Here is a 335,049-nt window from a genome sequence, read left to right on the forward strand (position 1 = left end):
CCCTGTGGCGCAGGCAGGCGCGCGCGGCCGGACACGCGCCGCAGCAGGTCCTGGAGGCACCCCATGTCTCGGCCGGTGTCTGCCAGATCGCGGACCGGCGTACCGACGCGGTGGAGGCGTTGGTGAAGGCGATGCCCGGCTGGCTCAGGCAGGGGCTGGGCGCCCATGTCACGGTCGACGGCCGCGTACGGCAGATGCGCGATCCGGTGGCCTACACCGAACTGCTCTGCGGACTGCACCCGGTGGGCACCCCGCGGCTGTGCGCCGACCGCCTCGCGGCGACCAGCGAGCGGACCGGTATCTCCCGCTTCGCCCTGCTCGTCGAGGGCTCGGGAGACCTGGCGGCCACCGAGGAGAACGTACGGCGGCTGGGGGGCGAGGTGCTGCCGCACCTCACCTGAAGAGGTGCCGGCGCATCTGACCTGAAGTGGAGCAGGAACCCTTGCCCACAGGGACCCCTCGTCCGGCGGGGGCTTGCCGCCCCGGTACTGATGCACCTCCCGCGTACGGCGGAGCGGCAAGCAGGTGCGTCGCGTCAGCAGTCCCGGAACTCCGGAGACTGGTTCAGCAGCTGACTGCGCACCGAGGTGAAACGGGTCAGCGTCTCGTCGACAGAGGAGTCCAACGGGAACACCGCCACCCGGTGGCAGTTCTGGAAGGCCAGCCGCACACCGAAGTGCCGCTGAAGCGCGCCGCGTATCGCGTCACTCGCAAGCGCACGCAGCAGCTGACCGCGTGCCTGCTCGTCCGGCGGGGGCGTCTGGTTGTCGGCGAAGTTGCCGCCGTCCACCTTCAGCTGGGCCACCAGGGAGCTGATCATCTCCCATGCGTAGGGCAGGGAGGTCCGGACGCAGTCGACGAATTCGGCTTCGTCGACCTCGCCTCGCTCGGCCTTCTCGAGCAGGGCCGGTGAGACGTCGAGCGACATGGGTTCTCCTCTCGCACCCCTGATTCCGCAGGGGTTGCCGGACAGATAAAGGGAGTTCGCGCTGCCGAACACGCTCAGTACATGCCTCGCGACCTCCCGTTTACTACCGTAGGCAACGGGCCGTGACGGCACCAGGAGAATGCGAACAAAGGGCACTCCCAACAGGCCCACAATCGGCCACAAGTGAACAGGCTTTCTCCACAGCCTTACGGGCCGAATCGCGTGGACATGCGCCCGTCGAGTAGCGTTGCCGACCATGCGTCTCGTCATTGCCCGGTGTTCCGTCGACTACGCGGGCCGGCTCACCGCCCACCTGCCCTCGGCCCCCCGTCTGATCCTGGTGAAGGCCGACGGCAGCGTCTCCATCCACGCAGATGACCGCGCCTACAAGCCGCTGAACTGGATGTCGCCGCCCTGCACCTTGAAGGAGGGAGCCGGCGACGAGGAGGGCGTCTGGACCGTCGTCAACAAGGCGGGCGAGAAGCTCATCATCACGATGGAGGAGGTCCTGCACGACTCCTCGCACGAACTGGGCGTGGATCCCGGCCTGATCAAGGACGGCGTGGAAGCACACCTTCAGGAACTGCTCGCCGACCGCATCGAAACGCTCGGCGACGGCTACACCCTGATCCGCCGCGAGTACATGACGGCCATCGGCCCGGTCGACATCCTGTGCCGGGACGCCGAGGGGCAGACCGTCGCAGTGGAGATCAAGCGGCGCGGCGAGATCGACGGCGTGGAACAGCTCACCCGTTACCTCGACCTGCTGAACCGCGACCCCCATCTCGCCCCGGTCCGCGGCATCTTCGCCGCGCAGGAGATCAAGCCGCAGGCCCGCGTGCTCGCCACGGACCGCGGCATCGGCTGCGCGGTCCTCGACTACGACGCGCTGCGCGGCATCGAGGACGACAAGCTGCGGCTGTTCTGACAGCGCGTCCTCTTCTACGACTTCTACGACGACGAGGGCCGGGTCCGTGTGTGACGGACCCGGCCCTCTTGTCGTGCGATGCGCCTAGATGACCGAACCGCTCGGCGAGCTCACGGTGCTGCTCTCGGGAGCACTGGCCGAGCTGCTCTCCACCGGGGTGGTGGAGGCGGGGCCACTGGCCGAGTTGGAGGTGGTCGGGGTGGTGCCGGTCGGAGTGGAAGTGGGCGTCCCCGTCGGCGTACCCGTCGAGCCGGTCGGCGTCGACGAGGGCGTACTGGAGGTGCTGGGCCTGCCGGTGGGCGATCCCGATGAGCTCGTCGAGTTGGACGGCCGGGGTGAGGTCGGCCTCGTGGAGCTCGGCGAGCTGCCGCCGTGTGTCCCGCTCGGATCGTCGGACGGCTTCGTCGTGCCCGTCGGCGTCGGATCGTCCGCCGTCCCGTACGTCCCGTCGGGCCCGGGATTGGTCGGCCGGGACGTCGCCGTACCCGTGTCGCCCTTGTTGTCGTTCTGCGGGACGTCCGCGCCGAGGTTGCCGTCGTCGATGCCGACGCTGGCCGACGGGTTGACGCCGACCTCGTTCGACGGCGAGTTCGGGTCGTTGTCGGAGGTGGCGCCCAGGGTCACCACCGTGCCGAGGACGGCGACGAGCAGCGCGCCCGCACCCGCGGCGACGAGGTTGCGCTTGGCGAGGCCCTTGAGACCGCCCCGCGCCTTGCGGGAGGGCCCGGTGGCGGGGGTGCGGTGGACGACGACCGTCTGGGACTCGCCGGGCGGCTGGAGCCGCGGGAAGGCCGCGGGCACTCCCCCGGGCGGTGAGGCCGACTCGTCGTGGCGGGCGTCGGGCACCTCCTCGCCGGCCGTCGCGCCGAGGCCGGTCGCGGGTGTGGTGCCGTCCCGGTCGGAGACCAGGGCGAGGGCCCTGCGGCCCGCCACGGTGCCGCGCTTGTCGGCGAGGGCGCCGCGCAGGCCGATGGAGGCCTCCAGTTCGGCGCGGGCCCGGTCGAGCTCTCCGCCGCACAGCGCGAGGATGCCGAGTTCGTGGTGGAAGTAGGCCCGCTCGGACACCTCGCCGGCCAGCCGTGAGGCCTCGGAGCCGGCCCACAACGAACGCTCCCAGGCGCCCCAGTGGCCTCCGGCGGCGAACGCGGGTGCCGCCGTGCGGGCCAGCCGCACGGCGATCGTCTCCTCCTCGCCGTCGAGGGGCGCGACGGTCACCGGGACCAGGACGTCGAGGGCGGCGAGCAGCGCGTCGGCCTCGGCGCAGACCCGCTCGGGGGTGACCGAGGGGTGACCTGCCCACCAGTCGTAGTGCTGGGCGGCGGTGCGGGCGCGGTCCTCGATGTCGTCGGCGTATCCGGCGGCTTCCAGCTGGGCGAGAACTCCGGCGGCGAGCCGGTAGCGGGAGCCCACCGGGGAGACCAGTCCTGCGTCCGCGAGCTCGCCGAGCGCGGCGTCCGCGTGGGTGTCCCCGACCAGGGCGGGCAGGTGCGCCTGGTGGGGCACCTCGCCGCCGAGGGCGACGGCGAACCGCAGGGTGGCGCGCGCGGACTCGCTCAGCCGGGAGGCGAGCAGCGGTGCGGGCGCGGCGGCGTCCCCCAGCGCGGGCAGGGGTATCTCGTCGGCGTCGTCGGTGGGCGGCGGGGCGTCGGCCACGGCCATCTCCGCGAACACGCCGAACTCGTCGACGGCGCCGGCCCCGGCCCGCTGCCGGTCGCGCTGCCGGAGCAGGGCACCGGCCTGGACGAAGCGCAGCGGCAGGCCCTCGGACTCGAACCAGAGGTCGCCGGCCCAGTTGGACTCCTCCTCCGTCAGCACCCGGCCGACGGCACGCTCCAGGAGTTCCACGCCGTCGGCGCGTTCGAGGCCGCTGAGGACGACCTCCTCGACGGCGGAGTCGGCCGAGGGCGCGGGCACCTCGGGCGTGGCACCGATCACGAAGGCGCACTCGGGTGTGGCGTCGAGGAGTTCGTCGAGGGCGGCCCCGCCGAACTCGATGTCGTCGAGGACGACGACCGCGCCGATCTCGCGGACGCAGGAGAGCAGCTCGTCCCGGTCGGGGCGGTGCAGGGGCGAGTCGAAGACGGCGTAGTAGAGGTCGTACAGCAGCTCCGCGGCCGTGCGGCGGAAGCCGGTGAGACGGACCACGCCGTCGGGGGCGAGGTCCGAGCAGTCCTCGGCGACGACGTCGAGGAGGCTGGTGCGGCCGGATCCCGCGGGGCCGGTCAGCCGGACGGAACGGCCGCGGGCGAGCATCCGCACGAGTTGCTCGCGCTCGTCCTGGCGGGCCAGGAGCGCCAGGGTGGTGCGGGTGGGTCCCGGGGGGACGGGCGGGCGGGCCGCGCGGTCCACCTCGGCGCGTTCGGCGGCGCCGTACTTGGCGGGGCGGCCGGGGCGCTCGCCGGGCGGGCAGGCCTCTATCTCGCTGCCGTCGACGGGGTTGACGGTGAGCAGGTAGTCACCGGCGACGAGCTGGACGGTGCGGGCGAGCGCGGGTGAGTGCTGGCCGAAGTCGGATGTGAGGGAGTCCCTGGGAGGCCGTTGACGCGGCGAACCGCCGTCACCGTCATGGCCGTACTCCTCGGGTCCCCGGTTGTTCGGGTCCATAGGTTCAAGCCCCCCAAAAGCGTCTCGTGTGCCGTCAGTGGCCCCTCCCGGCCGGCAGCACACAGCGCTGTCGCTTCTGGTCCGGGCCCGCTGGAAGGGTTGCAGGCAGCGGGCGACCGAACCCTAAACCTTCGCACAGTATCTATGACAGCCCGGGGTACCGCGCCGTCCGAGACGTCACAGTCTCGTGAGGATTGGGCGGGGGATGCGTTTCGCCGCGGTGACCGGGTCAGACCCGGGGCAGCGACTCGACGCCGATGCCGCCCTCGATCGCCAGGATCCGGTGCAGCCGGGTGGCGACCAGGAGGCGCTGCATCTGCGGCGGTACGTCGCGCAGCACCAGGCGGCGGCCGCAGCGGCCGGCCCTGCGGTGCGCACCCATGATCACCCCGAGCCCGGTGGCGTCCCAGGAATCCAGCTCGGACAGGTCGAGCACCAGGTCGCCGGCTCCGTCGTCGACGGCCGAGTGCAGGACCGTACGGGCGTCCGCCGCGCTGCGGACGTCGAGGCGGCCCCCGACGACCAGCTCGGCGTGGTCGCCCCTGATGTACATATGCGCTCCCCGAGAGTGCGTGTAGTACTCCACGAATGTGATGTCCAGTGATGACACCTCTGACTGCGTTGAGCGGCCAGAGGTTGCCGTCCGTAAGCGAACCGATACCGAATTCACCCTGAGGTGTGAAACCAGAGGGGTTTGTGCGGTTTCAGTGGTTGTTCCCCGACTGCCTCGATGACTACGGCAGCCACCTCGGCGGCGGGCGCTTCCTCAATAGCTGCCGGCGCTTCCTCAGTAGCTGTAGAAGCCCTGCCCGCTCTTGCGTCCGATGTCACCGGCGTCCACCATCCGGCGCATCAGCTCCGGCGGGGCGAACTTCTCGTCCTGGGACTCGGTGTAGATGTTGCCGGTGGCGTGCAGCAGGATGTCGACGCCGGTGAGGTCCGCCGTGGCGAGCGGGCCCATGGCGTGACCGAAGCCCAGCTTGCAGGCCAGGTCGATGTCCTCGGCGGTCGCGACGCCCGACTCGTAGAGCTTGGTCGCCTCGACGACGAGGGCGGAGATGAGACGGGTGGTCACGAACCCCGCCACGTCCCGGTTGACCACGATGCAGGTCTTGCCGACGGACTCGGCGAACTCCCGCGCCGTGGCGAGGGTTTCGTCGCTCGTCTTGTAGCCGCGGACCAGCTCGACGAGCTGCATCATCGGCACCGGCGAGAAGAAGTGCACGCCGACGACCCGCTCGGGGTGCTCCGTCGCCGCCGCGATCTTGGTGATCGGGATCGCGGAGGTGTTGGAGGCGAGCACGGCGTCCGGGCGCACGATCTTGTCGAGCGCGCGGAAGATCTCGTGCTTGACTTCCAACTTCTCGAACACGGCCTCGACGACGATGTCGGCGTCGGCGGCCGCGTCCAGGTCGGTGGTCGCGGTGATCCGGGCGAGGGCGGCGTCGGCGTCGTGCGCCTCCAGTTTGCCCTTGCTCACGAACTTGTCGTACGAAGCCTTGATGCCGTCGGTGCCGCGCTTCAGCGCCTCGTCGGTGACGTCCCGCAGGACCACGTCCCAGCCCGCCTGGGCAGAGACCTGGGCGATGCCGGAACCCATCAAGCCGGCGCCGATGACGGCAAGCTTCCGTGCCACTGTTGCGACTCCCCTTTGAAACGCCTTACGCCCTGTTTACGTTGTCTATGCGGCGGACACTAGCGCTCGTGAGGGGCTGTGTGACCGGTTAGTAATGCGCGTCACGTCTCATCTGACGGACATCACACCGGTAGCTGTCACGAGTGGTCTCGTACGGCGTAGTTGAGCACCTTATCGCTCAACGACTCCTGCCCGTCGCAGAGAAGCACGAGTGTCTCTCGTGACACTTCGTCCGGTTCGCGCCCGGACGCAGTAAGCGGTCGCACACACCTCCCGTGACGGTCGGCACACGCGGGTTCCGGACGGCCGGGACGAAACTACGCTGAGGTCATGGTCAATCTGACGCGCATCTACACGAGGACCGGCGACCAGGGCACCACCGCCCTCGGCGACATGAGCCGGGTCGCCAAGACCGATCTGCGGATCTCCGCGTACGCCGACGCCAACGAGGCGAACGCGGTGATCGGCACGGCGATCGCCCTGGGCGGCCTGGAGGCGGAGATCGTCGAGGTCCTCACCCGCGTCCAGAACGACCTGTTCGACGTCGGCGCCGACCTGTCCACGCCGGTGGTCGAGAACCCCGAGTTCCCGCCCCTGCGTGTCGAGCAGTTCTACGTCGACAAGCTGGAGGCGGACTGCGACCGCTTCAACGAGCGCCTCGATAAGCTCCGCTCCTTCATCCTGCCGGGCGGCACCCCCGGCGCGGCCCTCCTCCACCAGGCCTGCACGGTCGTACGGCGTGCCGAGCGCTCCACATGGGCAGCCCTGGAGGCCCACGGCGACCACATGAACCCACTGACGGCGACCTACCTCAACCGGCTGTCCGACCTGCTGTTCATTCTGGCCCGCACGGCCAACAAGGAGGTCGGGGACGTGCTCTGGGTGCCGGGCGGGGAGCGCTGAGCAGATCGGCAGCGCCCCGAAGGGGCGCGGGGAACCGCGCGACCAGCCACGACGGCGCTGGCGACGAACGACGACACAACCAGCGGAGCGCCGACGCTGCGAGGATCCAGCGGCCCGCGACCTTCCACTCGTGGACGGCGCGGGCCCTGCCGTTCTTCGGTGGCCGCACCGGCGGCGGCCCGCCCGCGAACCGGTGGGCGACCCGCGCGTCCGCCCACCTGATCGTCGAGTGGCCGAGACCCACGGTGAAACCGATGCAGACGGCGGCCAGACCGTACCTCCAGTCCGGCTCGGCCAGTCCGGCTCGGCGCCGTTCCTCGAGCAGCACCCAGAACGCCACCTCGCAGGCGATGATCGGTCCGACGACCACGACACGCTCCCTTCGCTCCCCCTTCAAGGCTCGCGGCGGCCCCGGCCTCTTTCTTCGTCGGTGGTGACGAGACCGCCGTACATCGAAAGATGCAGTCCAGGACCGTCCCCGAGAGTCAGGCACGGGCCGCGGACACCGTGTTGGCTGGGGTCATGGCCCTCCCCAGCCCGCACCGCTTCGACGTGTACATCGCGGTCGGCGGGCTGCTCGGCGGCCTGCTGCTGGTCGGCCTCGGTCTGGCGACCCGCCCCGCCACCGATCCGGTCACCCTGTTCGACGGCCCTGGCCGGTCCTCGTGCCGCTCACCGTGCTGGCCGGCTGCGAGCTGCTGCGCCGCGAGGCCCCGCGCACGGCCCTGCTGATCGGCACGGCCGCGATCTGCGCCGACGTCGTGACCCAGGGCAGCCTCTGATCCGCGGCGCCGGAAGGAGAATCCCAATGATCCGCGTCCTCGTCGCCGAGGACCAGTCCGCCGTCCGCGCCGGACTGGTGCTCAGCCTGCGCGGCGCCCCGGACATCGACGTGGTCGGCGAGGCGGCGGACGGCGAGCAGGCGGTGGCTCTGGCCCGGGAGCTGCACCCCGACCTGGTGCTGATGGATATTCAGATGCCGCGCCTGGACGGGGTGTCGGCGACCCGGCAGGTGGTCGCGGAGGGGCTCGCCGATGTCCTCGTGCTGACCACCTTCGACCTCGTTGGGAGGGCCTGATCGCGCCCGCCCTCACCCGGCGTCTGATCGCCGAGTTCGCTGCCGGGTCCGCACGGGCGCCGAGCGCCGATCCACCGTCCTGGACACCCTGACCCGCCGGGAGCGCGAGGTGCTCTCCTGTCTCGGCGAGGGTCTGCCCAACGCGGACATCGCGACCCGCCTCGACATGGCGGAGGCGACGGTGAAGACGCACGTCAGTCGTCTGCTGGGGAAGCTGGAGCTGCGCAGCCGGGTGCAAGCGGCGGTACTGGCAAAGGAGTTGGGAGTCTGAAAGCGCTTGAGGGCGCCGTATACAAGAGTGGTCCAGACCTATTGACCTGTGGTCCAGACCTTTCTATTCTCACGGCACCGTGGGCGTGAAGGCTCAGTCACGCCCTCCCGTGAATTCAGACAGGGAGGCGCACGATGCGCTTCAGACACAGAGCCGCGGCCGGGTTCGCGACGCTGTTGCTCCCCTTCGCCGGCCTGGTCGGTCTTGCGAGCCCCGCCCAGGCCGCGACCTCCGCCACCGCGACCTACGCCAAGACCCAGGACTGGGGCAGCGGCTTCGAAGGCAAGTGGACGGTGAAGAACACCGGTACCACCAGCCTCAGTTCCTGGACCGTCGAGTGGGACTTCCCCTCCGGCACCTCCGTCACCTCCGCCTGGGACGCCGACGTCACCTCCGCCGGCACCCACTGGACCGCCAGGAACAAGTCCTGGAACGGCACCCTTGCCCCCGGCGCCTCCGTCTCCTTCGGCTTCAACGGCGCCGGCAGCGGCTCCCCCGCCAACTGCAAGCTCAACGGCGGCAGTTGCGACGGCGGCTCCACTCCGGGGGACGCGGCCCCGTCCGCGCCCGGCACCCCCACCGCCTCCGACATCACCAACACCTCGGTGAAGCTGGCCTGGAGCGCCGCCACCGACGACAAGGGCATCAAGAACTACGACGTGCTGCGCGACGGCGCCAAGGTGGCCACCGTGACGACGACGTCGTACACGGACAGCGGCCTCACCGCCGGCACCGACTACTCGTACACCGTGCAGGCCCGCGACACCGCCGATCAGACCGGCCCGGTCAGCGGCGCCCGAGCGGTGCACACCACCGGCGGCACCACCGACCCGCCGCCCACCGGTGACAAGGTCAAGCTGGGCTACTTCACCGAGTGGGGCGTCTACGGCCGCAACTACCACGTGAAGAACCTGGTGACCTCGGGCTCCGCGTCGAAGATCACCCACATCAACTACGCGTTCGGCAACGTCAAGAACGGTCAGTGCACCGTCGACGACACCTACGCCGCCTACGACAAGGCGTACACCGCCGACCAGTCCGTCTCCGGCACCGCCGACACCTGGGACCAGCCGCTGCGCGGCAACTTCAACCAGCTGCGCGAGCTCAAGGCCAAGTACCCGAACATCAAGGTGCTCTACTCCTTCGGCGGCTGGACCTACTCCGGCGGCTTCGCGCAGGCCGCGGCCAACGCGGCCGCGTTCGCCAAGTCCTGCAAGGCGGTCGTGGAGGACCCGCGGTGGGCGGACGTCTTCGACGGCATCGACATCGACTGGGAGTACCCGAACGCCTGCGGTCTGACCTGTGACACCTCGGGCGCCGCGGCCTTCAAGAACCTGATGTCCGCACTGCGCACCGAGTTCGGCTCGAACTACCTGATCACCGCGGCGATCACGGCGGACGGCTCCAACGGCGGCAAGATCGACGCGGCCGACTACGGCGGCGCCTCCCAGTACGTCGACTGGTACAACGTGATGACGTACGACTACTTCGGCGCCTTCAACGCGCAGGGCCCGACCGCCCCGCACTCGCCGCTCACCTCGTACGCCGGAATCCCGCAGGCGGGCTTCAACTCCGCCGACGCGATCGCCAAGCTGAAGTCGAAGGGCGTCACCTCGAAGAAGCTGCTGCTCGGCATCGGTTTCTACGGCCGTGGCTGGACCGGCGTCACCCAGTCCGCCCCCGGCGGCACCGCGACCGGCGCGGCACCCGGCACCTACGAGGCGGGCATCGAGGACTACAAGGTCCTCAAGAACTCCTGCCCCGCCACCGGCACCGTAGCGGGCACGGCATACGCCTACTGCGGCAGCAACTGGTGGTCCTACGACACCCCCGCGACGATCGCCGGCAAGATGACCTGGGCCAAGAACCAGGGCCTGGGCGGCGCGTTCTTCTGGGAGTTCAGCGGCGACACGAGCAACGGTGAGCTGGTGACCGCCATCAACAACGGCCTGAGCTGACACCTGACACCAGATCGAGGGCGCGCGGCCTGTGCCGCGCGCCCTCGGCGTACTCCCCCTAGGGCCGTTCGGCCCCCGTCGAAGGACCATCAGCGGCCGAAAGGCGGCGGCCGAGCGGGAACAATCGGTATCTCGACCGCAAGCGGAATGACTCATTCGGGGGGATGAATGAAGCGCACGCGCAGGAACAGGCAGAATGCCGGCACCCCGTCGGCGAGGCCCGGCAGGGGGCACGTGGGGATGTTCACGGGGACGACGGTCGCGGCTCTGCTGACCGTGCTGCCCGTGACCGTCACCGTCACGCTCGACTCAGGCCACGTTGACACGCTGACCGGGGGGAGCTGCCTCCAGCCAGGCCAGGAAGCCGGTCAACGCGTCCTCGCTCATGGCTAGTTCGAGACGCGTACCGCGGTGGACGCAGGTCAGGATGACGGCGTCGGAGAGCAGCGCCAGCTCCTCCTCACCTTCGGGCAGCCGGCGGCCCGCCACCTCGATCGCGGCGCGTTCCAGGACGCGGCGCGGACGGTAGGCGTAGGAGAAGACGCGGTACCACTCGACGCGGTCGCCGTTGTAGCGGGCCACGCCGTAGCTCCAGCCCTTGCCGCTGGTGTCGGTCTTCTCCGGGACGTCCCAGCGCAGCGAACAGTCGAAGGTGCCGCCGGAGCGCTGGATGAGCCTGCGGCGCAGGCCGAAGACGAACAGCCCCAGCACCACCAGGGCCACGACGATTCCGCACACAGTCAGAGCGAGGACCATCGACACCGACCTCCTCGTCTCCTAGGTACCTTCGAAATAGGTAACGGAACGGAAAAAACATCCAGATCTGCCTCAGCCGCGGCCGGCTCCGGATCGCTCCGGTGCCGGCCGCGGCTGAGTGACGTCATACGGCTCCGCGCTGGTTCAGCGCGCGGTCGCCGCGCGCAGTCGTACGTCCGCGCGACGCTCGGCGGCGGCGTCGCCCTCCGCCTTCGCGCGCTCCAGCTCCCGCTCCGCGCGCTGGACGTCGATCTCGTCCGACAGCTCGGCGATCTCGGCCAGCAGCGACAGCTTGTTGTCGGCGAACGAGATGAATCCGCCGTGCACCGCTGCGACGACCGTCCCGCCGTCACTGGTGCGGATGGTCACCGGGCCCGACTCCAGCACACCGAGCAGCGGCTGGTGACCGGGCATGACGCCGATGTCGCCGGACGTGGTGCGCGCGACGACCAGGGTGGCCTCGCCGGACCAGACCTCTCGGTCGGCCGCGACCAGCGCGACGTGCAGCTCAGCAGCCAAGGTGGCTCCTCGGGTCACCACCCGGCGGTTGTGCCGGGTGTTGGTTACAAGTCTAGTAGGCAGAAAAGAGGGGGCGGGACGTGCCCCGCCCCCTCAGGCGTGAACCACAGGGTTCACATCGAACTCAGTGAGTTCAGGAGACGCCCAGCTCCTTGGCGTTGGCCTTGAGGTCCTCCAGGCCACCGCACATGAAGAACGCCTGCTCCGGGAAGTGGTCGAACTCGCCGTCGCAGATCGCGTTGAACGCGGCGATCGACTCGTCCAGCGGCACGTCCGAACCGTCGACGCCGGTGAACTGCTTGGCGACGTGGGTGTTCTGGGACAGGAAGCGCTCGACGCGGCGGGCACGCTGGACGACCAGCTTGTCCTCCTCGCTGAGCTCGTCGATGCCGAGGATCGCGATGATGTCCTGGAGGTCCTTGTACTTCTGAAGGATCCCCTTGACGCGCATCGCGGTCTCGTAGTGGTCCGCGGCGATGTACCGCGGGTCCAGGATCCGGGACGTGGAGTCCAGCGGGTCCACGGCCGGGTAGATGCCCTTCTCGGAGATCGGACGGGACAGAACCGTCGTCGCGTCGAGGTGGGCGAAGGTGGTGGCCGGGGCCGGGTCGGTCAGGTCGTCCGCGGGGACGTAGATCGCCTGCATCGAGGTGATCGAGTGACCACGGGTCGAGGTGATGCGCTCCTGGAGGAGACCCATCTCGTCGGCCAGGTTCGGCTGGTAGCCCACCGCGGAGGGCATACGGCCGAGCAGGGTCGACACCTCGGAACCGGCCTGGGTGAAGCGGAAGATGTTGTCGATGAAGAACAGCACGTCCTGCTTCTGCACATCGCGGAAGTACTCCGCCATGGTCAGACCGGCCAGGGCCACGCGCAGACGGGTGCCCGGGGGCTCGTCCATCTGACCGAAGACGAGCGCGGTCTTGTCGATGACGCCGGAGTCCGACATCTCCTCGATGAGGTCGTTGCCCTCACGGGTGCGCTCACCGACACCGGCGAACACGGAGACACCGTCGTGGTTGTTGGCGACGCGGTAGATCATCTCCTGGATGAGCACCGTCTTGCCGACGCCTGCACCACCGAACAGACCGATCTTTCCACCCTTGACGTACGGGGTGAGAAGGTCGATGACCTTGACGCCGGTCTCGAACATCTCGGTCTTCGACTCGAGCTCGTCGAAGTTCGGGGCCTTGCGGTGGATGCCCCAGCGCTCGCCCGTGTACTGCTCGTCGACGTTCAGCACCTCACCGAGGGTGTTGAACACCTTGCCCTTGGTGAAGTCGCCGACCGGCACCGTGATGGAGGCGCCGGTGTCGGTCACCGGGGCCTGGCGGACCAGACCGTCGGTGGGCTGCATCGAGATGGTGCGGACCAGGCCGTCACCCAGGTGCTGGGCGACCTCCAGGGTCAGCGTCTTCTTCGCGCCGTCCTGGGCCGGGTCGGCCACCTCGACGTGCAGAGCGTTGTAGATCTCCGGCATCGCGTCGACGGGGAACTCCACGTCGACGACCGGGCCGATGACCCGGGCGACGCGGCCCGTGGCCGTCGCGGTCTCAACAGTGGTGGTCATTAGCGGTCACTCCCCGCGGTCGCGTCGGCCAGGGCTGCGGAGCCACCGACGATCTCGCTGATTTCCTGGGTGATTTCGGCCTGGCGGGCCGCGTTGGCAAGTCGGGAGAGCGTGGTGATGAGCTCTCCCGCGTTGTCGGTCGCCGACTTCATCGCGCGCCGTGTGGCGGCGTGCTTGGAAGCGGCCGACTGGAGGAGCGCGTTGTAGATACGGCTCTCCACGTAGCGCGGCAGCAGGGCGTCGAGGACGTCCTCCGCCGAGGGCTCGAAGTCGTACAGCGGGAGGATCTCGCCCTTGGGGGCGGCCTCCTTGGCGACCTCTTCGAGGCTGAGCGGCAGCAGACGGTCGTCGAGCGCCGTCTGCGTCATCATCGAGACGAACTCGGTGAAGACGATGTGGAGTTCGTCCACGCCGCCCTCGGCCGTGTCCTTCTCGATGGCCTCGATCAGCGGAGCCGCGACCTTCTTGGCGTCCGCGTACGTGGGCTCGTCGGTGAAGCCGCTCCACGACTCCGCGATCTTGCGCTCACGGAAGTTGAAGTGCGCGACACCGCGGCGGCCGACGATGTAGATGTCGACCTCCTGGCCCTCGCGCTCCAGCCGCTCGGTGAGCCGCTCCGCCTGCTTGATGGCGTTGGAGTTGAAGGCGCCCGCGAGACCGCGGTCGCTCGTCAGGAGCAGCACCGCGGACCGCGTGACCGTCTCGGCCTTCGTGGTCAGCGGGTGCCTGGTGTTCGAGCCGGTACCGACCGCCGTGACCGCGCGGGTGAGCTCGGTCGCGTAGGGCGCGGAGGCCGCCACCTTGCGCTGCGCCTTGATGACGCGCGAGGCGGCGATCATCTCCATCGCCTTGGTGATCTTCTTGGTCGCGGTGACGGATCGGATGCGACGCTTGTAGACCCGGAGCTGGGCTCCCATGAGTCAGGTCCCTTCCTTACGTCACTTGGCGGCGGCCGGGGCGTCCTCGCCGAGAAGCTTGCCGTCCGAGGTCTCGAACTGCTTCTTGAAGTCGGCGATCGCGTCGGCAACAGCGGTGAGGGTGTCGTCCGACATCTTGCCGCCCTCCTTGATGGAGGTCATGAGGCCCTGCTCCTTGCGGTGCAGGTACTCGAGCAGCTCCTTCTCGAAGCGGCGGATGTCGTTGACCGGGACGTCGTCCATCTTGCCGGTGGTGCCGGCCCAGACGGAGACGACCTGGTCCTCGGTCGCCATCGGCTGGTACTGGGCCTGCTTCAGCAGCTCGACCATGCGCTGGCCGCGCTCCAGCTGCGCCTTCGACGCGGCGTCCAGGTCGGAACCGAAGGCGGCGAACGCCTCCAGCTCACGGAACTGGGCGAGGTCCACGCGCAGACGACCCGAGACCTGCTTCATCGCCTTGTGCTGCGCGGAACCACCGACTCGGGAGACGGAGATACCGACGTTCAGCGCGGGGCGCTGACCGGCGTTGAAGAGGTCCGACTCCAGGAAGCACTGGCCGTCGGTGATGGAGATGACGTTGGTCGGGATGAACGCCGAGACGTCGTTGGCCTTGGTCTCGACGATCGGCAGACCGGTCATCGAGCCCTTGCCCATGTCGTCGGAGAGCTTCGCGCAGCGCTCCAGCAGACGGGAGTGCAGGTAGAAGACGTCACCCGGGTAGGCCTCGCGGCCCGGCGGGCGGCGCAGCAGCAGGGACACGGCACGGTAGGCGTCGGCCTGCTTGGAGAGGTCGTCGAAGATGATGAGGACGTGCTTGCCCTCGTACATCCACTGCTGACCGATGGCCGAACCGGTGTACGGCGCCAGGTACTTGAAGCCGGCCGGGTCGGACGCCGGGGCGGCGACGATGGTCGTGTACTCCAGCGCGCCGGCCTCTTCGAGGGCACCGCGCACGGAGGCGATGGTGGAGCCCTTCTGACCGATGGCGACGTAGATGCAGCGGACCTGCTTGTTCACGTCGCCCGAGCGCCAGTTGTCGCGCTGGTTGATGATCGTGTCGACGGCCAGGGCGGTCTTGCCGGTCTGGCGGTCACCGATGATCAGCTGACGCTGGCCACGGCCGATCGGGGTCATCGCGTCGACGGCCTTGTAGCCGGTCTCCATCGGCTCGTGCACCGACTTGCGCTGCATGACCGTGGGGGCCTGAAGTTCCAGCGCGCGGCGGCCGGACGTCTCGATCTCGCCGAGGCCGTCGATCGGGTTGCCGAGCGGGTCGACGACACGGCCGAGGTAGCCCTCGCCGACGGCCACGGAGAGGACCTCACCGGTACGGGAGACCGGCTGACCCTCCTCGATGCCGCTGAACTCACCGAGGATGACGCAACCGATCTCGCGCTCTTCCAGGTTGAGCGCGAGGCCGAGGGTGCCGTCCTCGAACTTCAGCAGTTCGTTGGCCATGGCCGAGGGAAGGCCCTCGACCTTCGCGATGCCGTCGCCGGCAAGGGTGACCGTACCGACCTCCTCGCGCGAGGCCGCGTCCGGCTTGTACGACTGGACGAAGTTCTCCAGCGCGTCCCGGATCTCCTCCGGCCGGATCGTGAGCTCCGCCATCTGGGTTCCCTGCTCTCCTTGTTGGGCCCGAAGTTTCACTTTGGGGGTCTGGGGGCGACCCCCAGGATTCTTCATGTACGGCCCAACCAGGGCCGTCGTCCGTACGTACTGCTTTGAAGTTGCTGCTAGCCCGCCACGCGGCGGCCGGCGTCCTCGATGCGGTCCGCGATGGAGCCGTTGATGACCTCGTCACCGACCTGCACCCGGATCCCGCCGAGGACCTCGGGGTCCACGTCGAGGTTGAGGTGCATCTGGCGGCCGTAGAGCTTGGCCAGGGCACCGCCCAGGCGCTGCTTCTGCCGGTCGCTCAGCGGAACCGCCGAGGTGACGATGGCCACCATGCGGTCCCGGCGCTCGGCGGCGAGCTTGGACAGGGACTCCAGTCCCGACTCCAGGCTACGTCCCCGGGGCGCGGCCACAAGGCGCGTCACCAGACGCTCGGTCGTCGCATCGGCACGGCCGCCGAGCAGGCTGCCGAGCAGCTCGCGCTTGGCCGAGGCCGTCGCGGAGCGGTTGGTCAGTGCGGCGCGCAGCTCGGTGTTCGAGGTGACGATCCGGCCGAACCGGAACAGCTCGTCCTCGACGTTGTCGAGCGTGCCCCGCCGCTGCGCGGCGGTGAGGTCGGCGATGTCCGCCAGCTCCTCCAGCGCGTCCACCAGGTCGCGCGACTGCGACCAGCGGGAGCGCACCATGCCGGCGACGAGGTCCGCGGCGGCGCCGCCGACCTGCCTACCGATCAGACGCTGGGCCAGTTCGGCCTTGGCCTCGCCGGCCTGCGCCGGGTCGGTCAGGACCCGACGCAGCGACACCTCGCGGTCGAGCAGCGCGGTGACGGCGGCCAGCTCGTCGGCGAGCGAGCCGGCGTCCACGGACGTGTTGTCCGTCAGCGCGTCGAGACGCTCGCGTGCGGCTGCCAGGGCCTCGCGGCTCGCTCCGTTCATCGCGCCGCCTCGGCCTTCTCCTCGAGGTCGTCGAGGAAGCGGTCGATCACGCGGCTCTGCCGGGCGTGGTCCTCGAGGGACTCGCCGACCAGCTTGCCGGCCAGGTCGGTGGCGAGCTTGCCCACGTCCTGGCGCAGCGCGGAGGACGCGGCCTTGCGGTCCGCCTCGATCTGCGCGTGACCGGCGGCGACGATCTCCTCGCGCTGCCGCTGGCCTTCCGCGCGCATCTCGGCGATGAGCGTGGCGCCCTGCTCCTGAGCCTCCTGGCGCAGGCGCGCGGCCTCGTGGCGGGCCTCGGCGAGCTGTGCCTTGTACTGCTCAAGGACGCTCTGGGCCTCGGTCTGCGCGGCCTCGGCCTTCTCGATACCGCCCTCGATGGCCTCGCGACGCTCTTCCAGAACCTTGTTGATGGTCGGGAGGAGCTTCTTGGCGAGGAAGCCGAAGACGATGACGAAGGCGATCAGGCCGATGACGAGCTCCGGCCACGGCGGAATGAGGGGATTCTCCTTCTCCGCCTCGGCCGCCAGCTGAACCAGTGCGTGGTTCACATCAGTGCCTTTCGTCGAATGGGGCTGTCGTCGTGGTTCGTCTTAGTAGACGAACGGCATGACGAGGCCGATGAGGGCCAGCGCCTCACAGAACGCGAAGCCGAGGATCTGGTTACCGCGGATGAGGCCGGCCGCCTCGGGCTGGCGGGCGAGGGCCTGGGTGCCGTTGCCGAAGATGATGCCGACGCCGACGCCCGGGCCGATCGCGGCGAGGCCGTAACCGATGGAGCCGAGGTTGCCGTCGACCGCAGCGAGGGTCTGGAGAGCGGACATGCCGGTTCTTCCTTCTCTTTCAGTGACCGGTGGGGGTTGGCCACCGGATGTCTCTGGGGGTGTGGCGGGGGCGGTGCTCAGTGGTGCTCGGCGAGCGCGCCCTGGATGTAGGTGCAGGTCAGGAGGACGAAGACGTACGCCTGCACTGCCTGGATGAAGAGCTCGAAGGCCGTCATCACGATGACCATCACGAACGAGACGCCGGAGTAGGCGATGCCGATGCCGTTCAGCATGTACCAGCTGGCGATCGTGAAGAGCAGCAGCAGGGTGTGACCGGCGAACATGTTCGCGAAGAGTCGCACCGCGTGCGTGAACGGGCGGACCAGCAGGTTCGAGAAGAACTCGATGACCATGGCCAGCGGGAGCACCGCGCCGAGCGACTTGTCGTAGCCCGTCACGTTCTTGAAGAACCCGACGAACCCGTGCCGCTTGAAGGTCAGCGAGACCCAGGTGATGTAGACGATCGCGGCGAGGACGGCCGGGTAGGCGATGATCGAGGTCACCGGGAAGGAGGCGACCGGGATGATCGACCACAGGTTCAGCATCCAGATGAAGAAGAACAGCGAGACGGCGAGCGGTACGTACTTCTCGCCCTCCTTCTTGCCGATCGTCTCGTAGACGACACCGCGGCGGACGAAGTCGTAACCGGCCTCGGCGATCATCTGGAGCTTGCCGGGGACCATCTTCGGGCGGGCGAACGCGGCCCAGAAGAAGCCCACGACGATGACCGAGCCGAGCAGGGCCAGCAGCATCGGCTTGTTGAAGTAGAAGCCGTTGCCGTCGGCGTCGCCCCACAGGGGCTCGAACATGAACGAGTGCAGGCCCGGAGCCGGGAAGCCGCACCCGTCGAACAGGTGACAGCTCGTGTCGAAAGCGAGCGTCTGCGTCGGGTCAGCACTCACCGCGGGCTCCTTCATCGTGGCGCATAGGTACGGCAACCTCGTTGTGTCGGCGCGGCGGTAGGCCGCAGTTCGGCACGGGACTGGTGTAACGGATGTGGGGGCGGCCGGGGGGCATCGAGCCTCGCGTTCGAGCAGGCGTCAGCTCGGATGCCCGCGCCCGCGATGCCGCAGTTGGCACCGGACGATAGCAGGGTCTCTCAGTCGCATTTATCCCGGCCCTACCTCTCACGACGAGTGCCCGGATTTTTCGGGCTTGGTGCCCGAATCGGGTTCGACGTAGAGGATCTTGGACTTCATGTGGGCGCGAGTCTGTGCGGCGATCCAGGTAAGAGTGCCGACGACGAGCGTGAGAGCGAAAGCCTTCGGGTGGAACAGCGTGGTGTTCTTGAACGCGGCCAGGAAGACGAACAGCAGCAGGATCTGAGCCGCGTAGAGCATCAGGCCCATCGCCTGGAAGAGGTGCGGAAGCGATTTGGCAGTGCGCTGAAGGACGTAGAGGCCGATTCCCATGAAGAGGATGACGACCAGCGTCGCCACACCCGCCCCGATCGCACCCTTGCCACCGGCGACCACACCACTGACGACGGCGGCGACAGCGCCGACGGCAGCCGTGGGCACGGCGGCCTGAGCCAGGATCCGGACGTCGTTGGACGGCATGGCGGCAACTCCGCTTTCAAAGGGGGGCAGGGTGTCGTCATGGACGAGCGTAGTCCCGGGCTGAGAGTGACCCTCACGCCAAGGGACCGTCGCACTACGGTCCTTCGGCTCCGTCCCGGGTTCTCGTGAACCGTATCACAAACTATTTGATGCGGTCTTTACCTAGAAGGTGTGCCAGCTGTCACACATGAGAGTGAAAGCGCACGTCCGTGCAGAAACACGGTCGAGTTGTCTGGTATAAGGGCGGTTTGTCACCCTGGAGGACTCCCACGCGTTGGCAATGCTTTAGTCAGATTCTTACCTTGGGCGTCAGCGCGACGACTCGGCCTTACGCCTCTCCGGCACCCGGGAGCGGGCCCCCAGAGCGGTCGCGCCATTGACACCCGCCACCCCGACGGCCACCGGGGTGCGCTGCTCCACCTCCACGGGCTCCGCGACCACGGGACGCCTGCGCCGGCGGTAGCGCGGCGGCACGAAGGCCTGGGCCCACATCGGGGCGCGCGGCGTGAACCGCGGCAGCAGGAGCAGCACCAGGCCGATCGCGCTGAGGAACACCACACCGAGCACGATCCACATGGACGCGGAGTTCACGGAGTAGGCGAGCGAGCCGAACGCGATCAGCGCCGACCAGAAGTACATGATCCACACCGCCCGGCTGTGCGAGTGGCCGATCTCCAGGAGCCGGTGGTGCAGATGGCCGCGGTCGGCGGCGAACGGCGACTGACCGCGCCAGGTGCGGCGCACGATCGCCGAGATCAGGTCGGCGGCCGGCACCGCGATGATCGTCAGGGGCAGCAGCAGCGGGATGTAGACCGGGACCGTCTGGTGCACGGCCGCCTTCTCGGACCCCGCGAACAGCTTCAGGGCGTCCGGGTCGATCTGCCCGGTGATGGAGATCGCGCCGGCGGCCAGCACCAGGCCGATCAGCATCGAGCCGGAGTCACCCATGAAGATCCGCGCCGGGTGCATGTTGTGCGGCAGGAAGCCCAGGCACATGCCCATCAGGATCGCCGAGAACAGCGTCGCCGGGGCGGCCGCCTCGATGCCGTACGAGTACCAGATGCGGTAGGCGTACAGGAAGAACGCGCCGGCGGCGATGCAGACCATGCCGGAGGCGAGGCCGTCTAGGCCGTCGACGAAGTTCACCGCGTTGATGGTGATGACGACCAGAGCGACCGTCAGCAGGGTGCCCTGCCACTGGGTCAGCGCGACCGAGCCGACACCCGGGACGGGCAGCCACAGGATCGTCAGACCCTGCATGACCATCACACCGGCGGCGATCATCTGGCCGCCGAGCTTGATCAGGGCGTCGATCTCGAACTTGTCGTCCAGCACACCGATCAGCCAGATCAGCGCGGCCCCGCTGAGCAGCGCCCGGGGCTCGTTCGACTTGGCGAACACCTCGTTGAGGTTGGTGAGGTGGTCCGCGACCAGCAGGCCCGCGCACAGTCCGAAGAACATGGCGATACCGCCGAGTCTCGGAGTCGGTTCCCGGTGCACGTCACGGGCCCTGATCTCCGGCATCGCTCCGGCCACGATCGCGAACTTCCGTACCGGCCCTGTCAGCAGATACGTCACCGCGGCCGTGATGCAGAGCGTCAGCAGGTATTCACGCACGGGCTTCCCCACAGGTCTCGCTGGCCATCTCAGCACCACACCCTAGCGACGGACGCATATGGTTGTGGACTTCCGGGTAGCGACGATGGTTGCACGTGTGGCTGTGCACGCAGGTGCGAATACCCCCGCTCAGCCGGGATACGGCGGAAATCCGTCGACCAGGTCCCGGACTTCTTCACGTGCGCGGGCGCTCTCGGCCGTCCCCCGCACCACCCCCGCGAGCAGGGCGGCGATCCTCGTCATCTCCTTCTCGGCCATGCCCTGAGTGGTGACGGCGGCGGTGCCCAGTCGCAGTCCGCGGCTGTCGGCGTGAGGTAGCGCACAGCAGTCGAGCACCATGCCCGCGGCCGCGAGCCGTCCCCGGGCGGTGCGTCCGTCGACGCCGAGGGGCGCCGGATCGGCCGTCACCAGGTGGGTGTCGGTGCCGCCCGTGGTGACGACGCATCCCTCCTCCGCGAGCGCGGCAGCCAACACCCGTGCGTTGGCGACTACTTGACGGGTGTACGCGGCGAACTCCAGGGTCGCCGCCTCGCCGAACGCGACCGCCTTCGCGGCGATGGTGTGCATCTGCGCGCCGCCCTGCGTGAACGGGAAGACGGCCCGGTCGACCCGCTCGGCCAGCTCGCTCCCGCACAGGATCATCCCGCCGCGGGGGCCGCGCAGCACCTTGTGGGTGGTGGCGCAGACGATGTCGGCGTACGGCACCGGACTGGGCGCCGCTCCCCCGGCGACGAGTCCGATGGGGTGGGCGGCGTCGGCGATGAGATAGGCACCCACCTCGTCGGCGACCTCGCGGAAGAAGGCGTAGTCGATGTGGCGGGGGTAGGCGATGGAGCCGCAGACGATCGCCTTGGGCCGGTGGGTGCGCGCGAGGGTGCGCACCTGGTCGTGGTCGATGATCCCGGTCTCGGCATCGACGCCGTAGGGGACGAAGTCGAACCAGCGGCCCGAGAAGTTGGCGGGCGAGCCGTGGGTGAGGTGGCCGCCGTAGGGCAGGCCGAGGGCGAGGACGGTGTCGCCGGGGCGCAGCAGGGCCGCGTAGGCGGCGAGGACGGCCGAGGAGCCGGAGTGGGCCTGCACGTTGGCGTGCTCGGCGCCGAACAGGGACTTCGCCCGCTCCACCGCGAGCCGCTCGGCGACATCGACGATCTCGCAGCCGCCGTGGTGACGGGCGCCGGGGTAGCCCTCGGCGTACTTGTTCGCGAGGGGCGAGCCGAGTGCGGCCAGCACCGCGGGCGAGCAGAAGTTCTCGGCCGCGATCAGCTGGAGCGTCGATGCCTGCCGGTCGAGCTCCCCGAGCAGGATCTCGGCCAGCTCGGGGTCCTGCCGCGCGAGGACGTCGGCGGTGTGGGGCGCATGCGTGACCGACATGGTGGACTCCGGGGCGTCGACGATGACGTACACCCAATGTAGGCCGGAGGCAGGTGAGAAGCTCGGTCGTTGGTACACCCGGGTGCGCACATCGCCCTGAAGGGGCGCGGGGCTGTGTCCCGGTGCGGCTCCGCCGCGTCGGCGCGACCAGCCACGACCTGCCCGCAGTCGCACGACGGCAGGTCGTGGCAGTTCAGACGGCGCTCAAGCCCTCGCCGGCACCCCCGTCAGCGCTGTCACCACGGGGTCCAGCGCCTCGTTTATCTCGTCGCCGATGGAGCGGAAGAAGGTCAGGGGGGCGCCGTACGGGTCGAAGACCTCGTCGGCCTCGGCGGTGGGGGCCAGGAGCCACCCGCGTAGAGCGGCCGCCGCGCGGACCAGGGCCCGTGCGCGGACGACCAGGCCGTCCTCCAGGGGCGGCAGGGTGGCCGGGTCGATCGCCTTCACCAGGCGGGTGAACTCCTTCAGGGTGAAGGTGCGCAGCCCCGCCGAGTGGCCCATCGAGATGACCTGCTGGCGGTGGTCGCGGGTGGCGGTGAGGACCAGGTCGGCCATGATGACGTGCTCGTCGAGGAGTTCACGCCCGGTGAAGCCGGAGGCGTCCGCGCCGAAGTCGGCGAGCACCGCCTCCGCGTTGGCCTCCATGGGCGCGCCCTCGTGCCCCCAGGTCCCCGCGCTCTCCACGACGAGCCCGCCCCACAGCGGGTCCCCGAGCCGGTCCGCCAGGGCATGCCGGGTCAGCCGCTCGGTGATCGGCGAGCGGCACACGTTGCCGGTGCTGACGTGGAGGATGCGGAAGCTGTCCCGCGGGAGCCCCGTGAAGGTCCGCGTCTCTTCCCCGTCCCATATGCCACGCCCCGCGTCAGGGGCCGTCAATTCGCCACCTCGAGGTCGGGTACGACCTTCCTGAGCTCTTCCGCGGAGATCGCGCCCGCGCGCAGCAGCAGGGGCACCTCGCGGGTGACGTCGACGATGGAGGAGGGGACGTTGCCGGGGGTGGGGCCGCCGTCGAGGTAGACGGAGACCGAGTCGCCGAGCATGTCCTGCGCGGCGTCACAGGTCTCCGGCGAGGGGTGGCCGGTCAGGTTGGCGGAGGAGACCGCCATGGGGCCGACCTCGGTCAGCAGCTCGATGGCGACGGGGTGCAGCGGCATCCGGACGGCCACCGTGCCCCGCGTGTCGCCCAGGTCCCACTGGAGGGACGGCTGGTGCTTGGCGACGAGGGTGAGCGCGCCCGGCCAGAAGGCGTCGACCAGTTCCCAGGCCAGCTCGGAGAAGTCGGTGACGAGGCCGTGGAGGGTGTTCGGGGAGCCGATCAGCACGGGGGTGGGCATGTTGCGGCCCCGGCCCTTGGCCTCCAGCAGGTCGTGGACGGCCTCCGAGGAGAACGCGTCGGCTCCGATGCCGTACACCGTGTCGGTCGGGAGGACCACGAGCTCGCCACGGCGGACGGCGGACGCGGCTTCGCGCAGACCGGTCGTGCGGTCGGTCGCGTCGTTGGTGTCGTATCGCCGTGCCATGTCTAGCGGGCCTCCTCGTACACGTACTGCTCTGAAGTCTTCGGGAAGTGGCTCACGGCATCGCCTTGCGGGCCGTCGCGAACCGGGGGCGGTTGTTGAGGTCGGGGTGGTCGGCCGCGTCGGCCCAGCCCCGCTCCTCGGTGAAGATCCACGGCACCTGGCCGCCCTGGGTGTCGGCGTGCTCGATCACGACGACACCGCCGGGGCGCAGGAGCCGGTGCGCGGTGCGTTCCAGACCGCGGATGAGGTCGAGGCCGTCCTCGCCGGAGAACAGGGCGAGTTCGGGGTCGTAGTCCCGCGCCTCGGGAGCGACGTACTCCCATTCGGTGAGCGGGATGTAGGGCGGGTTGGAGATGACCAGGTCGACATGGCCGTCGAGGTCGGGGAAGGCGTCCAGGGCATTCCCCTGGCGCAGGTCGACCCGGGACCCCTCGACGTTCTTACGGGTCCACCTGAGGGCTTCCTCGGACAGCTCCACGGCGTGCACGCGGGAGCGCGGGACCTCCTGGGCGAGCGCGAGCGCGATGGCGCCGGAGCCGGTGCACAGGTCGACGATGCACGGCTCGACGACGTCCATCGCGCGGACGGCGTCTATGGCCCAGCCGACCACGGACTCGGTCTCGGGCCGGGGCACGAACACGCCTGGGCCCACCTGGAGTTCGAGGTAGCGGAAGTAGGCGAGGCCGGTGATGTGCTGGAGCGGCTCGCGCTGCTCACGGCGCGCGATGGTCTCCCAGTAGCGGGCGTCGAAGTCCGCGTCCTTGACGGAGTGCAGCGCGCCCCGCTTCACGCCGTGCACGAACGCGGCGAGCTCCTCCGCGTCGTTGCGCGGCGAGGGCACGCCGGCGTCGGCGAGCCGCTGGGTGGCCTGGGCCACCTCTGCGAGCAGCAGGTTCACGCAAGTCCTCCGTGTCGTACTCGGTCGTGCGCAGGTGTGTCGCCGTGGGTCGCCACCGCGCTCGGGGCCGGCCACGGCTGATTGTCTCAGCCTCCCCGGCCTCGCGGCCCGGCCGACCGGGGAACGGACGTCCTTCCGGTCGGGCCGTGGGACACGCCCGGTGGGACACCCCTTACGCGGCCGCCAGCTTCGCCGCCGAGTCCGCGTCGACGCAGGCCTGGATCACCGCGTCGAGGTCGCCGTCCAGGACCTGGTCCAGGTTGTACGACTTGAAGCCGACACGGTGGTCGGAGATGCGGTTCTCCGGGAAGTTGTACGTGCGGATCTTCTCGGAGCGGTCGACGGTGCGGACCTGGCTGCGCCGGGCGTCGGCGGCATTGCGCTCCGCCTCCTCCTGCGCCGCCGCGAGCAGCCTGGAGCGCAGGATACGCAAGGCCTGCTCCTTGTTCTGCAACTGGCTCTTCTCGTTCTGGCAGGAGGCGACCACTCCGGTGGGGATGTGCGTGATGCGCACGGCGGAGTCGGTGGTGTTGACGGACTGCCCGCCGGGCCCGGAGGAGCGGTAGACGTCGATACGGAGGTCGTTGGGGTTGATCTCGACGTCGACCTCCTCGGCCTCGGGGGTCACGAGGACACCGGCCGCGGAGGTGTGGATGCGGCCCTGCGACTCGGTCGCCGGGACACGCTGGACGCGGTGCACGCCGCCCTCGTACTTGAGGCGGGCCCACACGCCCTGGCCGGGCTCGGTCGCGCCCTGGCCGCCCTTGGTCTTCACGGCGACCTGGACGTCCTTGTAGCCGCCCAGCTCGGACTCGGTGGAGTCGATGATCTCGGTCTTCCAGCCGACGCGCTCGGCGTAGCGCAGGTACATGCGCAGCAGGTCGCCCGCGAACAGCGCGGACTCGTCGCCGCCGGCGCCGGCCTTGATCTCCAGGATGACGTCCTTGTCGTCGGACGGGTCCCGGGGCACGAGGAGCAGCCGCAGCTTCTCGGTCAGCTCCTCGCGGGTGCGCTCCAGCTCCTTGACCTCGGCCGCGAAGTCGGGGTCGTCGGCGGCGAGTTCCTTCGCCGTGTCGATGTCGTCGCCGGTCTGCTTCCAGGAGCGGTACGTGGCGACGATCGGGGTGAGCTCGGCGTAGCGCTTGTTCAGCTTGCGCGCGTTGGCCTGGTCGGAGTGGACCGACGGATCGGCGAGCTTCTTCTCCAGCTCGGCGTGCTCACCGAGGAGTTCCTCGACGGCCTCGAACATCTCTTGCTCCTGTACTGCGGACGAAGGGGGTGGGCGGGCGACCAAAAACGCCGGTCCCGGCGCACTCCGAGGAGTGCGGCGTGGACCGGCGCTGGTGGCTCGCTACTTCTTGGCAGCAGCCTTGCCGAAGCGGGCCTCGAAGCGGGCCACACGGCCACCGGTGTCGAGGATCTTCTGCTTGCCCGTGTAGAACGGGTGGCACTCGGAGCAGACCTCGGCACGGATGGTGCCGCTGGTGATCGTGCTACGGGTGGTGAACGACGCGCCACAGGTGCAGCTGACCTGCGTCTCGACGTACTCGGGGTGGGTGTCGCGCTTCAAGGTGTCTCCTAGTTTCGGGAGGGCGCCGGGTCGCCACCGCGGGATGCGGGAGCGTGAACCGGGGCCGACGTACCAGTCTGCCAGCACTGGCCGCATCCCCCAAAACGAGGGGTCACGGCGATCTATTCCCAGCGCTCCCGCCAGCGGTGTCCTACGACGTGACGACGCCCTTGGCCTGGCCCGTCGCCGTGCCCTCGGTGGCCGACTTCGGGACCGCCCGGTCGTTCTCCAGGGCCGTCCAGATCTGCTTCGCCTTGGCCTGCTGCACGAGCACGCGGTTCGGGTTGGCCGGGTCGTACTGGACCGGCATGGTGACCATGGTCATGTCCGCCGGGCTGATGCCCTTGAGGCCGCTCGCGAAGGAGACCAGGGAGTTGACCGAGCCGAGGTGGGAGTCGGTGGTGACGGCCTTGGTGGCGGTGTCGGCGAGGTCGTACAGCTTCTTGGGGTTGCTCAGGACGCCGACGCTCTTGATCTGCTTGACCAGGGCCTTGATGAAGGCCTGCTGGAGCTGGATGCGGCCGAGGTCGGAGCCGTCGCCGACGCCGTGCCGGGTCCGGACCAGGCCGAGGGCCTGGGCGCCGGTGAGCTCGTGCATGCCGGCCTTGAGGTCGAGGTGGCTGTCGGGGTCCTTGATGGCCCTGGTCGTGGTGACGGTGACCCCGCCGAGTTCGTCGACCAGCTTCTCGAAGCCGCTGAAGTCGACTTCCAGGTAGTGGTCCATGCGGATGCCGGTCATGGACTCGACCGTCTTGACCGCGCAGACCGCGCCGCCGGTGGTGTAGGCGGAGTTGAACATGACGCCCTTGGCCGCGTCGTGCCGCTCGCCCTGGGTGTCGGTGCACTCGGGGCGGTCGATCAGGGTGTCGCGCGGTATGGAGACCACGGTGGCCTTCTTGTGGCCCTTGTAGACGTGCACGACCATCGCGGTGTCGGAGCGGGCGCTGCCGTCGTCGGTGCCGCCGCCGAGCTTCTTGTTGGAGCCGGAGCGCGTGTCCGAGCCGAGGACGAGGATGTTCTCGGAGCCGTTGTCGACCTTCGTGGGCCGGGCGCTGCCGAGGACCTGGTCGATGTCGACGCTCTTGATGTTGCCGTTGAGCTTGAAGTACAGGTAGCCGGCCCCGGTGCCGCCCAGCACGACGATCCCCGCGGCCACCCAGGCCGTGACGAGCAGGCCCTTGCGCCCCTTGCTGCGGGGTTTGCGGCGACGTCCCTTGCCGCCCGGATTCCCGGGTATCGGCGTGCTCTCGGCTGACATGTGCTCCTCGAATCTCGTCCGGTCGGTTACCCCCTGTTTTCAGGGTCAGACGTGGTCAGAAAAAGACCCGTACCGCACCATGGTCGCTCCGCCTGGTCAGACGGCGAAACTCGAGAAAGGGTTGCACAACGCCCTGTGACCACCACGTGCAGCGGCGGTCACAGGGCGTCACGAGAACCTCAGAGTGAGCCGTGCTCACCAGCGGTTTCAGCCAAAAATGTCGTACTGCTGGAAACCGGTACCAACGGTGACCCTTGTGGCAAAGATCTCGCTGGTGGCCTTGCCGGTGCCCTTGTACAGGTAGAGCGTGCCGCCGGCGGTGCGGGCGACGAGGTCGGCCCTGCCGTCGCCGGTGATGTCACCGACGGCGTCGAAGGCGTTGTAGCCGCTCCAGTTGCTGCGCACCTTCACACGGGCCGCGAAGACGCCGGTGCCGGACTTGCCGGTGCCCTTGTACAGGTAGATGTCGCCGGTGCTCTTGTTGCGGGCCAGCACGTCCGCCTTGCCGTCGCCGGTGAAGTCGCCGTGGCCCAGCAGCTGGTTGTACTGGCTCCAGCCGCCGCCGACCCTGACCCGGGCCGCGAAGCTGCCGTCGCCCTTGCCGGGGTAGATCCACAGGACGCCCGCGGAGTCGACGGAGAGCAGGTCGGCCTTGTAGTCGCCGGTGACGTCACCGGGGGTGACGATCCGGGTGCGGGTCCGCCAGTCGGTGAAGATCTTCTTCGGGGCGGCCCAGGAGCCGCCCGTGGACGACGGGACGAACCGCAGCCAGTAGATGTCACCGGTGGCGGAGACGCGGTACAGCAGGTCCTGGAAGCCGTCCCGGTTCAGGTCGGTCTGCCGGACCAGGTTGACGCCGTTCCAGTCGCCCCAGGACTGCGGGGCGGCGAGGGTGGTGCCCTTGGAGTCCAGCTCGTAGCCGACCTTGGTGGAGGACTTGCGCACCCACAGGTCGGCCTTGTGGTCGAAGTTCAGGTTGGTGTCGTCGATCCTCGGGTAGACCGCGCCGACGTACCTGCTGACCTTGGTGAAGACGCTGTAGGCGCCCTTGGCCACGCAGTCGGTCACGTTCCAGGAGACGACGCCGACGATCCGGCCGTTCACGACGAGCGGGCCGCCGGAGTCACCGCTACAGATCGCGGTCGTACCGGAGTCGCGGCCGCTGGCGGGCGAGCCCGCGCAGACCATGTGCCCCTTGATGAACCAGGAGCCGTAGGCCGCGGCGCAGGTCGTGTCCGACTTGATGGGCAGGGTGGCCGTCTTCAGCGTCTGGGAGACGTTGTCGTTGGTGGAGCTGGTACGGCCCCAGCCGTAGACCTTGGCGGTCTTGGCGCCGGTGGTGGCGGGGTCGTAGGAGGCGGTGTCGGTCGACGTCGTCATACGGATCGGCGTGGCCTTGACGGGGGCCGCCAGGGTCAGGACCGCGATGTCGTTGTCGATGGTGTCCTCGTTGTACGACGGGTGGTACCACTGCCGCAGCACGCCCGAGGCCGTGCCGCCGTGCAGGTCCCCGTCGTCGGAGAGCAGCTGGGTGGCCCCGGTGACCACGACACCGCCCTTCGCCCAGTTGGCGCCCTTGACGCAGTGCGCGGCGGTGAGGATCTTCGTCGGCGCGACGACGGCACCACCGCAGAAGAAGCCGGTGTCGTCGCTGGTGTCCGTGGTGCCCTGGTCGTCGACGTACCAGAGCTGGGCCATCCACGGCGCCGAGGAGATCGTGGTCGTGGAGCCGCCGATGATCATCGGCGAGACGGTGCCGTCGACGGCCGGGCTGCTCGCCGTCGACCTCGAGGGGCGGACGACCGCGCCGGAGCCGTCGTCGGCGGCCACGGCGGCGATGAGCCGCTTCTTCAGCTCGGCCTGCGAGGGCGTGGCGGAGACGGCCTTGACCGGCGGCTTCGGGGCGGGTGTGACGGTGGCGGCGTGCGCCGAGCCGGCCAGCAGCGTGGCGGCCACGGCGGCGGGCAGCGCGATCCACAGCCGTCGTCTGTGCCGGCGACCGGCACCTCCGGACATGGATATGCCCATGCAAGTCCCCCCTAGGGATCAGAAGTTCGGACATCGCTGATGCGGCCGAAGAGCGTGATCGTAACCTGCCAGGACACACCAAAAAGGGCCGCCCCCCGAAACCGGGGGGCGGCCCTTTCACGGACTCCGCTCAGTCACCGTTGCCGGGGGTGGGCGTCGTCTTCTGGATCTGCATCAGGAACTCGGCGTTCGACTTCGTCTGCTTCATCTTGTCGAGGAGCAGCTCCACCGCCTGCTGCTGGTCGAGGGCGTGCAGCACCCGGCGCAGCTTCCAGACGATGGCGAGCTCGTCGGGGGCGAGCAGGATCTCTTCCTTACGGGTACCGGACGCGTCCACGTCCACCGCGGGGAAGATCCGCTTGTCGGCGAGCTTGCGGTCGAGCTTGAGCTCGGCGTTGCCGGTGCCCTTGAACTCCTCGAAGATCACCTCGTCCATGCGGGACCCGGTGTCCACCAGCGCGGTGGCGAGGATGGTCAGCGAACCGCCGTCCTCGATGTTGCGGGCCGCACCGAAGAAGCGCTTCGGCGGGTACAGGGCGGTCGAGTCGACACCACCGGAGAGGATGCGGCCGGAGGCGGGCGCCGCGAGGTTGTACGCACGGCCCAGACGCGTGATCGAGTCGAGCAGCACGACCACGTCGTGGCCCAGCTCCACCAGGCGCTTGGCGCGTTCGATGGCGAGCTCGGCGACCGTGGTGTGGTCCTCGGCCGGACGGTCGAAGGTCGAGGAGATGACCTCGCCCTTGACCGACCGCTGCATGTCGGTGACCTCTTCCGGACGCTCGTCGACCAGGACGACCATCAGGTGGCACTCGGGGTTGTTGTGCGTGATCGCGTTGGCGATCGCCTGCATGATCATGGTCTTGCCGGTCTTCGGCGGGGCCACGATCAGACCGCGCTGGCCCTTGCCGATCGGCGACACGAGGTCGATGATCCGCGTGGTCAGCACGCCCGGGTCGGTCTCCAGGCGCAGGCGGTCCTGCGGGTACAGCGGGGTGAGCTTGTTGAACTCCGGGCGGCCGCGGCCGTGTTCGGGCGCCATGCCGTTGACGGAGTCCAGCCGCACCAGCGCGTTGAACTTCTCGCGCCGCTCGCCTTCCTTGGGCTGGCGGACCGCGCCGGTGATGTGGTCGCCCTTGCGCAGGCCGTTCTTGCGGACCTGGGCGAGGGAGACGTACACGTCGTTCGGCCCGGGCAGGTAGCCCGAGGTCCGGATGAAGGCGTAGTTGTCGAGGATGTCCAGGATGCCCGCGACCGGGATCAGGACGTCGTCCTCGTTGATCTGCGGCTCGCCCGCGCCACCGATCTCGTCGCGGCCACGACGGCCACGGCGGTCCCGGTAACGGCCCCGACGGCCGCGGCGGCCGCCCTCGAAGTCGTCCCCGTCCTCATCGGCCCGCGGGCCGTTGTCGCGCTGCTGACGGTCCTGGCGGTCCTGACGGCCGCCGCCCTGCTGCTGGTTCTGCTGCTGGCGCTGACCGCCGCCCTGGCCCTGCTGCTGGTCGTCGCCCTTGCGACGGTCACCGCGGTCCTGGCGGTCGCCCCGCTCGCCGCGGTCCCGGCCGCGGTCACGGCGGTCGCGGCGGCCACGGCCCTCGCCGTCGGCGTCGGCCTGCGGCTGGGCCTGGGCGGGCGTCTCGGCCTTGGGCTCGGTCTTCGCCTCGGCCACGATCGTCTCGGTGCCGCCCGCGGGGGCACCGGCCTCGGCGGTGGCGCGGCGGCGACGGCGCTCGGCGGGAGCGTCGTCGCTTCCGCGCTCGGCGGCCGGCTGGCCGGGGATCTCGATCTGCTGCTGGGCCACGGCCTTCTCGGCGGGGGCCTCGGCCTGCGCCTCCGCCTTCTTCTCGGCGGCCTCGCCGGTGCGGGCCTTGGAGGTGGCGCGGCGCTTCGGCTTGGCGTCGGCGGCGGTGTCGGCCTTGGCCGGGGCACCGCCTCCCGCCTGCGCCTCCTTGATGACCTCGATCAGCTGGCTCTTGCGCATACGCGCGGTGCCCCTGATGCCGAGGCCGGATGCGACCTGTTGCAGCTCGGCCAGCACCATGCCGTCGAGGCCGGTGCCGCGGCGCCGCCGGGAGCCGGCACCGCTGGCAGGCGCGGAGGCGTCCGTGTCGGGCGCGGCAGCGGTCTCCTCGACACGTGCGCCCATCAGATCGGTGGTGTCGCTCACGAAGGGTCCTTCCCTGGAGCGGACGTCGGCCTGTCTGGCTCGGCGACCGTTTGTGCTGTCCGACGTCGGTCCCATCCTTGTGGACCGAGCCGGGGCGGTGGTCCGCCTCAGCGGCGGAAAAATGTGGTGACGTCGGCGCTTCCGACAGCCGTGGCACTGAGTGTCCGTGTCATGCGGCTTGGTCGCACCGGTTCCGGAGCGTGCCCGGCAAGTCGCTCAGTGCTCGCGTACGAGGTACTGCCCATGTACGTCGTACGAAACACAGTGCGGCTTGGGAGGCTCCCGGAAGAATGTCTGTCCCGGACGGGGACGTGAAGCACCTCGCCATGGTGGGGTCGGGTGCAGACTTGAGATTAACACTACCGGATCCAACAAACATTCCCCCTCTCGAAATCCGGCACACGCCGGATCTCACATGTCACTGGCGGCCGCGAGCGGAAGCACGCTCGCCCCCTGGTCGTCCAGTTCGAGCCGGTTGGCGGCCCATCCCTCACCGGCCAGGTGGGCCACCTTGTCGGCGCTCTCCGCGTCGACCAGTGCGAGCACCGTCGGGCCCGCGCCCGAGATGACCGCCGGTACTCCGTCGGCCCGCAGCCGCTCCACCAGCGCGGCGCTCTCCGGCATGGCGGGCGCGCGGTACTCCTGGTGGAGACGGTCCTCGGTGGCCGGCAGCAGCAGCTCGGGGCGCCTGGTCAGGGCCTCGACGAGCAGCGCGGCACGGCCCGCGTTGGCGGCGGCGTCGACGTGCGGCACGGTGCGCGGGAGCAGTCCGCGCGCGGTCTCGGTCAGAACGGGCTTCCCGGGCACGAAAACCACCGGAACGATGGAATCGTGGGGCTCCAGCCTGATCGCCCGGGCGGCACCGGACTCCATCCAGGCGAGCGTGAAACCGCCGAGCAGACACGGGGCCACGTTGTCCGGGTGGCCCTCGATCTCGGTGGCGAGTTCCAGCAGCGCGGTGTCGTCGAGGCGGGCCTCGCCGCCTATGGTCACGGCACGCGCGGCGACGATCCCGGCGCAGATGGCGGCCGACGAGGAGCCGAGGCCCCGGCCGTGCGGGATGCGGTTGGCGCAGACGATCTCCAGGCCGCGCGGCTGGCCGCCCAGCAGGTCGAAGGCGGTGCGCAGGGAGCGTACGAGCAGGTGGCTCTCGTCCCGCGGGAGCGTCTCGCTGCCCTCCCCCGCGATGTCGATGTGCAGCCCGGAATCGGCCACCCGGACGACGATGTCGTCGTAGAGCCCCAGCGAGAGGCCCAGGGCGTCGAAGCCCGGACCGAGGTTGGCGCTGGTGGCGGGGACGCGCACCCGGACGGCGGCGGCGCGGAAGGCGGGACCGGCCATCTCTCGATGACACTCCTTGAGCTGCGTGATGGTCGAAAACGTTCGATGGGTATCCGGAGACCCTCAGGCCGCGCAGATGACGCGGCTGGCTGCCATGCGCGGAGGCATATGCAGCGGGCGGGTTCGGTACAGCCTATCGAAGGAAGGTTCTGTGGCGACATAGGGCGCACAGGAGGCGCACGATGCGTGTCGTAAGCCCCCTGTGCACCCCTTACCGGGATCTCCCGGTGGAGTCGCTGATTCCGGGTCGGATTCCGGGTCAGGCGAGCCCGAGGCGCTCGGCCGCCGTCGCCGCATCGACCGGCACGGTGACCGGCTGCGGGGCGCCCGCGACCGCCCAGTCGGGGTCCTTGAGGCCGTTGCCGGTGACGGTGCACACGATCTTCTGGCCCGGGTCGACCTTGCCCTGCTCGGCCGCCTTCAGCAGACCGGCCACCGACGCGGCCGAGGCCGGCTCCACGAAGACACCCTCCTGGGCGGCCAACAGCCGGTAGGCGCGCAGGATCTCGCGGTCCGTCACCTCGTCGATGAAGCCGCCGGACTCCTCCTGCGCGGCCAGCGCGAACTTCCAGGAGGCGGGGTTGCCGATACGGATCGCGGTGGCGATGGTCGAGGGGTCCTTGACGACCTCGCCGCGCACGATCGGGGCGCTGCCGGAGGCCTGGAAGCCCCACATCCGGGGGGTCTGCGCGGCGATGCCGTCGGCGGCGTACTCCTTGTAGCCCTTCCAGTACGCCGTGATGTTGCCGGCGTTGCCCACCGGAAGGACGTGGATGTCGGGCGCGTCGCCGAGCATGTCGACGATCTCGAAGGCGCCCGTCTTCTGGCCCTCGATGCGGACCGGGTTGACCGAATTGACCAGCGCCACCGGGTAGTTGTCGCTCAGCGAGCGGGCCAGGGTGAGGCAGTCGTCGAAGTTGCCGTCGACCTGGAGGATCTTCGCGCCGTGCACGAGGGCCTGGCCCATCTTGCCGAGCGCGATCTTGCCCCGCGGGACGAGCACCGCGCAGACCATGCCCGCGCGGACGGCGTAGGCGGCGGCGGACGCCGAGGTGTTGCCGGTGGAGGCGCAGATGACCGCCTTGGCGCCCTCCTCCTTGGCCCGCGTGATGGCCATGGTCATACCGCGGTCCTTGAAGGAACCGGTGGGGTTGGCGCCCTCCACCTTGAGGTGGACCTCGCACCCGGTGCGCTCGGAGAGCACCTGCGCGGGCACGAGGGGCGTGCCGCCCTCGCGGAGCGTCACGACCGGGGTGCTGTCGGAGACGGGCAGCCGGTCCCGGTACTCCTCGATGATTCCGCGCCACTGGTGGGTCATTGCTGGTTACTCTCCTTCAACCCGCATGATGCTGGCGACACCCCGCACGGTGTCGAGCTTGCGCAGCGCCTCGACGGTGCCGCCGAGGGCGGCGTCCGACGCGCGGTGCGTGACGACGACGAGGGACGCCTCGCCGTCCTTCCCCTGCTGCCGAACGGTATCGATGGACACCCCGTGCTCGGCGAACACGGTGGCCACCTGGGCGAGAACGCCCGGTTTGTCCGCCACGTCCAGGCTGATGTGGTAGCGCGTGACGACCTCGCCCATGCCCTCGACGGGCAGGGCGGCGTACGCGGACTCGCCCGGACCCGTCGTACCGCTGAGGCGGTTGCGGCAGACGGCCACGAGGTCGCCGAGGACGGCGGAGGCGGTGGGGGCGCCGCCCGCTCCGGGGCCGTAGAACATCAGCTGGCCGGAGGCGTCGGACTCGACGAACACGGCGTTGTAGGCGCCGCGGACGGAGGCGAGCGGGTGGGTGAGGGGGATCATCGCGGGGTGCACGCGCGCGGTGACGGACCGGCCGTCCTCGGCACGCTCGCAGATGGCGAGCAGCTTGATGGTGCAGCCCATGTTCTTCGCGGAGGCGAAGTCGGCGGCGGTGACCTCGGTCATGCCCTCGCGGTAGACGTCGTCGAGCCGCACGCGCGTGTGGAAGGCGATCCCGGCGAGGATGGCGGCCTTGGCGGCGGCGTCGAAGCCCTCGACGTCGGCGGTCGGGTCGGCTTCCGCGTACCCGAGGGCGGTGGCCTCGTCGAGGGCCTCCTGGTAGCCCGCCCCCGTGGAGTCCATCTTGTCGAGGATGAAGTTGGTCGTGCCGTTGACGATCCCCAGCACCCGGTTGACCTTGTCGCCGGCGAGCGACTCGCGCAGCGGACGGATCAGCGGGATGGCACCGGCGACGGCGGCCTCGTAGTAGAGGTCCTTGCCGTGCTGGTCGGCGGCAGCGTGGAGAGCGGCCCCGTCCTGGGCGAGGAGGGCCTTGTTGGCGGAGACGACCGACGCGCCGTGCTCGAAGGCAGTGGTGATGAGGGACCGGGCCGGCTCGATGCCCCCGATGACCTCGACCACGACGTCGATGTCGCCGCGTTTGACGAGGGCGGTGGCGTCGGTGGTGACGAGCTCCTGCGGGATGCCCTCGCGCACCTTGGAGGGCCGCCGTACCGCGACCCCCGCGAGCTCCACCGGAGCCCCGATCCGCGCGGCGAGGTCGTCAGCGTGCGTCGTCATGATGCGCGCCACCTCTGAGCCGACCACTCCACAGCCCAGCAGCGCCACTTTCAGCGGACGCGTACGCATCATCCGACCTCGTTTCCTCATACCGTCACGGTGGGACCAGTCTCACTCACCGGACGGGAGTTTCTGCCCCTCGTCCGGAATATGAGACATCTATTTCATTTGTACGGGGGTGGAAGACCGTAGATCTTCCTTTGCGCGTTCCTGCGCTCAGCCGACGTCGAGCCGCAGCAGGTCCTCCTCCGTCTCGCGGCGGACGATCACCCGGGACTCCCCGTCGTGGACGGCGACGACCGGCGGGCGCAGGACGTGGTTGTAGTTGCTGGCCATGGACCGGCAGTAGGCGCCCGTCGCGGGTACGGCGATGAGGTCACCCGGTGCCAGGTCGGCCGGGAGGAACGCGTCCTTCACCACGATGTCCCCGCTCTCGCAGTGCTTGCCGACGACCCGCGCGAGCATGGGCTCGGCGTCACTGGTCCGGGACACCAGGGCGACGGAGTACTCGGCGTCGTACAGCGCGGTGCGGATGTTGTCCGACATCCCGCCGTCGACGGAGACATAGGTGCGCAGCCCGTCGAGGGGCTTGATGGTGCCGACCTCGTAGAGCGTGAAGGCGGTGGGCCCGACGATGGCACGGCCGGGCTCGACGGAGATGCGCGGCGTGCGCAGCCGGGCGGCGTCGCACTCACGGCTGACGATCTCGGTGAGGGCCTTGGCGATCTCGTGCGGCTCGCGCGGGTCGTCGGCGGAGGTGTAGGCGATCCCGAGCCCGCCCCCGAGGTCGATCTCGGGCAGCTCGACGCCGTGCTCGTCACGGATGTCCTTGAGGAGGCCGACCACGCGGTGCGCGGCGACCTCGAAGCCGGACATGTCGAAGATCTGCGACCCGATGTGGGAGTGGATCCCGATGAGTTCGAGCCCGTCGAGCTTCAGCGCCCGCCGCACGGCCTCGGCGGCCTGTCCGCCGGCGAGCGGGATGCCGAACTTCTGGTCCTCGTGGGCGGTGGCGATGAACTCGTGGGTGTGCGCCTCGACGCCGACGGTGATCCGGATCTGCACGCGCTGCCGCTTGCCGAGGCTCTGGGCGATGTGCGCGACCCGGACGATCTCCTGGAAGGAGTCGAGGACGATCCGCCCGACGCCGCTCTCGACCGCCCTGGTGATCTCCTGCTCGGACTTGTTGTTGCCGTGGAAGGCGATGCGGTCGGCGGGCATGCCGGCGGAGAGCGCGGTGGCGAGTTCGCCGCCGGAGCAGACGTCGAGGTTGAGCCCCTCGTCGTGCAGCCAGCGCACGACGGCGCGGGAGAGGAACGCCTTGCCGGCGTAGAAGACGTCGGCGTCGTGTCCGAAGGCGGTACGCCACGCACGCGCGCGTGCCCGGAAGTCGGCCTCGTCGACGATGTAGGCGGGGGTGCCGTGCTCCTCGGCGAGGGTCTTCACGTCGACACCGCCGACGGTGACGACACCTTCGTTGTTCCGGCTGACCGTCTCGGCCCACACCTTGCGGTCGAGGGTGTTGAGGTCGGCGGGCGGGGCGGAGTAGTGCCCCTCGGGGAGGACGTCGGCGTGGCGGGGCCCGGCGGGGTGTGCGGAACGGCTCATCTTTGTCGTCTTTCAGAGGTGTTCGGGTGCGTCGATGCCGAGCAGGGACAGGCCGCCGGCCAGCACCGCCCCGACGGCTTCGGCGAGCGCGAGCCGGGCACGGTGGGCGGCCGAGGGTTTCTCCGCGCCGCGCGGAAGGACGGTGACGAGAAAGGGGAGCGCGGCATCGGCGACGGTGACGAGATGCCGGGCGAGGCGATCGGGGGCGTGGTGCGCGACGACGGCCTGGAGGGTGCGGGGGTGGGCGGCGAGGGTGTTGAGGAGGGCGGTTGGGGGGTGTGCGGCGGTTGGCGGTACGGCGGTGTCCGGTGCGGGGGTGTCCCGTGCGGGGGTGTTCCGTGCGGGGGTGTTCCGTGCGGAGGTGTCGAGGGCCGGTGATTCCAGGTGCCCGGGCTCGGCGTGGAAGCCCAGGTCGGCGGCGTTGCGGCTGAGGGCCCGGGTGCGGGCGTGGGCGTAGCGGACGCGGAAGAGGGGGTTGCTCTCGCGCTGGACCAGGTGGTCGGCGGTGATGCGGGGGCGGTCGTGGGCGGCCGGGTGGAGCAGGGCCCAGCGGGCGGCGTCACGGCCGAGGGAGGTGGGGTCGGGGGTGGCGGGGACGGGGCGCACGGTGACGAGGGGGGTGGGGGTGTTGGAGGTGCCGGGGGCGTTGAGGCGGACGGGGGCCTCTTGAGTGCCGTGGGCGTCGACGTGGGCGCCGAGGACCTGGGCCCACTCGGGCTCGGGACGGCTCGCGCAGCTGGTGCGGACGAGGGCGCCCTGGGAGCGCAGGACGCGGGCGAGGGCGTCCATGACGACGACGGCGCGGACCTCGTGAGGCGCGTGCAGCTGAACGAGCTGCCCGGTGGGCCGTTCGACGTGCCCGTACCGCTCCCCGGCCTGGAGGATCTCCCGGACGAGGGCGGCCTGGCTCCCATCCCCCTGAAGGCTGATGTTGAGGAAGCCGGGCCCGGTGACGACGACATCGCTGATGCCGTCGCTGTGGAGGAGACGCGTGCGCAGTATCTCGGCGACCCGAAGCGGCGGCTGCCCGGCGGGACCGGCGAGCTGAAGGGCGAGGTTGGTGGCGTAGTCACCACAGCCACCGGGTCCGGGGGGCGTCACCTTCACGCCGGCTGGCACGCCCACGTCCAGCTCCCCGTCGTCGACAGCACGACGCACCGCGCACAGCACGGTACGGGAGAGCTCGACGGGGGTCACGGGACCAGCGTATGGGAGGAGGGGGGTGGGTAGGCGAGCGAGATTGGGCGGGGTTCCGGCATGTGGACGGTGGGGGCACGGGTGGGCCGAGGACGTGGGGTACGGCGGGTGCCGTCGCTGGGGCCGGGGGCCGGGGAAACGGAACCCCGGGGTGCGGCGCGTGCCCTCGCGCTGGTTCTCAGCCGCCGTGATGACGGACGCGCTCGGCGTCCCCACCCCCGAGGACGGGCCCGACGAGAGAACCGCCGTCCCCCTGGTCGGTGCGCGCTTGCTCCGCGCCTTCCATCAACTGCCTGACCAGCCCGACGAGTTCGGCGGGCTCGAAGGGCTTGGCGAGGAAGGCGTCGACGCCGACATCGAGGCCGCTGTCGACCTCGTGCTGGGTACAGGCGCTGACGATGGCGAGGGGAAGATGGGCGGTCCGGGGGTCGGATCGCAGCTGGGCGGCGGTCCGCAGACCGTCCAGTCGAGGCATGACCACATCGAGGGTCACGACATCGGGCTGCACCTGGTGAACGACATCCAGACACTCGACGCCATCGGCCGCGGTCACGACCTCGAGACCCTCCAGCTCGAGATTGACCCTGATCAACTGCCGGATGACCTTGTTGTCGTCCACAACAAGCACCCGACCCGACGCGCCTGGCACAACTCGAGAGTAGGTGCGGACCGGCCACCGCGTCCGGCTTTTCCCCACTTCCACCCACCGGAGCCCGACCTCCCGGGAAACCCGTTCCTGATCACCCCGACGAAGCTGGTAGTGTTCTACCCGTCGCCGCGAGCCACCACCTCGCACCCGACACGCCCCCGTAGCTCAGGGGATAGAGCAACGGCCTCCGGAGCCGTGTGCGCAGGTTCGAATCCTGCCGGGGGCACCTTGATTAGGTGCCCAAAGACCCCGTCACCAGCGGAAACGCTGAGGCCGGGGTCTTCGCGTATGTGCAGGCGTGTGCGGCCCGAAGCGGCTCTATGTCGAGGTCTGTGGACGAGGCGTGGACGGGATCTTGGAGCATCGCCGCAGGTGAGCCCCCCGAATAGCGGAAGGCGCCTACAACGCTAGCCGACACCGGCCGCAGGCGAGTCAGTACTCGACTCAGGCCCGCCGCCACGCCTGTCGATGCCGAGCCACGCTGTAGACCTGCTCGACCTGATCGGGCTTCAGCACGCCGGAGAGCGGCGCGAGAGCCGACACCTGGCGCTCTTGGTACACCCGCACGCTCAGCTGCGTGGCGACCACCTTCAGATCGGTGACCCCGACGAAGACGAGGACCGGCTCGACGGGCACGGGGAACGGACAGTAGGTCTCAAGGACCTTGGCGACGCGGCGGGCCTCCGCCCGGCTCTTGCGAGCGTAGGGCGCCGGCTTGCCATGGTCGACCTTCACCGAGTCGTCGCCGACCCATACGGCTCTCCCCTGGTGGTGCTTGGTGTTGATGCTGAATACTCCGCCGGGCCCGATGAGCAGGTGATCGAGATCTACGTCGTTGGCCAGAGGTATGGAGTGCAGGACATGCCAGCCGTGGCGTTTCAAGCGGTCGAGTTCGGCTCCGACTCGCTTCTCCCCCGCCAGCCCCTTGCGCCAGGAGTCCCATTCCGTAGGACGCCTCAGAAATAGAGACACGAGTCGCTGCCAGGTACTCGGGCCGGAAGTGTCGAACAGATCCTGTAGGGACTTACCAGGGCGACTGACGGACAGGTCGTCGGCCGGAGTCAGGGGCGGCAGCTCGGGCGTTGACTCAGCCTCATCCTTCACGACGGTCGGCGCAGGACGAGGCGCAACCTGTAATCGGCGGGTGAGCGCAGCCATTACGTCGTCGCGGTACTCAACTCGCAAGACCGTTAGGTCTCCGGTTTTGACGTCAGCCCAGCCAACAGGGGTTCCGTCGGGAAGATTCGCATACCAGCGATCGTGCCCGTATCGCCTCCACCGCGTGATCCTCAGCTCCATGTGGTCCCCTTCCTCGTTAGCGCCACCGCCCTCATGGCAGCAGTAAGGAAGGGGCGATCACAAGACAGCAAGGCAGGCCACGGCGGAGCGCCGCGATCCCGGAATTGCCACCAGAGGATGGCCGGAGAACGGACGACGCCCCCGGCATGCTGCCGAGGGCGTCACTTGTGTTGCTGCCGTTCACTCGTACTCGCGTAGCAGGTCCTCAATACGCCGGTTGGCGACGTCTTGCCGTCCGTCGAGGCACTTCGCATACCGGGTCAGCAGGACCTCAACGCTGTTGCCGGCCGGCCAGGCGGTGATCCTCACGTATGCGTGGGACCGCCTGTTGGTCGACCCGGTGCCGGGCCCCCGCGCCCCTTCCGACTTCACCGGCCTACGGCAGCTCACCAAGACCGTGTGGTCAGTGCCAGCCGCGGCCCACCCGATCGCCCCGGCAGGATCCACCTTGCCCCGGCTCGCCGCGGAGCTCCCCCACACCTTCGCCCTGATCGACCCGCACCATGGCGCCGAAGGCGTAGCGCGCCAACTCGAAGAGCTGATAGCCCTCTTGACGCCGACCTCAGTCGATCTCCTGGACGTGGGGGGAGACATCCTCGCGCGAGGCGACGAACCGACCCTTAAGAGCCCTCTTGGGGACGCTCTGACCCTGGCCGCCTGCTGCCAGGTGACCGCTCCTGTGCGGCTCCTGGTGGCCGGCCCCGGCCTGGACGGCGAACTCCCGGCCGACGACGTACGCAGCGTCCTCGGAACTCTGGTTCACACGTTCGCTCCGAAGGACACGGAGCCGGTGAGCGACGTTCTGGAGTGGCATCCGTCCGAGGCCACGGGAATGCTAGCTGCGGCAGCGCGAGGGGCGAGGGGCGTGTGCGAGGTACGCGACGCCGGGCTCCTCATCCCACTCACCGACGCAGGAAAAACCCACCACCACTGCGTCGCGATCGAAGAGAGCGGCCGTCGGCTGCTGTCACGACGCGCCGCCAGCGACGAACCCGAACTGCTCGAGCTCCTCGCCGATGTACTGGCGTTGGGCGATGAGGTGACGTGGGGCATCGACTTGGCCGACGGCGGAGCTGCCCTGGCCATCACGATCCTCCTCAACCACGGCCAGCCAGTGCACTACATCTCCGGACGCGCCATCCACCGCGCCTGCGAGAGCTACCGCGGCGAGGGCAAGACCGGCGCCAAGGACGCAGCCGTCATCGCCGACCAGGTCCGCGTCCGCCGGGATCTGCACCCCTTACACGCCACCGACGACACCGTCACCGACCTCAAAATCCTCACAGGCCGGCGCACGGATCTGGTCGCCGACCGCACCCGCACCGTCAACCGCCTCCGAGCCCAGCTCACCGGCGTTTTCCCCGGCCTGGAACGGGCCCTGGATCTCACCAACACGGGCCCGCTCACCTTGCTCACTGGCTACCAGACCCCAGTGGCCATCCGCCGGATCGGCGCCAAGCGGCTGGAGACCTGGCTACGCAACCGCCACGTCGTGCGCCCCGACCGCCTTGCCGAGATCGCCATCGTGGCCGCCGAACGGCAGCACACCAGCCTGCCCGGCGAGAAGCTGACAGCCCAGCTGGTCCACACGCTGGCGAGGGAGGTGATGGTCCTCAACCAGCAGGTCGCCGAACTCGACAAGGCCATCGAGGCCCGGTTTCGCGACCACCACGCCTTCGACGTGATCACCAGCATGCCAGGCCTGGGCATCATCCTCGGCGCCGAGTTCCTCGCTGCCACCGGCGGCCACATGAGCGCTTTCGGCACCGCCGACCGCCTCGCCGGCTTCGGCGGCGTCGCCCCCGTGCCCCGCGACTCCGGGAAGATCAGCGGCAACCTGCGGCGCCCACAGCGATACAACCGCCGCCTCCAACGCGTCTTCCACATCTCGGCGTTGTTCAGCATCCGCCACAGCGAGGAATCGCACCGGTTCTACGACCGCAAACGCGCCGAGGGCAAGCGCCACACCCAGGCCGTCCTCGCCCATGCCCGCCGCCGCGTCAACGTCCTCTGGGCACTCCTCCGCGACGGGCGGTGCTACGAACTCGCTCCGCCCAAGGCCCTCACGGCTTGACAGACCGCATTAGGAATCACTCATAGGGGCCGAGGAACCGTGAGCCGTTCAGGTGGATGAGGTGGTCAGGCGCGTCAGCCACCCAGGCTTCGGTCTCCCATGCAAGGTCGACCAGCCACTTGCGCATCGTGGCGCGGTCCGGAAAGCAGTTCACGAACACCAGCCCTGCCTTGTCCGTCACGTAGAGGTTTTTCAGGTGCTCACGCCGTCCGAAGTCGATCGGTCCGTGAGAAGTGACGGCCTCCATCAGGAAGAGCCAACCGCGCTGCTCGTCGTAGACAACGAGGTCCGGGTTCTTGCCGTGTTCGTCAAAGGTCAGCCCCAGACGTGCGAAGGCGTCGTCTTGGCGGATGTCGTAGCGGTGATCCTTTGCGTCCCCCAGGTATAGCACCTGCCCGCCGGGGGCGAAACGAGGGCAAAACTCCTCGACCATGTCCCGGATCAGGGGGTTCTGGCCACCGGGAGAGAGGCGGAACACAGAGCCATCGGGCAGCGTGACCGGGAGCATCTGCAACTCGCGGGTGGCCCTGTAAGCGGCCTGCTGAGTAGGAGCTCCGGCTAGCCAATCGTCCAGGGCGTCTTGGAACCCCCCGGTGCCGAAGAGGCGCACTACTGACAGAGCAGCTGGAGCGATCCGGTAATTGTTCTTGGAGGAGTTAACCGCGCGCCCTTCGGGAGCATCGGAGTTGTGCTCAGCGAACCCCGCATCGACAAACTGATGGAGCGTTTGCTTGCGGAAGGTCTCGCGCGAGTTCGGGGCGTACTCCTTGCCCCACCTTTCCGCTATGACGCCCATAACTTCCGTGACGCCGAGACGCGGGTTGGTAGCTGTGTCCCACGGTTGGCCAGGATCCAGGCCGAGCAGGGCGAGGGCTGTAAGGGCAGACCTGCTATTGCAGCGGACCCTGTCAAAGCCGAAAGCTTGCAGGAGGGCACTGGCATTGTCGATAGTCGCTCGTAAATTACTGATCATCCGGGGGAGCCTACGACAACTGGGAACAAGTCAGCGACGAGGGCATCGAGCTTCGTCTGTTCCGGGAGCCATTCCGGCGCGTTCTGTGCCAAGCGCACCAGGTCATCACGGGAGGGGAAGGGAAGCGTCTTGACGTCCCCAGCGTTCACCTGGGTGTGCCCGGAGAAAGTGCGGAAGATCGCGTCGAGCATCGAGGAGTTCAGCCAGAGCATCAGCCCGTGCGCGAGCTGAGGGTCGAGCGGCCCCTTGTTCTCGTGCAGGTAGTTGGTCTTGTTGTCCAAGGCAACCGGGCCCTCGTGCTTCCAAACGCCCGCGACCACGCGCCGCTTCTCCTCCTTCGCAGAGAAGCGCTTAATGACGACGTAGTGCCCTTCGGGCAGGAGCAGTTTGCGGGCGGCCTCGGTACTGGGGAAGAAGCCCTGCGGCTTCTTCGCGGGGCGCTGTGGCCACTCGATCTCTCCGCCACGAACGTTGGCCTGGTAGATCATTGGCACGACACCGTCGGCGCCGAGGTCTTCGGTCAAGTGTTCGCGGTTACGAAAGTCGACGACCTTGCCCGTGCTGACGCCCAGGCCCAGGTCGGCCAAGGTGAATGAGACGGCCGGTGGCACGACAGCGGAATCATCGAAGCGGACGAACCGCTCGCGGTCCCCGGGCATGACTACCGCGTCGAAGGGGACGGTGCGGCGGAGCGGGGCGTCATCGTGCGCAATCGACGCCGACAGGACGACGTGTGGCTGCTGGTCGCCCCGTGTGCCGACCACGATGACGTTTTCCTGGAGGACGCCCGTGTCGGCGAACACTGTGTTGCGGCTCTTGAAGACGTGAAGGAGGTCGAGGCTGGTGCGGTCGAGTACCCACTGACGAAAGGCGCGGTGGTAGGTGCCGTTCGCCCACGAGCGGGGCACGATGATCGCGATCTGACCGCCGGGGGCGAGGGCGGCTGTCGCCCTCGCCCAGAAGGCTGTGTAGATGTTGCTGGTATCGACCAGGTGCTGCGCAATGCGCGTACGGTGCAGGCTGCCTGCGGCGAGCTTTCCATAGGGCGGGTTGGCGACGACAAGGTCGAACGGCCCGTCGATGAGTGCGTCATCGTCGGTTAGGTAGTCGCCCTGCACGAGGTCGAAAGTGGTGCCGTAGGTGTCCCTGCATTCCTTGAGCGTGGTACGCAGGTAGGGCACGACCTGTGGGTCGGTCTCCACAGCAACGACGTGAACGTCCACGCCGGGACGCTCTTCGTGCAGTCGGGCCACCAGTGCGGCGGTCAGCGAGCCGACCCCGGCGCCGGGGTCCAGAACACGCACTGTGTTATTCACCGCGTCAAGGCGAGGCATTGAGGCGATCAGGGCGGCGGCTGGTGCAGGGGTGAAGAACTGCCCCAGTGCGGCCTGGGTCTCAGGGGCAAGGACACTGAGCGCCTCCACCCGTCGTGCCTCGGTGTTCTCGATCAGTTTCACGGCGGGATTCTCTCACGGGGCACCCTCCCACGAGGTCGTTGGGGGAAATCTATGCGGCGTCACTGGACGAACCCGAGTTCGATCGGACGGCTGATGACCTGCGACAGCTTCTGAGCTGCGGGGGCAGTTCACCAACCAGCGAGCCAGGACAATGACGCCGTGCGTCACTCAAGTCAGCGCCGGTACAGGACAGGAAAACCATCGCGTTGCATGGATTCCAAATCGGAAGGAAATTTGCTCTTCACATAAGTAGGGAACTCTGTGAAGGGTCGGAACATGGCGGTCTTGAAGTAAGCAGCGTCTCTCGTTTCGCGCGGACGTCTTCGGACAGATTCGCAGTGCTGAAGCATGTCCCACGGCCGGGCGAACCACAACCCCACTCCTACATACCGTTCTGTCGGTGCATGCGCTCGACCGATGACCTGGGCGTGGACCAAGAAAACTGGGGCGTTCAACGCTACTGCGGCTGCCGTTATGTCATCGCAGTCGGTTGTGTCGAGTTGAAACTGAGACATGGGACTCCCTATGCCCCCTCCAGCAAGTGCACTGCGGCCGCTTTTCAGTTCGATCCCCAGCGCGACTTCACCTGACGCGTAATTGGCCACAAAATCGGCTGCCGCCACCCGATCCGCGTCCGACCGCTGCCCCCGAGGGCGCAACTCGACCGGATCAATTTCCCGAAGTGACAAGTCCGGCGCCTCTCGGAATTTGTCCGCCCACTCCGATTCAACAAATTTGGCGGATGCAATGCCTCGCCCGATCGACCGCACGACACGATCACAGGTACCGCAAAGAAACCACTGCGAGAGGCGCACTTCTCGGAATTCATTACAATGGCCGCAGTATCCGTCGATCTGCTCCCTCGAAACCCACTCCGGTCCCCGATCGCCGAAGGCACGATGGGCGTAAGCCTCCCTGCACGAGTTACACAAGAAGTAGGCCCGCAGTTCGGCGTCTCGGGCAACCTCTGAATGGCGGGCACATTCATACGCCGCGTATGGGTCGGTAGCTAGAGATAGTCCTGCCTCCTCCAGCACCGAGACGATGTGCGACACGGTGGTCGGCCCGATCCCTGGCAACATCCGAAGCTGGCGCTCGTTCAGCGCAAGCAGCTGCTCAACATTGACAACCTCGACCCCCAGCAACTTCTTCTCGACTGCGCGCGCAAATGGCACCTGTGAACCGTGGAACTCCACGGCCCCCCCTCCACGTTGACCGGAACGGGCGATCAACCTAACAGGGAGCATGCGCTGAGGCATCAAGGGTTGTGGACTGTCTGTGGACAGGAAGGCAACTCCGGGGCCCTGGAACCGCCATGACCAGGGTGAACGCAGACAGCCGAACCGCCCCCCGGAGCCGTGTGCGCAGGTTCGAATCCTGCCGGGGGCACTCGCCACACAGCCAGCAAGAATCATGCGCTGAGCCGGGCGGATGCCGACACGAGAGAGCGGGAGTCAGTCTCACTGGCTCCCGCTCTTTCTCGTTGTCTCTCAGCGGTCGCGACACACCTCCGACCCACTCGTCAACAGCAGGTACTGAGGGCCTGAGGATCTGCATCCACACCCCCCAGCCGCTTCGACCTCAACCCAACCGAGCCGCGTGGGCACGGCGCGCTGCACGAGCGTCGCCCCAAGTCGCCCGCACCCAAGTGGCAGCGCATCAGCCGACTACGGCCGGCGAACGCCCGATCAGAGAACTCGAGACACGCCCTCAACGAGGATGAATACTGTTCGGCATGGCCAGCCCAACAACCATCGCCACCGCCCCCTTTCGACGAGTGGCAATTGCTTCCTCTCGCCGTATCATCCGCGACACCATGCAAGCAGTCGATGACTTGCCAGGGTTTAATGCAGTGCAGCGGAGAGAGTTGCGCAAAGACGTACGGCGGATTATTTGCCGCCCACGAGTTACGACTATGCATCTGACTCAACTCTGGATGCCTGCATACTATCTCGTAAGTTGCATATCATTCTTCGGCATTCTAGCGGGAACGCTGGCATGGGCCAAAGAAGCTGCCGCGCGCCCATCCGGCATCGGCTTTACAATCGGAGCATGCTCGATGGCGGCTATCATGCTCACCTCTCGCACACTCAATGGACGATACCGCCGCTCCCGCCTCTTGAAAAACTATCTTAATTCATCGTTCCTGCTTTACCTCTTCTCCGCACTGTCTTACTCTGCCCTACAGACACCATGGGCAGCTGCAACCGCGATGGCCGCAATATTTCCAATGTCGCTTTTTGTTGCAATCTACTCATACACGACAATAATTGCGGTGATCGTGCGGCGCAGAATGGGCCGGACCGGCAACATCTACAGGATTGCGGCAAGGTCGATGCTCGAGACGGCTGCCTTGATCTCACGCAGTCGCACCCGGTGGGACTCTTCCCAAACTTCACGGAAAGCAGTGGCATCCATCGAAGACCTTGCGAGGGCCTGCCAGAACTCACTTACCCTACGACCCCGTATAGGCTTTTGGCACGCCGACGTTTTCTCACAGACAGCTACCGAGGCACTTAAGATTGCACACTTGGTGCGAGAGCACAAAAAACCAATTGTATGCGCCTCCGCAGAAGAGGATTTCGAGAGAGTCGCAACGTCACTATCACATGGGTTCGTCGCCCTACTAAATAACGACCGGAATAAACTCCTGGAGAACGCTCCTGAAGCCATCCGCAAGGACCGACTCAAGATTGCACTTCGTCATTTGCTGCCAGTAGCACTGTTCACCGCAGCAGCGATCGCGCTTCCAATGATCCCGCCAATATCCAATCAGGAAAAAATCGCCGAAAGTCTTAGACTGACTTTCATCGTTGCAGCAATTCTTTCCCTTGTGGCGCCGCGGAGCGATTCCTCCACACGAATCCTTGATACCCTAGGAAAAGCGATTCCATCCAAGTAGGAATTAGCCAGCCGAGGCCGTCTACGGGCGGTGAATCACCCGCACAAACCGCATGAAATAGAATCTCTACAGGCGTCTGCTGCTCTGAGCGGCCGTCAATCGAGGGCCGTGGCCCATGCGTGAACTGGCCGCAGGTCAGGAATTCGCAGGTCACGCCCCGGGAACGCCGGGGCCCCCGAACCGGAGTTCAGGGGTCATCATGGCGCGGTGTACGTGAGGAGCGCCTGGGTCAGGGGCCGGCGTCGGGTCCGTCGCCCTGGTCCGTGTTCTCGCTGAGGGGTTCGGCGGTCCGGTGGTTGGCCGCGGCCTGCCGTCTGTCCAAGTACTTGGCGTAGTGGCTCAGGAGCACTGCAACGCTGTTGGCCGCTCGCTCCGTGGCTTCGGTGCCTTCTTCGAGTTCGCCAACACAGGCATCGGCTTCCTCAGCCTGATCCGGCGGATCTGGACGAGCCGCCGGTGGGACGAGCGGCCGAACCGCTGTCCATGCGCGCGCCTGTCTGCGCAGCCTTCTTGCGCTGCTGCCAAGCTCGCTTCGGCCCGGGGAGGGCCGCCGCTGGGGCACGCTTTTGGGGCGTGCGAGTCGGCGTCGGTCACCAGGGGACGGGCGTTCCGTCCCAGGAGAAGAAGGCGCCGGTGGGGGCGTCGTCCGGTAGCAGGGCCAGGTGGGTGGCTGCTTGGGCGGCCTCGGCCGGGTCGTTGCCTGCCGCGGCGGCCAGGGGGTTGAGATCGGTGGCTCGGATGCCGGGGGCTAGCGCGTTGACCTTGAAGCCTTCCTCGGCCAGCGTCTGCGAGTAAAGGACGGTGAGGGCGTTGAGGGCGGCCTTGGACGACCGGTAGGCGGCGGCGCCACCGCTGCCCGGGGTGAACTGGGGGTTGGGGTTCGTGCTCCAGGTCAGCGATGCGGTGCCGCTGGAGATGTTGACGATGCGCGGATGCGGGGACCGGCGCAGGGCGGGCAGGAAGGCGTTGGTCACCGCCACGACCCCGAAGACGTTGGTCTCGTACGTGCGCCGGAACTCCTCGACGCTGGTGTCGGCCGGCAGGGCGAGTGTGGGTGAGATCCCGGCGTTGTTGACCAGGACGTCGAGGCGGTCCACTTGGGTTGCGGCCTGTGCGATGCCGTCAGGATCCGTCACGTCGAGGACCAGCAGGCGGGCGCCCTCGCCGATCTCCTCGACGGCTCGCTGTCCGAGCCCGCGGTCACGCGAGCCCACGTACACGGTGAGGCCCTCGGCGGCGAGGAGCCGGGCGATGTGCTTGCCGATGCCCTTGTTGGCACCGGTGACCAGAGCTGTGCGATCGTTCATGGCAACTACCGTTCCCCGGCTGCGGGCGCGCTGCCAGGGACAACCTGTACCAGGCAGTGGGAGGAAGCGGCATGGCACGGCAGGAGCTGGCCCGCTTTCTGCGGGAGCGCCGGGCGGGCCTGCGTCCCGGCGAGATCGGCCTCACCGCCACCGGCACCGATCGCCGGACACCAGGGCTGCGCCGCGAAGAGGTGGCGGAACTCGCCCACATGTCGGTCGACTACTACACGCGGCTGGAGCAGGCCCGCGGCCCGCGGCCGTCCACCCGGATCCTGGACGCGTTGTCCCAGGCACTACGGCTCACGCCGGCCGAGCGCAGCCACCTGTTCCGCCTGGCGGGATCGAGCGCGCCGCCCGGCATCAGTGCCGTGCGGCGGGTACGCCCGCATGTGGCCCGGATGCTGGAGCGGTTGCCGGAGACCGGTGCCGTCGTCACCGACGCGGCGTACGGCGTCGTCGCCTGGAATCCCCTGGCCCAGGCACTGCTCGGCGGCGGTCTCGGAGGCGGGAAGGCGAACCTGGCCCGGCGCCGCTTCCTCGGCCAGGGGCGGATGTACGAGAGCTCCAGCATCGAGGAGTTCGGGCACATCGTGGTGGCGCGGCTGCGACGGGCCGCCGACCGGTACCCGCACGACCCGCAGGTGACCGCTCTGCTGGCCGAACTGCACGTCGGCAGCGAGGAGTTCCGGCAGATATGGCAGACGCGTCCCGTGCACGCCCCCGGGCACCGCACCAAGATCCTCGATCACCCGGAGACCGGCCCGCTGCGGTTGAACTGTGACGTCCTGCTCGTGCCCGAGGACGACCAGGAAGTCGTCCTGATCACGGCCGACCCCGGATCACCTGCCGCGCGGACCCTGCGCAGGCTGGCCAGGCCGGTGACTTGAAACCCCTCAGGCTGGCACAGGCCAGAGAGCCGTCGGCCTATGACGTCCGGCGGCTGGTGCTCTGGGAGCCGGGGGGGGGGGGACGACGGTCGGCGGGTTTGCCGGGCGTTGTGGCGTGCGCGGACCGGCCGGACGATCCGTTGGAGGTCGGCCCAGTTCCGGAGCTGTTTCGGGGACGGCGGGTGACCTCCACGGATGACAGCGAAGAGGCTGGACGGCGGCATACAGCAGCGCCTCGGGGCGGCCTTCGGATCAGCCGACGACGGCCCCAGAAGCGGGGGTGGATCGAACTCCTCGAGCGAGGATCGCAGGTTCCAGTCCTGCCGTGGCACAGACAGAAGGGCCAGCTCGGGAGGGGTTTCCTCCAAAGCCGGCCCTTGGACGCTTCAGGCATGTGACCGCGTCGTGGAGTGTCTGGACCACGTCAGGTCAGGAGGTACGCCTTCAGGATCGTCACCGTGTAGGTGTTGCCTGTGGTGTCGGTCAGGGTGTATGTGAAGGAGACCGAGCGGGCGTTCTCCGGGTGGGTCAGGGTGAGGGTCCTTTTGCCGTGGGTCGTGGTCACCGGGGCGGGGGACCAGGTCTTGCCCGCGTCGTAGGAGACCTTCACCGTCAGGGATTTCAGGTGGGTGGCCGCCGGGCCCTGGAGGGAGAGGGGGATCGTGGTACGGCGGCCTGCGGGAGCCGTGCCGGTCGGGGTCAGCTTCGGGTGGAAGCGGACCGTGGAGAGGGGCAGCGCGCCGGCGTCGGACGGGCTGGACGTGAAGGTCCAGGCCGCTGTCAGGCGGCTCGTGGTCGTGGCCACGCCTGGCGGGCGGGTCAGGTTCGTCCGGATCGTGTAGCGGGCCGGGGCGGGCGGGAGCTTCTCCACGGTCTGGCAGAGGTCGCCGTCGTTGTCGAGCAGGGCGCTGCCGTCCGCGGTGACCGTCGTGTGCCGTCTGGCGACGGAGGAGGCGGGATGACCAGCCCCGTCGGCGAGGTCGGGGACGCACAGGTCCAGGGTGTCGCCGTCGCGCCGTGCGCCGTACGGGCCGCCGGTGATCGGGCTGAAGACACCGACGTTGTACGTGGCCGCGTAGGTCCGGCCCGCCTGGTACGCCCTCGCGCTCTCCGTGCCGTAGAAGACGTCGTCGTCCCCGGAGGCGTTTCGCTGGCCCAGGTTGGCCGTCCACTTGAAGCCCTTGGGCGTGGTGACGTAGATCTTCGCGGTCGTCGGCAGCGGGAAGGGGTCGCTCACCGTGCCGAGCGACAGGGTGGGGCCGCTCCACAGGACGTTGACGATGCCCTTGCGGTGCGCTGCGGACGAGCCGAAGTTCCGCTTCAGCAGGGCCAGTTCGTCCATGCGCGTGGTGTGCCGATAGCCGGTGGGGAAGCGGTCGGGCAGGTTGTGGAGCAGGTGGTAGGTGGTGCTGCCCTTCTGCCACAGGCCGCCGAGCTGCGTGCTGAGTCTCCCGGCCGGGGCGGTCGGTCCCAGGGTCGCGGTGCGCAGGTTCTTGAACGTCCCCCAGAACAGGGTGCTGTTGTGCGAATCGCCTCCGCGGTCCCCGGTGTCCCCGGTGTCCCCGGTGCCCACGGCCAGGTTGAGCTGGCCGTCGGTCATCTTCGCGCCCTGCGGCGCGGTGATCCGGACCGGCTTCGCCTTGCGCGCGTCGAAGACGACCGTGGTGTCCCCGGTGAGGGAGAGCCGGGGCCGGACCAGCGCCGAGGTGCCCTCGGCGTCTTCCAGCACGGTGTCCACGACGTAGTCGCCGCGCGGGACCCGCACCCGGTACACGCCCTTGGAGATCTGCTCGGAGTCCCTGAGGTTCGTGGTCCAGTACGTGCCCGAGTACCCGAGGATCTCGGTCAGCGGCGCGCTCGTGGGCTTGCCGCCGCGGTCGAGGAACTTCAGGGTGAGGTCGTGTGCCTCGGCCTCGCGTACGACGCCGAAGGCGGTCCGTACGGCCGTGGGGTCGGCGGTCGTACGGTCGGCGGTCGTACGGTCGGCGGTCGCGGGAGCGGTGGCCCTCGGGTCGGCGCCGTTGCGTGCGGTGGCGACCAGCGTGCCCGAGTAGGTGCCGTCCGCCGCCTCGACGCGGGTGTCCGCGGTGAGATCGACATCGGCGGTGCCGCCCGCCGGGACCGTGAGCTGTGTGGTGCTCAGCGTGAACATGCCTTCGGGGGCCGTGCTGCCTCCGGGGCCGGTCGCGCCGGCCGTCAGGTCGAGGGTGACGGGGTGGTCGCCGTCGTTGCGGTAGGTGATGTGCCGGGTGACCGGCCGGTCGTCGGTGTGGGGCCACAGCTGCTTGCCGAAGGACACGGAGGTCTGTTCGCTCGCCACCGTCCCCTCCAGTGCCCGGGACACGTCGAGCCGGCCCGTCCCCTGCTGGTAGACGGTCGCGCCGGAGGTCGGGGTGGTGGACGCGGTGAGTGCCTGCTTGATCCGTGCGCCGGTCCAGTCGGGGTGCCGCTGGGCGAGGATCGCGGCCGCCCCCGCGGCATGCGGCGTCGCCATCGACGTACCGGACATGGAGACATAGCCGTCGGCAGCCGGGTCGCCCATGTGGCCGTGCGTCGCCTTCGCCGAGACGATGTCCACGCCCGGCGCCGTGAGGTCCGGTTTCAGCGCGCTGTCTGCGGTCGGGCCGGTGCTGGAGAAGTCGGCGAGCCGGTCCTCGCCGTCGACGGCGCCCACGGTGAGCGCCGACTCCGCGGCCCCCGGGGAGCCGACGGTTCCCGCGTCGGGGCCCTCGTTGCCGGCCGCGGCGACGGTGAGCATGCCGGTGCTCTTCGAGAGGGCGTTCACCGCCGCCTCGACCGGGTCCTCCCCCGGGGTGTCCTCCTGGCCCAGGCTGAGGTTGGCCACCTTGGCGCCCTGCCCGGCGGCCCACTCCAGGCCGGCGATGACGCCGGAGTCGCTGCCCTCGCCGTTGTCGTCCAGCACCTTGGCGTTGAGGATCCCGGCACCGGGCGCGACGCCCTTGTACCGGCCGCCGGACCGTTCGCCGGAGCCCGCCAGCGTCGCGGCCACGTGGGTGCCGTGGCCGGCCATGTCGTCGGTGCTGTCGGGGCCGGTGAAGTTCTTCGAGGCCTTCACCGCCGAGGCGAGGTCCGGGTGTGTGGTGTCGATGCCGGTGTCCAGGACGGCGACCTTGACGCCCTTGCCGTCGTATCCGGCGGCCCAGGCGGCCGGGGCGCCGATCTGCGCGACGCCGCTGCCCGCCTCCCCGGCCGCCTCCCTTGATTTCGCACCGTCTTCTTCCGCCGGTGCCTTGAACCGGCCGTCCAGCCAGACCCGCGCGACGCCCTGCTCCTCGGTGAGGGCCTGCCACAAGTCGTCGGCCCCGGCTTTGGGCACGGTGATCGCGGCGCCCGCCACGCTGGGCAGCTCCCGGCGCACGGTGGCGTCCGCGTCCGCGACCAGTGACTTCTGGGTGCTCCGGCGCTGTGCGGGCTTGCCCTCGTACGACACGATCAGCGGGAGCGTGCCGCGCCGGGTGTCGTCGTAGCCGGCGCGTGTCAGGCCGCTGACGTCGAACAGCCGCTTGTCCAGGACGCCTTGGCCGATCAGGGCGGCGGCGTCGGCGGGAACGACGTACTGATCGCCCCCGACGCCGCGCACGGACACCGGGACGTGCTCACGGCCCGGTGCCCTGCGTACGCCCGTCACCCGGCCCCGGGCGTCCAGCCGGACCCGGTCGCCGGTGAGGAGGGTGACGTACCGGCCGTCCGCGGAGGCGGAGCCGGCGGTCTGCGCGCCGAGGGCGGGGTTGCCGGGCGCCGCGACCGTGGCGGTGTCCTCCGTCTGCACGCCGAGGCCGGAGCCCGTGGCCGCCGCCGATACGCCCGTCATCAGCCCCGCCACCAGCAGGGCGGCCAGCGAGGCGCTCGTGGTTCTGTCGCGCATTCAGCTCACCTGCCCGGGGACCTGCTGGGCGGCGTCGACGACCGCGCGCTCGGTGATCGCGCTGGTGTGCGTGACGGTACCGACCTTGAGGGGGTCGCCCGCCGTGGCCTTGACCACCACGATGCGCTCGCCGAGGAACCGCAGCGTCTTCTTGTCGAAGATCCACTCGGTGCGCTCGCCGTCGCTCTCCCGCGCGATCGCGACCCCGGGCCGGCCCGTGGCGTCGACCGCGTCATTCACCGCGACGACGCCGGGGATCTTGGCCGCGGCCTTGTAGAGTGCGGCGCCGACCTCGGCGGGCGGGTAGCTCTCGAACAGCAGATCGCCGATCGCGACGAAGGCGGCCTGGTCGCGCGGGACTTCGGGGTCCCGGACGGCGTCCGACTCCTGGTAGATCTTCCGCAGCAGCGCCGCGGGGTCGGTCGGCAGCTTGGCCAGGGCGTTGTAGGCGCCGCTGAACGGGGTGTCGCTCTTCAGGGTGATGCCCTTGTCGCTGGTCTGGCCGGCCTCGATCAGCCAGCCGTCCTTGCCGTCGAGGGAGTTCCAGACCTGGCGGGAGTGCAGTTCGTTGCTGACCGCCTCGCTCTTGCCGCCGACGGTCTTGACGTAGGTGTCGGCCACCTTCGAGGTGATGTAGATGTACTGGCCCTTGTGCGGGGTGGGCGCGGAGGTGTCGGCGGCGGCCAGGGAGATGCGGTCGAGGAGCCGGGGGGCGCCCTTGGCGTCGGCGGTGCCGATCCGGGTGGTCAGTGCGGGGCCGGTGGCCAGGGCGGTCCGGCCGTCGTCCGCGCCGCCGCCGGTGAGGGCGAGGCCGCCTGCGACCGCGCCGGCCAGGGCGAGGGCCGCGGCGGGCAGGAGGATCGCACGGCGCAGGAACGGGTTGGAGCGCTTCACGGGCGCGACCGGCGAGGTGGCGGAGGTACGGGAGGAGATACCGGACGTACGGGAGGAGGTACCGGACGTACGGGAGGAGGTGCGGAGGTCTTCGTGGATCCGGGCCATCATCTGCTCCTTGTGGAACTGGTGGCGGCCCGCCGGCAGATCCCGCTCGGTGGAGGGCAGCAGACTCTGCGTCTCCGTCCACTCGGCCGGGTGGGGCCGGTGGGAGGGGCTGGCGTTCATCGGTTTCCTTCCTGTGCGGACCGGACCGCGTATCCGCGATCACCTGTTATCTGCCGGTTCGTGCGGGTGGGTTCCCGTTTTTCTTCGAGCAGTTGTGCGTCGGTGAGTTTGCGCAGCCGGGTGCGGGCGCGGGAGAGGCGGGAGCGGACGGTGCCGACCGGGATGCCGAGGGCGCGGGCCGCCTCGGTGTACTCCATCCCCTCCCACAGGCACAGCGTCAGAACCTCGCGCTCGGGGCGCTTGAGCAGACTGAGGGCGGCGAGCGTGGCGTTGATACGGCGCCGGTCGTCCAGGCGTCCGGCGGTCTCCTCGGCGTGGTCCTCGACCCGTTCCTCGGCGGCGTGCGCGGCGGCCGCGGCGCTCGCCGCGTTGCGGTAGCGGCGGTTGCTGCGGTGGTGGGAGCGGGCGACGTTGGTGGCGATGCCCAGCAGCCACGGCCGCAGCGAGCCGCCTTCGGCCTCGACGGAGGTCCGGCGCCGCCACGCCTCCATGAAGGTCGTCGACATCACGTCCTCGGCCAGCGACCAGTCGGCGGTCAGCCGGAAGGCGTGGTTGTACACCGAGCGGGCGCACTCGTCGAAGAGTTCCGCGAAGGCGTCCGGATCTCCGTTTCGCACCCGGGTTCGCATATCTGTGGTCACGTCTTGAACTGACGTACGGTGTGGGCGAGTTCCGGTGAGACACGTCACAGCCTTCGCACAGGTTGCCGGGGCCGTGCCTGTACGAGGACTCGGTGGACGTGGCAGCCGCTCAGCCGCGTACCGCTCGGGCTGCGAGAAGCTGTGGGAGGTGTCGAGTCCGAACGCGGCTACGTCGCCGGGCGTCGCGTCCCTATCGTTGGGCCATGACGGACGAACAGTTGCCCGCGCGACTCTTCCCGAACCGGTTTCCGGAGGCCGTGGATTCGCGGCCCGGGGTGCCGCAGGACGACTGCGGCTGTTTCAGTCAGATCCATGGGCATCCGCCCGGTGCTACGACGGCTTTTCACGTGGAGATCCAGGACGACCGTGCCCCGGGCTGGCTCAAGCTGCTCGAGATGATCGACGCAGCGGTGGCCGACGGGCGGGAGGAGTTTCGTCCGTTGCCGGAGCTGAGCCCCGAGGAGCGGCGGCAGATCGTGACGCTGCCGGCGTCGATCGGGCGGCTGACAGCGGTGCGGAGCCTCGTGCTGTACGGAAGCAACCTGGTGCGGATCCCTCCGGAGATCGGCGGTATGACGAACCTCGAGGAGTTCGACCCCTACACCTCGCGGCGGTTGCACTGGTTCCCGTACGAGCTCACGCGGTGCGCTCGGCTGGCGGACAGCACGGTGAGTACGCGCTCGGTCTACGGCAACTACAAGTTCCGGCCGCCGTTCCCCCGGCTCCACCCGCCCGGCGACACGGTCCTGGACGTCGAAAACCTGGATCCCGCTCGCTGGGGCACCACGGCCGCCCGCACGTGCAGTGTGTGCGACGGGCCGGTCCCGGTGACGGGCCCGCACCAGGCATGGCTCTCCCGGACGGTGGCGACCGACGTTCTGCCACTCCTGGTCAACGCCTGCTCCCAGGCCTGCCTCGACGCCCTCCCCGCCGGGGCGAAGGGCCACGTCCCCACGCCTCATCGCGGAGGCGCGATCGAACAGCCTCCGCCGCACTGACCGTCGGCACCCCGTTGTCAGTGGTGTGCGCTTCGATGGGTGGGTGACTGTTCATGATGTTGCCCGGAAGTTGCCCGAGATCGCTGTCCTCCGTGAGCACTGCCGTGCGTTGGCCGTGCTGGAGGCCGGGCTGAGTCCCGAGTGGGGGGATCGGTACCACTCCTTCGACGCGCACTGGTCCGAGGGCGAGGCGATGGCGTCGATGCGGAACGGATCCGGGGACGAGTACTCCATCGTCTTCTCCGCCGCCGGAGTCTTCGTCCGGGGGTTCGACCACGAGTCGCCCATGAGCCCCTACGCGGAGGACGGGCCCTGGCCCGGTGTGCTCGACGCGGTGCCCGACGTCTTCAAGGCGTACGTCGAGGAGCCCGCGTTCTGCGATGACGGCATGCCGCGCGTCACCGCGTGCATATGGCGTGAGGTGGGAGACGACCGCTGGAGGACGGGGACCATCGACTTCCCCGATGGGCGGACGGACGACCCGGACGGTGCCGGCTATCTCTTCCAGCTGCTGGTGGACCGGTCCCCCGAGGCGTTTCAGGAGTGGGCCGAGGACTACTACGAGGTTCCGGTCGACCTGGAGGCGGTTCGGCATGTCATGTCCTCGCGTCCGCTGACCGAGGACGTGGTCCGCGCGTTGAACTCGGACATCGGCCTGGCAGACCTCGCGGACGACATCGCGCAGATCGGGTATCCGATGAGCTGAGGGGATGAGGCGCGATGAGCTGAGGGGGTGAGGCGCCGGGGAACGGATTTTCTACGTTTGGGATCCGCCGTGGGCGGTGAGGCGGCCAGGATGCGTGAGCGAACGGGCACAGCCGAGTCCCGGCACAGACCTGCGGTGAAGCGTTCCGAGGGCGGGCGGGACGCCTTCTTCGACAACGTCAAGTATCTGGCGATCGTGCTGGTCGCGGTGGGGCATGCGTGGGAGCCGTTGCGGGAGGGGAGCCGGACGGTCTCCGCGCTGTACTTGCTGGTGTACGCCTTTCACATGCCGGCTTTCATCGTCGTGTCCGGGTACTTCTCGCGGAACTTCGACGCCAGCTCCGGGCGGTTGCGGCGGCTGGTGGGTGGGCTTGTCGTGCCGTACGTCGTGTTCGAGACGGCCTACACCTTCTTCACCCGGTGGACCGACCAGGATCCCGGGCGGCCCGTCAGCCTGTTGGATCCCCTGTATCTGACGTGGTTCCTCGTGGCCCTGTTCGTGTGGCGGCTGACCACTCCGCTGTGGCAGCGGGTGCGGCAGCCGGTGGCGGTCGCGCTTGCCCTGGCCATGCTCGCCACCCTCACGCCCTCCATCGGTGACGACCTCGACCTCCAGCGGGTGCTTCAGTTCCTCCCCTACTTCGTGCTGGGGCTCTGCCTCCGGCCCGAGCACTTCCAGCTGGTCCGGCGACGGGCCGCACGGATCGCCGCCGGGCCCGTCTTCGTCGTCGCGCTCGCCCTGGCGTACTGGGCCGTGCCGCGGATGAGCGGGGCCTGGTTCTATCACCGGGACAGCGCCCAGGAGTTGGGCGGGCCGGCCTGGTCGGGGCCGGTGATGACGCTGGTCACCTTCGGGTGTTCGCTGGTCCTGGTCGCGTGCTTCCTCGCGCTGGTACCGGGGCGGCGGACCTGGTTCACCGTGCTGGGCGCCGGCACGCTCTACGGCTATCTCCTGCACGGCTTCCTCGTCCAGGGCGCCCGCTTCTGGGGCTGGTACGGGCCCGCCTGGGTGCACCGGCCGCTCGGCGTGGCCCTGGTCGCCCTCGTCGCCGGCGCCGTCGTGACGGTGCTGTGCACTCCGCCCGTCCGGCGGGCCCTCCGGTACGTCGTGGAGCCGGAGCTGCGGTGGGCCTTCCGGCGGGAGGCGACGGCACAGCCGGCGCGTGGTTGAGGGGAGTCGACCGGTCGGCGAGAGGGGTGTCCCGTCCTGTCGCCGACCGGCCCCGGGCGCTCGCCCTTCCGCGGGCTACTTCGACGGCCTCTTGGTGACGGTGGGGACCGGGCTCGGGACCGCCGAGGGCCGCTGGCTCGGCACCACCGTCGGCACCGTGCTCGGCGCGGTCCCCGGGACGGACGGCACGGGACTCGGCGCGGTCCCCGGGACCGACGGCACCGGACTCGGCACGGTCGCCGGGACCGACGGCACCGGACTCGGCTGGGACGGCCTCTTGGTCGCCACGGGTGACGGCACGGGCGACGGCACCGTGGAAGGTGCAGCCGACGGCACCGCCGAAGGTGCCGCGGACGGCACAGCCGTCGGCTTCGTCGTGGGTGAGCCCGTAGCCGCGCCCGCGACGGCTGCCCAGCCCGCCACGGCCACGGCACCTCCCGCGACGACGGCTATCAGGAGGCGGCGCGTGGGCCGGACTGCATGACGGTTCATCAGAAAAACTCCCCAGTGATCAGGTCGGATCGGTTGCGTGAGAGGAGTACGGGGCACCGCCCGTGACGGGTTGCACGGGTCGGCCCGGAAAGATTTCCCGCCTGACCGTGCAACCCGGCCGAGCCCTTCGCCGTACCTCTGAAGGACAGGTGCGATCGGTACGGCGGAGGGGCGGCGGGTGCGGGAAGCAGTCCGGGAGCGGGAGTTCCGGGAGTTCGCCGAGGCCAGGCAGGGGCAGCTCAGACGCAGCGCGTATCTGCTGTGCGGGGACTGGCACCAGGCCCAGGACCTGACCCAGACGACCCTGATGAAGCTCTACGCCTCCTGGGGCCGGGTCCGCCGCGACGGCAATGTCGAGGCGTACGCCCGTACGATCCTCACCCGCGCCTTCATCGACCAGTACCGCAAGCGGAGTTGGCGGGAGGAGCCGGTGGACGAGGTGCCCGAGCCCGCGTCCGCAGAGCCGGTGACTCCGGAGCTGCGGCTGGTGATGCAGGCCGCGCTGATGGAATTGCCGCCCCGCTACCGGGCGGTGCTGGTACTGCGGTTCTGGGAGGACTGGAGCGTGGAGCAGACCGCCGAGGCGCTGCGGGTGACCCCGGGCACGGTCAAGAGCCAGAGCGCGCGCGGGCTGGTCCGGCTGCGCGGGCTGGTCGAGGGCCTGGCCGGCGAGACGAGCGGGAGGTGAGGGGGGAGATGTCCGACGGGTACGGCGAGCACGGACAGCGGGGCCGGTACGAGGAGGAGGGCGGCGCCGTGCGCGGCGCCTTCGAGGTCATCCTCGACGGTTCGCGGGAGCCTGCTTTTCCCAGCGTCACCGACGCGGCGGTCGTGGGCGGCCGACGGATCCGACGTCGTCGTACGGCGGTCTCGGGCGCCGTGGGAGCCCTGGTGGCGGCCGTTCTCGCGGCGGGGGTCGTGGCCGCGTTGCCCGGCGGTGCGGGGCCTGACCGCTCCTCGGTGCCGATGGCCCCGTCGAGCGGCCGCCCGAGTGGTTCTCCGAGCACGTCCCCGAGCGATTCCGCGAGCAGTTCCCCCACCGGCACCGCCGGTCCGGTGGCGCCGCAGCCGTCGACCGTCCCCTCCAAGCAGACGGCCGTTCCGACGCCGTCGGCCCTCGCCCCGAGCGGGAGCGTTCCCTGACGTCGGCGGCACCTGAGGGCCGTGTGACAAGATGCTTCGGTCATGCCCCACCAGAAAGGGACGATTCCCATGTCCAGGGTCGAGCTGACCACTAACTTCGGCCGTATCGTCCTCGAGCTGGCCGACGCCGAGGCGCCCAAGACGGTCGAGAACTTCCTGACGTACGTCGGCAACGGGCACTACGACGGCACGATCTTCCACCGGGTGATCAACGGCTTCATGGTCCAGGGCGGTGGCTTCACCGCGGACATGGTGCAGAAGCCCACGCTCGCTCCGGTTCCGAACGAGGCCGACAACGGTCTGAAGAACACCGCGTACACCGTGGCGATGGCGCGCACCAGCGACCCGCACTCGGCGACCGCCCAGTTCTTCATCAACGTCTCGGACAACGAGTTCCTCAACTTCACGGCCAAGAGCCCGAACGGCTGGGGTTACACCGTGTTCGGGAAGGTCGCCGAGGGCCAGGATGTCGTCGACCAGATCAAGGGCGTACGGACCGGCAGCAGCCGCGGTCACGGTGACGTGCCGACGGAGCCGGTGGTCATCGAGTCCGCGAAGGTCGTCGGCTGACCGACTTCTCTCGAGGCTGACCTGCGCGGCGCCGGGGCACCGGCACCGCGCGGGTCACGCGGACCGCTTCCGGGCGGTCGTCCTTTTCGCCGCCGTCTTCTTGGCGCTCGACGCCTTCTTCGCCGACGCCGACGCCGTCTTCTTCGTCCCCTGTGACGACCTGGCCGTCGATTTCGCCGCCGTCTTCGCCGTCGACTTCTTGGCCGTGGCGGTCTTCTTCGCCGGGGCGGCCTTCGTCGTCGACTTCTTCCCGCCGGTCTGCTTGGGCGCCGCCCGTGCCGACTTGCGCTGCGGCAGCTGTCTGACCTCGCCCGGCTCCTCGCCCCGCGACTCCTTCGCCTCCCGCACGCTCTTCTCCAGGGCGGCCATGAGGTCGAGCACCTTGCCGCTGCGGGCCGGTTCCGGGCTTTCCGGCGGGGCCTCCCCAGCGGCCTTCGCGGCGACGACCTCCTCCAGGGCCTCGCGGTACTCGTCGTGCAGTTCGTCCAGGTCGATCTCGCCGAGGGTGTCCATCAGGGCGTCGGCCAGGTCGAGTTCCTTGTCGCTGACGGTGACCTTGGTGTCGGGGGCGAGTCCCTCGGGTGCGCGGACCTCGTCCGGCCACAGCAGTCCGTGCAGGGCGATGGCGTCCTCCACCACCCGCAGCATCCCGAGCCGTTCCCGGCCGCGCAGCGCGAACTTGGCGATGGCGACCTTGTTGCTGCGCTTGAGCGCCTCCCTCAGGAGGGTGTACGGCTTGGCCGCCGGCGCGCCGCCCGCCTGGAGGTAGTACGCGGCGTCCATCTGGAGCGGGTCGATCCGCTCGGCCGGCACGAAGGCGACGATCTCGATGGTCTTCGCCGTCGGGAGCGGCAGGTGCGCCAGGTCCTCGTCGGTGATCGGGATGATCGTGCCGTCGGCGTCCTCGTAGCCCTTGCCGATCTCCGACTGGGTGATCTCGCGGTCCTCCAGTTCGCAGACCTTGCGGTAGCGGACCCGGCCGCCGTCCTCGGTGTGGATCTGGCGGAAGGAGATCGAGTGGCTCTCGGTGGCGTTGACCAGCTTGATGGGGATGCTGACCAGGCCGAACGAGATGGCGCCGTTCCATATGGATCTCACCAGCAGCACCCTTCCTGGGGCATCGGGGCGTTTTATACCGATTTGCGTGAGATTCTCATCGTATGACGCCGATCACTGAGGTGGAGGGGCGACGGCTCGCGCTCAGCAATCTGGAGAAGGTGCTGTATCCGGCCACCGGCTTCACCAAGGGGGAGCTGCTCCACTACTACGCCACCACCGCCGACGTCCTCCTCCCGCATCTGCGGGGCCGTGCGGTCTCCTTCCTGCGCTATCCGGACGGGCCCGAGGGGCAGGTGTTCTTCACCAAGAACGTCCCCCCGGGTACGCCCGACTGGGTCACTACGGCCGAGGTGCCGCGGTCCGAGGGGCCGGCCCGGATGGTGCTGGTCCAGGATCTGGCGAGCCTGATGTGGGCGGCGAACCTGGTCACGGAGTTCCACACCCACCAGTGGCTCGTCGATGCGCCCGAGGAGGCCGACCGGCTGGTCCTCGACCTCGATCCGGGGGCACCGGCGACGATCGTCGAGTGCTGTGAGGTCGCGCTGTGGCTCCGGGAGCGGTTGGCTTCCGACGGGATCGAGGCGTATCCGAAGACCGCGGGGTCCAAGGGGCTGCATCTGCTGGCGGCGGTACGGGAGGCGTCGTCCGATCAGGTGTCGGAGTACGCGAAGCGGCTGGCTGTGGAGGCGGAGGGGGCTCTGCCGGGGCTGGCCCTGCACCGGATGACGAGGAGTCTGCGGCCGGGGAAGGTTTTTGTGGACTGGAGCCAGAACGCCGCGCGGAAGACCACGGCTGCTCCGTACACGTTGCGGGCTCGGGATCGGCCGTTGGTGTCCGCGCCGGTTACCTGGGGCGAGGTCGAGGGGTGCGGGGGGCCTGGGATGCTGGCGTTCGAGGCGGGGGACGTGGTGGCTCGGTTGCAGGATTACGGCGACCTGTTGGCTCCGCTGGTGGAGGGTGGGTCGGCTCCTCGGTTGCCGTGAGTGTGCCTACGGGGGTGCCGGGTGCGGTTCGGGTGCGGGTGCGTTGTGGCTTGTCGCGCAGTTCCCCGCGCCCCTGGGGGCTCACCCGCACCTGTGACCCCGAGCCCCCGGAGTCATCCCGCCCGCCTCAGACCCTCACACCCTCCCCCACGTACGCCGGTCCCTGGCCATCGCGTGGAGTGCCTCCACATCCGCCGGCTTCAGGACTCCGCCCTCTCGGGACAGGTCCGGCAGGCCGGTGTCCGTGGTGATGTGGAGGTTCCGGGGCGGGAGGGGGAGCGTGATGGCGGAGGGGGACACCAGGGCCAGGACCGGGCGGACCTCGGCCGTCAGGGCGTAGGAGGCGCGGGAGGCGTCGGCTCGGACGCGGTGGAGCAGGGGGTGGGGGTCCCTGCGGCCCAGGGTGACCATCGGGTCGGCGATCGTGACCCGCTGCTTGCGGGCGTACAGCGCGTGGACGGCGTACAGGCCGCCGGGACCGATCAGCAGGTGGTGGACGCGGTCGCCGCCCGGCAGCGGGACGGAGTGCAGGGTGTGCCAGCCCGCGCCGTCGAGACGGTCCAGCGCCTCGCCCACCGTCTGTTCGGCCTCCAGGGCGCGTCGGCGAGCATCGCGGCGGAACCGGTGCGCAGCCCCCGGCTCGCGGTCCAGGGCGATCTGGAGGGCCTCGCCGGGACGGTTCGGGGCGAGGTCGTCGTCCGGGTGGAGGGTCAGCCGGGCCAGTTCCGCCGGCGTCGGCACCGGGGGCGGGCCCACGGCCACCGGGCCGGTGAGGAAGGGCCCGAGGGCGTCCAGGACATCCTCTCTGCGGTCCTCGCTCAGCAGGTTGATCCGGGCGGCCTCACGGTCGTACCAGGCGATGTTCCTGCCGTCCGTGAGGCAGACGTAGAGCCGCTCCTGACCATGGCGCCAGGTCGGTACGACGCGCAGTCCGCTCATGCACCATCACCCCACGGACCATGGGAACAGGCGGGGTGCTGCGCAGGCAAGAAGCCGGTTACCTTTGGGGTGAGTCGCAGTGAGTTGCCGTGAGGTGCAGGGCTTGGCGCAGGGGCTTGGGGAGGCGCTGTTGCGGACCCGCAGGAAGCAACCCGACGTACCGGCTCCGGAGCGGGCGTGGAACGAGATCGTGCCCGGGCTGTGGATGGGCGGTCACGAGTTCCAGGGCCTGTCCGGACAACGGGAGTTCGCCGTCGTACGGGACGAGTTCGATGTCGTGCAGACCCTGCTCAGGCTGCCGGGCCACGGTCCCGATCCCGGCGTGGAGCACCATGTGTGGCCGATTCCGGACGGCCCGCTGGACGGCACCCAGCTCGCGGGCGTGATGCGGCTGGCGCAGGCCGCGAACGACGCGCTGGACGAGGGCCGCAAGGTCCTCGTCCGCTGTTACCACGGCTACAACCGCTCGGGGCTGGTCGTCGCGCACGCCCTGGTCCGCCGGGGACAGACGGTCGACGAGGCGATCCGGCTGATCCGCGGCCGGCGGTCGCCGTGGGCGCTGCACAACGACCTGTTCGTCGAGTACCTCCAGGCCGGGCTGTCGACGGCCCGGCTGCTGGAGGAGCTGACGGAGTAGGGCTGCCCGGACCCGCGGAACGCAAAAAGGACTTCCACACGAATAAGCTGGTCAGGCCTACGCATACCCCCGCCCGACCCCAGGAGCACAGTGCCACGCGCCCGCCGCAGGTCCCGCACGGCCCGGACGGCCCGTGCCGCAGCCGTCGCTGCTCTGCTGCTCGCGGCCACGGCAGGCTGTGGTGACGCCGGCGACCTGGTGGGGGCGGGCTCCACGCCGACCGCGATCAGTCCGGACCGGCTGTGGCCGCAGCTGACGCCCGCCTCCAGCCCCGCCTTCGAGGTCGGGGAGGTCGAGTCGGAGGTGGTGGCCGGCATCTCCGTGCCCCACGACGACATCCGGCGGGTGGACCCGGTCGCCGTCGTACGGGCCGAGATCAAGGAGGACCGGAGCGACTACGAGCGCGGGGGGTACGTCGAGACGCTCCACCGGATGGCGGACTGCGGCAAGCAAGGGACGGCCGGACGGAAGTGCCCCGTCCTGGAGCCGTACTACCGCGATCTGACCGGCGACGGGCGGGCCGACCTCACGCTGGGCTTCCGGCAGCTGCCCGGGAGCGTCACCGCCGTGCGCGTCTACACCGTCGAGAAGCACCGGCTCGTGCGGGTCATGCACTGGGAGGACGCCGTCAGCGGGGTCGAGCTGGCCGGGCACTCCGTGATCATCCGTTCGCCGTCCGAGGTGGCCGGGTACGAGTACCGGCTCCAGTGGACCTGGGACCCGCAGCAGAAGTCGATGCTCCTGACGCACGACGAGATGCTGCGCTCCGGACCCGACGGCCCCTCGCCCCGCCCCTCGGCGAGCGGGGAGCGGCGTTCGCCCGGCCCCTCCGCGGGCGCGCGATGAGACTCCCCCGCTGGTCCGGCACGCTGGCCGTGAAGGCGGCCGTGTTCATCACCGTGATGTGCTGTGCCCTCGCCGCGCTGCTCGGTGTGCTGGTGCATGTCTCGGTGACCAACCAGACCGTCGGCGAGGCCCGTGGCCTGGCGCTGAGCCGACTGCGGGACGCGACGGCGGCGTACGAGGCCGGGGACACCCTGAAGTGGGACGCGTGGGTGGATCCGCCTGACCTGCCCGGGTCGTTGCGGGCGCTGGCGGTGGCCGGGGACCGCGGCACGATGGTCGGCGTGCACGGCGGGCGTCCCACGATGTGGGCGGCCGGTCCGGTGGACGGGCGCCGGGCGCTGGCCGTGGAGGTCGACTACTCGCAGGGTGCCCGCACGATCGCGGGACTCGACCGGGCGATCCTGTGGTCGTCTGGTCTTGCGATCACGGCGACGCTGCTGGTGGGGGCGTTCGCGGTGACCCGGGTGACGAGACGGCTGGACACGACCGCCCGGGTGGCCCGGCGGATCAGCGCGGGCGACCTCGACGCGCGGGTCGACGACCCCCTCACGAAGGACGCCTCGCGGCCGCAGGACGAGGTGGCCGCGGTGGCCGCCGCGCTGGACACCATGGCCGCCTCCCTCCAGGGCAAGCTGCTGAGCGAGCAGCGGTTCACCGCGGACGTGGCGCACGAGCTCCGTACACCGCTGACCGGGCTGCACGCGGCCGCCGAGTTGCTGCCCCCGGGGCGGCCCACGGAGCTGGTGCGGGACCGGGTGGGGGCGTTGCGGACGCTGACGGAGGATCTGCTGGAGATCTCCCGGCTGGACACCGGCCGGGAGACGGTCGAGCTGGACACCGAGCCGTTGGGGGCGCTGGCCGAGCGGGTGGTGCGGGCGTCGGGGACGGAGACCGAGGTGGTCGTACGGCGGGATGTCGCCGTGGAGACGGATCGGCGGCGGTTGGAGCGGGTGCTGGGGAATCTGGTGGCCAATGCGCATCGGCACGGGCGGGGGCCGGTGTCTCTGACGGTCGACGGGCCTGTGGTGACCGTGCGGGATCACGGGGACGGGTTTCCGGCGTACCTGGTCGAGCACGGGCCGCAGCGGTTCCGTACGGAGGGCGGGGCTCGGGGGCACGGGCTGGGGTTGACCATCGCGGTGGGGCAGGCCGAGGTTCTGGGGGCTCGGCTGTCGTTCTCGAATGCGGTCGGTGGTGGGGCGGTCGCGACGTTGGTGCTGGGGTAGTTGGCGGGCCGACGGTCGGTGGGGCTTCTCGCGCAGTTCCCCGCGCCCCTTCGGGGGCGCTTCACCTATGGCCCACTTGAAAGGGCGACCTCCGTTCAGCCCTCCTAACGTGGCGAACAGTCAGGTTTGTCGTCCCTCCCACGGAGGTTCCCCCATGTCCCTGCGCTCGCGTTTCTCCATAGCCGTCACCGCCGGTGCCCTCGCCGCCTCCGCCCTCGCCGTGCCCGCTGCCGCCGCCGACGACTGGGACGGCGCCGCCTCGACGAGTCACCAGAACCAGAGCCAGAGCCAGGGCCAGAACCACACCAATCAGCGGCTGTACCGAGGCGTCGTGACGGCCAGTTCGCTCGCCCTGCGCAGCGCGCCGAACCGTGGCGGACAGATCATCCGATGGGCCGAGCGGGGGGAGGTCGTCTCCATTTTCTGCAAGACCAACGGCCAGAACGTCCAGGGCAACCGCCAGTGGTACCTGCTCACCGACGGCACCTGGGCCTGGGGTTCGGCCCGGTACATCCGGGACCTCGGGACCTCGCCACGCTGGTGCTGACACCCCGCGGAAACAGCGCAGACAACACGTGATATTTGGGTAAGTTCCGGACATGACCAAGGCCGGAACCACCGTGGCCCCACCCGCGGACACACCCGCTTCCGCGGTACGCCTGCCCCGGCGCCGCGGCATCGAACTGGCCCTCATCGTCCTCGCCGTCCTGCTCTGCGTGTACGGCTACTGCGCTGTCGGCCTCGCCCGGCACGGCACCGTCCCGCCCGGCGCCGCAGGTTACGGCGCCGGGCTCGGCGTGCTCGCGCTCCTCGCGCATCTCGCCGTACGACTGCGGGCGCCGGACGCCGATCCGCTGCTGCTGCCCATCGGGGTGCTGCTCAACGGCCTGGGCCTGGTGCTGATCTACCGGCTCGACCTGGAGACGCCCGGCGACCGCGCGGCCCCCACCCAGCTGGTGTGGTCCACGGTGGGGGTGGCCCTGTTCATCGTGGTCGTGCTGGCGCTGCGCGACCACCGGGTGCTCCAGCGGTACGCGTACGTCTGTGTGGCCGCCGCGCTGGTCCTGCTGACCCTGCCGATCCTGTTCCCCTCGGTGAACGGGGCCCGCATCTGGATCCGGGTCGCCGGATTCTCCATCCAGCCGGGCGAGTTCGCGAAGGTGCTGCTCGCGGTGTTCTTCGCCGCCTACCTGGCCGCCAACCGCAACGCGCTGGCCTTCGCCGGGCGCCGGTTCTGGAAGCTCCAGCTGCCCACCGGGCGGGTCCTCGGGCCCGTGCTCGCGATCTGGCTGATCAGCGTGGGCGTGCTGGTCCTCGAACGGGACCTCGGGACCTCGCTGTTGTTCTTCGGACTGTTCGTGGTGCTCCTGTACGTGGCGACCGGGCTCACCGGCTGGATCGCGCTGGGACTGCTGATGGCCGCCGTCGGCGCCTTCGCCGTGGGCTGGCTCGAGCCGCATGTGCACACCAGGGTGGAGGACTGGCTGCACCCGTTCGCGTCGATCGAGGCGGGCCTGGGCCCGAACCAGCTCGCCCAGTCCCTGTTCTCGTTCGCGGCGGGCGGGGTCCTCGGCACCGGGCTCGGGCTCGGGCACTCCGTCCTGATCGGTTTCGCCGCGAAGTCCGACTTCATCCTGGCGACGGCCGGCGAGGAGCTGGGCCTGGCCGGGCTGTCCGCGATCTTCCTGCTGTACGGCCTGCTCGTGGAGCGCGGCTACCGCGCCGGGCTGTCCCTGCGCGACCCGTTCGGGCGGCTCCTTGCGACCGGGCTCGCCTCGATCGTGGCGCTCCAGGTGTTCGTCATCGCGGGCGGGGTGGGCGGACTGATCCCGCTCACCGGCATGGCGATGCCGTTCCTGGCGCAGGGCGGCTCGTCGGTCGTCACCAACTGGGCGATCGTCGCGCTGCTGATCCGGGTGAGCGACTCGGCGCGCCGCCAGTTCGACGGGACGGAGGCCCCATGAGCACGCACGGTCCCGGCATGGCCCGCTACATCCGGCACGCGGCCTGTTTCTGCGCCCTGCTGCTGGTGGCGCTCCTCGTCAACGCCACCCGCGTCCAGGTCTTCGAGGCGGCCGCCCACGACGAGAACCCGGCCAACCGCCGTGAGGTCATCGCCCGTTACGGTCTGCGGCGCGGCGACATCCTGGTCGACGGGCGGCCGGTCACCGGATCCCGGGACACCGGGGAGCAGCTGCGCTACGAACGGACGTACGCCGACGGGCCGTTGTTCGCCCCGGTGACCGGCTTCGCCTCGCAGGAGTACGGCACGACCCTGCTCGAGCACACCGAGGACGGGGTCCTGTCCGGCTCGGACCCGCTGCTGACGCCGTTCGCGCTGTGGAACGACTTCACCAGGCGGCGCAACCCGGGCGGGGACGTCGTCACCACGATCGACGGGGCCGCGCAGCAGGCGGCCTTCCGCGGGCTCGCCGGGCGCAAGGGCGCGGTGGCGGCCGTGGAGCCGGCGACGGGGCGGATCCTGGCGCTGGTGTCCTCGCCGTCGTACGACCCGGGGGCGCTGTCGGGCAACGACCCGGGGGTGGGCCGGTCCTGGGCCCGGCTCAACGCGGACCGGGAGAAGCCGATGCTCAACCGGGCGGTACGGCAGACCTATCCGCCCGGTTCGACGTTCAAGGTGGTCACCGCGGCCGCGGCCCTCGATGCGGGGGTCGTGACGGACCTGGACGCGCCGACGGACTCGCCCGCGCCGTACCGCCTGCCCGGCACCCGGACCTCGCTGACCAACGAGTCGGACGGCTGCGAGGACCTCTCTCTGCGGGAGGCGTTCCGGTGGTCGTGCAACACGGTGTTCGCCAAGCTCGGGGTGGACGTGGGGGTCGGGGACATGACGGCCACCGCACACGCCTTCGGCTTCAACGACTACGCGCTGCGGATCCCGTTCTCCGTGGCCCGGTCCACCTTCGACCCGACCGTCGACAAGGCGCAGCTGGCGCTGTCCTCGATCGGTCAGTACAACACCCGGGCGACCCCGCTCCAGATGGCGATGGTCTCGGCTGCGGTCGCCAACGGCGGTCAGCTGCGCACGCCGTACCTGGTGGAGCGGACCACGACGAGCGGCGGCACGACGGTGGCGACGGCGGGCCCGCGGCCGGTGCGGCAGGTGATGTATCCGTCGACGGCAGCGCAACTGAGGGAGCTCATGACGCAGGTGGTCACGGAGGGCACCGGCACCAACGCGGCCATCCCGGGGGCCACCGTCGGCGGCAAGACGGGCACCGCCCAGCACGGCATCGGCAACGCGGGGACGCCGTACGCCTGGTTCGTGTCCTGGGCGCAGGGCGACCGGGACTTGGAGCCCAAGGTGGCGGTGGCGGTGGTGGTGGAGGACGCGGCAGCCGACCGCGGGGAGATCACCGGGGGCGGGGTGGCGGCGCCGATCGCGCGGGCGGTGATGGAGGCGGTGCTCAACTCCAAGGAGTAGAAAGGGGGGCGAAGCGGCGCTCAACTCCGAGGAGTAGATCGGGGGGCGAGGCGGTGCTCCGCTCCAAGGGGTGAGACGGGGATTGAGGCGGCGCGAGACACCGACCTAACGTTCGGTACATGACGCAAACCGCCCCGTACCAACTCGCCCAGGTGAACATCGGCCGGCTCAAAGCCCCGCTGGACTCAGCGCAGTTGAAGGACTTCGTCGACAACCTCGACCCCGTGAACGCCGACGCGGACGCGGCCGACGGGTTCGTCTGGCGGCTGGAGGACGAGACGGGGGACGCGACGGACATCGCCGTGTTCGGTGACGAGTGGCTGATCATCAACATGTCGGTGTGGCGGGACGCCGAGGCGCTGAAGGCGTACATGTACGAGGGCCGGCACCGCGAGATGCTGGCCCGCCGGAGGGAGTTCTTCGAGCGGGTCCAGGAGGCGATGGTGGCCCTGTGGTGGATCCCGACGGGCCACCGCCCCGCGGTCGCGGAAGCGGAGTCCCGCCTGCTGCACCTGCGCACGAACGGGCCCACTCCGTACGCCTTCACGCTGCGGACACTGTTCCCGGCGGGCTCGGACGAGCCGGTCACGGGCACGGTCCCGGAGGAACTGGGCTGCCCCGCGTAGGACTTGGGTGGTCAGCGGATCGGCCGGCGCATCTCGGAGCGGACCTGGGCCGTCAGCGTCGCCAACGCGCTCAGATCGGCCTCGGCCGGGTCCTGGCTCGCCTTGGCGGTGATGACCTCGGTCACCCAGCCGCCCGTGTTGCCATCGGCCCAGCCACAGACCGGAAGGGTCACCTTCATGCGCTCCCCCTTCTGTATGAGGACCTCGCACGTGACGGTGATCCCGTCGGCGCCGGCCGGGTGGAAGTTCTTCGCCGGTACGACGACGCGGGAACCCTCGCCTGCTGCGCCCTTCATCAAGCCCTCCCGCACACTGCTGGGGTACTTGAAGCGCCCGTACATGCCCGAGACCACGAGCGTGCCCTCGCTGTCGTCACCCGCCGTGCCGTACTGCCCGATGACGGTCTTCAGGTCCTTGTAACCCCACTCGCCGTCCGCCGCCTTCTCGATCCCCCTGGCCTCCGCGGAACCGGAGGAGTCCGCGTCGAGTTCGTAGCGGCCGCCCGCCAGCTTCTCGGGAACGGTGAGGGTGTACTCGGCCTTGGGGTATCCGACGCCGCCCGCCAGCTCCAAGGCGCCCACGGCCACGCCCACCACCCCCGTGCCGACGACTCCGCCCACGACACCCAGGACCAACCCGAGACGGCGCCTCTTCGGGGGCGGGGCGACGGGCGGCGCTCCCCAGCCGTTCGGCTGCTGCCGGGGGTACGGATGGCCGTACGGCTGTTGCTGCGGCGGCACCGGCGTCGGGCCGTACGACTGTTCGGACATGCCCGTACGTTACGCCAGGCGAGTGGCTCTTTCCCCGGTCGCCTCCGCCCCCTCCTCGATCGCGTCCGCCACCTCCGCGACCCGCTCGCGCTCCTCCCTCTCGAACCGCTCCGCGTCCAGGCGGTCCGCGATCTCCTCGTCCTGGGTCATGAGGAGGTCGAGGCTGGAGTCGCCCATGTCGAGGACGCCCATGTCCACGTAGGCCTGTTGGAGGCGTTTGCCCCACAGGCCGATGTCCTTGACGCACGGGACGATCCGGGAGAAGAGCAACCGGCGGAACAGGGCCAGGAATTCGGACCGCTCGGCGTACTCCTCGGCCTCGGCGGTGGGGATGCCGAAGTTCTCCAGGACCTCGACCCCGCGCAGCCGGTCGCGCATCAGGTAGCAGCCCTCGATGACGAACTCCTCGCGCTCGCGCAGCTCGGCGTCGGAGAGCTGCCGGTAGTAGTCCCGCAGCGCCATGCGGCCGAAGGCCACGTGCCGGGCCTCGTCCTGCATGACGTAGGCGAGGATCTGCTTCGGCAGCGGCTTGTCGGTGGTGTCGCGGATCATGCCGAAGGCCGCCAGCGCGAGGCCCTCGATGAGGACCTGCATGCCGAGGTACGGCATGTCCCAGCGGGAGTCCCTGAGGGTGTCGCCCAGCAAGGACTGGAGGTTGTCGTTGATCGGGTACAGCATCCCGATCTTCTCGTGCAGGAAACGGCCGTAGATCTCCGCGTGCCGGGCCTCGTCCATGACCTGGGTCGCCGAGTAGAGCTTGGCGTCGAGGTCGGGCACGGACTCGACGATCCGCGCGGCGCACACCATCGCGCCCTGCTCACCGTGCAGGAACTGGCTGAACTGCCAGGAGGCCAGGTGCTTGCGGAGCTCGCCCTTGTCCTTCTCGGTGAACTTCGCCCAGTGCCCGGTGCCGTAGAGGGAGATGGACTCGTCGGGGGTGCCGAGTGGGTCGTGGGGGTCGACCTCCAGGTCCCAGTCGATGCGTTTCTGCCCGTCCCACTGCTTGTCCTTGCCTTTCTGGTAGAGGGCGAGGAGGCGGTCGCGGCCGTCGTCGTACTCCCAGGCGAAGCGGGCGGCGCCCGTCGCCGGTACCTGCCAGTGGGGGTCCCCGGGATCCGTGGTGTACAGGTCGAAAGTCGGCATGTTCCGCAGGCTGCTCCTTCGTAGACGCGGGGTCAACAAGTCGCGCGCGGGGGATTGACGGCCTTGCTGACATCCAGTCTCATAAGTGCCATGACGAGTCTGACAGAAGTCGACGCGCTCGCTGGGCTGCGTGACGCGCTCGGTCTGCTCAAGGACCGGGAGCAGGTGGCCGAGCGGCTGCTCGACTCTTCCGCGAAGCACTCCTTCGACCCGGACGAGGAACTGGACTGGGACGCGCCCTTCGAGGAGGGCAAGTGGTTCTGGCCGCCGGAACTGGTCTCGCTCTACGACACCCCCATGTGGAAGCGGATGAGCGAGGAGCAGCGCATCCTGCTGTCGCAGCACGAGGCCGCGGCGCTCGCCTCGCTCGGCATCTGGTTCGAGATCATCCTCATGCAGCTGCTGTGCCGGCACATCTACGACAAGGCCGCGACGAGCGCCCATGTGCGGTACGCGCTCACCGAGATCGAGGACGAGTGCCGGCACTCGAAGATGTTCGCGCGGCTGATCACCCGGGGCGGGACGCCCTGGTACCCGGTCAGCCGGGGCCATCAGCAGCTGGGCCGGCTGTTCAAGACGATCTCCACGACCCCGGGGTCCTTCACCGCGACGCTGCTCGGCGAGGAGGTCCTGGACTGGATGCAGCGGCTGACCTTCCCGGACGAGCGGGTCCAGCCGCTGGTCAGGGGCGTGACGCGGATTCATGTGGTGGAGGAGGCGCGCCATGTGCGGTACGCCCGCGAGGAGCTGCGGCGCCAGATGCTGACCGCCCCGCGCTGGTCGCAGGAGTTCACCCGGGTCACCTCCGGTGAGTTCGCCCGGGTGTTCTCGGTGGCCTTCGTGAACCCCGAGGTCTACACGAACCTCGGCCTCGACCGACGGGAGGCGCTGGCCCAGGTGAAGGCGAGCGGGCACCGCAAGGAGGTCATGCAGACCGGTGCGAAGAGGCTGACCGACTTCCTGGACGACATCGGCGTGCTGCGGGGAGTCGGGCGACGGCTGTGGAAGTCGTCGGGGTTGCTGGCCTGAGGGTAGGACGGGCGACGGTCTGAGGGCCGGGGGCGCCGGTGCCGCTGCTCAGCGGTGGCCGTCGCCCGCCCGCTCCCCCGACCGGAGTGTCAGGTCGCGTCGGTACCAGGTGCCCTGCTTGCCCCCGAGGTCGGCAGGACCGGCCGGGCCCGCCGCGATGAACCCGGCCTTGGTCAGGACCTTGCGGGACGCGACGTTCTGATGGGCGACGGCCGCCCGCAGGGTGCGCAGACCGTACGCGGCCGGCGCCCGTCGGCACAGGTCCCGTACGGTCGCGGTCGCCACTCCGCGGCCCGTCATGTGCTGGGCGACCCGGTAGCCGAGCTCCGCCGTACCGTCCTCGATGTCGAGCAGGTTGAACCTGCCGAGCACCGAGCCGTCCTCGTCGACGAGCACGTGGAAGGCGCAGACACCGGCCTCCTGCTCGGCCAGCAGGTCCGCGAACCGGTCGGTGAAGCACGCGAAGAAGGCGTCACCCCGGTCGGAGACGGAGGCCGCGAAATACGCGCGATTGGCCAGTTCGAAGGCCAGGACCGCCGGGGCGTGATCGGCACGCAACCGCTTCAGCTCGGGCACGGCCCGACCGTATCCGGCGGGACCGCGCGCCGGCCACCGGGTTTCCCGGCCGTACGCCGAGCACCAGTACTCCGCGCCGCGCCGAACACCGGGTTTCCGGCCCCACGCCGACCACCAAGTCTCCACGCTGCCCGCCGACCACCGCGACCCCCGGACTTCCCGGCCGCGCGACCAGCCACGACGCCCCCGCCGACGCCGGACTACGCTGCATCCATGAGCCCTGCCGCGCCCGCCTATCGCCGTCTGAGTGTCGAGGAGCGGCGCAGTCAGCTGCTGGAGGCCGCCCTCGGCCTGTTCGCGCACCGCGCCCCCGAGGACGTGTCCCTGGACGACGTGGCGGAAGCCGCCGGTGTCTCCCGTCCCCTCGTCTACCGGTACTTCCCCGGCGGCAAGCAGCAGCTCTACGAGGCCGCGCTGAGGTCGGCCGCCGACGAACTGGAGCAGTGTTTCGACGAGCCGCTGGACGGCCCGCTCCTGATCCGCCTGTCCCGCGCCCTCGACCGCTACCTCGCCTTCGTCGACGAGCACGACGCCGGTTTCAGCGCACTGCTCCAGGGTGGCAGCGTCGTGGAGACGTCCCGGACCACCGCCATCGTGGACGGGGTACGACGGGCGGCGGCCGAGCACATCCTCCGTCACCTCGGCGTCAGCGACCCCGGTCTCCGGCTCCGCATGACCGTACGGATGTGGATCACCGCGGTGGAGGCGGCCTCCCTGATCTGGCTCGACGAGGGCAAGCAACCGCCCGTGGCCGAGCTGCGCGACTGGCTGGTCGAGCAGTTCGTGGCCGTGCTGTCCGTGACCGCGAACCGTGACCCGGAGACCGCCGCGCTGGTCACGGCCCTCGCGGCGGATGGCTGACACTGGTGCCGTGAAGAGCGAAGACACCCCCTTCGAGGGCGGCCCCATGGACGGCCGGGTGCTGCCCGTGCTGCTGGGACCGACGGGGCACCCGCCGAAGACGTACCGCATCCCGGTCCCCGACGCGGCCGACGGCCCGCCCACCGTGCTGGTGTACCGCCGGGTGCCCAGAGGGCACAGCAAGCTGGGGATCCAGAAGGGGTGGAAGTACGAGTACGCCCCCGAGGGCGAGGCGGACGGCGGGCTGAAGTGGCCCTGGTCCAAGCCCGGCAAGCCCGGCAAGCCGACCGACACCGACGGGTGACGAGGTTGCGCCGAACCGCCCACACCCGGCGCGCGAAAACCTGAGCACCGACTGATGCTCGCCGTGCGGAACAGAGGGGCTGCTCCGCACGGGAGGTGATGGCGTGTCAGGAAGGCTTCTGCGTCTGGTGTGTACGGCGGCGGTGGTGGCCGGCACCGTCCTCGCACCGCTGCCGGCGGTGGCCGTACCGGGGCCCGAGCCGCGTGAGCGCACCGTGGCCGTACCGGAGCCCGAGCCGCGCGAGCACACCGTGGCCGAGCTGCTGACGGACCTTCAGCGGCTGTACCAGGAGACCGAGAAGGCCACCGAGACCTACAACGCCACCGAGGAGCGGCTGCGGGAGAAGCGCGCCGAGGTGACCCGTCTGGACACCGCTCTCTCCAGGGCCCGGCTCTCCCTCCAGGACAGCCGGGGTGCCGCGGGGCGGCTGGCCCGGCAGCAGTACCAGAGCGTCACCGCCATCTCCCCGTACGTCCGCCTCCTGCTGGCCCGCGACCCCCAGCACGCCCTCGAACAGAACCATGTCATCGGCCGGCTGGCGAAGGAGCGGGCGAAGACGGTGGGCCGCCTCACCGGCACCGAGCACCGAGCCGACGGGCTCGCCCGGGTGGCCCGCAGGGCGCTCGACGACCAGCTCACCCTGGCCGCCCGGCAGAAGACGGAACGGGACGCCGTGCAGAAGAAGCTCACGGAGGTGGAGGACCTCCTCGCGTCCCTCACCGCCGAACAGCTCGCCCGGCTGGCCGAGTTCGAGGAGAAGGGGGTGGCGAAGGCGCAGGAGGAGCTGACGACCTCCGGCGCCCTCGGCCACGGGGAACGCAAGTCGACCAAGAAGGGCGGGAAGGCCCTGGAGTACGCCCGCCGTCAGCTCGGGAAGCCGTACCAGTGGGGCGCGGAGGGTCCGAGGACGTACGACTGCTCGGGGCTGACCTCCCGGGCCTGGGCGCACGCCGGCACCCGGATCCCGCGGACCAGCCAGGAGCAGTGGGCCCGGCTGCCGAGGGTCGAGCTGAAGGACCTGCGTCCGGGGGACCTGGTGATCTACTTCCCCGAGGCCACGCACGTGGCGATGTACCTGGGGAAGGGAAAGGTCATCGAGGCCCCGAGGACGGGCCAGAGGGTGAAGGTGTCCCCCATCGCCTCCCACCCGATCCTCGGAGCCGTGCGTCCGGACGGTGCCGGTCAGGCCCCGGCGACCGAGGCCAGGTAGGCGCCCGCCTTCTCCGGCTCGTAGAAGTACTCCTCGAAGTCCGCCGGGTTGTCGAAGCCGTTGGCGAAACGGTCCGCCACCGGAGGCAGCTGCCCTGCGGCGCCGATGAGGTTCAGGATGTGCTCCGGCGGCGGGGCGAGCATCGCGTTGGTCCACTTGGTGACGTGCCGGGCGGTGTCCCAGTACCGCTCGAACGTCCCCCGCATCCACTCCTCGTCGAACTCCTTCTCGCCCTGCTCCAGGATCGACGCGAGGTAGGAGGCGGCGCACTTGGACGCGGAGTTGGAGCCCTGCCCGGTGATCGGGTCGTTGGCGACGACGACGTCGGCCACGCCCAGGACCAGTCCCCCACCGGGCAGGCGCCCTATCGGGTTGCGCACGGTGGGCGCGTAGCGGCCGGCCAGCGTGGCGCCGGCGTCGGTGAGTTCGACGTTCGTGGCACGCGCGTACTCCCAGGGCAGGAACTTCTCCATGAGTTCCAGGGTCAGGGAGAGGTGCTGCGCCGGGTCCTTCACTCCGTTGAAGACGTCGAGCGGACCGCCCGGGATGCCCTCCCAGAACAGGATGTCGGCGCGCCCGGAGGTGGTGAGCGTCGGCATGACGAACAGCTCGCCCACGCCCGGGACCAGGTTGCAGCGGACCGCCTCGGTGTCCGGGTGCTCGGGCCGCGGACCCAGTCCGTGGACGTAGGAGACGGCGAGGGCGCGCTGCGGCTCGGTGTACGGGGAGCGCTCGGGGTCGCGGGCGAACATCGACACCAGCTCGCCCTTGCCGGCGGAGACCAGCACCAGGTCGTAGGTGCGGGAGAAGTAGTCGAGGTCGCCGACGGCCGCGCCGTGGATGACGAGCTGGCCGCCGCGCTGGGCGAACGTCTCCATCCAGCCGGCCATCTTGACCCGCTGGTCGACCGACTGCGCGTACCCGTCGAGCCTGCCCAGCCAGTCGATCGCGCGCTGCGAGGGGCCCGGGTCGAAGGAGCCGGGGGCCGCCACCGAGACGCCGAGTCCCTCGATCTTCGGGGCCTGGGACTCCCAGAAGTTCAGCTGGAGGTCGCGCTCGTGCTGGAGTGCCGTGTGGAACATGCACTGCGTCGACATGACCCGGCCGGAACGGATCTCGTCCGCCGTCCGGTTGGACATCAGGGTGACCTCGTAGCCGTGCGACTGGAGGCCGAGGGCGAGCTGGAGTCCGGACTGGCCGGCTCCGACGACGAGTATCTTCCGCATGCGGGTGGTGGCTCCTAAAGATGGACTACTCGGGGGTCTCGTCCAGCGCGTGGCCGACGAGGGACAGCAGGGTCTCGATCACCGAGATCCGCCGCCGCGCGTCCATGATCATGACGGGTATGTGCGCGGGGACCGTGAGCGCCTCCCGCACGTCCTGCGGGTCGAACAGCTCGCTGCCGTCGAAGTGGTTGACCGCGACGACGTACGGCAGTCCGCAGCTCTCGAAGTAGTCGAGCGCGGGGAAGGAGTCCTTGAGGCGGCGGGTGTCGGCCAGGACGACCGCGCCGATCGCGCCGCGCACCAGGTCGTCCCACATGAACCAGAACCGCTCCTGGCCGGGGGTGCCGAAGAGGTAGAGGACCAGGTCGTCGTCGAGCGTGATGCGGCCGTAGTCCATGGCCACGGTGGTGGTGACCTTCTCCGGGGTGCCGGTGAGGTCGTCGACCTGCTCGCTGGCCTCGGTCATCAGCGCCTCCGTCTGGAGGGGCTCGATCTCCGAGACGGTGCCGACCAGGGTGGTCTTGCCGACGCCGAAGCCGCCGGCCACGACTATCTTCGTGGCGACGGGCGCCCGGGTGCGGTCCGTCTGCCAGGACTTCAGGTTGTCGTCGGTGTCCTCGAGAGCGAGGTCCCTAAAGGCGACGGAGTCCACTCAGCACCCTTTCCAGCAGAGCGCGGTCGGGACGGCCCGTACCGTGAGCGGTACCGGTGCCGTACACACGGATCTTTCCCTGGTCCGCGAGGTCGCTGAGCAGCACCCGGACCACGCCGAGCGGCATCTTCAGCAGCGCGGAGATCTCGGCCACCGTGCGCATCCGGCGGCACAGTTCGACGATGGCCCGCAGTTCCGGCATGACCGACTTCAGCGAACCGTTGGTCAACTCCCGGCGCTCCTCGGGCGCTTCGAGCGCCGCCACGAAGGTCTCGACCAGGAGGACGTGACCGAAGCGGGTGCGGCCGCCGGTGAGGGAGTACGGCCGTACGCGCGCGGGTTTGCGTTCGCCGCCGCGGACGGGGAGGTCGGGCCGGTTCGTCATCGGGCGCTCCCTGTCCCCTCGTTCTCCAGCGACTGCCGTAGCTCGCTGCGGAGTTCGGGGGTCAGGACGTGTCCGGCGCGGCCGACGAACAGGGCCATGTGGTAGGCCACCACGCTCATGTCGCAGTCCGCCGAGCCGTGCACGCCGAGCAGCGAGCCGTCGCTGATCGACATCACGAACAGGCTGCCGTCGTCCATCGCGATCATGGTGTGCTTCGTGGAGCCGAAGTCCATGAGCTTGGCGGCACCGAGGGTGAGGCTGCCGATGCCGGAGACGATGGTCGCGAGGTCGGCCGACGAGCCACGCGGGCCGGCGGGTTTGCCCTCCCGGGCCTCACGTGCCTCCGCGTTCCGATCGGCGTCGGAGGAGAGCAGGAGCAGGCCGTCGGAGGAGACGACTGCGACCGACTGGACGCCGGGTACCTCCTCCACCAGGTTCGTCAGCAGGAAGTGGAGATTGCGGGCCTCACGACTCAGTCCGAAGGTACTGGGCGCGGTCAACTGCTTGCCTCCTCGACTGTGCCCCCCGTGGCTTCTTCGGATGCGGTGCGGTGTTCTGCGGCCGGCAGCTTGGTCTCGCCGGTTCGTTCCTTGATCTCTGCCTCCACGTCCCGGTGACCGGCCTCCGCCCCCCGGCGGAAGCCGCCCAGCCTGCGGCGGAGTGCCTCGGCGTCCACCGACGCGTTGCGTCGGCGCGGGGCCGGGGCGGTGGGCGTGGTGATCTTGGGCGTGCGCTTGGGGAGACCCTTGTCGGTGAGGGGCTCTTCGTCGGCGCGGTGCTCCTCTTCGGCGCGGGTGTGTTCGGTCTCGATCTCGGCGGCGGGTGCGGGTGCCTGCGGGTCGTGCGGTGCGGCTTCCGGGGTCTCCTGAGCCGGTACCGGTACCAGCAGCTCCATCGTCGTCTCGGCCGGGGACTCCGGCGCCTGTGCGCGTACGGCCTGCTCGGCCGGGGACTCCGGCGCCTGTGCGCGTACGGCCTGCTCGGCCGGGGACTCCGCCTGTGCGCGTACGGCCTGCTCGGCCAGCGCGACCAGGGGGTCGCCCTGGTCGCCGTGGCTGCCCGGGTCGGCCTGCTCGCCCCGGTCGCCTTGTGAACGGCCGCTGAGGACGTTGGAGTTGACCTCCGCGTCCGCGCCCGGCAGGGCGAAGGTGTGGGTGGTGCCGGTCGCCGGGGTGTCGGCAGCCGGTACGGCCGATGCGGGCGCGGCGGAGAGCAGGGGCCCCGGGAGGACGACGACCGCGGCCACGCCTCCCTGCTTCTGCTCGCGCAGCTGCACGCGGACGCCGTGCCGGTGGGCGAGGCGGGCCACGACGTACAGGCCGAGGCCGAGGCCCTCGTCGCCCTCGTCGTACGACTCGTAGGCGGTCTCGGGATCGAATGCGGCGAGGCGGGAGTTGAGGGTGGTCATGCGCTCGGCGGTCATGCCGATGCCCTCGTCCTGGACGGAGAGCATGACCTCGCCGCTCTCCAGGAGCCAGCCGGAGACCTCGACGGGCAGGTCGGGCGGGGAGAACGCGGTGGCGTTCTCCATCAGTTCGGCCAGCAGGTGGGAGAGGTCGTCCGCGGCGAAACCCGCCACATGGGCATGCGGCGGCAGGGCGGCGATGCGGACCCGCTCGTAGCGCTCGATCTCGCTGACCGCGGCCCGGACGACGTCGACCAGCGGGACCGGACCCGCGCTCTGCTGAACGTGTTCCGTGCCGGCCAGGACGAGGAGGTTCTCGCTGTGGCGGCGCATGACCGTGGCGAAGTGGTCGAGCTTGAAGAGGGTCGCGAGGCGCTCGGGGTCCTGCTCGCGCTCCTCCAGGTTCTCGATGACGGCGAGTTGGCGTTCGACGAGGCCGAGGGTGCGCAGCGCGAGGTTGACGAAGGTGGCGCCGATCGTGCCCCGCAGGCGCGTCAGCTGGGCGGCGGACTCGGCGAGTTCGCCCTTGAGCTGCTCGCGGGCGTCGGCCATCCTCTGGCGCTGGCCGACCAGGTGCTTGCGGTCGGCCTCCAGCGTGGTGATCCGCTCGGCGAGGGCGACGGCGTGCGCGTGCAGGGCGTTGACAGAGCGGACGACCTGGGCGAACTCGTCGTTGCGGCCGGTGAAGGAGACCGCTTCCTCGGTGGTCGGGTCCTCGGCCCCGGCGAGCCGCGCGGAGCCCCGGCGCAGCACGGACAGCGGGCGGGTGAGGGTGCGGGCCATGGCGGTGGCGATACCCACGGCGAGCAGCATCAGCGCGCCGAGTATCGCGACACGCAGCTCCAGCGCGGTGACGTCGTCGTCGCGCAGCTGCTCCAGCGCCTTGACCCGGCGGTCGAAGAGGGCCGACTCGGCGCCCCGCATCAGGTCGACGCGGGCGGAGAGGGCGTCGTCGAGCTTGGCGGTGCTGGTCCCGAGCTCGCTGCCGGAGAGGGTGGGCTGGTCGGTGAGGGCCGCGAGGTACTTGTCGGCGGAGTTGACGTCCGGGCCGGTGACCGTGGAGTCGAAGCTGGCCTTGGCGGCCGCGGGGGCGGACTCCTGGAAGTCGGCGAGAGCCGCGTCGGAGCGCAGCCGGGCCTGCTGGGCGGCGGCGCTGAGCGCGTCGCGCTGCTTGGCGTCGGCGGCCGAGGTGACCTTCTTGGTGTCGGTCAGGCCGGTGAGGGGGTTGTAGACGCTCTGGGTCGTCGTCGGCACGCTGAGGGCCGCGAGCAGCAGTCCGCGGGTGGCGGCGGCCTGCTGCACCGCAGAGTCGAGCTCGGCGAGGGCGTAGGCGCCGGAGCCCGCGCGGGGCGGTGTCCTCGCGGCCAGGTCCTCGGCGAGCCGGTGCAGCTCGGTGACGGCGGCCGAGTAGGCGTTGTGCGCCTCCAGGGCGGTGGACTTCCCGGTGAGGGCGGAGTGCCGTACGGCGGCGATGTCGTCGAGGTCGCCGCGCAGCGCCGGGGAGAGGTCGGTGTCGGCGCGCAGTTCCTCGATCTGGCGGTCGACGCGGGCGCTCGACTGCTCGCCGGGCGCCTTGGACTTGGGCCGGCCGGCGGCGATGTAGGGGGTGACCTCGTCGCGTTCGTCGGCGAGCGCGTGGGCGAGGTCGAGCGCGTCCTGGGTCTGCTCGGCGAGCGTCACCAGGTCCTGGGAGTCGTGGAGGTCCCCGGACGCGGTGACCAGGGAGGGGACGCCGGCCCCGGCGATCGCGGCGGCCACGACGGCGACGGCGAGAATCAGCCGGGTGCGGACATGGGTGGGGCGGCCCTTGCCGACGGGGGTCTCGGGGGCGCCGGGCGCGACGGGTGCGCGCTCCGCTTCCGTGCCGGAGGCCGTCTGCTTGCCTGTGCGACGAGGCCGCGTCTTCTGCACCGCTGCTCGCATTCCTGAACTCGTGAAACCCATGGGCCCGGAGTGACGCTCCGTCAACTGGTGTGCACACCGGGGTGCGATTCCCGACCCTCCCAGCGCCGGTGGGCGGTGGGCGAGCATCGCCTGAGCCGCCACCCGAAGGAGTGAACCCCGTCGGGGAGTTGGCGGGCAAGTTCCTGGGACACGCGCGCGTGTCGGGTCCGGTGGGCCGGTTGGACGCCGGGGAGAACCGATGGCAGGATTCGCCACCACGTCGGGCCGGAGTGCGCCAATCCCTCCTAAACCAGGCGCCTGACCTGCGCGTGTGCGTCAATTCCGCGACCGTTGCCGGGCTTTGGCGAAGCTTGTGAAGGGGTCGTGCAGACTGGCCGAATGCGTACGGAACTTGTCACGGAGCCCGGGGATGCCCAGCGGCCCAACGAGGACTTCGCGAGTGTCGCCCTGCCCGCGTCGGGGCGGGGCGGAGTGCTGGTCGTGCTCGACGGGGTGACACCGCCGCGGAGCGGGACCGGGTGTCTGCATTCGGTTCCCTGGTTCACGGCCCGGCTCGGCGGGGCGCTGACCGAACTGGCCGTTTCGCTCAGGGATGTTCCGCTGGTGGAGGTGCTGTCGGGGGCCATCGTGCGCACAGCTCGGTCACATGGTGAAGGTTGTGACCTTTCTCACCCACGCACGCCCCAGGCGACGGTGGCGATCGCACGGTGGTCGCCGTCGGCCGTGGAGTACCTGGTCCTGTCCGACTCGATGCTGCTGGTGGAGTCCCCGGGCGGGGTGGTGACACCGGTGCTGGACGACCGGCTGGCGCGCATCCCGCGCGCCGCGCTGGCCACGGACGCGCTGGTCGACACCCACCTCCGCAACAAGGAGGGCGGCTTCTACACGGCGGCCGCGGATCCCTCGGTGGCGGAGCGCTCGGTGACGGGTTCTCTCCCCCGCGCCGAGGTCCGCGCCCTGGCCGCGCTCACGGACGGCGCGGCCCGCTGGGTGGAGCGCTTCGAGGAAGGCACCTGGACCGACTGCCTCACGTTCGTACGCCGGCACAGCGCGCAGGCCCTGGTGGACCGCGTACGAGAACTGGAACGCGAGGACGCGGAGGCACGCGTGCGCTTGGGCCGGGCCAAGACCCACGACGACGCGACGGTGGTTTACGCGGAGCTGTGAGGGCGGGGGCCTGGGGGCTGATCGGGGGTACGCGCGGCTGCTCGACCGGGTGCGCGGCAGGAGACCCGGCGGGGCACCGCGGGCCGGCTCTCTTCGGCGAGCGGCTCGGCCCCTGACGCCGGACGCCTCGACAGGCGCAGCGGATCACCCGACCGGCCGACGCGGACCGCCTCACCCCGTGCCATCGGCAACCTGACCCGCCGCTCGGGCGAGTCGCAGACGCGGTTACTTCTCCATGCCCCGGTTCAGCTGGTGCAGGAGGCGGGCCAGTTCCGTGACCTCGGCCGGGTTCCAGTGGGCGAGGCGGCCGGCGTAGCGGGCGCGGCGGGCGTCGCGGACGCGGTGCACCCGGGTGCGGCCCTCCTCCGTGAGGTCGACGAGCCAGGCCCGGCCGTCCGCGGGGTCCGGTTCGCGGGCAACCAGGCCCAGTTCCTCCAGGGCGCGCAACTGGCGGGACATCGTGGCCTTGCCGACGCCGATGTACCCGGCCAGTTCCGTGGCGCGCTGACGGCCGCATTCATCCAGACGGATCAGCAGGCCGTACGCCGCCGACTCCAGGTCGGGGTGGACCTCGCGGGCCATCTCCCCCTGGTTGGCCCGGGCGCGCCGCAGCAGGACGGTCAACTCGCGTTCCAGCGCCAGGAATCCGGGCTGGTCCACACCGCTCGGCGGGGCGTCGGCCGCCCCCCGGCCCCCGCCACCCTTTCCGTCTTCGTGCACGTCAGCCCCTGCCTCGGATTTCCCGGTTCTGAAAGTTTGCGCCAAATTGCGCCGTAGCCGCAGCTCCGTAAGTATTTCGCAGGGCTAGACCAACGGCAGCAACCGGTCCCTCTTCCCAGCCGCTCACAGCCGTGCGTAGCTTCTTGACCGGGCGATGTCTGGCATGCCCACGCCACACACCCCGGCCGGGTGTTCCCCCACCGAGCATCACCGAGCCCTTCGGAGGCCCGCCATGCCCGTGCACAGACCCGGATCCCCCCGCCCACGGCGCGCGTTCCTCGCCGGCGCCCTCATAGCCGTATGCGCGCTGGTTCCCATATCCCCGGCGTCGGCCGAGCAGTCGCCCGACGCCACAGCCAGCACCACGACCAACACCCCCGTCATCCCCACCACCCCCGCCCGCGGCACCGCCCGCATGGGCATGGGCGTCGCCGCCCACGACGGGCAGGACGGCCTGCCCACCGGCACCCGTGCCGCCCAGACCGAGGGCGTCGACGTGGCCAGCTACCAGGGCAACGTCTCCTGGACGACGCTGTGGAACAGCGGAGTCCGCTGGTCGTACAACAAGGCCAGCGAGGGGACGTATTACACGAACCCCTACTTCTCCCAGCAGTACACCGGCGCCTACGGCGTCGGCATGATCCGCGGCGCGTACCACTTCGCGACCCCGGACACCACGTCCGGCGCAACGCAGGCGAACTATTTCGTCGACCACGGCGGCGGCTGGTCCGCCGACGGCAGGACCCTGCCCGGCACCCTCGACATCGAGTGGAACCCGTACGGCGACACCTGCTACGGCAAGACCACGAGCGGGATGGTCAGCTGGATCCGCGACTTCCTGAACCAGTACAAGGCCCGCACCGGCCGCAACGCCGTCATCTACACCTCCACCACCTGGTGGTCCCAGTGCACCGGCAACTACGCCGGCTTCTCCGCCAACCCGCTGTGGATCGCCCGGTACGCCTCGACCGCCGGAACGCTGCCGGCGGGGTGGAGCACCTACACGATGTGGCAGTACACGTCCTCCGGGCCGACGGTCGGCGACCACGACAAGTTCAACGGGGCGCCGGACCGCGTACAGGCGCTCGCCAAGGGCTGACGCGCCCTCTCTCCGACACGGCGAAGGCCCGGGCCTCCCTCACGAGAACCCGGGCCTTCACCTCATCCGGAGGCGCCCGTCACGCCGCCACCGGAACCTCCGGCGCCGCCCCGTTCACAGCCGGGGACAACGCCAGCTCCAGGACCTGGCGGACGTCGGTGACGGCGTGGACGTCGAGCTTGTCCAGCACCTCCGCCGGGACGTCGTCCAGGTCGGCCTCGTTGCGCTTGGGGATGATGACGGTGCTCACCCCGGCACGGTGCGCGGCGAGCAGCTTCTGCTTCACCCCGCCGATCGGCAGCACCCGGCCGGTCAGCGAGACCTCGCCGGTCATCGCCACGTCCGTGCGGACCAGGCGGCCGCTGAGCAGCGAGGCCAGTGCCGTCGTCATCGTGACGCCCGCGCTCGGCCCGTCCTTCGGGACCGCGCCCGCCGGGAAGTGGATGTGCACGCCCCGGTCCTTGAGGTCGGCGACGGGCAGCTCCAGCTCGGCGCCGTGCGACCTGAGGAAGCTCAGCGCGATCTGCGCGCTCTCCTTCATCACGTCACCCAGCTGGCCGGTCAGCGTCAGGCCCGCCGCGCCCGTCTCCGGGTCGGCCAGCGACGCCTCCACGTAGAGGACGTCCCCGCCCGCTCCGGTGACCGCGAGTCCGGTCGCCACACCCGGGACCGCCGTACGGCGCTCCGCCGGGTCCTGGGCCGACTCGGGCACGTGGTGCGGCCGGCCGATCAGGGCCCGCAGGTCGTCGGCGCCGATGGTGAACGGCAGCTCCCGCTCGCCCAGTTCGTGCTGCGCCGCGACCTTGCGGAGCAGCCGGGCGATCGAGCGCTCCAGGGTGCGCACGCCCGCCTCGCGGGTGTACTCCCCCGCGAGCTTGCGCAGCGCGCTCTCCTCCAGCGTCACCTCGTCCTGGTCGATGCCCGCTCGCTCCAGCTGGCGCGGGAGCAGGTGGTCGCGGGCGATGACGACCTTCTCGTCCTCGGTGTAGCCGTCGAGCCGGACCAGCTCCATACGGTCGAGCAGGGCCTCGGGGATGGCCTCCAGGACGTTCGCCGTGGCGAGGAACACCACGTCGGACAGGTCGAGTTCGACCTCCAGGTAGTGGTCGCGGAAGGTGTGATTCTGCGCCGGGTCCAGGACCTCGAGGAGGGCCGCAGCGGGGTCGCCGCGGAAGTCGGAGCCCACCTTGTCGATCTCGTCGAGCAGGACGACCGGGTTCATGGAACCGGCCTCCTTGACGGCCCGCACGATCCGGCCGGGCAGCGCGCCGACGTACGTACGGCGGTGGCCGCGGATCTCGGCCTCGTCGCGGACGCCGCCGAGGGCGACGCGGACGAACTTGCGGCCCATGGCGTGCGCGACGGACTCTCCGAGGCTGGTCTTGCCGACACCGGGCGGGCCGACGAGGGCCAGCACGGCACCACCGCGCCGCCCGCCGATGACACCGAGGCCCCGGTCGCTGCGGCGCTTGCGCACCGCCAGGTACTCGGTGATCCGCGCCTTCACGTCCTCCAGGCCCGCGTGCTCGGCGTCCAGGACCGACTTGGCGCCCTGGATGTCGTAGGCGTCCTCGGTCCGCTCGTTCCAGGGGAGTTCGAGGACGGTGTCCAGCCAGGTGCGGATCCAGGAGCCCTCCGGGGACTGGTCGCTGGACCGCTCCAGCTTGTCGACCTCCTTGAGGGCGGCCTCCCGCACCTTCTCGGGCAGGTCGGCGGTCTCTACGCGGGCGCGGTAGTCGTCGGACTCCTCGCCGTCCTGTTCGCCGTTGATCTCGCGCAATTCCTTGCGGACGGCTTCCAGCTGACGGCGGAGCAGGAACTCGCGCTGCTGCTTGTCGACGCCCTCCTGGACGTCCTTCGCGATGGTCTCGGCGACGTCCTGCTCGGCGAGGTGGTCGCGCAGCTGCTGGGTGGCGAGCTTGAGGCGGGCGACCGGGTCGGCGGTCTCCAGCAGCTCGACCTTCTGTTCGGTGGTCAGGAACGGCGAGTAGCCGGAGTTGTCGGCGAGCGCGGACACGTCGTCGATGGCCTGCACCCGGTCCACGACCTGCCAGGCGCTGCGCTTGCGCAGCCAGGCGGTGGCGAGGGCCTTGTACTCCTTGACCAGTTCGGCGACATGACCGGGCAGCGGTTCGGGGACGGTCTGCTCGACCGTGGTCCCCTCGACCCACAGGGCGGCGCCCGGGCCGGTGGTCCCCGCACCGATCTTCACCCTGCCCCGGCCGCGGATGAGGGCGCCCGGGTCGCCGTCGGCCAGCCGGCCGACCTGCTCGACGGTGCCGAGCACACCGGTACTCGCGTAGGTCCCGTCGATCCGTGGCACCAGCAGGACCTTGGGCTTGCCGGGTTCCGAACGGGCGGCGGCCTGGGCGGCCTCCACCGCGGCGCGGACGTCGGCGTCGTTCAGGTCCAGCGGCACCACCATTCCGGGCAGCACGACCTCGTCGTCGAGCGGCAGCACAGGCAGAGTGAGCGGTGTGGACGTCGAAGCCATGATCTCCCCTTCGGCAGTCAAGTTGAGCTATGCCGACTCAATGCACGTGAGCCTTCGAATGTTCCCCACGCGCTTTCCTGTTCGCTGTGGGCGATCACCGCTGTCGGGGCCGGCACCCCGGCCCCTATCGTGACACGGGTAATAGGCAGAATGCTCGAAAGACCATTACAGGGGGTTCGGTGGGCGGGATCGTGCAGGCATGGGTGGACGGCTGGGTCGTGTCCCGCGGGGCCGCCCCGCCGCAGCGTGAGGCCTGGGGGTTCACCGTGGACGTGGGGCAGATCGCGCAGGTCTCGCGGCATGTTTTCGACGCGCTGGGCGACGAGGTGGACGAGGGCGCCGTGCGCAAGGTCGCGGACGCGGTGACGGGCGCCGGGGTGTGGCTGAAGGTGTTCCAGGACCCGGAGACTGTCGGCGCATGGCTGGGCGAGGGCTGGTGGGCGGACCCCGAGCCCGGGTATCTGATGACGGTTCCGCTCGGAGGCGCGCGAGCGGAAGCCGGCGTGCCCGACGGTTACCGCACGCGCGTGTGGTCCGTCGGCGGCGTCACGCGCGTGCTCGTCGCCGCGCCCGACGGCTCCCTCGCCGCTCGCGGCCAGGTGGCCCCGACCGGAGCGAGTGCCGTCTTCGACCAGATCGAGACCGTGACGGCCCATCGGCGGCGGGGGCTGGGCAGCGTCGTCATGCGCACGCTCCAGGCCGCGGCGGCCGGCACGGGTGCGCGGACCGGTGTACTGGCGGGGACGCCCGCGGGCCGGGGGCTGTACGAGTCCCTGGGCTGGCATGTGCAAGCTCCGCTCACCAGTGCGAAGTTCGTCGGACCGAACGCCGGGTGACCGCCCGTCACCGCCCGCCGGAAACTCGCGGGCGGCCCGTGACGGCCTCTGTCATGCTGCGCCGGTGATCGCCCCGCCGTCTCCGGTGGAGCCTGCCGGCCGCACAGCGGACAACACCCGGCCACGGCCGGCTCTTCCCGGCCCGGGAAAGGGCCGCCGCCGGGACGTCCCGGCCCGGGGACCGGCGCCCGCGGCACGACCGACCGAGAGACCGAGAAACCGAGAGAACACGGGGAACGACCGACCATGACCACCGCCTCCACCGCCTCCACCGCCTCCACCGAAGCCGTACAGCCCCTCCTCTCCGCCTACGACGACCAGATGCGCGCCGCTCCCCCGACCCCGCCCGTCGGCGTGACGTACGAGCAGGACGGACCCCTGCTGCGGATCGTCGGCCAGTTCCGTGGGTTCGTGAGCGGGCCGCGCGACCTCGGCGTGACCGGTGCCGCGCTCGACGCACTCATCGTCCGCCAGCGCGACTTCTTCGCGGCGCGCGGTGAGGCGCTGGAGTGGAAGACCCGGACCCACGACACCCCGGCCGACCTCACCGAGCGGCTCCGCGCGGCGGGTTTCGTGCCCGAGGAGCGGGAGACGGTGCTGATCGGCCTGGCCTCCGAGATGGCCGTGGGAGAGCCCGCGCTGCCGGACGGCGTGACCCTGCGCCGGGTCACGGCCGACGCGGACATGCGCCGGATCGCCGCGATGGAGTCCAAGGTGTGGGGCCAGGACTGGAGTTGGCTCGCCGAGGACCTCGTCGGCCGGGTCGCCGCCGCGCCGGACGAGATCGCCGTGTACGTGGCCGAGGCGGACGGCGAGGTGGTGTCCGCCGCGTGGCTGGCGTTCCGCGCGGGCACCGAGTTCGCCAGTCTGTGGGGCGGCTCCACACTCGCCGAGTGGCGGGGCCGGGGCATCTACCGGGCCCTGGTCGCCGTACGCGCGGCTCTCGCCGCCTCCCGCGGGGTCACGTATCTGCACGTGGACGCCTCGGACGACAGCGCCCCGATCCTGCGCCGCCTCGGCTTCCACGCGGTGACCACGACGACGCCGTACGTCTGGACACCGCCGGGCAGTTGAAGCGACCGCGGCTGCCCTCCGGCGTCCACGGCGTCGCCTACGGCGGTCGTGCGGTCCTAGTCGGCCAGGAGCCCATGCCGGGCGCGGTGCCACCGGCGTACCAGCGGCCAGGTCGCGATGCCGGTCAGGAGGGCTATCGGGTGGCCCCAGTCGGTCAACGGGTCGGTGAAGGCGAGCAGGTCGGTCGCCAGCTCCCAGCCGAAGAGGGCGAGCAGCGGCCACCGCAGCCAGGGCCGGAGGAGTCCGGCGAGCGCGCCGAGGCTCGCGGCGACGCCGAAGCTGACGCCGTAGTCGAGCCGGTGCAGCGAGGAGGCGGGGAGGTGACCGGCCAGGACCGCGACACCTACGGGGACCTCCGTCGCGAGGGTCGCGCCGATGTGCCCGAGCAGGAAGACGGCGGCCGTGCGCATCCCGCCGATCCTGCGCTCCAGCGCGGTGAGGACGAACAGCAGGGCGATGGCGTACGGGGAGAGGATGCCGCCCGCGATCCACAGCGCACTGGCCACCAGCACCAGCAACGGCGTCCGCACCAGGTGGGCCACATCGGTGCTGGAGCCCTGGTGCAGGGTGTGCACGAGGGCGGGGCTCAGACGCGCCGAGACGAGCGCGACCGCGACCAGGACGGCGCCGTAGCCGAAGGTGAACGGGGTCCCGGTGGGCGTGGGGAACAGCCGCCGACCGCGCGGGACGCCGAACCGCCTGGTGGGGACGGTCGTTGCCGCTTCCCGTGGCTCGGCGGTGGCCTCCTCCGCCGCACTCCGCTGCCGGGGCATGCCGTCGAGCAGGACGGCGACATCCGGGAGGCGGTCGTCGGGAGGGGACCCGTCGGGAGGAGCTGCGGGGGCGGTCCGTTCCAAGGTGAGCTGCTCCTTCCGGTTCGCCCTCAGCCTTCGCGCCCGACCCGCCCGCTGTCTGTGACCCGCGCCACCCTGGACCTGATTCACAGTGACTTCTCAAGAACCTGTAATTCGTTCGGCCCGCCTCGCCCTCCCTGCCAGGATGGGCCGATGCCCACCTCGTACGACATTCCCGAAGTCCTGGACCGTCGCGAGGGCCCCTACGGGGAGGTCGTCCTGCGGCGCCACGGCGAGTTGCTCCAGATCATCGCCAACGGCTGCTTCCTGATGGACACCTCCGACGGGCGCTCGGAGCGGATCCTCGTCGACGCGGCGCTCGGTGCGCTGGACGACCGCCCGGACCCGCACGTCCTGATCGGCGGTCTGGGCGTGGGCTTCTCGCTCGCACACGCCGCCGCGAATCCGCGGTGGGGCCGGATCACGGTCGTGGAGCGGGAGCCGGCCGTCATCGACTGGCACCGCGCGGGGCCGCTCTCGGCGCTCTCCGCGCGAGCGCTGGCCGATCCGCGGACGAACATTCTGGAAACGGATCTAGTCGGATTCGTCAATGAGACATGCGCCACTTTTGACGCGCTCTGCCTCGACATCGACAACGGTCCCGACTGGACGGTCACGGACGGCAACCACGGCCTCTACGCGCCCGCCGGACTCACAAGCTGCGCAAGGGCGTTGAAGCCGGGCGGGGTACTGGCGGTGTGGTCCGCCAGACCATCAGCGGAATTTGAGGGATCCCTAGCAAATGCCGGGTTCCAGCAGGTACGTACCGAGGAGATCCCCGTTGCCCGGGGCGTACCCGACGTCGTACATCTCGCCGTCCGACCTGGATAGCAAAGGGGTGATGACTCCCCGTACTCTGCTTCCCTACGCCGATCATTCAAGCGTCAATCGCAGTCATGCGCAGACAAGGAATCACCCCACATGGTTCCGGAAAGCACTCCCCAGGGGCGGGCGATGGAGCAGACACACACCTCCCAGAACGGCACGACGGCCACCCAGGGCGCACAGCGCCGAGTCCTGGTCGTCGAGGACGATCCGACGATCGTCGACGCCATCGCGACCCGCCTGCGCGCCGAGGGATTCCTCGTGCAAACGGCGGTCGACGGTCCGTCGGCGGTCGACACGGCCGAGGCCTGGCAGCCCGATCTGCTGATCCTCGACATCATGCTGCCCGGCTTCGACGGTCTGGAGGTCTGCCGACGCGTGCAGGCAGCCCGCCCGGTGCCGGTGATGATGCTCACCGCGCGGGACGACGAGACCGACATGCTGGTCGGACTCGGCGTCGGCGCCGACGACTACATGACCAAGCCCTTCTCGATGCGTGAGCTGGCCGCGCGCGTGCACGTCCTGCTGCGGCGGGTCGAGCGGGCCGCGCTGGCCGCCGCGACCCCCAGAAGCGGCATTCTCCGGCTCGGCGAGCTGGAGATCGACCACGCGCAGCGCCGGGTCCGGGTGCGCAGCGAGGACGTCCACCTCACCCCGACCGAGTTCGACCTGCTGGTGTGCCTCGCGAACACCCCGCGCGCGGTGCTCTCCCGTGAGCAGCTGCTCGCCGAGGTCTGGGACTGGGCGGACGCCTCCGGCACCCGCACGGTCGACAGCCACATCAAGGCACTGCGCCGGAAGATCGGCGCCGAGCGGATCCGCACGGTGCACGGCGTGGGCTACGCCCTGGAGACGCCGACGCCATGAGCGAGGGTCCGGCAGGCCGGAGAGGTCCCAGGGAGGCCTGGGGGGGCGTCAGCCCGTTCTCGATCAAGACGAAGCTGGGCGCGCTGGTCGTCATCGCGGTCCTCATCACCACCGGGCTGATGATGATCGCGATGCGCACGGCGACCGAGCTGCGCTTCATCACGGTCTTCTCGATGATCGCCACCCTGCTCATCACGCAGTTCGTGGCGCATTCGCTCACCGCGCCCCTGGACGACATGAACGCGGTCGCCCGGTCCATCTCGCACGGCGACTACACCCGCCGGGTCCGCGAGAACCGCCGGGACGAGCTGGGCGACCTGGCCCAGACCATCAACCGCATGGCGGACGACCTGGAGGCCCAGGAACGCCAGCGCAAGGAACTTGTGGCAAATGTCTCCCACGAGCTGCGCACCCCCATCGCGGGCCTGCGCGCCGTGCTGGAGAACATCGTCGACGGGGTCACCCAGGCCGACCCCGAGACCATGCGCACGGCCCTCAAGCAGACCGAGCGGCTCGGCCGGCTGGTGGAGACCCTGCTGGACCTGTCCCGCCTGGACAACGGCGTCGTGCCGCTGAAGAAGCGTCGTTTCGAGGTGTGGCCGTATCTCTCGGGCGTGCTGAAGGAAGCCAACATGGTCGCCACCGCGCGCGCGGGCATCGCCTCAGGATCCGGCAGCCACACCCGCAACGACGTGCATCTGCACCTCGACGTGACGCCGCCGGAGCTGACCGCGCACGCCGATCCGGAGCGCATCCACCAGGTGGTCGCCAACCTGATCGACAACGCGGTCAAGCACAGCCCGCCGCACGGCCGGGTGACGGTCAAGGCGCGGCGCGGGGCCCTGCCGGAATCCCTTGAGCTGGAGGTCCTCGACGAGGGCCCGGGCATCCCGCGCTCCGAGTGGCACCGCGTCTTCGAGCGGTTCAACCGCGGTCAGGTGCCGCGGCCGCACGGTCCGGGCAGCGACGGCGGCACCGGGCTCGGGCTGGCGATCGCCCGCTGGGCGGTGGATCTGCACGGCGGCCGGATCGGTGTGGCCGAATCCGAGCGGGGTTGCCGGATTCTTGTCACCCTTCCAGGGCTTCCCTCTCTGCCAAGTTGACGTAAAGTTCGAAGCGGAGCCACAAGATCCATCTCTGTTCCGCGCTGACGGACACGTGTGATCAGGCAGAGGGCCGCGCGGTCGTCGCGCAGGGCCCCGCTCGGCGCTTCCCGAACCGGCCGTCACAGAACGGAACCCCGCTTGTTTCCCGCCATTTCCGGCCCCGAAACCCGCTGTTTCATGTGACTTACACGACGATGGACGGGCCCGGCCTGACCTTCGGGGTCCTGGGGGCGTAGCCTTTATTCCCGCTGTCCATCACCTTGTGAAGCGGAAGAGGGCGGTTGCCGCCGTGTCGCCACAGTCCCCCAGTAACTCGAGCATCTCGACCGACGCAGACCAAGCGGGCAAGAACCCCGCTGCCGCGTTCGGCCCGAACGAGTGGCTCGTCGACGAGATCTATCAGCAGTACCTCCAGGACCCGAATTCGGTAGACCGAGCCTGGTGGGACTTCTTCGCCGACTACAAGCCGGGTGCTGCGGGCGCTCCGGCTCCGGCGGGTACTGCGGCCGCGGGGGCCGCAGGGACCACCTCCCCGGCTCCGGCCGCCGCGGCTCCGGCCCAGGCTCCTGCGCCGGCTGCCCCGGCCGTGCCGGCTCCCGCCGCCGCGAAGCCCGCCGCCGCTCCGGCTCCGGCCCAGGCCGCCGCGCCCGCCGCCCCGGCCCAGGCGGCTCCGGCCGCCAAGCCGGCGGCCGCTCCCGCGAAGCCCGCCGCCGCGAAGCCCGCCGCGCAGGCCTCCTCGCCGGAGGGCCCGGAGCTGATCACGCTGCGCGGTCCCGCCGCCGCGGTCGCGAAGAACATGAACGCCTCCCTGGAGCTGCCCACGGCCACGTCCGTGCGCGCGGTCCCGGTGAAGCTGCTCTTCGACAACCGCATCGTCATCAACAACCACCTCAAGCGCGCCCGGGGCGGGAAGATCTCCTTCACGCACCTGATCGGCTACGCGATGGTGCAGGCCATCAAGGCCATGCCGTCGATGAACTGGCACTACGCGGAGAAGGACGGGAAGCCCACCCTCGTCAAGCCCCCGCACGTCAACTTCGGCCTCGCCATCGACCTGGTGAAGCCCAACGGCGACCGCCAGCTGGTCGTCGCGGGCATCAAGAAGGCCGAGACGCTGAACTTCTTCGAGTTCTGGCAGGCCTACGAGGACATCGTCCGCCGCGCCCGTGACGGCAAGCTGACGATGGACGACTTCTCGGGCGTCACCGTCTCCCTGACCAACCCCGGCGGCCTCGGTACGGTCCACTCCGTGCCGCGTCTGATGCCCGGCCAGTCGGTCATCATGGGCGTCGGCTCCATGGACTACCCGGCGGAGTTCCAGGGCACCTCCCAGGACACCCTGAACAAGCTCGGCATCTCGAAGGTCATGACGCTCACGTCGACCTACGACCACCGGGTCATCCAGGGCGCCGCATCCGGCGAGTTCCTGCGGATCGTCGCGAACCTGCTGCTCGGCGAGAACGGCTTCTTCGACGAGATCTTCGAGGCCCTGCGCATCCCCTACGAGCCGGTCCGCTGGCTCAAGGACATCGACGCCTCGCACGACGACGACGTCACCAAGGCCGCCCGTGTCTTCGAGCTGATCCACTCCTACCGGGTCCGCGGCCACGTCATGGCCGACACCGACCCGCTGGAGTACCGCCAGCGCAAGCACCCCGACCTGGACATCACCGAGCACGGCCTCACCCTGTGGGACCTGGAGCGGGAGTTCGCGGTCGGCGGTTTCGCCGGCAAGTCCCTGATGAAGCTGCGCGACATCCTCGGTGTGCTGCGCGACTCGTACTGCCGGACCACCGGCGTCGAGTTCATGCACATCCAGGACCCGAAGCAGCGCCGGTGGATCCAGGACCGCATCGAGCGCTCCCACACCAAGCCGGAGCGCGAGGAGCAGCTGCGCATCCTGCGCCGGCTGAACGCCGCCGAGGCGTTCGAGACCTTCCTCCAGACGAAGTACGTCGGCCAGAAGCGCTTCTCCCTGGAGGGCGGCGAGTCCGTCATCCCGCTGCTCGACGCGGTCCTCGACTCGGCCGCCGAGTCGCGCCTGGACGAGGTCGTCATCGGCATGGCCCACCGCGGCCGCCTGAACGTCCTGGCGAACATCGTCGGCAAGTCGTACGCGCAGATCTTCCGCGAGTTCGAGGGCAACCTCGACCCGAAGTCGATGCACGGCTCCGGCGACGTGAAGTACCACCTGGGCGCCGAGGGCACCTTCACCGGTCTGGACGGCGAGCAGATCAAGGTCTCGCTGGCCGCGAACCCCTCCCACCTGGAGACGGTCGACCCGGTCATCGAGGGCATCGTCCGCGCCAAGCAGGACATCATCAACAAGGGCGGCACGGACTTCACCGTCCTGCCGGTCGCCCTGCACGGTGACGCGGCCTTCGCGGGCCAGGGCGTGGTGGCCGAGACCCTGAACATGTCGCAGCTGCGGGGCTACCGCACCGGCGGCACGGTCCACATCGTCATCAACAACCAGGTCGGCTTCACGGCGGCGCCGGAGTCCTCGCGCTCGTCGATGTACGCCACCGACGTGGCCCGCATGATCGAGGCCCCGATCTTCCACGTGAACGGCGACGACCCGGAGGCCGTGGTCCGCGTCGCGCGACTGGCCTTCGAGTTCCGCCAGGCGTTCAACAAGGACGTGGTGATCGACCTCATCTGCTACCGCCGCCGCGGTCACAACGAGTCGGACAACCCGGCCTTCACCCAGCCGCTGATGTACGACCTGATCGACAAGAAGCGCTCGGTGCGCAAGCTCTACACCGAGTCCCTCATCGGTCGCGGCGACATCACCCTGGAAGAGGCGGAGCAAGCGCTCCAGGACTACCAGGGCCAGCTGGAGAAGGTCTTCACCGAGGTCCGCGAGGCCGTCACGGCCCAGCCTGCCGCCGGTCCCGTCTCCGACCCGCAGGCCGAGTTCCCGGTCGCCGTGAACACCGCGATCTCCACGGAGACCGTGAAGCGGATCGCCGAGTCCCAGGTCAACATCCCGGACACCTTCCACGTCCACCCGCGTCTGCTGCCGCAGCTCCAGCGGCGCGCGGCGATGGTCGAGGACGGCACCATCGACTGGGGCATGGGCGAGACCCTCGCCGTCGGCTCGCTGCTCCTGGAGGGCACCCCGGTCCGCCTGTCGGGCCAGGACTCCCAGCGCGGCACCTTCGGCCAGCGCCACGCGGTCCTCATCGACCGCGAGACCGGCGAGGAGCACACCCCGCTCCAGTACCTCGCCGAGGAGCAGGCCCGCTACAACGTCTACAACTCCCTGCTCTCCGAGTACGCGGTCATGGGCTTCGAGTACGGCTACTCGCTGGCCCGTCCCGACGCGCTCGTGCTGTGGGAGGCGCAGTTCGGCGACTTCGTCAACGGCGCGCAGACGATCGTCGACGAGTACATCTCGGCGGCGGAGCAGAAGTGGGGCCAGACGAGCGGTGTCACGCTCCTTCTCCCCCACGGCTACGAGGGCCAGGGCCCGGACCACTCCTCGGCCCGTGTCGAGCGGTTCCTCCAGCTCTGCGCCCAGAACAACATGACGGTCGCGATGCCGACCCTGCCGTCGAACTACTTCCACCTCCTGCGGTGGCAGGTGCACAACCCGCACCACAAGCCGCTGGTGGTCTTCACCCCGAAGTCGATGCTGCGTCTGAAGGCCGCCGCGTCGAAGACGGAGGAGTTCACCTCGGGTCAGTTCCGCCCGGTCATCGGCGACGCGACGGTGGACCCGGCCGCGGTCCGCAAGGTCGTCTTCGTGGCGGGCAAGCTGTACTACGACCTCGAGGCCGAGCGTCAGAAGCGCGGCATCACGGACACGGCGATCATCCGCATCGAGCGCCTGTACCCGCTGCCGGGTGCCGAGCTCCAGGCGGAGATCGCCAAGTACCCGAACGCCGAGAAGTACCTGTGGGCCCAGGAGGAGCCGGCGAACCAGGGTGCCTGGCCGTTCATCGCCCTCAACCTGATCGACCACCTGGACCTGGCGGTCGGCGCCGACGTCCCGCACGGCGAGCGCCTGCGCCGCATCTCCCGCCCGCACTCGTCGTCCCCGGCGGTCGGTTCCGCGAAGCGGCACCAGGCGGAGCAGGAGCAGCTGGTGCGTGAGGTGTTCGAGGCGTAACGGCTGAACATCTCTGGTGCAGCGGCCGGGCCGCACTCCTCTCCGGAGGGGTGCGGCCCGGTCGTTTGTGCGCACTTATCCTTGACGGCATGTACTTCACGGACCGTGGCATCGAAGAGCTGGAGAAGCGGCGCGGCGAGGAGGAGGTCACCTTCGAGTGGCTGGCCGAGCAGCTGCGGACCTTCGTCGACCTCAATCCCGACTTCGAGGTGCCGGTGGAACGGCTGGCCACGTGGCTGGCCCGCCTGGACGACGAGGACGACGAGTAAGGGCTGCTGTGGTGTGCGGGGCGCTCCTTCGGGGGCGCCTTTTGCGTTGTCCCGCCGCGTCCACGGCCGCCCCCTCCCCCGAACGAGTGCCTTGACTTTCGGAGCCCACGATATATCGTGAATTGCAGGAGACGCGATATGGCGCGTTGTTACGGGGAGGTCTGCCACCATGTCCGAGTGGTCCGTCACTGAGCCCAGCAAGCTCACCTTCGACGAGCCCGTCCGCGAACTTCACGTACGCATCGTCAACGGAACGGTGAACGTGGTGGGCACGGACGAAGGTTCCGCCCGCCTGGAGGTCTCGGAGATCGAGGGCCCGCCCCTGATCGTCACCCAGGAGGCAGGCACCCTGACCGTGGCGTACGAGGACCTGCCCTGGAAGGGCTTCCTCAAGTGGCTCGACCGCAAGGGCTGGCGGCGCAGCGCGGTCGTCTCCCTCGCGGTGCCGGCCGAGACCCGCGTCGAAGTGGGCGTGGTCAGCGCAGGGGCCGTGGTGTCGGGGGTGCGCGGCCCGTCGGTGGTGAAGGGGGTCAACGGCGACACCACCCTGGTCGGCCTGTCGGGGCCCGTCCGCGCCGACACCGTCTCCGGGAACCTGGAGGCCCAGGCCGTCACCGGTGACCTGCGCTTCAACTCGGTCTCCGGGGACCTCACCGTCGTGGAGGGCTCGGGCTCCTCCGTCCGGGCGGACTCGGTCAGCGGCTCGATGATCGTGGACCTCGACCCGGAGGGCCCCACCGACGTCCGGCTGACCAGCGTCTCGGGCGAGATCGCCATCCGGCTGCCCCAGCCGGCGGACGCGGAGGTGGAGGCCAACACCGCGAGCGGGACGATCTCCAACGCCTTCGACGGCCTGCGGGTGCACGGCCAGTGGGGCGCTCACAAGGTCACCGGCCGCCTGGGCGCCGGCACCGGAAAGCTCCGCGCCACCACCGTCTCCGGCTCCATCGCCCTGCTGCGGCGCCCGGCCCGGGAGGACGAGGAGGAGCCGTGGGACAGTGCCCCGGGGGACAATCCCCCCTCCGGCCAGGACGAGCCCCCCACCCCCACGGACACACCCACTCCCCCGGCCGACGGCACGACCGACAAGAAGGTGCTCTGACATGCCCCCCGTCTTCGCCCACGGCCGCCTCCGCCTCTACCTGCTGAAGCTGCTGGACGAGGCCCCGCGCCACGGCTACGAGGTGATCCGGCTCCTGGAGGAGCGCTTCCAGGGCCTGTACGCCCCCTCGGCGGGCACCGTCTACCCCCGCCTCGCCAAGCTGGAGGCCGAGGGGCTGGTCACCCACACCACCGAGGGCGGCCGCAAGGTGTACGCCATCACGGACGCGGGCCGCGCCGAACTGGCCGACCGCAGTGGTGAACTGGCCGACCTGGAGCTGGAGATCCGCGAGTCGGTCGCCGAGCTCGCCGCGGAGATCCGGGCCGATGTGCGCGGCGCGGCGGGCGACCTGCGGCGCGAGATGCGGGCGGCGGCCACCGAGGCCCGCCGTGGATCCGGCAGCGCCGGCAAGGGCGCCGGCGCCGAGTCCGAGGGCCCCTTCGGCGACTTCACGGAATACGGCGACAAGGAGTCATGGCGGGCCGCGAAGGAGGAGATGCGCCGCGTCAAGCAGGAGTGGAAGGAGCAGGCCCGGCGCGCCAAGGACGAGAGCCGCCGGGCCCGTGAGGAGGCCCAGCGGGCCCGCCGCCAGGCCAAGGAGGCCCAGGACCGGGCGAGGGAGCAGGCCCAGGAGGAGGTGCAGCGCATCGCCCGCCGCGTCCAGGAGCAGGTGCAGGACCACTTCGCGCGCGGCGACTGGCCGACGGGGGTGCGCGAGGGACTGACCGAACTGGCCAAGGAGTTCGGTGAGTTCGGGAAGGACTACGGCAAGGAGTTCGGGAAGGACTTCGGCTTCGGCCGGGGCGGCGCGAGGTCGGAGAAGGCCGAGCGGTTCGAGAAGGCCGAGGGCTCGGCATCCGGCCCGGAGTACTCCCACACCCCCGAGGACTTCCCCGCCGAGTACGAACCGTCCTGGGCCCACGAGGACTCCACCGGCAACCCGGCCCGGGACCTGGACCGCCTGCTCGACCGCTTCCGCGACGACGTCCGGGACGCGGCCCGCGACCACGGCATCACGGCCGACCAGCTCCGCGACGCCCGCCGCCATCTGTCGACGGCGGCGGCGCACATAGGAGCACTGCTGCGGGCCCCGAAGGCGTGACCGGCCGGCCTCCGGCGGTACGACGGCTCCGGACCGTACCGCCGGAGCGGGTGGCCGGAGCAGGCGGCCAGGCGGCCAGGCGCCGGAGCAAGCGGCCAGGCGCCGGATCAGGCGGCCGGGTAGCCGGAGCAGGCGGCCAGGCACCGGAGCAGGCGGCCAGGCACCGGAGCAGGTGGCCGGGTAGCCGGAGCAGGTGACCCTGGCCCTGCTCAGCCGGCCTTCGCCGCGCCCCCGCCGTACAGGACACGCGTCACCGACTCATGGGTCACCCCGTGATCGGCGAGAACCTCACCGGACACCCCCGGCCTGACCGTCAGCGCCAGCAGGATGTGCTCGTCGCCGATGTGCCGGTCCCGCCGGGCCACGGCGATGCGCAGTGCCTTCTCCAGCGTCTCCCTGGCCCCCTTGCCGAAGGGGCGCCGCCGTCCGGGCCACCGCCCCTGCCCGCCGCGCTCGTCCGCCATAGCCCCGGCCCCGTGCGCTTCCTCCACCCGGGCGACGATCTCCAAGACGTCGATACCGAGCCCGGCCAGGGCCTCGGTGTCCGCCTGGGACAGCCCGGCCCGCCGCCGGGCCTGACCGAGCGCCTGCCGTACGGCCTCCCCGCGCTCCGCGAGCCCGAGGGCGGCGAGGGCGAAGGAGGCCCGGCTGCCCTCCCGGTCCAGCAGGGCGAGGAGCAGGTGCTCGGCGTCCACGGACCCGGCCCCCGCCTCCTCGGCGTGCTCGACGGCGCCCGCGACCACGGCCCGGGCGTCCTTGGTGAACCGCTCGAACATCAATGCCTCCCGTACTTCTTGTGCACGGCCTGCCTGCTCACACCGAGTTCGGCGGCGATCTCCTGCCACGACCAGCCCTGATTGCGCGCACTGCGCACCTGCACCGACTCCAGCTGCTCCAGCAGCCTGCGCAGCGCGGCGACGGCACGCAGTCCGACGCGGGGGTCCCGGTCACCGGCCCGTTCGGCGAGATCCGTTGCTTCGGTCATGCTGTCAACCTACATTGACAGCATGACCGACGTCAACCGAAGTTGACAAACGCAGACGGCCGACCCGCAAGGAGCCGACCGCCGACGAAGAACAACGCCCTCAGCTGTTGGTGAGCACGACCTTCCCGAACAGGTCACCGGACGCGATCCGCTCGAATCCCTCACGGGCCCGGTCCATGGGCAGCACCTCGTCGATGACGGGACGCACACCGGTGGCGGCGCAGAAGGCGAGCAGGTCCTCCAGCTCGTCCTTCGTCCCCATCGTCGACCCCACGACCTTGAGCTCCAGGAAGAAGATCCGGGTCAGCTCGGCGTGCGAGGGACGGTCGCCGCTCGTGGCACCGGAGATGACCAGCGTGCCGCCGGGCTTGAGCGACTTCACCGAGTGCGACCAGGTGGCCGCGCCCACGGTCTCGATGACGGCGTCCACCCGCTGCGGCAGCCGCGCCCCGGACTCCAGCGCCTCCACGGCCCCCAGCTCCAGGGCACGCTTCCGCTTGGCCTCGTCCCGACTGGTGGCGAAGACCCGCAGCCCCGCGGCCTTCCCGAGCACGATGGCCGCCGTGGCGACACCACCGCCGGCGCCCTGCACGAGCACGGAGTCACCGGGCCGTACGCCCGCGTTGGTGAAGAGCATCCGGTACGCCGTCAGCCAGGCCGTGGGCAGACAGGCGGCCTCGGCGAAGGACAGCTCCTTCGGCTTGGGCAGCACGTTCCAGGTCGGCACGGCGACCCGCTCGGCGAACGTCCCCTGATAGTGCTCCGTCAGGATGGACCGCGGCTCCTTGGGCCCGACACCGTGCCCGCTCTGCCCGATGACGGAGTGCAGGACGACCTCGTTGCCGTCCTCGTCGATCCCGGCGGCGTCACAGCCGAGGATCATCGGCAGCTTGTCCTCGGCGAGGCCCACGCCGCGCAGGGACCAGAGGTCATGGTGATTCAGGGAAGCGGCCTTCACATCGACGACGCTCCACCCCGAACGGGCTTCGGGGGCCGGGCGCTCCCCCAACTCCAGTCCCGAGAGCGGGTTGTCGCGGTCGATGCGGGCGGCGTAGACAGCGAACATGACCTTGACGATAGGGTCCCCCGGCGACACGGGGAACCGGGACGCGTTGTGACACGTGCCGCAGAGTTGCCCACGGGGGTGCCGGGTTCGGTTGTTCGGCGGCTCGAGGTCCGTCGTGGCTGGTCGCGCAGTTCCCCGCGCCCCCGGGGAGTTGCAGTCACGCGCACCCCAACGGACCGTTTGCCGCCGACAGCGTGAAGGGGACGGGGTGGGGGGTGTCCGCCCGCAGCGGCCGGCGTCCGGAACCGAGAACTGCTCAAGAGACCGAGCCGCCGGACCGAGGACGGACACCCCCAGACAACCACATGACCCAACCGGCCCAACCCCCAGGCAAAGAAATGGCCCCGCCCGAACACCAACGCCCGGACGGAGCCACCTCCCCGCTCAACAGACTCAGCGGCGAGCAACCCCTTCCGCCCGAGCCGCCGCCGCAACCGCCGCGGTGACCGCCGGAGCAACCCGCTCGTCGAACGGCGACGGAATCACATAGTCCGCCGCAAGATCGTCACCGACGACAGACGCCAGCGCCTCCGCCGCCGCGATCTTCATGCCCTCCGTGATCCGGGAGGCCCGCACCTGGAGCGCCCCCGCGAAGATCCCCGGAAACGCCAGCACGTTGTTGATCTGGTTCGGGAAGTCGGACCGCCCGGTCGCGACGACGGCCGCGTACTTGTGCGCGACCTCCGGATGCACCTCGGGGTCGGGGTTGGCCATCGCGAACACGAAGGCCCCCTCCGCCATGGAGGCGACCGCCGATTCCGGTACCGTCCCGCCCGACACCCCGATGAAGACGTCGGCGCCGGCCAGGGCGGACTCCAGCGACCCCGACAGACCGGCCTTGTTCGTGAACCCGGCGAGCTCCCGCTTGACGGACGTGAGGTCGTCCCGGTCCGCGGACACGACACCACGCCGGTCGGCGACCGCGACGTCCCCGATGCCCGCCTCGACGAGCATCTTGGCGATGGCGACACCGGCCGCCCCGGCACCGGAGATCACCGCACGAAGATCCCCGATGGTCCGCCCGCTCAGCCGCGCGGCGTTCCGCAGCGCGGCCAGCGTCACGACGGCCGTGCCGTGCTGGTCGTCGTGGAAGACGGGAATGTCGAGCCGCTCCTGGAGCCGCCGCTCGATCTCGAAGCACCGGGGAGCCGAGATGTCCTCGAGGTTCACGCCGCCGAAGGACGGCGCGAGACGGACCACGGTCTCGATGATCTCGTCGACGTCGGTGCAGGCCAGCGCGAGCGGAACCGCGTCCACCCCGCCGAACTGCTTGAACAGGATCGCCTTGCCCTCCATCACCGGGAGGGAGGCTTCGGGCCCGATGTCACCGAGCCCCAGGACTGCCGTGCCGTCGGTGACGACGGCGACGACGGACGACTTCCACGTGTAGTCGTGGACGAGGTCCGGCTGCTCGGCGATGGCGCTGCACACCTTCGCCACGCCGGGCGTGTACGCGAGGGACAGGTCGTCCTTGTCACGGACCGGCACGGTGGCCTGCACAGCCATCTTGCCGCCGCGGTGCAGCGCGAACGCGGGGTCGAAGGAATCGAGGGGCTCCGCCCCGCCGTCCTGGCCCGTATCGCTGTCGCTGCGAGGATTGACGATCTCCGCTGCCACTTTGTTGTACCCCTTAGGTCTTCATGGTTTGAGGGTTGAGACCGCTCCTGATTGAGGAGCGGGCGGGCACCGCGCACGGCCCTGGTCGTGGACCCATACGGATACGTACGGGCCGCTGCGCGACGGGCGCGCCGCACACGCGCCCTGAGCCCCGGATGAGGGGTGTAAAGAACCTTCTTACCGGACGAACGGCGTCGAGGACGAGTCCAGTACGGCCAAGGTCACACGCCGCGGCGCAAATCGATCATCGATCATCGGAGGGCCGTGACATGGATCATGGATCGGCATCCGGACAAACAGCCGGAGGCCCCTTGACGATCACCGGAGGGCCACTCGGGCGATACCGATCCACCCAGGTACGGGTCGTCCGCCCCGCGAACGGCACCGAAGATCTTCCGGCCGGAATGCGAGATTCCCGTAGATGGTCCGGCCGTGATGTACGGACATGGTCCGGTTCGGGGGTCACCCGTTATCCGATTTTGACATGACCGTCTCCCTGAATGGTCCAGTCCGAATGGCAAGATGCCGTAATCACACGAGGTCGCGACACTCAAAGACGTGTGCTCTCGTCGACCTGAGGAATGAAGGCAGTCTGCCGAACCCGTCGGCGACCGCCCCGCCCCATCGGCAACTCCACCCATCCGCCGGAGGAACCCAAAATGACCGCAAGCACCACCCGTCGTACGACCGCCGCGCGCACCAGGACAGCCGCGGTAGGCGCGATCGCGGTCGCAGGCGCCCTGATCCTCACCGGTTGCGGGGACCAGACCAACAGCGGCTCGGACAGCTCCAGCTCCGCCTCCACGTCCTCCGCCCCGCTGGCGGACAAGCTGCCCAAGGAGATCCGCGACAAGGGCGTCATCAAGGTCGGCTCGGACATCGCGTACGCCCCGGTCGAGTTCAAGGACAGCTCCGGCAAGGTGGTCGGCATCGACCCGGACCTCGCCGACGCCATGGGCAAGCAGCTCGGTGTGAAGTTCCAGTTCGAGAACGGCACCTTCGACACCCTGATCACGGGTCTGCGCTCCGACCGGTACGACATCGCCATGTCGGCGATGACGGACACCAAGGACCGCCAGGAGGGCGTCGACTCCGACACCGGCAAGAAGGTCGGCGAGGGCGTCGACTTCGTGGACTACTTCACGGCCGGTGTCTCGATCTACACCCAGAAGGGCAAGAACACCGACATCAAGACGTGGTCGGACCTGTGCGGCAAGAAGATCGTCGTGCAGCGCGGCACCGTCTCCGAGGACCTCGCCAAGTCCGAGTCGAAGAAGTGCACGGGTGGCAAGAAGATCGCCCTGGAGTCCTTCGACAACGACCAGCAGGCCCAGACCCGCCTGCGCGCCGGCGGCGCGGACGCCGGTTCCTCCGACTTCCCGGTCGCCGCGTACGCCGTGAAGACCTCCGGCGGCGGCAACGACTTCCAGCTCGTCGGCGAGCAGGTCGAGGCGGCCCCGTACGGCATCGCGGTCGCGAAGAAGGACACCCAGCTGCGCGACGCGCTCAAGGCCGCCCTCGACGCCATCATCAAGAACGGCGACTACGACAAGGTCATCAAGAAGTGGGGCGTCGAGGCCGGCGCGGTCACCCAGGCCACCGTCAACGGCGGCAAGTGATCGCGGGCAGAGTCCGCTGAAAGGCAACACCGGTGACTGTTGACATCGACAAGACGGACGGGCCGGCGGACACCCCGCCGCCCCGCCCGGAGGCCATCAAGGCCATCCCGGTCCGTCACTACGGGCGGTACGTCTCCGCCGTGATCGCGCTCGCCGCACTGGGCGCCATCGTCTACGCGTTCTCCCAGGGCAGGATCAACTGGGGCGCGATCCCTGACTACTTCTTCAACGACCGCATCCTCAGCGGCGTCGGCAAGACGCTGCTGCTCACGGTGCTGTGCATGCTCATCGGCATCGTCGGCGGCATCCTGCTGGCGGTGATGCGGCTGTCGAAGAACCCCGTGACCTCGTCCGTCGCCTGGTTCTACATCTGGTTCTTCCGCGGTACCCCGGTCCTGGTCCAGCTCATCGTCTGGTTCAACCTGGGCCTGGTCTTCGAGTACATCAACCTCGGGCCGATCTACAAGGACGAGTGGTCGCAGTTCATGACCCCGTTCCTGACGGCACTGCTGGGTCTCGGCCTCAACGAGGCGGCGTACATGGCGGAGATCTGCCGGGCCGGTCTGCTCTCGGTCGACGAGGGCCAGACCGAGGCGTCGCACGCGCTGGGCATGAGCCACAGCAAGACGCTGCGCCGGATCGTCATCCCGCAGGCGATGCGCGTGATCGTGCCGCCCACGGGCAACGAGGTCATCAACATGCTGAAGACGACCTCGCTGGTGTCCGTGGTCCAGTACTCGGAGCTGCTCCGCGTCGCCCAGGACATCGGGCAGACCTCCGGCGCGCCGGCCGAGATGCTGTTCCTCGCCGCCGCCTGGTACCTGGTGCTGACCTCGGTCTTCAGCGTGGGCCAGTACTACCTGGAGCGGTACTACGCCCGCGGCTCCAGCCGCATGCTCCCCAGCACGCCGTTCCAGAAGATCAGGGCGAACCTGTTGTCCCTGTCGAACCGTTCGTCGGCGGGAGGCACCGCATGACCGCCATGGTGAAGGCCGAGGGCGTCCACAAGTCCTTCGGTCTGGTCGAGGTCCTCAAGGGCATCGACCTGGAAGTGAAGCAGGGCGAGGTCTTCTGCCTGATCGGCCCCTCGGGCTCCGGCAAGTCGACCTTCCTGCGGTGCATCAACCACCTGGAGAAGATCAACGCCGGCAAGCTCTACGTCGACGGGGAGCTGGTCGGCTACCGCCAGAAGGGCGACAAGCTGTACGAGCTCAAGGACAGCGAGGTCGCGCTGAAGCGCCGGGACATCGGCATGGTCTTCCAGCGCTTCAACCTGTTCCCCCACATGACGGCGCTGGAGAACGTCATGGAGGCTCCGGTCCAGGTCAAGGGCGTGAACAAGGGCCAGGCCAGGGACCGTGCAAGGGAGCTCCTGGAGCGGGTCGGACTGGCCGACAAGGCCGGAAACTACCCCTCCCAGCTCTCCGGCGGCCAGCAGCAGCGGGTGGCGATCGCCCGGGCCCTGGCGATGGACCCGAAGCTGATGCTCTTCGACGAGCCGACGTCGGCGCTGGACCCGGAGCTGGTCGGTGACGTCCTCGACGTCATGCGCGACCTCGCCGAGTCCGGTATGACGATGGTCGTCGTCACCCACGAGATGGGCTTCGCCCGCGAGGTCGGCGACAGCCTGGTCTTCATGGACGGCGGCGTGGTCGTCGAGTCCGGCGACCCCCGTGAGGTCCTGACGAACCCTCAGCACGAGCGCACGAGGTCGTTCCTGTCGAAGGTGCTGTAGCGGTACGACGACGAAAGGGGCGGTACGACGGTGTCGTACCGCCCCTTTCGCGTGCCCCTACTTCAGCGCGAGCAGCAGCGTGTCCGACGGTGAGCACCACACCGGCCTGGCCTCGGCGAAGCCACTCTCGCGCAGGACGCGTGCGTGCCACTGGGCCGACGGGGTGTCGCCCTCCGCGTGTTCGCCGTAGATCTCGAAGCGCCTTGCCGTGGGGCCCGCAAGGACGGGGTCGGCGGCGGCGACCTCCCACCAGGCGGCCCAGTCGAGGGCGCCGTCCTGCCGGGCCCGTTCCATGTGCGCGTGGCGCTGCGCGCGTTCGGCCGCGTTGATCCGGGGCGTGGACTCGTCGATCATGTGGTCGGCGTTCATGAAGACGCCGCCGTCGCGGACGAGTTCGGCGACCTGTCCGTAGAGGACCGTGAGGGGTTCGCTGTGCAGCCAGTGCAGGGCCGTGGCGGTCAGGACGGCGTCGTAGGAGTCGTACGGCAGCTCCGCGGCCCAGCCCGGGTCCTTGAGGTCGGCCGTCACGAAGGTGACCCGCCGGTCGCCCGCGAAGGTGCCCTCGGCGATGGCGAGCAGCGCCGGGTCGAGGTCCACGCCGGTGCTGGTGGCCTCCGGGAACCGGGCGAGCAGCCTGGCCGTGATACTTCCTGTGCCGCACGCGAGGTCCAGTACGCGCGGCCGGGGCCCGACGAGAGCCTCGACCATGTCGAGCATCACCCGGAACCGCTCCTCGCGGTCCGGCATGTACCACTCCTGCTGCCGGTCCCAGCTCTCCTGCCAGGACTGCCAGTCGGTTCCGACACCGGTCGTCATCAAAGCCCCTCGTCCCGTCATCGCCGTAATACCCTGGAAGCACGATCAGCTGTTACCCGACCGCATCCCGACGATAGAACGCCTCCGTAAGGACTACAAGTGGAACTGGCCTATTACTCGGACTACGCCGTACGTCTGGTCAACAGCGAGGACCCGGCCCGGGGCAAGGACACCCTGACCTCGGTGGAGGCCGTCCGCGACCTGTTCGGCGGCAACGGCACGGGCGCCCGCCGCGCCACGGACGCCGACGTCACCCGGTTCCGCTCGGTCCGGGCCCGGCTGCGGTCGGTCTTCGAGGCGGCGGACAACGGCGACGAGACGCTCGCGGTGGACCTGCTGAACTCGCTCCTGCTGGAGTTCCCGGTGAGCCCGCAGATCTCCGGTCACGACTTCCGGGACGACGACGGCCGCCCGCTGTGGCACATGCACCTCGCGGACCACCCCTCCAACGCGACCGCGGGCTACGCGGCCATCGCCGCGATGGGCCTGGCCTTCCACCTCACCGAGTACGGCGTGGACCGGCTCGGCCTGTGCGAGGCCGCGCCCTGCCGCAACGCCTACCTCGACACCTCCACCAACCGCTCCCGGCGCTACTGCTCCGACCGCTGCGCCACCCGCGCCAACGTGGCCGCCTACCGGGCCCGCAAGCGCCTGGAGGCCGACCGGTCGGCGAACAGCGGCCGCACCGCGGACACCGCCCAGCGCACGGCGGCCAGCGGCGAGCGCTGACCGGGCCCGAGCGGCCGGTACCTGAGCCGGGCCTTCCCCAGCACGAGGTCCTCCGGTACGACGCCGTAGTCCGTGCTGTCGCCGCCCGCGAACGCGTTGTCGCCGAGCACCCACCAGCCGCCCTCACGGCGCTCCACGGCCCGCTTGACGACGAGCAGGTCCTGCTGGAACGGATGCCGGAGGACCACGATGTCGCCGGTCCCGACCCTGGCCCCCCAGTGCACGACGAGCCGGTCCCCGTGCTGGAGCGTGGGCACCATCGACGGCCCGGTCACCTCGGCCACCCCTAGGAAGGGCAGCAAGGACCTCCCCCGCTCGGTCTCCTGCGACAGCTCCGGCATCCCCGGCACCTCCCCGGTACGTTCATCCACCAGTCTCAGTCTGACCCCGGACTTTTGTCCTAAGCCCATGGGGGCACTCGCGAATTCGGCTCTCCCAGGGAGTAATGTCGCACCTGAGAAGACGATCACGAGGAAGGAATGCTCCATGCTTTCCCGCCTGTTTGCCCCCAAGGTCAAGGTCAGCGCACACTGCGACCTGCCCTGCGGTGTGTACGACCCGGCCCAGGCCCGCATCGAGGCGGAGTCGGTCAAGGCCGTGCAGGAGAAGATGGCCGCCAACGACGACCCGCACTTCCAGGCGCGTGCCACGGTCATCAAGGAGCAGCGCGCCGAGCTCGCGAAGCACCACGTTTCCGTGCTCTGGAGCGACTACTTCAAGCCCCCGCACTTCGAGAAGTACCCGGAGCTGCACCAGCTGGTCAACGACACCCTGAAGGCCCTCTCGGCCGCCAAGGCGTCGACCGACCCGGCCACCGGCCAGAAGGCTCTGGACTACATCGCCCAGATCGACAAGATCTTCTGGGAGACCAAGAAGGCCTGACCCACGGCCTGCTCCGCCTGGTCGGCGATCGGTGCACCATCGCGGATCCGAAGGCGGTCGAAGGGGCCCGGACGGTTCACCGTCCGGGCCCCTTCGCGCTGTTCGGACCACTGGACGCGGCCACAGCTGCGCGGAGGACCCCTCAGTGCTCCCCCGCCTCCAGCAGCCCCGCCGCCGCTCCCACGATCCGCGGGTCCGGGGTGCCGACGACCTCCTCGTCCTTGTCGGAGTAGTCGAAGCGGGCCAGGACGCTGCGCATCGCCTCGACGCGGGCGCGTTTCTTGTCGTTGCTCTTGACCACCGTCCAGGGGGCGAACTGGGTGTCCGTCTCGCGGAACATGGCGACCTTGGCGGCGGTGTAGTCGTCCCAGCGGTCCAGTGAGGCCAGGTCCATGGGGCTGAGCTTCCACTGCCGTACGGGATCGATCTGCCGGATCGTGAAGCGGGTGCGCTGCTCGCCCTGGGAGACCGAGAACCAGAACTTCAGCAGGTCCACGCCGTCGTCCACGAGCATCCGCTCGAACAGCGGGGCCTGCCGCATGAAGCGCCGGTACTCGTCGTCGGTGCAGAAGCCCATGACCCGCTCCACGCCGGCCCGGTTGTACCAGGACCGGTCGAACAGCACGATCTCCCCGGCGGTCGGCAGGTGTTCGACGTACCGCTGGAAGTACCACTGCCCGCGCTCGCGCTCGGTCGGCTTCTCCAGCGCGACCACCCGGGCGCCACGGGGGTTCAGGTGCTCCGTGAAGCGCTTGATGGTGCCGCCCTTGCCGGCCGCGTCCCGTCCCTCGAAGACGATGACGAGCCGGCGTCCGGTCTCCTTGACCCAGGTCTGGAGCTTCAGGAGTTCGATCTGCTGGAGCCGCTTGTGCCAGTCGTACTCCTTGCGCTCCATGCGGTGCTCGTAGGGGTAGTTCTCCCGCCAGGTGTCGATCGGGCTCCCGTCCGGGCGGATGAGCACGGGGTCGTCGGGATCGTTGTAGTCGACCTTCAGGTCGGTCAGCAGAGGCGTCATCCTGGGTCCCCTCTCATCTCGGTGGGTCAGTGGAACTGCGGCACGATCAGATAGATGCCGTACGCCACCACCGCCGCGCAGGCCAGGAAGCAGAGGCCGGCCTGGGCGGCGCCGAGAGTCGACGTGCTTGTGCCATCCTCCCTCGCTCCCTCGAATCGGGCGAGGCCGAGTACCCCGAGGGCGAAGACCACGACCACGGCGACGGTGACGCCGACGCTCACCGCGGTGACCTGGCCGAGTGCGGACCAGTCGATGCTCATGACAGGAACTCCTGGGGAGGCTCAGGCGGCCGTGCGGACACGGGCCGGCGGCTCGGTGCGGAGGGTGACCTCGTGGGTGTCGTTGACGTTGTGCGCGCTCACCGGGTTGCGGCGGGACAGCAGCACGATGCCCCCGGCGACGGCCACGCCGACCAGGGCGACGACGACGGTGCCGAGGTTGCCGCCGTGCTTGACCGCGCTCGCGGAGAGGCCGCCCACCAGCGCGGCGGCGGGCAGGGTGATCAGCCAGGCCAGGACCATCCGGCCGGCCACGCCCCAGCGGACCTCCGCGAGCCGCCGGCCGAGGCCCGCGCCGAGGATGCTGCCGGAGGCGACCTGCGTGGTGGACAGCGCGAAGCCGAGGTGGGCGGAGGTCAGGATGACCGCCGTGGACGCGGTCTCGGCGGCGAAGCCCTGCGGGGACTGGATCTCGGTGAGGCCCTTGCCCATGGTGCGGATGATCCGCCAGCCGCCGAGGTAGGTGCCGAGTCCGATGGCGAGGCCGGCGGAGGCGATGACCCACACCGGCGGACCGGCGTCGGGGCCGAGCGCGCCCGCGGAGATGAGGGTCAGCGTGATGACGCCCATGGTCTTCTGGGCGTCGTTGGTGCCGTGCGCGAGGGAGACGAGGGACGCGGAGGCGATCTGGCCGAGCCGGAAGCCCTTGGTCACCGAGTCCCTGCGGGCGCGGGCGGTCAGCTTGTAGGCGAGGTAGGTGGCGAGCAGGGCGGCGAGACCCGCCACCACGGGGGAGGCCACGGCCGGGAGCAGGATCTTCTCGACGACCTTGTCGAAGTGCACGCCGTGCGCACCCGCACCGACCCAGACCGCGCCGATCAGGCCGCCGAAGAGCGCGTGCGACGAGCTCGACGGGAGTCCGATCAGCCAGGTCAGCAGGTTCCACAGAATCGCTCCGACCAGCCCCGCGAAGATCATCCCGGGCGAGACGAGGGTGTCGTCCACGATGCCGCCGGAGATCGTCTTGGCCACCTCGGTCGACAGGAAGGCGCCCACGATGTTGAGGGCGCCGCTCACCAGGACCGCGGTCCTGGGTTTCAGTGCACCGGTCGCGATGGACGTCGCCATCGCGTTGGCCGTGTCATGGAATCCGTTGGTGAAGTCGAAGGCCAGAGCCGTGACGATGACGACCGCCACGAGGAACGTGATGTGGTCCATGCCCTCATGGGAGCAAGCGCTTCCGTACGGGAGGCGAACGCCAGGCAAAGCCCGTTCCAGGTCCACGCACCCGACCGGTGAGCGTCGTGCGATGCTGGCGTGATGGTGAGCGTCGAGGATCTGGTGCGGCTGCGGCAGGCGCGGGACCGTATGGACCGCGAGTACACCGAGCCGCTGGACGTGCCCGCGCTCGCCCGCACCGCGCTGATGTCCCCCGGACACTTCCAGCGCAGCTTCCGCGCGGAGTTCGGGGAGACGCCGTACGGCTATCTCATGACCCGGCGCATAGAGCGCGCGAAGGCGCTGCTGCGGCGGGGCGACCTGTCGGTCACCGAGGTCTGCATGGCGGTCGGCTGCACCTCCCTCGGTTCCTTCAGCTCGCGGTTCACGGAGCTGGTGGGCGAGACGCCGAGCGCGTACCGGGCCCGCCCGCACGAGGAACTCGCGGACATCCCGCCGTGCGTGGTCCGCCGGCACACCCGGCCCCGAAGGACCTGAACGGTCCGCAGGCGGACCGGCCCTCGGCGGGCCTAACGTGAACCCATGGACATCAAACTCAAGAACTGCTTCATCGCCGTCGACGACCACGACAAGGCGATCGCGTTCTACCGGGACGTCCTGGGCATGGAGGTGCGCAACGACGTCGGGTACGAGGGGATGCGGTGGGTGACGGTCGGCTCGCCCCTCCAGCCGGACGTGGACATCGTCCTGGAGCCCCCGGCGGCTGATCCGGACGCGTCACCCGCGGACAAGGAGGCGATGGCCCGGCTGCTGGCGAAGGGGCTGTTGCGCGGAGTCAACTTCACGACCACGGACTGCGACGCGCTGTTCGCGCGCGTGCGGGAGTCCGGGGCCGAGGTGATCCAGGAGCCGATGGACATGCCGTACGGGGTGCGGGACTGCGCGTTCCGGGACCCGGCGGGGAACATGCTGCGGTTCATGCAGGTGCCGAAGTAAGGCCGCCTACGATCACCGCATGACTACCCGCTGGACTTACGCCTTCGTGGACCGGCCCGTCCCCCGCTTCGCCCAGACCTGTGACTTCTGGGCCGGCGTCACGGGCACCCGTCTCTCCGAGTTCCGGGGCGAGCGGCGGGAGTTCGTGACCCTGCTGCCCGCCGACGGGACCGACGCCTGCGTCAAGATCCAGGCCGTCGCCTCCGGGCCCGGCGGTGCGCACATCGACTTCTGTGTCGACGACGTACGGGAGTTCGCGAGGACGGCAGAGGCGCTCGGCGCGCATGTGGTCGCCGATCAGGGGACGTTGGTGGTACTGCGCTCCCCCGCGGGCCAGTTGTTCTGCGCCGACCCCTGGCGGGGGCAGTCGGCACGCCCGCCGGTGTTCCGGGGCACCCGCCTGGACCAGGTCTGCCTGGACGTCCCGCCGTCCCTCCACGAGGCCGAAGTCGCCTTCTGGACCGCCCTGTTGCCCGACTGGGAGTCCTTTTCCGGCTCGCTCCCCGAGTTCCACGTGCTGAGGCCGCCGGCCGGCTTCCCGGTCCGCATCCTCCTCCAGCGCCTGGAGGAGGAACGCCCCGCCTCCGCCCACCTGGACCTGGCCTGCGCGGACATCGGCGCGACACGGGCCGAACACGAGCGCCTGGGCGCCGAGTTCGTCGCCGCGGGCAGGAGCTGGACGGTGATGAGGGACCCTGCGGGCGGCCTGTACTGCCTGACGGGCCGGGACCCGGAGACGGGCGGGCTGCCTAGCCGGCGGTGACGATCAGGCAGGCGCTCCGGCCCTGCTCGTCGGGGGTGACGTCGGCGCACGCCGACCTCCACCCGGCCGGCAGCGAGGGCGTCGGACTGCTCTGTTCCCAGACGTACGGCCCCGGCGGCTCGGCGGAGTCCTGGAGCCACAGCGTGAGCCCGCCCGCGACGACCACGAGAACCGCCCACACCAGCAGGGCCCAGCGCCATAAGCGACCGCTCACCCCCACGGCTCCACGTCCACGACCGCGGCCACCGGAAGCGGGCCGTAGATGTGCGGGAACTCCTCGGCGCCGGGCTCGGGGGCCTCGTACTTGAGGGGTACGTCGAGGAGGGCGGGGTCGATGACGAGGATCACCAGGTCGGGCACGTCGGCGAAGAACGCGGCGGCCGTGCGCGGCAGCTGCTCACGCGTCGAGCAGTGGATGAACCCCTCCTCCTGGAGGGTGCGGCCGCGTGTGGAGACCTCGTAGCTGCCCTTGGCCTGCGCCTCTTCCCAGAGGGAGCGTTCGGTGAGGTGCACGATGGGCTTCGTTGTGGACATGCCGTCACGGTACGGCCTGAGCCGGGCCGCCCGCGCCTGCAAGTACCTCTGCTCGGGCAGGCTCAGTGTCTTTTCGGCCGCCGACGCGTAGGCGGCCCGCGCCTCCTGGCGGGCACCGGCCCGCTCCAGCAGGTGCCCGCGTACGGCGTCCAGCCGGTGCCCCAACTCGTCGGGCAGCTGGTCCAGTTCGGCGAGCCCCGCCTGCGGCCCGTGGACCATGGCCACCGCGACGGCCCGGTTCAGCCGCTCCACGGGCCCGGGAACCAGCCGCACGAGAACGTCGTAGAGCCCGAGGATCTCCCGCCAGTCGGTCTCCCGCGCCGAGGGCGCCTCGTCGTGCACGGCGGCGATGGCCGCGCGGATCTGGTAGGGCCCGGCGCGGTGGCGGGCCAGCGTCCGGGTGACCAGCGCGACGCCCTCCTCGATCGCCGCCCTGTCCCAGCGGGCGCGGTCCTGTTCGTCGAGGGGGACGAGGTCGCCGTCCGGGCCGGTGCGGGCGTCACGGCGGGCGTCGGTGAGGAGCATCAGCGCGAGCAGGCCCGCGGTCTCGCAGTCGTCGGGGAGGAGCCGGTGGACCGTGCGGGTCAGCCGTATCGCCTCGCCGGCGAGGTCGCGCCGCTGGAGCGCGGGGCCGGAGGTCGCCGTATGGCCCTCGTTGAAGATCAGGTAGAGGGTGTGCAGGACCGCGGGCAGCCGCTCCTCCCACCGGTCGGGACGCCCGAACCGCACGCCCCGCACCTTCTGCTTGGCCCGGCTGACGCGCTGCGCCATCGTCGCCTCGGGGACGAGATGGGCCCGGGCGATCTCCGCCGTGGTCAGACCGCCGACCGCGCGCAGGGTGAGCGCGATCTGCGCGGACGCGGTGAGGTCGGGATGGCAGCACAGGAACAGCAGCGACAGGGTGTCGTCCTCGCGCGGCGCCCGGTCGGCGACTGCCGTGACCCTCAGGTCCAGCGCCGCCGCCCGCTCCTCCCGGGCCCGCCGGGCCTCCTCCGCGCGCAGCGCGTCCGTCAGCCGCCGCGAGGCCACCCTGATGAGCCAGCCGCGCGGATTGTCGGGCACCCCTGCGGCCGGCCACTGTCCGGCCGCGGCCAGCAGCGCCTCCTGTACGGCGTCCTCGGCGGCGTCGAAGCGGCCGTACCGCCGGACCAGCGCGCCGAGGACCTGCGGCGCGTGCAGGCGCAGCAGGTCCTCGACCGCGGTGGTTCCGGGCACGGGTCTCAGATGTCCCCGGCGCCGTCCAGGATGGGCCGGATCACCACCGGGTACTCGGGGGCGCCGACGGGCTGGGGGCACTGGGTGATCCGCTCGGCGATCTCCGTGACCCGCTCCAGGCTCTCGCACTCCAGGACCCAGTAGCCGCACATCAGCTCCTTGGTCTCGCCGTACGGGCCGTCGGTGATCACCGCTTTGCCGTCCGCGTCCCGGCTGACGTGCCGGATCCTCGCGGGCTCGGCGAGACCCTGGGCGTCGAGGAACTCGCCGGTCTCGGAGAGGTCGTTGTTGATGGCGCCCATGAAGGCGTACATCGCCTGGATCTCCTGCTCGCTCCAGACCGGGGACTGCTCGGAGCCCTTGCCGCGCATGGCCTCGTAGTCCGCCTGCGTCGCCTGCACCATCACCAGGTACTTCATGATTCCGCTCCTTCGGCGTCGATCGGCTCGGCCACCCGGACCGGGCGGCTCTCACAGGGGACGTCGGAGCCGGGGACGGATTCTCGACAGGGTTCAGGAAATTTTCTCCGGACCGGATCAGGAAGGGTTTCCGGCGGGCGCGCCGCCGTGCTCCTCGCCGGGGTCGGCGACCTTGTCGGCGCAGGCCGGGCACTCGGGGTTGTGGCAGGGGCCGCCCGTCCACACGGGGACCCATGCGCCGAGGGTCTTGTGACGCCGTACGACGGTCTCGACCGGCTGCCCGCAGACGGGACAGACGCGTTCGTCAGTGCCCATGTCCTCAGGGTAGGGCGAAGGGGGGCGCGGCGCTCTGTGCCGTACGTCGGCGGCGGCAGGCCTACCAGCCCTCAGCCACTGACCCAGGAGTCACTCCTGGACCGTGCCGGCACCCGGACCGCTCCCGCCCTACCGCGAGGCACCCGGTTCGCGCCACATCGGCCACATCAGGGGGCCGTCGGGCAGTTCGAGGGGGTGTTCCACGAGGGCGAACCCGAGACGCTCGTACAGCCCCCGGCTCCGCTCGCTGCTCGCTTCCAGGTAGGCCGGGACCCCCTCCCGGTCGCAGCGCTCCAGCACCGACCCGATGAGCGCGGTCCCGAGCCCCTCCCCCTGCCGCCCCGGGGCCACGCCGATCATCCACAGGTACTCGTGCGCCCGCCCGGCGGGGTGCACCTCGGCCGTGAGCGTGCCGATCAGCTCGATCCGCTCGTTGTCCGGGTCGATCGCCTCCCGCAACGCGGCGAAGCCTTCCTCCTCCTCGGCGCTCTCCGCCGGCACCGGCAGCCACAGCGCACACGCCGCCCCGTCGTCCGTCACATCGATCCGGCCCTCGGCCATCACGATGTCGACGAACGCGGCCATCAGCCGCGGATGCGTGGCACGGCGGTCTTCCGCACCGGGGAAGATCCACCCGCTGACCGGATCGTCCTGGAAGGCCGCGTCCAGCAGCCGCGTGACCGGCTCCCGGTCGTCCGCGTCCGCCGTCCGTATCGCCACACCCATGTCTGCCCGCCCCTTTGGTCTCAACAGCCTCTGCTCGCAGGGTTGTTGAGCCTATCCGGTGAGCAGACGGAAGCGGGCCCCGCACACCGTGGGGATGTGCGGGACCCGTTCGACCGGAGCCTTCCAGGGCCACGCGGGGTCAGGAGCCGCGCGGGCCCGGCCGCTCCGGCGTCCTCAACTGCTGCGCCGGGTCACGAACTCGGCGAGCGACAGCAGCCCGCCCGCCGCCTCCGGATCGGGCACCGCACGGGCCAGCTGCCCCATCGCCCGGGCCATCCGGTCGGCGGCCTGCACCTGTGCCCAGTCCCGGCCCCCGGCCTCCTCGACGGCGAGGACCGTGCGCGCCAGGTCCCGCTCGTCGTACGGCGCCGCGTACAGCTCGGCCAGTTCCGCGGACGCCGCCGTGCCCGAGGTGAGCGCGGCGACCACCGGGAGGGACTTCTTGCGGGCGGCCAGGTCCGCGCCGGCCGGTTTGCCGGTGCGGCTCGGGTCGCCCCATATACCGATCACGTCGTCGATGAGCTGGAAGGCGAGCCCGGCCTCCCGGCCGAACGCGTCCATCGCGTCGACATCCTCGGTGGACGAGCCCGCGTACAGCGCCCCGAGCGCACAGGCACACCCGAGCAGCGCGCCCGTCTTCGCCTCGGCCATGACGAGCACCTGGTCGAGGGTGACCTCGCCGGGGCTCAGCCCCTCCATGGCGGTGTCCTCGTGCTGGCCCTCGCACAACTCGACGACACAGGCCGCGAGGCGGGCCGCGGCGGCACCGGCCGCGGGGTGCGGATCCTCGGCCAGCAGCCGCAGAGCCAGCGCCTGGAGGGCGTCCCCGGCGAGGATCGCGTCCGCGTCGCCGAACACGGTCCAGGCGGTGGGGCGGTGTCTGCGGGTGGTGTCGCGGTCCATCACGTCGTCGTGGAGCAGGGTGAAGTTGTGGACCAGCTCCACCGCCACGGCCGCCGGTACGGCCGCTTCCCGCGCCCGGTCCCCGCCGAGCGCCGCGGCCGCGGTGAGGACCAGGGCGGGCCGTATCGCCTTGCCGGCGTTGCCCGTGGCCGGAGTGCCGTCGGCGTGCAACCAGCCGAAGTGGTAGAGCGCGACCCGGCGCAGGGACCGGGGCAGCGACTCCACCGCGCGGCGCAACGCGGGGTCGACCGCCGCCCGGACCCGCTCAAGGATCACAGCGGCTTCGTGCCCGTCGGTCGGGCCGGGCGTGATCACCCGATCCCCGGGGCGCGCCTCGGCGGGCGCTCCCCTTCTCGCCTCGACCGACACCTCCGCCCGCCCCTCGACCGACGTCCCCGTCCATCCGGAAACCGATGCTCCCGCCCGTCCGGCGGCCGACACCTCCGTCGCCTCGGCGGTCGGCGTCCGCCGCGACTCCGTTCTCTCCGGCGCCCGCGCCTGCGTATCCGTCGTGAACTCCGCCATGGGACCCCTCTCGGTCACTCCGCGGACGGTGGCGCTTCCGCTGCGGGTGGGCGCCTGCCACCGGGGTGTCTCCACCCCGGTGTCCGACCGGGACGTACCCGCGCCCGACGGCGAGGACACGGCTCCCAGGTGCAGGAACGTCACCTCCACCGGCCGATCTCGACGTTCTCCAGCACTCCGAGCGCGTCCGGCACCAGCACGGCCGCCGAGTAGTAGGCCGTCACCAGGTACTTGATGATCGACTGTTCGTTGATGCCCATGAACCGCACCGACAGGCTCGGCTCGATCTCGTCCGGGATGCCCGCCTGCTGGAGGCCGATGACGCCCTGGTCCGCCTCACCGGTACGCATGGCGATGATCGACGTCGTCCGCTCCGGGGTGACCGGGATCTTGTTGCACGGGTAGATCGGCACCCCGCGCCAGGTGGGGATGCGGTTGCCGCCCACGTCGATGGTCTCGGGGACCAGACCGCGCTTGTTCAGCTCACGGCCGATCGCGGAGATCGCGCGCGGGTGGGCCAGCAGCAGCTTGGTGCCCCGCCGGCGGCTGAGCAGTTCGTCGAGGTCGTCGGGGCTCGGCACGCCGTCGTGCGGCTGGAGCCGCTGGTCGTACTCGCAGTTGTTCAGCAGCCCGAACTCACGGTTGTTGACGAGCTCGTGCTCCTGGCGCTCCTTGAGGGCCTCGACGGTCAGCCGGATCTGCTGTTCCGTCTGGTTCATCGGCTGGTTGTAGAGGTCGGCCACGCGCGTGTGGATGCGCAGCACGGTCTGGGCGATGCTCAGCTCGTACTCGCGGGGCCGGGCGTCGTAGTCGACGAAGGTGTGCGGGATGTCGGGCTCGCCGTCGTGGCCCGCCGCGAGGTCGATCTCCTTCTCGCCGTACTTGTTGGTGCGCTGCGAGGGGATCGCCCGCTGTTCCCGCAGGTGCTCGCGCAGGGCGTCGGAGCGCTCTGCCACCTGGTCGACGTCCTGGCGGGGCAGCACCAGAACCGTGCAGGTGGTGGCCGCGCGGGCGGTGTACTCCCAGATGGCGTCCGGGTCCAGGAGCGCCTGGTCGCCGAAGTAGGAGCCGTCGGCGAGGACTCCGAGGACCGCGTCGTCGCCGTAGGGGCCGGTGCCGACCTTCTCCACGCGGCCGTGCGCCAGCAGGTACACCTCCTCGGTCCGGCCGCCGAACGAGGCGATCACCTGGCCCGGGGCGAACTCCCGCTGCTGGCAGCGCTGGGCGAGCTCGGAGAGCACGTCGTCGTCCTCGTAGGACCTGAGCGCCGGCAGTTCGCGCAGCTCGTCGGGGATCACCTCGACCCGGTCGCCGGTCTTCACGAACGTCACCCGGCCGTCACCCACGGCGTAGCTCAGCCGCCGGTTCACCCGGTACGTGCCGCCCTGGACGTTCACCCAGGGCAGCATGCGCAGCAGCCAGCGCGAGCTGATCTCCTGCATCTGGGGTGCGGACTTGGTGGTGGTGGCCAGGTTCCGCGCGGCCGCCGTGCCGAGACTCTGCTGCGGCCGGCCCTGCTCGGTGCGGACCTCTTCGCCTACCGACATAAGGAATTGCCCTCCCGGTACATGCCCGGACGCGATCTGCTCACGGGCATCGATGTGCGGGACCAACCCTTCCTCACGGAGCGTGCCGGTGCTATTACACGAAAGAGCGGGAATGGATCACCGCGAGGCTGGGCATATGCGCGTTTCGTGTCCACTCCCGCCAGGTCAATTCCGTTCGCCGCGGCGGAATATGACTGTCCGAATCAGCTCGCACGCCGTACGAACCAGGAGTCGGATCCCGCCGCCTTCGGTACAAGCACGGGTACGAGCCGACCCGCGTCGGGCGGTCGGCGCGCAGCGCGAAGGAGGGGGCCATGGCCTCACCCATGTCCGCCGCCAGATTCCTGGCCGTCCTGAAGGCGGAGGGCGCGACCGTCGTCGAGGTCGGTGACTGGGAGCACCACAACCGCAACCACGTCGGCGCCTGGGGGCCCGTGCACGGCGTGATGATCCACCACACGGTGACCAGGGGCAGCGCGGCCACGGTGGAGCTGTGCCGCAAGGGCTACACGGACCTGCCGGGCCCCCTCTGCCACGGCGTCATCACCAAGGACGGCCGGGTCCATCTCGTCGGCTACGGCCGCGCCAACCACGCCGGTCTCGGAGACGACGACGTCCTGCGTGCCGTGATCGCGGAGACGGCGCTGCCGCCCGACAACGAGGCCAACACCGACGGCAACCGCCATTTCTACGGCTTCGAGTGCGAGAACCTCGGCGACGGCGAGGACCCCTGGCCGGACGCCCAGCTGAAGGCGATCGAGCGGGTCTCCGCGGCGGTGTGCCGTCACCACGGCTGGACGGAGCGCTCGGTCATCGGCCACCTGGAGTGGCAGCCGGGAAAGGTGGACCCGCGCGGCTTCACGATGTCCTGGCTGCGCGGCCGGATCCGCGAGCGCCTGGAGTGACCCCGCAGGTCACAATGGGGGCGTGACCGTCCTCGACACCCTGCGCCCCCGCCTCCCCTCCCCCGTGCAGGACCTGTCGGACCCCCGCTTCACCCGCCATGGCCTGCGTCTCGTCCTCAAACGGGACGACCTGATCCACCCGGAGATCGTCGGCAACAAGTGGCGCAAACTGGCGCCGAACCTCGCCGCGGCGGCCGGCCGTACCCTCGTCACCTTCGGCGGCGCCTACTCCAACCATCTGCGTGCCACGGCCGCCGCCGGACGCCTCCTCGGCCTGCCCACGGTGGGTGTGGTACGCGGGCAGGAGCTGGCCGACCGGCCCCTGAACCCGTCCTTGGCCCGGTGTGCGGCCGACGGCATGCGCCTGCACTTCGTGGACAGGTCGACGTACCGCGACAAGGCCGACCCGGCCGGCCTCGCGCGCGTGCTGCGCGCGGCGGACGCCGAGGACGCCTACGTCGTCCCCGAGGGCGGCAGCAACGCGCTCGCGGTACGCGGCTGCCGCGCGCTCGGCGAGGAGCTCGCCGGCCGGGCGGACGTGGTCGCGATCGCCTGCGGCACCGGCGGCACCCTGGCGGGCCTGGCGGCGGGTCTCTCCCGGGATCAGCGCGCCCTCGGCATACCGGTCCTCAAGGGCGGCTTCCTGACGGCCGAGACGGAGTCCCTGCAACACCGCGCCTTCGGCGGGCGGCGGGGCGACTGGACGCTGGACGACCGCTTCCACTGCGGCGGTTACGCCCGCACCACCCCGGAACTCGACGCGTTCGCGAACGACTTCGAGCAGCGCCACGGTGTGCCCGTGGAACGTCTTTATGTCGCCAAGTTGCTGTTCGGACTGGTCACCTTGGCGGACGAAGGCGCCTTCGCGCGCGGCACGACCGTCGCGGCCGTCATCACGGGCCGGCCCTTTCCCTGACCGGGGGGGCCGGTCCCGGCCCTATTCCGCCGCCTCCCGGTAGGCCGCCGCCTCCTCCAGGTCCAGCCTGCGCAGCAGTGTGCGGAGCATCTCGTCGTCGATGTAGCGCAGGTCCCGCAGCTTGACGAAGACCGTGCGCTCGGCGCCGATCATCTCGCGGGAGAGGCGGCGGTAGGTGTCGTCGACCGTCTCGCCCGTCAGCGGGTTGGACTGGCCGAGGCGTTCCCAGACGGCGTTGCGGCGGCGTTCCAAAACCGTGCGCAGGCGGTCGGCGAGGGGTGGGGGAAGGGCGTTGCGCTCGTCGCCGAGGAGTTCGTCCAGGCGGGTTTCGGCGGCCCGGGAGGCCTGCGCCTGGGCGTTGGCCTCGGCGAGGGTCTCGGCCTGCCGGTCGCGGCCGGGGAGCTTCAGCATGCGGATCAGCGGGGGCAGGGTGACGCCCTGCACGACCAGGGTGCCGATGACCGTGGTGAAGGTGAGGAAGAGGATCAGGTTGCGGCCCTCGAAGGCCTCGCCGTCGTGCAGGGTCTCCGGGATCGAGAAGGCGATGGCCAGCGAGACCACGCCCCGCATTCCGGCCCAGGCGATGACGAACGGCCCCTTCCAGGTGGGGTTCTCCTCACGTTCGCGGATCCGCGCGGACAGCATGCGGGGCAGGAAGGTCGCCGGATAGACCCACACGAACCTCGACACGACGACCACGAGGAAGACGGCGACCGCGTACCAGGCGGCGCGTCCGCCCTCGTACTCGCCGAGGCCCTTCAGCACGACGGGCAGTTGCAGTCCGATGAGGGCGAACACCGACGACTCCAGGACGAAGGCGACCATTTTCCAGACGGCGTCCTCCTGGAGGCGCGTCGCGAAGTCGACCTCCCACGCGCGGTGTCCGAGGAACAGCGCCACGACGACCACCGCGAGCACCCCGGAGGCGTGGAACGACTCCGCGGACGCGTAGGCGACGAACGGGATCAGCAGGGACAGGGTGTTCTGGAGCAGCGGCTCCTTGAGGTGGGTGCGCAGCCAGTGGATCGGCACCATCAGCACCAGGCCGACCACGACCCCGCCGACCGCGGCGAGCAGGAACTCCCCGATGCCGCCCGCCCAGGACGCGCCCTCGCCGATCGCGGCCGCGAGCGCGACCCGGTAGGCGGTGATCGCGGTCGCGTCGTTCACCAGGGACTCGCCCTGGAGGATCGTGGTGATCCGGGAGGGCAGCCCCACCCGCCGCGCGACCGCCGTGGCGGCGACCGCGTCCGGCGGAGCCACCACCGCGCCCAGCACGAGCGCCCCGGTCAGCGACAGCCCCGGCACGATCCGGTACGCCGCCCAGCCGACGACGAGGGTCGCGAAGAGCACGTATCCCACCGACAGCAGCGCCACGGGCCGCAGTTGCGCCCGCAGGTCGAGATAGGAGCTGTCGGTGGCCGCGGTGTGCAGCAGCGGCGGCAGGATGATGGGCAGGACCACGTCCGGGTCCAGCGTGTACTCCGGCACCCCGGGCACGTAGGAGATCACGAGCCCGGCGGCGACCAGCAGCAGCGGCGCCGGCACCGGGGTGCGCCGGGCCGCCGCGGCGACCGCCGCGCTCCCCGCCACCAGCAACAGCAGTGGCATCACGTCCATGACCCTCGCCCGCCCTCGTTCATCGTCGTACGCCCCACCCTCGTTTTTCCGCGCCGCCATCCGCGCGGCCGTCGTAACCTGGCAATCATGAAACAGTGCACGCACGCCGACGCGCTGCCGCACCCGGAACCCGAGCCTCTCAGCGAGACGTGTCCGGAGTGCCTGAGGGACGGCACCCACCCGGTACAGCTGCGCCTGTGCCTCGACTGCGGTCATGTCGGCTGCTGCGACTCCTCGCCGGGACAGCACGCGACGAAGCACCACAAGGACACCGAGCACCCGATCATGCGCACGCACGAACCCGGGGAGAACTGGCGTTGGTGCTTCGTGGACCACGTCCTTGTGTGACCCTGGACCTGCGGGTTCCAGGACGGTTCGACCGTCTGACGTCTGGGTACGTCAACCCGGCGCGCGTTCTTCCCAATTGGAGCCGCAAACCCCCTAGACACGGAGCGTGTCCACAGGTTTACTGTGAGTGACGGCATGGGGTTGGGGTCCCGGGACAGAAAAGCCGAGAGCGCGGTAGCGTCACCGCTGAACCACACTTCGCGTTACTCCGGGGGGCGACCCTCGGCCCCCGAAAAGCTTGTACCACCTTGGAGGTGAGGGTGTCCCAGATCGCAGGCGAGCCCGCGACCCAGGACTTCGTGGAAGTCCGGCTGCCGGCCGCGGGTGCCTACCTGTCGGTGCTGCGGACGGCCACGGCCGGCCTCGCAGCCCGTTTGGACTTCACCCTCGACGAGATCGAGGACCTGCGCATCGCGGTGGACGAGGCCTGCGCGATCCTGCTCCAGCAGGCCGTGCCCGGCTCGGTGCTCAGCTGTGTCTTCCGCCTCGTCGACGACTCGCTGGAGGTCACCGTCTCGGCCCCGACCACGGACGGGCACGCACCCTCGCGCGACACCTTCGCCTGGACCGTCCTGTCGGCCCTCGCGGGCAAGGTCTCGTCGGCCGTGGACGAGGACAGGACCGTGTCGATCAGCCTCTACAAACAGCGCGGCGCGGGACCCGGGCCGGCGTGAGGAACGGGGACGGGCCGGTGCGGGACGAAGAGCGCGGCACACGGGAGCTGCCGGCCGAGGGCGGGCTCCGCCCTGACCGCCCGAGCGGCACCGACCGCCTGGGCGACGACGGCCCCGGCGGTTCCCGGCACATGGTGGACGGCATCGACGGCATCCCCGAGCAGGCCCGGCCGCACCCCGAGGAGAGCGTCGGTGAGAGCACGGCGACCGGCCTCCTGGACGACGGGCAGGGTGATCGGGAAGCTGCCGTGCAGGACACGCCTCCGGCAGGGCCGGCCGGGGTCTTCCCGGCGCGGACGGAGGCGAGGGCTCGTGGAAGGGCGACGGGCGGGACGATGAGCGAACACGAGCGAAACGCAGAGGACGGCGCGGCGGGCGCGAACAACACGCCGGTCCCGCACCATGATCCACAGGACCGCAGCGGGGCACGCGCGCTGTTCGTCGAGCTGCGCACGCTGAAGGACGGCAGCCCGGAGTACGCGGAGCTGCGCAACCGGCTGGTCCGGATGCACCTGCCGCTCGTCGAGCACCTCGCGCGCCGCTTCCGCAACCGCGGCGAGCCGCTGGACGACCTCACCCAGGTCGCCACCATCGGTCTGATCAAGTCCGTCGACCGCTTCGACCCGGAGCGCGGAGTCGAGTTCTCGACGTACGCGACGCCCACGGTCGTCGGCGAGATCAAGCGCCACTTCCGCGACAAGGGCTGGGCGGTCCGCGTGCCGCGCCGCCTCCAGGAGCTGCGGCTGTCGCTCACGACGGCCACGGCAGAGCTCTCCCAGCAGCACGGCCGCTCCCCCACGGTCCACGAGCTGGCCGAGAAGCTGGCCATCTCGGAGGAGGAGGTCCTGGAGGGCCTGGAGTCCGCCAACGCGTACTCCACGCTGTCCCTGGACGTCCCCGACACCGACGACGAGTCGCCCGCGGTGGCGGACACCCTCGGCGCGGAGGACGAGGCCCTGGAGGGCGTCGAGTACCGCGAGTCGCTGAAGCCGCTGCTGGAGGATCTCCCGCCGCGCGAGAAGCGCATCCTGCTCCTGCGTTTCTTCGGCAACATGACCCAGTCGCAGATCGCGCAGGAGGTCGGCATCTCCCAGATGCACGTCTCCCGGCTCCTGGCCCGCACCCTGGCCCAGCTCCGGGAAAAGCTCCTCGTAGAGGAGTAGACCTACAGACCCACAGCCCGGCGAGAGCGGCCGTCCCGCCGCCGGGCTCGGTCCGACCGGTCCCCGGGAACGCCGGGGCCCATCGAGGAGCCGGGACCCCGGGCCGCGCCCCAGCGGTCACCGCACACAGATGTGCCGCGGTCAGCGCCGTGGGGACCGGGCCGCCCAGGACCGCACGCCTCGGCCGGTTCCCGCCTTCCCGGCGACCGGCCACGCTGCGCCAGAGGGCCGGGCACCGCCTCCGCGGCCGGCCACGCTGCGTCAGAGGGCCGGGCACCGCCTCCGCGGCCGCCCCACCCCAGTGCTACGACCGGCCCTCGCCGTCCTGGGTCCGCCCGGGTCCCCTGATTCCCAGTGCCCGGGTGGTCTCGGAGTTGATCAGGAGGATCAGGGCCGCCACCGCGACGACCGCGAGGGCGATGCCTGCCGGGATGGCCACGCTGTCGGCCTGGAGGAGGTTGTAGGCGACGGGCAGGGCCATGATCTGGGTGATGACGGCCGGGCCCCGGCTCCAGCTGCGGCGGGCGAGCAGTCCGCGCGCGGCGAGCAGCGGCAGCAGGGCGAGGACGATCAGCGTGATGCCCCCGGTGACGGCGGACTGCCGGTCGTCCGGGTCACCGACGATGCCCTCCACGAGCAGCCAGCCGCCCCCGACGAGGAGCGCGAGCCCTTCCAGTCCGGCGAGTGCGGCGGCGTACGTCAGTCGCCGCGGGCGCGGACCGGAGATCTCGGCGGTCTCGGCGGTCTCGGCGGGAGAAGGGGTGGCCGGGTTCTGCTTGCTGCTCACCCCTGAAGGGTAGCCCTCGGTCCCGGGAGCCCCCACGGGTGAGGCGCGGGCAACGCACGCCGCTTCTCTCGGGTTGCCCCGCGCCCCCGTGGCAAGGCTCACGGACCGAAGTCTTACGTGATCCCTACCTCGAACTGTGCCCGGTACCACCCAGTAGGTACGCTGCAACCCATGCGTGCACTCCTCGTGGTCAATCCGGCGGCAACCACCACAAGCGCACGTACGCGCGATGTCCTGATCCACGCGCTCGCGAGCGAGATGAAACTGGAAGCGGTCACCACCGAGTACCGCGGCCACGCCCGCGACCTGGGCCGGCAGGCGGCGGAGAGCAAGGACATCGACCTGGTCGTGGCCCTCGGCGGCGACGGCACGGTCAACGAGGTCGTCAACGGCCTCCTGCACGCGGGGCCCGAGCCCGACCGCCTCCCCGGACTCGCCGTGGTCCCCGGCGGCTCCACCAACGTCTTCGCCCGCGCCCTGGGTCTGCCCAACGACGCCGTGGAGTCCACCGGCGCCCTCCTGGACGCCCTGCGCGAGGGCCGCGAGCGCACCGTCGGCCTGGGACTGACCTCGGGCACGCCCGGCACCGAGGACGAGGCCGTGCCGGGACGGTGGTTCACCTTCAACGCGGGCCTCGGGTTCGACGCCGGTGTGGTGGGACGGGTGGAGCAGCAGCGTGAGCGCGGCAGGAAATCCACACACGCTCTCTACGTCCGCCAGGCCTTGCGCCAGTTCTTCGGCGAGGCGCACCGCCGGCACGGGACGATCACACTGGATCGGCCGGACGCGGAGCCGGTGACCGGTCTGGTCCTTTCCATAGTCTCGAACACCTCTCCGTGGACCTTCCTGGGCAATCACCCGATGTACGCGTCACCTAAGGCCTCGTTCGATAAAGGCCTCGACGTACTCGGTCTGAGCCGCATCACGGCGCCCGCGATCACCCGATATGGCACGCAGTTGCTCACTTCGTCCCCCGAACGCGGCCCCCACGGCAAGCACGCGATCTCCCTGCACGACCTGGACCAGTTCACCTTGCATTCGAAGGTGCCTCTGCCCCTCCAGATGGACGGCGACCACCTCGGACTGCGAACGAGCGTGACGTTCACAGGCGTACGCCGTGCACTGCGTGTGATTGTGTGAGCAGAAGGGGCTAAAGTCCTTTCACTCGAACGTTTAGGCCAGGGTCCACCCCATGGAAGTACGGCTGTGACCTAGTCGACACCGAGGAATCAAAAAAAACTTTCCGGAAGGGGTTGTATCCGCCGCTGAGGTTTGCGAGTCTCTACGTGGCGGTCGGGACAGCCCGCAACACCAGCGTCCACAGACCACCGGAACCCCTCTTCAATCAACAGGACCACGCCGGGGAAGACTCGGCGATCGGCCCTTCACTTGTTGAGGGATTCGTGAAAGCGTTCACATTCACAAGCAACTTGCACGTAATACCAAGGAGAGGTAGCAGCCATGGACTGGCGTCACAACGCCGTTTGCCGCGAGGAAGACCCCGAGCTCTTCTTCCCCATCGGCAACACCGGTCCTGCGCTGCTGCAGATCGAGGAAGCCAAGGCCGTCTGCCGTCGCTGCCCCGTTATGGATCAGTGTCTGCAGTGGGCGCTCGAGTCCGGCCAGGACTCCGGCGTCTGGGGTGGTCTCAGCGAGGACGAGCGTCGCGCCATGAAGCGCCGTGCCGCCCGCAACCGGGCCCGTCAGGCCTCCGCCTGACACACCCGCCCCGCAAAACAGCCTGAGCTTGGCGGCGCGTACACCGCGTACGCTTCTCCCGCCCCCGAGCCGCAGCGCGCAGTACCCCCGATGCGCAGCACACGCTGGCAACGAGCATGTGAGCCCCGGACCCCTGAACGGTCCGGGGCTTTTTGCTGTCCGTCACGGGCCCGGAATGCCGCCACGGCAGCAGTCGTACGGCGGTCGAGGTGCGCCGTCGCTACTTGTGCGCCCGCACCGGCACGTCCAGGATCACCCGGGTCCCGCCCTCCGGCGCCGGGACCATGTCGAACGTGCCGCCCAACTCCCCCTCCACCAGGGTCCGTACGATCTGGAGCCCCAGATTTCCGGCGGTGTGCGGGTCGAAGCCCTCGGGCAGGCCGACACCGTCGTCCTGGACGGTGACGAGGAGGCGGGCCTCCTTGGTGGTGCCGCCGCGGACGGCAGAGACCTCGACGGTGCCGGTCTCGCCCTCACGGAAGCCGTGCTCCAGGGCGTTCTGGAGGATCTCGGTCAGGACCATCGAGAGCGGGGTGGCGACCTCGGCGTCCAGGATGCCGAAGCGGCCGCTGCGCCGGCCGGTGACCTTGCCGGGCGAGATCTCCGCGACCATCGCGAGCACCCGGTCGGCGATCTCGTCGAACTCCACACGCTCGTCCAGGTTCTGGGACAGCGTCTCGTGCACGATCGCGATCGAGCCCACGCGGCGGACCGCCTCCTCCAGCGCCTCCCGGCCGCGGTCGGACTCGATGCGCCGGGCCTGGAGCCTGAGCAGGGCCGCGACCGTCTGGAGGTTGTTCTTCACCCGGTGATGGATCTCCCGGATGGTCGCGTCCTTGGTGATCAACTCGCGTTCGCGGCGGCGCAGTTCGGTCACGTCCCGGAGCAGCACCAGTGAACCGATGCGGGTGCCCTTGGGCTTGAGCGGGATGGCCCGGAACTGGATGACCCCGTCATGGGCCTCGATCTCGAACTCGCGCGGTGCCCAGCCGCTGGCGACCTTGGCGAGCGCCTCGTCCACCGGGCCCCGGGTGGGGGCGAGTTCGGCGGTGGTTCGGCCGAGGTGCTGGCCGACCAGGTCGGAGGCGAGGCCCATGCGGTGGTAGGCGGACAGCGCGTTCGGGGAGGCGTACTGGACGATGCCGTCCGCGTCCAGGCGGATCAGACCGTCGCCGACGCGCGGGGCCGCGTCCATGTCCATCTGCTGGTTGGGGAACGGGAAGGAGCCGGCCGCGATCATCTGGGCGAGGTCCGACGCGCTCTGGAGATAGGTCAGTTCGAGCCGGCTCGGGGTACGGACGGTGAGCAGGTTGGTGTTGCGCGCGATGACACCGAGGACGCGCCCCTCCCGTCGTACCGGAATCGACTCGACGCGGACCGGGACCTCCTCGCGCCACTCCGGGTCGCCCTCGCGCACGATCCGGCCCTCGTCCAGCGCGGCGTCCAGCAAGGGTCGGCGGCCGCGGGGGACGAGGTGGCCGACCATGTCGTCCTGGTAGGAGGTGGGGCCGGTGTTGGGGCGCATCTGGGCCACGGAGACATAGCGGGCGCCGTCCCGGGTGGGGACCCACAGGACGAGGTCGGCGAAGGAGAGGTCGGAGAGCAGCTGCCACTCCGAGACCAGCAGATGGAGCCACTCGAGGTCGGAGTCGTCGAGTGCGGTGTGCTGGCGGACCAGTTCGTTCATGGAGGGCACGGGTGCGAGCGTACCTGGCGGTATGTGAGTGACCTAAAAGCGCCGTCGCTGAGGACGCCCGGCCCCGGAAACACCCGCGGGCCGCGGCGCCTGGGAAGGACCCTCAACCTTCCCGGCACCGCAGCCCGGAGCAGTATCGGCCGCGGGGTGTGCGGTCCCGGTCGGCCGAAGGATGAGGACCCGGGGCAGTCAGGGCAGAGAGCTCCGGTTCCTCGATCCCGCCTTCCTGTGCGGGGAAGACGGAAGTCACGGTTCAATTGTGGACTAGACCACTAGGTGTGTCCATGCGTGGGAGCCTGTTTGTTGTTGGCGCTTTCCCCCACGGGAGGCAACTGGTCGGACGCCCTGACATCCACCACGCAGCCTAACGCGTGTGGGTTCATGTGCGGGGCGAGATGGCCGGGCAATTTCCGCGACGGCCGCCAGAAGAGGACCCGCTCGGCCGTCAGCAGCAGACCTACTCGTCGCCAGAAGCGGACCCACTCGTCCGCCAGAAGCAGACCCTCTCGTCCGCCACAAGCAGACCCGCTCAGTGCGTCTCCGTCACCTTCGCCAGGGCGCGCGGTGCGTCCGGGTCCTGGCCGCGGGCGATGGTGACCTCGTAGGCCAGGAGTTGGAGGGGGATGATCTCCAGGACGGGCTGGACCTCCTCGGCGACGTTCTCGGTGGGCAGGACGAAGCCGGCCGAGGCGCGCTCGACCTGACCGCGGGGACCGATCACGACCAGGTCCGCGCCCCGGCCGCGCAACCGGTCGAGGACGGGCTGGAGCGCCTCGCCGCCCTTGCCGTCGGTGACGACCGCGATGACCGGGGAGACGTTGTCGACCATGGCGAGCGGGCCGTGCAGCAGATCGGCGCCCGAGTAGGCGAGGGCGGGGATGTAGCTGGTCTCCATCAGCTTGAGGGCGGCCTCCTTGGCGGTGGGGTAGCCGTAGCCTCGCGAGGTGATCACCATGCGTTCGGCGAAGCGGTAGCGGGCGGCGAGGGCACGGACCTCCTCCTGGCGGGCGAGCAGTCCGGCGGCCAGTTCGGGCAGGACGTGGGCGGGGCCTCCGTCCCCGCCGCGCAGGCCTTCGACGAAGAGATAGAGCGCGAGGAGGGAGGCCGTGTAGGTCTTGGTCGCGGGGAGGGCCTTCTCCGGTCCGGCCATGATGTCGATGTGGTACTCGGAGACCCCGGCCAGCGGGGAGTCGGGGTTGTTGGTGACCGCCAGGGTGATGGCGCCGGCCTCGCGGGCGGCCCGGGTGGAGGCCACCAGGTCCGGGGAGCCGCCGGACTGGCTGACGGTGACGACGAGGACGTCGGTGAGGTCGGGACGGGCGCCGTAGGCGGTGGTCGTCGACATGGAGGTGAGGCCGCAGGGCAGGCCGAGGCGTATTTCGAGGAGGTACTTGGCGTACAGGGCCGCGTTGTCGGAGGTGCCGCGGGCGGTGAGCAGGACGAAGCGGGGGGCGCGGACGGCGATCTCCCGGGCGACCTTGCGGATGGCCGGGGCGCCCTCGTCCAGGATGCGGCGCAGGACCCCGGGCTGTTCGGCCATCTCGCGGGCCATGATCCGGCCGGGGAGTCCGCTGTGCGGGTCGGGTGTGGTGACGGTGCTCATGGCTCCTATTGCACTACCCGTTCCGCTCCCCCGCGAGGAAGGGGATCCGACCTCGGAGTGACGCGGGGGCGGCGGGGCGATGACGCCCGGGGACTCTGGGCCGGGACGCCCGATTCTGTTAGATTGGTCTAAACCACATGGGCTGTGCCGGGTCCGGTCGAGCCCTCCCGGTGCAGAGCGTTTCTCCAGATCAGATCGTTTCCTCAGATCGGCAGGCCCAGCGTGGAAGTTGTCATCGTTCCGGACGCCAAGGCAGGCGGCGAGCTCATCGCCGAGGCCATGGCCCAGCTCCTGCGGCGCAAGCCCCACGCCCTGCTCGGGGTGGCGACCGGCTCGACCCCGCTGCCGATCTACGAAGCGCTGGCCTCGAAGGTGCGGTCCGGTGCCGTGGACGCCTCGCGGGCGCGGATCGCCCAGCTCGACGAGTACGTGGGGCTGCCGGCCGAGCACCCGGAGTCGTACCGCTCGGTGCTGCGCCGGGAGGTCCTGGAGCCGCTCGGGATACCGATGGACGCCTTCATGGGGCCGGACGGGACCGCGGAGGACATCCCCGGGGCCTGCGCGGCGTACGACGCGGCGCTGGCCGAGGCGGGGGGCGTGGACCTCCAGGTGCTGGGGATCGGGACGGACGGGCACATCGGGTTCAACGAGCCGTGTTCCTCGCTGGCCTCGCGGACCCGGATCAAGACGCTCACCGAGCAGACGCGGGTGGACAACGCGCGGTTCTTCGAGGGGGACATCTCGCAGGTGCCGCACCATGTGATCACCCAGGGGATCGGGACGATCCTGGAGGCTCGGCATCTGGTGCTGCTGGCGACGGGTGAGGGCAAGGCGGATGCGGTGGCGGCGACGGTGGAGGGGGCGGTTGCGGCGGTGTGTCCTGCGTCGGCGCTTCAGTTGCATCCGCATGCGACGGTTGTGGTGGACGAGGGGGCGGCGTCCAAGTTGAAGTTTGCTGACTACTTCCGGCACACGTTTGTCAACAAGCCGGACTGGCAGGGGATTTAGGGGACTCGTCTGCGGGGTTCTGTTTGTCGCCGGTGCCGGTTCGTGGTGGCTGGTCGCGCAGTTCCCCGCGCCCCCAAAAAAGACTTAGGTGCCGGTCCCTTTCGAAGGAACCGGCACCTGTCGCGTCGTAAGGCTCAGGAGGCCCCCGCGATGACCTCCGCCGCCGCCCGTCCGCACACCCTTGCCGCGCCGTGGGTCGCGATGTGCAGGGCTCCTCGGGCCGGGGCCTGGGGGAGGCCCATTTCGATGACGACGGTGTCGGGGCGGGTGCGCAGGACCGTGTCCAGGGCTGCTGCCATCCACGGGTGGCGGTGTTCGTCGCGGACCACGGCCACGATGCGGCGGGGGCCGGCCGCGGCCAGGGTCGCGAGGCCCGCGTCCTCGCCGGCGAAGCTGCCCGTCTCCGTGCCGGGGAGGAGGCGGGTGAGTTCGGCGGCCACGCCCCAGGGGGTCTCGTCACCGACGGCGATGTTGGCCACCGGTGTGAAGGCGGCGACATAGGGGGCCGCGGACAGGGGGGTGAAGCCGGCACCGGTGAGGCGCAACGCCCGCCGGGCCGCGCGCAGTCCCACCTCCTCGTCGGCCGTCAGCTGGGGGTCGGCCGCGGCGGCCGCCGTCCAGTGGGCCAGGGTGCGGACCCGTTCCGCCGCCTGGGCCAGGCGCTCCTCGGGGAGTTCGCCCGAGCGGACCGCGGAGACCAGGGCGTCCCGCAGCCGCCGTACCGTCTCGTCGTCGGCGAGGCCGCCGCCCACGCAGATCGCGTCGGCCCCTGCGGCGATGGCGAGCACGCTGCCGCGCTCGATGCCGTAGGTGCCGGCGATGGCCCGCATCTCCATGCCGTCGGTGACGATGAGGCCGGTGTAGCCGAGTTCGCCGCGCAGCAGGTCGGTCAGGACCGGGTGGGAGAGCGTGGCCGGGCGGTCCGGGTCCAGGGCCGGGACCAGGATGTGGGCCGTCATCACGGCACGGGTACCGGCGGCGATGGCGGCGCGGAAGGGCCGCAGTTCGCGCTCCAGCAGCACCGACCGGTCCGCGTCGATGCGCGGCAGGGCGTGGTGGGAGTCGATCGCGGTGTCGCCGTGGCCCGGGAAGTGCTTGGTGCAGGCGGCGACGCCCGCCGACTGGAGCCCGGTGACGTATGCCGCCGTGTGCCGGGCGACCAGGTCGGAGGAGGCACCGAAGGAGCGCACGCCGATCACCGGGTTGGCGGGGTTGGAGTTCACGTCGGCCGACGGGGCCCAGTTGAGGTTGACCCCGCAGGCCGCGAGACGGCGGCCCAGCTCGGCGGCGACCGCGTGGGTCAGCTGCACGTCGTCCACCGCGCCCAGGGCGTTGTTGCCCGGGAAGGACGAGCCGGAGCGCACCTCCAGGCGGGTGACGTCACCGCCCTCCTCGTCGATGGCGACCAGGACGTCGTCGCGCTCGGCACGCAACTGGGCCGTCAGGGCGGCGAGTTGTTCCGGGGAGGTGATGTTGCGGCCGAACAGGCCGACCGAGGCGAGCCCCTCGCCCAGGCGGCGCAGCAGCCAGTCGGGGGCGGTGGTGCCGGTGAAGCCGGGCTGGAGGACGGTCAGCGCGTCGCGGGTGAGCGCATCTTTCGCATTGGACCCGGTCGTGCCGCTGGCGAATGTCGTCATCGGGGGGCGTTATCCCTTCACGGCGCCCGCGGTGAGACCCGCGGCCATCTTGCGCTGGACGAGGAGGAAGAGGACCACGATCGGCACGGCCATCATGGTGGCGCCGGCCATCATCGGGGCGTATTCGGTGCCGTGTTTGGTGGTGAAGTTGCCGAGCCAGACGGTCGCGGTCTGGTTCTTCTGGCTGAGCAGCATGAGGGCGTAGAGGTACTCGTTCCAGGCCTGGATGAAGGCGTAGACCGAGGTGGCGACCATGCCGGGGGCCAGGAGGGGGAAGACCACGCGCAGGAAGGCGCCGGTGGGTGAGCAGCCGTCGACCATCGCCGCCTCCTCCAGCTCCCTCGGGATGTTGACGATGAAGCCGCGCAGCGTCCACACCGTGAAGGGGAGGATGAAGGTCAGATAGGTGATGATCAGGCCGGACAGCTTGTCGTACTGGTCGAGATCGTTCAGGAGCAGGAAGACCGGGATGATCATCGCGACCAGGGGGACCATCTGGACCGCGAGGATGCCCACGATCACGACCTTGCGGCCGCGGAAGGCGAAGCGGGAGATGGCGAGGGCGGCCAGGGTGCCGACCACGATGCCGATCGCCACGACCGCGAGGGACACGATCAGGCTGCGGCCGACCGGGCCCCAGAAGTCGGCGATGTCCAGCGCGCGGCTGAAGTTGCTCAGCGTCACGCCCGTCGGCAGCAGGCTCGGGTCCGGGTCGATGGCGTCCTTCGCCGGCTTGAACGCGGTGTTGAGCATCCAGTAGACGGGGAAGCCGGCGGTGACGAAGACGAGGAGACCGAGGAGGTTCCAGCCCAGCTTCGACCTGCGGCGGACCCCGGGAGCGAGCGTGCTCATTCGACCTCTCCGATCTTCAGCATCTGACGCATGTACACGGCGACGACCCCGAGCAGCAGAAGCACGGTGATGAGGGCGATCGCGGAGCCCTGGGCGTAGTCGTTGACCACGAAGGCACGGTCGTACGAGTAGGTCGGCAGGATCTGGAACTCCGGCTCCGGGTGGCCGTTGCGCATCACGAACACCTGCGGGAAGACGCCCATGTCCCAGATGACCGACAGGGTCGTCAGCATCACGATGATGGGCTTGAGGATCGGCAGGGTGACGTACCGGAACACGCCCCAGGCGCCGGCGCCGTCGAGACGGGCGGCCTCCTCCATCTCCTTGGGGACCTGGGTGAGTCCGGCGCTCAGGGTGATCACGACGAAGGGCACCGCGCCCCAGACCACCAGCAGCATGATCACGGCCAGGCCCTGGGGGCCGCTGGCGAACCAGTTGTGGCCGATCATCTCGACCCCGGGCAGCTTGCTGAGCAGCGCGTTGAGGATGCCGTAGTCCGCGTCGAACAGCCACTTGAAGACCGTGGTGGCGACGACGATCGGCATGCCCCAGCTGGCCACCAGCGCGATGTTGATCAGGGTCTTCACCCAGCCGGACACCCGCTGGAGCAGCAGGGCGATCAGCATGCCGGTGACCATGGTGAAGATGACGCAGCCGGCCGCGAAGACGACGGTCCTGACGACGACCGTCCAGAACTCGCCGTCGCCCAGCACTGCGGTGAAGTTGTCGAAGCCGACCCACTGGGCGGGCAGGAAGCCCCACAGCTGTGACTGGCCGAACTTCTGGAAGGACAGGGTGACCAGGCGGACCAGCGGATAGCCCATGACCAGGCCGAGGATGAGCAGGCAGGGCGCGAGCAGCAGCCATGGAGTGGCGCCGGGCCCGCGCCTTCTGCGGGGCGCCGACGGGGTGGGCGGCGGTGGTACCGACAGCGGCGGCGGCACCTCGGTGGGGGTGGTGGTGTCTGCGGCACTCATGGCGCGCTCCTCAGCGGTCCCTCTGGTCGTACGAGAGCGAAGCCGCACGGTCGTACGGGGGCCGGGCCCGCGCAGCCGTACGGGAGGCAGGGCCCCGTCGGTCCCGACGGGGCCCTGCCTGCGGTCACTTGGTGTTGATGACCTTGTCGATCGCCGCGTCGGCAGCCTTGGCCGCCGCTTCGACGGACTGCTTGCCGGTGCCGATGTTCTGGAGCATGTTCTGAAGGACCTGCGCCTTCTCGACCTGGCCCCAGCCGGGCGCCATGGGCACGAACCAGTTGGACTCGGCGGCGGTGGCCGGGACCGCCGTCGCCGGGTCCTTCTTCAGGGTGGCGAGGTCGGTCTTGTTGTTGGGCAGGTTGCCCTTGGCCATCAGGCCCTTCTGGCCGGAGGGACCGGTGAAGGCGTTGATCCACTCGGCGGCGACGGCCTGCGCCTTGGACTTCACCGGGACCGCGAGGTCCGAACCGCCCAGGAAGACGGGCATGTTCTTGCCGGACGGGCCGGGCATCACGAAGTTCTCGAGGTTGTCCTTGAGCTTGCCGGTCTTGTCGTTCTTCGGGTCGGCGGAGGTCGCGCCCTCCCAGGCCGCGCCGAAGATCATGCCGGACTTGCCCTGGCCGTAGACGATGTAGCGGTCGGACTCGTCCTTGGTCTTGTCGCCGTGCATGTACTTGTCGACGACGTTCTTGAACTCGGTAAGGCCCTTGAGGGACTCCGGCGAGGAGAGGTTGGCCTTCCAGGTGCCGCCCGAGTCCACCGCGATGGAGCCGCCGGCGTCGTAGACGAAGGACATGGCCGCGTACCAGTCACGGGTGGGCTGGTACCAGGCGGAGAACTTGTCGCCCTCCTTCTTCTGGACCTTGTCGAGGGCGGCGGTCAGCTCCGCGTAGGTCTTCGGGGCGGACTTGACGCCGACCGAGGCGAAGAGGTCCTTGCGCCAGTTGCCGACACGGCCGCCCGCGTAGTACGGGACGCCGTAGGTCTTGCCGTCGTAGGTCACCGAGGCCTTGAGGCCGTCGAGCCAGGCAGCGGAGTTGGTGAACTTCGAGGCGTCCAGGGGCGCGAAGGCACCCTTGACCATGTAGCCGAGCATCTCGGTGTTGCCCATCTCGACCACGTCGGGGGCCTTGTCGGTGGCGAGGACCGCGTCGAGCTTGGTGTTCTTGTCCGGCCAGCCGTAGTACTCGTGGTTGATCTTGATGCCGGGGTGCTTCTTCTGGACCGCGGCGTCCGCGGCCTTGACCAGCTCGGGCCAGTTGTTCTGGGCGTCGACGGTGAGCCAGACGGTCAGCTCCTTGGCGTCCGCGCCGCTGTTGTCCGAACTTCCGCTGTCGCTGCCCCCACACGCCGCGACCGAGACCATCATGCCCGCGATGCCTATCGCGGCTGCCAGCTTGCGCTTCACGCCACCCTCCTCAGGGATGCCCACACCTCCCGCCCACCAGCCGGGACCTGGACCAATGGTGTAGACCAGTAGGGGGAGCTTGGACCAGACCACAGGGCCTGTCAAGAGCCTGAGAAACGCCCCTGACCAGCCGTTATGCGAGCTACATATGCAGGGACCATTAGTAAAGAAGGCAGCGAAAACAGCGGCGGCGGAGTAGTCTCGTCCGCTATACCACTCGCCTCTGTGGACTAGACCAAAAGAGTCGGCGACGGTATACAGAAGGGATCACGATGTGACCCGCATCCGGAGCCGGGAAGGCAGACCATGAGCAGCGACGTCAGCAGTGCGGAGACCGAGGGCGGGGCAGGAGTCCGTACCGCGCGCGTGCCGAAGTACTACCGCCTGAAGAAGCACCTGCTCGACATGACGGAGACCCAGTCGCCCGGCACCCCGGTACCGCCCGAGCGCACGCTCGCCGCCGAGTTCGACACCTCCCGCACGACCGTGCGCCAGGCGCTCCAGGAACTGGTGGTCGAGGGGCGCCTGGAACGCATCCAGGGCAAGGGCACGTTCGTCGCCAAGCCGAAGGTCTCCCAGGCGCTGCAACTCACCTCCTACACCGAGGACATGCGCGCCCAGGGCCTCGAACCCACTTCGCAGCTCCTCGACATCGGCTACATCACCGCCGACGACCGGCTCGCCGAGCTCCTCGACATCACGGCCGGCGGCCGGGTGCTGCGCATCGAGCGGCTGCGCATGGCGAACGCCGAGCCGATGGCCATCGAGACGACCCACCTGAGCGCCAAGCGCTTCCCGGCCCTGCGCAGGTCCCTCGTCAAGTACACGTCCCTCTACACGGCGTTGGCCGAGGTCTACGACGTCCACCTCGCCGAGGCCGAGGAGACCATCGAGACCTCGCTGGCCACCCCGCGCGAGGCCGGCCTGCTCGGCACCGACGTGGGCCTGCCGATGCTGATGCTGTCCCGGCACTCGTTCGACAAGGCCGGAGAGCCGGTGGAGTGGGTGCGGTCGGTGTACCGCGGGGACCGGTACAAGTTCGTGGCCCGCCTGAAGCGGCCGGTCGACTAGGACACCGCGGGGGCCGTACGGACGGTCCCCGCCGATGCTTCACAGAATCGACATACCGATACGCCGATGAGGTCTTCCCCTCGCGTGACGCGTGACCTAGATTGCCTGCGCGTTACCGGTGATCAACGCTGATCAGTGAGGGGTAGGAGCCACGACATGTCGGACGCACCTGAAGTGAGACCACCGGTGGTGACACCGGTGCGCGTGGTCATCGCGCTCTGCCTGCTCGCGCCCTTCGTGGCGATGCTCTGGGTCGGCTCGTACGCCAAGGTCGACCCGGAGTTCATCGGGATCCCGTTCTTCTACTGGTACCAGATGCTGTGGGTGCTGATCTCCACCGCGCTGACGATGATCGCCTACCAGCTCTGGAAGCGTGACCAGCGCGGCCGCCACGGAGGTGCCAAGTGAACGACGGCGTGAACGGCGTGGCACTCACCGTCTTCATCCTCTTCTTCCTGGCCGTCACGGTCATGGGCTTCCTTGCCGCGCGCTGGCGCAAGGCCGAGAACGAGCACTCGCTGGACGAATGGGGCCTGGGCGGCCGGTCGTTCGGCACCTGGATCACCTGGTTCCTGCTGGGCGGCGACCTCTACACGGCGTACACCTTCGTCGCGGTGCCCGCGGCGATCTACGCGGCGGGCGCGGCCGGCTTCTTCGCGGTGCCGTACACGATCCTGGTGTACCCGCTGATCTTCACCTTCCTGCCCCGGCTGTGGTCGGTCTCCCACAAGCACGGATACGTCACCACCTCGGACTTCGTGCGCGGCCGCTTCGGCTCCAAGGGGCTCTCGCTGGCCGTGGCGGTCACCGGCATCCTCGCGACCATGCCGTACATCGCGCTTCAACTGGTCGGCATCCAGGCCGTGCTGGACGTGATGGGCGTCGGCGGCGGCGAGAACACCAACTGGTTCGTGAAGGACCTCCCGCTGCTGATCGCCTTCGGCGTGCTCGCGGCCTACACGTACTCCTCGGGCCTCAGGGCCCCGGCGCTGATCGCGTTCGTGAAGGACACGCTGATCTACATCGTCATCGCGGTGGCGATCATCTACATCCCGATCAAGCTGGGCGGCTTCGACGACGTCTTCGGCGCGGCGAGCGAGAAGTACACGGCGGCCAAGGCGGGCGGACTCGTGCCCCTGGAGGCCGGCCAGTGGACGTACGCCACGCTGGCGTTGGGCTCCGCGCTCGCGCTCTTCATGTACCCGCACTCGATCACCGCGACGCTGTCCTCCCGCAGTCGTGAGGTGATCCGCCGCAACACCACGATCCTGCCGCTGTACTCGCTGATGCTCGGCCTGCTGGCCCTGCTCGGCTTCATGGCGATCGCGGCGGGGGTCAAGGTCACCAACCCGCAGCTGGCGATCCCGCAGCTGTTCGAGGACATGTTCCCGGACTGGTTCGCGGGCGTGGCCTTCGCGGCGATCGGCATCGGTGCGCTCGTCCCGGCGGCCATCATGTCGATCGCGGCCGCGAATCTCTTCACCCGCAACATCTACAAGGACTTCATCAGGCCGGACGCGACCGCGGCCCAGGAGACGAAGGTATCCAAGCTGGTGTCCCTGCTGGTGAAGGTGGGCGCCCTGGTCTTCGTCCTGACCATGGACAAGACGGTCGCCATCAACTTCCAGCTCCTGGGCGGCATCTGGATCCTCCAGACCTTCCCGGCCCTGGTCGGCGGCCTGTTCACCCGCTGGTTCCACCGCTGGGCGCTGCTCGCCGGCTGGGCGGTCGGCATGGTCTACGGCACGTTCGCCGCGTACGGGGTCGCCTCGCCGACCCAGAAGCACTTCGGCGGCTCGGCGAAGGAGATCCCGGGCATCGGCGAGATCGGCTACATCGGCCTGACGGCGTTCGTCCTGAACGTGGCGGTCACGGTGATCCTGACGTTCATCCTGAAGGCGGCGAAGGCCCCCGACGGCGTGGACGAGACGAGCCCGGAGGACTACACGGCGGACGCGGGCGACCCGGGGGTGGAGGTGGAACTTCCGCCCGCGACAGCAGGTACCTCGCACTAACTCCTCAGGGGCGCGGGGAACTGCGCGAGCAACCCCGTACAACCCGCAGCGGGCCACCGGGAGCAGGACCCTCGGCGGCCCGCTTTCGTGCACACTCACCCGCATGACCATAGTGATCCGTCCCGCAGAACCCACCGACTACGAACCCCTCGGCGAGATCACCGCCCACGCCTACCTGAACGACGGCCTCCTGGCCTTCGGCGACGAGGACGACTGGTACTTCCAGGAACTCAGGAACGTGGCCAAGCGAGCGGAAACCGCAGAGGTCCTGGTGGCCACGGCGGACGACCGCGTACTCGGCGGAGTCACCTACGTCCCCTCCGGCGGCCCCCTGGCCGAACTCGCCCGCCCCGGAGAGGCCGAGATCCGCATGCTCGCCGTATCCCACGAGGCCCGCGGCCGGGGTGCCGGGCAAGCCCTCGTGCAGGCCTGTATCGACCGCGCGGCGGCCACGGGCCACGACCTCGTCCTGTGCACCCAGCCCACCATGCACACCGCCCACCGCCTCTACGAGCGCCTCGGCTTCACCCGCGCCCCGGAGCGCGACTGGAAGCCGATCCCCGGCGACGACTTCACGCTCCTCACCTACAAGTTGACGCTCTGAAGTCACCGCGACACAACATATGGGCCTGCTTCCACCACCGGGCACAAGATGTATGCTCATGCTCGCTGTCGTCGCAGGGGAATCCGGTGTGAATCCGGAACTGTCCCGCAACGGTGTACTCATGCGCGCATAAGCGCACATGAGCGTCAGTCCGAGGACCTGCCGACAGTACGCCCGGCCACCGTGGCCCGGGTGTCATGACGTCCGGGCCTCGTGGAGTGGGCCGGTGGACGCGACGCCGTGTGCGCTCGTGTGCTGCCCCCTGCCCTCCGCAAGGCCCCGTGCCAGCGAGGGAGAGCCCCACGTGACCATCGCGCCAGCCGATCCGGCCTCAGCGGCGATCGAGCGGACCGCGCAGCGGACCGAGCAGGAGAACGACGGCCCCGGAGCCGCGTTGCTGCGGACCCTGGCCGAGCTGACCGCCGACCTGCCCGACGCCGACCCCGGCCGGGTCGCCGCCGCCGCGCTCCGCGGCCGGTCCGCGCGGGCCGACGAGTCGGAGCTGCGCGAGCTGGCCACCGAGGCCGCCGCCGGGCTCATCTCCGAGGACCCGGCGTACAGCAGGCTCGCCGCCCGGCTGCTGACGATCTCCGTCGCCGCGGAGGCCGCCTCCCAGGGCGTCACCTCGTTCACCGGCTCGGTCGCGGTCGGCCACCGCGAGGGCCTGATCGCCGACCGTACGGCCGAGTTCGTACGGGTGCACGCGGAGCGGCTGGACGCGCTCATCGACACCGAGGCCGACGACCGCTTCGGCTACTTCGGGCTGCGCACCCTCCACAGCCGCTACCTGCTGCGGCACCCGATCACCCGCAAGGTCATCGAGACCCCCCAGCACTTCATGCTCCGGGTGGCGTCCGGGCTCGCCGAGGACGACACCGTCAGGGCTCTGGACGAAGTCGCCGCGCTCTACGGGCTCATGAGCCGCCTCGACTACCTCCCCTCCTCCCCCACCCTCTTCAACTCCGGCACCCGGCACCCCCAGATGTCGTCCTGCTACCTCCTCGACTCCCCGAAGGACGAGCTCGACTCCATCTACGACCGCTACCACCAGGTGGCCCGGCTCTCGAAGCACGCCGGCGGCATCGGCATCGCGTACTCCCGCGTCCGCAGCCGCGGTTCGCTGATCCGTGGCACCAACGGGCACTCCAACGGCATCGTCCCGTTCCTGAAGACGCTGGACGCGAGTGTCGCAGCCGTGAACCAGGGCGGCCGGCGCAAGGGCGCGGCCGCGGTCTACCTGGAGACCTGGCACTCCGACATCGAGGAGTTCCTGGAGCTCAGGGACAACACCGGTGAGGACGCCCGCCGTACGCACAACCTGAACCTCGCGCACTGGATCCCGGACGAGTTCATGCGCCGGGTGAACGCGGACGCCGAATGGTCCCTCTTCTCCCCCGCCGACGTGCCCGAACTGGTCGACCTGTGGGGCGAGGAGTTCGACGCCGCGTACCGCGCGGCCGAGCAGAAGGGGCTCGCGAAGCGGACCATCCCGGCCCGTGACCTCTACGGCCGCATGATGCGCACCCTCGCGCAGACCGGCAACGGCTGGATGACCTTCAAGGACGCCGCCAACCGCACGGCCAACCAGACGGCCCTGCCGGGTCACACGGTCCACTCCTCCAACCTCTGCACGGAGATCCTGGAGGTCACGGACGACGGCGAGACCGCGGTCTGCAACCTGGGGTCGGTGAACCTGGGCGCGTTCGTCGACACCAGGACCGGCGACATCGACTGGGAGCGGCTGGACGCCACCGTCCGCACCGCCGTGACCTTCCTCGACCGGGTCGTCGACATCAACTTCTACCCGACCGAGCAGGCCGGGCGGTCCAACGCCAAGTGGCGTCCCGTCGGCCTCGGCGCGATGGGCCTCCAGGACGTCTTCTTCAAGCTGCGCCTGCCCTTCGGCTCCCCGGAGGCGCAGGCCCTGTCCACCCGGATCGCCGAGCGCATCATGCTCGCCGCCTACGAGGCCTCCGCCGACCTCGCCGAGCGCAGCGGCCCGCTGCCGGCCTGGGAGAAGACCCGTACCGCGCAGGGTGTGCTGCACCCGGACCACTACGCCACGGAGCTCAACTGGCCCGAGCGCTGGGCCGCCCTGCGCGAGCGCATGGCCGGCACCGGGCTGCGCAACAGCCTGCTGCTGGCCATCGCGCCCACCGCGACCATCGCCTCGATCGCGGGGGTGTACGAGTGCATCGAGCCGCAGGTGTCCAACCTGTTCAAGCGCGAGACACTGTCCGGGGAGTTCCTCCAGGTCAACTCGTACCTGGTGAACGACCTCAAGGCGCTGGGCGTGTGGGACGCGCGCACCCGTGAGGCACTGCGCGACGCGAACGGCTCGGTGCAGGACTTCGCGTGGGTCCCGGCGGACGTACGGGCGCTGTACCGCACGGCGTGGGAGATCCCGCAGCGCTCCCTGATCGACATGGCGGCGGCCCGGACCCCGTTCCTCGACCAGTCGCAGTCCCTGAACCTGTTCCTGGAGACGCCGACCATCGGCAAGCTCTCCTCGATGTACGCGTACGCCTGGAAGTCCGGGCTGAAGACGACGTACTACCTGCGCTCGCGCCCGGCGACCCGTATCGCCCGCGCGGCTCAGGCCACCGTCCCCGTCCAGCAGGCGGCCCCGGAAGACGCCGTCGCCTGCTCCCTGGAAAACCCCGAGTCCTGCGAGGCATGCCAGTAATGACCACCGAAGCCAAGAACCTTCTCGACCCGGGCTTCGAGCTGACCCTCCGGCCCATGCGCTACCCGGACTTCTACGAGCGCTACCGGGACGCCATCAAGAACACCTGGACCGTCGAGGAGGTCGACCTCCACTCGGACGTGGCCGACCTGGCGAAGCTCAGCCCCGCCGAGCAGCACCTCATCGGCCGGCTGGTGGCGTTCTTCGCGACGGGCGACTCGATCGTCGCGAACAACCTGGTGCTGACGCTGTACAAGCACATCAACTCCCCCGAGGCCCGGCTGTACCTGAGCCGTCAGCTCTTCGAGGAGGCCGTGCACGTGCAGTTCTACCTGACGCTGCTCGACACCTACCTCCCCGATCCCGAGGACCGCGCGGCCGCCTTCGACGCCGTCGAGAACATCCCCTCGATCCGTGAGAAGGCCGAGTTCTGCTTCAAGTGGATCAACGAGGTGGAGAAGCTGGAGCGCCTGGAGTCCCGGGCCGACCGCCGCCGCTTCCTGCTCAACCTGATCTGCTTCGCCGCGTGCATCGAGGGCCTCTTCTTCTACGGCGCCTTCGCCTACGTCTACTGGTTCCGCAGCCGGGGTCTGCTGCACGGCCTCGCCACCGGCACCAACTGGGTGTTCCGTGACGAGACCATGCACATGTCGTTCGCCTTCGACGTGGTCGACACCGTCCGCAAGGAGGAGCCGGAGCTGTTCGACGAGGAGCTGCGCCAGCAGGTCACCGACATGCTGGCGGAGGCCGTGGAGGCGGAACTCCAGTTCGCCCGGGACCTGTGCGGCGACGGGCTGCCCGGCATGAACACCGAGTCGATGCGGCAGTACCTGGAGTGCGTCGCCGACCAGCGGCTCACGCGGCTCGGTTTCGCGCCGGTGTACGGCTCCGAGAACCCTTTCTCCTTCATGGAGTTGCAGGGTGTCCAGGAGCTGACGAACTTCTTCGAGCGCCGCCCGTCGGCGTACCAGGTCGCGGTGGAGGGCACCGTCGACCTCGACGAGGACTTCTGACCGCAAAGTAAGGAACGACCAGTGGACGGCCCATGGAGCTTCCATGGGCCGTCCATGAGGCTGCTATGGGGCAGCAAAGATCTCCCCTGGCTTCTTCTCGCGCCTTCCCACCCGCCGCTAGCTTCTGGCACGTCATGCTCATGACTGCGTGATCTGCCGCCGCTGCGCGCGTCACGGGCCTGCCTGTAACCCCACCGATGGAGGCAGTACCCCATGCGCGAAATGCCCCGACGGAGCCTGCGAAGACTCCTGACCGCAGCGATACCCGCCCTCGCCCTCGGCCTCGCCGGATTCGCGGCCGTACCGGCGCACGCGGCACCGGCGACCACCCACACCTCCCGGGTGAGCCAGAACAGCAAGGCCCTCACCTCCCCCGACCGGCAGACCTTCCACACCACCGGCAAGGCCGGCCAGAAGGTCCCGACCACCCACCTGTGCGCCACCGCGGCCCCCGGCGAGGCCTCCTGCTTCGCCCAGCGCCGTACCGACATCAAGCAGCGCCTCGCCACCGCGCTGGCCGCCGCGGCCCCCTCCGGCCTCAGCCCGGCCAACCTGCACAGCGCGTACAACCTGCCCTCAACGGGCGGATCCGGCCTCACGGTTGCGGTCGTCGACGCCTACAACGACCCCAACGCCGAGGCGGACCTGGCCACGTACCGCTCGCAGTACGGCCTCTCCGCCTGCACCAAGGCCAACGGCTGCTTCAAGCAGGTCAGCCAGACCGGCTCCACCACCTCGCTGCCCACCAACGACACGGGCTGGGCGGGTGAGGAGGCGCTGGACATCGACATGGTCAGCGCGGTCTGCCCGAACTGCAACATCACCCTCGTGGAGGCCAACTCGGCCAACGACACCGACCTCGGCATCGCCGAGAACGAGGCGGTGTCCCTGGGCGCCAAGGTCGTCTCCAACAGCTGGGGCGGCTCCGAGGCCTCGTCCCAGACCAGCGAGGACACCTCGTACTTCAAGCACCCGGGTGTGGCGATCACCGTCTCCGCCGGCGACTCCGCCTACGGCGCCGAGTACCCGGCGACGTCCCAGTACGTGACGGCAGTCGGCGGCACCGCGCTGTCGACGTCCTCCAACTCCCGCGGCTGGACCGAGTCCGTCTGGAAGACCAGCTCCACCGAGGGCACCGGCTCCGGCTGCTCCGCGTACGACCCGAAGCCGAACTGGCAGACCGACACGGGCTGCTCGAAGCGCATGGAGGCCGACGTCTCCGCGGTCGCCGATCCGGCCACCGGCGTGGCGGTCTACGACACCTACGGCGGCTCCGGCTGGGCCGTCTACGGCGGCACCAGCGCCTCCGCCCCGATCATCGCCGGCGTCTACGCCCTCGCGGGCACCCCGGGCTCCAGCGACTACCCGGCGAAGTACCCGTACTCCCACACCGGCAACCTGTACGACGTCACCAGCGGCAACAACGGCTCGTGCTCCCCGTCGTACTTCTGCACCGCGACCACCGGCTACGACGGCCCGACCGGCTGGGGCACCCCCAACGGCACCACCGCCTTCACCGCCGGCACCAGCACCGGCAACACGGTGACCGTCACCAACCCGGGCAGCCAGTCGACGACGACCGGCGGCACGGTCAGCCTCCAGATCAGCGCCACCGACAGCGCGGGCGCGACCCTGACCTACAGCGCCAGCGGCCTGCCGACCGGGCTGTCGATCGCCGGCTCCACCGGCAAGATCACGGGTACGGCGTCCACCGCGGGCACCTACCAGGTCACCGTCACCGCGAAGGACTCCACCGGCGCCTCCGGCTCCGCCTCCTTCACCTGGACCGTGGGCTCGACCGGCGGCACCTGCACCTCGTCCCAGCTGCTCGGCAACGCGGGCTTCGAGTCGGGCAGCACCACCTGGTCCGCGTCCAGCGGGGTCATCACCAACGGCACCGGCGAGTCGGCGCACAGCGGCTCCTACTACGCCTGGCTGGACGGCTACGGCTCCGCGCACACCGACACGCTCTCCCAGGCGGTGACCGTCCCGAGCGGCTGCAAGGCGACCTTCACCTTCTACCTGCACATCGACACCAAGGAGACCGGCAGCACCGCCTACGACAAGCTGACGGTCAGCGCCGGTTCCACCACCCTGGCCACCTACTCCAACGTCAACGCGGCCTCCGGCTACGTCCAGAAGTCCTTCGACCTCTCCTCGTACGCCGGCTCGACCGTGACGCTGAAGTTCAGCGGGGTCGAGGACTCCTCGCTCCAGACCAGCTTCGTCATCGACGACACCGCCGTCACGACCAGCTGATACGGATCCATGAGCGGGGGTCGTACGTCACAGAAGGGAGAGGAGTCCCCCATGCGTCGTACGACCCACCGCACGACCCTCGCCCTCGCCGCACTGACCCTGCTGGCGGGGGCGGGATGCGGCAGCCAGGCAGGAAGCGACGGGGGTGGCGCCGACACCGTGTCGCCGCCGCCCTCGTCGTCCGCATCGCCGTCACCCTCGTCGTCACCCCGCTGTACGTCCGCCTCCGAGCTCGGCGCATCCGACAGCGGCGCCACGGTCTGTCTCGCCGTGGGCGACACGGTCCGGCTGAGCCTGGACGGGACGAAGAGCCGCCCCTGGAGCCCGGTCACCGCCGAGGGCACCGGCCTGGAGCCCGTCAACAGCGGCTTCGTCCTCCAGCCCGGCGACGCGAACGCCGCGTACCGGGCGGTTTCGGCGGGACAGGTGCGTCTGACGTCGTCGCGGCCCCTGTGCGCCACCGAGACCGGAAAGGTCTCCTGCAAGGGGATTCAGGGGTGGTGGGTCACCGTGGTCATCACTGGAGCGTGACCGTGTCCCCTGCCGACGCCTTCAGCGAGGTCGTCGTGGTGCCGGGGAAGTACCAGCGCCAGCTGCCCGCCTGCGTGGCGGTCACCTTGGTGCTGAGCCGGCCCACGTTGTCCGTCGTCACGGTCTTGACCGTGCGGTAGTGGGCGGCACCGGCGGCGCGGAACTGGAGCCTGACCGACTGGCCCGGGTAGCCGTGGTACTTCAGGTCCTCCCAGTTGGCCCGGGACAGCTTGCCCCTGACGGTGAGCTGGGCACCCTTGGCGACGGGTTCCGGGGTCGCGTCCGTGGAGAGCTGCGCGGCGCGCTTGACCTTTTAGTGGGCGATGTCGTCGTAGATCCAGTAGTCGCCGTCGTTGGCCTTGACGGTGGCGGCGACCGACCAGACACCGGCGAGCCGGTTGCTGTCGATGTCGTCGCTGTCGGCGATCCAGACGGGGTCGACCGTCATCGTGCCGGTGCACACCGAGGTCGTCGAGCTCTTCCTCACACAGGAGGAGTCGCCGTTCCAGGTGAAGAAGCCGTAGGGCGTGGTGCGGTTGAACGTGCTGAGGTGCGTGATCTTCTTGGCACCCGAGTCGTCCTTGATGGTGACCGCGATCGGAAACGTGATCGTCCGCGCCGTACCGACGATGACGTTCCCGCCCTTGTTCACCACGGTCTTGGTGACCCTGATGTCACCCTCACCCTCGGCGTGGGCCCCGGTGGCCGTGAGCAGGGTCAGGGCTGCCGCCCCGCCTGCCACGGCCCACAGTCTGCGTCTCATGTTCCTCCCCTGTTGATCAGGAGAGACTAGACCGTACGGGTCGCCCCGTGTGCGGCCCGGAACTCGCGGGCCTGCCTGATCTGACGGTCGACGCGCTTGTCGTGGACGATCCCGATCGCGGACGGGAGCACCAGCAGAGCGAGGATTCCGAGAACAATCAGCATTCCGATCAGTCCTTCTGTCTGCGCTGAGGTCATGTCACTACTGTCGCGCCGTAGACTCCTGACAAACAGTGGCAGGACTGCCGCACACCCTCGATTTACTGCCAACCCTGAGGCACACTGGCAGCATGCTGACCAACGTGGCCGCCGTAGTCCTGGACGGCGTGAATCCCTTCGAGCTCGGAGTCGTCTGCGAGGTCTTCGGCACCGACCGCAGCGACGACGGACTGCCCGTGTACGACTTCGCGGTGGCCTCGGCCGAGGGGCCCACCCTGAAGTCCCGCTCGGGCTTCTCGCTGGGCGTGGAGCACGGTCTGGAGCGGCTGGAGTCGGCCGACCTGATCGCCGTGCCGGCCGGCGCCTGCTACGAGACGCGGGAGTTCCCGCCCGAGCTGCTGGAGGCCCTGCGGCGCGGGGTCGAGCGCGGCGCCCGGGTGCTGAGCGTGTGCTCCGGCGTCTTCGTGCTGGCCGCGGCGGGACTGCTGGACGGCCGTCGCTGCACCGTGCACTGGCACCACGCGGAGGAACTGGCGCTCGCGTATCCCCGGCTGACGGTCGAACCGGACGTCCTGTACGTCGACGAGGGCCCGGTGATCACCTCCGCCGGGACCGCCGCCGGCATCGACGCCTGTCTGCACATCGTGCGCACCGAGCAGGGCCCCGAGATCGCCAACAAGATCGCCCGGCGCATGGTCGTACCGCCGCACCGGGACGGCGGCCAGGCCCAGTACATCGAGCGGCCGCTGCCCCGGTCGAAGTGCGACACCGTCGGCGAGGTCCTCGTCTGGATGGAGGGCCACCTCGACGAGGACGTCACCGTGGAGCAGCTCGCCGAGCGCGCGCACATGTCCCCGCGCACCTTCGCCCGCCGCTTCCAGCAGGAGACGGGCACGACTCCCTACCGCTGGATCCTGCGCCAGCGGGTGCTGCTGGCCCAGCGGCTGCTGGAGGCGACGGACGAGACGGTGGACGCGATCGCGGGCCGAACGGGGTTCGGCACCGCGGCCGCGCTGCGCCACCAGTTCCTGCGGGCGGTGGGCACCACCCCGAACGCCTACCGGCGCACCTTCCAGGGCCCCGAGGCGGTCGCCTGAGCCGTCACCTCGGCACCGGCCGCACCAGGAGCCGGTTCGGCCGCAGGGTGATGCCGGGGCGGGGGGTGTCGTCCGAGCCCGGCACCTGCTCGAAGCGGTACCTCCGGGCCAGGGCCGCCGTGAGCAGCGTCAGCTGCGCCATCGAGAAGTGGTCGCTGGGGCACTTCCGGTTGCCGGTGCTGAACGGACTCATGGCGTGTTTGGGAACCGCCTTGGCGCGCTCCGGACTCCAGCGCAGCGGGTCGAACTCCGCACTGTCGTCGAAGGACTTCGCGTCCCGCTGGATCGCGTAGGGACTGTAGACGATGTCGGACCCGGCCGGAATGCGATAGCCACCGAGTTCGGTGTCGCGTACCGCCCGCCGCGTCAATATCCAAACCGCGGGCCACAAACGCATGGTCTCGACCACCAGATAGTTCGTGTACGTGAGCGACCGGACGTCCTCGAATGCCGCAGGACGGCCACCGGTGACGGATTCAACTTCCGCGCACACCTTGTCCGCGTGTTCCGGGTGTTCGGCGAGTACCTGAAGCAGCCACATGATCGTGGACGCCACGGTTTCACCGCCCGGGGTGAGTATCGCGACGACCTGGTCGTGGATCTCCTGTTCGCCGATCGGATCGCCATTCGCATCCTTGGCCGCCAGCAATGCCGTCAGCAAATCGTCCGGCTTTTGACCGGATGCCCGGCGTTCGGCGATGATCTCGTCGACCACGAGATGCAGATCGGCGAGCGCCCGGTTGAATGCGAGGTTGGCCGGAAGGGGCAGCTTGTACAGCGGCCCCGCCGGTATCACCATCCGCCGGTACATGCCCCGGAAGACGGTCGTCAGCGCGACGCACAGCCGCTCGGCGCGCTCGTCCATGTAGTCCCCGCGCAGCAGGCACCGGGCCGCGATGCGCACGGCGACCCGGAACGACTCCAGGGTGGCGTCGACCGTCTCGCCGGGCCGCCAGCGCTCGGCCAGCGCCTCGGCCTCCTCCTCCATGATCGGCCCGTACGCCGGTATCGCGTCGAGCCGGAACGCGGGCTGGATGGTGCGCCGCTGACGCCGGTGCTGCGGGCCGTTGGCGGTGGCCACCCCCTCCTTGCCGACCAGCCCCTCCAGGGACTCCCAGAGCGGCCCGGCGATGATGAAGTCGGGGTTGAGCGCCACCGCTCCGGTCAGTTCGGGGGTGGTGGGCGCGTACACCGTCTTGGGGCCGAGCCGGAGGCGCACGACGTCGCCGTACGCCCGCAGGCCGGACAGGAAGGTCAGCGGATCGCGTGCGAGCCGCAGGCCGTGCCCGAGGAGCGGCACCCGGCCGCCGGCGAGGGGCGGCTCACCCGGCTCGGGAACCACCGGGGTGTCGGGTTTCACGGATTCGACGGTCATTTCTCACCTGCCGCTTCGTTGTTGACGTACGGGGGTGTGGACCGGTCGTCCCAGCTGTCGACCTGGTAACGGCCGGACTCGTGGTGGAACCAGTAGACGGTGCTGAACCAGTTGCGCATATTGCGGACGCAGGTCCTCACGGCCGCGCTGAGTTCCTTTCCGCGCGCTGTGCCGTCGTCCAGACCGAGGGCGAACTGAAGGGCGTCCGCCTCGGCCACCAGGAATGCGTCCACGCATTTGTCGACCAGTCGCCGCATTTCCCGGATCGCCTCTTCGAGGGTCAGTCCCTCGTGCTGGATGAGGCTGATTCCGAGATTGTGCACCTCGTCGCCCGCGATTTCCTTGGGGAGCGAACACAGGTCGTTGTACCAGGCGGCGAATTCCTGACTGAGCAGGGCGGCCCGCCGATAGGAGGAGTGTTTCCTTATCGGGTCCGGGAGTTCGCATCCGGCGGCGGCCTCCAGGAGGTCCGTCCAGATCCAGTGGGCGAACGTCAGGCGGCGCAGCGCCAGATACTCCTGGACCGGGGGGACGACTCCCTCGACACGATTGCGGAATTCCCGGTCGTAGGCCTCGATCACGGCGTGGAAGTGCCGGGCGAACCGGGTGTTCCACGTCAGCGGCAGGAACGAGTACAGCCGCGTGAGGGTGTCGGCGAAGGCGGCGACCAGCGGATCCTCATGGTGCAGGTGGTTCCGCGGGGCGTCGAGCGCCGAGTGCAGCCGGCGCCGGAGTCGCCGCCAGGCCGCCGGGCGATGGTGGACGATGTCACGGTCGTGCCGGTCGTCCCAGACGAAGAACCAGGCGCTGAAGTCCGCTATCGCCTGGAGGACCTCGTCGGGGGCCTCGAGGTAGTACCCCGCCATGAGGTCCGTGTAGCACAGTCCGTCGGCATATTCTGCGACTGCGTCCGGCGGCATCAGCCGCTTTTCCAGAAGCCAGGTGCGGGTCCTCTCCTGGAGCCTGGGCCAATACGGATGCAGTCGCCTGGGAAACGCTGCCTCGATCACCGGGAGAGAGAGTGACGGTGGAACCGCGATCGCCGTCGGCGACGGCGCCGACGACGTGATGCTGTGTTGGAAAGCAGGCACGAACAAACCCCTTCCAGCCGCCAGTTGACGCACGCCCTCCGCTGAACCGGGCGTGCGCCGTTGCGTATCCCCGCACTTCCCATTCAGCACCACAACTGACCGTTTTGAGAACGGATTTGCTTCGTTCACTACCCCCCAGGTGCCGATTTCTCCCCGTGCGTGACCAGAACCGGATCACCGCATGAGCACATCCGATCGAACGTGCGACGCACATGCGAACGGCGCCTGTCGGGGAGGTGCTCCCTGAACAGGCGCCGTGCGGAAGGGCGTTGTACGACGTCAGTCGTTCGCGACCACGGGGTAGCGGGGCTCGTTCTCCGCCATCTGCCGCAGCGCGTCCTTGCGTTCGCGCTTGGAGAGACGGTCGATGTAGAGGTAGCCGTACAGGTGGTCGGTCTCGTGCTGGAGGCAGCGGGCGAAGTAGCCGGTGCCGCGGACCTTGATCGGGTTGCCCTTCTCGTCCTGCCCGGTGACCTCGGCGTAGTCGGGGCGGGCGAGCGGGGCGTACGCGGTGGGCACCGAGAGGCAGCCCTCGTTGCTGTCGTCGAGCCGGCGCTGGTCGGCGGGCAGGTCGACGAGCTTCGGGTTGCAGACGACACCGACGTGCCGCTTGCCCTCGTCGTCCTGGCAGTCATACACGAAGACCTTCAGGTCGACGCCGATCTGGTTGGCGGCGAGGCCGACGCCCTCGGCGGTGCGCTGGCTGGCGAACATGTCCGCGACCAGCTGGTCCAGCTCCGCGCCGAACTCGGTGACGTCCTTGCACTCCTTGTGCAGCACGGGGTTCCCGACGACGGTGATGGGCCGCGAGGTGCCGCGCTCACGCCAGGCGTTCTCCCGCTCCTCGGTCTCCTCGGTGTCGACGACGAACCCGTCATCGTCGACGGGGAGCACGCCCGCGTGCTGCTGATCGGTGTCCTGCTGGGCCATGACCTACGGATCGCCTTCCTAAAAACAAGAACAGGGGGTGACTGCGCATACAGGGTACGGGGATCGCGCCCCGCAGGGGCGCGGGGAACTGCGCGACCGGCCCCCACCGGCCCGCAGCCGAACACCGACCTAACAGACCTCTTCCAAATCCCGCCAATCACGAGAATCCGGGCTGTCCGCTACCCACCCGTCCAACAGCCCCCGAACCAGCGAGGCAGGCGCAGCCACCCCGCACTCCCGCTCCGGCACCCACAACTGCCCGTCCGTCCGATGCCCCAACGGCCCGGGATGCCCCGGCTCACTGTGATCGTGCGGATCGAGATGCTCCCCGTCGCCCTCGTCGGACGGCATCCGCGACTCGGAACACATCCGACACAGCAACCGCACGGAAGAGGACCAGTCCTCGGCGGCGAACCCCGCGTCCGCGGCCAGCTGCTCCAGCGCGTCCCGGTCCGCCTCGGTCGCCGCCTCCAGCAGCACCACCCACGTCGGCACCGGCGACGGCGCCCACAGCTCGATCTCGTCGAACACCGGGTAGGCATGGCCGGACGCGGTCGTCCGCTCGCCGTGCGGCACACCGTCGTGCAGCACGACCTCGCCCCAGCGCCGCCCCGAGGACGGCAGCGGGATCGACAGCACCTCGATGCGGGCGGGGTCCAGCCGCCGCCCCCAGACCACCTCGGCCTCCCCCTCCGGGGACAGCCGTACGGCGGCACTGCCCAGGTCCATCCCCAGCGGCTCGCCCGAAGCGGTGGCGCCGCCCGGCACCCGCAGTCCGTACGCCTGCCAGGCCCGCCGGGCCAGCGGCCAGTCCTGGAGGGCGGTCGCGGCGATGCCGACGTTCCACCAGTCGGGCGCCCCTGCCTCCCGGTCGAGCAGCGCGACGGCCCTGAGGCCCGCGGCCCGCGCCTGCTCCCAGTCGTGCCGGAACTTGTGCAGCAGGGCAAGGTTGAACCAGGACTCGGACAGCCACGGCTCCAGGTCCGCGGCACGTGTCAGCAGCGCGCCCGCGTCCTCGTACCGGCCGTCGCCGATCAGCGTGAACGCACGGTCCGTGGCCTGCCGCCAGGAGGCGGAGGGCCGGTGCCGTCCCTTGCCGAAGATCCTCACGATTCCCGCCTGCCAGTTCCGTCGAGTGGGCTGGCTGTGCCCCCGGACACCCTCTCTCTCGCATCCAACCACGTGTGGTCGGAAGGGCGCTCATTACCCATGGGTTACCCCGTCCTGGGCGAGGTCAGACAGTCTCTCGACAGCACTCTGGCCAGCGCCTCCACGACCTCCGGAGCGTAGTCCCCCGCGGTGCCCAGGCGCAGCTCCTCGAGCGCGGTCAGGGGGCCGCCGGGGCCGGTGTCCCGGGCCTTCTCCTCGTAGGCGTTCACCGCCCGCACGATCCGGGCCGCCGTCGGCTGCTCCCGGCAGGGGTCGGCCTGCCGCTCCACGACCACCGCGACGGCCGCGTCCACGCCCGTCTGCCGTACGACGGCCCCGCCGAGCAGGGCGATACGGCGCTGTTCGGCGACGGGCAGCGACGCGGTGGCGCCCGCGGGCACCGGGTCGACGAGGCTGAGCTGGCCGATGTCGTGCATCAGGGCCGCGTACTCCAGGACGGTCAGCTCGGGCCGGGTGAGCCCGAGGTCCCGGCCGACCTCCCGGCAGAGCGCGGCGACCCGGCGTGCGTGCCCGGCAGGGGTGTAGCCGGCGATCTCGGTGGCGCGGGCGAGGGAGGCGATGGTCTGCCGGTTGGTGGCCCGGACGGCGGCGTACCGGCGGACCGAGAGCTGGGTGAGCAGCAGCGGCACGGAGAACACGGGCAGCGCCCACAGCCCCGCGACGGCCACCGCGAGCGCCATCACGGCCCCGGTGGCGACGACGGCCGACCCGATGCCGAGCAGCGCCCGCAGCTCGTCCCTGAGCAGCGGGGCGAAGGGCCAGCGGGTGCGGGAGTGCGCGAGCGCGGCGGCGAGCACGGCGTCGCACAGCGCGGTCAGGGAGAGCAGCGCGAGCAGGAGCAGGGCGTAGGCGGGGCCGCCCCAGTGCTCGAACGTCCCCTGGTTGTAGAGGGGTTGGAAGCACACGGCGGCGAACCCGACGGTGAGCACCCGGCGGGCCAGCTGGTCGGTGGTGGGACCCTGGCCGCGTCCGACGTGCGGCACGCTGCCGACGAGGGAGGCGGCGAGGACCACGGTCACGACCTGGCCGGCGCCGTGATGGGTGGGCGTGCCGGCGTTCTCCCCGAGCAGCGCGTAGGACAGCGCCCCGGCGGCCCCGAGCGGCGCGGCCTCCCGGACGTGGGACCCACCGCGGCGGTTGAGCTCGCCGACGGCGATCAGCACCCCGAAGGCGAGAGCGGTCCCGCGCTCCTCCAGGCCGCCCCAGAGGGAACAGGCGAGGCAGCCGAGCGCGAGGAGGACGGCACTGGTGTGGACGAGGACCCGGAGCCAGGAGCACCGACGGGACGTCTTCGACATCTGTCGGCCGTTCACCGGCGTGCTCCCTGCCGCCCGTCGACCCCCGGCCGCGGCCGGGGCACGTCCGTCTCGTCGGCCGTGACCGCGGGATGCCAGCCGTGCCGGGTCAGGGCGTTGACGAGTGCCGTCACCATGCGCGGGTCGAACTGGCTGCCCGCGCACCGCTCCAGCTCCTCCAGCGCCGCGCCGACCGGCCGGGCGCGGCTGTAGGACCGGGTGGAGGTCATGGCGTCGAAGGCGTCGGCGACCGCCACCACCCGCGCGGACTCCGGGATCTGGGCCCCCCTCAGTCCGTACGGGTATCCGCTGCCGTCCAGCCGCTCATGGTGGTGGAGCACGGCGGCCCGGGCCTCCCCGAGGAAGGAGATGCCGCGCACCATCTCGTGCCCGTACTCGGGATGCAGTTCGATGACCCGCCGCTCCTCGGGCGTGAGCGGCCCGTCCTTGCGGAGCAGCCGCGTGGGCACCCCGAGCTTGCCCACGTCGTGCAGGATCCCGGCGAACCGCAGCACCTCGGTCCGGGCGTCGTCCATGCCGAGCTCCCGCGCGATCATCATCGACGCCTGTCCGACCCGTTCGCTGTGCCCGCGCGTGTACTCGTCCTTGATGTCGACGGCCTGCACCAGGGCCCGGATGGTGGCCTGGTGCGCGGCCCGCTCCCGGTGGTACTGCGCGAACGCCCACCACGACACGCACATCGGCAGCAGCACGAGCAGCGCGGCGACGGGGCCGTAGGGACTGCGCCAGAGCACGGCCATCATCAGCCCGGCCAGGCCGTGGACGGCGACGGGAGCGAGGGAGCGCAGGAAGAGACCGCGCCAGGCCCGCCGTACCGGAATCCGGTCGGCGAGCGCCAGGATGCCACCGTCCAGCAGGCTCAGCACCAGGCAGAAGGCGAGCACCGCGGCCCCGGCCGGGACCAGCGCGTACGGGAAGTCGGAGGCCGCGACGGCGTCCCGGCCGCCCAGCGCCCAGTGCACCCGCGCGGCCGCCCACACTCCCACGGCGAGCTGCGCTCCCCGCCACAGGCGCCTGAGCCACCGGGGGCGCGGACCGACCGGGGACAGCAGCGCCCCCGGCAGGGCCACGAGGGCGGCGGCGGAGGGCGGCAGCAGAAAGGCACCGGCGAGCAGCACGGGATGGAAGGTGCCGGCGTACCGCCACCGGGCGGCGGCCTGCTCGCATCCCGCGTACAGCGCGGCGAGCAGGAGGACCGCCCACCATGGGGCGCGGACGGCGGGCAGCGGCAGCAGACAGAGCAGTGCGGCGACGGCGACACAGGCGACGTACGCACGCGCGCGCACCGGTACCGCCTCCACGCCAACGCCTCCCCCGGGCCGCGCCTGCTACGGCTCCGGAGCCTAGAACGCGGGGTGGGCCGTGGGAGCCGCTATGGGCGAATCTGCGAGCATATCGCCCCAGGATTAGCCCGATCGGGTGACCGTCGCGTGCGTGTTCCCGCGTGCGTGTTCCCGTCTGCGTGTTCCCGTCTGCGTGTTCCCGTGTGCGGCCGCGCGGCCGCGTCCCCGTGTCAGTGGGAGACGTCCGCGGCGAGCACCTTGCCGAGTTCCTCGACGACGGAGGGCGACTCGCGTTGCAGGGCGGCGAGGTCGAGCCCTTCGTCACAGATGAGCGTGAGCAGCGCGCGGTCGCCGACTGCGGTCACGACGACGTGTCCCGTACCGCCCCGCACCACCACCTCGCGGAGCGGTCCCGCACCGCATTGGTCGGCCATCCGGCGGCCGACCCCCAGGGTCGCGGCGGCGAGGGCGGCGACGGACTCGGGGTGCACGGAGTCGACGTCGGCGACGACGAGCAGACCGTCCGCCGTGGACAGGACGCTCTCGCTGACGCCCATCACGCGGTCGCGCAGGGAGGTGAGGATGTCGGTGAGAGTGGTACCGGAGTTCTGCGGTTCGCCGTCCGGCCGGGGCGAGGGGTTTTCGGTCATGGACACGTGCTCCTTGGTCCGGACGCCGAGGGGGGCTCGGTCGGGCTCCTGTTCTCGGGAAGGGCCCCGAGCCGCTGACGGACGCGCCGCAGTGTTTCGATCGAGGGTTGTTCGGCGGCCAGTTCCTCGGGCGAGGGGACCGGAAACGCGAACGGAGGCGCAGTGGTGGGGGAAACGCCGCGCACGGGGAGGGGTGGGTGCGCGGACGCGCCCGGGGAGGGGAGCTTCGGGGAGTCGCGGTGGCCGGGGGAAGCGGGGGTGATCGAGGTCCCGGTGGCGCTTGGGGGTTCGGCGGTGGCCGACGTTGCGGTGGATCCGGGGGGCTCGGCGGTTTCAGATCCGGGCTCGGCGGTTTCAGATCCGGGCTCGGCGGTTTCAGATCCGGGCTCGGCGGTTTCGGGGGGTCTGCGGGCGGCCGGAGCCGTCGCGGCTTCCGAAGAACCGTCTCCGCTCGAAGTCCTGTCCGTCCCACCGGGGTTGGACGGACCTAAGGCCACGCTCCCCGCACCAGGATCCGCGGGCACAGTCCCCGCACCCTCGTCCGCATCCGTGCCCTCGGCCGATCTCCCCGCTCTCCCGGAGCCGGCGGACTCCTCCGGTCCGGAGGCTCTCCCGGCGGACTTCCCCGTGCGCGCGGCGCTCGGTCTCCGCCCTCTCGCGGGCTCTTCTCCTGCTGGGCTCACCGGTCGGCCTTCTCTCCGCGCTCGCCGGGACGGGTACCGCCGCCCGGTCTGCGTCTGGGCAGGGGGCCGGCGGCGGGGGTGGACCCGTCGGCGTTGCCCGGGATGACACGGGGCGCGGTGCTCGGCCGGTCGCCCGGCGCGGTCCTGGCCTCCCGGCGGATCAGGCCTTGTGATTCCAGGCGGTCGAGGTCCAGCATGACCGCGTACAGCCCCCGCCCGAGAGCGAAGGCGAGATCGCGGGGAGTACGGCGCCCGTTGACCGCGTCGAGCAGTTCCCGGAGCCGCGGCGGCACCCACGGCCCGCCCCGGTGTCCTTCGAGTGCCGCGGCGCCCCTCCGCTCGGGGTCCCCCACCGCCTCGGGGCGCGACCGTGCCAGCTCGCCCGCCGTCACCCCCGCCCGCCCCAGCAGGCCCACGCGGCGAGCGACCTCGTCGGTGAGCACCCGGGGCTCCACCCCGGGCGAGGCGACCAGCGTCGGCTCGCGGTCCCCCATGACCCAGCCGCCCGGCGCCCCGAGGGACATCGCGAAGGCGCCGTCGTGGACCGCGGCCGTGCAGACGACCTCCAGTTCCGCGGCGCCGATCAGCCGGGCGGTGACCAGGTGGGCGCCGAGCCGGTCGGCGTCCGGTTCGGTGGCGCAGGCGGTGAGCCAGGCCTCGTCGTCGATACGGCCCGTGGTGAGCAGGGCCGAGGTGGCGGTCGGCGCACCGGGCGTCTCGATCGCGCCGACCAGGCCGTTCCGGAGATGGATCGTTCCGCCGGGTGAGCCGGAGACCCGGACCGTGCCGGTGAACTCCTCGTCCCGCAGCGCCTGGAGGAGCGCGGGGACGTTCCGCGCGGCGGGCGCTTTCACGCCAGCACCTCGGTGACGCGGTCGCCCAGGCTGCGCAGGGCGAGCGCCACGTTGGCCCGGTCGCGGTCCAGCCCGGCGGCGAGCAGCAGGGGGTCACCGGCGGGCCGTACGACGGAGAACAGCATCTGATGGCGGCGCCGGCTGGTCAGGACCACGCTCTCCAGATCGCCCTCGGCCCCGGCCTCGCCGAGCCGCTGTGCGATGAGGGCGGCGAGTTCGCTGCTCTCCGCACCGCCGCCTGCCTCGCCGATGTCGCCCGCGGCGCCGTAGACCAGTCCGGTCACCGCGTCGATCAGGGCCACGCCCGTGACTCCGGGCGAGTCGAGCAGCCGGTCGAGGGAGGTCTGGAGCGCCGTCGCGTTTTCCCCCATTGGCCCTCCACGGTCAGACACCACGCACTACTTTGAACGACAAGTTTCGGCGCACACGCCAAAGTTGGCGCTAAGTGACCCATGAGTCGCTTGCTGTCGATCGTAGTTGTCCGAGCATCGACCGGTCAGCAGCACGGAAGAATTGAGGAAACCGGTGAACATCGAGACCGCACTCAAGGAAGCCATGAGCCTGGACGGCGCGATCGGCGCCGCCATCGTGGACTATGACAGCGGCATGACGCTCGGCTCGCTCGGCGGCGGCCAGGGCCTTGACCTGGAACTCGCGGGTGCGGGCAACACCGAGGTGGTGCGGGCCAAGATGCGCACCCTGGCCTCACTGGACATGGACGACGTGATCGAGGACATCCTCATCACGCTCGGCAAGCAGTACCACCTGATCCGGCCACTGACGAGCAGCCAGGGTGCGCTCTTCTTCTACGTCGCTCTGGACCGGTCCCGCAGCAATCTGGCGCTGGCCAGACATGGCCTCAGGCGGATAGAGAGCGGTCTGGAGATCTGATCCCGCGGCGTTCCGCGGGCCGTACGGCACGGCGGACGGCGGCGCTCAGGACTCCCGCGGCGTCGCCGGCGCGGCGGTCACGTCGTGCTCGGGCACCGTCTGCCCGGAGCGGATCAGGTCGAGCCGCCCCAGGACCTTGGCGCGCAGGTCGGTCGGGACGTCGTCCTGACCGCAGCAGCGCTTGACGAGCTTCTTCACGGCCTCTTCCAGGCCGTACTTCTCCAGGCACGGCGAGCACTCCGTGAAGTGCTGCTTGAACTTGGCGCGGTCGACGTCCGGCATCTCACTGTCGAGGAACTCGTAGAGATGGTCCAGGACTTCAGAGCAGTCCGTCTCGTGCGGCTCTCCGCAGCTCATGAGCCCGAGCCTTTCGCTTCGTTCGACTCCCCTGCACCGGCCGGGACGAGCCCGCGCTCACGGGCGTAGTCCTCGAGCATGCCGCGCAGTTGACGGCGGCCGCGGTGCAGGCGGGACATCACCGTACCGATGGGTGTCCCCATGATGTCCGCGATCTCCTTGTACGCAAAGCCCTCTACGTCGGCGAGATAGACGGCGATGCGGAATTCCTCGGGGATCGCCTGGAGCGCTTCCTTCACGTCCGAGTCGGGCAGGTGGTCGAGCGCCTGCGACTCGGCGGAGCGCAGACCGGTCGACATGTGCGACTCGGCACGGGCGAGCTGCCAGTCCTCGATCTCCTCGGCCGCGGAGCGCTGGGGTTCGCGCTGCTTCTTGCGGTACGAGTTGATGAAGGTGTTCGTGAGGATCCGGTACAGCCACGCCTTGAGGTTGGTGCCCTCACGGAACTGGTGGAAGGACGCGTACGCCTTGGCGTACGTCTCCTGCACCAGGTCCTCGGCGTCGGCCGGATTGCGTGTCATACGCAGAGCGGCCGAGTACATCTGGTCGAGGAATTCGAGCGCGTCCCTCTCGAAGCGCGCGGTGCGCTCCGCGGTGGTCTCCGTGCTCGTGCCCTGGCCCTCGGGCTGCTCCGCCTGGCCGTTGTCGGTCCCTGCGTCGATCCCAGTGACCGGACCCACCTCCTCAAGATTCCTGGCAGCAACGAAACCGGTGCCACCGGAATTGGAGGATAGACGACTACCCGTCCCGGCCGCCCCTCGAATCGGGGTGGTCTTGGCCGCATGCAGTACCGTCCAGTCCAGGTCAGCACGGCTGCTACGGCTCGGGCAGAAGGTCGAACCCATGCGGCGGACTTCCTCTCCACGACGGTCGGTGCTGGGTGTTCAGCACTTCTGTCCGCCTCAACAGAGGTCCGCGGCTCAACATTCCCGGGGCTTCACCCCAGTGACCCGGCCCACGTCACGACCGCGTCCGTGATGACCGTCACGGTCTCCTCCTGGGTGAGCTCCGCCCGCTTCGGCACCGCGAAGCCGTGATCGCCGTAGGGGACCTCGACCAGCTCGTACGAGCCGTCCGGGAACTCCTCCGGCTTCCCGAAGGGGTCGTTGCCGCCCTGCACGACCAGGGTGGGCACCCCGGATCCGAGCAGTTCGTCCGCCCGGGACTTCTCCGGCTTGCCCGGCGGGTGCAGCGGGAAACTGAGGGCGAGCACGGCATGGGCGCCCAGCTCGACGGCCGTACGGCAGGCGACCCGGGCGCCCGCGCTGCGCCCGCCGGAGATCACCGGCAGGCCCGGCTTCGCGAGGGCGGGCCACAGGCCCCGCCAGCCCACGTCCAGCGTCTTCGGCGCGGGCGCGAGCTTCTTGCCGGCCACCCGCCAGGGCTGTTCGACGAGGGCGACGGTCACTCCGTGCCGCGGGAGGACCGCGGCGAGAGCCTGGAGGTCCCGTGCCTCGATGCCGCCGCCCGCGCCGTGGCTCACCGCCAGGACGAGCCGTGCCCTGCTCGCCCGGTGCCAGGTGATGCGGGCGTCCCCCGCGTCGGTGCCGATGATCTCGGAGGTCTCTTCGGAGGTCGCTTTGGTCACGTCAGAAGAGTGTGCCCTCTTCGGGGCCGTCGAGCTCCTTCAGCAGCTCCGGGCCGTTGTTGCGGACGTTGCTGACGGCCGTGCTGACCGGGTACGCGCGCATGAGCCCCTCGGGCGGCGGCGCGAGCAGGGAGCGCAGGTCCTCCACGTCCGTGCGGGACGGGTCGAGCCAGGTGTCCCAGCGGTCCGGGGTGAGCATGAGCGGCATCCGGGGATGGATGTCGGCGAGGGAGCGCGGTCCGTCGGCCGGGGAGACGGCCAGCGGACCCGTCTCCGCCTCGGTCGTGATCACCGAGCAGGTGACCCACCAGGCCCCCGGGTGGTCGTCGGGCAGGGTCTTGTCGCGCCAGAACTCGTAGAGGCCGGCCATCGCGAAGACCGAGCCGTCGGCGGGCAGCACGAAGTAGGGCTGCTTGCGCGGCCGCTTCTTCTTCCCCTCGACCTCCAGGTCGCGCTCCTGGGTGCCGGTGACCCACTCGTAGTAGCCGTCGGCCGGGATGATGCAGCGGCGCGTGGCGAAGGCCCTCTTGTAGGACGGCTTCTCGTGCACGGTCTCCGCGCGGGCGTTGATCATGCGGGCGCCGCCCTCGGGCGTCTTGGACCAGCTCGGCACCAGTCCCCACTTCAGCTTCCGCAGCTGCCGAACCGGCCGAGGATCCTCCACGTCCTTAAGTGGACGGTCCAGGACGGCGTAGACCTCCTTGGTCGGGGCCACGTTGTAATCGGGCTCCAGGGTCTCCTCGGGTTCCCACTTCTCGATCTCAAAGATTCCTGCGAGATCCTCGGGCCCACGACTCGCTGCATACCGTCCGCACATACGTGCCACACTGCCAGACTCCGTACGAGGAGAGGGAGCCACCCGGAAACATGGACACCAGCACAGCGACCTCTCTCTGGGACGAGCTCACCGGCCTCCAGCCCGATCCCGACCTGTGGGTGGTGCTGGCCACCCTGGTGGCGGCGCTGGCCATAGTGGTCCCGCATCCGCTGTGGCGCGTCTCGCGCAACGCGATCACCATCGCCCACGAGGGCGGACACGGCCTGGTCGCCCTGTGCACCGGCCGCCAGCTGACCGGCATACGGCTGCACTCCGACACCAGCGGCCTCACCGTCAGCCGCGGCAAGCCGCACGGCATCGGCATGATCCTCACGGCAGCGGCCGGCTACACCGCTCCCCCGCTGCTGGGCCTGGGCGGCGCGGCCCTGCTGGCCTCGGGCCGCATCACCCTGCTGCTGTGGGCGGCGACGGCCCTGCTGGTGGCGATGCTGGTGATGATCCGCAACGCCTACGGAGCCCTGACGGTCGTGCTCACCGGCGGCACCTTCGTGGTGGTCTCCTGGCTCACCGGCCCCCAGGTACAGGCGGCCTTCGCCTACGCGGTCGTGTGGTTCCTGCTGCTCGGCGGAGTACGTCCCGCTTTCGAGCTACAGGCGAAGCGCTCGAGAGGCGGCGCGGGCGACTCGGACGCGGACCAGCTCTCCCGCCTGACGCACGTACCGGCGGGGTTGTGGCTGTTCCTGTTCCACGCGGTGAGCCTGTGCTCGCTGATAGGCGGGGGCAGGTGGATGTTGGAGGTGTGATGCAGGCCCGAAGGGCCGCATCACAGGGGCGCGGGGCTGTGACATCAGCGGCTCCGCCGCGGGGCGCGACCAGCCACGACGGCGCAGCACCCGACACACAACCCCCGACTAAAGTGAACCCATGGCTTTGAACCCCGCAGACACCGCCCTCTGGCCCGCCCCCCAAGCAAGCGGAGCCGTCGACGCCACGGTCCACGTCCCGGGGTCCAAGTCAGTCACCAACCGCGCCCTCGTACTGGCAGCCCTCGCGAGCGAACCCGGCTGGCTCCGCCGCCCCCTCCGCTCCCGCGACACCCTCCTCATGGCCGCCGCCCTCCGCGAGATGGGCGTCGGCATCGAGGAGGGAGTGGGCCCCGACGGCACCGGAGAGACCTGGCGCGTCCTCCCGGCAGGACTCCGCGGTCCCGCCACCGTCGACGTCGGCAACGCCGGCACCGTCATGCGCTTCCTGCCCCCCGTCGCCGCCCTTGCCGACGGCCCCGTCCGCTTCGACGGGGACCCTAGGTCGTACGAACGCCCCCTGCACGGCGTGATCGACGCGCTGCGCGTGCTCGGCGCCCGGATCGACGACGACGGTCGGGGTGCCCTCCCCCTGACGGTGCACGGCAGCGGCGCCCTGGACGGCGGCCCGGTGGAGATCGACGCCTCCAGCTCGTCCCAGTTCGTGAGCGCCCTGCTGCTGAGCGGCCCGCGCTTCAACCAGGGCGTCGAGGTCCGCCACGTCGGCTCCTCGCTGCCGTCGATGCCCCACATCCGTATGACCGTCGACATGCTCCGCGCGGTCGGCGCCCAGGTGGACACCCCGGAGTCGGGCGGCGAGCCGAACGTCTGGCGGGTCACGCCGGGCGCCCTGCTGGGCCGGGACCTGACCATCGAGCCCGACCTGTCCAACGCCCAGCCGTTCCTGGCGGCCGCCCTGGTGACCGGCGGCCGGGTGGTGATCCCGGCCTGGCCGGCCCGCACCACCCAGCCCGGCGACCGGCTGCGCGAGATCTTCACCGAGATGGGTGGTTCCTGCGAACTCACCGAGTACGGGCTGGTGTTCACCGGTTCGGGTGGCATCCACGGCATCGATGTCGACCTCGGCGAGGTCGGCGAGCTGACCCCGGGCATCGCGGCGGTCGCCGCCCTCGCGGACTCCCCCTCCACCCTGCGCGGGGTGTCCCATCTGCGTCTGCACGAGACGGACCGGCTGGCCGCGCTCACCAAGGAGATCAATGAGCTCGGGGGTGACGTCACCGAGACGGCCGACGGACTGCACATCCGCCCGCGCCCGCTGCACGACGGGATCTTCCACACCTACGAGGACCACCGCATGGCCACCGCCGGCGCGATCATCGGCCTCGCCGTCGAGGGGGTACAGATCGAGAACGTCGGGACGACGGCCAAGACCCTGCCGGACTTCCCGGATCTGTGGACAGGGATGCTCGGGAGCGACAGGCCGTAGGGACGTAGACGATGCGCCGCTACGGCAAGCACACCGACGAGGACGACATCCGCAGCCGCCCCAACCGCAAGGGGAACCGGCCGCGCACCCATATCCGGCCCAAGCACGAGGACGCCTCCTGGGGCATGGTCCTGACCGTCGACCGGGGCCGGCTGACCGTCCTCGTGGACGGCCGCATCGTCATGGCGATGAAGGCCCGCGAGCTCGGCCGCAAAGCGGCGATCGTCGGCGACCGGGTGGCCCTCGTCGGCGACCTGTCGGGCCAGAAGGACACCCTCGCGCGGATCGTCCGGATCGAGGAGCGCACCTCGGTGCTGCGCCGTACGGCCGACGACGACGACCCGTACGAGCGGGTGGTCGTCGCCAACGCCGACCAGCTCGCCATCGTCACCGCCCTCGCCGACCCGGAACCCCGGCCACGGCTCATCGACCGCTGCCTGGTCGCGGCCTACGACGGCGGGCTGACCCCCCTGCTGGTCATGACCAAGTCGGACCTCGCCCCACCGGACAAGCTCCTGGAGCTCTACGGCGACCTGGACATCCCGTATGTCGTCACCAGCCGCGAGGAGCTGGAGAACGGCGATGCGGCGGCCCGGGTGCGCGAGCAGCTGGACGGCAAGATCACGGCCTTCGTCGGCCACTCGGGCGTGGGCAAGACCACCCTGGTGAACGCGCTGGTCCCGGAGGACCGCAGGCGCCTGACCGGTCATGTGAACGCGGTGACCGGCCGCGGCCGCCACACCACGACCTCGGCGCTGGCGCTGCCCCTGGCGGGCGACGACGGCTGGGTGATCGACACCCCGGGCGTGCGGTCGTTCGGGCTGCACCACGTGGACCCGTCCCGGGTGATCCACGCGTTCCCCGACCTGGAGCCGGGGACCGAGAACTGCCCTCGCGCGTGCAGCCACGACGAGCCGGACTGTGCGCTGGACGAGTGGGTGGCCGAGGGCCACGCCGATCCGGCCCGGCTGTACTCGCTGCGCCGGCTGCTGGCGGCACGGGAGCGCACGGAGGGGGACTGACCGGGAGCCGGGGCGACTGACCTCCGCGTTGTTTGGGTGTACGCGAGTTCGGTAAGTGCATACTCGCACCGAGCCGGACATACGGGAGGACAGCACATGGCGTGGCTGCTGGTGGTGGTGGCCGGGTTGCTGGAGACCGGTTTCGCCGTGTGTCTGAAGCTCTCCCACGGGTTCACCCGGCTGTGGCCGACCATCGCGTTCTGCATCTTCGCGCTCGGCAGCTTCGGCCTGCTGACCCTGTCACTGAAGAAGCTGGACGTCGGCCCCGCCTATGCCGTGTGGACCGGTATCGGCGCGGCGGGCACCGCGATCTACGGAATGATCTTCCTCGACGACCTCGTCTCGACGCTGAAGATCGTCTCGATCAGCCTGGTGATCATCGGCGTGATCGGCCTCCAGCTGTCGGGCTCACAGCACTAGGTCCCGCCGGTCGCGCGGACTGCCGCTCACGCGAACTGGCGGTGCAAGGCGCTGCGGACCAGGTCCGCGACGCCGCCCTCGCCCGGCGGAGCGACCACGCAGGACAGGGCGAGCCGGACGGCCAGTTCGCAGGAGCGGGCGAGTTCGGGGACGTCCGCCTTGTGCACGCCGGGTCCGGCGAGGACCGAGACGGCACGGTCGCGGACCAGGGCCACGAAGTCACCGGGCGACGGCAGCGGCCCGTCCGCCCGGCGCTGGGCCGGCACCGCGGAGGAGGACGGCACCGCGGAGAGCGTCGGCGAGGGCAGCCGTTCCCCCCAACAGCCGGTGAGCATGGCCCGTACCAGCGCGTTCTCCCGGGCGGAGACCGCGGTCCACTCGGCGGCCGCGGTCAGCCGCTCGCGGGCGTCGCCGTGCGCGGTGAGCGCCCGCTCCACGCCGACGAGGTAACCGTCGGCCTCTCGTCTCACGAGCGCGCGGGCCAGCCCTTCCTTGCTCCCGAACTCGTTGTACAGCGTCTGCCGGGACACCCCGGCCACCACCGCGACGTCCACCATCCTCACGGCGGACCACGGCCGACGCGCCAACGCCGCGTAAGCGGCATCCAGCAGCGATTCCCGAGCAGCAGGCATCATCGCCTCCCAGGGAGCAAGCAGCCCTGCGCCCAGATTTGACGCGCCCGGGGGCACTGTCAAGGGTTCGCGGGGGCATGAGGAAGTGCGCGAACTTCGCGCAGGCGCAACGACAACGGACCCGCAGCCGCCGTACGACCGGACCCGGCACCCCACCAGGCGTCCACACTCCGAACTAGGCGTCCACACTCCGACCCCTATAGCACCGCACCGACAGCGACAGATACCGTTCGCCCCATGCCGGACTACCTCGACGACCTCCGCCTCGCCCACGTCCTCGCCGACGCGGCCGACGCGACCACCATGGACCGCTTCAAGGCGATGGACCTCAAGGTCGAGACGAAACCGGACATGACCCCGGTCAGCGAAGCAGACAAGGCGGCGGAGGAACTCATCCGCAACCACCTCAAGCGGGCCCGCCCGAGGGACGCGATCCTCGGCGAGGAGTACGGCGTGGAGGGCACCGGCCCCCGCCGCTGGGTGATCGACCCCATCGACGGCACCAAGAACTACGTGCGGGGCGTCCCCGTGTGGGCCACCCTGATCTCCCTGATGGAGGCGGCGGAGGGCGGCTACCAGCCCGTCGTCGGCGTGGTCTCGGCCCCCGCCCTCGGCCGCCGGTGGTGGGCCGCGAAGGGCCACGGCGCCTTCACCGGCCGCAGCCTGTCCTCCGCCTCCCGCCTGCACGTCTCCAAGGTCGGCAAGCTCACCGACGCGTCCTTCGCGTACTCCTCGCTCACCGGCTGGGAGGACCAGGGTCGGCTGGGCGGGTTCCTGGACCTGACCCGCGAGGTCTGGCGCACGCGCGCGTACGGCGACTTCTGGCCGTACATGATGGTCGCCGAGGGCTCGATCGACATCTGCGCCGAGCCGGAGCTGTCGCTGTGGGACATGGCGGCGAACGCGATCGTCGTCACCGAGGCCGGCGGCACCTTCACCGGTCTCGACGGCCGCCCCGGCCCGCACAGCGGCAACGCCGCCGCCTCCAACGGCCTGCTCCACGACGAGCTGCTGGGATACCTCAACGAGCGCTACTAGGCCTACCGGAGCCGAACAGCGCACCCAGGAAGCACATCTGAGCGCGTGCGCCCTCAATCGGTAGCGCGCGCCCCCTTGTTGACCCTCGCTTTACCTGGGACTCTGAACCCACCCTCATTTGTGAACTTGTGAACCACTGAACTATCCCAGTGGCCCACCTGGAGGTGACTCCGACCCATGCTCGTCCGCGACGCCATGAGCACGGTGGTCCTGACCATCGGCCCCGCCCACACCCTCCGCCAGGCCGCCGCCCTGATGTCCGCCCGCCGGGTGGGCGCGGCCGTGGTCCTCGATCCCGACGGCACCGGAACCGGCATTCTGACCGAGCGAGACCTTCTCAACTCCGTGGGCCTGGGCCAGAGCCCGGACGCGGAGCACGTCCACGCCCACACCACCACCGACGTCGTGTTCGCCACCCCGACCTGGACGCTGGAGGAGGCCGCGCAGGCGATGGCCCACGGCGGCTTCCGGCACCTCATCGTGCTGGACCACGGCGAGCCCGTGGGCATCGTCTCGGTCCGCGACATCATCCGCTGCTGGGCACCGGCACGGCAGCGCGTTCCGGCCGGCACCGGGTCACCCCACTAGAGCCACACTGGACTCAGTCCAATTCGAGCAGCCATCCAATCTCACACCCGTTCGGATTCTGGTCTCCAGCTGTTAGGCTGGTGCACATGAGCGACCTACTGGAACGACTGCGCGGCCGCGGATGGCGGATGACCGCGCAGCGGCGCGTCGTGGCCGAGGTCCTCGACGGCGACCACGTCCATCTGACGGCCGACGAGGTCCACGCGCGCGCCGTCGCCAAGCTGCCCGAGATCTCCCGGGCGACCGTCTACAACACCCTGGGCGAGCTGGTCACCCTCGGCGAGGTGCTCGAGGTCGCGACCGACAAGCGCGCCAAGAGGTACGACCCCAACGCGCACCGGCCGCACCACCACCTGGTCTGCGCCCAGTGCGGCGCCATCCGGGACGTCCACCCCACGGGCAACCCGATGGCCGACCTCCCCGACTCCGAGCGCTTCGGCTTCACCGTCTCGGACGTCGAGGTGACATACCGCGGCGTGTGCCCGAACTGCGCGGCGGCCTGACGAACCACACCGAAGCCCCGGCGTCCTTCCAGGACGCCGGGGCTTCGTGCTGCCCACGGGACAACAACCCGACAGGGCAACAAGCCGAGGGCCGGAACCCTTTCGGATTCCGGCCCTCGGCCTTCAGTAGCGGGGACAGGATTTGAACCTGCGACCTCTGGGTTATGAGCCCAGCGAGCTACCGAGCTGCTCCACCCCGCGTCGATGAATGCAACGTTACGTGAAGGATGAGCCCAGAAGCAAATCGCTCAACTGCACTCCCTAGGGGCGCGGGGAACTGCGCGACGAGCCACAGCGGACCCGCAGCCGCCAGACGTGCTCACCCGGCGCCCACATCAGGCAGACAGTTCTTCCCGCAGCGCGTCCCGCAACCGCGCCGCCCGCTCCGAGACCTCCGCCGGCCCCAGCGCCACCGCCCGGTCGGCCCACCGCTGCCCCTCCGCCAGCTCTCCCCGACGCGCGTAGACGAGGGCCAGCCGCAACGCCGCCCGCCCGTGCCCCGCGTCGGCGGCCCGGGTCCACCACACGGCGGCCTCCGGCTCACTCCCCTCGCGGGCGAGCAGCAGTCCCAGGTTGAAGGCGCCGTTGCGGGAGCCGGCCTCCGCGGCCTCCCGGTACCACCGGGCCGCCTCGACGACATCGCCCCGGGACGCGGCGAGCATCCCCACCCGCACCTGGGCGCGCCGGTGCCCCTGCGAGGCCGCCCGCTCGTACCACTCCTCGCACTCGCTCTTCTCCTCGTGCACCGGCTCCCCGAGCGTGTGCGCGGGCACCGGCGGCCGCCGGGCGTCGAGCACGGTGGCGAGCCGGTACGCGGCCTCCGCGCTGCCGCCTCCCGCCGCGCACCGCAGATGCCGCTCGGCGGTGGCCTCGTCGCCGTCCCGCAGCCGGGCGATGCCGACCTGGAGCGCCGCCTCGGTGTGCCCGGCGGCGGCCGCCCGCTCGTACCAGCGCAGCGCGACGGCCTCCTCGCCCCGTCCGGCGAACAGGATGCCGAGGTTGAACGCGGCGTCGACGCTCCCGGCCTCGGCGGCCTTGGAGAACCACGGCTCCGCACCGGCCGTGTCACCGCCCTGGAGCAGCAGGATGGCCAGCGCGTTCGCCGCCTCCCGGTGCCCCGCGTACGCGGCCCGCCGGTACCACTGCTCGGCCTGTGCGGTCCGGCCCTGCTCGGCGCAGAGCAGCCCGAGGTTGTACGCGCCGTTGTCGTCCCCGGCGTCCATCGCGGCCCGGTACCAGCGCTCGGCGGTCTGCGGCTCGCCGCGCTCGGCGTGCAGCGCGCCCAGCGCGTTGGCCGCGTTGCCGTCGCCGTCCTGGGCGGCGCGCAGCCACCACACGGCGGCGCTCTCGGTGTCGCCCGCGTCCCGCAGCAGGAATCCGAGCGCGCAGGCGGCCCGCGCCTCGCCGTCCTTCGCGGAGGTCAGGTACCAGCGGCCGGCCTCCTTGAGCGCGCCGCGCCGCTCCAGAATGGCCCCGAGGTGCAGCGCCGCCCGCCGGTGCCCGCGCGCGGCGGCCTGCCGGTACCACTGCTCGGCGTCGGCCCCGGCGCCGTGGTCCTCCCCGACGTCCCCCTCGGGCACCAGTCGGCGGTCGAGGGTGCGGGCCAGCCGGTAGGCGGCCTCCCGGTGTCCCCGCTCGGCGGCGGTCCGCATCCACTGCTCGGCGTCCGCGTCCCCGCGGTGCTCCAGCAGGTCGGCGAGGGCGTAGGCGCCGAGCGCGTGCCCCTGCTCGGCGGACTGGCGCAGCCAGTACTCGGCGGCGGGCTCGTCGCCCCGCTCGCGGTGGTGGCGGCCCAGCGCGTGGGCGGCCGCGGCGGAACCGGCGACGGCGGCGATCCGCCACCAGCCGGCCGCGTCGTCGGCGTACCCGCGCTGGTGGAGGAGGACGCCCAGGTTGTTGGCGGCGGCCCGGTCGCCGGCGGCGGTGGCGGCACGCAGATGGGGCTCGGCTCCGTCGAGATCACCGCGGCGCAGCAGCAGGGCGCCGAGGACGCTCATCGCCTCGACGTCACCGGCTTCGGCGGCGAGCCGCTGCCGGACCTCCTCGGCGGCGTCGTCAGGCGCCTCCCCGACCCCGTCCCGCCCGGAAGGTTGCACAAAACGCCCTGTCTCGAACAGAGTTGCCTTGTCCCCCATAACGTCCATCGTCGCACCACCTGCAACCTGGGTACACCTGGTATACCGCAGCCAGTGAGGTCACTTCAGCGTTTTGTCGACATGCCCACAGAACGACAAGTGAAACACAGTTCCCGCCAACTGCCCCCGGCGGCACGGCCGTCGCTTCCTCGGCACATGCGTTCGCACATCACGAAGGCCCGGATCCTGAAAGGATCCGGGCCTTCGATTCCAGTAGCGGGGACAGGATTTGAACCTGCGACCTCTGGGTTATGAGCCCAGCGAGCTACCGAGCTGCTCCACCCCGCGCCGTTGTGTTCCAACCGTATCACGGCGCGGAGGTGGGCTTTGACCAGCGGTTGCTCAGCCGCTGGGACTGCTGCTGGGCTTCGGGCTGCTGCTGGGCTTGGGACTGCTACTGGGCTTGGGACTGCTACTGGGTTTGGCGCTGCTGCCGCTCTTGTTCGCCGCGGCCTGAGCGTCCTCCGCACGCTTGAGTGCGTCCTGGAGGTCGTCCTGGGCCCGGCCGTAGGCCTCCCAGTCACCCTTCTTGAGGGCTTCCTGGCCGGCGTCGAACGCCTTCTGGGCGTCGTTCAGGGCCTGTTGGACCGTCGGGTTGCTGGAAGTCGGCGGCGGCTTGGTCCCGCCGTCGTCCTCCGGTGGCGGGGTGGTCGAGGCGTCCGCCCCGAAGACCTTGTTCAGGGCCTGGTCGAGGGTGTCCTCGAAGGCGGTGTTGCCGCCGTAGGTCACCAACACCTTCCGCAGCAGCGGGTACTTGAGTCCACCACCGCGTACGTAGACCGGCTCCACGTAGAGCAGTCCACCGTCGAGCGGCACCGTCAGGAGGTTGCCGTACTCCACATTGGAGTCGCCTCTGTTGAGGAGGCTGATGGTCTCGGCGATGTCCTGTTCGGAGTTGAACTGGCTCTGCACCTGTTTGGGCCCGTTGACCGTGGTGTTGGTCGGGAGTTTCAGGATTCTGATCTTGCCGTAGTCACTGGTGCCCGCCTCGGCGTCGACCGCCATGAACGCGCTGAGGTTGTCCCGGCCGTTGGGCGTGAACGTCGTCGTGAGCGAGAACGCCTGCGCCTTCTGGTCGGGCATCTTCATGCTCAGGTAGTACGGCGGCACCGCGTCGCCCGACTTGTTGGTCGGGTCGTCCGGCACCTGCCACACCTCGCTGCCGCTGAGGAAGGTGTCCGCGTCCTCGACGTGGTAGCGGGCCAGCAGTTCGCGCTGGACCTTGAACAGGTCCTGCGGGTACCGCAGATGGGCCATCAGGTCGGTGGAGATGTCCTTCTTCGACTCCACCGTGCCCGGGAACGCCTTCATCCAGGTCTTGAGAACCGGGTCCTGGGTGTCCCACTGGTAGAGCTTGACCTGGCCTGTGTACGCGTCGACGGTCGCCTTCACCGAGTTGCGGATGTAGTTGACCTGGTTCTGCTGGGCCACCACCGCGCGCTGGTTGTTGGTCGCGGTCAGCGAGTCGGCCGTGGTGTCACCGAGGGTCGTGCGCGAGGAGTACGGGTAGCCGTTCGTCGTGGTGTACGCGTCGACGATCCACTGGATCCTGCCGTTCACCACCGCCGGATAGGCGTCGCCGTCGATGGTCAGCCAGGGGGCGACCGCCTCGACGCGCTGCTTGGGCGTGCGGTTGTACAGGATCCGCGAGCCCTCGCCGATCGCTCCGGAGTAGAGGATCTGCGGCTCGCTGAACGCCACCGCGTACGCGGCCCGGTTGACCGGGTTGGAGAGGTTGACCCCGCTCTTGGCCTTGTAGCTGTAGGTCTTCTCGCCGGAGTCGTCGGAGTAGTCGATCTCCTTCTGGGGACCGCCGACGATCGAGTAGGTGGTGGTCTTCTCGCCGTAGTAGACGCGCTGCTGGTACTCGCCGAGGTCGCCCTGGGAGGGCAGGTTGGACTCGGTGAAGACCGGGCGGCCCTCGTCGTCGGCCTCGGTGCCCTTCGCGGCGACCACGCCGTAACCGTGGGTGTAGCGGAAGTGGTCGTTGATCCAGTTGTTCTTCGGGATGCCCGCGAGGTTCAGCTCACGCAGCCCGATGACCGTGTCCTGATCCCCGGCGTTCTTGCCGTCCTTGCTGTACCGGTCGACGTCCAGGTTGGTCGGGAACGCGTAGTAGTTGCGCATCTGCTGGAGCTGCTGAAACGTCGGCGAGACGACGTTGGGGTCCACGACCCGGATGCTGGCCGTGGCGTCGACGTCGTCGCGCAGCGTGGTCTTGTCCGTGGTGGTGGACTTGCCCGCGTACTCGGTCACCGAGGCGTCGTCGATGCCGTACGCCTCGCGCGTCGCCTTGAGGTTCTTCTCGACGTACGGGGCTTCCTTGGCCTGCTCGTTCGGCTGGACCTGGAACTTCTGGACGATCGCCGGGTAGAGGCCGCCGATGAGGATCGCCGAGAGCACCATCAGGCCGAAGCCGATCACGGGCAGCTGCCAGGTGCGGCGCCACAGGGTGGCGAAGAACAGCAGGGCGCAGATGACGGCGATGCAGAACAGGATGGTCTTCGCCGGCAGATAGGCGTTGGCGTCGACGTACCTCAGGCCGGTCCAGCTGTCGGTCGCCTTGAAGTCGCTGGACTTGACCGCGAGGCCGTACCGGTCGAGCCAGTAGGCGACCGCCTTCAGGGTGACGAAGACGCCGAGCAGCACCGAGAGGTGTCCGGTGGCCGCGGCCGTGGCCCGCGCACCCGGCGAGGTGATCCTGAGGCCGCCGTAGAGGTAGTGGGTCAGGGCCGCGGCGATCACGGAGAGGATCGTGGCGGCGAACCCGAAGCCGAGCAGGAACCGGTACCAGGGCAGGTCGAAGGTGTAGAAGGAGATGTCGAGGTGGAACTGCGGGTCCTTCTGGCCGAAGGAGACGCCGTTGACCCACATCAGCCAGGTCCGCCACTGGCCGGCCGCCGAGGCGCCCGCGATGAGGCCCACCAGGGAGACGATGCCGAGCAGCAGCCACTTCTTGTACGGCGCGATGCCCATCCGGTAGCGGTCGAGGTTCTGCTGCTCCATGGACATGGCGCTCAGCGGCGGCCGGAGCCGGTGCGCCAGCCAGATGTTGAGGCCGACCGCGAGGGCCATCAGCACACCGAAGACGAAGAACAGCCCGATCTTGGTCCACAGGGTGGTGGTGAACACGGACGAGTAGTTCACCGAGCGGTACCAGAGCCAGTCAGTCCAGAAACCCGCGAACATGGTGAACGCCATGCCGAGGACGGCAAGGACGCCCAGCGTCATGAGCAGGGTCCTGGCACGCCGGGACGGGCGGCCCACTCTCATCCGCGGCCCTGTCGGGCCTCCGCCGCGGTCCGGCATCTGGAAAGCCAAGGTGCGCACCTCGAAGTTCGCTGTCGATCCGTCAGACCCCCGGGTTCGCGGGCCCTGGGTGGCCCCCCGTGATCGCGGGCCCCCACCTATGCAACTTACTCACCGTTTACTCGGTTCCCGATTCCGGTGATGAACGAGGCAGGATTGTGACCATGTCCAACACTCCCATGGCGGCGAGCCCGCTCACCCGGGCCGTACTCGAGATCGACGAGTACGCCTCCGGCCTCGGCTGGGACCAGCCCGCCCGCCTCTTCGCCCTCGTCGACACCGCCCGGCTGCGCGCCCAGGAACCCGCTCTCGCGAGCCAGCTCGGTCAGGAGGGGGCGCAGGAGTCCGCGGCTCTGACCCCGGTCGAGCAGGAGGAGATTCCCGCGGGCAAGCCCCTCGACGAGTTCCTCGGCACCATCGCCTGGCCCGACGCGGTCGTCGGCTGCGCGCTCACAGTCGAGCGCCTGATGCTGCCGCCGTCGGCTGAGGCGTCCGTCCCGCAGGGGCTGAGCGAGGCCAAGCTGGCGAAGTGGGTCGCCGAGCACCCGGACCGCCAGGAGGTCCGCATGACGGTCGGGGTGCTGCGCGACGGCACCCGCGACTCGGCGCTGCGCCTGCGCGAGAAGGACTCCCCCACGGAGGTCCTCACGGGCGGCGACCTGGTCCCGGGCCTCGCGGAGGCGTTGTCGGCGACGTTCGCGGACTAGCCCCGCGCGGCTAGCTCTTCGTGCACTTCGGCAGGTCGGACGTCTTGCCCTCGCGGAGGTCCTTGAGCGCGCCGAGGGCGTCGTCGATGGTGTTCACCTTGATCAGGGTGAGCCCGCTCGGGGTGTCCTTGGCGGCGGCCGCGCAGTTGTCGGCGGGCGTCAGGAAGTACTGGGCGCCCTTGTCACGTGCGCCGACCGTCTTCATCTCGATGCCGCCGATCGGGCCGACCTTGCCGTCGTCGTCGATCGTGCCGGTGCCGGCGACGAACTTGCCGCCGGTGAGGCTCCCCGGGGTCAGCTTGTCGTAGATGCCGAGCGCGAACATCAGGCCGGCGCTCGGGCCGCCGACGTCGGCGAGCTTGATGTCGATGGTGAACGGGAAGGTGTGGTCGGTCCCGGCGGCGATCCCGACGATGGCCCGCTTGGCGCCGTCGTCCTCGGACGTCCTGGTGGTGATGGTGATCTTCTCGGTCTTCGTCGCCGGCTTGTTCGCCTTCTCGGCGGCGGCCTGTTCCTTGGCGGGCACGATCGTGAAGACGACCTTCTCGCCCGGCTTGTGCCTGGTCACCAGCTTTGCGACGTCATCCGGGGCCTTCACCGCCGTCCCGTCGACGTCCTTGATCACGTCACCGGCGTGCAGCCTGCCCTCGGCCGGGGAGTCCTTGACGACGGTCGAGACGATCACCCAGGACTGCACGGGGACGTGCAGCTCCTTCAGGGCGGCGACCTTGGCGCTCTCCTGGGACTGGCTGAACTCCTCGGCGTTCTCCTGGGTCGACTGCTCCTCGGTCTTGCCGTCCGGGTAGAGCGTGTCGTGCGGGACGACCTTGGCGTCGTGCGCGAGCCAGCCGTAGACGGCCTCGACGATGTTCATCTTGTAGTCCGCGCTGGTGACCCGGACGGTGGTCATGTTCAGGTGACCGCTCGTCGGATACGTCTTGCGTCCGGAGATCTGGAGCACCGGCTCGCCGCCGTGGTCCCCGAGGGTGTTCACCGTGGGGCCCGGTGACAGCTCGGAGTAGGGCACTTTGATGAAGACTCCCGCGCAGAGAAGCGCGATCAGCATCAGGGTGGAGGCGAGCATCGTCGCGGTGCGGCGTGGCATGGCACGACAGTACGGGACGTATCTGTCGGACCATCGTCAGGGCGCCGTACCCGGCCGAGGTCAGGTACCGGAGTGGGACTTCTCCATGGCGGCGCGGAAACGGGCGTAGCCGTCGAGCTCGGGGCCGTCGCTGCGGACCTTGCGGGTGCGGTTGGCCCAGCTGCCCCACAACCCGGCCGCGACCGCGGCCACGAGTGGAATCAACAACCAGATGAGCGCCCCCATGCCGACCTCCGACCCCGGACCGAGCGACCGCCGAGCGATCGCGGAAAACTGACTGATCAGCAGATTAACCATCCGCACTGACAACGCTCGTGCCAGGGGTGCGGTTACGCAACCGGAGGGGTGAAGGAAGGGTTCAGCAGGTGCCGACGGCAGGCTCAGCAGGCGCCGACGGCGAGCCAAAGGCGGGCTCAGCAGGCGCCGACCCATTCCTCCGTACCGTCAGAAAACGTCTGGTGCTTCCAGATCGGCACCTCGTGCTTGAGATCGTCGATCAGCTTCCGGCAGGCCTCGAAGGCCTCGCCCCGATGCGGACAGGAAACGGCGACGACGACAGCGAGGTCCCCGACGCCGAGATCCCCCACCCGGTGCACAGCGGCGAGCGCCCGCACCGGGAACTCGGCGACGACCTTTTCCGCGACCCTTCGCATCTCGGCCTCGGCACTGGGGTGGCAGGAGTACCCGAGCTTGTCGACGTCGACCCCACCGTCGTGGTTCCGCACGGTCCCGACGAACAGCGCGGTCCCTCCGGCGGCGTCGTCCCCCACGGCCCGGAAGACCTCGTCGAGGGAGAGGGGGGTGTCGCGGATGGCGAGGAGCTTGATGGGCTCGTCGGCGGTCTGCTCACCGGGGTGATCGCTGATGGCTGCCATGCCTCCATCGTGCCGCACGCTCCGACCGACCCGGAATCGAACTTTCACCAGGCACACGCGTGTGCACGATTGGAGACTCGTACAGTGCACTCACCCAGGGGCGCGGGGAACTGCGCGACCGGCCACGACTGACCCGCAGCCGCCCGACTGCCTCACGCCCCCCGCTGAGGCGCACCCCTCAGATTCTCCGCCGGGCCTTCCGAGCCCGCCGCACCACAGCCGCCGCACCGAGCAGCGCAACCGTCGCCCCCGCCGCCCCCGCCGCCGTCGCGTCCTTCCGCCCCAGCCGCCGCCCGGCGACCGTGTGCCGCCCGGCGACCTCCTCGAGGAGCTCCGCGAGCACCTCCTCGTTGGTCCACCGCGGCCGCCACCCGGCGTCGTGCAGCCGGCTGCCGCTCACCACCCAGGGGTACATGGTGTACGCGAGGTCCCCGGCGGGGGACGGCGTGAGTCCGATCCGGTGCAGCCGGGCCGCCGCGCCCAGCGCCACCGCCGACGGCAGCTCCATCCGGCGGATCCCGCTGAGCTCCTCGATCTCCTCCTGCTCCAGCCATCCGTCGCAGCCCACGGCCAGTTCCCCGTCGACCTTCTCCAGGACGGCGTGCTCCAGAGCGGCGCACAGGTCCTCGACGTGGCAGAACTGCCAGGCGGGCCGGGACCCGGCCACCACCAGCAGCCGGGGCGACTCGAAGTACCGGGTCAGGGCGGTGTCGGTGCCCCCGCCCACCAGTACGGCGGGCCGTACGACGGTGACGTTGAGCCCGGGGTGCGCCCTGGGGGCCCGCCGCGCGAGCCGCTCGATCTCCAGCAGGTCGCCGACGCCGGTCGCCTCGGCGGTGGCCCGCAGCTCTGCGTCCTCCGACAGGGGCAGCTCGTTGTCCGGCAGCGCGCCGTAGACCATCGCGGAGGTGCACAGCACGACCCGGTGGACGCCCGCTGCCGCGGCCGCGGTCAGCACGGTCTGCGTCCCCCGGACGTTGTAGGCCGTACGTGCGGCGGGGTCCGTCTCCAGATCGAGGTCGAGGGCCAGATGCACCACGACATCGGCCCCGCGGAGCTTGTCCGCGATGGCCGGATCCCGCACGTCCAGGATGTGCCACTGCGCCGCCGCGCACTCGCCGCGCCGCTCGTCCAGCGCGATGACCTGCTTGATCTCCTCCGAGGCGGCGAGCCGCTCGACGAGCAGTGCTCCGACGCCGGACGCGGCACCGGTGACCGCGACGACTGGCCCGCGCGTGGCGGGATTGGTTGACTGGTTTCGCGCTGCGCGAACCTGCGGATCAGGGGAACTCACCGGGCGTCTCCAGCGGTTGTCTTCAGTAGGAACGCGAGTGACGCGTACGTACCAGGTGGCATCCATCCTGCCGCAGGCGGAGAGTCGGCGGAGCACCGAGGCCCTCACGGCCCGCGGTGTCTACGCTGGGGGGTGTTATCGGGCAGCCGCGCCACCGGGGCAACCGGTGGCCTTACCAGCCGAGGAATCCCGTGAGTGACACCCCATTCGGATTCGGCCTTCCGCCGGAGGAGCCGGACGACGGCGACGAGGGCAAGAAGAAGGACCAGCAGAGCGGCGGTGGTCAGGGACCGAACAACCCGTTCGGTTTCGGCGGCCTGCCCGGCGCCGGAGGCTTTGGCGGCCCCGGTGCGGACAATCCGCTCGCTGCCATGTTCGGATCGCTGAACCCCACCGACCTGGGCGCCGCCTTCCAGCAGCTGGGCCAGATGCTCTCGTACGAGGGCGGTCCGGTGAACTGGGACATGGCCAAGCAGATCGCCCGCCAGACGGTGTCCCAGGGCACCGCGGACGGCACCAAGGACGCGAGCGTGGGCCCCGCCGAGCGCACCGCGGTCCAGGAGGCCGTCCGCCTGGCCGACCTCTGGCTCGACGACGCGACGTCCCTGCCGTCCGGCGCGGGCTCCGCCGTGGCGTGGTCCCGCGCGGAGTGGGTCGAGGCGACCCTGCCCGCGTGGAAGGAGCTCGTCGACCCGGTGGCCGAGCGGGTCGGCACCGCGATGGGCGATGTCCTGCCGGAGGAGATGCAGGCCATGGCGGGCCCGCTGATCGGCATGATGCGCTCGATGGGCGGCGCCATGTTCGGCACCCAGATCGGGCAGGCCGTCGGGGTGCTCGCGGGTGAGGTCGTCGGCTCCACCGACATCGGCCTGCCGCTGGGCCCGGCCGGCAAGGCCGCGCTGCTGCCGGCGAACATCGAGGCGTTCGGCAAGGACCTCGGCGTTCCCAAGGACGAGGTGCGGCTGTATCTCGCCCTGCGCGAGGCCGCCCACCAGCGCCTCTTCGCGCACGTGCCGTGGCTGCGCTCGCACCTGTACGGCGCGGTCGACGGCTACGCGCGCGGGATCAAGGTCGACACCGCCAAGCTGGAGGACGTGGTCGGCCAGTTCGACCCGCAGAACCCCGAGCAGCTCCAGGACGCCCTCCAGCAGGGCATGTTCCAGCCGGAGGACACCCCGGAGCAGAAGGCCGCCCTGGCCCGTCTGGAGACGGCTCTGGCGCTGGTGGAGGGCTGGGTGGACGCGGTGGTCCACGCGGCCGCGAAGCCGCGTCTGTCGTCCGCCGACGCGCTGCGCGAGACCCTGCGCCGCCGGCGTGCCTCGGGCGGCCCGGCCGAGCAGACCTTCGCCACGCTGATCGGCCTGGAGCTGCGCCCCCGCCGTCTGCGGGACGCCTCCCGCCTGTGGGCCTCGCTCACGGACGCGCGCGGTGTCGACGGCCGTGACGGCCTGTGGGCCCACCCGGACATGCTGCCGACCGCCTCCGACCTGGACGACCCGGACGGCTTCGTGCACCGCGAGCAGCTGGACTTCTCCGAGCTGGAGAAGATGCTCGGCGAGACGGACAGCGGCTCCGACGGCTCCGACGGCTCCGACGGCTCCGACGGGAAGCCGGACCTGAAGAAGGACGACGACACCGAGTGAGCCTCCATGACGACGCGGTCCTCGTGATCAAGGGGTACGAGGGCCAGGAGGAGCTGCGCCAGGCCTACCTGGACCATCTCGCGGCCCACCCGGACGGCATGTGGAAGGCATGTCAGGCGGGGCACGTCACGGCGAGCGCACTGGTGATCGACCCGTCACGCGGACAGGTCCTGCTCACCCTTCACAAGAAGTTGCGGATGTGGCTCCAGATGGGCGGCCACTGCGAGCCGGCCGACACCTCCCTGGAGGCGGCGGCCCTGCGCGAGGCGACGGAGGAGTCGGGGGTCGCCGGTCTGACCCTGCTGCCCGGCGGCCCGGTCCGCCTGGACCGGCACCCCATCCCGGCGCCCTGCAACTGGCACTTCGACGTGCAGTACGCGGCTCTCGCCCCGGCCGGAGCCGTGGAGACGATCAGCGAGGAGTCCCTCGACGTGCGGTGGTTCGCCTACGACGAGGTGGCGGACGTGGCGGACGAGTCCGTCGTACGCCTGCTGGAAGCGACCCGCGCGAGGCTGTGAGCGCCTTCTAGGCGCATGGGTAAGGGGCGCCCGGTATTGCCGGGCGCCCCTTACCCATGCCTAGCTGTTGCTGCCCCCGAGGGAGTTGCCGCGCATGCCGAACTGGCCGAGGACCCCGCCGTTGCGCATGCCCTGCGGCGGCAGGAGCTCACTCGGCTGGACCAGGACGTGGCCGGTGCCGCCGAAGTGCATCTCCCAGCCCTCGCCGGTGGTACCGCGGCGGCGCCACACTCCGGAGGTGGAGGTGGGTGCCTGGAGCTGGGTGCGCAGGGACGTGGACCAGGCGATGACGGCGTCGGAGTCGACGCAGACGTTCTTGTCCGGGCCCACCTCGAGGACCAGCGGCTCGCCCGAGGTCATCAGGACGACCTGCCCGGAGCCGGACAGCTCCAGGTTGTAGGCGCCCGCGGAGGCCACCTCGACGGCGCTGTCCACGGCGACGATGCCGACGCCGAGGGAGCCGTCGAAGGCGAGGATGTAGGAGCTGTCGACGGTGATGCCGCGGCCGACCTCCATGATGTGCAGGTGCTGGGCGACGTTGGCCAGGTAGACGACGCCGTTGCCCTTGCAGCGCATGAGGTCGAGGCCCTCGCCGGTCATCCGCTCGACGTTGCGCCAGCTGCGGTTGCGGTACTGGCTGTCGAACTCGACCTGTCCCTCGAAGGCCACCATGGCGCCCTGCCGGGCGAGCACGGGACTGCTGCCCTGCGTGACGTCGGTCTTCAGGAGCTGCGGGTTCTGGAGCGTGTAGCGGCCGGTCGACTCGACCGGGACGTGTGCGAAGAGTGTGCTGTGCATGATGTGCCTGGTGCTCCCCTCAGCCCCGGATCTTGAATCGGTCGCCGGTGTCCTCGCTCGGCTGGACGACGACGAAGCCCTGCCCCTTGAAGCCGATCTGGAAGGCCTCGCCACTGCCACGGCCGATGAGGGCGCTCGCCTTGATGGTGCGGCGGGCCTTCATCTCCAGGCCGGCCGTCCAGGCGACGAGGGCGTCCGGGTCGACGTACGTCTCGCGTTCGGCGCAGTCCAGGGCCATCGGGATGCCCCGGCTGACCAGGGCGACCCAGCCGGTGCCCTTGACGACCAGGTTGGTCAGACCGGAGCCGGACAGTTTGGCGAGTCCCTTGACCGGCTCGATGGCGAGTTCCAGGGAGGCGTCGCAGGCCAGCAGGGTGGCGCCGTTCACGGACAGCGCCTCACCGTTGAGGTGCAGGACGAGGATGTCGCCGCCGTAGTCGGCGAGATACAGGTCGCCGTCACCGCGGGCCAGCATCAGCCGGCCGCCCTCTCCGGTGACCATCTCCTCCGCCGAGCGGCGCAGGCTCGCGGGCGCCGCGTCGAACTGGACATAGCCGTCGTAGGCGATCATCGAGCCGGCCTTGGCGATCAGGTCGTGGCCGGTGACCATGGTGACCTTGAGCGTCTTGGAGCTGTGCACACTCATCCGGACGCCGGTCGCGGCGGCGCGGTGCGCACTCAGAGTCTGGGTGTCCATGGCCTCACACCTCGAAGGGCTGTACGACGACGAAGTTTCCGGGGGCGCCGCGGAACTGGAGGTTCACGGCCTCGGTGGTCTGCCGGGCGTACCCGGAGCGGCGCAGCCTGAGCGAGGTCGTGGTGACCGCCTGCGCACCGGCCGACCAGGCGATGACGGCGTTGCCGTCGACGTAGGTGGCCGCGCCGACGGGCAGGACGACGGGCACGCCGCGTGTCTTGACGACGACGGCTCCCGTGCCGGAGAAGAGCATGCTGAAGAAGCCTCCGCCGGGCAGTCCCGCGCCCTCGATGCGGCGAACCTCGGTCTCCAGGGTCTCGTCGAAGGCGAGCACGCCCTGGGCGCTGGTGTAGATCTGCTCGCCCTGAAGGCGGATCACGAAGACGCGGCTGGCCTCGTCGGCGAGGAACACCTCTCCGTTGCCGGTGCAGCGCATCAGGGACATGCCCTGGCCGGTGAGCGCTCCGGTGAGCTTGCCGAGCAGTCCCGAGCCCTTGTGGGCGAAGTCGATGTCGCCCTGGTAGGCGACCATGCTGCCCTGCTTGGCGAGGATGGGCGCGTCCTTGGTGAGGGTGGCCCGCACCAGGTTGGCGTTCTGCTCCGTCCAGCGGTCGCCGACGGGGGCTTCCGCGTACTTCGTCAGGACGACCCGGACGTTGGCCTCCGGCGGCACGGGGGCGAGCTGGGTCCCGCCGCCGAAGGGCTGCGCCTGTCCTGGGAAGGCACCGGGCGCGCCGGGGGGCGCGAACTGACCGGCGACGGCGCCGGGAGGGGTGAACTGGCCGGCGGGGGCGCCGGGAGGGGCGTACTGGCCCGCCGGTGCTCCCGGAGGGGCGTACTGGCCCGCCGGAGGTGCTCCTGGTGGCGTGAAGGTCTGCCCCGGAGGGGTGAAGGCCTGGGGGCTCGTCGGTGCGGCGGGGGGGGGGGGCGGGGGGGCGGGGGGGGGGGGGGGCGGGGGGGGGGGGGGGGGGGGGGGCCGGTGCGGGCGCCGGGGGCGCGCCGAACGAAGGCGCGGGCGGGGCCGCCTGCGGGGGCGGCGCGAAGGCCGGCGCCTGGGGCTGCGCCGGGATGCCGGGCTGGGGCGCGGGCTCCGGAGCGGCCTCCTCCTCGGCGACCTCGCCGCCGAAGTTCTTCAGCAGCGCCTCCAGACCGCCGTCGAAGCCCTGGCCGACCGCGGCGAACCGCCAGACGTCCTTCAGGTAGAGGTCGCCCACCATCAGGGCGCGCTCGGTGGAGAACTCGCTGCCGTCGAACGGGTACCGGGCGACTTCCTCGCCGCCGGCGACGATCCGGAGGTAGCCGGGAGCGATCTGCGACATCTGTCCGTCGCCGTCGATCGTCGCCGTGAACGACAACTTCTGGATCTGCGACGGAATCTGGTCGAGGGTGACCCGGAACGACTCCGTGTCGCCCGATTGCGCCCCCAGGAGCTGGATGGAGTCCTCGGGGGACTTGGGCTGGTTGAAGAAGATGAAGTACCGGTCGTCGGAAAGCCGTTCGTCGGCGTCGAGGCCGAAGCAGCTGATGTCGAAGGTCAGTCCGGGGCCGGAGATCTGTACACCTACGTACAGATCCGTGCCCGCGGTCAGGTCACTGATCTTGGCCTTGTGGCCGCGCTGGAATTCCCTGGCCATGCGTAACGACCGTCCCCCATCCCGAATGCGAGTGCGTCGCGACAGGCTAACGGCAAAGTCGGACACCGGCTCAAGCCGGTACGGATCCGGTACAAAAACCCGTTCGAGTCGACCGTCACTCTCCGCGCCCGGGCGGCAGGTGCGGCAACCGGTCGGCGGCCACCACGCCCTCGAGATAGCCCTTGGCCCGCTCGGTGCGCGGATACGCCTCCAGCAGTCGCCAGAACCGGGGCCCGTGACCGGGGACGAGCAGATGCGCCAGCTCGTGGAGCAGGACGTAGTCGACGACGTACTCCGGCATCCCCTGAAGTCGGTGCGACAGCCGGATGCTGCCCTCGGACGGGGTGCAGGAGCCCCAGCGCGTGTTCTGGTTGGTGACCCAGCGCACCGAGGCGGGCCGGGCCCGGCCGTCGAAGTACTGCGCCGACAGCCGCTGCGCCCGCTCGGAGAGCTCGGCGTCCCCGAGAACCCGTTTGCTTTCCTGTGCGGCCAGCTTGTCGAGCATGACGCTGACCCAGCGCTGCTCCTCGGCCTCGGACATCCGGGCAGGGATGAGCACGACGGTGCGATCGCCCTCGCGGTACGCGGAGACCGTCCGGCGTCGGCGGCTGCTCCTGCGTACCTCGATCGCGCTCGCCCCCGGGCCGCTCGGCGGCTGGCTCGTCGTGCTGCGCTGTGGCGTTCCGGCGCTGTGCAGTGGATCGGCGGGCACGCCCTGACGTTACCCGCTGCACATGGGGGAAGTCCCGACTCCGGGACGGTTCGGTTCCGATCCCCCTCCATGCGTCTGATTTGTACGACGAACAGCCCTCACCTGTGGACAACTTTCGGCACGTGATGTCCGGCTCCGGGCATGCTGGCACCGCCGCCGAAACCGCGACCCGACCGTCGCCGGGTTCCGGTGGCGGACGGGGATGTTCTACGAGGGCTACGGGGGCCTGTCATGGAAGCAGTGGTTCCGCCGGCACACACCATGGTTCCGCGGATGAAGCCCGCGCTGCGGCGCGGCTGGCGCGATCTGCACACCGTGCAGTTCGGGATGACCCCGGCGCACGCGCTGACGCTGGGCCCGATGGACCAGGCGACGGGCGACTTCCTCGATCTCCTCAACGGCACGCGCGGCCTCGCGCTGCTGCGGGAGGAGGCACGCGGGATGGATCTTCCCGAGGGTCATGTCGACGCGCTCGTGGACCGGCTCGTCCGGGCCGGGCTCGTCGAGGACGCGCAGGGCGGCGGACCGGCCGCGGACGCGCTGCGCGGGAAGAAGGACGTGATGGACCGGCTGGCGCCCGACCTGGCGTCCCTCTCCCTGACCACGTCCGCGCCGGATGAGGCGATCCGGCTCCTGGCCGCCCGCCGCTCACTGCGCGTGCAGGTCAGAGGTGCCGGCCGGGTGGGCTCGGTGCTGGCCGCACTGCTCTCGGGTGCGGGGGTGGGAGAGGTGGACGTGCGGGACTGGGGCCGGGTCGAGCCGGGGGACGTGGCCCCGGGCGGACTGCCCGCCGCCTCCGTCGGCGAGCGCAGGGACACGGCCGCACGCCGGGCGGTGTCCGCGGCGGCTCCCGGCCGCCCGCCGCGCCGCGCCTCCCGGACCGCGACCGGAGGGGACGACCCCGGTTTCTCCCTCGTGATCCTCGCCCCGCGCGACGACGTCGACGTGCACGCGCCCGCCATGGCGGTGGCCGAACCCCTGGTCCGGTCCGGGACACCTCATCTGTACGCGGGTGTGGTCGAGGGGACCGGGGTGGTCGGCCCCTTCGTCCTTCCGGGCGAGACGGGCTGCGCGGGCTGTCTGCACGAGACGCGGACCGACCGGGACGAGGCCTGGCCGCGGCTGGTCGCCCAGTGGCGCTCGGGCAGCAGGCCCCGGCCGGCCCGCCCCTGCGACCTGGCGCTGGCCACGACCGTCGCGGGACTGGCGGCCGCGCACGCCCTCGCCTTCCTGGACGGCCGGGCCCCGTCGAGCGCCGGTGCCCGCTGGGAGGTCTCGCTGCCCGGCCTGAACTGGCACGCACGGCCGGTGTGGCCGCATGCGGCATGCCCGTGCGGGGCCGCGGAGAAAGGTAAGGGAGAACACACCTCCAAGGAGGAGGCTTCGCACGAGACAATGGCAGTGCAAGGGTCGTCGGAGGAGTCGTGCCGCAAGGCAACCGCACCACGGCCTGCTGGGACCTGGAGGGCGCATGTCTGATCTTCCCCGGAAGGCGGTCACCCGGACCGCCAAACTCGCCGCGCTCCCGCTCGGCTTCGCCGGGCGGGCCACCTGGGGACTCGGCAAGCGGATCGTGGGCGAGTCCGCGGAGATCGTCGGCCGCGAACTGCAACAGCGCACCGCCGATCAGCTCTTCAAGGTGCTCGGGGAGCTCAAGGGCGGTGCCATGAAGTTCGGGCAGGCCCTGTCCGTCTTCGAGTCGGCGCTGCCCGAGGAGGTCGCAGGACCCTACCGGGCGGCCCTGACGAAGCTCCAGGAGGCGGCGCCTCCGATGCCCACCCGCACCGTGCACACCGTGCTGGAGGAGCGGCTGGGCGAGGACTGGCGGCAGCTGTTCGCCGAGTTCGACGACAAGCCCTCCGCGGCGGCCTCCATCGGCCAGGTGCACCGGGCCGTCTGGCACGACGGACGCGAGGTCGCGGTCAAGGTCCAGTACCCGGGGGCCGGTGAGGCCCTGCTGTCCGACCTGAACCAACTGGGGCGCTTCGCCCGCCTGTTGGGGCCCCTGGTACCCGGCATCGACATCAAGCCGCTCATCAACGAGCTGCGCGACCGGGTGTCGGAGGAACTCGACTACGGTCTGGAGGCCCAGGCCCAGCAGGCCCACGCCGAGGAGTTCGCGGACGACCCGGACGTCGTGGTGCCGGCGGTGGTCCACCAGGGCGAACAGGTCCTGATCACGGAGTGGCTCGAGGGCGTCCCCCTGTCCGAGGTGATCGCCGACGGCACCCAGGAGCAGCGCGACCGCGCCGGCCAGCTGCTGGCCCGGTTCCTCTTCTCCGGCCCCGCCCGCACCGGCCTGCTGCACGCCGACCCGCACCCCGGCAACTTCCGTCTCCTGCCCGGCGGACCCGAGGGCGAGGAGGACTGGCGCCTGGGCGTCCTGGACTTCGGCACCGTCGACCGGCTCCCCGGCGGGCTGCCGGAGACCATCGGCGCCTCGCTGCGCATGACGCTGGAGAGCGACGCCGAGGCGGTCTACGAACTGCTGTGCACCGAGGGCTTCGTCAAGGACTCGATAGAGCTGGACCCGGACGCCGTCCTCGACTACCTCCTGCCGATCATCGAACCGGCCGTGGTCGACGAGTTCACCTTCACCCGGAGCTGGATGCGCAGTCAGGCCGCCCGGATCGCCGACCCGCGCTCCCCCGCGCACCAACTGGGCAAACAGCTCAACCTTCCGCCGGCGTACCTGCTGATCCACCGGGTGACCCTGAGCACCATCGGCGTCCTGTGCCAGCTGGGTGCCGCGGTCCGACTGCGTGAGGAACTGGAGGAGTGGCTGCCGGGGTTCCTGCCGGAGGACGACGGCGGGGAGGAGGAGGAGGAGTCGGCCGCGGAGGCGTGACGCGACGCGGTCTGCCACCAGGCCGAGGGTCTACCACCAAGCCGAGTCGAGCCGCCCCTCGATCGCCCTGAGGTGCTCCCGGGAGCAGGTGTCACAGACGTACTGACGGACGCCGTTCTCCACAGAGAGGGTCCAGGTGGGCTCGGGTCCCCCGGCCCGTTTTCCGCAGCGGGCGCACACGAGAGGCCGCGCCTCCGCCTCGGCGTCCCTGTGCGGGAAACCGCCGTCGTCGCTGTCTCCGGAGGGAGTCGTCACGCGCCGACGATAACGCCGGGCCGACCCGTTCGGCGCGCGGAACGCACCGCGGGGGCCGGTCCGTTCCGACGGACCGACCCCCGCGGGGAACTACCGGGTCGTGTTACTGCATGACGGCCATGGCGAGCGCGCGACGGGCGCGCAGCGAGGCGCGCTCCGCCCGGCGCTGCATCCGGCGAGCGGTCGCGAGGCGGATGGCCCTGCGTTCCTGCTCGGCCTCGTGCAGCCGGTCGTGCATATGCGCACGAGCCAGGGCTTCTGGGATGAGTTGCATCTCTCGGGTCCTGTTCTGACGCGAGTCGATCGCGCCGGTGGTGGTGAAGTCTGGGATCGCGGAGCCTGCGGGCTCGCTGGTGGACGGCTTCATCGGGGCCTGCTTCTGGGGGTCGTTCGTGAGGGGGCGGTCGATCGTTCCTGCGATGGTGTTCATGCCGTGACCGGGTTCTTGCGCGGGCGACCACGGGGCCGCTTCCGGGCTACGACGACACCCTGGACGAACAGCTCGCCACCCCAGACGCCCCAGGGCTCACGCCGCTCCTTGGCGCCGGCGAGGCAGGCCTCCATCAGCGGGCAGGTACGGCAGAGGGACTTGGCGTACTCGACGTCGGCCGGCGACTCGGCGAAGAAGACCTCCGGGTCGTAGGAACGGCAGGGGACGGGTACGCCGAGGTTCTCGATGGCGTCGTCGAGCGCGGTGAGCGCAGTGAGGGGGATCAAGGTGGAGTCCTCCGTGGAACCGGGCGGGGGGAGCGTTGCGGAAGGCGGTACGGACGGGGCGTGCGCTTCGAGTTGCACGGTTCGTCTTCCTCGTCTGGTCGGTCCGGCCCTGTAGGACCGGTTGTCGGCTTGGTACCGGGTTCTTTTCTTGTCCCGAGGCCCCTTCGCTCCGCTCTCCCCGTTCGGGGAAAACAGAAGGGCCGCGGATCCCGGATGGGGTTCCGCGGCCCTGAAGGCGCCGGCCTGAGTCGATCAGGCTGGATCACTCCAGGGTTCTGGCCCACGGAAGGCCCACATCTGGTGGTGCTGCGTCGTCAGCTTCCGGAATCCGGCACCGGCAGCCGCAAAGGCATAGGCGTGCGCCTGTGCCACTACTGCTTCCAGTGCCTTGCTCGGTCGCTCATTGCGCTCACGGACGGGAAGGACCGCGAGAGACAGGGAGGACGCCGGACGCACGGCAGAGATGCCGGACAGACCAGTGCCCAGGTTCGAAACGCCGAGCATGCACGTGGAGACGACCGAGCGATCGGTCATTTTGGCGGTGCTGATGGCCTTGGTGCTGTTGATGCTGATCACTTCAATCGCCTCCTCTCGGCGTCTAGGGGGACCGCGGCGCGAGCCACTGTCCGACGGATATGCAAGTAGAGCACGGAATCGGGGCCTCCGAGAAGGCCTCCGTCCCCGTGGCTAAGAACCTATGGGGATTCCCGGGGCATGCGCAAACTATTTTTTCGACGAGTTGGGATCAGTCCTCGTCTTCTTCCTGCGTAACCTCCTGGCCTGCGCAGATGGCCAGGACATCGGCTCCGTAACGGTTGAGCTTGCGCATGCCGACGCCCGGGATCCGGGTCAGTTCGTGCTCGTCGTCGGGGACGGCCTCGGCGATCGCCATCAGGGTCTTGTCGGTGAAGACGCAGAACGCGGGCTGTCCGCTGCGCTCCGCCTGCCCGGCCCGCCACGCGCGCAGCCGCTCGTAGAGCCCCTCGTCCATGTCGGAGGGACAGTCCTCGCAACGCATCAGCTTCATCTCGCCCGCGTCGGTGAGCGTGCGCCCGCAGACCCGGCAGCGCGCCGGGGTGCGCCGGGTGCGTCTCGGGACCTCGCCCGCGGGGCTCGTGAAGCCACGCTCCACACCGCCGGGACCGCCCGCGGCGGCCCGCCCCGCGGTGGCGGTGGAGCCGGGGCGCAGTCCGTCGAGGAAGCGGCTGGGGCGGCGGTTGGGGCGGCCGCCGGGCGAGCGGGAGAGCGACCAGGAGACATGGAGGCGCTCGCGGGCGCGGGTGACGCCGACATAGAGGAGCCGGCGCTCCTCCTCGATCTGCTCGTCGGTCTTGGCGTAGGTGATCGGCATCATGCCCTCGGCGACCCCGACCAGGAAGACGGCGTCCCACTCCAGGCCCTTCGCGGAGTGCAGGGACGCCAGGGTGACGCCCTCGACGGTCGGTGCGTGCTGGGCGCCGGCCCGCTCGTCGAGTTCGGCCACGAGGTCGTTCAGCGTGGCCCCGGGGCGGGCGGCCGCGAAGTCCTGCGCGAGGTTCACCAGGGCGGCCAGCGACTCCCAGCGCTCTCTGACGGCACCGGACCCGGCCGGCGGTTCACTGGTCCAGCCCTCGCCCGACAGCACGGCGCGAACCTGGGAGGGCAGGTCGACGGCGTCGTCCAGCCGGGCGTCGTTGCCGCCGAAGCGGGCGGCGCCGCGGAGGTTGACGATGGCCCTGCGGACCTCGGGCCGGTCGAAGAACCGCTCGGCGCCGCGCAGCTGGTAGGGCACTCCGGCGTCGGCGAGGGCCTGCTCATAGGTCTCGGACTGGGAGTTGGTGCGGAACAGGATGGCGATCTCGCTGGCCCGCACGCCGGCGTCCATGAGATCCCGGATGCGCCGGGCGGCGCCCTCGGCCTCGGCGGGCTCGTCGGTGTACTCGGTGTAGACGGGCTCGGGGCCGGAGCGGCGCTGGGAGATCAGTTCCAGCCGGTGGTCGGCGGCGCGGCCGCGGGCCTGGGCGAGCAGGCCGTTGGCGAGATGGACGACCTGGGGGGTGGAGCGGTAGTCACGGACCAGCTTGACGACGGTGGCCCCGGGGTGACGGGTGCGGAAGTCGAGCAGATGGTCGGGAGTTGCTCCTGTGAAGGAGTAGATCGTCTGGCTGGCGTCACCGACCACGCACAGGCTGTCCCGCTGCCCGAGCCACAGCTCCAGCAGACGCTGCTGGAGGGGGCTGACGTCCTGGTACTCGTCGACGACGAAGTGCTGGTACTGCGAACGGACCTGGTCGGCGATGTCGTGCCGGTCCTGGAGGATGGCGACGGTCAGCAGCAGCACATCCTCGAAGTCGATGACGGCCCGCTCGCGCTTGACGTCCTCGTAGGCGGCGTAGAGCTGGGCGATCTCGGCCGCGGCGCGGGGTGTCTCACGTCCGGCCTTCGCGGCTGCGAGGGCGTAGTCGGAGGGCACGGTCTGGGTGACCTTGGACCACTCGATCTCGCCGGTGACGTCCCGCAGCTCGCCCCGGTCGAGGCGGATGCGGCACGCGGCGGCCGCGTCGGCGACGAGCTGGATCTTGCGATCGACGAGCCGGGGCATGGACCCGCCGACGGCTTTCGGCCAGAAGTACTGGAGCTGGCGCAGGGCGGCCGAGTGGAACGTACGCGCCTGTACGCCCGCCGCGCCGAGCTGGCGCAGTCGCCCGCGCATCTCCCCGGCGGCGCGGTTGGTGAAGGTGACGGCGAGCACGCTGGAGGGCTGGAGGATCCCGGCCCGCACCCCGTAGGCGATGCGGTGGGTGATGGCCCGGGTCTTGCCGGTACCGGCACCCGCCAGCACGCACACCGGCCCGTGCAGGGAGGTGGCGACCTCGCGCTGCTCCGGGTCGAGCCCTTCGAGCACGGCGTCGGCCGAGTCCGGTGTGCGCGGGAAGAGCGTGGAATGCGTTGCTGCTGTCACACCGCCATGCTGCCAGGTCGGCGGAGACGGGTGAGCCGGTTGTCCACAGGCAGGTAGTCGCGGTCGTACTAATGCGGCAGGCGTCACCGGGCCGGGAACCCCGGCATCGGGAATGGCGCCCCGCTCGCATACGTTCCCTCTTCGGACGACCTCATCCCCGAGCCCCCGAAGGAGCGCGCGAGACATGCAGGGCACTGTGACGATGTACAGCACCACCTGGTGCGGTTACTGCCAGCGGCTGAAGAAGCAGATGGACCGCGAGGGCATCGCGTACACCGAGATCAACATCGAGCAGGACCCGGCGTCCGCGGCGTTCGTGGAGAAGGCGAACGGCGGCAACCAGACGGTTCCGACGGTCCTGTTCGGAGACGGCTCGACGCTGACGAACCCGTCGCTGGCGCAGGTCAAGCAGAAGATCGGCGCGTAACGCTCCGCGGGGTGCGGGCGGTTCCTGGGGCGACTCAGGGGCCGCCTTCTTCTGGTTTGCCCTACACCCGGTTTGTCCTGCACCTCCGTGTACCGCCACGGCAGCCCGCGGCGGCAGCGACAGCCGGGCCGGAGTCGGCGGGCGGCTCTGCGGACCTCGCCCAGTGCATGGCCGGGTCCTCCACCGGCATACCGGCCGGCGCGCGCCTGCTGCCCCGCACCCGCCTGAGCAGCAAGCTCACCGGCAGGCCGCAGCCGCTGATCACCCGGTCCGGCGCGGTCCTGCCGCACGTCCGTCGGCTTGCGCGCGAGCAGCCCGTCCCCGCACCCCACGTCCAGCGCCTCGGGTCAGACGAAGCTCCTCGTGGGCAGCGGCTTGCCGTACCAGAGCTCGATCAGGCGGGCCGCGATCGAGATGCCGTACGGCGGGAGGACCTCACCCGACTCGAAGGCGGCCTGGAGTTCGTCGCGGGAGAACCAGCGCGCCTCGTGGATCTCGTCTCCGTCGACATTGATGTCGGTGGAGGTGGCCCGGGCCATGAAGCCGAGCATGAGGCTGGACGGGAACGGCCAGGGCTGACTGGCGACGTACTCGACCGGGCCGACGGTGATCCCGGCCTCCTCGAAGACCTCCCGGCGCACCGACTGCTCGATGGACTCGCCCGGCTCGACGAACCCGGCCAGCGTCGAGAAGCGGCCTTCCGGCCAGTGCACCTGGCGGCCGAGCAGGATGCGGTCCTGGTCGTCGGTGACGGCCATGATCACGGCCGGGTCGGTGCGCGGGTAGTGCTCGGCACCGCAGGCGGGGCAGCGGCGGATGTGGCCGGCCGCGGCGATGACGGTGCGCTCGCCGCAGCGGGAGCAGAAGCGGTGGGTGCGCTGCCAGTTCTCCAGCCCGACCGCGTGCACCATGAGGCCCGCCTCGCGCGCGGACAGCAGCAGACCCGCCTCACGCAGGCCCGCGGGGCGCGCGGACTGGTCGATCCGCCCGGGCAGGGCGTCCTTCTGGAGGGCGAAGTAGCGCACGCCCTCGTCGTCGATGCCGAGGAAGTAACGGTGCGCCTCGGTGAGCGGGGCCTCGAAGGCCGGGGTCATGACGAGTTCGGTACGGCCGTCCGGCGTCTCGTCTATGAGGACCTGGCCGCCGGAGACCACGAAGCAGCGGGTCGTGGGGTGGCTCCACGCCGCCGCGAGCCAGGCCTCGTCGAGCCGGTGGTGCGCGGCGCGGTCGATGCCGCTGGGGGCGGTGAGTGAGACGGGACGGTCGGCGGTGTGGTCGGTCCAGGTGGTCACGGGTGCTTCCAACTCCCCCGGTGCAGCGGATTGTTTCGGCGGACGGTTCGGAGGGACGTACGACGCGGGACGCTCAGGGCGCGAGGACGCTCAGGGCGCATGGCTGAAGTGCTCGCCGAGATCACCCCACAGGTAGGCGGAGGTCTCGACGCCCTTGAGGAGGAGGTCGAGCTCGACCTTCTCGTTCGGCGCGTGCCAGCCGTCGGAGGGGACGGAGATGCCGAGGAACAGCACAGGTGCGCCGAGGACTTCCTGAAGGTCGGCGGCGGGGCCGGAGCCGCCCTCGCGGGTGAAGCGGATCGGCCGGCCGAAGGCGCGGCCCATGGCCCTGACGACGGACTGGAGGGCCGGGTGGTCCAGCGGGGTGAGGCACGGGCGCGTGGCGGCGCCGAAGGTGATCTCCTGGCGGATCCCGGCGGGCACCTGCGCGGCGGCCCAGTCGCGGACGGCCTTCTCGATGTGGTCGGGGTCCTGTCCTGCGACCAGCCGGAACGAGAGCTTGACCATGGCGGAGGACGGGACGACCGTCTTGCTGCCGGGGCCCTGGTAGCCGCCGCCGATGCCGTTGACCTCGGCGGTGGGGCGGGCCCAGACGCGCTCCAGGGTGGTGTGTCCGGCCTCGCCCAGGGTGGCGTACGACTTCGCGGTGCGCAGCCACCGCTCCTCGTCGAAGGGCAGCTCGGCGAAGAGCTCCCGCTCACGGTCGGTGAGTTCGACGACGCCGTCGTAGAAGCCGGGGATCGCCACCCGCGCGTGCTCGTCGTGCAGGGCGGCGACGAGGCGGGCCACGGCGGTGGCCGGGTTGGGGACGGCACCGCCGAAGGAGCCGGAGTGGATGTCCTGGTCGGGGCCGTGCAGGACGATCTCGCACTCGGCGAGGCCGCGCATGCCCGTGCAGACCGTGGGGGTGTGCTCGCCCCACATGCCGGTGTCGGAGACGATCACGGCGTCGGCGGCGAGCCGCTGCTCGTGTTCCTCGACGAGGGCGCGGAAGTGCGGGGATCCGGACTCCTCCTCGCCCTCGATCAGCAGCTTGAGGTGCACCGCCGGGGCGGTGCGGCCGGTGGCCGCGAGGTGGGCGCGGACGCCGAGGGTGTGGAAGAAGACCTGGCCCTTGTCGTCGGCGGCCCCGCGCGCGTAGAGCCGGTCGTCCCGGACGACCGGCTCGAAGGGGTCGCTGTCCCAGCCGTCCTCGCGGGCGGCGGGCTGGACGTCGTGGTGGCCGTAGACCAGGACCGTGGGCGCCCCGGGGTCCTCCGCCGGCCACTCGGCGAAGACGGCGGGCGCGCCGGGCGTCTCCCACACCTCGGCCGTGGGGAAGCCGGTCTCCCTGAGCTTGGCGGCGAGCCAGTCGGCGCTGCGGCGTACATCGGGTCCGTGGTCGGGCTGGGCCGAGACGGACGGGATGCGCAGCCATTCGGCGAGGTCGTCGAGGAAGGCGGCGCGGTGCTGCTGGATGTACGAACGGACGGCGCTGTCCGGGGTCGGGCTCATGGTCATGAGCCTATCGGCCCGCACCGACATCCTCGTTGGGCGGTTCCTCACAGTTTGCTTGCGCGGAACCGTCCGGTTCATGGGTCAGGAGCCGTTCCAGGGCGGTACGGCCCGGCAGGTTCCTGGGCCGTACGACCTCGCCGGTGCGGACGTACAGGAAGGCCGCCGTGACCGATTCCACAGGCACTCCCTGCCGCTCGGCCCAGGCCAGCCGGTACACGGCGAGCTGGAGCGGGTCGGCGGTGCGGGTGCGGCTGGTCTTCCAGTCGACGATCTCGTACGTCGTCGTCTCCCCGTCGGTCTGCCGGTAGACGGCGTCGATACGGCCCCGGACCACCCGTCCGGCGATGGCGAGCTGGAAGGGCGTCTCGACGCGGTAGGGGGTGCGGTGGGCGTACTCGCTGCGCTCGAAGGCGTCCTTGAGGGCTTCCAGGTCGCGCTCGTCGGCGATCTCGGCGTCGCTGCCGGGGAGGTCGTCCGGTTCCAGCATGGGCAGGGTGAGCGCTTCGAAGCGGGCCTCGACCCAGGCGTGGAAGCGGGTGCCTTGACGTGCGGCGGGTTGCGGCGGGCGCGGCATGGGGCGCGCGAGTTCCTGCGCGAGCCCGTCCGGGTCGGCGGCCAGGCGCAGCACCTGGGACGCGGTGAGCGACGCGGGCAGGGGTACGTCGGTCACGGCAGCCCGCGCGCGCAGGAGCTCGCCGGTGAGCGCGTCGAGGTCGCGGTCCCAGGAGGCGATGGTGCGGGCTTCCTCGGGGGTGAGCGACTCCCGTTCCCGCGGGTGTGGGCGTGCCGGCGCGCCGAGTGCTTCCGGGGCGGCCCGGTGCCCGGCCGGGTGCGTCTCCGGGGCCGTGGGCCGGTGCGGGGCCGGGGGTGCTTCTGCTTCCGGGGCCGTGGCCTGGTGCGGGACGGCCGGGCGCTCCGTGCTCCAGGCGTCCCAGTCGGACGGGCTGCCCTGCTCGATGACGTCGCCGTAGGGCGCCTCATCGTCGTAGGGCGCCCCGTCGTCCTCGTAGGGCGCCTCGTCGTCGTCCGGCGGCGGGGGCCAGTCCGGGTCGTCGTAGGTGTCCGGGTCGTGTACGGCTGCGGGGTGCGGGTCCGTGTGGTCGCCGAGCCCGGCGAGGTCCTCCAGGTGGTCCAGGACCGTCTGCGCGGCCGCCCGGCGGCGGGCCAGGGCCTTGTCGTCCAGGGGCAGGGGCCAGACCTGGTCCTCGGTCCGGCTGTGCAGCGCCGGGTTCTCCTCGTCCTCCTGGGGCTCGTCGGCCCATGCCTCGATCTCGCCGTGGCCGGCCGCGCAGTGGTCGTGCAGGTCCTGGAGGAAGTCCGACGGTCCCCTCGGCTTCTTCTGCGTCGGCCCCCACCAGTGGCCGGAGCCGAGGAGCAGGGAGCGGGGGCGGGTGAAGGTGACGTAGCCGAGGCGGAGTTCCTCGGTGTGCTGGTGGTCCTTCATGGCCTCGTGGAAGGCCTTCATGCCGCGTGAGTCCCAGGAGGCGATGTCGGGCAGGGTCTCGGCGTCGCCGCGCAGGGCGTGCGGCAGGACCTTGCTCTGCGCGGTCCACTTCTCGCGGCCCTTGGCGCTCGGGAAGGTGTCGGTGACCAGCCCGGGGACGGCGACGACATCCCACTCCAGGCCCTTGGACTTGTGCGCGGTGAGCACCTTGACGGTGTTCTCGCCGCCCGGCAGGGCGTTGTCGAGACCCTTCTCGTACTGGGCGGCGGTGCGCAGGAAGCCGAGGAAGGCGAGCAGGGTCGCCTCCTGGTCACCGGCCGCGAAGGAGGCGGCGACGTCGAGGAAGTTGGACAGGGTCTCGCGGCGGCGGGCGGCCAGCGCGTGCGGGGACGCCGACAGTTCGACCTCCAGGCCGGTGACGGCGAGGACGCGGTGCAGGACGTCCATGAGGGGGTCGGCCAGGGAGCGGCGCAGGTCGCGCAGTTCGGCGGCGAGGCGGGCGAACCGCACGCGCGCGTCCGGCGAGAAGGGCAGCCCGTCGTCGTCCTCGTCGCTGTGGAGGGGCGTCTCCAGGAAGGTCTCCAGGGCGTCGGCGAGCGATATCACCTCGGCCGGGTCGACCCCCTCGACGGCCTCGGCGAGCCGGCGGTCGGGATCGTCGTCGGCGTCCACGCGCGCGTAGGACACCAGTCGGCGGGCCCGCCGCCCGAGGAGGGCCAGGTCGCGCGGGCCGATACGCCAGCGCGGGCCGGTCAGCAGCCGGACCAGGGCGGCGTTGGCGCCGGGGTCCTGGAGGACCTCGCAGACGGCGACGAGGTCGGCGACCTCGGGCAGGTGCAGCAGGCCGGACAGGCCCACCACCTCCACCGGCACGTCCCGTTCGACCAGGGCGCCCTGGATCTCGGCGAAGTCGGTCGCGGTGCGGCACAGGACGGCGATCTCACCGGGCTCCTTGCCGGTCCGTACGAGATGGGCGATCGAGTCGGCGAGCCAGTCGATCTCCTCCGCGTGGGTGGGCAGGAGGGCGCAGCGCACCACGCCGTCGCGTTCGGCGCCGGGGGCCGGGCGGAGGGCCTCCACGCCCGCGTGCATGGCGCGCAGGGGCTCGGCGAGGCCGTTGGCCAGGTCGAGGAGACGGCCGCCGCTGCGGCGGTTCTCGCTGAGCGCCTGACGGGTGGCGGGCCGGCCGTCGGGGTGGGCGAAGTGCTCGGGGAAGTCGTCGAGGTTGGCGACGGAGGCACCGCGCCAGCCGTAGATGGCCTGGCAGGGGTCGCCGACGGCGGTGACCGGGTGCCCGGTGCCACCGCCGAACAGGCCCGCCAGCAGGACGCGTTGGGCGACCGAGGTGTCCTGGTACTCGTCGAGGAGCACCACCTTGAACTCCTCGCGCAAGGTGTGGCCCACCTCCGGGACTCCCGCGAGACGTGCGGACAGGGCGATCTGGTCGCCGAAGTCCAGCAGGTCGCGTTCGCGTTTGGCGGCGCGGTAGCGGACGACCAGGTCGGCGAGTTCGCGGCGGGCGGCGGCCGCCTCGGGGACCTTGCGCAGGGTGTCGTTGGTGAGCTTGGCGCCCTGGAGGGTCAGCAGCAGCTCGGCGTCGTAGGCCCGCAACCGCTCGGGGCGGACGAGGTGCTCGGAGAGTTCGGCGTCGAGGGCGAGGAGGTCGCTGACCAGGTCGGCGAAGGAGCGGGTCAGGGCCGGGTAGGGGCCGGGGGCCTCGCGCAGCACCCGCGCGGCCAGCTGGTAGCGGGTGGCGTCGGCGAGCAGCCGGGAGGTCGGCTCCAGGCCGATGCGCAGGCCGTGGTCGGTCAGCAGGCGGCCCGCGAAGGCGTGGTAGGTGGAGATCACGGGCTCGCCCGGCGGGTTGTCCGGGTCGATGACGTCGGGGTCGGTGACGCCCGCCCTGACGAGTGCCTTGCGGACGCGCTCGGCGAGTTCTCCGGCGGCCTTGTTGGTGAAGGTGAGGCCGAGTACCTGTTCGGGGGCGACCTGGCCGGTGCCGACCAGCCAGACCACGCGGGCCGCCATGACCGTCGTCTTGCCGGAGCCGGCACCGGCCACGATCACCTGCGGGGCGGGGGGCGCGGTGATGCAGGCCGTCTGCTCCGGGGTGAACGGGATGCCGAGGAGCTCCTTGAGCTGATCGGGATCGGTGATACGGGCGGCCATGTCGGAGAGGCTAGCGGCGCGCACTGACAACGGAGGACGAATCGCCCCCGGGTCCGGACGAAACGCAGGTCAGCACGTGGGGTGCGACTGATCACACCGACCGCGCCGCTCACTCCACGACGTGCCGTCCCTCCGGCTGCGCGCTGCACGAGGCCCGGAACGCGCAGTGGGAGCAGTGCTGTCCCGCGCTCGGCGTGAACCGTTCGTCGAGGACCTTGCCGGCGGCCGTGGCGAGCAGGTCGCCGACCCACTCCCCCTCCAGCGGTTCCTGGGCCTGCACCTTGGGCAAGGTCTCGCCGCCGTCGCGCTTGGGGGCGCCCTGGCGCAGCTGGACGAGTTCGGCGCCGCCCGGTTCGGGCCGTACGCCGTCGAAGGCCTCGTCCACGGCACCCTCGCGCACGGCGAGCTGGTAGACGGCGAGCTGGGGGTGGCGTTCCACGTCGGCCGAACTCACCGGCTGCTTGCCGGTCTTGAAGTCGACGACGTACGCGCGTCCCTCGCCGTCGGCCTCCACGCGGTCCATCTGGCCGCGGATGCGCACCTCGACCTCGCCCGCCTCCAGGGTGACGTCGAAGTCGTGCTCGCTGGCCACCGGGGTGCGGCCGGTGCGGACGCCGTTGGAATCGACGTGCCACTTCAGGAAGCGTTCGAGCGCCACGCGCGCGTGCTCCTTCTCCTGCGCCGACTTCCAGGGCGCGTCGAAGGCGAGGGCGTTCCACACGGAGTCGAGGCGCTCCATGAGGACGTCGAGGTCGGCGGGGGTGCGTCCGGAGGCGACCTCGTCGGCGAGGACGTGCACGACGTTGCCGAAGCCCTGGGCGACGGTCGCGGGCGCGTCGGCCTTCACCTCGCGGCCCAGGAACCACTGGAGGGCGCAGGTGTTGGCGAGCTGGTCCAGCGCGCTGCCGGAGAGGACGACGGGCTGGTCGCGGTTGCGCAGCGGCACCTTGGACTCGGTCGGCTCGAACATGCCCCACCAGCGGTACGGATGGGCCGAGGGGACGAGCGGGCGGCCGTCGTCGTCGGCGAGGGCGGCGAGCCGGGCCAGGCGGAGCGCGGCGGCCTCCCTGAGGGTGTCCGAGACCCGCGGGTCGACGGTCGTGGCGCGGAGTTCGGCGACGAGCGCGGAGACCGACAGGGGGCGGCGGGGGCGGCCGGTGACGTCCTTGGGTTCGACTCCGAGCTCGGTCAGGAAGCGGGAGGGCTGGTCGCCGTCGTCGGCCGGTGCCTTCACCGCGGTGACGACCAGCCGCTCACGCGCGCGCGTGGCGGCGACGTAGAACAGGCGGCGCTCCTCGGCGAGCAGGGCTCCCGGGGTGAGCGGTTCGGCGAGTCCGTCGCGGCCGATGCGGTCGGCCTCCAGGAGGGAGCCGCGGCGGCGCAGGTCGGGCCACAGGCCCTCCTGGACGCCCGCGACGACGACCAGGCGCCACTGAAGGCCCTTGGAGCGGTGCGCGGTCATCAGGCGCACGGCGTCGGGGCGTACGGCGCGCCGGGTGAGGGTGTCGGCGGCGATGTCCTCGGCGTCGATCTCCTCCAGGAAGTTCAGCGCGCCCCGGCCTCCGGTGCGCTCCTCCGCGCGCGCGGCCGTCGCGAACAGGGCGCACACGGCGTCGAGATCACGGTCGGCGTTGCGGCCCGCCGCGCCGCCGCGCCGGGCCGCCCGCTCCAGCCGGCCGGGCCACGGAGTGCCGTCCCACAGGTCCCACAGCGCCTCCTCGGCACTGCCGCCGCCCGCCAGGCGCGCCCGGGCCTTCCCGAGCAGCGCGCCGAGCCGCTGCGCCCCGCGCGCGTACGCGGGGTCGTGCGCGGCCAGCCGCTCGGGCTCGGCGAGAGCGCGCGCGAGCAGTTCGTCCGAGGGCGGCGGAAGGGCGTTCCCGCCGGCCCGCTCCTCGTCCCGCAGGGCCCGCCCGAGGCGACGCAGGTCGGCGGCGTCCATCCCGGCGAGAGGCGAGGCGAGGAGGGTGAGGGCGGTCTCGGTGTCGAGCCAGGAGGTGACGGATGCCGGGGCCTCGGCGCCACCTTGCTCATCGGAGGCGCCCGCTTCCTCGGTGACACCTTGCTCATCGGAGGCGCCGGCGTCCTCCGCGGCGCCTTGTTCGTCGGAGGCGTCCTCGGAAGCGCCTTGCTCATCGAAGGAGCCGGCGTCCTCAGGCGTTGTCTCCTCGTGCCGTGCGACGCTCCCCTCGGCCTCCGCCGTGGCCACCGCCCGAAGAGCCGTCAACAGCGGTGCCACCGCCGGTTCGTGCCGCAGCGCTAGGTCGTCGCCGTCGATGTCGAGCGGCACCCCGGCGGCGGTGAGAGCGCGCCGGACCGTCGGGATCGTGCGGGAGCCCGCGCGGACCAGCACCGCCATCTCGCCCCAGGGAACGCCGTCCTCCAGGTGCGCGCGGCGCAGGATGTCCGCGATGTTGTCCAGTTCGGTGCCCGGGGTCGGATAGGTGAAGACCTCGACGCGACCGCCGTCGCGGACGGGGGTGAGCTCCCGGTGGGCGCGGACCTTCTCCGCCGGCAGGCGGGTCAGCGGCATGCGCTGGGTCACCAGCCGGGTCGCGGCCAGCAGGGCGGCGCCGGAGCGGCGGGAGGTGCGCAGGACCTCCACGGGGGCCGGTCGGCCGTCCGCGCGCGGGAAGGCGTACGGGAAGTCGAGGATGCCGTTCACGTCGGCGCCGCGGAAGGCGTAGATCGACTGGTCGGGATCGCCGAAGGCGACGAGGGTGCGGCCGCCGCCGGCAAGGGCGTCGAGCAGCCGTACCTGGGCAGGGTCGGTGTCCTGGTACTCGTCGACGAACACGGCGTCGTACTGGGCGGCGAGCTGCTCGGCGACCTCGGCGCGGCGGGCGAGGAGCACCGCGCGGTGGACCAGTTCGGCGTAGTCGAGGACGCCCTGGAGGTCGAGGACGTCGAGGTACTCGGCGAGGAAGGCGGCCGCGGCCTGCCAGTCGGGGCGGCCGATGCGGCGGGCGAAGGCGTCCAGGGCGCCGGGGCCGAGGCCCAGTTCGCGGCTGCGGGCGAGCACCGCGCGGACCTCGTCGGCGAAGCCGCGGGTGGTCAGGCAGGCGCGCAGTTCGTCCGGCCAGCGCACGTGGGCGAGGCCGAGCCGTTCCAGGTCCGGCTGGCCGGCGAGCAGCTCGCGCACGGTGACGTCCTGTTCGGGACCCGACAGCAGCCGCAGCGGTTCCACGAACAGGTCGCTGTCCTGGTGGGCGCGGACGAGGGCGTAGCAGAACGAGTGGAAGGTGGTCGCCTGCGGGGCGCGGGCCGCTCCGACGCGCAGCGCCATGCGGTCGCGGAGTTCGACGGCCGCCTTGCGGCTGAACGTCAGCACGAGCACGCGCGCGGGGTCCCCTCCGCGGGCGATTCGTGAGGCCACCGACTCGACGAGGGTCGTGGTCTTCCCGGTGCCCGGACCTGCAAGAACGAGCAAAGGCCCGCTTCGGTGCTCAACCACGGCGCGCTGTGCGGCGTCCAGTTCAGGGGGATCCACCCGGGCCGGCGGGGTACGAACCAGTCGGTAAGCGCCACGGGCCCCCTGTCGCACCTGGGCGTGCGACGGGTGCCTGGTGGAGAAGGAGGAGCTCACGTGGTTCGCCGGTCCTGGTGGGTGTGCTGTCGGTCGGCCCGCCGCGCGTGCAGGGCGGTGGACGGGGGGTGAGGGGGACGCGTGCAGCCGACGCTACGCCGACGAGCGGAGCGGAAGCAGGGCTTCCCCTTCTTCCCTCGGACCACTCGCGACACCACGGCCCCGTGCGTCCCTCGCCTCACGAACGTACGCCATGCCTCGGACATGCCCCGATTCCCCCGTGCGGGTCGCGGGGTGTCCCCGGGGCGGCCGGATGGCGGAAGCTGTCAGGTGTGACCCTCCGCGCGTTCGTCGCCGTCCCAGCGCGCCCGTCTCATGTCGAGTCGCGGGAGATGGCCCTCGGCGGCCCTGCTCGCCTCCTTCAGGGGCGTGCCCTCCGCGCGGTAGCGGCCCAGCGCCTCCAGTTCGTGACCGGGCAGCAGCACGCCGTCCGCGCGGACGACACGCCACCACGGCACCGGCGAGCCGTACAGGGCCATGACCCGGCCCACCTGGCGGGGCCCGCCCTCCTCCAGCCACTCGGCGACGTCGCCGTACGTCATGACGCGCCCGGGCGGGATGCGCTCGGCGACGTCGAGGACCCGCTCGGCGTACTCCGGCAGGGTGTCCGCGTACTCCGGGTGGGCGTCCTGAGGAAGGCTCTGCTCGCTCATCCGCCCCATCCTGCCCCACCCCACCGACAATGTGACGGGCTCGCGACGGTGCGTATCCCTCGCCGGAAAGGGCGCTTCGGGCAGACTGTGCGCCCCCGCATGTGCACCCTGACACCCCCGTGTGTCGGTGGGGCATGCCACCATCGTGCGGGCGGTGACTGGTGATACGAGATCAAGAAGAGACGATGAAGCCACAGGGTGTGCACCCGGAGGACGCCGAGAGCACCTCTGCCGCCTCGTCGCGCCCTGACGCCGCCGAGGGAGAAGACGACCGGGCTCCCGGCACGGACGCCGACGCCACAGCCGAGGAGACGCACTCCGAGGAGGTCGAGGGCGACGAGCCCCTGCTCCCCGCGCGCGTGCACCGGCCCTCCGACCTCATGCGGCTGCTGGTCGGTGTGCTGGCCGTCGTCGTCCTGCTCGCGATCGCCGCGTTCGCCCACGGCACCACCTCGGGCCTCGAACAGGACATCAACAAGGGCACCGGGCAGGCGCCCGACCTGCTCATCAAGATCGCCGGACTCGCTTCCAGCATCGCGATCCTCCTGGTCCCGGTCGCGTTCGCGATCGAACGGCTGATCAAACGCGACGGGCTGCGGATCGCCGACGGTGTGCTCGCGGCGGTCCTCGCCCACGGTGTGACGCTCGCCACCGACCTGTGGGTCGCCAAGGGCGCCCCGGACTCCATCCAGGAGGCGCTCACCCAGCCCTCCCCCGGTGACATCCATGCCCTCACCGACCCCGTGCACGGCTATCTGGCGCCCGTCATCGCCTATATGACGGCCGTCGGCATGTCCCGCAGGCCCCGCTGGCGGGCGGTGCTGTGGATGGTGCTGACGCTCGACGCGTTCTCGATGCTCGTCACCGGCTACACCACCCCGTTCTCGATCATCCTGACCGTGCTGATCGGCTGGACGGTCGCCTACGGCACGCTGTACGCGGTCGGCTCGCCCAATGTCCGGCCGACCGGGCAGACGCTGATGGCGGGCCTGCGGACCGTCGGCTTCCACCCGGCCGGCGCGGCCCGCGAGGAGACCCCGGAGACCGCGGAGAACGGCGACCGAGGCCGGCGCTACTTCGTCACCCTGGAGGACGGCCCGCCCCTGGACGTCACCGTGGTCGACCGCGAGCAGCAGGCACAGGGCTTCTTCTACCGGGTGTGGCGCAACCTCACCCTGCGCGGTTTCGCCACCCGCAGCAGCCTCCAGTCGCTGCGCCAGGCACTGGAGCAGGAGGCCCTGCTCGCGTACGCCGCCATCGCGGCGGGCGCCAACGCGCCCAAGCTGATCGCCACCTCCGAACTCGGCCCCGACGCCGTGATGCTCGTCTACGAGCACACCGGCGGCCGCACGCTGGAATCGCTGTCCGAGGACGAGATCACCGACGAACTGCTGCGCAACACCTGGCGCCAGGTGCAGGCGTTGCAGTCACGGCGCATCGCGCACCGCAGGCTCGCCGGAGACGCGATCTTGGTGGATCGTTCCGGCTCGGTGATCCTCACCGATCTGCGCGGCGGCGAGATCGCGGCCAGCACCCTCCTGCTGCGCATGGACGTCGCCCAGTTGGTGACGACCCTGGGGCTGCTCGCGGGCGCGGAACGCGCGGTCGCCTCCGGAGTCGAGATCCTCGGCCCCGACGCCGTCGCCGACTGCCTGCCGATGCTCCAGCCCATCGCGCTGACGCGCTCCACGCGCGCGACGCTGCGCAGACTCGGCCGGGAGCGCGCCCAGCGCGAGCGCGAGGCGGTCCTGGAGGCCTCCCGGCAGGCCAAGCAGGCCCGGCTGGACGAGGCGGCGCAGGACGCCGGGCCCGTACTCGACAAGCCCGACAAGAAGGCCGAACGCGCGGAGGCGCGGGCCGAGAAGCGGGCCATCGACGTGGCCCTGGAGGAGGCCCGCGAGGAGGATCTGCTGAGCCAGATCCGCAACCAGGTCCTGCTGATCAGGCCGCAGGCACCGGTGGAGCCGGCCCGGCTGGAACGGGTCAAGCCGCGCACCCTGATCAGCGTCTTCGCGGGCGCCATCGGCGCGTACTTCCTGCTGACGCAGCTCACGCACATCGAGTTCGGGCCGCTCATCGAGAACGCCGAGTGGGGCTGGGTCGCCGCGGCCGTGCTGTTCTCGGCGTGCAGCTACTTCGCCGCCGCCATGGCACTGCTGGGGTTCGTGCCCGAACGGGTGGGGTTCCTGCGGACGGTCGCCGCCCAGGTCGCCGGGTCGTTCGTGAAGATCGTCGCACCGGCCGCGGTGGGCGGTGTCGCGCTCAACACGCGCTTCCTGCAACGCCAGGGCGTGCGGCCCGGTCTCGCGGTCGCGAGCGTCGGCGCCTCGCAGCTCTTCGGGCTCGGCTGCCACATCCTGATGCTGCTGTCCTTCGGCTATCTGACCGGCACCGAGAAGACGCCGTCGCTGTCGCCGTCCCGGACGGTCATCGCGGGTCTCCTGACCGTCGCGGTGCTGGTACTCGTGGTCACCTCGGTGCCGTTCCTCAGGAAGTTCGTCGTCACGCGCGTGAGGTCGCTGTTCGCGGGTGTCGTGCCGCGCATGCTGGACGTGCTCCAGCGGCCGCAGAAGCTGGTCACCGGCATCGGCGGCATGCTGCTGCTGACGGCCTGCTTCGTGATGTGCCTGGATGCCTCGATCCGCGCCTTCGGCCAGGAGGGCACCTCGCTGAGCATCGCCAGCGTCGCGGTCGTCTTCCTCGCCGGCAACGCGCTCGGCTCGGCCGCCCCGACGCCGGGCGGTGTGGGCGCCGTCGAGGCGACCCTGACGGTCGGTCTGATCGCCGTGGGGCTGCCCAAGGAGGTCGCCGCGCCCGCCGTCCTGCTGTTCCGTCTGCTGACGCTCTGGCTGCCGGTGCTGCCGGGCTGGCTGGCCTTCAACCACCTGTCCCGCAAGGGCGCCCTGTGAGGCGCTAGCGCGTACCCCTGCCGCGACGCGGTAGGGCGTACCCCTTACGGCGCCTGCCCCGAGCGCAGCCGCGCGCGCGAGCGCAGGATGGGGTCATGCCGAACCGCCCTCGCCCGCGTGTCGCCGCCCTGACCGCCACCGCCCTGCTGCTGTCCTGCGCGCTGGCGGGCTGCGGCGGCGGCTCGCACGACGAGGACCTACCGTCCCAGAAGCTGAGCTGGAAGGACTGCCAGGCCCCGTCCCGGGCCGAGGGCGGCGGTGAGGCCCCCTCTCCGCTGCCGGGCGGCGCCGAATGGCAGTGCGCCACCCTCAAGGCCCCCCGCGACTGGGCGAAGCCGAAGGGCGACACGATCGACCTCGCACTGATCCGGGCGAAGACCAGCGGGCCGAAGGACAAACGCATCGGCTCGCTCGTCTTCAACTTCGGCGGCCCCGGCGGCTCGGGCGTCACCACACTGCCCGCCTTCGGCACGGACTACGCACACCTGCGCACCCGCTACGACCTGGTGAGCTTCGACCCCCGCGGAGTCGGCCGCAGTGCCCCCGTGGAATGCCTGAACGACCCCCAGCTCGACTACTACTTCGAGCAGGACTGGACTCCGGACGACTCGGCCGAGCGCACCGCGCTGCTGAACAACACCAAGGAGTTCAACGCGGCCTGCGAGGACAACTCCAGGAAGATGCTGCCGCACGTGCGCACCACCGACGCGGCCCGCGACATGGACCTGATGCGCCAGGTCCTCGGCGACGACAAGCTGTACTACTTCGGCATCTCGTACGGCACCGAACTCGGCGGCGTCTACGCACATCTGTTCCCCAAGCACGTGGGGCGGGCGGTCTTCGACGCGGTCGTCGACCCGACGCAGAACAGCGAGCAGGGTTCGCTCGGACAGGCCGAGGGCTTCCAGCTCGCGCTGGACAACTTCGCCGAGGACTGCACCTCCAAGACCGAGGACTGCCCGGTCGGCGACACCGCCCAGGACGTCAAGGACCGTATCGCCAAGCTCCTCGCAGACCTCGACCGCAAGCCCATCCCGGGAATCGGCCAGCGGCTGCTGACGCAGACCGCCGCGACCAACGGCATCGCCCAGTCGCTCTACTCGAAGGACTTCTGGCAGTACCTCGTCGAGGGCCTTCAGCAGGCGTACGACGGCGACGGCAGGATCCTGCTGCTGCTGTCCGACTCGCTGAACGGGCGCAGCGAGAACGGCGAGTACAGCAACATCACCGCGGCCAACATCGCCATCAACTGCGCCGACGACAAACCCCGGTACACCGCGGCCGACGTCGAGCGGAGGCTGCCCGGGTTCCGCGCCGCCTCCCCGCTGTTCGGGGACTTCCTGGCCTGGTCCATGGTGAGCTGCACCGACTGGGCGGTGCCCGGCGCCGCGGACCATCCCGACGTGAGCGCCGCAGGTTCGGCCCCGATCCTCGTGGTGGGGAACACGGGCGATCCGGCCACCCCCTACGAAGGCGCCCGGAAGATGGTGGAGGCGCTCGGCCCGGGCGTGGGCGTCGAGCTGACGTACAAAGGCCAGGGGCACGGGGCCTACGACAGCAAGAACGGGTGCGTGCGGAAGGCGGTGGACGGCTATCTCCTGAACGGACGGGTGCCGGCTGCCGGCACCGTCTGTTCTTAGCTCTCGCCGGTGACAAATCAGCAGGTCAAAGGGTTATCCACAGGCTCTGACGGGCTTCACGTGCTCGGCCTACCATGGCCGGACCGGCGTTCGTGGATCGGCACGGACGGCTTGGGAGGGGGACTGTCATGGGGCGTTTCACACGGTGGGCGGCGGTGGCCGCCGCGGCCGCGCTGCTGGCGACGGGCTGCTCCGGCGGCTCGTCCGATGGCTCGTCCGGCGGCGGGGAAGGGGTCGAGCGGACCGGCGGCGCGACGCCCGCCACGAGGGACGCGAAGGCACTGCCCGCCTCACTGACCTCGCAGCAGCTCGACTGGGGGCGCTGCAAGGCCACCGGGGACTTCTCGCCGCCCGGCAACGACTGGCGGTGCGCGACGCTGAAGACACCTCTGGACTGGTCGAAGCCGGACGGCGAGACGATCGACCTCGCGCTGATCCGCACCAAGGCCCGCGGCGGCGACCGCATCGGCTCGCTCCTCTTCGACTTCGGCGGCCCCGGCCTGACCGGCGTGGGTACCCTGCCCGCCTACGCCGCCACCGCCTCCCTCCTGCGCGAGCGGTACGACCTGGTGAGCTGGGACCCGCGCGGGGTCGGCGCCAGCGAGGGCGTCCGCTGCCGCAGCGACAAGGAGACCCAGGCCGCCGAGTCCGTGGACGCCACCCCGGACACCCCGGCCGAGGTACGGGCCTACCTTCAGGACGCCACCGACTTCGCGCGGGGCTGCGAGAAGGACGCGGGCAAGCTGCTGGCCCACGTCTCGACCACGGACACCGCGCGCGACATGGACCTGATGCGCCAGGTCCTCGGCGACGACAAGCTGTACTACTTCGGCATCTCGTACGGCACCCAGCTCGGCGGTGTCTACGCCCATCTGTTCCCGCACAGGGTGGGGCGGCTGGTGCTCGACGCGGCCGTCGACCCGAGCGCCGACGCGGTGGGCCACCGGAAGAACCAGGCCCGTGGTTTCCAGCGCGCGCTCGACAACTACCTGAAGTCCACCGGACAGGATCCGGCACGGGGCACCCGGGAGATCGCGGACCTGCTGGAGCGGATCGACGCGACTCCGCTGCCCACCTTCTCGGGGCGGAAGCTGACCCAGGTGCTCGCGTTCACCGGGATCGTGTATCCGCTGTACCGCCAGGACAGCTGGCCCTCACTGACCAGCGCTCTCCGGACGGCGGAACAGGGCGACGGCTCCGAACTGCTGGCTCTAGCCGACGGCTACAACGAGCGGGATCCTTCCGGGCACTACGGCCTGCTTCCGCAGTCCCAACGGGTCATATCGTGCTTGGACGACAAGCAGCGGCCCACACTCGCGCAGGCGAAGGGACTGCTGCCGGAGTTCGAGAGGATCTCGCCGGTGTTCGGCCCCTTCCTCGGCTGGGACGCGGCCGGCTGGTGCCACGACTGGCCGGTGGCCGGGCAGTCCGAGACACCGGAGGTGAGCGCGCCGGGTGCGGCGCCGGTGCTGGTGGTCGGCAACACGGGCGATCCGGCGACGCCGTACGAGGGCGCCCGCAAGATGGCGGACGAGCTCGGCAAGGGGGTCGGGGTGGAGCTCACCTGGGAGGGCCAGGGGCACACGGCGTACGGGAACGGGAGCGACTGCGTGGACTCCACGGTGAACGCGTACCTGCTGAAGGGCACGGTGCCGAAGGACGGCAAGGTCTGCGCCCAGGGCCGGTGACGGAAAGGAGCCCGGCACACATGGTGCCGGGCCCCTTCCGGGAAGGCGTGGACCTGCGTGCAGGCCTGGGCCTAGTAGACCGGCTTGTCCGGCTCGATCTGGTTGACCCAGCCGATCACGCCGCCGCCGACGTGGACCGCGTCGGAGAAGCCCGCGGACTTCAGGACCGCGAGGACTTCCGCACTGCGGACACCCGTCTTGCAGTGCAGGACGATCTTCTTGTCCTGAGGAAGGCTCTCGAGGGCGGTGCCCATGAGGAACTCGTTCTTCGGGATCAGCTTGGCGCCCGGGATGGAGACGATCTCGTACTCGTTGATCTCGCGGACGTCGATGATCTCGATGTTCTCGCCGTCGTCGATCCACTCCTTGAGCTGCTTGGGAGTGATCGTCGCGCCGGCGGCCGCCTCCTGGGCCTCCTCGGAGACGACGCCGCAGAAGGCCTCGTAGTCGATGAGCTCGGTGACGGTCGGGTTCTCACCGCAGACCGCGCAGTCGGGGTCCTTGCGGACCTTCACCTGGCGGTACTGCATCTCCAGGGCGTCGTAGATCATCAGGCGCCCGACGAGGGGTTCACCGGTGCCGGTGAGGACCTTGATGGCCTCGGTGACCTGGATGGAGCCGATGGACGCGCACAGCACGCCCAGCACGCCGCCCTCGGCGCAGGAGGGGACCATGCCGGGGGGCGGCGGCTCCGGGTAGAGGCAGCGGTAGCAGGGGCCGTGCTCGGACCAGAACACCGAGGCCTGGCCGTCGAAGCGGTAGATCGAGCCCCACACGTAGGGCTTGTTCAGCAGCACGCACGCGTCGTTGACCAGGTAGCGGGTCGCGAAGTTGTCGGTGCCGTCGACGATCAGGTCGTACTGGCTGAAGATGTCCATCACGTTGTCGGCCTCGAGCCGCTCCTCGTGAAGGACCACGTTCACGTACGGGTTGATGCCGAGGACGGAGTCACGGGCGGACTCGGCCTTGGAGCGACCGATGTCGGCCTGGCTGTGGATGATCTGCCGCTGGAGGTTCGACTCGTCGACCTCGTCGAACTCCACGATGCCGAGCGTGCCGACGCCCGCCGCGGCCAGGTACATCAGCGCCGGCGAGCCCAGGCCGCCGGCGCCCACACAGAGCACCTTGGCGTTCTTCAGCCGCTTCTGCCCGTCCATCCCGACGTCGGGGATGATCAGGTGGCGGGAGTACCTGCGGACCTCGTCTACGGTGAGCTCGGCAGCCGGCTCGACCAGGGGTGGCAGCGACACGGGGACTCCGTTGGTCGGTCAATCACTACAGTTGTTCTCCCCGTAACACTGCCATGGGCTTCTTCATTCCGAGACACCCGTTCCGATCCGCGAGACGATTTCGTCCCAGTAGACGGGCATGGTCTCCCAGGGGTCGACGCGGCCGCCGCGGTCCGTGCGGTCGGTGAACCAGATGGTGGACGCGCCCTGCCAGCGGGCGATCCGCAGCGCCTCCTCGAGATGCGGCCCCGGCAGGCCGTGGACCAGGTGGCAGAAGGTCTCGGGTGGGTAGTCGGCGGTCCACTCGGCCACCTGCGACCAGCGGTAGTCGCTCCAGGGGCCGGAGAAGGTGATCAACTGGTCGGCGTTCTCGGCGTACCCGGGATAGGGGTGGGTGCCGTGCCCGAAGACGATGTGAGCGTCGTCACGGAGCGCCCGGAGCATGGTGACGGCACGTCGGATCTCGGGGAGCGCGGCCCGGCCGGTCGGGCAGCGGTCCAGGAGGAAGCCGTCGACCTGGTACCAGTCGAGGTAACGCTGCCCTTCGGAGATCAGCTCGCCGAAGGTCCGGGCCCCGTACGTGGTGTCGAGGTGGCCGAGGACGCGGACGCCCGCGTTGCGCAGCCGGCCGGCCGCTTCGAGGCAGTGCGGGTCGGGGCGGGCGCCGGGACCGTCGGCGATGTTGAGGACGGTCCAGTGCAGTGGGGTGCCCGGGCGGGTGAGTTCGGCCCATTCGGCGGGAGCCACCAGGGGGTGGGCGAACCCGGGGACACCGAGGCCGGTGTGGAGTTCGGTGCTCGGCGTACTGCTCTTCGTGCTGGTCAGATGCGGCATGCCGCCTCCATCCAGATGTCGGCGAGGGACTCTTCGAGGTTGATCCGGGGGCGCCAGCCGAGCCGGTCGCGTGCGGTGCGCACATCGGCCTGCTGCCAGCTGCCGCAGCCGTCGGGGTACGGGTACGCGACCGGGGCCGCGTGGTCGGACTCGGAGCGGGGGTGGCCGATGGATGCCCTCAACGGGCCGGGAGGGCCGTCGAGTTCGTGGAGGGCGCCGCCGTATCCGGCGACCCGGGCGAGCACCGCGGCGGCGTCCCGGAGGCGGACCGCGCGGCCCGAGCCGATGTTGATGACGCCCTGCGCGGCGGAGAGCGAGGCGGCGTGGACGGCCCGGGCCACGTCGCGGACGTCGACGAAGTCGCGCTGGGCGCCGAGGCCGCCGAGCTTCAGCTCGCCGTCGCCGGACTGCATGGCCCGGCGCATGGCCTCGGCGAGCCGGCCGAGCGGGGAGCCGGCGGGGGTGCCGGGGCCGGCCGGGGAGAAGACGCGCAGGACGACCGCGTCCAGGCCGGAGCCCAGGACCAGTTCGGTGGCGGCGAGCTTGCTGACCCCGTACGGGCCGCCGGGGCGCGGGACGGCGTCCTCGGCCGTCGAGGACCCGGGCTGGCTGGGGCCGTACTCCGCGCCGCAGCCGATCTGCACCAGCCGGGCCCCGCAGCCGCTGCGGCGGAGGGCCTCGCAGACGGTGGCGACGGCGACCGTGTTGTGGCGGGTGAGTTCGCGGGCACCGCCGCGGGTGGCACCGGCGCAGTTGACGACGACGCCCGGGTGGACCGCGTCGAGGAAGCGGGTGAGGGCACCGGGGCTGCCGGACGCGAGGTCGAAGCGGACGTCGGCGTCGTCACCCCGGCCGAGGGCCGTGAGCTGGACGGCGGGGTCGGCGAGCAGACGGTCGGCGACGAAGCGGCCGAGGTAGCCGTTGGCTCCGATCAGCAGGACTCTCATCGGGCTGCTCCCGGGGCCTTGGGGGCGGGTCGGGAGGTGGTCATTGCGGGTTCTCCTTCGGGAGGGGCTTGCGGGGTGCCTCCGGCGGTGGGGGCCGGTGGGTGTGTTGCCTCCGGCGGTGGGGCCGGTGGGTGTGTAGCCTCCGGCGGTGGGGCCGGTGGGTGTGTAGCCTCCGGCGGTGGGGCCGGGGGGTGTGTAGCCTCCGGCGGTTGGCCGGCAGACGGGTCGCTCCGGCGGTGGGGCCGGGAGACGGGTTGCCTTCGGCTGTGAGCCGGGATGCTTTGCGGCGGACGGGGTGCACCTGAGGCGGGTTCAGGGGCTGGTGGCGTTGCCCACGCCGGTGGGTGGCCGGGGCCGCGGCGAGAGTGGTCGCGGCCGAGGCCGGCCGCGGCCGGTGCGGGCTGCCGCGGGAGCGGGGCGCCGCTTGAGTGGGCCGCCGCCTGAGCGGAGCGCCACCTCTGTGTGCCGCCGCTCGAGCGGGTAGCCACCGGTGCGAACGGCCCTGAGGCCGCGGGGAGTTCGCGCGGGCGGTCGGCGCTACGGCGGATGCGCGGGGCGGCGGGGTCGGGTCAGCACGGCTCCTCCTGGGCATGGGCCGATGCCCGGATGAGCTTGCGGGTCGCGTGGATCAGCAGGGCCAGGGCGCCGATTCCGCAGGAGAGGGTCTGGATGCCGGCCGCGCCCCAGAGGTCCACGAGGGCGTTCACCGGCGTGGCCAGGAAGGCACAGCCCGGCAGACGGGAGGCGAAGGTGGTGGCCAGGGCCGTCACCTGGGCTGCCGTGGCGGCGATGAGGACCACCACGGGGGCGTGGGTGAACCCGTGGGCGGTGAGGAGGCGGGCCAGGAACAGGAGGGCACCGAGGGTGAGGGTCTGCGCGTAGGGCGCGGGTTCGTCCAGGGCCGCGGCGGAGAGGGCGAGGAGGACCGTCAGGGCGCACAGGTACAGGGCGAACGCGCCGAGCAGCAGGGGTCGTACGGAGGCCGCGAAGTCCTCCAGGCCTCGGCTGGCGGTCAGTTTGCGGCGGGCGCGGGCCCTGAAGAGGTGGGCGGCCCAGGCCGCGGGGGCGCAGGACAGGGTCAGGGCGAGGAGGGGGGCCGTGGCGACGGGCCAGGGTGCGTCGGCGGCGCCGGTGGGTAGCGCGTCGGGGCCGCCGGTCACGGCAGCGCCGAGCAGGCCGTCTCCGAAGGCGGCGTAGGCGAGCAGCCAGTAAGTCCAGGTGGAGGGGGTGGTCGTGCGGGCGCGGTCAGGCGCTCCGAGCGGGCCGCGGGACAGGGCCGCGCGGACCGCGAAGGAGACCACCAGGGCGCCGATCAGAGCAGTGACCAGGCGGGACCGGCCGTCGGTGAGGCGGATGCCGACGACCGTGGCGGCGCACAGCACGCCGGGAAGGAGGGTGAGCAGGGCCCAGGCAGCCTGGGGCCGAGGTGTCCTGTCGACCGCGGGGGACGGCGGTGTCTCGCCGTCTCTCGGGACGCGGGCGTACATCTCCTCGGCGAGCGAGAAGACGTCCCGGTGGCGGAAGCGGACGGCGGTGCGGTCGGTGACGCCGTGTGCCTCGAGACCGGCCGCGATCTCCAAGGGGTCGACGGCCCGTTCGCACAGCTCGCGGTGACGGTGCATCAGGGCCTTCACCGGGTCTGCCGCGGAACGCCGGGCGGAGTTGGAGCTGGGGCTGGAGGTGGAGGTGGAGGTGCGGCCGGTGGCGATCTCGGGGGCGCGGGGGGTGGGTGCCGGCGGGGTGGGAGCGTCCGCCGCTGCGGCTGTCTGTCCGGCGGAGGCGGGTGCGGCCCGCTCCGGACGTTCGGCCGACTCCGGAGACGCGTCGGCGGGCGCGTCCGGGTTGCCGAGCTCTCCACAGGCGCCACTCTCCGCGTGCGCGCCGAGCTCCCCACCGAGGCCGCTCACCTCGTGCGCGCCGAGATCTCCTCCGGTGCCACTCACCGCGTGCGCGCCGAGCTCCCCACCGGCGTCCACGGCCTCGCGCTCGCCAAGTGCGCCAGGGGTGTCGGTGTCGCTCATCCGGGCGCTCCTTCCGTGGCGGCGAAGGGGGGTGTCGCGCGGACCGGGGGCCCCGCGGCCCAGCCGGGGCCACCGCGGGCAACGACCCGGGTGCTGCGCTCGGTCCAGCGGCCGGGGACGTGCGCCTCGGCGGGGGCCGCGAACGGCAGGGGTTCGCCGGTGCCGTCCAGGACGACTCGGCGGACCGGGGTGCGCGAGACGATCTCGAGGTAAATGCCGTGAAATGCCGCGATGTTCTGTTCCACGGTGAACAGTTCGAGTGCGCGGGCGCGGGCGGCGGCTCCCAGGCGCTCACGGCGCTCGGAGTCGCGCAGCAGGGTCAGGCACGCCTCCGCGAGCGCCTTGGGGTTGCGCGGCGGGACGACGAGCCCGGTGCCCCCGATGACCTCCACGACCGCACCCACGTCGGTGGACACGGTCGCCCGGGCGCAGAGCATGGCCTCGACCAGGCTGATCGGGAAGCCCTCGACGACGCTGGACAGGACGGTCACCGCCCCCGAGCCGTAGGCGTCGGCCGCAGTCGGCAGCTCCGGACCACCGATCTCCTCGAAGGAGACGGGGTTGTCGCCGACGGCGTGCAGTCCCTCCGCCTCGTCGGGGAAGAGCTGTGCCGCCAGGGCCTTGCAGTGCCCCAGATAGGCCGCACCCTCGGGGCCGGAGGGCGCGCCGACGATCCGCAGCCGGGTCTTGGGTTCCTCCTTGCGGATCTCCGCGAAGGCGTGGAGCAGCGAGATCAGGTCCTTGGCGGGTTCGACCCGGCCGACCCACACCAGGGTGTCCGGGTCCACGCACTCCGCCGACTCGCCGACCTCCGCGAAGTGTCCGGCCGCCATGCCCGGGTAGACCGTGCGGATCTTCGCGCGGTCGGCGCCGCAGCGTTCCTGCCAGCGGCGGGCGTGGGCGTTGCCGGGCGTGACGACCGCGGCCCGCTGGTAGGTCTCGGTGGCGAGCCGGCCATGGAAGGCGGCGAGCAGGGCGCGTACGGCGGGCGGGGAATCGCTGTCGGCGAGGTAGTGCGTCCGCAGCCGTACGCCGTACTCGGTCACGAGCAGGGGCACACCGCAGAAGTGGTGGGCGAGGAGTCCGGGCAGGGCGGCCGGGCCGCCGGAGGCCGCGTGGCAGAGGTCGACCGCGCCGAGGCCGTCGTCCTCGTACCAGTCGAGGGAGAGGGGGCGCAGGGCGCGCTCCAGGTGTGCGGCCACGGTGAGGAGATCCGGTACGCGCGCCTCGCGAGCCGCCTGCCGGGCGCCGGGCGCACGACAGGCGCGCTCCAGGGCCCGTACGGCGGTCTCGGAGCGGAGCGCACCCACCAGTCCGCCCTCGTCGCGGGCGAGTTCGGCGAGCCCGTACAGAGCGCTGGCGAAACGGTCCGCCTCAACGCCGGGCGCCTCCCCCGAGCCCTTCACCGATCCCGTTGAGCCCACCGAGCCCACTGAGCCCACTGAGCCCGTTGCGGCCGTTCCGGTGGCTTCCGCGACACCCCCCTCGCACAGCGCCGCCGCCAACTCCCCGTAGGACTCGGCGAACCGGCGCCGGGCGCGCCGCCCGTACACCACGCCGTCGTCCTCGGCGGTCCACAGCGGGGCCGTGATCACCCTGTCGACCTGCGGCGGCAGGGGAACCCAGCCCTCGTCCTCCTGGTGCTCGCTGCGGCTGAGCGCGTAGATGTCGAACTCGTGCTGCTCGAGCCCGCGCACGAGCCGGTCGCACCAGAGCCTGGCGTCACCGCTCACATACGGATAGCCACCCTCCGTAAGCAGTCCGATGCGCACGAGTGCACCCCCGATCTCCCGTATGAGGAGCCGCCGTTGGCCCGGCGGCTCGCCGCGGGACGAACGTATGCGGACAAGGCGGTGGCGCGACGGACGGTTGTCCATCGCGCCACCAAAAGGGGTGAACGCTCGTAACTTTCCCGTGCGGGTAGCGTTCGGTCGCGCTAAGAGATCATCCGGACACGGAACGTCAGCTCACGGCCACTGCCCCGCGTTCGGCCCGGCGCCGGGCCGCGATCTCGGGATCGAGTGCCGGTACGGCGGTCAGGAGCTGCTTGGTGTACGCGTCGCGCGGGCTGTCGTAGACCTCGTCGGCCGGGCCCTCTTCGACGATCCGGCCGCGCCGCATCACGGCGACCCGGTCGCTGACCTGGCGGACGACGGCGAGGTCGTGCGCGACGAAGACCAGGGCGAGTCCGAGCTCCCGTTGCAGCTCGCCGAGCAGGGCCACCACCTGGGCCTGGGTGGTGACGTCGAGCGCGGAGACGGGCTCGTCGCAGACGATGACCCGCGGGTCGGCCGCGAGCGCCCGCGCGATGCCCACGCGCTGGCGCTGGCCGCCGCTGAACTCGTGCGGGTAGCGGTCGTAGTGCGCCCCTTCGAGCCCCACGCGCTCCAGGAGCTCCCGGACGCGCCCCCTGATCCGCTGCTCGTCGCGTTCGCCACGCGCGCGCCGGGGGTCCGCGATGGACTCGCCCACGCTGCGGCGGGGGTTGAGGGAGGAGACGGGGTCCTGGAAGACCATCTGCACGGCCGGGTTCACGCCCACACGCGTGTGGCCGTCGTGACGGACCTGCCCCGCCGTGGGCTCCAGCAGGCCGACCAGCATCCGCCCCAGCGTCGTCTTGCCGCTGCCGCTCTCGCCGACCACGCCGAGGGTCTCGCCCCGGCGGACGGTCAGGGAGACGCCGTCGACGGCCGCGAAGGCCTTCTTCCCGCGGCCGAACTCGCGCCGAAGGCCCACGGCCTCCAGAACGACCTCGGGGGCGGCCTTCACAGCGCCCTCTGCGGACCCGCCGGAGACGCCCCCGCCGGACCTGCCTGAAGTGCCCACTCCGGACCCGCCGGAAGTGCCCACTCCGGACCCGCCGGAGGACACGCGGGGTGCGTCCACGCGCGGGACCGCGGCGAGCAGTTCGCGCGTGTAGGCCTCCGCGGGCGCCCCGAGGACCGTGCCGACCGGCCCGTGCTCGACCGTCCGCCCGTGCCGCATGACGAGCACGTCGTCGACGCTCTCGGCGGCGACACCCACGTCGTGCGTGACCAGCAGCAGGCCCATGCCGGTCTCCTGGCGCAGCGTGTGCAGCAGGTCGAGGATCTGGGCCTGGACGGTCACGTCGAGCGCGGTGGTCGGCTCGTCGGCGATCAGCAGCTCGGGCTCGCAGGCCAGCGCCATCGCGATGAGGGCGCGCTGGCGCATGCCACCGCTGAACTCGTGCGGACGGGACCGGGACCGGCGTGCGGCGTCCGGGATGCCGACCCGGTCGAGCACCTCCACCGCACGCGCGCGTGCCGTTCGGCGCGACACACGCGTGTGCACGCGGTACACCTCGGCGATCTGGTCGCCGATCGCGTAGTACGGGTCGAGGGACGACAGCGGGTCCTGGAAGACCATGGCGGCCTTCGCGCCCCGCAGCCGGCGCAGTTCGTCGTCCGACGCCTGCTGTACGTCCACTCCGGCGACGCCGACCGAACCCCGCACGCGCGCGCCCGTCCCGCGGTGCAGCCCGAGCAGGGCCGAGGCGACGGTGGACTTGCCGGAGCCGGACTCGCCGACCAGGGCGAGCGCGGCCCCCGGAGCCAGGGTGAAGGAGAGGCCGTCGACAGCGCGCAGGTCGCCGAACTCGACCGTCAGGTCCGTGACGTGGACGAGACTCATGCGAGCACCACCCGTCGGTCGGCCACCGCGTACAGGACGTCCGCGACGGCGTTGGCGAGCACCACGAAGAAGCCGATGACCAGGACCATGCCGACGACGACCGGGAGGTCGACGACGGTTACGGCGTGGACCAGTTCCTGGCCGATGCCGGGCAGTCCGAACAGCGACTCGATGAGGACGGCACCGCCGACCGCGCTGCCGAAGTCGTTGGCGTTCAGGGCGATGATCGGCGCGAGGGCGCCGCGCAGGGCGTGCCGGCCGACGATGGAGCGCTCACCGACGCCGTAGGCGCGGAAGGTGCGGATGTGGTCCTCGGCGAGCGTCTCCAGCATCGACGCCCGGGTGAGCCGAGCGAAGTAGGCCGCCTCGCCGAGGGCGAGCGTGACCCAGGGCAGGAGCAGGCCCCACATCCACTGCTCGGGGTCGTCGGAGAAGGGGACGTACTCCGGGAAGGGCAGCAGTTCCAGCTGTCCGCACACCACGATCATCAGGACCAGGCCGATGACGAACACCGGCGTGGCTACGCCCGCGAGGGTGAGGCCGGTCAGGGCGCGCTCGCTGAAGCGACCGCGTCGCCAGGCGGAGAGCACGCCGGTGCCGACGCCCAGCAGCAGCCAGAGCACCATGCCGCCGACGACCAGGGACAGGCTGACCGGCAGCTTGTTGAGGATGATCTGCGTGACCTGCTGGTCGCTCTGGTACGACAGCCCGAGGCAGGGCGCCGGGCAGTGCTCGACGGAGGTGCCGGTGGAGTAGTCGTGGCCCACGACGATGCCCTGGAGGAAGTGCCAGTAGCGCAGGTACAGCGGGTCGTCGAGCCGGAGTTGCTGGGCGACCTGGTGGACCTGTTCCGGCGAGCAGCGGGGGCCGCAGGTGATCTGGGCGACGTTGCCGGGGGTGGCGTAGAAGACGACGTAGATGATGACCGAGAGGGCGAGCAGGGTGAGGACGGCGCTCACGGTCCGGCGTAGAGCGAATCCCGTGAAGCCGCTCATGAGGTCGCCTCCTTGGCGGGCCCGAGTTCGGCCGTTCCGGTGCTGTCGGACCGCGCCTCCTGCTTCCGCGCCTCCTGCTTCCGCCCCTTCTGCCTGCGGCCCGTGCCGACGCGCAGGCGGGAGGCCGCGCGTGGGTCGAGGGCGGTGCGCACGCCGTCACCGAGGACGGTGAGGGCGAGCACGGTCACGAAGAGCGCGGCCGCGGGCAGCAGGAGGTACTGCGGGGCGGCCTGGTACCAGACGTTGGCGGAGGAGAGCATCTGTCCCCAGGACGCGGTGGGCGGCTTCACGCCTACGCCGAGGAAGGACAGGGACGCCTCGATGCTGATGTTCGCCGGCACCATGAGCGCCGCGTACGTGATGACGGGGGCGGCGAGGCCGGGCAGCAGTTCGCGGCGGGCGATCCGCCAGGTGCCCCAGCCGCTGAGCCGGGCGGCGGCCACGTAGTCGAGTTCCTTGAGGGTGAGGGTCTGGGCGCGGGCGATCTTGCCGATGGTGCCCCAGGCGACGAAGCCGATGACGAGGGCGACCAGGATCGGCCTCGGGAAGTTCTCGGGCACGATCGCCAGCAGGGCCAACGCCATGATCATCAACGGCATCGCCACGATGATGTCGGTGACCCGGCTCAACAGTTGATCAACCCATCGGTTGCCGAGCGCGGCGGCGACGCCCACGACGACGCCGAGCAGGACCTGGACGGCGGTGGCGCCCAGCGCGACCCCCAGGGAGACCCTGGCGCCGTACACCAGACGGGCGAACAGGTCGCGGCCGGTCTGCGGTTCGACGCCGAACCAGTGGTCCCCGCCGGCGCCCCCGAAGGAACCGATGGGAACGCCGCCGCGCGCGGAGTCGACCAGGGAGGGGTGGTAGGTGGTCGGGTCCTGGCCCTCCAGCGCGGTGAGCAGGGGCGCGGCGAGCGCGACCAGGACGAGCAGCGCGACGACGCCCGCCGCGACCAAGGCGGCGCGCTGCGCCCGCAGCCGCCGCCAGAACTGACGGGCCCCCGAGACCCCCGGGGCGGTTGCCTCGGGGATCTCGGTGGCGACAAGTGCCTCGCTCATCGGGTTACTTGACCGCGACCTGCGAGATGTCCAGGACGCCGGTCCAGTCGCTGATCACGACGTTCCTGATGTCCTTGCCGACCAGTCGCTTGTAGACCGGGTGGAACAGCGGCACGGTCAGCGCCTGCTCGCCGATCTTCTGGTCCAGCGCGCCCCACCTCTTGGCGGCCGCGTCAAGGTCGGTCAACTTGTTGATCGCGTCAATCTCGGCATTGACCGACTTGTCGTTGAGCAGGCCCGAGTTGAAGTTCGCACCGTCCTTGACGATCTGCCGGCCGTCGAAGATCGGGGCGAGGAAGGGGCCGCCGGAGGGCCAGTCGGCACCCCAGGCGGAGAGGAAGAAGCCGGGCTCCTTCTTCACGTCGTGGATCGTGTCCGAGTAGTTGTTGTCCTCCAGGCCCTGGAGCTTGACCGTGATGCCGGCCTTCTTGAGCGCGTCCTGGATCGCGGTGGCGATCTCGGGGCTGGTCTTGAAGTTCTGGGCGTTGTCGTGCGTCAGCGTGACGGTCAGGCCGTTCGGGTAGCCGGCCTCCTTCAGCAGCGCCTTGGCCTTGGCCGCGTTGCCGGTGGCACCCGCCGGGAAGAGGTCGTACGGCTCGTAGCCGAAGGACTTCTGGTCGGGCAGGAAGGTCGTGGCGGCCTCGGCCAGCGCGGAACCGCCCGCCGCGTTCACCACGGAGGAGCGGTCGACGGCGTAGGAGATCGCCTGGCGCACCTTGGCGTTGTCGAACGGCTTGACCGTCGGGTTGAACGCTATGTAGTTCGTGTAGCCGAAGTGGCCGGTGCCGACACGGGCCGCGAGCTCCTTGTCGCCGGTCACCTTGGCGAGTTCGGCCGGGCCGAGGTTGGTGTCCGTGGTGACCGCGGCCGCGTCCGCGCCCTGGGACGCAGACAGCCGCTGGTTGATCACCGAGGAGTCGAGACCGGACTTCACGTCGATCCTGTCCGGGTAGGCCTTGCGCTCGGGGTCCGTGGCGGCGGACCAGTAGGTGTTGCGCTCCAGGAGGAGCGTCTCGCCGTCGTTCTCGTTCTTGACGACCTTGTAGGGGCCTGACGAGACCGGGTGCTCCTCGTACTTGGTGCCGGTGTCCTTGGCCTTCGGAACGGGCGTGAACTGCGTCTGCGTGGCGAGGTACGGGAACTCGCCCTCGGGCTTGTTCAGGTGGAAGACGATGGTCCGCGCGTCCGGCGTCTCGATCGCCGGGAGGCCCTTCTTGTCCTTGTACGGCCCCTGGTAGTCGGCCGCGCCGACCAGCCAGTCCCGCAGGTAGGGGGCGCCGCCGGAGAGCTCGGGCGCGAAGGACCGCTCGATGCCGTACTTGATGTCGGCCGAGGTGATCGCGGTGCCGTCCTCGTACTTGAGGCCCTTCTTCAGGGTGTACGTCCACACGGTCGCGTCCTTGTTGGGGCGCCCGGTGTCGGTGGCGAGGTCGGGGACGACCTTGGTGCCCTCGGCGCCGCTCTCGCGGTTGCGGGTGGTGAGGGTGCGGAAGACGAGCGAGGGCACGTTGCCGCCGCCGGAGGTGTACAGCCGGGCCGGGTCGAAGTCCGACTGCGGGTCGGAGTTCAGGACCGTGAGGGTGCCGCCCTTGTGGGGCGTGGAGTCGCCACCGGAGCTCTTGGCATCGTTGTCCTCAGGACCGCAGGCGGCTGCGCCCGCGGCCAGAACAAGGCTTACGGACACCGCGGCCACGCGGCGCTTCGTGAGGGACGGTTGACGCATCGGAGACGACCTCTCGAAATGATGAGTCTCGAATGGCGAGACGGATTGACGAGGAGTGAGACAAGCGCGGACGGACGTCTGCCCCGGCGTCAGGTCGTCGAAAAGCCGTGACCGAAGTCACGGAAGGTGATCGGGATTCGCGACGCGCGCGCCAGAGGGGGCGGGCGTCAGCGACAGAGAATGTCGGCCACGCAGAGCGGAGTCACACCGATGAGCGCCAGCTCGATGGCGGCGCTGTTCTCGACGGCATGACTAGACCACATGGGCAGCAATATGTATGACCGGATCAACGCATGTCAATCCGACATCTGCGTCCTCCGTCAACTCCCCGGGTAGGGCCAGGGATTGGGCCGGCAGTGGATCCCGTCGTGGTCGAGGAACTTGGTCTGCTGCTGCATCACGGGCGCGAGCTCGCCGTTCTTGTCGCACGTCACATGGGAGTAGCCGAGACGGTGGCCGACTTCATGGTTGATCAACATCTGCCGGTACGCATGGATCCGATCACCGTATGTGGTTGATCCCTGCGCCCATCGATACGCATTGATCATCACTCGTTCGGTGGCGGCCGAGTCACAGGAGACGTTGTCCTCGGTGGTGTCGAGGCCGGACTTGGCGCACCAGTCCGCCGTGGTGCCGGGGCTGGCGAGCGTGATCACGAAGTCGGGCTTGCCGGTGTAGACGCGCTCGAAGGTCCGGGCACCGCGGTGGGCCCAGCTGCGGTCGTCGTTGAGCGTCTTCTGGACGGCCTCGGCGAAGAGCGCGCCGTCGAGCCCGAGCCCCTGTTCCACGTCCACGCGGTAGGTGTACTTCTGGCCCTTGCCGGGCGCCTTGTCGACCCCCGGGACCGCGTCGAACTTCCCCGAGCCGTCGAGCTTCGCGCTCAGCGGGTACTTGGTGCCCATCGCCTGCTCGTACGTCAGTTTCGCGACACTGGGCGAGCCGGACGGCGTCGGCTGCCCGGCCGTGACGGAGTCCCGGGCGTCGCGCGCCTGGTCGGTCGCCGTCGAGGAGCCGGCGGCGGTGTCGCGTTCCCCGGTGACCTGTCCGGCCACGACGACCGCGAGCACGGTGACGATGGCCGCGGCCGCGATGCCGGTGAACGTCCGCCCCTTGCCGCCCTTGGCCGACGGCGGGGCGTCGAGGGGCGGTGTCCCGTCGGAGCCGGAGCCGGCACCGGTTCCGACGCCGCCGCGGATGTCGTCCGGCCAGTCGGTGACGGAGCCGGAGGAGCCGTACGGGTCGGAGGGGTGCGCGGCGACGGACGTCCCGGCGCCTCGGCGAGACCCGTGACCCTCCCTCTGCCCCTTCCCGGCCCGCCCCTTCGGAGCACCGGGAGCGAACAGGTCGGTGTCGTCGGTGAACGCGTCGAGGTAGTCCTGCCGGGGCCCCTGCCGAGTCCCCGCCGACTGCTGCCGCTGCTCCTGCCGCTGGCGCGGAACAGCGCCCCCCGGCCCGGCTGCGGCCTGTCCGCCCGGACCGCGGCCGTCCAACTCCCCCCAGCCGCCCCCGGATTCACGCTGCTCGGGATGCCCGCCACGCGCCCTGGGGGTCCCCTGGGCAGGGGTGCCGTCGGCGATGCGGGGGAAGCCGTGCGCGGGCGTGCCGTCCGGCAGCCGGGGCAGACCCCGCGCGGGGGTGCCCTCCGGAAGCCGCGGGAAGCCGTGCGCCGGCGTGCCCTCGGGCAGCCTCGGGCCGCCCTGTGCGGGAACCCGGTGTCCGGCGCCGCCCGGCGCAGACGTCCCGTCCCCGGGACCGCGTCCCTGCGGCCCGCCCCACCGTGCTGCCTGCGACAGCGCCGACACCTGGGGCGAGGAAGCCTGGCTCAGGTTCTGCGCCCGGCCTCCCGGCACCTCCGCGCCCGCGCCGGGACCCGTCTGCCCCGGCCCGCCGCCGTCATTCGAACTGCTGTTGTCGGGCCCCTTCTTGGGAGCGGGCCCGCGTCGACTGTGGCGTCCCACGCCCCGCCTCAGCTCCCCACGGCCGTGGCATCGGCGCCGCCACCGGAGGCCGACCCGGCCTCACCCCGGCCCTGTGGACCGGTCGCACGACCGACTCCGCCGGAAGAAGCCACCGCCTTGTCCGCCTTGCCAGAGACGGTGTCCTTGTCAGAGACGGTGTCCTCGTCCGTGACGAAGCCCTTCGTAGAGACGAAGTCGCGGAACGCGCCCGCCACCGTCTCCGGGTACTCCATCATCGCCACGTGCCCCGCCTCCGGCAGGGTCAGCAGCCGGGAGTCGCGGAAGGTGCGGGCCGCCTTCTGGGCCATGCGGAAGCCGACGAGCTGGTCCTTGCCGCCGTAGACGAGCAGGGTCGGGGCGAGGACGCGCTCGGCCTGGCGCCACAGCGCGTGCTGGCCGCCCAGCGTGTACGCGTTGACCAGCCCGCGCGCGGAACGGGCCATCGCGTCCCAGAAGTACGGCAGTTGCAGCCGCCGTTCCATCTCCTCCACGGCGTGCTGGAAGCCCTCGGGGGTGACCCGGCCGGGGTCGCCGTAGCAGAGTGCCGTGACGCCGCGGACGCGCTGCTCGGCCGTCCATTTCCTGCTGTACCGGGTGAACAGACCGGCCACACCCGGCACCGCCAGCAGGCCCGTGGGCACGGCCGTGCGCTGCACGCGGATCTCCGGCAGGGCCGGGGAGACGAGGGTGAGGGTGCGGACCAGGTCCGGCCGCACCGCGGCGACGCGCGTGGACACCGCGCCGCCGAGGGAGTTCCCGAAAAGGTGGACGGGGCCGCGGCCGGAGGCGTCGAGGAAACGGATCACCGCGCGGGCGTGCGCGGTGAGCGAATAGTTGCCGTCGTCCGGCGGCGGGGAGTCGCCGAAGCCGGGCAGGTCGAGGGCCTCGCCGTCGACATCGCCCTCCAACTGCTCCATCAGCGCCGACCAGTTCTGCGAGGAACCGCCGAGGCCGTGGACGTACAGCGCGGGCGGCAGGCCCTCGCGCGCGGGCGGTCGTGAACGCACCGTCAGGGTGATGCCCTGAAGGCCCACCGAGCGGAGCCGCTCGCCCTCACCGACCCTGACGGGCGACACCTTCGGAAGCACGTTGGCGGGCGGCACGAAGGGCACCTCGGTCGAAGACATGCGGCAATGTTACGAGACGATCACGCACTGGTTCATGTGTTCGCCGTCACAGAGCACATGTACGGGGCGCCGTCACCGGGGCCCACGGGGCACATACCTCCCACATCCACCGCACGCGGATCGCATGGCGTTCAGATCGGGTGTCTCCTAGGCTCGTAGGCAGGGCACCCGCATGTGGCCCCCTGTGCGCATCAGGGACGTTCTAGGAAGGGAGCCCGCCATGGCCTACGACCCCACCGACCCCGAGGCCTTCGAGGAAGAGTCCGACGACGTCGAGCTCGACGTAGAGGCTCCGGAGGTGGACGCGGCCGAGCAGCACACCGACATCGCGCCGGACCGCGACGACCCGCTGACCGGCGTGGACCCCGGCGCGGCCAGCGAGGCCGACCTCGTCGAGCAGGCCAGGGTGGTCTCGCTCGACGAGGAGGACTATCGGTGACGCCGAGCCATTCTGAGCAGGAACAGGACAGAAACGGAGCGGGCCCTGCCCGTCGGATCCCTGTTTGAAACCTTTGCGTGGCTTTCGTCACTGTCCGGTCCGTGAAATTCTGCGTCGGCACCGCGCACAGCACGGTTACCGAAAAGTACGATGGCGGCGCGGCGCACACCGCATGTGGACGACATTGGGAGGCGGCGTGACAGCCATCGAGCAGACAGAGGCGGCGCGCCCGCGAGGGACGCGACTGCCGCGCCGTGCCCGACGGAACCAGCTGCTGGGTGCCGCGCAGGAAGTCTTCGTGGCACAGGGCTACCACGCGGCCGCGATGGACGACATCGCCGAGCGGGCCGGCGTCAGCAAGCCGGTGCTGTACCAGCACTTCCCGGGCAAGCTCGACCTCTACCTGGCGCTGCTGGACCAGCACTGCGAGTCGCTGATCCAGGCCGTGCGCAGCGCGCTGGCGTCGACGACCGACAACAAGCAGCGCGTGCGCGCGACCATGGACGCGTACTTCGCGTACGTCGAGGACGACGGCGGCGCCTTCCGTCTCGTCTTCGAGTCGGACCTGACGAACGAGCCCGCGGTCCGCGAGCGCGTCGACAAGGTCACCAACGAGTGCGCGGAGGCCATCCGCGACGTGATCGCCGAGGACACCGGCCTCTCGCCCGCGGAGGCGATGCTGCTGGCCTCCGGCCTCGGTGGCCTGGCCCAGGTCGTGGCGCGCTCCTGGCTGCACAGCGACCGCAGCGTGCCGCGCGACCAGGCGGTCCAGCTGCTGACCTCGCTGGCGTGGCGGGGCATCGCCGGCTTCCCGCTGCACGGCACCGACCACCACTGAGGCCACCGGCGGTGCACCGCCGCGAACACCGTCCGACCCGCACGTGCGCGTGCGGGTCGTTTGTTCCCGTCCGGTGTTCGCTGTTGGCGTTCTCACGCGGAGCGTGTACGTCCCCTCACCGGGCTAATGTGTGCTGGGTACGGCGCGGAAGGTCGCGCACTTCACTGACCGTCGGAGGGACATAGCCGTGGAGGTCAAGATCGGCGTGCAGCACGCGCCCCGCGAGATCGTTCTGGAGAGCGGTCAGAGCGCCGAGGATGTCGAGCGGGCGGTGGCGGACGCGCTGGCCGGCAAGTCTCAGCTGCTGAGCCTGGTGGACGAACACGGCCGCAAGGTCCTCGTCCCGGCCGACCGTCTCGCGTACGTCGAGCTCGGTGAGCCGGCTCCGCGCAAGGTGGGCTTCGGCGCGCTGTAGGCAGACGACGAGGAGGGGCCCGGCGACATGAAGTCGCCGGGCCCCTCCTCGCGTTGTGCCCGGAATCTCCCCTCCCCGTACGGAGCACGACTCGCGCCTTGGGGAGGATTGCATTCCGCAGGTCACGGGTATGACGGGCTACGACCGTGATGCGCAGTGTGGCCGTGTGGGAGGGACTCCATGATGTTGTTCGAAGCGCTCGGCTCCGCACTGCTCGGTCTGGTGCTGGCGGGGGTGGCGCTGCGCCGCCTCTCGCACCGTCTGCCCGCCCGCTCCCTGGTCCTCGCGACCGGCCCCGCGGGAGCCCTCTTCGGCGCCTTCGTCACCCACACCGCCCTGGACCCGGCCAATGTCCTGCCGATCTTCCTGGGCGCGGCGGTCGTCTCCGTCGCCTCACTGTCCCTCCTGCTGCGCCCGTCGGGAAGACTCCGCCGCTCAGCCACGGCGTGAAGAGCGGCGACGGGGACGCGGAGTAGGGCGGCGGGGGTCGCGTTCAAGCAAGGGCGCCAGCCTCAGCTTGCCCGAAGCCGACCCCATCAGGCAGGACAGGCGGCTCCCAGCAAGGCCGGCAAGGCCGCGTGAGACCGGCAAGGCCGCGTGAGGCCGACACCCCCGTAGAACGCCCGCAGCCACAGCAGGGAGCCGGCCTCCCGCCAGCGACACCGCCAGGGCGGCTCGGCCGGAGACAAGCAGCCTCCCACGGGCCCAGTGGGAGACCGGCAGGCTCCCCCGGGCGGCCCCAGCCGGAGACCAGCGGCCTCCCCGGCCGGCTGCCCCCGCAGGAGGGCCGAGCCGGCAGCCGCGCCCTCGGCCGGGCGGTTCCGGCAGGGAGGCCGGCGACCCCACCAGGGACCCGCGGCCCCCAAGAACTACGCCGCCAGCCCCAGCGCGGCCATCCGCTTGGTGTGGGCCTCGGTGATGCGGGAGAACATCCGGCCCACCTCGGCGAGATCGAAGCCGTCGGCGACGCCGCCCACGAGCATCGTCGACAGGGCGTCCCGGTCCGCGACCACCCGCTGCGACTGCGACAGGGCCTCCCCCATCAACCGCCGTGCCCACAGGGCGAGTCGACCGCCCACCCGCGGCTCCGCGTCGATCGCCGCGCGCACCTTCTCGACGGCGAACCCGGCATGCCCGGTGTCGTCGAGCACGGCCAGGACCAGCTCGCGCGTGTCCGTGTCGAGCCGCTCGGCGACCTCGCGGTAGAAGTCACTGGCGATCGAGTCGCCGACGTACGCCTTGACGAGGCCCTCCAGCCAGTCCGACGGCGCCGTCTGCCGGTGGAAGCCGTCCAGGGCCGCGACGAACGGCTCCATGGCGAGCGTCGGCTCCTCCCCGATCTCGGCCAGCCGGTCGCGCAGCTTCTCGTAGTGGTGGAACTCGGCCGACGCCATCTTCGCCAGCTCCGCCTTGTCCGCGAGGGTCGGCGCCAGCTTGGCGTCCTCCGCGAGCCGCTCGAAGGCCGCGAGCTCGCCGTACGCGAGTGCGCCGAGGAGATCGACGACCGCGGCCCGGTACTGCGGTTCCGTGGCGGCCTGGGCCCAGTCCTGGGCGGCCACTCCGGTGCGTTCGGCGGGTGCGTCAGAGGTGTTGTCAGGCGTCGTCATGAAGCGCACAATAGTCCGCTCGCCGCGCCTCGGAAGTCCCTGGTCAATCAGTGTGACGACGACTACGTGACCAAATCGGCCATCGCATGTGCGCGATTCCGAGGTATGGTGGTAATGCGCCTGCTGGTACGACGGCACTTCACTAGTGCGTCGTGCCTCGACAGGCCGCACGTATGAGGATGCCCGGTCGGTGGCCCGATCGGCTCCGACCCGACAGCCCTCCTCGCCCGTACGGCACAGTGCGTACGGAGTTCGGAGGGGGACCCTCAGCGGTACGAGCGCTAGAGCGTCGGCAGTGGTCCCGTGCCATTACGGCTTCGCCCGTAAGGCAGCCGACGTCCCCAGCACGGTTATGACGACCCCCGCGCTCGCCTCGCACCGCGCACACAGAAGAGGCAGCACCCTGACTACGACTTTCCGCGATCTCGGGATTCTCACCGAGACGGCCGAGGCCCTCGAAGCCGTCGGCATCATCAACCCGTTCCCCATCCAGCAGATGACGCTCCCGGTGGCCCTCTCCGGCTCCGACGTCATCGGCCAGGCCAAGACCGGCACCGGCAAGACGCTGGGCTTCGGCCTCCCGCTCCTCGAGCGCGTCACCGTCCCCGCCGACGTCGAGGCCGGCCGCGCCAGGCCCGAGGACCTCACCGACGCCCCGCAGGCGCTCGTCGTCGTCCCCACGCGCGAGCTGTGCACGCAGGTCACCAACGACCTACAGACCGCGGGCAAGGTACGCAACGTACGCGTTCTCGCCATCTACGGCGGCCGCGCCTACGAGCCCCAGGTCGAGGCCCTCAAGAAGGGCGTCGACGTCGTCGTCGGCACCCCGGGCCGACTGCTGGACCTCGCGGGCCAGAAGAAGCTCAACCTCGGCCACATCAAGGCGCTCGTCCTCGACGAGGCCGACGAGATGCTCGACCTGGGCTTCCTGCCCGACGTCGAGAAGATCATCAACATGCTGCCGACCCGCCGCCAGACGATGCTGTTCTCGGCGACCATGCCGGGCGCGGTCATCGGTCTCGCGCGCCGCTACATGTCGCAGCCCACGCACATCAACGCCACCTCGCCCGACGACGCGGGCAGGACGGTCGCGAACACCAAGCAGCACGTGTACCGCGCGCACAACATGGACAAGCCCGAGATGGTCGCGCGCATCCTCCAGGCCGACGGCCGTGGCCTGGTCATGGTCTTCTGCCGCACCAAGCGCACCGCGGCCGACCTCGCCGACCAGCTCAAGCAGCGCGGCTTCGCGGCCGGCGCGGTCCACGGCGACCTCGGCCAGGGCGCTCGCGAGCAGGCGCTGCGCGCCTTCCGCAACGGCAAGGTGGACGTCCTCGTCTGCACCGACGTCGCCGCCCGCGGCATCGACGTCGAGGGTGTCACGCACGTCATCAACTACCAGTCGCCCGAAGAGGAGAAGACGTACCTGCACCGCATCGGCCGTACCGGCCGCGCGGGTGCCAAGGGCATCGCGATCACCCTCGTCGACTGGGACGACATCCCGCGCTGGCAGCTGATCAACAAGGCGCTGGAGCTGAACTTCAACGACCCGCCGGAGACGTACTCCACCTCCCCGCACTTCTACGAGGAGCTGAACATCCCCGCGGGCACCAAGGGCATCCTGCCGCGCGCCGAGCGCACTCGCGCCGGGCTCGACGCGGAGGAGCTCGAGGACCTGGGCGAGCCGGGCGGACGCGGTGCGCGTGGCCGCGGCGACCGGGACCGGGGTCGTGGCCGCGGTGGCCGGGACGAGTCCCGCTCCGCCGACCGCGAGCGTTCGGAGCGTACGCCGCGCCGTCGCCGCCGTACCCGTGGCGGGGGCGCGCTGGACGCCACGGCCCCCGCCGAGTCGGTCGCCCCGTCGGAGACCTCCGCGCCCGCGCCCTCCTCGACCGAGGACGGCACCGCGCCCCGCACGCCGCGCCGCCGTCGCCGTACCCGTGGCGGAGCGGCCGACTCCGCGCCGGTCACGGCGTCCACGGCAGCGGGGACGGCTGAGCCGGCCGTGTCCGAGGCCGCCGAGGCCGCGGTCACGACGGCGGAGAGCCCGTCCCTCGGCACCGAGGCCCCGGCCAAGCCGCGCCGCCGCCGGACCCGCAGGTCCGCGGAAGCGCCGGTCGAGCAGGCCGAGGCCACGGTCGTCGAGACCGCGCCGGTCGCGGAGGTGGTCGCCGAGACGCCGACCGCCAAGCCGCGCCGTACCCGCAAGATCGCCGCCGCGGCTCCGGCCGCCGACGCCGCCGAGGTTGCGGTGGACACGGCCGAGGCCATGGCGACCACGCCGCGCCGCCGTACCCGCAAGGCCGCGGAGCCCGCCGTGGCAGCGGTGGCCGCAGTGGAGACGGTGGAAACCCCGAAGGCCACGGAGGCCACGGAGGCCACGGACGTCACGGAGGTCGCGGAGACCAAGCCGCGCCGCACCCGCAAGACCGCCGCGACCAAGGCCGCCGAGGTTGCGGTCGACACGGCGGAGGCCGCTGTGGACACCGCGGAAGGCACGGTCACCACACCGCGCCGCCGTACCCGCAAGACCGCCACTGCCGCCCCCGCGGAGACCATCACGGTCGAAGCCACCGAGCCCGCTGCCGAAGCCAAGCCGCGCCGCACGCGCAAGACGGCCGCGACGAAGGCCGCCGAGACCGCGGTGGACACGGTCGAGGCGACCGAGGCCAAGCCGCGCCGTACCCGCAAGACGGCCGCGACGAAGGCCGCCGAGGCTGCGGTCGACACGGCGGAGGCCACGGCGACCACGCCGCGCCGCCGTACCCGCAAGGCCGCCGAGCCGGCCGTGGCCGCCGAGATCCCGGTCCAGACGGTCCAGGAGCCGGAGGTGGCCGAGGCCGCCAAGCCGCGCCGTACGCGTAAGACGGTCGCGACCAAGGCCGCCGAGGCTGCCGAGGCCGCTGTGGACACCGCGGAAGGCACGGCCACCAAGCCGCGCCGCACCCGCAAGACCGCCGTTGCCGCACCCGCGGAGACCGCCGCGGCCGAGGTCGCCGAGGCCAAGCCCCGTCGACGCGCCACCCGCAAGGCCGCCGAGCCCGCGGTGACCGCCGACATCCCGGCTCAGGCCGACAAGGAGCCGGCCGCCCCGCGGCGCCGCACCCGCAAGACGGCTGCCACGGAACCCGCGGACAGCTGACCCCACACCGAACGGCCCGGCCCACCGCAAGGGGGCCGGGCCGTCGGCGTTCCTCCCCAGCGAACCCGCCACCAGGAGCGCCGGGGCGCGCATCACCAAGCACCACCTCACTCGCCTAGGGGCGCGGGGCTGTGTTGATGTGCGGCTCCGCCGCATGGGCGCGACCAGCCCCCACGGACCCGCACCGACAAACGCACCCAACCCCCGCCCCCCGCACCCGCCCCCGGGCCCCCGCTACCCTCACCCCGTGAGCACCCGAGCCGTCTTCGCCCCGCCCCCCGGCGCCCGCGTCTACCCCCTGCACACCGCTCGCGGTGACTTCGCGGTCGTGGAGTCCGACGTGCCCGCCGGTGTCGTCAGGAAGGGCACCGCCCTGTTCGTGCCGGGGTTCACCGGGAGCAAGGAGGACTTCACGCTGCTGCACGAGCCGTTGACGGCACGCGGGTACCGGGTCGTGGCCGTGGACGGGCGGGGGCAGTTCGAGTCGGACGGGCCGGAGACCGACGAATCCGCCTACGCGCAGGACGAGTTGGCGCGAGATGTGCTCGCCCAGGCCGCCGCCGTGGGAACGCCCGTGCACCTGGTCGGACACTCCATGGGCGGTCAGGTCTCCCGTGCGGCCGTCCTCCTCGACCACTCCCCCTTCCTGTCCTTCACCCTCGTCTCCTCGGGCCCGGCGCAGATCTCCGACTCCCAGCAGCAGCGCGTGAAACTGCTGCGGGACGCGCTCGGGACGATGACGATGGCCGAGGTGTGGGACGCGATTCTGGCGATGGGCCCGCCCGAGGAGGTCGGCGGCCCCGCGCAGGGCATCGGGGACGTCGTACAGCTCCGCCGCCGCTGGCTCGGCAACAAGCCCGCCCAACTCCTCGCGGCGGGACGTCAGTTGTGCACGGAACCGGACCGGGTCGCCGAACTGGCCGCCGTCCCGCTTCCGTTCCACGTCCTGTCCGGAGCCCAGGACGACACCTGGCCCGTCCCGCTCCTGGACGACATGGCCGTACGGCTCCGGGCGCGCCGCACGGTGATCCCGGGCGCCGACCACTCCCCCAACGCCGACGAGCCGCTCCCCACGGCCCGCGCCCTGGCCGACTTCTGGGACGGCCGCACCCCGGGCGACGACGGCTGAGACGTCAGTACTGCGCCTGCACGTGCTCCCAGAACCCGTCCCGCAGCGCCCGCCGCAGATCCGACTGGCCGCGCAGCGAGTACTGGAGCAGCCCCTCCGCCTCCACCAGCAGGTCCTGGTCCACCGAGCCCGGTAGGTAGGGGTGGCCGGGCAGGAGTTCCTGGAGCGACTCCCGGCCCCGCTCCGCCAGCCACTTCGCGGCGATCTGCGCGCCCACGAACCGGACGTTCTCGCGGGTGGGCCGGGCGGCCGTCGACTCGTAGGCGGCCGCGGTGCGCCGGGCGACGTACGGCTTGAAGAAGTCGAGGTCGAGGGTGCGCTGGCTGTCGACCTCCCAGAGCAGGGGCTCCGCCTGGTTGCGGCCCTCGGGTGCCTCGATGCCCCACAGGTGGACGCGGGCGCCGTAGCCCTGGGCGGCCTCGACCGCGGAGACCAGGTCCTCGTCGCCGCCGAGGAGTGCCGCGTCGCTGATGGCGCGGTGGCGGGCCAGTGACTCCAGGTCGCTGCGGATGAGCGAGTCGACGCCCTTCTGCTGGTTGTTGGCGTTGAGGTTGCCCAACCTGACCTTCACGTCCGGGAGTTCGGCGATGGACTGCTGCTCGGCGGTGTGGATACGGCGTCTCGCGCCGTCGTACCAGTAGACCCTCAGCAGTCTGCTGTCCGCGAAGATGGTGCGGGCCCGGTCGATGAGGGCCTCGATCAGGCCCTCGGCGTCGAGGTCGAAGGCACGGCGGTCCTCGGTGCCGGCGACGAGTCGCCCCGCGGCCGCGTAGAGGTATCCCGCGTCGACGAAGATCGCATGGGTCGAGGGCGTCTTCGCCACCTCGGCGAGCATGCGCTGGAGCAGCTCGTTGGTGCGGTCGATGCGGGCGCTCAGGGGCGCGAGGTCGTCGTTCATCGCCTCCATTGTCCCGGCGGTCACGCTGCGAACACAACCGGTCCCAATGAGTTCCCGACGACTCACTTACCGGTCAGTAGTTAGTCGTTCGAAAAATTTCTTTAGCGTAGGGAATGTTTGTAACACGCACCCCGTTGACTACATACGTACGCAGCAATTCTCCGCAGGAGGATGACCAGACGAAGGGAGAAGCCTGTGCGCTTCGAAATCATGCGACTCGACGACGTCGACGGCACGCCCGTGGACAGTACCGTCGTGGACGCCGCCTCCGTCAACCGGATCGTTCAGCAGGCCGCCGCCATCGGGCAGCGGCTGTGGATCCGTCCGGCCGACACCACGGCCTCGTAACACTCACCGGCACTCACCGCAGACGGCTCAGACGACTGAGTCGACTTGGACGCGATCACCGCACACGCTTCGGACGCGGCTCACCGCACAAGCTTCAGGGCCCCGGTCTCTTCGACCGGGGCCCTTTCGGATTCCCGGACCGGACTCAGCTCGCCTGCACGACCTGCGTGATCCCGTTGATGATCTGCTGGACGGCGATCGCGGAGAGCATCATGCCCGCGAGCCGTGTCACCAGCACCACTCCGCCGTCCTTGATGACCCGGATGATCAGCAGCGAGTACCGCATGACCAGCCACAGCACGACATGGATGGCGAGGATGGCCACCCACACCGAGACCTGCGTGGCCACACTGTGGGCCTTCTGCACGGCGAGGATCACGGAGACGATCGCGCCGGGGCCTGCCAGCAGCGGCATGCCGAGCGGTACGAGCGCCACGTTCACGTCCTTGGTCTGCTTCGGCTCGTCGGTCTTGCCGGTCAGCAGATCCAGGGCGATGAGCAGAAGCAGCAGCCCGCCCGCGATCATCAGCGCGGGCACGGAGACGTGGAGATAGTTCAGGATCTGGTGGCCGAGGAGCCCGAAGACGGCGATGACACCGCCCGCCACGCAGACTGCCTGGAAGGCCATCCGCTTCTGCACCTTGCCGGGCCGGCCGGCGGTCAGGGCGAGGAAGATCGGGGTGATCCCGGGGGGATCCATGATGACGAACAGGGTGAGGAAGAGCGAGCCGAAGACGGCGACGTCGAACATGAAAGCCTTGCAGGAGAAGAGAGATGAACAGGGGAGCCGGGACCGACTCAGGCCCCGCCGGTCCCCGGCACCGGGAACGCGCCCGTCGCCCGCCGCGTGATCTCCCCGTACACCTCGGGGTCCGTCGTGTACGCGCCGAGGGAGACCGTCTTGCGGCTGCCGTGGTAGTCGCTGGACCCGGTGACGAGCAGCCCCAGGTCCGCGGCGAGCCCGCGCAGCCGTACCCGCGTCTCCTCGTCGTGGTCCATGTGGTCGATCTCGATGCCGTCGAGCCCGACGGCGGCCATCTCGGCGATCGCAGACTCCGGGACGGTGCGGCCCCGCTTGCTCGCGCCCGGGTGGGCGAACACGGTGACGCCACCCGCCGCCTTGACCAGCCGGATCGCCTCGAAGGGGTCGGTCTCGTGCTTGGCCACGTGGGCCCGCCCGCCGTCGCCGAGCCAGGCCGGGGTGAAGGCCTCGTCCACGCTCGACACGACGCCGAGCTCGACGAGCGCGGTGGCGACATGCGGCCGCCCGACCGATCCGTCCCCGGCGATCCGTGCGACCTGCTCCCAGGTGACCGGTACGCCGATCTCCTGGAGCCGCGCCACGATGGCCCGCGCCCGCGGCACCCGGTCGTCCCGCACCAGTTCCCGCTCGGCGAGCAGCGCGGGCTCCTCGGGGTCGAACAGGTAGGCCAGCATGTGCAGGGAGATCCCGTCGATCCGGCAGGACAGCTCGGCCCCGGTGACGAGGGTCAGCCCGGCGGGCAGGGCGGCAAGCGCCTCACGGTGTCCACGGGTCGTGTCGTGATCGGTGAGCGCGACGACGTCCAGCCCGGCAGCGGCGGCGTTGCGCACCAGCTCGGCGGGGGTGTCCGTACCGTCGGAGGCGGTGGAGTGGGTGTGCAGATCGATGCGCACGCGGACTCCAGGCGATGACGGGACGGGGAGGGACGCTCAAGGATAACCGGACTTTCCAGGTCCGCTGTCACATCCGCAGCGGGGGTGCGCCCCCTACAGCCGCAGGGCCGCGCCCCCTGAGTCAGGGCTTCAGCAGGCGCGGCGACAGCGCTCCGCAGGGCACCAGCTCCAGCTCCGCCCCGGCGTCCCGCAGATCGGTCAGCACCAGTTCGTCGTACATCAGGAGCCCGGACTGCTCGGGCCAGACGACCGCCCACAACCACAGGCCGAGCGCCTCCCCGGCGAAGACCGCCCGGTCGTCCGGCACCCCCGCCACATGCCACAGCGGAGTCGGCCGCCCCGCGGCCAGCACCTTCGCCTGCGCCGGTTTCTCCACGCTCATGTACGGCCCCGGGTCCGGCCCGTCGAGCCCCGCGTACCGCGCCCCGAGTCCGACCCCGAGTTCCTCGGCGACGAGAATCAGCTCGCCGACGCCCCCGAGCGGGCCGGGGCCCGTGCACGCCACCGCCGTGGCACGGCCGCCGCTGCGGTCGTCGCCCGCGCAGGCCACGCCCGTGAACAGCCAGCCGACCGGCAGCGGCCAGGGCATCCACACCGGTACCTGCGTGCGGTGCACCACGACACCGAGGGCCTCGACGCTGGGCGGTATCACGGGCTGCACCGGATGCACGGTCCCGTGCACATCGCACTGCCAGCTATCGGCGAAGAGTCCGGGAGCCCTGACCCGGCCACCACACTTCGGGCAACTGGGTTCGCCCCTCATAGGGCCCCACGGTCCTACCCTCGCCCCGCCACGTCAAGGACGATCACCCGTCCGGTCGGAAGCGGTGCGTCCCGGCATCGTCGACCAAGATTAGATGTAGTTTGCATTTATTAGCCGCTCTAACTTAGTGTGTGTATATACCAACCATCATCGGGAAGCCCCGTCGAGAGTGGAGGAAAGACCATGGACCCCTTCGATGCGGGAGCCGGCGGCATCCTGCGCCAGCCGAAGGCCGTGTGGGCGACGGCGGGTGCGTCCGTCGTCGCCTTCATGGGTATCGGACTCGTGGACCCGATCCTGCCGTCGATCGCCAAGGGCCTGGACGCCACGGCGAGCCAGGTCTCCCTCCTGTTCACCTCGTACTTCCTGATCACCGCGATCGCCATGCTGGTCACCGGCTTCGTCTCCAGCCGCATCGGCGGCAGGAAGACCCTGCTGCTCGGCCTCGCCCTCGTCGTGGTCTTCGCCGGACTCGCCGGCACCTCGGGCTCGGTCGGTGAACTGGTCGGCTTCCGGGCCGGCTGGGGCCTGGGCAACGCCCTGTTCGTCTCGACCGCCCTCGCCGTCATCGTCGGCGCTGCGGCCGGCGGCAGCGCGGCGGCGATCCTGCTGTACGAGTCCGCCCTCGGCCTCGGCATGGCGTGCGGCCCGCTGCTCGGCGCCCTGCTCGGCGACGCCAGCTGGCGCTACCCGTTCTTCGGCACGGCCTTCCTGATGGCGATCGGCTTCCTGTGCATCACCGTGTTCCTGAAGGAGCAGCCGAAGCCGGTCCGCAAGACGTCCCTGCTCGACCCGCTCAAGGCGCTCGGCCACGGCGGTCTCGCCTCGGCGGCCGTCTCGTCCTTCTTCTACAACTACACGTTCTTCACCGTGCTGGCCTTCACCCCGTTCGTGCTGGACATGACCCCGTACAAGTCGGGTGCCGTGTTCTTCGCCTGGGGTGTGCTGCTCGCCGTGTTCTCGGTGTTCGCCGCGCCGCGCCTCCAGGAGCGGTTCGGCTCGCTGAAGGTGCTCGGCGGCTCGCTGGTCCTGCTCGCGGCCGACGTGCTCGTCCTCGGCTACGGCAACCACACCGCGGCCATCGTCTGCACGATCCTGTCCGGTGCCTTCATCGGCGTGAACAACACCGTCTACACGGAGCTGGCCCTCGGCGTGTCGGACGCCCCGCGGCCCGTGGCGAGCGCCGGCTACAACTTCGTGCGCTGGTTCGCGGCCGCGGCGGCGCCCTACTTCGCGCCGAAGATCGAGGAGTGGACCGACATCCGCATCCCGTTCGTGGTGGCGGCGGTGACCGCGGTGCTGGGCGCGCTCGTAGTCGTCGTACGGCGGAAGGCGCTCACGCACGAGGCGGAGGAGCTGGAGCCGAGGCACGCCGTGGAGGACAGTGTCACGGTGTTCGCCAACTGACCTTTTACGGCCACCACTTGGTGAGCTTGCTCACGCGGCTCTCAGTCCAGCGGGACGGATTTCCGGGACGGGTCCCGGAGGTCCGTCCCGTGCGTCAGCCAGCGCTCCTGGAGGGCCTGGGCGCCGTGGACGCGCTTCCAGGCGGCCTCGTTGGGGGTCATCGGGAGCAGCGGCAGGAAGTGCACCGGGTCGAGGGGCTCGTCGAGCTCCAGGTCCTCGACCAGACCGCCGGGCTCGGCGACCAGGACCGAGGTGAACGGGGCGCCGGGCCACAGCGGTTCGCCCACGTCGAGCGAGGCGCCCGGGGCCACGACCACGCCCTCGACCTGCGGGGACGCGGCGAGCACGGCGAGCGGGCGGAGCACCTTGTCGGTCTCGGCGAGCCCTGCCCGCACGGAGAGGACCAGTTCGGCGCGCGGGCCCTTGACCGGGTCGGCGAGCATCGCGGTGGGGTCGCTCATCGGCTGCGCGGACATGCCGAGGGTGGCGTAGCGGACGACGTCCCCGTCGGTGAAGCGGAGCACCTCGATGCGGTCCGTACCGAGGAAGGTGACCGCCGCGCGCGCGTCCGGCTCGCCCAGCGCGCCGCGCAACCGGGCCTCGACCAGAGGAAGAACATCTGCCATGCGGCGAGCATAGAACTCGTCAGTACCGGGCAAAGCAGCGCCTTGACACTTCGGGCTGCTGCTAGTCTGGCCCGGTCGTCGGGGCAGCACGCAGAAGCGTCGCGCATCGAGTCCCGACGCCTGTGAGACTCCCTAACGGGAATGGATCGTCCCTTACGAGGGACCGGCCGGAGGAGGTGGGGCTGTCATGGATCGAAGTCGACCTGGTAGTACCACTCGTTCTTCCGGCCGCTGATGCAGCTCTGTGACGTCCGGCAACCGCCGCCTCTCACGTTCGCGTCTTCGTGCGGAAGAGCACTTCGTTCGTTTTGCCTGATCACTTTGATCACTCTGATCGCCGCAGTAGCTGAGTCAGTAACGAAGTCCGCCACCGCGATGGTGCGGTGCTCCCCGCTTTGTGGACGTGCCAAACACCCTTCCCCTGCCTCAAGGGCGGGGACACCCCTTGCAGGACGTCCTCATTCCGGGTAGTTCCACCCGTCGCCGGGGCCCTTTGTTGCCCGTCACGAAGGAGCCTGCCATGTCGATGATCCGTGACCTGCGTGCCGCCGTGCGCCCGTCGCGTCCCTCGCTGCGCAAGGACACCGGCGCGTACGACGCGACGCGCGACCCCTCGACTCCTTCCGCCGTCGTCGACTGCGCGGTCTACCGCGACGGCCGGCGTGTGGAGACCGACTGCCAGCTGAGCCCGCACGACGCGATGCGCCAGGTGCGCCGCGACGGCGGGTTCGTGTGGATCGGGCTGCACGAGCCGAGCGAGGCCGAATTCTCCGGCATCGCAAGCGAGTTCGGGCTGCACCCGCTCGCCGTCGAGGACGCCGTACAGGCCCACCAGCGGCCCAAGCTGGAGCGCTACGACGACTCCCTGTTCACCGTGTTCAAGACCATCCACTACGTCGAGCACGACGAACTCACCGCCAACAGCGAGATCGTCGAGACCGGCGAGGTCATGTGCTTCACCGGCCGGGACTTCTTCATCACCGTCCGGCACGGCGGCCAGGGCTCCCTCAGGGCGCTTCGCCACCGCCTCCAGGACGACCCGGAGCTGCTCGCCAAGGGCCCCTCGGCGGTGCTGCACTCCATCGCCGACCACGTCGTCGACGGCTATGTGGCGGTCGCCGACGCGGTGCAGGACGACATCGACGAGGTGGAGACCGAGGTGTTCACCCCGGGGCGCGGCGGCAAGGTGTCGCGCGGTGTCGACTCGGCGCGGATCTACCAGCTCAAGCGTGAGGTGCTGGAGTTCAAGCGGGCCGTGGCCCCGCTGCTGCGGCCCATGCAGCTGCTCAGCGAGCGGCCGATGCGGCTCGTGGACCCCGACATCCAGAAGTACTTCCGCGATGTCGCCGACCACCTCGTCCGGGTCCAGGAGCAGGTCCTCGGCTTCGACGAGCTCCTCAACTCGATCCTCCAGGCCAACCTCGCGCAGGCGTCCGTCGCCCAGAACGAGGACATGCGGAAGATCACGTCCTGGGCCGCGATCGTCGCCGTACCGACGATGGTGTGCGGGGTCTACGGCATGAACTTCGACTACATGCCGGAGACGCACTGGCGGTTCGGCTACCCCGTGATCATGGCGATCACCGGTGTCATCTGCATGGGCATCCACCGCACCCTCAAGCGCAACGGCTGGCTCTAGAGTGGGCGCCATGACCAGCGAGCTGCTCGACCGCGCCCTTGTGGAAGAGGCCACCAAGAAGTCCGGCCTCGTCTGGGTCCAGGGGCCCGGCTCGCCGGCTCGCGCGCTGTGGCACGTGTGGCATGAGGGTGCCGCGTGTCTGGTCGGGGACGGGCCCGGGGAGCAGCCGCTGCCGGGGCTGGTCGACTCAGGCACCGCCGAGGTGACCGTCCGCAGCAAGGACAAGGGGGGCCGGCTGGTCTCCTGGGCGGCCCGGGTCGTGGAGTTGCCGCCGGGGTCCGAGGCGTGGGAGGCGGCGGTCGGCGAGCTGAAGGGCAAGCGGCTGAACGCCCCGGACGGCGAGGCGATGACGGACCGTTGGGCGCGTGAGTGCCGGGTACTGCGGCTGGAACCCACCGGGGTCGTGGGGTCGCTGCCCGACGGCGACCTGGCCGAACCGCCGCTGCCGACACCGGCGACCACGCGAGAACCGATCCCGGCCGGGCTGCCCCGGCTGCTCCTGAAGCGCCGCAAACGCGGCTAGGCCGCGCGTTCGAGGCACCGCGCGGCCAGCAGGCATGCGCTCCTAGGACGTCGGCAGCTGCTTGCCGTAGTCCACCGTCTCGTCCTTCGCCGGCTCGGTCAGGGGGAACTTCTTGCCCCAGGCCGAGAAGGTCAATGTGCCCGCGCCGCCCGCGCGGGCCAGGCGCAGCGGGTACGGCTGCCCCTCCAGGGAGACGTCCAGCGTGCCTCCGTCGCCCCTGTCGCCCGTGATGCGGATCGTGCGGGTACCCGCCTGCTCGTGGTGGCCGTCGGTGTCCAGACTGCCGTGCAGCGTCAGAAGCCCGTCGAGGAGAACGTCCTTGTCCGTGAAACCGCTGAACTTCTTGTACGCCGGGTCGCCCGACGGCACCTTCACGTACTTGCCGTCGAGCTTGTCGGCGGCCGCGTCGGTGTCGTCGCCCTTGCCGTCCTCCTGGGCCCAGAAACCCGCGTCGGCCTTCAGATACAGCTTCTCGCCGATCCGCAGCAGCTGGAAGGTGGCTCCCTCGGCGGTGACCGAGCCGGAGCCGCCTGCGGAACTCAGGCGCATGTCGAGCTTGTACGTACGGCCGCTGGTGACCACGTTCCCGGACAGGCGCAGTGCGTCGGCCGCGCCGGCGGCCGCCCGGCTCTTCGCCTGGATCTGCTCGGCGGGCAGCTTGCCGACGCCGTTGGTGCCCGCGTCGGGGTCCTCGCTGCATCCCGTGAGCCCCGTGCCCGTCACCACCAGGGCGCACACCGCGCCCGCCAGTACGGTCCTGCGGGTTCGGTCCCGGGCGATCGCGGTCACAGGTGGGGCTGCCTCTCCGACGACGGTCCTTCAGCGTGGTACGGCAGCGTACCGGGGCTCGGACCCCCGGGCGGAGCCGGACCGTCCGGACCCCTCACCAGGGCGTATCCGATCGGTACGGGCTAGCCTTAAGCCCTCCCGAGCGGGCAATCCGGACAAGGAACGCCGAACGAATCACCCTGTACGCAAAGGAAGCACAGCCATGGCAGCGGGAGCCCCCCGGATCTTCGTCTCGCACCTCGCCGGTGTCGCCGTCTTCGATCCCAACGGCGATCAGGTGGGCAGGGTGCGCGACCTGGTGGTCGTGCTGCGCGTCGGGCGCAGGCCGCCCCGGGTGCTCGGCCTGGTCGTCGAACTGTCCACCAGGCGCCGCATCTTCCTGCCCATGACCCGGGTGACGAGCATCGAGTCCGGCCAGGTCATCACCACCGGCGTGCTCAACGTCCGCCGCTTCGAGCAACGGCCCACCGAGCGCCTGGTCTTCGGTGAACTGCTGGACCGGCGGGTCACCCTGGTCGAGTCCGACGAGCAGGTCACCGTCCTCGACATCTCGGTGCAGCAGCTGCCGGCCCGCCGGGACTGGGAGATCGACCGGGTCTTCGTCCGCAAGGGCGGCAAGGGCGGGGCGTTCCGGCGCAAGGGCGAGGCGCTGACCGTCGAGTGGTCCGCGGTCACCGGCTTCACGCTGGAGGAGCAGGGACAGGGCGCGGAGAGCCTGCTGGCCACCTTCGAGCAGCTGCGCGCCGCCGACCTCGCCAACGTCCTGCACCACCTCTCCGCCAAGCGCCGCGCCGAGGTGGCGGCCGCCCTCGACGACGACCGCCTGGCCGACGTGCTGGAGGAGCTCCCCGAGGACGACCAGATCGAGATCCTCGGCAAGCTGAAGGAGGAGCGGGCCGCGGACGTCCTGGAGGCCATGGACCCGGACGACGCGGCCGACCTGCTCTCCGAGCTGCCCACGGAGGAGCAGGAGCGGCTGCTGAGCCTGATGCAGCCGGGCGACGCGGCCGACATGCGGCGCCTGATGGCCTACGAGGAGCACACGGCCGGCGGTCTGATGACGACCGAGCCGATCGTGCTACGGCCCGACGCGACCGTCGCCGACGCGCTCGCCCGCGTCCGCAACCCCGACCTCTCCCCCGCGCTCGCCGCCCAGGTGTACGTGTGCCGGGCGCCCGACGAGACCCCGACCGGCAAGTACCTGGGCACGGTCCACTTCCAGCGGCTGCTGCGCGACCCCCCGTACACGCTGGTCAGCTCAATGGTGGACGACGACCTCCAGGCGCTGGACCCGGACGCGACGCTGCCGGTCATCGCCGGGTTCTTCGCGACGTACGACATGGTCGCGGCACCCGTGGTCGACGACTCGGGTTCGCTGCTCGGCGCGGTGACCGTGGACGACGTGCTCGACCACATGCTGCCCGAGGACTGGCGGGAGACGGAGTTCGACGCGGAGGGGGCGGCCCACCATGACGCCTGAGCGCGAGAGCTCGAACCGCGAGCGCGGCGGGCCGGCCGGGGCCACCGCGGCGAGCCGCACCCGTGCCCGCCTCGACCAGCCGCGTCCGCCGCGACGCAGGCTGCTGCCCGAATGGGACCCGGAGGCCTTCGGACGCCTGTCCGAGCGGATCGCCCGCTTCCTCGGCACCGGCCGGTTCATCGTCTGGATGACGGTCGTCATCATCGCGTGGGTGCTGTGGAACATCTTCGCGCCCGGCGACCTGCGCTTCGACAACTACCCGTTCATCTTCCTCACGCTGATGCTCTCCCTCCAGGCCTCCTACGCCGCCCCGCTGATCCTGCTCGCGCAGAACCGGCAGGACGACCGGGACCGGGTCAACCTGGAGCAGGACCGCAAGCAGAACGAGCGGTCGATCGCGGACACCGAGTACCTGACCCGCGAGATCGCCGCGCTGCGGATCGGCCTCGGGGAGGTGGCGACCCGCGACTGGATCCGCTCCGAACTCCAGGACCTGATGAAGGAGCTGGAGTCCCGGCAGCACGACGGGCACGTCGTATTCCCGGCAGAACGGTCGGATCGGCCGTCGGCACGTGACGTAGACGACCGTTGATGACCGTGTGGGCGGCCCTGTACGGCGCCGTACCATCGTCTGTATGGCTAGCGAAGACGCGGTGCGCGAGGCACTGGCGACGGTGAACGACCCCGAGATCAACCGGCCCATCACGGAACTCGGGATGGTCAAGTCGGTCGAGATCGGGGCGGACGGGGCGGTCGCGGTCACCGTGTACCTGACGGTCTCCGGCTGCCCGATGCGCGAGACGATCACGCAGCGCGTGACGGACGCGGTCGCGGCGGTGGACGGCGTCACGCGCGTCGACGTGACGCTGGACGTGATGAGCGACGAGCAGCGCAAGGAGCTGGCTACGGCCCTGCGCGGCGGCCAGACCGAGCGCGAGGTCCCGTTCGCCAAGCCCGGCTCGCTGACCCGCGTCTACGCGGTCGCCTCCGGCAAGGGCGGCGTCGGCAAGTCCTCGGTCACGGTGAACCTGGCGGCGGCGATGGCTGCCGACGGCCTCAAGGTGGGCGTGGTCGACGCCGACATCTACGGCCACTCGGTGCCGCGCATGCTGGGCGCGGACGGCAGCCCGACCCAGGTCGAGAACATGATCATGCCGCCGTCGGCAAACGGCGTGAAGGTCATCTCGATCGGCATGTTCACCCCGGGCAACGCGCCGGTGGTCTGGCGCGGCCCGATGCTGCACCGGGCTTTGCAGCAGTTCCTGGCGGACGTGTACTGGGGCGACCTGGACGTCCTGCTCCTGGACCTGCCCCCGGGCACCGGCGACATCGCGATCTCGGTGGCGCAGCTGGTCCCGAACGCGGAGATCCTGGTCGTGACGACCCCGCAGCAGGCGGCCGCGGAGGTCGCCGAGCGCGCCGGCTCGATCGCGGTCCAGACCCACCAGAAGATCGTCGGCGTGGTGGAGAACATGTCCGGCCTCCCCTGCCCGCACTGCGGCGAGATGGTGGACGTCTTCGGCACGGGCGGCGGCCAGTCGGTCGCGGACGGCCTCACCCGCACGACGGGCGCCACGGTCCCGGTCCTCGGCTCCATCCCGATCGACGTCCGCCTGCGCGAGGGCGGCGACGAGGGCAAGCCGGTGGTGCTGAGCGACCCGGACTCCCCGGCGGGGGCCGCACTGCGGGGGATCGCGGGGAAGCTGGGCGGACGTCAGCGGGGGCTTTCGGGGCTTTCGCTGGGGATCACGCCGCGGAACAAGTTCTGAGACGCACATGACAGAAGGCATTCCAGGGGCCGGGTAGGGTCCGTGGAATGCCGAGAGTCAAAGTCAGCGTCGTCGTCCCCGTCTACAACACCGGGAAGTACGTCGACGAGTGCGCGCCGTCGCTGCTGGGGCAGAGTCTGCCCGCCGACGAGTACGAGGTCATCTACGTCGACGACGGATCGACGGACGACACGCTGACCCGGCTGGAGAAGATCGCCGCCACGCACTCGAACGTCCAGGTGCACACCCGGCCGAACTCCGGCTGGCCGGGCGCGCCCCGCAACCTCGGCATGCGGCACGCCAAGGGCGAGTACATCCAGTTCGTCGACCACGACGACATGCTCGGGCCCGAGGCCCTGGAGCGGTTGTACGAGCACGCCAAGCGCAACGACGCCGACGTGGTGCTCGGGAAGATGTCGAGCACCATGGTGCGGCCCCGGCGGCTGTTCCGTAACACGGTGGACGCCTGCACCATCGAGAACGACGAGCTCATGCAGAGCATGTCCCCGCACAAGATGTTCCGGCGGGCCTTCGTCGAGGAGCACGGCCTCCGGTTCCCCGAGGGGCCCTGGATCCTCGAGGACCTGGCCTTCGTCAGCGCCGCCTACCTGAAGGCCGAGCGCATCTCGATCCTCGCCGACTACCCCTGCTACTACTGGATGAAGCGGGACGACGGCGGCAACAACACCCAGCACCGCTTCAACCCGCGCCACGGCTTCTGGGACAACTGCCGCACCATCGTGCGCCGGATCAAGGACGGCACGGCCCCCTCCGAGGACGTGGACGCGCTCCAGAACCGCCTCCTGCACCGGCTGTACCACGTGGAGGTCCTCTCCCGGACCCGCGAGCCCGAGATCCTCCGTGAAGACCCCGCCCAGCAGCGCGAGCGCTTCGACGCGGCTCGGCGGCTGGCGCTGGAGGAGTTCCCCCCGGCCGTACGCGAGGGCCTGCCCGTCGTGTCGCGGCTGCGGGCCGAGCTGCTGGAGGCCGGGGACTTCGACGGGGCCGTGGCGCTCGCCGAGCGGGTGCGTGAGGTCAAGGCCCGCAGCACCGTCGGGGAGTTGCGGTGGGCGGACGGGCGGCTCGTCGCCGACGTCACGCTGGAGCTGCTGCGCGGGGACGGTGAGCCGCTGGTGCTCGTCGAGCGGGACGGAAAGCAGTGGCTGGACCCGGAGCTGCTGGCCGGGGTGCCCGGGACCGAGGACGGCTGGGAGGTCCTCGACCCGTTCCGGCTGGCGTACGCCGAGCTGGTCGTCAAGGACCGGGACCGGGAGGACTGGTGGTACCCGGAGGGAGACCTGGAGGTGCGGCTCGAGCCCGCCGGTGCGGGGCGGTCGCGGCTCGTCGCGTCCGGGCGGCTCGGCCTGGACCCCGAACGGCTCGCGGGCGGACGGCCGTTGGAGCGCGGTGTGCACGACGTGTGGGCCTTCGTCCAGCTGCTGGGCATCGACCGGATGGTCCGCCTGACCGGCGACGGCACGCCGGGTGCCCCGGCCGCGGGCCCGGCGCTGACCGGCGGGCGGCTCGCGCTGCCGTACTGGACCGGCAGCGGCCAGCTGGCCCTCGACGTGGACCAGCGTCAGCGCAGACTCGGTTCCGACACGGCCGGTGCCGCCGCGGCGAACACCGCGCGCGGTGAGCGGTCGTTGCCGTTGCCGTACGTGGCGGCGAGCCCGGAGAGCACCCCGGCCCGCGTCAAGGTCACCGTGTCCGCGCTGACGGTGGACGCCGAGCTGATCGGGGGGACGACGGCCGGACTGCGGCTCCCCGGCCGCCTCAAGCTCCCGACCGGGCGTCACCCGGTCACGTTCCCGAAGACCGACGCCCCGGTCGCATACGCCGTCGTCCGGGACGGCGCCCTGCTGCGGCTGGAGGGTCCGGCCCACGAGACCGGCGCCGGCCGTCGACTGCTCGACGCGGTCGCCGACAACCGCCAGGTCCGGCGGGTACGGCGGCGACTGGGCCGCTAGGACCGCCGTCCAGGACAGGTGTGGGGCACCGCTCGGGTCCGCGGTGCCCCTTCGTCCTGCTACTCGTACGCCGAGATGTCCTTGATCATCGCGAACCCGAGTCCGTACGCGCTCATGCCTCTTCCGTACGCCCCCACGTGCACCCCCTCCTGGGTGGAGCCCGCGAGGACCCAGCCGAACTCCGACTCCCGGTAGTGGAAGGGCGTGGGCACGCCGTCCACCGGCAGGGACAGGGTCGACCAGTCGGATCCCTCCAGGTCGTCCGCCAGGACCCAGGCCGTCTCGGTCTGCTGGTCCAGCCAGTCGTCGCGCAGGGAGTGGTCCATCTGCCCGGGCCAGGTGAAGGACAGCAGGCCCACCCCGGCCAGCCAGGCGGCGGAGGAGACCGAGGTGGCCTCCAGCAGCCCGGTGCCGTCCGCACTCCTGCGGGACGGGTTCGCGGCGACGGTCACCACGACCGCGAACTTCTCCTTCGGCTCCCCCGTGGACCCCGCCTCGTTCTTCACGGAGGGCTCGTCACCGTGTCCGATCGAGCCGTGCTCGACGGCCCCGTCGGCCGAGGTGCCGACCTGCATCAGCCAGCGCGGTCCCGTGAAGGCCTCGTCGAGGCCGTACCAGGGGAAGGGCGCCTGAAGGTAGCCGTCGACCGTGCGCCGGGCGGAGGGGACCTGCTGTCCGCTCTCCGCGGCCGGCGCCTGCGCGACCGTCCCGCTCGTCGTCTCCATGTGCCGGACGCCTCCTACTAGCTCTCGTCGGACCGGACCGGCCCCGCCCCCCTTCGGGCGGCGTCGCTGGATCGCGTACGGCCCGCACAACAACTCGGCAGCATATCCACACCGCTCCGAGCTGCTGGGAAACCGCCCGGCGCGCGAGGCATACGGGGGGTGGGTTCAGGCCCTCAGGGGTGCCGACCGACTATGAAACGCGTCACGTGCCGGGCGTACGACAGCGAGAGGCGCCCGCGAGCGGAAGGGCTCGGCAGGCGCCTGCCGGTGAGGAGACGTAAGGCGGAGGAGCGTCCGCGTCCGATGGCGCGTATGGCTCAGGTGGCGTCCGCGTCGAAGGGCGGACGGTCGTCCTTGCCGTTCTCCTCGGGCTTCTTGGTCATGTCGATCCGGCCGCCGGAGGAGGACGACGAAGAGGAGGACGCGGACGACGAGGTGTCGGTGCTGTGCACCGCGTCGGTGACCTCGGCCATCTCCTTCTTCAGGTCGAAGCCGTTGCGGATCTCCTTGAGCCCCAGCTCGTCGTTGTCCAGCTGCTTGCGGATGAACGTCTTGGGGTTGAGGTCCTCGAACTCGAAGTCCTTGAACTCCGGGCCCAGCTCCGAGCGGATGTCCTGCTTGGCGCTCTCCGAGAACTCGCGGATCTTGCGGATGGTCCGCATGACGTCCTGGATGACCTTCGGGAGCTTGTCCGGACCGAAGACGAGCACGGCGAGGACAACGAGCGTGATCAGCTCGAGCGGTCCTATGTCATTGAACACCTGAAGCTCCTTGGGGTCCGGGCCAGGACCACGGTACCTGCCGTTCCCGTATGACCGGTACTGTCCCGCGGGCTCCGGGCGCGGGTCCGTGAACGGTTTTCCGGGATGTTTGCCATGTGGGACGGGATTCGCAGCGGTCCCTGTGAGGTTCGTGTCGATCGGCGAGCGTCGGGCGTGCGTCAGCTGCCTTCCGAGGAACCAAGGGTCAGCGTGACCGTGAACTCCCTGCCGGCCCGCTCCAGGGTGAGGCGGAGGAGGTCGCCGGGGCGGTGGGCACGGGTCCTGACGATGAGTTCGTCACCGGAGTGGACCGGCCGGCCGTCGACTCCGGTGATCACGTCACCCGCCTTGAGCCCGGCCTTCTCACCGGGCCCTCCCTCGCTCACCGCGGGTCCGCCACCCCGTCCCCTGCTCCCTACGCGGGCGCCGTCGCCGGTGTAGCCCATGTCGAGGGTGACACCGATGACGGGGTGGGTGGCCCGACCGGTGTTGATCAGCTCTTCCGCGACCCGCTTGGCCTGGTTGACGGGGATGGCGAAACCGAGACCTATGGAGCCTGCCTGGCCGCTCTCGGAGCCGGTTCCCTGACCGGCCGAACGGATCGCGGAGTTGATGCCGACGACCCTGGCCCGGGAGTCGAGCAGGGGGCCGCCGGAGTTGCCGGGGTTGATGGGCGCGTCGGTCTGGAGGGCATCGACGTACGACACGTCGCCGCCGTCCCCGCCTTCGCCGCCGGCGGTGATGGGCCGTTCCTTCGCGCTGATGATGCCGGAGGTGACGGTGCCCTCCAGGTCGAAGGGGGCGCCGATCGCGACAACGGGGTCGCCGACCCGGACGTTGTCGGAGTTGCCGAGGGGCAGCGGCCGCAGCCCCCGGACCCCGGTCACCTTGACGACGGCGAGGTCGTAGCCGCTGTCCCGCCCCACGACGGTGGCCTTGGCGGTGTCCCCGCTCTGGAAGGTCACCGATATCTCGCCGTCGGACCCGGCGGGCTCGACGACGTGGTTGTTGGTCAGGATGTGCCCGAGACCGTCCAGCACGAAGCCGGTTCCGGTGCCGGACTCCGCCGTGCCGCGCACATGCAGGGTCACCACGCTGGGCAGAGCCTGCGCGGCGATCCCGGCGACCGTCCCGGGCGCGCGTTCACCGGACTCCCGCCCGGCCTGCGGCAACTCCACGACACCGCCCTCGACCCGGTTCCGCTCCAGATACACCCCTACGGCCCCTCCCACCCCGCCGGCCACGAGCGCGAGCAGGACGGCCCCGGTCAGCAGGGCGTGCCGGGTCCGCCGACTTCCTTGGTCCTTGGTGGGGACGGCGGCACCGCTCTGCTGGAAGGGGGCGGGGGCCCAGGGGTCGTAGTTCTGCCAGGGGGCCGAGGGAGCGGGAGCCGAGTCGTCCGCCGGGGCGGGCAGGTCGTCCGACGGCGGTGTCGACGTGCCGCCCTGCGGGGATACGGTCGCCGGGTGCTGCACCGGCGGGGCGGGAGCCCAAGGGCCCGGTACGCCGTACGGCGGGGTGTCGTTGGAGCTGGAGCCGATGTCCTGCGACGGCTCGGGACGGTCCGTGACGGGCTCGGCGGCACCCGCCTGCGGCGGCGCAAGCTCGAAGTCACCGTCGGGCGTCGGCGCAACCGACCCCGTGTCGAAGCTCCCGCCCGGAGCCCCCAGCTCGAAGTCCCCGTCGGAAGGCGTCGCCGCGTCAGACCCCGGCGTGTCCTGCGGGGCGTCGGGCTCCCCCGGACCGAAACCCTCCCGCCCCCGAGGCCGGCTCCACCATGTCGACTTCGTGAGCTTCCCCTGGTCCACGCGATCCCCCCAACACACACCCACAGCTGACCCGCCGCGTCCGCGGCGCGCCGACCTCTCTGTGGATTCAACCAGGTTCACGCGCCCCGGAGCAGGGCGCCGGTCAGCGGGCGGAGGCGGGGGGCGTCGGCGCTGACGTGTCCGGGGGGACGGGTGCGGCGAGAAGGCCGGTGGCGGTCAGGTCCGGCGTGGGGGACAGGGACGTCAGGGTGAGCGGCGGGGTCTCGCTGAGCGGACGTATGAGCGGGGACATGGCGGCGGCACCCGCGACCACAGGAGCCGTGAGGGTGTGCAGCGCGGCCTGCTGGACCTGGGCGGGGATACCCGGCAGCAGCGGAGCGGAGACCTCGGTGGGGGCGACCGGGGTGTCGCCCAGTGCCCGCTGCCCCTGTTCCTGCGCGACCAGGGGGCCCACGCCACGCCGACGCTGGTTCTCCGGCACCGCCGCTCCCGTGCCCGGGGCGCGCGCCGGGGTGACGTTGCTGCCGGCCCCGCGGGCCTCGGTGTCGCCCGGCACGCCGGTGGTGACGCCGCCCAGCGCGATCGCGGCCAGCGACACCGCCCCGGCGGCGACGAACGCGATCCTCATCCCGCGCGAGGCGGAGCGCTCGGCCTCGTGGCGGCTGACGTCATGGATGCGGAAACCCCGGCCTGCGGCGGGCGGAAGCACCCCCGCGTGCGTGCCTGCGGGGACGTAGTCGAACTCGAAGCGATCGCCACGTCTTACCCCGAAGGCCCCGGCGCCGGGTCGTCCCGACAGTCCCCCGATGCCTCCCCCGCCGAACGGCGAGCTGTCGCCGTCCTCCGGATCACCTCCGGGCAGCCCCTGGAGGCGGGCGAGGAAGCTCTCGGAGGGCGGCGGCGGAGCGGCCTCCGCGAAGACGTTCTTCAGGCGGCGCTGGGCGTCCGCCTCCGCCTTGCACTTCGCGCAGGTGGCGAGATGCGCGAGGACACGCTCACGCGTGGCATGACCGAGCTCGCCGTCCACCAGGGCGGCGAGTCGGTCTCCCAGATGCTGGTCCGCGAGGCTTCCCTCGCCGGGTTTGGGCAGTGATCCACTCACGCGGTCGCGCCCCCTCCTCCCAGCGCGGGGACCCGGGCCATGAAGGAACGGCGCTCGGCGCGGGCCTCCGGGGAACGGTGGGCGAGGGCCTTGCGCAGCTGGGAACGGCCGCGGTGGATCCTCGAGCGCACGGTGCCCAGCTTGACGCCCAGGGTCGCGGCGATCTCCTCGTACGACAGTCCCTCGATGTCGCACAGGACGACCGCGGCGCGGAACTCCGGCGCGAGGGTGTCGAGGGCCTGCTGGACGTCCGCGTCGAAGTGGGCGTCGTTGAAGACCTGCTGGGGCGAGGGCTCGCGGCTGGGCAGTCGCTCGGCCGCGTCCTCACCGAGGGCGTCGAAGCGGATGCGCTGCTTGCGGCGGACCATGTCCAGGAAGAGGTTGGTGGTGATGCGGTGCAGCCAGCCCTCGAAGGTGCCCGGGGTGTACGTGGACAGCGAACGGAAGACGCGGACGAAGACCTCCTGCGTGAGGTCCTCGGCGTCGTGCTGGTTGCCGGTGAGGCGGTAGGCGAGGCGGTAGACGCGGCCGCTGTGCGTGCTGACGATCTCCTCCCAGGTGGGCGGAGTCCACGCCTGCCCATCCGCGTCGGTGGCGAAGGTCGCGGTCTGGGCGTAGTCGCCGGCGTGGCTGTGGTCAGCGGTGTCGTTCACGGATTTCGGCCTGCCCGCCGATCCGAGGAAGCGCCGCAGCACTCCCCCACGATCCCCAGGCGCGGCCGCACCTCCCCTGTCGGCTCTGGTTGTCTCCAGTGGAGCCCCTACCATAGCCACCTCGCCCGTTAGCTCCGGATAAGCGGTTTTACGAGAATTTGATCTGGGCTGATACCACTCGGTCCCCTGCGTCAGCAGTTGCTCGAGGGCCTGCTCGTCATCGTGATCCAACTGTGTCCCCCCGGGTGCGTCTCCACCCCTCTAAACGCCCGGTCCCATCTGCGGGTTCCCGACGCCAACGGATACAGTCACGCCCAGGCAACCACGGGGCAAGGAGAGGGCCATTACCGCCAACCGGCAGACGAGCTGGGCGTTCGCCGACGCCTACGTCGCCGAGGACGAAGTGCTGCTCTGGGCCCGCGACCGGGCCCGTGAGGCGGGGCTGCGCTCGGTGTCGCCCGGCACGGGCGCGGCGCTGCGGTTGCTGGCGGCCTCCGTGGACGCGAAGGCGGTGGCCGAGATCGGCACCGGCACCGGCGTCTCCGGCATCCATCTGCTGTACGGCATGCGCCCCGACGGGGTGCTGACCACCGTCGACCCCGAGCCGGAGCACCAGCAGTTCGCCCGCCAGGCCTTCCGCGCCTGCGGTTTCGCCAGCAACCGGGCCCGCTTCATCCCGGGCCGTGCGCTGGACGTCCTGCCCCGTCTCGCCGACGCGGGCTATGACCTGGTGTTCTGTGACGGCGACCGGCAGGAGGTCATGGACTATCTCGCTGAATCGTTGCGCCTGCTGCGTACGGGTGGCCTCGTGGTCTTCGAGGGCGTCTTCGCCAACGGCCGCACGGTGGACTCGGGACCGCAGCCCACGGAAGTGCTGCGGCTGAGGGAACTGCTGCGGGCCGTCCGCGAGACCCAGGAGCTGCTTCCGTCACTGCTGCCGGTCGGCGACGGGCTGCTCTGCGCCGTCAAGCGGTAGCGATACCGGTCTCACCGTCGGTTTCCTTGTCGGCAGCTTCGGGAGCAGCCGCTTCCGGCCCGTACCGCCATCCGGGTGTCCGTCCGGGCAGACCGCTGCCCCGGCACCTCAGGAGATGCCGGGGCAGCCGAAAGGGTATGGTCGCTTCCGCGTCAGCCGACGACCTTCTTGAGGGCGTCGCCGAGCGCGTCGGCCTCGTCAGGGGTCAGCTCGACGACGAGCCGACCGCCGCCTTCGAGCGGAACGCGCATGACGATGCCCCGCCCCTCCTTGGTCACCTCGAGCGGGCCATCGCCCGTCCGCGGCTTCATGGCCGCCATGCTCGTTCCCCTTCCTGAAACCAGCTCATCGCCAAAGCCGACGGCCCTGGAGGGCACGCGCGTCAAAGTGGGACACGCGACACCGGCATCGAACACATTGCTTCCAGGCCATTATCCCGCATCGCGGGACCCGATGACCAACATCAGTCGGCATCGCTTGGGCAACGCGCGCGAGCAAAACCACTCAATTCGGCGATGTGGCTGCGATACTCCGCCACCGCGCGGATCCGGACCCGCTGTGAACGCTCCCGAATTCTTTGACGCAGGTCACACGTCCGGTCCGGTCCCCGGACGACGATCTCCGCCATGCTGTGCTGTGGACATCGGGTCCATCGGACGCAGCGGAGGGGATACGCCATGACCGACACCGTGCTCTACGAGGTGAGCGACGGACTCGCGACGATCACGCTGAACCGCCCCGAGGCGATGAACGCGCTGAACATCGCCACGAAGGTCGCTCTGCGGGAGGCGGTCGAGTCGGCGGCGCAGGACGACGCCGTACGGGCCGTGCTGCTGACCGCGGCCGGGGAGCGGGCGTTCTGCGTGGGCCAGGACCTCAAGGAGCACATCGGGCTGCTGGCCGACGGCTCGACGGAGGTCATGAGCACGGTCAAGGAGCACTACAACCCGGTGGTGCGCGCCCTGACCGAGATGCCCAAGCCGGTGGTGGCCGGGGTGAACGGGGTCGCGGCGGGCGCCGGCTTCGGGATCGCGCTCGCGGCCGACTACCGGGTGGCGGCGGACACCGCGGCCTTCAACACGTCGTTCGCCGGGGTGGCGCTGACCGCGGACTCCGGCATCTCGTGGACGCTCCCGCGGGTGGTGGGGCCGGGCCGCGCCGCCGACCTGCTGCTCTTCCCCCGGACCATGTCGGCCCGCGACGCGCACGACCTCGGGATCGTGAACCGTCTGGTGCCGTCCACCGATCTGCCCGCGGAGGCGGAGAAGGTGGCGCGGGCGCTGGCCTCGGGGCCGACGGTGGCGTACGGGGCGATCAAGGAGTCGCTGGCCTACGGGGCCACCCACACCCTGTCGGAGACCCTGGACAAGGAGGACGAGCTCCAGACCCGGGCCGGGGCTTCCGAGGACCACGCGATCGCCGTACGGGCGTTCGTGAACAAGCAGGTGCCCGAGTACCTGGGCCGCTAGGCACCCGAGTCCTCGGCCTGTACCCAGGCCAGGGCTCAGCCCGTTCGCGCGACGCACGTCTCCAGGTGGTCGTCCACCAGTCCGCAGGCCTGCATCAGGGCGTACGCCGTCGTGGGGCCCACGAAGCGCAGGCCGCGCTTCTTCAGGGCCTTGGACAGGGCCGTGGACTCCGGGGTGACCGCCGGGACGTCACCGAGCGTCTTCGGGGCCGGGCGCGAGGCCGGCGCGTGGGACCAGATCAGCTCGTCCAGCTCCCCCGGGGTCCACTCCGCCAGCACGCGCGCGTTGGCCAGCGTCGCGTCGACCTTCGCGCGGTTGCGGATGATCCCGGGGTCCAGGAGCAGGCGCTCGCGGTCGGACTCGTCGAAGGCCGCCACCTTGGCGATCTCGAAGCCCGCGAAGGCCGCCCGGAAGGTCTCGCGGCGGCGCAGGATCGTGATCCAGGACAGGCCGGACTGGAAGGCCTCCAGGCTGAGGCGTTCGTACAGGGCGTCGTCGCCGTGGACCGGGCGGCCCCACTCCTCGTCGTGGTACGCCACGTAGTCCGGGGTGGACAGCGCCCAGGGGCAGCGCAGCGCGCCGTCCGGGCCCGCGAGGGCGGCGCCGGTCACCGCTGCTCCTCGTGGCCGTGGTCCGGCTTCTCCATGCTCACGTGGGCGGTGGCCTGGGCTCCTGCCAGCGCGGACTCCAGGTCGGCGATCCGGGCGTCCCGCTCGGCGAGTTCGGCGCCGAGCCGGCTGAGGGCGTCGTCGACGTCGGTCATGCGGTAGCCGCGGGCGGCCAGCGGGAAGCGCAGGTTGTCGATGTCGGCGCGGTCCACCGGGCGGTCGGGCGGCAGGGGGTCCTGGAGCCGCTCGGGGGCGACGTCGGGCAGCGGACCGTCGCTGTCGCCGCCGCCCACCACGGCGAGCGTCACCGCGGCGACCACGACCGCGAGCGCGATGACCAGGAACAAGAACATAACCATCGCTGAGGTCCCCATGGTCCCTGCCGGCGGCCGGCCGCCGGCGTCGAATGTGTCAGGGTCCGATCGTGCCATGCGAGTCTGACAGTTAGGGTCGCAGGCGGCCGCGGAAGCCGAAGACACAGACGGCTGAAGCCGACAACACAGACGTGGGAAGTGAGGTCACAGGGGATGCTCAGGCTGGGCAGGCGCTCCTTCGCGGCGCACGAGCCGGTGATCATGGCGATCGTGAACCGGACCCCCGACTCCTTCTACGACCAGGGGGCCACGTTCCTCGACGAGCCCGCGCTCGCGCGCGTGGAGCAGGCGGTGGCCGAGGGCGCCGCCATCGTCGACATCGGCGGGGTCAAGGCCGGGCCCGGGGAAGAGGTGTCCGCCGAGGAGGAGGCGCGACGGACCGTGGGGTTCGTGGCGGAGGTTCGGCGGCGGTTCCCCGACGTGATCATCAGCGTCGACACCTGGCGGGCGTCCGTCGGCGAGGCGGTGTGCGAGGCGGGGGCGGATCTGCTGAACGACGCGTGGGGCGGGGTCGATCCGGGCCTCGCGGAGGTCGCGGCGCGGTACGGGGTGGGGCTGGTGTGCACGCACGCGGGGGGCGCGGAGCCGCGCACCCGGCCGCACCGGGTGACGTACGACGACGTCATGGCGGACATCCTGCGGGTCACCGTGGGACTGGCGGAGCGGGCGGTCTCGCTCGGGGTGCCCCGGGAGTCGGTGCTGATCGATCCCGGGCACGACTTCGGGAAGAACACGCGGCACAGCCTGGAGGCGACGCGGCGGCTCGGGGAGATGGTCTCCACCGGGTGGCCGGTGCTGGTGTCGCTGTCCAACAAGGACTTCGTCGGCGAGACGCTGGACAAGCCGGTGAAGGAACGGGTGGTCGGGACGCTGGCGACGACGGCGGTGTCGGCGTGGCTGGGGGCGCAGGTGTACCGGGTGCACGAGGTCGCGGAGACCCGGCAGGTACTGGACATGGTGGCGTCGATCGCGGGGCACCGGCCGCCGGCGGTCGCGCGTCGGGGTCTGGCGTAGGACCCTTTTCGCCCCCGCTCCTCGAACGCCGGAGGGGCTGCATTGCCCCTCCGGCATCGCCCTCCAGCGCTCCGAGCCCCCGCAAGGGCTACCGCCCCGCCTCCTTCGACACCAGCGCCACCGCCTCGTCCACGTCGTCCGTCACGTGGAACAGGAGCAGGTCCTTCTCCGAGGCCTTGCCCTGAGCGACCAGGGTGTTCTTGAGCCAGTCGACCAGGCCGCCCCAGTACGCGCTGCCGAACAGCACGATCGGGAAGCGGGTGACCTTCTGGGTCTGGACCAGGGTCAGGGCCTCGAAGAGCTCGTCGAGGGTGCCGAGGCCGCCCGGGAGGACGACGAAGCCCTGCGCGTACTTCACGAACATCATCTTGCGCACGAAGAAGTAGCGGAAGTTGAGGCCGATGTCGACGTACGGGTTGAGCCCCTGCTCGAAAGGCAGCTCGATGCCGAGGCCTACCGACGTGCCCTTGGCCTCGCAGGCGCCCTTGTTGGCCGCTTCCATGGCGCCCGGGCCGCCGCCGGTGATGACCGCGAAGCCGGCCTCCACCAGGCCTCGCCCCAGCTTCACGCCCGCCTCGTACTCCGGGGAGTCGGCCGGTGTCCGCGCCGAGCCGAACACGCTGATCGCGGGCGGGAGTTCGGCGAGGGTGCCGAAGCCCTCGATGAACTCCGACTGGATGCGCAGCACGCGCCAGGGGTCGGTGTGGACCCAGTCCGAGGGGCCGCCCGCGTCCAGCAGGCGCTGGTCGGTCGTGCTCGCCGTGACCTGGTCCCGCCTGCGGAGGACCGGTCCCAGGCGCTGCTCCTCCGGCGGCTGCTTCTTGCCCTCGGGGTTCCCGGTAGCCATGTGCGCTCCCTCCGCTTGCCTGGTCTTTCCATCTCAGCGTAGATCTACGCGGGTTACGGAGGGGGGACGTCCGCGTGTCCGGCACGAAGCGCCACCGCGCCGACCGGCCTCGGCCCATCAGCCACGGCGCACCGCGCCGGCTCCCCTCACGCCGTCAGCCAGGCCCTCAGCTTCTGCTCGGCCTCCGGGATCAGCGAGACCTTCACACGCTCGTCCACCTTGTGCGCGAGCAGCGGCTCACCGGGGCTGTAGTTCACCGCGGGCACGCCGAGCGCGCTGAAGCGGGAGACGTCGGTCCAGCCGAACTTGGGGCGGGCGACGCCCCCGACGGCGGCCATGAAGGCCTGGGCGACGGGGTGGGTGAGGCCCGGGCGGGCGCCGCCGGTGTGGTCGTCGACGGTGAACTCGTCGACCCCGCAGTCCGCGAAGTAGTCCCGCACGAAGGCCTCCGCCTCGGCCTCGCTGCGGTCGGGCGCGTAGCGGAAGTTGACCGTCAGGACGCAGGAGTCGGGGATGACGTTGGTGGCCACGCCGCCCGTCACACCGACCGCGTTGAGGCCCTCGTGGTACTCGAGGCCGTCGACGACCGGCTTGCGCGGTTCGTAGGCGGCCAGCTTGGCGAGGGCCGGGGCGGCCTTGTGGATCGCGTTGGACCCCATCCACGCGCGCGCGGAGTGCGCACGCTCTCCCTTGAACGTCAGCAGCACCCGCAAGGTTCCCTGGCAGCCGCCCTCGACCTGGTTGTCCGTGGGCTCCAGCAGGACCGCGAAGTCGCCCTCCAGCCACTCCGGGTGGGCCTCGGCCACATGTCCCAGGCCGTTGAGGTGGGCCGCGACCTCTTCGTTGTCGTAGAAGATGAACGTGAGGTCGCGGTTGGGCTCGGGGACGGTCGCCGCGATGCGCAGCTGGACCGCGACGCCGGACTTCATGTCGCAGGTGCCGCAGCCCCAGAGGTACCCCTCGTCGTCGAGCCGGGAGGGTACGTTCCCCGCGATGGGCACGGTGTCGATGTGGCCGGCGAGGATGACGCGTTCCGGGCGGCCGAGGTTCGTGCGGGCGACGACGTTGTTGCCGTGCCGGTCGACCGCGAGGTGCGGCAGGGCGCGCAGGGCGGCCTCGATCGCGTCCGCCAGGGGCTTCTCGCTGCCGCTCTCGGAGGGGAAGTCGACGAGCTGCGCGGTGAGCTGAGCCGCGTCGAGGGAAAGGTCAAGAGGGGTGTCGGCCATGCTGTCGACCCTAGCGCCCCCCGCTGCCCGCCCCTCTGACCCCATCGGGCTCTGGCTCCTCAGTACTCTCCAGTATCTTGTGCGGATGCCAGAGCCGTTGCCCCCTGCCCGCAAGCGCCGTGGCCGCCTCCTGCGTTTCGCGGCGGCCCTCGTGATCCTGTGCGCGGTCGCCGGTTACCTCGTGGTGCAGTACGTCACCGGCGGCCCCCACGGTCCGGGCTGCAAAGTCGTCTCCGGCGAGGCGGGCGGACCGTCGTACGAGTTCACGCCCGAGCAGGCGGTGAACGCGGCGACGATCACCGCCGTCGGCACCGGGCGCGGGCTGCCCGAGCGGGCCGTGGCCATCGCGCTGGCGACCGCCCTCCAGGAGTCGGGGCTGCGCAACATCTCGCACGGCGACCGCGACTCGCTGGGCCTGTTCCAGCAGCGCCCCTCGCAGGGCTGGGGCACCCCGCAGGAGATCCTCGACCCGACCTACGCGGCGGGCGAGTTCTACAAGCACCTGGTCAAGGTGGCGGACTACCAGAAGCTGCCGCTGACCGTCGCCGCGCAGCGAGTGCAGCGCAGCGGCTTTCCGGAGGCGTACGCCAAGCACGAGCCGGACGCCACCGTGCTCGCCGCCGCCCTCACCGGCACCTCGGCGGCCACCCTGACCTGTGACGGCCGCCAGGACCCCGCACAGGCGGCGGCCACCGGCTCGGCGGGCGTCACGACCCAGCAGGCCGCCACGGGCCCGGACGCGGTGCGCTCGGCCCTCGTACGGGACTTCGGGCGGGACGTGCTGGACACGACCGCGGCGGAGGTGGGCGGCAAGGCGTCGCCGCGCACGCTGTCCACCCCCGGTGACGGCAGGACCGTGACCCTTCCGGTGCGCAAGGACACGAGCCGGGGTGCCGGCCGCAGTCTCACGGAACGCGGCTGGCAGCTCGCGCACTGGGCCGTCGCCAACTCCTCCGCGCTGCGCATCGAGCGGGTCTCGTACGCCGGGCGGCAGTGGACCGCGGGCAGTACGGACAGCCAGTGGCGTCCGGCGGGCGGCGAGAGCTCCACGGGGTCGGTGCGGATCCTCACGGCACGGTAGTTCGGAAGATCACCTGGGAGGGTCACGTACGGCCGCCGCGGGAGCGGGTGTGCGCAGGTTTTCGCCGCGTCATCCCCGTATCCGCCAGAACCCTTGAGAACAAAGGGCTCCAAGGATTCGACGGACTTTCAGACCGGTAGCTTTTTGCCCGTTTTTATCCGGAGGTGATAATGCGACGCATTGCCAACTCTTTACGTTGGGCCTCCGCAACCTTCGTCGGCTTCGAGCGGTAGTCACGGCGTCCTAGCAACGTTTCCTCGTCGAAGGAGCAACATGTCCCTCCCCCTGACCCGCAGGATCGCCCGTGCCGCGCTGCTCGTCGCTGCGGGAGCGGCAGCCGGGGTCGGTGCGGCCGGCGCCGCCAGTGCGGCCCCCGCGCAGCTGCCGGCCACCCCGAACCTCGGTGGCCTGACCGCTCTGGACGGGGCGCACGTCGGCAACACGGTGGACGGTGCGGCGCAGAACCTGGCCGGGACCGCGGGCAAGGCCGGTGGCAAGGCGGTCGAGAAGGCCGTGCCGACCGCGGGCAAGACCGGCGGCAAGGCCGTGAAGAAGGCGGCTCCGGCCGCGCAGAAGACGGCGGGCGAGGCCGCCGGTTCCGCCGGGGGCCTCCTCGGGGACACGACGTCCACGGCCACGAAGGGCGGCCTGCCCACCGACTCCCTCACCAAGGGCGGCGGCCTGCCGTCGGCGGACACCCTGCCGGTGAAGAGCCTCCCGCTCGGCTAGTCCCCGCGCACACGAGGAAGGGGCCCGGAGATCTCTCCGGGCCCCTTCGCCGTACGGCGCAAGCAGTCACAGACGTTCCACGGCCGCCCGGACCCGCTCGTCCGTCGCCGTCAGGGCCACGCGGACGAACTTCTCGCCGGCCTCGCCGTAGAAGTCGCCCGGCGCCACCAGGATGCCCCGGTCGGCCAGGTGGTCGACGGTGGACCAGCAGGACTCGTCCCGGGTGGCCCAGAGGTAGAGGCTGGCCTCGCTGTGCTCGATGCGGAAGCCGTGGTCCAGGAGGGCCTCGCGCAGCAGCGTCCTGCGGGCTGCGTAGCGCTCGCGCTGCTCACGCACATGCGTGTCGTCGCCCAGGGCCGCCACGACCGCAGCCTGGGTCGGCGCCGACGTCATCATGCCGCCGTGCTTGCGGATCTCCAGGAGGGGCGCCAGAACCGCCGGGTCGCCCGCCAGGAAGGCCGCGCGGTAGCCAGCGAGGTTGGACCGCTTGGAGAGCGAGTGGACGGCCACGATGCCGTCGTAGGAGCCGCCGTTCACGTCCGGGTGGAGCACCGAGACGGGGTCGGCCTCCCAGCCGAGCTCCAGGTAGCACTCGTCGGAGAAGAGCAGGATGCCGTGGGACCGGGCCCAGGCGACGATCCTCGTCAGCTCGTCCTTGGACAGCACCTTGCCGGTCGGGTTGGACGGGGAGTTGAGCCACAGGAGCTTCAGGCCCGCCGGATCCAGCTCGGTGGGGTCGTCGTAGACCTCGTGCTCGGCCCGGGCGAGGCGGGCGCCGACCTCGTACGTCGGGTACGCGAGACGCGGGTAGGCGACCCGGTCGCCGGGGCCCAGGCCCAGCTGGGTGGGGAGCCAGGCGACGAGCTCCTTGGAGCCGACGATCGGCAGCACGTGCCGGTGGGTGACCTCGCGGGCGCCCAGGCGTCGCTCGACCCAGCCGGTGATCGCGTCGCGCAGCGCCGGGGTGCCCCAGACCGTCGGGTAGCCCGGGGAGTCCGCCGCGTCGATCAGGGCCTTCTGGATCAGGTCCGGGACCGGGTCGACGGGGGTGCCGACGGAGAGGTCGACGATGCCGCCGGGGTGCTCGAGAGCCTTCTTCTTGTACGGCTCCAGCTTGTCCCAGGGGAAGGTGGGCAGGCGGTCGGAGACTGCGGACACGGCTGTCGCGCTCACTTTCGGGTCGTACGGCAAAACGCCTCGGTCCCGTACCGCCGTGATCAGTGACGATCAGGCCGTACGGGACCGGGGCGGCACGCCTGGGGGTGCCGGATGATCAGGCCTGCGGCGGCAGCGCGGCGATGAACGGGTGGTCCCGCTCGATCAGGCCGAGCTTGCTGGCGCCACCGGGCGAACCGAGGTCGTCGAAGAACTCGACGTTCGCCTTGTAGTAGTCCTTCCACTCATCCGGGGTGTCGTCCTCGTAGAAGATCGCCTCGACCGGGCACACCGGCTCACAGGCACCACAGTCGACGCATTCGTCCGGGTGGATGTACAAGGACCGGGAGCCCTCGTAGATGCAGTCGACCGGGCACTCCTCGATGCAGGCCTTGTCCTTCACGTCGACACAAGGCTGCGCGATGACGTAGGTCACGCTGTCGTTCCTCCTCCATAGGGCGCTGGCGGGCCTCCTCAGGCTCCGCCGCCTCGCGCGCGGGAGCGCGGCGTCGTCGATGCCCGCCCCTAGTATCTCCGTTCTTGGGCATGATCCGAACAGGAGGGGTGAACTGACCTGTGGAAATCTCCGCCGCGGGGCGCCTCGTCGTCCGTATCTCCGCAGCTGACGTGGGAAAACGGGTATCCGTGCGGTGCCTGGACGAAACCGCCGTCACGCACGAGAAGTTCACCGACACGGTGGGTGTTCTCACATCATGGGACGCCGGTGTGCTGATGATCACGCGACGGGACGGGGAGCGCGTCCGCATTCCGGAGTCCTCGCTGGTGGCGGGCAAGGTCGTGCCCGCCGCCCCGGCCCGCCGCCGGGGCCCTGCCGCCTCGTACGAGGAACTGGCCCGGATCGCCGGGCGCGGCTGGCGCCCGGTGGAGAGCGAGCGGCTCGGCGAGTGGGAGCTGCGTGCCGCCTCCGGGTTCACCCGCCGCGCCAACTCCGTCCTCCCGCTCGGCGACCCCGGCCTGCCGCTGGACGAGGCCCTGGCCGCCGTACGGCGGTGGTACGGCGAGCGCGGGCTGCCGGCGTACGTACAGACCGCGACCGGCGCCGCGGGCACCCAGGAGGTGCTGTGCGCGGAGCTGGAGACGCGCGGGTGGACGCGGGAGGTGACGGCGGAGCTGTGGACGGGGGCCCTGGCACCGGTCGCGGACCGTTCCGGTGACGGTGTGGTCCTGTCCCGGGAGGCCGACGCGGGCTGGCTGGCGCGCTATCAGCGCAAGGGCGTGAGCGAGGTGGCGCTGCGGGTGCTCGGAAGCGGGCCCTCGGTGTGGTTCGCCACGGTCCCTGCGGAGACGGGAGGGGCACCGGCCGCGATCGGGCGGTGTGTCGTCGACGGCCGCTGGGCCGGATTCGCCGCGGTCGAGGTGGATCCCGCGCTACGGCGGCGGGGGCTGGCCTCGACCGTGATGGCGGCGCTGGCGCAGCGGGCGCTGGAGGAGGGCGCGTCGGCCGCGTGGCTCCAGGTCGAGTCGGACAACGCCGGGGCACGGGCGCTCTACGAGCGAATGGGGTTCAGCGCGCACCACGCCTACCACCACTACCGCGAGCCGGATGTCTCCGGCGCCGCACGGTAGTAGCGATCGCCGCGAAAGGGCACGAGCCAGCTATGCGTCCCCCGAATCCCCCGTACCCGCCGCCGCACCCGCCCCCGTCCGAACGCTCCGCCGAGCTGAGGCGGCGGTTCGCCGAGGAGGCGCGGTCCGAGCGGCCGGATCTGTCCGCGCTGTGCCTGCTGGTGGCGGCGCAGGCGGACGGGACCCTCGACGAGGCCGGGATCGACGCGGCCCAGATCGAACTCGACGAGCTGGCCGGGCGGCTGCCGTTCCGGCCGGGTGGACCGCGGTCGTGGGCGGTGGCGCTGCGGGAGCTGCTCGGGGACCGGTGCGGGTTCCGCGGCTCCGCCGCGGACTACCAGCGCCTGGAGTCCTCGCTGCTGCACGAGGTGCTGCGGCGGCGCAGGGGGCTGCCGATCCTGCTGTCCGTGGTGTGGATGGAGGTGGCCCGGCGGGCGGGGGCGCCGGTGTACGGGGTGGGTCTGCCGGGGCACTTCGTGGTGGGCTTCGGGCCGCCGGAGGAGCAGGTGCTGGCGGATCCCTTCGACGGCGGGCGGGTGCTGGCGGGCTCCGACGCCGAGGTGCTGGTGGCGGGGGCGACGGGCGCTTCGCTGGACCCGTCGATGCTGCGTCCGGCCGATCCGCTGGAGGTGGTGCAGCGCATCCTCAACAACGTGCGGGCCTGGGCCACGGCTCGGCCGGAGCGGTCGGATGTGGGGCTGTGGGCCGTGGAGCTGGCGTTGCTGCTGCCCTCGCATCCGGCGCGACTGCGGTACGAGCGGGCGCAGTTGCTGGTGCAGCGGGGTGACTTCGTCGAGGGGGCCGGGGAGTTGGAGGCGTATGCGGGGGTGGTGGCGGCGGTGGATGAGGTGGCGGCGGATCGTCTGCGACGACAGGCGCAGGCCGCGCGAGCAAGGCTGAACTAGCGGTTGTGTGGCGGGTGCGGCTGTGTGGGGGCTTGTCGCGCAGTTCCCCGCGCCCCTGAGTCAGTTGCCCTGGGCGGCGATCAGAGCCACCCCTTCTCCCGCGCGATCCTCACCGCCTCCGCCCTGTTCCGGACCGCCAGCTTCTGGATGGCCGTCGAGAGGTAGTTGCGGACGGTGCCCTGGGAGAGGTGGAGCTCCTTGGCCAGTTCCGCGTTGGTGGAGCCGTCGGCCGCTGCCCGCAGGACCTCACGTTCGCGGTCCGTCAGGGGGTTCGCGCCCTCCGCCAGGGCCGCTGCCGCCAGGGTGGGGTCGATGACCCGCTCGCCCGCCAGCACCTTGCGTACCGCTTCCGCCAGTTGGGCCGCCGGGGCATCCTTGACCAGGAAGGCGTCGGCGCCCGACTCCATCGCGCTGCGGAGGTAGCCGGGGCGGCCGAAGGTCGTGAGGATGACCAGCTTGACCGCCGGGAGCTCCTTGTGGAGCTGGGCCGCCGCCTCTATGCCGGTGGCGCCCGGCATCTCGATGTCCATGAGGGCCACGTCGATGTCGTGGGCGCGGGCCGCCGCCAGGACCTCGTCTCCGCGGGCGACTTGGGCGACGACCTCGATGTCGTCCTCCAGGCCGAGCAGTGCGGCCAGCGCCTCGCGGACCATCGACTGGTCCTCGGCGAGCAGGACCTTGATCGTGCGGCTCGTCATGGGGCGGATCCTACGTCGGCCGCGGCACCGGCGGGCACGCGGGCGACCAGCCGGAAGCCGTGCCGGGTGCCGGTGGCCTCCAGGGTGCCGCCGGCCTTCTCCAGGCGTTCGGTGAGGCCGTTGAGGCCGTTGCCGTGCCCCTTGCCGGAGCCGCCCGATCCGTCGTCCTCCACGGCGAGTTCGAGCATCGGTCCGTCGAGGGTCTGGCGGCGCAGCAGCTCGACCGTGCAGCTCCGGGCCCCGCTGTGCCGTACGACGTTGGTGATCGCCTCGCGCAGGGCCCAGGCGAGGGCCGCCTCGCTGTCCTCGGGGACGCCGGTGAGGTCCGGTTCGGCGGGGATCGCGGCGGTGACTCCGGCGGCTGTCAACGCGACCTGGGCACCGGCGAGTTCCGCGGCGAGGCGGGGGCGCCGGTAGCCGGTGACGGCCTCGCGGACGTCCACCAGAGCCTGGCGGCTGACCTGTTCGATGTCGGCGACCTGCTGGGCGGCCTTGTCGGGGTGGGCGGGCAGCATCCGGCCCGCCAGCTCGCTCTTGAGAGTGATGAGGGACAGGGAGTGACCGAGCAGGTCGTGCAGGTCCCTGGCCAGACGCAGCCGCTCCTCGTTGGCGGCGAGCTGCGCGACCCGTGCCCTGGCCTCGCGCAACTCTATGGTCGTCCGCACGAGTTCGCGGACGCCGGTCATCGCGAAGCCGCCGAGCAGGGCCGGGATGAGCAGGGCGCCGATGTAGTCGGTGCCGTCGGCGACGACCAGGGCCAGGCCCGCCATGACGGCGGACACGGCCGGGATCGTCAGGCGGGCGAGCCGCAGCGGCAGGGCCGCGCCGGACGCGATCGACACGTACACGAAGAGCACGAGCCACTCGCGGCCCAGGGTGAGGACGAGGACGGTCGACTCCGCGGCCAGGACCGCGAGCGAACCGAGCACGAACTCCTGGGCGTTGCGGCGGCCGGTGCGGAACAGCAGGGCCAGGTACCAGGCGACGAAGCCCGCGAGGCCGAGCCAGCCGAGGACGACGGCCATGACGCTGTGGCCGCCGTGCAGGAGGTCCGAGACGGGCGCGCTGAGGTAGACCAGCCAGATGCCCGTCCACAGCATCTTGACCATCATCTGCTTGCGGGTCTCCGGGCGCTGCCCGATGCCGACGCCGGTGCCGCTCACGCCTTCAACGTGTCCTTCCGGTACAGCCAGGCCGCGCCGCCCGCGAACAGGGCGAACGAGACGACCAGGATGGCGATGTCCTGTGCGTGCGGGGCGCGGCTCTGTTCGATGGCCTGCCCGAGGGCAGCGTACGCGTGCGTGGGCAGCCACTTGGCGATGTCCTGGAGCCACTGCGGGAACGTAGTCGTCGGCATCCACAGGCCGCCCAGGATCGACAGGCCGAAGTAGGTGATCATCGTGATCGGCCGGACCGCGTCACCGGTGGCGAGGTAGCCGATGGCGACGCCGAGCGCGGCGAAGACCAGGCTGCCGGCCCAGATCGCGCCGGTGAGGGCGAGCCACTGCCAGGCGTCGAGGCGTACGTGCTTCACGGCCGCGGCGACGACGAACACGATCACGATCGAGGGCAGGCTCACCACGGCCGCGCTCGCCGTCTTCGCGAGGACATAGCCCCGCCCCGGGAGGGTCGTCAGCCGCAGCTGCCGTACCCAGCCGCCCTCCCGCTCCTTGGCGATGCGCTCGCTGTTGCCCATCAGGACGGCGGTCAGGGCGCCGAAGGAGGCCATGGAGACCATCATGTAGGTCGGCAGGGTCAGGCCCGTGCCGTCGACCTTGCTGGTGCTGTCGGCGTTGCCCGCGATGATCAGGAACAGCAGCGAGGGGTACATCACCGAGAAGAACAGGAACTTCCGGTTGCGCAGGGCCCGGGTGAGTTCGAGCTTGATCAGGCTGTTCATGACTGCTTGGCCTCCTCGGCGGCGGTGATGGCGACGAAGGCCTGCTCCAGGCCGAGCCCGGCGACTTCGAGATTGCGGGGGTAGAGGCCGAGGCCGTAGAGGGCGTGCACGGTCGCGTCGGCGTCGGTGGACTGGATGCGGACAGTCTGGCCGGAGATGTCCACCGCGGTGAGGAAGGGCAGGTCGCGCAGCGGGCCCTCGTCGATGACGCCCTCCAGGTCGAAGGCGATCCTGCGGGCCCCCGCCTTCGCCTTGATCTCGGCCGCGGTGCCGTCGGCCAGCAGGCGACCCCGGTGCAGCACCAGCACCCGGTCGGCGATGGCGTCGGCCTCTTCGAGGTAGTGGGTGGCGAAGAGGACCGTACGGCCCTGGTCGGCCTGTTCGCGCATGGTGGCCCAGAAGGCCTGCCGGGTGGTGACGTCCATGCCGGTGGTCGGCTCGTCCAGGACGATCAGGTCGCTGTCGCCGGCGGTCGCGAGGGCGAAGCGGACCCGCTGGGCCTGGCCGCCGGAGAGCTTGTTGACCTTGCGGTCGGCGATCTGGGCGACGCCGGCACGGGCGAGGACGTCGTTGGGCTTGTAAGGCCTCGGGTGCAGGGAACAGGCGAGCCGGACCAGCTCCGCGACCGTGACCTCGTCCATCAGGCCGCCGCTCTGGAGCATCGCGCCCACCCGGCCCGCGACGATCGCCTCACGCGGGGTGGTGCCGAAGAGACGGACGCTGCCGCCGTCGGGCTGCTTCAGGCCGAGCAGCAGATCGAGGGTGGTCGACTTGCCGGCGCCGTTGGGACCCAGCAGCGCCACGGTCTCCCCAGGCCGCAGGGTCAGGGTCAGTCCGTCCACGGCGCGTACCTCGCCGTATGCCTTGCTCACCTGGTCGAAGGCGACCACCGGGGCTGTCGTTGTCATACGGCCATGGTGGCCTCGCGGGTACGGCGGCGGGCAGTGTCGGCCGTCCGGAGTGCCGCATGACAGATGTCATGTCAGCGGCACTCCGGGGCGGTCTCCGCTGGTGCGTGCGGGCTCAGCTCGGGTTCGTGTCGATGACCACGACGCGCTGTGCCGCCGTCTTGCCGCGCAGCGCCTTGCCCAGTGCGGAGGCGACGTCCTGCGGCAGGACGTCACGCTTGCCGCTGGCGCCGTTGATCTGCACGCCGGCGAAGGTGGTGCCGTACGCCTCCTTGAGCGCTTCCAGGTTGTACGTCTCCACGAGCTTGCCGCCGACCGCCTTGAACCCGAGGATCTTCGGCAGGGACAGCGAGCCGAAGGCGATGCTGTGCGTCGCGTCGGTCTTGATCGTGACGCGCTCGGACATCGCGGGCTCCGCGAACTCCTTCATCATCCGGTCGACCTCGGCGTTGGACACCGACGGCTGCTTGGTGGTCGTCGGGAGCGTGACCGTGCCGGACGTGCCGGTCTCCACCTGGGTGCGGTACGCCTCCTCCACCGCGGTGGTCGACCTGGCGACGTCGATGCCCTTGCCGGCCTTGCCGTAGACGGCGACGGCCTTGCCGTTCTTGAACTTGATCGTGCCGTCGGTGGCCGAGCCGGCACCGCCCGAGGCGTTCTCCAGGGCCGCCTGGAGCTTCTCCTCGTCGACCGGCATGACCGGGTCGACGACCCGGTGGTTGCCGAAGAGGGAGCCGATGACCGAGACGGGGTTGTAGTCGCTCTTCGCGGCCGCGGCGACCGTGGCCTGGTCGTCGAGCTGGAGGCCCGCCTGGTCCGGCTTGAGCTCGATGGTCTTGCCGTCGACCGAGAGCTTCAGGGGTGCGTCGACCGACTTGCCGAGGGAGTCGTCGAGCTTCTTGACGGCGTCGTCGCGGGTGCCGCCGCCGATGTCGACGCCGAGCACGGTGGTGCCCTTGGGGACGTCGGAACGGTTCATCAGCAGACCGGCTCCGTAGGCGCCGACACCGAGGAGGACCACGGTGCCGCCGACCATCGCGAGCTTGCTGCGGCCCTTCTTTTTCTTCTTCTTCGACGAGGCCGCGGTGTTCTGCGAGGCGGTGTCGGGTGCCTTCGGGGCGGTACGGGTGTCGGCACCGCCCGGACCCTGCGTGCCCGGCGGCACGACCGGGATGCCGCTGGTGACGGTGTGCCCGGAGACGTTGTCCGGGTTGCCGTAGCCGGGGGCGCCCGGTCCGGGGGCCGGCTTCTGCGGGGTGAGGATCGCGGTGTCGTCGCTCAGGCCGCCACCGGGGCCCATGCCGGTGCCGGGGGCCGCGCCGGGGGCGCCACCGAGCGTCGGAGGACCGCCGGGCCCGCCGGGACCGCCAGGACCGGCGGGAGCGCCGGGGCGGCCGCCGATGCCGTTGGCAGCGCCGGGGCCGTTGGGGGCGCCGGGGCCGCTGCGGCCACGAGGGCCGCCGGGGCCTCGGGAGGTGCCCGGGCCGGCTTGACCGTTGGGAGTGCCCTGGCCGGCGGGGCCGCCCTGGCCGCCGAAGCCGTCGGCGCCGTTGAAGGACTCGCCACCGAAGCCGTCAGGCCCGGAGAAGGACTCGGCCCTGGCGAAGGGGTCCGGTCCGGCGGGCGGTACGACCGGGCCGTCGCCGGTGACCGGACCGCCCGTGGGGCCCGCGGGGCCCTGGGGTCCGCCCGGGCCACCGGGGCCCTCCGGTCCGCCGAAGCCACCGCCGTAGTCGATCCGGCCGCCCTGGCCGCCGTAGTCGATGCCGCCGTTCTGACCGCCCGGGCCGCCGGAGCCGCCCTGCGTGCCGAAGCCGCTCTGACCGGCGGGGCCGCCCTGGCCGCTCTGCCCGCCGAAGCCGCCCTGCCCGTTCGGCGCGGCCTGACCGGCCTGGCCGCCGTAGCCGCTCTGGCCGTTCAGGGCGTCCTGACCGGCCTGGCCGCCGTAGCCGCTCTGGCCGTTCAGGGCGTCCTGGCCGGCAGCCGTGCCGTTGCCGTTCTCCGCGAAGTACGGGAGGTCGTCGCGGCGGGGTTCCTGGCCGCGCTGGCCGGGGCCCAGCGGGCCCGCGTTGAGGGCCTCGGTCACGTCGAAGGAACCGGTGCCGCCGCCGTGGCCGGGGGCCACCGGGCCGCCCGTCGCGCCCGGGAGGCCGGCGCCGTTCGTACCGCCGGAGCGGGAGCCGCCCGGCACGCTCATGGAACCGACCACACCGCCGGGCCGGCCGGCAGGACGTGCACCGCCCGCCGCGCCCGAACCGCCGTGGCGCGGCCCTGACGCACCGGCACCACCAGCGCCACCCGGACCACCGGCACCCGCGGCCGCACCCGGCGCTGCGGGTGCGCCCGGCGCTGCGGGTGCGCCCGCACCCGAACCGCCCGGCAGACCGGCGCCGTTGGTCCCGCCGCCGCCCGGACCGCCCTTGGCGGGGCCGGACTTGCGGGGCGCGAACCAGTCGCTCGCCTTCTCCTCGGCGGGCGCGGCCGGTTCGGCGGGCAGCTCGAAGGTGCCCGTGGTCGAGGAGGAACTCGGGGCCGGCGCCTCGGTCTCCGCACCCCGGTCGACGGAGCTGTCCGTCTCAGCGACGGGCTGGCGCACGACGACCGGCGGAATCGGCCGCGACCCCGGGATGTTGATCCGGATCCGGGTCGTCAGCGTGGTCTCGGTCTTGCGCTCCTCCGGCTGCGCGCCCGAACGGCCCGCGTCCGGACCGCCGTCGGACACCTGGGGCGTCCCGTACGGCGGCGTACCCGAGGGGTAGGCGGCTCCGCCGCGCCCGTTGGGCCCGGAGGACGGACTGTCAGTTTCACGACTCAAGGCAGGTTCTCCTGGTTGGCTCCGCCGCCCGTTTCGACCTCACTGCTTCGGGCGTCGGCGGCGCGCACCACCATACTGGCCACTTCTGGCCCGTATCCCACGACCGCCGGGGAAACCCACACGGGACTCGCACGCATCCGATGCGGAGAAGTGGTACGTCACTTGCCAAGTCGGACGGGACCGCCGCCCGGTTGCCGCCCCGCCCCAAGGGTGGCGCAGATCACAGCAACTGCCATGCCGCCGAGCAGGAAGAGGTAGGAGCCGCTGCCCGCGGCGAAGACGAAGTCGCCTTCAGGACGGCTGGTGGTGAGGAAGATGACGGCGACCATCCAGCCACCGGCGGGCGCGACGGCCCCGGCCCGGCTGTCGGCGGCGCGGGCCCCGCCGAGCAGCAGTCCCGCCTCGCCGAGCAGGGCGAGCAGCAGGCCCCAGGGGAACCAGCCGCCCTGCACGAGCGCCCCGGCGAGCCCGACGAGCGCGCCGAGCACGAAGAGGCCGAGGTAGGCGGCGGCCCGGCCGGCGGACGGGCGTTGCAGGGGCTGGGCCAGCATCGACGTCCGGTCGCTCATGACGTGCCCTCGATCCCGGAGAACAGGTCGCTCTCCCTGGTGCTGCCGTGTTCCCCTCTCACCAATTCGTAGTACTCGGTGGTGAAGAGGGGTTGCGCGAGTTCGTTGGAGAGTGCGAAGTACGCCCCCGACACATCGATCTGGGTCGCGTGCGCGGCCATGGCGGCGCTCTTTGCGGCGGCGTACGCGGTGCCGTCGATCTCCGTGGTGATCCGCTCGTCGTCGACCACACCCGGCACGTCGTCGAGGACGCCGGCCTTGCTGAAGGGAAGAGCGGCCAGGTCGTCCTGGAGGCGGGCGAAGGCCTGCTCACCGACCGTGCGCGGGACCCGGTTCCAGTAGACCTTCGGGATCTCCCACCCGGCGTCGGCGGCGAGCTCGACGGCTCGCATCGCGACGCGGTGGGCCTGGATGTGGTCGGGGTGGCCGTACCCGCCGTGCTCGTCGTAGGTGACGAGGACCTGGGGGCGGACCTCCAGGATCACCTCGACGAGGTGGGTGGCGGCGGTGTCGACGTCGGCCTGCCAGAAGCAGGCGGGGTCGTCGTTGTCCGGGAGGCCCATCATTCCGGAGTCCTGGTAGCGCCCGGCGCCCCCGAGCAGGCGGAAGTCCGCGACGCCGAGCTCGCCCATGGCCGCGGTGAGCTCGCCCCGGCGGTGCTCGCCGAGCGCGGCGCCGGTCAGGTGGCGCAGCCCGGGCGGGATGACCTCGCCGAGCTCGCCGAGGGTGCAGGTGACCAGGGTCACCCGAGCGCCCTCGGCCGCGTACCTGGCCATGGTCGCGCCGTTGTTGATCGACTCGTCGTCCGGGTGCGCGTGCACCAGGAGCAGACGCCGAGCGGGCTGTTCCGTCATGGCCCCAGCCTACGAGGGGCCACCGACAGTCCCGCGCAGCCGGGTCGCGGAGGACGGGTCAGAACTTGATACTGCCGATCATGCCCGCGATGTTCGTCGTCAGCTCACTGATCGTCGGGGCGATCGAGGAAGCCGCGAGATAGAAGCCGAGCAGGATGCACACGACCGCGTGTCCGCCCTTCAGACCCGACTTCTTGATCAGAAGGAAGACGACGATCGCCAGCAGCACCACCGCCGAAATCGAGAGTGCCACGGCGGCTCACCTCCAAAGATCCCAGGGACGCGGGGGGTCGGACCAGGGGGCAGATAAATCCATACGTCAGCCAGCAGGTTCATACCCACTATGCGGTAGTGATCATAACTATCCGTGGCTGCGCATCGGTCGGCGCACGGCCGCACAAGGGGGCGCATGGCCAATATGGTCGGGTCATGACGACTGAGCCTGACTCCTTTCCCCGTCGCCACGCCCGCACCCAGCGCTTCACTCTCGGCGCGCCGCGCGCGTTCACCGTGGCGCCCGACGGGTCGCGTGTCGCCTTTCTGCGCTCCAACTCCGGTACGGACCGGGCCAATTCACTGTGGGTGCTCGACACGGCGGACGGCGGGGAGCGCGTGGCCGCCGACCCGCGCGCCCTCCTGGGCGGCGCCGAGGAGCGTCTGTCGCCCGAGGAGCGGGCCCGGCGCGAGCGCAGCCGCGAGGGCGGCGCGGGCGTGGTCGGCTACGCCACCGACGCGGCCGTCGAGCTGGCCTCTTTCGCCTTGTCAGGGCGGCTTTTCACCGCGGAGCTGCGGGCCGGCACGGCACGTGAACTGCCCGTGCCCGGACCGGTGATCGACCCCCGTCCGGCGCCCGACGGGCGGCACGTCGCGTACGTCGCGCGGGGCGCCCTGCGGATCGTGGGCGCCGAGGGCGCGGACGACCGGGTGCTCGCCGGACCGGAGTCGGATCAAGTCACCTACGGTCTGGCGGAGTTCGTCGCAGCCGAGGAGATGGGCCGCACCCGGGGCTTCTGGTGGTCGCCGGAGTCGGACCGGCTGCTGGTCGCACGGGTGGACGACACGCCGGTGCGGCGCTGGTGGATCTCCGATCCGGCCCATCCCGAGCGTGATCCACAACACGTCCCGTACCCGGCGGCGGGCACCCCCAACGCGGACGTACGGCTGTTCGTGATCGACCTGGGCGGGGCGCGCACGGAGGTCTCCTGGGACCGTGCGCGGTATCCGTATCTGGCCCATGTGCACTGGTCAGCGGCGGGTGCGCCACTGCTGCTCGTACAGGCGCGCGACCAGCGCAGTCAGCTGTATCTGGCGGTGGACCCGGAGTCCGGCACGACCCGGATGGTGCACGCGGACGAAGATCCGATTTGGCTGGATCTTTTCCCTGGGGTGCCCTGCTGGAGTCCTTCGGGGCAGCTCGTGCGGATCGCCGACGAGGGGGGCGCGCGGGTCCTCGCGGTCGGCGAACGGCCGCTGACCGGGCCTCAGTTGCACATCCGCGCGGTGCTGGACGTGACCGCGGACGACGTGCTGGTCTCGGCTTCGGCCGGCACGCGCGCCGAGTCACCGGAGACCGGCGAGGTGCACGTCTATCGGGTGAACGAGCTCGGTGTGGAGCGCGTGTCACAGGAGCCCGGCGTGCATTCGGCGGTGCGCGCCGGGGGCGTGACCGTGCTGGTGTCCGCGAGCCTCGACCGGCCGGGCGCCCGGGCGCGGGTGCTGCGCGACGGCAAGGAGACGGCGACTGTCACGTCATATGCGGAAGATCCCGGTTTGACCCCGCGCGTGACCCTCATCGAGGGGGGCGCACGCAGGATCCCGTGCGCCGTGCTTATGCCGCAGGACTACGCCGGTGACAGCCCCCTTCCGGTTTTGCTGGACCCGTACGGGGGTCCGCACGGTCAGCGGGTGGTCGCCGCACACAATCCCCACCTCACCTCGCAGTGGTTCGCCGACCAGGGTTTCGCGGTCGTCGTGGCCGACGGCCGGGGCACCCCGGGCCGCTCCCCCGCCTGGGAGAAGGCGGTCCGGGACGACCTGGCGGCGGTGGTCCTCCAGGACCAGGTCGACGCGCTCCAGGCGCTCGCCGAGGACTTCCCGCTCGACCTGGACCGGGTCGCGATCCGCGGCTGGTCCTTCGGCGGCTATCTGGCGGCCCTCGCCGCCCTGCGCCGCCCCGACGTGTTCCACGCGGCGGTGGTCGGCGCCCCGGTCACCGATCTGCGCCTGTACGACACGCACTACCAGGAGCGGTACATCGGCCACCCGGACGAGCAGCCCGAGGTCTACCGGCGCAACTCCCTGGTCGACGACGAGGGCCTGGTCGACGCGGTGGAGCCGCACCGCCCGATGATGATCATCCATGGCCTCGCGGACGACAACGTGGTGGTCGCCCACTCCCTGCGGCTCTCCTCGGCCCTGCTCGCCGCCGGCCGCCCGCACGAGGTGCTGCCGCTGTCCGGGGTGACCCACATGACCCCGCAGGAGACGGTCGCCGAGAACCTGCTGCTGCTCCAGCTGGACTTCCTGAAGCGGTCGTTGGGCCTGCGGTAGGCACGGCAACGGGCCGGGGCGACATGGCGCGCCCCGGCCCGTTTACGGCACCCGCACGGCCGTACGTTCCTCAGCCTGACGTGTCCGTATATCGAGACCGGGTCGGCGAAGTTGCCTCCGTGTTACTCCGGCTCCTCGGGCGGCACGGCCCTGCCCGGCGCGGAGTTGCCGAGGGACAGGGTCTCGGCGAAGTGGCAGGCCGAGTCATGGGCGGCCGGTCCGCTCGTGTGCCGGAACTCCGCCGGGACCGCCAGCAGCGGCACTTCCATGGCGCAGCGTTCCCGTGCCTTCCAGCAGCGGGTGCGGAAGCGGCAGCCGGACGGGATGTTCGTCGGGGACGGGACGTCGCCCGCCAGGATGATCCGCTCGCGGTGCTCACGGGCCTCCGGGTCGGGCACCGGCACCGCGGACAGCAGCGCCTGGGTGTACGGGTGCGTGGGATGGTCGTAGATCTCGGCGTCCTTGCCGATCTCCACGATCCGCCCGAGGTACATCACCCCGACCCGGTCCGAGATGTGCCGGACGATCGACAGGTCGTGCGCGATGAAGAGGTACGACAGCTCGAAGTCGCTCTGGAGCCGGTCGAGGAGGTTGATCACCTGGGCCTGGACGGAGACGTCGAGGGCGGAGACCGGTTCGTCGGCGACGATGACCTCCGGGCGCAGGGCCAACCCGCGTGCGATGCCGATGCGTTGGCGCTGGCCGCCGGAGAACTGGTGCGGATAGCGGTTGATGTACTCGGGGTTGAGGCCGACGACGTCCAGCAGGTCCTGGACCTTTTTGCGGCGGTCGCCCTTGGGGGCCACCTCGGGGTGGATGTCGTACGGCTCCCCGATGATGTCGCCGACCGTCATCCGGGGGTTGAGCGAGGTGTAAGGGTCCTGGAAGACCATCTGGATGTTGCGGCGGACCGACTTGAGGGCCTTGCCGGACAGCTTGGTGATGTCCTCGCCCTTGTACTTGATCAACCCTTGCGTCGGCCGCTCGAGATTGACCAGCATCTTGGCGACGGTGGACTTGCCGCAGCCGGACTCTCCGACGATGCCGAGGGTCTCACCCTTGTGGAGCGTGAAGTCCACCCCGTCGACGGCCTTGACGGCACCGACCTGTCTCTTGAACAGGACGCCCTGGGTCAACGGGTAATGCTTGACCAGTCCACCCACTTCCAGGATCGGCTCAACCATGGAGGCACTCCGTCCAGAAGTGGCAGGCACTGGTCCGCCTGCCGTCCATGCCGTCCATGCCGTCGGCACCGTCCACTTCGTACAGGGGTGGTACATCCGTCCGGCACACGTCCCGGGCCATCGGACAGCGGGGGTTGAACGCGCAACCCGGAGGGATGTTCATCAAGTTGGGCGGCAGTCCCTTGATCGCGTACAGCTCCTGGCCCTTCTGGTCGAGACGGGGGATGGAGTCGAGGAGACCGCGCGTGTAGGGGTGGGCGGGGGCCTTGTAGATGTCGTGGACGGGCGCCTGCTCGACGATCCGGCCCGCGTACATGACGGCGATCCGGTCGGCGACGTCCGCGACGACACCGAGGTCGTGGGTGATCAGGATGAGGCCCATGTGGTACTCGCGCTGGAGCTCGGCGAGCAGGTCCATCACCTGGGCCTGGACGGTGACGTCCAGGGCGGTGGTGGGCTCGTCGGCGATGATCAGCGCGGGCTCCAGGGCGAGGGCCATCGCGATCATGATGCGCTGGCGCATGCCGCCGGAGAACTGGTGCGGGTAGTCCTTGACGCGCTCCCTGGCCGCGGGGATCCGCACGTGGTCCATTAGCTCGACGGCCTTCGCGCGGGCGTCCTTCTTCGACATCCCCCGGTGCACGACGAACATCTCGCCCAGCTGGTCGCCGACGGAGAGCACCGGGTTCAGGGAGGAGAGCGCGTCCTGGAAGATCATCGCCATCTCGGCGCCGCGGATCCTGCGCCGCTCGTCCTCCTTGAGCGTGAGCAGGTCCTGGCCCTGGAAGACGATCTCCCCGCCGGTGACCTTTCCTGGCGGCGTGTCGAGGATCCCCATGATCGCCTGCGCGGTCACGGACTTCCCCGACCCGGACTCCCCCAGCACGGCGAGGGTCTCCCCCGCGTCCACCGCGTAGTCGACCCCGTTGACGGCCTTGGCGACCCCGTCCCTGGTCCTGAACTCCACATGCAGATCACGCACTTCGAGCAGCACGGCGACTCACCTCGGCTTCCGGTGGGGTGTGGCGCGACCCCGGGGGTGGAGGAACGGACGGTGGGCGAGAGGGGCGTGGCGCGGTGCGGCGGAGCGGCAGAGGCGCCACTGCTTCTCCCACCCCCGACCCCACGCCCCTCACCTCAGCTTCGGGTCGAGGGCGTCGCGGACCGCGTCGCCGAGCATGATGAAGGCGAGGACGGTGATCGCCAGGGCTCCGGCCGGCCACAGGAGCATGTGCGGGGCGTTGCGGATGTACGCGGAGGCGGCGGAGATGTCGATGCCCCAGCTGACCGTGGGCGGCTTCAGGCCCACGCCGAGGTAGGACAGCGTGGCCTCCAGCGAGATGTACGTGCCGAGCGCGATGGTCGCCACGACGATCACCGGGGCCACCGCGTTCGGGGTGATGTGCCGCAGCAGGAGCCGGGAGTTGGAGGCGCCCAGCGCCCTGGCCGCCTGGACGTAGTCGTTCTGCTTGGCCGTGATGACCGAGCCGCGCGCGATGCGGGAGATCTGCGGCCAGCCCAGCAGCACCATGAAGCCGATCACCGGCCACACCGTGCTGCTGGTGACCACCGACAGCAGGACCAGGCCGCCGAGGACCACCGGGATCGCGAAGAAGATGTCGGTGAGGCGGGACAGGAGCGAGTCCCAGGCCCCCCCGAAGAAGCCCGCGAGGCCGCCGAGGGCCGAGCCGAGCAGAGCCACCCCGAGCGTGGCGCACACGCCGACCGTCACCGACGTACGGGCGCCGTACACCGTGCGCGTGTAGACGTCGCAGCCCTGGCCGTCGAAGCCGAAGGGATGACCCGGCTGGGACCCCTCCTGGGCCTTGGAGAGGTCGCACTTGAGGGGGTTGCCGGACGCGATCAGCGACGGCCACAGGGAGATGACGACCAGGAAGAGGATCACGAGGCCGGAGATGATGAAGACGGGGTTGCGGCGCAGGTCGCGCCAGGCGTCGGACCACAGGGAGCGGGGCTTACCCGAAGGGCCCGAGCCGTCCGGGCGGCCCCCCTCCAGGGTGGTCGCCTCGCTCACCGCGAGGTCCATCGCCCCGCCCATACCGGTCCCGGCGATCGCTCCCTCTGGTTGCTGGGGCTCAGGCATAGCGGATCCTGGGGTCGAGGACGGCGTACAGCAGGTCGACGAGCAGGTTGGCCACCAGGAACACCAGGACGAGGACGGTCACGAAGCCGACCACGGTCTGGGTGTTCTGGCGCAGGATGCCCTGGTAGAGCTGGTAGCCGACGCCGTGGATGTTGAAGATGCGCTCGGTGACGATCGCGCCGCCCATCAGGGCGCCGATGTCGGTGCCGATGAAGGTGACCACCGGGATGAGCGAGTTGCGCAGCAGGTGCCGCACGATGACGCGCTGCCTGGGCAGGCCCTTCGCCACGGCCGTGCGGACGTAGTCGGAGCGGCGGTTCTCGGCGATCGAGGTGCGGGTCAGCCGGGTCACGTACGCCAGCGACACCGAGGCGAGGACCAGACCGGGCACGATCAGTTCACCGAACGTGGCGTCCGTCGACACCGACGGCTTGATCCAGCCCCACTCGACACCGAGCAGCAGCTGGAGCAGCAGGCCGGTGACGAAGGTGGGGACGGAGATCACGACGAGGGTGAGCAGCAGCACCGAGGTGTCCACCGGCCGTCCGCGCTTGAGGCCGGTGACGACACCCAGGGTGATGCCGATGACGATCTCGAAGAGGATCGCGACGATGGTGAGCCGGATGGTCACCGGGAACGCCGTCGCCATCAGCTCGGTGACCTTCTGGCCGTTGAACGCGGTGCCGAAGTCGCCGGTGAAGACGTGCCCCATGTAGGTGAGGTACTGCTGCCAGACCGGCTTGTCGAGGCCGAACTCCTTCTTGAGCTGGGCGGACGTCGCCGCGTCGCACTGCTTGTCCCCGCACAGGCCCGCGATGGGGTCGCCCATCACGTTCACCATGAGGAAGATCAGCAGGGTCGACCCGATGAACACCGGGATCATCTGGAGCAGACGCCGGACGACGTACCGTCCCATGGCGGGCTCAGCCGACCTTGATCTCGTTGTAGACGGGCACGCTGAACGGGTTGAGCTTCACGTTGGAGAGCCGCTCGGAGTAGCCCGCGCTGCCGTTCTGGTACCAGAGCGGGATGGCGGCCATGTTGTCCCGTACGACGCCCTCCGCCTCCTGGAACTTCTCGACGGCCTTGGCGGTGTCGGTCTCGGCGTTGGCCTCGTTGACGAGCTTGTCGAAGTCCTTGTTGCTCCACTTGCCGTCGTTGGAGGAGGCGTTGGTGTAGTAGAGCGGCTGGAGGAAGTTCTGGATGAGCGGGTAGTCCATCTGCCAGCCCGCCCGGAAGGGGCCGCTCATCTTCTTCGCGGTGATCTGGCTGCGGAAGTCGGCGAAGGTGCCGACCGGGTTGCCGACGCAGGCCTTGTCGTTGCCGAGCGCGTTGTTGATGGAGTTGCAGACCGCGTCGACCCACTCCTTGTGGGAGCCGGTGTCCGCGTTGTACGTGATCTTGACCTGGCCGCCGGGGAGTCCGCCGCCCTCCTGGATGAGCTTCTTGGCCGCGGCGGGGTCGTAGTCGCAGGCGTCCCCGCACAGGCCTTCCTTGAAGCCGCCCTCCTTGCCGAGGACCGGGGAGGTCCAGTCGGTGGCGGGGGTACGGGTCTTCTGGAAGATGGTCTGGGTGATCTGGTCGCGGTTGATGGCCCGGGACAGTCCGGTGCGGACCTTCTCCATGCCGGCCTTGTTCCAGTTCTTGTCGTAGAACGGGAAGGCGAGGGTCTGGATGATGCCGGCGGGAGTGTTGATGTAGCGGTCGCCGAGGTCGCTCTTGACGTTCTTGAGCTGGGCGGCGGGGACGTCGTCGACCAGGTCGAGGTTGCCGGCCATCAGGTCGGTGTAGGCGGTGTTGTTGTCGGTGTAGACCTTGAGGGTCACGCCGCCGTTCTGGGCCTTGTCGGGGCCCTTGTAGCCGTCCCACTTCTTCAGGGCCATCTGGGAGCCCTTGGTGTACGAGTCGATGGTGTACGGCCCGTTGCCGACCGGCTTCTTCACCCAGCCGGCGTGGTCGGTGAAGAAGGCCTGCGGGAGCGGGGCGTAGGCGGGGTAGCCGAGGGTGTCGGGGAAGGTCGAGAACTTCTGGTTGAGCTTGACGGTGAAGGTGTTGGTGCCGGTGACCTTCAGGCCGGAGAGGGTGTCGGCGGTCTGCTTGCTGCCGTCCTCGGGGTGCGTCTTGTCGTAGCCGTCGATGTAGCCGAAGAAGTAGGCGTTCTTCTGGTTGTTCTTGAGGGAGGCCCCGTAGTTCCAGGCGTCCACGAAGGACTTGGCGGTGACCTTCTCGCCGTTGCTGAAGGTCCAGCCGTCCTTGACGGTGATGGTGAAGTTCTGCGAGTCGCTCGTGTCGATCTTCTCGGCGAGCATGTCCTCGGCCTTGCCCGTCTCCGGGTTGTACTTCTTCAGGCTGCGGAAGATCATGTCGAGGACCTTGCCGCCCTGCACCTCGTTGGTGTTGGCCGGCTCCAGCGGGTTCTGCGGGTCGCCCCAGGAGGAGCTGAGCACCGCGCCGCCGTCGCTGCTGCCGCTGCCGCCGCCGCTGTCCCCGCCCCCACAGGCCGTCGCCGCGAGCGCTACCGCCGCCGCGCATGCGGCCCATTTGGCGTGCGTGCCTCCACGCATGGAGTGCCTCCTCAAGATGATCCGTTACCGGCCAATATCGGATCATGAACGACATTTCGCACGCCTGAGTAGGCCTTTGGGGGTGGGATGAGGAGAGAGGGGTGACGGCACAGGGGCCTCGCGGGAGCGAGGAGACGGTGGGTCAGGGACCGGTGACACCGGGCTGCCTGGAGGGGGCGAGGTCGGTGAACCGGGATGCCCGAGCACCGCGCGGCCGGCCCTGGTCATCGCACACGCCAACGGCCGGGGACGGAGTTGGTGTCTCCGTCCCCGGCCGTGGGGTCGTACCGGGATGTCCCGGCCGCGTCAGTCCTTCGTCGGCACCGCGTCCGACTCCGCCGCGTCCTCCAGGGCGATCAGCGCCGGGTCCATCACGACGTCCTCGTCGCGGGCCTCGATGGTCGGGTCCTCCGGGAAGTGGCAGGCCGTGAGGTGGCCGACCTTGTTGCCGGAGATCTGGACCAGCGGCGGCTCGTCCGTGGCGCACTTGTCCTGCGCCTTCCAGCACCGCGTGCGGAAGCGGCAGCCGGACGGCGGCAGGATCGGCGAGGGCACGTCACCGGAGAGCCGGATCCGCTCCCGGCTCGGACCCGTGCCGTCGATGTCGACCTCGGGCACCGCGGAGAGCAGGGCGTGCGTGTACGGGTGCCGGGGGTGGTTGTAGATCGACTCCCGGTCGCCGACCTCGACCACCTTGCCGAGGTACATGACCGCGACCCGCTGCGAGAAGTGCCGTACGACGGCCAGGTCGTGGGCGATGAACAGGAACGCGATGCCCAGCTCGTCCTGGACCTTCTTCAGCAGGTTGACGACCTGCGCCTGGATCGACACGTCCAGCGCGGAGACCGGCTCGTCCGCCACGATCAGCTTCGGCTGGAGGGCCAGCGCGCGGGCCACCCCGATGCGCTGGCGCTGACCGCCGGAGAACTCGTGCGGGAAGCGGTTGTAGTGCTCGGGGTTGAGGCCCACCAGCTCGAGGAGCTCGCGGACCTTCTTCTCCTGGCCGCCCTCCGGCTCGATCCCGTTGACCTCCATCGGCGACTTGATGATGGAGCCGACGGTCTGCCGCGGGTTCAGCGAGGAGTACGGGTCCTGGAAGATCATCTGGATCTCGGACCGCACCGGCGCCAGCTGGCGGCGCGAGGCGTGCGTGATGTCCTGACCGGCGTAGGTGATCTTGCCGTCCGTGGGCTCCAGGAGCCGTGTGATCAGCCGGCCCGTCGTCGACTTGCCGCAGCCGGACTCGCCGACCAGGCCGACGCTCTCGCCGACGCCGACCGTCAGGTCGACTCCGTCGACGGCCTGGACTGCGCCGACCTTGCGTTTGATCGGGAAGCCGCCGTAGATCGGGAAGTGCTTCGTCAGGCCCTCGACCTTGAGGAGTGGCTCGGTCGAGGTGCCGGCGGAACCCTGCTGGGCGGGGAGGGTGAGGTTGTCGCTCATGTCTCGGATCTCCCTAGCGCAGCCGGGGCTGGATCTTGTCGATGAAGATGGTCTGCTTCTGCTCGGCCGTCAGGTGGCACGCGGAGGCACGCCCCTCGCCCAGCGGCGGACGTGAGTCGGTGCACAGCGTGCCCGGCACCTCGTCCTTGAAGGCGCACCGCGGGTGGAACGGGCAGCCGGAGGGCGGGTTGAGCAGCGAGGGCGGCGAGCCGGGGATCGGCTCCAGCGCCTCGTTGATGTCGCCGTCCAGGCGAGGCATCGAGCTCAGCAGGCCCCAGGTGTAGGGGTGCTTCGGCGCGCCCAGCACCTCCCGCACGGAACCGCGCTCGACGGCCCGGCCGGCGTACATCACCAGCAGGTCGTCGGCCATGTTGGAGATGACGCCGAGGTCGTGCGTGATGAAGATGATCGCGGAGCCGAACTCCTGCTGGAGGTCCTTGAGCAGGTCCAGGATCTGGGCCTGCACGGTGACGTCCAGCGCGGTGGTCGGCTCGTCGGCGATCAGCAGCTCGGGGTCGCACATCAGCGCCATGGCGATCATCGCGCGCTGGCGCATACCGCCGGAGAACTGGTGGGGGTAGTCGTCGAAGCGCGCCTTGGGCTGCGGGATGCCGACCTTCTCCAGCAACTGGACGGCCCGGTCCTTGGCTTCCTTCTTGGAGGCGCCGCGGTGCTTCATGAACGGCTCGGACAGCTGGCGGCCCACCGTGTAGAACGGCGACAGCGCGGTCAGCGGGTCCTGGAAGATCATCGCCATCTTGTTGCCGCGGAGCTGCTCCAGCTCCCGCTCGGTGGCGGTGACGAGTTCCTTGCCGTCGAGGACGATCTCGCCGTCGACGGTGCTGGTGCGGGGGTTGTGCAGGCCCAGGATCGTCAGGTTGGTGACGGACTTTCCGGAGCCGGACTCGCCGACGATGCCCAGGGTCTTGCCGCGCTCGACGTCGAAGGAGAGGCCGTCGACCGCCTTGACGATGCCGTCCTCGGTGGAGAACTGCACCTTCAGATCACGCACCGAGAGGAAGCTCTCCGGACCGGTCGGGGCCGGCGCGTCCTCGGTCTTGGTCAGTGTGGTCACGGTGGTTCGTTCTTCCTAGGAGAGCCGGACGCGCGGGTCGATGTAGGCGTACGCGATGTCGGTGAGGATGTTGACGATCAGGATGAAGAAGGCACCGAACAGCATGACACCCATGGTGAGCGGCAGGTCCTTGTGGACCGCGCCGTCCACGGCGAGACGGCCGATCCCCTGGAGGGAGAAGGTCAGCTCGGTGACCACGGCGCCGCCGAGCATCGCGCTGATGTCGATGCCGAGGACCGTGACGATCGGGATCATCGAACCGCGCCAGGCGTAGCGGAAGAACACGTACCTGTTCGACATGCCCTTCGCGCGGGCGGTGCGGACGTGCTCCTCGGCGAGCTGCTCGATCATCGAGGAGCGGGCCATACGCGTGTACTGCGCGGTGAAGATGGTGGACATCACCAGCACCGGCAGCAGCAGACCGGTGAACCACTTCCACGGGTCGTCGGTGATCGGGTGGTAGGCCGGGTTGTCCATCCAGCCCGTGCTGTAGACGAAGATCAGCAGGACGAGCGGGCCGAGCACGTAGATCTGGAACGAACTGAGCACCATGGAGACACTGGTGGCGACCTTGTCGATCATGGTGCCGCGCCGGTAGGCGGCGATCATGCCGGCGCCGATGCCGACGATGACGAAGACGACCGCACCGCCGGCGGTGAGCGTGAGGGTCGTCGGGAAGCGGTCCATGATCGTGGACCAGACCATGTCGCCCGAGTAGAACGACTGGCCGAGGCAGGGCGCGCTGCAGTGTCCGGTCGGGAAGTCACGGCCCATGACGATGCCGGACATGAAGTCCCAGAACTGCTGGTGGATCGGCAGGTTGAGGCCGAGCGCCTGACGGATGTCCTCGAGTCTCGCGGGCGAGCAGTCCTTGCCACAGGCCAGTGAGGCGTAGTCGGAGGGCGCGGCGACGAACAGGAAGAACGTGGCGGCGCCGATGAGGATCAGGGTGACGAAGGCACCGACTGTGCGCCGGATGATGAACTGAAACATGGCGGGAGGGCTGCTCTCTGCGGAGACGGTGGGAGGTTTCACGGAGGTGCGGGGGTGCGCTCCGCCTGGTGCGCACCCCCGCGATCAGCCGTAGAGAGTTACGACTTCACGTAGAGGCGGGTGATGTCGATGAGGCTGGACACCGAGCCGTAGCGGGCACCGCCGATGTTCGAACCGGAGAGCTGGAACTGCTTGGTGTACCAGAGCGGCGCGGCCGGGAGGACCTTCTCCAGCAGGTAGTGCTGGGCTTCCTTCCAGGTGGCGGCAGCGGCGGTCGGGTCCTGGGTCAGAGCCTTCTTGATCAGCTCGTCGACCTTCGGGTCCTTGACGTGCGAGTAGTTCGAGGAACCGTCGGCGACCTGGGTGCCGTCGTAGATGGGCGTGATCACCGTGGCCGCGGACGGCCAGTCCTGGCCCCAACCCGTGATGTACAGGTCGTACGGGTTGTTGAGCTTGCCGATCTGCTCGTAGTAGCTCGCGGAGTCGACCTCCTTGGAGACCACGTTGAAGCCGACCTTGGTCAGGGCGTCCTCGATGGCGACCTTGCGCTTCTGGCCGGCCTCGCTGTTGGAGTACGCGAAGACGACCTTCTTCTCGGCGGCCGGGACACCCTTGAGGATCTCCTTGGCCTTCGCGATGTTGCCCTGCGGCATCTTCAGGCGGCCGTACGGGTCGTAGCTCGCCTCGTAGCCCGGCAGGGTCGGGGCGAAGTAGTTCGGCGCCACGTCGCCGCCGTAGGCACCGCCCTCACCGGCGATGAGCGACTTGGAGTTGACCGCGTAGGTGATGGCCTGGCGGACCTTGAGGTCCTTGACGCGGTCCAGGTTGAAGGTCAGCTGCATGACGTAGGGCTGGTAGCCCTTGACCGTGCGCTTGCTGACGGCCGCGTTGCCGATGACGTCCTGGATCTGCGTGGCCTCGACGCCGCCCGTGAGCTGGATGGCGTTCTTGTCCTCGCCCTGGTCGGCGATCAGACGCTTGGTCTGGGTCGACTCGGTGATGCCGAACTGGAAGTCGAAGCCGTTCGCGTACTGGTGACGGACCGAGTCGGTCTTCGGGTCCCAGTTGGTGTTCTTCGCGAGAACGAGTTCCTTGCCGACCTTGTTGGAGACGATCTTGTACGGGCCCGTGGCGACCGGGGCCTTGTCGTACTTCTCCTTGGTGTCGCCCTTGGCCGGGACGATGGCGTAGCCGGCCATGGCCAGGGTCTGCGGCAGGTCCGGGCGCGCGGTGTCGAAGTGGAAGACGACCGTCTTGTCGTCCGGGGTGGCAAGGACCGAGTCCGGCAGGTGCTTCTTGCCGAAGCCGCCGTCCGGGAGCGCCTTGCGGTAGTCGGAGCCGCTCAGCCAGGTCTGAAGGTAGGTCGGGCCGTCGAAGATGAACTTCGCGTACTGGCGCTCGACGGTGTGGCGCACGTCGGCGGACGTGATGGCGTTGCCGTTCTGGTCCTTGACGCCGTCCTTCAGCGTGAAGGTCCAGGTCTTGCCGCCGTCCGAGGACTTGCCCGAGTCGGTGGCGAGGTCACCGACGACCGAGACGTTGCCCTTGTCGTCCTCCTTGAACTGCGTCAGACGACGGAAGAGCAGGTTGGCGACCTGGCCCGCGTCGGAGACGTAGATCTGGCCCGGGTCCAGGTGCGAGAGGCCCGCCTCCTGGTAGACGTTGATCGTGCCGCCGGCCTTGGCGCCCGCAACCTCTGCGGCAGGACCCGTGGAGCCCGCGGCGTCGGCGTAGGTGACCGCCTTCGACTGGACGGAGGCCTCCTTCTGGTCCTTCTTCGAGTCGGCGCCGGAGTCACCGCCATCGTTCTTGGAGCAGGCCGTGAGAGCCAGGGAACCGGCCGCGAGGGCGACGACGATTGCACGCGCTCTGCGCGAGCTGATGGGCTTCATGAGGCGATTACCTACCTGTCGGTTGTTATCCATGAGTACTGCCTGACGCGGCTGGTAGGCCGACGCGGGGGCGGCAGTCACCCCCCACCAATGGACGAGTTACCGCCCGGACTTGGGGTCGAAGGCGTCCCGGACCGAGTCTCCGAGGAGGTTGAAGGCCAGAACGAAGATCACCAGCGCCAGGCCGGGGAAGAAGAGGAACGCCGGGTCCTGCTCGGTGTAGTTGGCAGCGGCGGCGAACAGTCGTCCCCAGTCCGGAGTCGGCTCGACGAACCCGACACCGGCGAACGAGAGGAAGGCGATGGTGAGGATGGTGCTGGGCAGCGAGTACGTGAACTGCACCAGGATCGGCGTCACCACGTTCGGCAGGATCTCCTTGCGGACGATCCGCCACGGGGAGGCACCGGAGACCTTGGCGGCCTCGACGAACTCCCGCTCACGCAGGGACAGCACGGTCGAGCGGACCAGACGCGCCATACCCATCCAGCCCAGCAGCCACAGCACGATCAGCATCGCCAGTGCGCGGAAGTACGTGGGGGTCGCCTCCCGCGGGTCGACGAAGAACGCGGTGACCACGGGCATGAAGGCGATGAAGAACAGCTGCTGGGGGAAGGACAGGAAGAAGTCGGTGACCCGGCCGATCCAGTAGTCCGTGCGGCCGCCGAAGTAGCCGCCGATGAGGCCGATGATGACGCCGGTGGCCATCAGCAGGACGGTCACGCCGAGGGCCATGAACAGCGAGGTCCGCATGCCGTACATGAGCATGGCGAACAGGTCACGGCCGTACTGCGGCTCCACCCCGAACCAGTGGGAGCCCGAGACGCCGCCGAAGTAGCCGAGCGGCAGACCGAACTGGTCCAGGATCGGCTTGTCGGCGTAGGTCGGGTCCTGGCCGTACAGCGTGTACGGGTCGGTCCCGCTGAGCTTGGTCAGCAGGGGGGCGGCCAGCGCGATCACGAAGTACAAAATCACTACCACGGCGCAGACGACCCCGGTACGGTCACGCTTGAAGCGCTGCCACATCAACTGGCCGGGAGAACGACCCTCGAGCTTCGGCTCGGCCTTGACAGGCTCGGCGTTCGACTCGAGCTCGGGGTCCAAGGCGACTGGACTGGTCATGTGTGTACTTCCCCCGGGGGGTTGGAGAGTTGAGCGCAGCACAGATACCGGCAGGTTCTGTGGTTTGGGGGAACTTTCGCCAAAGTGTTCAACGCGCGTCAAGGGCGGAAGGCATAGGGATCTCCCTACCGGCCATATTTTGAGGAAAAATTGCAAAGATTGACACCTGGTCGCGCTTGACACGTGAACCGACAGACCGTCAAAACGGACATAACGCAATGGATTTCTGTTCACATGTCCGAAACACGATGGGCTGATTACCGATTACCGGACGGTATCGCACAGGTCACGGACAGGCCTCTTACCTGCGTTCCGGCACCCGTTTCGACGGCACGCCGAAGGCCCGGTTCCCCGTCACTCGGAGAACCGGGCTCAGCTGCGTTCGGATCAGCCGTGCTTGGCGCGGCTCGCGGCGCGGGCGCGCTCGCGGGCGTCCAGGTTGACCTTGCGGATGCGGACCGCCTCCGGGGTCACCTCGACGCACTCGTCGTCGCGGCAGAACTCCAGGGACTGCTCCAGGGAGAGCTTGCGCGGCGGGACGATCGCCTCGAACGAGTCGGCCGAGGAGGACCGCATGTTCGTGAGCTTCTTCTCCTTGGTGATGTTCACGTCCATGTCGTCGGAGCGCGAGTTCTCGCCGACGATCATGCCCTCGTACACCTCGGTGCCGGGCTCCGTGAACAGCACACCGCGCTCCTGGAGGTTCGTCATCGCGAAGGCGGTGACGGCGCCGGCGCGGTCGGCGACCAGGGAGCCGTTGTTGCGGGTCTGGAGCGTGCCGAACCAGGGCTCGAAGCCCTCGTGGATGGAGTGCCCGATGCCGGTGCCGCGGGTCTGCGTCAGGAACTCGGTCCGGAAGCCGATGAGACCGCGGGACGGCACCACGAACTCCATGCGCACCCAGCCGGAGCCGTGGTTCGACATGTTGTCCATACGGCCCTTGCGGACACCCATGAGCTGCGTGACCGCGCCCATGTGCTCCTCGGGCACGTCGATGGTCATGCGCTCGACCGGCTCGTAGACCTTGCCGTCGACGTCCTTGGTGACGACCTGCGGCTTGCCGATGGTCAGCTCGAAGCCCTCGCGGCGCATCTGCTCGACCAGGATGGCGAGCGCGAGCTCACCACGGCCCTGGACCTCCCAGGCGTCGGGACGCTCGGTGTCGAGGACACGCAGCGAGACGTTACCGATCAGCTCGCGGTCGAGGCGGTCCTTGACCTGACGGGCGGTGACCTTGCGGTCCTTGACGGCCGCCTTGTTGTCGGCGCCCTTGCCGGTGCCGCCACGGCCGACCAGCGGCGAGGTGTTGGTGCCGATGGTCATGGAGATCGCGGGCTCGTCGACCGTGATCAGCGGGAGCGGGATCGGGTTCTCGGGGTCCGCGAGGGTCTCGCCGATCATGATGTCCGCGATACCGGCGACGGCACAGATGTCACCCGGGCCGGCCACCTCGGCGGGCTTGCGGGTGAGCGCCTCGGTCATCAGCAGCTCGGTGATACGGACGTTGGACATGGAGCCGTCACGCTTGATCCACGTGACGGTCTGGCCCTTGCGCAGCTCGCCCTGCTCGACGCGGAGCAGCGCGATACGGCCGAGGAAGTTGTCGGCGTCCAGGTTGGTGACGTGCGCCTGGAGCGGGGCCTCCTCGTCGTACGTGGGGGCCGGGATGTGCTGGAGGATCGTGGAGAAGAACGGCTCCAGGCTGGTGGAGTCCGCCGGGACCGTGCCGTTCTCGGGCTTGGTCAGCGAGGCGATGCCGTCACGGCCGCAGGCGTAGACGATCGGGAACTCGATCTGCTCCTCGTCCGCGTCCAGGTCGAGGAAGAGGTCGTAGGTCTCGTTGACGACCTCGTCGATACGGGAGTCCGGTCGGTCCGTCTTGTTGATGCACAGGATGACGGGCAGCCGCTGCTGGAGGGCCTTGCGCAGCACGAAGCGGGTCTGCGGGAGCGGGCCCTCGGAGGCGTCGACGAGGAGGACGACACCGTCCACCATCGACAGACCCCGCTCGACCTCGCCGCCGAAGTCGGCGTGACCGGGGGTGTCGATGATGTTGATGGTGATGACGTCCCCCCCGTCCTTGGGGTGGTACTTCACCGCCGTGTTCTTGGCGAGGATCGTGATGCCCTTCTCACGCTCCAGGTCGTTCGAGTCCATCATGCGGTCGTCGACGCCTTCGAGCTGGTGGGCGGCGAAGGCACCGGCCTGCTTCAGCATTCCGTCGACGATGGTCGTCTTGCCGTGGTCGACGTGGGCGACGATGGCTACGTTGCGGATGTCGTGGCGCGTGGCCATGAAGGCGTACTCCTGGAGTGTGAGGAAGGCCGACGCGTACGTCTGTGTTACGCGGACCCTGCCGGGCTGAACACGCCACGGCCTCACCCCATCGTACGGTGCCCGCCGGGTCGGGGCTCGCCGGGCTCAGTTCCCGGACGGTCCGGACGCGGGCTTCACGCCCTTCTTCAGAAAGCCCATGTCCTCGTAGACCGGCGTCTGGAAACCGAAGGCACCCGCGTTCACCAGGTTCTTCTTGGCGGCGGTCAGCTGCGGCCGCTGGTAGAGCGGAATGGATCCGGCGGCCGCCCAGATCCGGGAGTCGGCCTTGCGGATCAGGCTCCGGCTCTCCGACGCGTCCAGGGTGGTGACGGCCCGGTCGAAGAGCTGGTCCACCTGGTCGGTGCCGACCCGGGTGTAGTTCTGCTCCACGTTCAGCGACCCGTCGGCGGCCGGCACCGGCTTGGCGAAGATGGGCCGGGCGTCGGTCGCGGGGAACGCGGAGGCGGGCCACGAGTACAGCGCCAGGTCGTACTGCCCGGACGCGATGTGGTCCTTGAAATAGCTCTCGTCGGACACCTTGGAGATCTCGGTGCGGATGCCGACCTTCGCGAGCATCGAGGAGATCCGGTCGGCCACCGTCCGCAGGGTCTCGGACCCCGGGCCCGACGGCAGCACGAACCGCAGCGCCAGCGCCTTGCCGTTCTTGGCCAGCACCTTTGTCGCCGCGCCCGCCGGGGCGGGGGTGCCCTTGGGGGCGTAGGCCCCGGCCGGCGCCCCGCCCGGCCGCAGCTTGTTCGCGTACTGCTTGCCGTCCTGCGCGAGGTGACGGGCAGCGCCGTCGCTCCGGTTCGCGTGGTCCTCGGGGTCCTTGTCGTCGCTCTTGGAATCCGCCGAGTCGGCCGATTCGGCTGAGTCCTCGGAGTCCTGCGCGTCCTCCTTGTCGGACTTCTTCTCGGACTTCTCAGACTTCTCGGACTTTTTGCCGGACTCGTCGCCCGACTTCTTCTCGGACTTCTTCCCCGGCTCCTTCCCGGACTTCTCGCCCTCCGCCCCGGCGGCCTTCTCCCCCTTCTCTCCGTTCTCCTTCTTCACCGGTCCGCCGTGCACCCAGCCGGCGTCGGCCAGCAGCGCCTCCGCCCCCTCGGTGTCCTGTCCGCCGAGCGCGCCGCTGTTGTCGGCGTAGGCGTCCTGGCCGGAGAGCGCGAGGTGGCTGCCGACGGGTTCGGCGGGCAGTCCGAGCGGGGTGAGGACGGCCTTGGCGAGCGCCTTGCGGTCGAGGGCGCGGGCCACGGCCCGGCGGACCCGCTCGTCGGCGAGCGGACCCGAGGCACCGTTGAGGGCGAGCTGGGTGTAGGCGGGCTCCAGGGACCTGCGGACCTCGAAGCCCTTGAGGGCGGTCTGCTGCCGCTCGTAGGCGAGGGCCGCCTCGCGCTTCTTGTCGCGGGTGCGGGCGCCGGCCTCGTCGTCGCCGGCCTCCTCGTCGCCCTCGTGGGCCACGGCCCAGGAGCGCAGGGCGTCCGCGGCCCCGAGGTTGCTGCCGGAGCCGTGGGCGGACAGACCGCCCGGCCCGGCCAGGGGGGTGCTGCCGGTCTTGGCGCCCGCGCGGGCGGCGAGGGTGATGCGGCCGAGGGACTCGGGGTCGATCTCGGCGAGGTCCACGTCACCGGCGGCCAGTGCCCCGGTCCGCTCGTCGCGCGGGACGGCCGTCAGCACGATCTCGTCCAGCTTGGCGGGGTGCCCCCACCAGCGCTCGCTGCGGGCGAGGGTGACCTCGCCGTCCTTGCGGTCGACCTTCTTGAGCCGGAACGGACCGGCGGTGACCTTGAGCTTCTTGCGGGCGGAGTCGTTGAAGGAGTCCGGAGTGCCCATGACGTCCTTCGGGTACAGCGGCGAGAACAGTGAGCGCCAGTCGGCGTACGGCCGCGCGAAGGTGACCCGGACCTCGAGGTCGTTGGCGCCGCGTTCGATCTTCTCGATGCGCTCGTAGCCGGCGTTGCGCGCGGTCCAGTACGCGGAGTCCTTGCCGGACAGGGCGCGCCACTGGGCGGCGAAGTCGGCGGCGCCGATCTCGCGGCCGTCGCTCCACACCGCCTGCTGGTTCAGCTTGTACAGCACGACCTGCTTGGGCTCGGTCTCCACGACCTTCGCCGACTCCAGGTAGTCGGGGTTGACCTGCGGCCGCCCGTTCGCGTCGAGCCGGTACATCGACGGCAGGACCGCCTGGGCGACGGTGGTGGTGGTCGCGTTGGCGTCCGCCTGGAAGGTGTTCAGGGTCTCCGGCACGGCGTCCACGGCCCAGTGCAGGGTGCCGCCGTCGGCGACCTGGTCGCGGGCCGCGGGCGCGATGTCCTGCTCCGCGAGCGGCTTGCTCGCCGGGTCCTCGGAACTGCACCCGGCGAGGGCGGGCACCGCGAGGGCTCCCGCGGTGAGGAAGGCGACCGAGCGCATGACCGCGCGCAGTCCGACGCCGTCGTTGGACATCTCTGCTTACCTCCGGGAGCCGCGGGCGTTATGATCACTTTTGGCGGTATATGGAGCTGATCACATCTATGCGGCCACTGAAGAGGAAAGGGTTCGGCAACGGACGGCGACACGGCGACACGAACCGGGAAGCCCACCCGTGCGGCGCAATCGACGGCGCGCGAGGGGCGCGCACTCAGGCGCACGATCCGCCAATCGGTGCACGTCCCTTCACACCGGCAGGTGTGACGCGCAACACTCGCAGGCGCATGACCGTTCCCGTGCAGGGCAACCCCGCCCACGGAAGTGAGGTCACGTCATGTCCGTGAACGACGAACTGGCATCGGCCCAGCGCGCTCTCGACGAAGTGCTCCGGTATGTCAAGCGGCTGGAGCAGCAGCTGGGCAGCGGCGGTCTGGAGATGCGCCGCGTCCGGATCGACGCCGACCGTCTGCGCGAGAGCCTCGCGCTGCTGAGGGAGACCGACCCGGCGCTCGCCAAGGCGCGCCGCCCGGATCTCGTCTCCATCTCCGACACCCCCTACGACAACGCCCTGTGGACGGACTCGGACGACGAGGGCCTCGGTGCCCGCGACCGCAGGGCCCCCTGAACCCGACCGGAGTCAAGCGTTGGCCACTGGTACGGAACCCCCCGACACCGAATCCCATCCCGTGCGCGGCGGCGTGCGCACCGGCACGCGCGCCGCGATCGACGCCCCGCACCTGCGCACCGACCGCTGGTGGCTGGCGCCGGCGGCCACCGCGGCCGGGCTGCTCGCCTTCATCGTCTACTCGACCTGGCGGGCCTTCGCGGACACGGACTACTACGCGGCCCCGTACGTCTCGCCGTTCTACTCCCCCTGTCTCGCCGAGCGCTGCGAGCCCATGCGGCACGGCCCCAACTGGGAGCTGTTCGGCAGCTGGTGGGGCATCTCCCCCGCGATCATCATCCTGATCTTCCCGCTCGGCTTCCGCCTGACCTGCTACTACTACCGCAAGGCCTACTACCGGGGCTTCTGGGCGTCCCCGCCGGCCTGCGCGGTGGCCGAGCCGCACAAGAAGTACACCGGTGAGACCCGCTTCCCGCTGATCCTCCAGAACATCCACCGGTACTTCTTCTACGCCGCGATCGTGGTCGCCGGGATCCTGACCTACGACACCGTGCTCGCGTTCCGCGACGAGAACTACGAGTGGGGCCACATGGGCCTCGGGACCGTGGTCTTCCTGGTCAACATCGTGCTGATCTGGGCGTACACCGCCTCCTGCCACTCCTGCCGGCACATCGTGGGCGGCAAGCTCAGGCACTTCTCCCAGCATCCCGTGCGCTACAAGGCCTGGCAGTTCGTCGGGAAACTGAACGCGCGCCACATGCAGCTCGCCTGGGCGTCGCTGGTGAGCGTGGCGCTCGCCGACTTCTACGTCTATCTGGTCGCGTCCGGTGTCTTCGACGATCCGAGGTTCTTCTGATGTCCGTGGTCGACCGGCAGGAATGGGACGTCGTCGTGGTCGGCGCGGGCGGCGCCGGACTGCGGGCCGCCATCGAGGCCCGCGAGCGCGGTGCCCGTACGGCCGTGATCTGCAAGTCGCTGTTCGGCAAGGCGCACACTGTGATGGCCGAGGGCGGCATCGCGGCCAGCATGGGCAACGCCAACTCGCACGACAACTGGCAGGTCCACTTCCGCGACACCATGCGCGGCGGCAAGTTCCTCAACCAGTGGCGGATGGCCGAACTGCACGCCCGGGAGGCCCCGGACCGGGTCTGGGAGCTGGAGACCTGGGGCGCCCTGTTCGACCGCACCAAGGACGGCCGGATCTCCCAGCGCAACTTCGGCGGCCACGAGTACCCGCGCCTCGCCCATGTCGGCGACCGCACCGGCCTCGAACTGATCCGCACGCTCCAGCAGAAGATCGTGTCCCTCCAGCAGGAGGACAAGAAGGAGACCGGCGACTACGAGTCCCGTCTGAAGGTCTATCAGGAGTGCACGGTCACACGGGTGTTGAAGGACGGAAGCCGTGTTTCCGGCGTCTTCGCCTACGACCGTGAGACGGGTCGTTTCTTCGTCCTGGAAGCCCCGTCCGTGGTGATCGCGACCGGTGGCATCGGCAAGTCCTTCAAGGTGACGTCGAACTCGTGGGAGTACACGGGCGACGGCCACGCGCTGGCGCTGCTGGCCGGAGCGCCCCTGCTGAACATGGAGTTCGTGCAGTTCCACCCGACCGGCATGGTCTGGCCCCCCTCGGTGAAGGGAATCCTCGTCACCGAGTCCGTCCGCGGCGACGGCGGGGTGCTGCGCAACTCCGAGGGCAAGCGGTTCATGTTCGACTACGTCCCGGACGTCTTCAAGGAGAAGTACGCCGAGTCGGAGGAAGAGGGCGACCGCTGGTACGAGGACCCCGACAACAACCGCCGCCCGCCTGAGCTGTTGCCGCGCGACGAGGTGGCGAGGGCCATCAACGCCGAGGTCAAGGCGGGCCGGGGCTCTCCGCACGGCGGGGTCTTCCTGGACGTGTCCACGCGGATGCCCGCGGAGGTCATCCGCCGCCGGCTCCCCTCGATGTACCACCAGTTCAAAGAGCTGGCGGACGTCGACATCACCGCCGAGCCGATGGAGGTCGGGCCGACCTGTCACTACGTGATGGGCGGGATCGCGGTCGACTCGGACACGGCGGCGGCGCGCGGGGTGCAGGGGCTGTTCGCGGCCGGTGAGGTCGCGGGCGGGATGCACGGCTCCAACCGGCTGGGCGGCAACTCCCTGTCCGACCTGCTGGTGTTCGGGCGCCGGGCGGGCTGGCACGCGGCGGAGTACGCGACCGGCCTCGCGGCGGACCGGCCGCCGGTGGACGAGGTGCAGGTCGACGCGGCGGCCGCGGAGGCGCTGCGGCCGTTCTCGGCGGAGGGCGTCGAACCCGACACCGGTCCTCCGGAGAACCCGTACACCCTGCACCAGGAGCTCCAGCAGGCCATGAACGACCTGGTCGGCATCATCCGCCGGGAGGGCGAGATGGAGCAGGCCCTGGAGAAGCTCGCGGAGCTTCGGGTGCGGGCCCGGCGGGCCGGGGTCGAGGGGCACCGGCAGTTCAACCCGGGCTGGCACCTCGCGCTGGACCTGCGCAACATGCTGCTGGTCAGCGAGTGCGTGGCGCGGGCGGCGCTGGAGCGGACCGAGTCGCGGGGCGGGCACACCCGCGAGGACCATCCGACGATGGAGCGCACATGGCGCCGGGTGAATCTGATCTGCCGACTGACCGACCCGACGGGCGGGTTGGCGGCCACGGACCCGGTCCGCGGCCAGATCGACCTGACCCGTGAGACCACCGACCCCATCCGCGCCGACCTGCTCGCCCTCTTCGAGAAGGAGGAGCTGGTCAAGTACCTCGCCGAAGAGGAGCTGTACGAATGAGCGGCTACACGGCCCACTTCAAGGTGTGGCGGGGTGATGTGCGGGGCGGCGGCCTGGAGGACTTCAAGGTCGACGTCAACGACGGCGAGGTGGTCCTGGACATCATCCACCGGCTCCAGGCCACCCAGGCGCCCGATCTCGCGGTCCGCTGGAACTGCAAGGCGGGCAAGTGCGGTTCGTGCTCGGCGGAGATCAACGGGCGGCCGAGGCTGATGTGCATGACGCGCATGTCGGTCTTCACCGAGGAGGAGACGGTCACCGTCACTCCGCTGCGCGCCTTCCCGGTCGTGCGGGACCTGGTCACCGACGTCGGCTTCAACTACCAGAAGGCGCGCGAGGTCCCGGCGTTCGTCCCGCCGCCGGACCTCGGTCCCGGAGAGTACCGGATGATGCAGGAGGACGTGGACCGCTCGCAGGAGTTCCGCAAGTGCATCGAGTGCTTCCTGTGCCAGGACACCTGCCATGTCGTCCGCGACCACGAGGAGAACAAGCCGTCGTTCGCGGGGCCCCGGTTCCTCATGCGGGTGGCGGAGCTGGACATGCACCCGCTGGACGCGGCCGAGGAGTCGGGCCTGGACCGCAAGAAGACGGCCCAGGACGAACACGGCCTCGGCTACTGCAACATCACCAAGTGCTGCACGGAGGTCTGCCCCGAGGGCATCAAGATCACGGACAACGCGCTGATCCCCTTGAAGGAACGCGCGGTCGACCGCAAGTACGACCCGCTGGTGTGGCTGGGGTCGAAGATCAGGAGAAGGCCGTAGGAGGAACTGCGGCACGAGGAGGGCGCCGGGCGAGCCACCGCAGCCCGGCGCCCGCGATGTTTCCCGCCGCCAGGCCGAGCAACGGGATCGCGGGCTGCCCCGGGACCGCGCTGCCCAGCGGGCCGAGGAAGAGGAACACCGCCAGGCCGGCCCCGTGCACCAAGGTGGCGGCCCCCGACAGACGCGGCCGTGGCGTCTCGTCCCGGACGCCACGCGGCGCCCAGCCGGTCGCGACCTGAACGGCGCCCAGCACCAGCAGTGCCCCCACCACCACGGCCCCCAGGACCGTCAACACCGAGATCACGCGCTCACTGTCCCACGGGCTCCAACCCCCTCACCAGGTTCGCGGCGCTCCCACGGCCGTCTACCCCGCCCACCTCACCCCGCTCGCGCCCCCGCTTTCCGGCCCATACGCTCCGAAATGTGACGCCCTCCCTGATGCGCGGCCGCCCCCGGCGCAGCCGCTCGCACATATCCGTGCGGGTGGCGCACGCCCTGCTGGGTGTGGTGGCCGGAGTCCTGTGGCTGGTGTTGCCGTGGATGACGGCCGACGACGACCCTCCGGTCGCGGGCGCGCGGACCAGCGCCGCGGCGGCCGAGGAAAGCTCCTCCGCGGGCGATCTCGTCCTGCCGGTGGCCGCCCTCGCCGTGGTGACGGTGCTCGCCGCCTACGGTTCCGTACGCCGGATACGCCGCACCCGCAGTCGTACGACACCGGCGGCCCCCGGCACGACCCACGTCGGCGCGTACCCCTCCCCCGCGGCCCCTCCCGCGCCGGCCGGCCTGGACGACCGCTCCCGCGCCGCGCTCGTCGACGCCGACAACCACCTGTACGCCTTCCGCGAGGAACTCTCCTTCGCCGAGGCCGGGTTCGGGCGCGAGACCGTGGTCCCGTTCGTCCGGGTGGCCGAGGCCGCGGAGGCCGAACTCGGGACCGCGTGCGCGATCCGGCGACGCTACGACGAGGGCGTGCCCGAGGAGGCGGCCGCGCTCGCCGGAGTCGTGGGGCGGTGCGAGGAGGCCGAGCGGCGGTTGACCGAGGGCACGGAGAGCCTGCGCGCGCTACGGGCGCTGGACCGTGACCCGGACGCGGCCCTCGCCCTGGCCGAGACCCGCTTCCGCGACCTGACCGCCCGCACGGCGGAGGCGGACACCGCGCCCGTGGACGGCTCCGTCACCGGCTACGTCGAGCTGGCCAAGGACAGCCTGGTCACCGCCACCGTCCACCTGGGCGAGACCCACCAGGCCATCGCCGCCGACCGGCTCGACGAGGCGGTCCACCGGCTCCGCGCCGCGGAGACCGCGATCTGCCGGGCGGACGTGCTGGTGTCGGCCGTGGCCCGGCTGCGCTCGGCGCGCACCGAGGCCGCCCGGCTGATCCCGGCCGCCCTCACGGGCGCGGAGGCGGTGCTGGCCCCCGTCCGCGACCGTGCCCGGCGCGAGGGTGCGGCGGACGCCCGGCTCGTGCACGCCGACGCGGTCCTGGCCGCCGTACGACAGGAGACGACGTCCGGACGGCCGTACGACCCGCTGGGCGTGCTGCGTCGGATCGTGCACGCCACCGCACCCCTCGCGGACGGCCGGTCCGGGGTGCTCGCGGTGGCCGCGATGCTGGTGGCCGGGGAGTCCGTGGCCTCTGCTCAGGACTATGTGGCCGTGCACCGGGAGGCGGTCGGTGCCCGGCCCCGTGTCCTCCTGGCGGAGGCACGGCGGACCGAGGACCCACCGCGCGTCGACGACCTCGCCCGCGAGGCCCGCGACCTCGCGGAACAGGACGTGCGACTGCGCGGCCACGCCGAAGGGGACGGCGACACCGCCTAGAACAGGCTCAGCAGGGCCTCCGCCGGATCCACCATGCCGTTCTCCCCGTCCGGCAGCGGGAGTTCGAACCACACCGTCTTGCCGCGCGGGGTCCGGCGGGAGCCCCAGGCCGCGCTGAGCAGGCCGACCAGTTGCAGACCGCGGCCGCCCTCGTCGGTGTCGCGGGCGCGTCGGCGGCGGGGCTGGACGAGCCCGGAGTCCCAGACCTCGCAGACCAGGGTCCGGTCCAGGAGGAGGCGCAGCCGGATCTCTCCCTCGCCGTACCGCAGGGCGTTGGTGACGAGTTCGCTGACCAGGAGTTCCGTGGTGTCGACCAGGGGTTCCAGATCCCAGCCGAGCAGCCGGGCGCGGGCGTACTCGCGGGCCCGGCCCACACTGCGCGGCTCGCGCGGCAGCGTCCAGTCGCCGACCGAGTCGACGGGCAGGCCCTGGACACGTGCCATCAGGAGCGCGATGTCGTCCTCGCCGTGGTGGCTGTCGAGGGTGGCGAGGACGTGGTCGCAGACGTCCTCCAGGGGCGCGGAGGGGTCGGTCAGCGCCCCGACGAACGCCTGGAGGCCCTCGTCGAGGGGGTGATCGCGGCTTTCGACCAGTCCATCCGTGTAGAGCGCGAGCAGGGCGCCTTCGGGTAGTTCGACCTCGACCTCCTCGAAGGGCTCGCCGCCGACGCCGAGCGGCATCCCGGGCGGCACGTCGAGCATCAGCGCGTCCTCGCCGGGTTCGACCAGCACGGGGGGCAGATGGCCCGCGTTGGCGAAGGTGCAGCGCCTGGTCACCGAGTCGTAGACGGCGTAGACGCAGGTCGCGAGGTACACCTCGGACAGGTCCGCCTCACGGGGGCGGCGGGCCGCGCGGGTGGCCTGCTGGACACCGCCGGGCGCGCCGAGGCCGCGGGCGATCTCGTCCAACGCGGAGAGCACTTCGGCCGGTTCGAGGTCGAGCAGGGCCAGCGTCCGCACGGCGGACCGCAGTTCGCCCATCGCCACCGCCGCGCGCAGGCCGCGGCCCATCACGTCGCCGACCACCAACGCGGTGCGGTGCCCCGGCAGTTCTATGACGTCGAACCAGTCGCCGCCGACCTCGCTGGGCCGGTCCGCGGAGGAGTTGCCGGGCAGGTAGCGGCAGGCGATGTCGAGGCCGGAGGCGACCGGGTCGCCGGGCGGCAGCAGGGACCGTTGCAGTATCAGCGCCCGTTCGTGCTCCCGCCGGTACAGGCGCGCGTTGTCGATACAGACCGCGGCCCGCGCCGCCAGCTCCACCGCCAGGTCCCGGTCCCGGTCCCCGAACGGCTCGCTGCCCTTCGTCCGCGCGAACTGCGCGAGGCCTACGACGGTGTCGTGGGCGACCATCGGCACGGCGAGCGTGGACTGCACGAGGCCGCCCTCCTCGGCCGGGACGTACAGCGGGCGGGCGGTGCGCAGGGCGTCCGCGCACGGTGAGTTGAACGGGTAGTGGTGGACCGCACCGACCGAGACGGGGGCGCCGGAGCCGAGGAAGGGGGCGTCGGAGACCGCGCTGGCGAAGGCGACGCGGCGCAGTTCGGCGCTGCCGTCCGCGAGGCCGGGCGGGGTCTCGTCGCCGGCCAGGAGACCCTGGTAGAGGTCGACGGTGGCCAGGTCGCAGAAGCCGGGGACGACTACGTCGAGGAGTTCGCGGGCCGTGGTCTCCAGGTCGAGGGAGTTGCCTATGCGGGCGCCCGCCTCGTTCAGAAGGGCGAGATTGCGCCGTGCGGCGGCGGCCTCACGGGCGGCGGCGCGGCGGGCCGTGATGTCGGTTCCCAGCCAGGCGATGCCGATGGGCCGGCCGGATCCGCTGCGCACCCGGTACAGGTTGATGGACCAGTGCCGTCGCTCGTCGGAACCCGGCAGGAAGCCGGTGACGTGCATGTCCGTGATGGAGTCGCCGGTCTCCAGGACCCGGCGCAGGGTCGCCGAGACCCGCTCGGCCTCGGGGCGGGGCAGATAGTCGTGGACACCCTTGCCGCGATGGTCGTCCGGCGTGCCGCCGAACAGGGAGGCGAACCGGTAGTTGACACGGCGAACCCGCAGGTCGGGGTCGATCAGCACGAAGCCGAAAGGAGATTGACCGAAAATCGCCTGCGAGGCGGCCAGGTCGGTCTCGATGCTCCGGAGCGTGCGCACGTCGACGACGATGCAGACGGCGGCCCGCTCGCCCTCCTCGGTCCGCGTCGGCATCACGTAGACCTCGGCGAGGCCCTCGCGGGCGTGCTCGGTGTCGGCCGTGGGAGGGGTGCGGAAGGGGACCACTCCGGTCCACTCGCGTCCGTCCAGGATCTCGGCCATCTTGCGCTGGCCCTGCTCGTGCAGGTCCGGGTCGATGAACGCCTCGATGGGGTCCATGCCGACCGCGCGCCCGGCGGGGATGCCGAAGAGCTGCTCGGCGCGCAGGCTCCACTGGTCGACCAGCCCGTCGGGGCCTATGGAGAAGGACGCCACCTTGATGTAGTCGTAGATCGAACCGGGCGGGCTGCTCTGCCACATGGCGTCACCGGACGGCAGCTCGCCGGGACGGACCCGTACGGCATCCTCCGCGGCCTCCGTCCTCGCGCCGTCCGACGGGTCCTTCGACTCCGTGGCCTTCGCTGGTATCTCGCTCACGCGAACCGTCCCCTCCAGCTCACCGCGTCCGGTACCGGTCACCGGGGGCGGCTGCCCGCAGTATCCAGCACTACGGCGCCGCACAACACGGTGTTCACGATCACAGCACGATCCCGACGGTTTTCGGTCCGGGCTGCGACAACACTTCCAGTCTTCTAACCAGCGGACACGGCATCGAATCACGTCCGCCGACAACTGCCACCGGCCTGAACCGGTCGCTGGACAGGGGACGGGATGTCGTACATACGTTCCTCATGGCAGCGAGAGCTCGAACCAGACCGTCTTGCCGCTCCCGCCGGGGCGGGTGCCCCAGCGGTGGGCGGCGTGGGCGACCAGCTGGAGGCCACGACCGCTCTCGTCGTCCAGTTCGGCGACGCGTTCGCGGGGCGGGTCGGGGAGGGGGTCGGAGACCTCCACCAGGAGGACGCCGTCGACCGCGCCGGGGCGGACCAGGCGGACGCCGATGGGGCCGGTGGCGTGCCGAAGGGAGTTCGTCACCAGCTCGCTGACCAGTAGGGCGGCGACGTCGGCCAGGACGTCGAGGCCCCAGTGCCGCAGCCTCTCGCGGACCGCGGCGCGGGCGGCACGTACGGCGCCGGGGTCTGCTGGGAAGATCCACTCGGCGCAGTCGCCTTCGGTGTCGATCACGCCGATCACATCCCGGGCCAGCCCATGTCCGCTTTCGTGGGGTTAAGGGGCACATACCCGATTCTTCGGGGGCGGTACCGTGCGAATGGCTGAAGACAGGGGGCCTAAGAACTCGGGGGGGTCCGTTGAGGGGCGGGTGCGGGCGTTTCGTGGCTTGTCGCGCCGTTCCCCGCGCCCCTGGGTGTCTCCAGTGCCCCGACCGCCTCTACGTCTTGGTCGAGCCAGTTGACGTCCCAGAGCTCGTCCGGTGTCAGCCAGCGGAGCTCGTCATGGTCCTGCAAGGGCCGCGGATCGACGGAAGCCGGGAGCAGACGGGCTCGCCATGCCTGGAGGACGTACGGGGGCGTAAGAGGCCACTCGCCCGGGATACGGTCCAGGATTTCCGCCTGCACACCCAACTCCTCGCGCAGCTCCCGCAGCAGCGCCTTCTCCGGCGCCTCCCCCTGCTCCACCTTGCCGCCCGGCAGCTCCCACCGGCCGGCCAGGGCCGGGGGCGCGCTGCGGCGGGCCGCGAGGAGGCGGTCGCCGTCGTAGAGGGCGGCCGCCACCACCACGATCCGTTCCGTCATGCGCCGGAGCCTACGGGAGCGCGGTCAGTCGGCCGAACTGCCGCCGTTCTGACCGATGCGCTCGACCCAGTAGAGCTGCTTGTGGCCGCGGGCGTCGAGACTGTCGGCGATCTTCTGGGCCTCCGCCCTGGTCGCGTACCTGCCCACGCGGTAGCGATTGCCGTTGTCGTCCTGTCGTATGACGAGCCAGGGAAGAGTGATCGTGCCGTCGTTCATTGCGCCCCACCGCTCCTTCCCGACCTGCGTCGAGCCCCACCCGATAAGGAAACCGCACTCCGCATATGCCCGAGCCTACGCCCAACCTTTACGCAGCGAACACGCGTTTTCACAAAGAGGTACGCAACCAGCCAGGACGGACTCCTCGGACCCGGGGCGCGCGACACCGAACGCGCCCCCGGTGGGCGGCGGTGCCTCCGGTCTGGGGTGCCATCGGGACGGCGGTGTCGACCTGCGAGAACGGCCGAATTCGAACGGCGTTCGCCTACGGGCCCGTTGAGCGCCTGCCCGGGGCAACCGCCCTGGGGCGCACGCTACTTCACCGAAAGGGCGCCCTTTGACCGGCAGGAGACTGCCTCACCGGAGGGGCGCTACTTCACCGGAAGGTGGTACGCGACCTGGTAGCGGTCGGCCGGAATGACCACGTCTGCCGTCTCCACAGGGCGCCCCGAGGCGTAGTAGGTGCGGTGGACCACGAGGACGACATGGCCGGGGACACCGCCCAGGGCGAGCAGTTCCTCGGCGAGGCCGGGGCGGGCACCGACCTCCTCGGTGACGTTGTCCACGACGACGTCGATGGCGGCCATCCGCTCGACGACGCCCATGCCGCCGAGGGGGCCCTCCTCGGGCAGCATCACGGGGGTGCGCCCGGTGACCGCGAGCGGCTCCCAGGAGGTGGAGAGCATGATGGGCTCTCCGGCCTCCCGGAAGACGTACTTGGTGCACATCACGCGGTCGCCGGGCCGGATGGCGAGCCGCTCGGCGATGGCGGCGGAGGCCTCGGTCTGGCGGCTGCTGGACTCCCAGGTGCCGCGCCCCTCCCCGTCCGCCTGCTCCTGGCGGAAGGGGGTGGCCCCCGAGGCCGGGCGGTAGCCGGAGCGGGCGATACGGCGGGGCTCGGGCTGCTCGCGGACGTAGGTCCCGGACCCGGAGCGGCCCTCGACCAGACCCTCGGCCATCAGCACCTTGCGCGCCTCGAGGGCGACGGTGTCCGAGACGCCGTACTCCTCGCGGATCCTCGCCTGGGACGGCAGGCGGGTGTGCGGTGGCAGCGAACCGTCGACGATCTTCTTGCGGAGATCACCCGCGACGCGCAGGTACGCCGGCTGCTCACCGAATGTCACTGGCCGCTCCCATCAGGTTGTACAGACAGCAACAGCCTGGCAACCGTGGGTTGGCCCATGCAAGCAAAGGCCAGAGAATCACTCGATGTGATGACATGTTCCGCTGGTGGGCTTTACGCAGGCACTTTCTCCCCGCTATGGCCGGGTTCACACATTGAGCTCCGAGCTTCCTGAGTCGCCGCCCTCGCCGCTCGAATCATCGTCGTCGTACGGCGGGTCGGTGGCGAGCCCCAGAGCTTTGCGGGCGGTGACGGTCGTGGAGCCGTCGACGAAGGCGTAGCCCGCGTCGTAGTGCGTGTAGAAGGTGTCCACGTCATCGGAGGCGGCGGCCTTCGTCCACTCGCCGCGGGACTTCTCCATGTCCTTGATCAGGGCCTCCACCGGCTTGGCCGGGGCGCCCGACCAGGTGTGCGCCCGCAGGTGGCGGACCTCGTCGTCGAGCGTGTCGTGGACGTCCCGCGCCCAGTTCCGGTAGCCCGGCAGGTCGTCCTCCGGCTGCTCCTCGGGCTCCTCCCAGAACGTCTTGTCGACGGCGTTGACCGCCATCAGGAAGGTGAGCTGGTCGTCGTCGAGGGTGGTCGCGTCGACACGCAGCGAGCCGGTCAGAGTGCCCTTTTCGTCGGTGTTGCCGAAGATGCAGCTGATCTCGCGGTCGCCGAGGCGCCAGCTCTGCCGGGTCGGGCCGAAGTAGTACACGTCCACGTCGTCGGGGAGCGACCAGGTGTCCATGACGTAGGCGTCCTGGAGGGGGTAGCACCTCTCGTCGGCCGCGTCGGAGACGGCGGCGTCGCCGGGGAAGACAGACCCGCTCATCTCGAACTCGCCGAACACCTCGCCGTCGTGCTCACCCGCGCAGGGCACCTCGTCGACGTCGTAGGTGAGGCCGTCGAGGGTCTCCCCCGGCGCATCGAAGCACTGCCCCTTCACCACCGAGAAGGCCGCGCCCTCCGTCGCGCCCTTCTTGAACCCCTCCCACGCCCCGGAGAGGCCGCCGGTGGCGAGCGCCGCCACCCACAGGGCGAGTCCGAGCCCCGACAGGATCGAACCGGCGATCGCCATCCCCTTGCCGGACTGCCCCTTCTTCTTGATCTGCACCAGCGCGATCACGCCCAGCACGAGCCCGGCGGCCGGGACACAGCACAGCACCCCGAGCACCAGCGAGGCGATGGCGAGACCGCTCACGGGGGAGGGGCGGGCGTACGGGCTGTAGCCCTGACCCCAGGTCTGGTAGGGGGTGGCGGCGGGGGTGCCCGGGGGTGGGCCGTACGGCTGGTACGGCTGGGGCGGCGGCCCGTACGGGGGCTGTCCGTAGGGCTGCTGCCCGTAAGGCTGCTGCCCGTACGGCTGTTGCCCGTACGGCTGGTGTCCCTGGGGCGGCGGCCCGTACGGCTGCTGTCCCTCCGGCGGCGGCCGGTACGGGTCGGGAGCGGGGGACGGTCCCTGGGGTCCCTGGGGCCCCTGGGCGGGGTCGGGCTGGTGCGGCCCAGGGGGCGGGGGTATGGACACGGGTACCGTGCTCCTGGTTCAGACAGCGGCGGGGAACTGACGTACGACTGGGCGCATCGTATGCGGGGGGCGGGCGGGGGCGGAATGGCGATCACGGGGACGACGACCAGGGCGGTGAACCGGCTCGCGGTGCGGTGGGCCGAGGCACGGGAGGAACGGACCGCCGGCGGGACGGCCTCACCGGCCGACGAGGGGACCGTGTTCTCACCGGTCGGGGTGTGGCCGCTGCTGGCCCTGCTGGCCGACGGGGCACACGGGGCGGCACGTGCCGAGTTGGCGGGGGCCGTCGGTCTCCAGGCGGAGGAATGCGCCGCCGCGGCACGGGAGTTGCTGCGCGGGCTGACGACCGTACGGGGGCTGGAATCCGCCCTCGGCCTGTGGACCGCGCGGACGGTGGAGCTGCGGGAGCCGTGGGCGGCCGGGCTGCCGGCCGACGCACACGGGAGGCTCAGCGGAGATCCGGCGGTCGATCAGCTGGAGTTGGACGCATGGGCCGCCAAGCGGACGGACGGGCTGATCGAGCGGATGCCCGTCGCGGTCGGGGAGGACACCCAGTTGGTGCTGGCGAGCGCGCTCGCGCTGCGGACCACCTGGCTGCGGCCCTTCGATGAGGTGGAGTTGGCACCGGAGACGGGCCCCTGGGCCGATCGCGTACTGCGGGGCCTGTCCCGCACGAGCGAACTCCTGGACCGGGTCGGCGTGGCCGAGACACCCGACGGCCATGTCACCGAGCTGAAGGTGCTGGGCGACACGGCCGTGGACGTTCATCTCCTGCTGGGCGAGGAGGACATGACGGCAGGGCAGGTGCTGAGGGCGGGCGTCGGTCTCCTGGCCGACCGCCGGCGAGTGGTGCCGGGTTTCCGACTGCCCTACGGGGAGCCGGGACCGGGGCTGCGCGTGTACAGAAGTCCCAGTACGCAGCCGCTGCCACCGCTGCTGACCGCCGAGACCGTGGCCTTCGACCTCCAGGCCCAGCACGATCTCCTGGGACTGCACCGGCTGTTCGGCCTCACGACGGCACGGGACACACGGGAGGGCCACTTCCCCGGCATCAGCGCCGCGCCCCTGGCCATCGGCTCCGCCCAGCAGTCCACGAGGGCGAGGTTCGCCGCCAAGGGCTTCCGGTCCGCCGCGGTCACGGCGTTGGGGGCCGTCGGATCGGCGCCGCCCAAGCCGCGCTGGATCACCACCGAGGTACGAGCCGTCTTCGACCGCCCCTTCGCCTTCCTCGCCGTACACCGCCACTCACGCCTCGTCCTCACGGCCGGCTGGGTCACGGATCCGGAGCCGTGCCCGGACGACGAGGGGTGGGAGGACGAGGCGTGGTGATCCCGTGGTGCGATGGACCGACATCGACATCGACATCGACATCGCCATCCGCTTCGGCTTCGGCTTCGGCTTCGGCTTCGGCTTCGGCTTCGGCTTCGGCTCACGGCTGCGGCTCACGGCTGCGGTCGAAAGTACGCCGGTCGACCTGAGACTCAGTCGTCGAACCCGGTGGCCCGCGTGCTCTTCTCCCATGCGGTGACGTCGGCTCGTACCCCGTCGAGGTGGTCGAGTACGGCGGTCACCGCGTCGTCACCGAGGGGCAGCCGCAGCGGGGTTTCCTCGGCGTCGAGCGCGGCGCGGATCAGCGCCGCCGCCTTCGCGGGGTCGCCGGCCTGGGTGCCGTCGCCGCCGGAGACGGCCTCGCGGGTCCGGCTGACCTTGGCGTAGAGGCCGCTGTCGGCACTGACCCCCGCCCGGCTCGCCTCGAACAGCGAGGTGCGGAAGGCCCCCGGCTCCACGACGAGCACCTTGACGCCGTACTCCCGGACCTCGTCCGCGAGCGCCTCGGACATGCCCTCGAGGGCGAACTTGGTCCCGCTGTACGCCGAGAAGCCCGCGAAGGACAACTGCCCGCCCATGCTGCTCATCTGCACGATCGCGCCCGACCGCCGCGCGCGCATGGACGGCAGCACGGCACGGGTGAGGGCCGCCGGGCCGAAGACATGCAGGTCGAAGAGTTCGCGCAGCTCGTGCTCGGTGGTCTCCTCGAAGGCGCCGACATGCGTACGGCCCGCGTTGTTGACCAGTACGTCGATCCGTCCGTGCCGGGCGACCACGCCCCGTACGGCGGCCTCCGCCGCGGCCGTGTCGGTCACGTCCAGGCCCAGCGCCTCCATCTGGTCGGGATGGGCGGCGACCAGGTCGTCCAGCGCCCCGGGCCTGCGGGCGGCGCCCACCACCACATCGCCGTCGGCCAGCGCCGCCTCGGCGAGCGCCCGCCCGAAGCCGCTGCTCGCGCCCGTGATCAGCCACACCTTGTTCATGACGACTCCCTCGTGATCCAGCTCCTGCCGTGAACCACCCTGCCGCGAAGGCCGGTTGCCCGTCCAAGACCTTTGGTGATAGCCGATGTTCATGACGACCGACGTACATCTGCGGGACCTGCGCTACTTCCTGGCGGTGGCCGAGGACCTGCACTTCACCCGCGCCGCCGACCGCCTGTACGTGTCGCAGCCCGCGCTGAGCAAGCAGATCCGCTCGCTGGAGCGGCAGTTGGGCGTGGAGCTGTTCCGACGGGACCGGCACGGCGTGCGCCTCACCGAGGCCGGCGAGGCGCTGCTGCCGCACGCCCGGCAGGTGGTGGAGGCGTGGGCCGCCGCGGACACCGCGATGGCGTCGGCGCGGGCGGCGGGCCGGGGCACGCTGGTGGTGGGCATGAGCACCAGCCCGGGCCGCGGCGGGCTGCTCCCGGCGATCCGCTCCCGCTTCACGGCCGCGCATCCGGAGGCGGTCCTGCGGCTGCGGCAGATGGGCTGGCAGGACCCGACCGCCGGTCTGGCGGACGGTGAGACGGAGGTCGCCTTCGTGTGGCTGCCCCTGCCCGACCCGGAGCGCTATGCGTGGACGCCGGTCGCCGAGGAGTCCCGCCTGGTCGCCCTGCCCGCCACCCACCCGCTGGCCTCCCGCGAGTCGATCGACTTCGCCGACCTGGCCGACGAACCGTTCCTCGCCCTGCCGGTGAGCGCGGGCCCGCTGCGCGACTTCTGGCTGGCCGTCGACGAGCGGTCCGGCCGTCCGCCCCGCGTCGGCGCCGAGATCGCGGGCACGGAGGAGACGTACGAGGCCCTCGTCGCGGGCCTGGGCGTCTGCCTCGTGGCCGCCGGCAACGCGCCCCTGATCACCCTGGGCGGGGTGGTCACCCGCCCGGTGCGCGGAATCGGCCCGAGCACGTACGCGCTGGCCTGGCGGAAGGAGGACGGGGGGCGGGAGCTGGTGCGGGGGTATGTGGAGGCTTGCCGGTCGGTGGTGCGCCGGCCGGCGTGACGGCGGCCCTGGTGCCACCGCCCCGGCCGCGTCACTCGGGGGCCCTGGAACCACCGCCCCCGCCGCGTCACTCGGCGGTCGTGAGCCTCTCGGCCGTCAGGCCCAGACGGGCCTGTTCCTCCTCGACGATCCGCCGGGCCAGTTCGGTGTCCGACACGTCGATCGCGTCCGGGGACGCCTCGGCCACGGCGCTGCGGCGGGCGTAGGCGTCGAAGAGGCGGGTCTTGGTCTCCAGCAGTCTCACCAGGCGTTCGTCGACGCCCCCGGTGGCGAGGAGACGGTACACGCGGACCGGTCTGACCTGCCCCATGCGGTGGGCCCGGGCCACGGCCTGGTGCTCGATGGTCGGCTTGATCTGGGGTTCGCAGATGACGACGACGGAGGCAGCCTGGAGGTTGAGGCCGATGCCCGCCGCCTGGATCTGCGCCACGAGGACCGCGGGGCCCGGGACAGCGGTGAACTCGTCGACGATCCGCTGCCGTCGCCCGGCGGGGACACTGCCGGTGAACGGGCCGAACAGCGGGACGCCGCCCGAGTCCCCCGGCGCGATTGCCTCCTGCACCACGCCCAGGACGTCCTTGAAGTAGGAGAAGACCACCGTCTTCTGCCCGTTCTCCCCGGCCTCCTGGACGATCTCCCGGAGCCGGTCCAGCTTGGCCGACTTCTCGGGCGCCATGTACGCGGCCCTGCGCATCGCCATGAAGTTGCCCGCGGCCACGGCCTCCCGGTAGGCCTCCGCGTCCGACGCGCTCAGCTCCTCCCACTGGTCGGTGTGCTGGAGGCTCGGGAGTTCCGTCAGCACGTCCTCCTGGTTGCGGCGCAGGTAGACCGGGGCGACGGCCTTGCGGAAGCCGGCCGACCCGGCCAGGGCATCTCCCTCACCGAGGGAGTCCGCAAGGTCGCGGTCGAGCATCCGGACCAGGTGGTGGAACTCCACGACCCTGTTCTCCATCGGGGTCCCGGTCATCAGGAGGGCGCGCTCGCACCGCTCCGCCCACCCGGCGACCGCCTGGGACCGCTTGGCCTTCGGGTTCTTCACGGAGTGCGCTTCGTCCACCACGAGCAGGGCGACCTCCCCGCGGTCGGGGGCGGGGAAGCCGCGCAGCGCGTCGAAGGTGGTCACCCCGGCCCCGCCCCGCGCCTTCCAGTCGGCGAACGCGAGGTGCCGGTCGGGTCCGTGGAGCACGGTGACCCGCAGGGCGCTGCGGGCCTCGATCTCCCGGGTCCAGTTCACGAGGACGCTCGCCGGGCAGACGACCATGAAGTGGCTCTGTCCCCCGGCGGCGAGGTGTGCCAGCACGGCGATCGCCTGGATGGTCTTGCCGAGGCCCATCTCGTCGCCGAGTATCACCTTGCGCTGCGCGAGCGCGAACCGTGCGCCGAACGCCTGGTAGCCGCGCAGGGAGACCCGCCGGTGGGTGTCGTCGAGGTGCTGGGTCCGCACCCGCTCGGCGATCTCGTCCGGCAGGAATCCCTCGGCGGCGGCCAGGTCGGGCTGCCGCCCGGAGATCTCGGCTAGCAGGCTGTAGTACTCGGCGGAGCGGAGTTCGAAGTCCACCCAGGCCGCGATCTCGGTCGCGGGCCCCCGGAGCAGGTCCACCGAGGCCTGGGCGAGGAGCCCGGGCAGGTCCCCCCGCTCCGCCTCGTCCACCAGCGACCGGATCTCGGCGACGGCGGCCCACGCGCGCGCCTTCTTCTCCTGGCCCGCCAGGAGCATCCGGATCCGTTTGACGGCGAGCCCGGCGTCGGCGAGCAGCGGATCGAGCCGCTTCGCCATGCCGGCGGCCTTGTCGACCGCACGCCGGGCGTCCGGGCCGGCCTCCACCAGGACGTGCAGTGCCATGACCAGTGCGGTGGTACGCGGTTCCGGCCGCTCGACGTCGATGTGGACGGCCACGGTCTCGTGCGCCGCCTCGGAGAGCCGCCGGGCGGCCCCGAGCATCTGGTCGACGGTGCGCTGTCCGACGCCGGGGATCTGCCGGAGCCGGTAGGGGCCCGCTTCGAGCACGTCGCCGACCGTGCGCAGGCCGTTCTTCTCGACGCTCCCGAGCCGCAGCCGCCCCTCGGTGACGTCCTGGAGCCGGGCCACGGGGATCGCGTCGAGCTCCCGCTTCACCGCCGCGTCGTGCAGCGGCTTCAGCGCGGCCCGTACGGCCTCCGCCGCCCTGCCGTGGTCGACGACCACGGCCCGGGCCGCCTCGAACAGCCGCGCTCCCCTCGCGACCGTCTCCCGCTCGTCCCGCCCCACGGTCCCCCCTCCATGGACAGAAACCTGTGTCCGCCCGCCGGGAGGCGGGGAACACAGGTTTCTGATCGTGGTCAGACGTTGAAGCGGAACTCCACCACAAGGCTCTGAACTGCGGAAATACAGGTGCATCCCAGCACGGGATCCGCGACAAAGCACAAGAGGACCCCAAGGTCGCCAACGCTACCCGGCAGCGCCCGCAGGTGCATGAAGTCTGAGGAACTTCTACGCACGCCGCATCGGGCTCGCTTGCCACGGCAGAGCGGGATCGTCTCGCGCTCTTCCTCGCGGTAGGCGATATGGGCCGGATATAGGCCGTGACGGCAGCTTGGACGGGCTGGCACGGCGGGGCAGTCGTGTCCGCGGCCTGTTCCATCGGTCCGGAAGGACAGTCATGACCGACCCCGCAGCCCGGTGGTTCCGCACGTACCGCGGCACCCCTGAGCCGACCCTGCGTCTGGTGTGCTTCCCGCACGCCGGCGGCGCACCGACCGCGTACCGCAGCTGGGCCGGCTCCCTGCCGGAGGACATCGAGTTGTTGGCGACCTGCTATCCGGGCCGCCAGGACCGTATCGGCGAGCCGTTCGCCGAGTCCGTGCACACGATGGCTGACGCGATCGCCGCCGCGCTGCGCCCGCTGGCGGACGCTCCCCTGGCCTTGTTCGGGCACAGCATGGGAGCCGTCGTGGCCCACGAGGTCGCGCTGCGGCTCCAGTCGGAGTACGGCATCTCGCCGGTACGGCTGTTCGTGTCCGGCTCCGAGGCTCCGCACCGCCGCGAACGTGAGAAGGAGCAGCCGACGGACGACGCGGAGTTCCTGGCGGAACTGCGCGAGCTCGGCCACTCGTCGCTGGCCGCCATCGACGACCCGCTGTTGCTGGAGCTGGTGATGCCGAGCATCCGCTCGGACTACCGCCTGTCCGCGGCCTACCATCCGGTGCCGGACGCCCCGAAGCACCGGGCCCCGCTGGTGGCGTACGTCGGCGCCGAGGACAGCGGCTGCACCTATGACGAGCTCACGGCGTGGTCGGAGTACACCCAAGGTGCGTTCGAGACGCGAGTGCTCCCCGGCGATCACTTCTACCTCCAGGACCAGGAGCAGCAGCTGCTGGCGCACATCACCGGACATCTCCAGTCCGACCTGCGGCTCCAGCAGGTGCTCGCGGCCACGCGACACTCCCGTCCCTGAGCCGTCCCACAGTGACCGGGTCGTCATGCGCCCATCACCCTCGTTGCAGGAAAGGATCCCGCCCCCATGCCCGTTGACCTACTGAGCCGACTGGTGCGGCACGGCCGCGAGATACCGGACAGGGAAGCAGTGGTCTTCGTACGGCACGGCGCCTCCGGTCCGCTGGAGGAGCCGCTGACGTACGGCGAACTCGACCGCAGGGCGCGTGCCCTGGCCTGCTGGCTGCGGGAGCGGTGCGCGGTCGGGGACCGGGTGATGCTGCTGTACGGCACCGGACTGGACTTCGTGAGCGTCCTGGCCGGCTGCATGTACGCCGGTGTGGTCGCGATACCCGCGCCGCAGCCGAGCACCCAGCGCGGCCACAGCACCCGCTCCGACGGCATCGTGCGGGACGCCGAGGTGTCCCTGGTGCTCACCGACTCCGAGAACCACGACACGGCGCTGGGCCTCCTCGCCCATGCCGGGCTCGACGACATCCCGTGCGTCGCCACTGACCGGCTCGGCCTGCCGGACGCCCCCTCCGACTGGCAGGCCGAGCCCCCCGCCGACGAGCGGCCGGTGATCGTCCAGTACACGTCGGGTTCGACCAGCGACCCCAAGGGCGTCCTGGTGACCTGGGGTTCGCTGAACCACAACCTTGGTCTGACAAGCCGTGCGTTCGGCGTCGATGCCGGCCACCGCACTCTGTCCTGGCTGCCGCAGCACCATGACATGGGTCTGATGGGCATGCTGCTCACCCCGCTGTGCCAGGGCGCGACCGCCTACCTCATGTCCCCCATGGACTTCCTGCGCCGCCCCCATGTGTGGCTACGACTGGTCGGCCTCAAACGGATCAACACGATCGTGGCGCCCAACTTCGCGTACGACCTGTGCACCCGCCGCGTGACAGACGCGCAGCTGACCGGGCTGGACTTCGGTTCCCTGGTCAGCGCCGGCAACGGCGCGGAGCCGGTGAGCGCCGACACGATGCGCCGGTTCGCCGAGCGTTTCGCCCCGGCCGGTTTCCGGCTCGACCACTTCAGCCCCTGCTACGGCATGGCGGAGACCACCCTGATCGTCTCCGGCACCCTGCCGGGCGAGGCGCCTGTTCTCACCTCCGTCGACACCGACGCGCTGGCCGCCAAGGAGTTCCGCCCGGTGGCGCCCGGCACGGCGGGGACGTGGCTGGTGAGCAGCGGCCGCGTGCACGACCTCGAACTGCGGATCGTGGACCCCGACACCCTGGCCACCCGGCCCGACGGCAGGGCCGGCGAGATCTGGGTACGCGGTGCGAGCGTCGCGGCCGGCTACTGGCGTCGTGAGGAGGTCACCGAGCGGATCTTCCGGGCGTCCACCGTCGAGGGGGAGCGGGGCTTCCTGCGCACCGGCGACATCGGGGTCCTGCACGACGGGCGGCTGTACGTCACCGGCCGGCTCAAGGACCTGCTGATCGTCAACGGCCGCAATCTGCATCCGCACGACATCGAGCGCGAACTGGTGTCCCTGCACGATGGTTTCCGGGGGCTGAGCGGCAGCGCCTGCTCGGTTCCGGCGGCGGGGGCCGGGGCTCCGGGCTCGGCTTCCGAGGGTGAGCAGATCGTCGTCATGCAGGAGATCCGGCGCGCCCCGGCCGACCCGGACGAACTCGCCGCGCTGTCAGCCCGGTTGCGGGGCGATCTGTCCGCACGTGTCGGCGTCCGCATCGCCAACCTGGTGCTGCTGCGCCCGGGGCAGGTCCGCAAGACCACCAGTGGCAAGGTGCAGCGCTCGCTGATGCGCGAGCTGTTCATCGACGGCGGCCTGGAGGCGGTCTTCGAGGACCTCGACACGGCGGCGGCCGGCCGCTACCGGAGCGAGGCGACGCCGGTATGACGACCCCCGTCACCGCCCACCCGGTGTTCCGGACGGCCGCGCTTCTCGACCACCGGCTCGGCGACCCCGACGACGACGGGCGGCTGTTCTCTTACGCCCGGTGCGGGTCGCTGGACGACCGGGAGGAGTTCCCGGTCGAGATCTGCCGCGAACTGGACTTCCTGGGCCTGCCCGCCTCGTACGTCCCGGTGGCGTACGGCGGTTCGCTGGGCGGCTATGAGCAGGTGCTCCAGCAGATGCGGGCCATCGCCCGGCGGGACCTGACCGTGGCCGTCGCGCACGGCAAGACGTTCCTGGGCGCCGTCTCCGTCTGGGTCGGCGGCTCCCGGGAGCAGGCCGAGGCGCTGGCCCGGCCGGTCCTGGACGGTGCCGTGGTGTCCTGGGGGCTGACCGAACGCGACCACGGCAGTGACCTGCTCGCGGGCGAGGTCGTCGCCCGCCCGGACACCGGCGGCGGCTACTCGGTGAGCGGCGAGAAGTGGCTGATCAACAACGCCAACCGGGGCCGCTTCGTGTGCGTGCTCGCCCGTACCGGCGAGCGGGACGGTGACGGCTCGGCGCCGGGCGGCGCCCGGGACTTCAGCCTGCTGCTGATCGACAAGGCCCGCCTGGACCCCGCCGTCTGCCGGCCGCTACCCGCCGTCAGGCTGCACGGCATCCGGGGCGCCGACATCAGCGGAGTGACGTTCGCCGGGGCACCGGTGCCGGGGGCGGCGCTGGTCGGCGAGGAGGGCGCCGGCGCCGAGATCGTCCTCAAGAGCCTCCAGCTGACCCGGATCCTGTGCGCCTCCCTCTCGCTCGGCGCCGCCGACAACGCGCTGGACCTCGCCACGGGGTACGCCCTGGAGCGGCAGGCGTACGGCAGCACGCTGATCGACCTGCCGCAGACCCGCCGGATGCTCGCGCAGTCGTACGCCGACGTGCTGCTGGCCGAGGCGGTCACGCTGGTTTCGGGCCGCAGCATCCACGCCCTGACCGGCGAGCTCGCCACCGTCTCGGCGATCACCAAGTTCTTCGTGCCCACGCTGGTCGACCAGGTCATCGGGCGGCTCGGCACGGTGCTCGGCGCGCGTTCGCTGCTGGTCGGTCCGACGTTCCGGCACGGCCGGTTCCAGAAGGTGCAGCGCGACCACCGGATCGTCGGCATCTTCGACGGCAACACCCTGGTCAACCTGCACTCGCTGGTGAATCACTTCCCGCTCCTGGCACGGCAGTGGAAGAAGGGGACCGTCGACGCGCAGGGTCTTGCGGCCGCCACCGACCTCGCGGCCGAGCTCCCGGAGTTCGACCGCGACCGGCTGTCCCTGCTGCCGCGCACCGGCAGCAGCCTGGTGCAGGCCCTGGCCGCCGGGACGCGGGAGCTCTCCGCGCTCGCGGCCCGTGGGGAGGCACCCGTGTCCCTGGCCCGCCGCGCGGAGGCGGTCGGCGCCGCCGCCGAGGGCCTCGCCGCCCGGCTGGCCGCGCACCGGCCCACGGCCGTCGACGTGCCCGCCGCCGCCTTCCGGCTGGCCGAGCGGTACGCCGACTGCTACGCCGCCTCCGCCGCCGTACACCTGTGGCTGCGCAATCGCGAGACGCAGGCGGACCGGTCCGGGCTGTGGGCGGACGGGCTGTGGCTGGAGGCCGTACTGGCGCGGCTGCTGGCCCGGCTGGGCCCCGGCCGACCTGATCCGGCCGACGACGTCCTGGAGCGGCTGGTGCCGTTCCTTGCCGAGCAGCACGGCTCCGGTGCCCTCCCGTCCCTCCTGCACTACCCCCTCATGAAGGGCAGCGCATGACCACCGCCACGGCGACTCCTGCGCTCCACGCCGACCTCGGTACGCCGGCCCGGCTGGACGCGCTGCTGGGCGACCCCGACGACCAGGACAATCCGTACGGCTTCGCCTCCTTCCTCGCCGCCGACGAGCGCGGCGACCTGCACCAGGCGGGCGAGCGGCTCCTCGACGCCTACGGGCTCGGCGCCGAGTTCGTGCCGAAGCGGCTCGGCGGCCGGCTGGCGCGGGCCGACGAGCTGGGGCGGCTGCTGCGCCCGCTCTTCCGCCGGGACGGGGCGCTCGCGCTCGGCCACGGGGCGAGCAACCTGGTCGGCTCGGTCAACGTGTGGTCCGACGGCAGCCCGCAGCAGCAGGCCTGGCTGGCGGACGTGCTGTGCCGCAACGGCCGTATCGCGGCCGCCTACACCGACATGTCCACCGGGAACGACGTCGGCCGCACCGCGTTCCGGGCCGAGATCCGCCGGGACGAGCTGGTCCTGAACGGGCGCAAGGAGATCATCAACAACCTGGCCCGGGCGGAGGCCGTGACCGTACTGGCGCGGACCAGTGACGCGCCGGGCAGCCGCAGCCACTCGATGGTCCTGGTCGACCCGGCGACCGTGCCCCGCGACCGGCTCCGCTTCCTGCCGCGCTTCCGCACCTCCGGCGTGCGCGCCATGTACCTGGGCGGCCTGGAGTTCCGGGACTGCGCGCTGCCCGTGACCTCGCTGACCGGCACACCCGGTGAGGCCATGGAGACGATCCTGCGGGCCTTCCAGGTCACCCGGGCCGTGCTGCCGTCCGCCGCGGTCGGGATGGTGGAGCAACAGCTGCGCACGGTCATGGACTTCGCGGTCGGGCGGCGCCTGTACCGGCGTACGGTCGCCGACCTGCCGCACGCCCGATCCGTCCTCGCCGACGCGTTCCTGGACGTGCTGGCCGCCGACGCCATGTCGACCACGGTGTGCCGGGCGCTGCATCTGCTGCCGCGCCAGACGAGCGTGTACGCGGCGGCGGTCAAGTTCCTCGTGCCGCTGCTGTTCCGGGACACCGTCGACGCGCTGTCGGTGGTGCTGGGGGCCCGCTCGTTCCTGCGGGAGGGGCCCTACGGCGTGTTCCAGAAGCACGCCCGGGACCTGCCGGTGGCCTCGCTGGTGCACGCGGGCGGCACGGTCTGCCAGGCCACGCTCATTCCCCAGCTGCCCCGGCTGGCCCGCAACGGCTGGCCCGCCGAGGAGGCCGCACCCGCCGACGTGTTCCGCCTCGCGGGACCGCTGCCCGAGCTGGACTTCGACCGGCTGGGCATCACGGCGGGCCGCACGGATCCGCTGCTGTCGACACTGCCGGAGGCAGCCGTACGGCTGCGCGGTGAGCCCGTACTGGGCGCGCTCTGCGGGCAGTTGGCACGCGAGGTGGAGCGGGTCGGAGAGGACTGCGTCGCGCTGGCCCCGCGCGACCGTACGCCCCTTGCGGGGCCGGCGAGCTTCGAGATCGCCGAGCGGTACGCGCTGCTGCTGGCCGCCGCCTGCTGCGTGGGCGTGTGGCTGGGCAACCCGGAGCAGCCGAGCGGGTTCCTGGGCGAGCCGGAGTGGCTGGTGGGGGCGCTGTCCCGGCTGGCCGGACGGCTGGGGCTGCCCCCGGTCGCGGGCGCGGAGTCGGTCGCACCGCGCGTCTTCGCCGAGCTCGCGGCACGCCATGAGCAGGGGTACGGCTTCGATCTCGTCGGCCGCCGGGTCGCCTGAAGGGGGAGCAACGGTGAAGGGGGAGGACACAGTGACAGGTACCGGTACCTATGTGCGGGTCGAGATCGACGGGCCGGTGGCGACGATCCGGCTGAACCGGCCCGCGTTCAGCGGGGTCGACCCGAAGCTGCCCAAGGAGATGACCTCGGCGGCGGCGGTGGTCGGCCAGGACGCCTCGGTCCGGGCCGTGATCCTCTACGGCAACCGGCGGGTCTTCTCGACCGGCGCCGACCTCAGGGGCATGGCCGGCCGCTCCCCTGCCGCCGCCGGCGCGCACACCCGACTGCTGCACGCCGGTTTCAACGCCGTCGCGGAGATCCCCAAGCCGGTGGTGGCGGCCATCGCGGGGTACGCGCTCGGCGGCGGACTGGAGCTCGCGCTGTGCGCGGACTACCGGGTGGCCGGCGAGGGAGCGGTGCTCGGGCTGCCGGAGACCGGGCTGGGCATCATCCCCGGTACGGGCGGCACCCAGCGGCTGCCCCGGCTGATCGGCCCCGGCCAGGCCAAGAAGCTCATCTTCACCGGCCGCCGACTGACCGCCCACGAGGCGCTCGGGCTGGGTCTCGTGGACGAGGTCGTCCCCGACACCGACGTCCTGCCGGCGGCCCAGCGGCTCGCCCAGGAGTTCGCCGGCCGCCCGACGGCCGCGCTGGCCGCCGTCAAACGCGCCGTCGACGGCGGTCTCGGCCACCCCCTCAGCGTCGGCCTCGACCTCGAACGGGAGGAGTTCGCGGCCCTGTTCGCCACCGAGGACCACCAACGGGGGCTGCACGCGGCCCTGGAGCGGCGGGCGCCGGAGTTCGTGGGCCGCTAGGGCCTGTTGCGACCGGTCCACGATTCAACCGACCCCGGATTCACCCCGCCTTCGTTTCAACCACCCCTGTCGTACCGGCCGTTCGACGCCGGAGTGAGGATCGTCATGGCCAGCCGTCATCCGCTCTCGCACGCCCAGCAGGCCCTGTGGTTCCTGCGTCGGCTCGCGCCCGGCAGCGGGGTCTACAACACCGGGGTCGCGTTGCGGATCCGGTCCGCCGTCGACGCGGAGCGGCTCGAACTGGCGGTGTACGAGACCGCCGCCCGGCACGAGCTGGTGCGCTCGACGTTCGACGAGGTGGACGGGGAGCCGGTACGGCTGCTGCACGAAGCGCCGCTCACCGGTCTCGATGTGCATCAACTCCCGTCCATGGGCGATGAGTCGCTCGGGGAATCCGTACGCGCCGCGCTCATCTCGCCCTTCGCCCTGGAGACCGGCGGCGCCTTCCGGTTCCTGCTGCTGCACCGCGGCCCGACCGACTCCGTCTTCCTGGTCGCCGGGCATCACATCGCCACCGACGCCACCTCCAACTGGCTGGTGCTGCGGGACGTGATGGAGACGTACCGGCGGCTGACCGAGGGGGCGGAGCCGACGCCGGCGGCGCCCGGGGGGTCGTACGACACGTACGTCGAGAAGGAGGCGGCGCTGCTCGCGTCGCCGCGCGGTGCGCGCATGGCGGGGTACTGGCGGGAGCTGTGCGAGGGCGCCGCACCCGTCGCGATCCCCACCGACCGACCCCGGCCCGCCGCACCGAGCAACGCCGGACGCACCCACCACGTCGATCTCGGCGAGGAACGCCTGGAGCCGCTGCGGGAGGCGGCCCGGGCGTCCGGGGTGTCGCTGTTCTCGTTCCTGCTCGGCACCTTCCAGAGCGTCCTGCACCGGTTCACCCGGCAGAACGGCTTCCTGGTCGGCTGCCCCACCACCACCCGGCTGAGCCCCGCGATGCGCGAGGTGGTCGGCAACTTCATCAACACCCTGGTGTTCCGCGCCGACTTCACCCCGGGCACGACGTTCCGCGACGCGGCCCGCGCCGCCGACGAACAGGTGAAGAACGGCCTCGCCCGGGTGGGCTACCCCTTCGAGCTGCTCACCCGCACCGCCAACCGCCCCCGCACCAGCGCCGGTTCGTCGCTGTGCCGGATCACCTTCAACATGATCGGCACCCCGACCCCGGACCCGCTGCTGCGCCTGCTCCTGGACGGCGAGGACAGCGGGGACGGCGCCGCACCCCTCCGCCACGCCGGCCTGCTGCTCTCGCCCTACGAACTCCCGCAGGCAGAGGGGCAGTTGGACCTTGCCGTGAGCATCAGGCAGAGCGCCGGGTCGCTCGCCGTCGACTTCCGCTACGACGTGGACCTCTTCGACCCGGCGACCGTCGAGCAGTTCGCGGGCTACTTCCTGCGCGGCATCGACGCGGCGCTCGCCGACCCGGACCGCCCGGTCGCCCGGCTGCGTCTGCTGGACGGCGCCGAACTCGCGCAGCTTCTCGCGCTCGGCACGGGCGGCGGCACCCATGGCTGAGATCACCCACCGCACGGTCCGTGCGGCCGGCCGCCAGGTGCACCTGGCCGAGGCGGGCGAGGGCCCGCTGGTCCTGCTGCTGCACGGGTTCCCCGAGCTGTCGTACTCCTGGCGCCACCAACTGACCGGCCTGGCCGAAGCCGGCTTCCACGCCGTGGCCCCCGACATGCGCGGCTACGGCCGCACCGAGAGCCCGGCGAACGTGGCCGAGTACACGATCCATCACCTGGTCGGCGATGTCGTCGCCCTGATCGGCGCGCTGGGTGCCGGGCGGGCGGTCGTCGCCGGGCACGACTGGGGCTCCCAGGTCGCCTGGCACACCGCCCTGATGCGACCGGACCTGGTGCGGGGCGTGGTGGGGATGAGCATCCCCTACCGGCCGCGCCCCGGACTGCCCCCGCTGCCCGCGCTGCGACGGACGTACGGCGACCGGTTCTACATGCTGTGGTTCCAGCGACCCGGGCTCGCCGAGCGGGAGTTGGAGGAGGACGTACCGGGGTCGCTGCGCCGGCTGTTCGCCGGGACCTCGGGGGGCACGCCCGCCTTCGAACCGGTCGTGCCGGAGGGCGGCGGCTTCCTCGACCTGTATCCGCCGGAGTCGGGGCTGCCCGGCTGGCTGACCGAGGACGACCTCGCCGTGTACGCCGACGCGTTCACCGCCACGGGCTTCTCCGGTGGCCTCAACTGGTACCGCAACCTGTCCGCCAACTGGGAGCTGACCGCCCCGTTCAACCGCGCCCGGGTGACCGTCCCGGCGCTGTATCTCGCGGGCGAGCACGACTTCGTCGTCCGCGGCCTCGATCCCGGCCGCCTCGCCGCCGAGTTGCGGCGGGCCGTGCCCGGACTGCGGGACACCGTCCTGCTGCCGGGCTGCGGGCACTGGACCCAGCAGGAGCGTCCCGCCGACGTGACCTCCGCGCTCGCCGGGTTCGCCCGCTCCCTGTGACACCACCCGGAACCGCCGGGCACCGAGAAGGAAGTGCGTTCATGAACACCACCGCCCAGGACCTCAAGACCTGGCTCACCGACCGGATCGCGTTCTATCTGGAGGTCCCCGCCGACACCATCAGCCCCGACGTCAAGCTCGTCGAGTACGGCCTGGAGTCCGTCTACGCGCTCGCCCTGTGCGGTGACGTGGAGGACGAGTTCGGCATCGAGGTCGAGCCGACCCTGGCCTGGGACCATCCGACCGTCGACGCGTTGGCCCAGCTGCTCGAGGAGCGGCTAGCCGGCGCTCCGGCCGCCTGAGCCGGGGACGGGGGACGGTCGTATGCGTGCCGCGATCACCCGCGCAGGAGCGCTCGTCGTCGAGGAGGTCCCCGACCCGGTGCCGCAGGCGGGCCAGGTGCTGGTGCGCACCCTGGCCTGCGGCATCTGCGGTTCCGATCTGCATGCCCTGGGGGATCCCGCGGCGTTCGCCGATGTCGTACGCCGCTCGGGCGGCACCCCGTGCGACATCGCCGACGGGGTGGTGCTGGGCCACGAGTTCGCGGCGGAGATCGTGGACTACGGGCCCGGCACCGTCCGCGCCCTGCCGACGGGCACGGTGGTCTGCGGGCCACCCATCGGCTTCGGCCCGCAGGGCACCGGGATCATCGGCTACACACCTGTGTTCCCGGGCGGCTTCGGCGAGTACATGATCCTCTCCGAGGCCTTCACGCTGCCCGTGCCCAATGGCCTCGACCCGCGTACGGCCGCGCTCACCGAGCCGTTCTCGGTGGCCACCCGTGCCGTGCGCAGGGCCGAACCCGCACCCGGTGCCGTCTCGATGGTGATCGGGCTCGGCCCGGTGGGCCTGGGCATCGTCGCCGTACTGAAGGCCCGGGGGCACGGGCCTGTGGTCGCCGTCGACTTCTCCCCCACGCGCCGGGCGCTGGCGGCGAAGCTGGGCGCCGACCTGCTGATCGATCCGGCGCTCGAATCGCCGTACGACCGGTGGACCTCGCTCGGGGTGATCACCGGGACGATGGACCGGATGGCGGCCGAGTACCGGGGGCTGAAGCCACCGGAGGCGGTCGTCTTCGAGTGCGTCGGCTCGCCCGGGATGCTCGCCCGGGTCGTGGAGGGCGCGCCCGCCGCCTCGAAGATCGTGCTGGTGGGCGTCTGTCTGCGCCCCGACACCGTCGAACCGGGTCTGGTGGCCAACAAGGAGCTGGACATCCGCGGTTCGTTCGGCGGCAGCCCGGCCGAGTACCGGCAGACCCTGCGCGACATCGCCGAGGGCCGGATCGACGCGGGAGTGATCATCACCGGCACGACCGGCCTCGGCTCTCTCGCCGGCGCCATCGCCGAGCTGGGCGAACCGGACCGCCACGCCAAGATCGTCGTCGACCCCTCGCTGGAGGACTCGTGACCGAGACCCTGCTTGTTCCGCCGCCGTCCCCTGTGTCACCGTCGGCCGCGGCTGCTCCCTCCACCTACCGTCGGCTGATCGCCCTCTTCGAGAGCGAGGAGGTCCCCTACCGCCTGCTGGACCATCCGCCGGAGGGGCAGACCGTACGCGCGAGCGAGCTGCGGGGCCACGACCTGTCGGCCGCCGCCAAGTGCATGGTGGTCACCGTGGCCGGGGCGGCCACCGCCCCCCGACATGTGCTCGCCGTCATACCCGGTGACCGCCGGGTGCGGCTCAAACAGCTGGCGCGCGCCTGCGGTGGCGGCAAAGCACAGTTCGCCGACCGGGAGGTCGCCGAGCAACTCGGCGCGGCCGTCAGTGGCTCGATCACGCCGTTCTCCTTCCATCCCGAGCTCAGCGTGGTGGCCGATTCGGCACTGTTCGCGGAGCGGGAACTGTACTTCAACGCCGCGCGACTCGACCGGTCGGTCGCAATCCTCGCCGAGGACTACCGACGGCTGGCGAACCCGCAGGTCGTGACGATTACGTAGAAGATGACCCGGGGCGCACACCTCATCGGAGATGTGCGCCCCAAAAGATTCCCAATCATTCAGAAACGTTTGCCCACGCTTTACTAAAAGCTATTTCCACTTGACGCAACTCGCCTCGTAACAGAGACTTTCGTTCCGGGGGCGGACAATGGCGCGAATTCTCCTGCCGTATATGTCACTCCCGCGGGGATTTTAACGGAATACATACGGGGGATGAACAGGCGTGCTCAGATCGCTGGGTCTCGACTCCGCTGCTGAGGCTGTATACAAGGAAATGCTGAAGGCGCCGACCAGCAGCCCCGCCGACATCGCGCGGCGGCTCGACTGGCCGGAGCCGCGCGTCGCCGAGGCCATGAGCGAGCTGGCCCGGCTGCTGCTCGTCAGACCCTCGTGGCAGGAACCGGACGCGCTCAGACCCGTGGAACCCGAGGTCGGCCTGAGATATCTGCTCGACCGGCAGGAGGCCGAACTGCAGCGCCGGCTCGAGGAGATCGATCGCGGGCGGCGCGAACTGGTCGAGATGGTCGCGGAGTACGCGGACCTCACCCGGTCCCGGCAGCATCCGGACACCGAGCTGCTCACCGGCATCGACGCGATCCGGCTCCGTATCGAATCCCTCGCCACCGGCTGCGACGACGAGGTGCTGGGATTCGTCCCCTCGTCCACCATGTCGAGCGCGAACATCTCCGCCAGCCGCCCCCTGGACAGCAGCGTCCTGGGGCGGGGGGTGCGGATGCGCTCGATCTATCTCGAGAGCATCAAGAACGACGGCGAGACGACCCAGTACGTCCACTGGCTGGCCGAAGGCGGGGCCCAGGTGCGTGTGGCACCCACCCTGCCGCCGCGCATGGTGATCTACGACCGGGCCACCGCCATCGTCCCCGTCGACCCCGACGAGACCGGCAAGGGTGCCCTCGTGCTGCGCGGAGACGGGGTGGTCGGCGCGCTGTGCGAGCTCTTCGAGCGGGTCTGGCAGAGCTCGCGTCCGCTCGGTGAGCCGTCCGCGGCGGACGACTACGGCACCGAGGGCCAGGACACCCCGCTCAGCGCCCGCTCCCAGGCGATCATCGTGCTGCTCGCCAAGGGCTGCACCGACGAGTCGATCGCCCGTCGACTCGGCGTGTCCGTGCGCACCGTGCGCCGGGAGACCGCCGACCTGACCGCACAGCTGGGCGCCAAGACCCGCTTCCAGGCGGGCGCGCTGGCCCTGATGCAGGGCTGGGTGGATCCCGAACTGCTGCGCTGAGACGTCCGCCGCGACGTCGGCGCGAGGTGAAGACGGCATGAAGGCCGCGTGTGGCCACAGTGTGCCGTTGCAGCGTCCTGACAGGTTCAAGCCACCACTTCAGACTTCAACTGCCCACAGAATCGTACTGACGTACCCCTGGTGCTCGAACTCGCCGGGGCCGACGGTCGGTTCGTCTCAGACACAGCAGGGGGAGACAGTGGAGCTGCGCGTACTCGGACAGGTAGAGGCCAGAGACGACGAGGGCAGAGTCATCGCACTGCCGGGCACGAAGGTGCACACGGTGCTCGCGACTCTGATCCTCGCCGACGGCCACGCCGTCTCCGACGACCACCTGAGCACCATGCTGTGGGCCTGGGACCCTCCGGCCACGATGAGCGCGCAGCTCTACACATATGTGAGTCGGCTGCGCAAACGGCTCGGCTCCGACGTGGAGTTGACACGGCGGTCCCGGGGCTACCAGCTGAGCATCCATCAAGTGACCCTAGATATTGAGGAGTTCCAGCGGCACGCTCGCAACGGGCGGGCGGCGCTGGCCCAGGGGCGTCACGACCAGGCCGCGCGGGAGCTGCGGGCAGCCCTGGACCTGGTGCGCGGTCCGGCGCTGAGCAACGTGACCGAGTTCCTCGCGGACGCCGAGCGGCCGCGTCTGGAGGAGATGCGGCTGGCCGCCCTCGAGGACTGGATCGAGGCCGAGCTGGCCCTCGGCCGGCACCACCGGCTCGTTCCCGACCTGACCAGTCTGACCGCCGAACACCCCATGCGGGAGCGGCTGCGCGCCCAGCTGATGACCGCGCTCTACCGCTGCGACCGCCAGGTGGACGCGTTGGCCGTGTTCCGGTCCGGGCGGCGCATCCTCGCCGACGAACTGGGCATCGACCCCGGCGAGACCCTCACCGCCGTCCACCAGGCCGTCCTGGAGGGCACCCTGCCCCGTGTCGTGCCGGCCCGTATCGAGGCTGCGCCCCGGGCGTCCGTGCCGGCGATGCTGCCGGCGGACCTGCCCGACTTCACCGGGCGGCGGGCCGAACTGGCGTGGCTGCGCGCGCGGTTGGAGCCCGGGGCGGGCGACCGTACCCGGCAGGCCTTTGTCACCGGCATGGCGGGCGTCGGCAAGTCCGCCCTCGCCCTGCGCGCCGCCCACGCGCTGCGGGACCGGTTCCCCGACGGCCGGCTCTACGCCGATCTGACCCGGCCGGACGGCGAGCCCCGCGACCCCGCCGGGATCCTGCGCTCCTTCCTGCGCGCCCTCGCGATCGGCCCCGGCGCAGGCGAGGACACCCTCGACGAACTCGTCCGTCTCTACCGCACGCACAGCGCGGGCCGCCGGATCCTGGTCGTGCTGGACAACGCGACCGGCCACGGCCAGCTGTCGGCGTTGCTGCCGACCAGCCCCGAGGCGGCCGTGCTGGTCACCGGCCGGCGTCATCCGCCGGGGGCGTCGGGCCACGACACGGCGGTCCTCGCGCCGTTCACCGACGAGGAGGCGACCCGGCTGCTGGCCACGGTCGCCGGGCCGGAGCGGATCGCCACCGAGGCCGACGCCGCCCGGGAGATCGTCCGTTCCTGCGCGGGGCTGCCGCTGGCGGTACGGATCGCCGCCGTACAGCTGGCCGCGCGCCCGCACTGGCGCGTCGCCCGCCTCGCCGCCCGGCTGGCCGACCCGTGGTCCCGGCTGGACGAACTCACCTACGACAGCCTGGACGTACGCGAGTCGCTCGCGCGCTCCCTGCGCGAGGTGAGCGCCCGCAGCCGGGAGGCACTGCCCGCCCTCGCGGTGTTCGGCACCCGGGAGTTCGTGACCGAGGCGGCCGCGCGACGCCTGCGCACCTCGGAGATCTCGGCGGAGCAGACCCTGGAGGAGCTGGCCGACGCGCGGCTGCTCGAACCGGCCGAGAGGGGCCGAACGGGCCGGCCGGCGTACCGCCTGCACGAACTCGTCCTGCTGACAGCCCTCCCGCCCCGCGTCGAGCTCCCCGCCCTCCCCCACACCGACCCGTGGCGCGGCCTGACCGGCGCCCTGACCCTGAGGCCGGCCGGCTGACGGAGCTTGCCTAACCCTCCGCCCCCCGGGCCCCCCGGCTCTCCGCGCGGACCGTCGGACTGAACGCCACCGTGACCGTCAGCAGCAGCACGAGGGCGCCGACGGCCGCGCCGGTACGGACCGCCCCGAGGCCGGCGAGGGCGTAGCCGCCGAGGAGGGAGCCGAGGGCGTTGGCGCCGGAGGTGAGGAAGGCGGAGGTGCCGGTCACCCGGCCCTGGAGGTCGTCCGGAATGGTGCGGGCCATGTAGACGTTGCCGGTGACGTTGAAGAGGCTGGCGACGAACATGATCCCGCCGGCGACCAGGCCGATGGCGACCGGGCTGGTCAGGAGCGTCAGCGCGGGCATGAGGACCAGCCAGACCAGGTGCCCGAGGACCGCCGTCGTGTAGAGACTGAACCGCGCCGACCACCAGGACGCGGCGAACGCGCCGAGCAGCGCGCCGATTCCCGCCACCGCCGAGACCAGACCGAGGACCGCCGGCGAGCCGCCGTTGTCCTTGATCAGCACCATGAGGGTCAGTCCGAGCACCTGGAAGGCGAGGTTGCTGCCGGCGAAGACGGCTGTCATGATCCGCAGGAACGGCCGCCGCCACAGCCACGCGATGCCGTCCTTGATCTCGATGTGCAGCCGGGCCGGCGGCTCGGTCCTGGCGACGCTGAGGTCCCGGCGGATGAGAACCAGGCACAGCAGGGCGACCGCGTTGGCGACGGCGGTGAACGCGAACGGCAGCCAGCGGACGACGGTGAACAGCAGGCCGCTGAGCGGCTGTCCGAGCAGTCCGATGGCGGCCCCCCGCGCCTGGTTCTGCGCGAGCGCGGCGGGCAGCTGGGTGTCCGGTACGACCCGTCGTACGGCCGCCTGTTCGGCCCGCTGGTAGAAGATGCCGAGGGTGCCCTCGATGAATGCGGCTGCCATCACCAGCGGCACCCACACCCGCCCGGCGAACGCGGCCACGCCCACGGCGGTGAAGGCCAGCAGCCGCAGCGCGTCGCACCACATCAGCACCCGGCGTCGGTCCCAGCGGTCCACCAGGGCGCCTGCGGGCAGCTGGACGAGCAGGTTGGGCAGGGCTCCGGCGAAGCCCACGGAGCCGGTGGCGGCGGCCGACCCCGTCTGCCAGAGGACCAGCATCGGGTAGGCGACCACGCTGACGCTGGTGCCGAACCGGGAGATCCCGGCCCCGACCCACAGCCGTATGAAATCCATGTTGCGGCGCAGTGGTACGACGGCGGTGTCCGGCTGGGCCGTCACATCCGTTTCCGGTGTTTCCAGGGTCACGCGGTCGGTCATTCGGTCGGTCATGCGCAGAGCGTCCGGGCTGTCGCTATCGGGGGCCTATAGGGCCTATAGCCGACCGGCCGATATTTCCCGGGTATAGGCGGTGCGGTCACCCTGGCCCGGTCACGCGTCCGCGTGGCCCGACCGACTCGAAGGGGACCCTCGGCGATGGGCATCAATCCAGCCTGGAAACCGTGTGAAATCAACCCGGATTCCATTTCCGCGGGCGGCGGAGCCGGTGTCGCGGCGCTTGTGGAGTGGCTCGACGGCACATCCGGCATGCAGGACCTGCTGGACCGCGAGAAAGCCCTGGTGTTCCGGGGCTTCGGTGTCACCGAGGAGCAGCTCGGCCCGGTCATGGACCGTCTGCTGCCCCACCGGCTCGCTTATGTGCACGGGAATTCGCCACGCACCAAGGTGGGCGACAACGTGTACACCTCGACGGAGTATCCCGCCGAGTTCACCATCTCCATGCACAACGAGCTCTCGTACGCGCACAGTTGGCCGGCGCGGCTGATGTTCTGCTGCGTGACGGCTGCCGAGTCGGGTGGCGCGACGCCGGTGGTGGACGCGGAGCTGTGGCTCGGATCGCTGGACGACGAGGTGCGCGAGCGGTTCGCGGACGGCGTGCGCTACACGCAGAACCTGCACGGCGGGGTCGGCCTGGGCAAGAGCTGGCAGGACACGTTCGAGACCGACGACCGGGACGCCGTGGACGAGTTCCTGGCCGCGTCGAAGGCGGTCGGTGAGTGGCGGCGCGACGGCAGCCTGCGCGTCACGCAGCTGCGCCCGGCCACGGCGCTGCACCCGCGCACCGGCGCCGAGGTGTGGTTCAACCAGTCCGACCAGTGGCATCCGGCGGCGCTCGGCGACGAGACCGGCGCCGCGCTGGCCAAGCTGCTGCCGGCGGACCAGCTGCCGCAGTCGGTGGCGTTCGCGGACGGGGCGCCGATCCCGGCGGAGTACGTCCTCCAGGTCCGCGACCGCGCGCTGGAGGCGGCCGTCGACGTGGACTGGCGGCCCGGCGACGTGCTGCTGATCGACAACCTCCTCGTGGCACACGGGCGGCGGCCGTTCACGGGTTCCCGGCGGGTTCTCGTGGCGATGTCCGACTGATCGAACCGACGTCGGGAGAACACACTGGTGGCAGCTGGCTGCCATGGCAGCCAGCTGGCTCCCGGGATCACTGACAGCCCCTGTGGACCGTGTGAGGATCTATTCCAACGGGGAGATCGAACGGTTGCCTGAAAAGCGCAACGACTTTCGACAACGGCTTCGAATTCCCCGGCACATGGAATCGGGCATCGGACAGCCGATGTACTGAAATACAGGGGGAACTTCTCATGACCGCCGTCGCACACCTCACCCGCCGCCTCGCACCCGCCACCGCCGTGGCCCTGCTCACCCTCGCCGCGTTCGGCGCCACGTCCGCCGTGCACCACGCCGGCACCGCTGACGCCGCCGGCGTCGAGCTGACCACGGGCATCACCACCACGGCCGTGCACGTGGACGCGACCATGGTCGCCGGGGACAACAACGGGTGGGACTGACCCGCGACTAGAGTCTGGGTCGGCGGACAGCTGGGTGGTGACGGTGGAGGGCGACGCGGTGGCGGCGAGCGGGACGGTACGCGGCCCACGGGATCCCCACCGGGCGATGGCGCGGGCTCCCCACGGGGCCGCTCCACACCCCGCGCACCGGGCGATCCCCCGGGCCCCGCACCGGGCTCTGGTATCGCCCGCGCTGTGGCGGGGCGCCGCCCATCTGGCCGGGGACACCGTGGCGGGACTGGTGGGCCTGACCCTCCTGCTGGTCCTCACCCTCGGCGTCATGCTGCTGCCCGTCGCCCTGATCGGCCTGCCGGTCATGGTGGCGGCGGGCTGGGCCCTGGACCGGTTCGCCGCGGCGGAACGCGTCCGCTACGCCGCGACCTGCGCGCTCGGCATACCCGCCCAGCCGCGCCCCGTCCTCTCCCGCTCCCCGCTCCGCTCGGCGCGCACCCTGGCCACCGCCCGCTGCACCTGGCGGCAACTGGGCTACTGCGTCGCCGTGGTGCCGCTGTCCCTGGTGACCAGCGTGACCGTGGCCCTCGCCTGGGCCGTCCCGCTCACCCTGCTGCCCCTGCCGCTGTACTACGCGCGGCTGGGCGGCGGGCACGCGGTGATCTGGCGGTTCACCGTGGCCTCCCTCGACAGCGCCCTGCTGGTGTCGGGGCTCGCCCTGCTGGCCGGGGTGTTCGTGTCACCGCTGCTGGTCCGCGCGCTGCTCGCCGTCGACACGGCCCTCGCACGCACCCTGCTCGCCCCGCCCCTCGACCTCGAACTCACCCGACGAGTCGAGGAGTTGACGGAGGGCCGGGCACAACTGGTGGCAGCCGTCGAGGCGGAGCGCCGCCGTATCGAACGCGATCTGCACGACGGCGCCCAGCAGCGTCTGGTCGCCGTCAGCATGGCGCTGGGCCGGGCCCTGTCGCGGCTGCGCAAGTCCGGGGACGACGGCACCCGGCAGATCGTCGAACAGGCCCGCGCGGATGCCCGCGAGGCCATCACCGAACTCCGTGACCTGGCCCGGGGACTGCACCCGCCGGTGCTCACCGACCGCGGGCTCGCCGCCGCGCTGTCGGCGGTCGCCGCCCGCGCGCCCGTGCCCGTCACCGTTGACGTCCAGGTGGAGCCCCGGCCGCCGGCCGCCGTCGAGGCGGTGGCCTACTTCGTGGTGACCGAGGCGCTGACCAACGTCGCCAAGCACGCCCAGGCCGACCGGGCCTGGGTGGAGATCCGCCGGAGCGGCGACCGGCTCACCGTCACGATCGGCGACGACGGCCGCGGGGGCGCGGATCCGGCCGGCGGCAGCGGCCTCGCCGGGCTCGCCGCGCGGGTCGCCGGTGTGGACGGCCGGCTGCACGTGACCAGCCCTCCCGGCGGACCGACCCTGATCAAGGTGGACATGCAATGCGGGTAGTGATCGCCGAGGACTCCGCCCTGCTCCGGCAGGGCATCGTGCTGCTCCTCACCGAGGCGGACATAGAGGTGGCGGCGGCCGTCGGCGACGGCGAGGCGCTGCTGCGGGCGGTCGAGGAGCACCGCCCGGACGTCTGTGTGACCGACGTCCGGATGCCCCCCGGCTTCGTGGACGAGGGCCTGCGCGCCGCCCTGGCGATCCGCGCCCAGTGGCCCGGCATCGGGGTGCTGGTGCTCTCCCAGTACGTGGAGGAGCGGTACGCCTCGGAGCTGATCGGCGACCAGAGCGGCGGGGTCGGCTATCTGCTCAAGGACCGGGTGGACGACGTCGACGACTTCGTGGCCGCGCTGGAACGCGTCGCAGCCGGGGAGACAGTGCTCGACCCGGAGGTCGTCAAGCAGTTCCTGACCCGCGGCAACCGCGCCAACCCGCTGTCCGAACTGACCGCCCGGGAACGCGAGGTGCTCGCGCTGATGGCCGAGGGCCAGTCCAACGCGAGCATCGCCGAGGCGCTGACGGTCAGCCACAGTGCGGTCGGCAAGCACATCAACAACATCTTCATGAAGCTGGACCTGCCCCCGGCCGACGGCGCAGGCCACCGCCGGGTGCAGGCCGTACTGCGCTATCTGGGAGCCTGAGATCGAGCCCGACGTCGAGTCCGAGACCGGCGGCCCGCAGCCCATGGCGCCCCCGCGCGGCCACCGGTGGATCGTCGCCGGCGGCCTTGCCGTACTGGCTGTGTCGGTCGCGGCGGTCTCCTTCGGGCTGCTCTTCGTGCTCTCCGCCGACCGCGGCTACTCCCGGTCGTTGCGAGCCGACGCGGCGGACAGCACCCTTCTGAAGGTGGCGGCCGGACGGGCCGGGGTCACACTGGGCCCGGGTACGGACTCCCTGGTGCACGTCGACGCGTCCGGCGACTACGAACAGGCCGCCCCCGAGGTTGCGATTGCCTCCTCCGGCGGCACGGTGAACGTGAAGTCGTCCTGTCAGGAGGGCTGTTCACTGCGACTGCGGATCACCGTGCCCGCGAACCTGGCCGTCGACGTCACGTCCGTCAGCGGCGAGATCAGCACGAGCGGCCTGGGCGGCCGGCTCTCCCTGCGCAGCGACAGCGGCCGGATCAGCGTGTCCGGTTCGGCCGGCACCCTTGTGCTGCACGGCGGTTCCGGCACCGTGGCCGTGACCGATTCCCGCTCCCGCCATGTCACCGTCACCAGCGGCCAGGGCAGCGTCCGCGCCGAGTTCGCCGCTCCCCCGACGAGCGTCGAGGTGTCGACCGGCGACGGCAGCGTGGACCTGGAGATGCCGCAGGACGCCGACTACTCGGTCGACGCCCACGGCGGCGGACCCGCCCCACCCCGGATCAGCCTTCCCGTGGAGCGGGGGTCGAGGCACGCGGTGACGGTGCGGACGGGGAACGGGGCGATCCAGATCCACTGAGCCGGCCCCGTTCCCCGGCGTCTCACCGGCTCATCGCAGCGCTCCCGCCGGCTCCGGGATGCCGTCCAGTTCCTCGTAGCGGGCACCCTGTACGGCGATCAACCGCTGGGTCCTGTCCAGCAGTTCCCCGGCCAGGTCGGCGGTGAGCGATCCACCACCGACCAGCGCCGTGACGGCGTAGTTGTCGAAGCCCGCCGCCAGCAGCTCGCGCCACTCGTCCGCCGTGACTTGGACGTGGGTGATCCGCTGCCGGTCCAGGAACTCGACCAGCTCCCGCGGATCGGCCGTCGTGTCCCGGCCCGCGAGCACCGCGCGGGCGCCCGAGGCGAGGGCCAGGTGCAGCCGCTCGGCCGGGTCGGAAGCGGGCACCAGCCAGGCCGCCCGCCGTGCCGTGCCGAGCACGCCCAGGCCGGCTTCGACCCGTTCGGCCAGCTGCCCGTGGGTGATCGTCACCGGATCGGTGCCGTCCGGGCCGTACGACACCCAGGCCGGCCGGTCCGGGTCGGCGACGCGGTCGGGGGCGGTCGCCGGGTGTGCCTCGATGACAGCCCGTTCGGTGTCCAGCAGCACGCGGGTGCCGGTGAAGCCTGCCGTGCGGTCGGCGTGCGCCGCGTCGGTCACGAGGAGGGCGGCGCCCGCCGCCGTGGCCAGTGATGCGATCCGCTCGGCCGGCAGCGCCGGGTCCAGCGGCAGATATGCCGTGCCGGCCTTCCAGATGCCGTACAGCACCGGCACCAGGTCGGTACCCGCGTCCAGACAGACGGCCACCGGGGCGTCCGGGACCGCGCCCGCGGCGATCAGGTGGTGGGCGATCCGGTTGGCGCGCTCGCCCAGTTCGCCGTAGCTGAGCCGGTCCTCGCCCGCGACCACGGCGGTCGCGTCGGGGTCGGCCGCGGCCCGGGAGGCGACGAGCGCATCGACCGGCACCCGGTCCGGCCCCGCCGCCGGCTCGGGCTCGCGGCGCGCTGCCGGTGCCGTGTCCGGCAGGTAGTTCGCGGCGGCGTCGCCGTCCGGGTCGGCGGCCATCGACTCCAGCACCATCCGGTACATCCGGCCCAGCAGTTCGAGGTTGTCCCGGCTGAGTACGGCGGTGGAGGTGGAGAGGTGGAAGGTGCCCTTGTTCGGGATCACGTTGAGCGTGAACTCGTTGACGCCGTCGTTGAGGCCCTCGGCGACGTCCACCGTGTCGGTGTCGACGTGGTGGAAGTCGAGGTACTCGAACAGGATGTGCAGCAGGTCGCGGCTGTTGCCGGCGGCGCGCTGGATGGCGGGCAGCGGGTAGCGGCGGTGGGACCAGATCTCGGTCTCCTGCCGGTACACCCCCTCCACCAGCTCACGCCAGGTCCGCGCCCCCTTGACCAGCGGGAACGGCAGCGTGTTGAGGTGCATGCCCAGCACCCGGTCGGCGCCCGGCGCCTCCAGTCGGCCGTGGTAGACCACGCCGGTGTGGAAGGCGCCGTCGGCGGTCAGCATGCCGAGCACCTTCAGATGGGCGGCCAGCAGCACGCTCTTCATCGACGTCCTCGCCTCACCGGCGAGCCGCTTCAGGCCCTCCTCCAGGTCGGTGAACGGCACCTTCGTGCCATGGCTCTTCGGCGCGGCGTCGGTCGCCGCCCAGGAAGCGGGGATCGCGACGGGCGCGTGCTCGGCCACCACCGTCCGCCAGAAGGCCTGGTCGTCCGGGCTGTCCAGGGAGGCCAGTTCGGCCGCGATGAAGTCGGCGTAGCGGACCGCCGGTGCCTGGTACGACGCGGGTTCCCGGCCGTCGCGCACGCTGCGGTAGGCCTCCAGCACCTCCATCATCAGGGCGTTGTAGCTCCAGCCCTCCGAAATAGCGTGGTTGTAGGTGAAGTTGAGCCGCCAGGCGTCGCCGGACTCGACCAGTGCCGACACCCGCATCAGCGGGGCCTCGGTCAGGTCGAACACGACGTGCTGCTCCCGGCTGAGGTGCTCGCGCTTCAGGGCGAGCAGTTCGGCGCCCTCGTGGCCGCGTACGTCGACCATGCGCACCGGGTACGGCGCGGTGGCGTGCACCAGCTGGAGCGGCCTGGAGAAGTCCTCCAGGTGCATCGAGGTGCGCAGGATGTCGTGCCGGGCCACCACGATGTCCACGGCCCGCTGGAGGGCGTCCAGGGAGAACGGCCGCTCGTCACGGATCTTGAACGAGTTGACGTTGTGGTAGAGGCTGCGGCCGTGCGGGGAGGCGGTGGCCAGCATCTCGACGAGCATGCCGGTCTGCACCTGGGACAGCGGATACGCGTCCGTCACGTCCGCCGGGAGCAGCGCGCGGTCCTCCTCGCCGATCAGCGCGAACGGCTTGACCGCCCGCACCAGTGACCCGCCGCCCTGGCCCGCCACCTGCACGGCGAGCGCGGCGACGGTCTTCAGCTCGAAGACGTCCGGGATCGACACGTCGTACCCGGCGGCCCGCAGCGCGCCCACCAGCCGCACGGCCCGCATCGAGTCGCCGCCGAGGTCGAAGAAGCTGTCCTCGACGCCGACACCGACCAGGTCCAGGACCTCACCCCAGATCGCGGCCAGCCGCTCCTCGACCGGGGTCCGCGGGGCGACATGGGCGGCACCGGCGAACGCGGTGCGGTCCGGCGCGGGCAGCGCACTGAAGTTGATCTTCCCGCTGGGGTTCAGCGGCAGCGCGTCCAGGACCACGAAGGCCGACGGGATCATGTAGTCGGCCAGGGTGGCCGCCAGGTGCCGGCGCAGCGCCGCCGGTGCGACGCCGGTGCCGCGCCCGACGACGTACGCGACGAGCGACTTCTCGCCCTCCTCGTTCGCGCGGACCGTGACGATCGCGTCCCGCAGCTCCGCGTGCTCGCGCAGCGCGGCCTCGATCTCGCCCGGCTCGACCCGGTAGCCGCGGATCTTGATCTGGTTGTCGGCGCGCCCGAGGAACTCGATCGTGCCGTCCTCCAGCCGCCGCCCGAGGTCACCCGTGCGGTAGAGCCGCGCCCCCGCCGGACCGAACGGGTCCGGCACGAACCGCTCCGCCGTCAGCTCCGGCCGGTCCAGGTAGCCCCGGGTCACGCCGGGCCCGCCGACGTGGAGCTCGCCGGGCACGCCGACCGGCACCAAGTGCCCTGCCGGGTCCAGCAGATGGATGCTCACGTCGTCGATGTTGCGGCCGAGGACACTGCGGGCCGGGTCGTCGAGGTCCTCCGGGCGCAGTACATGGGCGGTGCAGTGCACGGTGATCTCGGTCGGCCCGTACTCGTTGACCAGCATCGTCCGCTCCAGGCCCACCCGGTCCAGCCAGGGCCGCAGCTCGGTGACGTCCAGCCGCTCGCCGCCGAACACGATGGCTCGCAGAGCCAGTTGGCCGATCCGGGGATCGCCCGCGCCGGCCAGCGCGGCCAGGCCTCGGAACGCCGAGGGGATCTGGCAGAGCACGGTGACCTGTTCGGCGACGAGCAGGTCGAGGAGGTCGTCGGGTGAGCGGCCCACCAGGGGCTCCACCATGACGAGCCGTCCGCCGTGCAGCAGGGCGCTCCACATCTCCTGGACGCAGAAGTCGAAGGCATAGGAGTGCGACTGCGTGCACACGTCGGCGGCGCTGAAGTGCATCCGCTCCTGCATGGCGGCGAACATGCGCAGGATGTTGCCGTGCGGTACGGCGACGCCCTTGGGCATGCCGGTCGAGCCGGAGGTGTAGATCACGCAGGCCAGGTGCTGGGCCAGGGCCGGGGTCACCGGGTCGTGGGCGGGCTGCGCGGCGAGCAGCGCGGCGTCGTCGGCGTCGTCCAGCAGGACCGTCGGTCCGTCGAACGCGCCGGTGAGCCGGGCGGCGTGCGCGCTCTGGCCGACCAGGACGGCCGCTTTGGCGTCGGCGAGCATGTAGGTCAGCCGCTCGGCCGGGTTGGCCGGGTCCAGCGGCAGGTAGGCCGCGCCGGACTTCAGCACGCCGATCAGGGCGGGGACCAGGTCCGCGTCCCGGTCGAGCGTGACGCCGACGACCGTGTCGGGGCCGACGCCGAGCGCGATGAGCCGGTGCGCGATGCGGTTGGCCCGCTCGTTGAGTTCGCGGTACGTCAGGGTCGTACCGTCGCTGGTGAGCGCGCCGGCGTCCGGGGTGCGGCCCGCCTGCCGGGCGAAGGCCTCGTGGACCGTGCCGGACACCTGATGGGTGGTCCGGGCGGCGCCGGCCGCCAGCAGCGACTCCCGCTCGGCGGGCGGCAGATGGACGGCCCCGGCGTCGCCGTGCGGGTCGGCGGCCATCGCCTCCAGGACCAGCCGGTACATGGTGCCGAGCCGCTCCAGGTTGCCCCGGGTGAGCACGTCGGCCGTGGTGTTCAGCGCGATGTGCCCGTTGTTCGCGACGACGCTCAGCGGGAACTCGGTGCCGCCGTCGCCCAGGTTGCCCCGGACGTCGACGGTGTCGGTGTCGACCTGGTGGAAGTTCTGGTGGTCGAAGATCACCGAGATGAGCCGGCCGGTGGAGCCCGTGGCGCGCTGGATCGCGGGCAGCGGATAGCGGCGGTGGGACCACATCTCGGTCTCCTGCCGGTACACGCCCGCCACCAGTTCGGCCCAGGTGCGGGCGCCCTTCACCAGGGGGAACGGCAGCGTGTTGAGGTGCATGCCGAGCACGCGGTCCGAGCCCGGGGCCTCCAGCCGGCCGTGGTGCACGATGCCGGTGTGGAAGGCCTCCTCCTGGGTGATCATGCCGAGCACCTTGAGGTGGGCGGCGAGCAGGACGCTCTTCATCGAGGTCCGGGCCTCACCGGCGAGCCTGCGCAGCCCCTCCTCCAGATCCGCGAACGTCACCCGTCGGCCGTGCCGTTCGGCGCGGCCCCCGTCCCCGGCCCAGGCCGCCGGCAGCGTGAGCGGGCTGTGCCCGTCCACGACCGCCTGCCAGAAGGCCTGGTCACCGGCGTCGGACAAGGCGGCCTGCTCGGCGGCTACGTAGTCGGCGTACCGCACGGCCGGCGCCTCGTACCCGCCCGGCTCCTGCCCGTCGCGCAGGGCACGGTAGACGTCCAGCAGCTCCATCAGCAGGGAGTTGAGGGTCCACCCGTCCGTCACGGCGTGCAGGTGGCTGGCGGTGAGCCGCCACGCGTCGGCGGACTCGATGTGCGCGGCGATCCGCAGCAGCGGCGCGGCCGTCAGCTCGAACCCGGCGGCGTGCTCGCCCTCGACGTACTCCTTCGCCCGACGGTCCTGCTCCTCGGCGGACAGGCCGCGCAGGTCGTGCACGGTCAGCGGGATCTCTGCATCGGCGTGCACGAACTGCAGCGGCTGGGACCAGCCGGTCAGGTGCACAGACGTGCGCAGGATGTCGTGCCGTGCCGCCACCGTGGCGAGCGCCTCCCGCATGGCCTCCTCGTCGAACGGCCGGGTGTCCGGGATCCGGAAGGAGTTGATGCTGTGGTACACGTCGTCGCCGTCGGCCGTCATCAGCTCGATGAGCATGCCGGTCTGCACCTGGGTCAGCGGATACGCGTCCACGACACCCGCGGGGAGCGCGGCCCGGTCCTCGTCACCGATCAGCTCGAACGGCGCCACGGTCGCGATCAGCGAGCCACCGTCACCACCCTCACCGGCGCCCTGGCCGTCGATCCGGGCCGCGAGCGCGGCGACGGTACGCAGCCGGAAGACATCCGGGATCGACAGGTCGAGCCCGGCGGCCCGCAGAGCCCCCACCAGTGTGACGACCCGCATCGAATCGCCGCCGAGGTCGAAGAAACTGTCCTCGACACCGACCCGCTCCAGCCCGAGCACCTCGGCCCAGACCGCCGCGAGGCGTTCCTCGACCGGGCCCCGGGGTGCGACGTACTCGGCGGACGAGTGGGCGGCGAGGTCGGGTTCGGGCAGGGCGCGCACGTCGACCTTGCCGTTGGCGGTCAACGGGATCCGCTCGATCGCCGTGTACGACAACGGGACCATGTACTCCGGGAGCGCCTGGGCGAGATGGGCCCGCAGCCGCTCGCCGCGCAACTCCCCGCCCTCGGCCGGTACGACGTAGGCGACGAGCCGCTGGTCGCCCGGCACGGGCTCGTGAACCGTCACGACCGCGCCGCGCACCGACGGGTGTTCGCGCAGCCGCGTCTCGATCTCACCGAGTTCGACGCGGAAGCCTCGCACCTTCACCTGGCTGTCGATCCGCCCGAGAAACTCGATCGATCCGTCCGGCAGGAACCGGGCCAGGTCGCCGGTGCGGTAGAGGCGCGAACCGGCAGGACCGAAGGGGTCCGGCACGAACCGCTCGGCCGTCAGCCCCGGCCGCCCCAGATACCCACGGGCCAGCGCCGGACCACCGACGCACAGCTCACCCGGCACCCCGACCGGCACCAACTCGCCGTCGGAGCCCAGCAGATGGATGCTCAGGTCGGCCAGCGGACGCCCGATGATGCTGCGGCCCACCTCCCCGAGGTCCTCCGCGCCGAGCGGGTGGAAGGCGCACTGCACGGTCGCCTCGGTCGGACCGTACAGGTTGACCAGCACCGGGCTGTCGAGCCCGCGCGCGGCCACCCACGGAGCGAACTCCGCCGGCTCGATCCGCTCGCCGCCGAAGCCCGCGAGCCGCAGGGCGAGCTGCCCGATCCGCGGGTCACCGGCCGCGGCCGCGGCGGCGATCCCCCGGAACGCCGACGGCGTCTGGAACAGGGTCGTCACCCGCTCCCGCACCATCAGGTCGAGCAGATCGTCCGGGGACCGGCTGACGTCCGGCGGTACGACGACCAGCCGGCCGCCGTGCAGCAGCGCGCCCCACATCTCCCACACCGACACGTCGAACGCGTAGGAGTGCAGCAGCATCCACACGTCGTCGGAGGAGAACCCGGCGAACGACTCCCCCATGCCCGGGTACAGCCGCACCACGTTGCCGTGGGTGAGGCCGACGCCCTTGGGCAGACCGGTCGAGCCGGAGGTGTAGATCACGTACATGAGGTTGTCGGGCCGTACGGCCGTCTCGGGCGTGGAGACCTGGCGGGCGGCGATCGCGGGCGCGTCGGCGTCGACCAGGACGCGGGTGCCGGTGAACTCCAGCTCGGGCAGGGCGGAGTGGGTGATGAGCAGGGTGGCCTGTGCGTCGGACAGCATGTACGCCAGCCGCTCGGCCCCGACAATGGTCTCGGGACCGGCGCCGGACGCGATCAGGTGATGGGCGATCCGGTTGGCCCGCTCGTCCAGCTCCCGGTACGACAGGGTCGTACCGCCGAAGGTCAGCGCGGGCGCGTCGGGCGTACGGGCGGCCTGCTCGGCGAACAGCTCGTGGACACACCGGTCCACCGGGAGCTCGGC

The 335,049-nt window shown here is 70.8% G+C and carries 297 protein-coding genes, 3 tRNA genes, 7 pseudogenes and 1 riboswitch (1 of these 308 cut by a window edge); of the genes and pseudogenes, 129 read left to right on the plus strand and 178 right to left on the minus strand.

Annotated elements, in window-relative coordinates; translation table 11 throughout:
- Positions 1-401, plus strand: the 3' end of a protein-coding gene (locus IF54_RS0119290) for an LLM class flavin-dependent oxidoreductase (protein WP_030320278.1). 628 nt of this gene lie to the left of the window's left edge; 401 of the gene's 1,029 nt are visible here — the last part of the coding sequence; its start codon lies beyond the left edge, outside the window; its stop codon occupies positions 399-401.
- A 134-nt stretch (positions 402-535) separates the two neighbouring features.
- On the opposite strand, the gene IF54_RS0119295 is transcribed toward IF54_RS0119290, so the two are convergent.
- A complete protein-coding gene (locus IF54_RS0119295) occupies positions 536-928 on the minus strand; it encodes an SCO5389 family protein (protein ID WP_030320280.1) in 393 nt (130 codons plus the stop codon).
- A gap of 256 nt (positions 929-1,184) precedes the next feature.
- On the opposite strand from IF54_RS0119295, the gene nucS reads away from it, so the two are divergent.
- The gene (nucS, locus tag IF54_RS0119300) at positions 1,185-1,856 is read left to right on the plus strand and encodes an endonuclease NucS (RefSeq protein WP_030320282.1); all 672 of its coding nucleotides are present in this window, start codon (positions 1,185-1,187) and stop codon (positions 1,854-1,856) included.
- Between the two features lie 84 nt (positions 1,857-1,940).
- Here nucS and IF54_RS0119305 read toward each other — a convergent pair whose 3' ends face one another.
- The 4 genes and pseudogenes from IF54_RS0119305 to IF54_RS43430 all read right to left on the minus strand — a co-directional run.
- Positions 1,941-4,460: an ATPase AAA gene (locus tag IF54_RS0119305; protein ID WP_030320284.1), complete on the minus strand. Its 2,520-nt coding sequence runs from the start codon at positions 4,458-4,460 to the stop codon at positions 1,941-1,943.
- A gap of 229 nt (positions 4,461-4,689) precedes the next feature.
- Complete coding sequence (locus tag IF54_RS0119310; protein ID WP_020136551.1) at positions 4,690-5,013, minus strand: STAS domain-containing protein; 324 nt, start codon at positions 5,011-5,013, stop codon at positions 4,690-4,692.
- A 234-nt stretch (positions 5,014-5,247) separates the two neighbouring features.
- Complete coding sequence (locus tag IF54_RS0119315) at positions 5,248-6,096, minus strand: 3-hydroxyacyl-CoA dehydrogenase family protein (RefSeq protein WP_020136552.1); 849 nt, start codon at positions 6,094-6,096, stop codon at positions 5,248-5,250.
- 137 nt (positions 6,097-6,233) lie between these two features.
- Positions 6,234-6,344: pseudogene (locus tag IF54_RS43430) on the minus strand (TetR/AcrR family transcriptional regulator); the annotation flags it as partial.
- An 82-nt stretch (positions 6,345-6,426) separates the two neighbouring features.
- Between IF54_RS43430 and IF54_RS0119320 the strand changes: the two are divergent.
- Positions 6,427-6,999, plus strand: coding sequence for a cob(I)yrinic acid a,c-diamide adenosyltransferase (locus tag IF54_RS0119320; RefSeq protein ID WP_030320289.1), 573 nt, complete (start codon positions 6,427-6,429; stop codon positions 6,997-6,999).
- Between the two features lie 94 nt (positions 7,000-7,093).
- Here IF54_RS0119320 and IF54_RS43435 read toward each other — a convergent pair.
- A pseudogene (locus IF54_RS43435) lies at positions 7,094-7,369 on the minus strand (hypothetical protein); the annotation flags it as partial.
- 152 nt (positions 7,370-7,521) lie between these two features.
- On the opposite strand from IF54_RS43435, the pseudogene IF54_RS41280 reads away from it, so the two are divergent.
- From IF54_RS41280 to IF54_RS0119335, 3 genes and pseudogenes are all read left to right on the plus strand, one after another.
- Positions 7,522-7,778: pseudogene (locus tag IF54_RS41280) on the plus strand (two-component sensor histidine kinase); the annotation flags it as partial.
- Between the two features lie 29 nt (positions 7,779-7,807).
- Positions 7,808-8,348 (plus strand): annotated as a pseudogene (locus IF54_RS39670) (response regulator transcription factor).
- A 134-nt stretch (positions 8,349-8,482) separates the two neighbouring features.
- Entirely contained in the window at positions 8,483-10,306 is a 1,824-nt protein-coding gene (locus tag IF54_RS0119335) for a glycoside hydrolase family 18 chitinase (RefSeq protein ID WP_030320292.1), read from the plus strand.
- A gap of 309 nt (positions 10,307-10,615) precedes the next feature.
- On the opposite strand, the gene IF54_RS0119345 is transcribed toward IF54_RS0119335, so the two are convergent.
- The 26 genes from IF54_RS0119345 to IF54_RS0119470 all read right to left on the minus strand — a co-directional run bounded on the left by IF54_RS0119345 (position 10,616) and on the right by IF54_RS0119470 (position 38,739).
- Positions 10,616-11,062, minus strand: coding sequence for a DUF2550 domain-containing protein (locus tag IF54_RS0119345; RefSeq protein WP_028809448.1), 447 nt, complete (start codon positions 11,060-11,062; stop codon positions 10,616-10,618).
- A 144-nt stretch (positions 11,063-11,206) separates the two neighbouring features.
- Positions 11,207-11,581, minus strand: a complete 375-nt coding sequence (locus tag IF54_RS0119350) for a F0F1 ATP synthase subunit epsilon (protein ID WP_007384727.1) — start codon at positions 11,579-11,581, stop codon at positions 11,207-11,209.
- Positions 11,582-11,714: 133 nt separating this feature from the next.
- Entirely contained in the window at positions 11,715-13,151 is a 1,437-nt protein-coding gene (atpD, locus tag IF54_RS0119355; protein WP_030320294.1) for a F0F1 ATP synthase subunit beta, read from the minus strand.
- Positions 13,151-14,068: a F0F1 ATP synthase subunit gamma gene (locus IF54_RS0119360; protein WP_030320296.1), complete on the minus strand. Its 918-nt coding sequence runs from the start codon at positions 14,066-14,068 to the stop codon at positions 13,151-13,153. The genes atpD and IF54_RS0119360 overlap by 1 nt, the downstream gene beginning before the upstream one ends.
- Before the next feature lie 21 nt (positions 14,069-14,089).
- Complete coding sequence (gene atpA, locus IF54_RS0119365; protein WP_030320297.1) at positions 14,090-15,679, minus strand: F0F1 ATP synthase subunit alpha; 1,590 nt, start codon at positions 15,677-15,679, stop codon at positions 14,090-14,092.
- 125 nt (positions 15,680-15,804) lie between these two features.
- The gene (locus IF54_RS0119370) at positions 15,805-16,620 is read right to left on the minus strand and encodes a F0F1 ATP synthase subunit delta (RefSeq protein ID WP_030320298.1); all 816 of its coding nucleotides are present in this window, start codon (positions 16,618-16,620) and stop codon (positions 15,805-15,807) included.
- Positions 16,617-17,168: a F0F1 ATP synthase subunit B gene (locus tag IF54_RS0119375; protein WP_030320299.1), complete on the minus strand. Its 552-nt coding sequence runs from the start codon at positions 17,166-17,168 to the stop codon at positions 16,617-16,619. Before IF54_RS0119375 ends, IF54_RS0119370 begins: the two co-directional genes overlap by 4 nt.
- A 42-nt stretch (positions 17,169-17,210) precedes the next feature.
- Positions 17,211-17,441: an ATP synthase subunit C gene (locus IF54_RS0119380; protein ID WP_020136565.1), complete on the minus strand. Its 231-nt coding sequence runs from the start codon at positions 17,439-17,441 to the stop codon at positions 17,211-17,213.
- A 77-nt stretch (positions 17,442-17,518) separates the two neighbouring features.
- Positions 17,519-18,358 carry a F0F1 ATP synthase subunit A gene (gene atpB / locus IF54_RS0119385; protein WP_020136566.1) on the minus strand — a complete coding sequence of 280 codons (840 nt, stop codon included), beginning with the start codon at positions 18,356-18,358 and terminating at the stop codon, positions 17,519-17,521.
- A gap of 210 nt (positions 18,359-18,568) precedes the next feature.
- Positions 18,569-19,000 (minus strand): hypothetical protein, encoded by a 432-nt coding sequence (locus IF54_RS0119390; RefSeq protein WP_030320302.1) that lies wholly within the window; start codon positions 18,998-19,000, stop codon positions 18,569-18,571.
- 309 nt (positions 19,001-19,309) lie between these two features.
- Positions 19,310-20,617, minus strand: a complete 1,308-nt coding sequence (locus IF54_RS0119395; RefSeq protein ID WP_030320304.1) for an MraY family glycosyltransferase — start codon at positions 20,615-20,617, stop codon at positions 19,310-19,312.
- Between the two features lie 129 nt (positions 20,618-20,746).
- Positions 20,747-21,988, minus strand: a complete 1,242-nt coding sequence (gene glyA, locus IF54_RS0119400) for a serine hydroxymethyltransferase (RefSeq protein WP_030320307.1) — start codon at positions 21,986-21,988, stop codon at positions 20,747-20,749.
- A gap of 204 nt (positions 21,989-22,192) precedes the next feature.
- Positions 22,193-22,864 carry a low molecular weight phosphatase family protein gene (locus IF54_RS0119405; RefSeq protein WP_020136570.1) on the minus strand — a complete coding sequence of 224 codons (672 nt, stop codon included), beginning with the start codon at positions 22,862-22,864 and terminating at the stop codon, positions 22,193-22,195.
- Positions 22,861-23,508: an L-threonylcarbamoyladenylate synthase gene (locus tag IF54_RS0119410; RefSeq protein ID WP_020122776.1), complete on the minus strand. Its 648-nt coding sequence runs from the start codon at positions 23,506-23,508 to the stop codon at positions 22,861-22,863. Before IF54_RS0119410 ends, IF54_RS0119405 begins: the two co-directional genes overlap by 4 nt.
- Before the next feature lie 52 nt (positions 23,509-23,560).
- Positions 23,561-24,406: a peptide chain release factor N(5)-glutamine methyltransferase gene (gene prmC, locus IF54_RS0119415; protein WP_030320309.1), complete on the minus strand. Its 846-nt coding sequence runs from the start codon at positions 24,404-24,406 to the stop codon at positions 23,561-23,563.
- A gap of 172 nt (positions 24,407-24,578) precedes the next feature.
- A complete protein-coding gene (gene prfA, locus IF54_RS0119420; RefSeq protein WP_030320311.1) occupies positions 24,579-25,655 on the minus strand; it encodes a peptide chain release factor 1 in 1,077 nt (358 codons plus the stop codon).
- Between the two features lie 102 nt (positions 25,656-25,757).
- A complete protein-coding gene (gene rpmE / locus IF54_RS0119425; protein ID WP_020136574.1) occupies positions 25,758-25,976 on the minus strand; it encodes a 50S ribosomal protein L31 in 219 nt (72 codons plus the stop codon).
- A gap of 151 nt (positions 25,977-26,127) precedes the next feature.
- On the minus strand, positions 26,128-27,234 hold the full coding sequence (locus tag IF54_RS0119430) for an LCP family protein (RefSeq protein WP_030320314.1): 1,107 nt from the start codon (positions 27,232-27,234) through the stop codon (positions 26,128-26,130).
- A 207-nt stretch (positions 27,235-27,441) separates the two neighbouring features.
- Positions 27,442-29,250, minus strand: coding sequence for a trypsin-like serine protease (locus IF54_RS0119435; RefSeq protein WP_030320316.1), 1,809 nt, complete (start codon positions 29,248-29,250; stop codon positions 27,442-27,444).
- Positions 29,251-29,392: 142 nt separating this feature from the next.
- Entirely contained in the window at positions 29,393-31,429 is a 2,037-nt protein-coding gene (gene rho / locus IF54_RS0119440) for a transcription termination factor Rho (RefSeq protein ID WP_030320318.1), read from the minus strand.
- 411 nt (positions 31,430-31,840) lie between these two features.
- A complete protein-coding gene (gene thrB, locus IF54_RS0119445; RefSeq protein WP_030320320.1) occupies positions 31,841-32,770 on the minus strand; it encodes a homoserine kinase in 930 nt (309 codons plus the stop codon).
- A 259-nt stretch (positions 32,771-33,029) separates the two neighbouring features.
- Positions 33,030-34,088 (minus strand): threonine synthase, encoded by a 1,059-nt coding sequence (gene thrC / locus IF54_RS42210; protein ID WP_030320322.1) that lies wholly within the window; start codon positions 34,086-34,088, stop codon positions 33,030-33,032.
- Between the two features lie 6 nt (positions 34,089-34,094).
- Entirely contained in the window at positions 34,095-35,387 is a 1,293-nt protein-coding gene (locus tag IF54_RS42215; protein WP_030320324.1) for a homoserine dehydrogenase, read from the minus strand.
- Between the two features lie 144 nt (positions 35,388-35,531).
- Entirely contained in the window at positions 35,532-36,923 is a 1,392-nt protein-coding gene (lysA, locus tag IF54_RS0119460; RefSeq protein ID WP_030320327.1) for a diaminopimelate decarboxylase, read from the minus strand.
- Positions 36,924-36,935: 12 nt separating this feature from the next.
- Entirely contained in the window at positions 36,936-38,120 is a 1,185-nt protein-coding gene (gene nrtL, locus IF54_RS0119465) for an ArgS-related anticodon-binding protein NrtL (RefSeq protein ID WP_030320329.1), read from the minus strand.
- Positions 38,121-38,298: 178 nt separating this feature from the next.
- Positions 38,299-38,739 carry a response regulator gene (locus IF54_RS0119470; protein ID WP_030320337.1) on the minus strand — a complete coding sequence of 147 codons (441 nt, stop codon included), beginning with the start codon at positions 38,737-38,739 and terminating at the stop codon, positions 38,299-38,301.
- A 184-nt stretch (positions 38,740-38,923) separates the two neighbouring features.
- Between IF54_RS0119470 and IF54_RS0119475 the strand changes: the two genes are divergently transcribed.
- Positions 38,924-38,995 (plus strand) — tRNA-Arg (locus IF54_RS0119475).
- 218 nt (positions 38,996-39,213) lie between these two features.
- Here IF54_RS0119475 and IF54_RS0119480 read toward each other — a convergent pair.
- Entirely contained in the window at positions 39,214-40,068 is an 855-nt protein-coding gene (locus IF54_RS0119480) for a nuclease-related domain-containing protein (protein ID WP_030320339.1), read from the minus strand.
- Between the two features lie 340 nt (positions 40,069-40,408).
- On the opposite strand from IF54_RS0119480, the gene IF54_RS0119495 reads away from it, so the two are divergent.
- Positions 40,409-42,142 (plus strand): IS110 family transposase, encoded by a 1,734-nt coding sequence (locus IF54_RS0119495; protein ID WP_234439020.1) that lies wholly within the window; start codon positions 40,409-40,411, stop codon positions 42,140-42,142.
- A gap of 16 nt (positions 42,143-42,158) precedes the next feature.
- Here the strand turns inward: IF54_RS0119495 and IF54_RS0119500 are convergent, their stop codons facing one another.
- The 3 genes from IF54_RS0119500 to IF54_RS42720 form a co-directional block, all read right to left on the minus strand.
- Positions 42,159-43,115 (minus strand): BsuBI/PstI family type II restriction endonuclease, encoded by a 957-nt coding sequence (locus IF54_RS0119500; RefSeq protein WP_030320348.1) that lies wholly within the window; start codon positions 43,113-43,115, stop codon positions 42,159-42,161.
- The gene (locus tag IF54_RS0119505) at positions 43,112-44,572 is read right to left on the minus strand and encodes an HsdM family class I SAM-dependent methyltransferase (RefSeq protein WP_051735479.1); all 1,461 of its coding nucleotides are present in this window, start codon (positions 44,570-44,572) and stop codon (positions 43,112-43,114) included. Before IF54_RS0119505 ends, IF54_RS0119500 begins: the two co-directional genes overlap by 4 nt.
- 173 nt (positions 44,573-44,745) lie before the next feature.
- Entirely contained in the window at positions 44,746-45,768 is a 1,023-nt protein-coding gene (locus IF54_RS42720; protein ID WP_159002157.1) for a hypothetical protein, read from the minus strand.
- A 539-nt stretch (positions 45,769-46,307) separates the two neighbouring features.
- Between IF54_RS42720 and IF54_RS42725 the strand changes: the two genes are divergently transcribed.
- Positions 46,308-47,474, plus strand: coding sequence for a hypothetical protein (locus IF54_RS42725; RefSeq protein ID WP_159002159.1), 1,167 nt, complete (start codon positions 46,308-46,310; stop codon positions 47,472-47,474).
- A 590-nt stretch (positions 47,475-48,064) separates the two neighbouring features.
- Here IF54_RS42725 and IF54_RS0119515 read toward each other — a convergent pair.
- Entirely contained in the window at positions 48,065-48,781 is a 717-nt protein-coding gene (locus tag IF54_RS0119515) for an SDR family oxidoreductase (protein WP_030320351.1), read from the minus strand.
- A gap of 71 nt (positions 48,782-48,852) precedes the next feature.
- Between IF54_RS0119515 and IF54_RS0119520 the strand changes: the two genes are divergently transcribed.
- Positions 48,853-49,668, plus strand: a complete 816-nt coding sequence (locus IF54_RS0119520) for a helix-turn-helix transcriptional regulator (protein ID WP_030320353.1) — start codon at positions 48,853-48,855, stop codon at positions 49,666-49,668.
- 424 nt (positions 49,669-50,092) lie between these two features.
- On the opposite strand, the gene IF54_RS0119525 is transcribed toward IF54_RS0119520, so the two are convergent.
- The 3 genes from IF54_RS0119525 to IF54_RS0119535 are packed head-to-tail and all read right to left on the minus strand — an operon-like array spanning position 50,093 to position 55,317.
- A complete protein-coding gene (locus IF54_RS0119525) occupies positions 50,093-53,554 on the minus strand; it encodes a S8 family peptidase (protein WP_030320356.1) in 3,462 nt (1,153 codons plus the stop codon).
- Positions 53,555-54,676: a CU044_5270 family protein gene (locus tag IF54_RS0119530; protein ID WP_030320357.1), complete on the minus strand. Its 1,122-nt coding sequence runs from the start codon at positions 54,674-54,676 to the stop codon at positions 53,555-53,557.
- Positions 54,673-55,317, minus strand: a complete 645-nt coding sequence (locus IF54_RS0119535; RefSeq protein WP_037820249.1) for an RNA polymerase sigma factor — start codon at positions 55,315-55,317, stop codon at positions 54,673-54,675. The genes IF54_RS0119530 and IF54_RS0119535 overlap by 4 nt, the downstream gene beginning before the upstream one ends.
- Before the next feature lie 347 nt (positions 55,318-55,664).
- Here IF54_RS0119535 and IF54_RS0119540 point away from each other — a divergent pair, with 347 nt between their 5' ends.
- The 7 genes from IF54_RS0119540 to IF54_RS0119570 all read left to right on the plus strand — a co-directional run bounded on the left by IF54_RS0119540 (position 55,665) and on the right by IF54_RS0119570 (position 60,396).
- On the plus strand, positions 55,665-56,315 hold the full coding sequence (locus tag IF54_RS0119540; RefSeq protein WP_234439012.1) for a leucine-rich repeat domain-containing protein: 651 nt from the start codon (positions 55,665-55,667) through the stop codon (positions 56,313-56,315).
- 43 nt (positions 56,316-56,358) lie between these two features.
- Entirely contained in the window at positions 56,359-57,021 is a 663-nt protein-coding gene (locus IF54_RS0119545; RefSeq protein WP_030320362.1) for a hypothetical protein, read from the plus strand.
- 90 nt (positions 57,022-57,111) lie between these two features.
- Positions 57,112-58,191, plus strand: coding sequence for an acyltransferase family protein (locus IF54_RS0119550; RefSeq protein ID WP_030320364.1), 1,080 nt, complete (start codon positions 57,112-57,114; stop codon positions 58,189-58,191).
- A 94-nt stretch (positions 58,192-58,285) separates the two neighbouring features.
- Positions 58,286-58,675, plus strand: coding sequence for a hypothetical protein (locus IF54_RS40535; protein WP_159002161.1), 390 nt, complete (start codon positions 58,286-58,288; stop codon positions 58,673-58,675).
- A 186-nt stretch (positions 58,676-58,861) separates the two neighbouring features.
- The gene (locus tag IF54_RS0119560; RefSeq protein ID WP_030320366.1) at positions 58,862-59,371 is read left to right on the plus strand and encodes a SigE family RNA polymerase sigma factor; all 510 of its coding nucleotides are present in this window, start codon (positions 58,862-58,864) and stop codon (positions 59,369-59,371) included.
- Between the two features lie 8 nt (positions 59,372-59,379).
- A complete protein-coding gene (locus IF54_RS0119565; RefSeq protein ID WP_030320367.1) occupies positions 59,380-59,826 on the plus strand; it encodes a hypothetical protein in 447 nt (148 codons plus the stop codon).
- A gap of 69 nt (positions 59,827-59,895) precedes the next feature.
- On the plus strand, positions 59,896-60,396 hold the full coding sequence (locus IF54_RS0119570; protein ID WP_020136596.1) for a peptidylprolyl isomerase: 501 nt from the start codon (positions 59,896-59,898) through the stop codon (positions 60,394-60,396).
- A 54-nt stretch (positions 60,397-60,450) separates the two neighbouring features.
- Here IF54_RS0119570 and IF54_RS0119575 read toward each other — a convergent pair whose 3' ends face one another.
- Positions 60,451-61,503 (minus strand): Ku protein, encoded by a 1,053-nt coding sequence (locus tag IF54_RS0119575; protein WP_030320369.1) that lies wholly within the window; start codon positions 61,501-61,503, stop codon positions 60,451-60,453.
- Positions 61,504-61,556: 53 nt separating this feature from the next.
- On the opposite strand from IF54_RS0119575, the gene ligD reads away from it, so the two are divergent.
- The gene (gene ligD, locus IF54_RS0119580) at positions 61,557-62,438 is read left to right on the plus strand and encodes a non-homologous end-joining DNA ligase (RefSeq protein ID WP_030320370.1); all 882 of its coding nucleotides are present in this window, start codon (positions 61,557-61,559) and stop codon (positions 62,436-62,438) included.
- 135 nt (positions 62,439-62,573) lie between these two features.
- On the opposite strand, the gene IF54_RS0119585 is transcribed toward ligD, so the two are convergent.
- Positions 62,574-63,377 (minus strand): nuclease-related domain-containing protein, encoded by an 804-nt coding sequence (locus IF54_RS0119585; RefSeq protein WP_030320371.1) that lies wholly within the window; start codon positions 63,375-63,377, stop codon positions 62,574-62,576.
- A 130-nt stretch (positions 63,378-63,507) separates the two neighbouring features.
- Between IF54_RS0119585 and IF54_RS0119590 the strand changes: the two genes are divergently transcribed.
- The 7 genes from IF54_RS0119590 (at position 63,508) to IF54_RS0119620 (ending at position 70,157) form a co-directional block, all read left to right on the plus strand.
- Positions 63,508-64,014, plus strand: a complete 507-nt coding sequence (locus tag IF54_RS0119590; protein WP_030320373.1) for a protein-tyrosine phosphatase family protein — start codon at positions 63,508-63,510, stop codon at positions 64,012-64,014.
- A 90-nt stretch (positions 64,015-64,104) separates the two neighbouring features.
- A complete protein-coding gene (locus IF54_RS0119595) occupies positions 64,105-64,860 on the plus strand; it encodes a hypothetical protein (RefSeq protein WP_037820255.1) in 756 nt (251 codons plus the stop codon).
- Positions 64,857-66,086, plus strand: coding sequence for a sensor histidine kinase (locus tag IF54_RS0119600; RefSeq protein WP_030320378.1), 1,230 nt, complete (start codon positions 64,857-64,859; stop codon positions 66,084-66,086). Before IF54_RS0119595 ends, IF54_RS0119600 begins: the two co-directional genes overlap by 4 nt.
- A 154-nt stretch (positions 66,087-66,240) precedes the next feature.
- A complete protein-coding gene (locus IF54_RS0119605) occupies positions 66,241-66,633 on the plus strand; it encodes an SH3 domain-containing protein (RefSeq protein ID WP_030320380.1) in 393 nt (130 codons plus the stop codon).
- A gap of 52 nt (positions 66,634-66,685) precedes the next feature.
- Positions 66,686-68,050: an FtsW/RodA/SpoVE family cell cycle protein gene (locus tag IF54_RS0119610; RefSeq protein WP_030320382.1), complete on the plus strand. Its 1,365-nt coding sequence runs from the start codon at positions 66,686-66,688 to the stop codon at positions 68,048-68,050.
- A gap of 17 nt (positions 68,051-68,067) precedes the next feature.
- Positions 68,068-69,531, plus strand: coding sequence for a peptidoglycan D,D-transpeptidase FtsI family protein (locus IF54_RS0119615; RefSeq protein ID WP_030320385.1), 1,464 nt, complete (start codon positions 68,068-68,070; stop codon positions 69,529-69,531).
- 119 nt (positions 69,532-69,650) lie between these two features.
- Entirely contained in the window at positions 69,651-70,157 is a 507-nt protein-coding gene (locus IF54_RS0119620) for a DUF3291 domain-containing protein (RefSeq protein WP_030320391.1), read from the plus strand.
- Between the two features lie 11 nt (positions 70,158-70,168).
- On the opposite strand, the gene IF54_RS0119625 is transcribed toward IF54_RS0119620, so the two are convergent.
- Both IF54_RS0119625 and IF54_RS0119630 read right to left on the minus strand, forming a co-directional pair.
- Entirely contained in the window at positions 70,169-70,927 is a 759-nt protein-coding gene (locus tag IF54_RS0119625) for a hypothetical protein (protein ID WP_030320394.1), read from the minus strand.
- Positions 70,928-70,936: 9 nt separating this feature from the next.
- Positions 70,937-72,070 (minus strand): ferritin-like domain-containing protein, encoded by a 1,134-nt coding sequence (locus IF54_RS0119630; protein WP_030320395.1) that lies wholly within the window; start codon positions 72,068-72,070, stop codon positions 70,937-70,939.
- A gap of 90 nt (positions 72,071-72,160) precedes the next feature.
- Between IF54_RS0119630 and IF54_RS0119635 the strand changes: the two genes are divergently transcribed.
- On the plus strand, positions 72,161-73,099 hold the full coding sequence (locus tag IF54_RS0119635; protein ID WP_020136608.1) for an AurF N-oxygenase family protein: 939 nt from the start codon (positions 72,161-72,163) through the stop codon (positions 73,097-73,099).
- 48 nt (positions 73,100-73,147) lie between these two features.
- Here the strand turns inward: IF54_RS0119635 and IF54_RS0119640 are convergent, their stop codons facing one another.
- Positions 73,148-73,675, minus strand: a complete 528-nt coding sequence (locus IF54_RS0119640; RefSeq protein ID WP_030320396.1) for a GNAT family N-acetyltransferase — start codon at positions 73,673-73,675, stop codon at positions 73,148-73,150.
- Positions 73,676-73,888: 213 nt separating this feature from the next.
- Here IF54_RS0119640 and IF54_RS0119645 point away from each other — a divergent pair, with 213 nt between their 5' ends.
- From IF54_RS0119645 to IF54_RS0119655, 3 genes are all read left to right on the plus strand, one after another.
- A complete protein-coding gene (locus IF54_RS0119645; protein WP_030320399.1) occupies positions 73,889-74,536 on the plus strand; it encodes a TetR/AcrR family transcriptional regulator in 648 nt (215 codons plus the stop codon).
- Positions 74,529-74,840, plus strand: coding sequence for a hypothetical protein (locus IF54_RS0119650; RefSeq protein WP_199821224.1), 312 nt, complete (start codon positions 74,529-74,531; stop codon positions 74,838-74,840). Before IF54_RS0119645 ends, IF54_RS0119650 begins: the two co-directional genes overlap by 8 nt.
- Positions 74,841-74,943: 103 nt before the next feature.
- Positions 74,944-76,050 (plus strand): C40 family peptidase, encoded by a 1,107-nt coding sequence (locus tag IF54_RS0119655; RefSeq protein WP_107047853.1) that lies wholly within the window; start codon positions 74,944-74,946, stop codon positions 76,048-76,050.
- On the opposite strand, the gene IF54_RS0119660 is transcribed toward IF54_RS0119655, so the two are convergent.
- The 5 genes from IF54_RS0119660 to IF54_RS0119680 are packed head-to-tail and all read right to left on the minus strand — an operon-like array spanning position 76,023 to position 81,629.
- Positions 76,023-77,276 carry a styrene monooxygenase/indole monooxygenase family protein gene (locus IF54_RS0119660; RefSeq protein ID WP_030320405.1) on the minus strand — a complete coding sequence of 418 codons (1,254 nt, stop codon included), beginning with the start codon at positions 77,274-77,276 and terminating at the stop codon, positions 76,023-76,025. The two genes, IF54_RS0119655 and IF54_RS0119660, sit on opposite strands and share 28 nt — an antisense overlap.
- A gap of 25 nt (positions 77,277-77,301) precedes the next feature.
- A complete protein-coding gene (locus IF54_RS0119665; protein ID WP_030320406.1) occupies positions 77,302-77,928 on the minus strand; it encodes a GTP-binding protein in 627 nt (208 codons plus the stop codon).
- Positions 77,909-78,313: a DUF742 domain-containing protein gene (locus IF54_RS0119670; RefSeq protein WP_030320407.1), complete on the minus strand. Its 405-nt coding sequence runs from the start codon at positions 78,311-78,313 to the stop codon at positions 77,909-77,911. Before IF54_RS0119670 ends, IF54_RS0119665 begins: the two co-directional genes overlap by 20 nt.
- Entirely contained in the window at positions 78,310-78,813 is a 504-nt protein-coding gene (locus IF54_RS0119675) for a roadblock/LC7 domain-containing protein (protein ID WP_020136616.1), read from the minus strand. The genes IF54_RS0119670 and IF54_RS0119675 overlap by 4 nt, the downstream gene beginning before the upstream one ends.
- Positions 78,810-81,629 carry a nitrate- and nitrite sensing domain-containing protein gene (locus tag IF54_RS0119680; RefSeq protein ID WP_030320408.1) on the minus strand — a complete coding sequence of 940 codons (2,820 nt, stop codon included), beginning with the start codon at positions 81,627-81,629 and terminating at the stop codon, positions 78,810-78,812. Before IF54_RS0119680 ends, IF54_RS0119675 begins: the two co-directional genes overlap by 4 nt.
- 372 nt (positions 81,630-82,001) lie before the next feature.
- Between IF54_RS0119680 and IF54_RS0119685 the strand changes: the two genes are divergently transcribed.
- Positions 82,002-82,790, plus strand: a complete 789-nt coding sequence (locus IF54_RS0119685; RefSeq protein WP_030320411.1) for a protein phosphatase 2C domain-containing protein — start codon at positions 82,002-82,004, stop codon at positions 82,788-82,790.
- A 225-nt stretch (positions 82,791-83,015) separates the two neighbouring features.
- Here the strand turns inward: IF54_RS0119685 and IF54_RS0119690 are convergent, their stop codons facing one another.
- A complete protein-coding gene (locus IF54_RS0119690) occupies positions 83,016-83,510 on the minus strand; it encodes a MarR family winged helix-turn-helix transcriptional regulator (protein WP_030320413.1) in 495 nt (164 codons plus the stop codon).
- 232 nt (positions 83,511-83,742) lie between these two features.
- On the opposite strand from IF54_RS0119690, the gene IF54_RS0119695 reads away from it, so the two are divergent.
- Positions 83,743-84,609, plus strand: a complete 867-nt coding sequence (locus IF54_RS0119695; RefSeq protein WP_030320416.1) for a lysozyme — start codon at positions 83,743-83,745, stop codon at positions 84,607-84,609.
- 79 nt (positions 84,610-84,688) lie between these two features.
- Here the strand turns inward: IF54_RS0119695 and lon are convergent, their stop codons facing one another.
- Positions 84,689-87,103: an endopeptidase La gene (gene lon / locus IF54_RS0119700; protein ID WP_030320418.1), complete on the minus strand. Its 2,415-nt coding sequence runs from the start codon at positions 87,101-87,103 to the stop codon at positions 84,689-84,691.
- Positions 87,104-87,282: 179 nt separating this feature from the next.
- Between lon and IF54_RS0119705 the strand changes: the two genes are divergently transcribed.
- Both IF54_RS0119705 and IF54_RS0119710 read left to right on the plus strand, forming a co-directional pair.
- Positions 87,283-87,939: a GNAT family N-acetyltransferase gene (locus IF54_RS0119705; protein ID WP_030320422.1), complete on the plus strand. Its 657-nt coding sequence runs from the start codon at positions 87,283-87,285 to the stop codon at positions 87,937-87,939.
- 246 nt (positions 87,940-88,185) lie between these two features.
- Positions 88,186-89,013, plus strand: a complete 828-nt coding sequence (locus tag IF54_RS0119710) for a GNAT family N-acetyltransferase (RefSeq protein ID WP_030320424.1) — start codon at positions 88,186-88,188, stop codon at positions 89,011-89,013.
- Positions 89,014-89,069: 56 nt separating this feature from the next.
- Here IF54_RS0119710 and IF54_RS0119715 read toward each other — a convergent pair whose 3' ends face one another.
- The gene (locus IF54_RS0119715; protein ID WP_030320429.1) at positions 89,070-89,870 is read right to left on the minus strand and encodes a rhomboid-like protein; all 801 of its coding nucleotides are present in this window, start codon (positions 89,868-89,870) and stop codon (positions 89,070-89,072) included.
- Between the two features lie 150 nt (positions 89,871-90,020).
- Here IF54_RS0119715 and IF54_RS0119720 point away from each other — a divergent pair, with 150 nt between their 5' ends.
- The 7 genes from IF54_RS0119720 (at position 90,021) to IF54_RS0119750 (ending at position 99,252) form a co-directional block, all read left to right on the plus strand.
- Entirely contained in the window at positions 90,021-90,698 is a 678-nt protein-coding gene (locus tag IF54_RS0119720; protein ID WP_030320431.1) for a spermidine synthase, read from the plus strand.
- Between the two features lie 123 nt (positions 90,699-90,821).
- Positions 90,822-91,559: a response regulator transcription factor gene (locus IF54_RS0119725; RefSeq protein ID WP_030320433.1), complete on the plus strand. Its 738-nt coding sequence runs from the start codon at positions 90,822-90,824 to the stop codon at positions 91,557-91,559.
- On the plus strand, positions 91,556-92,662 hold the full coding sequence (locus IF54_RS0119730) for a HAMP domain-containing sensor histidine kinase (protein WP_030320436.1): 1,107 nt from the start codon (positions 91,556-91,558) through the stop codon (positions 92,660-92,662). Before IF54_RS0119725 ends, IF54_RS0119730 begins: the two co-directional genes overlap by 4 nt.
- 292 nt (positions 92,663-92,954) lie before the next feature.
- Positions 92,955-96,779 carry a multifunctional oxoglutarate decarboxylase/oxoglutarate dehydrogenase thiamine pyrophosphate-binding subunit/dihydrolipoyllysine-residue succinyltransferase subunit gene (locus IF54_RS0119735; protein WP_030320438.1) on the plus strand — a complete coding sequence of 1,275 codons (3,825 nt, stop codon included), beginning with the start codon at positions 92,955-92,957 and terminating at the stop codon, positions 96,777-96,779.
- Positions 96,780-96,868: 89 nt separating this feature from the next.
- Positions 96,869-97,048, plus strand: a complete 180-nt coding sequence (locus tag IF54_RS0119740) for a DUF6104 family protein (RefSeq protein ID WP_003992906.1) — start codon at positions 96,869-96,871, stop codon at positions 97,046-97,048.
- 169 nt (positions 97,049-97,217) lie between these two features.
- Complete coding sequence (locus IF54_RS0119745) at positions 97,218-98,150, plus strand: DUF4097 family beta strand repeat-containing protein (protein WP_030320439.1); 933 nt, start codon at positions 97,218-97,220, stop codon at positions 98,148-98,150.
- A 1-nt stretch (position 98,151) separates the two neighbouring features.
- Positions 98,152-99,252, plus strand: coding sequence for a PadR family transcriptional regulator (locus IF54_RS0119750; protein ID WP_030320440.1), 1,101 nt, complete (start codon positions 98,152-98,154; stop codon positions 99,250-99,252).
- Positions 99,253-99,461: 209 nt separating this feature from the next.
- Here IF54_RS0119750 and IF54_RS0119755 read toward each other — a convergent pair whose 3' ends face one another.
- The 4 genes from IF54_RS0119755 to IF54_RS0119770 form a co-directional block, all read right to left on the minus strand.
- Positions 99,462-100,028 (minus strand): Clp protease N-terminal domain-containing protein, encoded by a 567-nt coding sequence (locus IF54_RS0119755; RefSeq protein ID WP_030320441.1) that lies wholly within the window; start codon positions 100,026-100,028, stop codon positions 99,462-99,464.
- Positions 100,028-100,237 carry a helix-turn-helix domain-containing protein gene (locus IF54_RS0119760; RefSeq protein ID WP_007384656.1) on the minus strand — a complete coding sequence of 70 codons (210 nt, stop codon included), beginning with the start codon at positions 100,235-100,237 and terminating at the stop codon, positions 100,028-100,030. Before IF54_RS0119760 ends, IF54_RS0119755 begins: the two co-directional genes overlap by 1 nt.
- 100 nt (positions 100,238-100,337) lie before the next feature.
- Positions 100,338-101,303, minus strand: coding sequence for a zinc-binding dehydrogenase (locus IF54_RS0119765; RefSeq protein WP_030320444.1), 966 nt, complete (start codon positions 101,301-101,303; stop codon positions 100,338-100,340).
- 393 nt (positions 101,304-101,696) lie between these two features.
- Entirely contained in the window at positions 101,697-102,920 is a 1,224-nt protein-coding gene (locus IF54_RS0119770; RefSeq protein ID WP_030320445.1) for an NAD(P)-dependent malic enzyme, read from the minus strand.
- A 659-nt stretch (positions 102,921-103,579) separates the two neighbouring features.
- On the opposite strand from IF54_RS0119770, the gene IF54_RS0119775 reads away from it, so the two are divergent.
- Genes IF54_RS0119775 through IF54_RS0119785 form a run of 3 tightly spaced genes read left to right on the plus strand, consistent with a single transcriptional unit; the run spans position 103,580 to position 106,274 of the window.
- Positions 103,580-104,539: an ABC transporter substrate-binding protein gene (locus IF54_RS0119775; protein WP_030320448.1), complete on the plus strand. Its 960-nt coding sequence runs from the start codon at positions 103,580-103,582 to the stop codon at positions 104,537-104,539.
- Between the two features lie 32 nt (positions 104,540-104,571).
- Positions 104,572-105,516, plus strand: a complete 945-nt coding sequence (locus IF54_RS0119780; protein WP_030320450.1) for an amino acid ABC transporter permease — start codon at positions 104,572-104,574, stop codon at positions 105,514-105,516.
- Positions 105,513-106,274, plus strand: coding sequence for an amino acid ABC transporter ATP-binding protein (locus tag IF54_RS0119785; protein WP_030320453.1), 762 nt, complete (start codon positions 105,513-105,515; stop codon positions 106,272-106,274). The genes IF54_RS0119780 and IF54_RS0119785 overlap by 4 nt, the downstream gene beginning before the upstream one ends.
- 57 nt (positions 106,275-106,331) lie before the next feature.
- On the opposite strand, the gene IF54_RS0119790 is transcribed toward IF54_RS0119785, so the two are convergent.
- A complete protein-coding gene (locus IF54_RS0119790) occupies positions 106,332-107,090 on the minus strand; it encodes a class I SAM-dependent methyltransferase (RefSeq protein WP_030320455.1) in 759 nt (252 codons plus the stop codon).
- A 99-nt stretch (positions 107,091-107,189) separates the two neighbouring features.
- Here IF54_RS0119790 and IF54_RS0119795 point away from each other — a divergent pair, with 99 nt between their 5' ends.
- A complete protein-coding gene (locus tag IF54_RS0119795; RefSeq protein WP_030320457.1) occupies positions 107,190-107,819 on the plus strand; it encodes a CGNR zinc finger domain-containing protein in 630 nt (209 codons plus the stop codon).
- Here IF54_RS0119795 and sodX read toward each other — a convergent pair.
- Entirely contained in the window at positions 107,723-108,160 is a 438-nt protein-coding gene (gene sodX / locus IF54_RS0119800) for a nickel-type superoxide dismutase maturation protease (RefSeq protein ID WP_030320460.1), read from the minus strand. The two genes, IF54_RS0119795 and sodX, sit on opposite strands and share 97 nt — an antisense overlap.
- A 145-nt stretch (positions 108,161-108,305) precedes the next feature.
- On the opposite strand from sodX, the gene sodN reads away from it, so the two are divergent.
- Positions 108,306-108,701 carry a superoxide dismutase, Ni gene (gene sodN / locus IF54_RS0119805; RefSeq protein WP_020136639.1) on the plus strand — a complete coding sequence of 132 codons (396 nt, stop codon included), beginning with the start codon at positions 108,306-108,308 and terminating at the stop codon, positions 108,699-108,701.
- Positions 108,702-108,843: 142 nt separating this feature from the next.
- Here the strand turns inward: sodN and ppk2 are convergent, their stop codons facing one another.
- Genes ppk2 through IF54_RS0119820 form a run of 3 tightly spaced genes read right to left on the minus strand, consistent with a single transcriptional unit; the run spans position 108,844 to position 111,152 of the window.
- Positions 108,844-109,716: a polyphosphate kinase 2 gene (gene ppk2, locus IF54_RS0119810; RefSeq protein ID WP_030320462.1), complete on the minus strand. Its 873-nt coding sequence runs from the start codon at positions 109,714-109,716 to the stop codon at positions 108,844-108,846.
- Between the two features lie 26 nt (positions 109,717-109,742).
- Positions 109,743-109,976, minus strand: a complete 234-nt coding sequence (locus tag IF54_RS0119815; RefSeq protein WP_030320464.1) for a hypothetical protein — start codon at positions 109,974-109,976, stop codon at positions 109,743-109,745.
- Positions 109,977-109,997: 21 nt separating this feature from the next.
- Positions 109,998-111,152, minus strand: coding sequence for an inorganic phosphate transporter (locus IF54_RS0119820; RefSeq protein ID WP_030320466.1), 1,155 nt, complete (start codon positions 111,150-111,152; stop codon positions 109,998-110,000).
- Between the two features lie 102 nt (positions 111,153-111,254).
- Between IF54_RS0119820 and IF54_RS0119825 the strand changes: the two genes are divergently transcribed.
- Genes IF54_RS0119825 through IF54_RS0119835 form a run of 3 tightly spaced genes read left to right on the plus strand, consistent with a single transcriptional unit; the run spans position 111,255 to position 112,872 of the window.
- A complete protein-coding gene (locus IF54_RS0119825; protein ID WP_030320473.1) occupies positions 111,255-111,650 on the plus strand; it encodes a helix-turn-helix transcriptional regulator in 396 nt (131 codons plus the stop codon).
- A 45-nt stretch (positions 111,651-111,695) separates the two neighbouring features.
- Positions 111,696-112,109 carry a VOC family protein gene (locus IF54_RS0119830; protein ID WP_030320474.1) on the plus strand — a complete coding sequence of 138 codons (414 nt, stop codon included), beginning with the start codon at positions 111,696-111,698 and terminating at the stop codon, positions 112,107-112,109.
- Positions 112,110-112,128: 19 nt separating this feature from the next.
- Positions 112,129-112,872 (plus strand): VOC family protein, encoded by a 744-nt coding sequence (locus IF54_RS0119835; protein WP_030320475.1) that lies wholly within the window; start codon positions 112,129-112,131, stop codon positions 112,870-112,872.
- Here the strand turns inward: IF54_RS0119835 and IF54_RS0119840 are convergent.
- The 8 genes and pseudogenes from IF54_RS0119840 to IF54_RS0119870 all read right to left on the minus strand — a co-directional run bounded on the left by IF54_RS0119840 (position 112,859) and on the right by IF54_RS0119870 (position 119,056).
- A complete protein-coding gene (locus IF54_RS0119840; RefSeq protein WP_234439013.1) occupies positions 112,859-113,086 on the minus strand; it encodes a hypothetical protein in 228 nt (75 codons plus the stop codon). The two genes, IF54_RS0119835 and IF54_RS0119840, sit on opposite strands and share 14 nt — an antisense overlap.
- The gene (locus IF54_RS43445) at positions 113,083-113,406 is read right to left on the minus strand and encodes a DUF952 domain-containing protein (RefSeq protein WP_234439021.1); all 324 of its coding nucleotides are present in this window, start codon (positions 113,404-113,406) and stop codon (positions 113,083-113,085) included. The genes IF54_RS0119840 and IF54_RS43445 overlap by 4 nt, the downstream gene beginning before the upstream one ends.
- Positions 113,407-113,418: 12 nt before the next feature.
- A pseudogene (locus IF54_RS0119845) lies at positions 113,419-114,630 on the minus strand (RNA polymerase sigma factor); the annotation flags it as partial.
- Positions 114,627-115,040: a YciI family protein gene (locus IF54_RS0119850; protein WP_030320479.1), complete on the minus strand. Its 414-nt coding sequence runs from the start codon at positions 115,038-115,040 to the stop codon at positions 114,627-114,629. The gene IF54_RS0119850 and the pseudogene IF54_RS0119845, both read right to left, overlap by 4 nt.
- A 117-nt stretch (positions 115,041-115,157) precedes the next feature.
- Positions 115,158-115,355: a hypothetical protein gene (locus IF54_RS0119855; protein ID WP_030320480.1), complete on the minus strand. Its 198-nt coding sequence runs from the start codon at positions 115,353-115,355 to the stop codon at positions 115,158-115,160.
- Between the two features lie 129 nt (positions 115,356-115,484).
- Positions 115,485-116,081, minus strand: coding sequence for a GNAT family N-acetyltransferase (locus IF54_RS0119860; RefSeq protein ID WP_030320482.1), 597 nt, complete (start codon positions 116,079-116,081; stop codon positions 115,485-115,487).
- A 174-nt stretch (positions 116,082-116,255) separates the two neighbouring features.
- Entirely contained in the window at positions 116,256-117,509 is a 1,254-nt protein-coding gene (locus IF54_RS0119865) for a family 2 encapsulin nanocompartment cargo protein polyprenyl transferase (RefSeq protein ID WP_199821230.1), read from the minus strand.
- A gap of 140 nt (positions 117,510-117,649) precedes the next feature.
- Positions 117,650-119,056: a family 2B encapsulin nanocompartment shell protein gene (locus IF54_RS0119870; RefSeq protein WP_030320485.1), complete on the minus strand. Its 1,407-nt coding sequence runs from the start codon at positions 119,054-119,056 to the stop codon at positions 117,650-117,652.
- A gap of 314 nt (positions 119,057-119,370) precedes the next feature.
- Between IF54_RS0119870 and IF54_RS0119875 the strand changes: the two genes are divergently transcribed.
- Positions 119,371-119,961, plus strand: coding sequence for an N-acetylmuramoyl-L-alanine amidase (locus IF54_RS0119875; protein WP_030320486.1), 591 nt, complete (start codon positions 119,371-119,373; stop codon positions 119,959-119,961).
- Positions 119,962-119,983: 22 nt separating this feature from the next.
- The gene (locus IF54_RS0119880) at positions 119,984-120,877 is read left to right on the plus strand and encodes a 1-aminocyclopropane-1-carboxylate deaminase/D-cysteine desulfhydrase (protein ID WP_030320489.1); all 894 of its coding nucleotides are present in this window, start codon (positions 119,984-119,986) and stop codon (positions 120,875-120,877) included.
- 21 nt (positions 120,878-120,898) lie between these two features.
- Here IF54_RS0119880 and IF54_RS0119885 read toward each other — a convergent pair whose 3' ends face one another.
- Positions 120,899-122,497: a Na+/H+ antiporter gene (locus tag IF54_RS0119885; RefSeq protein WP_030320491.1), complete on the minus strand. Its 1,599-nt coding sequence runs from the start codon at positions 122,495-122,497 to the stop codon at positions 120,899-120,901.
- Between the two features lie 87 nt (positions 122,498-122,584).
- On the opposite strand from IF54_RS0119885, the gene IF54_RS0119890 reads away from it, so the two are divergent.
- From IF54_RS0119890 to IF54_RS39675, 3 genes are all read left to right on the plus strand, one after another.
- Complete coding sequence (locus IF54_RS0119890; protein ID WP_020136655.1) at positions 122,585-122,845, plus strand: UBP-type zinc finger domain-containing protein; 261 nt, start codon at positions 122,585-122,587, stop codon at positions 122,843-122,845.
- Between the two features lie 260 nt (positions 122,846-123,105).
- A complete protein-coding gene (locus IF54_RS0119895; RefSeq protein ID WP_006136266.1) occupies positions 123,106-123,519 on the plus strand; it encodes an anti-sigma factor in 414 nt (137 codons plus the stop codon).
- A gap of 17 nt (positions 123,520-123,536) precedes the next feature.
- Positions 123,537-124,682 (plus strand): RNA polymerase sigma factor SigF, encoded by a 1,146-nt coding sequence (locus IF54_RS39675; protein WP_078852041.1) that lies wholly within the window; start codon positions 123,537-123,539, stop codon positions 124,680-124,682.
- 304 nt (positions 124,683-124,986) lie between these two features.
- Here the strand turns inward: IF54_RS39675 and IF54_RS0119905 are convergent, their stop codons facing one another.
- Positions 124,987-125,469, minus strand: a complete 483-nt coding sequence (locus tag IF54_RS0119905) for a hypothetical protein (protein WP_030320494.1) — start codon at positions 125,467-125,469, stop codon at positions 124,987-124,989.
- A 171-nt stretch (positions 125,470-125,640) separates the two neighbouring features.
- On the opposite strand from IF54_RS0119905, the gene IF54_RS0119910 reads away from it, so the two are divergent.
- Positions 125,641-126,609 (plus strand): diacylglycerol/lipid kinase family protein, encoded by a 969-nt coding sequence (locus IF54_RS0119910; protein WP_030320495.1) that lies wholly within the window; start codon positions 125,641-125,643, stop codon positions 126,607-126,609.
- Between the two features lie 321 nt (positions 126,610-126,930).
- Positions 126,931-127,188: a WhiB family transcriptional regulator gene (locus tag IF54_RS0119915; RefSeq protein ID WP_006142322.1), complete on the plus strand. Its 258-nt coding sequence runs from the start codon at positions 126,931-126,933 to the stop codon at positions 127,186-127,188.
- Between the two features lie 220 nt (positions 127,189-127,408).
- On the opposite strand, the gene IF54_RS0119920 is transcribed toward IF54_RS0119915, so the two are convergent.
- Positions 127,409-128,875: a sensor histidine kinase gene (locus tag IF54_RS0119920; protein WP_020136659.1), complete on the minus strand. Its 1,467-nt coding sequence runs from the start codon at positions 128,873-128,875 to the stop codon at positions 127,409-127,411.
- Between the two features lie 538 nt (positions 128,876-129,413).
- Positions 129,414-130,487 (minus strand): SIS domain-containing protein, encoded by a 1,074-nt coding sequence (locus IF54_RS0119925; protein WP_030320496.1) that lies wholly within the window; start codon positions 130,485-130,487, stop codon positions 129,414-129,416.
- A 222-nt stretch (positions 130,488-130,709) separates the two neighbouring features.
- On the opposite strand from IF54_RS0119925, the gene nagB reads away from it, so the two are divergent.
- Positions 130,710-131,495 carry a glucosamine-6-phosphate deaminase gene (gene nagB, locus IF54_RS0119930; protein WP_030320499.1) on the plus strand — a complete coding sequence of 262 codons (786 nt, stop codon included), beginning with the start codon at positions 130,710-130,712 and terminating at the stop codon, positions 131,493-131,495.
- Positions 131,496-131,629: 134 nt separating this feature from the next.
- On the opposite strand, the gene IF54_RS0119935 is transcribed toward nagB, so the two are convergent.
- From IF54_RS0119935 to IF54_RS0119950, 4 genes are all read right to left on the minus strand, one after another.
- Entirely contained in the window at positions 131,630-133,132 is a 1,503-nt protein-coding gene (locus tag IF54_RS0119935; protein WP_030320501.1) for a glycoside hydrolase family 3 protein, read from the minus strand.
- A 9-nt stretch (positions 133,133-133,141) separates the two neighbouring features.
- Positions 133,142-133,984, minus strand: a complete 843-nt coding sequence (locus IF54_RS0119940) for a carbohydrate ABC transporter permease (RefSeq protein ID WP_030320502.1) — start codon at positions 133,982-133,984, stop codon at positions 133,142-133,144.
- Positions 133,981-134,961 carry a carbohydrate ABC transporter permease gene (locus IF54_RS0119945; protein WP_030320504.1) on the minus strand — a complete coding sequence of 327 codons (981 nt, stop codon included), beginning with the start codon at positions 134,959-134,961 and terminating at the stop codon, positions 133,981-133,983. The genes IF54_RS0119940 and IF54_RS0119945 overlap by 4 nt, the downstream gene beginning before the upstream one ends.
- Positions 134,962-135,085: 124 nt before the next feature.
- Positions 135,086-136,369 carry an extracellular solute-binding protein gene (locus IF54_RS0119950; RefSeq protein WP_030320505.1) on the minus strand — a complete coding sequence of 428 codons (1,284 nt, stop codon included), beginning with the start codon at positions 136,367-136,369 and terminating at the stop codon, positions 135,086-135,088.
- A gap of 306 nt (positions 136,370-136,675) precedes the next feature.
- Between IF54_RS0119950 and IF54_RS0119955 the strand changes: the two genes are divergently transcribed.
- The 8 genes from IF54_RS0119955 (at position 136,676) to IF54_RS0119990 (ending at position 146,548) form a co-directional block, all read left to right on the plus strand.
- Complete coding sequence (locus IF54_RS0119955; protein WP_030320506.1) at positions 136,676-137,440, plus strand: GntR family transcriptional regulator; 765 nt, start codon at positions 136,676-136,678, stop codon at positions 137,438-137,440.
- A gap of 156 nt (positions 137,441-137,596) precedes the next feature.
- Complete coding sequence (locus IF54_RS0119960; RefSeq protein ID WP_030320507.1) at positions 137,597-137,848, plus strand: DUF3311 domain-containing protein; 252 nt, start codon at positions 137,597-137,599, stop codon at positions 137,846-137,848.
- Positions 137,845-139,455 (plus strand): monocarboxylate uptake permease MctP, encoded by a 1,611-nt coding sequence (mctP, locus tag IF54_RS0119965; protein ID WP_030320508.1) that lies wholly within the window; start codon positions 137,845-137,847, stop codon positions 139,453-139,455. Before IF54_RS0119960 ends, mctP begins: the two co-directional genes overlap by 4 nt.
- Positions 139,456-139,558: 103 nt before the next feature.
- Positions 139,559-140,059, plus strand: coding sequence for a GNAT family N-acetyltransferase (locus tag IF54_RS0119970; protein ID WP_030320509.1), 501 nt, complete (start codon positions 139,559-139,561; stop codon positions 140,057-140,059).
- A 45-nt stretch (positions 140,060-140,104) separates the two neighbouring features.
- Positions 140,105-140,241: riboswitch (cobalamin riboswitch) on the plus strand.
- 122 nt (positions 140,242-140,363) lie between these two features.
- Positions 140,364-142,745: a ribonucleoside-diphosphate reductase subunit alpha gene (locus tag IF54_RS0119975; RefSeq protein ID WP_030320510.1), complete on the plus strand. Its 2,382-nt coding sequence runs from the start codon at positions 140,364-140,366 to the stop codon at positions 142,743-142,745.
- A complete protein-coding gene (locus IF54_RS0119980; RefSeq protein ID WP_030320511.1) occupies positions 142,745-143,758 on the plus strand; it encodes a ribonucleotide-diphosphate reductase subunit beta in 1,014 nt (337 codons plus the stop codon). Before IF54_RS0119975 ends, IF54_RS0119980 begins: the two co-directional genes overlap by 1 nt.
- 213 nt (positions 143,759-143,971) lie before the next feature.
- Positions 143,972-146,017: a putative Ig domain-containing protein gene (locus IF54_RS0119985; protein ID WP_030320512.1), complete on the plus strand. Its 2,046-nt coding sequence runs from the start codon at positions 143,972-143,974 to the stop codon at positions 146,015-146,017.
- A gap of 51 nt (positions 146,018-146,068) precedes the next feature.
- A complete protein-coding gene (locus tag IF54_RS0119990) occupies positions 146,069-146,548 on the plus strand; it encodes a hypothetical protein (RefSeq protein ID WP_030320513.1) in 480 nt (159 codons plus the stop codon).
- Here the strand turns inward: IF54_RS0119990 and IF54_RS39680 are convergent.
- Both IF54_RS39680 and IF54_RS43035 read right to left on the minus strand, forming a co-directional pair.
- A pseudogene (locus IF54_RS39680) lies at positions 146,535-147,290 on the minus strand (hypothetical protein). The gene IF54_RS0119990 and the pseudogene IF54_RS39680 overlap by 14 nt on opposite strands.
- A gap of 47 nt (positions 147,291-147,337) precedes the next feature.
- On the minus strand, positions 147,338-147,475 hold the full coding sequence (locus IF54_RS43035) for a hypothetical protein (protein ID WP_199821225.1): 138 nt from the start codon (positions 147,473-147,475) through the stop codon (positions 147,338-147,340).
- 125 nt (positions 147,476-147,600) lie between these two features.
- Between IF54_RS43035 and IF54_RS0120005 the strand changes: the two genes are divergently transcribed.
- A complete protein-coding gene (locus tag IF54_RS0120005) occupies positions 147,601-148,566 on the plus strand; it encodes a GlxA family transcriptional regulator (protein WP_030320515.1) in 966 nt (321 codons plus the stop codon).
- Positions 148,567-148,570: 4 nt separating this feature from the next.
- Here the strand turns inward: IF54_RS0120005 and IF54_RS0120010 are convergent, their stop codons facing one another.
- From IF54_RS0120010 to IF54_RS0120050, 9 genes are all read right to left on the minus strand, one after another.
- Entirely contained in the window at positions 148,571-149,941 is a 1,371-nt protein-coding gene (locus IF54_RS0120010; protein ID WP_030320518.1) for a cytochrome P450, read from the minus strand.
- Entirely contained in the window at positions 149,938-151,032 is a 1,095-nt protein-coding gene (cyc1, locus tag IF54_RS0120015) for an epi-isozizaene synthase (protein WP_199821226.1), read from the minus strand. The genes IF54_RS0120010 and cyc1 overlap by 4 nt, the downstream gene beginning before the upstream one ends.
- A 279-nt stretch (positions 151,033-151,311) precedes the next feature.
- Complete coding sequence (gene def / locus IF54_RS0120020; protein WP_030320529.1) at positions 151,312-151,962, minus strand: peptide deformylase; 651 nt, start codon at positions 151,960-151,962, stop codon at positions 151,312-151,314.
- Between the two features lie 129 nt (positions 151,963-152,091).
- Complete coding sequence (locus tag IF54_RS0120025; RefSeq protein WP_020136680.1) at positions 152,092-153,072, minus strand: tetratricopeptide repeat protein; 981 nt, start codon at positions 153,070-153,072, stop codon at positions 152,092-152,094.
- Positions 153,073-153,176: 104 nt separating this feature from the next.
- On the minus strand, positions 153,177-154,430 hold the full coding sequence (locus tag IF54_RS0120030) for an HD-GYP domain-containing protein (RefSeq protein WP_030320532.1): 1,254 nt from the start codon (positions 154,428-154,430) through the stop codon (positions 153,177-153,179).
- Between the two features lie 11 nt (positions 154,431-154,441).
- On the minus strand, positions 154,442-155,749 hold the full coding sequence (locus IF54_RS0120035; RefSeq protein ID WP_030320535.1) for an HD-GYP domain-containing protein: 1,308 nt from the start codon (positions 155,747-155,749) through the stop codon (positions 154,442-154,444).
- A 212-nt stretch (positions 155,750-155,961) separates the two neighbouring features.
- On the minus strand, positions 155,962-156,381 hold the full coding sequence (locus IF54_RS0120040; protein WP_030320538.1) for a roadblock/LC7 domain-containing protein: 420 nt from the start codon (positions 156,379-156,381) through the stop codon (positions 155,962-155,964).
- Positions 156,382-157,060: 679 nt separating this feature from the next.
- Positions 157,061-157,918 carry a hypothetical protein gene (locus tag IF54_RS0120045; protein ID WP_030320540.1) on the minus strand — a complete coding sequence of 286 codons (858 nt, stop codon included), beginning with the start codon at positions 157,916-157,918 and terminating at the stop codon, positions 157,061-157,063.
- Positions 157,915-158,289: a hypothetical protein gene (locus tag IF54_RS0120050; protein WP_030320542.1), complete on the minus strand. Its 375-nt coding sequence runs from the start codon at positions 158,287-158,289 to the stop codon at positions 157,915-157,917. The genes IF54_RS0120045 and IF54_RS0120050 overlap by 4 nt, the downstream gene beginning before the upstream one ends.
- Before the next feature lie 154 nt (positions 158,290-158,443).
- Here IF54_RS0120050 and IF54_RS0120055 point away from each other — a divergent pair, with 154 nt between their 5' ends.
- Complete coding sequence (locus IF54_RS0120055; RefSeq protein ID WP_030320543.1) at positions 158,444-158,809, plus strand: hypothetical protein; 366 nt, start codon at positions 158,444-158,446, stop codon at positions 158,807-158,809.
- A 45-nt stretch (positions 158,810-158,854) separates the two neighbouring features.
- On the opposite strand, the gene rsrA is transcribed toward IF54_RS0120055, so the two are convergent.
- From rsrA to IF54_RS0120075, 4 genes are all read right to left on the minus strand, one after another.
- Positions 158,855-159,166 (minus strand): mycothiol system anti-sigma-R factor, encoded by a 312-nt coding sequence (gene rsrA, locus IF54_RS0120060; protein WP_030320546.1) that lies wholly within the window; start codon positions 159,164-159,166, stop codon positions 158,855-158,857.
- Positions 159,163-159,846, minus strand: a complete 684-nt coding sequence (sigR, locus tag IF54_RS0120065) for an RNA polymerase sigma factor SigR (RefSeq protein ID WP_020136688.1) — start codon at positions 159,844-159,846, stop codon at positions 159,163-159,165. Before sigR ends, rsrA begins: the two co-directional genes overlap by 4 nt.
- A 257-nt stretch (positions 159,847-160,103) precedes the next feature.
- Positions 160,104-160,754: an alpha/beta family hydrolase gene (locus tag IF54_RS0120070; protein WP_030320548.1), complete on the minus strand. Its 651-nt coding sequence runs from the start codon at positions 160,752-160,754 to the stop codon at positions 160,104-160,106.
- A gap of 1 nt (position 160,755) precedes the next feature.
- Complete coding sequence (locus IF54_RS0120075; protein WP_078852044.1) at positions 160,756-161,571, minus strand: SOS response-associated peptidase; 816 nt, start codon at positions 161,569-161,571, stop codon at positions 160,756-160,758.
- Positions 161,572-161,621: 50 nt separating this feature from the next.
- Between IF54_RS0120075 and IF54_RS0120080 the strand changes: the two genes are divergently transcribed.
- From IF54_RS0120080 to IF54_RS0120095, 4 genes are all read left to right on the plus strand, one after another.
- Positions 161,622-162,335, plus strand: coding sequence for a M50 family metallopeptidase (locus IF54_RS0120080; RefSeq protein ID WP_030320552.1), 714 nt, complete (start codon positions 161,622-161,624; stop codon positions 162,333-162,335).
- Between the two features lie 121 nt (positions 162,336-162,456).
- Positions 162,457-163,782, plus strand: coding sequence for a 3-phosphoshikimate 1-carboxyvinyltransferase (aroA, locus tag IF54_RS0120085; RefSeq protein ID WP_030320553.1), 1,326 nt, complete (start codon positions 162,457-162,459; stop codon positions 163,780-163,782).
- 11 nt (positions 163,783-163,793) lie between these two features.
- On the plus strand, positions 163,794-164,804 hold the full coding sequence (rsgA, locus tag IF54_RS0120090; RefSeq protein ID WP_030320554.1) for a ribosome small subunit-dependent GTPase A: 1,011 nt from the start codon (positions 163,794-163,796) through the stop codon (positions 164,802-164,804).
- Positions 164,805-164,900: 96 nt separating this feature from the next.
- Positions 164,901-165,224 (plus strand): DMT family transporter, encoded by a 324-nt coding sequence (locus IF54_RS0120095; RefSeq protein ID WP_030320555.1) that lies wholly within the window; start codon positions 164,901-164,903, stop codon positions 165,222-165,224.
- Positions 165,225-165,250: 26 nt separating this feature from the next.
- Here the strand turns inward: IF54_RS0120095 and IF54_RS0120100 are convergent, their stop codons facing one another.
- Entirely contained in the window at positions 165,251-165,859 is a 609-nt protein-coding gene (locus IF54_RS0120100) for a TetR/AcrR family transcriptional regulator (protein WP_037820266.1), read from the minus strand.
- Between the two features lie 234 nt (positions 165,860-166,093).
- On the opposite strand from IF54_RS0120100, the gene hisN reads away from it, so the two are divergent.
- From hisN to IF54_RS0120115, 3 genes are all read left to right on the plus strand, one after another.
- Positions 166,094-166,894: a histidinol-phosphatase gene (hisN, locus tag IF54_RS0120105; protein WP_030320557.1), complete on the plus strand. Its 801-nt coding sequence runs from the start codon at positions 166,094-166,096 to the stop codon at positions 166,892-166,894.
- 177 nt (positions 166,895-167,071) lie between these two features.
- On the plus strand, positions 167,072-167,482 hold the full coding sequence (locus IF54_RS0120110; protein WP_030320558.1) for a cyclic nucleotide-binding/CBS domain-containing protein: 411 nt from the start codon (positions 167,072-167,074) through the stop codon (positions 167,480-167,482).
- Between the two features lie 86 nt (positions 167,483-167,568).
- Positions 167,569-167,985 carry a Fur family transcriptional regulator gene (locus tag IF54_RS0120115; RefSeq protein WP_030320559.1) on the plus strand — a complete coding sequence of 139 codons (417 nt, stop codon included), beginning with the start codon at positions 167,569-167,571 and terminating at the stop codon, positions 167,983-167,985.
- Between the two features lie 127 nt (positions 167,986-168,112).
- On the opposite strand, the gene IF54_RS0120120 is transcribed toward IF54_RS0120115, so the two are convergent.
- From IF54_RS0120120 to IF54_RS0120135, 4 genes are all read right to left on the minus strand, one after another.
- Positions 168,113-168,186 (minus strand) — tRNA-Met (locus tag IF54_RS0120120).
- 134 nt (positions 168,187-168,320) lie between these two features.
- Entirely contained in the window at positions 168,321-170,129 is a 1,809-nt protein-coding gene (locus IF54_RS0120125; RefSeq protein WP_030320561.1) for a tetratricopeptide repeat protein, read from the minus strand.
- A gap of 205 nt (positions 170,130-170,334) precedes the next feature.
- A tRNA-Met gene (locus IF54_RS0120130) sits at positions 170,335-170,408 on the minus strand.
- Between the two features lie 54 nt (positions 170,409-170,462).
- The gene (locus IF54_RS0120135) at positions 170,463-173,429 is read right to left on the minus strand and encodes a UPF0182 family protein (RefSeq protein WP_234439022.1); all 2,967 of its coding nucleotides are present in this window, start codon (positions 173,427-173,429) and stop codon (positions 170,463-170,465) included.
- A 164-nt stretch (positions 173,430-173,593) separates the two neighbouring features.
- Between IF54_RS0120135 and IF54_RS0120140 the strand changes: the two genes are divergently transcribed.
- Positions 173,594-174,136 (plus strand): PPA1309 family protein, encoded by a 543-nt coding sequence (locus IF54_RS0120140; RefSeq protein ID WP_030320565.1) that lies wholly within the window; start codon positions 173,594-173,596, stop codon positions 174,134-174,136.
- Positions 174,137-174,146: 10 nt separating this feature from the next.
- Here IF54_RS0120140 and IF54_RS0120145 read toward each other — a convergent pair whose 3' ends face one another.
- From IF54_RS0120145 to IF54_RS0120160, 4 genes are all read right to left on the minus strand, one after another.
- On the minus strand, positions 174,147-175,241 hold the full coding sequence (locus tag IF54_RS0120145) for a PDZ domain-containing protein (protein ID WP_030320567.1): 1,095 nt from the start codon (positions 175,239-175,241) through the stop codon (positions 174,147-174,149).
- Positions 175,242-175,301: 60 nt separating this feature from the next.
- Complete coding sequence (locus tag IF54_RS43040) at positions 175,302-175,466, minus strand: hypothetical protein (protein WP_162952026.1); 165 nt, start codon at positions 175,464-175,466, stop codon at positions 175,302-175,304.
- A gap of 188 nt (positions 175,467-175,654) precedes the next feature.
- The gene (locus tag IF54_RS0120155) at positions 175,655-176,116 is read right to left on the minus strand and encodes a molybdenum cofactor biosynthesis protein MoaE (protein WP_030320569.1); all 462 of its coding nucleotides are present in this window, start codon (positions 176,114-176,116) and stop codon (positions 175,655-175,657) included.
- A 178-nt stretch (positions 176,117-176,294) separates the two neighbouring features.
- On the minus strand, positions 176,295-177,410 hold the full coding sequence (locus IF54_RS0120160) for an SDR family oxidoreductase (protein WP_030320572.1): 1,116 nt from the start codon (positions 177,408-177,410) through the stop codon (positions 176,295-176,297).
- A gap of 191 nt (positions 177,411-177,601) precedes the next feature.
- Here IF54_RS0120160 and IF54_RS0120165 point away from each other — a divergent pair, with 191 nt between their 5' ends.
- Both IF54_RS0120165 and IF54_RS0120170 read left to right on the plus strand, forming a co-directional pair.
- Positions 177,602-179,053 (plus strand): zinc-dependent metalloprotease, encoded by a 1,452-nt coding sequence (locus tag IF54_RS0120165; protein ID WP_030320574.1) that lies wholly within the window; start codon positions 177,602-177,604, stop codon positions 179,051-179,053.
- Complete coding sequence (locus IF54_RS0120170) at positions 179,050-179,571, plus strand: NUDIX hydrolase (RefSeq protein ID WP_030320576.1); 522 nt, start codon at positions 179,050-179,052, stop codon at positions 179,569-179,571. The genes IF54_RS0120165 and IF54_RS0120170 overlap by 4 nt, the downstream gene beginning before the upstream one ends.
- A 60-nt stretch (positions 179,572-179,631) precedes the next feature.
- Here the strand turns inward: IF54_RS0120170 and IF54_RS0120175 are convergent, their stop codons facing one another.
- The 4 genes and pseudogenes from IF54_RS0120175 to IF54_RS0120190 form a co-directional block, all read right to left on the minus strand.
- On the minus strand, positions 179,632-180,369 hold the full coding sequence (locus IF54_RS0120175) for an AIM24 family protein (RefSeq protein ID WP_030320577.1): 738 nt from the start codon (positions 180,367-180,369) through the stop codon (positions 179,632-179,634).
- 19 nt (positions 180,370-180,388) lie between these two features.
- Entirely contained in the window at positions 180,389-181,066 is a 678-nt protein-coding gene (locus IF54_RS0120180; RefSeq protein ID WP_020136711.1) for an AIM24 family protein, read from the minus strand.
- Between the two features lie 4 nt (positions 181,067-181,070).
- Positions 181,071-182,700: pseudogene (locus IF54_RS43915) on the minus strand (TerD family protein).
- Positions 182,701-182,815: 115 nt separating this feature from the next.
- Positions 182,816-183,412, minus strand: coding sequence for a M48 family metallopeptidase (locus IF54_RS0120190; RefSeq protein ID WP_063754943.1), 597 nt, complete (start codon positions 183,410-183,412; stop codon positions 182,816-182,818).
- 261 nt (positions 183,413-183,673) lie between these two features.
- On the opposite strand from IF54_RS0120190, the gene IF54_RS0120195 reads away from it, so the two are divergent.
- Both IF54_RS0120195 and IF54_RS0120200 read left to right on the plus strand, forming a co-directional pair.
- Positions 183,674-184,891, plus strand: a complete 1,218-nt coding sequence (locus tag IF54_RS0120195; protein ID WP_030320578.1) for a TOMM precursor leader peptide-binding protein — start codon at positions 183,674-183,676, stop codon at positions 184,889-184,891.
- Complete coding sequence (locus IF54_RS0120200) at positions 184,884-186,260, plus strand: ABC1 kinase family protein (RefSeq protein WP_030320580.1); 1,377 nt, start codon at positions 184,884-184,886, stop codon at positions 186,258-186,260. Before IF54_RS0120195 ends, IF54_RS0120200 begins: the two co-directional genes overlap by 8 nt.
- A 30-nt stretch (positions 186,261-186,290) precedes the next feature.
- Here IF54_RS0120200 and IF54_RS41295 read toward each other — a convergent pair whose 3' ends face one another.
- From IF54_RS41295 to IF54_RS0120215, 5 genes are all read right to left on the minus strand, one after another.
- Positions 186,291-186,515, minus strand: a complete 225-nt coding sequence (locus IF54_RS41295; RefSeq protein WP_078852045.1) for a hypothetical protein — start codon at positions 186,513-186,515, stop codon at positions 186,291-186,293.
- Positions 186,516-186,618: 103 nt separating this feature from the next.
- A complete protein-coding gene (locus tag IF54_RS0120205; RefSeq protein WP_030320582.1) occupies positions 186,619-186,945 on the minus strand; it encodes a hypothetical protein in 327 nt (108 codons plus the stop codon).
- The gene (locus tag IF54_RS0120210; RefSeq protein ID WP_028809468.1) at positions 186,942-187,310 is read right to left on the minus strand and encodes a WhiB family transcriptional regulator; all 369 of its coding nucleotides are present in this window, start codon (positions 187,308-187,310) and stop codon (positions 186,942-186,944) included. The genes IF54_RS0120205 and IF54_RS0120210 overlap by 4 nt, the downstream gene beginning before the upstream one ends.
- A 174-nt stretch (positions 187,311-187,484) precedes the next feature.
- On the minus strand, positions 187,485-187,808 hold the full coding sequence (locus tag IF54_RS41300) for a hypothetical protein (protein WP_078852046.1): 324 nt from the start codon (positions 187,806-187,808) through the stop codon (positions 187,485-187,487).
- 169 nt (positions 187,809-187,977) lie between these two features.
- Positions 187,978-190,173 carry an ATP-dependent DNA helicase UvrD2 gene (locus IF54_RS0120215; RefSeq protein WP_199821227.1) on the minus strand — a complete coding sequence of 732 codons (2,196 nt, stop codon included), beginning with the start codon at positions 190,171-190,173 and terminating at the stop codon, positions 187,978-187,980.
- Positions 190,174-190,357: 184 nt separating this feature from the next.
- Here IF54_RS0120215 and IF54_RS0120220 point away from each other — a divergent pair, with 184 nt between their 5' ends.
- The gene (locus tag IF54_RS0120220; RefSeq protein ID WP_020136719.1) at positions 190,358-190,600 is read left to right on the plus strand and encodes a mycoredoxin; all 243 of its coding nucleotides are present in this window, start codon (positions 190,358-190,360) and stop codon (positions 190,598-190,600) included.
- A gap of 347 nt (positions 190,601-190,947) precedes the next feature.
- Here the strand turns inward: IF54_RS0120220 and nudC are convergent, their stop codons facing one another.
- The 5 genes from nudC to IF54_RS0120245 form a co-directional block, all read right to left on the minus strand.
- A complete protein-coding gene (gene nudC / locus IF54_RS0120225; RefSeq protein ID WP_030320585.1) occupies positions 190,948-191,892 on the minus strand; it encodes an NAD(+) diphosphatase in 945 nt (314 codons plus the stop codon).
- 90 nt (positions 191,893-191,982) lie between these two features.
- Positions 191,983-193,392, minus strand: coding sequence for a dipeptidase (locus IF54_RS0120230; protein WP_078852047.1), 1,410 nt, complete (start codon positions 193,390-193,392; stop codon positions 191,983-191,985).
- 4 nt (positions 193,393-193,396) lie between these two features.
- A complete protein-coding gene (locus tag IF54_RS0120235; protein ID WP_030320588.1) occupies positions 193,397-197,002 on the minus strand; it encodes an ATP-dependent DNA helicase in 3,606 nt (1,201 codons plus the stop codon).
- A gap of 109 nt (positions 197,003-197,111) precedes the next feature.
- The gene (locus IF54_RS0120240; protein ID WP_078852048.1) at positions 197,112-200,585 is read right to left on the minus strand and encodes an ATP-dependent helicase; all 3,474 of its coding nucleotides are present in this window, start codon (positions 200,583-200,585) and stop codon (positions 197,112-197,114) included.
- Positions 200,586-200,851: 266 nt separating this feature from the next.
- A complete protein-coding gene (locus IF54_RS0120245) occupies positions 200,852-201,238 on the minus strand; it encodes an MGMT family protein (RefSeq protein WP_030320590.1) in 387 nt (128 codons plus the stop codon).
- Between the two features lie 185 nt (positions 201,239-201,423).
- Here IF54_RS0120245 and IF54_RS0120250 point away from each other — a divergent pair, with 185 nt between their 5' ends.
- The 3 genes from IF54_RS0120250 to IF54_RS0120260 all read left to right on the plus strand — a co-directional run bounded on the left by IF54_RS0120250 (position 201,424) and on the right by IF54_RS0120260 (position 207,475).
- Entirely contained in the window at positions 201,424-204,147 is a 2,724-nt protein-coding gene (locus IF54_RS0120250; RefSeq protein WP_030320591.1) for a lysylphosphatidylglycerol synthase domain-containing protein, read from the plus strand.
- A gap of 95 nt (positions 204,148-204,242) precedes the next feature.
- Positions 204,243-205,787, plus strand: coding sequence for an alpha/beta hydrolase (locus IF54_RS0120255; protein WP_030320593.1), 1,545 nt, complete (start codon positions 204,243-204,245; stop codon positions 205,785-205,787).
- Between the two features lie 128 nt (positions 205,788-205,915).
- Positions 205,916-207,475 carry an alpha/beta hydrolase gene (locus IF54_RS0120260; RefSeq protein WP_030320595.1) on the plus strand — a complete coding sequence of 520 codons (1,560 nt, stop codon included), beginning with the start codon at positions 205,916-205,918 and terminating at the stop codon, positions 207,473-207,475.
- A gap of 71 nt (positions 207,476-207,546) precedes the next feature.
- Here IF54_RS0120260 and moeZ read toward each other — a convergent pair whose 3' ends face one another.
- From moeZ to IF54_RS0120315, 12 genes are all read right to left on the minus strand, one after another.
- Positions 207,547-208,725 carry an adenylyltransferase/sulfurtransferase MoeZ gene (moeZ, locus tag IF54_RS0120265; protein WP_030320597.1) on the minus strand — a complete coding sequence of 393 codons (1,179 nt, stop codon included), beginning with the start codon at positions 208,723-208,725 and terminating at the stop codon, positions 207,547-207,549.
- Between the two features lie 63 nt (positions 208,726-208,788).
- Positions 208,789-209,538 (minus strand): spherulation-specific family 4 protein, encoded by a 750-nt coding sequence (locus tag IF54_RS0120270; RefSeq protein WP_030320599.1) that lies wholly within the window; start codon positions 209,536-209,538, stop codon positions 208,789-208,791.
- Complete coding sequence (locus tag IF54_RS0120275; protein ID WP_030320602.1) at positions 209,526-210,485, minus strand: NAD-dependent epimerase/dehydratase family protein; 960 nt, start codon at positions 210,483-210,485, stop codon at positions 209,526-209,528. The genes IF54_RS0120270 and IF54_RS0120275 overlap by 13 nt, the downstream gene beginning before the upstream one ends.
- Positions 210,486-211,054: 569 nt before the next feature.
- Positions 211,055-212,506, minus strand: a complete 1,452-nt coding sequence (locus IF54_RS0120280) for a hypothetical protein (RefSeq protein WP_030320604.1) — start codon at positions 212,504-212,506, stop codon at positions 211,055-211,057.
- Positions 212,503-214,278, minus strand: a complete 1,776-nt coding sequence (locus IF54_RS0120285; RefSeq protein ID WP_030320607.1) for a DUF3492 domain-containing protein — start codon at positions 214,276-214,278, stop codon at positions 212,503-212,505. Before IF54_RS0120285 ends, IF54_RS0120280 begins: the two co-directional genes overlap by 4 nt.
- 190 nt (positions 214,279-214,468) lie before the next feature.
- Positions 214,469-216,157: a dipeptide ABC transporter ATP-binding protein gene (locus IF54_RS0120290; protein WP_030320609.1), complete on the minus strand. Its 1,689-nt coding sequence runs from the start codon at positions 216,155-216,157 to the stop codon at positions 214,469-214,471.
- Positions 216,154-217,152, minus strand: a complete 999-nt coding sequence (locus IF54_RS0120295; RefSeq protein WP_030320612.1) for an ABC transporter permease — start codon at positions 217,150-217,152, stop codon at positions 216,154-216,156. The genes IF54_RS0120290 and IF54_RS0120295 overlap by 4 nt, the downstream gene beginning before the upstream one ends.
- Positions 217,149-218,213 carry an ABC transporter permease gene (locus IF54_RS0120300; RefSeq protein ID WP_030320613.1) on the minus strand — a complete coding sequence of 355 codons (1,065 nt, stop codon included), beginning with the start codon at positions 218,211-218,213 and terminating at the stop codon, positions 217,149-217,151. The genes IF54_RS0120295 and IF54_RS0120300 overlap by 4 nt, the downstream gene beginning before the upstream one ends.
- Before the next feature lie 4 nt (positions 218,214-218,217).
- A complete protein-coding gene (locus tag IF54_RS0120305; protein WP_030320614.1) occupies positions 218,218-219,936 on the minus strand; it encodes an ABC transporter substrate-binding protein in 1,719 nt (572 codons plus the stop codon).
- A 167-nt stretch (positions 219,937-220,103) separates the two neighbouring features.
- Positions 220,104-220,199, minus strand: a complete 96-nt coding sequence (locus IF54_RS44070; RefSeq protein ID WP_324606064.1) for an Ms4533A family Cys-rich leader peptide — start codon at positions 220,197-220,199, stop codon at positions 220,104-220,106.
- 57 nt (positions 220,200-220,256) lie between these two features.
- Positions 220,257-221,894: a DUF3152 domain-containing protein gene (locus tag IF54_RS0120310; RefSeq protein WP_030320617.1), complete on the minus strand. Its 1,638-nt coding sequence runs from the start codon at positions 221,892-221,894 to the stop codon at positions 220,257-220,259.
- 8 nt (positions 221,895-221,902) lie between these two features.
- Positions 221,903-223,021 (minus strand): alpha/beta fold hydrolase, encoded by a 1,119-nt coding sequence (locus tag IF54_RS0120315; protein ID WP_030320619.1) that lies wholly within the window; start codon positions 223,019-223,021, stop codon positions 221,903-221,905.
- A 220-nt stretch (positions 223,022-223,241) separates the two neighbouring features.
- Between IF54_RS0120315 and IF54_RS0120320 the strand changes: the two genes are divergently transcribed.
- The 4 genes from IF54_RS0120320 to IF54_RS0120335 all read left to right on the plus strand — a co-directional run bounded on the left by IF54_RS0120320 (position 223,242) and on the right by IF54_RS0120335 (position 225,163).
- Positions 223,242-223,460, plus strand: a complete 219-nt coding sequence (locus IF54_RS0120320; RefSeq protein WP_030320622.1) for a hypothetical protein — start codon at positions 223,242-223,244, stop codon at positions 223,458-223,460.
- 196 nt (positions 223,461-223,656) lie between these two features.
- Positions 223,657-224,298, plus strand: coding sequence for a TetR/AcrR family transcriptional regulator (locus IF54_RS0120325; RefSeq protein ID WP_028809475.1), 642 nt, complete (start codon positions 223,657-223,659; stop codon positions 224,296-224,298).
- Positions 224,299-224,485: 187 nt separating this feature from the next.
- A complete protein-coding gene (locus IF54_RS0120330; RefSeq protein WP_020136741.1) occupies positions 224,486-224,713 on the plus strand; it encodes a DUF3107 domain-containing protein in 228 nt (75 codons plus the stop codon).
- Positions 224,714-224,893: 180 nt separating this feature from the next.
- On the plus strand, positions 224,894-225,163 hold the full coding sequence (locus IF54_RS0120335) for a hypothetical protein (RefSeq protein ID WP_078852049.1): 270 nt from the start codon (positions 224,894-224,896) through the stop codon (positions 225,161-225,163).
- Between the two features lie 419 nt (positions 225,164-225,582).
- Here the strand turns inward: IF54_RS0120335 and IF54_RS0120340 are convergent, their stop codons facing one another.
- The gene (locus IF54_RS0120340; RefSeq protein ID WP_020136743.1) at positions 225,583-226,320 is read right to left on the minus strand and encodes a ferritin-like fold-containing protein; all 738 of its coding nucleotides are present in this window, start codon (positions 226,318-226,320) and stop codon (positions 225,583-225,585) included.
- Between the two features lie 496 nt (positions 226,321-226,816).
- On the opposite strand from IF54_RS0120340, the gene IF54_RS0120345 reads away from it, so the two are divergent.
- Entirely contained in the window at positions 226,817-229,462 is a 2,646-nt protein-coding gene (locus IF54_RS0120345; RefSeq protein ID WP_030320627.1) for a DEAD/DEAH box helicase, read from the plus strand.
- Between the two features lie 247 nt (positions 229,463-229,709).
- Positions 229,710-230,591: an alpha/beta fold hydrolase gene (locus IF54_RS0120350; RefSeq protein WP_030320630.1), complete on the plus strand. Its 882-nt coding sequence runs from the start codon at positions 229,710-229,712 to the stop codon at positions 230,589-230,591.
- Between the two features lie 4 nt (positions 230,592-230,595).
- Here the strand turns inward: IF54_RS0120350 and IF54_RS0120355 are convergent, their stop codons facing one another.
- Positions 230,596-231,489 (minus strand): NYN domain-containing protein, encoded by an 894-nt coding sequence (locus IF54_RS0120355; RefSeq protein WP_030320633.1) that lies wholly within the window; start codon positions 231,487-231,489, stop codon positions 230,596-230,598.
- A gap of 195 nt (positions 231,490-231,684) precedes the next feature.
- Between IF54_RS0120355 and IF54_RS42225 the strand changes: the two genes are divergently transcribed.
- Complete coding sequence (locus tag IF54_RS42225; protein ID WP_020136747.1) at positions 231,685-231,837, plus strand: hypothetical protein; 153 nt, start codon at positions 231,685-231,687, stop codon at positions 231,835-231,837.
- Between the two features lie 145 nt (positions 231,838-231,982).
- Here the strand turns inward: IF54_RS42225 and IF54_RS0120365 are convergent, their stop codons facing one another.
- The 3 genes from IF54_RS0120365 to IF54_RS0120375 form a co-directional block, all read right to left on the minus strand.
- Positions 231,983-232,588, minus strand: a complete 606-nt coding sequence (locus IF54_RS0120365) for a MarC family protein (protein WP_030320636.1) — start codon at positions 232,586-232,588, stop codon at positions 231,983-231,985.
- Positions 232,589-232,635: 47 nt separating this feature from the next.
- Positions 232,636-233,493, minus strand: a complete 858-nt coding sequence (locus IF54_RS0120370) for a PHP domain-containing protein (RefSeq protein WP_030320638.1) — start codon at positions 233,491-233,493, stop codon at positions 232,636-232,638.
- 121 nt (positions 233,494-233,614) lie between these two features.
- Complete coding sequence (locus IF54_RS0120375) at positions 233,615-234,256, minus strand: DUF6758 family protein (protein ID WP_030320645.1); 642 nt, start codon at positions 234,254-234,256, stop codon at positions 233,615-233,617.
- Positions 234,257-234,439: 183 nt separating this feature from the next.
- Here IF54_RS0120375 and IF54_RS0120380 point away from each other — a divergent pair, with 183 nt between their 5' ends.
- Positions 234,440-235,663, plus strand: a complete 1,224-nt coding sequence (locus tag IF54_RS0120380; RefSeq protein ID WP_030320646.1) for an MFS transporter — start codon at positions 234,440-234,442, stop codon at positions 235,661-235,663.
- A 41-nt stretch (positions 235,664-235,704) separates the two neighbouring features.
- Here IF54_RS0120380 and IF54_RS0120385 read toward each other — a convergent pair whose 3' ends face one another.
- The gene (locus IF54_RS0120385; RefSeq protein WP_030320647.1) at positions 235,705-236,289 is read right to left on the minus strand and encodes a suppressor of fused domain protein; all 585 of its coding nucleotides are present in this window, start codon (positions 236,287-236,289) and stop codon (positions 235,705-235,707) included.
- A 520-nt stretch (positions 236,290-236,809) separates the two neighbouring features.
- Here IF54_RS0120385 and IF54_RS0120390 point away from each other — a divergent pair.
- A complete protein-coding gene (locus tag IF54_RS0120390) occupies positions 236,810-237,928 on the plus strand; it encodes a magnesium and cobalt transport protein CorA (protein ID WP_030320648.1) in 1,119 nt (372 codons plus the stop codon).
- 10 nt (positions 237,929-237,938) lie between these two features.
- Entirely contained in the window at positions 237,939-238,451 is a 513-nt protein-coding gene (locus IF54_RS0120395) for a hypothetical protein (RefSeq protein WP_030320649.1), read from the plus strand.
- 42 nt (positions 238,452-238,493) lie between these two features.
- Here IF54_RS0120395 and IF54_RS0120400 read toward each other — a convergent pair whose 3' ends face one another.
- A complete protein-coding gene (locus IF54_RS0120400; protein WP_030320652.1) occupies positions 238,494-239,240 on the minus strand; it encodes a hypothetical protein in 747 nt (248 codons plus the stop codon).
- 202 nt (positions 239,241-239,442) lie between these two features.
- On the opposite strand from IF54_RS0120400, the gene IF54_RS0120405 reads away from it, so the two are divergent.
- Genes IF54_RS0120405 through IF54_RS0120420 form a run of 4 tightly spaced genes read left to right on the plus strand, consistent with a single transcriptional unit; the run spans position 239,443 to position 244,459 of the window.
- Positions 239,443-240,720, plus strand: a complete 1,278-nt coding sequence (locus IF54_RS0120405; protein WP_030320654.1) for a magnesium transporter MgtE N-terminal domain-containing protein — start codon at positions 239,443-239,445, stop codon at positions 240,718-240,720.
- Positions 240,710-241,312 carry a DUF1003 domain-containing protein gene (locus IF54_RS0120410; protein ID WP_030320656.1) on the plus strand — a complete coding sequence of 201 codons (603 nt, stop codon included), beginning with the start codon at positions 240,710-240,712 and terminating at the stop codon, positions 241,310-241,312. The genes IF54_RS0120405 and IF54_RS0120410 overlap by 11 nt, the downstream gene beginning before the upstream one ends.
- A 43-nt stretch (positions 241,313-241,355) precedes the next feature.
- Positions 241,356-242,489 (plus strand): Mrp/NBP35 family ATP-binding protein, encoded by a 1,134-nt coding sequence (locus IF54_RS0120415; protein ID WP_030320658.1) that lies wholly within the window; start codon positions 241,356-241,358, stop codon positions 242,487-242,489.
- Positions 242,490-242,536: 47 nt separating this feature from the next.
- On the plus strand, positions 242,537-244,459 hold the full coding sequence (locus IF54_RS0120420; RefSeq protein ID WP_030320661.1) for a glycosyltransferase family 2 protein: 1,923 nt from the start codon (positions 242,537-242,539) through the stop codon (positions 244,457-244,459).
- Between the two features lie 59 nt (positions 244,460-244,518).
- On the opposite strand, the gene IF54_RS0120425 is transcribed toward IF54_RS0120420, so the two are convergent.
- The 5 genes from IF54_RS0120425 to sigE form a co-directional block, all read right to left on the minus strand.
- A complete protein-coding gene (locus IF54_RS0120425) occupies positions 244,519-245,184 on the minus strand; it encodes a hypothetical protein (RefSeq protein ID WP_020136764.1) in 666 nt (221 codons plus the stop codon).
- 317 nt (positions 245,185-245,501) lie between these two features.
- Positions 245,502-245,945: a sec-independent translocase gene (locus tag IF54_RS0120430; protein ID WP_030320664.1), complete on the minus strand. Its 444-nt coding sequence runs from the start codon at positions 245,943-245,945 to the stop codon at positions 245,502-245,504.
- Between the two features lie 179 nt (positions 245,946-246,124).
- Positions 246,125-247,753 (minus strand): S1C family serine protease, encoded by a 1,629-nt coding sequence (locus IF54_RS0120435; RefSeq protein ID WP_030320666.1) that lies wholly within the window; start codon positions 247,751-247,753, stop codon positions 246,125-246,127.
- A gap of 103 nt (positions 247,754-247,856) precedes the next feature.
- Complete coding sequence (locus IF54_RS0120440) at positions 247,857-248,816, minus strand: anti-sigma factor family protein (RefSeq protein WP_030320668.1); 960 nt, start codon at positions 248,814-248,816, stop codon at positions 247,857-247,859.
- Positions 248,813-249,511: an RNA polymerase sigma factor SigE gene (gene sigE, locus IF54_RS0120445; RefSeq protein ID WP_020136768.1), complete on the minus strand. Its 699-nt coding sequence runs from the start codon at positions 249,509-249,511 to the stop codon at positions 248,813-248,815. Before sigE ends, IF54_RS0120440 begins: the two co-directional genes overlap by 4 nt.
- Before the next feature lie 301 nt (positions 249,512-249,812).
- Here sigE and IF54_RS0120450 point away from each other — a divergent pair, with 301 nt between their 5' ends.
- Entirely contained in the window at positions 249,813-250,445 is a 633-nt protein-coding gene (locus tag IF54_RS0120450) for an O-methyltransferase (protein ID WP_078852051.1), read from the plus strand.
- A 152-nt stretch (positions 250,446-250,597) separates the two neighbouring features.
- Here IF54_RS0120450 and IF54_RS41305 read toward each other — a convergent pair whose 3' ends face one another.
- Complete coding sequence (locus IF54_RS41305) at positions 250,598-250,765, minus strand: DUF3117 domain-containing protein (RefSeq protein ID WP_003966491.1); 168 nt, start codon at positions 250,763-250,765, stop codon at positions 250,598-250,600.
- Between the two features lie 357 nt (positions 250,766-251,122).
- On the opposite strand from IF54_RS41305, the gene IF54_RS0120460 reads away from it, so the two are divergent.
- The gene (locus tag IF54_RS0120460) at positions 251,123-251,914 is read left to right on the plus strand and encodes an enoyl-CoA hydratase/isomerase family protein (protein ID WP_030320673.1); all 792 of its coding nucleotides are present in this window, start codon (positions 251,123-251,125) and stop codon (positions 251,912-251,914) included.
- A 35-nt stretch (positions 251,915-251,949) separates the two neighbouring features.
- Here IF54_RS0120460 and IF54_RS0120465 read toward each other — a convergent pair whose 3' ends face one another.
- Both IF54_RS0120465 and IF54_RS0120470 read right to left on the minus strand, forming a co-directional pair.
- Entirely contained in the window at positions 251,950-252,525 is a 576-nt protein-coding gene (locus IF54_RS0120465; RefSeq protein WP_030320679.1) for a DNA-3-methyladenine glycosylase I, read from the minus strand.
- Positions 252,522-252,875, minus strand: coding sequence for a DivIVA domain-containing protein (locus IF54_RS0120470; protein ID WP_030320682.1), 354 nt, complete (start codon positions 252,873-252,875; stop codon positions 252,522-252,524). The genes IF54_RS0120465 and IF54_RS0120470 overlap by 4 nt, the downstream gene beginning before the upstream one ends.
- Before the next feature lie 174 nt (positions 252,876-253,049).
- On the opposite strand from IF54_RS0120470, the gene folP reads away from it, so the two are divergent.
- A complete protein-coding gene (gene folP, locus IF54_RS0120475; RefSeq protein ID WP_030320683.1) occupies positions 253,050-253,910 on the plus strand; it encodes a dihydropteroate synthase in 861 nt (286 codons plus the stop codon).
- An 88-nt stretch (positions 253,911-253,998) separates the two neighbouring features.
- Here the strand turns inward: folP and IF54_RS0120480 are convergent, their stop codons facing one another.
- Positions 253,999-254,757, minus strand: a complete 759-nt coding sequence (locus IF54_RS0120480; RefSeq protein ID WP_030320685.1) for a TIGR00730 family Rossman fold protein — start codon at positions 254,755-254,757, stop codon at positions 253,999-254,001.
- Positions 254,758-254,903: 146 nt separating this feature from the next.
- Positions 254,904-255,983: a succinyl-diaminopimelate desuccinylase gene (dapE, locus tag IF54_RS0120485; protein WP_030320687.1), complete on the minus strand. Its 1,080-nt coding sequence runs from the start codon at positions 255,981-255,983 to the stop codon at positions 254,904-254,906.
- A gap of 85 nt (positions 255,984-256,068) precedes the next feature.
- On the opposite strand from dapE, the gene IF54_RS0120490 reads away from it, so the two are divergent.
- Positions 256,069-257,064, plus strand: coding sequence for a hypothetical protein (locus IF54_RS0120490; protein WP_030320689.1), 996 nt, complete (start codon positions 256,069-256,071; stop codon positions 257,062-257,064).
- A 273-nt stretch (positions 257,065-257,337) separates the two neighbouring features.
- On the plus strand, positions 257,338-257,793 hold the full coding sequence (locus IF54_RS0120495) for a hypothetical protein (RefSeq protein ID WP_030320691.1): 456 nt from the start codon (positions 257,338-257,340) through the stop codon (positions 257,791-257,793).
- Positions 257,794-257,859: 66 nt separating this feature from the next.
- Here the strand turns inward: IF54_RS0120495 and IF54_RS0120500 are convergent, their stop codons facing one another.
- Both IF54_RS0120500 and fdxA read right to left on the minus strand, forming a co-directional pair.
- Positions 257,860-258,951, minus strand: a complete 1,092-nt coding sequence (locus IF54_RS0120500; protein ID WP_030320693.1) for a bifunctional succinyldiaminopimelate transaminase/glutamate-prephenate aminotransferase — start codon at positions 258,949-258,951, stop codon at positions 257,860-257,862.
- Positions 258,952-259,066: 115 nt separating this feature from the next.
- Positions 259,067-259,384 (minus strand): ferredoxin, encoded by a 318-nt coding sequence (gene fdxA / locus IF54_RS0120505; RefSeq protein WP_020136779.1) that lies wholly within the window; start codon positions 259,382-259,384, stop codon positions 259,067-259,069.
- 140 nt (positions 259,385-259,524) lie between these two features.
- Here fdxA and IF54_RS0120510 point away from each other — a divergent pair, with 140 nt between their 5' ends.
- Together IF54_RS0120510 and IF54_RS0120515 are read left to right on the plus strand one after the other, a co-directional pair.
- Complete coding sequence (locus IF54_RS0120510; RefSeq protein ID WP_030320694.1) at positions 259,525-260,535, plus strand: GNAT family N-acetyltransferase; 1,011 nt, start codon at positions 259,525-259,527, stop codon at positions 260,533-260,535.
- 32 nt (positions 260,536-260,567) lie between these two features.
- A complete protein-coding gene (locus IF54_RS0120515; protein WP_030320695.1) occupies positions 260,568-261,440 on the plus strand; it encodes a transglutaminase-like domain-containing protein in 873 nt (290 codons plus the stop codon).
- 80 nt (positions 261,441-261,520) lie between these two features.
- Here the strand turns inward: IF54_RS0120515 and IF54_RS0120520 are convergent, their stop codons facing one another.
- From IF54_RS0120520 to IF54_RS0120555, 8 genes are all read right to left on the minus strand, one after another.
- Complete coding sequence (locus IF54_RS0120520) at positions 261,521-262,138, minus strand: response regulator transcription factor (RefSeq protein WP_020136782.1); 618 nt, start codon at positions 262,136-262,138, stop codon at positions 261,521-261,523.
- Positions 262,135-263,301 carry a sensor histidine kinase gene (locus tag IF54_RS0120525; RefSeq protein WP_030320699.1) on the minus strand — a complete coding sequence of 389 codons (1,167 nt, stop codon included), beginning with the start codon at positions 263,299-263,301 and terminating at the stop codon, positions 262,135-262,137. Before IF54_RS0120525 ends, IF54_RS0120520 begins: the two co-directional genes overlap by 4 nt.
- On the minus strand, positions 263,298-264,038 hold the full coding sequence (locus IF54_RS0120530) for an ABC transporter permease (RefSeq protein ID WP_030320702.1): 741 nt from the start codon (positions 264,036-264,038) through the stop codon (positions 263,298-263,300). The genes IF54_RS0120525 and IF54_RS0120530 overlap by 4 nt, the downstream gene beginning before the upstream one ends.
- On the minus strand, positions 264,035-264,946 hold the full coding sequence (locus tag IF54_RS0120535; RefSeq protein WP_030320705.1) for an ABC transporter ATP-binding protein: 912 nt from the start codon (positions 264,944-264,946) through the stop codon (positions 264,035-264,037). Before IF54_RS0120535 ends, IF54_RS0120530 begins: the two co-directional genes overlap by 4 nt.
- Positions 264,947-265,061: 115 nt before the next feature.
- On the minus strand, positions 265,062-267,761 hold the full coding sequence (locus IF54_RS0120540) for a membrane protein (protein WP_030320707.1): 2,700 nt from the start codon (positions 267,759-267,761) through the stop codon (positions 265,062-265,064).
- Positions 267,762-267,919: 158 nt separating this feature from the next.
- Positions 267,920-268,330 carry a DUF6113 family protein gene (locus tag IF54_RS0120545; RefSeq protein ID WP_030320709.1) on the minus strand — a complete coding sequence of 137 codons (411 nt, stop codon included), beginning with the start codon at positions 268,328-268,330 and terminating at the stop codon, positions 267,920-267,922.
- Positions 268,327-269,184, minus strand: a complete 858-nt coding sequence (mshB, locus tag IF54_RS0120550) for an N-acetyl-1-D-myo-inositol-2-amino-2-deoxy-alpha-D-glucopyranoside deacetylase (RefSeq protein ID WP_030320712.1) — start codon at positions 269,182-269,184, stop codon at positions 268,327-268,329. Before mshB ends, IF54_RS0120545 begins: the two co-directional genes overlap by 4 nt.
- A gap of 58 nt (positions 269,185-269,242) precedes the next feature.
- The gene (locus IF54_RS0120555) at positions 269,243-269,437 is read right to left on the minus strand and encodes a hypothetical protein (protein ID WP_020136789.1); all 195 of its coding nucleotides are present in this window, start codon (positions 269,435-269,437) and stop codon (positions 269,243-269,245) included.
- A 176-nt stretch (positions 269,438-269,613) separates the two neighbouring features.
- Here IF54_RS0120555 and IF54_RS0120560 point away from each other — a divergent pair, with 176 nt between their 5' ends.
- Entirely contained in the window at positions 269,614-271,734 is a 2,121-nt protein-coding gene (locus IF54_RS0120560) for a S9 family peptidase (RefSeq protein WP_030320719.1), read from the plus strand.
- 122 nt (positions 271,735-271,856) lie between these two features.
- Here the strand turns inward: IF54_RS0120560 and IF54_RS0120565 are convergent, their stop codons facing one another.
- The 12 genes from IF54_RS0120565 to IF54_RS0120620 all read right to left on the minus strand — a co-directional run bounded on the left by IF54_RS0120565 (position 271,857) and on the right by IF54_RS0120620 (position 288,866).
- On the minus strand, positions 271,857-272,918 hold the full coding sequence (locus IF54_RS0120565) for an ABC transporter ATP-binding protein (protein ID WP_030320726.1): 1,062 nt from the start codon (positions 272,916-272,918) through the stop codon (positions 271,857-271,859).
- Positions 272,911-273,912: an ABC transporter ATP-binding protein gene (locus IF54_RS0120570; RefSeq protein ID WP_030320728.1), complete on the minus strand. Its 1,002-nt coding sequence runs from the start codon at positions 273,910-273,912 to the stop codon at positions 272,911-272,913. The genes IF54_RS0120565 and IF54_RS0120570 overlap by 8 nt, the downstream gene beginning before the upstream one ends.
- A gap of 138 nt (positions 273,913-274,050) precedes the next feature.
- A complete protein-coding gene (locus tag IF54_RS0120575) occupies positions 274,051-275,022 on the minus strand; it encodes an ABC transporter permease (protein WP_030320730.1) in 972 nt (323 codons plus the stop codon).
- Positions 275,015-275,938, minus strand: coding sequence for an ABC transporter permease (locus IF54_RS0120580; RefSeq protein WP_030320732.1), 924 nt, complete (start codon positions 275,936-275,938; stop codon positions 275,015-275,017). Before IF54_RS0120580 ends, IF54_RS0120575 begins: the two co-directional genes overlap by 8 nt.
- A gap of 7 nt (positions 275,939-275,945) precedes the next feature.
- On the minus strand, positions 275,946-277,586 hold the full coding sequence (locus IF54_RS0120585; RefSeq protein WP_030320734.1) for a peptide ABC transporter substrate-binding protein: 1,641 nt from the start codon (positions 277,584-277,586) through the stop codon (positions 275,946-275,948).
- A 306-nt stretch (positions 277,587-277,892) separates the two neighbouring features.
- On the minus strand, positions 277,893-279,029 hold the full coding sequence (locus IF54_RS0120590; RefSeq protein ID WP_030320736.1) for an ABC transporter ATP-binding protein: 1,137 nt from the start codon (positions 279,027-279,029) through the stop codon (positions 277,893-277,895).
- A 13-nt stretch (positions 279,030-279,042) separates the two neighbouring features.
- The gene (locus tag IF54_RS0120595) at positions 279,043-280,104 is read right to left on the minus strand and encodes an ABC transporter ATP-binding protein (protein WP_030320738.1); all 1,062 of its coding nucleotides are present in this window, start codon (positions 280,102-280,104) and stop codon (positions 279,043-279,045) included.
- Positions 280,105-280,119: 15 nt separating this feature from the next.
- Positions 280,120-281,097 carry an ABC transporter permease gene (locus IF54_RS0120600; RefSeq protein ID WP_030320740.1) on the minus strand — a complete coding sequence of 326 codons (978 nt, stop codon included), beginning with the start codon at positions 281,095-281,097 and terminating at the stop codon, positions 280,120-280,122.
- Positions 281,098-281,195: 98 nt separating this feature from the next.
- Positions 281,196-282,989 (minus strand): ABC transporter substrate-binding protein, encoded by a 1,794-nt coding sequence (locus IF54_RS0120605; RefSeq protein WP_030320742.1) that lies wholly within the window; start codon positions 282,987-282,989, stop codon positions 281,196-281,198.
- Between the two features lie 99 nt (positions 282,990-283,088).
- A complete protein-coding gene (locus IF54_RS0120610) occupies positions 283,089-284,108 on the minus strand; it encodes an ABC transporter permease (RefSeq protein ID WP_030320745.1) in 1,020 nt (339 codons plus the stop codon).
- 387 nt (positions 284,109-284,495) lie between these two features.
- A complete protein-coding gene (gene typA, locus IF54_RS0120615) occupies positions 284,496-286,403 on the minus strand; it encodes a translational GTPase TypA (RefSeq protein WP_030320748.1) in 1,908 nt (635 codons plus the stop codon).
- A 126-nt stretch (positions 286,404-286,529) separates the two neighbouring features.
- The gene (locus IF54_RS0120620) at positions 286,530-288,866 is read right to left on the minus strand and encodes an ABC transporter family substrate-binding protein (RefSeq protein ID WP_030320750.1); all 2,337 of its coding nucleotides are present in this window, start codon (positions 288,864-288,866) and stop codon (positions 286,530-286,532) included.
- Between the two features lie 298 nt (positions 288,867-289,164).
- Here IF54_RS0120620 and IF54_RS0120625 point away from each other — a divergent pair, with 298 nt between their 5' ends.
- From IF54_RS0120625 to IF54_RS0120640, 4 genes are read left to right on the plus strand one after another with little or no spacing between them, the layout of a single operon-like run.
- Positions 289,165-289,455 carry a hypothetical protein gene (locus IF54_RS0120625; protein WP_020136803.1) on the plus strand — a complete coding sequence of 97 codons (291 nt, stop codon included), beginning with the start codon at positions 289,165-289,167 and terminating at the stop codon, positions 289,453-289,455.
- A gap of 19 nt (positions 289,456-289,474) precedes the next feature.
- The gene (locus tag IF54_RS0120630) at positions 289,475-290,311 is read left to right on the plus strand and encodes a hypothetical protein (RefSeq protein WP_030320752.1); all 837 of its coding nucleotides are present in this window, start codon (positions 289,475-289,477) and stop codon (positions 290,309-290,311) included.
- Positions 290,311-292,245, plus strand: coding sequence for a fumarate reductase/succinate dehydrogenase flavoprotein subunit (locus IF54_RS0120635; RefSeq protein ID WP_030320755.1), 1,935 nt, complete (start codon positions 290,311-290,313; stop codon positions 292,243-292,245). Before IF54_RS0120630 ends, IF54_RS0120635 begins: the two co-directional genes overlap by 1 nt.
- On the plus strand, positions 292,242-293,009 hold the full coding sequence (locus IF54_RS0120640) for a succinate dehydrogenase/fumarate reductase iron-sulfur subunit (protein ID WP_030320764.1): 768 nt from the start codon (positions 292,242-292,244) through the stop codon (positions 293,007-293,009). Before IF54_RS0120635 ends, IF54_RS0120640 begins: the two co-directional genes overlap by 4 nt.
- Here IF54_RS0120640 and IF54_RS0120645 read toward each other — a convergent pair.
- Positions 292,993-293,313, minus strand: a complete 321-nt coding sequence (locus IF54_RS0120645; RefSeq protein WP_030320765.1) for a hypothetical protein — start codon at positions 293,311-293,313, stop codon at positions 292,993-292,995. The two genes, IF54_RS0120640 and IF54_RS0120645, sit on opposite strands and share 17 nt — an antisense overlap.
- Positions 293,314-293,432: 119 nt before the next feature.
- On the opposite strand from IF54_RS0120645, the gene IF54_RS0120650 reads away from it, so the two are divergent.
- Positions 293,433-294,830, plus strand: coding sequence for a hypothetical protein (locus IF54_RS0120650; protein WP_234439014.1), 1,398 nt, complete (start codon positions 293,433-293,435; stop codon positions 294,828-294,830).
- On the opposite strand, the gene IF54_RS0120655 is transcribed toward IF54_RS0120650, so the two are convergent.
- The 6 genes from IF54_RS0120655 to IF54_RS0120680 all read right to left on the minus strand — a co-directional run bounded on the left by IF54_RS0120655 (position 294,827) and on the right by IF54_RS0120680 (position 301,511).
- Positions 294,827-297,448 carry a SpoIIE family protein phosphatase gene (locus tag IF54_RS0120655; RefSeq protein ID WP_030320771.1) on the minus strand — a complete coding sequence of 874 codons (2,622 nt, stop codon included), beginning with the start codon at positions 297,446-297,448 and terminating at the stop codon, positions 294,827-294,829. The two genes, IF54_RS0120650 and IF54_RS0120655, sit on opposite strands and share 4 nt — an antisense overlap.
- Positions 297,449-297,700: 252 nt before the next feature.
- On the minus strand, positions 297,701-298,105 hold the full coding sequence (locus IF54_RS0120660) for an ATP-binding protein (RefSeq protein WP_030320773.1): 405 nt from the start codon (positions 298,103-298,105) through the stop codon (positions 297,701-297,703).
- 95 nt (positions 298,106-298,200) lie between these two features.
- Entirely contained in the window at positions 298,201-298,665 is a 465-nt protein-coding gene (locus IF54_RS0120665; protein ID WP_030320774.1) for a (deoxy)nucleoside triphosphate pyrophosphohydrolase, read from the minus strand.
- Positions 298,666-298,689: 24 nt separating this feature from the next.
- Complete coding sequence (locus IF54_RS0120670; RefSeq protein ID WP_030320777.1) at positions 298,690-298,881, minus strand: SPOR domain-containing protein; 192 nt, start codon at positions 298,879-298,881, stop codon at positions 298,690-298,692.
- Between the two features lie 371 nt (positions 298,882-299,252).
- Positions 299,253-300,005, minus strand: coding sequence for a GntR family transcriptional regulator (locus IF54_RS0120675; RefSeq protein ID WP_030320780.1), 753 nt, complete (start codon positions 300,003-300,005; stop codon positions 299,253-299,255).
- Between the two features lie 147 nt (positions 300,006-300,152).
- Complete coding sequence (locus tag IF54_RS0120680; RefSeq protein ID WP_030320781.1) at positions 300,153-301,511, minus strand: DUF4190 domain-containing protein; 1,359 nt, start codon at positions 301,509-301,511, stop codon at positions 300,153-300,155.
- An 84-nt stretch (positions 301,512-301,595) separates the two neighbouring features.
- Between IF54_RS0120680 and IF54_RS0120685 the strand changes: the two genes are divergently transcribed.
- Positions 301,596-302,840 (plus strand): serpin family protein, encoded by a 1,245-nt coding sequence (locus IF54_RS0120685; RefSeq protein ID WP_234439015.1) that lies wholly within the window; start codon positions 301,596-301,598, stop codon positions 302,838-302,840.
- Positions 302,841-302,844: 4 nt separating this feature from the next.
- Positions 302,845-303,039, plus strand: coding sequence for a hypothetical protein (locus IF54_RS0120690; RefSeq protein ID WP_030320785.1), 195 nt, complete (start codon positions 302,845-302,847; stop codon positions 303,037-303,039).
- On the opposite strand, the gene IF54_RS0120695 is transcribed toward IF54_RS0120690, so the two are convergent.
- Entirely contained in the window at positions 302,993-303,823 is an 831-nt protein-coding gene (locus IF54_RS0120695; RefSeq protein WP_030320787.1) for an oxidoreductase, read from the minus strand. The genes IF54_RS0120690 and IF54_RS0120695 overlap by 47 nt on opposite strands.
- Before the next feature lie 85 nt (positions 303,824-303,908).
- Between IF54_RS0120695 and IF54_RS0120700 the strand changes: the two genes are divergently transcribed.
- Positions 303,909-304,823, plus strand: a complete 915-nt coding sequence (locus IF54_RS0120700) for a LysR family transcriptional regulator (protein ID WP_030320789.1) — start codon at positions 303,909-303,911, stop codon at positions 304,821-304,823.
- Between the two features lie 67 nt (positions 304,824-304,890).
- On the opposite strand, the gene IF54_RS0120705 is transcribed toward IF54_RS0120700, so the two are convergent.
- Positions 304,891-307,071, minus strand: a complete 2,181-nt coding sequence (locus IF54_RS0120705) for a DEAD/DEAH box helicase (protein ID WP_199821228.1) — start codon at positions 307,069-307,071, stop codon at positions 304,891-304,893.
- 391 nt (positions 307,072-307,462) lie between these two features.
- Here IF54_RS0120705 and IF54_RS0120710 point away from each other — a divergent pair, with 391 nt between their 5' ends.
- From IF54_RS0120710 to IF54_RS0120765, 12 genes are all read left to right on the plus strand, one after another.
- Entirely contained in the window at positions 307,463-308,257 is a 795-nt protein-coding gene (locus IF54_RS0120710; protein ID WP_051735481.1) for a thioesterase II family protein, read from the plus strand.
- A 66-nt stretch (positions 308,258-308,323) separates the two neighbouring features.
- Positions 308,324-310,108 (plus strand): fatty acyl-AMP ligase, encoded by a 1,785-nt coding sequence (locus tag IF54_RS0120715; protein WP_078852053.1) that lies wholly within the window; start codon positions 308,324-308,326, stop codon positions 310,106-310,108.
- The gene (locus tag IF54_RS0120720; RefSeq protein WP_030320798.1) at positions 310,105-311,886 is read left to right on the plus strand and encodes an acyl-CoA dehydrogenase family protein; all 1,782 of its coding nucleotides are present in this window, start codon (positions 310,105-310,107) and stop codon (positions 311,884-311,886) included. The genes IF54_RS0120715 and IF54_RS0120720 overlap by 4 nt, the downstream gene beginning before the upstream one ends.
- Positions 311,883-313,604: an acyl-CoA dehydrogenase gene (locus IF54_RS0120725; RefSeq protein ID WP_051735483.1), complete on the plus strand. Its 1,722-nt coding sequence runs from the start codon at positions 311,883-311,885 to the stop codon at positions 313,602-313,604. Before IF54_RS0120720 ends, IF54_RS0120725 begins: the two co-directional genes overlap by 4 nt.
- Before the next feature lie 31 nt (positions 313,605-313,635).
- On the plus strand, positions 313,636-314,418 hold the full coding sequence (locus tag IF54_RS0120730; protein ID WP_037820314.1) for an enoyl-CoA hydratase/isomerase family protein: 783 nt from the start codon (positions 313,636-313,638) through the stop codon (positions 314,416-314,418).
- 105 nt (positions 314,419-314,523) lie between these two features.
- Positions 314,524-315,942 carry a condensation domain-containing protein gene (locus tag IF54_RS0120735; RefSeq protein ID WP_030320805.1) on the plus strand — a complete coding sequence of 473 codons (1,419 nt, stop codon included), beginning with the start codon at positions 314,524-314,526 and terminating at the stop codon, positions 315,940-315,942.
- Positions 315,935-316,888: an alpha/beta fold hydrolase gene (locus IF54_RS0120740; RefSeq protein WP_030320806.1), complete on the plus strand. Its 954-nt coding sequence runs from the start codon at positions 315,935-315,937 to the stop codon at positions 316,886-316,888. The genes IF54_RS0120735 and IF54_RS0120740 overlap by 8 nt, the downstream gene beginning before the upstream one ends.
- A gap of 41 nt (positions 316,889-316,929) precedes the next feature.
- The gene (locus tag IF54_RS0120745) at positions 316,930-317,190 is read left to right on the plus strand and encodes an acyl carrier protein (RefSeq protein WP_030320809.1); all 261 of its coding nucleotides are present in this window, start codon (positions 316,930-316,932) and stop codon (positions 317,188-317,190) included.
- Between the two features lie 22 nt (positions 317,191-317,212).
- Positions 317,213-318,295, plus strand: coding sequence for a zinc-binding dehydrogenase (locus IF54_RS0120750; protein WP_030320810.1), 1,083 nt, complete (start codon positions 317,213-317,215; stop codon positions 318,293-318,295).
- Positions 318,292-318,825, plus strand: coding sequence for a YbaK/EbsC family protein (locus IF54_RS0120755; protein ID WP_234439017.1), 534 nt, complete (start codon positions 318,292-318,294; stop codon positions 318,823-318,825). The genes IF54_RS0120750 and IF54_RS0120755 overlap by 4 nt, the downstream gene beginning before the upstream one ends.
- A gap of 223 nt (positions 318,826-319,048) precedes the next feature.
- The gene (locus IF54_RS0120760) at positions 319,049-320,071 is read left to right on the plus strand and encodes a helix-turn-helix transcriptional regulator (RefSeq protein ID WP_030320813.1); all 1,023 of its coding nucleotides are present in this window, start codon (positions 319,049-319,051) and stop codon (positions 320,069-320,071) included.
- Positions 320,072-320,354: 283 nt separating this feature from the next.
- A complete protein-coding gene (locus IF54_RS0120765; RefSeq protein ID WP_234439018.1) occupies positions 320,355-322,115 on the plus strand; it encodes an AfsR/SARP family transcriptional regulator in 1,761 nt (586 codons plus the stop codon).
- A gap of 10 nt (positions 322,116-322,125) precedes the next feature.
- On the opposite strand, the gene IF54_RS0120770 is transcribed toward IF54_RS0120765, so the two are convergent.
- Positions 322,126-323,418 carry an MFS transporter gene (locus tag IF54_RS0120770; RefSeq protein WP_078852057.1) on the minus strand — a complete coding sequence of 431 codons (1,293 nt, stop codon included), beginning with the start codon at positions 323,416-323,418 and terminating at the stop codon, positions 322,126-322,128.
- A 144-nt stretch (positions 323,419-323,562) separates the two neighbouring features.
- Here IF54_RS0120770 and IF54_RS0120775 point away from each other — a divergent pair, with 144 nt between their 5' ends.
- The 5 genes from IF54_RS0120775 (at position 323,563) to IF54_RS0120795 (ending at position 327,795) form a co-directional block, all read left to right on the plus strand.
- Positions 323,563-324,510, plus strand: a complete 948-nt coding sequence (locus tag IF54_RS0120775; protein WP_030320817.1) for a TauD/TfdA family dioxygenase — start codon at positions 323,563-323,565, stop codon at positions 324,508-324,510.
- Between the two features lie 227 nt (positions 324,511-324,737).
- The gene (locus tag IF54_RS0120780; protein WP_030320819.1) at positions 324,738-324,944 is read left to right on the plus strand and encodes a hypothetical protein; all 207 of its coding nucleotides are present in this window, start codon (positions 324,738-324,740) and stop codon (positions 324,942-324,944) included.
- Between the two features lie 34 nt (positions 324,945-324,978).
- A complete protein-coding gene (locus IF54_RS0120785) occupies positions 324,979-326,355 on the plus strand; it encodes a sensor histidine kinase (protein ID WP_159002166.1) in 1,377 nt (458 codons plus the stop codon).
- The gene (locus tag IF54_RS0120790) at positions 326,346-326,993 is read left to right on the plus strand and encodes a response regulator transcription factor (RefSeq protein ID WP_030320824.1); all 648 of its coding nucleotides are present in this window, start codon (positions 326,346-326,348) and stop codon (positions 326,991-326,993) included. The genes IF54_RS0120785 and IF54_RS0120790 overlap by 10 nt, the downstream gene beginning before the upstream one ends.
- Positions 326,994-327,036: 43 nt before the next feature.
- Positions 327,037-327,795 carry a DUF4097 family beta strand repeat-containing protein gene (locus IF54_RS0120795; RefSeq protein ID WP_030320826.1) on the plus strand — a complete coding sequence of 253 codons (759 nt, stop codon included), beginning with the start codon at positions 327,037-327,039 and terminating at the stop codon, positions 327,793-327,795.
- Between the two features lie 30 nt (positions 327,796-327,825).
- Here the strand turns inward: IF54_RS0120795 and IF54_RS39695 are convergent, their stop codons facing one another.
- Complete coding sequence (locus tag IF54_RS39695; protein ID WP_051735487.1) at positions 327,826-335,037, minus strand: non-ribosomal peptide synthetase; 7,212 nt, start codon at positions 335,035-335,037, stop codon at positions 327,826-327,828.
- Positions 335,038-335,049: the final 12 nt, after the last annotated feature.

Source organism: Streptomyces sp. NRRL B-3229, from assembly GCF_000719505.1.
GTDB lineage: Bacteria > Actinomycetota > Actinomycetes > Streptomycetales > Streptomycetaceae > Streptomyces > Streptomyces griseorubiginosus.

What these genes read in the sequence shown, in the direction of transcription:
- IF54_RS0119360 (WP_030320296.1), bottom strand. Translation starts at nt 14,068, where the DNA reads ATGGGAGCCCAGCTCCGGGTCTACAAGCGTCGCATCCGATCCGTCACC.
- IF54_RS0119695 (WP_030320416.1), top strand. Translation starts at nt 83,743, where the DNA reads ATGCCCGTGCACAGACCCGGATCCCCCCGCCCACGGCGCGCGTTCCTC.
- IF54_RS43040 (WP_162952026.1), bottom strand. Translation starts at nt 175,466, where the DNA reads ATGGGGGCGCTCATCTGGTTGTTGATTCCACTCGTGGCCGCGGTCGCG.
- IF54_RS0120385 (WP_030320647.1), bottom strand. Translation starts at nt 236,289, where the DNA reads ATGGCAGATGTTCTTCCTCTGGTCGAGGCCCGGTTGCGCGGCGCGCTG.
- IF54_RS0120600 (WP_030320740.1), bottom strand. Translation starts at nt 281,097, where the DNA reads ATGTTTCAGTTCATCATCCGGCGCACAGTCGGTGCCTTCGTCACCCTG.
- IF54_RS0120205 (WP_030320582.1), bottom strand. Translation starts at nt 186,945, where the DNA reads ATGAACACCATCGCAGGAACGATCGACCGCCCCCTCACGAACGACCCC.
- IF54_RS0120795 (WP_030320826.1), top strand. Translation starts at nt 327,037, where the DNA reads ATGGCGCCCCCGCGCGGCCACCGGTGGATCGTCGCCGGCGGCCTTGCC.
- IF54_RS0119630 (WP_030320395.1), bottom strand. Translation starts at nt 72,070, where the DNA reads ATGCCGACTTTCGACCTGTACACCACGGATCCCGGGGACCCCCACTGG.
- IF54_RS0120260 (WP_030320595.1), top strand. Translation starts at nt 205,916, where the DNA reads ATGGGGCGTTTCACACGGTGGGCGGCGGTGGCCGCCGCGGCCGCGCTG.
- nucS (WP_030320282.1), top strand. Translation starts at nt 1,185, where the DNA reads ATGCGTCTCGTCATTGCCCGGTGTTCCGTCGACTACGCGGGCCGGCTC.
- IF54_RS0119740 (WP_003992906.1), top strand. Translation starts at nt 96,869, where the DNA reads ATGTACTTCACGGACCGTGGCATCGAAGAGCTGGAGAAGCGGCGCGGC.
- IF54_RS0120220 (WP_020136719.1), top strand. Translation starts at nt 190,358, where the DNA reads ATGCAGGGCACTGTGACGATGTACAGCACCACCTGGTGCGGTTACTGC.
- IF54_RS0119610 (WP_030320382.1), top strand. Translation starts at nt 66,686, where the DNA reads ATGACCAAGGCCGGAACCACCGTGGCCCCACCCGCGGACACACCCGCT.
- IF54_RS0120530 (WP_030320702.1), bottom strand. Translation starts at nt 264,038, where the DNA reads ATGAACAGCCTGATCAAGCTCGAACTCACCCGGGCCCTGCGCAACCGG.
- IF54_RS0120560 (WP_030320719.1), top strand. Translation starts at nt 269,614, where the DNA reads ATGACGACTGAGCCTGACTCCTTTCCCCGTCGCCACGCCCGCACCCAG.
- IF54_RS0119750 (WP_030320440.1), top strand. Translation starts at nt 98,152, where the DNA reads ATGCCCCCCGTCTTCGCCCACGGCCGCCTCCGCCTCTACCTGCTGAAG.
- IF54_RS0120075 (WP_078852044.1), bottom strand. Translation starts at nt 161,571, where the DNA reads ATGTGCGGACGGTATGCAGCGAGTCGTGGGCCCGAGGATCTCGCAGGA.
- folP (WP_030320683.1), top strand. Translation starts at nt 253,050, where the DNA reads ATGCTCAGGCTGGGCAGGCGCTCCTTCGCGGCGCACGAGCCGGTGATC.
- IF54_RS0120575 (WP_030320730.1), bottom strand. Translation starts at nt 275,022, where the DNA reads ATGCCTGAGCCCCAGCAACCAGAGGGAGCGATCGCCGGGACCGGTATG.
- IF54_RS0119500 (WP_030320348.1), bottom strand. Translation starts at nt 43,115, where the DNA reads ATGATCAGTAATTTACGAGCGACTATCGACAATGCCAGTGCCCTCCTG.
- IF54_RS0119945 (WP_030320504.1), bottom strand. Translation starts at nt 134,961, where the DNA reads ATGAGTGCCGCAGACACCACCACCCCCACCGAGGTGCCGCCGCCGCTG.
- IF54_RS0119565 (WP_030320367.1), top strand. Translation starts at nt 59,380, where the DNA reads ATGTCCGACGGGTACGGCGAGCACGGACAGCGGGGCCGGTACGAGGAG.
- IF54_RS0120610 (WP_030320745.1), bottom strand. Translation starts at nt 284,108, where the DNA reads ATGACCAGTCCAGTCGCCTTGGACCCCGAGCTCGAGTCGAACGCCGAG.
- IF54_RS0119720 (WP_030320431.1), top strand. Translation starts at nt 90,021, where the DNA reads ATGCCCACCTCGTACGACATTCCCGAAGTCCTGGACCGTCGCGAGGGC.
- IF54_RS0120725 (WP_051735483.1), top strand. Translation starts at nt 311,883, where the DNA reads ATGACCACCGCCACGGCGACTCCTGCGCTCCACGCCGACCTCGGTACG.
- IF54_RS0119955 (WP_030320506.1), top strand. Translation starts at nt 136,676, where the DNA reads ATGAGCAGCGACGTCAGCAGTGCGGAGACCGAGGGCGGGGCAGGAGTC.
- IF54_RS0120745 (WP_030320809.1), top strand. Translation starts at nt 316,930, where the DNA reads ATGAACACCACCGCCCAGGACCTCAAGACCTGGCTCACCGACCGGATC.
- IF54_RS0120140 (WP_030320565.1), top strand. Translation starts at nt 173,594, where the DNA reads ATGTCCAACACTCCCATGGCGGCGAGCCCGCTCACCCGGGCCGTACTC.
- IF54_RS0120315 (WP_030320619.1), bottom strand. Translation starts at nt 223,021, where the DNA reads ATGTCTTCGACCGAGGTGCCCTTCGTGCCGCCCGCCAACGTGCTTCCG.
- IF54_RS0120685 (WP_234439015.1), top strand. Translation starts at nt 301,596, where the DNA reads ATGGCGATCACGGGGACGACGACCAGGGCGGTGAACCGGCTCGCGGTG.
- dapE (WP_030320687.1), bottom strand. Translation starts at nt 255,983, where the DNA reads ATGGCCGACACCCCTCTTGACCTTTCCCTCGACGCGGCTCAGCTCACC.
- IF54_RS0120605 (WP_030320742.1), bottom strand. Translation starts at nt 282,989, where the DNA reads ATGAAGCCCATCAGCTCGCGCAGAGCGCGTGCAATCGTCGTCGCCCTC.
- IF54_RS0119515 (WP_030320351.1), bottom strand. Translation starts at nt 48,781, where the DNA reads ATGAACGATCGCACAGCTCTGGTCACCGGTGCCAACAAGGGCATCGGC.
- IF54_RS0119875 (WP_030320486.1), top strand. Translation starts at nt 119,371, where the DNA reads ATGGCCTCACCCATGTCCGCCGCCAGATTCCTGGCCGTCCTGAAGGCG.
- IF54_RS0120750 (WP_030320810.1), top strand. Translation starts at nt 317,213, where the DNA reads ATGCGTGCCGCGATCACCCGCGCAGGAGCGCTCGTCGTCGAGGAGGTC.
- IF54_RS0120135 (WP_234439022.1), bottom strand. Translation starts at nt 173,429, where the DNA reads ATGCCGGACCGCGGCGGAGGCCCGACAGGGCCGCGGATGAGAGTGGGC.
- IF54_RS0120590 (WP_030320736.1), bottom strand. Translation starts at nt 279,029, where the DNA reads ATGAGCGACAACCTCACCCTCCCCGCCCAGCAGGGTTCCGCCGGCACC.
- IF54_RS0120270 (WP_030320599.1), bottom strand. Translation starts at nt 209,538, where the DNA reads ATGCCGCATCTGACCAGCACGAAGAGCAGTACGCCGAGCACCGAACTC.
- IF54_RS0120355 (WP_030320633.1), bottom strand. Translation starts at nt 231,489, where the DNA reads ATGAACGACGACCTCGCGCCCCTGAGCGCCCGCATCGACCGCACCAAC.
- IF54_RS0119815 (WP_030320464.1), bottom strand. Translation starts at nt 109,976, where the DNA reads ATGAGCATCGACTGGTCCGCACTCGGCCAGGTCACCGCGGTGAGCGTC.
- hisN (WP_030320557.1), top strand. Translation starts at nt 166,094, where the DNA reads ATGCCGGACTACCTCGACGACCTCCGCCTCGCCCACGTCCTCGCCGAC.
- IF54_RS0120415 (WP_030320658.1), top strand. Translation starts at nt 241,356, where the DNA reads ATGGCTAGCGAAGACGCGGTGCGCGAGGCACTGGCGACGGTGAACGAC.
- IF54_RS0120235 (WP_030320588.1), bottom strand. Translation starts at nt 197,002, where the DNA reads ATGGCCGCCCGTATCACCGATCCCGATCAGCTCAAGGAGCTCCTCGGC.
- IF54_RS0120515 (WP_030320695.1), top strand. Translation starts at nt 260,568, where the DNA reads ATGCGTCCCCCGAATCCCCCGTACCCGCCGCCGCACCCGCCCCCGTCC.
- IF54_RS0120320 (WP_030320622.1), top strand. Translation starts at nt 223,242, where the DNA reads ATGGCCTACGACCCCACCGACCCCGAGGCCTTCGAGGAAGAGTCCGAC.
- IF54_RS0119835 (WP_030320475.1), top strand. Translation starts at nt 112,129, where the DNA reads ATGACTACCCGCTGGACTTACGCCTTCGTGGACCGGCCCGTCCCCCGC.
- IF54_RS0120200 (WP_030320580.1), top strand. Translation starts at nt 184,884, where the DNA reads ATGTCTGATCTTCCCCGGAAGGCGGTCACCCGGACCGCCAAACTCGCC.
- IF54_RS0119985 (WP_030320512.1), top strand. Translation starts at nt 143,972, where the DNA reads ATGCGCGAAATGCCCCGACGGAGCCTGCGAAGACTCCTGACCGCAGCG.
- IF54_RS0119940 (WP_030320502.1), bottom strand. Translation starts at nt 133,984, where the DNA reads ATGAGCACGCTCGCTCCCGGGGTCCGCCGCAGGTCGAAGCTGGGCTGG.
- sodN (WP_020136639.1), top strand. Translation starts at nt 108,306, where the DNA reads ATGCTTTCCCGCCTGTTTGCCCCCAAGGTCAAGGTCAGCGCACACTGC.
- IF54_RS42215 (WP_030320324.1), bottom strand. Translation starts at nt 35,387, where the DNA reads ATGATGCGTACGCGTCCGCTGAAAGTGGCGCTGCTGGGCTGTGGAGTG.
- IF54_RS0119550 (WP_030320364.1), top strand. Translation starts at nt 57,112, where the DNA reads ATGCGTGAGCGAACGGGCACAGCCGAGTCCCGGCACAGACCTGCGGTG.
- thrB (WP_030320320.1), bottom strand. Translation starts at nt 32,770, where the DNA reads ATGGCCGGTCCCGCCTTCCGCGCCGCCGCCGTCCGGGTGCGCGTCCCC.
- def (WP_030320529.1), bottom strand. Translation starts at nt 151,962, where the DNA reads ATGGCCCAGCAGGACACCGATCAGCAGCACGCGGGCGTGCTCCCCGTC.
- IF54_RS0119825 (WP_030320473.1), top strand. Translation starts at nt 111,255, where the DNA reads ATGGTGAGCGTCGAGGATCTGGTGCGGCTGCGGCAGGCGCGGGACCGT.
- IF54_RS0119605 (WP_030320380.1), top strand. Translation starts at nt 66,241, where the DNA reads ATGTCCCTGCGCTCGCGTTTCTCCATAGCCGTCACCGCCGGTGCCCTC.
- IF54_RS0120580 (WP_030320732.1), bottom strand. Translation starts at nt 275,938, where the DNA reads ATGGGACGGTACGTCGTCCGGCGTCTGCTCCAGATGATCCCGGTGTTC.
- IF54_RS0119520 (WP_030320353.1), top strand. Translation starts at nt 48,853, where the DNA reads ATGGCACGGCAGGAGCTGGCCCGCTTTCTGCGGGAGCGCCGGGCGGGC.
- IF54_RS0120620 (WP_030320750.1), bottom strand. Translation starts at nt 288,866, where the DNA reads ATGTCCAACGACGGCGTCGGACTGCGCGCGGTCATGCGCTCGGTCGCC.
- IF54_RS0119970 (WP_030320509.1), top strand. Translation starts at nt 139,559, where the DNA reads ATGACCATAGTGATCCGTCCCGCAGAACCCACCGACTACGAACCCCTC.
- lysA (WP_030320327.1), bottom strand. Translation starts at nt 36,923, where the DNA reads ATGAGCCGTTCCGCACACCCCGCCGGGCCCCGCCACGCCGACGTCCTC.
- IF54_RS0119850 (WP_030320479.1), bottom strand. Translation starts at nt 115,040, where the DNA reads ATGAAGTACCTGGTGATGGTGCAGGCGACGCAGGCGGACTACGAGGCC.
- IF54_RS0119650 (WP_199821224.1), top strand. Translation starts at nt 74,529, where the DNA reads ATGGCTGACACTGGTGCCGTGAAGAGCGAAGACACCCCCTTCGAGGGC.
- IF54_RS0120280 (WP_030320604.1), bottom strand. Translation starts at nt 212,506, where the DNA reads ATGAGCGACACCGACACCCCTGGCGCACTTGGCGAGCGCGAGGCCGTG.
- IF54_RS0119480 (WP_030320339.1), bottom strand. Translation starts at nt 40,068, where the DNA reads ATGGAGCTGAGGATCACGCGGTGGAGGCGATACGGGCACGATCGCTGG.
- IF54_RS0120100 (WP_037820266.1), bottom strand. Translation starts at nt 165,859, where the DNA reads ATGATGCCTGCTGCTCGGGAATCGCTGCTGGATGCCGCTTACGCGGCG.
- IF54_RS0120245 (WP_030320590.1), bottom strand. Translation starts at nt 201,238, where the DNA reads ATGAGCGAGCAGAGCCTTCCTCAGGACGCCCACCCGGAGTACGCGGAC.
- IF54_RS0120715 (WP_078852053.1), top strand. Translation starts at nt 308,324, where the DNA reads ATGCCCGTTGACCTACTGAGCCGACTGGTGCGGCACGGCCGCGAGATA.
- aroA (WP_030320553.1), top strand. Translation starts at nt 162,457, where the DNA reads ATGGCTTTGAACCCCGCAGACACCGCCCTCTGGCCCGCCCCCCAAGCA.
- IF54_RS0119745 (WP_030320439.1), top strand. Translation starts at nt 97,218, where the DNA reads ATGTCCGAGTGGTCCGTCACTGAGCCCAGCAAGCTCACCTTCGACGAG.
- IF54_RS0120380 (WP_030320646.1), top strand. Translation starts at nt 234,440, where the DNA reads ATGGACCCCTTCGATGCGGGAGCCGGCGGCATCCTGCGCCAGCCGAAG.
- IF54_RS41305 (WP_003966491.1), bottom strand. Translation starts at nt 250,765, where the DNA reads ATGGCGGCCATGAAGCCGCGGACGGGCGATGGCCCGCTCGAGGTGACC.
- atpD (WP_030320294.1), bottom strand. Translation starts at nt 13,151, where the DNA reads ATGACCACCACTGTTGAGACCGCGACGGCCACGGGCCGCGTCGCCCGG.
- IF54_RS0120145 (WP_030320567.1), bottom strand. Translation starts at nt 175,241, where the DNA reads ATGCCACGCCGCACCGCGACGATGCTCGCCTCCACCCTGATGCTGATC.
- IF54_RS0119620 (WP_030320391.1), top strand. Translation starts at nt 69,651, where the DNA reads ATGACGCAAACCGCCCCGTACCAACTCGCCCAGGTGAACATCGGCCGG.
- IF54_RS0120780 (WP_030320819.1), top strand. Translation starts at nt 324,738, where the DNA reads ATGACCGCCGTCGCACACCTCACCCGCCGCCTCGCACCCGCCACCGCC.
- IF54_RS0119760 (WP_007384656.1), bottom strand. Translation starts at nt 100,237, where the DNA reads ATGACCGAAGCAACGGATCTCGCCGAACGGGCCGGTGACCGGGACCCC.
- IF54_RS0120335 (WP_078852049.1), top strand. Translation starts at nt 224,894, where the DNA reads ATGATGTTGTTCGAAGCGCTCGGCTCCGCACTGCTCGGTCTGGTGCTG.
- IF54_RS0120700 (WP_030320789.1), top strand. Translation starts at nt 303,909, where the DNA reads ATGTTCATGACGACCGACGTACATCTGCGGGACCTGCGCTACTTCCTG.
- IF54_RS0120410 (WP_030320656.1), top strand. Translation starts at nt 240,710, where the DNA reads ATGACGCCTGAGCGCGAGAGCTCGAACCGCGAGCGCGGCGGGCCGGCC.
- IF54_RS0119660 (WP_030320405.1), bottom strand. Translation starts at nt 77,276, where the DNA reads ATGCGGAAGATACTCGTCGTCGGAGCCGGCCAGTCCGGACTCCAGCTC.
- IF54_RS0119775 (WP_030320448.1), top strand. Translation starts at nt 103,580, where the DNA reads ATGACCGCAAGCACCACCCGTCGTACGACCGCCGCGCGCACCAGGACA.
- IF54_RS0120195 (WP_030320578.1), top strand. Translation starts at nt 183,674, where the DNA reads ATGGTTCCGCGGATGAAGCCCGCGCTGCGGCGCGGCTGGCGCGATCTG.
- IF54_RS0120110 (WP_030320558.1), top strand. Translation starts at nt 167,072, where the DNA reads ATGCTCGTCCGCGACGCCATGAGCACGGTGGTCCTGACCATCGGCCCC.
- IF54_RS0119600 (WP_030320378.1), top strand. Translation starts at nt 64,857, where the DNA reads ATGAGACTCCCCCGCTGGTCCGGCACGCTGGCCGTGAAGGCGGCCGTG.
- IF54_RS0119885 (WP_030320491.1), bottom strand. Translation starts at nt 122,497, where the DNA reads ATGGACGTGATGCCACTGCTGTTGCTGGTGGCGGGGAGCGCGGCGGTC.
- IF54_RS0119345 (WP_028809448.1), bottom strand. Translation starts at nt 11,062, where the DNA reads ATGGTCCTCGCTCTGACTGTGTGCGGAATCGTCGTGGCCCTGGTGGTG.
- IF54_RS0119310 (WP_020136551.1), bottom strand. Translation starts at nt 5,013, where the DNA reads ATGTACATCAGGGGCGACCACGCCGAGCTGGTCGTCGGGGGCCGCCTC.
- IF54_RS0120480 (WP_030320685.1), bottom strand. Translation starts at nt 254,757, where the DNA reads ATGGCTACCGGGAACCCCGAGGGCAAGAAGCAGCCGCCGGAGGAGCAG.
- IF54_RS0119370 (WP_030320298.1), bottom strand. Translation starts at nt 16,620, where the DNA reads ATGAACGGAGCGAGCCGCGAGGCCCTGGCAGCCGCACGCGAGCGTCTC.
- IF54_RS0119730 (WP_030320436.1), top strand. Translation starts at nt 91,556, where the DNA reads ATGAGCGAGGGTCCGGCAGGCCGGAGAGGTCCCAGGGAGGCCTGGGGG.
- IF54_RS0119765 (WP_030320444.1), bottom strand. Translation starts at nt 101,303, where the DNA reads ATGTTCGCTGTCTACGCCGCCCGCATCGACCGCGACAACCCGCTCTCG.
- IF54_RS0119725 (WP_030320433.1), top strand. Translation starts at nt 90,822, where the DNA reads ATGGAGCAGACACACACCTCCCAGAACGGCACGACGGCCACCCAGGGC.
- IF54_RS0119915 (WP_006142322.1), top strand. Translation starts at nt 126,931, where the DNA reads ATGGACTGGCGTCACAACGCCGTTTGCCGCGAGGAAGACCCCGAGCTC.
- IF54_RS42725 (WP_159002159.1), top strand. Translation starts at nt 46,308, where the DNA reads ATGGCCAGCCCAACAACCATCGCCACCGCCCCCTTTCGACGAGTGGCA.
- IF54_RS0119435 (WP_030320316.1), bottom strand. Translation starts at nt 29,250, where the DNA reads ATGTCCGGAGGTGCCGGTCGCCGGCACAGACGACGGCTGTGGATCGCG.
- lon (WP_030320418.1), bottom strand. Translation starts at nt 87,103, where the DNA reads ATGGCTTCGACGTCCACACCGCTCACTCTGCCTGTGCTGCCGCTCGAC.
- IF54_RS0119910 (WP_030320495.1), top strand. Translation starts at nt 125,641, where the DNA reads ATGCGTGCACTCCTCGTGGTCAATCCGGCGGCAACCACCACAAGCGCA.
- atpB (WP_020136566.1), bottom strand. Translation starts at nt 18,358, where the DNA reads ATGAAGGAGCCCGCGGTGAGTGCTGACCCGACGCAGACGCTCGCTTTC.
- IF54_RS0119860 (WP_030320482.1), bottom strand. Translation starts at nt 116,081, where the DNA reads ATGGGTGTGGCGATACGGACGGCGGACGCGGACGACCGGGAGCCGGTC.
- IF54_RS0120365 (WP_030320636.1), bottom strand. Translation starts at nt 232,588, where the DNA reads ATGTTCGACGTCGCCGTCTTCGGCTCGCTCTTCCTCACCCTGTTCGTC.
- IF54_RS0120775 (WP_030320817.1), top strand. Translation starts at nt 323,563, where the DNA reads ATGGGCATCAATCCAGCCTGGAAACCGTGTGAAATCAACCCGGATTCC.
- IF54_RS0120115 (WP_030320559.1), top strand. Translation starts at nt 167,569, where the DNA reads ATGAGCGACCTACTGGAACGACTGCGCGGCCGCGGATGGCGGATGACC.
- IF54_RS0120565 (WP_030320726.1), bottom strand. Translation starts at nt 272,918, where the DNA reads ATGGTTGAGCCGATCCTGGAAGTGGGTGGACTGGTCAAGCATTACCCG.
- IF54_RS0120230 (WP_078852047.1), bottom strand. Translation starts at nt 193,392, where the DNA reads ATGACCATGAGCCCGACCCCGGACAGCGCCGTCCGTTCGTACATCCAG.
- IF54_RS0120375 (WP_030320645.1), bottom strand. Translation starts at nt 234,256, where the DNA reads ATGAGGGGCGAACCCAGTTGCCCGAAGTGTGGTGGCCGGGTCAGGGCT.
- IF54_RS0120790 (WP_030320824.1), top strand. Translation starts at nt 326,346, where the DNA reads ATGCGGGTAGTGATCGCCGAGGACTCCGCCCTGCTCCGGCAGGGCATC.
- thrC (WP_030320322.1), bottom strand. Translation starts at nt 34,088, where the DNA reads ATGACCCACCAGTGGCGCGGAATCATCGAGGAGTACCGGGACCGGCTG.
- mshB (WP_030320712.1), bottom strand. Translation starts at nt 269,184, where the DNA reads ATGACGGAACAGCCCGCTCGGCGTCTGCTCCTGGTGCACGCGCACCCG.
- typA (WP_030320748.1), bottom strand. Translation starts at nt 286,403, where the DNA reads ATGGCCACGCGCCACGACATCCGCAACGTAGCCATCGTCGCCCACGTC.
- IF54_RS0119790 (WP_030320455.1), bottom strand. Translation starts at nt 107,090, where the DNA reads ATGACGACCGGTGTCGGAACCGACTGGCAGTCCTGGCAGGAGAGCTGG.
- IF54_RS0119430 (WP_030320314.1), bottom strand. Translation starts at nt 27,234, where the DNA reads ATGTCAGCCGAGAGCACGCCGATACCCGGGAATCCGGGCGGCAAGGGA.
- IF54_RS0120305 (WP_030320614.1), bottom strand. Translation starts at nt 219,936, where the DNA reads ATGCGTCAACCGTCCCTCACGAAGCGCCGCGTGGCCGCGGTGTCCGTA.
- IF54_RS0120710 (WP_051735481.1), top strand. Translation starts at nt 307,463, where the DNA reads ATGACCGACCCCGCAGCCCGGTGGTTCCGCACGTACCGCGGCACCCCT.
- IF54_RS0119935 (WP_030320501.1), bottom strand. Translation starts at nt 133,132, where the DNA reads ATGACGACATTCGCCAGCGGCACGACCGGGTCCAATGCGAAAGATGCG.
- IF54_RS0120290 (WP_030320609.1), bottom strand. Translation starts at nt 216,157, where the DNA reads ATGAGTCTCGTCCACGTCACGGACCTGACGGTCGAGTTCGGCGACCTG.
- IF54_RS0120255 (WP_030320593.1), top strand. Translation starts at nt 204,243, where the DNA reads ATGCCGAACCGCCCTCGCCCGCGTGTCGCCGCCCTGACCGCCACCGCC.
- IF54_RS0119920 (WP_020136659.1), bottom strand. Translation starts at nt 128,875, where the DNA reads ATGAACGAACTGGTCCGCCAGCACACCGCACTCGACGACTCCGACCTC.
- IF54_RS0120460 (WP_030320673.1), top strand. Translation starts at nt 251,123, where the DNA reads ATGACCGACACCGTGCTCTACGAGGTGAGCGACGGACTCGCGACGATC.
- ligD (WP_030320370.1), top strand. Translation starts at nt 61,557, where the DNA reads ATGACGCCGATCACTGAGGTGGAGGGGCGACGGCTCGCGCTCAGCAAT.
- IF54_RS0119335 (WP_030320292.1), top strand. Translation starts at nt 8,483, where the DNA reads ATGCGCTTCAGACACAGAGCCGCGGCCGGGTTCGCGACGCTGTTGCTC.
- IF54_RS0120345 (WP_030320627.1), top strand. Translation starts at nt 226,817, where the DNA reads ATGACGCTCCCGGTGGCCCTCTCCGGCTCCGACGTCATCGGCCAGGCC.
- prfA (WP_030320311.1), bottom strand. Translation starts at nt 25,655, where the DNA reads ATGTTCGAGGCCGTCGAGGAACTCCTCGGTGAGCACGCCGAGCTGGAG.
- IF54_RS0119990 (WP_030320513.1), top strand. Translation starts at nt 146,069, where the DNA reads ATGCGTCGTACGACCCACCGCACGACCCTCGCCCTCGCCGCACTGACC.
- IF54_RS0119865 (WP_199821230.1), bottom strand. Translation starts at nt 117,509, where the DNA reads ATGGCGGAGTTCACGACGGATACGCAGGCGCGGGCGCCGGAGAGAACG.
- IF54_RS0119390 (WP_030320302.1), bottom strand. Translation starts at nt 19,000, where the DNA reads ATGCCGTCCAACGACGTCCGGATCCTGGCTCAGGCCGCCGTGCCCACG.
- IF54_RS0120695 (WP_030320787.1), bottom strand. Translation starts at nt 303,823, where the DNA reads ATGAACAAGGTGTGGCTGATCACGGGCGCGAGCAGCGGCTTCGGGCGG.
- IF54_RS0120665 (WP_030320774.1), bottom strand. Translation starts at nt 298,665, where the DNA reads ATGACGGAACGGATCGTGGTGGTGGCGGCCGCCCTCTACGACGGCGAC.
- IF54_RS0120720 (WP_030320798.1), top strand. Translation starts at nt 310,105, where the DNA reads ATGACGACCCCCGTCACCGCCCACCCGGTGTTCCGGACGGCCGCGCTT.
- IF54_RS0120405 (WP_030320654.1), top strand. Translation starts at nt 239,443, where the DNA reads ATGGCAGCGGGAGCCCCCCGGATCTTCGTCTCGCACCTCGCCGGTGTC.
- IF54_RS0119380 (WP_020136565.1), bottom strand. Translation starts at nt 17,441, where the DNA reads ATGTCCGCTCTCCAGACCCTCGCTGCGGTCGACGGCAACCTCGGCTCC.
- IF54_RS0120030 (WP_030320532.1), bottom strand. Translation starts at nt 154,430, where the DNA reads ATGTCGAAGACGTCCCGTCGGTGCTCCTGGCTCCGGGTCCTCGTCCAC.
- IF54_RS0120005 (WP_030320515.1), top strand. Translation starts at nt 147,601, where the DNA reads ATGCTGACCAACGTGGCCGCCGTAGTCCTGGACGGCGTGAATCCCTTC.
- IF54_RS0120095 (WP_030320555.1), top strand. Translation starts at nt 164,901, where the DNA reads ATGGCGTGGCTGCTGGTGGTGGTGGCCGGGTTGCTGGAGACCGGTTTC.
- IF54_RS0119925 (WP_030320496.1), bottom strand. Translation starts at nt 130,487, where the DNA reads ATGAGCACCGTCACCACACCCGACCCGCACAGCGGACTCCCCGGCCGG.
- IF54_RS0120155 (WP_030320569.1), bottom strand. Translation starts at nt 176,116, where the DNA reads ATGGCAGCCATCAGCGATCACCCCGGTGAGCAGACCGCCGACGAGCCC.
- IF54_RS0119625 (WP_030320394.1), bottom strand. Translation starts at nt 70,927, where the DNA reads ATGTCCGAACAGTCGTACGGCCCGACGCCGGTGCCGCCGCAGCAACAG.
- IF54_RS0119585 (WP_030320371.1), bottom strand. Translation starts at nt 63,377, where the DNA reads ATGAGCGGACTGCGCGTCGTACCGACCTGGCGCCATGGTCAGGAGCGG.
- IF54_RS0119960 (WP_030320507.1), top strand. Translation starts at nt 137,597, where the DNA reads ATGTCGGACGCACCTGAAGTGAGACCACCGGTGGTGACACCGGTGCGC.
- IF54_RS0119530 (WP_030320357.1), bottom strand. Translation starts at nt 54,676, where the DNA reads ATGAACGCCAGCCCCTCCCACCGGCCCCACCCGGCCGAGTGGACGGAG.
- IF54_RS43035 (WP_199821225.1), bottom strand. Translation starts at nt 147,475, where the DNA reads ATGCTGATTGTTCTCGGAATCCTCGCTCTGCTGGTGCTCCCGTCCGCG.
- atpA (WP_030320297.1), bottom strand. Translation starts at nt 15,679, where the DNA reads ATGGCGGAGCTCACGATCCGGCCGGAGGAGATCCGGGACGCGCTGGAG.
- IF54_RS0119980 (WP_030320511.1), top strand. Translation starts at nt 142,745, where the DNA reads ATGACCACCGAAGCCAAGAACCTTCTCGACCCGGGCTTCGAGCTGACC.
- IF54_RS0119615 (WP_030320385.1), top strand. Translation starts at nt 68,068, where the DNA reads ATGGCCCGCTACATCCGGCACGCGGCCTGTTTCTGCGCCCTGCTGCTG.
- IF54_RS0120390 (WP_030320648.1), top strand. Translation starts at nt 236,810, where the DNA reads ATGTCGATGATCCGTGACCTGCGTGCCGCCGTGCGCCCGTCGCGTCCC.
- IF54_RS0120535 (WP_030320705.1), bottom strand. Translation starts at nt 264,946, where the DNA reads ATGACAACGACAGCCCCGGTGGTCGCCTTCGACCAGGTGAGCAAGGCA.
- IF54_RS0120425 (WP_020136764.1), bottom strand. Translation starts at nt 245,184, where the DNA reads ATGGAGACGACGAGCGGGACGGTCGCGCAGGCGCCGGCCGCGGAGAGC.
- IF54_RS0120625 (WP_020136803.1), top strand. Translation starts at nt 289,165, where the DNA reads ATGTCCGTGAACGACGAACTGGCATCGGCCCAGCGCGCTCTCGACGAA.
- IF54_RS0120180 (WP_020136711.1), bottom strand. Translation starts at nt 181,066, where the DNA reads ATGGACACCCAGACTCTGAGTGCGCACCGCGCCGCCGCGACCGGCGTC.
- IF54_RS0120585 (WP_030320734.1), bottom strand. Translation starts at nt 277,586, where the DNA reads ATGCGTGGAGGCACGCACGCCAAATGGGCCGCATGCGCGGCGGCGGTA.
- IF54_RS0119645 (WP_030320399.1), top strand. Translation starts at nt 73,889, where the DNA reads ATGAGCCCTGCCGCGCCCGCCTATCGCCGTCTGAGTGTCGAGGAGCGG.
- IF54_RS0120295 (WP_030320612.1), bottom strand. Translation starts at nt 217,152, where the DNA reads ATGAGCGGCTTCACGGGATTCGCTCTACGCCGGACCGTGAGCGCCGTC.
- IF54_RS0119755 (WP_030320441.1), bottom strand. Translation starts at nt 100,028, where the DNA reads ATGTTCGAGCGGTTCACCAAGGACGCCCGGGCCGTGGTCGCGGGCGCC.
- IF54_RS0119410 (WP_020122776.1), bottom strand. Translation starts at nt 23,508, where the DNA reads ATGGCACGGCGATACGACACCAACGACGCGACCGACCGCACGACCGGT.
- IF54_RS0120395 (WP_030320649.1), top strand. Translation starts at nt 237,939, where the DNA reads ATGACCAGCGAGCTGCTCGACCGCGCCCTTGTGGAAGAGGCCACCAAG.
- IF54_RS0120125 (WP_030320561.1), bottom strand. Translation starts at nt 170,129, where the DNA reads ATGGACGTTATGGGGGACAAGGCAACTCTGTTCGAGACAGGGCGTTTT.
- IF54_RS0119820 (WP_030320466.1), bottom strand. Translation starts at nt 111,152, where the DNA reads ATGGACCACATCACGTTCCTCGTGGCGGTCGTCATCGTCACGGCTCTG.
- IF54_RS0120040 (WP_030320538.1), bottom strand. Translation starts at nt 156,381, where the DNA reads ATGACCGAAAACCCCTCGCCCCGGCCGGACGGCGAACCGCAGAACTCC.
- IF54_RS0120735 (WP_030320805.1), top strand. Translation starts at nt 314,524, where the DNA reads ATGGCCAGCCGTCATCCGCTCTCGCACGCCCAGCAGGCCCTGTGGTTC.
- rsrA (WP_030320546.1), bottom strand. Translation starts at nt 159,166, where the DNA reads ATGAGCTGCGGAGAGCCGCACGAGACGGACTGCTCTGAAGTCCTGGAC.
- IF54_RS0119830 (WP_030320474.1), top strand. Translation starts at nt 111,696, where the DNA reads ATGGACATCAAACTCAAGAACTGCTTCATCGCCGTCGACGACCACGAC.
- IF54_RS0119670 (WP_030320407.1), bottom strand. Translation starts at nt 78,313, where the DNA reads ATGACGAACCGGCCCGACCTCCCCGTCCGCGGCGGCGAACGCAAACCC.
- IF54_RS0120545 (WP_030320709.1), bottom strand. Translation starts at nt 268,330, where the DNA reads ATGAGCGACCGGACGTCGATGCTGGCCCAGCCCCTGCAACGCCCGTCC.
- IF54_RS0119870 (WP_030320485.1), bottom strand. Translation starts at nt 119,056, where the DNA reads ATGTCGGTAGGCGAAGAGGTCCGCACCGAGCAGGGCCGGCCGCAGCAG.
- IF54_RS0120420 (WP_030320661.1), top strand. Translation starts at nt 242,537, where the DNA reads ATGCCGAGAGTCAAAGTCAGCGTCGTCGTCCCCGTCTACAACACCGGG.
- IF54_RS0120175 (WP_030320577.1), bottom strand. Translation starts at nt 180,369, where the DNA reads ATGCACAGCACACTCTTCGCACACGTCCCGGTCGAGTCGACCGGCCGC.
- IF54_RS0120470 (WP_030320682.1), bottom strand. Translation starts at nt 252,875, where the DNA reads ATGTTCTTGTTCCTGGTCATCGCGCTCGCGGTCGTGGTCGCCGCGGTG.
- IF54_RS0119525 (WP_030320356.1), bottom strand. Translation starts at nt 53,554, where the DNA reads ATGCGCGACAGAACCACGAGCGCCTCGCTGGCCGCCCTGCTGGTGGCG.
- IF54_RS0120670 (WP_030320777.1), bottom strand. Translation starts at nt 298,881, where the DNA reads ATGAACGACGGCACGATCACTCTTCCCTGGCTCGTCATACGACAGGAC.
- IF54_RS43445 (WP_234439021.1), bottom strand. Translation starts at nt 113,406, where the DNA reads ATGTCCACAACGAAGCCCATCGTGCACCTCACCGAACGCTCCCTCTGG.
- IF54_RS44070 (WP_324606064.1), bottom strand. Translation starts at nt 220,199, where the DNA reads ATGTGGTCTAGTCATGCCGTCGAGAACAGCGCCGCCATCGAGCTGGCG.
- glyA (WP_030320307.1), bottom strand. Translation starts at nt 21,988, where the DNA reads ATGTCGGTCACGCATGCGCCCCACACCGCCGACGTCCTCGCGCGGCAG.
- IF54_RS0120080 (WP_030320552.1), top strand. Translation starts at nt 161,622, where the DNA reads ATGGACACCAGCACAGCGACCTCTCTCTGGGACGAGCTCACCGGCCTC.
- IF54_RS0119305 (WP_030320284.1), bottom strand. Translation starts at nt 4,460, where the DNA reads ATGGACCCGAACAACCGGGGACCCGAGGAGTACGGCCATGACGGTGAC.
- IF54_RS0120740 (WP_030320806.1), top strand. Translation starts at nt 315,935, where the DNA reads ATGGCTGAGATCACCCACCGCACGGTCCGTGCGGCCGGCCGCCAGGTG.
- rsgA (WP_030320554.1), top strand. Translation starts at nt 163,794, where the DNA reads ATGCGCCGCTACGGCAAGCACACCGACGAGGACGACATCCGCAGCCGC.
- IF54_RS0120340 (WP_020136743.1), bottom strand. Translation starts at nt 226,320, where the DNA reads ATGACGACGCCTGACAACACCTCTGACGCACCCGCCGAACGCACCGGA.
- IF54_RS0120495 (WP_030320691.1), top strand. Translation starts at nt 257,338, where the DNA reads ATGTCCCTCCCCCTGACCCGCAGGATCGCCCGTGCCGCGCTGCTCGTC.
- IF54_RS0119320 (WP_030320289.1), top strand. Translation starts at nt 6,427, where the DNA reads ATGGTCAATCTGACGCGCATCTACACGAGGACCGGCGACCAGGGCACC.
- IF54_RS0119890 (WP_020136655.1), top strand. Translation starts at nt 122,585, where the DNA reads ATGAAACAGTGCACGCACGCCGACGCGCTGCCGCACCCGGAACCCGAG.
- IF54_RS0120640 (WP_030320764.1), top strand. Translation starts at nt 292,242, where the DNA reads ATGAGCGGCTACACGGCCCACTTCAAGGTGTGGCGGGGTGATGTGCGG.
- IF54_RS0119635 (WP_020136608.1), top strand. Translation starts at nt 72,161, where the DNA reads ATGACGAGTCTGACAGAAGTCGACGCGCTCGCTGGGCTGCGTGACGCG.
- IF54_RS0119685 (WP_030320411.1), top strand. Translation starts at nt 82,002, where the DNA reads ATGCGTACGGAACTTGTCACGGAGCCCGGGGATGCCCAGCGGCCCAAC.
- ppk2 (WP_030320462.1), bottom strand. Translation starts at nt 109,716, where the DNA reads ATGACGCCTCTGCTGACCGACCTGAAGGTCGACTACAACGATCCCGAC.
- sodX (WP_030320460.1), bottom strand. Translation starts at nt 108,160, where the DNA reads ATGCCGGAGCTGTCGCAGGAGACCGAGCGGGGGAGGTCCTTGCTGCCC.
- IF54_RS0119295 (WP_030320280.1), bottom strand. Translation starts at nt 928, where the DNA reads ATGTCGCTCGACGTCTCACCGGCCCTGCTCGAGAAGGCCGAGCGAGGC.
- IF54_RS0120275 (WP_030320602.1), bottom strand. Translation starts at nt 210,485, where the DNA reads ATGAGAGTCCTGCTGATCGGAGCCAACGGCTACCTCGGCCGCTTCGTC.
- IF54_RS0120250 (WP_030320591.1), top strand. Translation starts at nt 201,424, where the DNA reads ATGAAGCCACAGGGTGTGCACCCGGAGGACGCCGAGAGCACCTCTGCC.
- IF54_RS0119570 (WP_020136596.1), top strand. Translation starts at nt 59,896, where the DNA reads ATGTCCAGGGTCGAGCTGACCACTAACTTCGGCCGTATCGTCCTCGAG.
- IF54_RS0119710 (WP_030320424.1), top strand. Translation starts at nt 88,186, where the DNA reads ATGACCACCGCCTCCACCGCCTCCACCGCCTCCACCGAAGCCGTACAG.
- IF54_RS0120520 (WP_020136782.1), bottom strand. Translation starts at nt 262,138, where the DNA reads ATGACGAGCCGCACGATCAAGGTCCTGCTCGCCGAGGACCAGTCGATG.
- IF54_RS0119785 (WP_030320453.1), top strand. Translation starts at nt 105,513, where the DNA reads ATGACCGCCATGGTGAAGGCCGAGGGCGTCCACAAGTCCTTCGGTCTG.
- IF54_RS0120770 (WP_078852057.1), bottom strand. Translation starts at nt 323,418, where the DNA reads ATGACCGACCGAATGACCGACCGCGTGACCCTGGAAACACCGGAAACG.
- IF54_RS0120300 (WP_030320613.1), bottom strand. Translation starts at nt 218,213, where the DNA reads ATGAGCGAGGCACTTGTCGCCACCGAGATCCCCGAGGCAACCGCCCCG.
- IF54_RS0120635 (WP_030320755.1), top strand. Translation starts at nt 290,311, where the DNA reads ATGTCCGTGGTCGACCGGCAGGAATGGGACGTCGTCGTGGTCGGCGCG.
- IF54_RS0120010 (WP_030320518.1), bottom strand. Translation starts at nt 149,941, where the DNA reads ATGACCGTCGAATCCGTGAAACCCGACACCCCGGTGGTTCCCGAGCCG.
- IF54_RS0120490 (WP_030320689.1), top strand. Translation starts at nt 256,069, where the DNA reads ATGCCAGAGCCGTTGCCCCCTGCCCGCAAGCGCCGTGGCCGCCTCCTG.
- IF54_RS0120050 (WP_030320542.1), bottom strand. Translation starts at nt 158,289, where the DNA reads ATGGGGGAAAACGCGACGGCGCTCCAGACCTCCCTCGACCGGCTGCTC.
- IF54_RS0119855 (WP_030320480.1), bottom strand. Translation starts at nt 115,355, where the DNA reads ATGGGCACTGACGAACGCGTCTGTCCCGTCTGCGGGCAGCCGGTCGAG.